Origin of the sequence: Haladaptatus sp. DYF46 (assembly GCF_021083305.1) — an archaeon.
In the GTDB taxonomy this organism is placed as follows: domain Archaea; phylum Halobacteriota; class Halobacteria; order Halobacteriales; family Haladaptataceae; genus Haladaptatus.
Window position 1 is genome coordinate 115,343 of the sequence record NZ_JAJFAY010000003.1, and the last position, 324,074, is coordinate 439,416.

General features: G+C 59.5%; 294 protein-coding genes and 1 pseudogene (1 of these 295 cut by a window edge). 149 read left to right on the forward strand and 146 right to left on the reverse strand.

Features of this window, described 5'->3' with window-relative positions; translation table 11 throughout:
• A protein-coding gene (locus LJF34_RS16625; protein ID WP_231186422.1) for a PQQ-binding-like beta-propeller repeat protein crosses the window boundary here: on the reverse strand, nucleotides 1-400 show its start. Its footprint begins 1,157 nt before the window's first position; 400 of the gene's 1,557 nt are visible here — the first part of the coding sequence; its start codon is at nucleotides 398-400; the stop codon falls past the left edge of the window.
• 62 nt (nucleotides 401-462) lie between these two features.
• On the reverse strand, nucleotides 463-1,851 hold the full coding sequence (locus LJF34_RS16630) for a PQQ-binding-like beta-propeller repeat protein (RefSeq protein WP_231186423.1): 1,389 nt from the start codon (nucleotides 1,849-1,851) through the stop codon (nucleotides 463-465).
• Between the two features lie 297 nt (nucleotides 1,852-2,148).
• On the opposite strand from LJF34_RS16630, the gene LJF34_RS16635 reads away from it, so the two are divergent.
• The 6 genes from LJF34_RS16635 (at nucleotide 2,149) to LJF34_RS16660 (ending at nucleotide 13,224) form a co-directional block, all read left to right on the forward strand.
• Nucleotides 2,149-5,274 (forward strand): hypothetical protein, encoded by a 3,126-nt coding sequence (locus tag LJF34_RS16635; protein WP_231186424.1) that lies wholly within the window; start codon nucleotides 2,149-2,151, stop codon nucleotides 5,272-5,274.
• 1,171 nt (nucleotides 5,275-6,445) lie between these two features.
• Nucleotides 6,446-7,795 carry an O-antigen ligase family protein gene (locus tag LJF34_RS16640; RefSeq protein ID WP_231186425.1) on the forward strand — a complete coding sequence of 450 codons (1,350 nt, stop codon included), beginning with the start codon at nucleotides 6,446-6,448 and terminating at the stop codon, nucleotides 7,793-7,795.
• 449 nt (nucleotides 7,796-8,244) lie between these two features.
• Nucleotides 8,245-9,069 (forward strand): undecaprenyl-diphosphate phosphatase, encoded by an 825-nt coding sequence (locus LJF34_RS16645; protein WP_231186426.1) that lies wholly within the window; start codon nucleotides 8,245-8,247, stop codon nucleotides 9,067-9,069.
• A gap of 921 nt (nucleotides 9,070-9,990) precedes the next feature.
• Nucleotides 9,991-11,283 (forward strand): sugar transferase, encoded by a 1,293-nt coding sequence (locus tag LJF34_RS16650; RefSeq protein ID WP_231186427.1) that lies wholly within the window; start codon nucleotides 9,991-9,993, stop codon nucleotides 11,281-11,283.
• Complete coding sequence (locus tag LJF34_RS16655) at nucleotides 11,246-11,521, forward strand: hypothetical protein (RefSeq protein WP_231186428.1); 276 nt, start codon at nucleotides 11,246-11,248, stop codon at nucleotides 11,519-11,521. Before LJF34_RS16650 ends, LJF34_RS16655 begins: the two co-directional genes overlap by 38 nt.
• A gap of 542 nt (nucleotides 11,522-12,063) precedes the next feature.
• Nucleotides 12,064-13,224: a glycosyltransferase family 2 protein gene (locus tag LJF34_RS16660; RefSeq protein ID WP_231186429.1), complete on the forward strand. Its 1,161-nt coding sequence runs from the start codon at nucleotides 12,064-12,066 to the stop codon at nucleotides 13,222-13,224.
• A 135-nt stretch (nucleotides 13,225-13,359) separates the two neighbouring features.
• Here LJF34_RS16660 and LJF34_RS16665 read toward each other — a convergent pair whose 3' ends face one another.
• The 5 genes from LJF34_RS16665 to aglM all read right to left on the reverse strand — a co-directional run bounded on the left by LJF34_RS16665 (nucleotide 13,360) and on the right by aglM (nucleotide 19,915).
• The gene (locus LJF34_RS16665) at nucleotides 13,360-14,310 is read right to left on the reverse strand and encodes a hypothetical protein (protein WP_231186430.1); all 951 of its coding nucleotides are present in this window, start codon (nucleotides 14,308-14,310) and stop codon (nucleotides 13,360-13,362) included.
• A gap of 65 nt (nucleotides 14,311-14,375) precedes the next feature.
• Entirely contained in the window at nucleotides 14,376-15,503 is a 1,128-nt protein-coding gene (locus tag LJF34_RS29260; protein WP_231186431.1) for a glycosyltransferase family 4 protein, read from the reverse strand.
• A 77-nt stretch (nucleotides 15,504-15,580) separates the two neighbouring features.
• Entirely contained in the window at nucleotides 15,581-17,029 is a 1,449-nt protein-coding gene (locus LJF34_RS16675) for an oligosaccharide flippase family protein (RefSeq protein WP_231186432.1), read from the reverse strand.
• Nucleotides 17,030-17,126: 97 nt separating this feature from the next.
• Complete coding sequence (locus LJF34_RS16680; RefSeq protein WP_231186433.1) at nucleotides 17,127-18,188, reverse strand: O-antigen ligase family protein; 1,062 nt, start codon at nucleotides 18,186-18,188, stop codon at nucleotides 17,127-17,129.
• Between the two features lie 434 nt (nucleotides 18,189-18,622).
• Entirely contained in the window at nucleotides 18,623-19,915 is a 1,293-nt protein-coding gene (aglM, locus tag LJF34_RS16685) for a UDP-glucose 6-dehydrogenase AglM (protein WP_231186434.1), read from the reverse strand.
• 87 nt (nucleotides 19,916-20,002) lie between these two features.
• Here aglM and aglF point away from each other — a divergent pair, with 87 nt between their 5' ends.
• The 8 genes from aglF (at nucleotide 20,003) to LJF34_RS16725 (ending at nucleotide 28,692) form a co-directional block, all read left to right on the forward strand.
• Entirely contained in the window at nucleotides 20,003-20,737 is a 735-nt protein-coding gene (gene aglF / locus LJF34_RS16690) for a UTP--glucose-1-phosphate uridylyltransferase AglF (RefSeq protein ID WP_231186435.1), read from the forward strand.
• 121 nt (nucleotides 20,738-20,858) lie between these two features.
• Nucleotides 20,859-21,770, forward strand: a complete 912-nt coding sequence (locus LJF34_RS16695; RefSeq protein ID WP_231186436.1) for an NAD-dependent epimerase/dehydratase family protein — start codon at nucleotides 20,859-20,861, stop codon at nucleotides 21,768-21,770.
• Between the two features lie 453 nt (nucleotides 21,771-22,223).
• Entirely contained in the window at nucleotides 22,224-23,051 is an 828-nt protein-coding gene (locus LJF34_RS16700) for a glycosyltransferase (protein WP_231186707.1), read from the forward strand.
• Between the two features lie 431 nt (nucleotides 23,052-23,482).
• The gene (locus LJF34_RS16705; RefSeq protein WP_231186708.1) at nucleotides 23,483-24,013 is read left to right on the forward strand and encodes an acyltransferase; all 531 of its coding nucleotides are present in this window, start codon (nucleotides 23,483-23,485) and stop codon (nucleotides 24,011-24,013) included.
• On the forward strand, nucleotides 24,010-25,095 hold the full coding sequence (locus LJF34_RS16710) for a DegT/DnrJ/EryC1/StrS family aminotransferase (RefSeq protein WP_231186437.1): 1,086 nt from the start codon (nucleotides 24,010-24,012) through the stop codon (nucleotides 25,093-25,095). The genes LJF34_RS16705 and LJF34_RS16710 overlap by 4 nt, the downstream gene beginning before the upstream one ends.
• Entirely contained in the window at nucleotides 25,092-26,069 is a 978-nt protein-coding gene (locus LJF34_RS16715; RefSeq protein WP_231186438.1) for a Gfo/Idh/MocA family oxidoreductase, read from the forward strand. The genes LJF34_RS16710 and LJF34_RS16715 overlap by 4 nt, the downstream gene beginning before the upstream one ends.
• The gene (locus LJF34_RS16720; protein ID WP_231186439.1) at nucleotides 26,066-27,427 is read left to right on the forward strand and encodes a nucleotide sugar dehydrogenase; all 1,362 of its coding nucleotides are present in this window, start codon (nucleotides 26,066-26,068) and stop codon (nucleotides 27,425-27,427) included. Before LJF34_RS16715 ends, LJF34_RS16720 begins: the two co-directional genes overlap by 4 nt.
• 146 nt (nucleotides 27,428-27,573) lie before the next feature.
• Nucleotides 27,574-28,692: a glycosyltransferase gene (locus tag LJF34_RS16725; RefSeq protein ID WP_231186440.1), complete on the forward strand. Its 1,119-nt coding sequence runs from the start codon at nucleotides 27,574-27,576 to the stop codon at nucleotides 28,690-28,692.
• Between the two features lie 28 nt (nucleotides 28,693-28,720).
• Here LJF34_RS16725 and LJF34_RS16730 read toward each other — a convergent pair whose 3' ends face one another.
• The gene (locus tag LJF34_RS16730) at nucleotides 28,721-29,992 is read right to left on the reverse strand and encodes a hypothetical protein (RefSeq protein ID WP_231186441.1); all 1,272 of its coding nucleotides are present in this window, start codon (nucleotides 29,990-29,992) and stop codon (nucleotides 28,721-28,723) included.
• Nucleotides 29,993-30,128: 136 nt separating this feature from the next.
• Between LJF34_RS16730 and LJF34_RS16735 the strand changes: the two genes are divergently transcribed.
• Together LJF34_RS16735 and LJF34_RS16740 are read left to right on the forward strand one after the other, a co-directional pair.
• Entirely contained in the window at nucleotides 30,129-30,767 is a 639-nt protein-coding gene (locus LJF34_RS16735; RefSeq protein WP_231186442.1) for a DUF4330 family protein, read from the forward strand.
• Between the two features lie 731 nt (nucleotides 30,768-31,498).
• On the forward strand, nucleotides 31,499-32,971 hold the full coding sequence (locus tag LJF34_RS16740; protein ID WP_231186443.1) for a flippase: 1,473 nt from the start codon (nucleotides 31,499-31,501) through the stop codon (nucleotides 32,969-32,971).
• Here the strand turns inward: LJF34_RS16740 and LJF34_RS16745 are convergent.
• Nucleotides 32,954-34,147: a glycosyltransferase gene (locus tag LJF34_RS16745; RefSeq protein WP_231186444.1), complete on the reverse strand. Its 1,194-nt coding sequence runs from the start codon at nucleotides 34,145-34,147 to the stop codon at nucleotides 32,954-32,956. The two genes, LJF34_RS16740 and LJF34_RS16745, sit on opposite strands and share 18 nt — an antisense overlap.
• A gap of 212 nt (nucleotides 34,148-34,359) precedes the next feature.
• On the opposite strand from LJF34_RS16745, the gene LJF34_RS16750 reads away from it, so the two are divergent.
• The 3 genes from LJF34_RS16750 (at nucleotide 34,360) to LJF34_RS16760 (ending at nucleotide 39,115) form a co-directional block, all read left to right on the forward strand.
• Nucleotides 34,360-35,679, forward strand: coding sequence for a sulfatase (locus LJF34_RS16750; protein ID WP_231186445.1), 1,320 nt, complete (start codon nucleotides 34,360-34,362; stop codon nucleotides 35,677-35,679).
• 736 nt (nucleotides 35,680-36,415) lie between these two features.
• Nucleotides 36,416-37,339, forward strand: coding sequence for an NAD-dependent epimerase/dehydratase family protein (locus LJF34_RS16755; RefSeq protein ID WP_231186709.1), 924 nt, complete (start codon nucleotides 36,416-36,418; stop codon nucleotides 37,337-37,339).
• 657 nt (nucleotides 37,340-37,996) lie between these two features.
• Nucleotides 37,997-39,115: a winged helix DNA-binding domain-containing protein gene (locus LJF34_RS16760; RefSeq protein ID WP_231186446.1), complete on the forward strand. Its 1,119-nt coding sequence runs from the start codon at nucleotides 37,997-37,999 to the stop codon at nucleotides 39,113-39,115.
• 11 nt (nucleotides 39,116-39,126) lie between these two features.
• On the opposite strand, the gene LJF34_RS16765 is transcribed toward LJF34_RS16760, so the two are convergent.
• Nucleotides 39,127-39,435 carry an antibiotic biosynthesis monooxygenase gene (locus tag LJF34_RS16765; RefSeq protein ID WP_231186447.1) on the reverse strand — a complete coding sequence of 103 codons (309 nt, stop codon included), beginning with the start codon at nucleotides 39,433-39,435 and terminating at the stop codon, nucleotides 39,127-39,129.
• A 104-nt stretch (nucleotides 39,436-39,539) separates the two neighbouring features.
• On the opposite strand from LJF34_RS16765, the gene LJF34_RS16770 reads away from it, so the two are divergent.
• The 3 genes from LJF34_RS16770 to LJF34_RS16780 all read left to right on the forward strand — a co-directional run bounded on the left by LJF34_RS16770 (nucleotide 39,540) and on the right by LJF34_RS16780 (nucleotide 41,847).
• Entirely contained in the window at nucleotides 39,540-39,737 is a 198-nt protein-coding gene (locus tag LJF34_RS16770; protein WP_231186448.1) for a hypothetical protein, read from the forward strand.
• Between the two features lie 81 nt (nucleotides 39,738-39,818).
• Nucleotides 39,819-41,045, forward strand: coding sequence for an AI-2E family transporter (locus LJF34_RS16775; RefSeq protein ID WP_231186449.1), 1,227 nt, complete (start codon nucleotides 39,819-39,821; stop codon nucleotides 41,043-41,045).
• Nucleotides 41,046-41,487: 442 nt separating this feature from the next.
• Nucleotides 41,488-41,847 (forward strand): hypothetical protein, encoded by a 360-nt coding sequence (locus tag LJF34_RS16780; RefSeq protein ID WP_231186450.1) that lies wholly within the window; start codon nucleotides 41,488-41,490, stop codon nucleotides 41,845-41,847.
• 22 nt (nucleotides 41,848-41,869) lie between these two features.
• Here LJF34_RS16780 and LJF34_RS16785 read toward each other — a convergent pair whose 3' ends face one another.
• Nucleotides 41,870-42,250, reverse strand: coding sequence for a nuclear transport factor 2 family protein (locus tag LJF34_RS16785; protein WP_231186451.1), 381 nt, complete (start codon nucleotides 42,248-42,250; stop codon nucleotides 41,870-41,872).
• 232 nt (nucleotides 42,251-42,482) lie between these two features.
• On the opposite strand from LJF34_RS16785, the gene LJF34_RS16790 reads away from it, so the two are divergent.
• Entirely contained in the window at nucleotides 42,483-43,184 is a 702-nt protein-coding gene (locus LJF34_RS16790) for a DUF4386 domain-containing protein (protein ID WP_231186452.1), read from the forward strand.
• A 129-nt stretch (nucleotides 43,185-43,313) separates the two neighbouring features.
• On the opposite strand, the gene LJF34_RS16795 is transcribed toward LJF34_RS16790, so the two are convergent.
• Nucleotides 43,314-44,111, reverse strand: a complete 798-nt coding sequence (locus LJF34_RS16795; protein WP_231186453.1) for an aldo/keto reductase — start codon at nucleotides 44,109-44,111, stop codon at nucleotides 43,314-43,316.
• Nucleotides 44,112-44,308: 197 nt separating this feature from the next.
• On the opposite strand from LJF34_RS16795, the gene ilvA (LJF34_RS16800) reads away from it, so the two are divergent.
• On the forward strand, nucleotides 44,309-45,547 hold the full coding sequence (ilvA, locus tag LJF34_RS16800; RefSeq protein ID WP_231186454.1) for a threonine ammonia-lyase: 1,239 nt from the start codon (nucleotides 44,309-44,311) through the stop codon (nucleotides 45,545-45,547).
• 80 nt (nucleotides 45,548-45,627) lie between these two features.
• On the opposite strand, the gene LJF34_RS16805 is transcribed toward ilvA (LJF34_RS16800), so the two are convergent.
• Nucleotides 45,628-46,482 (reverse strand): helix-turn-helix domain-containing protein, encoded by an 855-nt coding sequence (locus LJF34_RS16805; RefSeq protein ID WP_231186455.1) that lies wholly within the window; start codon nucleotides 46,480-46,482, stop codon nucleotides 45,628-45,630.
• A gap of 104 nt (nucleotides 46,483-46,586) precedes the next feature.
• On the opposite strand from LJF34_RS16805, the gene LJF34_RS29005 reads away from it, so the two are divergent.
• The 6 genes from LJF34_RS29005 to LJF34_RS16830 all read left to right on the forward strand — a co-directional run bounded on the left by LJF34_RS29005 (nucleotide 46,587) and on the right by LJF34_RS16830 (nucleotide 52,305).
• Nucleotides 46,587-46,715 (forward strand): hypothetical protein, encoded by a 129-nt coding sequence (locus LJF34_RS29005; protein WP_255666176.1) that lies wholly within the window; start codon nucleotides 46,587-46,589, stop codon nucleotides 46,713-46,715.
• A 168-nt stretch (nucleotides 46,716-46,883) separates the two neighbouring features.
• Nucleotides 46,884-48,101 (forward strand): NAD-dependent epimerase/dehydratase family protein, encoded by a 1,218-nt coding sequence (locus LJF34_RS16810; protein WP_231186456.1) that lies wholly within the window; start codon nucleotides 46,884-46,886, stop codon nucleotides 48,099-48,101.
• Nucleotides 48,102-48,110: 9 nt separating this feature from the next.
• Nucleotides 48,111-49,103, forward strand: a complete 993-nt coding sequence (locus tag LJF34_RS16815; RefSeq protein WP_231186457.1) for an NAD(P)-dependent oxidoreductase — start codon at nucleotides 48,111-48,113, stop codon at nucleotides 49,101-49,103.
• 2 nt (nucleotides 49,104-49,105) lie between these two features.
• Nucleotides 49,106-50,092 (forward strand): NAD(P)-dependent oxidoreductase, encoded by a 987-nt coding sequence (locus LJF34_RS16820; RefSeq protein WP_231186458.1) that lies wholly within the window; start codon nucleotides 49,106-49,108, stop codon nucleotides 50,090-50,092.
• A gap of 153 nt (nucleotides 50,093-50,245) precedes the next feature.
• Nucleotides 50,246-50,830 (forward strand): TetR/AcrR family transcriptional regulator, encoded by a 585-nt coding sequence (locus tag LJF34_RS16825; RefSeq protein ID WP_231186459.1) that lies wholly within the window; start codon nucleotides 50,246-50,248, stop codon nucleotides 50,828-50,830.
• Complete coding sequence (locus tag LJF34_RS16830) at nucleotides 50,827-52,305, forward strand: MATE family efflux transporter (protein WP_231186460.1); 1,479 nt, start codon at nucleotides 50,827-50,829, stop codon at nucleotides 52,303-52,305. The genes LJF34_RS16825 and LJF34_RS16830 overlap by 4 nt, the downstream gene beginning before the upstream one ends.
• A gap of 136 nt (nucleotides 52,306-52,441) precedes the next feature.
• Here the strand turns inward: LJF34_RS16830 and LJF34_RS16835 are convergent, their stop codons facing one another.
• From LJF34_RS16835 to LJF34_RS16845, 3 genes are all read right to left on the reverse strand, one after another.
• Entirely contained in the window at nucleotides 52,442-53,248 is an 807-nt protein-coding gene (locus tag LJF34_RS16835; protein WP_231186461.1) for a DUF5821 family protein, read from the reverse strand.
• Between the two features lie 550 nt (nucleotides 53,249-53,798).
• Nucleotides 53,799-54,128 carry a hypothetical protein gene (locus LJF34_RS16840; protein ID WP_231186462.1) on the reverse strand — a complete coding sequence of 110 codons (330 nt, stop codon included), beginning with the start codon at nucleotides 54,126-54,128 and terminating at the stop codon, nucleotides 53,799-53,801.
• Nucleotides 54,129-54,278: 150 nt separating this feature from the next.
• The gene (locus tag LJF34_RS16845; protein WP_231186463.1) at nucleotides 54,279-55,016 is read right to left on the reverse strand and encodes a hypothetical protein; all 738 of its coding nucleotides are present in this window, start codon (nucleotides 55,014-55,016) and stop codon (nucleotides 54,279-54,281) included.
• A gap of 199 nt (nucleotides 55,017-55,215) precedes the next feature.
• On the opposite strand from LJF34_RS16845, the gene LJF34_RS16850 reads away from it, so the two are divergent.
• Nucleotides 55,216-56,385 carry an MFS transporter gene (locus LJF34_RS16850; protein ID WP_231186464.1) on the forward strand — a complete coding sequence of 390 codons (1,170 nt, stop codon included), beginning with the start codon at nucleotides 55,216-55,218 and terminating at the stop codon, nucleotides 56,383-56,385.
• 68 nt (nucleotides 56,386-56,453) lie between these two features.
• Here LJF34_RS16850 and LJF34_RS16855 read toward each other — a convergent pair whose 3' ends face one another.
• The gene (locus tag LJF34_RS16855) at nucleotides 56,454-57,407 is read right to left on the reverse strand and encodes a hypothetical protein (protein WP_231186465.1); all 954 of its coding nucleotides are present in this window, start codon (nucleotides 57,405-57,407) and stop codon (nucleotides 56,454-56,456) included.
• Between the two features lie 143 nt (nucleotides 57,408-57,550).
• Between LJF34_RS16855 and LJF34_RS16860 the strand changes: the two genes are divergently transcribed.
• Both LJF34_RS16860 and LJF34_RS16865 read left to right on the forward strand, forming a co-directional pair.
• Entirely contained in the window at nucleotides 57,551-57,922 is a 372-nt protein-coding gene (locus tag LJF34_RS16860) for a methylglyoxal synthase (RefSeq protein ID WP_231186466.1), read from the forward strand.
• Between the two features lie 217 nt (nucleotides 57,923-58,139).
• Nucleotides 58,140-58,367 (forward strand): hypothetical protein, encoded by a 228-nt coding sequence (locus tag LJF34_RS16865; protein WP_231186467.1) that lies wholly within the window; start codon nucleotides 58,140-58,142, stop codon nucleotides 58,365-58,367.
• A gap of 31 nt (nucleotides 58,368-58,398) precedes the next feature.
• On the opposite strand, the gene LJF34_RS16870 is transcribed toward LJF34_RS16865, so the two are convergent.
• Together LJF34_RS16870 and LJF34_RS29010 are read right to left on the reverse strand one after the other, a co-directional pair.
• Nucleotides 58,399-59,625, reverse strand: a complete 1,227-nt coding sequence (locus LJF34_RS16870) for a CoA transferase (RefSeq protein ID WP_231186468.1) — start codon at nucleotides 59,623-59,625, stop codon at nucleotides 58,399-58,401.
• Between the two features lie 3 nt (nucleotides 59,626-59,628).
• Nucleotides 59,629-59,757: a hypothetical protein gene (locus LJF34_RS29010; RefSeq protein ID WP_255666179.1), complete on the reverse strand. Its 129-nt coding sequence runs from the start codon at nucleotides 59,755-59,757 to the stop codon at nucleotides 59,629-59,631.
• 243 nt (nucleotides 59,758-60,000) lie between these two features.
• Between LJF34_RS29010 and LJF34_RS16875 the strand changes: the two genes are divergently transcribed.
• The 3 genes from LJF34_RS16875 to LJF34_RS16885 are packed head-to-tail and all read left to right on the forward strand — an operon-like array spanning nucleotide 60,001 to nucleotide 63,398.
• Nucleotides 60,001-61,017 carry a TAXI family TRAP transporter solute-binding subunit gene (locus LJF34_RS16875; protein ID WP_231186469.1) on the forward strand — a complete coding sequence of 339 codons (1,017 nt, stop codon included), beginning with the start codon at nucleotides 60,001-60,003 and terminating at the stop codon, nucleotides 61,015-61,017.
• Between the two features lie 9 nt (nucleotides 61,018-61,026).
• Nucleotides 61,027-61,521 carry a DUF1850 domain-containing protein gene (locus LJF34_RS16880; protein WP_231186470.1) on the forward strand — a complete coding sequence of 165 codons (495 nt, stop codon included), beginning with the start codon at nucleotides 61,027-61,029 and terminating at the stop codon, nucleotides 61,519-61,521.
• Nucleotides 61,518-63,398, forward strand: a complete 1,881-nt coding sequence (locus LJF34_RS16885) for a TRAP transporter fused permease subunit (RefSeq protein WP_231186471.1) — start codon at nucleotides 61,518-61,520, stop codon at nucleotides 63,396-63,398. Before LJF34_RS16880 ends, LJF34_RS16885 begins: the two co-directional genes overlap by 4 nt.
• A gap of 31 nt (nucleotides 63,399-63,429) precedes the next feature.
• Here LJF34_RS16885 and LJF34_RS16890 read toward each other — a convergent pair whose 3' ends face one another.
• A complete protein-coding gene (locus tag LJF34_RS16890) occupies nucleotides 63,430-64,623 on the reverse strand; it encodes an MFS transporter (RefSeq protein WP_231186472.1) in 1,194 nt (397 codons plus the stop codon).
• Nucleotides 64,624-64,701: 78 nt separating this feature from the next.
• Nucleotides 64,702-64,959 carry a hypothetical protein gene (locus LJF34_RS16895; RefSeq protein WP_231186473.1) on the reverse strand — a complete coding sequence of 86 codons (258 nt, stop codon included), beginning with the start codon at nucleotides 64,957-64,959 and terminating at the stop codon, nucleotides 64,702-64,704.
• Between the two features lie 30 nt (nucleotides 64,960-64,989).
• Between LJF34_RS16895 and LJF34_RS16900 the strand changes: the two genes are divergently transcribed.
• Complete coding sequence (locus LJF34_RS16900) at nucleotides 64,990-65,283, forward strand: hypothetical protein (protein WP_231186474.1); 294 nt, start codon at nucleotides 64,990-64,992, stop codon at nucleotides 65,281-65,283.
• Between the two features lie 257 nt (nucleotides 65,284-65,540).
• Here LJF34_RS16900 and LJF34_RS16905 read toward each other — a convergent pair whose 3' ends face one another.
• The 3 genes from LJF34_RS16905 to ggt form a co-directional block, all read right to left on the reverse strand.
• Nucleotides 65,541-65,837, reverse strand: coding sequence for a hypothetical protein (locus tag LJF34_RS16905; protein WP_231186475.1), 297 nt, complete (start codon nucleotides 65,835-65,837; stop codon nucleotides 65,541-65,543).
• A gap of 136 nt (nucleotides 65,838-65,973) precedes the next feature.
• Entirely contained in the window at nucleotides 65,974-68,958 is a 2,985-nt protein-coding gene (locus tag LJF34_RS16910) for a M14 family zinc carboxypeptidase (RefSeq protein ID WP_231186476.1), read from the reverse strand.
• Between the two features lie 140 nt (nucleotides 68,959-69,098).
• Nucleotides 69,099-70,952, reverse strand: a complete 1,854-nt coding sequence (ggt, locus tag LJF34_RS16915; protein WP_231186477.1) for a gamma-glutamyltransferase — start codon at nucleotides 70,950-70,952, stop codon at nucleotides 69,099-69,101.
• A gap of 286 nt (nucleotides 70,953-71,238) precedes the next feature.
• On the opposite strand from ggt, the gene LJF34_RS16920 reads away from it, so the two are divergent.
• Nucleotides 71,239-73,326 carry an alkaline phosphatase PhoX gene (locus tag LJF34_RS16920; protein ID WP_231186478.1) on the forward strand — a complete coding sequence of 696 codons (2,088 nt, stop codon included), beginning with the start codon at nucleotides 71,239-71,241 and terminating at the stop codon, nucleotides 73,324-73,326.
• A gap of 255 nt (nucleotides 73,327-73,581) precedes the next feature.
• On the opposite strand, the gene LJF34_RS16925 is transcribed toward LJF34_RS16920, so the two are convergent.
• The 4 genes from LJF34_RS16925 to LJF34_RS16940 all read right to left on the reverse strand — a co-directional run bounded on the left by LJF34_RS16925 (nucleotide 73,582) and on the right by LJF34_RS16940 (nucleotide 76,777).
• Nucleotides 73,582-73,905 (reverse strand): hypothetical protein, encoded by a 324-nt coding sequence (locus tag LJF34_RS16925; protein WP_231186479.1) that lies wholly within the window; start codon nucleotides 73,903-73,905, stop codon nucleotides 73,582-73,584.
• Nucleotides 73,906-73,995: 90 nt separating this feature from the next.
• Entirely contained in the window at nucleotides 73,996-76,086 is a 2,091-nt protein-coding gene (locus tag LJF34_RS16930) for a bacterio-opsin activator domain-containing protein (protein ID WP_231186480.1), read from the reverse strand.
• Nucleotides 76,087-76,200: 114 nt separating this feature from the next.
• Nucleotides 76,201-76,620, reverse strand: a complete 420-nt coding sequence (locus LJF34_RS16935; protein WP_231186481.1) for a pyridoxamine 5'-phosphate oxidase family protein — start codon at nucleotides 76,618-76,620, stop codon at nucleotides 76,201-76,203.
• A gap of 46 nt (nucleotides 76,621-76,666) precedes the next feature.
• On the reverse strand, nucleotides 76,667-76,777 hold the full coding sequence (locus LJF34_RS16940; protein WP_231186482.1) for a glutamine synthetase: 111 nt from the start codon (nucleotides 76,775-76,777) through the stop codon (nucleotides 76,667-76,669).
• A gap of 163 nt (nucleotides 76,778-76,940) precedes the next feature.
• On the opposite strand from LJF34_RS16940, the gene LJF34_RS16945 reads away from it, so the two are divergent.
• Nucleotides 76,941-77,171, forward strand: a complete 231-nt coding sequence (locus LJF34_RS16945) for a ribbon-helix-helix domain-containing protein (protein ID WP_231186483.1) — start codon at nucleotides 76,941-76,943, stop codon at nucleotides 77,169-77,171.
• A gap of 972 nt (nucleotides 77,172-78,143) precedes the next feature.
• On the opposite strand, the gene LJF34_RS16950 is transcribed toward LJF34_RS16945, so the two are convergent.
• Both LJF34_RS16950 and LJF34_RS16955 read right to left on the reverse strand, forming a co-directional pair.
• The gene (locus LJF34_RS16950; RefSeq protein WP_231186484.1) at nucleotides 78,144-79,367 is read right to left on the reverse strand and encodes a digeranylgeranylglycerophospholipid reductase; all 1,224 of its coding nucleotides are present in this window, start codon (nucleotides 79,365-79,367) and stop codon (nucleotides 78,144-78,146) included.
• A gap of 98 nt (nucleotides 79,368-79,465) precedes the next feature.
• Nucleotides 79,466-79,798, reverse strand: a complete 333-nt coding sequence (locus LJF34_RS16955; protein ID WP_231186485.1) for an SMR family transporter — start codon at nucleotides 79,796-79,798, stop codon at nucleotides 79,466-79,468.
• Nucleotides 79,799-79,881: 83 nt separating this feature from the next.
• Here LJF34_RS16955 and LJF34_RS16960 point away from each other — a divergent pair, with 83 nt between their 5' ends.
• Nucleotides 79,882-80,670 (forward strand): helix-turn-helix domain-containing protein, encoded by a 789-nt coding sequence (locus LJF34_RS16960; RefSeq protein WP_231186486.1) that lies wholly within the window; start codon nucleotides 79,882-79,884, stop codon nucleotides 80,668-80,670.
• 518 nt (nucleotides 80,671-81,188) lie between these two features.
• Here LJF34_RS16960 and LJF34_RS16965 read toward each other — a convergent pair.
• The 10 genes from LJF34_RS16965 to LJF34_RS17010 all read right to left on the reverse strand — a co-directional run bounded on the left by LJF34_RS16965 (nucleotide 81,189) and on the right by LJF34_RS17010 (nucleotide 91,267).
• On the reverse strand, nucleotides 81,189-82,529 hold the full coding sequence (locus LJF34_RS16965) for a M28 family peptidase (RefSeq protein WP_231186487.1): 1,341 nt from the start codon (nucleotides 82,527-82,529) through the stop codon (nucleotides 81,189-81,191).
• 150 nt (nucleotides 82,530-82,679) lie between these two features.
• Nucleotides 82,680-83,648: a M48 family metalloprotease gene (locus LJF34_RS16970; protein WP_231186488.1), complete on the reverse strand. Its 969-nt coding sequence runs from the start codon at nucleotides 83,646-83,648 to the stop codon at nucleotides 82,680-82,682.
• A gap of 97 nt (nucleotides 83,649-83,745) precedes the next feature.
• On the reverse strand, nucleotides 83,746-85,155 hold the full coding sequence (locus LJF34_RS16975; protein ID WP_231186489.1) for a hypothetical protein: 1,410 nt from the start codon (nucleotides 85,153-85,155) through the stop codon (nucleotides 83,746-83,748).
• 224 nt (nucleotides 85,156-85,379) lie between these two features.
• A complete protein-coding gene (locus LJF34_RS16980) occupies nucleotides 85,380-85,742 on the reverse strand; it encodes a hypothetical protein (protein WP_231186490.1) in 363 nt (120 codons plus the stop codon).
• A gap of 114 nt (nucleotides 85,743-85,856) precedes the next feature.
• Complete coding sequence (locus LJF34_RS16985; RefSeq protein ID WP_231186491.1) at nucleotides 85,857-86,714, reverse strand: halocin C8-like domain-containing protein; 858 nt, start codon at nucleotides 86,712-86,714, stop codon at nucleotides 85,857-85,859.
• A 127-nt stretch (nucleotides 86,715-86,841) separates the two neighbouring features.
• Entirely contained in the window at nucleotides 86,842-87,594 is a 753-nt protein-coding gene (locus LJF34_RS16990; RefSeq protein WP_231186492.1) for a hypothetical protein, read from the reverse strand.
• 316 nt (nucleotides 87,595-87,910) lie between these two features.
• Nucleotides 87,911-88,339, reverse strand: a complete 429-nt coding sequence (locus tag LJF34_RS16995; protein ID WP_231186493.1) for a DoxX-like family protein — start codon at nucleotides 88,337-88,339, stop codon at nucleotides 87,911-87,913.
• Nucleotides 88,340-88,453: 114 nt separating this feature from the next.
• The gene (locus tag LJF34_RS17000; protein WP_231186494.1) at nucleotides 88,454-89,227 is read right to left on the reverse strand and encodes a glucose 1-dehydrogenase; all 774 of its coding nucleotides are present in this window, start codon (nucleotides 89,225-89,227) and stop codon (nucleotides 88,454-88,456) included.
• A 2-nt stretch (nucleotides 89,228-89,229) separates the two neighbouring features.
• Nucleotides 89,230-90,429: a cytochrome P450 gene (locus LJF34_RS17005; RefSeq protein ID WP_231186495.1), complete on the reverse strand. Its 1,200-nt coding sequence runs from the start codon at nucleotides 90,427-90,429 to the stop codon at nucleotides 89,230-89,232.
• Between the two features lie 217 nt (nucleotides 90,430-90,646).
• On the reverse strand, nucleotides 90,647-91,267 hold the full coding sequence (locus LJF34_RS17010; RefSeq protein ID WP_231186496.1) for a TetR/AcrR family transcriptional regulator: 621 nt from the start codon (nucleotides 91,265-91,267) through the stop codon (nucleotides 90,647-90,649).
• Between the two features lie 372 nt (nucleotides 91,268-91,639).
• On the opposite strand from LJF34_RS17010, the gene LJF34_RS17015 reads away from it, so the two are divergent.
• Together LJF34_RS17015 and rpiA are read left to right on the forward strand one after the other, a co-directional pair.
• Nucleotides 91,640-92,650, forward strand: a complete 1,011-nt coding sequence (locus tag LJF34_RS17015; protein ID WP_255666183.1) for an NADP-dependent phosphogluconate dehydrogenase — start codon at nucleotides 91,640-91,642, stop codon at nucleotides 92,648-92,650.
• A 6-nt stretch (nucleotides 92,651-92,656) separates the two neighbouring features.
• Entirely contained in the window at nucleotides 92,657-93,529 is an 873-nt protein-coding gene (gene rpiA, locus LJF34_RS17020; protein ID WP_231186498.1) for a ribose 5-phosphate isomerase A, read from the forward strand.
• A gap of 449 nt (nucleotides 93,530-93,978) precedes the next feature.
• Here rpiA and LJF34_RS17025 read toward each other — a convergent pair whose 3' ends face one another.
• A complete protein-coding gene (locus LJF34_RS17025) occupies nucleotides 93,979-95,118 on the reverse strand; it encodes a hypothetical protein (RefSeq protein ID WP_231186499.1) in 1,140 nt (379 codons plus the stop codon).
• 459 nt (nucleotides 95,119-95,577) lie between these two features.
• On the opposite strand from LJF34_RS17025, the gene LJF34_RS17030 reads away from it, so the two are divergent.
• Nucleotides 95,578-96,237: a helix-turn-helix domain-containing protein gene (locus tag LJF34_RS17030; protein ID WP_231186500.1), complete on the forward strand. Its 660-nt coding sequence runs from the start codon at nucleotides 95,578-95,580 to the stop codon at nucleotides 96,235-96,237.
• Nucleotides 96,238-96,406: 169 nt separating this feature from the next.
• On the opposite strand, the gene LJF34_RS17035 is transcribed toward LJF34_RS17030, so the two are convergent.
• On the reverse strand, nucleotides 96,407-98,167 hold the full coding sequence (locus LJF34_RS17035; RefSeq protein ID WP_231186501.1) for a BCCT family transporter: 1,761 nt from the start codon (nucleotides 98,165-98,167) through the stop codon (nucleotides 96,407-96,409).
• 597 nt (nucleotides 98,168-98,764) lie between these two features.
• On the opposite strand from LJF34_RS17035, the gene LJF34_RS17040 reads away from it, so the two are divergent.
• Nucleotides 98,765-98,923, forward strand: coding sequence for a hypothetical protein (locus LJF34_RS17040; protein WP_231186502.1), 159 nt, complete (start codon nucleotides 98,765-98,767; stop codon nucleotides 98,921-98,923).
• A gap of 69 nt (nucleotides 98,924-98,992) precedes the next feature.
• Here the strand turns inward: LJF34_RS17040 and LJF34_RS17045 are convergent, their stop codons facing one another.
• The 4 genes from LJF34_RS17045 to LJF34_RS17060 form a co-directional block, all read right to left on the reverse strand.
• Complete coding sequence (locus LJF34_RS17045) at nucleotides 98,993-99,436, reverse strand: universal stress protein (RefSeq protein WP_231186503.1); 444 nt, start codon at nucleotides 99,434-99,436, stop codon at nucleotides 98,993-98,995.
• Nucleotides 99,437-99,529: 93 nt separating this feature from the next.
• The gene (gene ilvA / locus LJF34_RS17050) at nucleotides 99,530-100,777 is read right to left on the reverse strand and encodes a threonine ammonia-lyase (RefSeq protein ID WP_231186504.1); all 1,248 of its coding nucleotides are present in this window, start codon (nucleotides 100,775-100,777) and stop codon (nucleotides 99,530-99,532) included.
• 71 nt (nucleotides 100,778-100,848) lie between these two features.
• The gene (locus LJF34_RS17055) at nucleotides 100,849-103,401 is read right to left on the reverse strand and encodes an FAD-dependent oxidoreductase (RefSeq protein WP_231186505.1); all 2,553 of its coding nucleotides are present in this window, start codon (nucleotides 103,399-103,401) and stop codon (nucleotides 100,849-100,851) included.
• 216 nt (nucleotides 103,402-103,617) lie between these two features.
• The gene (locus LJF34_RS17060) at nucleotides 103,618-106,191 is read right to left on the reverse strand and encodes an FAD-dependent oxidoreductase (protein ID WP_231186506.1); all 2,574 of its coding nucleotides are present in this window, start codon (nucleotides 106,189-106,191) and stop codon (nucleotides 103,618-103,620) included.
• Between the two features lie 442 nt (nucleotides 106,192-106,633).
• On the opposite strand from LJF34_RS17060, the gene LJF34_RS17065 reads away from it, so the two are divergent.
• Together LJF34_RS17065 and glyA are read left to right on the forward strand one after the other, a co-directional pair.
• Complete coding sequence (locus LJF34_RS17065) at nucleotides 106,634-107,494, forward strand: methylenetetrahydrofolate reductase (protein WP_231186507.1); 861 nt, start codon at nucleotides 106,634-106,636, stop codon at nucleotides 107,492-107,494.
• 169 nt (nucleotides 107,495-107,663) lie between these two features.
• Nucleotides 107,664-108,911 (forward strand): serine hydroxymethyltransferase, encoded by a 1,248-nt coding sequence (glyA, locus tag LJF34_RS17070; protein WP_231186508.1) that lies wholly within the window; start codon nucleotides 107,664-107,666, stop codon nucleotides 108,909-108,911.
• A 173-nt stretch (nucleotides 108,912-109,084) separates the two neighbouring features.
• Here glyA and LJF34_RS17075 read toward each other — a convergent pair whose 3' ends face one another.
• Together LJF34_RS17075 and folP are read right to left on the reverse strand one after the other, a co-directional pair.
• A complete protein-coding gene (locus LJF34_RS17075) occupies nucleotides 109,085-110,461 on the reverse strand; it encodes an aminomethyl transferase family protein (RefSeq protein ID WP_231186509.1) in 1,377 nt (458 codons plus the stop codon).
• Nucleotides 110,462-110,587: 126 nt separating this feature from the next.
• Complete coding sequence (gene folP, locus LJF34_RS17080) at nucleotides 110,588-112,978, reverse strand: dihydropteroate synthase (protein ID WP_231186710.1); 2,391 nt, start codon at nucleotides 112,976-112,978, stop codon at nucleotides 110,588-110,590.
• A gap of 231 nt (nucleotides 112,979-113,209) precedes the next feature.
• Between folP and LJF34_RS17085 the strand changes: the two genes are divergently transcribed.
• Together LJF34_RS17085 and LJF34_RS17090 are read left to right on the forward strand one after the other, a co-directional pair.
• Entirely contained in the window at nucleotides 113,210-114,937 is a 1,728-nt protein-coding gene (locus LJF34_RS17085) for a formate--tetrahydrofolate ligase (protein WP_231186510.1), read from the forward strand.
• A gap of 50 nt (nucleotides 114,938-114,987) precedes the next feature.
• Entirely contained in the window at nucleotides 114,988-115,899 is a 912-nt protein-coding gene (locus LJF34_RS17090; RefSeq protein ID WP_231186511.1) for a DMT family transporter, read from the forward strand.
• 13 nt (nucleotides 115,900-115,912) lie between these two features.
• Here LJF34_RS17090 and LJF34_RS17095 read toward each other — a convergent pair whose 3' ends face one another.
• A complete protein-coding gene (locus LJF34_RS17095; RefSeq protein WP_231186711.1) occupies nucleotides 115,913-116,293 on the reverse strand; it encodes a Rid family detoxifying hydrolase in 381 nt (126 codons plus the stop codon).
• A 316-nt stretch (nucleotides 116,294-116,609) separates the two neighbouring features.
• On the opposite strand from LJF34_RS17095, the gene LJF34_RS17100 reads away from it, so the two are divergent.
• Nucleotides 116,610-117,503 carry a bifunctional methylenetetrahydrofolate dehydrogenase/methenyltetrahydrofolate cyclohydrolase gene (locus LJF34_RS17100; RefSeq protein ID WP_231186512.1) on the forward strand — a complete coding sequence of 298 codons (894 nt, stop codon included), beginning with the start codon at nucleotides 116,610-116,612 and terminating at the stop codon, nucleotides 117,501-117,503.
• Between the two features lie 45 nt (nucleotides 117,504-117,548).
• Here LJF34_RS17100 and LJF34_RS17105 read toward each other — a convergent pair whose 3' ends face one another.
• Complete coding sequence (locus tag LJF34_RS17105; protein WP_231186513.1) at nucleotides 117,549-117,749, reverse strand: hypothetical protein; 201 nt, start codon at nucleotides 117,747-117,749, stop codon at nucleotides 117,549-117,551.
• A 155-nt stretch (nucleotides 117,750-117,904) separates the two neighbouring features.
• On the opposite strand from LJF34_RS17105, the gene LJF34_RS17110 reads away from it, so the two are divergent.
• Nucleotides 117,905-118,783: a tetrahydrofolate dehydrogenase/cyclohydrolase catalytic domain-containing protein gene (locus LJF34_RS17110; RefSeq protein ID WP_231186514.1), complete on the forward strand. Its 879-nt coding sequence runs from the start codon at nucleotides 117,905-117,907 to the stop codon at nucleotides 118,781-118,783.
• Between the two features lie 717 nt (nucleotides 118,784-119,500).
• Here the strand turns inward: LJF34_RS17110 and LJF34_RS17115 are convergent.
• Nucleotides 119,501-120,367, reverse strand: coding sequence for a fumarylacetoacetate hydrolase family protein (locus LJF34_RS17115; RefSeq protein WP_231186515.1), 867 nt, complete (start codon nucleotides 120,365-120,367; stop codon nucleotides 119,501-119,503).
• A gap of 89 nt (nucleotides 120,368-120,456) precedes the next feature.
• On the opposite strand from LJF34_RS17115, the gene LJF34_RS17120 reads away from it, so the two are divergent.
• The gene (locus tag LJF34_RS17120; protein WP_231186516.1) at nucleotides 120,457-121,920 is read left to right on the forward strand and encodes an aldehyde dehydrogenase family protein; all 1,464 of its coding nucleotides are present in this window, start codon (nucleotides 120,457-120,459) and stop codon (nucleotides 121,918-121,920) included.
• Between the two features lie 19 nt (nucleotides 121,921-121,939).
• Here the strand turns inward: LJF34_RS17120 and LJF34_RS17125 are convergent, their stop codons facing one another.
• The 4 genes from LJF34_RS17125 to LJF34_RS17140 all read right to left on the reverse strand — a co-directional run bounded on the left by LJF34_RS17125 (nucleotide 121,940) and on the right by LJF34_RS17140 (nucleotide 124,800).
• Nucleotides 121,940-122,419, reverse strand: coding sequence for a GNAT family N-acetyltransferase (locus LJF34_RS17125; protein ID WP_231186517.1), 480 nt, complete (start codon nucleotides 122,417-122,419; stop codon nucleotides 121,940-121,942).
• A gap of 146 nt (nucleotides 122,420-122,565) precedes the next feature.
• Nucleotides 122,566-123,351, reverse strand: a complete 786-nt coding sequence (locus LJF34_RS17130; RefSeq protein ID WP_231186518.1) for an SDR family oxidoreductase — start codon at nucleotides 123,349-123,351, stop codon at nucleotides 122,566-122,568.
• Nucleotides 123,352-123,437: 86 nt separating this feature from the next.
• Nucleotides 123,438-124,301, reverse strand: coding sequence for an MBL fold metallo-hydrolase (locus tag LJF34_RS17135; RefSeq protein ID WP_231186519.1), 864 nt, complete (start codon nucleotides 124,299-124,301; stop codon nucleotides 123,438-123,440).
• 97 nt (nucleotides 124,302-124,398) lie between these two features.
• The gene (locus LJF34_RS17140) at nucleotides 124,399-124,800 is read right to left on the reverse strand and encodes an amphi-Trp domain-containing protein (protein ID WP_231186520.1); all 402 of its coding nucleotides are present in this window, start codon (nucleotides 124,798-124,800) and stop codon (nucleotides 124,399-124,401) included.
• 232 nt (nucleotides 124,801-125,032) lie between these two features.
• Here LJF34_RS17140 and LJF34_RS17145 point away from each other — a divergent pair, with 232 nt between their 5' ends.
• The 3 genes from LJF34_RS17145 (at nucleotide 125,033) to LJF34_RS17155 (ending at nucleotide 127,335) form a co-directional block, all read left to right on the forward strand.
• Nucleotides 125,033-126,250, forward strand: coding sequence for an FAD-dependent oxidoreductase (locus LJF34_RS17145; RefSeq protein ID WP_231186521.1), 1,218 nt, complete (start codon nucleotides 125,033-125,035; stop codon nucleotides 126,248-126,250).
• A 23-nt stretch (nucleotides 126,251-126,273) separates the two neighbouring features.
• On the forward strand, nucleotides 126,274-126,951 hold the full coding sequence (locus tag LJF34_RS17150) for an HAD family hydrolase (protein ID WP_231186522.1): 678 nt from the start codon (nucleotides 126,274-126,276) through the stop codon (nucleotides 126,949-126,951).
• Between the two features lie 165 nt (nucleotides 126,952-127,116).
• Nucleotides 127,117-127,335, forward strand: coding sequence for a trehalase-like domain-containing protein (locus LJF34_RS17155; protein WP_231186523.1), 219 nt, complete (start codon nucleotides 127,117-127,119; stop codon nucleotides 127,333-127,335).
• Between the two features lie 51 nt (nucleotides 127,336-127,386).
• On the opposite strand, the gene LJF34_RS17160 is transcribed toward LJF34_RS17155, so the two are convergent.
• The 7 genes and pseudogenes from LJF34_RS17160 to LJF34_RS17190 form a co-directional block, all read right to left on the reverse strand.
• Complete coding sequence (locus tag LJF34_RS17160; RefSeq protein ID WP_342765884.1) at nucleotides 127,387-128,331, reverse strand: NAD(P)-dependent oxidoreductase; 945 nt, start codon at nucleotides 128,329-128,331, stop codon at nucleotides 127,387-127,389.
• The gene (locus LJF34_RS17165) at nucleotides 128,232-129,710 is read right to left on the reverse strand and encodes a dihydrolipoamide acetyltransferase family protein (RefSeq protein WP_231186525.1); all 1,479 of its coding nucleotides are present in this window, start codon (nucleotides 129,708-129,710) and stop codon (nucleotides 128,232-128,234) included. The genes LJF34_RS17160 and LJF34_RS17165 overlap by 100 nt, the downstream gene beginning before the upstream one ends.
• A 75-nt stretch (nucleotides 129,711-129,785) precedes the next feature.
• A complete protein-coding gene (locus LJF34_RS17170) occupies nucleotides 129,786-130,796 on the reverse strand; it encodes an alpha-ketoacid dehydrogenase subunit beta (RefSeq protein ID WP_342765885.1) in 1,011 nt (336 codons plus the stop codon).
• Nucleotides 130,797-130,976: 180 nt separating this feature from the next.
• A pseudogene (locus LJF34_RS17175) lies at nucleotides 130,977-131,978 on the reverse strand (thiamine pyrophosphate-dependent enzyme); the annotation flags it as partial.
• A gap of 99 nt (nucleotides 131,979-132,077) precedes the next feature.
• The gene (lpdA, locus tag LJF34_RS17180) at nucleotides 132,078-133,496 is read right to left on the reverse strand and encodes a dihydrolipoyl dehydrogenase (RefSeq protein ID WP_231186526.1); all 1,419 of its coding nucleotides are present in this window, start codon (nucleotides 133,494-133,496) and stop codon (nucleotides 132,078-132,080) included.
• Between the two features lie 664 nt (nucleotides 133,497-134,160).
• Nucleotides 134,161-135,963, reverse strand: coding sequence for a glutamine--fructose-6-phosphate transaminase (isomerizing) (gene glmS / locus LJF34_RS17185; RefSeq protein WP_231186527.1), 1,803 nt, complete (start codon nucleotides 135,961-135,963; stop codon nucleotides 134,161-134,163).
• A gap of 2 nt (nucleotides 135,964-135,965) precedes the next feature.
• The gene (locus tag LJF34_RS17190; RefSeq protein ID WP_231186528.1) at nucleotides 135,966-137,141 is read right to left on the reverse strand and encodes a sugar phosphate nucleotidyltransferase; all 1,176 of its coding nucleotides are present in this window, start codon (nucleotides 137,139-137,141) and stop codon (nucleotides 135,966-135,968) included.
• A 578-nt stretch (nucleotides 137,142-137,719) separates the two neighbouring features.
• Here LJF34_RS17190 and LJF34_RS17195 point away from each other — a divergent pair.
• The 3 genes from LJF34_RS17195 (at nucleotide 137,720) to LJF34_RS17205 (ending at nucleotide 140,452) form a co-directional block, all read left to right on the forward strand.
• Nucleotides 137,720-138,109: a Rid family detoxifying hydrolase gene (locus LJF34_RS17195; protein ID WP_231186529.1), complete on the forward strand. Its 390-nt coding sequence runs from the start codon at nucleotides 137,720-137,722 to the stop codon at nucleotides 138,107-138,109.
• Between the two features lie 123 nt (nucleotides 138,110-138,232).
• Entirely contained in the window at nucleotides 138,233-139,261 is a 1,029-nt protein-coding gene (locus LJF34_RS17200) for a hypothetical protein (protein ID WP_231186530.1), read from the forward strand.
• Between the two features lie 75 nt (nucleotides 139,262-139,336).
• Complete coding sequence (locus LJF34_RS17205) at nucleotides 139,337-140,452, forward strand: mandelate racemase/muconate lactonizing enzyme family protein (protein WP_231186531.1); 1,116 nt, start codon at nucleotides 139,337-139,339, stop codon at nucleotides 140,450-140,452.
• Nucleotides 140,453-140,539: 87 nt separating this feature from the next.
• Here the strand turns inward: LJF34_RS17205 and LJF34_RS17210 are convergent, their stop codons facing one another.
• The 7 genes from LJF34_RS17210 to LJF34_RS17240 form a co-directional block, all read right to left on the reverse strand.
• On the reverse strand, nucleotides 140,540-141,811 hold the full coding sequence (locus tag LJF34_RS17210; RefSeq protein ID WP_231186532.1) for a transposase: 1,272 nt from the start codon (nucleotides 141,809-141,811) through the stop codon (nucleotides 140,540-140,542).
• Complete coding sequence (tnpA, locus tag LJF34_RS17215) at nucleotides 141,808-142,197, reverse strand: IS200/IS605 family transposase (RefSeq protein ID WP_231186533.1); 390 nt, start codon at nucleotides 142,195-142,197, stop codon at nucleotides 141,808-141,810. Before tnpA ends, LJF34_RS17210 begins: the two co-directional genes overlap by 4 nt.
• Before the next feature lie 139 nt (nucleotides 142,198-142,336).
• The gene (locus LJF34_RS17220) at nucleotides 142,337-143,476 is read right to left on the reverse strand and encodes an ABC transporter ATP-binding protein (protein ID WP_231186534.1); all 1,140 of its coding nucleotides are present in this window, start codon (nucleotides 143,474-143,476) and stop codon (nucleotides 142,337-142,339) included.
• Nucleotides 143,473-144,585 carry an ABC transporter ATP-binding protein gene (locus tag LJF34_RS17225; protein ID WP_231186535.1) on the reverse strand — a complete coding sequence of 371 codons (1,113 nt, stop codon included), beginning with the start codon at nucleotides 144,583-144,585 and terminating at the stop codon, nucleotides 143,473-143,475. Before LJF34_RS17225 ends, LJF34_RS17220 begins: the two co-directional genes overlap by 4 nt.
• A 145-nt stretch (nucleotides 144,586-144,730) precedes the next feature.
• Nucleotides 144,731-144,979: a hypothetical protein gene (locus LJF34_RS17230; RefSeq protein WP_231186536.1), complete on the reverse strand. Its 249-nt coding sequence runs from the start codon at nucleotides 144,977-144,979 to the stop codon at nucleotides 144,731-144,733.
• Complete coding sequence (locus LJF34_RS29265; protein WP_231186537.1) at nucleotides 144,976-146,061, reverse strand: ABC transporter permease; 1,086 nt, start codon at nucleotides 146,059-146,061, stop codon at nucleotides 144,976-144,978. The genes LJF34_RS17230 and LJF34_RS29265 overlap by 4 nt, the downstream gene beginning before the upstream one ends.
• Nucleotides 146,048-147,043, reverse strand: a complete 996-nt coding sequence (locus LJF34_RS17240) for an ABC transporter permease (protein ID WP_231186538.1) — start codon at nucleotides 147,041-147,043, stop codon at nucleotides 146,048-146,050. The genes LJF34_RS29265 and LJF34_RS17240 overlap by 14 nt, the downstream gene beginning before the upstream one ends.
• A gap of 127 nt (nucleotides 147,044-147,170) precedes the next feature.
• Between LJF34_RS17240 and LJF34_RS17245 the strand changes: the two genes are divergently transcribed.
• Nucleotides 147,171-147,350, forward strand: a complete 180-nt coding sequence (locus LJF34_RS17245) for a hypothetical protein (protein ID WP_231186539.1) — start codon at nucleotides 147,171-147,173, stop codon at nucleotides 147,348-147,350.
• Nucleotides 147,351-147,381: 31 nt separating this feature from the next.
• Nucleotides 147,382-147,603 (forward strand): hypothetical protein, encoded by a 222-nt coding sequence (locus tag LJF34_RS17250; protein WP_231186540.1) that lies wholly within the window; start codon nucleotides 147,382-147,384, stop codon nucleotides 147,601-147,603.
• A gap of 38 nt (nucleotides 147,604-147,641) precedes the next feature.
• Here the strand turns inward: LJF34_RS17250 and LJF34_RS17255 are convergent, their stop codons facing one another.
• Nucleotides 147,642-149,618, reverse strand: coding sequence for an ABC transporter substrate-binding protein (locus tag LJF34_RS17255; protein ID WP_231186541.1), 1,977 nt, complete (start codon nucleotides 149,616-149,618; stop codon nucleotides 147,642-147,644).
• A 118-nt stretch (nucleotides 149,619-149,736) separates the two neighbouring features.
• Here LJF34_RS17255 and LJF34_RS17260 point away from each other — a divergent pair, with 118 nt between their 5' ends.
• The 3 genes from LJF34_RS17260 to LJF34_RS17270 are packed head-to-tail and all read left to right on the forward strand — an operon-like array spanning nucleotide 149,737 to nucleotide 151,977.
• Nucleotides 149,737-150,582: an SDR family NAD(P)-dependent oxidoreductase gene (locus LJF34_RS17260; RefSeq protein ID WP_231186542.1), complete on the forward strand. Its 846-nt coding sequence runs from the start codon at nucleotides 149,737-149,739 to the stop codon at nucleotides 150,580-150,582.
• Nucleotides 150,569-150,808: a hypothetical protein gene (locus LJF34_RS17265; protein WP_231186543.1), complete on the forward strand. Its 240-nt coding sequence runs from the start codon at nucleotides 150,569-150,571 to the stop codon at nucleotides 150,806-150,808. Before LJF34_RS17260 ends, LJF34_RS17265 begins: the two co-directional genes overlap by 14 nt.
• Nucleotides 150,805-151,977, forward strand: coding sequence for an anhydro-N-acetylmuramic acid kinase (locus LJF34_RS17270; RefSeq protein WP_231186544.1), 1,173 nt, complete (start codon nucleotides 150,805-150,807; stop codon nucleotides 151,975-151,977). Before LJF34_RS17265 ends, LJF34_RS17270 begins: the two co-directional genes overlap by 4 nt.
• 548 nt (nucleotides 151,978-152,525) lie before the next feature.
• Here the strand turns inward: LJF34_RS17270 and LJF34_RS17275 are convergent.
• The gene (locus tag LJF34_RS17275) at nucleotides 152,526-153,206 is read right to left on the reverse strand and encodes an HAD family hydrolase (RefSeq protein WP_231186545.1); all 681 of its coding nucleotides are present in this window, start codon (nucleotides 153,204-153,206) and stop codon (nucleotides 152,526-152,528) included.
• 93 nt (nucleotides 153,207-153,299) lie between these two features.
• Between LJF34_RS17275 and LJF34_RS17280 the strand changes: the two genes are divergently transcribed.
• From LJF34_RS17280 to nagZ, 4 genes are all read left to right on the forward strand, one after another.
• The gene (locus LJF34_RS17280; RefSeq protein ID WP_231186546.1) at nucleotides 153,300-154,346 is read left to right on the forward strand and encodes a serine hydrolase domain-containing protein; all 1,047 of its coding nucleotides are present in this window, start codon (nucleotides 153,300-153,302) and stop codon (nucleotides 154,344-154,346) included.
• A gap of 63 nt (nucleotides 154,347-154,409) precedes the next feature.
• On the forward strand, nucleotides 154,410-155,585 hold the full coding sequence (locus tag LJF34_RS17285; RefSeq protein ID WP_231186547.1) for a hypothetical protein: 1,176 nt from the start codon (nucleotides 154,410-154,412) through the stop codon (nucleotides 155,583-155,585).
• Between the two features lie 99 nt (nucleotides 155,586-155,684).
• Nucleotides 155,685-156,851 carry a DUF1343 domain-containing protein gene (locus LJF34_RS17290; protein WP_231186548.1) on the forward strand — a complete coding sequence of 389 codons (1,167 nt, stop codon included), beginning with the start codon at nucleotides 155,685-155,687 and terminating at the stop codon, nucleotides 156,849-156,851.
• A 4-nt stretch (nucleotides 156,852-156,855) separates the two neighbouring features.
• Nucleotides 156,856-158,487, forward strand: a complete 1,632-nt coding sequence (nagZ, locus tag LJF34_RS17295) for a beta-N-acetylhexosaminidase (RefSeq protein WP_231186549.1) — start codon at nucleotides 156,856-156,858, stop codon at nucleotides 158,485-158,487.
• Nucleotides 158,488-159,167: 680 nt separating this feature from the next.
• On the opposite strand, the gene LJF34_RS17300 is transcribed toward nagZ, so the two are convergent.
• Nucleotides 159,168-159,929 carry an IclR family transcriptional regulator gene (locus LJF34_RS17300; RefSeq protein ID WP_231186550.1) on the reverse strand — a complete coding sequence of 254 codons (762 nt, stop codon included), beginning with the start codon at nucleotides 159,927-159,929 and terminating at the stop codon, nucleotides 159,168-159,170.
• Nucleotides 159,930-160,101: 172 nt separating this feature from the next.
• Here LJF34_RS17300 and LJF34_RS17305 point away from each other — a divergent pair, with 172 nt between their 5' ends.
• The gene (locus LJF34_RS17305; protein ID WP_231186551.1) at nucleotides 160,102-160,530 is read left to right on the forward strand and encodes an OsmC family protein; all 429 of its coding nucleotides are present in this window, start codon (nucleotides 160,102-160,104) and stop codon (nucleotides 160,528-160,530) included.
• Between the two features lie 337 nt (nucleotides 160,531-160,867).
• On the opposite strand, the gene LJF34_RS17310 is transcribed toward LJF34_RS17305, so the two are convergent.
• From LJF34_RS17310 to LJF34_RS17335, 6 genes are all read right to left on the reverse strand, one after another.
• Nucleotides 160,868-162,010 (reverse strand): PrpF domain-containing protein, encoded by a 1,143-nt coding sequence (locus LJF34_RS17310; protein ID WP_231186552.1) that lies wholly within the window; start codon nucleotides 162,008-162,010, stop codon nucleotides 160,868-160,870.
• Nucleotides 162,011-162,046: 36 nt separating this feature from the next.
• A complete protein-coding gene (locus tag LJF34_RS17315) occupies nucleotides 162,047-163,555 on the reverse strand; it encodes a tripartite tricarboxylate transporter permease (RefSeq protein ID WP_231186553.1) in 1,509 nt (502 codons plus the stop codon).
• The gene (locus LJF34_RS17320; protein ID WP_231186554.1) at nucleotides 163,555-164,088 is read right to left on the reverse strand and encodes a tripartite tricarboxylate transporter TctB family protein; all 534 of its coding nucleotides are present in this window, start codon (nucleotides 164,086-164,088) and stop codon (nucleotides 163,555-163,557) included. The genes LJF34_RS17315 and LJF34_RS17320 overlap by 1 nt, the downstream gene beginning before the upstream one ends.
• Nucleotides 164,085-165,503: an FAD-dependent tricarballylate dehydrogenase TcuA gene (tcuA, locus tag LJF34_RS17325; protein ID WP_231186555.1), complete on the reverse strand. Its 1,419-nt coding sequence runs from the start codon at nucleotides 165,501-165,503 to the stop codon at nucleotides 164,085-164,087. The genes LJF34_RS17320 and tcuA overlap by 4 nt, the downstream gene beginning before the upstream one ends.
• Nucleotides 165,504-165,523: 20 nt before the next feature.
• Complete coding sequence (locus LJF34_RS17330; RefSeq protein WP_231186556.1) at nucleotides 165,524-166,525, reverse strand: tripartite tricarboxylate transporter substrate binding protein; 1,002 nt, start codon at nucleotides 166,523-166,525, stop codon at nucleotides 165,524-165,526.
• Nucleotides 166,526-166,650: 125 nt separating this feature from the next.
• Nucleotides 166,651-167,421, reverse strand: a complete 771-nt coding sequence (locus LJF34_RS17335) for an IclR family transcriptional regulator (protein WP_231186557.1) — start codon at nucleotides 167,419-167,421, stop codon at nucleotides 166,651-166,653.
• A 478-nt stretch (nucleotides 167,422-167,899) separates the two neighbouring features.
• On the opposite strand from LJF34_RS17335, the gene LJF34_RS17340 reads away from it, so the two are divergent.
• Nucleotides 167,900-169,027: a GTP-binding protein gene (locus tag LJF34_RS17340; RefSeq protein WP_231186558.1), complete on the forward strand. Its 1,128-nt coding sequence runs from the start codon at nucleotides 167,900-167,902 to the stop codon at nucleotides 169,025-169,027.
• Here the strand turns inward: LJF34_RS17340 and LJF34_RS17345 are convergent, their stop codons facing one another.
• The gene (locus LJF34_RS17345) at nucleotides 169,028-169,174 is read right to left on the reverse strand and encodes a hypothetical protein (protein ID WP_231186559.1); all 147 of its coding nucleotides are present in this window, start codon (nucleotides 169,172-169,174) and stop codon (nucleotides 169,028-169,030) included. It abuts the gene before it with no gap.
• Nucleotides 169,175-169,283: 109 nt separating this feature from the next.
• Here LJF34_RS17345 and LJF34_RS17350 point away from each other — a divergent pair, with 109 nt between their 5' ends.
• The gene (locus LJF34_RS17350; RefSeq protein ID WP_231186560.1) at nucleotides 169,284-170,243 is read left to right on the forward strand and encodes an acetamidase/formamidase family protein; all 960 of its coding nucleotides are present in this window, start codon (nucleotides 169,284-169,286) and stop codon (nucleotides 170,241-170,243) included.
• A 21-nt stretch (nucleotides 170,244-170,264) separates the two neighbouring features.
• Here the strand turns inward: LJF34_RS17350 and LJF34_RS17355 are convergent, their stop codons facing one another.
• Nucleotides 170,265-172,028, reverse strand: coding sequence for a hypothetical protein (locus LJF34_RS17355; protein WP_231186561.1), 1,764 nt, complete (start codon nucleotides 172,026-172,028; stop codon nucleotides 170,265-170,267).
• A 127-nt stretch (nucleotides 172,029-172,155) separates the two neighbouring features.
• Between LJF34_RS17355 and LJF34_RS17360 the strand changes: the two genes are divergently transcribed.
• Entirely contained in the window at nucleotides 172,156-172,290 is a 135-nt protein-coding gene (locus tag LJF34_RS17360; protein WP_231186562.1) for a transporter, read from the forward strand.
• 18 nt (nucleotides 172,291-172,308) lie between these two features.
• On the opposite strand, the gene LJF34_RS17365 is transcribed toward LJF34_RS17360, so the two are convergent.
• The gene (locus LJF34_RS17365; protein ID WP_231186563.1) at nucleotides 172,309-173,343 is read right to left on the reverse strand and encodes an LLM class flavin-dependent oxidoreductase; all 1,035 of its coding nucleotides are present in this window, start codon (nucleotides 173,341-173,343) and stop codon (nucleotides 172,309-172,311) included.
• A gap of 63 nt (nucleotides 173,344-173,406) precedes the next feature.
• Nucleotides 173,407-173,799 (reverse strand): hypothetical protein, encoded by a 393-nt coding sequence (locus tag LJF34_RS17370; protein ID WP_231186564.1) that lies wholly within the window; start codon nucleotides 173,797-173,799, stop codon nucleotides 173,407-173,409.
• 119 nt (nucleotides 173,800-173,918) lie between these two features.
• Here LJF34_RS17370 and LJF34_RS17375 point away from each other — a divergent pair, with 119 nt between their 5' ends.
• The gene (locus LJF34_RS17375; protein WP_231186565.1) at nucleotides 173,919-174,329 is read left to right on the forward strand and encodes a hypothetical protein; all 411 of its coding nucleotides are present in this window, start codon (nucleotides 173,919-173,921) and stop codon (nucleotides 174,327-174,329) included.
• 36 nt (nucleotides 174,330-174,365) lie between these two features.
• Here LJF34_RS17375 and LJF34_RS17380 read toward each other — a convergent pair whose 3' ends face one another.
• From LJF34_RS17380 to LJF34_RS17410, 7 genes are all read right to left on the reverse strand, one after another.
• On the reverse strand, nucleotides 174,366-174,515 hold the full coding sequence (locus LJF34_RS17380) for a hypothetical protein (protein WP_231186566.1): 150 nt from the start codon (nucleotides 174,513-174,515) through the stop codon (nucleotides 174,366-174,368).
• Nucleotides 174,516-174,656: 141 nt separating this feature from the next.
• Nucleotides 174,657-175,865, reverse strand: a complete 1,209-nt coding sequence (locus LJF34_RS17385; protein WP_231186567.1) for a transposase — start codon at nucleotides 175,863-175,865, stop codon at nucleotides 174,657-174,659.
• Between the two features lie 33 nt (nucleotides 175,866-175,898).
• Nucleotides 175,899-176,648 (reverse strand): alcohol dehydrogenase catalytic domain-containing protein, encoded by a 750-nt coding sequence (locus LJF34_RS17390; protein ID WP_231186568.1) that lies wholly within the window; start codon nucleotides 176,646-176,648, stop codon nucleotides 175,899-175,901.
• Nucleotides 176,649-176,882: 234 nt separating this feature from the next.
• Complete coding sequence (locus LJF34_RS17395) at nucleotides 176,883-179,015, reverse strand: ABC transporter ATP-binding protein (RefSeq protein ID WP_231186569.1); 2,133 nt, start codon at nucleotides 179,013-179,015, stop codon at nucleotides 176,883-176,885.
• Nucleotides 179,012-179,935, reverse strand: coding sequence for an ABC transporter permease (locus LJF34_RS17400; RefSeq protein WP_231186570.1), 924 nt, complete (start codon nucleotides 179,933-179,935; stop codon nucleotides 179,012-179,014). The genes LJF34_RS17395 and LJF34_RS17400 overlap by 4 nt, the downstream gene beginning before the upstream one ends.
• Nucleotides 179,935-180,894, reverse strand: coding sequence for an ABC transporter permease (locus LJF34_RS17405; protein WP_342765880.1), 960 nt, complete (start codon nucleotides 180,892-180,894; stop codon nucleotides 179,935-179,937). Before LJF34_RS17405 ends, LJF34_RS17400 begins: the two co-directional genes overlap by 1 nt.
• A 14-nt stretch (nucleotides 180,895-180,908) precedes the next feature.
• Nucleotides 180,909-182,549 (reverse strand): ABC transporter substrate-binding protein, encoded by a 1,641-nt coding sequence (locus LJF34_RS17410; protein ID WP_231186572.1) that lies wholly within the window; start codon nucleotides 182,547-182,549, stop codon nucleotides 180,909-180,911.
• Between the two features lie 156 nt (nucleotides 182,550-182,705).
• Between LJF34_RS17410 and LJF34_RS17415 the strand changes: the two genes are divergently transcribed.
• Nucleotides 182,706-183,962: a Zn-dependent hydrolase gene (locus LJF34_RS17415; RefSeq protein ID WP_231186573.1), complete on the forward strand. Its 1,257-nt coding sequence runs from the start codon at nucleotides 182,706-182,708 to the stop codon at nucleotides 183,960-183,962.
• A gap of 526 nt (nucleotides 183,963-184,488) precedes the next feature.
• Nucleotides 184,489-185,304 (forward strand): IclR family transcriptional regulator, encoded by an 816-nt coding sequence (locus LJF34_RS17420; protein ID WP_231186574.1) that lies wholly within the window; start codon nucleotides 184,489-184,491, stop codon nucleotides 185,302-185,304.
• A 173-nt stretch (nucleotides 185,305-185,477) separates the two neighbouring features.
• Here LJF34_RS17420 and LJF34_RS17425 read toward each other — a convergent pair whose 3' ends face one another.
• Both LJF34_RS17425 and LJF34_RS17430 read right to left on the reverse strand, forming a co-directional pair.
• Entirely contained in the window at nucleotides 185,478-185,885 is a 408-nt protein-coding gene (locus tag LJF34_RS17425; RefSeq protein ID WP_231186575.1) for a metal-dependent transcriptional regulator, read from the reverse strand.
• Nucleotides 185,882-186,088 carry a hypothetical protein gene (locus LJF34_RS17430; protein WP_231186576.1) on the reverse strand — a complete coding sequence of 69 codons (207 nt, stop codon included), beginning with the start codon at nucleotides 186,086-186,088 and terminating at the stop codon, nucleotides 185,882-185,884. The genes LJF34_RS17425 and LJF34_RS17430 overlap by 4 nt, the downstream gene beginning before the upstream one ends.
• 157 nt (nucleotides 186,089-186,245) lie before the next feature.
• Between LJF34_RS17430 and LJF34_RS17435 the strand changes: the two genes are divergently transcribed.
• Complete coding sequence (locus LJF34_RS17435; protein ID WP_231186577.1) at nucleotides 186,246-186,863, forward strand: class I SAM-dependent methyltransferase; 618 nt, start codon at nucleotides 186,246-186,248, stop codon at nucleotides 186,861-186,863.
• Nucleotides 186,864-187,080: 217 nt separating this feature from the next.
• Nucleotides 187,081-187,698 (forward strand): rod-determining factor RdfA, encoded by a 618-nt coding sequence (gene rdfA, locus LJF34_RS17440; protein ID WP_231186578.1) that lies wholly within the window; start codon nucleotides 187,081-187,083, stop codon nucleotides 187,696-187,698.
• 92 nt (nucleotides 187,699-187,790) lie between these two features.
• Here rdfA and LJF34_RS17445 read toward each other — a convergent pair whose 3' ends face one another.
• The 4 genes from LJF34_RS17445 to LJF34_RS17460 form a co-directional block, all read right to left on the reverse strand.
• Nucleotides 187,791-189,680 (reverse strand): AAA domain-containing protein, encoded by a 1,890-nt coding sequence (locus LJF34_RS17445; protein WP_231186579.1) that lies wholly within the window; start codon nucleotides 189,678-189,680, stop codon nucleotides 187,791-187,793.
• A gap of 18 nt (nucleotides 189,681-189,698) precedes the next feature.
• Entirely contained in the window at nucleotides 189,699-190,085 is a 387-nt protein-coding gene (locus tag LJF34_RS17450; RefSeq protein ID WP_231186580.1) for a hypothetical protein, read from the reverse strand.
• 311 nt (nucleotides 190,086-190,396) lie between these two features.
• Nucleotides 190,397-190,624, reverse strand: coding sequence for a hypothetical protein (locus tag LJF34_RS17455; protein ID WP_231186581.1), 228 nt, complete (start codon nucleotides 190,622-190,624; stop codon nucleotides 190,397-190,399).
• Nucleotides 190,625-190,749: 125 nt separating this feature from the next.
• Complete coding sequence (locus LJF34_RS17460; protein WP_231186582.1) at nucleotides 190,750-191,376, reverse strand: trimeric intracellular cation channel family protein; 627 nt, start codon at nucleotides 191,374-191,376, stop codon at nucleotides 190,750-190,752.
• Between the two features lie 210 nt (nucleotides 191,377-191,586).
• Here LJF34_RS17460 and LJF34_RS17465 point away from each other — a divergent pair, with 210 nt between their 5' ends.
• The 6 genes from LJF34_RS17465 (at nucleotide 191,587) to LJF34_RS17490 (ending at nucleotide 198,565) form a co-directional block, all read left to right on the forward strand.
• Nucleotides 191,587-192,390 (forward strand): N-acyl homoserine lactonase family protein, encoded by an 804-nt coding sequence (locus LJF34_RS17465; protein WP_231186583.1) that lies wholly within the window; start codon nucleotides 191,587-191,589, stop codon nucleotides 192,388-192,390.
• A gap of 1 nt (nucleotide 192,391) precedes the next feature.
• Nucleotides 192,392-193,708: a hydroxyacid-oxoacid transhydrogenase gene (locus LJF34_RS17470; RefSeq protein WP_231186584.1), complete on the forward strand. Its 1,317-nt coding sequence runs from the start codon at nucleotides 192,392-192,394 to the stop codon at nucleotides 193,706-193,708.
• A 126-nt stretch (nucleotides 193,709-193,834) separates the two neighbouring features.
• On the forward strand, nucleotides 193,835-195,463 hold the full coding sequence (locus LJF34_RS17475) for a long-chain fatty acid--CoA ligase (protein WP_231186585.1): 1,629 nt from the start codon (nucleotides 193,835-193,837) through the stop codon (nucleotides 195,461-195,463).
• A 40-nt stretch (nucleotides 195,464-195,503) separates the two neighbouring features.
• On the forward strand, nucleotides 195,504-195,941 hold the full coding sequence (locus LJF34_RS17480) for a VOC family protein (RefSeq protein ID WP_231186586.1): 438 nt from the start codon (nucleotides 195,504-195,506) through the stop codon (nucleotides 195,939-195,941).
• A gap of 133 nt (nucleotides 195,942-196,074) precedes the next feature.
• Nucleotides 196,075-197,157, forward strand: coding sequence for an outer membrane lipoprotein-sorting protein (locus LJF34_RS17485; protein ID WP_231186587.1), 1,083 nt, complete (start codon nucleotides 196,075-196,077; stop codon nucleotides 197,155-197,157).
• 133 nt (nucleotides 197,158-197,290) lie between these two features.
• Nucleotides 197,291-198,565 (forward strand): sulfite oxidase, encoded by a 1,275-nt coding sequence (locus LJF34_RS17490; protein WP_231186588.1) that lies wholly within the window; start codon nucleotides 197,291-197,293, stop codon nucleotides 198,563-198,565.
• 98 nt (nucleotides 198,566-198,663) lie between these two features.
• On the opposite strand, the gene LJF34_RS17495 is transcribed toward LJF34_RS17490, so the two are convergent.
• Entirely contained in the window at nucleotides 198,664-199,386 is a 723-nt protein-coding gene (locus tag LJF34_RS17495) for a M99 family carboxypeptidase catalytic domain-containing protein (protein ID WP_231186589.1), read from the reverse strand.
• Between the two features lie 395 nt (nucleotides 199,387-199,781).
• Between LJF34_RS17495 and LJF34_RS17500 the strand changes: the two genes are divergently transcribed.
• Complete coding sequence (locus LJF34_RS17500; protein WP_231186590.1) at nucleotides 199,782-200,765, forward strand: BtrH N-terminal domain-containing protein; 984 nt, start codon at nucleotides 199,782-199,784, stop codon at nucleotides 200,763-200,765.
• A 1,252-nt stretch (nucleotides 200,766-202,017) separates the two neighbouring features.
• On the opposite strand, the gene LJF34_RS17505 is transcribed toward LJF34_RS17500, so the two are convergent.
• Nucleotides 202,018-203,283, reverse strand: coding sequence for an orc1/cdc6 family replication initiation protein (locus tag LJF34_RS17505; protein WP_231186591.1), 1,266 nt, complete (start codon nucleotides 203,281-203,283; stop codon nucleotides 202,018-202,020).
• 427 nt (nucleotides 203,284-203,710) lie between these two features.
• A complete protein-coding gene (locus LJF34_RS17510) occupies nucleotides 203,711-203,896 on the reverse strand; it encodes an HVO_2922 family protein (RefSeq protein ID WP_231186592.1) in 186 nt (61 codons plus the stop codon).
• A 282-nt stretch (nucleotides 203,897-204,178) separates the two neighbouring features.
• Between LJF34_RS17510 and LJF34_RS17515 the strand changes: the two genes are divergently transcribed.
• The 6 genes from LJF34_RS17515 to LJF34_RS17540 all read left to right on the forward strand — a co-directional run bounded on the left by LJF34_RS17515 (nucleotide 204,179) and on the right by LJF34_RS17540 (nucleotide 211,199).
• Nucleotides 204,179-205,573 (forward strand): sodium:calcium antiporter, encoded by a 1,395-nt coding sequence (locus LJF34_RS17515; RefSeq protein ID WP_231186593.1) that lies wholly within the window; start codon nucleotides 204,179-204,181, stop codon nucleotides 205,571-205,573.
• Between the two features lie 313 nt (nucleotides 205,574-205,886).
• Nucleotides 205,887-207,122 carry a transposase gene (locus LJF34_RS17520; protein WP_231186594.1) on the forward strand — a complete coding sequence of 412 codons (1,236 nt, stop codon included), beginning with the start codon at nucleotides 205,887-205,889 and terminating at the stop codon, nucleotides 207,120-207,122.
• Nucleotides 207,123-207,259: 137 nt separating this feature from the next.
• The gene (locus LJF34_RS17525) at nucleotides 207,260-207,700 is read left to right on the forward strand and encodes a universal stress protein (protein WP_231186595.1); all 441 of its coding nucleotides are present in this window, start codon (nucleotides 207,260-207,262) and stop codon (nucleotides 207,698-207,700) included.
• A gap of 86 nt (nucleotides 207,701-207,786) precedes the next feature.
• On the forward strand, nucleotides 207,787-209,241 hold the full coding sequence (locus tag LJF34_RS17530; RefSeq protein ID WP_231186596.1) for an MDR family MFS transporter: 1,455 nt from the start codon (nucleotides 207,787-207,789) through the stop codon (nucleotides 209,239-209,241).
• Nucleotides 209,242-209,303: 62 nt separating this feature from the next.
• Nucleotides 209,304-209,771, forward strand: a complete 468-nt coding sequence (locus LJF34_RS17535; RefSeq protein WP_231186597.1) for a MaoC family dehydratase — start codon at nucleotides 209,304-209,306, stop codon at nucleotides 209,769-209,771.
• Nucleotides 209,772-209,849: 78 nt separating this feature from the next.
• Nucleotides 209,850-211,199 (forward strand): serpin family protein, encoded by a 1,350-nt coding sequence (locus LJF34_RS17540; RefSeq protein ID WP_231186598.1) that lies wholly within the window; start codon nucleotides 209,850-209,852, stop codon nucleotides 211,197-211,199.
• A 27-nt stretch (nucleotides 211,200-211,226) separates the two neighbouring features.
• Here the strand turns inward: LJF34_RS17540 and LJF34_RS17545 are convergent, their stop codons facing one another.
• Nucleotides 211,227-211,709: a hypothetical protein gene (locus tag LJF34_RS17545; RefSeq protein WP_231186599.1), complete on the reverse strand. Its 483-nt coding sequence runs from the start codon at nucleotides 211,707-211,709 to the stop codon at nucleotides 211,227-211,229.
• 403 nt (nucleotides 211,710-212,112) lie between these two features.
• Between LJF34_RS17545 and LJF34_RS17550 the strand changes: the two genes are divergently transcribed.
• Nucleotides 212,113-212,559: a DUF4112 domain-containing protein gene (locus tag LJF34_RS17550; RefSeq protein ID WP_231186600.1), complete on the forward strand. Its 447-nt coding sequence runs from the start codon at nucleotides 212,113-212,115 to the stop codon at nucleotides 212,557-212,559.
• A 162-nt stretch (nucleotides 212,560-212,721) separates the two neighbouring features.
• Nucleotides 212,722-213,609 carry a hypothetical protein gene (locus tag LJF34_RS17555; RefSeq protein WP_231186601.1) on the forward strand — a complete coding sequence of 296 codons (888 nt, stop codon included), beginning with the start codon at nucleotides 212,722-212,724 and terminating at the stop codon, nucleotides 213,607-213,609.
• Between the two features lie 33 nt (nucleotides 213,610-213,642).
• Here LJF34_RS17555 and LJF34_RS17560 read toward each other — a convergent pair whose 3' ends face one another.
• Complete coding sequence (locus LJF34_RS17560; protein ID WP_231186602.1) at nucleotides 213,643-214,227, reverse strand: isochorismatase family cysteine hydrolase; 585 nt, start codon at nucleotides 214,225-214,227, stop codon at nucleotides 213,643-213,645.
• 62 nt (nucleotides 214,228-214,289) lie between these two features.
• On the reverse strand, nucleotides 214,290-215,180 hold the full coding sequence (locus LJF34_RS17565) for an SDR family oxidoreductase (RefSeq protein ID WP_231186603.1): 891 nt from the start codon (nucleotides 215,178-215,180) through the stop codon (nucleotides 214,290-214,292).
• A 184-nt stretch (nucleotides 215,181-215,364) separates the two neighbouring features.
• Between LJF34_RS17565 and LJF34_RS17570 the strand changes: the two genes are divergently transcribed.
• On the forward strand, nucleotides 215,365-216,021 hold the full coding sequence (locus LJF34_RS17570) for a CHRD domain-containing protein (RefSeq protein WP_231186604.1): 657 nt from the start codon (nucleotides 215,365-215,367) through the stop codon (nucleotides 216,019-216,021).
• Nucleotides 216,022-216,143: 122 nt separating this feature from the next.
• Nucleotides 216,144-217,118, forward strand: coding sequence for a type II CAAX endopeptidase family protein (locus LJF34_RS29270; RefSeq protein ID WP_231186605.1), 975 nt, complete (start codon nucleotides 216,144-216,146; stop codon nucleotides 217,116-217,118).
• Between the two features lie 36 nt (nucleotides 217,119-217,154).
• Here the strand turns inward: LJF34_RS29270 and LJF34_RS17580 are convergent, their stop codons facing one another.
• From LJF34_RS17580 to LJF34_RS17590, 3 genes are all read right to left on the reverse strand, one after another.
• Nucleotides 217,155-217,517, reverse strand: a complete 363-nt coding sequence (locus LJF34_RS17580; protein ID WP_231186606.1) for a hypothetical protein — start codon at nucleotides 217,515-217,517, stop codon at nucleotides 217,155-217,157.
• 204 nt (nucleotides 217,518-217,721) lie between these two features.
• Complete coding sequence (locus tag LJF34_RS17585) at nucleotides 217,722-219,320, reverse strand: long-chain-fatty-acid--CoA ligase (RefSeq protein ID WP_231186607.1); 1,599 nt, start codon at nucleotides 219,318-219,320, stop codon at nucleotides 217,722-217,724.
• A 175-nt stretch (nucleotides 219,321-219,495) separates the two neighbouring features.
• Entirely contained in the window at nucleotides 219,496-220,272 is a 777-nt protein-coding gene (locus LJF34_RS17590) for an SDR family oxidoreductase (protein WP_231186608.1), read from the reverse strand.
• A gap of 126 nt (nucleotides 220,273-220,398) precedes the next feature.
• Between LJF34_RS17590 and LJF34_RS17595 the strand changes: the two genes are divergently transcribed.
• Nucleotides 220,399-220,563 carry a hypothetical protein gene (locus tag LJF34_RS17595; RefSeq protein ID WP_231186609.1) on the forward strand — a complete coding sequence of 55 codons (165 nt, stop codon included), beginning with the start codon at nucleotides 220,399-220,401 and terminating at the stop codon, nucleotides 220,561-220,563.
• Between the two features lie 747 nt (nucleotides 220,564-221,310).
• Nucleotides 221,311-222,615, forward strand: a complete 1,305-nt coding sequence (locus LJF34_RS17600) for an orc1/cdc6 family replication initiation protein (RefSeq protein ID WP_231186610.1) — start codon at nucleotides 221,311-221,313, stop codon at nucleotides 222,613-222,615.
• Between the two features lie 68 nt (nucleotides 222,616-222,683).
• On the opposite strand, the gene dpsA is transcribed toward LJF34_RS17600, so the two are convergent.
• A complete protein-coding gene (gene dpsA / locus LJF34_RS17605; RefSeq protein ID WP_231186611.1) occupies nucleotides 222,684-223,229 on the reverse strand; it encodes a DNA starvation/stationary phase protection protein DpsA in 546 nt (181 codons plus the stop codon).
• Between the two features lie 282 nt (nucleotides 223,230-223,511).
• Between dpsA and LJF34_RS29025 the strand changes: the two genes are divergently transcribed.
• Together LJF34_RS29025 and LJF34_RS17610 are read left to right on the forward strand one after the other, a co-directional pair.
• The gene (locus LJF34_RS29025; RefSeq protein ID WP_255666195.1) at nucleotides 223,512-223,640 is read left to right on the forward strand and encodes a hypothetical protein; all 129 of its coding nucleotides are present in this window, start codon (nucleotides 223,512-223,514) and stop codon (nucleotides 223,638-223,640) included.
• 31 nt (nucleotides 223,641-223,671) lie between these two features.
• The gene (locus tag LJF34_RS17610) at nucleotides 223,672-224,568 is read left to right on the forward strand and encodes a hypothetical protein (RefSeq protein ID WP_231186612.1); all 897 of its coding nucleotides are present in this window, start codon (nucleotides 223,672-223,674) and stop codon (nucleotides 224,566-224,568) included.
• A 56-nt stretch (nucleotides 224,569-224,624) separates the two neighbouring features.
• On the opposite strand, the gene LJF34_RS17615 is transcribed toward LJF34_RS17610, so the two are convergent.
• The 7 genes from LJF34_RS17615 to LJF34_RS17645 form a co-directional block, all read right to left on the reverse strand.
• A complete protein-coding gene (locus LJF34_RS17615; protein WP_231186613.1) occupies nucleotides 224,625-226,076 on the reverse strand; it encodes an MFS transporter in 1,452 nt (483 codons plus the stop codon).
• Between the two features lie 52 nt (nucleotides 226,077-226,128).
• Nucleotides 226,129-226,488, reverse strand: coding sequence for a group 1 truncated hemoglobin (locus LJF34_RS17620; RefSeq protein WP_231186614.1), 360 nt, complete (start codon nucleotides 226,486-226,488; stop codon nucleotides 226,129-226,131).
• A 76-nt stretch (nucleotides 226,489-226,564) separates the two neighbouring features.
• Nucleotides 226,565-227,779 carry a transposase gene (locus LJF34_RS17625; RefSeq protein WP_231186615.1) on the reverse strand — a complete coding sequence of 405 codons (1,215 nt, stop codon included), beginning with the start codon at nucleotides 227,777-227,779 and terminating at the stop codon, nucleotides 226,565-226,567.
• Nucleotides 227,780-227,782: 3 nt separating this feature from the next.
• The gene (locus tag LJF34_RS17630) at nucleotides 227,783-227,929 is read right to left on the reverse strand and encodes a DUF2080 family transposase-associated protein (RefSeq protein WP_231186616.1); all 147 of its coding nucleotides are present in this window, start codon (nucleotides 227,927-227,929) and stop codon (nucleotides 227,783-227,785) included.
• A 259-nt stretch (nucleotides 227,930-228,188) separates the two neighbouring features.
• Complete coding sequence (locus LJF34_RS17635) at nucleotides 228,189-228,827, reverse strand: helix-turn-helix domain-containing protein (protein ID WP_231186617.1); 639 nt, start codon at nucleotides 228,825-228,827, stop codon at nucleotides 228,189-228,191.
• 39 nt (nucleotides 228,828-228,866) lie between these two features.
• A complete protein-coding gene (locus LJF34_RS17640; RefSeq protein WP_231186618.1) occupies nucleotides 228,867-230,483 on the reverse strand; it encodes a glycosyltransferase family 39 protein in 1,617 nt (538 codons plus the stop codon).
• Nucleotides 230,484-230,598: 115 nt separating this feature from the next.
• Nucleotides 230,599-231,480, reverse strand: coding sequence for an amidohydrolase family protein (locus tag LJF34_RS17645; RefSeq protein WP_231186619.1), 882 nt, complete (start codon nucleotides 231,478-231,480; stop codon nucleotides 230,599-230,601).
• A 61-nt stretch (nucleotides 231,481-231,541) separates the two neighbouring features.
• On the opposite strand from LJF34_RS17645, the gene LJF34_RS17650 reads away from it, so the two are divergent.
• The 5 genes from LJF34_RS17650 (at nucleotide 231,542) to LJF34_RS17670 (ending at nucleotide 236,580) form a co-directional block, all read left to right on the forward strand.
• On the forward strand, nucleotides 231,542-232,696 hold the full coding sequence (locus tag LJF34_RS17650) for a CaiB/BaiF CoA-transferase family protein (protein ID WP_231186620.1): 1,155 nt from the start codon (nucleotides 231,542-231,544) through the stop codon (nucleotides 232,694-232,696).
• 151 nt (nucleotides 232,697-232,847) lie between these two features.
• Complete coding sequence (locus LJF34_RS17655; protein ID WP_231186621.1) at nucleotides 232,848-233,780, forward strand: hypothetical protein; 933 nt, start codon at nucleotides 232,848-232,850, stop codon at nucleotides 233,778-233,780.
• Nucleotides 233,777-234,571, forward strand: a complete 795-nt coding sequence (locus LJF34_RS17660; RefSeq protein ID WP_231186622.1) for a formyltransferase family protein — start codon at nucleotides 233,777-233,779, stop codon at nucleotides 234,569-234,571. Before LJF34_RS17655 ends, LJF34_RS17660 begins: the two co-directional genes overlap by 4 nt.
• Nucleotides 234,572-234,781: 210 nt before the next feature.
• Complete coding sequence (locus LJF34_RS17665; protein ID WP_231186623.1) at nucleotides 234,782-235,438, forward strand: helix-turn-helix domain-containing protein; 657 nt, start codon at nucleotides 234,782-234,784, stop codon at nucleotides 235,436-235,438.
• Nucleotides 235,439-235,686: 248 nt separating this feature from the next.
• Entirely contained in the window at nucleotides 235,687-236,580 is an 894-nt protein-coding gene (locus LJF34_RS17670; protein WP_231186624.1) for an alpha/beta hydrolase, read from the forward strand.
• Between the two features lie 144 nt (nucleotides 236,581-236,724).
• On the opposite strand, the gene LJF34_RS17675 is transcribed toward LJF34_RS17670, so the two are convergent.
• Together LJF34_RS17675 and LJF34_RS17680 are read right to left on the reverse strand one after the other, a co-directional pair.
• Nucleotides 236,725-237,930, reverse strand: coding sequence for a kelch repeat-containing protein (locus LJF34_RS17675; protein ID WP_231186625.1), 1,206 nt, complete (start codon nucleotides 237,928-237,930; stop codon nucleotides 236,725-236,727).
• A gap of 246 nt (nucleotides 237,931-238,176) precedes the next feature.
• A complete protein-coding gene (locus LJF34_RS17680; RefSeq protein WP_231186626.1) occupies nucleotides 238,177-238,557 on the reverse strand; it encodes a helix-turn-helix domain-containing protein in 381 nt (126 codons plus the stop codon).
• 137 nt (nucleotides 238,558-238,694) lie between these two features.
• On the opposite strand from LJF34_RS17680, the gene LJF34_RS17685 reads away from it, so the two are divergent.
• Complete coding sequence (locus LJF34_RS17685; RefSeq protein WP_231186627.1) at nucleotides 238,695-239,456, forward strand: hypothetical protein; 762 nt, start codon at nucleotides 238,695-238,697, stop codon at nucleotides 239,454-239,456.
• A gap of 388 nt (nucleotides 239,457-239,844) precedes the next feature.
• Here LJF34_RS17685 and LJF34_RS17690 read toward each other — a convergent pair whose 3' ends face one another.
• Complete coding sequence (locus LJF34_RS17690) at nucleotides 239,845-241,290, reverse strand: RtcB family protein (protein WP_231186628.1); 1,446 nt, start codon at nucleotides 241,288-241,290, stop codon at nucleotides 239,845-239,847.
• A gap of 176 nt (nucleotides 241,291-241,466) precedes the next feature.
• Here LJF34_RS17690 and lonB point away from each other — a divergent pair, with 176 nt between their 5' ends.
• Complete coding sequence (lonB, locus tag LJF34_RS17695; RefSeq protein ID WP_231186629.1) at nucleotides 241,467-243,548, forward strand: ATP-dependent protease LonB; 2,082 nt, start codon at nucleotides 241,467-241,469, stop codon at nucleotides 243,546-243,548.
• Nucleotides 243,549-243,628: 80 nt separating this feature from the next.
• On the opposite strand, the gene LJF34_RS17700 is transcribed toward lonB, so the two are convergent.
• The 4 genes from LJF34_RS17700 to LJF34_RS17715 all read right to left on the reverse strand — a co-directional run bounded on the left by LJF34_RS17700 (nucleotide 243,629) and on the right by LJF34_RS17715 (nucleotide 246,785).
• Entirely contained in the window at nucleotides 243,629-243,868 is a 240-nt protein-coding gene (locus tag LJF34_RS17700; protein WP_231186630.1) for a hypothetical protein, read from the reverse strand.
• A 66-nt stretch (nucleotides 243,869-243,934) separates the two neighbouring features.
• Nucleotides 243,935-244,309 carry a hypothetical protein gene (locus LJF34_RS17705; protein WP_231186631.1) on the reverse strand — a complete coding sequence of 125 codons (375 nt, stop codon included), beginning with the start codon at nucleotides 244,307-244,309 and terminating at the stop codon, nucleotides 243,935-243,937.
• Nucleotides 244,306-245,175, reverse strand: coding sequence for a ParA family protein (locus LJF34_RS17710; RefSeq protein ID WP_231186632.1), 870 nt, complete (start codon nucleotides 245,173-245,175; stop codon nucleotides 244,306-244,308). The genes LJF34_RS17705 and LJF34_RS17710 overlap by 4 nt, the downstream gene beginning before the upstream one ends.
• A 593-nt stretch (nucleotides 245,176-245,768) precedes the next feature.
• Complete coding sequence (locus tag LJF34_RS17715) at nucleotides 245,769-246,785, reverse strand: alcohol dehydrogenase (RefSeq protein ID WP_231186633.1); 1,017 nt, start codon at nucleotides 246,783-246,785, stop codon at nucleotides 245,769-245,771.
• 38 nt (nucleotides 246,786-246,823) lie between these two features.
• On the opposite strand from LJF34_RS17715, the gene LJF34_RS17720 reads away from it, so the two are divergent.
• Complete coding sequence (locus tag LJF34_RS17720; RefSeq protein ID WP_231186634.1) at nucleotides 246,824-248,122, forward strand: MFS transporter; 1,299 nt, start codon at nucleotides 246,824-246,826, stop codon at nucleotides 248,120-248,122.
• Here LJF34_RS17720 and LJF34_RS17725 read toward each other — a convergent pair whose 3' ends face one another.
• Both LJF34_RS17725 and LJF34_RS17730 read right to left on the reverse strand, forming a co-directional pair.
• On the reverse strand, nucleotides 248,123-250,024 hold the full coding sequence (locus LJF34_RS17725) for a glycogen debranching N-terminal domain-containing protein (protein ID WP_231186635.1): 1,902 nt from the start codon (nucleotides 250,022-250,024) through the stop codon (nucleotides 248,123-248,125).
• Nucleotides 250,024-251,130: a TrmB family transcriptional regulator gene (locus LJF34_RS17730; protein WP_231186636.1), complete on the reverse strand. Its 1,107-nt coding sequence runs from the start codon at nucleotides 251,128-251,130 to the stop codon at nucleotides 250,024-250,026. Before LJF34_RS17730 ends, LJF34_RS17725 begins: the two co-directional genes overlap by 1 nt.
• Before the next feature lie 161 nt (nucleotides 251,131-251,291).
• On the opposite strand from LJF34_RS17730, the gene LJF34_RS17735 reads away from it, so the two are divergent.
• The 14 genes from LJF34_RS17735 (at nucleotide 251,292) to LJF34_RS17800 (ending at nucleotide 266,236) form a co-directional block, all read left to right on the forward strand.
• Nucleotides 251,292-252,626 carry an extracellular solute-binding protein gene (locus tag LJF34_RS17735; protein ID WP_231186637.1) on the forward strand — a complete coding sequence of 445 codons (1,335 nt, stop codon included), beginning with the start codon at nucleotides 251,292-251,294 and terminating at the stop codon, nucleotides 252,624-252,626.
• Between the two features lie 39 nt (nucleotides 252,627-252,665).
• Entirely contained in the window at nucleotides 252,666-253,571 is a 906-nt protein-coding gene (locus LJF34_RS17740; RefSeq protein WP_231186638.1) for a sugar ABC transporter permease, read from the forward strand.
• Between the two features lie 3 nt (nucleotides 253,572-253,574).
• Nucleotides 253,575-254,474 (forward strand): carbohydrate ABC transporter permease, encoded by a 900-nt coding sequence (locus tag LJF34_RS17745; RefSeq protein WP_231186639.1) that lies wholly within the window; start codon nucleotides 253,575-253,577, stop codon nucleotides 254,472-254,474.
• Between the two features lie 3 nt (nucleotides 254,475-254,477).
• Nucleotides 254,478-255,656, forward strand: a complete 1,179-nt coding sequence (locus LJF34_RS17750; RefSeq protein ID WP_342765881.1) for an ABC transporter ATP-binding protein — start codon at nucleotides 254,478-254,480, stop codon at nucleotides 255,654-255,656.
• 33 nt (nucleotides 255,657-255,689) lie between these two features.
• Nucleotides 255,690-256,835 (forward strand): sn-glycerol-3-phosphate ABC transporter ATP-binding protein UgpC, encoded by a 1,146-nt coding sequence (gene ugpC, locus LJF34_RS17755; RefSeq protein ID WP_231186640.1) that lies wholly within the window; start codon nucleotides 255,690-255,692, stop codon nucleotides 256,833-256,835.
• A gap of 16 nt (nucleotides 256,836-256,851) precedes the next feature.
• Entirely contained in the window at nucleotides 256,852-258,186 is a 1,335-nt protein-coding gene (locus LJF34_RS17760) for a glucoamylase (RefSeq protein ID WP_231186641.1), read from the forward strand.
• Nucleotides 258,187-258,206: 20 nt separating this feature from the next.
• Nucleotides 258,207-259,544, forward strand: a complete 1,338-nt coding sequence (locus LJF34_RS17765) for a DUF4147 domain-containing protein (protein ID WP_231186642.1) — start codon at nucleotides 258,207-258,209, stop codon at nucleotides 259,542-259,544.
• Entirely contained in the window at nucleotides 259,541-260,338 is a 798-nt protein-coding gene (locus tag LJF34_RS17770) for a sugar phosphate isomerase/epimerase family protein (protein ID WP_231186643.1), read from the forward strand. The genes LJF34_RS17765 and LJF34_RS17770 overlap by 4 nt, the downstream gene beginning before the upstream one ends.
• Before the next feature lie 27 nt (nucleotides 260,339-260,365).
• On the forward strand, nucleotides 260,366-261,385 hold the full coding sequence (locus tag LJF34_RS17775; RefSeq protein ID WP_231186644.1) for an NAD(P)-dependent oxidoreductase: 1,020 nt from the start codon (nucleotides 260,366-260,368) through the stop codon (nucleotides 261,383-261,385).
• A gap of 76 nt (nucleotides 261,386-261,461) precedes the next feature.
• A complete protein-coding gene (locus LJF34_RS17780; protein WP_231186645.1) occupies nucleotides 261,462-262,640 on the forward strand; it encodes an AGE family epimerase/isomerase in 1,179 nt (392 codons plus the stop codon).
• A 70-nt stretch (nucleotides 262,641-262,710) separates the two neighbouring features.
• On the forward strand, nucleotides 262,711-262,962 hold the full coding sequence (locus LJF34_RS17785; protein ID WP_231186646.1) for a hypothetical protein: 252 nt from the start codon (nucleotides 262,711-262,713) through the stop codon (nucleotides 262,960-262,962).
• 59 nt (nucleotides 262,963-263,021) lie between these two features.
• Nucleotides 263,022-263,522 (forward strand): hypothetical protein, encoded by a 501-nt coding sequence (locus LJF34_RS17790; RefSeq protein WP_231186647.1) that lies wholly within the window; start codon nucleotides 263,022-263,024, stop codon nucleotides 263,520-263,522.
• Between the two features lie 396 nt (nucleotides 263,523-263,918).
• On the forward strand, nucleotides 263,919-264,689 hold the full coding sequence (locus LJF34_RS29275) for a HAMP domain-containing protein (protein ID WP_342765882.1): 771 nt from the start codon (nucleotides 263,919-263,921) through the stop codon (nucleotides 264,687-264,689).
• On the forward strand, nucleotides 264,632-266,236 hold the full coding sequence (locus tag LJF34_RS17800) for a methyl-accepting chemotaxis protein (protein ID WP_231186714.1): 1,605 nt from the start codon (nucleotides 264,632-264,634) through the stop codon (nucleotides 266,234-266,236). Before LJF34_RS29275 ends, LJF34_RS17800 begins: the two co-directional genes overlap by 58 nt.
• A 45-nt stretch (nucleotides 266,237-266,281) precedes the next feature.
• Here LJF34_RS17800 and LJF34_RS17805 read toward each other — a convergent pair whose 3' ends face one another.
• On the reverse strand, nucleotides 266,282-266,842 hold the full coding sequence (locus LJF34_RS17805) for a metal-dependent hydrolase (RefSeq protein WP_231186648.1): 561 nt from the start codon (nucleotides 266,840-266,842) through the stop codon (nucleotides 266,282-266,284).
• 106 nt (nucleotides 266,843-266,948) lie between these two features.
• Here LJF34_RS17805 and LJF34_RS17810 point away from each other — a divergent pair, with 106 nt between their 5' ends.
• From LJF34_RS17810 to LJF34_RS17820, 3 genes are all read left to right on the forward strand, one after another.
• Entirely contained in the window at nucleotides 266,949-267,224 is a 276-nt protein-coding gene (locus LJF34_RS17810; protein WP_231186649.1) for a hypothetical protein, read from the forward strand.
• 2 nt (nucleotides 267,225-267,226) lie between these two features.
• Nucleotides 267,227-268,366, forward strand: a complete 1,140-nt coding sequence (locus tag LJF34_RS17815; protein ID WP_231186650.1) for a DUF4350 domain-containing protein — start codon at nucleotides 267,227-267,229, stop codon at nucleotides 268,364-268,366.
• 64 nt (nucleotides 268,367-268,430) lie between these two features.
• Nucleotides 268,431-269,507, forward strand: a complete 1,077-nt coding sequence (locus LJF34_RS17820; protein ID WP_231186651.1) for a MoxR family ATPase — start codon at nucleotides 268,431-268,433, stop codon at nucleotides 269,505-269,507.
• 82 nt (nucleotides 269,508-269,589) lie between these two features.
• On the opposite strand, the gene LJF34_RS17825 is transcribed toward LJF34_RS17820, so the two are convergent.
• Nucleotides 269,590-270,255, reverse strand: a complete 666-nt coding sequence (locus LJF34_RS17825) for an ABC transporter ATP-binding protein (RefSeq protein WP_231186652.1) — start codon at nucleotides 270,253-270,255, stop codon at nucleotides 269,590-269,592.
• Nucleotides 270,256-270,285: 30 nt separating this feature from the next.
• On the reverse strand, nucleotides 270,286-273,411 hold the full coding sequence (locus LJF34_RS17830) for an ABC transporter permease (RefSeq protein WP_231186653.1): 3,126 nt from the start codon (nucleotides 273,409-273,411) through the stop codon (nucleotides 270,286-270,288).
• Nucleotides 273,412-273,787: 376 nt separating this feature from the next.
• Between LJF34_RS17830 and LJF34_RS17835 the strand changes: the two genes are divergently transcribed.
• Entirely contained in the window at nucleotides 273,788-274,348 is a 561-nt protein-coding gene (locus LJF34_RS17835; protein ID WP_231186654.1) for a type 1 glutamine amidotransferase domain-containing protein, read from the forward strand.
• 16 nt (nucleotides 274,349-274,364) lie between these two features.
• Here LJF34_RS17835 and LJF34_RS17840 read toward each other — a convergent pair whose 3' ends face one another.
• A complete protein-coding gene (locus LJF34_RS17840; protein WP_231186655.1) occupies nucleotides 274,365-274,907 on the reverse strand; it encodes a uracil-DNA glycosylase in 543 nt (180 codons plus the stop codon).
• A 450-nt stretch (nucleotides 274,908-275,357) separates the two neighbouring features.
• Here LJF34_RS17840 and LJF34_RS17845 point away from each other — a divergent pair, with 450 nt between their 5' ends.
• The 5 genes from LJF34_RS17845 to LJF34_RS17865 all read left to right on the forward strand — a co-directional run bounded on the left by LJF34_RS17845 (nucleotide 275,358) and on the right by LJF34_RS17865 (nucleotide 278,345).
• Nucleotides 275,358-276,593 carry a transposase gene (locus LJF34_RS17845; protein WP_231186656.1) on the forward strand — a complete coding sequence of 412 codons (1,236 nt, stop codon included), beginning with the start codon at nucleotides 275,358-275,360 and terminating at the stop codon, nucleotides 276,591-276,593.
• A gap of 80 nt (nucleotides 276,594-276,673) precedes the next feature.
• A complete protein-coding gene (locus LJF34_RS17850) occupies nucleotides 276,674-277,162 on the forward strand; it encodes a DUF892 family protein (protein WP_231186657.1) in 489 nt (162 codons plus the stop codon).
• 92 nt (nucleotides 277,163-277,254) lie between these two features.
• Entirely contained in the window at nucleotides 277,255-277,542 is a 288-nt protein-coding gene (locus LJF34_RS17855) for a hypothetical protein (protein WP_231186658.1), read from the forward strand.
• Nucleotides 277,543-277,628: 86 nt separating this feature from the next.
• Nucleotides 277,629-278,132, forward strand: a complete 504-nt coding sequence (locus LJF34_RS17860) for a DUF2243 domain-containing protein (RefSeq protein WP_231186659.1) — start codon at nucleotides 277,629-277,631, stop codon at nucleotides 278,130-278,132.
• Nucleotides 278,133-278,141: 9 nt separating this feature from the next.
• On the forward strand, nucleotides 278,142-278,345 hold the full coding sequence (locus tag LJF34_RS17865; RefSeq protein WP_231186660.1) for a hypothetical protein: 204 nt from the start codon (nucleotides 278,142-278,144) through the stop codon (nucleotides 278,343-278,345).
• 49 nt (nucleotides 278,346-278,394) lie between these two features.
• On the opposite strand, the gene LJF34_RS17870 is transcribed toward LJF34_RS17865, so the two are convergent.
• From LJF34_RS17870 to LJF34_RS17880, 3 genes are all read right to left on the reverse strand, one after another.
• Nucleotides 278,395-279,645: a sulfite oxidase gene (locus tag LJF34_RS17870; RefSeq protein WP_231186661.1), complete on the reverse strand. Its 1,251-nt coding sequence runs from the start codon at nucleotides 279,643-279,645 to the stop codon at nucleotides 278,395-278,397.
• Nucleotides 279,646-279,743: 98 nt separating this feature from the next.
• Nucleotides 279,744-281,075 carry a DUF389 domain-containing protein gene (locus LJF34_RS17875; RefSeq protein ID WP_231186662.1) on the reverse strand — a complete coding sequence of 444 codons (1,332 nt, stop codon included), beginning with the start codon at nucleotides 281,073-281,075 and terminating at the stop codon, nucleotides 279,744-279,746.
• Between the two features lie 79 nt (nucleotides 281,076-281,154).
• The gene (locus LJF34_RS17880; protein WP_231186663.1) at nucleotides 281,155-282,354 is read right to left on the reverse strand and encodes an AI-2E family transporter; all 1,200 of its coding nucleotides are present in this window, start codon (nucleotides 282,352-282,354) and stop codon (nucleotides 281,155-281,157) included.
• A 189-nt stretch (nucleotides 282,355-282,543) separates the two neighbouring features.
• Between LJF34_RS17880 and LJF34_RS17885 the strand changes: the two genes are divergently transcribed.
• The 4 genes from LJF34_RS17885 (at nucleotide 282,544) to LJF34_RS17900 (ending at nucleotide 284,931) form a co-directional block, all read left to right on the forward strand.
• Complete coding sequence (locus LJF34_RS17885; RefSeq protein ID WP_231186664.1) at nucleotides 282,544-283,353, forward strand: manganese catalase family protein; 810 nt, start codon at nucleotides 282,544-282,546, stop codon at nucleotides 283,351-283,353.
• A 388-nt stretch (nucleotides 283,354-283,741) separates the two neighbouring features.
• Complete coding sequence (locus LJF34_RS17890) at nucleotides 283,742-284,116, forward strand: hypothetical protein (RefSeq protein WP_231186665.1); 375 nt, start codon at nucleotides 283,742-283,744, stop codon at nucleotides 284,114-284,116.
• Between the two features lie 49 nt (nucleotides 284,117-284,165).
• Nucleotides 284,166-284,528, forward strand: coding sequence for a nucleotidyltransferase domain-containing protein (locus LJF34_RS17895; protein WP_231186666.1), 363 nt, complete (start codon nucleotides 284,166-284,168; stop codon nucleotides 284,526-284,528).
• Complete coding sequence (locus tag LJF34_RS17900; protein ID WP_231186667.1) at nucleotides 284,521-284,931, forward strand: HEPN domain-containing protein; 411 nt, start codon at nucleotides 284,521-284,523, stop codon at nucleotides 284,929-284,931. The genes LJF34_RS17895 and LJF34_RS17900 overlap by 8 nt, the downstream gene beginning before the upstream one ends.
• A 247-nt stretch (nucleotides 284,932-285,178) precedes the next feature.
• Here the strand turns inward: LJF34_RS17900 and LJF34_RS17905 are convergent, their stop codons facing one another.
• Entirely contained in the window at nucleotides 285,179-285,466 is a 288-nt protein-coding gene (locus LJF34_RS17905) for a hypothetical protein (RefSeq protein ID WP_231186668.1), read from the reverse strand.
• Nucleotides 285,467-285,641: 175 nt separating this feature from the next.
• Here LJF34_RS17905 and LJF34_RS17910 point away from each other — a divergent pair, with 175 nt between their 5' ends.
• Nucleotides 285,642-287,246: a 2-oxo acid dehydrogenase subunit E2 gene (locus LJF34_RS17910; RefSeq protein WP_231186669.1), complete on the forward strand. Its 1,605-nt coding sequence runs from the start codon at nucleotides 285,642-285,644 to the stop codon at nucleotides 287,244-287,246.
• Nucleotides 287,247-287,281: 35 nt separating this feature from the next.
• On the opposite strand, the gene LJF34_RS17915 is transcribed toward LJF34_RS17910, so the two are convergent.
• From LJF34_RS17915 to LJF34_RS17935, 5 genes are all read right to left on the reverse strand, one after another.
• Nucleotides 287,282-288,277 (reverse strand): NAD(+)/NADH kinase, encoded by a 996-nt coding sequence (locus LJF34_RS17915; protein WP_231186670.1) that lies wholly within the window; start codon nucleotides 288,275-288,277, stop codon nucleotides 287,282-287,284.
• Nucleotides 288,278-289,288 (reverse strand): alpha-ketoacid dehydrogenase subunit beta, encoded by a 1,011-nt coding sequence (locus tag LJF34_RS17920; protein WP_231186671.1) that lies wholly within the window; start codon nucleotides 289,286-289,288, stop codon nucleotides 288,278-288,280.
• The gene (locus LJF34_RS17925) at nucleotides 289,285-290,319 is read right to left on the reverse strand and encodes a thiamine pyrophosphate-dependent dehydrogenase E1 component subunit alpha (RefSeq protein WP_231186672.1); all 1,035 of its coding nucleotides are present in this window, start codon (nucleotides 290,317-290,319) and stop codon (nucleotides 289,285-289,287) included. Before LJF34_RS17925 ends, LJF34_RS17920 begins: the two co-directional genes overlap by 4 nt.
• A 154-nt stretch (nucleotides 290,320-290,473) precedes the next feature.
• Nucleotides 290,474-290,866, reverse strand: coding sequence for an OsmC family protein (locus tag LJF34_RS17930; protein WP_231186673.1), 393 nt, complete (start codon nucleotides 290,864-290,866; stop codon nucleotides 290,474-290,476).
• A gap of 81 nt (nucleotides 290,867-290,947) precedes the next feature.
• Nucleotides 290,948-291,766 (reverse strand): GNAT family N-acetyltransferase, encoded by an 819-nt coding sequence (locus tag LJF34_RS17935; protein WP_231186674.1) that lies wholly within the window; start codon nucleotides 291,764-291,766, stop codon nucleotides 290,948-290,950.
• 346 nt (nucleotides 291,767-292,112) lie between these two features.
• Here LJF34_RS17935 and LJF34_RS17940 point away from each other — a divergent pair, with 346 nt between their 5' ends.
• On the forward strand, nucleotides 292,113-292,418 hold the full coding sequence (locus tag LJF34_RS17940; RefSeq protein ID WP_231186675.1) for a hypothetical protein: 306 nt from the start codon (nucleotides 292,113-292,115) through the stop codon (nucleotides 292,416-292,418).
• On the opposite strand, the gene LJF34_RS17945 is transcribed toward LJF34_RS17940, so the two are convergent.
• From LJF34_RS17945 to LJF34_RS17955, 3 genes are read right to left on the reverse strand one after another with little or no spacing between them, the layout of a single operon-like run.
• A complete protein-coding gene (locus tag LJF34_RS17945; protein ID WP_231186676.1) occupies nucleotides 292,382-293,269 on the reverse strand; it encodes a hypothetical protein in 888 nt (295 codons plus the stop codon). The two genes, LJF34_RS17940 and LJF34_RS17945, sit on opposite strands and share 37 nt — an antisense overlap.
• Nucleotides 293,262-293,720, reverse strand: coding sequence for a hypothetical protein (locus tag LJF34_RS17950; RefSeq protein ID WP_231186677.1), 459 nt, complete (start codon nucleotides 293,718-293,720; stop codon nucleotides 293,262-293,264). Before LJF34_RS17950 ends, LJF34_RS17945 begins: the two co-directional genes overlap by 8 nt.
• Nucleotides 293,721-293,722: 2 nt before the next feature.
• Nucleotides 293,723-295,213, reverse strand: a complete 1,491-nt coding sequence (locus LJF34_RS17955) for a DUF58 domain-containing protein (RefSeq protein ID WP_231186678.1) — start codon at nucleotides 295,211-295,213, stop codon at nucleotides 293,723-293,725.
• A gap of 122 nt (nucleotides 295,214-295,335) precedes the next feature.
• On the opposite strand from LJF34_RS17955, the gene LJF34_RS17960 reads away from it, so the two are divergent.
• Nucleotides 295,336-295,926: a GNAT family N-acetyltransferase gene (locus LJF34_RS17960; RefSeq protein ID WP_231186679.1), complete on the forward strand. Its 591-nt coding sequence runs from the start codon at nucleotides 295,336-295,338 to the stop codon at nucleotides 295,924-295,926.
• Nucleotides 295,927-296,059: 133 nt separating this feature from the next.
• A complete protein-coding gene (locus LJF34_RS17965; protein ID WP_231186680.1) occupies nucleotides 296,060-298,162 on the forward strand; it encodes a carboxypeptidase-like regulatory domain-containing protein in 2,103 nt (700 codons plus the stop codon).
• A 12-nt stretch (nucleotides 298,163-298,174) separates the two neighbouring features.
• Here LJF34_RS17965 and LJF34_RS17970 read toward each other — a convergent pair whose 3' ends face one another.
• A complete protein-coding gene (locus LJF34_RS17970; protein ID WP_231186681.1) occupies nucleotides 298,175-299,650 on the reverse strand; it encodes a hypothetical protein in 1,476 nt (491 codons plus the stop codon).
• A gap of 375 nt (nucleotides 299,651-300,025) precedes the next feature.
• On the opposite strand from LJF34_RS17970, the gene LJF34_RS17975 reads away from it, so the two are divergent.
• From LJF34_RS17975 to LJF34_RS17985, 3 genes are all read left to right on the forward strand, one after another.
• Nucleotides 300,026-301,573: a flippase gene (locus LJF34_RS17975; RefSeq protein WP_231186682.1), complete on the forward strand. Its 1,548-nt coding sequence runs from the start codon at nucleotides 300,026-300,028 to the stop codon at nucleotides 301,571-301,573.
• Between the two features lie 129 nt (nucleotides 301,574-301,702).
• The gene (locus tag LJF34_RS17980; RefSeq protein WP_255666221.1) at nucleotides 301,703-302,887 is read left to right on the forward strand and encodes an acyltransferase; all 1,185 of its coding nucleotides are present in this window, start codon (nucleotides 301,703-301,705) and stop codon (nucleotides 302,885-302,887) included.
• A 601-nt stretch (nucleotides 302,888-303,488) separates the two neighbouring features.
• A complete protein-coding gene (locus LJF34_RS17985) occupies nucleotides 303,489-304,304 on the forward strand; it encodes an aldo/keto reductase (protein WP_231186684.1) in 816 nt (271 codons plus the stop codon).
• Between the two features lie 37 nt (nucleotides 304,305-304,341).
• On the opposite strand, the gene LJF34_RS17990 is transcribed toward LJF34_RS17985, so the two are convergent.
• Nucleotides 304,342-304,548 (reverse strand): hypothetical protein, encoded by a 207-nt coding sequence (locus LJF34_RS17990; protein WP_231186685.1) that lies wholly within the window; start codon nucleotides 304,546-304,548, stop codon nucleotides 304,342-304,344.
• A 313-nt stretch (nucleotides 304,549-304,861) separates the two neighbouring features.
• Between LJF34_RS17990 and LJF34_RS17995 the strand changes: the two genes are divergently transcribed.
• The 3 genes from LJF34_RS17995 to speB all read left to right on the forward strand — a co-directional run bounded on the left by LJF34_RS17995 (nucleotide 304,862) and on the right by speB (nucleotide 308,390).
• Nucleotides 304,862-305,773, forward strand: coding sequence for a M48 family metalloprotease (locus LJF34_RS17995; RefSeq protein WP_231186686.1), 912 nt, complete (start codon nucleotides 304,862-304,864; stop codon nucleotides 305,771-305,773).
• A 184-nt stretch (nucleotides 305,774-305,957) separates the two neighbouring features.
• Nucleotides 305,958-306,971, forward strand: coding sequence for a zinc-binding dehydrogenase (locus LJF34_RS18000; protein ID WP_231186687.1), 1,014 nt, complete (start codon nucleotides 305,958-305,960; stop codon nucleotides 306,969-306,971).
• A gap of 408 nt (nucleotides 306,972-307,379) precedes the next feature.
• Nucleotides 307,380-308,390, forward strand: a complete 1,011-nt coding sequence (gene speB, locus LJF34_RS18005; RefSeq protein WP_231186688.1) for an agmatinase — start codon at nucleotides 307,380-307,382, stop codon at nucleotides 308,388-308,390.
• Nucleotides 308,391-308,392: 2 nt separating this feature from the next.
• Here speB and LJF34_RS18010 read toward each other — a convergent pair whose 3' ends face one another.
• Complete coding sequence (locus LJF34_RS18010) at nucleotides 308,393-309,442, reverse strand: NrpR regulatory domain-containing protein (RefSeq protein ID WP_231186689.1); 1,050 nt, start codon at nucleotides 309,440-309,442, stop codon at nucleotides 308,393-308,395.
• 100 nt (nucleotides 309,443-309,542) lie between these two features.
• Here LJF34_RS18010 and LJF34_RS18015 point away from each other — a divergent pair, with 100 nt between their 5' ends.
• The 4 genes from LJF34_RS18015 (at nucleotide 309,543) to LJF34_RS18030 (ending at nucleotide 314,037) form a co-directional block, all read left to right on the forward strand.
• A complete protein-coding gene (locus tag LJF34_RS18015; protein ID WP_231186690.1) occupies nucleotides 309,543-310,976 on the forward strand; it encodes a sodium:solute symporter in 1,434 nt (477 codons plus the stop codon).
• A gap of 329 nt (nucleotides 310,977-311,305) precedes the next feature.
• Complete coding sequence (locus LJF34_RS18020; protein WP_231186691.1) at nucleotides 311,306-312,925, forward strand: alpha-amylase family protein; 1,620 nt, start codon at nucleotides 311,306-311,308, stop codon at nucleotides 312,923-312,925.
• Nucleotides 312,926-313,059: 134 nt separating this feature from the next.
• The gene (locus LJF34_RS18025; protein ID WP_231186692.1) at nucleotides 313,060-313,290 is read left to right on the forward strand and encodes a hypothetical protein; all 231 of its coding nucleotides are present in this window, start codon (nucleotides 313,060-313,062) and stop codon (nucleotides 313,288-313,290) included.
• 222 nt (nucleotides 313,291-313,512) lie between these two features.
• On the forward strand, nucleotides 313,513-314,037 hold the full coding sequence (locus LJF34_RS18030; protein WP_231186693.1) for a DUF1697 domain-containing protein: 525 nt from the start codon (nucleotides 313,513-313,515) through the stop codon (nucleotides 314,035-314,037).
• A gap of 176 nt (nucleotides 314,038-314,213) precedes the next feature.
• Here the strand turns inward: LJF34_RS18030 and LJF34_RS18035 are convergent, their stop codons facing one another.
• Entirely contained in the window at nucleotides 314,214-314,543 is a 330-nt protein-coding gene (locus tag LJF34_RS18035) for a hypothetical protein (RefSeq protein WP_231186694.1), read from the reverse strand.
• Nucleotides 314,544-314,798: 255 nt separating this feature from the next.
• The gene (locus tag LJF34_RS18040) at nucleotides 314,799-315,377 is read right to left on the reverse strand and encodes a MaoC family dehydratase (RefSeq protein WP_342765883.1); all 579 of its coding nucleotides are present in this window, start codon (nucleotides 315,375-315,377) and stop codon (nucleotides 314,799-314,801) included.
• Between the two features lie 38 nt (nucleotides 315,378-315,415).
• Between LJF34_RS18040 and LJF34_RS18045 the strand changes: the two genes are divergently transcribed.
• Nucleotides 315,416-316,693, forward strand: a complete 1,278-nt coding sequence (locus tag LJF34_RS18045) for a transposase (protein WP_231186696.1) — start codon at nucleotides 315,416-315,418, stop codon at nucleotides 316,691-316,693.
• A gap of 315 nt (nucleotides 316,694-317,008) precedes the next feature.
• The gene (locus LJF34_RS18050) at nucleotides 317,009-317,425 is read left to right on the forward strand and encodes a VOC family protein (RefSeq protein WP_231186697.1); all 417 of its coding nucleotides are present in this window, start codon (nucleotides 317,009-317,011) and stop codon (nucleotides 317,423-317,425) included.
• 412 nt (nucleotides 317,426-317,837) lie between these two features.
• Here LJF34_RS18050 and LJF34_RS18055 read toward each other — a convergent pair whose 3' ends face one another.
• Nucleotides 317,838-318,479 (reverse strand): DUF4397 domain-containing protein, encoded by a 642-nt coding sequence (locus LJF34_RS18055; protein ID WP_231186698.1) that lies wholly within the window; start codon nucleotides 318,477-318,479, stop codon nucleotides 317,838-317,840.
• 113 nt (nucleotides 318,480-318,592) lie between these two features.
• On the opposite strand from LJF34_RS18055, the gene LJF34_RS18060 reads away from it, so the two are divergent.
• A complete protein-coding gene (locus LJF34_RS18060; RefSeq protein ID WP_231186699.1) occupies nucleotides 318,593-318,784 on the forward strand; it encodes a hypothetical protein in 192 nt (63 codons plus the stop codon).
• A gap of 56 nt (nucleotides 318,785-318,840) precedes the next feature.
• On the opposite strand, the gene LJF34_RS18065 is transcribed toward LJF34_RS18060, so the two are convergent.
• Nucleotides 318,841-320,859, reverse strand: a complete 2,019-nt coding sequence (locus LJF34_RS18065; RefSeq protein WP_231186700.1) for a CocE/NonD family hydrolase — start codon at nucleotides 320,857-320,859, stop codon at nucleotides 318,841-318,843.
• Between the two features lie 372 nt (nucleotides 320,860-321,231).
• Between LJF34_RS18065 and LJF34_RS18070 the strand changes: the two genes are divergently transcribed.
• Complete coding sequence (locus LJF34_RS18070; RefSeq protein ID WP_231186715.1) at nucleotides 321,232-322,539, forward strand: amidohydrolase; 1,308 nt, start codon at nucleotides 321,232-321,234, stop codon at nucleotides 322,537-322,539.
• A gap of 92 nt (nucleotides 322,540-322,631) precedes the next feature.
• On the opposite strand, the gene LJF34_RS18075 is transcribed toward LJF34_RS18070, so the two are convergent.
• Nucleotides 322,632-323,654, reverse strand: a complete 1,023-nt coding sequence (locus LJF34_RS18075; protein WP_231186701.1) for a threonine/serine dehydratase — start codon at nucleotides 323,652-323,654, stop codon at nucleotides 322,632-322,634.
• A 206-nt stretch (nucleotides 323,655-323,860) separates the two neighbouring features.
• A partial coding sequence (locus LJF34_RS18080; RefSeq protein WP_231186702.1) for an integrase core domain-containing protein occupies nucleotides 323,861-324,074 on the reverse strand: 214 nt, incomplete at its 5' end.

Sequence of the window (324,074 nt, forward strand, 5' to 3'; positions counted from 1 at the left end):
ATAGTACCCCGTTTTCATATGTTGGAGTTTCTGGCGGAGATATTCCATCAAATCTCCATACTTCACTTTGTGTTTGTGGATCATACGCAGCCACATAGCCGCTACCAGTCGATGGCGTGTGTTGGGTTGTTACTGCTAAATACAACAACCCATCCGCGATAATTGGTTCGACTGTATGCATTCCCCCATTTAAATCGAACGACCATTCCGTCGCGATGTTCGTCGCTGGACCACTGTCAGAAGTTGCACCGGTGCGGCCTGCACCCCCTCGAAAAGTGGTCCACGGACCACCTGATTCTTCGGCATCCACTATTGTAAGGCTAAATCCAGACCCGATTCCAGCCGCTGTCCCAACGATACCGACATTCTTTATGAAACTCCGCCGGGTAGATTTACTCATATCAAAATATCCTAGATTATATGTAATAAGCTTTGTGATAAAGTTGATATTTTGAGAATTTATTAACTTACGGGAGAGTTCCCACTATTGTCAGATCTGGTGCTTGAACCACCCAATACAAAAAAGTTAGAATACAGTAGATATTCGTAGTCTAGCATCGAACCAGCAGGATATGTATTAGTGTATATCTTTCCGTTAGCCACGACAGGGGTTCCCGCTGCTGGTGGCTCCTCCGGTGAAGTTTCGAGTGATTCGGCATCGAGCAAGTGAACCCATTTAGTATCTCCCGAGGCGACTTCGATAGCGTAGATGATCGCTTTACCTACGCCTGGTTTAGATGGAAACATGTACCGACCGCCGATATACAGCGTTCCGTTAGCTACTGTTAGTCTACTGAAGAATTCACCGGCTAACCCTTTTGTCCATTGCGTCGATCCATTTTCAGGGTCTAAAGCTATCACGACATCTCCTTCGTTCGAATCGAAGAGAAGAAGAGAATCCTCAGTAGCTGCAACGCGCTTTTCTACTGCTGCCGTACTGTCGAGATCGTATGTCCAATCGAGGGATCCATCTGTCAAGAGTCGAGATTCGAGTGTTACCGTGTCATCGCTGCCATCGATATATTCTATCCTGAGATAATAAACTCGGTTGCTGGAAACAATGTGATTCGCATAAGTCGACCGATCATTATTCAATCTCCATCTTACCGATCCATCGGACGTGTTCAATGCCGTTCCATCACTAAAGAGGAGTATCCCATCTCCATAGCTTATAGCGCCATCACTCCCGTCTGTCAAAGTCCCGATTCCTTCTGTGCTCCATATCGTCTCCCCAGTTCGCCTATCAAGTGCATACGCACCGTTTTCGTTTGCCGTGAAGACACGTTCCTCTACAACGAGTGGTGAAATCCAACGGAGATCATCTGTTCGACTCCATTCGATACTGCCGTCGGTTAGATTGAGCGCATATAGTCCACCATTACTTGCTTCGGGGTTCTCCGGAACGTTGGTAGCGACATATAGTAACTCGTCATCCACTGTCGGGGTTTTCGGTGATGGAAGATCGGACTGTTTCCACTTCAGATTGCCTGTCTCATGATCATAGGCGCCGATGTACCCTTCACTTTCTCCGGCACTACTAGTTGTGGTGATAGGGAGGAACACCGTTTCATTAGCGATAATCGGTTCTTTATGCAACATACTACCGTCCAAATCCAACTTTCGATCCGTTGTTGCGTATGGTTCTGGGCCATCCCCGGAGATGGCACCAGTCCGATTTGGATTTGAACGAGCCGTTGTCCATGCGCTGCTAGCAACCGAATTTTCGGTATTAGTCTCTTCAGCGACAATATTGCCGCTTTCAAGCGATATTGCACTCAATGTGATACCGATAGTTTTTATAAATGACCGTCGATTATTCCTTTGATCTTGTAATTGAAGTTGGTTTCTCATTAATTGCATTATACAAAATAAACATACAATATATATCTTTTGGTTGTAGAAACAGGGCATTAAAATAGTAAATATTTTATATCGAGATGAATGAATTCTTCTTATCTCATGACAACACCCATTAACGAACTAGATAATGGCCAAAATACCAAACCAAGAACATATAAATATAACTATGCTGTTTCCGACATCACGATAAATACTCCGGTGGAAAATCGAGAACAAACGGATGCGGACGAAACGTGGAATTCACATCCGGAACGACAGACTTCTGACTTGCTAATGGGGGGCGAGTGAATGTCGATATATAACATTGTCGCTGAAGGTGCAGATAACGACGGTAACACTCCAATCGATGGCGTACTGGAGGACGTTGCCGAAGAGAATGCCACGATAATCTTCCCCTCGGGAACCTATAAACTCGATGAACTCGTCGTTCGATCCGGTGTAGACGATCTAAAACTCATTGCACCAAACGGTGCTCGCCTCGTTCCTGGCCAGTCGGGCGATAGTATCCGGTGGATCGATGTTTACTCACAGGGATTCGTCATGGATGGATTCGAACTGGACATGCGGAATACGCCAGTTCCCCCATTTGTGCGGATGAATTACGAATCCGGAGATTGGGAACTCAAACGGTTGGTTACTCGTGGAAAAGTGCGAGCTGCCACGGACTCTAATGTCAGGTCTAACGATTCGAGTGAAGCTCGAACCTATTTTAGACTCTCTGCAGCAGAGGGCACACGTGGGCTTTTACAAGATTGTTACTTCCATGAGGGGGCGTGTGAACCCGATGAAGCGAGTAATCGGAGGGCGATTCTAGTGGAGTCGGGAAAAGGTGAACTCGTATTTAACCGTTGTTGGTTCGAGCTATGGGCTGAAAACACGATGTATGCCAAGAAGCTTGAAGGTCCTATGAAGGTATACAACTGTTTTCAACGAAATACCCAAAATGGTATGCGATTAGGTGGTAACACTGAAGTCCGTAACTGTGTCTCAATCAAGGACGATAAACACCCGATTCAAGCGTGGTCTGGCGGAGCACTCCAGCGTGGAATAAACGCAGAGGGTTCGAACCCAACTGATTCATCGAGGGGTATCAGCAGTCATGAGGGGACTCTTACTATTGCTGACTGTGATTTCTATCACCGCTATCCCGAGTCCACTTGTGGGGGACCAATTACAGGACCGACACCGGTTGCACGAATCGACGTACAGAATGTCAGAATCAGCTACCAATCTCACAAGAGTCACGACGCGATCTATACATTGCCCGGCCGGATGAATAATGGAGAAATAGCAAACCTCGAATACCTTAGACTACGAAATATCCAAGTCGAGAACGATCATCCGTACACGTATGCAGTCTCCATTGATCAGACGCCAGATGAATGGGGGGAAATCTCTGGTGTCTTGGGTGGGTCTGGGAGGCAAACAGATTCATCCTACGTCCGGGACCGAGTTACCACGAATGGTGACCCAATACCCCCTAATACACAACCACCATTACTAGAACCACCTGAACTTGGTCAAGTACCACTCCAGTCTGCTCAACTCGTTAAAATTGATAATCAAAGAAACGATTCGGAGGCATCTTATTTGATTAGAGCAGGTAGCGATATTTTACCGGCGGGAGATGATAACGCAACAATCGCAATGGACTGGGGATCGGATAATTCACCAGTGAGACCACCAGATTCAAAAGTCGCATCTGGTGAAATCCCGCCAGGAGAAGTCTATACATTTTACGTTACTGGTGGCATCGTTTTCACCTCTGGCAGTGGATCCGCAAAGTGGAGTGTTGATAGAGTCCCCTTCAAACCAAATGGTGCACTTTCTACAAATAAAGTTGCTGTATACCAACCAGATAGTGAAACCTGGCATGAGGCGGATCTGGAATCGAAAACTCCAGGAATTACAGTTGGAAAGCCACTTTCCAGTGTAGGTTGGCAACCTGCTCACGTACGCTTGCGGAACACCACTGATAGCGAGTTTGCTTATAAACTTGAAGAGTGGAACTATCTTGATGGGGCACATAGTAAGGAATCATTTAGTACGATATCAATTCCTCCTGGAGAGTTTGAATTTGAAATTAACAGCGATTCTTCTTATCGGGTAAGAGCCGGGACTATATCAACTTCAGATGAATTCACAACAAAATCCCTGAATGGGTTCTTTGGTTCAAACACACCTGTAGTTTTGACACAGTGTCAGTCTATTAATGGTTCTGATCCGGTTGTAACGCGTCTCCGTGGTATCTCATCAGACGAATTTGAAGTGAAAGTACAGAAATCTGAGGCAAGCAGTAAACACCATGTTGAAGAAACTATAGGATATATTGCTCTTGAGCAAACTTCAGGTTACCTAAATGGAAAATTATTCGAAGTACAGAGAACAGCACAATCAGTTACTGATGACTGGTTCTACATTCCATTTGAGAAGTCATATTCAGATCCACAATTCATTGCAGATTTGCAAACCTACATCGGTTCTAACCCATCTAGTCTTCGTTATAGAAACCTTTCGAGTAATGGAGTAGAAGTCAAAGTAGAAGAAGCAAAGAGTGAAGATAGTGAGGTCGATCATACAACTGAAGTAGTTGGATACGCTGTTTTCGAGGGATCACCACTTATAACAGATACAATATCCTCTGAATTATCTAACGACGAAGAATGGAACCAATTTAAATCCAGTATAACTTCTGAATATATTATCATTGCTAAACCTCTCTCAGTTAATGGCTGGCAACCGGCGCATGTTCGTCTTCGAGAAACAGGTGATGGGTCTATACAATATCAAATTGAGGAGTGGGATTATCTTGATGGAAATCATAGCAGCGAAACATTCCACACATTGGCTACACAAGCAGGCGATCACGAGCTGTCTCTCTCGGATGGATCACCATATCTAGTGAAAGCAGGAACTGTCATGGCCTCAGATGAGCCCAATACGACTTCATTTGAGAACTACTTTTCTGGAACACGACCAATCGTTTTCGCACAAGCACAAACCCACCATGGCTCTCAAGCAAGTGTAACACGGCTATCTGACATTACAAGTGAGTATTTCACAGTTCGTGTTCAAGAAGAACAAGCACATGCTAACGGGGGACACGATCTAGAGGCAATCGGATATATTGCACTTGAAGAGAAAACTGGCGAATTAAATGGTAAACAGTTCGAAGTAAGTCGCACGGATGAAAGAATCACTGACAAGTGGTCTCGGATTGCCTTTGAGCAGAAGTATGATTCTCCCCAATTCATATCAGATATACAAACGTACAATGGTTCTAATACATGTGCTCTTCGATATCGAAATCTTTCTTCAACAGGGGTAGAAGTAAAAATAGAGGAAGAACAAAGTATAGACGATGAAATGGATCATGGTAAAGAATCAATTGGATTCGCTGTTTTCGAGAGCTGAGGATTTAATAGAATATGCTATAAATTGTAACATAATTAAAAACTAACCCACATTGGAGTATTTAGTATACTATCAGACATGTTTTAGAAATAATAGCTCTGGTTAGTTTAGGCTCTTTCTGGCAGGCGCTTAATTGTGCGAGGATGTGGTCGCTGAAAGTTATTGTAATGTAAAACTCTTAATTCACTGCTAGACGCTGGGACGAGTGCCTACTCACAACGTATAGAAGCGGTCAAACCATGGTTTAAGCGTGTGAAACCACTTTTCGAACAGGATCACTCAGTATAGTCAAGCCGATCGCGCAATCCAACTCGAAAGAAGAAAGCCAGATTCCCGTATCCAACAATGAGAAACATAGTGGCCGAGAGATCACGTTTCTCGGCCAATCTAGACAGAAGCATAGCCGCTGAACCAGTGCAATGCCAATCAAACGCTCCGATACCGATCAGTAACTTTGTTTCGGATCTATTGAATCATAGAGCCAAAACTACCTTTCATTAATCTTAATATCAGTTTTGCCGACTACAACTCACGTCAGCGATGCCATCACCAGATCACGACGCGTTTTGGTTGGCAACGAGATCTTTGCTCTTGTGAACGACGGTAAGGCAGAGACGTTTTAAGATACTTGATGGACCTATTGAAAGATCGTTTGATGCGAACGTTTCATGTCGAGAACCACGAAGATCACCTGTGTTTCTCTAAGTAAACAACCGGTCGCGCGGAGTCGTATAACGAACACTCTGACAGGCATCCTCAGAAATCTCCGATTTCTGGCGTACAAATGAGACGCATTTCGACTCGTTAACGCTACCATCCGCTCACGCTACCAATATTCAAACCCAGCCGTTTCTAAACTATCACTGAATAGGTTTGCGAGTAACATTAACTACTACCTTATCGACCTGCTCATCCTTATATAGACAGAGAAGGAAATAAATACTTCCTTAGATTAATATGAATCAAAATAGAAATTAGACCTCCAACCCATTGGTTGGTTATTTTAAATAAAGAAAGGAAGGATACTCTTTTTATGAGATGGTTCTAAACTCACTTTAGCCAACGCTGAATGACCCCTATGAATCTGCAAGACAATCAGAGCGCTTCATCTCACTCGGCTTTGAACCCATTCACGAGTGAGTTTCGTCCGTTTGCCCTCGTTCAGCTCCTGTTGATTCCACTCCTTTTCGCAGGTGTCCTTTTAGGAGCACAGAACTCACCGGAGTGGTTTGGTTCGTTCCACCTCGACCTCCTCTTCCTCTATGTCACACCGCTGTTGTTACTCGTACACACCTACTATCGAACCGATAGAGGACTGTGGATACACGTCGCACAGACGTCTTTGCTGATACTCTTGACGTTCGTTCTCCTCAGACAGCACAACCTGTACATCCCGAGCGATGGACGCACCTTGCACGTCGTCTTCGTCTTCCTCCTGTACGCGATCTACCCTCTCATCGGGTACGACATCGTGGAGTTCCTTCGGAGCCGAGCGATATACGTCGGTGCGTACGTCGTCCTGTTAGCGGTGTACTTCTTTCACGTCAACTCGATGAGCGCCGGGTCAACGAAAGCGTCGTTCGTCGTTTATATGGCGCTACTGTTCGGGATCAATCTCTTTATTATTCCGAGATACGTCTCGAGGAACGTCTTCCTGTGGGGGGTGTCGCTCGCTGCCGGGTTCATGGTCATGCTCGGACTGCCCGTCTACATCATCGGATCCTACGACATCTGGTGGCTCCACCCCCAACTCTTTGACAATCCTGCCACCCTCCCAGTTCCCGGGATGGAGCTTCACTATCTACAGTCCGTACTTTCGAATCCGAATATTCTCGGCGTCCTTACCTTCGCAGGCGCGTTCGGAGCACTCGTTCTGGCTACCGAAAATCTCATCCGGCGACGGTTCCTCATGGTGCCGATTGCGTCCGCGCTGTTCTTCCTCAACGGGCTTGGCATGTTTCTTTCGTACGCTCGTGCATCGTGGTTAGCGATGGGATTGGCCACTATCGTGTACGTCGGATACGTACTGTTCGATAATCGGAGCGTCCCGTTCACGGTGATTCCGCTCGCGCTCGCGTCAGCTCTCTTCCTCGGCAGTGTCCTTTTGGCGGTCGGACCGATAGACGCCAGCGGTCGGTCGCCGCTCTGGTTGGCGGGGATTCAAGCGATCAAACATGCACCGTCCTCGCTCGGTTACGGAGTCGTCAACACGCACGCTGTGATCGAGCCGTTTATCACCGAACCCTACTTACGCGGCCGCTCACCCCACAATTCATACGTTCAGATATTCCTGCAAGTCGGTATCGTCGGTGGATTGGCGTATCTCGTGATCGTTCTCGGGAGCATCGTCGAAGGGGTCATTCGAAGGAACACCGTTGACGTTCCCATGCTCGGGTTCGCCTTCGCATTCGCGGTCCACCAGACGTTCGACGTCTATACGCTGTTCAACAACGCAGTTGCATCGATACTTGCGACACTGGTGTTCGGTTACCTCATCTGTGGATACGAGCGAGCGGATTGAACATACCCTCGTGCCCGAGTTCGATGTGACGGTCAAATCAGCGTAAAAATCGCCGCCCAGATGAAGAGAGAGGTGACGGTCGCAACGAGAAACGCGGTCCAGAAGTCGGAGAAGTCGGGAACGTCGGGGATAGTCGGGCCGGCGATCGCCATGTCTGCTCGTCATTTGTTCTCCACGGGTTAATTACTGTCGGTTTATATATACAGTCATTAAATAGACACACATCCCTTCGAGACCCCCATTGTGGTCAGCAGACGTACTCTACGGATGGGGTGTGCCATCTCCAACCGTGACTTCATACGAATATTGATGTTTCTGAGCTCGCATTCGCGTTCGTCGAATCCCTTTCTCAAGAGGGATATCGAGTAGAACATATCCATCCGGATATAAAATCATCCACGCGAATCGGAAACCGAATCGCCTTTGCCCCTCGCCCGAAACACCCATCCATGGTCGACGAGTCCCTTCTAGTCGCGTTCGTTGCGGGTATCCTCCAAGGTATCTTCGAGTGGCTTCCGATCTCCAGCGAAGGCAATCTCACCCTGTTCCTTCGCGCGATGGGCCACCAACCCGAAGCGGCGCTGCGCTTTTCTCTGTTCCTCCACGCCGGAACCGCCATCGCCGCGGCGGTGTACTATCGCGGCGAACTCGAAGGCGTTCTCGGGTCGCTCCGAGGGTGGCGTCCCGATTCGGCGTTTCAGGACCGACAGGCCGAACTGTCGTTTCTCGTCGTCGCGACGCTCGCGTCGGGTATCGTCGGAATTCTCGCGTACAAAACGCTCGATGCGGTCGTGTCCGAACTGGCCGGTGGTGGGTTCGTCGCGCTCATCGGCGTGCTGCTGATCGGAACGGGAATCCTGCTCCGCTCGGCCGACCGGTTCGAGTTGGGGAACCGGGAGACGCCCACGCTGACGGATGCAGTTCTCGTGGGGGGAATGCAGGGACTCGCCATCCTTCCGGGTGTCTCGCGGTCTGGAACGACCGCTGGAACCCTTCTGTTCCGTGGATACGACGGCGCTGACGCGTTTCGGCTGTCGTTTCTGCTCAGCATTCCCGCGGCCGCGGGGGCAGGCGTGTTGGTGGTCCTCGAAACAGGCGGTCTTCCCGCCGTTTCCCCCACAGTTGCGCTCGTCGCGCTTGCGACCAGCGCCATCATCGGCTACGTCACCATCGACGCCCTGTTGCGGGTCGTCGAACGCGTCTCGTTCTGGGCGGTCTGTGTTGGAATAGGAACCCTGGCGATCGCCGGCGGCGTTTTCCTGCTCGTTGTGTGACTCGCTCGTCCGTCGCGGGTAGTCGTGGTTCGTTCCCCCATCCTCAAAACTCGTTCCTCTCGTCCTCAAAAGCCGATGAATGCGTAACCGATTCCGAACGTCCCGAGGAGGATACCGGTCGCAATCATGGCTTCGTCTTTCGTCATCTCTCTCGACTTCGAGTTATGGTCCATCAATAATACATTCTTTTATACGAAAACTGAGAGATTCTAACACAAGTCCGAACACGCTTCTCGACTCGTGGTTGCCCACCGATATCCCGACGGCCACGTACCGAACCACCGCTCTCGGTAGATGGCTACTCCCCTCGTTCCCTTCGTACCTTCCCCGAGCGGGTTACAGGAGAAACGCCACTGATTGGGTGATTCCCAGCCACAGCACGACCGAGAGCACGAATGCGACGAGGTATCCTTTCCAGAACGTATTCATCCGTTCGAACTCCCTCGTTCGTGCCGTCGGACGGTGCAACCTGTCCAGAGCGCCTGGCAGGCGTGATATTCTCTCCCGTCCATACGAGAATCCCGACTGCACGTCCCATTGTAATGTGGACGCTACTTTCCGTAGGGAGAGGATACCGTTCGTTAAGCATTGGTCTACTCCCGGTTAAAGACCGCATCTGTGGAACTGTAATTTCCCATCTCACGACACAGTTGACACACCAATTTCATAATTATACAGTTATATTGAATCATTTTAGTATTCTATATGTTTATTTCGGTCAATGTAGGGCGTAGCATTTATGAGATTGCAAAAATACTTAATCAAGTAGTGCTCTCCACATTCCGTTATCGTTTCACGAGTGTTATCGGAACTATTTCACTCGTCGTACTTTCGGTCCTCGTCGCGAACGACCCGTCGGTCCAATCGTTCGTTACGACGGGCGTTCCGGTACTCGAACAGCTTCATTCGACGGTTCTTCCCGTGGCGAAGCTCGGAATCGCGGGTCTCATCACCGTCTTCGTTGTGACTGTATGTCTCATCCCCATGTTCAAACCGCGCCCTCGTCGAGTATTGGACACGCTCTCTGTCACTGAAAAGCGCCTGTTTATCGCCGTTTTAGGTCTCGCCACACTCGGCTACGCGGACTATTCGTACCGTCTCCCTCGTTCGACGCTCATCATCATCACCGCACTGCTCGGAATCAGCCTTCCGGTGCTGTTCGTCGCGATTCGCCGACAACCGACCGATACCAACGCACCTGCCATCGTGGTCGGTGACGACGTACGCTATGTCGCCGACGTTCTCAAAGCCATCAACACGCCCGTGTTGGGCTACGTCTCTCCACCGAGCGGAAACGAGATTGACGAGCGCGAGTTGGAACGCGTCGTCACGGACGGTGGGATGGAACAACCGCTCCCGGGTATCGAACGGCTCGGCGGCCTCTCCCGTTTCGAAAACGTCCTCATCGAGAACGGCGTCGACACCGCCATCTTGGCCTTCTCGACGACGGACCGGGCGGAGTTCTTCGGCGCGCTCGATACGTGTCACAAACACGGTGTGACCGCGAAAGCCCCGAGTCGGCACATCGATAGCGTTCTCACGAAGACGGAAGCGACGGAGGACGACGAACTCGTCGAAATCGCACTCGAACCGTGGGACTGGCAGGACTACGTGTTCAAACGGGTATTCGACGTGTTGTTCGCCTCGGCCAGTCTCCTCGCGTTCGCACCGCTTCTCGGCGTCATCGCACTGGCGGTCAAACTCGACAGCCCCGGTCCCGTTTTCTACAGTCAGGCCCGGACCGCGGAGTTCGGCGGCACGTTTCAGGTGTACAAGTTCCGGAGCATGGTCACCGACGCGGAGGCCGAAACCGGAGCCAAAGTCAGCGAGGAGGACAAGGGTGAGGTCGACCCGCGGGTCACGCGTGTCGGCAAAATCCTCCGACGGACCCATCTGGACGAAATCCCGCAGCTCTGGTCCATTCTTACCGGCGATATGAGCGTCGTCGGACCTCGACCCGAACGACCGGAACTGGATTCCGACATCGAAACCGGCGTTGTCGAGTGGCGAAAACGGTGGTTCATCAAGCCCGGCTTGACCGGACTCGCACAGATCAGCGACGCAACCGGCCACGAACCTGCCAAGAAGCTTCGATACGACGTCGAATACATCCGCCGACAGTCGTTCTGGTTCGACGTTCAAATCGTGACGCGCCAACTCTGGCAGGTGGTCGGGGATGTCGACGACCTCGTCCGCGGCGAAGAAGAGCAATAATCGAGCGACGCTCGTTCAGACCGCGCTGATTTTGTACACGAATTCGGAGGAACTCCGTCCGGTCGGACAGCGGTGCGGCCTTTATCGCCGCCGGAACGGTCGCCTCCGGGTTGGATTCGGAATAGCCGTCGTTACCGTCGTCGCCGTTCTTTCGGACGTACATCGTGACGGGTTCCGTAACCGAGAGATGGGAAGTACGTACGACATCAGCGGACACGGTTTCCACGTCCAATCCTGAACGGGATGGCGTTTCGTTTCCGTTCGTCGTTCGGGTCGCCGTCGTGGTAGTGACACCCGCCTGTGTTCCCTTCGCCTTCGGTTTCGAACCGCCCAACCAGTTACCGAGGAGCGCTCCGGACCCGAGTAACCCCACTCCTCCGAGCACGTTCCGTCGGACTATATCGACTCCCTCCGCGTGCATTCGATCCAGTTCGTCCCGAATGATCTCCCGTATCGCTCGTATTTGATCGACCGGCTCTCCGATTTCTCCGCGATTTCCGCATTCGTCCGGGGATCGTCCATTATATTTGATATCCTGAATATCGGTTAAAACTTCTTCATTGTCGACACTACAATATCCTTATAGTTTTCGATGTGATAAACCCGAACGCAGATCCCAGGAAAAATTCCACACTATTCTTCATCCCGAATTTACTATACAAGAAAGTTCGACTCTTTCCGTTTCGAGACGGGTCGACCCGTATTTTTTCCGAAGATTCGTGAGACGTTCTGCAACAGTTGATTTTTATCCCTTCCGCACACACGAATCCATAGAGACAAATGGAACTACTATCGATTGCGGCGTTGGTGGTCTTCTGGGCGAGCTCGCTCGGAATCCTACAGACGTATCTCCTCTATCCGGCGCTGCTCCGCCTGTTCACGAGCGACCGCTCCCCCGTACAATCCCCCTCCGAGTGGCCCTCCACGACGCTCGTCATCGCGGCGTACAACGAGGAGGACGTCATCGAGGAGAAGATTGAAAACAGCCTCGAACTAGACTACCCCGACGACGAGTTCGATATCGTCGTCTTCTCCGATGCATCGTCGGACGCGACCGACGAACTCGTGAAACGGTACGCCGACGACGGCGTCGAACTGATGCGAATCGAGGGCCGCGTCGGGAAAACCGAGTGCCAAAACCAAGTCACGTCGAGGCTCGATTCGGACCTCATCGTCTATTCGGACGCGAACAGCATGTACGAACCCGACGCGATCAAAAAGCTGGTCGCCGGGTTCTCCGACGGCGTGGGCTGTGTCGTCGGCGAACTCCGCTACGCTGACGACAGCGACGTCGAAGGGGAATCGCTGTACTGGCGTTACGAGCAGGCGATCAAAAAGCTCGAAGCCCGGTTCCACTCCCTCGTGACCGGAAACGGTTCCATCTACGCCGTTCGTCGCTCCTCGTACGTCCCGCTCTCCCCGAGTTCCATTAGCGACTTCGCCGAACCGCTCGCCATCGTCAGCAACGGCGAGCGAATCGATTACGCCGACGACGCCGTCGCGTGGGAACGAACCGGCGAATCGGTCGAATCCGAGATGTCCCGACGGGTCCGAATCGTGACTCGCTGTTGGAACACGGTCACGGAGTTCACGGAACTCCTCAACCCGCTTCGATACCCCCGGTTCGCCTTCCAGTTCATCTCGCACAAGATACTCCGCTGGTTGTCCCCGCTCCTCCTCGGAACCGCGTTCCTCGCGAACGCCGTCCTTGTGTTCCTCGACGTCAACCCGATTTACACGCTTTCGTTCGCCGTACAGGTCCTCTTTTACTTCTCGGCCGTCTTGGGATGGGTCTCGGAGCGGTACGATGTGGGAATACCCGGACCGGTACACGTCACCTACTACTTCCTCGTCTCCAACGTCGGAATGGTCCTCGGACTGTGGAAGTTTCTGAAGGGGCAAAACATCGTCACGTGGGAAACGGCGGATAGAACGGGATAGGCACATACCGACCGCGATTCGCTCCGTTCTTTTCCGTTCGTCTTTCCTCCGTTCGTCTTTCCTCCGTTCGTCTTTCCTCCGTTCGTCTTTCCTCCGTTCGTCTTTCCTCCGTTCGTCTTTCCGTCCACCCGTCGTTCACTTGTAGCCCAACGCCTGTAGCCTGTCTTCGACCATATCTTCGTCGAGCGAGGATTCGTCCTCTTCCTCCGGCGGGTCCGAAGTGACGTCCCGTCTGGTTTCGCCCTCGACGACGAACCACGGCACCTTGACGAGTTCGGGAGCGCGGAGACCACGCGGATGCCCGTACGCCCGTACCGGAATCGGGGACAGCCTATCTCCCAGCAGGTTCCCGTGGTCGGCACTGACCACGGTCTTCCCCGGAATCTCGTCGATGAGTTTCTGCACGTGCGGGAACACCAATCGGAGGTTCTCCTCGTAGGCCGCTTTCACCTCGGCGGGTGTATCCTCGGAGATATCGTACTGGAGTTCGTTCCAGATGGACCGATCGCCACGGAGATTCGAGTCGTCGTTCGGCGCGAATCCTCGGTGGTTCATACTTCTCCCTTTCTCACCGATGAACGGGTAGTGGGGTTGCATGAAGTGGACGATGAAACGCTTGTTCGGATACTGCTCGTAGGCGTCCAATGCCGCATCGATCACCGTTTCGGGGAGGACGGTCTGAAGGTCGTCGTCCCACTCAGTGAGGAGGTTGATGACGGAGTGGAACACGCCGTCCTCCAACTCCGTGACGTACGGGTTCGCGGTCACGTACACCGTGTCGTGGAGTTCCTCGCCGGAGAAGTTTCCTTGGATGAACTCCGAACTCTGACTCCCTCTCGACCGTCGAAACTCCAATTTCCCGTCCAAAACGTTGTTCTCCGCGAAGGTGTCGTACCGCGTTCCGTCGAGTATGACGAGCGTATCCCAATCCTCGTTCATGACGTCGACGCCGACATCGCCTCCCGCTTTTTGGTGGATCTTCGTATTGACCTCTATCCCGAGTTTCCTGCACTCTCCCACGGCCATTCGCGGATTTTGGAGGAGCTTTTTCACGTTAGACGCGTTATATCGGCCGAAATCTACCATTAAATAGGGGTTGGGAATACGGGAATATAGATGTAGGGGGAACTGGAATCGTTCGATATTCGTCGTCAGTGGGTCAGTTCATCGTACAGTTCCAGGAGATTGGATTTCTCCGCTTCCCAGCAATACTCGTCGATGACCGTTCGATGCCCCACGTCACCCATCTCGCTTCTCCTCTCCTCGTCCCGAAGGAGGTCCACGACGGCATCCACGTCCGACTCCCGAAGGGATTCCGAGACGAAGATGCTGTACTCCGAATCCAAATAGCGCTCCGTCGACCCGCTTTTCGTCGCGACGACCGGCAGTTCCGCGTACATGTACTCGAACATCTTCGTGGGGACGTTCCGCTCGAATCGGTCGGTATCGACCAGTACGAGGCCGAAGTCGGATTGGTGCAGGTAAGCGAACATGTCCTCGTAATCGACGTAGCCGAGGAGTTCGACGGCGGATTCGAGGTCGTGACGCCCTATGTACGACTTGGCGTTCCGCTCCACGTCGTCGTTCTGGAACGGGCCGATAAGTCGGAGGGAGACGTCGATATCCCGCTGTCGCAGTTTGTGCGTCAGTTCCAACATCCGCTGGAGGCCCCGTTCGCTGTCGAGACCGCCGACGTAGGAGAGGATGTATTCCGCATCGCTCTCCCCGCTCATCTCCCTAAATTCGATGTTTTCGAGGCGGGGGAAGTTCCGGACCGTGACGACCGAATCGTGACCGTGGTTCGCGAACCCCTTCGCGGTCGGCAGGTCGGCGGTTACGATGCTGTCAATCGCTCGCGACAACAGCGATTGGACCCGTGGAAACCCTCGCGCGAGAACGGGCTTGATTCCATCGGGTATCCATTCCCGGACTCGAATCGCGTCGGCGTAATTCTCGTGGACGTCGTAGACGACCTTCGAATCCGTTCGGAGGCTCAGCAGGATTCCGACCGTGAGAAGTTCCGGGTCGTGGAAGTGATAGACGTCGGCGTCGGCCTCTATCGCCATCTGATATATCTTCACGAGATGGGACCACCGTTCGGCTCGGGAGTTCGCAGCACCGAGCGTCGTTATTCGGATTCCATCCTTCGTTACGTCTTCGTCGTGGTGACAGAGTAGTTCCACCTCGTACCCGGCATCGACGAGCGTCCGGGCCTGTTTGTGAAAAATGCGGGTGTCGAAGGGCGTATGAACCGTTGTGAGGATACAGACGGAGGTCACAGTCCAATACGGTTCCGAACGGACGATATATCTTTTGTCCACTAACACGCTCTAAACTATGTTGAACGTAGGTTACACTAATCGATCGCTTCGACGAGCACCTTGTCGTTCTCGAAGCCGAGCAGGTACACGACGACGCCGAAGACGCCGAGCGCTATCGCGCCGATACCGACGGTTCCGAGGTAACTCTCGATTCCGACGAGACGACCGCCGACCAACACGATGGTACTCATGAGAATGGCGATGATTCCCTTCCAGAATCGTCGGGAGTACGGTTGAATTCCGAGGAGGTACCGAACCTCCAGAAGGCGAAGGATGTTGAGCGTCGCGATGGAGCTACTCGTCGCGGCGGCCGCGCCGACGATACCGAACTCGCGAATAAGGACGAAGTTCAGGCAGACGTTCATCGCACAGACGGCCACGGAGTTGATCATCTGAATTTTTTCGTATCCGGACATGATGAGAAGGTAGCCGGACGGTCCGACCATGGCCGCCGTCGTCTGTCCGAACGCCAGGAGCATCAATGCGAGGCGGGCCGACTCCGTCGACGTTCCGAATATCCGGAGTACCGGTCCGGCGTAAATCGCGAGGAAGAGTAACCCTAACACGGTGAAAAAGGAGACCCACTTCGTGACAACCGTGTACACCATTTCCAACCGGTCTTTCTTACCGTTGTGATACAGGTCAGCGGCGAGCGACGGGAAAATCGAACTCGCGGCCTGCAGGACGACCAATAGCAACATCGACGTTTGATACGCCGCCTGATACCAACCGACCCGCGTGGGGGAAACGAAGAACCCTAACATCAAAATGTCCGTCCATGAGACGAGGTACTGCGTGACGAGCGCGACGGTGAGGGGCATGGAGACGAGGAATATCTCTTTGAATTCGAACTGGGGACGCACGTCGAGGGAGATGACGCCTCGTCGCAAGAGGAAGAAAACCGCGAGACAAACGCCGACACCTAACGAGACGACGTAGCCCAGAATAGTTAGTCGGAGGTCGTTGAGTACGAACGCGCCAACCACTACGAGGGCGAAGGCAACGGTCGATTGGCCGATATCGCGGGTGTAAACGAAGTATTTGGTCTCCTTGAGGCCTTTCGTCGCATTGCTCGCGACCATCATCGTCGAAAACAGCGGTATTCCCACGATGAAAAGCCGTATCGCCGACCCGAACTCGTTGCCCGTGAAGGCGGTGATACTCCCTCGATTGAGATACAGAAGCAGCGAGAGACACGACCCGATGAGAAGGGGGGTTATCAACCCGAGGAGCGCCGTTCCGCTCACCTTGGACGGTTCCTCGTCGTTCAGAAATATGGGGAGGAATTTCTGTACCGCCGTATCTAGACCGAGGCGAGCGGGAATGCTCGCGGCCTTCATGACGACCATTCCGAACGCGAACAGTCCCAACGCGTCCGTTCCCAACCCTTGTGCGATGACGACGTTTATCGCATATCGGAGCCCTCGACCGATTATCCCGCCGACGAAGGCGATGGAGGCGAATTTAGCGATATTGTTCTTCATGTATCGACCAACAATTCCGTGATATTATCGTCAATCAAGCTTCCTAAACTCCATCGATAGTGGTCCGTCTCGTCGGGTTCGCGTGCCGATAGTTCGGTCAATAGTTGAGGTCATTTCGATTTTTCAGCCGAGCGAGCGACGCTGGTCGATAGCAGTAGGCCGTCAGCCCGAGCATCGTGAAGAGATAGCGGTTGTCGGGGATATCGGACGTCACGAACGCGTTGAATCCCATGAACAGGATGAGGGCGACGAGTAGTATCCGATACGGATCGCGATGGAGCGGCCGTTTCGGAGCGAGTATCAAGTAAACGGTGCATCCGAGTAGCGACCCGAACAACAACAGACCGAAGAGTCCGAATTCGACCAGAATTTCCAAGACGATGTTGTGCGGGTAGTACTTCACGTCGCCCATACCGTACAGAATCGGCCAACTTCCGATACCGTGACCGAAAGCCGGCGCGGAAAGCCACATCGGTATCGACGCCAGATAGTAGTCTATCCGTCCTTCCACGGACCCCGTGCTTTTGCCGGAGAGTGTCGTTACGATGCGCTGGATTGTGTTCGGGAGTTCGTCGAGATAGAACAGAATGGCGAAGACGATGGCACCCACCAGTACGACCGCACCGATCTTCTTTACCAGATCCGTTCGGGCCAACTCCCGCGGGGACTTCGACAGGTCGAAATACCCAATCCCAAGCCAAAGGCCCGCACCGGTGGAGGCGAGAAGCGGACCACGCGCTCCGTTCACGAGGAGAATAAACCCGAACAGGCCACTGAGAGCGATGCCGACCCACCGCTGCATCTTCGACGACGCTTCGTAGAGCGTGTACGCCACTGCGATCAGGAACGCGATTCCGATGACCCTCCCGACGAGGAGATACGTGGCATCGAACGGCCTGAGTTGGCTCTCGCCCGCCACCACGACAAACTGGAAGATGGATATCGCCGAGATAGCGACGGAAAAGACCACGATGGCGGTCAAAAAGCGTCGCAGTCGTCTTCGCGATTTCGAGATGATGAGGGCCGGAGCACCCAGCGACCAAAACGTAACGGTGGCGAGTTCTAACGATTTGGACGTCGCATACTCGGAACTCGGGGTCCAGAGGTTGCTTAACAGTGCATAGCAGATAAACGAGCCCATCAAGACGGTCAGAACCACTCCACTTCTCGGTGGCCGTTCGGTCTTTGTTAGCAAGACATACCCACCGACGACGGCCGAGATCACCGCCAAAATCGCCGTCAGATTCCCGGGAATTTCATCGAGAATGGGGGCCTGTTTATAAAGTCCAACGAAAAGGAAGAGAGTGAACAACGCTTCGAAGGAGAACAGATTCTGTTTCAAATTTTTCAAATCAATCCGACCATCGTCCACAGGTTTATAAGAATTCATGCGTGGAGGAACTTTCTCGAACTGTCTTCATCTACAAGCAACGAACACCGGTAATAAAAGCTTGTGGGCTTACGACCGTTCCAGTTATTAACAATTTAAGACCAATATACAAATATACGGCCAGAAATCGTGCCAAACAGTGTCAAAAATAAACCTTCATTGACAATGTGGGTTCCGAACGGGATTCCAACTAATCCCCGGATTCACCACGTCAACCCTTCGTAGGTGAGGCCGTCACGGCGCTCGACGATTCGACGGCCATCCACGACGACCGGGTCGGTCATCGACTCGAACTCGTCGTCCAGCGCGGCGAACTCGTCCCAATCCGTCACGACGAGCGTTCCGTCCGCGTCGTCGAGTGCCGCTGTTGCGGACTCGGCGTACTCGATGTCGGGGAAGTGCTCGCGCATGTTTTCGGTCGCGACGGGGTCGTAGGCCACGACGGTCGCACCCCGGTTTTGTAACTCGTCGATGATCGGAATCGCACGGGAGTTGCGGACGTCGTCGGTTCCCGGCTTGAACGCGAGTCCGAGCACCGCGATACGCTTGCCCTGAAGGGGGACGTGGACTTCGAGCAGTTCGAGCAACCGCTTCGGTTGTTTTTCGTTCACTTCGATAGCGGCTTCGACGAGCGACGGTTCGTATCCCTTCTCGTGTGCGGCGGCGACCAAGGCGGCCGTGTCCTTCGGGAAACAGCTTCCGCCCCATCCGACGCCGCTGCGGAGGAACCGCTCGCCAATACGGTCATCGAGACCGATGGCGTCCATGACCTCGTAGGCGTCCACATCGTACTCCTTGCAGATGTTCCCGAGTTCGTTGACGAGGCTGACCTTCGTCGCGAGGAACGCGTTGTTCGCGTACTTTATCATCTCCGCCTCGCGGATGCCGGTCTCGACGACCGCGGGGCCCGACGACTCGACGAGGGGTTCGAAGACCGCCGACAGGCGTTCGTTCGCACGCTCGTTCTCCGTTCCCAAAACCACCTTGTCCGGACCGAGGAAATCCTCGACCGCGCTCCCTTCGCGGAGGAACTCGGGGTTCATCGCCACGTCGAAGTCCTCTCCGCGGGTCTTGTTCGACGCGTCCTCGATGATGGACCCGAGGACGTCCTCGGTCGTTCCGGGAACGACCGTGCTCTTGACGACGACGAGGTGATAGCCGTCTTTCGAAGCAAGGGCCTCACCGAGTGAACGGGCACCCGCCTCGATGATCGACGTGTCGATGCTCCCGTCCGGTCGGGAGGGAGTCGGAAGGGCGAGGAACGTCGCGTCTGTATCGCGAACTGCATCGTAGTCCGTCGTCGCTGTGAGTCGGGTCCCGCCGTGTTCGGCGACGAGGTCGTCCAATCCGGGTTCGTGGATGGGAGCCCGGCCGTCGTTGAGCCGTTCGACGATGTCCTCATCGATATCGATGTTGGTGACCGAGTGTCCGAGGTCGGCGAAACAGGCGGCGACGGTCGTCCCCACGTAGCCACTCCCAACGATGCTAAGTTCCATTAGAAACGGTACTAATCCCCGCTCCCTTGAAGGTTCTCATATGAACGGGTCTAAAAGTATTTATGCCTCGCGTTCACGTTTAAAAGTATGAAAGCTGTAGTTCTGGCAGCTGGCAAAGGTACCCGCCTCCGACCCCTCACCGACGACAAGCCCAAGGGCTTGGTCGAAGTGAACGGGAAACCCATCGTCACCCACTGTTTCGAGCGACTGGCCGAGCTCGGTGCCGAGGAGTTCATCGTCGTCGTCGGCTATCGAAAGGAAGACATCATCAGCTACTACGACGACGAGTTCGATGGGATTCCGATCACCTACACCCATCAGCGGGAACAGAACGGACTCGCACACGCGTTGTTGACCGTCGAGGAACACATCGACGACGACTTCATGCTCATCCTCGGCGACAACATCTTCGAAGCGAACCTCGAAGACGTGGTCCGTCGCCAACAGGAGGATCGAGCGGATGCAGCGTTCCTCACCGAAGAAGTTCCGTACGAGGATGCTAGTCGGTTCGGTGTCTGTGATACAAACGATTACGGCGAGATAACGGACGTCGTCGAGAAACCGGAAGACCCACCATCGAACCTCGTGATGACCGGGTTCTACACGTTTTCCCCCGCGATTTTCCACGCCTGCCATCTCGTTCAGCCGTCGAACCGCGGCGAGTACGAGATCAGCGAGGCCATCGACCTCCTCATCAGAAGCGGTCGCACCATCGACGCGATCCGCATGGATGGATGGCGCATCGACGTCGGCTATCCCGAGGACCGCGACGAGGCGGAGGAGCGACTTCAAGACGAAGAAGTGGCCAGTCCCTCCGCATAAGGCCGTTTCGTCGTCGCGTCTGCGAGGAGACCTCGGCCGGTGGCGTCGACCGCTGACCGATTTTCTCGGTCTATTCTACAGTAGAAACGGATTTAATAGAGGACGCTTCATTCAAAGATGAATGGTTCAAACACCTGTCTCCAAAACGGTTCTCGTCACCGGCGGTGCGGGATTCGTCGGCAGCCATCTCGTCGATGCGCTCGTCCGGGAGAACGACGTTCGAATCCTCGACGACTTCAGCACCGGAAAGCGCTCCAACGTAAACGACGACGCGACGGTTATCGAGGGGGATATCTGCGATTCCGAGACCCTCCGCCGCGCAACCGAGAACGTCGACCTGATATTCCACGAAGCGGGTGTCGTCAGCGTTCAGGAATCAGTCGAGGAACCGATGCGCGCGAACGAAGTGAACCTCGACGCGACGCTGGCGTTGCTCGAACGAGCGCGTGACCTCGACGCCCGCGTCGTCTTGGCATCGAGTTGCGCGATATACGGACAACCGACCGACGTTCCGATTTCGGAGGACGAGCCGTTTTCGCCGTCGTCCCCGTACGGCCTGCAGAAATCGGCGCTCGACCACTATGCTCGCCTCTACGAGGAACTGTACGGATTGGAGACCGTCGCCCTGCGGTACTTCAACATCTACGGTCCGCGACAGTCGAGCGGCGATTACAGCGGCGTCATCAGCATCTTCAAACGCCAAGCGACGAACGGGGAACCAATAACCGTGGACGGCGACGGCAAGCAGACGCGTGATTTCGTCCACATTAACGATGTGGTAAGGGCTAATCTCCTTGCCGCGACTACCGATCACGTCGGGGAGGCATACAACATCGGCACCGGAGTAAGCGTAACAATACAGGAGCTCGCTGAGACAATCCACGACATTTCAGCATCCTCTTCTGAAATTGTTCATTTGGATCCCCGTCCAGGAGACATCACAAAGAGCAAAGCAGACATCGCTAAAGCAACCGAAAAGTTGGGATATGAACCAACGATCCCGATAAATGAGGGTCTCTCTTCATTTCTATAAGCTTCAAATCCATTCAAGTAGGACGACTCAAAAAATTGTAGTAAATAGGTTAATGGCAAATATATCGCATAAAACTAAATCTAAATTTCGGCAGCCATGGAAAGGGAACATGCTATTCTCCCTGACTCCTTTGTGAATTATCCGATGTTCTACGCTCTGTTTCGACCCGTCTATTGTGGACCCAACCGAGCTGTAAAGAAATAGCGGGCGTTTTTTTTTTACTGTTCCTCAATAAACCGCGAAACGAAACGAAACGCTATGTCCATTCTGATACCCGCAATTACAGTAATATTCTGGACCAGCATTTTCGGAATCGTATACACGTATCTCCTCTATCCCTTACTGCTCGTTCTATTCCGAAATCGTCGTACTAATATCCAAGAACCCACGCAATGACCCTCGACCACCCTCGTCATCGCCGCTTATAATGAGGAAGATGTCATCAAAGTAAATATCGAAAACAGTCTTCAACTGGACTACCCCGACAAGCTGTTAGATATCATTGTTTTTTCTGATGCCTCATCAGACCGAACGGACGAGATAGTCCGATCTTATTTGGATGCAAGCGTTCGTCTAATGAGAATTGGGGGAAGGGTGGGAAAGACAGAACGGCAAAATCAGGTCGTTTCAATTGTCGATACTGACTTCATCGTCTTCTCAGATGCGAACAGCATGTACGAACCGGATGCGATACAGAAATTGATCGCACAATTTTCGGACGATGTTGGATGCGTCGTCGGTGAGCTTCGATATCGGGACGATAGTGATATTGAAGGAGAATCCTTCTACTGGAAGTTCGAACAGTTCATTAAAAAGCTTGAGTCAAGATTCAATTCCTTAGTCACCGGAAACGGATCAATCTACACTACTCGAACAAACTCATATGTTCCCCTCCCGAGGGATGTGATTAGTAACTTCGCTGAACCGTTAGCTATCGTTCAGAGTGGGAAACTAGTAAAATATGCTCCTGATGCAGTCACGTGGGAGAATACGGGTGATTCCGTCGATTCTGAACTCTCACGCCGTATTCGAATCGTAATCCGTTCAAGGAATACGGTTGCGGAACATCGAGGACTTTTAAACCCAATTCACTATCCAACGTTTTCCTTCCAACTGTTTTCACATAAAGTCCTCCGATGGCTTTCCCCGTTTACTCATTGGTGCACTCACCTCAAATGTTTTCCTGGTCGCTCTCTCCCCGCCACATATTGGGTTGTGCTACTAGCGATTCAATGTGGCTGTTACTTCTTATCCAATTGGGATGGACTGTTAACCGAATAAACCTCTCCGTGCCGAGCATTGTCCATATCCCCTGTCACTTTCTATCAGCCAACTACGGTATGCTAATAGGACTCTGGAATTTTCTCCGGGATCGAAACTTCGTAACGTGGGAAACAGCAAGCAGGGATATGGACTAATCCAGATTATCTCGAATTCGCGGCCTGAAGAACCGAATCTATTACGATATAACTATAGAATTATGTCAATAAATATGTACAGAATCCTTTAAGCGTTGGATTTATGCTTGCTTCACCAAGTATGTAGCGTATGCGAATAAATGGACGCAACATTGCCGGGAGAACTCACGGCAAGACTTTCATGTGGCATACTACACGCCCGAAGTGTTCCATCAACTTAGTCCGTTCCTGTTCACGTCTGAAGGGAGGTGACGTTCTGTGACATTGGAGCAGAATTTCGGCTCGAACACCACCATTGGCGTTCAGTATGCCGAAGAAAGCGATAAGCCATCGATCGACAAGCGAGCAACCGTTCGGTCGGGAACTATAATATATAATGATGTTGTGATCGGAACAGATCTCACGACTGGCCATAGTGCGCTGATTAGGGAAGAAACGACGATTGGGGACGACGTCGTCATAGGAACAAACACCGTCATCGACGGCCAGACCACCATTGGGTCGAATGTAAGCATGCAAACGAACGTGTATGTTCCGACAAACACTACCATCGGCGACCGGGTATTTCTCGGCCCAAACGCAGTTTTGACGAACGATTCATACCCTATTCGCCAAGACGACGACCTCGAAGGACCGACCCTCGAAGATGATGTATCGGTAGGTGCTAACGCTACGATCCTTCCCGGGATTACGGTTGGCGAGGGGGCGTTCGTTGCCGCCGGTGCAGTCGTGACCGAGGACGTTCCAGCGAGAACGCTCGCGGTTGGTACTCCCGCTGATCATCGTGACCTCCCGCCGGAACTCGAGGGGGGGAACGATCTATGATTTCAATTGCGAACCCTCAGATGGGCCCCGAAGAGAAGGATGGCGTCTTAGACATTCTAGATAGTGGAATGCTCGCAGATGGTCCCGAAGTCCGTGCGTTCGAAGATGAGTTCTCAGCATATTGCGATGCCAAACATGGTATCGCAACTTCGAACGGTACGACCGCTCTCCATACGATGTTCGAAGCGTTCGGCATCGGGGACGGCGACCACGTCGTCACTTCGCCGTTCTCCTTTGTGGCCAGTGCGAACGCGATTCGACTAACCGGGGCGGAACCCGTGTTTGCCGACATCGATGCTGAAACGTACACTCTCGACCCGAAAGCGGTCGAAGAGACGGTTCGAGAACAAGATATCGATGCCATTCTCGCGGTTCACCTTTATGGATTACCGGCAGCAATGGAACAACTTCGGGAGATTGCTAACGAATACCACATCCCACTGTTGGAAGACGCTGCGCAAGCACACGGTGCCGAGTACCAGGGAAGCAAGGTTGGATCCATAGGCGACGCCGCCTGCTTCTCATTCTATCCAACCAAGAACATGACAACCGGAGAAGGTGGGATGATCACGACCGACCGGGTAGATATCGCTGACCATGCGTCAAGCTTTATCAATCACGGTAGGACCACCGACGGCGGTTATGAACACGTTCGTCTCGGACACAATTTCCGAATGACGAGTATTGCAGCAGCCATCGGCCGGGTTCAGCTCGAAAAACTTCCCCAATATATCGACGCACGACGATCAAACGCTGCAGCACTTGATAAGGAGCTGTGTGAGGCGTCTGTTTTGACACCGACCGAACCCGACAACGCTCGGCATGTTTATCACCAATATACCATCCGAACCGACGACCGTGAAGGGCTGTCGGAATATCTACAAAGTAATGATGTCGGGACGGGAGTTTATTATCCGGTTCCCATACACAAACAAGCAGCGTATGATGGTTATGGCTGTTCGGCAGCGATCACAGAGCGCGTTTCCGATAAAGTACTCTCGCTGCCCGTACATCCCGAACTCTCAGATAGCGATATCGAAACAATAACGAATACGATTTTAGATTATGAGGAAAACAAATGACAACGAATATTGACGCAGCCGTCGGCGTTATTGGCGTCGGGAATATGGGTCGGCATCACGCACGAGTTTATCGTGAACTTCCCAACACGGAACTCGTTGGCGTGTATGATGTTGATACGGAACAAGCAGAGAGCGTTGCCGAGAAGTGTGGAACCATCGTCCGGGAGTTGGACGAGCTTCTGGATACCGCCGATGTCGTCTCTATTGCTGTTCCAACGGAGTACCACCACGAGATGGCGACAAAATGCATACAACGTGGTGTACACACCCTCATTGAGAAGCCCTTTGTTTTGAGCCGTGGGGAGGGTGAAGAACTCATTGAGATGGCCGAAGAAAACGACGTAACCATCCAGGTCGGACACATTGAACGCTTCAACCCTGCGGTTGTTGCCCTTCGAAATATCATCCCCGATCTCGATATCATCAGCGTTACTGCAAGAAGACTCGGTCCCCCCCTCGATCGGCAAATGCCCGACAGTGTTGTGAAAGATCTGATGATTCACGACCTCGATATCCTATTCTGGCTAATAAATGAACAGATCACTTCGATGGCGGCATTCGGTGGTAAACATGAATATGCGACAGTGGACTTCCAGTTCGAAGACGGGTCTATCGGTAGTTTGACTGCTAGTCGGGTCACACAACAGAAAGTTCGAGAACTCGAAATCACGGCACAGCAATGTCAGGTCGTGATTGACTATATCGACCAAACCGTGGAAATCTATCGACATTCGCTCCCTGAGTACATTGAGTCGGACGGAGAAATTCGATATCGACACGAAAGTATTGTTGAACGACCCATGGTCGAGAATACAGAGCCACTAAAAAACGAGATCACGTCATTCCTCAGTTCGGTTCGAACAGGGGACGAGCCAGTCGTAACTGCTGAAGACGGCCTTCAAGCACTGGAATACGTATTCGATATTGAGCAACGAATTGCCGACAGAAACGATCGGAAAAAAGAGATAAAATGACTTCCGAACAAATCCTCCAACACATCTATGGCACCAACGCGAGCAACGAACAACGACGAGATGCATTAACGAGCGGGCAGATCCCCGTCGCGGTGTACGGTCTCGGCAAAATGGGCCTCCCGCTTGCAGCGGTATATGCTGACGTGACCGGAAATGTAACGGGGGCCGACATTAACCCAAACGTCGTTTCTGCGGTCGAGCGTGGAGATTGTCACATCTCAGGCGAACCCGGCCTCCCCGAGCTAGTTTCCGACCTCTCAGAACGTGACGCATTACGTGCCGTCGAGGACCCACGTAGCGCCGCGACGGATTCATCCATTCACGTTATCATCGTTCCCACACTCATCAACGATGATAAAAGCCCTGATCTGTCCGTTCTTCGTGCGGTTAGTGAAGATATCTCACTCGGCCTCTCAGCGGGCGATCTAATTATAGTTGAGTCGACTGTCCCGCCGAAAACTTGCCGAGAAACCATTCTTCAGATATTAGAAGAGGGTAGCGGGCTTGAACTCGGGGAATTCGGTCTCGCGTTTTGCCCCGAACGGACATCGAGCGGACGTGCTCTACAGGATATCCGAGGTGCTTATCCAAAAGTCGTCGGCGGCGCAGATGCAACGAGTACAGACTCGGCACGACTCATTTATGAGGAGATCAATAGCGAGGGAGTACTGACGGTTTCGGACATAACAGTCGCCGAGGCAGTCAAAGTCTTCGAGGGACTTTACCGCGATGTCAACATTGCACTGGCGAACGAATTGGCGCTGTTCGCCGACGAGTTGGGAATTGATGTGAATGAAGCAATTGAGACGGCGAATACCCAACCGTTCTGTGATATCCACACGCCGGGCCCAGGCGTCGGTGGTCACTGCATTCCGTACTATCCCTATTTCCTAATCAAGTCATTTGAGACTGATGCGCCACTCCTTAAAACTGCAAGACAGATTAATGATGGGATGCCCGAATTTACGGTCGCCAAACTCCATCAAGAGTTCGAAGCCGAAGGGCGTGATCTTGAAGGATCGACAGTCCTCGTCTTGGGTCTCACCTACCGTCCTGGTATCGATGAAATCCGAGCAACGCCCGCCAAACCCATCGTCGAAATGCTCACCGATCTCGGTGTAAACGTTAGAACCGTGGATCCTGTCCTCAGTGACTTTGGTCCGTTCGACGGCGTCCCGACGCCAATGGACGAGATGTATTCTTGTGATCCCGATGCGGCAGTATTGGTGACAGATCACAAAGAATTCTCTACGATCGATTGGACACGCTTCGATCCACTTGTCGTCATAGATGGACGACAGGCTCTTCATCTCGATGATACACCACACCGGGTATATACGATTGGGGATGGGTACTGATTAAATTCGTCATCGCTTGTTTAACTACAGCCTAGTACGAACAATTCCGTTTAAACTTACTTTCTCCTACCACAATCGGCAACTTTCGAACTATCGCGCAACGACAACGAAAGTAATTACCGCTGGAAGTCCCTCAGTTTCTTACGATGGCTAAAGTAGTTCATCTGTCTACCGTCCATACAACGTTCGACGCTCGTATTTTCCACAAGGAGTGCAAAACCCTCCGTAATGCCGGCCATGAAGTCATTCTCTATTGTCATCATCCCTCCTTTACAACTGTGGACGGCATTCGAATAAAGTCGCTTGGAACGCCGTCATCACGTCCTGAACGATGGAAGAATATTCCCTCGGCCGCTCAACGGGCTGCTCGAGAAAATGGCGATGTTTATCACTTTCACGACCCAGAGCTGATTCCGGCAGCCATCTACCTATCCCAAACAACTACCGGAAAAGTCGTTTTCGACGTTCACGAAAACTATCCGAACAAGATCGAACGTCGGGAATGGATCCCGAATATCGTGAAACCGGCTCTCAGGCGAAGTTTTCCCTATATCCAAACCACCGCTGCGAACCAATTCGATGGACTCATCGGCGCAACGGAGTGGGTAACCGACCAGTTTTCTCATCCTCTCGCTGCCACTGTCCACAACTACCCAATCGTTGATGAAATCGAACTGCCGGAGTCACCACGACAATCAGAGCATGAGTATCAATTAGCCTACGTCGGATCACTGAACACGAATCGTGGAATGGTACGTATGGTCAAGCTGACTCGTGATCTCGTAAATAAGGGCTTAGACGTTGGTCTATGGCTCGTCGGTCCGATTGACGGCGCCGCTGCGAAGCGGCAAGCAGACAAGATCATTTCGGAAAACAACCTGGAGAATCGCGTCACGTTCTTTGGCGAAGTCAACTACCTCGATATCTTCGAGTACCTCTGCGGCGCCGATGCAGGCTTAGCGCTGACACAACCCGAAGATTGTGTCGGTGCGATACCCAGCAAGCTCTTTGATTATATGTATGCGAACCTACCGATAATCGCGTCGTCAATGCCAATGACAAACCAATACCTTCCTGATGAATGTGGAATTACGGTCCCATTCCACGACATCAGTCGCATCGGTCGCGACGTTGAGGACTTCTTAACCTCCGGTCGCTACACCAAACTCGCCGGCAATGGTCAACGACACATTCACAATGAGTTCTCCTGGAAACAAGAACAAAAAACGCTTCTTTCCCTCTACGATAGCTTGCTATCCAACTGAGGACTGCCCGGATAGGTAGTTCAAGCGCTTATGAACGACTTCTAGCGAGTGAAACGGATGCAATCGCAAGTCCAAAGAACACCCATAAGATCCTCATTCTTATCACATTGCTAGGACCAATACCACCGATCGTGAATGACAGGAGCGATGCGAATAGCATTATTATTAACGGATTCCCTGTATTTAGATACTCAAAAAAGAGGTCGTCCAGTATTCGTCCATACGCTAAAAGGAACAATATAGTTCCCGGGATACCGACTGTCCCGAGGGCCCACGTCAACCAACTGTGTGGACTTCCAATGCCACCGGTAGAGATGGATAGACTTCGGACTGCCGGAGTAAAGTTTCCGACTCCGGCACCGAATATCGTTTGGAATGCAAGTTTGAGTCCTCCTTTGATTAGTTGCCACCGTGCCCACAGAGACGGGGAACTGGACTGACCGATCGGGTTCCCAATTCCAAGTACTAATAGGACAACCATTGTCGCGCCTAGAAAAGCTAGGAATGTAAATGCGCCATAGATATGATGTCGGTAATGTCGAATATAAGGTCTCACATAATACAACGAAATACAGATGAATACCACCACGAAAACGGCGACCATCGCCGCTCTTGAACCGTTTTCGGAAATGATTGCCAGAAGTGCCACAAAAATAAACAAATTGAATATTCTGTATTTCTCACTGTTGTTTGGGAAAAGGGCATTTACTAAAGGAATGGATGAAAACATAGTCAGAAAAAATCCATAATCATTTCTGTTATAGTACCACGCCGACATTTTGTCCTGATAATACCACGCTCGCTCGTTCACTCGACTCACGGCTAAATGGTGTTGGGTGAAATGTTCCCATCCAGCGATACCGATCGACAGTAATGCAACGAAAGAGAGCAATGTGAAATACTTTTCGAGTGTTCGTTCGTCATTGACCGTTACAATGATAGAGCCCATGACTAAGAGAGCAAGCGAGAGAATGAAAAGTTCCGACACTGCTGCCAACTTATCGTCGGCCCAGACGAAACTGACGACAAGGTAACTATACAATATCACGAGATACATACCCGCCCTCGATAACCGTATCGAGGCAATTTTTTTGAAAATCAGTCCATACGCCAGGACCGGAATGTAGATGAACATAGCGAACAACCTAAAGAAAAACAAATAGTACGAAGCAATGGATATCCCTGGAAGAGCAGGACCCATTAGAGCACTCGCTAGTAATACGAAAGAGAGATATTGAAACATTTGACCAGTAACTACCCTATTCATAGTGGTTGATATTCCAAATTGGTTAATTTTCATGTAAAATACCTTCTTAATGTTTGAAAAATATTCTTGTAATGCACACGATTCTACTTAATCCTTCTTCATAGTATAAGTTGGGGATTTCCGCTCGATTGCAGTCTATATGAGGAAAACTCTAAATGACCCTATGTCTATGGTTTTCATAGACACCGACGTACCTGGAAGTGTTATTAATATGAAATTAATAGACGAAAACGGGATGTTATTTGGCCGAATAAACATTATCGACCTTTTCGTATTAGTAGTTGTTTTCGTCGCGACGGTCACTGGAGCGGCATTTGTATTTGACGTCAATCTCATCCAAGCCGTTACTACGAGTGTTTCCCCAAACGATTCAAATGGAGCGGTTGCAACGACAACGGCGACAACGACTAATACTACGTCAAAAAACAAAACGGCACCCGATCTAGGCTCGGAGAATGACTCCAGCCGAAACGTAACTATAAGCTTTCGAGCTAGAGAGTTACAACCATATGTTGTTGAAGAGATACCGTCTGGGACAATAAACGAAAGCAGTGTACTGCAGGTCCGTAATAAGACGATCACACCAACCACTGTTTATGTCCCCAATCGAAACGGAGAACTCGTTGGGCGAGAGCATCCGACGCTGAAGACGGTAACGATGAACATCACGATTCGTGCAACGAAACAGGGTACGGAAGTTCTGTACCATGAAACATCAATCGAAATCGGACAAACAATCGAAATAGATCTCGGGAAAGTTTCCCTCACAGGAAATGTCGTCGCCATCCAAGAAAATGAAACTGCATAACACAATCGTGAACTCTTCCGCGTACAAAGTTCTTTGCGATCACCGTCGGTCACTTCGCCGATGGTATACCCGATCTCACTCTGCCTACGTTCTCGATTCAGCCAATCGGACTATTGGAAATGCGTTATATTTCTCATTTACACGACAGTACTCGAATACAATTAGCGAACTTTTGTGGTCAGTTGACGGTTCAGTAGTGGAAATAATTCCCTATGAAGCAAGAGCAATCAGGACATTAAATTCGCTTTTGGACCATTTCTCTCGCCACTCGAAACGCATACTGTTTCCTTCATCCTATACTATCGATACAGATCCTATATCTCGGCCTGCTATGGACGTGATTACTCGTCTACTCGCTTATGGATTATTTCAGAGCGCAGTTCGAATCTTGGATGCAGCTCTCAGGCCAACCAATAAAATAGAAAAGGACAATCAAATCGACGAGCGATGAGCAAACACGGTCGAAGCGCTACTTCTAGCTTTCTCAATTGCCTAATCAACCACCTTGTTCTAAGACGGGAAAGAGCGATCGTAAAATTGATACGGAAGACGAGACGGATAGACTTTAGTTATGCTTTTACCTTGGTGAAATACAATGTGGATGATTGTACCTAATTCTCTTTGAGTCCATCGCAGGATCTGAATTAACCATCAGTAATTATCTATGCAAAACCCTCCCAAATACATATTGTTCCCCCCGTCTCCGAAACAACAGGAAATCCTATAATACGATGAGTGAACTTCGCAAATCCATAAGCGCGATTCTTTCTGGTCGAATGGTAGTTAGATTATCTGGCGTTATTTTTACACCGATATTAGTGAGGATCCTCACGAAGTCGCAATTCGGCACTTACGGAGTCATACTTTCCTTATTTACCGTTGTCACGATCGTCGCTCAGGTCGGCCTACCCAGTGCAATTCGAAAGCATGTAGCTGGATTTACCGGACAAAATTCGAAGCAGTCGATATTGCTTCTCGGAGGAGCGGGACTGGCGCTTCTATACGGCCTCGGTGTGGGGATTATTGTCCTCTTCATCATGAATCTCCCCTGGGTACACTCCCAGGGATACGGGAAGTATCTGATAGTGTTAGCTGTCGCTGTAACCCTTCGAAACCTATTCGACTCGTTTCGTGCAGGTTTCTACGGACGGCAACAGGAAGCTGTCGCAGAAAAGCTCGATATCGCTCGACGGATGGTATATATCGTCTCAGCGCTTGGATTGTCCGTTCTTGGTTTCGGAGTGTTAGGCGTGTTCATTGGCTACACGTTAGCGTATTTCGTCATGATTCCAGCAGTCGTCTACTTAGTACACAAGGAGTTCGAACTTACCTCGCTAACTGAACAAACCGGGTTGAGTGAACTCAGCGGGCAGCTGATACGCTACGGTGCCCTCCAAGCTGTCGGCGGGATCGCTGCATTGATGTTATATAAAACTGATATTCTTCTCATCAATTATTTTCGGTCGTCTACTGAAACAGCAGCGTATCAAGCAGCCCTGTTCCCAGCCGAACTCATCTGGTTCGTTCCAGCAGCGATCCAAGGTGCAATGCTTCAAAATGTCGCCCGACACTGGTCGAGTCGAGATATAGACGCCATCAATGCAGATCTTGATTCGAGCATGAAATACGCCGTCCTTTCCTTGATTCTGTTCGGCGTAGGACTATTGGGGTTATCCAAAGAGTTTCTCACGGTTTACTTCGGTCCTGAATACTCAACAAGTGTCCTCCCACTTCAGATATTGATCATCGGTACATTCTTTTACGGTGTCAACCGCGTTATCGTTCCGGTGCTTCAGGCGACCGGGCGATTACGATACAATGAAACTGTTACTGTATCCGCTCTCGCACTGAACGTCATTTTAAACGTGCTCCTCATTCCACGATTTGGCATTACGGGTGCGGCGATCGGAACGGGGGTTTCGTACACGTCAGTAGTCGTTGGGTCGCTCATTATTCTCCACACTACTGAATTTCGATTACTTCAACGTGAAACAGCAATACAACTGGGAGCAACGTTATTAATCTTCGCCGTCCCATACTTGACCCTGACAACTTGGATCAATCTTTCCCCACTTATTTCGCTGATCGTCATTCCTCCGATCGGAGCAGTATTGTTTTCATCCGCCTGTTTGGTTACAGGGGTTGTCGATATAGAGTTCGTCAAAAACCGAGCATATAAGTTAGTCTCACTCGGTTCTACCTGATACTCTTTGATACACTGCTTCGGTTTGACGAGCGTTTTCTGCCCACGTATATTTCTTCTTCACAGTCGAACGCGCTTGTTCGCCTATATCTTCGCAAAGAGAGGATGACGTTGCTAATTGATCAAGAATGTCGCTCAGCGTCCTCTTCCCTGTTTTTTCATCAAGCAAATAACCCGACACCCCATCCTCAATAAAGTCTTCCGGCCCCTCACCTGACCGAGCAATCGTCGGGAGCGAACATGCCATTGCTTCGATGTACGCGACACCAAAGGCTTCATCGTAGCTTGGGAGGCAAAAAATGTCAGATTCCCACAACAAGGCAAAAACGTCTTGTTGATCTTCGACGTATCCCGCAAATTGAGTTCGATCACGAACTCCTTTTTGCTCGGCATACCTTTCTAGACTCTCCCTTTCCGGACCGTCTCCGATAATCAAATAGTGGACATCCGTCCGATTCAATTCAGCAAGTGCATCAATCACTGTTCGGTGGCCCTTCCTTGGGATGAGATACCCGAGTGTTGTTAGTACGGTCTTGTCATCCGGGAGTTCTATATCTGTGGATCGGTCTTTTGTGGAGTCGATCTGGTCGAGCGGAACTCCGTTAGGAATGATCGTCGAATCGAAATCAAAATAACGCTTACCTTGCTTTTCCAAGACAGAGCTATTGATCGTAATCGAATCGGAGCGATCTAGAACCTGTTGAATGAGGGAACGACACCCCCACACATCTTTTGTTTGGTAGAAATCCGCACCGTGAATTGTTGTAACGAGAGGGATATCGAGATCTTCTGCGACCGAGATAGCTCCGTATCCGTCCGGTATTGCAACATGCGCATGGACGACATCAATAGACTGTGTCTCCGACATTTGGGCGATATCTTCTTGCAACTTCTGGCGATATAATCGTGCATTGATTGGTTGCGACCGTGATTTCGGCAATCCAATGTAATGTGGTGACCGGACACGTACCCCCTCGTACGACCACTGGGAGGGCATGTCTCTATAATTCTGCCATTTATTAGGGAGGAATGGTAACGGGGGGACATACGGTCTTGGCGAAACAACAGTTACCTGGTTTCCCCTCTTGATCAACTCCGTTACCTGGTGATGAACGAAGACACCCCGTGACTCATCTACCGGCGACGGATAAAGGTGGGAAATTACTAAGATGTTCATGCACGATCCTTGGCAGCGCTTCGTTTATCGGTTGTGATTTTCGAGAGGGAGAAAGAAAATTATTCTCTCAGATATTTCCAACGTACAAAGATGCTATAAAGACCAACCTATTACAATATAAAAATTGCAACTACATAACATCTTGATCTCCTTATAAAGCCTATGAGGCGGTTACATATATTTTTATTATAGTGTATTCCAAAATCAGGCATGTGACCGATACACCGAATGTCGTTTTTATTTCGATTGATAGTCTTCGTGCAGATGCATGTTCATTTCTTGAAGGCGATATCCCGACAACACCGAACTTGGATGCATTGTCGGACGAATCAGCGACCTTCCGAAGTGCAATTAGTCCAACGATTTGGACCCAACCTTCACACGCGTCCATATTCACCGGACTCTACCCGCATGAACATCAGCTACGGGGCAGTGACGAAGTGCTTGGAGACCATCCGACGCTCGCAGAAATCCTTCGATCGGAAGGTTGGACGACGACTGCGTACGGGTACAATGGTTGGACACGAACGAAAGGTGTCAGCCGTGGCTTCGAATATCATCGTACTCCTCATCCACGTGAAAGCTACCCGGGAATCCGAAAGCGGTTGTTCCAAGCGAAACGACTCGGAGACCGTCTCACGTATGATCGTGAGACCAGAGACGAAACGACCATACAACGGGCAGCAGATCAGATCAAATCCGCCGATGGCCCCTTCTTTACGTTCGCACATTTGATGGGGACGCATCACGCCTATCTTCCGCGTTCACCGTACTACGAGGAATTCACCGATCGTTCACGCATCGAACTATTCTGGAATCAAATTGAACAACGTCGGCTGTTTGGTAAACGCCCGGAAGTATATGCGGGAGATTTCTGGCCCAGCCAACGAACAATTGAGACGATGAAAGAACAGTATCACGGATGTATCCGTCAGGCAGACAAGCTCGTCGGGGATGTGGTCGCCGCTCTCCGTGAAAGCGGCGAGCTTAATAATACTGTTCTCGTAGTCTTTGGTGACCACGGCGAATGTTTCGGTGAAGACGGTGTTTTCGGCCATCAGTTTTCACTTGATGATGCTCTGCTTCGCGTTCCACTACTCATTCGGGACCCAACCGGTACGATTCCAACCGGCGAACACGACGATCTCGTCCAATTAAACGACCTCTATCCCACAATTCTGGATCTTTGTGGTTTGGAGGCACCCGACACCAATAGCATCAGTATTGGTACCGGAGATCGCGAGACAGCATTCGTCAATTACGTTGCCCCGGAGGACGTTGTTGAAAAGAACGAACGGCTACATCCTTCGAAGCGTCCGTTACCGAGACAATATGCAGCTTGGCGTTCACCAACCGAGAAATTACATTGGTACCCGGAAAAAGGAGAGTATGGGGGCCCAGCGGCACAAAACAAAGAGTTACGGGAGGTTTTCGAATCCCACCTCGAATCGTTGACCCCGCTTCCACCCCAGGGAACCGAACAAGTATCCGCTGAAGTCAAACAGAACTTACAAGAGATGGGATATCTGTGATCGTGGGTGACTTCTTAGTGTCCTAACGGACATGAAATTCTGTATCGATAATACGATTTACAGACACAACAGTATTTATCAATAATACATTCTTGACAGGCGTTAGCTCGGGGGAGCCCGCTTCAATCTGGGTGAGATCTCGATCAAAAATGTTTTTCAACTGCACTCGCGTCTTAACCTGTTTCAAATCTGATATAGGTATTTTATGATGGCACTGTCTAGTTAATCGATTCTATGGTAAACTAGCGTCATACCGCTTCTTTTGCCCTTGCTGCAATGGAGTGGTTTCTACATTTCTGGCGAGATGTTTGACGAGATTGTCGAATTCACATCGTTCATGGCTTCCCACTCGAACCCCTCACCAAACAAACAACGGTTTTGAAGCGCCCGAAACTCACTCACTATACCGCAGCCCTCTGGTTTCCCGTATCTAGACAGTGCCTTTATGATCCAGTTGGACAGATCTCAGAGGAGATAATGAAGACCATCAGGGTTGATTCAGTCAGATCGCGATATAGAGATACCTCACAACAGACCTCGAATGTCACATCAATTCCTGTACGGTGATACACCGTATGAGTTAAGAACTATTGGAGTTTAGTACTTGCAGTGTGCTATCAGTATTCCTTACTAAGAAAAGTACCTCATGAGTTATAAATAGTCTTGAAATATGTCAAGTTCTTCAGAGAGAAGACATATATCATCATGTTACAACGGTAATAATAGCGTATTGCAAATGCAACTATCTGATAAACGCGTCCTCGTTACTGGCGGTGCGGGATTCATCGGCTCGAATCTCGCAAATAGTCTTGCTCTCGAAAACGACGTCGTTGTCGTCGACGACGGCTATCTTGGTACACCAGAAAATCTCGATGATGGCGTTGAGTTCCACGAACAGAGCGTCCTCGATAACGACCTCCCGACTGACGTTGACGTGGTGTTCCACATCGCCGCCCTCTCCTCATACAAAATGCACGAGGAGAACCCGACGAAGGGTGCACGGGTGAACATCGAAGGATTCGTCAACACCGTTGAACAGGCCCGAGACGACGGTTGCGACACCGTTGTCTATGCCTCCACGTCATCCATCTACGGTAATCGAACCGAACCATCGCCCGTCACCATGGATGTAACCGTCAACACCGGCTACGAAGCCTCAAAACTCGCGCGCGAAAAGTACGCCGAGTACTTTGCCAACCACTACGATATGAATATGGCAGGGATGCGCTTCTTCTCGGTGTATCAAGGCTACGGTGGTGCAGAAGAGCACAAACAAGAGTATGCGAACGTGATCGCACAGTTTGCCGACGATATGGCAAAGGGCGAAGCTCCTGTTCTATTCGGAGACGGCACGCAGACACGTGACTTCACCCACGTGGACGATATCGTCCGTGGACTCATCCTCGCTGCGGAGAACCAACTCACGGGTGTCTATAACCTCGGCACCGGCGAACAGATCTCGTTCAACGATCTCGTCAAACTGCTCAACGAGGAACTCGGTACTGAGATCGAGCCCGAATACATCGAGAACCCGATTCCGGATTCGGTGTATGTTCACGATACGATGGCAGATTATTCCCAGATACACGCAGAAACTGGCTGGGAACCGAAGATAACTCTTCGTGAGGGACTGAAATCCGGCTGTGAACAATACCAGTAGTGCATTTAAACCCTGAATTGTTTGTTTCTCTTCTATAATCTTTGCAAGCGGATAGTGAGTTTCAAATAAAACAACTGTGACTCACGGTTTGTGTGAGTCAATTAATATATTTTATTTACATCTGTATCTGCGCCAGTCATGGTTTTTTATTATCGTCTTTGGTTTTATTAAATATTCATATCGTTATACGGTGAAAAAGTTCATAAGACACATCTACCTAACTCCTTTATAATGCAAGCAGAATTAGAACGGGATGTCTGTTCGGAACTCGTCGGGCAAGACTGTCAGTGATGTACGGATGGCGAACTGGAACAGACAACCTACAAGGACAAGAAAGCAGTTGTCTGTATGCAGTGTGAGACTCCGGCTGCACAGTTTTGGTAGTACTACCGTATCCAATTCGTTCACTGGAATCGCTTTGATCTCCGCTCAACAACCCCAGGTCTGCCAGACATCTTCCCCCTTGTTTACTCCCTCGATCTACACTTGCTCCCGTCGAAGTCAAACCAGACACGCTCACTAATACGCTGGCGAACGTACGTCAAGTAACATTTAGGGGATTTCAATGACAGTGAACTACCTTGCTAGTCGTCAGAATTGTATCGAGGAACCCGAACACTCGGTACCGACTACGTACGGGGTTTCTCGGTGGAGCCCATGAACATTGACGTCCTCGACCGACTTACGCTCAATCGGGCTCTGTTGGCGCGACAATCGTTACTTCAGCGCGAACGGTCGTCAGCCGAGCAAACCATCGAGCGTCTGGTTGGAATGCAGTCTCAGAAACCGGAGGATCCGTACATCGGGTTGTGGACGCGTTTAGCCGATTTTAGACACGAGGAATTGGGCGAGTTAATCGCCGACCGGCGGGCGGTGCGCGCGTCGCTGATTCGCGCGACGATTCATCTGGTAACCGCTCGCGATTACGTACGAATCCGGCCAGTTCTCTACCCCGTCTTCGAACGAAGCGTGTATTCGAACGCCGACAGAAAACGGGAGCTCGAAGGAGTCGATACCGCGGCCGTTCTAGCCACCGGACGGACCCTGATGGAAGAAGAGCCGTTGACTCAAGCCGAGTTGCGCGACTTGTTGGCTCCCGAGTGGCCGAACCGCGATGCCACTGCCCTCGCTTTCGTAAACCGAATGCTACATCCGTTGGTGCACGTTCCGCCTCGCGGTATTTGGGGCGAGAACGGCCCGGTAGCGATGACGACAGCGGAGAACTGGCTCGGCGAGCGGGTGAGCTCAACTGCCGACTCGGGAATGGTCGACGAGTTGGTCCTGCGATACCTCGCCGCGTTCGGTCCGGCTACCGCCGCCGACGCGCGAACGTGGTCCGGACTCCCGGGATTGGGTGACGTCATGGAACGGCTCCGTCCACAGCTCCGAACCTTCCGTGATACGGACGGCCGCGAACTATTCGACGTCCCCGACGCACCGTTACCCGATTCGGACATTCACGCGCCACCTCGATTTCTTCCGGAATTCGATAACGCGTTGCTCTCCCACGCCGACCGCTCCCGGATACTTCCTCCGGAACATCGCCAGCGGGTCATCAGCGAGCGATCCGCCAAGGGGACCGTTCTGATCGACGGATTCGTAAGCGGGTTCTGGCGTCTCGAACGGACACGCGATGCTGCTACGCTTCGAATCGAACCGTTCGAGTCGCCTTCGGGGGAACAGCGCGCCGCCCTTTCAGAGGAAGGGAATCGGTTGCTCGCCTTCGCTGCGAGCGATGCAGCGGAACGCGAAATCGAGTTCACGGACGTGGAGTAGGCGGCCTGCGTTCACTCCTTCGACGAATACAGTTCGTAGTGTTGTACCGTCGGTTCGAACTCCAGGAGAAACTCGTCGTCTTCGGGATAGTACGTCGCCGTCTCGATGTCGGGACCGGCAAACCGTTCGATTGCGTCCTCCGAATCCCAGAAAGAGAGCGTGAGAAAATGCGCTTCGTCGCCGTCAAATCGTCGAAGGACGTACGCGCCGCGGTTACCGTTGACGGACTCATAATCGGGTATCGCACGCCGTTTCAAGAAGTCCAGATACGCATCTGCTTTCGTTGCTGATGTCCTTCCGTGCCAAAGGCGGGCAATCATACGATGTACACGCCGTGACGAGCTAAAACATCATCGCGCCCCGACACCTCGAAGTGGACCGCGATGGAACCCACGTTTATTGAACTGGGTCCCGACGGAATTGTATGGCGAAAATAGTGTACGATGTCCCGGATGGAACCAGCGAACGCGAAATAGACGCCGATAACATCTCCGACTCCGGTCGGGTGGAGGGAATAAGGTTGAACCTCAAAGACGAAGGGTATCTGCACATTCCCTACGGCCGTCTCTACTGGATCCGAATGAGCGAAGACGAGGGTAAGATCGACTATTCGCGATCGTGATGGCCGTTCCGTGCGGTTCCCGCGCTGGCGATCGATATCTCGGGAAAAGCTCTTTAAAGCGATTTCCTCAACGGTTGAGATATGAACGTTGACCCCACACGGGATCGCGAACGGACCGCTTGGTGGCTCATTTTCGGGACACTCGGTTTGGTTTTCGCCTTCATCCTTTACTCGTACGTCGGAACCATCGTCCTCGGATTGTTCGTCTACTACGCGACGCGGCCGATCTATCGTCGATTGAGCCATCGCGTCCAATCGCGTAGCCTCGCGGCGGGACTCGCGTTGGGCGCGCTCGCTTTCCCCGGCATACTCCTCATCGCGTACACGGTGTTCGTGAGTTTCCGGCAGTTGGGCGAACTCGCGGGGATCGACTACGAGCAGTACGAATCGTTATTTGGACCGTACGTGCGAAGTGTCCTCGGGCGACAAAATCCGCAAGACGCGGTCAATCAGATCCTCTCGAATCCCCAGCAACTCATCCGGTATCTCGACCCTCGAACGGCGAGCGAGGTCATAACGTCGGCCGGTGGCTATCTCGGTGCCGTCGCAACGGGCCTTTTGCACGTCTTTATCGCGCTCGTTATCGCGTTCTATCTCCTTCGAGACGATCAAAAGCTCGCTCGCTGGTTTTCATCACAGATCAGCGGCGAGACCAGCGCGACGCACGCATATTTGATGGAGGTCGATACCGACCTCGAAACGATTTACTTCGGAAACATTCTGAACGCGTTCGTCGTCGCCATCGTCGCCGCGATCACCTACACGGCACTCGATAGTATTGCCCCGCCCGAAGTGGGCATCCCCGCAGCAGTTCTTTTGGGACTCTTGACCGGGCTCGGCAGTCTGATTCCCGTCGTCGGCATGAAAATCGTGTACGTACCGATCGGTCTGTATCTGGTGGGGCGGTCCCTCGTCACCGCCCCACAGTCGATCTGGTTTCCGCTCGCTTTCCTCGTGGTTGCGGCGGTTATCGTCGATGGGCTGACCGAAATCCTGTTGCGTCCGTACATCTCCGGTCGGAATCTCCACGTGGGTCTCGTCCTCTTCGCCTACATCCTCGGCCCCCTCCTCTTCGGGTGGTACGGACTGTTCCTCGGTCCACTTCTGCTGGTGCTGTTCGTTCACGGCGCACGGATCATCCTCCCGGACCTTCTGCACGGCCGAGAGCTAACGCCGTTTGCCACCGCCGCGGACCCGATTCCGGATGCGAATGAGAATCCAGACCGTGATACGACTTCCGCGGATGCGGACGATACCGAAGCATCGGAGACCGACGCCGCTTCCGAACCACCCGACGAAGGGAAGTAACTCGGTCGTGGCCGCTCTCGGACTCGTTTCTACCCATCTACCTGGTGAGCGAGGCTGAGCCGTCGAGCCAACTGTTAACTCTTTGGAAGCACAAACGGTGATCGGAGGGAATACCGATGACAACGGATGAAAACCTCCCGCCCGAGGAACCGGACGGTGAAAATGCACCCGACCTCGACGACTTGGTCGACCGGATTCTGAGCGGCGGAAACGACCCTTCACCGTCGGCGTAGTCGGCATCATCGACGCGAGAGTCCGCGAGAATTTTTCTCCCATCGCTCACGGTCGGTGGCCGACAGGGTTGCCGGACGATGGAGAGTTTTGAGACATTGGCGAGAAACCATAATCACCGGTTGTTCCTACACTCGTGTGACTGGGTCACTCGCGACACCGCTTAAACGACCGTCCGGTGCTATCTACGGTGACTCAGGGTGTATCACGCATGAATTCGAACTCCACACTTCGCGACGAAGGAACCGATATGACCGCGTTCGACCTGTCGTCGCCCGAAATGGCGTCGGTTGTCACGGACTGGCGACGCCGCGCCGTTCTCACGTATCTCCGCGACAACGGTGCGGTACAGTTGTCGGAACTCGCTTCCCATCTGGCGCGGAAGAAAGCCAACGAGGAGGGTCGAGGACCGACCCGTTCCGACGAGCGACGAACCCGCGTAACACTTCACCACGTGGACGTTCCGTTCCTCGCGGACGCCGGAATGGTAACGTACGATACCGTTTCACGAATCGTCACCCCCACACCGACGGTCGACCGCCTCGGTGCTCCCTTCTTTACCACTGGGTGATGGTGCCGTCGCTGCGAGCGATTTACAACTCGTGTGAAACGCTCACGTGCATTCCGACGAACGTCCAACCGTCACGTTCGACGAGCGTTCCGCTCCACCGGGTATCGAACTCGCGGCGTGTTCCGTTCGTCGCGTCCGTCCACGCCATATCGACCGTGTCGGAAAACCACGCGTAACCGTCTCGTTCGGCCACTCGCAGTTCGTGGCTCGTCACCGTCCAGTCCTCGGTCTCGCGGGTCTGTTCGCGCAACCCTTCCGCAACCGCCTCGTATCCGACGAGTCGCTCCGAGATTCCGAACTTGACCAGCGAGTCGTCCTCCGCGAAATATGGATAGAGCGGTTCGCCCTGACGAAGCGATTCGTAGTACTTTCGGACGGTGGCTTCGGCGTCGTCGGCGTTCATGACGAACGACCATCCGTCGGGGAGTCCCAAAGGTGTTCTTCTCACTCGACCTGGACGGGAGGATGGATTCGTATCGACCGAGTGGCCCCACCGGGCGTGATTTTGTCGAGTAGATAACACACGGGATAGCTCGTTGAAAGTCATTTCATCGTCGTAGGGAGTGTCGTTACTTCGAATTGAGAACGCTGGTCAAAGGATATATGAGTATAAATGTTGGTGTAATATTATGAATATGAGCAAGATGTCTAAAGACAGAAGGATCGCGCTGTTTTCGGGAATTCTGATTCTTCTCGGAATTATTGTAGGAGTGTTCAGTATCGTCCCCGCTGTGGAAAGTTCGAATTATCTCATCGAAGCCTCTGAAAACCAGAATCGAGTGCTGATGGGAGCATTGTTCCAATTTATATTAATTCCGACATATTTGGGATTTGCGCTTCTTTTGTATCCAATCGTGAGTAAGTACAGCGAAAGTTTAGCGATTGGGTTCGTCGGGTTTCGAATAATTGCTCAAGTATTTCAACTGATCGGCGTGATACTCCTGCCGTTGTTCGTGTTCTTGAGCCAGGAATATGTGACCGCTGCAACGACCGACCGGTTATATATTCGAACTTTCGGAGAGTTATTACGACTGGGACGTGACTTGGTGAACCATGTTGGAGTAATGTCGTCTACGGGCTTGGGTAATTTGATCTTATACTATGTGTTTTACAAGACAAAGCTGATCCCGAGATGGTTATCAATCTTCGGTTTTGTCGGGAATATACTGGGAATACTAGCTAGCTTTTTAATCCTCTTCTCTATTATCAGCGTGATATCCCGCGAATTCATCGCGTTATCGACCCCATTGGTCTTACAAGAAGTTATCCTTGCATTTTGGTTGATCATCAAAGGATTTCGTCTATCCGGGTCAAACTTGACATCAGAAACTGTGTGAAATACAGATTGGACATTTATCAGTAACCCATCAACTCGTCGTCGTGATGGTAGTCCCTCTGCGCCTCGTTCGACACTACTTTGCGGCGAAAGCTAAACGGTGACGAACGACCGATTCAATCGTGCGTCACTAGTTCCACGGTGCGTCGTCGGGGTCGATGAGACGCTCTTCGCGCTCGATGGCGTCGATCGCCGCGATATCGTCTTCGTCCAACGCCAGTTCTCCCGCCTCCAAGTTCTCCCGGAGGTGGTCCTCGCTCGACGTCTTCGGGATGGAAACCACGTTCTCCTTCGCGGCGAGCCACGCCAGCGACACCTGCTGTGGTGTCGTATCGTGTTTCTCCGCGATCTCCTGAATCTCATCCACATCAGTCACTTCCCCGCGGGCTATCGGCGCATAGGCGACGAGCCAGTGGTCGTCCTCGTGCGCGTACTCGTGGAGTTCCTCCTGTTGGAGCAGGGGGTGCATCTCGACTTGATGGGCAAATATCGGCGCGTCGAGGACGTCCTTTGCTTCGTCCAGTTGTTCGGGCGTGAAGTTGCTCAGGCCGACGTGGTCGATTTTCCCGTCGTCGCGGAGTTCGTCGAACGCCGGAATGGTTTCCTCGGCATCGTACGAGTTCCGCGGCCAGTGGACGTACAACAGGTCCACGCTCTCGACACCGAGCCTGTCGAGGCTGTCGTCCGCACTCTCCAGCACGTCGTCGTACGCGAGTTTGTCGTCCCACACCTTGGTCGCCAGAAAGACGTCCTCGCGGTCGATATCCGCGCGTTCGATACCGTCACCGACGTATGTCTCGTTGTCGTAGGCCTGTGCGGTATCGACGTGGCGATAGCCGGTTTCCAGCGCGGTGGAGACGATGTCAGCGCACTGCTCCGGGTCGGTGTTCTTGTACGTGCCGAGTCCGATGTTCGGGAGTTCGTCCATACGTTTCGATGGAGCGAGTCGCTTGTGAAAGGTGTGGCCGTTTCGCCGTCTCCCAGTTTCGTCGTGCGCCGGTCAGCGCCTCCCCCATCGATGGGTGCCCCGTAGTGGTTTGGAGAAGAAATGGCAGGTACGGACCGTTCGGGGACGGCCACGCCGAACCGTGCCCATCATAGCAGTGGACGACAACGGACACACAGATGACTGCCAACCCGTCGGAACGACTCTCCTTTTCGGACATCGAACAGGCAATCGAACGACTCGACGACCCAGAAGTCGTCAAACGGACGCCCGTCGAACGGAGCACGTCCCTCGACGAGCGAACCGGGGGCGAAGTACATCTCAAGATGGAACACCTCCAGTGGACGGGGTCGTTCAAAACGCGCGGCGCGTACAACAAAATCGAACGCGACGTCGTCGGGACGGACACCGACCGCGTCGTCGCGGCGAGCGCCGGCAATCACGCGCAGGGAGTCGCGCTCGCGGCGACCAAACTCGGCATCGACTCCACGATCGTCATGCCGAAGACCGCCCCGCAGACGAAGATAGACGCGACGAGGGGCTACGGCGGCGAGGTGGAACTCGTCGGGCGGGACTTCCGCGAGGCGATGGACCACGCACAGGGCCTCGCGGAGGAGGGGTCCGCGGAACTCATCCACGCCTACGACGATCCGGCCATCATCGCCGGACAGGGAACGCTCGGCGTGGAGATGTACGAGGACCTCCCGGACGTCGATACGGTCGTGGTTCCCATCGGCGGCGGCGGCCTCATCTCCGGCATCGCGCTGGCGTTCGCCGAACTGTCCCCCGAGACGCGAATCGTGGGCGTTCAGGCGACGGGTGCCGCGACCGTTCCGGATAGTTTGGACAAAGGGATTCCGCAAACGCTCGATTCCGTGGACACCATCGCCGACGGCATCGCGACGGGCGGCATCTCCGAGTTGACGCTCGGAATCATCGAGGACCACGTCGACGAGATCGTCACCGTGACGGACAGCGAAATCGCGCGGGCGGTCCTCTTCCTGCTCGAACGGGCGAAACAGGTGGTCGAGGGTGCCGGTGCGGCCTCCGTCGCGGCCATCATGGGCGAAGCACTCGACGTCGAGGGGGAGACGGTGATGCCGTTGCTCTGTGGCGGGAACCTCGATATGACGATGCTCCAAACCGTACTGGTGCACGCGCTGACGAACCGCGAACAGCTCCTCCGACTTCGGGTTCGCATCCACGACCAACCCGGCAAGATGCAGGAGGTGTCCGGCATCATCGCGAACCACGGGGCGAACATCCGGAACGTCCGACACGATCGTTCGGCACCCGAACTGGACGTCGGCGAAGCGTACCTCGTCTTTCAGGTGGAGACGAGCGGTGCTGGACAAGCGCGGAACATCATTCGTTCGATACGCAGTCACTCCTACGAGGTCATCCACGTCAACTCCTGACGCGATTCGAAAACGGTCCGTCGTATCGATACAATCTCGAGTCCTTCTCAAAAGGAGACACAAAGTAACCCTGTACCGCGTCAGTCTCGAACGGTCTCTCGGCTCTCGTGCCCCCATATCAGGTCGAAGTATCGTTTCATTCCCGCGACGAACGACCCGTTTTCGGTGACTGCGGCCTGCCGCATGTGGAGCGGAACGTCCTTTTCCTCGACGAGGAGGATGGCTTTTCCCGTCTCGTACTCCATGCTCGGGTCGGTCAACGTTCCCCGCCACGGGAGCTTTTCGTCGCTGAATCGGTAGTCCACACGCGGATACGTTTCGTCGATGTAGGAGACGATCTCCCGCTGTATCGCCTCGTTCTCCTCGGTCAGGTGTTTCGGGTCGAGAAACAGGATCTGAACGGTGATGTCGCGGTCCAGAGCCTCCTCGAAGGCGGGTTCGACGTTGGAGAAGTATTCGAAGCTCTTCGTGATGACACAGAGGATGTCATCGGCGGTATGATAGAGCTCTCTGGTCTCCGTTTCGCTCGGTTCGCCGACGTCCACGACGTAAAAGAGGTCCTCCGTGGGTGTGATGCGTTCGCTCGACTGTTCGTAAAGCGGTTGAAACGCATCGAGGAAATCGTCCCGAACGGACTCCACGTCCTGTCGAAAGGATTCGTACGCTTGCCGTTTGTTTTCCTGTGACCGATTGAGGATTTCGGCGGGGGGTTTGGGTTGGTACTCCTTGGGACGGCCTGGAATCGTCTTGATGTATCCCATGTCGGTGAGCGAATCGAGGACGCCGTAGATACGGGCTTTCGGGATTCCGGTCGCCTCCGCGAGGTTCGGCGCGGTCGTCCGTCCGATCGAAAAGAGCTGTTCGAGCGCGGTCGACTCGTACTCCTTTAAGTCGAGAAACTCCAGCAGTGCGGTCGTATCTCGGGATGAATTCATGGGTCATCCAAGACAGTTCACCGTATTAAATCACGGTTTGTGACGGCGAGGATGTTCTACCTCCGAAATACTTATAATGGAACGCATGAATAGTTACTCAGAATATGAGTAAGCCAGCTGCGGACGAAGGGGAGGAGGGTGACGACGAACGAGAACACCTCGACGATATCGAAGACGGTGCTGGGTGTGTCGAGATCTGGGAACGGTTGAGCGAACGGCGTGAAGAGGAATAGCGGTGTTCACCGTCCGTTGACGAACTGCTGTTCGAGGGGTCACGGGAAAATGCGGCGGGTGGTTCGAACGAGTGTCAGAAAACATATTGCTCCGGAGTTTGTCAATGTAACAATCAAGACCAAAAGGGGAATACTTTCATATCATAGTTACCCTATATCTGAGTAACCATGTCGATACTTGTAACAGGAGCAGACGGGTACGTCGGTTGGCCGACAGCACTGCGGATCGCTGACCGAACGGACGACCGAGTCATCCTCGTCGATAACTTCGGCCGACGGGAGTGGGTCACCGAAGTCGGGAGCACCAGCGCGACTCCCGTCCAATCGATGGAGGAACGAATCGACGCCGCGAAGTCCCGACTGGGACTCCACAACCTCTCGTTCGTCGAGGGCGACCTGACCGAGAAGGCCTTCGTCGACGAACTGCTCGCGGTCCACCAACCGGAGACCGTCGTTCACGCGGCCGCACAACCTTCCGCGCCGTACTCCCAGATAAACGGCGAGCGCGCGAACTACACCCAACACAACAACCTGCAATCGACGCGAAACCTCCTCTGGGGCCTCGAAGAGAACGACCTCACCGACACGCACTTCATCGAGACGACGACGACGGGCGTCTACGGTGCCCCGGAGTTCCCGATTCCGGAGGGCGGGGCCACGATGGAGAACGGCGGCGAACGCGACGAGGTGCCGTTCCCGGCGATGGCGGGTAGCTGGTACCACCTGACCAAGTCCCACGACGCGGCGAACATGCGGCTGGCGCACAAGCAGTTCGGGATTCCGATCAGCGACGTTCGGACCGCGATCGTCTACGGAACAGAAACCGAGGAGACCCGCGCCAGCGACACCGACCTGAAGACGCGCTTCGACTTCGATTACTACTTCGGAACCGTCAGCCACCGATTCGCGGCCCAAGCGGTCGCCGGCTACCCCGTGACGGTGTACGGCAAGGGCGAGCAACGAAAGCCGTTCATCAGCCTCGAAGACGCCGTCGAAGGATTGGCACAGCTCGCACTGGCGGACCACACCGAGCGCGACGACGAGTTCGTCGTCTACAATCAGGTGACGCGACCGATCAGCATCGTCGAAGTCGCGAACACCATCGCCGACGTGGCCGCGGAGTTCGACTACGACGTCGAAGTGGAACACTTCGAGAACCCGCGCGACGAGGACGAGACCCACAAGATGGAGATGGAGAACGGCAACTACATGGACCTCATCGGCGAGCAGGCACAATCCTTCGAGGACGGCGTTCGTGACATCTTCGAAACGCTGAGCCAGTACGAGGAGACCATCTCGACGCACGAGGACCGCTTCCTGCCCGGCGTCCTCGAAGAGCGGATGGAAGAAGAAGATGAAGAAGAAGCGGTCGCGGAGCTCGACTGAGGATCATCCATGAACGTCCTCGTCACTGGCGGCTGTGGATACATCGGCAGCGTCCTCGTCCCGCTATTGCAGGCCGACGAACGGGTCGGTACCGTCTCGGTCCTCGACAACCTCTCCAACGGGTCGCCGCGAAACCTCCTCGGCGCGTACATCGGGAGGGATACCGATCTCGTGTTCCGTCGGGGTGACGTTCGGGAGTACGGCAACGTCGAAAACGCCATGCGTGGCGTGGACACCGTCGTTCACCTCGCCGGTATCACGGGCGCATCGAGCACCCACGACCGCGAGGAGGAGACGTATGCGGTCAATCTCGACGGAACGAGGAACGTGTTGTCCGCGGCGAAGAAGCTCGGCGTCGACAACGTGGTGTTCGCCTCCTCGTGTAACAACTACGGACGAGCGACCAGCACGAACATCACCGAGGAGACGGAGGCCAATCCGTTGAACCCGTACGCCGAAACGAAGTACGAAGGCGAGCAGGCGCTCGTCGACCACGTTTCCGACGGCCACTTCCGAGGAACGGCGCTTCGGATGAGTACCAATTACGGCTACTCGCCCGGCATCCGGTTCAACCTCGTCGTCAATCACTTCGTCTTCCGAGCGGTGACGAACCGCCCGCTCACCGTCTACGGCGACGGGACAAACTGGCGGCCGTTCATCCACGTCAACGACGCCGCCAGAGCGTTCAAGCAGGCGGCCTGCAACCCGCGATCGTGGACCGAAACGGTGTACAACGTCGGTGCCAACGACGAAAACTACCAGATAGCGGATATCGCTCAAAACGTCCGTGAGGAGGTCGATGGTACGTTCGACATCACCTACCTCGAAGACGAACAGCCGGGGCCGTCGTATCACGTGAACTTCGACCGCGTGGCCGAAACCGGATTCGAACTCGAATGGACGGTTCGCGACGGGATTCGCGATCTCATGCGCCAGTTCACGTCGCCGAACACGTCGCCCACCTCGAACGAGCCACCCAAATCGAACGTTCCAAGAACGTAACCATGACAAGAAATCCAACGAACGAAACACCGACCATCGCCGTGACCGGCGCCGCCGGGTTCATCGGCAGTCGCGTCGTGAACCGAATGCAAGCGGCCTACCCGGAGTGGGACATCGTCGCGCTCGATAACTTCTACTTGGGAGGGGTTCGAACTATCGGCGACGTCGACGTTCTGCACGTGGATATTCGAAACCGCGACCGGCTCGAAGCGGCCCTCGACGGCGCGGATATCGTGTTACATCTCGCGGCCATCAGCGGGGTGGACGACTGTGAAACCAACCGTGACCTCGCGTACGACGTCAACGTACAGGGCACGGCCAACGTCGCGTGGTTCTGCCGCAAGACCGGCGCGGGACTCGTGTTCCCGTTCAGCATGGCCGTCCTCGGCGACCCGCAACAGTTCCCCATCACGGCCGACCTGCCGCGTGACCCGATGAACTGGTACGGCCGGACGAAACTCCTCGGGGAACACACCGTCGAGGACATGGCACACGATGCGTTCCCGGCCCATCTCTATCTCAAGTCCAACCTGTACGGGGAACACGAAATCGATGGACAAACCATCTCGAAGGGGACGGTCATCAACTTCTTCGTCAATCGCGTGTTCTCGGACCATCCGCTGACCGTTTACGAACCCGGCACCCAATCACGAAACTACATCCACGTGAAGGACGTCGCGCGTGCGTACGTTCGGAGCGTGGAAGTGATGGTCCAACAACTCGAAGCGGGCGAAACGGGCGTTCAACGGTACGAAATCGCGAGCAGCGAGGACCCGAGCGTCATGGAAGTCGGTGAACTCGTCGCGCAAGTCGCAGCGGAGGAGGCGGACATCGAAAAGGACGTCACCCTCGTCGAGAATCCGCGTTCGAGCGAGACGCTCGTAGGTGACTTCAGCGTCGATACCACGAAAACGCACGAGGAACTCGGTTGGGAGATCAAACACTCAGTCGAGGAGTCGGTTCGCGAGTTGATTCGAAAGAAGGCGTGACCGGTGGAATTCGTTTTTGGAATACGGAATCGGTTTTGTTTGCCGTCGTTCGAGTCATATCGGACCCTCGTTGTCAACGACAACCGTGTGAACCGTTAACTGACTAGTTAGTCAAAACCCTTTTGACTGACTGATCAGTAAGTACGGTAACGAATGAATACGGAAACGTCCACCGAGATAATACGGGCGACGGGCCGGGCCCTCTGTGAACACGGCTACGCCAACCTCACGATGCAACGCATCGCGGAGGAGTCGTCGATGACGACGGCGGCGATACACTATCACTTCGACACGAAAGAGGAACTGTTGAACGCGCTCCTCGACGACGTGGTCGACGACTTCGAAGAGCGGTTGGCCTGTGACGGCGGCGATCCGCGGGAACGCCTCGCGGCGTTCTTGGATGCGGTTTTCACCCCATCGATCGACCGCGCCGACGAGTTCCCGGTCGCGATAATGGAACTGAAATCGCAGGCACCGTACCACGAAACGTATCGGAAACGATTCATCGAACTGGACGAGGCGATGCGTGCCGTCGTCGCGACGATAGTCCGCGATGGGATAGCGGACGGCCATTTCGACGACGCCGACCCGGACGAAGTCGCTCGCACCGTCAGCACGATATTCAACGGCGGGCACGTTCGAAAAGTCGCGCTTGGAGAAGGTCACGAGGAAACCCGCCGAGCGGTCGAGCGGTATCTGGAACTGCGACTCGCGTGGACGCCGGAGGTGGCGGCATGAGTTTCTTCAAGGGACAAGAGGAACTCGACCTCACCGAGGGCGGTATCGTCAAGCCGCTCCTCTACCTCTCGCTTCCCATCGTCATCACGAACCTGATGCAGACCGCCTACAACCTCGCCGACACGTTCTGGCTCGGCCAGTACTCGACGGAGGCATTGGCGGCCATCTCGTTCGGGTTTCCGATGGTGTTCCTGCTCATCTCGCTGGGGATGGGACTGTCCGTCGCGGGGAGCGTCCTCGTCGCCCAGCACACGGGAGCGGGTGAAACCGAGCAGGCCGAGTACGCGGCCTCGCAAACGGTCACGTTCGCGTTCATCGGGTCGGTGATTCTGGGAGCGGTCGGCTATCCGTTCGTCCGACCCTTCCTCAAATTCCTCGGGGCGTCACCGAGCGTCCTTCCGGGTGCGACCGCGTACATGCAGGTCGTCGCGCTCGGCCTGCCGTTCATGTTCGGCTTTTTCGTCTTCATCTCGCTGATGCGCGGTGCGGGCGACACGATCACGCCGATGGTCGTCATGTTCGGGACGGTCGTCATCAACGTGATCCTGGACCCGTTCCTCATCAACGGGTGGACGATCGGACCGCTCGCGTTCCCCGAAATGGGTATCCAAGGGGCGGCGATCGCGACCGTCTTCTCCCGAAGTCTCGCGATGCTCGTCGGCCTCGTCATCATGGAGTCCGGGAGGCGCGGCATTCAGATCCATCTCTCGGACATGAAACCCGACTTCCAGTATCTGCGGAAAATCCTCTCAATCGGCGTCCCGGCGAGCATCGAAGGGACCGGCCGTGCCCTGTCGATAAACGCGCTGTTGCTCGTCGTCGGCCTGTTCTCGACGTCGGTCGTCGCGGCGTTCGGCATCGGAACTCGCGTCTTCTCGGTCATCTTCCTTCCCGCGATCGCCGTCGCTCGCGGCGTCGAGACGATGTCCGGCCAGAACATCGGTGCCGGAAAGTACGACCGCGCCGAGCAGGCGAACTACGTCGCCGCCAAGGGACTGTTCGTCGTCCTCGCGCTCGTCGGCGTCCTCATCTTCCTCGTCCCGACGCCCATCGTGGGCGTGTTCACCGACGACCCCGCCGTGCTTTCGGAAGGGACCACGTTCCTCAGGTACGTCGCGCTGTCGTTCGGATTCATCGGAATCATGCGGGCGTTCACCGGCGGCTTCCGCGGTGCCGGCAAGACGATGGTCGCCGCAGCCATCTCCATCATCACCCTCGCCGGTATCCGACTGCCGGTGGCGTACGTCGCCTCGCAGTTCCGGTTCGACATTCCGTACGCCCAGTACGTCTTCGGCGTCAGGGGGATCTGGATAGCGTTCTTCGTCTCGAACGTGGCTGGAGCGGGTATCGCGTGGCTCTGGTTCCGTCGCGGAACGTGGCGCGATAGCGACGTTCGAGGGGCACCGACTTCCAAGGAAATCGAAGCGGAGGACGTCGGAACGGACGACGTGGACCCGACGACGAGCGACGACTGAGCAGGGATACGTCCGAAATCGGTTACGTGAAGGACGCCGGACTCATAGCTCGACGGAGAGGAGTCCCGAGAACGTCGAACGATACGAATCGCGACAGTGCTACTCCTTGGGAGCATCCCGAAGGGGTTTCACGAGTCTATGCGGAGGTTCGATCGGCGAGTTCATCCACTTCCTCCAAGTCGTCCGGAACCAAGACCAACCGGAGACGCGGGCGCCCCACGTCGATAGGGACTTTCTCGGTTTCTATCAGGCCTCGGTCCTCGAGTCGGGTTTTGGTTCGCGAGAAGGTCGCCTTACTCGCCACCCCCGTATCCTCGCCCCACTTGCTGATATCGTAGAGCAACACTTCGTTGTTCGCCGCGACCAACAACGCGATGGCGACTTCGTCGAGTTCGTCTTCGTCACCGGGAATCGTTTCGACCGACTCGACGACCATCATGAAGTCGTCCCCGGCGTTGGAACCGATTTCCTCGCGGAGCGTCTCCTGAACCCGCGAAAGCGGGGGCGTTCGTAGATTGAACGCGTCCCCATCGTCCCAGTCTTCCATGAACGTCGTCCGCACGTTTTCGACCAATTCGTCGTCCGCCGAGCGCATCCCCGTCGTATTCGAATCCAACGTGACGACGGTCACGACTTCGTCATCGCTGACGATCAGCGAACTCCGCGCGATGTCGGTGGTCGTCCGGAGTTCCAGGGAACCACGGTCGATCAAATCCGCCACGTGACTGGCGAGGATGAAGTCGTCCAACGAATCTTTGAGGACGTCCGGCGTGGCGAGCACCTGCATGTCGGGAAGATCGCCATCGAACGAAGACGCCGTCAACATCATCGTTCGAAAGACATCGTGTGCGGGATTCACGATGAGCACCGAGTCGGTGTCTTCGAAAAACGAGTCGATCATATCGGTGAACTCTTCGTCGAGTACGGTTGCTTCTGCGGACATACAGTTGTACACGGGAAGGTGTTCTATTGTTCCACGCCCATTATTACTCGAAAGGTGAGCCTGAAATCAGAACTGAAGCGGGGAGAAACACCGGGAAGAACCGATCGGACGTATTTTTCATATGTTTAATGTTTCGTACCATTTGATTTCGATGGATCGGCGTCCCCATCGATATTTCGTCCTCGTTTCTCGCTCGATATTCCGGACTCCGATTCTCCCTACTTTTTCTCCTAAAGCGATTCTACCGACGTACCCGACGTATTCAGGGAGGGCCGTTCGGCGATAAAATAACGATATTTGCTATCGGTATTCTGGTGTTTCCCGGAAATAAGGTGCCTAAACTCCATCCGTAATAGTGAACTTAATCGGACAGTACGAGACCCCATCCCGTCGTGAGACGCTTTGGCTACCGTTTCGTACGTTGAATTCGCGTTTCGGCCGATATGAAAGCCATTCCGTCACCGGAGGACCGAGGGAAGTGTCGTTCGACAGGATTCGAGCAGAAGAGATCGTTGCGGCGTGTTTCCGTACGACAGCGGACGGGATGCGCTTAGCGACTGATCGCGGACATCCCACCCTCGAACAACGCGAAGTTGACCACCACGTACGCGCCCAGTAGGAGTATCGCGAGTACGGAGAACGCCACCGACAGCGTGTGCTGATCCGACGCGGAGATCCCCAAGCGGTCGCCGATCCATCGGGTGGCGAACACGCCCGCGAAAAGGACCGAGAGGCCTATCGCGGCGACCCACCCGCCGCCCAATACTGACACCGGAACGAGCAGGAGGCCGTACCCGAAGAGTAGTAACCCGACGAAGATAGCTACTACTGCTGCGACGCTGAACGAACCACCGGATGTCGTAGTGTTGTTGGTAGTCATTCGAATAGGATGGACACCGAAGAGCATAATCATTGCGTGATAATCGATGCTCTATTTATCGTGTCGGTTCGGGAGAAAGAACGGATGCGAACGTCCGACTTCGCTGACTCGAAGGGAACCTCTCGTCGTGGATGCGAAAAACCGGCCGTCTCACGCAACGGGACGTTCGGCGGGAGCGTCATTGCTGGTCGTCTCACCGATATCACCCTCGTCGGGAGTGTTGAGTTCGGTGTACGCCCTCGCGAGCACGGCGGTCGAGAAGACCGTCGTGATGGCGCTCGCGGCCTGCGCGAACACCAAGGCGACGACATCGCCGACGAAACTACCGCTGGCGAGGTCGCCGAAACCGAAGGCGATGGTGACGAGTATCGTGAGGAGTATCACCGCGACACCCAACACGAGGAGGTTGAAGCGGTAGCCCCTCGTCAATCCCCAACTGCTGCGGAAGGCTTTGACGAAGTTCTGGTCCTCGACGGCCACGTAGACGGTCCAGAACGCCAACGTCACGAGCAGGAAGATGCCCGGGACGATCAGCGCGACGAGACCCAACGCCACGATGATACCGAAGACTATCATTCCGATGAAGACGTTGACCGCCGCCCAGACCATGTTTCGGGTGAAGAACTCCCTGGGGAGGCGTTCGGTTTCGTCGCTCACGAACACGCGAATGGCCGCGATACTCACGACCAGTAACGCGATGCTCAGGACCACCGAGACGAGACCCGCAGCGAGCGACGGGGCGAGTGCCGTCGGGGTCGCTCGGACGCTGACACCCACCACGCCGTTGACGACGGAGATGACGAAGATGATGCCCACGAGCATGAGCCCGTTTCGCTTGACAGTTCGTCCGTACCCTTGCTTGAGAACGTTCGTAATGTTGATCGGCATAATCAAGTATAGAACGTCGTCTGAGAGGATATACTCGCCGATTAGTTCTCATTGTACGAGATACATGCCCCCCGGGCGTGAAGTTATCGTCTCCGAACACGTTCGTGTCGTCCGGAACGTCGATTCGGCGTGACGGAGAAGACGACCGTTCGGAGCCGTTCCACAACCGTTGTATCGTCTGGCTCGGTACGAACCGGTAGTGAGACGCCGTCTGTTCGGAACGCTCTGTGGGTTGGTCTTCCTGATGAACTTCGGGCGAACCGTCTTCGCGCCGTTGCTCGAACCGTTGGTGGTCGCCTTTTCAACCGACCAAGCGACCGTCGGCGTGTTGATATCGTTGGTGTGGCTCGGAACCGCCGTTCCGCGAATTCCGATGGGATACGTCCTCACCCACGTCCCTCGTCACCGAGCCGTTCTCGCGACGGGCGTCCTTCTCGCCGGTGCGTCGGGACTCATCGCCGTCGCGGATTCGCTGGCCGTGCTTCGAGTCGGGACGTTCGCGCTCGGCGTCGCCAGCGGAGCCTACTTCGTCGCCGCCGTCCCGCTCATCGCGGAACTGTTCCCGGATTCGGTCGGACGAACGGTCGGCATTCACGGAGCGGCTTCCCAACTGGCGGCGGTACTCGCACCGACCATCGTGGTCGGCATTCTGTTGGTCGCCTCGTGGCGAACGGTGTTCGTCCTCCTCGCCGCGGGTACCGTCGTCTTCAGCATCGTCTTCGCGAGCGTCGTTCGAGGGTCGCAAATCGCCGACGAAGCCACCCCCGACCGCGCGTTTCTGTCCGCGGTCCGGGCTCACTGGCGACTCGTCACAACCGGACTCCTGATGGTCGGCGTTGCTGGGTTTCTGTGGCAAGGACTGTTCAACTTCTACGTCGTCTACCTCACCTTCTCGAAGGGGATTTCGACGACGACGGCGAACCTCCTCCTCACCGTCGTGTTCGCGGCCGGATTACCCGCCTTCTGGTTCGGCGGACGGCTCGCGGACCGTCTCCCGATAGTCCCCTACATTTTGGCGATATTGACGGGGTTCGTCGTGTCGGTGGTCGCACTCACCGCCGCACACGGCGTGGTCGCCGTAGCGGTCGTCTCGGTCGCCATCGGATACGCGATACACAGCCTCTTTCCCGCCTTGGACACCTACTTCCTCAACACCCTCTCGGACGAGAATCGCGGCGTGGTCTACGCCGCGTTCACCGGTCTATCCCTGTTGGTCGAGGCGAACGGGACCGCCGTCGTCGGACTGTTGACCGACGCCGGATATCGGTTCGACGCCGTTTTCCTCGCGCTCGCGTCGCTCGTCGCTTGCGTCATCCTCGTCCTCGCGGGGCTGTATTCGACGGGACGACTGCCCGAGAGTTCGGAGTAAGCCGGCTTCGTTCGTCGCACGGTCGAGTTTCGCCGCGGCGCTCGGACGGGTTCCGAGCGTTTCGAGAATTAACACCCCGTTTCGTCGGTCGAATCGTGACCGAGGGTTTCCGAGCCGAACCATCGGAACGACTCCAAACTCACCGAAAACACGTCGTGTGCGCTGGAATGTCGAATCGCGTACGCGGTCGGATACCAGCCCGCGTTCGGAAACGTCGGCGGCATCTTGATAGGCTTCCTCGTTTCGGTGCAGAAACCACGAAGGAACGACCGTGTAATCATCGGCTCGAAGAAGATGACTTCCCCGTCGAACGTACCCCAGAGGAACGTGTGGGTGAACGGGTCGTCGTTGAACTCGGGGGCCGTCAAGTCCATCAAATGGTTCCCCATCCCCGGTTCGACGGCCCCGAGCGATTCGTAGTCCGGCGGCCGCTGACGCGGCGGCAGCGGTTCCGTCCCGCGTCGCAGCGTTTCACAGGTGACCGCGGTCTCGGCCCTCGGACAATTCCCGTTCCTGATTTCGGAGCGCTTCGCTCGTGGCATCAGGTAGAAGTGGAAGTCGAAGTGCGGGACGGCGTAGACGTCCGGCGGCGGATGCCCGGCCGGATTCCAATTCAGCATGAACCACCGGAACGGTATCGGTACGTCCGACGTCGGAAATTCGAGAACGGTCTCGTGACCGCAACACGGCGCTTTCCCGTCCGGAACGTCCCACTTCCCGTCGGTCGGTGCCGTAGGAAGGCCCTCCAAGGTGTCGGCGGTGAACTGGACGCCGACGGAGAGCGGCCGTTCGGAACCGGTGTGCGTCACGAAGGTCCGAATCGTCCCGTTTCCCACGGCGACGGAACGACCCCAAGCGGTTTGCGTCGGCGGAAGACCCGCTTCGGTCGACCGTTCTCCGGGGAGCGGTGTCGCGCCCGGTATCTCCCTGCCGAATGTGGTCGCTTCGGTTCCGCTGGCGACGTACGAACCCGCGGTACCCGTCCCCAGTGCTTTCAGAAGTCGGCGGCGGTTGAGCGGCATTTGCCATTCGGTTAACGGGACGGCCCTACGTTATTCTTTATGCGTGGACAGCGCTACCGCGTGATTGTTCGAATACCACTCTCGACTCGGCGGGATTCGAGCGACACCGTATCTTCAAGATATTTCCCGTGATACGTCCACGCATGCAGATTGCACTCATCGCACACGACGAGAAGAAACCCGATCTGGTCGAGTTCGTACGGAACAACATCGACCAACTGTCGTCCGTCGACTGCATCTCGACCGGAACGACCGGGAAACGAATCAAGGAGGAAACCGACCTCGCGGTCGATCCGAAGGAGTCCGGGCCGCTCGGCGGGGACATGATAATCGGTGCTGCGGTCGCCACGGGTGACTGCCACGCCGTGATATTCCTCCGCGACCCGCTGACCGCTCAACCGCACGAACCGGACATCAACGCGCTCCTGCGGGTGTGCGACGTTCACGACGTCCCGCTGGCGACGAACCTCGCCAGCGCGAACGCGATTATCGATGAGTTAGTCGGAGAGACGTAACGGTTCCGGGGTGAGATATTCCTTGATATATCCCTGCCCTTTGGCATCCTCCACACGCCTAACGGCGCGAGAATCCTCGCGCTTTAGCGCGGGGGGAGATGTCAACCCACGGTGGATTTCACCGGAAAGAAGCAAGAATTTGTATCCAAATACGAAGAAAATAGACATTCATGGGATTGTCAAAATTGTTTTGTAGAATCGACTCGAACACCATTTCATGGGACGATACGGAGACTTAAACTACTCGAAATTCACAAAGACAGGATTCTTCCTCGGTGTTTCATTTCTCGTGGTCGGTGCTCTCGGTGAACTCATCGGAACGTCATTTTACGGATCGCTGCCAGCATGGGAAAATATGTTGTTCACCGATCTCGAAATACTCGGCATCTTGCTCGGTCTTCTCTCGCCGTTCGTTTTCAGCATCTTCCTACCGCTGACTGAATGAAGCGATCTAAGAGATACCAGAGGAAGACCGGTCAGATGACGCCCTCGTCGGACAATCGCTCGATGTCCGCCTCCGTGTACCCGTACTCGAAGAGGATTTCCTCCGTGTGTTCGCCGAGGAGCGGGGGATGCGCCCGAACGCCCGTCGGCGTCTTCGAGAGGTGCATCGGGCTCCCCGCCATTTCGACGTCGCCCGCGGTCGGATGCGAAACCGACCACTGCATGTTTCGCGCGGCCACTTGGGGGTTGTCGAAGACGTCTTCCATGTCCTTGACGTCGCTCGCCGGGACGCCGTGGTCGTCCATCGTCTCCAAAACCTCTTTCGTGGTAAACTCCGCGAACGTCGGTTCGAGGAGCGCATCGAGTTCGTCGCGGTTCTCGACGCGCGAGGCGTTGTCGTGGAACCGGTCGTCGTCGACGAGGTCCTCGCGGTCGATTGCGGCACAGAACTTCGGCCAGAGGTTCGGCGACGGAACCGCGATGACGACGTACCCGTCCGCCGTCGGAAACGCCTGATACGGAGCGAGAGTGGGATGTTTGCTTCCCATTCTCCCCGGTGCTGTCCCCGTCGCGAAGTAGTTCGACGCCATGTAACTCATCCACGCGACCTGACTGTCGAGGAGCGAGACATCGACTTTCTGTCCCGTCCCGTCGCCGAGTTCGCGTTCGAGCAGCGCGGCGAGGATGGCCTGTGTCGCGTACATCCCGGCACCGATATCGGCGATGGCCACGCCCACGCGAACGGGCGACCCATCCGCTTCGCCGGTGATGCTCATCAGACCGCCTTCGGCCTGCATGATGAGGTCGTACGCGGGTCGGTCCCTGTCCGGTCCCCACTCGCCGTATCCCGAGAGCGCACAGTAGATGAGGCCGGGGTTATCCTCCCGGAGCGTCGGATAGTCGAGTCCCCACTTCCCCATCGTCCCCACTCGGAAGTTCGAGACGACGACGTCGGCCTCGCTCGCCAAATCGCGGAAGATCGCCCGTCCGTCGTCGCTCGAAAGGTCGAGCGACATCGAGCGCTTGTTGCGGTTCACGCTGAGGTAGTAGGCGCTCTGGTCCGACTCGCCGTAGGTCGGCGGGTGCCACTTGCGCGTCTGGTCGCCGGTTCCCGGTTGCTCGATTTTGATGACGTCCGCGCCGAGGTCCCCCAACTGCATCGTACAGAACGGACCGACGAGGACGCGGGACGCATCGAGAACCGTGAGTCCGTCGAGGGGACCGGTCTCCGTCGCCGGTCGGTGAGCTTCGCCGACCATCCGTTACGGCCCCCCCGTCGAACTCGCACTCCGTCGCCATTCGACCCGTCCACCGATGAGAAGCGTTCGGGCGTCCGGACGCCCGTTCTGGGAGGGACGATACTCGGCTTGTGGAACGGTATCTACCACCATCGTAGGACACTGTTCGAAGATACCTCGGTAAACAGTTTCGATGAAACCGACCTGTGAAACTTTCACGCCGTACGCCGGTTCTGACGCGATAGTCCCGGGTGAAACGACCGATAGAACTGCAATCAGCCGTGTGGACGTCGTTTTGGGAAGAATATACTCGCAATTGGTATTGAAAAATGATAAGATTTTAAAAATATTATGTTGGGTCAATAGATTTATTATGTCCACTTTTGGTTCTTTGGTATGGGTAGCGGTAATCAGAGCCACGGCATAGACAGGCGTACGTTTCTCGCATCGAGCGTCGGAATCACGGCGGCCACGATGGTGGCGGGGTGTTCCGGTGGACCCGCGAAATCGGGAGGGTCGAAGAATTCCAGCGGTTCCGGAGGGGGCGGAACCCAGTTCGTCTCCATCGGAACCGGCGGTACGGGTGGAGTCTACTACCCGCTGGGCGGTGGAATGGCGGACATCATGAACAAGAACCTCGATAACGTGGAGGCGACGGCCGAATCGACGGGGGCGTCCGTCGAGAACTGTCGACTCGTGTCGAGCAGCGAGATGACCATGGCGCTCGCGCTCGGTAACGCCGTCCTCCTCGCCGTCGACGGGAAGGGCGATTTCGACAAGGCCCTCGACCTGAAGGCGGCCTTCGGTGCGTACCAGAACAGCACGCAGGTCATCACGACGAAGGGGTCCGGTATCGAGACGATTCCGGACATGAAGGGAAAGAAAATCTCGGTGGGCGCTCCCGGGTCCGGAACCGAAGTCATCGCGAGGGAACTGCTCGGCTACTTCGACATCACCTACAAAGACATCGACGCACAGCGCCTCTCGTTCAGCGAAACGGCGACGGCGATGCAGGACGGACAGGTGGACGCCGGTTTCTGGTCGGTCGCCTATCCCGCGTCGTCGATTCAGAACCTCGCCAGTCAACGCGACATCGCCTTCGTCGAATTTCCCGAGAGCGATCTGAAGAAGATCACGTCGAAGTTCGACTACTACTCGAAAAGTACCATCCCGGCGGGGACCTACAAGGGCGTCGACCACGAGGTCAGCGTCCCCGGCGTGACGAACACGATGATCGTCAAAAGCGGCATGAGCGAAGACTTCGCGTACAAGTTGACGAAGGTCATCTACGAACACCTCGACGCGCTCGAGAAGGTTCACCCTGCGGCGAAACAGTTCGAGGGTACTGCTCGCGCCGCCCCGATAAACCTCCACCCGGGTTCGAAGAAGTACTTCGACGAGGCGAATCTCTAACGTGAATCCATGCGTAAGCGCCTCGTAATCGGTCTGATCGCCTGCGGGTTGGTCGTAGGTGCCAGCGCGACGATGGGGGTCAGCGTTCTTCGTATCCGAAACGCTCAAACCGGCGAGACGGTCGGCGTCGAGCGAATCGACCCGGGTCAGGAGTTCGCCATCGAGTACGTCCATTCGTTCAACAAGACCCCGATTCACGAGGTGTACGTCATCCGCGACGGCGAAATCGTCCAGACGCGGGAGGAGTTCGAGTACTTCGCCATCGGCCTCGAATACACCGACCGCGACCAGGAACGCGTCGGGAATTTCACCGTCCTGCACATGAACCGGACGTTCGATTCCGTCCCGATTCGAGTGGCGACGTACACGAATCAGTCGCTCGTCGTCGGGGACGAGGAAACGCCGCTGACGCACTATGCGGACCGGTGGGACACGCTCGAACTCTCCCCGGAGCACATGTCGTACCTCGAATATCTCTCTCACAAAGCGACCGCACAACTATGACAGAAACTATCGAATCGGACGCATCCACGGCCGGGGAATCGGAAACGAAGAAAGCGCGTGAAGTGACCGGAACGGCCCGGTATCTGGCGATGGCCGTCGCCGTCATCGCCGGCGTCTATCACGTGTACACCGCCGGGTTCGGAACCCCCGGCGCGTTCATCAACCGACCGCTCCATCTCGCGTTCGTCACCGTCCTCGCGTTTCTCCTGTTCCCGGGGCGAAGCGGGGACACGGAGGGAGTCCCGTGGTACGACTGGCTGTTGATGGTCGTCTCGGTGCCGAGCATCCTCTATATCGCCTACGCCATCGAATTCGGAACGTTGGCGAGCCGATCAGGGGATCCCCTCACGCGGGACATCGTCTTCGGCGCGATCACCATCCTCGCCGTCCTCGAAATCACGCGCCGCGCGACCGGACTCATCCTCCCGATGATCGCCTCGTCGTTCCTCCTCTACGCCTACTACGGCCGGTACATGCCTCAGCCGATAATCCACCGCGGCTACACTGTCGAACGCATCATCTCACACAGTTACCTCACCACGGAAGGCATCTTCGGCATTCCGCTGGGCGTGAGCGCGACGTTCGTCGTCGTGTTCATCATCCTCGGCGCGTTCCTCGAAGTGACCGGCATCGGCGACTGGTTCATCGACCTCGCCTACGGCGCGACGGGGCGAACGACCGGCGGCCCCGCGAAGACGTCGGTGATGGCGAGTGGATTTCTCGCCAGTCTGAACGGGAGTGCGGTCGCCAACACCGCGACGACGGGTGCGTTCATCATGTCCTCGTGGACCGGAATTCCGTACGTGACCATCATCGCCGCGGCGTCGATTCCGGCACTGCTCTACTTCCTCTCCATCGGCGCAGCGGTCCACTTCCGCGCGAAGCGGGAGGGACTCGAAGGAGTGCCCGCGGAGGACCTCCCCGACCCGTGGAAGCTGCTCAAAACCGGCTTCCATTTCCTGATTCCGCTCATCGTCCTCGTGGTCCTGCTCGTGCAAGGGAACTCCGCGATGAAAGCCGCGTTCTACGCCATCGTGCTGACCGTCATCGTCGCGATTCCGCGCGACCGGGCGACGGAGTTCGTTCGCGCTCTCGGAAACGGTGACACCGAGACGATTCGTTCGCTCGTTCACGGTGCCTGCTCCCTCGGCGTTGCCGCCATGGAGCGCGGAATGCGGATGACCATCACGGTCGCCGCGGCCTGTGCCACCGCCGGACTCGTCGTCGGGATGGTGACGCTTACCGGTCTCGGCCTCAAGTTCAGCACGCTCATCACCAGCCTCTCGGGCGGCGTCCTCATCGTCGCGTTGATCCTCACGATGCTGACGTCCATCATCCTCGGAATGGGACTCCCGACGACGGCGGCATACGTCGTTCTCGCCGCACTTGGCGCGCCGGCCCTGAAGCAGATGGGCGTCGAACTGATCGCCGCCCACCTGTTCATCTTCTACTTCGGAATCATCTCGGCCATCACGCCACCCATCATGTTGGCGGTGTTCACCGCGAGCGGAATCGCGGAGTCACACCCGTGGAAGACCGGACTGACCGCGCTCAACCTCGCCGCCGCCGGGTTCCTCGTCCCGTACATGTTCGTCTACGGGCCACAGCTCCTGCTCATCGGTTCGACGACGATGATCGTCATCAGTGCGACGACCGCCATCGTCGGAATCCTCGCGCTGTCCGCCGGAACACAGGGGTACTTCTACACGTCCGCGAGCTACCTCGAACGAATCGCGCTGGTCGTCGGTGCCGTGGTTCTCATCGCGCCCGGTCTGTTGACCGACCTCGCCGGGTTCGCCATCATCACCGCCGTGTTCCTCAAACAGTACGTGGTGAACCAACCGCCGGAGATTCCGACGCCGACCGGCGTCGACTGATCGTTTCCAAGCACGAAACCGTCTCCGAGCGTCAGTCGGAGACCACGATTCTCGACGACTGCGTGGTTCGAACCAGCAGCCAACTGATGCCGACGAGGAGCGCCACACCACCGCCGACGAGCAGCGTCTGTGCGTATCCGACGAACGTCGCCAGTCCGACGAACACGGGCGGCCCGACGGTGGTCCCGAGTCGAAGCACGCTCGTTCGGATACTCATGATACTGCCCCGGAACTCGTCCGGTGCCAACTCGTTCAGCGCCGTGTCCGTTATCGGTTCGGCGAGACCCTGTCCCAATCCGAACAGCAGCAGCGCACCGGCGACCAGATACACCGAATCCGCGACGGAGACGAGGACGAGGCCGGCACCGTAACTGGTGAATCCGAGCGCGATGGACTGGAAACTCGAAACCGACCGAAGCAGTCGTTCGCCCTGCATGGCCGTCAGTCCCATCATCACCGCCGGCAATCCGAGGAGGAGCCCGATAACTCCCGAGGAGTACCCGTAGGAGTTGGCGAGGATAAAGGGGACGACGGTGAGTTGCGCCCCGTAGAGGAGGAGGAAGATGCCGAAAATGGCCGTGTAGAGCACGAGATAGGGCTTCATCGACGTCGAACCGGTCACGAACTCACGGATGCTGGTGCTCGCACCGTCACCCGTGTCGGACGGTTCTTCCAGATAGACGATTCCGGGGAGTGCGACCACGATTCCGAAGAGGAAACAGATGAACGGCGCGGTCCACGAAATCGTCGCGAGCGCCCCGCCGAGGAGCGGATACCCCGCGGCACCGACCGCGAGAATCGCGGCGTTCATCCCGATCAGGGTTCGCCGTTTTTCGCCGGTGTAGAGGTCGCCGATCAACGTGACCGTGAGGGTCGCAATCGCGCTGCTGGCGGCGCCTTGGACCGCGCGGAGGACGAGTATCGTCTCGAAATCCGAGAACAGGACGACGCCCGCGCCACAGAGGCCGAAGACGACGAGCGAGGGAACGAGAATCTTCTTGCGGCCGATTCGGTCGGCCAGTAACCCCATCGGAATCGTCAGAAACACGCCGGGGAGAGTGAACGCCGAGAGCAACAGACTGGCTTGCGCTTCGGAGATGTTCCACGCGTCTTGGACGGCGGGAAGTGCGGGACTGATGAGCGAGACGCCCATCACGGCGACGAGCGTGCTCGCAAAGATGATGGTCGTTACCGGGGATTCGCGGAGGAGTTGGGACCGTTTCATTCGGGACTTGATGAACGATTTGCGACGGAGCGCGGAGAGGGTTTGGATTTCGGCAATCGCGGCGGGAGTCGAATCCCGTCATTCGACCCAGCGGGTCACGACCCGAACGACGACGTAGGGGCCGACGATTGGAAGCGTAACGACCGCTGTGAACGCCGCGACTATCGCTGCGAGGGTGGGTGCAGCACTCAATATGAGTGCGTACACCGCGATGACGGGGAGTCCGAGCACCGCCACGACGGCCACGTTTATCGTGTCGCTTCGGACGGGTGGTGGCCGGGTGGTCGTCTGCTGTGTTCGTTCGTGTGGCGAGCGTCTCGTGAGCAACTGTTTCATGGATGTATACCTGTATTCAAGTCGGTAGGCGTGCGATTCGACGGGTGTATTTCCGCCGACGATGTCTCTGCTGGAACATCGGGATTCGGCACCGACGGCGACGCCGCTACCGATAGTACGGTGCGGCGTCGTCCCGGTGGAAAGGCGGTGTTTGCGGACCGATTTTCGGAGGAGCGAACGTCCTCATCGCCGCCGCTTTCGGGGGCACCGACGGCGAGTCGGTCGGCAACCGAGTCGGGAGATGGGGTTCACTTCATCGCCCGACTCCCGCGCTCGGCCGTGGTCGAGCGGAATGCGAAAATTTTCCGGTCATGGTTGTCGTGATTGCAGGGGGATACGACATCGGTGTCGTCGCTTCGGTCGGTCGCGTTATGCTCGTGTGACGGAGATGATCACGTCAGCGGAAGTATCATGGGGTGACATCCTCGCGTATTATCCCTCCACCGGATGGCAGTATAAAACCATGTTGAATGTTGGTAGCTAGTCGCACGAGAGGGAAACCACGCATTATCGCCTTGATGAGCGCCTGTCGCAGGGGATTGAAAGTGGTCGGCGAAACGACTGTCCGCAATCCGTTCTCCTTACTCCGCCGAGTCGTGTATCGAACGGTCCTTCGAGGGGATACGTATCTGGGTCAGATAGTAGATTCCGACGAGGAAGCACCCCTGCCCCAAAAACGAGAGGAAGAGTAGTCCGAGCGGAACGTGATACGTTCCCAGCAGCCGAACGACGACTAAACCGACGAACACACCGCCGATCAGAAACCACGAGAGCATTTTCAGACTCTGTTCCAATAGGAGAAGGTCAGCCAGACGAGTATCCGCTGTTCGGACGAGCGAGTCCTCCCAGACTTCCTGATCGGCACCTTCGATGGACATCGACACCTTGCTAAAAGATAGCACGCGATATCAATACCTGTGATTGTGCAGTTGACAGTAAGTTAGTATACGGAACCCAACGCGGGTAGGTCGGAGTTGATCGACCGACCGACGAAGTCGGGCACTCGACCGGGGTTCAATCGAGCGTGCCGAACGCTTCGACCAGTTCGCCGTTCACGTACCGACGCTGCGTGAACCCGAGCGCGTTCGTGAGGACTGTGTGACCCAGGAACGTCGTGGTGTACTCCAACATTCCGAACGGGTGTACCGCGCGTTGGTAAGCGGGTGGTATCATTCCCCCGAGAACGTGAATACCGGTGCCGTCATCGCGGCCGATGGACCCCGCCGTCACGAGACGCCGCTGGCCGTCGGTAATCCCGGCGACCGTTCCACCGGCGTTCTCGAAGGCCGTCGGCACGACCCCTGTTGCGGGTGCATTCGCTATCGGATAGCCGAGCGGGGGGACGTTGTACAGTTCGCGTTGGACGTTCCGCGTTCCCGTCAACAGCGGGTGGTCGTCGTTCCGCGCGTCGAAGTGCGGAATCGAGCTTTCGAACGTGATAACGTCGTCCGCCGTAATCCCGGCGGCCAAGTCGTTGTCGAGCGCTCCGAGGTGGGCGACGCCGGCATCGGTGAGAACGAGATTCCCCCCGTTCGAGACGAACCGGTCGAGTTCGGCGACGTACGCGTCGTCGTCGGTACCCTCCGCGTGGGAGACGACGAGGTTTTCCACGGCGAGTTTGTGACTTCGGCCGCGAAACAGCGCGCCGTCTTTGATGTCTTCGACGGTCAACCCCGTCATCGCGCACGTGTGATTGCCGTTGCCGTGCCATCTCCCGCCGTGACCGTGTCTCCCTCGCCTTCCGCGTCCGTCTCCGTCCCGGTGACCGCGGTGTGGGTGTTCCCCGTGGCGATCGCGTCCATCCCCGCGCTCGTCGTGATCACGTCCTCCCCAATGACCGTCACGTCCGTCAGGGCCGTGGTGTCCGTGGCCCCCTCGGTGACCGTGGTGATCGCCCCATCCACCGTGTCCCCACCCCTTTTTTCCATCCATGTACGCCGCGTAATCGCGGAAGTATGCGAGCGGCGAGACGCTGTAGCTCCGCTGTTCGTAGCCGAAGACCGACTCCGGGTCGGGGGAGGTCACGTCGTCTTCGGTACCGCCGACGACCGCTCGATTGACGGTCGCCCGTTTCTTCCGTTCGCCGCCGAGCGTTTTCACTTCGACCGTCCACTCGCCCGAAGACGGCGATGGAACCGACCATTCGACCGTCCGCCGTGGGCGTTCGCCATCGGATTCGTGTGAGTGCACGACCTTCCCGTTCGCGTCGCGGAGTTTCGTGCGGACGGGACCGCTCGGTGAATCGACCGCGACCGAGAGTGCGTGCGCCCCGTCCGGAACGGAAACGCTGGATGCGGTCCACTCCTTGCCGACCTCGACGGATTCGCTGGCCGTCGTCGTATCGGTCGCTTCGAACGAGAGCGCGCTCGAACGGCGCGTGAGGGAATCGGTTTCGACGTACGCAGTGGTCGCCTCTCCGGTCTGGATGTCGGCCGTCACCTCGGTCGCCGCGTGTTCGGTGACGGTTCGAATCGCCTCCTGGAAGCCGCGCACCTGCAGGTCGACCAACCACGGGCGAAACACCATTCGGTCGAACACGCGATTGTCCCAGCCCATCTCGTGAGCCATCATGGAGACGCCGAGGCCGCCCTGTTCCTCCGGGTGGCTCATCCAACTGATGAGCGTCCCCGAGGTCGTGTACTGAATCGTGTCGAAGATGGTACCATATTCGTAGGCTGCTTCCGGTACAGGGGTATCGTACCGGTCTACGTCCTCCGGAGGGACGTCGTACCCGTCTATCAGGTACTCCCTGTTCAGCGCCTCGAACCGGTCGCGGCGATCGTCGAGGTCGGTGCCGATTTCGTCTTCGACCCGACTGTTCGTCCGTCGGTTGAGTTCGTAGATGTCGTGGAGTTCGCCGTGATCGTACTGGTCGTTCACGATGAGCCCCTCGATGAAGTTCGACGACCAGAACATGCCGTGGAGGTCCGACCCGTAGTTGAGGTTGTCGTAGCCGCGAAGCGCTTCGACGATGTCGAGCGAGTCGGGCACTATCTCCTCGTAGTCCTTCGGCGACGTCGGAACGTCCTCGTCGACGCCGGGGTCGTCGTTCCGCAGGTCGCGTCCATCGGGCTCGGCGGGATAATACGACGGGTTGATCCAACCGACGGTCGGATACCCGCGGTTCGGGTCGACACCGGTCCCCGTCACCCGTTTGAAGGAGTTGTTTTCCGGTTCGGAGTCGCCCACCGGGTCGTCGTTGACGCGATACTCCTGCCGACGCGCGGAGAACCCGTCGGGGTTCGTGTACGCGAACAGCAACACGACGTCGTCCAACATGGCCTCCACCGTCGGCTCGTTTCCTTCGAGCAATCGCTCGATGAATCGGGAACCGGCCTCCGCTCCGGACCGCTCGTCGCCGTGGATGCTCAGCGAGAAGAAAACCTTCTCCTTCTCCCGAAACGCCCGCTCGTGGTCGATGTCGTTCGTCACCTCGACCACCCACAGTTCCTGCGGGTCGGACGCCGTCTCCTCGAAGAGGTTCTCGTGTCCCGGACTCCGCCCCCACGACCGGACGCGAACTCGGTCGTCGTACTCGTCCGCGAGGTGGTGAACCCCGTCGACCATCTGTTCGTAGTCAATGTAATCAACGCTGTCGTCGACGGACGGGAAGACGCCGTTCGCGTAGTCGCCGAGTCGCCAGAACGGGTTCGACCCCGGCGAGTACTTCAGCGTCTCGACGGCGTCGAGTTCGGCCACGTCTCTCGCTTCATCCGGCGTCAATCGGAGCCACGCCGCGGTTTCCGGGTTCGTCGTCGTCCGGAAGTAGTCGTCCGAGTAGGGTTCGAGCGCTTCGAACGCCGGTCGGTCGAGGACGACCAACGTCGGAATTTCGTATCCCTCCTCGACGTGGTCGCGGACGAAATCGTAGAGTTCGGTCGTCGCTGACGACGTGGAATCGGCGGCGACGCCTTTCGAGAGCGACACCGCACCGGCCGTCGCGGCGGACAGTCGAACGAACTGCCGTCGCGAAATCGGGATGTCTTTCGAACGGTCCAACTCAGTTGCGTGAGTACGTGTCGTGCACTTGATAACACGGCACGGAAGTGCCACCGTACGTTACTTACTTTCAGTATTAATAATTATCTAATATTAGTACAATTACCTAAAAAATATCGTTCATGTCGGTCGATGGCCGACTACCCCGAGCCGTCGTATACAGCACCGTTCCGTCGCCCGTCCGCCGCGCCCCGGTATTTCCCGGAATCGAGCACGCGAATCGCCTGCACGTTGCCGAGTTGCGTGGGGTCGTCGTTCAACGCGTGACCGCGGGCGCGTAGCTTCTGCCGAACGTTTTCGGGAACGCCGTCTTCCCAGTACACTGCCGGGTCGACGTCGTCATAGAGACGCGGTGCATCTATCGCCGACTGAAGGCTCATTCCGTACTCGACGACGTTAAGCAGAACCTGTGCGACGGTCGTGATGATGGTCTTGCCACCGGGTGAGCCGACCGTCATGTACGGGTCGCCGTCGCGGAAGACGATGGTCGGACTCGTGCTGCTCAGCGGTCGCTTGTTCGGCTGTACTTGATTCGGACCACCGGGGATCGCATCGAAGTCGGTGAGTTCGTTGTTCAGCATAAATCCGTAGCCGGGCACCATCATCTTCGTCCCGAAGAACTGCTCGATGGTGCTGGTCCACGAGACCAGGTTTCCGTCGCTGTCCGCGACCGTAAAGTGCGTCGTCTGCCCCCTGTCGGAGCGGAGGTCAGTCGCGGGGCGCTCGCTCGTCCCGGAATCCCCGAGCGGACTGACCCGATAGGGGTTTCCCGGTTGGAACGACCACGGGTCGCCGGGCGAGCGCTCCGGTCCAGCCTCGTCGAAGGAGATGAGTCGGCGTCGTCGCTTCACGTACTCCTCGTCGAGAAGCCCTTGCCACGGGGCGTCGACGAACAGTTTGTCGCCCATGTACGCTCCGCGATCCGCGTAGGCGAGATGAAACGCCTCGATGAGCGCGTGATAGCGCTCGAAGGACCGCGAATCGTACTGCCCGAGGTCGAAGGGTTCGACGAGTTTCAGAATCTGGCCGATGGTCAACCCGCCGGAACTCGGCAGGGACATCGTCCGAACCGTCACGTCCCCGAACTCCACGTGCTCGGGGTGGTCCATCGTCACGTTGTACCCCGCGAGGTCGTCGACGGTCATACTGCCGCCGCTTTCCTGCACCGTTTCTGCGGTCGCCTCCGCGATTTCGCCCTTATAGAACGCGCCGATGCCGTCGTCGCGGATGAGACGGAACGTCTTCGCCAAATCCGGTTGCACGAGCGGATCTCCCTCCTGAAGCGGCTCGCCGTTCGGAGCGAACACCGAACGCGCGGCGTCGTTGAACAGGTCCACGTTGTTGGCGATGGATTCCGCGAGCGGGGCGTCGACCGTCACCCGAGGACAGGTGTTGGACGCGAGCGAAATCGCGGGGTCGATGAGTTCCGCCAGCGATTTCGAACCGAACCGCTTGAGCGCGACGTCGCAGGCGCGGAGCGTTCCGGGGACGCCGACCGCCTGTCCGCTGGTGTGTCGTTTCTCGAACGGAATCGGCTCCCCGTCGTCGTCGAGGAACATCTCGGGCGTGGCACCGAGCGGCGCTCTTTCGCGGTTGTCGACCGCGTACACGACGTCCTCGTCGGCCGAGTAAACGAGCATGAAGCCGCCGCCACCGATTCCGGAACTGTGCGGTTGGACGGCGTTGAGCGCGAACTGCGTCGCAACCGCGGCATCGACCGCGTTGCCGTCGTTGGCGAGGACGTCCGCACCGACCCGCGTCGCTTGCGGATGAACCGTCGCGACCATTTCGTCGCCGGTAGCCGTTGCGACGTTCCCCGACCCTTGCTTCACGCGACTCCCGTCGTCGGACGCCTCGCCGGCGCTCACGGAGGCGACGCTCGCGCCGACGGTCGCCATCGACCCTTTCAGGAACGTTCGCCGTTTGGTACTTCCGCCCTCTCCAGTCGGTGTCGTATCGGAGCGTCCCCGCTCCGCATCGTTTTCTCCATCCATCCAATCGCTATATGGATTTGAGTCAGATAAGTATATTTTATTAATTTAGATACTAAGAATTGAAGGTTAGAATGATGATTTAATATTTGGTTCGAGAACGGCCAACCCAATGTTAAACGTCTCCCACTTCCGTCGCGAAGGGTCGTGGTAGGCACTGTCTCTTCGCTGTTCGGGGAAGTAACTAATGAGTAGGAGCATTGAAATTATTATATTTAAAATCGCCATTATTATATTATGTACTATTATTTAGAATAATTATATGTATTGATACAACCTTCACGAATATATGGGTAAAAAGGTCACCCGCAGAGGGGTACTAGCCGCAACCGCATCGACAGCCTTCCTCAGCCACGCAGGAACGGGAACGATGACGGGAAATCCGGCGAGTCACGGTCACGAGGACGAGGAAGAGGGGACCCTCCATCGATTCGCGACGAGCGCCGCCGGTGCGGAGGTGACGGGCCTGTACGTCACGGAGGAGGGGCAGTTCTTCTTCAACGTCCAACACCCGAGCCGCGAGAACGACGACCCGTACAACGAGGGTACCATCGGGGCCGTCGTCGGGGTGAATATGAACGACCTCCCACGGGATTTTCCGAGCGTACAACCCTCGGAAAACGAGGAACAGGCGGGGGACGTTCGGTTGGCGCGGGGGAGCTACCAAGTCCTCGCACAGGGCGGCGAGGAAACCGACAGCGGCGAGTCGCTCGGCATCCCGACCACGCCGGACGGAACGCCGGTCGGCGACCTCGAAGGGTCGGAGTACTCCGAATACGGGTACTGGCCCGATTTCAACGGCTTCGTGCCGGACGACGAGATGGAGGATGAGGGCTATCTGTTCACCAACTTCGAAACCCAACCGGGGATGATAACCCGGCTTCACCTCCGTCAGCGCGGGAACAACGGCGGCTGGGAGGTCGTCGGCGTAGAAAACGTCGACAAACCCCTCCGCCGCGTCGAGGGGACGAACATCAACTGTTTCGGGAGCGTCAGCCCCGAGGGAATCCCGATGAGCGCGGAAGAACAGTACTCACACCCGGCCACTCGGTTCTGGAATCGGCCGAAACCGGCCACCATCAGCGACAGTCCCAGCATCTCTGAGGACGGAGTGCAGGGGAGCTTCGGCCTCAACGGCGTCGAGAAGCAGGCATTGTATCTCGGCGGAACACGGGACGGTGAGGAAGTCGAAGTACCCGAGAACGGAACGGCGACGCTCATCTCCGACACGTACGCGAACCCGTACCGGTACGGCCACATCGTCGCGATGGGGAATCCGACCGCCGACGACGTGACCGACGTGGAGGCCACGAAACTGACCACGTTCGGCCGCGCGGCACACGAAGTCGCGGTGGTCATGCCCGACCAGCGGACGGCGTACACCAGTTCCGACGGCACTGGGAAGTGTTTCTACAAGTTCGTCGCCGACGAGGACGTGGCCGGACGGGGTGACGTCACGGAGTACGGTTCGAAAGGGACGCTGTACGTCGCCAAGGCGAACCAACGAGGCAAACTGAACGGCAACCCCGCCGAAGTCGGTTTCGAACTCGACTGGATACCGCTCGGACACGCCGACCTCGACGAAATCGAATCGTGGATAGCCGAGTACGATGGTGTCACGCAGGCGGACTACCTCGCGATTCGAGCGGAGGTCGATACGCTAGACGACGCGAGCCTCGCGGACATCGACGCTTACGTCGAGGAGAACGGGAATCCGTTCTACATCACGCCGGACGAAGTCGACGCGTGGGCCGCACAGTACGAGGACGGCGGAATCGGCTGTATCGACGAGGACCTCCGTCGCGTCCCGTTCCTCGAAACCCGACGGGCGGCCGCGGCCGTCGGTGCGACGGACGAGTTCCGCAAGATGGAGGGCCTCAACATCCGCACCGAAGCCGTTCCGGGTGAGGATTTCCTTTACATGGCGATTTCGGAGACGAGTAAGACGATGAACGACGTGAAGGGAGACATTCAACTTGCTGGCGACGAGTGGGGTGCGGTCTACCGCCTGCCGCTGGAAGCCGACTACGACGTTTCGCGGATGGAACCCGCGGTCGTCGGCGGGCCGAACGCGAACATCTGCGGCGGTTGTCCGTACGACGCGCGACCGGATTCGAAGAGCAGCGTCTGTCCCGATTGCGGGTACAACCCGACGGAGGAAGACGAGAACGGGACGAGCGGCGGCGGGATGAAGAAACTCGGCAAGGCCGCGTCCGACCTCGTGACCGGGGACGATTTCGAGGAGGAGAACGTCATCTCCAATCCGGACAACCTCGTGGTCATGCGGGACAAACGGGTCATCATCGGCGAGGATACGAGCAACGAAGGACACGAGAACGACAACATGATCTGGATTTACACGCCAGACGGCTGTTAGCTTCGCGCACCTGAGCGTGCGAAGCGACGGATTCCTCTCGGCGGGTCGTTCGGTCGTCGTGGAAAAGGTGGCGGGGCGGGGTGAGTCGGGAGTGATGGCGCCAGACCCAGCGAATGCCTCATGAAGGGTATGTCGGAGGCTGCCTCGCCACAATACGTAGCTTCACCGGGCATGGTAAATGCTTTGTGGTGCAATTAGAAAATAAAACAATCACGTTCGAGAACAATAATCCGGTCGAAGCGCTTCATCGCTACGCTACTCATAGAACGTACTGATCTCGAAGAGCGTTTCGAGTTGGGTATCCCCGCGATAGCGTACGGCCTCGTCCTGGCGGTCGTACTCGACGATGTCGTAATCCGCGAGTTTCGGCAGGTGTTTGTGAAGCAGGTTGATTCGTGCCCGTCGCTTCGACTCTTCGTCCTCCCCGACCTGAAGAACCTCGACCAGGTCGGAGAGGGGGAAGGTGGATTTATCCGTTTCGTGGAGGTGAACGAGGACGAGGCGTCGTTGGCGGTCGGCCAACAGTTCGTGAATCGTTTCGACGGAAAGTCGTCGATTATCGACGTTCGTAGATGACATTGAGCTAGTAAACCAGTTCTAGCCATAGAAACCCGATACCTTATCAATTAGGTACTCGCTGGTGACCCGCTGCGAATGCGCACCCGCGAATCAGGACGACCGCGACGTTTCCGTAAAGATCGCGGTGAAGAGTTTTCGATGGGCCGCTTGCAGGTGTTGATGGAACGTCGGTGGTGAGATACCAAGTGCTCCGGCCAACTCCTCGCCCGTACTCTTTCGCGGGGACTCGAAGTATCCACCGTGATACGCCATCTGTACGACTTCGCGTTGGCGGTCCGTCAACCGCTCTTGGAGTTGCTTGCGAAACTCCGTCGGAGAATCGATCGACCGCTCGAACTCGCGTTTCGCCGCGAGCCGGGCCTCCGGATACATGGTCTGCATGGCATCGACGAACGGCCGCACCTCGGTCATTGCGGGGACGCGGATGGCGAGGGAGCCTTCGCCGTTCGTGGTACGACCCGAGTGGATGTGCGCTCCGAGTTCTATCAGTCGCTGTAGGGCGGGTTCGTCCCCTTTGAACAGGAATTCAAACCGACTGCTCTCGGTGTGCGTACTGATGCACCTCGCCTGCTCGACTCTCGGAGAGCGGTTGGCACAGGTAAGCACGTCCTCGGAATCGACGTCGCTCGCAGTGACGTAGTAGAGAAGGCGCTCAGTCGAGGTCGGCACAACGGCATCGAGGGTTAGCTGGCAGTCGAGTTCGTCGGAAACGGTGAAGAAGAACGCGTCCGTTCCGGTGAAATCGAACTCGAGCTCGACGACCCGGTCCGTAAAGAGGAGCTGTTGCATCTTGATGGTGTAAATCGCGTAGCCGAGCGTCGCGCCGAGCTCGTCGAAGATTTTCCGTTCCCTATCGCTGAGAAGCTTGGTTTGGGAGCCGTAGACGACGAGGACGCCGTACGTCGTTTCCCCGTAGCTGAGCGGCACACAAATGGCCAGGCGGTATCCCTGCGATAAAGCTGCTCGACGGACCGACGTCGGAAATTCGGGATCCGTCTCGATGTCGTTGACGACCTGAATGTCCCCGGTTTCGAGCGCCTGCGCCGCTGCACCTCGTTCCGTGTCCTCCGAGTCCGCGTCGCGAATCGCGTCGAGATACGACGCTTCGACGTTGGAAGCGTTCCGAATGGTGATTCCGTCCGTTGCTGGTTCGAGGTCGCTGATGAGGGCCGCCCGATACAGGTCGGAGTTTGCGATGGATTCGCAAGCCAGCGTTTCGATTTCGCTTTGGGTCGTGGCCTCGACTACGGATTTGTTGACCTGTCTGAGGACGGCGTTGATCTTGGAGATCGTCTGGAGGATTTCGCGTTGGCGTTCGAGCGCGGACTGACGTCGCTTCTGGCGTGTCGTGTCCTCCGCGATCCCGACGAATCGATGGAGATCACCGGTCTCGTCGTAAACGGGAAAACTGGTGTCCGCAATCCAGCGAACCGTCCCGTCGGGCTGGACGATCCTATACTCCGCGGTGTACTCGCTCTGGAGCGTACCCGCCTTCGAATCGCGCATCATTTGGAGAAGCACCTGCTCGGCCCGGGCGCGATCATCGGGATGGATGACTTCGATATACGTTTCCAAGTCTTCGTAGAGCGATTCCCGTGACTGTCCCCACACGTCTTCGTAGGCCGGATTCACGTACAGTATTGTGGAGAGGTCGGCGTCCGACATCCAGAGGACGCTATCGATGTGTTCAGCGATCTGTCTGAAACGCGCTTCGCCGTCCCGGCGTCGCTTCCGGCGTTCCTCCCGTTCGGTAAGATCCCGAACGATTCCCGTGAAAAATCGCTCGCCTCCGTAGTCCTGTTCGGTAAACGAGAACCGAAGGGGAAACCGTTTCCCGTTTGCGGTACGCCCGACCCACTCGAACGTCGTCCGGTGGATCGATTCCGACACCTGCGCCGCTTCGTGAATCGCCTCCTCGAACGCATCGACACAGAATCGGTCGTCCCTCGGCGGGAAGAGCATGCGCATTCGAGAACCGGTTAGCTCCGCGACGTCGTACCCGAAGAGTTCTTCAGCCGCTCGATTTGCGAAGCGTATCCGTCCCGACGTATCGAGCGTGAGAACAGGTTCACATGCCTCCACTATCAACGTTCGAAAGAACGCCGATTCCGCGTCCCCATCGATGAGCGAACTCCGATCGGAATGTATCCCGTCCGTATCGGACTCATCCGAGTGAGCCATTACGTGGTGCAATGTGTATCCAGTACCCATAACCGTTTGTCTTGGTATCACATAGCGATCCGTTAATCGTTGCCGAGAAGAGGTACGGAAAGCACGTTTCGCGCGTACTCGTAACTAAAGCTGCATCGCGGTCGCCGACGCGACTTGGATTTCGAGCAGCGTGTTCGGCGGGTCGTCGGTGAGCGATTGGCGATAGTATTCCGGCCACGCTTCCTCATCGGGACCCAGATATTTCGCGAATATCTCGCGTGCCGCTTCGTTGATTCGTTCGGACTCCTCGTGTATCGTCGCACTTCCCAGCAGGGAGACCATCCACTCCGCATCCCCGTCGGAGTTCTTCTCGATCGAAATCGCAACTCGAGGGTTCTCCTCGATGTTCGCCAGCTTCTTCCCTCCGGTAAGGACGAAGAGTTCTCCATCGTCGTAGGCATACCAGACGGGGGCAACGTGTGGTCGGTCGTCGACCGAGGTTGCGAGGTGGGCCATGAGCTTCGCATCTCCGATGAGTTCTTCCGCGTCGGATGAAATGCTCATATCCACCCTTCGCGCTCCATCGTCAAAGCTTGATAGCCGAACACCGCTAGTAGAGTCGAGTGTACGTATCGACGTCCCAGTCGGTTACGGCGCTCATCGCGTCGTCCCACGTCGCTCGTTTCACCGCAACGTACGTTCGATGAAGCTCGCTCCCCATCGTTCCGCGGACGGACGACCGGTTCAACGATCGTTTTCCCGCCGTCGGAATTGATAGCGGGTTAGAACGTTCTCGAAGCGAAAACGTCGACGTTCACCGAGTTGCAAAGCGGGAAAAGAACGGAGACCAGAGAATTAATCTGCCCTCGATTATGAGTGGGCGTATGGTTACATTCGAGGTAGACCTCCCCGACCGTATCGACTCCGATATCGATCGCTTCGTCGACCAAGGTGATTTCCTGAATCGAGAACAGGCGATCGAAGAACTCCTCACGCTCGGTGTGTCGGCTCACGCGCCCACCGGCGAGGGCGAAGAGGAGATGGGCGAGAACCTCTTTACACAAGCCGTCAACGACCAGCAGGACCCGGCCAGCTATCAAGATGACCCGCTATAGGGATACGGAGTGAGCGCGCGATATCCGATCGTTTGGGCGATTGACGGAAGGCGCTCGATGGCTTCGCAGTAGTGACTGCTCCGGTCCGGACGGAGTTTACGATACGAACGGTAGACGAGCCGCGAGCGTTCCCGCACCCCATATTTGGGCACGGAAACGGTCGTTCTTCGGTGATGGAAATTTTACGGATCGCCGCCCCCGGCGATCCGCCCTTGGTCACTCGCGATTGTGAGGGTATGGAGCAGAATTCCGACTCGTGCCGACTCAAGGGCGCGAATCTCCTATCGAATTGTGCAGAACGGGGAACGTAATCACCGTCGGCTATCAGTGCGTCTCGAACGCTCGCGACCATTTTTACCCCCGCTCCGCGAACAGAGTACCGAATTGATGTAGGTTCACGCGTCGGAAGCGGACAAACCGCTGCTGTATATGCTCTCGATGCTCGGCGAGTAGTAAAACGATTCAGAGACCGGGTGACTCGGGAGGTTGCTAAACGCGAAGTCAGGAACGCTCGGGCCGCTGTCGATGCCGGCCTTCCTACCCCGGACATTTACGAACAGACCTATTGAGCGGAATTCGGCTATCATCTATGAACGGATTCGAGGCGAGACGATGCGTTCACATCTCCGGGTGGGTAAGGGTGAGCGCGGCCGATGAACAGGGCTCCAATCGGGTCGCCTTCTTTTTCATAGATTTGGTGAGTAGCGTTTGTGCATCGATTAGTTCGGGATACCGGGAGGCATCCACTTCCGCTTAGTCATGTAATTGGAAGTGGTTTGATTATCCTCTCGTTGGTCGGGATTGCATAGTAGAGCCACCCGAACCGCTTGAAACGTCGTTTTGAGACATTTATAAACTCCATTGTGCGATATCAAATTGGTGTACGAGAAGATGAGACTACAGCAGGTATAGAGGGGCCAGAACGCACAATTTCAGCCAATCCATCCTTCTGCAAGCGCTTCAAACTGACTCTCAGTATAGTTCTCGCCAGTATTTCCAGAGGAAAGCTAAGTCACGAGGATATAACAGTTTGACAATTTCACGCCTATTGCCATTATTAATCTCTGAGAGCGTGTTGCGATTGAGCTTATTTAGATCCTGCATGAGTCGGTCGTACCGTCCATTTGGTGCAAGATACAGCAGCCTCGTCATCATAAGGCGACGACTCTGACGAGGCGCAACCTGCTCATTCCAGAGGTCATCATACACCGCCATCTCGCTGGCAGATGTGTCTATTCTCCCAGTAAGACAACGATCGGCTGTCATCGCGGCCGCACGGGCTGACTTCATACATTTGTAGACACCCTCTCCCCACACTGGATCGACTGAGGGAACGGTATCACCAATCGCCATGAACGAATCAGTGCTCATCGAACTCGGATGTTGAACATGCGCAGAACCGCGAACCTGATTATCCGCAATTCGTCCGGCGTTCTTCAAGCGCGGATCAGTGTCAAGCCAGTGTTCAAGGTAACCGTCAACTGTCCGACTTTGGGTAGCATGCTTTTGGTAGCGTTCGTTTTGGAGATAGCAAACACCAACTTTTGCCGTATCCCCACCAGTGTGAAAGATCCATGAATAGCCGCCAGGAGCATACTCATGATCCAGCCGTAACATCATCGCATCAGTGAGATCTGCGAAATCAGGGTGAGTGAGATCAACGCCCTCAAACAAGTACTCGATGCCAATCGCGTGGTTCGCTCGCTCAAGATTGACTACACCCAAGTCTTTAGCCAATGGCGCTGCCGGCCCCGTAGCATCAATGACGAGATCGCCGTACACTTCCTTGTCAGAATTATACCGCACACCGACAACATCCCCGTCTTCGACGATCGGATCACGGACACGGGCATCAAAGAGATACTCAGCGCCCTTTTCGCGGCCATCCTCGACGAGAAACGTCTTGAACTCGGCAAATTCCAAGACAAACCCCGGCTGATTTTGGATGAAGTGCTCGTTAGGAGACTCAATAACCACTGAATCGGTCGCATGCATGACTACATCATCCGGGATACCGAAGGAGGTCATCATCGACGCGAACGTTCCACCGGTGGACTTGTTGCTCTGGGCTGGGAACTCTTCTTCTACCTCGGTTTCCAAGACAACTACATCGTATCCACGTTCAGCGAGATCTCGTGCACATTGTGCTCCCGCTGGACCTGCGCCAGCGATTACTACGTCGTAATGATTGTGCATCCCTGATACATAAATGACGAAATGAAGATGAAAAGATATTGAAACACAGTGCCACTTTCGGGTTGTTTTCCACTCGGACTAGTACTCCGGTTAGACCATTAGTGAGCAGACATTTGTGAGACGACATTAACGCAGTACACACCACCGATGATGAGGAGAATTCCGATAACCCCTGCTATATCTATTGGCTCATCGAAAAGAACAATACCAATCGTTGCGACACCAACGACCCCCAATGCTGCCCATGTCCCATAGACGACACCGATCGGTAGCTCTTCAAGGGTCAGAGATACAAGATAGAAAGCGATTCCATATCCGACGACGACACCAAGACTGGGAACTGGTTGGGAAAATCCATCTGAAAGTTTGAGGGCAGTCGTTCCGAGAAGTTCGGAGAGTATTGCACCAGCAAGCAGCACGTACGGATTCATAGCGATAGATCAGGGAGTCACCGATATGAGATTATTGAAACAAAACACCACTTACAATTCGTTTGGACTTACAACGATAACCTATGACGGAATTGGGCGAACTTGGTCTCTCAAGCTACGAGGAGAAAGTATATCGGACACTGCTAGTGACAGGAGCAGTAACCGCAGCTGACCTTTCCGAGAGTAGTGGCGTTCCGAAAGGCCGTATTTACGATGTGCTCAACGGCCTCGAAGCTCGCAAACTGATCCGGATGCAATCAAACAACCCAAAACAGTACGTCGCCGTACAGCCAGAAATCGTTGTTGACAGGCTTCTAGCCGAGAGAACATATGAACTGAAACAAGAGTGGAATCGCTATCGAAAGCGGGCTGAAACCGTCCGCTCAAACCTACTGCCGACACCGCCTGCCGAGAGTAGTTTCTGGCTCGGATCGCTCGGGAGCGAGGAGATGAGCACAGCTCTTCAGCAACATATGCGAACTGCGGAAGACTTTGTCCACGCGATCGTCGGGACACCGTATGAAAATACGACGTGGGAAACACTCCAAATCGAAGTAGGGGCATTTTTTGATGGTGCTAATGCGGATCTCACAGTTGATCTCCTGTTGAGTGAAAAGGTAGTCACTGTACTTCCTGATAGATTCCCGCGCCTGATTAATGGTCAATCGGCAGACGTGACTATTAGAACGATCCCCGAGGTCGTGCTTTCTTTTGATGTGATCGATCGAGTAGAGACAACCATTGATATCCCACATCCAGTGGCCGGTGACGACCGGATCGGGGTGCTAGGAATCAAAGACTCGCACGTCGTCAAAGAGTTTGAGAGGTATTTCCAACACCTGTGGGCTACTGCAGATCCTTTCCTCGAGTAACCGAGCGATTCTGAAGCGCTACATCGTCTCGTACCCTAGTTTCCTGTCTTCTCCGTCTAAATCATGCTTCTGGAGATCAACAACCGTTTGCCGCGCTTTTTCCTACTCCCAATTTCCTAGCGATAAGTATCCAATAACCTCGAATCCCCATTTGTTATGAATGCATGCATTGACCGCACTAGTCTCAACTTCTGGGTGTATGCCGTAGATGAGACTGCAACGGCTATAGCACCCAAAGTGCACGATTTCGTCGACCTACCGGTCTGTAACCCGATCGAAGCTCGAAAGCAGATCCGAGTGAATATTTTAGCTCACTCATGACGTTCGGACTGCTTGAACCAAAGTCGCCACTCACCAACAGGCGTTCACTCGTTGTACACCCGATTAAAGGGATATCTACACATCTAAAAGAGATGATCTCAAGGGACAGTCTGAGATATTCGCACACGCGACCACCAACACCATCTCCCAGCGGGAATAAGGGCCCGATACGGATACGTCGGGAGAAAAATAGGGACTCAGTACGCCCAGCGACCGCCGAGTTTGAGTTCCTTTTCGTATCCGTCGTCGATCAGATCGCGCGTGTCTTCACGGGAGCGACTGGGGACTTCACGGTCGGCCTCGGTGAGTGTACAGACGGCGTCTGCGATGGTAACTGCGTGTTCGCGAAGGTCGCGGATATCGATCTTGTCGAGCGTATCGGCGTGCGTATGTCCCCACCCACGACCGCTCTTGTCGGGGTTCGTCGAGGAGACCATCACGCCGGGGACGCCCTCTTGGACGAACGCCCATTGGTCACCGTGGGGTGAGACGGAGTTGCTGGAGACGAGGGGAATCGACCGTTCGTCCGTCACCGCTTCGAACGCGTCGAGAACTTCGTCGAACTCGTTCGCGTTTACCGAGAGGGTCCGGTCTCGACCCGCGCCGTCGATGTTGACGATGCACTTGACGGCATTGAGATCGTACGTGTTCATCGCGTGGTACGCGCCCTGTAGTCCGATTTCTTCCGACCCGAAGACGAGCACGCGGACCCGCGTTTCGAGTTCATCCTCGATTTGTGCGAGGAGACGGCCGGCCTCGGTCGCGAGTACGCTTCCTGCACCGTTGTCGTTCGCGCCCTCGGCGATATCGTGCGTGTCCACGTGCGCCGTCAGGAGGACCATTTCGTCGGTGTCGGGTCCGAGGTCGCCGACGGCGTTGACCGACGTCGAAGGCTCGTTTCGACAGTCGACATCCACCGTCACGGAGAGGTCACCGTCCTCGGCGTGACGGGTGAGACGCGCTCCGAGTTCCTTCGAAACGCCGACCGCCGGAATCGGACCGGGGCGATTGTCGTACCCCACCTCACCGGTCGGCGGGAGACAACCGCCGATGTGATTCCGGAAGATGAACCCCACCGCACCGGCGTTGGCAGCGCTGACGTACTTCTCCATCCGGTGAATCCAGCGCCCGAAATCGTCCGGCGTCTCGCTGGAAGCCATGACGACGTTGCCATCGCAATCGGCCCGTTCGAAGTCCTCGGGTCGGCCGTAGCCCACGTCGACCAGTTCACCGTCGCCCGTTCCGGCGGGCGTCCCCGGGAGCGCGATGACCTGATAATCCTTCCCGTATCGCTGGTCGTGGCTGCCGCCGGTCACGATCGAAGACGACCCGCGCCACCAGCCGTCGATCTCGAATTCGTCGAGGTGGACGTTCCGAAGTCCGACCTCCTCGAAGTACCCTTCGAGTATTTTCGCTCCTTCTTTCTCCTCTTTCTGTCCGGCCATCCGCGTTTCGAGGTCGACGAGGTCTTCGAGCACCCGCCACGAGAAATCGCTGCGGTAGGCGTCACCAACGACGGCGTCTGGGAGTCGAGGCATGAATGCAGTCGTGCGGTGGTACCGAAAAAAGTATGTGTCTCGGAAAATTGCGTCGCAGACGACTCACCCGCCACTCGACGTGGTTCGATGAGGGGTGCGCATTTACGTGCTCTCGAAATCGCACTATCGAGAACGACGAGAATAACGGGCTTATTCGACTTCGATGTGGTGCCACTGGCTCCCCTCGTGTGTCGTCAGAGCGGTCTTGGCGGCCTCGCGAACGCGGCTCACGCGCTCGTCGGTCGGTGGGTGACTCGCGAACGCTCGTTCCAGCGGTGTTCGGTCCCGTCGTCGGTCACGAGTCGGGAACAACCACGAGAACAGCCCGCGCGGCTCGTTCGCGCGCTGAATCTTTTCGAGCGCTCGGGCGAACGCCAGTGGCTCGTCGAGGACGGACACCGCCCGCCGGTCGGCCGCGTATTCACGTCGGCGAGAGTAAGCTTGAAGGACGAGCGTCGGTGCGACGAACAGGCCAACCACGACCCGAACCAACCCACGCCGCATCCCGTACCCGACACTGGTCGGACCCTGTACAGGTCGACCGGCGATCAGCGAAAGTCCCCAGCAACAGAGTGAGACGACGACCATGGCCGGAAGAACGAACACGAGGACGAAGGTAGCGACCATCCGGAGGAGAATCATGGCCAGCGTCTGGAAGAGACCATCGTAGCCCTCCAGATGGGCGAGTTCGTGAGCGAGAACCCCCTCGAGTTCCGCGGGAGCCAGCAGCCGAACGAGCGAGGAGTCGACGACGAGCGTCCGACTCCCGAGCGCGAACGCGTTGGGCTGACCGAGGCGCGCGACGAAGACGTCCGGCCGTTCGATACCCATCCGGCGAGTCAACCGGTCGATACTCGCCTGCATCCCCGGAGCGCGGATTTCCGAGAGGGGAGTCACATCGAGGCGTTCGAGGAGACGTTTGGTACTCATCCGATAGCTCACGTAGCCGAAAACGAGCGCGCTCGCACCTGCAAAAAGAAACATCACCGGAAGGTCAGCACTGGCGATGATCGTACGGATCGCCTGAAACCCGACGATGACGACGGCACCAGCGAGAACGAGCAGCCACGCTCCGACCAATACGGGGAGTCCGCGCGGCCGACGGGATGACGCTGCCATGGCTTCGGTAGGGACTCCACACGCAAACGGGTGTCGCAGAATCACGAACCGCTCACGAGACGGAATCGGAGTCGATGAGTGTTCTGGGAGTCGAAACTCAATCGTATCTATACGTTCGAGCCCGTTCGATACCGTACCGGTAGCACGTTCCCCCGGAGATGGCAAACCACGCGATCAACAGGGGTAAACCGTAGAGTTGGAGGGACGGACCTGTCATACCGGTAAACGGTGGCAGAAGTCGTAGCGCCCGAGGGATGAAAATAAACAGGAGAAAGAGGATACTACTGGGTACGACTATCATCGAATAGACGCTCAGAGTGGTCGTACTGGGAAGAATTACCGTTCTACCCGTCAGTACTTGTGATTCCAGAAACTGCGGGGAGAATGCTCCCAGTCCGACGGCGACAGCAGTCGCGTATAACGACAGTAGCAAGCCGATGCAGATATGAAGTGCAGTTTGCCGGATAGTCAGTGGGCCTAGTAAACCGGTTCCTCCGACGAGTACAACTACTAGCGGAATGCCGCCAGCTAACCCGGCCAGCATCTTTCCGTCGACGATTATCGCTCTCTCGATGGGGCTCGTAAGCAACGTAGCTAACACCGAGCCCTCATCACCGATCGGATTGAGCGTGAACAACGCCCCGGTTATCCACGCGATATAAACGACGAGGATGGAAGGTAAAATTAGCAGTAACCCCTGTAGTGATCCACCGCTACCTTCAGTCGGAAGCAGGGCTGGAAGGACTACGAAACCGGAGTAGAGAATATGTGAAAATCGGTGGGGATTTCGCTGACCGCGTTTCCATTGGGTGACGGCAACTCGCTGGCGATTTGTCTTCGCTGGTTCGATATTCAAACGAGCGACTGTATGCTCGAATGGTTTGCGGGAGGCACCCACCGAAGACCGGGAGTCGTCGGAAAACCAGACGAGCGATGCGAGAAGAATCGAGAGTCTACTCAGTATGGGGATTATGAGGAGTGTCGTGGCGGCCAAGGCGAACGTCCCGAGCGTCGGGTCGGTCCCCAGTGACGTTGGAAGCATGATGATGTTGACGAGGGCCGTGAGGGGGGAGAGCGAAGCGAACACCGCTACGGTGTCACCGATCCATTCGAGAATCGATGTTATGGACGTTATCGCGACGAAAACGGCGACCACGCCCGCGATTCGGAATACCCGCCTCCGTCTTTCGAGGCTGAACACGCGAATTGTCACGGCTTTCCAGAACATTCCGACGGTATATCCGACGACCACGGCGAAACAGACGACGATCGGGACGATAGATGCCGACAAAGGTATGATGCTATACGCACCGGTTTCCAAGGCGATAAGAGCCGAGCCGACTACGAGAGGGGTTCCGACGGCCAGAGTGACGCGAATACACTCGGCGACGAGGGTACCAAGAACGATACTCTCCGGAGGGACGGTCGTCAAGAGGAGATCCGGAGCTGACGGGGACCCAAGCGACTGTATCGTTCGTAAAAAAACTATGAACGCGAGAATGGACATCAGTACGAACAATTGCTGACTGAGAAAACTGCTATCCACCCGGATTAGATAGGCGTGCAGTAGGTACGCGTATTCGTCCGCCAAAACGAAGATCGCTCCGACGATTGGAAGCAGTGCACAGAGTGACAGTGCAGCGTACAACAGCTGACGCCGATCGGTCGTGAACTGACGCCAACTCCGTTTGAGTTCTACCGATGCGATTCGAACGACGTTAGACATGGTGACTAATTGTCACCGGACATTCCCTCACCCGCTTCAAAGAATCGCTGATAAATTGGAGCGAGTACGATCATCCCGACGGCCGCCGAGATGAACGTCGTCGCGTCACCGGATTGTATCGGTTGGAATAGTACGACATAACCGGCACCCATCGCGCTTCCGAGCCATCCACCGGTAAGGGAAAGCGGACGTTGGTCGAGGGCATATCCAATGGCAAAGAGGACTACTGAAGCCCCAACGAACCCACCAGCGACGAGCGTCCAATTCGTGGTATCACTTGACGTAAGTAAATACATTATTACACCGGCGAGTGCAGCTGATATCCCGTTGAAGGCGACGAGTTTGAGGTTGAATTGGTTGGAAGCCATGTATATCTGTATCCCAGACACCACCATAAATATTTTCCTCGAATAATTATTTAATAGATTTTATTTAGAGACAGCTATAAATAGTGCGAGTAGGGGCTCGCGGTGCGGTAGTTGTTAACAGAGGTTCAGACGGGGATCCGAACAAAGGTCTTCGTAATCGAACTGCCCGCCACATCCTTTGTCAGCGATGATTCTACAGGCGATTTGAGTGAAGGCAAAGCAGGCACCACCGGCGATGTAACCGGCGCCCGAGAGGACTCCACAGATGAACGCGGTGGATGCTCCGCATCCGATCTGGCAGATGAGTTCGAAGCACTTTTTACAACCCCAGCAACCGAGGTCGAAATCTTGGGTCGTGATCTCATCGCTCTGGACGGAGATGGCATCGACGGATTCGGGCGGAGTTCCTCCGTATGTGCTTACCTCGTATCCCTCCGTCGCGTCGATTTTCGTCGCGTCTTTCGGGACCCGCTCGTTCGTATCGTTGATGTATTCGAGTTCGGCGATGGATATCTGTCCGGCTTCGACGATTCGTCCCATCGTGAGATAGCCCCGGTCGGACTCGGCCGTCTCGATAGGAACGGAGACGATTTCGAGGGTTTTCTCATTCTCGACCCGTCCGACGAGCGTCGAATCCAATTTGAGTTCCCCTCCACGCTCGTGTGCACGCTTGCGGAGCTGTTTGAATTCGTCTGCCTGTTGGAACTTTGCGAGAACACGCCGCGCCGCTGTCCCGTTCAGTTCGTCGTAGCTCGGCTCCTCATCGGGGGTGGACGCGAGGGCGGGAGTCGTTCCCAACATCGCGAGCGAAACGCTTGCGGCACCCATCTTGATGAACCCACGTCGTTGGACTCCGTCTCCGTCGCGAAGACCGCTGAGAGTCTCCCACGTTTCTGCACAGCCACTGCCATCGTCGACAGCGTCATTGATTTCTTCGATCTGTTCGTCGACGTCGTCAGGTTTTTTCGTCATTTTGAACCTCAATTATTACAATAGTGGTTAGTAAATTATAATTAGTGTCTGTGATTATCTCTCGAAGTGAAATTGTTTCACCTAGTGAGTCACATATGGCATCATATTTTTTATATATCGGAGTCAGCTAATTGACTCGGTCAGATTTAGTTTTGAAATATTCGAACAGCTTGTGAGCCCAATTGACGAGTTCAGGACTGTCGCTCGATAGGCAGTCGGACAGTTGGCCGCGTTCATACCCGCCCAAGAAAACCCGGTTTTCTAACAGTGATAAACCGAAATTCAGATACTCCGGATACGTGAAGAGTGAAATTCCCGTACTTTTTCCATCCAAGTGAGGGTCCTTCCTCAACGATTCGTACGTCTTGGTAGGAAGGATCAGTTCTGGGGTGTCACACTCTTCGACGACTGGTCCGTGTACATCATTATATATCGGACTGACAACCGGACAAAATCCATGAAATTCCGTCGTCGAACACGACGAGAGTTCGTTAATATAATAGTTGAGTGCCCGGTGTGGTTGGCTATCCGTTTCGGTCACCAACTTCGCATCTTCAAACATCGAAAGCTCCGGTTCGACCGGAATGTCTTCGATATGTCGTATTATACCGGATATCTTTTCTATAGTTTCCATTTGGCCGTTCAACTCATCGTATTTTTCGAGCACCCACTCACCACATGTCGTAATTCGATATCGTGTTCCCTTTTTTCTCACCCATCCTCGCTTCGAAAATCCGTCCAGGTGTCGCTGTAACGTCGCTCGTGAAAATGTGTTCTGCTCGATTAACTCACAGGGGCGGGACGGACTGGTCGATAGGCACTCGAGGACTGTTATTCGTGAAGGGGAAACGGACAGGTACTCTATCGTTTTCTCAGCCATTTATCGAGATTTAATTTATTCTCCTATTTAATAATTTCCCACTACTCTACAAGAGGATATTTTTACTATTGTTTCGGATATAGTCAACTAATCATATATGTAATCTATGAATCGCTTCTTTCGAATTACCCGAGGATACGAATACTGAAATACGGTTCAGAGAACGCACTGCCCACCACAGCGGCACTTGACCCCCAGCATCGGGTATTCGACGGAAACTAGATCAGCCGTTAGCGAGCAGTCCTTGAACGAGACCGAATTCGGGGCCGTTCCCTGGAAGCCCGTCCGATTCGTACACAGCAACGAACGGCCGCCGTCACTCGACGTTTTCGGGCGTCACACGCGTGTACCACCAGGCCCAGAGCACGAGGACTCCCTGAAACGGGAGGCGCACCCAGAGGGCGAGTCGGGCGACACCGCTGGCCCAATCGGGGACCCCATCGGGAATCATCCCACGCCTCGCCATGTGGACGTTCGCCGGGAAAACGGCGAGCAACAACGCGATGAGACCCCACGCGGACTGGCGGCGCGTCCGCCGGATTAGCACGCCGATGCCGAGAGCGATTTCCGCGATTCCCGAGAGGTAGACGAGGAAGACCGGACGAGGGAATCGGGGCGGAACGATTCGAGCGTACACCTTCGGTGCGACGAAATGCATCGCGCCCGCGAGGACGTAGAGGAGGCCCATTACGTAGAGGAGAGGCCGTTTGAGTCGGTGGAGGATGCCGTCCGTATCGTTGCTCATACCGCTAGTTGTATGCGGTGAATGAAAGCGCTATCCCATGCAGTCCACGGGGTCGATTTCGACTCGCCGCGTCCGTCCGCCGTTCTGGGAAATCGGAGGGTGGTCGGTCGTCGCTCAGTCCGCCGACTGACCGCCGTCGACGGGGAGCGTGTGTCCGGTGATGTACGAAGCGTCCGACGAACAGAGGAACGCGATCGCACCGGCCATTTCCTTCGGTTCCGCAACGCGTCCTATCGGCACGTCGGTCATGGCCGACGTATCGAACGGCATCGACATCGGGTCGCCGCTTTTCCCTTTCGCGTTCGCTTGGATGTTGGTGTTCGTGGGACCGGGCGCGATCGCGTTGACCCGGATGCCGCGGGTGGCGTATTCGAGGGCGACCGTTTTCGTCAAACCGACGACGCCGTGCTTGCTAGCGGAGTAGCTGGCGAGTCCCCCCATTCCGACCAATCCGGCCTCGGAGGCGGTGTTGACGATCACCCCGCCTCCCTGCTCTTCCATGACGGGGAGTTCGGCCTTCATGCACGCCCAGATGCCTTTCAGATTGATATCGAGGAGTTCGTCCCAGTGTGCTTCTTCGATGTCGGCCATCTCCACGAATCCGGTGAGGATTCCCGCATTGTTGTGCGCGAAGTCGAGGCTGCCGTACGTATCGACCGCCACGTCGACCATTCGCTCGACCGACTCGAAATCCGAAACATCCACGTCAACGAACGTGGCGTCACCGCCATCGTCCTCGATGCGGTCGACCGTTTCGCGACCGGTTTCCTCGACCACATCTGCGATAACGACGTTCGCTCCTTCCTCCGCGAGACGCCGTGCCGACGCGCGTCCGATTCCAGATCCTGCTCCCGTTACGACCGCCGTCTTTCCGTTTAGTCCGTTCATGGTTATTCCTCGTAGGTACACGTGAGAGATTCGAGACCGTACAGGCTTCTGAGTGGCCGTAGGTCCGTCAAATCCGCCTCTATCGTTTCGAACCGGTCGAGCAGTACTTCGAAGGCGACGTCCGCCTCGATTCGTGCGAGCGGAGCGCCCAAACAGTAGTGGACACCTTTTCCGAATGCGATGTGGCGATTCGGACTTCGTTCGGGGCGGAACTCCTCGGGCGCATCGAAGCGTTCCGGGTCACGGTTGGCGGCACCTAGCCACGCCGTTACCACATCACCTTCCCGAATTTGCCGTCCGTTCAATTCGACGTCCTCCAACGCGACGCGGTCCAACGATTGAATCGGAGAGCGGTATCGGAGCACCTCCTCGATCGCCTGTTTCCGACCGATCTCTCCCGTTCGTATCGCGTCGGTTATTCCCCGTTCCTCGAAACACCAGAGTGCGTTCGTCAGAAGGTTCGTCGTCGTGATATTCCCCGCCACGAGAAGGAGGATGCAGAAGCCGATCTGTTCTCCCCTGCTCAACTCCTCGGTCGTCGCGGCAAGGGTGATGAGATCGTTACCGTTTCCGTCTTGGCGTTCCTCGAGCAGCTGGGAAAAGTACTGTCCCATCTGTTGCTGTGCCCACTGCGTCCGCTCTTGGCTCCGCTTGATCGAAGATTCGGATCCATCCTCGGGACGGGCAACGAGTGCGTCCGACCATTCTTTGAATTCATCACGACGTTCGACGGGGATTCCCAGTAGTTCAGCGATGATCGTTATCGGAAGCCGTATCGCGAACTCATCGACGAAATCGAACCGGTCCTCGCCATCGACTTGGTCCAATACCTCTTCGGTCAACTCCTCGATTCGAGGTCGATACTCTCTGAGTGTCCCCGGTTGGAATCGTTCATTGGCGAATCCGCGTAACCGGTCGTGTCCTGGAGGGTCGACCATGATCATCGTCTGAACCATCGCACTATCACTATCCGCGGTACGTTCGGAACCGGTTCGATTCGCGGTGAAGGCCTCGTGGTCAGTGAGGACGCGATCGGCCTCTTCATACCCGAAGAGATCCCACCGCTGTCGCTGCTCGTCGAAGTGGACGGGGGACTCTCGACGCATTTCAGCGTACCATTCGAAGGGTTCGAGTTGGCCCGCTCGACCGCGTATCGCCGTCGGTAGTTCGCCCTTTCCCACGGCCGCATCTGTTGACTGCATGAGTTAATTGACCGATTAATCAGTTATAGGTCTTTTTGTAATGTGAGTTGAGAGGAGAGGGGGAAACACGGCTCGTTCGAAAACGAAATCCACAGAAGAGGCAAGCGAAGGGGTAGGAATTGGGGAATAGGAGCATTCGAATCTAGTTCGGTGATTCCGTATTTCGAAACAAGGCTCGACGGTACGACGAGGATAATTCACCGACAGGAGGACGAGATTACTCTGCGCGGGAGATTCCGGTTACGATTCCGTCGATGATAGTCTGAACCCGTTCGACGGCGTCGTCCCTGTCCGTCGTGGTCCGTGTGTGTATTCCCTGCTTGAGGAGGAAGAAAATGTGGTCCGCCGTCAGTTCCGCATCGACCGGTTCGAACTGCCCGCTCTCGATTCCCGCCTGAAGTATCCGAGCGATCACCGTCCGAATCCTGTCCTCTACGTGCGTCGTCTCCGTTCGGAAGGTATCGTCCCACGTCGCGTGTGCCCACAGTTCGACGTACACCCGCGAAATCGCCGTTTCGATATCCGACGGAGGGGAAAACATGACCTGTTCGACTTGTGCCGGCGTCGGATGCAGTATCTGTCCAACGAACCGTCGTAGTTCAGCCTCCGAATCGGTGATCGGTTGCTCGTTCTGCTGTCCGACGAATATCTCGACGAAGACGTCGAGCATCGAGAGGAGGAGGTCGTCTTTGCTATCGTAGTAGTGGTAAATGATGGACGGGTTTTGACCCAATTCGACACCGATATCCTTGATCGAGAGGTCCGCGTATCCGTGTTCGACCAGTGCGCGAAACGCCGCTTCTCTGATCCGCTGTTCGGTTTCCGGATGGCTGCTCATCGTAGTCTCGTTATTTTGGACGTAGGACTGTAAGGTGACTTCAAGATTGCCCATTCCATGAGTGAAATAGAAGGATCCCTTTCCCATCCGAAAGTCGAAGGGAGTAGTGACACCACCTCGGTTCGAGCGGGGAGCGGCAGCGACGGATCACATCAGTTCTTGGGGGAGATAGACGAAAAGAGGAAAAGAAGCACGGAGGAATGCGAGGAAAGTATCGAAACTCGGCGCGTCGTGATACGCAGCCAGAATGATTTAGTCTCTCGATGCCGTGTTTTTTTCTCGAAACGACGGATGTATCGCCACTAGCAGAGTTTGTCGTTTTCGTGCCGTTATCTCGGTCGAGTGAACGAACGACGCGGATTGATCGTAAACATGGAACTTGGGATAATTGGACTCGGTTCGATCGGAGGGAATTTGGCGAAACAAGCGACCGAAAAGGACATCGACGTCGTCGGTTGTGATACCACCGACCGTCCCGAGCTGGCGGACAAGGGGGTAACGGTACTCGACAGCGGTGATTACGAGGAGTTGGCGAAGCGACTCGACCCGCCGCGGACCATCTACATGTCGCTGCCCGCAGGGGACCTGATCGACGAGGAACTCGATAGCCTCACGGATCACTTGGACGAAGGGGACGTGGTGATGGACGGCGGCAACTCCTTCTGGCGCGATTCGATGCGCCGGGAGGAACGCGCGTGGGAGGACGGAATCTACTACCTCGACACCGGAACCAGCGGCGGCCCGCCGAGGGCGAGCGAGGGGGCCTGTTTCATGGTCGGTGGCAAAGAGGAGGGGTACGAAATCGCAGAGCCGATCCTCGACACTCTCTCCGTCGAAGGCGGACTCCTCCACGTCGGGCCTCCCGGAAGCGGTCACTTCGTGAAACTCGTCCACAACGGCATCGAGTTCGGGATGCTCCAGTCCATCGCCGAAGGTGTCGAACTACTGGAGGCGGGTGACTTCGACGTCGATTTGGAGGACGTGTTCACCAACTGGAACAACGGCGCGGTCATCGAAAGCTGGCTGGTCGAACTCATGCGCGACCAACTCGCGAAGGACAACTACGAGGACGTGCCGAATTACATCGAGGACACGGGCGAGGTGAACTGGCTGGTTCAGGAGGCGTTCAAGGGAGAGACGCCGATTCCGGTCATCAGCCAGTCGGTCATCGAGTTGTTCAAATCGCGAGGAAACCAACAGCACGCCTACAAGGCCATCGCCGCCATGCGCCACGGGTTCGGGACGCACCCGTTCGGGGAGTCGGAAGACATCCTCGAAGAACGCGTCACCGGGCGCGTAGACAACGTCTCCCGCGATCATCTCGCGGAGGACGAGGAAAACATGGACACGGTCCGACCGAAAGACCGCATGGAGGACGAGTGAGAACCCATGGCGAAACAGTTCAGCTACCACCAGCAGGGACAGGACATCAGCGTGTGGGCGGAAACGGAAGACGGGGCGATCGAAGAGGCCAAAGACGAACTCGTGAACCGCGATCTGAACCTCGATGAGGACGAAATCCGCGAGAACATCCGGGTCATCCCATCGCCGCAACGAATCAAGAGTCCGGCAGAGGACGTACTGATGGACATGCGCCGCCGCGGCGGCATGGAGGCCGCGGAGGTGGTCGAAGACGGGATGGACGTCGGACTCGGGACGGGAAGTACGACGGCGTGGGCCATCGCCAAAATCGGCTGGAAGATAGACGAGGGGACGTTACAGAACGTCCGCGGGGTCGCGACGTCGCTTCAATCGCACGAACTCGCGAAGGAGGCCGGAATTCCGCTCATCAACGTGGACGAGGTGACGGAACTCGACGTCGCCATCGACGGCGCGGACCAGTGGGACCCCGAGAACCCGCACGTCGTCAAGGGCGGCGGTGCCTCCCACGCCCGCGAGAAACTCATCGACTCGATGGCCGAGAAACTGGTCATCGCCACGGACGAGAACAAGACGTCGACGCCGTTGTCGTATCCCATCCCGCTGTCGATACTGCCCGAATCCCGCACCGTCGTAAGGGAGTGGATTCGGGATCAGGGAGGCGACCCGACGCTCCGCTACGCAGAGAAAAAGGACGGACCGCTGTTCACCGCGAACGGGAACCTCATCGTCGACTGCGATTTCGGCGACATCGAGGACCCCGAGGAGCGTGCGGAACGGTTGGCCCGGATTCCGGGCGCGCAGGAACACGGGTTGTTCGTGAACATGGTGGACGAAGTCGTCTACGGAACCGACGACGACGTGGAAACGACGCGGTTCTGACGACCCACACTGCCCCGAACCGCCGCAAAGCGGCGGACTCGAACGAGAACAGGATACCTGTCGTTCTACGACTTCGAAACGAGTGAGCTCGGCCGAACGTGACTGTAGAAGTGTGCCGTCCATTCGGCAGTCGATCGATGATGATATGATTTTGTTAATTTGGAGTGTCACTCATTCGTGCGAGTATTTCGACCCTCTCGACCGTTTTCCGATGGAGAATTCTGAACCCGGTTTGTAGGGATATACCGCCGTTTGCTCCGGAATACGATGAATGGGGTGGCCGTTCACCGAGCGATTTTTCACACGGAACGGGCCATCGAAATTCGAATTCAACGAAGCTCTCGACTTCGTAAGGGCTGTTTCCGTTCTTGAGAGCAGAGCTTATGCGCGATCGGATACTATAAGAATTCTCAGTATTATCGGAAGGTGAGAGGAGTTGCTGTCCGAGATCATGAATCCTTCGTGACGCTCAGGCGGATCCGATCCACGATTTTGTCCCGCGACACCCTGCGACCGTTCTCCCTCCATACCCGGGTGAGGACGAGGTCCAACAGGTTCAGTCGTTCCAACAGTCGTCGAGCGTCATCGCGTTCGATGTTCAGCTCCTGTTTCACCTCGTGTACCGTTATCGAAGACTCGACCGCGTCGGCCAACTGGTCGATCGTCACGTCGTTCGGGAGTCCGATACCGTCGGCGATGAGTTGTTGATTTTTGATACCGTCCACGGGATCGTCGGAATCGGAATCCGTCCCGTCCGGTCGCCGTTTCGGCTTCCGATCTGTGGGGGTCGGTTCGGAATCGGTCTCGGAGTTTCGAACGTCGTTTTCCTCCGACGTCGAAGTATCCTCGCTCCGTTCCGACGATTCGACTGTTTCGGCGTTGGAACTCGACACGGTGTTATAGGAGGTCGGTTCGTGGACGTCCGCCTCGGTCATGTAGCGACGAACGGTTTCGGCCGAGACGTCCATCTCGATCATCGCCGCCATTTCCACGAAGGTCTCGCACGTGTCGTAGATCCGCTGGAGATACTCCGCGTCCTCGTACGGCGGCAAATCGTCGTTTCGTGCCGTGCTGATCGAGGGCCCGTGCTCCGATTCGTCGCCGACAACGGACGAGCGGCCGTCGCTTTCCCCCGTTCCATGGTGGGACGACATCGCCGTGTCCTCGGCGCTCTTGTCGAGTCGATGCGTCGCGTCGTTCTCCTCGGCCCGAGTTCGTTCCGACGCGTCGTCGGAGGAGAGAGTGATGAGGGTCGTCACCAGAATCGTTCCGTCCTCGATACGTGCATTCTCCCGTTTTTCGACGAGGATTCGATCGTCGTCGATTCGATTCATCGTGGGAAGGACGGATGGCGGTAAGTCGACCTGCAATCCACCGTCCTCCCGAATCGTCACGCCGCTCGATGAGGAATCACCGTCCGATTCGTCCGTCGGAGGTGCACACATCGGAACGGCGATATCGACGGAGGCGCGTAACTCCCTGTTCGATTCCGAATCGTCGGGACGGATCGCTTCGACGCGCCGTATCTCCGCACGCCCCGATTCGTACTGGTCGAGTACACCGGAGAACCACCCGAACGTGTTACTCATTCCCATGGCCCTGTCTGGTTTCAACCATCCTCTATGGGGGGAAATAGGTGTGTCATAAACTATCCACATATTTATATACCCGCCCGGAAAGCGTTCGTGTGATGTCGATGGACACGTTTCAACGGGAACGATGGACGGAAACGGATGTGTCGAATACCATCGATTGTCAGCCAGGAGTTCCATCGCCGATTTTTCATCGGGATATGGGTGAAGACGAACGAGCCGAGGAGATGATTCCCGCGCAACAATAATAACGACAATAATAGTCACGAATAGAAGGGAAATAATTACTACAGGTTGATTAAATTTCTACACGGACTACGTATCCGTATATGTAAACACTATTGTGTACGTGGGGGTATATACTCGAAACGGACGATATGACCCGAGGAATCGACGCTGGAAGACGACGACTGCCGAACGTGGCGATACGACGTATAGAGAACGAATAGTACGGATATGCCAATCGTAGTTAAATCCCATATCAAACACGAACGGCTTTCCCTCGTTCCCACGTTACGGAATCTCGACGACATACGGATTCGGGTTATCCCGCAGGGAAACACCAGCCCGGGTGCGACCGTTTTCCCGTTTCTGATAGAATACGACGACCGCGAAAAACTCGAAGAGATGTTGGACGACGATCCGACGGTAAACGAGTACGAACTCATCGATTGGACGGACAGGACCGGCATCTACTACATCGAGCACACGCCGACGACGAAACTCATCAGTACGGTGGTGACGGACGTGAACGGGTTCCTGGTCGACACGGAGACGAAGGGAAACGGCTGGCTAGTTGAGTTACTTCTTCCCAGTAGAAAAGCTCTCGCCAGCGTCTGGACCTTCGCAAACGAGAACGACATCAGCCTCGACATCATCGAGATATACAACAACGACAACGCGGGGACCGAGATGTCCTACGGACTGACCGACGAACAGCGGGCCGCACTACGGACCGCATACGACCGGGGATATTTCAAGGAACCGCGCGATATCTCGCTCAGCGATGTCGCCGACGAACTGGGGGTGTCGTCGACGGCGATGAGCGGGAGACTGCGGCGCGGGATGCGGAACCTCATCGCCGCGACGATTTCGGACGGCGAGGACGACGAGTGACCCTCGACATCGGACCGATATCGCGATACGCTCCGTCCGGTACCCGGGATATAGTCAATAATCCGTCAACTACAATAAAATGACATACTCGTGTCACAAATTATCAGGTCGAGTTGCTACTTCGACCTGCGGTCGGGGATCGTGGAACACGACGGTCGATACGGTGGGCTCAGTCGGTGCCCTCGGCATCAGCACCCCCTTTGATGTCGGTCACGGTTCCGTCACTCCTCGTGACGCCGACGTCGTCATCCAAGTCCATATCCTGAACGCGCTCGGCGAACTGCTCGGATTCCAGGATTTCGTACTCGTTCTGGAGTCCGAGGTAGACCGTGTAGCACATCAGTATGAGGATGACCGCGAATGGAAGACCGGTAGTGATCGCTGCCGTTTGCAATGCGCCGAGGCCGCCACCCCACAGCAAGAGCGCTGCGACCGCACCCTCGGTGAGCGCCCAGAAGATCCGCTGAACCTTCGGGACGTCGTGTTTGCCGCCCGAGGTCAAGTGATCAACAACTAGTGAGCCCGAATCCGAGGACGTTACGAAGAACGTTATCACGAGTAACGTCGCCAGCATCCCCGAGATAGCACCGAGAGGGAACTGGTTCAACATTGCAAACATCGGGATAGTACTACCGTTCGGCCCGTTCATGGCCGAAATGACGGGACCGTTACCTTGTGCTCCGAGTTCGAGGAAAATACCTGCCCCTCCGAATGTGGACAACCAGATGAATGAGAATAACGCTGGCAGCGCCAGCACACCGATCACGAATTCCCTGACAGTCCGACCCTTCGAAATGCGCGCGATGAACATCCCGACGAACGGCGACCACGCGATCCACCAGCCCCAATAGAAGACGGTTGTGCCGATAGTACCCCCACCATCTCCGAGCGTTCCGGTAAAGAAGGTCAACCCGAGGAAGTTATTTGCGTAGGTACCGACCGCCTCGACCAACGAACCCGCGATGAACAGGGTCGGTCCAGCGACGAGCAAGAATCCAAGCATTATGAACATGAGATAGAGATTGAGCGTGCTCAGCCGTTTGACGCCGCTGTCGAGACCGGCGGCCACCGACGCGGTGGCAATGAGGGTAATGCCGACGATCAGGAGGACTTGTGGACCCGTTCCGACCGGAACGTCGACCATCCCGAGGACGGCGTCACCGCCCACGTACGCGAGACCAGTGTTTACCTGCGCAACCCCGAGGCCGAGCGAAGTGGCCAATCCAAATAGTGTGGCGAACACCGTCACGAGGTCGATGATATGGCCCGGCCATCCGTAGATTCGCTCGCCGAGCAGGGGCCAGAAAATCGACCGGAACGTTAGCGGCAGCCCACGGTTGAACGAGAAAAAGGCCAATCCAAGTCCAACCAGCCCATAGATCGCCCAGGGTGAAAATCCCCAATGGAAGAACGTCTGGGCCAATGCGACTGCACCAGCTTTACCTGTTCCCGGCTGGACATCACGGAAAAAGCCCGGGACACTTTGGAAGTAACCGAGCGGTTCGGTGACGCTGAAGAACATGAGGCCGATTCCCATACCGGCGCTGAACAGCATGGCCATCCATGAGAAGTCGCTGAACTCCTTTTCCGCTTCAACCCCGCCAATTCTAATGTTGCCGTACTTGCTGAACGCGAAGTACAAAATGGTGACGATGAAGATGTTCACTGCTAGGATGTAAAACCAGCCGAAGGTGCTGTTAATGGTATTGAACAACCAGGTATAAGCTGATTCGGCCTGATCGCCTAAGAGGATAGTTGCCGCGACGAATAGTACGATAATGCCGAGTGCGACAGGAAACACTACCGGGTGAACATCAAACCCGTATCCCTTGATATTCGTGTCACCGGGCTCCCGGTCCGAATCCGGGTGGAAGAGATCCACCTGAAGTCCACTCGACATCTCGTCCGTTGTTTCTTCATTTTTCGCCATACGTTACCACCGTTGTACGTAACCGGGATTGTCCACTGTGTATCATGTATCTTGTCCTATGTCATGGGTTGGTTCACTCGTTCGCTCTCTCGTGTCGTTCCAACGTGGTTTCCGTCCATCAGACTTCGTCCTAGTAGTCGTCTAACGAGGGATGTTAATAACCCCGCTATCGATTCGAGTCTTCCGTGGGAGTGCAGTGTGTTACACAGCCTCACCCCACTAATCTGAACGAATTATAATAAAACTTCGGCACAATTTTCGACGCCGTTCATCTACCACGTCGTTCACAGGAGGAATCGATAGACGTGGACTGTATCGAGGACACCGATTCGGAGGCACCTCGGTATGGAACGGCTGTATTTCGACACTTGCTGGTGGTATAACTCCGATGAAACGTTGTGTTTCCCTTCCGTCCCGTCGACGACGGGAACCGATCCGCCCAAGGAGACGAACGCGACCGGTGAGCTCGTTCGGACGTCCCGGAATCGTCCAACGTATCAATTATGAATACAAGTATGAAATAAAATACGAATGTCGGAGAATCATCGAAAACCAGACGTCAACGTTTTATTACCCTCTCGACATACTGATGATACCATGAACATAGCGGCGACGGCGGCGGCCGCCCTCAGTGTACTTCTGTTCGTCATCGCGCTCGCGGCGATGACGAACGGAAGCTTGCGGGTGGCCGGGGTGAGCTTTTTAAGCGCGAGTATCGTGATTTACCTCAGGGAAACGATGCTTACGGAGTCGTAGCGATGTCGAACTCGAACGGAACCCATCGGTCCACACAGCAAGAAACGTGAAACCGACGTTACCGGGAGGTCAGAGTTCGTCGGCATTCATTCGTTGGGTGATTACGGGCACCGTGGCGCTGCGAACCACTTTGTCCGTCGTTCCTCCCAAGAGGTTGCCGAGTTTCCCGCGATATGCGGACCCCATCACGATGGCGTCGGCCTCTCCCTCATCGGCGTACTCCACTATCTGTTCGCTCACGGATCCGCTCCGAATTTCGGCCGAACAGTCGACGCCGTGTTGCGCGGCGAGGGCGCTGATTTCGGCCATGATCTTCTCTCCGTACTCCTCGTACTCCCGTCGAAGTTGTTCTTCGTCGTCGCGGAGTGCGGGCGCACGAGGCACTCCCGGGAGGTCGATGACGTAGAGCGCGTGGACGGACGACCCGAGCGCGGCCGCGAGTTCGATTCCGTGTTTGGCACCGTTCTTCGCTTCGTCGCTCCCGTCGTAGGGGATCAGTATGGTATCGTACATGACCGATCGTACGATCGTTGCTCCGCAACCAGTCGATAAATATGTTTCCCCGCGTGATGAACGGTCGGATGAAGGTCGAACGATGGAGAAAAACTATATCGTCTTCGTGATGTTTTCGACGGAGTAGTCGGCCGCTTCGAGGGCGTCGATTATCGACGCCGCGTGCCCCGCGCCGCTGGCTTCGACCCGAAACACGAGATACGCCTCGCCGATTTCCAGATCGTCGACGGACCGGTCGTGGCGGACGTCTCGGATGTTCGCACCCTTCTCCGCGATGACTCCGGAGATGGCTTCCATCTTCCCGGGCCGGTCGTCGATACGGACGCGGAGTCGGAGGAGCTGTTGGCGTTCCGTCAACGCGTGAACCAACACCGTTTGTAGTCTCGTCATATCGAGATTCCCCCCACAGAGCAACGGCATCACCGTCTCGTCGGTGACGTCGAGTTCGTCGCTGAGAATCGCGGCCACGGCCGCGGCACCCGCACCCTCGACGACCTGTTTCGCCCGCTCCAACAGAAGGAGGATCGCGCGAGCGATTTCGGTGTCCGTAACCGTCACCACTTCGTCGACGTTCTGCTGGATGATACGCAGCGTCGTTCGGGAGATTCCCCCGGTCGCGATGCCGTCGGCGATGGTGTTCACCTCATCGAGCGTCACCGGCATCCCCTTGTCCAGACTTTCGTGGACCGTCTCGGCACCGGTCGCCTGGACGCCGACCACGCGAGTTTCCGGGGAGAGATGCTTGATGGCCGTCGAAATCCCGCTGATGAGTCCACCACCGCCGATCGGAATCACGACGGTGTCGGCGTGGGAACGGTCGTGGTACATCTCGATGCCGAGCGTCCCCTGCCCGGCGATGATGTCGGTATCGTCGTAGGCGTGGACGAACTCGGCGTCGGATTCCTCGACCGTCGACTTCGCGTGTGTCATGGTCTCTTGGAAGTCCTTTCCGACGAGTTCGACGGTCGCACCGTACTCCCGCGTCGCATCGACCTTCGTCTGCGGAGCGTTCTCGGGCATGTAAATGGTCGAGTCGGCCCCGCACTTGGTGGCGGCGAGCGCGACTCCCTGCGCGTGGTTTCCGGCGCTCGCGGCGACGAACTCGTCCACGCCGCGGTCGACGTCCTGCCGTATCTTGTTGTACGCGCCGCGCGTTTTGAACGACCCCGTCCACTGGAGGTGTTCCATCTTGAGGTACACCTCTCCGCCGACGAACTCGTCCAACGACGAACTCCGCTCGATTGGAGTCTCCTTGACGACGGAGTCGTCGTCGAGTCGTTCACGGGCACGTTCGATGTCCGCGTACTGTACGGGAAGTTCGTCGGATTCGGTCGATGTCATTGGTTGTAGTGGCAGTGGGGGAATCCCCTAGATGGTTATCGTGCGATACAATTTCGGCCTACCGGACCGGATTACCGGAGTATTTTCTCCCGGCCGGAATCGAACAGCGGTTCGTCGCAAACCGTGGCGTCGTACAGTTCACCCTCGCATTGTATCCGAACCGAGGTCCCGGCCTCGGCATCCTCGCTCGGAAGGTACGAATAGGCGATGGACTCGCCGATGGAGTACCCGTAGTCGCCCGCCTGCACGTAGCCGATGGGCTCGCCGTTCTTGAGGACCGGTCGACCGCTCGCCACGATGTCCGTCGAGTCGTCCAGCGTGATGGGGGAGACACTGGTGTCGATACCGCGTTCTTTCGCTGCTTCCAACGCTTCCTTCCCGACGAAGTCCGTGTCCATGTCGACTGCGAACGGGAGGCCTGCCTCGAACGGGTTCGCGTCGGTGTCGATGTCGGTCCCCCAGAGCCGAAATCCCTTCTCCAATCGCATCGACTCCAATGCGCCGCCGCCCATGGGCCGCACGTCGAGGTCCTGCCCCGCCTCCCACAGCGTCTCCCACAACCGCTGTCCGTACTCGCTCGGAGCCCACAGTTCCCAACCGAGTTCGCCGACGTAGGAGACGCGAAGCGCGATGACCGGCACCTCGCCGACGTAGATCTGCTTCGAACCGAAATACGGGAATCCGTTGCTGGTGACGTCCGCGTCGGTACATCGCTGGAGCAAGAGCCGCGACTTCGGACCCCACAGCCCGATGGTGGATTTCGCACCCTCCTCGATGGTAACCGAGACGGTCTCAGGGGAGCGGTCTTTCAGCCAGTTGCCGTGGATGTTCGGGGAGTTTCCGCCGCCGGTCGTGACCATGTACCGGTTCTCGTCGAGGCGGACGACGGTGACGTCCGCGAGGATACCGCCGCCCTCGTTCAACAGGAGCGAGTAGCGGACCCGATTTACGTCGATGTCTACATCGTTGCTACAGACCCGCTGGAGGAAATCGCCGCTGCCCTCGCCCTCGACCATGATCGAACTGAACGTGGTCATGTCGAACATCGACACGTTCTCCCGCGTGTGGAGGTGTTCGGCACCCTCTATCTTCGAGCGGTTTATCGACTGCCAGCCGTCCTGCTCGGGGATTCGGTCCTCGTATCGCTCCACCAGGTCCGCGTTGTATTCGTACCACTGCGGCGTTTCCCAGCCGCCGGACTGGTAGAACTCCGCGCCGAGTTCCGTCTGCTGATGGTGGAACGGACTGGTTCGGAGCCCGCGATGATCGTCCGGTTGCCAACGCGGTTCGACGATGCTATAGACCTGTTCGTACCGCGTTCCTCCGCGGTCCACGAAGTAATCCTTCTCGCCGGCGTGGGGCGCGAACCGTTGGACGTGGATGCCGCCGATGTCGACCGGTCCCGACGGAAGCCGCGGAACGCCGTTCTCCATCCACTCGGCGAGGATGTGACCGTATCCGGCGGAATGGGTCCACCAGATGGCGAGTCCGGTCCAGAGTCCATCGACCTGCGCCGTCTCGCCGACGGCGGGCATCCCGTCCGGCGTGAAGACGAAGATCCCGTTTTCCGTGACGGCGTACTCCTTGTCCTCGACCGCCGGAAGGAGTTCTTCGAACGCCTGCTTGGCGGATTTGTCGCGGTTGGGGTGTGTCGGTCGCTCCCAGTGCGTTCGGGAAAAACCCCTGACCGACGCCTGTCGTTCCTCGCTGTTCTTCCCCATCGCCTCGGGGTCGACGGACAGCGCTTCGTGGTTGTACGACCCCATACCGACGGCGTCGCCGTGGGTCCGGAAATAGAGGGAGTGGTCCTGATCCCTGCCGACCGGGCGATTCGGTCGCTCGGTCATGTACTCCTGAATGTCGCGGTTACCCGGCACCGTCAGGTCGGCGGTGTTGTCGCCGAGGGAGGTTCCGGCCCCGGCCAACTCGTCCATCGGTTCGGTCACGACGTACTGGTGCTCGACGGGAGCGATCGGAAGGTCGATTCCGGCCAGTCGTCCGGTCTGATACCCCCAGTTGTTCGTCGCGACGACGCAGCGGTCGCATTCGATTCGCCCGTTGTCGGTGATAACCGCTCGTATCTCGCCACCGCTCACGTCCAAGTCGGTTACTTCGGTATTTCCGAAGAAGTTCGCCGACGTGTTCTCGATGTACCATTGAAGCGCTGCGATACCGTCGACGCGGCCGTCGGTCGGCGAGTAGTATCCCCCGAGGATTTCGTCCTCGTTCACCAGCGGGAGGTGTTCGGTCACCTCCTCGGGCGAGAGCAACTGCGGGTTCGGCAACCCATAGGACGTCGCCCACTCGACGCGGCAACGGAGGAAATCCATGCGCTCTTCGCTTCGGGCCAACTCGATTCCACCCACCTCGTCGTACACTCCCATGTCGGAGAAGAGGCGACTCGTGTAGTGAGCCGCCTTCGTCTGAATCTTCGACGGCGAGGTCTGAAACATGATGCCGGGCGCGTGGACCGACGACCCGCCGGTGACCGGTAACGGGCCTTGGTCGACGACGACCACGTCGTCGGCCCCGAAGTCCGTCAAGTGATACGCGACGCTACACCCGACGGCACCGGCCCCGATGACGACGGTGTTCGCTCGTGACGGGAGATTCATCGTACTCATAGCACACGTTCGAATGTATCTGTCACGATCATAAATACATCGGTGACACGGTTCGCCTCCGCGAATTCAAGCGCCTCAACGCCGTTACTCCGCTCTGACAGTCCTGTCGGGAAATCGACGAACCGAGTCGAGAGAGTGTGACACGGACTAATCCGAACCACAGTATGACAGAAAAAAGATACGAACTGGTCGCCCGCTCGCCGTCGAGAGCGGTCGTCAGGAGACGAGCGGTTCCTCGCGGACGGTCGCGGCGTACCGGTCCCCTTCGTAGAGAATCTCCACTTCCGTACCGGGTTCGGCGTACTCGGGCGGCAGATACGTGTAGACGACACAGGCTCCGGCGTCGTACCCGTACTCCGCGCTGTGGACGTAGCCGATCGGCGTCTCGCCGTCGAGAACCGGTCGGTCTGTCAGTATCACCGCGTCCTCGTCGTCCAAGGTGAGACAGGCGACCGTATGATCGATGTTGTCGCCTTCAGCGGCCGCCTCGACCGCCGTCTTGCCGATGAAGTCGGTGTCCAAATCGACCGCCCAACCGAGACCGGCCTCGTACGGATTGTGCTCGGTGTGGAGGTCCCTCCCCCACAGCCGGAACCCTTTTTCGATTCGCAGGGCGTTTAGCGCGCCGTTTCCGTACGGTCGGATGTCGTACTCCTCGCCCGCCTCCAGAACGTGGTTCCAAAGCGTCTCGCCGTACTCGAAGGGCGTGTACAGTTCCCACCCGAGTTCACCGGCGTAGGAGACACGCAGTGCGGTTACGGGGACGTTCTTCACGAAAAACTGCTGGCTCGTGAAGAAGGGGAAGGCGTCGTCCGAGAGGTCGGCGGTGGCGACCTTCGAGAGCACTTTTCGGGCCTTCGGTCCGGTGCAGACCATCGCGGCGAGACTGGACGTGACGTCGTTGACGACGACGCTCTCGGGTGCCTGTTCCCGAACCCACGCCACGTGATTGTTACCGACCTCGCGACCGGTCGTGAGCAGGAGGTATCGATCCTCGTCCGTTCGCGTGACCGTGATGTCCGCGCGCACTCCGCCGCCCTCGTTACACATTAGCGTGTACTTGACGTCGCCGACGCCGATGTCCATGTCGTTCGTACAGAGGCGTTGAACGAACGCCCCGGCGTCGCTGCCGATGACCTCCATCTTGTTGAACGAGGTCATGTCGTGCAGGCCGACCTCGTTGCGGACGTGCAGCGCCTCCGCACCCTCGATGGGCGACCAGTACTTCGCTTCCCATCCCTCTCGGTCCGGGATTTGATCGCCGTATCTGGCCAGCAGGTCGGCGTTCGACTCGAACCACTGCGGTTCTTCCCATCCCGCTTCGGCCCACAGTTCGGCGTCGTACTCCCGGTGAGTGTGGTACATCGGCGTCCGGCGGATGTCCCGCTGTTTGTCGGTCCACACCCACTTGGGATGCATGATGTTGTAGACGATGCGGTACTCCTCGCCGCCGATGTCGTGGGTGAAATCCCAACTTCCCTCGTGGGCGTCGAACCGGTTGACGTCCGCATGTGCGAGGTCGATGGGGCCGTCAGAGAGACGCGGAACGCCGTTCTCCATCCACTCGGCGAGGGCCTTGCCGGCACCGCCCGCGTGGGTGACCCAGATGGCCGCCGCGGTCCAGAGCCCGTCGTACTCCTGGACGGGACCCATTATCGGCAGGCCGTTCGGCGATTCGGAGAACATCCCGTTGTACTTGAACTCGAGGTCATTCCCCGCCGTGGCGGGGATGAATTCGTTGCTCGCTTGCCGCGGAGCCTTATCCGGGCGGTCCGGGTGCGTCGCGTTGTTCATGTGGTAGTCGGTGAACTCGTGGATCGACCCCTGCTCGCCGTCCGGGTCGTTGCCGCCCAGCTCCTGCGGGTTCGGAACGATTGGCTCGTGGTTGTACGAACCGATGCCGTAGGCGTCACCGTGCGTCCGGTAGTACATCGCGTTGTCCTGATCCCGGAGGATTGGTCGGTCCGGACCGATGAGGAGGCGCTTCGCCTTCTCGCCGGAGACGTTCCGGTAGTTCTCGAACAACGGGTGGTCGGTGATGTCGACGGCGGCGTCCCCCATTTCGTCGAGCGATTCGGTTATCGTGTACTGGTGTTCGACGGGAGCGACCGGCAGGTGGACGCCGAGTTTCTCGCCGAGTTGTCGAGCCCAGATGTTCGTCGCGATGACGACCTCGTCACACTCGATGGTGCCGTTCTCCGTTACGACCGCCTGCACCGAGTCGTCCTCCACCTCGACGTCCTCGGTGCGGGTGTGCGGAACGAACTCGGAACCGCGTTCCATCGCCTCCCGAGCGAGCGCGTCGCAGGCGATGACGCCCGACACCTGACCGTCGGTCGGCGAGTAGTACCCCCCGAGGATTTCGTCCTCGTTCACCAGCGGGAGGTGTTCGGTCACCTCCTCGGGCGAGAGGAGTTGCGGGTCCTCGATGCCCCACGATTTCGCCGATTCGACGCGGCGTTCGAGGAAATCCATCCGTTCCTCGCTCCGGGCCGTTTCGATACCTCCGACCTCGTTGTAGGCCTGCCGTCCGTCTTGGCCTTCGAGCGAGGAGTAGAGCTTCCGACTGTAGTTCCCGAACTTGGTGAGGATCTTCGACTCGGTGGTCTGGAACATGATGCCGGGTGCGTGGGACGAGGCCCCGCCGGTCGTCGGCATCGGTCCTTGATCGACGACGACCACGTCGTCCCTGCCCAGCTTCGTCAACTGGTACGCGATGTTGCAGCCGACGATACCAGCACCCACGATGACGGTGTTGGCTCGGTTCGGCACGTCGTCAGTGGTGTCCATAAATTCGGTTCGAAAATGGCTGTGGCGGACAAATATAGCTATCGCCCGCGTTCGTTTCACGGACGGGGATGTCCGAGCAGTGACTATTTGAGTTTGCAGCGTTCGAAGGGGGTTGAGACGAAACGGGCCAGCGCGGTCATTCCCGCGGCCTTCTTCGGAGATGGGCCGGACGTCCCGTTCGAGTGGTCCCGCCAACCACAACGTGTCGTTCGTATGGATAGTTTGTGGATCACGGATCGACACGCCGTTCGACGTGCGCGTCTCGATTACGAATCGCCGCTAGCGTCTCGAATGTTCGCGGAGGTGACGCACGCGTCCCGCACATTGTCGGACTCCATCGCTGATATCTGGCGGACGAACCGGCGTTCGTGCATCCTATATAAATATGTTAGCAGATCCACCCACAGACAAAAGTATCCGACTCACCATGTGTCGGTAAGAGATGTCCTTGAGACTGCGTGACAGTACCAAATCCGATGGCGTCGAGGACCTCCTCACCGGCGCGCGGTTCGAGTTAATGCCGTTCGAAAGCTTCGACGAGGAGATATCGTATCTGCCCGACGACGCGACCGTCGCCATCACCACGTCACCGCAACTGGGTATCGAGCGGACGATCGAACGGGCCGAACAAGTGGCCGAACGCGGCTACGACGTCGTTCCCCACGTGGCTGCTCGGTACGTCACCGACCGGGACCACCTCGAAGATATCGCACGACGGCTCACCGACGCCGGCGTCACGGACATCTTCGTCCCGGGCGGCGACCGCGAGGAACCGGCCGGGGAGTTCGAGTCGGCCTACGACCTCCTCTCCGCGCTCGACGCCACGAAGTACTCCTTCGACGAGGTCGGTATCACCGGCTATCCGGAGGGCCACGCCTTCCTCGACGAAAAGGAACTGAGCGATTCGATGGCGAAGAAGGAACCGTACGCGACGTACATCGTCACCCAACTCTGTTACGATCCCGAAGCGGTCCTCGAATGGATCGAAGAGATTCGCGCCCGCGGTATCGATCTCCCCGTCGAAATCGGGATTCCGGGCGTGATGAAGTACCAGAAGTTGATCGGCATCTCCCAAAAGGTCGGCGTCGGCGATTCGATAGCCTTCCTCAAAAAAACGACCGGCATCCTCGGATTCGTTCGTCAACTCGTCAGTTCACGGGGGAAGTTCAAGCCGGACGAACTCATCGACGGCCTCGCACCGTACGCGAACGACGAAACCTACGACATCCGCGGCGTCCACATCTACACGTTCAACCAGACGGCTGACGCCGAATCGTGGCGTCTCGAGAGCCTTCCGAACTGACGTCGAACGCGACAGCGCCGAGCGAACCACTCTTCTAACTCGTTACGTCCGTACTCGCCGAACAGTCCTCCACCTGTCACGCCATGGGGAGAGGGAACACAGGCTATCAAATTTCCGTTGTTTTAAGCCGACAGCCAGATTATTCCCTGTTCGTATCGATATTGAATCGATGACGTACGAAATCGTCCGCGAGACGGATCCGGCTATCGCCGATGTCCTCGAAAACGAACGATCCAGACAGAACGATACGCTGGCGATGATCGCAAGCGAAAACCACGTTTCGGAGGCGGTCATGGAGGCCCAGAGTTCCGAACTGACCAATAACTACGCCGAAGGGTATCCGGGTGAACGCTATTACGCGGGTTGTGAGTTCGCGGATGGCGTCGAGCAGATGGCTATCGATCGCGCCAAAGAACTATGGGGTGCGGACCACGTCAACGTTCAACCGCACTCGGGTTCGCAGGCCAACATGGCGGTGTACCTCGCCGTTTTGGACCCCGGCGACAAGATCCTCTCGCTGGACCTCACTCACGGCGGCCACCTTTCGCACGGCCATCCCGCTAATTTCGCCGGAAAGATGTACGATGTCGAGCAGTACGAGGTGGACCCGGAGACGGGATACGTCGATTACGAACTGCTGGACGAAAAAGCGGAGACGTTCGACCCCGACATCATCGTTTCCGGATACTCCGCTTACCCCCGCGAGGTCGATTTCGAGCGGATTCAGCGGACGGCAGAGACCGTCGACGCGTATCACCTCGCGGATATCGCGCACATAACGGGCCTCGTCGCCGCAGGCGTTCATCGGTCGCCGGTCGGCATCGCGGACTTCGTCGCCGGTTCGACCCACAAGACGATCCGCGCTGGCCGCGGCGGTATCGTCATGTGCAACCGGGAGCACGCCGATGCGATAGATAGCGCGGTATTTCCCGGCGCGCAGGGCGGCCCAGCGATGCACAACATCGCAGGTAAGGCGGTCGGGTTCGGCGAGGCGCTTGACCCCAGGTTCGAGACGTACGCGAAGCAAACGGTTGCTAACGCGAAGGCGCTCGGTAGCCGCCTCCAAGAGCACGGCCTCCACCTCGTCTCCGGCGGCACGGACAATCACCTCGTGCTGGTCAACCTCCGCCCGTCGCACCCGAACACGACGGGCAAAGACGTCGAATCGGCGCTGGAGAGGGCCGGTATCGTTTTGAACGCGAACACGGTACCCGGCGAAACGCGGTCTGCGTTCAACCCGTCGGGGATACGCGCCGGTACACCTGCGCTCACCACCCGTGGATTCGGCGCGGAAGGCTGCCGCGAAGTCGCCGATCTGATTTTCGAGGTGGTCGACGCTCCGAGCGACGAGGACGTAATCGCCGACGTTCGAAACCGCATCGACGACCTCACCGACGAGTACACACTCTACGACTGAGCGGGGTGAACACCCCGTACCGTCATCGAGACCGTGTTGAGAACGACCGAATACCCGCCGGTCGGCCGACGAGTGACGCGCCGTCCGATATTCTCATACTCGATTACGGAGAAAGGCACTAAATCGGGCAGAAAAAGGAAAGAACAGTGCCAGCAGGGAACGGGCCGGGTCGATCAGTCGTTCGCTTCGGCTTCCTTCTTCGCGTTCAACTTGGCCTGTTCGCGGGCGCTCGGGTTGACCGATTCCTTGAACGGCACTCTCGCCAGGGTGGCGTACACCGACTCGCCCGGTTCCTCGGCGTACTCGTCGGGGAGGTGCACCTCGAACTCGATGTCGAGGTCCTCGTCGTAGATTTCGTCGTTGAGGTCAGCGTCCGTTTCCTCCTGAAGCTTTTCGGCCGGCACGAAGCCGAGTCCGATGTTCGTCTCCAGATCGGGGCTCCACCACGGTGACGTCATGTAGCCACATTCCTCGCCGGTCTCCGGGTCGGAGATCAGCCAGAAGTCCGGCGCGTAATCCCGTATCGGTTCGCCGGCCATCTTCAACCCGATCATCTTGTGGGTGAACGGGTACTCGCCGTCCTCGATGCGCTCCTTCTGCCGTTCCAGTGCTTCCTTGCCGATGTAGTCCGCCTCCTTGTCGTCCGGGACCTGATAGCCCAAGTTGACCTGGAACGGGGACGTCTCGTGGTCCATGTCCTGTCCCCACGAGAGGATTCCCGCCGCGATGCGCCGGTGGTGTCCGGGTGCGATCTGCATGCCGCCGTGGTCCTTGACGGAATCGAGGACCGGATCCCAGACGCGTTCGGCGTTCTCCATCGCGTCCTTCACGTAGATCTCGAAGCCCTTTTCGCCGGAGAACCCGGTCTGGCTCACCAACACTGGTGCACCGTTGACTTCGGCCTCCATCAGGCCGTAGTAGGGAATGTCGCTGACTTCCTCGCCGATGACTTCGATCATCACGTCCTCGGACAGGGGACCTTGAATCTGCATCGGTGCGACGTCGATCTCGTCGATCTCGACGTCGAAATCCATGCCGACGTTGACGCCCTGCAACCACTGCATGAGCGTGGAATCGGAAATGGAGAACCAGAACTCGTCCGCTTCGGGACGTAGCAACACCGGGTCGTTCAGGATGCCGCCGTCCTCGTTACAGAGGATGACGTACTTGCCGCGCATCGTATCGATTTCGGTCGCGTCTCGGGTGATGACGTGATTGGTGAACGCCTCGGCGTCCGGGCCTTTCACGCGGATTTGGCGCTCGACGGCGACGTCCCAGAGCGTCACCTTGTTGACCAACGCGTCGTATTCGGCCATCGCGCCGCCCTCCTCGGGATCGACGAGGCCGCGCGGGTGATAGATTCGGTTGTACACCGTACACCGCCACGCCTCCTCCTCGTTGAACGATTTGTCGAAGAAGGGGGACTTTCGAACGCGCGTCGAAACCAACATCTCGATGCCGGGGTCGCCGGTCTGCCGTAGATTTCTCGGAACCGTGCGATCCGACTGGTCGACACTCGGGTGGTTGGGATGGTCGTGATTCTGTGGCATCGTTGTAGAGTGAGTTCAGATATGATAATAAAAGACGGTGTTAATAGTACCGGCCATTTATATGCCCTCGCATATCGAAGCACTTCGAATCACCCGACGTCCGACGGAGAGACGGAGGTGTGTCGGCTACGAATCGTTCGTCGCCGTCACCGTCCGAAGGACCGCCGCGTTTTCCGCCACGTCGTGGACCCGAACCACGTCCGCACCCCGCTCGGCGGCCATGGTCGTCACCGCGAGGGTCGGTGGGAGTCGGTCCTCGCTGCGGGAGCCGACGGTATCGAACATGGATTTTCGAGAGTGACCGACCATCACGGGACAGCCGAGGGCGCGAAACTCGGGAAGCCGGTCGACCAGTTCGAACGATTCGGCCGCGTTCTTGCCGAACCCGCAGCCCGGATCGACGAGTATCCGTTCCCGGTCGATACCCGCCCGTTCGGCGAGGAGAATCCGTTCGGCGAGGTCGTCCATCACGTCCTCGACCACGTCGTCGTAGCTCCTCGTTCGGTCGGGATCGACGGGGGTATCGAGGCTGTGCATCAGGACGAGCGACGCGTCGTGGTCGGCGACGACGAAACGCATCTCCGGATCGGCGAGGCCCGAGACGTCGTTGACGATGTCGGCCCCGGCGTCGAGGGCGGCCTCCGCGACGGCCGCCTTCCGGGTGTCGACGGAGATGGGAACGTCGAGCGACGAAACCGACTCGATGACGGGGACGACCCTATCGATCTCCTCGCCGACCGAAACCGGGGCGGCACCCGGTTGCGTACTCTCGCCGCCGACGTCCACGATATCCGCGCCGGCGGCGACCAACCGTTCGGCGTGTTCGATGGCGAGGTCGGCCCGTTCGTACTCGCCGCCGTCGTGGAAACTGTCCGGGGTAACGTTCACGATGCCCATCACGGCCGTGCCCTCGCCGCCGAACGGGGCGTCCGGTTTCGGGCCGTCCAGTGCTTCTTCGACCTGTCGTGCGAGATGTCCCAATCCGAGACCCTCGGTCGCGACGATATCCGTGAATTCCCGAAGCTGCGTGACCGTCCCGGCGAGCATCGTCGCGACGAGCTTTTCGGGCGCACCCGCCTCGGAACGCACGCACTTGCCGCCGACGGCCTCGATGGAACGCTCGACGCGTGCGGCCTGATCCCGGCGTAGTCGGGTCGTGAAAGTACGGTGATCGACGTCAGTGGCGGGCGTCTCGGGAAACGCATCCGCGGGAAACGCGGGCGAATTTCCCCGCCGTCCGCCGCGTTTCGGGACGAGCAACCGCGTCCACCGGTCCCGCGCCTCCGCGACGGCGTACAGCGAGCCGGTGACGAGCACGCAGTCCGTTTCGTCCGCTTCGGCGAGCGCCCGTTCCGTCGCTTCCGCGACGGACTCCACCGGATGAACGGAGTCAGCATGTCCGTCGAAGACGTCCGCCAGCACGGCGACGTCCTCGGCGCGACCCACGTCGGGGCGGGTGACGAACGCAGCGTCGGCAGACGGGAGTTCCGAAACCATTCGTTCGTGGTCCTTGTCCGACATCGCCGCGAAGACGACGTGGAGGTCGTCGTAGTCGTAGCGTTCCAGTAGGTCGCTCACCTTCGCGGTCGCGCCCGGATTGTGGGAGCCATCGAGGACGGTCATGGGGTCGGTGGAGACGATTTCGAACCGTCCCGGCCACGTCGCCTTGCGAAGTCCGGTCGCTATCGTCGACGGGTCGACCGCGGCAACTTGTCGGGCGATAGTCGCCGCCACGCCCGCGTTCGTCGCTTGATACCGGCCGAGAAGCGAAAGGTTGGTTTCCAACGTCCAATCGGGTGCAGTGATGGAGACGTCGCTCTCGACGTCGGACCGCATCCCGTTCTCGACCGCGATGACGTCCGCATCGTCGGGACCCACCGTTATCGCGTCCGTTTCCAACCGAATGGCCTCCAGCGCCGCACCGTCGGCACCCGTCACGAGCGGTGCCGCGGTCGGGGCGACCTGTGCCTTGTCGCGTGCAATTTCACCCACCGTGTCGCCGAGCAACTCGGTGTGTTCCAGACTCACGCTCGTGACTGCACTCGCGACCGGATCGACCGCGCTGGTCGCGTCGTAGCGCCCGCCGATACCGACTTCGAGAACCGCGACGTCCACGTCCTCGATGCCGAAGTGGAGGATGGCGAGCGCCGTGAGGACCTCGAAGTGAGTCGGTTCGTCGTCGTCCGCTCGAAGCCTGTCGAGGCAGGGATCGATACGTTCGACGTACTCCGCGATACGGTCCTTCGGCACGTTCCGACCGTTGACGCGGATCTGTTCGCGGAAGTCGTTCAGACTCGGGGAGGTGAACAGTCCCACATCGAGACCGGCGGTTCGGAGGACGCTTTCGAGCAGACGAGCGGTGCTCCCCTTCCCGTTGGAGCCGGCGATCTGTACGAAATCGACGGCGTCCTGTGGGTTCCCGAGATGAGAAAGCATTCGCGCCGTCGTCTCCGTTCCGAATTTGGGGCGTCGACGACGGAGGGACGTCAGAAGGTCGGCGGCGTCGTGATACTCCATGACACATACCCACAGCGGCGAGGTGATTAAGGTATCGACGCCGCCACGAACGAGGTCGGTGGCGATAGAATCGTCGGTCGCCGCAGTCGGGACGACCGTCGAACCTCGTCCCCCAACGGTCGTTACGTGTTGAGCGACGGGGTGCCGTCCCCGCGGTCTCAAACACATCCTATCCTCTCGGTTTCAGTAATGCCAATATTCTTACCTCGATACGGCGAATACTGACGTGAGATGTCATCACCGGACGATAGTCACGGTCCGATTCCCACGGACTACGAGATCGCACAATCGACCGACATGGAACCGATTTGGGAGTTGGTCGAGCCATGGGGGTTGGGGCTCGACGACCTCCAGTACTTCGGCGAATACACCGCGAAAGTCAAACACCACGCCATCGATAGACTGCGGGAGCAAGCCGAGGACAAAGAAGGAAACCTCGTGCTCGTAACGGGGATGACGCCCACTCCCAAGGGCGAAGGAAAGACCGTCACGACCGTCGGCTTAGGCCAGACGCTCAATCACATCGGCGAGGACGCGATGATAGCCATTCGTGAACCGTCGCTCGGCCCGGTGTTCGGCGTCAAGGGTGGCGCGGCGGGCGGCGGTCGTTCGCAGGTCCTCCCAATGGAGGACATAAACCTCCACTTTACCGGCGACCTGCACGCGCTCACGTCGGCACACAACCTCATCGCCGCGATGCTCGACGCCAAGATTTCACAGGGCAACGGACTGGAAATCGACGTCAACGACGTCGCGTGGCCCCGCGCACTCGACATGAACGACCGAGTGCTTCGTGAGACGGTGATCGGTCTCGGCGGAAAGACGGGCGGGACACCGCGGGAAGATGGATTCCTCCTCACCGCGGCGTCCGAACTGATGGCCGTCCTCTGTTTGGCCTCCGACCTCGCCGACCTCAAGGAGCGCGTCGCCCGCATCGTCATCGCGTACAGCGAGGACGGCGATCCGATAACGGTCGACGACATCGAGGCTACCGGTGCAGTCACGATGCTCCTTCGGGACGCCGTCAAGCCGAACATCGTCCAAACCATCGAGGGAACCCCGGCGTTCGTCCACGGCGGGCCGTTCGCGAACATCGCCCACGGGACGAACTCGCTCATCGCCGACAAGGCCGCGTTCGGGATGGGCGACTACCTCGTCACCGAGGCCGGTTTCGGTTCGGACCTCGGCGCGGAGAAGTTCATGGACATCGTCTGCCGACTGGGCGACATGACGCCGAACGCGGTCGTCCTCGTCGCATCGGTCCGCGCGCTCAAGTATCACGGGTTGGATATGTGGCCGGCCGACTTCGACGAAATCGACGCGGCCGGCGTCGACGCCGTCGAATCCGGATTCGAAAACCTCGATAAACACGTCTCGAACCTCCAGAAATACGGCGTTCCAGTCGTCGTAGCGGTCAACCGGTTCCCCGAAGACTCGGACGAGGAAGTCGACGCGGTTCTCGACCACTGCCGGGACGATCTCGGCATCAAAGCCGCCGAGTCCACAGTCTTCGAAAACGGGAGCGAGGGCGGTGTCGACCTCGCCGAACACGTCGTCGAAGAGGTTGAATCGAACGACGAAGAGGACTTCGCGCCGCTGTACGACGACGAGGATTCCATCAAGGAGAAGATCCACACGGTCGCCACCGAGGTGTACGGAGCGGACGGCGTCAAGTACACCGGCGGCGCGGAGGACGACATCGACCGGATGGAAAACCTCGGGTTCGGCGAGTACCCCGTCTGCCTCTCCAAGACGTTCCACTCGCTGAGCGACGATGCGACCCAGAAGGGCGCTCCGGAAGGGTGGGAACTCGAAGTGCGCGAAATCTATCCGTCGGCCGGTGCCGGCTTTCTCGTGGCGCTCACGGGTGACGTGTTGACGTTGCCGGGACTTCCGAGCGACCCCGCCGCCGCCGACATGGACATCGACGGCGACGGCAACATCTCGGGCCTGTTCTGAGGTCCGGTCCGTAGCCCTCCCCGACAATCCCTCCCACTGCCTGATACTCGATGGTCCGGTACCGAAACGTGGTCGCCTTCTGTGCAGTCGCCCTCCTGTGGGGGCTAAGTCTGGCCGCCGTAGAGGTGGGTCTTCGCTCCTTCCCGCCGCTGTTGCTCTCGGCGTTTCGCTACTACATAGGAGGAGCAATCCTACTGAGCTACGTGGGTCTGGTGACCGAGCGGTGGTACCCACGAACGCGTACGGACGTCGTCGCTATCTGTGGCGGCGGCGTCTTTTGGATCGCCATCGGAAACGGCGTCTGGTTCGTCGGACAGGGCCTCACGACCAGCGTGCTCTCCGGATTGATGATGAGTCTGACCCCCATCGCGACCGTTGCCGTTTCTTGGACTATGCTCCCGGAGGACCGTCTGACGGTCGCTTCGATGGTCGGCCTGTTCGTCAGTTTCTCCGGTGCGGTCCTCATGGTTTGGCCGTCCGATTTGGCGACCGTCACCGCCGCGCTGGTCGGAAAAGCGCTGCTGTTCGTCGGCGTTCTGGGGTTGGCGATAGGGAGCGTCCTGATTCGGTGGGCGTCAGCACCGCTTCCGAGCACAGCGAGAACGGCGTGGTCGGTGTTGGTCGGGGCGGTCGTCATTCACGTACTGAGCGTTCTCGCGGGAGAGCAGTGGGCGATGAACGTGACGACCACCGGAATCGCGTCTGTTCTCTATTTGGGCGTGGGCGCGACCGCTATCGGCTACGTCCTGTTCTTCGGTTTGCTCGACCGATATCCGGCGATCGAAGTCAACCTCGTCACGTACCTCGTTCCCATCGTCGCGACGGTCGCGGGATGGACGCTGTTCGAGGAACACATCTCGTGGCGGATGCCCGTCGGGTTCCTCGTCATCGCGATCGGATTCTGCCTCATGAAGCGACGGGAGCTTCGCGTCGAACTCGAACGAATCGGGTATCGGGAGTGAACCGGGCGTCGTCTCAGTCCGTCGTCGCCATCGCCTCGATTTCGACCGCCGCGCCCTTCGGCACCGAACCGACGCCGACCGCGCTCCGTGCCGGCGGGTCGTTCCGGAAGAACTCGCCGTAAGCGTCGTTGAACTCGTCGAAGTCGTCGATGTCGTCCAAGTAGACGGTCGTTTTGAGGACGTTTTCGAGCGAGAGTCCCTCCGATTCGAGAATCGCCCCGACGTTTTCGAGGCACTGCCGTGTCTGTTCTGCGACCGATTCGTCGTCGAGCAACTCCCCGTCGGTCGTCAACGGCAACTGCCCAGCCGTGACGAGGACGTCTCCGTTGGTCGTCGCCTGACTGTACGCGCCGACCGCTGCCGGTGCATCGTCGGTACTGATGGTTCGCTTCACGGTCGGGGTTTCCCGTTCGAGCGTCTTAAAATCCAGCCTTACCACCGACGAGAGCACATCGTTACGGATATTCTACCGTTCGTGGAGATTCGGACGCGATACTCGGCTTCCGCCGTCCGTGCGAATATTCGTCATCACTTCAATGGGTGAACTATTCACCATTCCCGCCTATACTATCCGAACACGATAGCGATAGCCGAGCGTCGGCTAGGCAGCGGAGTCGCCTCCGGTCAGCGTATCGACGTGCCGGAATTCCCGCTCGAACGATGAGCGAGCGAACCGAACGGCGCCACCGACGACGGCGAGTTCACGAACCATGACTACGATAATCGACGGCAACGAGATTGCGGATGGAATCAGAACGGACGTGAAGACGTGTGCGAACCAGTTGGCCGACGAGGGGGTGACGCCCGGACTGGCGACGGTACTGATGAGCACGGACGGGGCCAGCGAGACGTACGTCTTGATGAAACAGCGGGCCTGCGAGGAGGTCGGTATCGAGGGAATCCACCACGAGATCGACCCGGACGAACCGGCCGAAACGCTGTTCGACCGCATCGACCGACTGAACGAAAACCCGGCCGTCGACGGGATCCTAGTCCAGATGCCCGTTCCGGAGCACATCGAAAAACGGGCGGTTTTGGAACGCATCGACCCGATGAAGGACGTCGACGGCTTCCATCCGGAGAACGTCGGACGACTGGTCGCGGGAAACGCCCGCTACAAACCCTGTACGCCCCACGGCGTGCAGAAGATACTCGCGGCGTACGACGTCGATACCGAGGGCAAGGATGCCGTCATCGTCGGCCGTTCCGACATCGTGGGAAAGCCGATGGCGAACCTGCTCATCCAACGGGACGAAGGGGGGAATGCGACGACGACCGTCTGTCACTCCCGGACCGACGATCTCGCCGTCAAGACCCGCGGTGCCGACATCGTCGTCGCCGCGGCCGGCGTTCCCGAGATGATAGACGGCGACATGCTCTCGGAGGGAGTGACCGTCATCGACGTGGGAATCAGTCGCGTCACCGCCGACAACGAGAAGGGCTACGAGCTCGTCGGCGACGTGGATTTCGAGAGCGCGAAGGAGAAGGCGAACGCTATCACGCCCGTCCCGGGCGGCGTCGGGCCGCTCACGATAGCGATGCTCATGTACAACACCGTCAAGGCGGCGAGCCTGCGGTCGGGCGTCTCCATCGATCTCCCGTAGCGTCGACGGACGCGCTCCTAGGTCGGTCGATCGGGACGGCGGTCGTCAGTGCGTCTCGACGGCACCGCATTCCGGACAGGTTATCTCGACGGCGTCGGTTCCGTCCGTCCGCTGTGCGATGACGTCGTGGCTCGCTCCGCACTGTTCGTGCATGTAGATTCGGTGGTTCGCGTGGCCGTCCAACAGGATATCGCCGTCCTCGCTCGGAAGCACGATTCCGTGACAGTAGTAACACTCGCCGGTCATGGGTACACCATCGTAACCCTCCGCCAAATATGTATCCCGCGAGTCAGCGTGGCTACCCGACGGACCGTCACATTGCCGTCGGATTCGAGCGACGAATCGTCGCGGCGGTCGATTCCCCGAAGAATACTTCTCTCCCGGCGGAGCATACGAAATCGATGACAGACGCGACACTGATGCGGGGCCGACCGCTCGCGGACGACTTGCGTGCACGGACGAGCGAGCGACTCGGCGTGCTCCGGAGTCGGGGCGTCACGCCGACGCTCGGAACGGTGCTGATGAGCGACGACGAGGCGGACGAGGCGTTTATGGATAAAAAGCACGACACGTGCAAGGAGGTCGGGATATCGACGAAGCGGGTCGACGTTCCGCCGGACGCGCCGGCGGAGGAACTCTACCGAGCGGTCGAACGGCTCGGTGCGGACGAAGACGTGACGGCGCTGTTCGTACAGGTACCCCTCCCGGAGCACGTCGACGAACGCGCCGTCAGAAACCGCGTGCCCCCGGCGAAGGACGTCGATTGCTTCGCGCCCGTGAACCTGGGGCGTCTCGTCGTCGGATCGCCACGCGTGACGCCCGCCACCCCCGCCGCCGTGTTGCGGCTTCTCGCGGCCTACGACGTCGAAACGGCGGGTCGAGACGTGGTCATCGTCGGTCGGAACACCGCCATCTGTAAGCCGCTCGCGAACCTGCTGCTCGCCCGCGGTTCGGGCGGGGACGCGACGGTCACGGTTTGTCACACGGCGACGACGGATCTACCGGCCAAGACCCGCGATGCTGAGATTCTCGTGACGGCCGCGGGCGCTCCGCGACTGATCGACGGGTCGATGGTTTCGGCCGGCGTTTCCGTCGTCGATATCAGCGTCAACCGCGTCGAAACCGACGACGACAAGGGGTACAAACTCGTCGGTGACGTCGACTTCGAAGGCGTCAGGAAGAAAGCGAGCGCCATCACGCCCGTTCCGGGCGGCGTCGGGCCATTGACGCTCGAACTGATTCTGCATAACGTGGTCGAAGCTACGGAGAGACAGGCGTGATATGGTCGGCCGAAAACAGTAGCGCGATTCCATAAGCGATCGATTATTTGACTCATTGAGGTTGGGAATCGAACGAGGAAAGGAACCACAACGCGTCGACGTGACTGAGCTTTGGGATGTGGGCATCGAAGAGGGCGCGGTTAGGAGTCAAAATGGCTCGGAGCGGGTCGAGGTTTCCGGTCGAACCGATTCCTCGTTCGCTGACGGGTAGCGAAGCGCGTGCGACGAACACCTGTTACATTCGTAGGCCTGTAATCCCACTCGGTCACGTCGTCGGAACGATGAGTTCGAAAACGCGCCCCGCCGAACCGTCTTCGTTGCCGTCCTCCTGCGTCCTCGTTCCCGGGAAAGGAGATCGTCGTGGACGCCATTAGTATTGCGTAAATACCACAATACTAAACGTTGATGACCTCTCATCTCCTCACCCACACCACATTCTGAAGCAGTAGGCGGGAACAGAGGGTATAAAACGCTTTCTCGACGGTATTGGACGAAATAATGGGATCGTCACGCTGCATCGACCGATCACGAATGATCATATTTCCCTCACGTCTGGGGAACGATTAACCGCGTTGTATGTCGCTTTTTCTGTGAATTCTGGAATTTCACCTCCGTCACAGACGTTTGTCCTTTGGAACGTATAGGAAACTAAAAGCTACTTTATTCCGGTTAATATTGATAATTTAGTACAATATTATCTGTCGTTCGTGCCTTCGATTACACCGTTTTGACGCTGTTGCGGAGCGTCCCGATGTTTTCGATATCGATTTCGATACGGTCGCCCGCCGCGAGCGTGAAGTCGTCGGGCGGGACGAGCGACGTACCGGTCAGGAGGACCGTCAGCTCCGGCACCGAGTCGTGTTCGGTGAGGTACGAGACCAGTTCCTCGCAGGTTCGCACCATCCGTGACGTCGACGTTGAACCGTCAAACATCACTTCTCCGTCGCGTTCGATGCGCATCGTCATCGTCAGGTCGCGGGGATCACCGACCGTTTCCGGCGAGGCGATACACGGCCCGATGGCACAACAGCGATCGAATATCTTCGCCTGCGGGAGGTAAAGCGGATTTTGCCCCTCCAGCGACCGACTGCTCATGTCGTTTCCGACCGTGTACCCGACGACGTTTCCGCGAGCGACGACGACCGCCAATTCGGGTTCCGGAACGTCCCACTCGGAGTCGGAACGAATACCGACGACCTCCTCCGGTCCCACCGTTCGACTGGGCGTGGCCTTGAAGAACAGTTCCGGTCGGTCGTTCTCGAACGCGCCCTGATACATCGAGGAACGTCCGCTCTCCTCGTTGCGGGCGTCGTTGCTCGTCTCGTACGTCACACCGGCGGCCCAAACTTCGTCGGGAACCGCCGGGCGGTCCGACTCCGATGCGAGTTCGGTGGCATCGAGCAACGGTGCCTCGTCGAGGTGGTTTCGACACACGTCGTCCACGTCCGCTCCGACGGCGGACGCCGCCAGCGCCAACTCGCGGAACGAGGACATGCCCGTGACCGCGGTGAGGTCGTATGCCTTCCCTTCCTCTCGCGCGAGGAGACGGGGACCATCATCCGACGATATACGGTGGTAGCGCATACCAACAGGTACGGCCTTCACTCACTAATGTTCGGTGACAAAGTGAGGAGCCAAAAGAACGGAGTAATTCACGCGCATACGATTTGACGATGCCCGAAACCTACACCAACTACGTCGACGGGGAGTGGAGAGAATCGGAATCGGGCGAACAGTTCGAAGTCCACAATCCCGCAGATACGGGGGAAATCGTCGCGGAGTTCCCGCAATCGACCGCCGGGGACGCACGAGGTGCGGTCGAAGCGGCGGCAGCGGCACAGGAGGAGTGGGCCGACACGCCCGGACCGACTCGCGGGAAGGTGTTGCGTGCGACGGCGAAACGCATGGACGACCGCGAGGGCGAACTCACCGAAACGATGGTTCGCGAGGAGGGAAAGACCCGAGCGGAGGCGAACGCGGAGGTCAATCGCGCCATCAACATCTTTTATTACTACGCCGAGCGGGCGATGGATTACGCCGGAACCCGGCAACTACCGAGTTCCGACGACCAGAACCTCTACACGATACGCGAACCCATCGGCGTCGCCGGACTCATCACGCCGTGGAACTACCCCATCGCCATTCCTTCGTGGAAGAGCGCACCGGCGCTGGCGACCGGAAATACGGTCGTGCTCAAACCCGCGATGGACGCGCCGACCGTCTTCGCGAAAGTGGTCGAGTGCATCGACGAGGCCGCCGACGAGTACGACGCTCCGGACGGCATCTTCAACTTCGTCACCGGAAGCGGCGAGGACGTCGGAAACGCCATCATCGAACACGAGGACGTCGACGCCGTCTCCTTCACCGGGAGTCAGTCGATCGGGGAGATGGTGTACGAACAGGCGACGAACGCCCACAAGCGCGCACAGACCGAGATGGGAAGCAAGAATCCGACCGTGGTCGCGCCGAGCGCCGACCTCGAAACGGCGGTCGAAATCGTCGGCGGCGGTGCGTTCGGCGTCACCGGACAGGCGTGTACGGCGACCGAACGCGTCATCGTCCACGATTCGATGTACGACGACTTCGTGGACGAGCTCGTGGAGTACGCCGAGGGCCTCGACATCGGCCCCGGTCTGGACGACCCGGACATGGGTCCGCAGGTCTCGGAGAGCGAACTCGAATCCACCTTAGAGTACGTCGAAACGGGGCAGAAAGAGGGAGCGACGTTGGAGTACGGCGGTGAGCAACTGGACGACGAGGAACACGAGGACGGCTACTTCGTCGAACCGACGATTTTCTCCGACGTGGATTCGGACATGCAGATCATGCAGGAGGAGGTGTTCGGCCCGTTCGTCGGCGTCATGTCGTACAGCGACTTCGACGAAGCAATCGAAATCGCCAACGACGTTGAGTTCGGCCTGTCGGCGGGCATCGTCACGGACGACCACTCCGAAGCGAACCGCTTCGTACAGGACGCGGACTTCGGCGTCCTGAAAGTCAACGAGAAGACGACCGGCCTCGAACTGCACGTCCCGTTCGGCGGCATGAACGCCTCGTCGAGCGAGACGTACCGCGAGCAGGGTGAGGAGGGGATGGACTACTTCACCATCATCAAGACCGTCTACGACAACTACTGACGACGGTTTCGAACCGATTTCACCGACGGTCGCGGACCCGTTTTTCCATCACGATTTCGTCGTACCGGCGAAAATCCAGCGGATACTCCCCGGTCTTCTCGTATCCGCGGCGACGGTACAGGTCCGGGAGGAACGGATGTTCCCCCGGCGTCGTCAGCCAGATGGTCGCGTAGCCGTCCGCCCGAACCACGTCCTCGACGTACTCCAACAACCGGCTCCCGATGCCTTCTCCCTTCCAGTCCTCGTGGACGCCGAACCGGCTGAGTTTGACTCGGTCCTCGTCCGTCGTTTCGAGGCGGACACCGCCGACGACGCCGTCGTCTCCCTCGGCGACGTAGACTCGATTCGTTCGAATCCACTCGGCTATGTCCGATTCGGAGACGGATTCCGCCTTCGCAGGAAATCCGAGTTCGCGATTCTCCCGGTACGCGCTGTGGTAGACGTCGACGAGCGTTTCGGCGTCCGTGACGCTCGCTCGTCGGATTTTCGGTCGGTTCATGGTGTGGTGAGACGGCGGAAAATTGGAGTGCCCGATCATCAAACCTCGTTTCGAGGAAGACAGCACGCGAAACGCGAGGAAATCCTCGAAAGAGGAACGGGCAGCGTATTCGGAATCCGAAAATCACACGACCGGATCGAAGCCGCCTAAATCGCCGTCCATCCGCCGTCGACGAACAGCAGTTCGCCGGTGATGTAGTCGGCGTCGTCGCTCGCGAGGAAGAGCGCGGGTCCGGCGAGGTCCTCCGGGAACCCCGCCCGGCCGAGCGGAACCGGTTTGATGAAGCCACCTTCGCCGGCCGCTTCCTGCGCTTCGTCGCTCCACCCCTCCGTGAACTCCGTGGCGATTTGACCGGGGGCAATGGCGTTGACGCGGATGCCGTGGTCGGCGAGTTCGAGCGCCGTCCCCTTCGTTATCATCTTGATAGCACCCTTGGTCGAGTCGTACTGCACTTGGTCGTGCTGGGCGACTTCCGAACTGATGGATGCGGTGTTGACGATACAGCCCTCCTCCCCTCGGTCGATCATGTCCTTGGCGGCGGCCTGCGTGCCGAAGAAATAGCCCCGAATGTTCGTGTGATGGAGTTCGTCGAACGCCTCTTGGTCCACATCGAGGAAGGGTTCGCTGTGTTGCATCGCGGCGTTGTTCACCATCACGTCCACGCCGCCATACTCGCGGGCCGCCTCGACCACTGCTTCCAGTTCGCCGGGTTTGGAGACGTCGGTGTGGACGAACTCCGCCGTCCCTTTGTGCTCGTCCACGATCTTCTCGTGTGTCGGCTCGCCGTCGGACTTCGGTTCCTCGCGCACGTCGGCGTTGATGACCGTCGCGCCCGCCTCGCCGAATCGAAGCGCGATTGCGCGGCCGATACCCGAACTCGCACCGGTGACGATGACCGTTTCCCCGTCGTAATCGAAGTGAACGGTTCCCATGGCTAGCAGAGTGGGGAGAAAAGATGGTAAGTATATTCGTTGCGTTCGAAAGCGAGCCCCCTCGAAACGGCCGCAAGTCGGCGTTCTCAGTGTTCCCGAATCGATTTCGGGCGGATGACACCCGGACGGTCGAGCGTGAGTCGGTCGCCGATGCGGATGGTCTCGAAGACGCGGGGATACTCGTACGACGAGAGGTATTTGCGGAGCGCCTTCGGGTCCGCTTCGACCCCGCGCCACACGTCCCAGTGGACCGGCGCGAAGCGGTCGAGCGAGAGCGCGTTGACCGCTTCGGCGACCTGCGCCCCGTCGTTGTACCAATCGGTGACGTAGGTTTCTCCGTCCTCGGTGTGATAGATGTTGCCCGTCGTTCCGTGAGCGAGGACGCCGAGGTCGATGTCGAACTCGTCCCCGATTTCGTAGAACGCGTCGGCGGGACGCGAGTCGCCCGGCGCGAAGAACGTCCCCGATTCGTGTTCCACGACGTAGCTCACGGGTTCCGCCGAGTCCGGGTCGTTCGCACTCCGAACGTGAATGTCGAGGTCTCCGATCGAGATGTCGTCGCCGGGTGAGACGACGTTCCGGTCCGTCTCCGATACGCGAAGGTCGCCGTCGTAGGCGGGATTCTCGAACGCTTCGTTCGGCGCGTAAACGTTCGCATCGAGGTCCTCCACGAGCGGGCCGTAGGACGGCGGGTGCATGTGATCGATGTGTTCGTGCGTGACGAACACCGCGTCGCACATCGTCGCGTCGGCGGCGTCCATGGGAACCGGAATCATCCGAATCGTTCGCGGCGGCGACCCATCCCCGAAGTAGGGATCGAGGTACAGCGTCGTCTCCTCGGTGCGCAGGATGTACCCGTTACAGCCGAGATACCATATCGACAATCCGTCCACGTTCGCCGCTTCGACCTCGTCACGGACGAACCAGTCACCCCAAGTCGAGTGAACCATGACGGCATGAACTAACGGACGGAAACGCATAACAGTGATTGCCACCGTCGGAGATGGGTCCCGTTGGTGACGATCGGTGGAAAATCGCCGGTTCGAATCAGTGAACGCTGAGTTCGTCGTCCGTTTCGACCTCGTCGCTTGCCCACCGAAGGACGAAACTCACGCTCTCTTCGGACCCCGACTCCATCAGCGAGGAGTCCGAATCGACGGCGACGCTGAACGAAACCGTCTCCGGCGGGTTCATCGTCGCGCTCTCGTTCCCGACGAGGAGCGTCACCTTCTGCGTGTCCGTCGATTCGAGCGACTCCGACGGGGAGCGCTCCGTCGAGTTCGTCGTGGAACCGGCTTCCCGGGACTCGTTCGTTCCGATACCCGTTTCGGAGCGACCGGTCCCGTCGGAACGACCCGTTCCGTCGGAATCCAGTTTGTCCGCGAACTCGCGCAGATACGTCGCGACCTCCGACCTGCTCTTTTCGAACTCGGCTTCCAGTTCTGCCATACCCTCGATTACCGAAGCCTCTGGTTAATGATGCTGGTTGCGATAACAAGCCCGCTTTATGTAAAATTTGTAGCCGCGTTCGTCCGGATCCGGCGTTGGCAGGCATGATGCTTAACAGCGAAACTGTCGTACCTTTCGACCACGCGTACCTGCCCAGCATGGCAGGGAGAAATCGGAGGAAGGAAGGGCGAACGACCGACTCGGAAACTGATCACGACAACTACCGAAAACCATGTCAACGACAATCGCTGTCCTCGGATCGGGATACGCCGGGGTCGCGGCCGTACAGAGCCTCGAAGACGAGTTGGAGGAGACAGACGCCGATATCGTCTGGGTATCGGAGACGAACCATCATCTGGTGTTACACGAGGTCCATCGCTGCATACGGAAACCAGCGGTCCGTGACAAGGTCGTCATTCCGATAGACGACCTGAAATCGGAGGACACGGAGTTCGTCCACGGGACGGTCAACGGTCTCGACGTGGACGACCACGTCGTCCATCTCGAAGCCGAGGACTCCATCGACTACGATTACTGCATCGTCTGCCTCGGCAGTCAGACGGCGTTCTACGGTATCGACGGGTTGGCGGAACACGCGCTCACGCTCAAGAGCCTCGGCGACGCGATGACGATTCACCAGGAGGTAATGTCGGCCGCAACCGATGCGACCGAAGACGACCCGGCACAGGTGGTCATCGGCGGTGCCGGACTGACCGGCATCCAAACCGCGGGCGAGGTGGCCGCGTTACGCGACGAACGCGACGTCCCAATCGAGATACGACTCATCGAGATGGAGGACGAAATCTTCCCGGGACACGACCACGAGTTCCAAGGGGCGATTCGGAACGAACTCGAACGGAAGGATATAGACATCATGACGGGTGCGACGGTGTCCGAAGTGGACGATACGACGATTCAGTTCGAGGGGGAGGACCCGCTCCAGTACGACGCGTTCGTGTGGGCCGGCGGCGTGCAAGGGGACGACGCGCTTTCCGACGTCGATATCGATACGGAACACAACCGCGCCTACGCGAATTCGACGTTCAAAACGAGCGACGATCGCGTTCTCGCCATCGGCGACGCGGCGCTCGTCGAACAGGACGCCGAAGGCGGGCCGCTCTCCGAACAGGACGCGTGGGAGGCCATCGTCCACCCTGACACGGACGACGTTCCCCCGCCGACGGCCGAAGCGGCCATGGAGGAGGGAGAACACGTCGGCGAAAACGTGGCGCGTATGATAGCGGGGCGCGAACCCGCCCACTGGTCGTACATCAACAAGGGCACGCTGGTCTCCGTCGGGGACAGAGCGGTCGCACACGACGTCATCGGCATCCCGCTCAACACGTTCGGCGGGCCGGGAGCCCGTGTGCTCAAGAAGGCGATATCGGCCCGGTGGATAGGGGAATCGTATTCGTGGCTGGCGGCGGCGAGAGCGTGGAACGACATGTGAGTCGAACAGGAGGGAAGTTCGAAATGGTACGAGATGAGACGGGAACGCCCGAACGGAACGTCGCTGTCTACTTCGATATCGACGGAACGCTCCTCGAAAAACGGCGCGACGAGGATGAAATCGTCGAAACCGCGACGGCGTTCGATATCGATATCAGCGACGAAGCGGTCCACGATTTCGACGGATTGGTGGAGCAGTATTTCCGTCGAAACATCTCGGACGGCTACCGGGAGGCCGTCGAGACGTTCACGGACCACCTTGGAATCGACGTCGATACCGACGCGTTCACCCGCGATCTCGAACGGCGAAAGGTTGAAAACACCCGCCTCGTTGACGGTGCGGAGGACGTCCTCAACGCGTTCGCGGACGTTGCGGTCGTCGGAATCATCACCAACGGTGCGGGCGACGTTCAACGGGAGAAACTGGCGAGACACGGCATCGCCGACTACTTCGAACACGTCCTCGTCTCGGGCGAACTGGACACCATGAAGCCGAAAGACGAGATGTTCACGCGGGCGAAGCGCGAGCAGTCGGCGGACGAGTACGTGTACGTCGCCGACCGCCTCGGAGACGACCTTGTTCCGGCGAGTCAGAACGGGTTCGTCACCGTTTGGATTTCGGACGGGTCCTCCGAGGTAGCCGACATCACGGTCCCGTCGGTCGCTGACCTCAGCATGAAGCCCGTGGACGATGCGTCGTGATTCGCGAGCGCCATGCAACGGTCAGCGAACGCGAACAGTCCAGTCGAGCGTTCGACAGAGCACAATAATGAATAGAGACGAAGCCGTAGCCGTGAGGCCTACGACGATGGAAACGGGGGTTTCGAAGGTATGACAGTGATACGACCGAAGACGGAGTAAGTATTGATGGGTTCGTTTGCACCGATTTCGGAATACGGGATTATCGGGAGTTTGGAGACGTGCGTTCCCGTGAGTACGGACGCGGCGATAGACTGGGTGTGTTTCCCGAGCGTGAATTCGTCGAGCTTGTTCGCCGCGATTCTCGACGCTGACCGGGGCGGGGAGTTCACCATCTCTCGTATCGAAGGAGACCCGTACGGATGCAGGCCGAGAAACCGGAACTGAACGACGCCGGGATGTCAGTTTTCGCGGGTGAAGACGTACGTCGGCGTCCCGTTACTCGTCGTTTTCGAGCACTTCGGCCGAGTCGTCCCTCGGTCGATAGCCGATCGACTTGAGCGTGTGGGTGAGCGAGAGACACCGCTCGTCGTTTCTGGAAATCGCGTGGACCGCGAGCGGATTCGTCGGGATGTCGGCGAACGCGGCGGACCGTAACGCGTCGTGGCAGTCACGGGGGCTGAGCCACATCGCACGCGCGAACCGAGCGTACGCCTCCGGGTAGTCGGTATCGGGGTCCGCTTGGCTGTCCCGGAGGTTCTCGCGCGACATCAGCCACCCGATGCGGAGGTTCACCGATTCGATGCCGCTCTGACTGGCGAAGCGGTTGCCGATGGCCTCGCTCGACACTTTCGTTACGCCGTACCACGAGTCGGGATGCGGTCGGGCGTCGTGGTTGACGACCGGCGTCTCCTCCTGCAACGTTTCGGGTTCGTTTGCGGCGACGGTTTCGTTCCCGTTGATGGCGTGGTTCGAACTCGCATAGACTACCCTATCGAGTCCGTTCTCGACGGCCGCTTTGTACGCGTTGTACGTCCCCTCGATGTTCACCGTGTGAAGGTCGTCCCAGTCGGCGTAGGGTGACGGGTTCGCCGCGAGGTGAATGAGAACGTCCTCGTCGGAGAGGGCGTCGACGAACGCGTCCCTGTTCGTCACGTCGACCGGAATGCTGTCCATGTCGTCGCGCTCGTGCTGCGTGATGAGCGTGAGGTCGTGGTCGTCGAAAGCCTTCCTGACTTCCGTTCCGACGTTACCTGACGCGCCCGTGGCGGCGATTTTGGTCATATCGGATGATCGAGAGGGAGACACACATAAATGATGGCCGAACGAAACGACGCCGCCCGTTAGAGGCGACCCAAGAGGACGTCGGTGTCCTCGATGCCGTCGATGACGTACTCCATGAACTGGTTGGCCTTCGCCCCGTCCACGAGGCGGTGGTCGTATGAGAGGCTGAGGTCTATCTGCGGTCGCACTTCGACCCCACCATCCTCGGTTGCGACCGGTTCCTCCCGAATCCGTCCGATACCCATGATGGCGACCTCCGGGTAGTTGATGATGGGCGTTCCGAACGTTCGATGTTCGCCGAAGCTGGCGAGGTTCGTGACGGTGAAGGTGCCGTCCTGCATGGCGGTGGCGTCGATGGACCGCTCTCGCGCCTGTTCGGTGAGGTCCGACAGTTCCCGCGCCACCTCGACGATGGACTTGCTGTCGATGTCCTTGATGACGGGAACCATCAGTCCGTTCTCGGTGTGGGTCGCACAGCCGACGTTGTAGTAGTACTTCTCCACGATTTCGTCCGTCGTGTCGTCGATGCTGGCGTTCACCATCGGGAACTCTTTCAACGCCGGAACGACCGCCTTGAGCAGAATCGGCGTGTAGGTGATGTGAACGTCGTGTTCCGCGTCGAGGCGCTCTTTGAGGTCCACGAGTTCGGTGGCGTCCGCCCGGAACCCGGAGGTCAACTGCGGGACGACGGCGGCCGAACGGGACATGTTCTCGGCGATGCGAGCGCGAAGCCCCGAGAGGTCCCGGCGTTCGGCGCGCTCCTCGTCCTCGTCGATTTCGACCGGTTCGATTTCCGTGGTCGGGTGTTCGATGGCGTATGACGCCTCGCCACCCGCTTCGGTGGTCCCGCCGGTCGCTCCGCCGGACACCCTCGCGTCGATATCTTGGCGGACGACGCGCCCGTTCGGTCCCGACCCGTCGATGGACGAGAGGTCGACTCCCTGCTCGCGGGCGTAGGCACGGGTTCGCGGTGCCGCGAACACCCGGTCTTCGGACGTCGTGGGCGACTGTGACTCCTCGCCCTTCGTTTCGCTCTCGGCCTCCTCCTCGGCTTGGCTTTTCTCCGTTTCTTCGGAGTCGGGTTCCTCTGCGGCCGTTTCTTCGGATTCCTCCTCCGCCGCTTCTTCTTCCGCTTCCGATTCTTCTTCGGATGCCTCCGTTTCAGGTTCCGTCTCCTCCTCGGCGTCCGCTTGAGCCTCCTCGGATGCTTCCTCCTCGGTGTCCGTCTCCTGCTCGGTGTCGGCTTCTTCCGCCGCCTCCTCGGCCGCCTCGACTTCCTCGCCGCCGCTCGGCGGGGAGTCCGTCTCGATGACGACGAACACCTCGCCGACCTGCACGACGTCGCCCGGTTCCGCCTGTCGCTCCTCGATAGTACCGGGACACGGCGACGGAACGTCCGTGACCGCCTTGTCCGTCTCCACCTCGCAGAGGACGTCGTGTTCCTCGACGTCGTCGCCCTCCTCGACGTGCCACTCGACCAGTTCCGCCTCGGTCAACCCCTCTCCGGGGTCGGGGAGTTCGAACTCGTAGGCGGTCACGCCGACCACCCCCTTCGAGCGATGGTGCGGTCTTCGAACGGTTCCGCCGGGAATCGCCGTCGGCCTGTCGCGTGTTCAGTACTCATAGCTCATCACCGCCTCGATGGCGAACGTCGCCCGCTCCGCGTCCGTGAGATAGTCGTCCTCGATGTCGTTGTCCGGGAAGTGAACGTCGTAGCCCGTCGCCCGCTTGACGGGGGCTTTCAGTCGATCCAGCGCGTACTCGTTGACCAGCGCCGAGAGTTCCGCGCCGAGGCCGAGCGTGCGCCGCGCTTCGTGGACGACGACGCACCGGCCGGTCTTCTTCACCGATTCCAAAATCGTCTCCACGTCGAGCGGCGAGAGCGTGACGAGGTCGATTATTTCGACGTCCGCATCGACTTCCTCCGCGGCGCTCTCGGCGTGCCGGACCATCGCCCCCCACGTGAGTACCGTCACGTCCTCGCCCTCACGGACGGTTCGCGCTTCGTCCAACGGGAGCGTGTACTCCTCGGTCGGCACCGGTTCGTCGAATCCTCGATAGATGCGTTTGGGCTCCATGAACACGACCGGATCGTCACACCGAATGCTCGATGCCAACAGTCCCTTGGCCTGATACGGCGTGCTCGGGCAGAGGACGCGGACGCCTGGGGCGTGAATCTCGAACGTCTCGGTCGATTCCTGATGGTATTCGAGCGCCTTGATGCCGCCCCCGTACGGCATCCGAATCGTCATCGGCAGTTCGGTGTCGCCGCCGGTCCGCTCGTACATCTTGGCGACGGCGTACATGAACTGGCCGAACGCGGGATAGGAAAAGCCCTTGAACTGGATTTCGGGGACCGGTCGGTCGTCCCGCATCGCCATTCCCACCGCAGTGCCGACGATGCCGTTTTCGGACAGCGGCGTGTCTATCACCCGGTTCGACCCGAACTCGTCGAGGAGTCCCTCGGTGGCGCGGAAGACGCCGCCGATGGGCCCGATGTCGTACCCGAGGATTCGTATCGCGTCGTCGCGGTCCATCTCCTGATGGAGCGTCCGGTTCACGGCCGTCACGATGTTCCAGTCCTCCGTCTCCACGTCGTCCTCGTCGGGGTCGAGCGGCGCGATTTCGACGCCGAGGTCCGGACCGTGTCCCTCCCATTGCTCCGTATCGAACTCGTCCCCGGTGAAATCGGTGAACGGGTTCTCTCCCTCCTGTTCACGTTGGAACTCGGTTCGTTGGTGGGCCTCGCGCCACGAGGTCCCGTGGAGGTGGTGGTCGAACATCCGCATCGGGTCGGTGTCAGGGACGCTCCGGGCCGTTTCGACGGCGTCGTCCACCTCGTCATCAATCTCTTTTCGTATCTCCTCGCGCCGGTCGTCGTCGAGGAGGTTTCGGTTGCCGAGATAGGTCGAGAACCGGTCGATGGGGTCACGGCCTTCCCACTCGTCTTTCAGTTCGCTCTCGTCCCGGTAGAGGTCCGCGTTGTCCGAGGTGTTGTGGTTCCCCATCCGGTAGGTGACACATTCGACCAGCGTCGGCCCGCCGCCCTCGCGGGCGCGTTCGACCGCTTCGCTCGCCGCGTCGTAGACGGCGAGAACGTCGTTACCGTCCACGCGTTCGTGCGGAACGCCGTACGCCTCGGCCTTCTGAGCGAACGTCTCGGCGGCGGTCTGGCGCTGTGACGGTTCCGAAATCGCCCATTGGTTGTTCTGTACGACGATGACCGCCGGCGCGTTGAAGACGCCCGCGAAGTTCATCCCGTCGTGGAACGACCCCTCGCTGGTGGATCCGTCGCCGATGAAGACCATCGAGACCGTGTCCCGGTCGCGGAACCGGTCGGTCATCGCCGACCCCGCCGCGTTCGTCACGTTCACCGCGACGGGCGTGTAGTCCGGCGAGAAGTTTACGGGAGATTCCCAGTCGTCGATGCCCTCGGCTATCGTCTCGGGTTCCTGGCCGGTCGTCCCGAGGATTATCTTCGCCATCGGCACGTCCCAGTGGAGGAGCGCCGCGTTCTGTCGGTAGGTGTAGAACAGCCAATCGTTCTGGTCCAGCGCCGCGGCGGCACCGAGCGGGGTCGCCTCCTCGCCGAGTTCGCGGGCGACGAGGCTCGCCTCCCCGCTTCGCTGCATGTCCAACATCGTGTCCTCCAGTCGTCGCGTCGCGACCATGGTTCGATACCATCCGAGGAGATCGTTGTCTTCGAGGTCCGGTACGTCCGCCCCGTCGAGGAGGTGGCCCTCGTCGTCGAGGAGTTGGTGAAAGTCGCGTGGCGGGTCGCGCTCGGACCATTTCTCTTCAGACATGGTCGGACACCGTGGATACCGGAACCGCCTGTGGCTTCGTGTCGGTGCGGTGCGATTCGTTCGTCGGTGAAGTGGAAGGTTCGTTCATGGATTTGAGGGTCATCGGTCGTTTCGGGTGTGAATGGCGTGGTCGCGTGCGTTGGCCGCGGCCTCCTTCGCGGCCTCCGAGAGGGTCGGATGGGTGTGAATCGTCGCGGCGACGTCGTCGACGGTCGCGCCGAGTTCGAGCGCGAGGCCGAACTCGGCGACGAGTTCCGATGCCTCCGGAGCGACTAGTTGCGCGCCGAGGAGATATCCCTCGTCGGCGTCAGCGACGACGCGGACGAACCCGTCGTCGTCGTTCAGGGTGAGCGCGCGGCCGCTCGCTCGGAGCGGCATCTCGCCGGTTATCACGTCGTAACCGCCCTCCGCAGCCTCGTCCTCGGTCATCCCGACCGTCGCGATTTCCGGGTCGGTGAACACCACCGCCGGGACGGCTTGGTAGTCGAGCGCAGCCGGTTCTTCCGCGATGACTTCGGCCACGACTTCGCCCTCGCGCATCCCCTTGTGGGCGAGCATCGGTTCGCCCGCCACGTCGCCGATGGCGAAGACGTTCTCGCGTTCGGTGCGGCCCTGTCCGTCGGTTTCGATGAAGCCGTCGTCGGTCGGATCGAGGCCGACCGCGTCGAGGTTCACCGTGTCGGTGACGGGTTCGCGGCCGATGGCGACGAGGGCGTTTTCGGCGTCGTACTCCGCTTCTTCCCCCTCTTCGTCCTCCGTGACGAGGGTGATACCGCCGTCGCGGTCGCGCCAGTCCGCCGCCCGCTCGCCGAAGTGGAAATCGACGCCGAGGTCCGTCGCGCGCTCGCGAACGAGTTCGCTCGCCGCCGCTCCGTAGCCGGGAAGTATCTCGTCCAGCATCTCCACGACGGTCACGTCGGTTCCGGCCTTGGCGTAAGCGGTCGCGAGTTCCATGCCGATGTAGCCGGCACCGACGATGACCAGCGACTCGGGCGCTTCTTCGAGCGCGAGCGCCCCTCGCGAGTCGAGAATCGGGTCCTCCTCGAACGGGAAGTCGGGGAGTTCGATGGCACGACTACCCGTCGCGATGACGGCGTGGTCGAACGACAGTTCGTGTTCGCCGTCGTCGGTGTGGACCGTGACGGTCGATTCGTCGGCGAACTCGGCGCGGCCCTCGACGAGCGTCGCGCCCGCCTGCTTGCAGAGTTGCTCGACGCCGCCGGTGAGGCGGTCCACGACGTCGTCCTTCCATTGGACGGTTTCGGAGAGGTCGATTTCGGGGTCGGCGTGGATGCCGCGGTCCTCGCCCGACGCCGCCTCGTGGGCGGCGTCGGTCGCCGAGATGAGCGCCTTCGATGGGATACACCCGAAGTTGAGGCAGGTTCCGCCGTACGCCTCCTTCTCTACGAGCGTGACGTCGAGACCGAGTTGCCCGGCGCGAATCGCCGCGACGTAGCCACCCGGTCCCGCGCCGACGATGACAACTTCAGTTTCGTCCGGAACGTTCGTATCAGACATGAGTGTTCGAAATCAGCTGGGTCGGTTATCGTACGATACAGTGCTCGTTGGACCGGTTATCCACCAGTCCTGTCGGCACGGTGTTGCGCTCGACGGTGCGATGACACCGATATCCGGTGAGGACCGAGCGACACCACGGGGAGTCGTCGAACGCGATGGGTCCCCGTCTCCCGAGTTCGGGACGGATAGTCCGTCCGCGTCGGACCGAGTAGGCAGGCAACGTCCAGCACATAATTTCTGCTGGCTAGTCACACTATATTCCAAATGAGAAACGAGTTTATTTCCCCGGTTTGTCTGCTGTATTCATTCGAAGCGGCCGTCACGTCCGCAAAGATAGTTGATCATAGCCATCCTTGTTTCCTAGCCCAGATGATTCTCTGTTCACGGATAGAGTAATGATCGGTTACGAATCCATCCGCTCATAGTAACGGTCCATTTCATCCGTTCCGATAAGCGTCTCGGCGAATCCGTCACGGGAAGGACGACGGGTGAGGGAATCTCCGAGAATCACACCCCCGATGTCAAGTGTATTTATCGACAGAAGAACCCGGATCGCGGCGAACGAGGGGGTTCGGCGGTTTGGTTCCGACTCGGGGGTCCACCCGCTCGGGTGTCGAACGAATCGGAGGGGCCGTTCGAGTCGGAAGGGCCGTTTCGACGGCCGTTACTCCACGGTGACGCTTTTGGCGAGGTTACGCGGCTTGTCGATGTCGCGGCCCTTCTCCTTCGCCACGTGATAGGCGAACAGTTGCAGATACACGTTCGCGATGACGGGTTCCATTAGACCGACCGAGGGCACTTCGAACGTCGTATCGAACACGGGGTTCGCTTCGGTGTCGGACGTGACGCCGATGACGGGGGCACCCCGGGATTCGACTTCCTTGACGTTGTGAAGCGTCTCGGCGGCGTTGGTCTCCTCGGTAAGTATCGCGATGACCGGCGTCGTCTCCGTCACGAGCGCGAGCGGGCCGTGTTTGAGTTCGCCGCCCGCAAAGCCTTCCGCGTGTTCGTAGGATATTTCCTTGAGTTTGAGCGCGCCTTCGAGCGCGACCGGATGGCCGAGGTGACGGCCGATGAAAAAGAACGAGTCGCTGTCGGCGAACGCCTCCGCCTCGTTCCGGACCGACGCCTCCGCGTCGAGTACCTGTTGAATCGCACCCGGCATGGCGGATAGTTCCTCCAGAACGGTCGTCCGTTCGGTCGAGGAAAGCGTGCCCCGCTGTTCGCCCAGATACACCGTGACCAGCGTCAGCGTCGCCACCTGCGAAACGAACGTCTTGGAGGCCGCGACGCCGATTTCCGGTCCGGCCCGGATGTACACGGTTTCGTCCACCTCGCGGGTGACGGTCGAACCGACCGTGTTCGTCACCGCGAGCGTCCGCGCGCCCGCACCGGCGGCCTTGCGAAGCGCGCGGAGCGTGTCCGCGGTTTCGCCGCTCTGTGTGACCGCGACGACGAGCGTCCGCCACGGATCGCGATTGGCTTTGAACTCGTACTCGCTCGCGATGTGAACCGAGACGCGAACGTCCGCGAACTCCTCCAGCAACCCGGCGGCGTACAGACCCGCATAGTACGACGTTCCGCAGGCGACGATCTGAATCTCGTCGAGGGAGCGACAGTACTCCTTCGTCAGCGAGAGGTCGAGGTCGACCGTTCCGGCGAGTTCGTCGATACGACCCGAAAGCGCCTGCCGCACCGCACGGGGTTGCTCGTGGATCTCCTTCCGCATGTAGTGTTCGTAACCGCCCTTTTCCGCGGCTTCGGCGTCCCAATCGACGGTTTGTCGGTCGCGCTCGACGACCTCGCCCTCGTTGATGATGGTCGCCTCACCCTCGGTGAGGTGTGCGATGTCGCCGTCTTCGAGGAACGTTACCGTGCGCGTATGCTCAACGAAAGCCGTCACGTCGCTTCCGAGGAACGTCGCGCCATCGGCGTGGCCGACGACGAGGGGACTGTCCTGCCGTGCGGCGACGATGCCGTCGTGGCCGACGGCCGTGACCGCGATGGCGAAACTCCCCGAGAGCATCGAGACGACCCGTTCGACCGCTTCGCGGAGGTCGACGTCGTCCGTCAGTGCGTCCTCGATGAGGTGCGCGATGACTTCGCTGTCGGTCTCGCTCGTGAACTCGTGGTCGGGGAGGAGGTCCGTCTTGAACTCCTCGTAGTTGTCGATGATGCCGTTGTGAACGACGGCGATCCGATTCGAGCAGTCGGTATGCGGATGCGCGTTGCGCTCTGTGGGTGCCCCGTGGGTACTCCATCGCGTGTGGCCGATGCCGCAGTTGGCGTTCGACACCGAGGGAACCGTGAGGTTGTCGATTTCACCGCTCCGTTTGTGTACCCGCAACGAGTCATCGAGGAGTGCGATACCCGCCGAATCGTAGCCCCGATATTCGAGATTTTTTAGACACTGTGCGACGATGGTCGAGCAACTGTCGTTTCCGATGTAACCGGTAATTCCACACATGACTATCCTCTCCGTACAATCGCGCCGTCTTGGGTTCGCTCTCGAAGGGTGGTTCCGCTCTCCGCCGTCACCCCTTCCCCGAGAATCGTTCCCGGCGTTACGGTGACGTTACCACCGATTTCCGCGTTATCTCCGACGAGGCCGCCGAACGTCACGTCGCGGTGTACCGTCTCCCCGAGAGTAACGTCGGTTACGCCTCCTTCGATCGTCGTGTTCGGTCCGATGGTAGCGTTCGCGCCGACGATACAGTTCTGAACGACCGCGCCCGGTTCGATGGTCGCATCCGGGAAGATGACGGCGTCCTCGACGACGGCGTTCGCGCCGACCGTCGCGTTCTCACCGAGCGAGGTCCCTCGAAGGACGACGGCACCGGCACACACCGTCACGTCTTCGCCGACGGTTACGTCGTCGTGGATGACCGCCGTGGATGCAACGTGCGACGACCGAGTGGGGTCGGAGCCGTCAGCGGATACCTGCTCGTCCGAGACGTAGCTGTTGAGCCACAGCAAATCCCATGGATACGAGATGTCGCCCCAAAGGCCATCGTACGGAACCGCGCGGAGGGAGTGGGTTTTCGCGTAGTTGCGCAACGTTCTCGTCAGCGCCAGTTCCCCGTGACTCTCCGTTTGGCGAATCGCGGCGAAGATGTCCGGGCCGAACACGTACACGCCTGCGTTGATCAGTTCCGACGTCGTCGTCCCCGGCGTCGGCTTTTCGAGGATGTCGGTGATGTTCTGGCCGTCGAACTCGATCACGCCGTACCTGTTCGGCGTTTCGACCCGCGTCGTCGCGATCCCCGCCGATCCCGTTTCTCCGTGATCGGCGATGAGGTTCTCGATGACCGACGGTTCGATGTATCGATCGCCGTTCAGCGCGATGAAGTCCGACCCGATGTACGGTTCGGCCTGCAAGAGCGCGTGTCCGGTCCCCAACTGTTTCTCCTGTACCGCATAGGTGATATCGACGTTCCACTGACGGCCGTCGCCGAAATACGTCTGAATCCGTTCGCGGTGATAGCCGACGACGAGAATTATTTCGTCCACTCCCGCCGTGGCGACCGATTCGACGACCGATTCCAAGAGTGGCTTGTTGCCGACCGGAAGCATCGGTTTCGGGCGGCGATTTGTGAGGGGTCGAAGCCGCGACCCTTCGCCAGCAGCGAGAATGACCGCTTTCATCATCAATAAGAGGCCAACCCTACAGTATATCTCTTTCCATTGACAATCTGACGAGTTAGTTTCGTGACTTTCCTTCGAATATCTTGTCTCGATTCGGGAGGACGAACGGCCGGGAACGGAAACGACGGTAGCCGTCCGAGAGAGGGTAGCGACGGACGAACGACTCGACATCGGTTGGTCTCTCTATTCCACTTCATGATAGGCTTACCCCGTTAGGGAGCCCCTTCGGTCCTACGTTCGATCGTCGTACTACCCGACTCCGTCACCGGGACGGATATGCTATAGCGACATGTAGTTCATAGAGTCCGCAGTGACCGCGGAATGGAAGGAGCACAGGAGGTACATATCTCGCCGAGAACGATACGCGCCGCAAAGATGTGACACGATTCGGTGTGCTTGACGACCGAGGGTGAAGCCACTCACGGCCGCTTCAGAGATCCATCCAGCGGTTTTATAACTCGGCGCTTGGACGTAGTCGTGATGAGAAGTAGCACGATTTACGGAACGACACGGCCATTGGACACGGACGTCAGCACCGACACGAAACCAGCACCAGCGCGTTTGGAGGGGTACTGACGATGGAGGAGATCAACACCGACGCCGCGCCGCCGAGCATCGGCCCGTTCTCCCAGGCGATTCGCGACGGCGACCGGATTTACGTCTCCGGACAGGGACCGGTGGACCCGGCGTCCGGCGACATCGTCGGCGATACAATCGGGGAGCAGACGGAGCGAACGCTCGAAAACATCGACGCCGTTCTCGCTGCTGCGGAACGTTCGCTGGACGACGTGGTCAAAGCGACCGTCTTCGTTCAGGACATGGACGACTACGACGAGATAAACGGGGTGTACGCGGAACGGTTCTCCGCGCCGTATCCCGCCCGAAGCGCGGTTCAAGTCGAGGATTTACCCATCGACATCGGCGTCGAAATCGAGGTCGTGGCGAGCGCCCGCGAGGAGGAGACCTAAAAGCGCTCGCAGTTCGCCACGGCCAAACCGGCCCGGAACTGGTTGCCATCCCGAACATCGCTCTCTACCTCCCCCTCGACGATTCTTTCACCCCATCCATCGATACGTTCATGGTCGCAGCCCGTGAATCGATACCACGCCACGACCATGTCCGACATCGAACGCGGAGCGAGCTATTTCGGCGTACAGGACCCGGAACACGCGGCGGCGGACCTCGAACGTCTACACGGGGAGGGACTGACCGCCGTGCTCCACACGTTCAGCGAGCGTGACCGAGCCTTCTACGGCGAGACGATGACGGACATCGTCGCCGCGAGTCACGACCGGTCGCTGTCCGTCTACGTCAATCCGTGGGCCGTCGGCGGCGTCTTCGGCGGCGAGGAGTTCTCCCGGTTCGTCGCTCACAACCCGGACAGTCGACAGGTCCTTTCCACCGGGGAACGCGTGCCCGCCGCCTGTTTCAACGACCCGTCGTTCCGTGAGTTCATGCGCGAGTGGACCCGAGACGCCGCCGGACTCGGCGCGGATGTCCTCTTCTGGGACGAACCCCACTGGCACGACGTCCACTGGTACGGCGACGACCATCCCCGCGACGTGTGGTGCTGTCGCTGCGAACACTGCCGGGAGGACTATCGCGAGGAGTACGGCGAACCGATGCCCGCGACGGAGACGGAAACCGTCTCGGCGTTCCGGGAGGAGTCGATGCTCGACTTCCTCGACGAGTTGATGGCGATGGCTCACGAGGAGGGAGCGGAGAACGCAGTCTGCCTCATGCCGACGGAGTCGGCGGATCACGGCCCGCGAAACTGGGCGCGGCTCGCCGAAAACGACCACATCGACGTACTCGCCACTGACCCGTACTGGGACGCCTTCGCCGAGGACGCCGACCCGGCCGAGTACGTCTCCCGGTTCGGACGTGAAGTAGTCGAACTCGCGGACGAAAACTTCCTGCGGAGCCAGTTGTGGATTCAGGGCTTCGGCTTGAGCGGCGACTCGGCGACGGAGGAGGTTCGAACGGCGACGCGAACCGCGCTCGAACTCGGTGCCGACAGCGTGTTCATGTGGGGCTACGACGGCTGTCGAACCATCTCGGAAATCGCGTGCGAGGAACCGCTGGCCGTCTGGAACGCGTATCTGGACGAAGTGAACTGACCGACGAACGCGGGAAGCGGGAACCGGTTTCGCCGCCGTACTGGGTTATTTGTAGATGGACTTCGAGGATGTGGTATGCCGATCACGAACGTGTCAGCCATCCCCGTAGAGATGGGTGTCAAGCCGCTCGAAGACGAACTCGGCCTCGCGCCATACGTGAGCAACCACGACCGAGTGGAATCGGTCACGCGAATGCTCGTGAAAGTCGAAACGGACGAGGGGATAACCGGATGGGGGGAGATGCTCGTCGGGATGAAGTCCGCGACGGTGACGAAGGCTGTCGTGGACGACGTCATCGCCCCGGAACTCGTCGGCCGCGAGGTGGGCGACATCCGCGATTTCGTGGAGTCGTTTTACTTCCCGTATGTGAAGGTGCGACCCTTCGTCGGGGCCGTCGAAACCGCGCTGTGGGATGCCTTCGGGAAGAAGGTCGGCGTCCCGGTTCACCAATTCCTCGGCGGGAAAACCCGCGAGACGGTGGACATCGCCACCTGTCTCGGTATCCTCTCGCCGGAGGAGTCGCGGACGTACGCCCGACGCGCGGTCGAGTACGGCTTTTCGACCCTGAAGACGAAGGCCGGGCCGGACTGGCGCGAGGACGTCGAACGAATCCGCGCGATGCACGACGAAGTGGACGGGGAACTGGAGTTCCGACTCGATCCCAATCAGGGCTGGGCGTTCGAGGACGCGGTTCGAGTCGCCACCCGACTCGAAGAGGAGGGAATCCTCCTTCAGTACCTCGAACAACCGGTTCGCATCGACACCTACGGGACGTACGCGTCGCTTCGCAACCGAGTTCGGACGCCCGTCGCGGTCAACGAGGACACGTACTTCCCGCGCAACCTCCGCTTTCTGTTACAGGCCGACGCCATCGACGTGGCCGTCGTGGACCTCGTCCCGGCTGGCGGCATCCTCGCCGTGCGAGAACAGGTCGCCATGGCGGCCAACGCGGGCGTCTCGGTGTCCCACCACTGCGGCTTCGACCTCGGCGTCAAGACGGCGGCGATGCTCCACACGGTTGCGAGCACGCCCGGCATCAACCTCCCGCCGGACAGCACTTACTACGGGTGGGACGACTACATCATCGAGGAACCGTTCGACGTCGAGGACGGCGCGCTCCCCGTTCCGGACGGGCCGGGACTCGGGGTGAGGGTGGACGAGGAGAAGGTCGAGCAGTATCGGTGCGACTGATTGACATCCTCCACACGGCTGAAGCCGTGGGATTCCTCGCGTTGGGGGTCTGGCATTAGCACCAGCCTCCACGGAGGCAACTTTCCACTACGAGTGTAGCGTACTCTGGTTTGTATGCTCCTCGTTGAGACGGTGAGCGCGTGGTGACGCCGACCATGAATGGTCGTCCCACTTGAGGCATACGGGCCGTGCCATCGGCCGTGGTACGTTTGTTTCGTGGCGACGAAGGAACGTCTCCGACGCCGTGAAATCCGCATGGCCCTCGAAGCCACAGGGGCACGTCAGCGTGTCCTGATGCCGAGTCGTGTCGGTTGTTGAACCACAGTTCGGACACTCTTGAGAAGTCCACGCTTCCGAGCGAACTTCCACGGTGATGCCGTACTCCTCGGCAGTACACGCAAGTCGGTCGATGAACGCCCGGAACGCCCAGAAGTTGTGCGTTTTGTGGTTGGCTTGTACCGACCAATGCGTTTCCAGTACATCCGTCAGATCGCCGACAAACACCGTCGAAACGCCCTCCTCGTACAGTTGCTCGATGAGGTCACGGGCGAGTGCGTCCATGGCATGATTGCGCCGCCGCGTCCGTCGGCGGTACAGCCGTCGAATCCGATTGGACGTGTACTTCCCTTCCTCTCGTTTGACCTTCGACTGGAGATCCGCAATCGTTCGCGTCGTCTCGCGGAACCGCTTGAACAGTTTTCGCCCTTCGTATAGGTACTGCTGGCTGGTCGTGGTTGTACAGGCGACGATGTTGTTTGCGCCAATATCCAGAGCGGCGGTTTCGTCCGCCAGTGGTGAGTCCTGTCGAGAATCGTCCGTGGTGACTGGTTGAATGGCTCTGAATCGGTCGTCCAACTCGTCGTACTGTATTTCCAACCGACCGGGCTTGCCGTCCCACTTGGGATGGCCGCGCACTTCGAGACGAAGACGGCCTGTGTGTCCGAACTCGTCCTTGAGGTCTTTGCCGACCGGGATTTCGAGGCGCGAACGTTTGCCAAGTTCGAGTGTATACTGGTCGCACCGACCATACCAGCGAAGGTCGCGGCCGTCTTCCTCGTTGCCCCAGTATCCGGGTGGGGAACAGGGTTCGCCCTTCTCCTCGAGCGAGAAAAACGACCGCCACGCTTCGTCGTTCTTGCGCTTCATTTCCTTCGCGGCGGCTGAACCGAGTACTCCCTTGTAGGTGTCGTGAACACGCGGTGTGTCCCAAACACTCCCGTCGAGTTCGCCGAAGAAGCGTTGGCGGCGCTCGTAGGTGAGTTGGTTCCACAGACTGGCGGAAGCGTCCAACACGCGAGACAGTAACTCCTCGTCCCGTGGCGAACGTGGAGCTACGTCGAAGGTGTTGGAGCGTTTCACTGTCCTGTTTGAGCTTCGATGTACGCTTCAACGGTTTCGTCCGCCACGTCCCCAGCTGAAGAGACGAAGTAGCTTCGCGTCCACAACGACGGAAGACCAAAGTCAAACTCTTCGCGCATTCGGCGCGAGGAGTAGCCTTTGATCTGTTGCATGATTTTGTTCGGAGCGAGTTTCGGGTTCCCCTCGATGAACAGATGAACGTGGTCGGGACGGACCGCCAGTGCAAGTATTTCAAGTTCGAGTTCGTCGGCCTTCTCTTGGATGAGTGCTTCGAGCCGGTCCTTTGCCTCGCCAGTGAGTACCGATTTGCGATACTTCGGACACCAGATGAAGTGGTAGTGTAAGCGGTGGACCGAGGTCCGCTCTTTGCTGTACCCGCGAGGCATTGATTGTATATAGATTGCTTCCATCTATAAATGTATCGCATCCATTGAGACTCCGGCCGGGCAATCGTCGTCGGTTGTTCGTCCAGGCCTATCGCTTGGACCCACGACTGAAGTCGTGGGGTTCCGCTGTTAGTTCGTCTCAGTCGCCGTCCGCCGTTCCAGGTGATACTGCGGGATTTTCAGTCGGGCCGTCGTCTTCGAGCGGGGCGCTCTCCCAGTAAGCGTGGTCCTCCTCGTTGCGGAAACAGGCGGTTCGTCGTCCGTCGCCCTCGTGGTCGGTCAGCTTGGGACACGACTGCGTACACGCGGTGCGGGCTTCGGGACAGCGCGTGTGGAACCGACACCCGGACGGCGGGTCCACCGGGTCGGGAATGTCGAGGGAGCGAATCGGCGGGTCCGGAACGCCCTCCGAACGATTTCTGAGGTCGGAGGTGGCCCAGAGGAGCACCTTCGTGTACGGATGCTGTGGGTCGTGAATGATCTGTTCAGGAGTACCGATTTCCACGAGTTCGCCGAGGTACATGATGCCGATACGGCCGTTGGCCCGCTGAGTGAGGTGCTTCGCGTTGGCGAGGTCGTGTGAGATGTACAGGTAGGAAGTGTCGAACTGGTCCTGCAGTTCGAGCATGAGGTCCATCATCTCGGCGCGCAGCGACACGTCCAGCGCACTGATGGCCTCGTCGGCGAGGATGAGGTCGGGATTCATCAGCAAGGCTCGGATGAGCGCCACACGCTGTTGTTCCCCGCCGGAGAGTTGGTGGGGATACCGCTCGGCGTAATCCTCCGCGGGAGCCATTCCCACGTATTCGAGCAGGCCGTAGATGCGGGCGCGGCGGTCCGCCTCGCTCATCTCCGGTTGCCAGCGTTTCAGCGGGTCGGCGAGGCTCGACTCGACGGTGTAGTTCGAGTTCAGCGAACTGCCGGGGTCCTGGTGAATCATCTGGAGCGAGCGGCGTATCTCGCCCGCCGAGTATTCGCCCGCGGATTTCTTTCTGTTGAACAGGCCGCCGGATTCCTTGGTTTTCCACACGTCCTGTCCGCGGTACAGCACCGTCCCCTCCGTCGGGCGTTGGACGCCGATGGCCGTCTTGCCGAGCGTCGTCTTTCCGCATCCGGATTCGCCGACGAGCGCGACGATGTCGTTCTCGTAGACGTCGAGGCTCACGTCGTCTACGGCGTGGACGGTTTCCGACCCGGCGAGGCCGAACAGCTGTTCCTTCTCGAAGTGGACGCTCACGTTCCGCAGCGAGAGGAGCGGGTCGCCGCGGCGGGTACTCATCGGCGCTCACCTCCGCTGGTGTCCGCGGAAGCGCCGGACGCCGCCGACTCCGGCGGTTCGTCGAGCAACAGCGGAACGGTTTCGCGGGCTTCCTCGGGGTAGAAACAGGCCACCTCGTGACCCTCGTCCACGTCGCGGAGGTACGGATTTTCCGTTTCACACGTTCCGTCCGCCAGCGGACAGCGCGGGTTGAACGAACAGCCAGTTGGAAGCGAGACGGGGTCGGGACTCGACCCTTCGATTCCCTGAATGTCCATCGCCCGGTCGGAGATGTTCGGGACGGCGTTGAGCAGGGCGCGGGTGTAGGGGTGGGCCGCATCGTCGAGGAGTTCGTCGGTCGGGCCGAGTTCCACGAGGTCGAAGGCGTACATCACGGCGAGGCGGTCGGCGAGGTCCGCGACCAGCGGCAGGTCGTGGGTGACGAACACCATCGTCAGGTCGTACTTCTCCTGTAAGTCCTCCAGCATGCTGATGATGGAGCGCTGCATGAGCAGGTCCAGCGCGGCGGTCGGTTCGTCCATCACGACGACCTTCGGGTTGAGGACGAGGCCGAGGGCGATGAGCGCCCGCTGTTTCATCCCGCCCGACAGTTCGTGGGGATGGGAACCTAACACCTGCTCGGTCGGCAGGTAGAGGTCCGCGAGGAGTTCGCGTGCGAACTCCATTCCCTCCGCGACGTCCGTATCGTGTGCGCGAAGCGTCTCCTCGAAGTGGCTTCCGATGGTCATCGTCGGGTTGAACGCGCTCTGGGCACCTTGGATGACGAACGAGATCTCGTTCCAGCGGAGTTTCGTGAGTTCCTCGCGGGAGAGCGAGAGGACGTCAACCGGTTCGCCGCCGTCCGGCGGATGGTAGACGACTTCCCCGTCCACCTGTCCCGGCGAGACGATGGCGTCCAGCATCGCGGAGGCCAACATCGACTTTCCGGACCCGCTCTCGCCGACGACGCCGAGCACCTCGCCCGCGCGGACGTCGATGCTGACGTCCCGAAGGACGCGGGAATCCCCGCGGTCCATGCTGAACGAGACGCTGGCGTCTCTGACTTCGAGGATAACGTCCTCCTCGGTCGGCGTGTCGGTGTCGGTCGTGGACCGGAACTCGGTCGCCATCGATGTCACCTCCGGCCGCCGGTTTCGTGGAACCGGTCGGTACGTCGTGGGCCGTCTATGCGTGGCGCTCGGTTTTCGGGTGGTGCTCCGGCGGCGCGTATGGTATCTGGAGTGGACATGGATTCGAGTGGTGTGTGTCGTGTCATCAGTTGTACCCTATCAATCTGAGTCCGAGACGGCCGAGGATGGCGTAGATGAACGCGCTCGTGCCCCAGATGGCGAACATTCCGGCGAGAACGGCGTGCATCAGCGAGGGGAGGAGATAGCTGGAGAGGAGGACGGCCAACAACCAGCAGACAACGCCCAGCGCGACGACGAACGCGAGGAACGACCGTCTGACGGCAAGGAGGAGGGACACCGCCCGTCCGTTCTCGTCCGTGACCGAGGTGCTCATTCGTCACCTCCGGCTGTTTCGTGGCGTGCGCGAAGGCGGACGTTGAACACCCGGTCGAGACCCTGTGCGAGCAGGATGAATCCCAGCGAGATGAGGATGATGAGCGCCATCGGCACCAACAGCCAGTGTATCTGGTCGGGGTTCGTCAGGTTCGCTTGGTTGTACGCGTCGTTCATCATCAACCCCCAGTTCAGGTTCGACCGGGGGAGAATGCCGAGGAAGTACAACGCGACCGACTCGAAGATGATCTTCCGTGCGCTGGTCGCGAAGTTGACCGAGATGTACGGCATCAGGTTCGAGACCACATCCTTGCGGAGGATGTGGAACTCCGACAACCCCATGATGCGCGAGGCTTCGGTGAACGCCTCCTCGCGGATGCTCAACACCTGCGAGCGAACCGTCCGCGCCAACTTCGGCCAGTTGTCGATGCCGAGGATGAGGCCGACGACGAGGGGGCTTTCCGGTTGGTAGATGCTCGCCAGCACGATGACCAGCGCGATGCCGGGAATGGTGAGAACGACGTCCGTGACCGTCATCAACGCGGAGTCGGTGCGCCCGCCGCGGTAGCCCGCGACGGTTCCGATGAGGGTGCCGAGACAAACCGACAGCAACGCACCGGCGAGGATCATCTCCAGCATCGCGGGCGTCGCGTGGACGACCTGCTTCAGAATCGACTTCCCCATCACGTTGGTTCCGAGCGGATACGCCCAGTCTCGGAACGGCGAGAGGAATATCGGTCCCTCCATGACGGTGGCCTTCTCGACGAGGACGACGCCGAACGGGGCCTCGGCGATGATGCCCATGAGGACGAAGCCGAGGAGGATGAGCGACCCGACGAGCGCCCGCCAGTCGCCCAACAGGACCGCGATGGGCGCATAGACGCGACGTTCGAACGACCGTCGGGCTTTCTCGCGTGTCGTCAGTTCGGGGACGTTCGACGTTTGCGTGAAGATGCTCTCGTCCACGGGAGCGGAACCGGATCGGTTGCTCGTACCGCCGTCGGTTCGTGCGGGTTCGTCGGCGGTTCGAGGGGAGTCGTCGGCGTGCGGCGTTCCGGCGTCGTTCCCCTCAGTAGGCTTCACGTTCGCTCCCTCCTTTGACGCGGGGGTCGATGACGCCGTACGTCAGATCGGCGACGAGGATGCCCAACAGCGTGACGCTGGTGAAGAAGATGAACGACCCCATGATGAGCGGGTAGTCGCGGTTCAACAGCGCGTTGTACGTCACGAGGCCCATCGCGGGGTAGTTGAAGATGGTTTCGAGGATGATGCTGCTCCCGAAGATGCCCGCGACGCCCATCATGATGCTCGTATAGACGGGTAACAGCGCGTTGCGGCCGACGTAGCGGATGGCGATTCGACCCTGACTGATGCCGCGGAGTCGGGCGACCCGGATGTATCCTTCGCCCATCTCGCGGATACAATTCCCACGGAACGCCAGTGCGCCCCCGAACCCGGCGATGAACGAGGAGAACACGGGGAGGATGGCGTGTTTGACGACGCCGACGATGAACGGGAGGTTCAGTCCGGCCGTCGTATTCGGGTCCATCCGTCCGCCGCTCGGCAGCCAGCCGAGGGAGAACGAGAAGACGATGAGCGAGAGGATGGCGACGATGTAGTACGGGACGGTCGTGTTGGCGATTGAGAAAATCGTCATCCCGGTGTCGAACGTGCTTCCCTCGTTGTACGCCATGACCGCACCGAGCAGCAGACTGACCGTGGTCCCGAGCGCGAGGCCGTAGATACTGATGAACAGCGACCACGGCATCGCCTCGAACAGGATGTCGAAGACCGGTCGGTTCTTGAAAATCGACCGACCGAAGTCCTGATAGACGATGATGTTCCGGAGGTAGTCATAATAGGCGACGTACCACGGTTTGGACGGGTCGATACCGGTGTACGTCCGCACCATCGCGTTGATGCGTTCCATCTGCTGTGGCGACGGACTGCTCCCCTGCTCTATCATCTGTTGCATCAGATGGTTTCTCACCATCTCGACGGGTCCGAACGGTAACATCCGGTACAGGGCGAACGTCACCGTCAGTGCCAGCAGGAACACCAGCACGGATTGGCCTATCCGCTTCCAATAATACATCGTGCTACTGTGTTTGTGTTTCTCCCATTGCAATAAAGGTATGGGAGAGAATCTCTGTAATAGAGGGTTTCATTACGCCCCTGACCCATCGACGAATATGGCGATTCTCACGCGACTCCGCGAGTTGCTCGGGAACGACTCGGACGACACGGAGACGTACGGGTGTATCAGATGCGGCGCGACGTTCGACTGGGAGTACTACGAGTGTCCCGACTGCGGGGCCGCACACGCCGTCGCCCGCACGAACGACGAGGAAGGGACGGGGCGAAACGTTTAATTCCCGACGTACGAGTGGCCTGAACGAACGGATGTCCCACGCACCCACCGTCTTCGATTACGTCTGCTCGAACGCCGATAAGTTCGCCATGCTGCTGGCGTTCGAGTGTCTGGCCTGTCTCCTCTCGATACTGCTCTTCTTCTGGTCGGAGCCGGGAACGGCGACACACGTCGTGTCCGTCCTCAACGTCCTCGGTGCGGGTGCGCTCGGCGTCGGAACGGCGGCGCTCCTCACGAAGTGCCATCGAAACTGAGGACCGAAAAACCGCGAGTGGGACGACAGCCGTTGGCGTCACTTGGTCTTCGCGCTGATGTGCCCTTTCATCAGGAACTCGATGGCGTTCGTGAAGTGCTCGCTCTTCGCCTTCTCGGTCTGGGCACCGTCGCCGTTCCCCGTCGGGAAGTCGAACTTGTCCTGGTTGCCCCAGTACACCCTCGTCTCGTCGTAGAAGCCGATGTGGGGGACCTGCCAGTTGGTGTACCACATGAGTTTCCTCGTGAGGTCCTTGACCTCCTTCGTGGACTGGGTTTGGGACATGATGTTGCCCCACTTGACGGGATAGAGGGTCCGTTTCGACCCGCCGTCGCCCATCTGCCCGACCTTCTTCGGGAACTTCGGGCGGATGGGTTGGTTCAGCTTCTTGCTCCGTGATTGGGAGAGGTCGGGCGTTCGGCGGTCGACTTTGCAGTCGCCGCTCGGGTCCGTTACGTTCACGACTTCGTCGAACTTGCCGAGGCCGGCCACGCTGACGGTGGAATACGCGCTCGCCGGGTGTGACGTCTTCGAGAACCAGTTGACCATGTCGAAGTCGTGGGTGTCGGTCCAGCGCTTCCAGAACCCGCTGCTCGACGGGATGATGAGTTCGTTGTCGAAGCCGAACTCCTTGAGTTTGGGACTCAAGTACTTCCCGATGGTCTCGTAGATGGTCCACGGCGGCGTCAGGTAGGTGAGGCCCTCGACGCGACTGCCGTCCGGTCCGGCCCAGACGTCGCCGTCTTTCGTGTAACCCGCGTCCTTGAGGACCCGTTTCGCCTTCTCGGGTTTCGACGTGCGACCGTAGTCGATGAGCTTGTTCTGGAACCCCTTGCTCGTCCACTGGTTCCCGGTACTCACGGACATCCCGGTTACGGTGTCGCGAGGTTTGTAGTTCAGCCCCTGCGTGCTCCTGATGACTTTCACGAGTTGGTCGTGGTCCATGAGGTACGCGATGGCCCGACGGACGGGACGGCGAGCGAGGTGTTCGTTGTTCCAGTTCATGGCTATCTTCACGATGCTGGACGTGCCGAACTGGTTGAACACGTCGACGGTACCGTTGGATTTGGCCTGGTTTACCGTCTTGTCCCCCATGTCGAGTTGGCCGGCGTTGAGCGCCTGAATGGCCTTCTGCTTCTCCGAGATGAGATGCCAGTTGAACGTCTTCAGGTTCGTCCAGTCGGCGCGCGGGTGGTCCTCGTACTTCTCGTGGACGGCGTTGGTCGGCGAGAGCTGTTTGGGCTTCCACATCCCACAGCCGAGACCCTTCTCGGTGAGGTCGTTCAGCGTGATGGTCGTCGAAGTCAGCTCCTTCGTCACCTTCTCCACGGCGCTCTGACCGCCCGCGTCCTCGTACTTGTCGAGCCACGATTTGAAATAATCGTGCTTGGCGGGAACGGTGTAGTACGCGGATGCCGTCTTCTGCAACGACGGATTGGCCGGTCCCGCGAGGTGATGTTTGAGCGTGTGTTTATCGACCACCTCCCAGCTATCGTCCGTCTCGTCCGGACCGTAGCTCTCCTTGTAGTCGGTGATGACCGCGGCGGTGCGGAAGTCCTGAGCGGTGACGGGCGTCCCGTCCCACCACGTGTACTCGTCGTTGAGTTGTATCTCGACCTCACAGCCGCTTCCTTTGATGTTGATTTCGTCCGCGAGGTAGTACATCGGTTCCCCTTTGGCGTTGGGCCAAACCAACGACTCCCACCACATGTTGTCCATCCAGAACTCCGTGTTCTTCGTGTCGGTGAAGGGGTTGATGTTGGCCTTGCTGGGTTGCCAACTGACCGGTGCGCGCATGTGCAGCTCCGTCGTGACCGGCGTCCCGTTCTTTCCGTTGGAACCGCTCGAATCGTTCCCGGGGGTACCCGACATCGTCACGTCCGGATCGTTGGGGTTGCTGCCGCCGCAACCGGCCAGTCCGGCCATCGTCGCGCTGCCGCCGAGCGCGAGCCATCGTCGCCGCGTTAGCGGAGTTCTCTGTGGCTCATCGCTAGCACCGTGGTTGCTGTTATCCATACTCGCTTCGATTTAAAATGAACACGGAAAAATGTTTGGGTTAGTGACTGATTTCCGTGAGGACACGAACCGCGTTCGGGATACGAACCGTTTTGTGGTCCGGGGACAGGTGGAGCATATGGAAACGAGTACGGACCAGCGGAGCAACGAGGTCGCAATCGTCACCGGCGCGGCGAAGGGAATCGGCCGGGCGATCGCGAAGCGACTCGCGGACGCGGGCACCGCAGTCATCGTCGCCGACGTGGACGAGGAGGGCGGTGAGGAAACCGTTTCCCGTATCGAGGAGGCCGGCGGAACTGCCGAGTTCGTGCGAACCGACGTCAGCGAGTCGGCGGACGTGTCGGCCGTGGTCGAGGCGACGATGGAACGCCACGGGAGCATCGACGTCCTCGTGAACAACGCGGGCGGGTCGTTCGACGACGGGAACGTCGCGGACGTGAGCGACGAGACGTGGGAACGGGTCATCGACGTGAACCTGAAGGGGCAGTTCCTCTGTGCTCGGGAGACGCTTCCGGCGATGGTCGAATCGGGGGGCGGGTCGATGGTCCACATCTCCTCCATCAACGCGAAACTCGGCATCGGCCTCGCCTCCTACTCCGCCGCGAAGAACGGCATCATCGCGCTCTCCCGAATCGTGGCGACGCAGTACGGCCGTCACGGCGTCCGCTCGAACGCCATCTGTCCGGGGAGCATCATCACCGACGCGTCGAGCGAGAAGTTGACCACCGAGGGACCGATCCGGGAGGAGTGGCTGAACCAGTATCCGGTCGGGCGGTTCGGGCGACCCGAGGACGTGGCCGAGGCGGCGTTTTACCTCACGTCGGAGAAGGCGTCGTTCGTCACGGGCACGGAACTCGTCGTCGACGGCGGCCTCTCCGCCGGTCTCGACCAGCGGTTGGAGACGATGATGTACGACATCGACGAAGTTCCGACGCGAACACGTGAGAACGATGGGGACGACTGACCCGAACGACGACCCGGACCGCCCGGCGAACGGAGCTATAAGTAGTCCGACGAGAAACAGCGGAGGGATGACCACGGAGTGCCGCCGACTCACCGACCACGACAGCCTTTTCGCCGGTATCGACGTTTGGAACCGCGCCAATCCCGATTTTTCCATTCCCGACGGACTGGTCGCACAGAACGTTTTCGCCCCGTTCGACGGCGTCGACGGGGAGGAGACGGCGTGATCGAACGCGTCGTCGTCGGCCTCATGTCGGGCACGTCGCTCGACGGCGTCGATGCGGCCTGCTGTCTGATTCGACGGGACGGGAAGACGATACGCGACTACGACGTGACCGTCGAGTCGTTCGTCACGCGCGAGTACGACCCGGACTTCCGCGAGCGACTCGAACGCGTGTGTTCCGACGGCGGAACCGTCGCCGAGGCGTGTCGGTTGAACGTCGAACTCGGGGCGGTGTTCGCGGACGCGGCGGTGGCGGCGGCGTCGGCCGCGAACCGCGAACTCGCGACCGTAGACGCGATCGGTTCGCATGGACAAACGGTTCGCCACGAACCGGAACCCCGATCGCTGCCGGTGGGCGACGAGCGACGTCGTTCGACGCTCCAAATCGGGGACGGAAGCTACATCGCCGAGCGAACGGGCGTCACGACGGTCGCCGACTTCCGGACCGCGGACGTCGCAGTGGGTGGCCACGGCGCACCGCTCGTCCCGTTCGCGGACCTTGCCCTCCTCGCAGACGACGAGTCCTTCCGTGTCGCACAAAACATCGGCGGCATCGGGAACTGCACCGCGTTGCCGCCCGGTGCGGGGCGCGACGACGTGACCGCATTCGACACGGGGCCGGGGAACATGGTCATCGACGGCGTCGTGGAACTCCTGACGGGTGGCGAGCGGACCTACGACCGAGACGGCCGCATGGCCCGCGAAGGAACGGTCGACGAAGATGTTCTCGAAGATGCATTGGACGAGGCGTACTTCCGTGCCGAGCCACCGAAGTCCACCGGCCGGGAGCAGTTCGGTCGCGGATATGCGCGGGAGTTCGTCGCCACCTGCCGGGACCGAAACCGCTCGGATGCCGACATCGTGGCGACGGCAACGGCGCTGACCGCCCGCTCCATCGCCGACGCGTACGAACGATTCCTTTCCGAGGAACCGGACGAAATCGTCGTCTCCGGCGGCGGCGCGTACAACGCTACGCTTCTCGACATGCTCGGTGCCGAGGTCGACGCGCCGGTCCGGACCATCGACGAGTACGGCGTCGGAAGCGACACGAAGGAGGCCGCCGCGTTCGCCCTCCTCGCCGCGGCGGCGTTGGACGGCGTCCCGAACAACGTTCCCGGTGCGACCGGTGCAGACCGCCCGGTCGTCATGGGAAAACGCTGCCCGCCGACGTGAGAAACCGTTCGCCGACGCTTCTCAAACCGATTTCACGCGTTCGATTCTCCGACGATTCCCGGACCCGCCGCTACTCCACCTTCGGGTACGTCGAATCGAAGATTGACGAGGAGTCGATCCGCAAGTCCAGTGTGGACGACAATCGTCGTTATCAGCGGTCGAGAAGGGACTTTCGACGGACCCGAAACGAACCGCCCATTCACCACGAATATCCATGTTCGTTAACTGGGCACGTGAAACCCGAGCGGCCCGTTCAATCCCCATTACGAAATTAGACCTGTAACGACCGTCCGATGGTCGTGGAAGACCCTTTCCACCTTTGTTAGTCGTTCTCTCGGCGTTTCCGCGGCCGTTTCGACCCCTCCGAATCCGCTCGTCGTGGTGAGATGCCACCCTGAACGTTCGGAAGCGGAGTTACACGGGTTTCAGTGGGTTCTTCCCCTCGTTTCGGCTGTGTCGAAACGGGGTAGTCGGTGCGAAAAGAAGCGGTCGCTCTTCGGCGACACACGACCTGAAACCGAGCAAGGCAGTAGGGAACGGACGGAGACTTACGCGGCGTCCGCGACGTCGGGAAGCGAACGGAGGTCCGTGAGCGATTCGACTTCGTAGGTCGGTTCCTCCGGAAGGTCGTACCCTTCACGGTGGGGGCGGCGGATGAACGCGGAATCGAGACCCGCACGATGGGCGGCACGAACGTCACAGGCGCTATCGCCGACGTAGAGGCCGTCGTTCACGTCGAGGTCGGCCATCGCTTGCTCGATGTAGTAGGTCTCGGGTTTGGTCTGCTCGAAGCCCGCTACCGTCGGTTCGCGGCCGTACACCGTCTCAAAGAGGTGGTCGAAGTCGAAGCGATCGAGCATGTACTCGACGGTGGTGTGTTGGTTGCTGCTGACGACGCCCATGTCGTGGTTGGCGGCGAGGTCCGGGAGGACCGCACAGTCGTCGTAGGGAACCCGCTCGCCGCGGTCCATCATCCGGGATTGGAGGCGCGACGAGTTCGCCTCGCGCTCGGCCCAGAACCGCTCGAAATCGACGCCGTGGTCGTCGCACACTACCCGCATCCCCTCCACCGTCGCACCGGCGATGAAGGCATCGACGTCGGCGTCGTCGGGCGACAGGTCGAACGCGTCGAACGTCTCCACGACGGCCTGTCGGTAAACCGTCGGGTGGTCGGGATGGAAGGCGAGAAGGACGCCGTCCACGTCGAACAACAGCGAATCGTAGGTCATGCGTGATGCCTTGAGTCGGAAACGACAAATAGGTTGTTCACCGCGGGAGGACGACGAAGGGACTAAGACGGTTCGCCTCCCTCGTTCAGCGGAATGAGACAGTCGAACGGAGATTCGTCGCTCGAAGCGGTTCTCGCCCGGGGGTTGGAGGAAGGGGCGTATCCCGGTGCCGTGGCGGCGGTCGGAACGGCGGACGGAATCGAGTCGGTCGGCGTCGTCGGCGAACGCGACCCCGAGCGCGGCGAGGCGATGACCCGCGAGACGGTTTTCGACGGCGCGTCGTTGACGAAACCCGTCGTGACGGCGACGACGGCGCTGGCGTTGGTCGAGGCGGGTGAAATCACGCTCTCGGACGAACTCCGACGACACGTCCCGTCCCTCGACGGGTATCGACGCGGCGAGGTGCGACTCCTCGACCTGCTAACTCACACTTCCGGCTTTCAGCCGTACGCGTTCTCGGAGTCGTGGGAGTCGCCGAGCGACGTGTTGGAGGGGCTTCGAAACCGTTCGATACTCGAAGCCGAACCCGGCAGTCGAAACGAGTACAGTTGCCTCAACTTCGTTCATCTGGCCGAGGCGCTTCGCGGGGCGACGGACGCCTCGCTCGGCGAACTCGCAGAATGGTACGTGTTCGGCCCCGCCGGAATGGAGTCCTCCGGACTCGGACCACTCGCCGATACCTCGAACGTCGCCGCGACCTACGACCACGAGTACCGTGACCGCGTCCTCCGCGGAGAGGTCCACGACCCGCTCGGATGGGCGATGAACGGCCAGAGCGGGAATGCTGGCCTGTTCACGACGGTCGACGACCTCGCGGCGTTCGCGCGGGCGTACCTCGCCGCCGACGGGGGGCTCCTCTCTCCGGCGACAATCGAGCGGCTACAGGACGACTGGTTATCGGACCACGCCACCCGCCACAGCCTCGGGTGGCGACTCGCCGACGAAACATACCCCGCGCCGAACTGGTCGCGGGTCGGACTCGGTCACACGGGTTACACCGGTACGTCGCTGTGGCTCGACCACGCCCGCGACCGGTTCGCCGTCCTGCTCACGAATCAGGTGTACGAGGGAAAGGGGACCGGCCTCATCCGCTTCCGCGAGCGGTTCCACGCGATGGTCGCCGCCGGACGCTTCGACTGAGCCGATTTTCTACTCATGCCCCTATCGGGGAATATTTATTACACGGCGCGAACGTTGGCTGGTATGGTCGCAGTCTGGAGCTATCCGTGGCGTCTGCTCGCACGATCGCCCGACACGACGAGGAGGGAACTCGCCGAACTGGGCGTGACGAGCGTCACCGTCGCCGCGCACTACCACTCCATCCGAACGCTCGACCCGCGTTCTCCCGACGATCTGTTCGAATCGTACGAAGGCGGCTGCTACTTCCGACCCGACCCGGAGCGGTTCGCCGACACGCCGATCGACCCGCCGGTGAACGAAACCAGCGGCCACTCCGACCCGTTCGGGGCCGTCGTCGAACGGTTGACCGAGGCGGGTATCGACGTGACCGCGTGGCTGGTCTGTTTCCACAACTCGAACCTCGGCACGTCGAACCCCGAGTACCGCATCGAAAGCGCGTTCGGCGACGCTCACGACCACGCGTTCTGTCCGTCCCATCCCGAGGTACACGCATACTTCGAGGACGTCGTGCGCTCGCTGGCCGACTACGACATTGCGGCCGTCAACCTCGAATCGCTCGGCTTTCCGAGCGCGTTTCACCCCCACGGATCCACGTTCGGCCACGCGAAAAATCAGGTCGTCCGCGGCAAACACGAGGAAATCCTCCTCTCGCAGTGTTTCTGTTCGGCCTGCGAAAAGCGAGCGGCGAGTCACGAAGTCGATTTCGACCGCGCTCGGAACGTCGTCCGGTCGCTCGCCCGCGACGTGCTTCGAACGCCGACGCCGGAAGTCGAATCGCTGGAGCGCCTCGTCGAGGAACGTCCCGTCCTCGCCGACCTCTTCGAGTTCCGCGCGTCGGTCATCGACGCGTTCCTCGAACGCATCGCGGCGGCCAGCGGCGACGTCGCGTTGACCTACTCGGCGTCGGACGGCCTCGGCCGCGAACCGAACGACGGGTGGCCCGCTGGCGTCGTCCTCGACCGCGTCAGCAATCATCTCGACCGTATCGTCGCGCTCTGTTACACCGACGACCGTGACCTCGCACGGCGTCGCGTTCGTGCGTATCGGGACGCCGTCGACATGCCGGTCGACGTCGGAGTCACCCTCGACCCCGGCGTCCTCGGGACCGAAGCGGAGTGGCGGCGGTTCGTGGGGGAAGTCGGCGGTCTCGGCGACGAACTCCACGTCTACAACCACGCGCTGCTGAGCGAGGACCACCTCGACTGGTTCGACGTCGCCGTCGCACCTGCGAACGATTGAGCGAACCGGCAGCAGTACGTGTCCCCGTCCCCTCCCGCCCCCGACAGATAATCGCACGCCACATGGGGTTTTTTAAGGGGATAACGCATTGCCGAAGATATGGCAACACTCGGCGTAGAACGGTTGCTGAACGACCGTTCCGAGACGGTCGAGGGCGAGCGACTGGGACTCATCACGAACCCGTCGGGAACCGACAGCAACCTCAACACGACGATAGACCTGCTCGATGCCCGCGAGGAGTTCGACCTCCGCAAGCTCTTCGGGCCGGAACACGGGCTTCGGGGCGACGCACAGGCGGGCGTAAAGGTCGAAGACAGCACCGACGAGCGCACCGGCCTTCCGGTGAAGAGCCTCTACGGGGAACAGAAACGGCTGACGCCGGAGATGATGGACGGCGTCGACACCGTCATCTACGACATGCAGGACGTCGGCTGTCGGTTTTACACGCTCATCTACACGCTGGGGTATGCGCTGAAAGGCGTCGCTGAAGCGGACAAACGGATGGTCGTCCTCGACCGACCGAATCCGATTTCACCGCTTCCCGTCGCGGGCAACCGAATCGGCGACGACGTGGCCTCGTTCGTCGGCGCGTACGAACTCCCCGTGGTCCACGGGATGACCGTGGGCGAACTGGCGACGTACTTCAACGGCGAATTCGACGTGGGGGCAGATGTGGAAGTCGTCGAGATGCGCGACTGGTCGCGGACGGACTGGTTTTCCGACACCGACCTGCCGTGGGTGTACCCGTCGCCGAACATGCCGACGCCGGGAACGGCGACGCTGTACCCCGGCATGTGCTTTTTCGAGGGAACGAACCTCTCGGAGGGACGCGGGACGACGAAGCCGTTCGAACTCGTCGGCGCGCCGTGGATAGACGCGGACGACTGGGCGGCGGAGCTTTCGAATCAAGGACTGGACGGCGTCGCCTTCCGTCCGGCGTACTTCTCGCCGACGTTCTCGAAACACGAACGCGAGAACGTGACCGGCGTCCAGATTCACGTCCTCGACCGGGACGCCATCGACCCCGTGACGGTGGGTCTGACGGTCCTCGCCTCGGCGTTCACGGCGTCCGACGACTGCGAGTGGATAGTCTACGACGGCGATTACTTCATCGACAAGTTGGCTGGAGGAAGCTACCTCCGCGAGACGATAGACGCCGCGGACGCCTCGGCGGAACCGCGGGAAATCGCCGACACCATCGTCGGCAGTTGGGAGGGGGACCGAACCGAGTTCCTCGACGTTCGGGCGGAGTACCTACGGTACTGATATCATGAGTTCGACAACAGAACCGGAGTCGGCGGAATCGACGAATCCGCCGGCCTCCCCGACGGATATAGAAGCGGACGTTTCGTCCCTGTCGCTTTCCGAAAAGGTCGGCCAGTTGTTCGTGGCCGGGTTCGACGGAACGACGCCGACCGAGGAGATAGCGACGCTCGTCTCCGAGCGCCACCTCGGCGGCGTCATCTACTTCAGCCGGAACGTCGAATCGCCGGACCAGCTCCGGACCCTCTCACGCACGCTGCAAGGGTTCGTTCCGGACGGGAAGCCGCCGCTGTTCCTGTCCATCGACCAAGAAGGGGGCCGGGTCGCACGCCTCTCGTGGGGGACCGAACTGCCGAGCGCGATGGCGCTGGGTGCGGTCGACGACCCGGACCTCGCTTTCCGCGCCGGGAACACCGTCGGACAGGAACTGCGCGCGCTCGGCGTCGATATCGACCTCGCACCCGTCCTCGACGTGAACAACAACCCCGACAACCCGGTCATCGGGGTTCGGTCGTTCGGCGAGCGACCGGACCGAGTCGCGGAACTCGGGTCGGCATTCGCCGAGGGGCTACAGGAATCCGCCGTCGTCGCCTGCGGAAAGCACTTTCCCGGCCACGGCGACACGGCGGTCGATTCCCACCTCGACCTGCCGGTCATCGACCACGACAGGGAACGCCTCGACGGGGTGGAACTGCGACCCTTCCGCCACGCCATCGACCGCGGTATCGGGGCCATCATGACGACGCACGTCGCGTTTCCGACCATCACGGACGACCCGAAGCGACCGGCGACGCTCTCCGCGCGCGTCGTGACGGGACTCCTCCGCGAGGAGTTGGGCTTCGACGGACTGGTCCTCACGGACTGCATGGAGATGAAGGCCATCGCCGACGGGGTTGGAACCGTCGAAGGCTGTGTGCAGGCGGTCGAAGCGGGCTGTGACCAAATTTTCGTCTCGCACACGCCGACAAAACAGCACGCCGCCATCGACGCCGTCATCGAAGCGGTCGAATCGGGGCGGATTTCCGAGGACCACATCGACGCGGCGGTTCGACGCGTCCTCCGCGCCAAGCGGGCGTACGGGGCGGGGTACGTCGCCGACGAGACGGAATGGGACGAGGCCGCGACGGGGTGTCGGTCCGTCGCGCACGAAATCGCCGAACGCGGCGTCACGCTCGTCCGCGACGAGTCGGGGGAACTTCCCGTCACCGGTCGCGTTTCCGTCTACGAGTTCGATAGCGGACGGGGGTCGCGCGCCGAGGAGACCACCGACCGAGACGGCGCGTTCGCGTCGGCACTGGCGGCGGCGGGCGTCGAAGTCGATAGTACCGTCCTCGTGCCGGGTGAGTCGCCGAGCGAAAGCGTCGCCGTCGCAGACCGCTCGACCATAGTCCGCACGTCGGACGCCGTCTCGAATCCCGACCAAGCGACAGTCGTCGATACCCTTTGGGAGCGGGGCGCGAACCCGATCGTCGTCGCGACTCGGAACCCCTACGACCTCTCCGCGATTCCGGAAGTCGAGACGTACCTGACGACGTACGACGACACGGCGGCGTCGCTCGCTGCCGCGGTCGAACTGCTGGTCGGAGACCGAACCGCATCCGGTCGGTTGCCGGTGACGATTCCGGGGAGTAGGGAGTAAAACTGATTGGTAATACTAACCAGAAATACTGTTCGGAAAACCGACTCAGTAACCTTTTCAGCGTGTTTTTCAGGAGCCTTCGAAGTTTTACTCTTCAACATTACCTGAGAGTATTACTAAGCGAAAATACTGAGATGGGAGGACGGGAAAGACTCGAAAGCGGAGAGGTTGCGGCCCTACCGTGTCCGCGAGACGGTTTTCGAGACTCCGACTCATTTGCCCGCCTCCACCACCGAACACCGCGCCAGTATTGTCCTAACGAACCAATATCGAATGGCAAATACATCATGGAACTTCCGTTCTTCGACGGCCGTATTCTGGGATACATCAATTATCAACGATAGTTCGGTAACTCCGACACTCGTAGTCGGTGATGTACTCTGAAGTCGTGGAAAAACGCAACCCAATGTGAATTACCAATACCACAGTCATCCGGTTTCTAAGGGTTGTGGCGTATCGCGTTGTCGAGTATACGCTCTTCCTTACGATCAATTGTCAGTAAATTTGAAATCCGTCGTTCGTAAACAACGACGGAAACAGTAGAGGAACGCGTCGATTAATATCCCTATATTCGTACAATACTCTCGCCGCCGGGATGCGCGATACGTTTCGCTCGTAAGTAGACGCGATTCCACGGATTTGCGCGATACCTTCCCGTTAATTTCGACGTTCGATGGTCGCTACGCGTGTGCCAGTTTCAGTTCGATGATGTTCTTCGCGCGGCGAAGATCGTCCAACAGTCGGTCGCGGAACTCGCCCTCGATTCTGCTCACCGGGCCGGAGACGCTGATAGCGCCGATGACTTGCCCGTTCTCGTTCTTAATGGCCACCGCGAGACAGCGAACGCCGCGGACGCGCTCCTCGTCGTCAACGGCGTAGCCCCGCTCACGAACCGTCGCCAGTTCGGTTCGGAGTTCGTCGAGGTCGGTTATCGTCTTCGGCGTCCGTGCGGGCAATCCCGTTCGCTCGAAAATGGCGTCCGTCCTGCTCTCCGGGAGGAACGCGAGGATGGCCTTTCCGAGGGCCGTCGCGTGGAGGGACACGCGCTTTCCGGGGTGGGTGTCGAGCGGAATGGCGTTTCCCCCCTGCGCGTTGTAGATGTACACGCCCGTTCCGTCCTCCTCGACGAGAAGGTTCGCCGACTCCTCGGTTTCGGCCGCCAGTTCGTCTATTTCGGAACTGGCGAGTTCGTACACTTTGCGCCGGGAGCGGGCGTACTCACCCAAATCGAGGAACTGGAGGCTCACGTGATACGTGTTCCCGTCCCGGACGACGTATCCCCGCTGGACGAGCGTTCGGAGGTGGTTGTGCACCGTGCTGTCCGGAAGGTCGAGGTGGGCGGAGATTTCCGTGAGACGGGCACCGTCGAGTTCGCGCAGGGTGTCGATGATGTCGAGCGACCGCGCGGTCGTTCTGACGGGAGTGGTTGAGTCGCGGGTCATGCCCTCTACGTCCGTTCCTTTCCCGGAGGGGAGTTATATAATTTCCTTCGTACCGAAACGGTGGCAATCCGAAAAAGCCGTCTCGGAAGGCGGTGCGCTCGAACCCCAAACGGGGACCCAACTCGGCGGGCCAGTACTTCCATACGGGTGCCGACTGTACTCCGGGGTGACGATGACCACAAGACAAGCCGACACGACGTGGCAGGGCGGAAAGGACGGAAGCGGCGACTTCGAAACGGAGAGCGGACAGATAGAGGGGACGTTCCGATTCCCGACGCGGTTCGAGGACGAGCCCGGAACGAACCCCGAGGAACTCATCGGAGCGGCCCACTCCGGGTGCTTCTCGATGCAACTGACCGCGTTCCTCGAAGAGGAAGGGTACACGCCGGACAGCCTCCACACGGAGGCGGACGTGCACCTCGAACAGGCCGACGGCGGCGGCTTCGAAATCCCGCGTATCGACCTGACGCTGACGGCGGACGTTCCGGACATCGACGAGGACACCTTCGAGGAACTCACAGAGAACGCAAAGGAGAACTGCCCCGTTTCGAAGGCCCTCGCGGGACCGGATATCACGCTCGACGCGACGTTGGAAAGCTAGCGACGCGAGTGCGGTTTTTGAGAAGCGTCGACGGACTCCCGTGAAGGTTCTGACTCCCGTGAGTGAAATATCATCTCGGACAGACCGTGTTGTACGGTACACTACCGTGGTTGCGGTTCGACCTTCGCAGCGGAATCGGACATCGATCTCGTAGAGATGGGCGCGAAAGCTTAGAACGTCCGTCTACCGTCGAACCGTGAAACATGGCTCGATGACAGCGTGCTTGGCGACATCATTTGGCAATACTATTCAGCAACAGTAGACAGACTGATTGATAATTCTGAATAGTAATACTCGCGGGGGAGAGCCGATTTCGTTCGCCTCGACAGCCTAAGTCCTACTCGTCCGAGTGCGACGACTCCGGCAGCGTGTAGAACGCCGTCCCCTCCATGAGACGGCGTTGCGTTCGTGAGACCGTCACGGAACGAACGGAGTCGGACTCGATGGCGACCGAAACGGTCATGGTCCCCCGTGGATGCCCAAGCGTCACTTCGTTTTCGTGTGCGGTGGCGACCTCGTTCGGAATCGTTCCGGGGAGCAGCGCCGCCGCCGCCGTACACGCACCTCCGGTCACCGCGTAAATCGGGTGGAGGTATTGCATGCTCATGATTCGGGCCGTGAGGTCGATTTCCTCCGCGCTCACCCGTCCGTCCCCAGTCCCGTACGATTGCGGTCCGGAGACGAACGCCAGTTTCGGATAGCCCGGCGATTCCCGCGTCGCGCCGTCCGGGTCATCGACGAGACCGAGTTCGGCACAGACGTGTGCCCGAATCCGCTCGATTCGTTCGAGGAGTCGTGGGTCCGTGTCCACGCTGGATGGGTCCTCGGTCCCGTCGAGTCCGAGGTCGCTCGCTCGAACGAACGCGACGGGCGTCGTCACGTCCAACACGGTCGCGTCGATACGCTCGTGTTCGGTTTCGAGCGTGACCGCCGGGTCCCCGAGCGGAAAGAGCGACCCCGTCTTCGACCCGCCCGGGTGAACGAACGTCGTATCGACGCGCGCACCGGTCCCGGGGACGCCTTCGATGGAGAAGGAACCGGTCGATGCCGCACGCGTACCGTCCACCGGGAACGATTGTTCCAGTTTCGTCTCCGTGTTCGTGTTGTAGAGCGAGAGCGAAACGCGACCGTTCGCGTCGGGAGCGGCGTCGATGAGTCCCTCGTCGTACGCGAACGGCCCTATCGCCGTCGTCATGTTGCCGCAGTTCCCGCCGTAGTCGATGAGCGGTTCCGTAACGCCGACCTGTCCGAAGGTGTAGTTCACGTCCACGTCGGGCCGGGAACTCGGCGAGACAATCATGAGTTTGGAAGTCGTCGAAGTCGCACCGCCGAGCCCGTCGACTTGTCGCGGTTCGTGGCTCCCGAATACCGAAAGGATGGCCTCGTCGTGGTGTTCGGCCGGGAGTTCACCGCTCGCGATGAGGACTCCCTTGCTGGTTCCGCCCCGTACTATTGCACAGCGAATCGTCTCTTGGTCCATTGTTTTCTGAGTTTGGAAAGTGATGTTATCGAGAAATCACTGGTTGGTTGCGCGCCGATGCAGCTGGTCGAATAGCGGTCGCACGTACGGCCCGACGACGACGAAAACGATCATCGCGACGAGCACGACTCGCAACGGCGTTGCGAGGAAGATATCGAAACTGCCGCCGCTCAGTTGGAGCGACCGATAGAGGTTCTCCTCGGCTATCGGCCCGAGAATGAGTCCCAACAGGAACGCCACGAGTGAGTAGCCGTAGGAATCCATGAGATACCCGACGAACCCCATCACGAGAACGACGAACACGTCGATGTAGTTCGAGTGAAGCGAGTACGTTCCCAATACCGAGAGGCAGATGATAACCGGAATAATCAGGTCCGTGTTGACCGTCGTGATGTATCCAGCCCATCTGACGACGAGTAACCCGAAGACGATTATCACGACGCTGCAGACGACGAGCGTGGCGAAGATCGAGTAGGTCAATCCGATCTGTTCGTCGAACAGAGCGGGGCCCGGACGCAGTCCGTGGAGCATGAGCGCCCCGATGAGAACGGCGGTCGTCGTGCTCCCCGGAATGCCGAACGTGAGCGTCGGAATCAACGCCCCGCTGACGGTCGCGTTGTTCGCGGACTCGGTCGCGATGACCCCATCCTCGACACCGGTTCCGAACTCGTCCGGGTCCTTGCTCGACCGTTTCGCCTCACCGTAGGCGATGAACGTCGAAACGGAGCCACCCGAACCGGGAATCGCACCGACGAGCAGGCCGATACTGGACGATTTGATCAGCGTGAGCGGTTTCGAGAGGACGTCCGCGATACCGGATTTCACGCTCCCGCTCACGTCGACATCGCCGTCACGGGAGATGCTGCCGTCCCGAAGACTGAGTCGGAACATTTCGGAGATGGCGAAGATGCCGATGAGTGCGGCGACGAAGTCGACGCCGTCGTACAGTCCGAGCATGCCGAAGGTGTACCGCTCCGACACCGACATCGGTGCGACGCCGATGGTGGCGATGAGCGCACCGAATCCGCCCGCCATCACGTCCTTGAGGAAGGACCCGTCGGAGACGACGATGATGAGCGAGAGGCCGAAGACAGCTATCAGGAAGTACTCCGGCGTTCCGAACATCAGCACCAACGAAACCATCACCGGCATGAGGAGGATGATCACGATGGCGCCGAAGAGGTCGCCGAGTCCGGACGAGAGGGCCGATATCGTCAGCGCGTCTATCGCACGCCCCTGTTTCGTCATCGGATAGCCCTCGATCGCCGTCGCGGCGGCGGAGGAGTCCCCCGGAACGTTGAACAGTATCGACGAGATGCTGCCGCCGTACATCACGCCGTTGTAAATCGCCATGAGGAAGACGATGGCGCTCGTGCTTCCCATTCCGATCGTGAACGGCATCGCTATCGCAACGGTGAGTGCACCGCCGACGCCGGGCAGCGCACCGCCGATAATGCCGATGAGAACGCCGAGCAGGATGAGCAGGGCGTTCGGCCACGCGAAAATCGTTTTCGTCGCTTCGACGAGGATACCGATATCCGCCATCAGAATCCCCCCGTCATCAGGTCGAGGTTCATGAGTGTCATAAAGCCGTAGGCGACGGTGGTCATGATGACCGTGAGTAGCACCGTCCGCCAGAGCGGTTGCCGTTTGTACAGTAGATAGATGAAGACGAACGGCGGTGTCGGCCAGAACAACCCGACGAAAAAGCCGCTGAGCACGTAGCCGATGACCAACAGACCCAGAAAGAGCATGGATTCGAGGGAGATGTCCTCGTCGGACTCCTCCACTTCCTCCGTCTGGCGTCCACTCAACACGACGTTTTCGCTACGCCGTATACCGAGATTCAACCGTGTCGTCGCCAGTCTTAATGCACCAGCGACGAGCACCGTCCCGGCGGTCAACCGGGGAAACAACTGTGCGGACGCGGAGAACTCCGCCGCCGTGATGAACATGTACCCGGCGATGGCGATGAGAAACCAGAAGAACAGCGGGGCACCGTCCACTTTCCGGATAAACTCCGCGACGGGCGTCGCCGGGTTGCGTTCGAAGACGTTCGAGTTTTCTTCGTTGCTCATGATTGGATGTATGCGTCCGTGGATTCCGCCGCTATCTTGCCGTACACCGCCGCGTTCGTCTGTGCCGTCCCGCCCGGATAGTTGTCGTAGAACAACCCGCCGGTGCTGTTTCCGGCGGCGAACAGACCCGGAATGGACCCATCCCGGGTGTCGATGACGGACGCCTCGGTATCGGTTTTCACGCCGCCGAAGCTGAACGTGATGCCGCCGGTCACGGCGTATGCGAAGTACGGCGGTTCGTCGATCGGAATCGCCCAGTTCGATTTTTCAGTATTCAATCCGTCCGTGTTGTTACCGTCTAGTGTCTTCGGGTCGAACCCGTTCGGGTCACACGCGGCGTTGAAATCCCGAATCGTCTCGACACCTGATGCGGGAGCACCACAGCCGATTTCCGCGAGCAGGTCCTCGAAATCGTCGGCTTGAACCGGGTCGGACGGACCGGTTGCCCGCACCAAGTCGTGTGCTTTCGAATCAAGGACGATGAAGCCGACGTGATTTGGTTGTTCGAAGATTTTCCGGCCGAACTTCGCGTAGGTGTGTGCTCTAGCGTCCTCCCCTTCGTCCACGAACCGCTCGCCGTGGTCGTTGAGGATGACGCCGTACTGGTAGCCATCGACGCGGTTCGCACCGCCTTCGACGTCGGGCGACGCCGCGTCGATGAGCGCCATGTGTGCGCCGCCCCACTGCCCGACGAGGTTCGCACCCGCAGATTCCGCCATCACCAGCGCCTCACCGGTGTTGTATCGACTGCCCCGGACGTTCATCTCGTCGTATCCGGGACCGTAGTAACGGACGCGTTTCTCGTCGCTGGAACCGTAATCGCCCGCCGCGAGGATGACCGCATCCACGTCGAATTCGATCTGTCCGTCCGGCGTTCGTGCGCCGATGCCGTCGATTTCGCCGGTCGGGGCGCGGTGGAGAGCCGCCGCCTCCGTCTCGAACCAGAAGTCCGCACCCTCCTCCTCGGCGGTAGCGGTGAGCGTTTCGACGTACTTCTCGCCGTCGAACCACGTCCGAGCGGCGGTGTACCCCACCGCGAGCGGTTCCATGCGCCAATCGACGCCCGCCGCGGTCAGCCACTCAACGGTCTCACCGGCGTTCTCAACGAGGGTCGTCGTCAAGTCCTCGTCGGCTTTGCCGCTCGTCTGGCTCATGATGTCCCGATAGAAATCCTCCTCGGCGTAGTCGTCCACGGCGAACTCGTAGCCGTACTGTTCGAGGTCGGTTCCGACGGACGGGACGCGGAAGGACTCGCTGAAACGCGTGTGCCCGCCCTGCCGCTCCTTCGGGGCTTTCTCCAGCACTGCGACCGAGTATCCGAGTTCCGCAGCGCGAAGCCCGGCAACCAATCCAGCTGTTCCACTCCCGACGACGGCGATGTCGTACCCGTGTGTCTCCGAATATTGTAGCGTCATGTAAATACGGTGTGATGGGATTACTCGCTCGCGATTTTCTTGAGATCCACTTTCTCCGGAATCGTCTCGATGGAGCCGTTGAGGGCCTTCTTTGCCTTCTTGTGCCCCCCGAATTCGACGATGTTTCCGGTCTTGTCGGACCACTCCTGAACCGAGTCGTGTGTGAGAGCCGATTTGACGGCGTCCTCGAGCGTGTCCCGCTTTTCCGTGTCCGTTCCCTTCGGAAGGAACATACAACGGGTCAGCTGACCGATGTAGTCGATGCTCGGTAGTCCCTCGTCCGAAGGGGAAGGCGCGTCCTTGAACACGCTACTCCCCTCGCTCGAAAGGATGGCAATCGCTTCCAAGTCGCCGGAATCGACGGCGCTCATCGCGGCGGTGTCGGTCGTCGCGACGACCGGAACCTCGCCGGAGATGGCAGCTTTGATGGCCGGGCCGCCGCCGTCGTAGCCGATGTACTTCTCGTACTGTAAGTCGTATTCCGATTTCATCACATTCGCCGCGACGTGGACGATGCCACCGCGAGCGAGGCCCGCGAACTTCGAGAGGTCGCCGTTCTGGTACCGCTTCGTCAAATCCTTCACCCCTTCTATTTCGAGTTCGGGACGGGCGAAGATGGCGTACGGCGTCCGGGCGTACGTGGCCACCGGGACGAGGTTCGTTATGTCCCAACTCGGCTCGTGGACGAGGTAGGAGATCGGCGTCGATGGGGGGTTGAATCCACCAAACGTGTAACCGTCGGATTTCTCCCGAAGTATCTCGCCGGTCCCTTTCAACGACGCCGCGCCGGGGACGTTTTCGATGGCGACGCCGACGTCGAGTTCGTTGCCGATTTCGGGAACCACTTTTCGAGCGTACGTGTCGGTTCCACCGCCCTGACTGAACGGGACAATGTAGGACATGTCCTTGCTCGGGTACGAGCCACTGCCGCCGCTGCTCGTGCATCCCGCGATAAGTGAGCTACTCGCCGCCGCACCTGCCAGGAAGTTACGCCGTGTGATACGGTTCTTGTTACCAGTCATCAACAGGCACGGTCTTCTCGAACTAGTATTTAATAATTACGTTCCAACGACCCATCTATCAGCGAAACTTTAATTCGAGTATCGTAAAAGGAACGAGCAGGTGCAGTTCCCCGAAACGAGATGGGTTACTGATATTTGAGATCAAGCTCAATTTCGTTGGCGACGCCAAGGACAAGGTTGGGGACTTCTTCCTCGTACCAGTCGCCCGTGAGACGATGCGCCGGGCCGGAAAAGCTGATCGCACCGATCGGGTTCGACTCGTACGGCTGTATCGGCGCACCGACCGCCCGAAGCCCAGTAATGGATTCCTGTTCGCTCATCGCGTAGCCCGCTTCCCGAATCGACCGAAGTTCGTCGAACAGGTCGTCACGGGTCGTAACCGTGTGTTGAGTATACTCCGGCAACCCCCAGCGGTCGAGGATTTCGTGGACGCGTTCTTTCGGAAGGGTAGAGAGAATCGCCTTCCCAGCCGAACTCGCGTGGAGATGGATTTTCTTTCCGATGTGGGCATCGACGTGGACGGCGTTCTCGCCGATGGACGTGTGGATATAGTACCCACGACCGTTCTCCTCGACGATGAATTGAACGCGCTCACCGGTTCGTTCGGCCAAATCGTCCAGTTTACTGATTATAAAATCGTACTCGCGTTTTCGTTTTCGGGCGTGACCACCTTTGTTCAAAAACTCCAATCCGACGTGGTACTCGCCGTCCTCGACGGTGAGATAGCCGCGGTTTTCGAGCGTTTTCACGTAGCCGTGGACCGTACTCTGTGCGAGGTCGAATTCCCGAGCGAGTTCCTGAATGTCCGCACCGTCCGACCGCTGAATCGCGTCCACGATATCGACGGCAGTCTCGACGGTTTTCAGCGGACGACTCGGGGAGGAATCACCCACCATCGTCAGCGAATACCAAGGCGAGCTATTTACGTTTTGTGAATCAACTGATAAAGGCGTAAATCGGATTGAGACACGGATATTCGCCGAAATTTTTCGAATATCGTGGTGAAACGCTATTCACGATATGTGAGACAGCAGTATTTAGTTTTTCACGATATATACACGTATGGATTCCTATTATCGATATATCTCCACAGTACGTCTACATCCGTTCAGATATTGTTGGAACTTCGTTCGTGACGGTGGTACCCCCGTTACAAATCACGAACGAGAAAACCCGTATAATTCAAGACAATTTTTGTCATAATATACACCATACGTATTTATTCATATTGATTTTTATTAAATTAAATTATTTTTAGTTGCAATTAATCGCGCGCGGCATACACGATACGACTACTATAGCAAGCGTCCGACCGCATAATTATCAACAATCATACAATCAACTCCTATCACGCACCGACTCGAATGGTACATCATGGGGGATGAACGAACGCCGATAACGGTGGTAACGGGCTGTCTCGGGGCGGGGAAGACGACGCTCATAAATCACGTCCTCCGCGACCCGGGGAACCGACGGGTTGCGGTCGTCGTCAACGACGTGGGGGAGATGAACGTCGATACAGAGCTGATACAGGGTGAAAGCGACGACGTCATCGACCTCTCCAACGGCTGTATTTGTTGTCAGCTACAGGACGACCTCCGGACGACGCTTTCCCGACTCGAAGACCGCAGTTTCGACTGCCTCCTGATAGAAGCGTCGGGCGTGAGCGAACCTATTCCGCTCGCGAGGACACTGCTCGGAATGGACGGCGAAGCACCCGACCCGACCGAGGAATATCGATTGGACACCGTCGTCTCGGTCGTCGATGCGGTCGGATTCGCCAACGCGTTCGACACGGAAACGGGGCAGTTGAACGACCGGATGGCGAACGGGCAGCGCCCGCTGACCGACGTGCTGGTCGAAACCGTCGAGTTCTGTGACCTGCTGTTGCTGAACAAGTGTGATTCCATCTCCGATGACTCCCTCGACGAAGTCGCCGCCCTCGTTCGGGAACTGCAACCCACGGCCGAACTGGTTCGAACGGAGTACGCGGCGGTCCCGACCGACGAAGTACTCGAAACGGGTCGATTCGATTTCGACGATGCGCGACGGTCGCCGGGGTGGAAGCGCGCGTTAGCCGTCGGCGGAGACAGCCACGATCACGACCACGACCACGAACACCACGAAGGGCACGACCACGACTCCGAAGAGTCGGTCGCAGACCGCATCGAGACCGTGATCTACGAGCGAGAACGGCCGTTCCACCCGGAGCGGTTGAACGCGTGGCTGGACGATTGGGACGGAAACATCGCCAGAACCAAAGGCATCTGCTGGATAGCCGGGTGGGACGAAAACGCGATGGGGTTGAATCAGGCCGGTCCGTCGGTTCGGTGTGGTCCCCTCGGGGAGTGGTCGCCGGACGAGCGGGAAACCCGTCTCGTCCTCATCGGGACCGACATCGACGAAACGGGTGTGACGGCCGAACTCGACCGCTGTCTCGTCGAACCCGACGAAATGGAATCCGAGTGGGATGGGGCCGACGGACCGTTTCCGCGACGGTAACTACGCGAGCTGGTCGCGGAGGTCGTCCCACGATTCGTGGAATCCGTACTCGTCGTCACCGCCGGAACCGACGGCACGTTGATACACGTCATCGTACGTGAGGAGTTGGGTCCATCCCTCCTCACGGACGGAACAGTATTGACACATCGTTCGATAAAAGGCACTGAAACGGCATAACGGTTTGTGAGAGACCGCTTTCGAAGTATCGTGCACGAACGGTTTTATATCGCACCCGTATTTACCGAAGTGTACCTCGATGCCATCTATTCCCACACCCGACCACCACGTCCCCGCCCGAGACGAACACATCCACACGAGTTGGAGTCGTGATCACGACCCGATTCGAACCGTCGAGTCCGGGGCTGTACTGCGGTTCGACTGTCGCGACGCGACGAACGGCCGACTCGATGCGGATTCGACCGCCGAGGACGTGTCCGCGCTCGCGGGGTCGCTTCCGGGCCACGCTTTGACGGGTCCAATCGACGTCGAGGGAGCACGACCCGGCGACGTGCTCGCGGTGGACCTCCTCTCGTTCGACCACGAGGGAATCGGGTTCTCGTACTTTTACGGAGGGGACAGGGGTACCGGACTGCTTCCCGAGGAGTTCCCGGACCCCGGACTGCACGTCTGGGAGTTGGACGGCGACGTCGGACGCTTCGTGAACGGAATCGAAGTCCCGCTCGCGCCCTTCCCGGGCAATCTCGGCGTCGCCCCCGCCGAGGGTGGGGAACACAGCACGACACCCCCGCGTCGGGTCGGCGGCAACCTCGACGTGAAACACCTGACGGCGGGTTCGACGCTGTATCTCCCCGTCGAAGTGGAGGGCGCGCGGTTCAGCATCGGCGACTGCCACGGCGCACAGGGCGACGGCGAGGTGTGCGTCACGGGCATCGAAGCGCCGATGACGGTGACGGCGCGACTCCGACTCGTTTCGGGAATGGACATCGAACAACCGCAGTTCGAGACGGACGGGCCGTTTTCGGCGACCCACGGCGATCGGGTGTACGCAACGACCGGCATCAGCAACGACCTGATGGACGCCAGCAAGAGGGCGATTCGACACATGATAACACACCTTCACCGAAATCACGGATTGACGCGTTCGGAGGCGTATCTGCTGTGTTCGACCATCGTGGACCTGAAAATCAACGAAGTGGTGGACGCTCCGAACTGGGTCGTGTCGGCGTATCTGCCACAGTCGATTTTCCCCGAGTAAGCGGGTTTCGGTGCCGTCCTCCTACTCCTCGAACGACCGTCGAAGCGCGTCGTGGTCGATGTCGTTTCGGCGGACGTAGCTGTTTTCAGTAACGTCGTAAAGCGTCGACTCGTCGATGTCGAGGTCCTTCTCCTCGACGATTTCCTCGACTTTCGTCTCGTCGATTCGTTCGGTGACGACGGCCTCTCTACGGACGCCGTGCCGTTCGAGCGTCGAGAGGACCGTCTCGTCGTCCCTGAGCGATTTCCGGGTCCGACGATAGCCGCCGACGGACCCGAACGACCCCGCGACCTCCTCGCCGTCCCCGACGCGCGAGGAAAGAACGTCCCGGACATCGGTTCGCATGGTTTCCAACTGACTCCGGACGGCCGAGAAGAGCGCGTACATGTCCGCGAGGTCCGCCGTCGAATAGTCGTCGAAGTCGGGACTCCCCGTCCCGTCGAGAGTCGCCGCGAGGGTCCCGACCTCCGTGAGAATCGGTCGAACGTCCTCGGCGGCATCGGTCGTCGGTGATGCCGGTCGTCGGTCGTCCGAGGAACGAGTCCGTCTTTCGTCGTTCGGTTCCTCCCTTCGCTCGCGATTCCGTTCGTCCGCATCGTACCCGTCGAGCGAAATCGTTTCGCGCTCCATCTCCTCACCGCGGGCAGTGAACAGGTTCACGAGGGGTTCCGCTTCGTCCTCGCGCACCCGGGTTTCGTCGGTGGTTCCCGCGTAATAGACGCCGAGTTCGTCGCCTTCCCACTCGGCGGCGCGGTCGGTTCCGCCACAGAGGAGCGCGTCTATCCAACCGTCGACGCGTTCGACCGTCAGTTCGTACGCTTCCACGTCCGCACCGTATTCGGAATAGGGCGGGGAAATCGCTTGATGCACACAGCAGAGTTTGAGACATCGTTCGTCCGGGTTCGCGAGCGAAATCGTTCCGTCCGTCGTCGCCATATCGGGACGGTGGTCGATACCGTACAGAACGACGCCGCCGACGTTCACCGGCGTCGTCCCGAGGCGACGGGCGTGCGTCGTTTCGACCAGCGCGTCGAGGGCTTCGGTGTCCGTCGTCTCGTTTCGACCGGCGACGACGAAGAACGGAACGTCGTGCCGAGCGAGGCGGTCCAGTCGGTCGGCACAGGCGGTTTCGACGGCATCCGGGGGTGTAGCACTCGCGAACAGGTTTCCCGTGTGAACGACGGCATCGACGCCTTCGCCGAGCGCCACGTCTATCGCCGCGTCGAACCCCGCGAGTCCGTGAACTCCGTCCGCGTCTTCCGTGCCGCCCGGTTTGAGATACGAGTCGCTCACGTGGAGGACCGTCGTGGGAGTCCTCCGTTTCGAAGACGGGGAATCGGATGGGGTCGCTTCGTTGCGGTTTCCGTCGGAAGAGGATTCACTCTCGGAACGTCCGTCGATGGAGAGCAACGGTTTCAGTTTCGTTTCGGCGATGTGGCTCGCCAGCGCGTCCCGTTGCCGTTCGCCGAGTCGTTTCGTCTTCACGAGTTCGGCGAGCGCATGGGCGTCCGCGTCCGACATCTCGATTCCCTCCCGCGGTCGCGCCAAATCGTCGCCCGTTTCGACGGGACGGTCCGTCGCGGAGGGGAGCCACGCATCGCCGGTGTAAACGAGCGTCCGAAAGCAGTTCCACGGGACCGTATCGCCCTCGTCGTAGCCGAGTTCGTCGTGGAGAAGACCCTCTCCCGCGGGCGTCACGCCGAACTGATATCGACCGCTGTGAAACGACCCCGCTAGCTTCCATGCGCCGTCGGCGTCGCGGATGAGTTCCGGTGGTTTCGCCATCGTTCGATGTGGGATAGTTTACGTCTCTGCTGGTAATAAATCGTTCACACGGAAGGGCTGTCAGCGGCGAAACGAGGGCGGCGTTCCGCCACAATCCATAACGGGTGCCGGATGGTACGAAGATGGTATGGTTCGCCTCTCGACGATGGTCATGCTCGCAGGAATCGTCCTGTTGTTCGTTCCCATCCCGCCGATAGCGACGATTCTCGGCGTCATCACGCTCGTCATCGGTGCCGTACTCCGTCTCGTGACGGGAAAATAGGCAGTTCCCGGCCTCGATTCACCGAGGAGACAGGTCGGCGGCGTCCGCGAGGAGTTCGTGGGATCGGAGTTCGTCCTCGGAGTTCGCGAACTGGTTCTGAACGATGACCTCGTCGACGCCCGTCTGTGCGGTCATCTGCTCCAGCAGGTCCCGGACCGTCTCGGGACTGCCCGAAATCGCACGTGGCCACTCGCCCGGAACGACGGTGTCCGGCGTCGGGTCCGGAACGTGGCCGAGTTCGTCGATGGCCGCTTCGACCGAGTAAATGGGCGATTTGTCTATCCGTCCGCGGCGCAGTCGTTGCCGGGTTGCCTCGGAGACCGAGCGGAGTCTGGCGGCCTCCTCATCCGTCTCGGCACAGGTGACGTTCGCGGCGAGCATCCCGTGTGGTTCGTCCGGGCCAGCGCCGAACTCAGACTGTTGAAACCGCTCCCGGTACACTTCGAACGCGCGGACGGCAGGTTCGGGCCTGATGAACGCGGCGAAGCAGTACCGCAAGCCGAGTTCACCCGCGATTGCGGCGCTCGACGGACTGGACCCGAGGACCCAAATGTCCGGGATACCATCGCGTGACCGCGCCACCGACAGTTCGCTGAACCGGTGGTCGTCGTCGAACCCGTCGTAGAGGTGCGATGCGACCTCCTCGATCTTTTCGGCGTGGTCGTTCCGCTGACGGCGTTCGCTGCGGTCTTCCTGTAACGCGAAGTCCGAGACGGGGTTGCCGGTCGCTCGGCCGAGTCCGCAGTCGATTCGACCGGGCGCGAGGGCGTCGAGGACGCCGAACGTCTCGGCCACCTTATACGGACTGTAGTGGTTGAGCAAGACCGTTCCTGACCCGATACGGATGTCCGACGTTTGCGCGACGAGGTTTCCCATCAGCACTTCGGGGGTTGTGCTCGCCAACCGATCGGTGAAGTCGTGGTGTTCCGCCACCCAAAATCGGGAGTAGCCGAGTTCCTCGGCGTGTTGGGCGCGTTCGACCGCGTTCTCGAACGCTTCCGTTGCCGTTCCGCCCTCCGGAATCGGTGCGAGGTCGACGAGCGAGAGGTCCATACTCGTGGTTGCGAACCCGCACGCATAACGGTGACTACCGCGGAAGTTTCGAACGGGTTTCCGTCAGAAGCCGAGCAACCGACGGAGTCGGTCCAAGGGCCCGTCCGTCGTCCCCGACGTCCCGAGTTGGCGGGCGATTTCGTCGATTTCGTCGTCGGTGAACTGCGGGTCGCGGCGCGCATCCCGAATCCACTCATTCCACTCCTCGTCCGTGAGGGTTCCCCGCGAGTCGCTCTCCCACTGTTCGACCAGCGCGTCGCGGTCGGGAAACGGGATGTCCATTCCGCTGCCGCCCCAGTACAGCGGGGAGAGCGCGAACTCGTAGTCGTCCCCGTCCACGAACTGGAGTCGGTACGGGTAGCCGTTGTAGAGAATGGGTTCATCCTCGGATACCTCCTCTCCGTTCGGGAGTGTGAGCGTCCGTGTCATCGCGTTGGGTTCGGTTACGTGGTCCATCCTTTTCCGTGTTCTGTGCGCCGAGAGCGGTCCCTGTCAAAACGAGGGGAGAAAACGGGTAGGTTCGTTGAACATGCAGGCCGAATCCTTAGGCCCGTTCGACGGCAGTAGCCAATGGCATGTTTGGCATTGGCCCACTCAGCGTCGGGAAGAAGGCGGCAAAGTTCGGATACAAACGATACGGGATTCCGGGTGCCGTGATGGCCGGCGGCGCTGGAGCGGTCGGCTACGTCGCGGTGCGACGCGCGGTCAAAATGGCCGTCGAGCGGAAGGACGTCAGCGGTGCAATCGACGCGCAAACGATTCAGTCGGCGGTGAACGAGGAGGGTATCGGTGCCATCACGGAGCGAGAGACGCTCGAATCGGCCATCGACGAGGAGGAACTCGGGACGGACATCGACATCGAGGAAGTACAGTCCACGACAGAGGAGGAAGCGGACGAACTCGACGAAGCGGACGAGGACGTACTCGACGGAAGCGAGGGAGTGGACGACGCTTCCGACACGGACGGGGACAAATCCGATTCGTAGCCGTCTCGCAGGATCAACAGACTTGTTTTCGTTCGTTCAGTCCGACTTCACCGACACATCGTACGAATATTGACTCGCGGACACGGATTCGCCGAAATCGATGTCCACTTCGATTCGATACTCCTTCGACGTGTTCGCGGGGGCGATGACGTTCACCGATTTCTCGTACGTGCTTCCGCCGTCCACCTTCACCGTCGCGCTGAGTGTTCCCGAACGCGTCTCGTCCGAATCGTTCGATACGGTGGCGGTGATGACGACGTTTCCGAACCCCGTTACCCGTAAACTGCCTCGGGGTCACCCCCCGAGGCTTTCGCGTGGACTCCTGTTCTATGCCGTAGTGGCAGGGGGGACGTACTCTCCACTCACGTTCAACGTCCCGCGATTCAAGCGCACGTCTACAGGTGCGCCTCCGTCGGCTGCGTTTTGCCGCCGCCGGAGATACCGAAAGCCGATGTTCTTCGCTGCGTTGTAATCCGCGTGGTTTTGATACCCGCACTTCAAGCACTCGAAGTGCTCACCGTCGCGGTTATCCTCGTGCGTACACCCACAAGTCGAACAGCGTTGGGACGTGTGGTTCGGCGGAACTTGCACCGCTTCGATGCCGTGCTTTGCTGCCTTGTAATCGACGTATTGGAATAACCGTCGGAACGCCCACACGTGTTGCCATGTCGCCTGCGGGATGTTCTCGCGGATATGCGTTAGGTCCTCGAAGACGATGTGTGAACAGCCGTATTCGACGGCTTCTTCGATGAGTTCGTTCGCTACGCCATGCAAGTATATCTTGAAGCGCCCGTACTCCTTGCAACCGACGCCTTCGATGGCTTCGTGTGCCGCTCTTGTTCCGGTTTGTTGGAGCGAGCCACGACGCTTCTCGTACTCCCGACGCCAGTGGTTAAACTCATCAGCAGACCAGAACGTGCCGGTGGATGAAACCGCAATGTTGTTGACGCCCAAATCGACACCGAGGACTGTTCTGTGCTCGGTTTGGGGTTCAGGGTCATCGGCTTCGACCTTTCGCATCGAGGCATGAAGGTACCACTCGCTGTCCCGACGCTGTAAGTGCGCCATGCGGAACTCGTAGTCCTCGTCATCGAGGTACGTCCGTGGGTGCCGCTCGGGGTCGTCGGGAAGGATGTAGTCGCACTCAATACGCCCGTTGACGGTCGAAAGTGACACGTAGTCGCGGTGGAACGTTGCGCTTCGTTTATCGTAAACCGCACTATCGGCGGAGAAGTAGGGTTGTGACGTTCGTTCACCGCGCTTCAGCCTCGATACACCGCTCTTGACGGCTTCGACCGCCCGACGAATCCCCTTCTGAACGAGGTTCGCGGTAAGGTCGGTTTCGTCTCGGAGTTGGTCGTACAAGGCACGTTCTGCTTTGGCCTTCGAGGTAACGTGGTATCCGTCGTCTCCGTGCCAACACCATTCGCTCGCTGTGTTTGCACAGTGTTTGAATTGTTCGACTGTCTCGCGGAGGGAGGAATCGGCGTCGTGAGCCACGTCGAGCTTGATTACGGCGGTACGACGGTATTCCACGACGATTCACATATCGTGTCTCGGTTACTTATATTATGGGAGTGGGCCTGCCGATGTGTGTGGTTTGTGTCGTGTACCGACACGCTTCCTCCCCGAGGTCAAGCCTCGGGGCATCCGCGCTGTGCTTTCGGTGAAATCGACCACCTCGTCGGCACCGTAGAACTCGGCGAGTTCCTGCCGTTCGGGGACGCTTTCGACGGCGATTATCGTCCCCGCACCGCGAAGCGACGCTCCCTTGGTCGCCATCAGTCCGACCGGCCCCTGTGCGAAAACCGCGACCGTTCCCCCGATGGGAATACCGGCACGTTCGGCGGCGCTGAAGCCGGTACTCATCATGTCCGTCACGTACACGGCGGCCTCGTCGCTGACGCCCGGCGGGATGTGGGCCATGTTCGCGTCCGCGTCGTTCACGTGGAAGTACTCGGCGAACACGCCGTCCTTGACGTTCGCGAACTTCCACCCGCCGAGCGCTTCGTTCGACTGCGACGGATGTCCGTCTTGGGCGGCCAGCGACCCCCAATCCGGGGTTATCGCCCCGACGGCGACGCGGTCTCCGGGTTCGAACGCCTCGACGCCGTCCCCGACCGATTCGACGACGCCGACCGCCTCGTGGCCGAGCGTGATGTCCTCGCGTTCGCCGATGGCCCCGCCGACGGTGTGAACGTCGGAGGTACACACCAACGCCTTCGTCGGCCGAACGATGTCGTCGTTCGGTCCCGCTTTCGGTCGGTCCTTTTCGACAAAGCCGGTCTCCCCGATGGAGCGCATACAGTATGCTTGCACGTTACTCCCCCGACCACCGTACCACACCCACTCACTTCAATCGAATTCCCGAACCGTTCGTCGGTGTCGGATTTTCTACGCCCGATTGGAGGAAACAGTATTTAAGTCAATGAAGTGATTCTCGCGACAATAATAGAGATTTGGGGAGGAAACCACATCGGCGAGCGTTCGGTGGGCGAAACGATACACTCGCCGGGAGAGTACCGCTCGAAAAACGCCGACGGATTCGGCTGATCAGTCGTCGGACGTAGTTTCGGCCGTCTCGGCGAAAGACCGGCGTTCGCTCATCTCCTCGACGGAGAGGTGACAGGATATCTGATGGTCACTGCCACCCTCCTTTTCCTCCAGTTCCGGTTCGGTCCGCTCGCAGATGTCGCCGATTTTCTTCGGACATCGGGTCTGGAACGGACAACCGGACGGCGGGTTGATCGGACTCGGAACGCTCCCTTCGAGCAGGATGCGGTCGGTCTTCTTCCCCGGATTGGCGTGCGGAACCGCCGACAGGAGACTCTCCGTGTAGGGGTGGAACGGGGCCGAGAACACCTGTCGGACCGTCCCGAACTCGGCGATTTTGCCGAGATACATCACCGCGATGCGGTCACAGATATGTCTGACGACGCCGATATTATGCGAAATGAACAGGTACGAGAGACCGTACTCCGCCTGAATCTCGTTGAGCAGGTTCAGGATTTGGGCCTGCACGGACACGTCGAGCGCAGACACCGGTTCGTCACAGACGATGAGTTTCGGTTCCACGGCCAGCGCGTGCGCGATGGCGATGCGCTGTTGTTGCCCGCCCGAGAACTGGTGGGGATACTTGTGGAGCGCGTCCGGCGAGAGGCCGACGCGCGTCAGCAACTCGCGGGTTCGCTCCCGCTTCTCCTCGCCGGTCGCGATGCCGTGTTTCTCCATCGCGCGACCGATGATCTGACCCACGGTCTTTCGCGGATTGAGCGAACTATGTGGGTCCTGGAATATCATTTGCATCTCGCGGCGGAGGCTCCGCACCTCCGACCCGCTCATCTCGTGAATCGGCTGTCCCTCGAAGTACACCTCGCCGTCGGTCGGTTCGAGGAGTTTCAGCGCGGTGCGCGCGACGGTCGATTTACCACACCCGCTCTCGCCGACGAGGCCGACCGTCTCGCCCTCGTAAATCTCGAAGTCGATACCGTCGACCGCCTTGACGGCCCGACGTTCGAACGTCGGGAGGCCGCCGTCCGAGCGCGTGAGCGTGAGGTCGCCGAGGAACCCGTCGCCGGCCGGGAAGTGCTTTTTCAGGTTTTTCACCGCGAACAGCGGTTCGCCGGTGCGGTCGATGCGTTTCCGCTCGCCGCTCGACTCCGTTGGCGTATACCCCTGACTGAGGTCGATTTCGTCCGTACGGATACATGCCGCACGCGACGTCGTCCCCGCAGCCGGTTCGAGAGGGGGATTGCCCTCGGCTCGGCATGCCTCGGTCGCGTACTCACACCGTGGCGCGAAGTTACACCCGCTGGGCAGGTCGGTGAGGTCCGGCATCGACCCGGCCAGCGTCGGCAGTTCGTCGTACTCCACGTCCGTCTGCGGAATCGAGTCGATGAGGCCGCGCGTGTACGGATGCCGCGGTTTCCGAAACAGTTCGTCGAGTTCCGCGGTCTCGACGAGGTTTCCGGCGTACATCACGCCGACGTGGTCGCAGGTCTGGGCGACGACGCCGAGGTTGTGCGTTATCATCAGGATGGCCATCCCTTTCTCCTCCTGTAATTCGTTCAGGAGGTCGAGGATTTTCGCCTGCGTCGTCACGTCGAGCGCCGTCGTCGGTTCGTCGGCGATTATCAGGTCCGGCTTGCACGAGAGACCGATAGCGATGAGAACCCGCTGGCGCATCCCGCCCGAGAACTCGTGCGGGTAGTCGCCGAAGCGCTCGGCCGCGTCCGGGATTTCCACGTCGCGCATGACCTCGATGGCCTGTTCGCGTGCCGACTCGCGGTCGCCGCCTTGGTGGTGCAGAATCGTCTCGACGATCTGTTCGCCGACCGTGAGGACCGGGTTCAGCGACGACATCGGGTCCTGCGGGATGAGCGCGATCTTGTTCCCGCGAACCGAGCGCATCTCCGCCTCGGAAAGTCCCAACAGGTCCACGCCGTCGAAGACGACTTCGCCGCCGGTGATTTCGCCGGGACTATCGACGAGTTGGAGCAGCGAGCGCGCGGTGACGCTCTTTCCGGCCCCGCTTTCGCCGACCAATCCCATTGTCTCGCCCGTATCGAGGGCGAACGATACGTCGTTGGCGGCGACGACCGTCCCGTCCTCCGTTACGAACTCCGTCCGGAGGTCTCGAACGTCGAGGAGGGGGGCGGACCCGCCGTCTGCGTCGTTTCCGTTCATTCTATCGAATCCACTTTGGGGTCGAGCACGTCTCTGAGGCCGTCGCCGAGCAGGTTGAACCCGATGACGGTGACTGCGATGGCGATTCCGGGGAAGATGATGATCCACGGCGCGGTTTGCATGAAGCCGCTCCCGTTGTTTATCATCAGACCCCACGACGGCGTCGGCGGTTGCGCGCCGAGGCCGAGGAACGACAGACTCGCCTCCGCGAGCATCGCGAAGGCGATGTTCAGCGACCCCTGCACGAGGAGCGGGGCAGAACAGTTCGGCAGCACCTCGCTGAAGATGATGCGTGAGTTGCTCTCGCCGCGGGCGATGGCCGACTCCACGTACGCCTCGTTCCGCTCTGAGAGCGTCGCACTGCGGGCGACGCGAGCGATGTACGGCGTGTAGACGAACGCCAGCGCGATGATGACGTTCGTGAGTTCGGGACCGAGGACGACCATCAACGTCAACGCGAGGAGGATGGGCGGGAAGGACATCGCGGCGTCCATGAACCGCATCAGCAGTTCGTCGATGATGCCGCCGTAGTAGCCGGACACCAGTCCGATTATGGTCCCGACGAGGAGCGCGCCGGTGATGGCACCGAACCCGACTTTCAGCGAAATCCGACTACCCATCACAACGCGACTGAAGATGTCACGGCCGAGATTGTCGGTTCCGAACAGATGCGCGAGCGACGGCGGTTGCGTCCGTGCCGCGATGTTCGTCTCCGCGACCGAATACGGTGCCAAGGAGAACGGTTGGACCGTAATTCCCTCAATGACGATGGGCCGCGAGAAAATCGCGACCACGATGAGCGACAACACGATGACGAGTCCGATCATCGCCTTGGTGTTGCTCCTGAACTGCCGCGTGAACCGCTGGAAGCGTTCTATCCGCGCGGACGTGGTCGTCGAGTTCGACGTCGAAGTCGCCATCACTCGTCACCTCCGTAGCGAATCCGCGGATCGAAGTAGCCGTAGAGGATGTCGGCCGCGAGGTTCGAGAGCATGTACATCAGCGCGACGACGACGATACAGCCCTGCAACAGGGGAATGTCGCGGCTCTGAATGGCGGTCAGCGTCAACCTGCCGATGCCCGGCCAGAAGAACACCTGCTCCAGCACGACGACGCCGCCGAACGCGTAGCTGAACTGGAACGCGATGACCGTGATGACGGGAATGATGGCGTTCCTGAGCGCGTGCTTGAGGACGATGACGCGCTGGGTCATCCCCTTCGAGCGCGCCAGTTTGATGTACTCCTCGGACATGACTTCGAGCATCGACGACCGGGTCATCCGCATGATGTAGGCGGTGAGGGCGAACCCCATCGCCGACGCCGGGAGGACGAGGTGGGTCAATGTTCCCACGGGGTCCTCGCTCGGCGGAACGTAGCCGCCCGTCGGGAAGATGTTCAGCCACACGGCGAAGACGAGGATGAACACGAGACCCCACAGGAAGATGGGGATGGAGACGCCGATGAATCCGAACATCGACGCGAACAGGTCCGGCATCTCGTTCTGCTTCACCGCTGCGATGACGCCGAGCGGGAGCGCCAAGAAGACCGCGATGAGCGTCGCCGCTCCGGCGAGGAGAAGCGATTTCGGGAGCTTCTCCATGATGAGCGTCACGACCGGGTCGCCGAACCGGAGCGAGGTTCCCATGTCCCCCTGTACGAGCCCGAACACCCAGTCGATGTACTGGACGTACAGCGGCTTGTCGAGTCCCATCTGCGCTTGGAGCGCCTGGATCGACTTGTCGGTCGCGTTCGGTCCGAGAATGAGCAACGCGACGTCCCCGGGGAGGATGGTCGTCACTATGAACGTTATCAGCGTCACGAACAGGAGGGTTAGCACCATGAACCCCAACCGCCTCAGTAGATAGTTAGACATTGACATGGTGGGTCTCCGAATTACTCGTCGAGCCAGTTGTCGTTGAACCGGAGCGTCGAACCGTCGGGCGTACCGATTTTACCCTTGTAGTCCGTCGAACCGGCGTACAGGTTCGCCTGCCACCAGAGCAGGAGGTGACCCGCGCGTTCCTCGTGGAGGATTTCGGTCGCCTTGTGGTAGAGGTCGGCGCGCTTGTCCTCGTCGTACATGTGGCGGGCCTCCTCGACGAGTCCGTTGTACTCGTCGTTCTCCCATCCGGTGAAGAAGAACGCACCGTCCGGGTGGAGGAACTTGTAGAACGACACGTCGGGGTAGGTCAGCGCGAGGTACGAACTGGTCGTCGCCTCGAAGTTCTGCTTGGTGTAGACGTCCGACAGCCACGTACTCCACGTGATCTTCTGGATGTTGAGGTTGATGCCGACCTCGGACGCTTGGTCGGAGATGACTTTCGCCCCCTGCACCTGCGTCGGGTAGGATTGGGGAATCTTGAACGAAACCGAGAATCCGTCCGGCATTCCCGCCTTCTTCAGGTGTTCTTTGGCCTTGTCGAGGTCACGCGGGCGGGGTTTGACGTCGGGGTTCACCCATTTGCTGCCGGGCGCGGCGGGCGTCGCCGTCGTCTTGCCGGTACCGTAGAGCGCCGCTTCGCTGATCTTCTCCTTGTCGAGCGCGTAATCGAGCGCGAGACGGGCGTCCTTGTTGTCGAAGGGTTTCTTGTTGCAGTTCAGGCCGAGGTAGACGAGCGCCTTCGGGAACTGTTTCTCGAAGCGGACCGACGAATCGTTTTTGAGCGATTCGACGTCCTTCGGCGGGACGCCGTTGACGAAATCGTACTCGCCGGCGCGGAACGACTGCAATCGAACGTTCGGGTCGGTTATCTCGCTCTTGACGATCTTGTCGAGGAAGGGACCGTTCTCGTCGCTGGCGTCCCAGTAATCGTCGAACTTCGTCATCGTGAACGACGTCTCGACCTCGTGGCTCTCGAACTGGTATGGCCCCGTCCCGATGGGTTCGTTGATCTTCTTCTGTTTCGCCTGTTCCTCCGGAACGATGTGCATCTCCCCGGTCGACATCCGCGAGAGGAACGGCGCGAACGGTTCCGACAACTGAACGACGAAGGTCTGGTCGTCGGGGTTGTCCATCGAATCGACGAAATCGAAGAAGCCGGTGGCGAGGTACTCGCCGTTTGCGATCCGCTCGTAGGTCGCGAGAACGTCTTTGGACGTCATCTCGCTGCCGTCGTGGAACGTCACGCCTTTCTGGAGCGTGAACTCCAGTTTCGTGTTGTCCTCGGAGGTCGACCAGTCCTTCGCGAGATGCGGCTTCAGCGAGTAGTCGGGGGCCAATCGAATGAGCGGCTCGGTGATATTTTCGAGCACGCGGTTGGTCGCGGCGGCGCTTTCGAGGTGCGGGTCGAGTCCCTGCACGGGAACGGCACCGCCCCACTGGAGCGTTCCGCCCATCTTCGCGTTTCCATCCCCGTTTCCGTCGCCGCTCCCGTCACCGTTGCCGTCGCCGGAGTCGCCTCCGCCGAGACAACCGGCGAGCGCAACCGGAACGCTGGCGGCCGTCGTGGCGAGAAACGCCCGACGGTCGACGCGTCCGTGACCGCCCGTGTCGCTATTTTTTTCAATATTGCGGCTATTGCTATCGCTTGGCATAGAATAGCGCACACAACCACCAGTGATAAAGATTATGAAAACTGCAACGATATGGTTGGATGAGTGAAATGAAACGCGGATAGCCGAAAGTGTAAATCCGATGTACGGTTGGGAAACAGTCAAATAGGCGGGTGGGCCACGTTGCGGTTGGTACGCATGCAGGTACGTGAGCAACGGCTACGACGAGACATCGAGGCCAACGCGGCGTTCGGGTCTGTCGCGGTCGAAAACGGTTACGGTCGGACCGTCCTAACCGGAACGGAGGCAGACAGGAACGCACGAGAGTATTTTTGCGAGCGACTGCGGGACGCGGATCTCGACGTTCGCGTGGACCGAGTGGGGAACATCGTCGGCCGATGGACACCCGAAAGCGCGAACCCTGACGCGGCCGCAGTCGCCGCCGGGAGCCACCTCGACTCCGTGCCCGAGGGAGGCATCTTCGACGGGCCACTAGGCGTGTACGCCGCGTTAGAGGCGGTCCGAGCGATGCAGGACGCGGGCATCGAACCGGCCCGTCCGGTCGACGTCGTCTGTTTCACCGAGGAGGAAGGCCAGCGGTTCGACGGCGGGTTGCTCGGTTCCGCCGTCGCCGCCGGGGAAATGAGCCTCGAAACGGCGCTCGCGCTCGAAGACGACTCAGGCGTGACGCTCGAAGCCGCCCTCCGCGACATCGGTTTCCTCGGCGACGGGCAAGTCGCCGCCGACGAGTGGCACGCGTGGCTGGAACTCCACATCGAACAGAGCGAACGTCTCGAAGACGCAGCGGTCCCGGCCGGAATCGTGACGACGATAACGGGACTTTCCCGGTGTGCTATCGAAATCGCCGGCGAAGCCAACCACGCGGGGTCCACGCTGATGGGCGACCGGTCGGATGCCCTCGCCGGTGCGAGCGAGTTCGTTCTCGACGTCGAATCCGCCGCAAACGAGCGCGTCGAAACCGAATCGAACACGGCCGTCGCCACCGTCGGCAAACTCGACGTGCGACCGGGTGCACCGAACGTCATTCCCGGACGGGCCGAGATGAGCCTCGATATCCGCGACATAGAGCAGGACTCCATCGAGTACGTCGTGGAGCGAGCGAAGCGGAGCCTCGACCGCATCGAAACCGAACGCGACGTGACGACCGAGTTCGAACGGCCGTGGAATCGCCACCCCGTACCGATGAGCGAGCGCTGTCGCGCCGCGCTGGAAGCCGCCGGGGAGGCCGCGAACATCGAAACGCTGTCCCTCCACTCCGGTGCCGCCCACGACACGATGCACGTCGCGAACGTCACCGACGCTGGCTTGCTCTTTGCCCCGTCACGGGACGGGATTTCCCACAATCCGTTGGAGTGGACCGAGTGGGAGGACTGTGCCGAATCGACGCGCGTCCTCGCCGGTGCGGTAGCGCGGCTCGCCGGTTCCGACGAGTAGCCCGTTCGCAGACGGACAAATCGGACTCGTTTCGGTCGAAATACCGATGGATGAAGGGGTTTCAGCCGGTATCAGTCCAGCCATTTGAGTGAACACCAACGCAGGAAACTGGCCATCAGACCGTTTATTTCACGACTAGCCGCCGATTTTCGACTGGAAATGGTCCATCTCATGTTCGGTTCGCGGATTGCACCGATGGAGAACGAGAACGATATCCACCACCACACGCACGACCCTTGAGACCCCATAATTCGTGCCCCTACGATTATATGACAGGAACGTCGTAGAAAACAATCCGACAATGCACTAAATGTCCACAAACTGTTTGCACGTATTTTGAACGCACACCGTCGGCCAGACGAATCTAATTCTTCCGAAATCGGCCGGTTACGGCGGATTTGAGAACCTATCAATGTATGAAACAGAAATGCCGTCGTAGGAAGCACCCACTGCTATCGATTTTAGATTTCGGAAACGTTTGCACCATATACAAACGTTTTTACGACTATGATTGGTATCGTGTGTCATGACAAATCCGACCGAAACCGGCTCGTCGCGTACCCTGAAAACGGTAACGCGAGCGTTCGACGTGATTCAGGCGTTGGAGGAGTTCGACGGCGCGCGCGTCACCGAACTCGCCGACCATCTCGATATGTCGAAAAGCGCCGTCTACAATCACCTCACGACGCTGCGGGAGAACAAGTTCGTCGTCCAAGAGGGAAACACGTACTCGCTGTCGTTGCAGTTCCTCCTCCTCGGCGAGTACGTTCGCAACCAGAACAAACTGTACAGCATCGGCAAACCGGAAATAGAGAGTTTGGCCGACGAGACGGGGGAGTACGCCCACCTGGCCACCGAACAACACGGCCTCAGCGTGAACCTCTACAAAGTCCGGGGCGACAAAGCGGTCGGCAGCAACTACCAGACGACCAAGCTACAGAAGCCGGATTACCTGCACTTCTCGGCGACCGGAAAGTCGATTCTCGCATCGCTTCCGTCCGACAGAGTAGACGCCATCGTCGACCGCTACGGATTGGTTCGCAAGACGGAGAACACGATTACCGACCGTGAGGAGTTGCTGTCTGCACTCGAAGAAATCCGGGAGCGCGGATACGCGTACAACGACGAGGAGGAGATCGAGGGACTCAAGGCCATCGGCGCGCCGGTACTGGACAGAAGCGGCAGCGTCCTCGGTTCGGTGAGCGTGTCCGGGCCGACCAACCGGATGAACGAGACGGAGTATCACGACATGATAGTCGAGAAGGTGACGAACGCGGCGAACGTCATCGAGGTGAACATCAACATGGCGGAGCGGGAGGGAGATCACCCGAAGTTCATCTGACGGCCGTACGCTCCGTTTTCCGTCGGGTGAGAAGTATCGACGATCGGTCCTCGACAGATACCATTACATGAGTAAGATTGTAATGGCGACCGAATCGGCGAAAGGAAGGGTTCGATAGAAGCGTCATGAGTGATAAACTGTATTTCGCTATAGTAACTGCACGGTAGCACGTGTTACGACTCGTCCTCCGTGGTGGACGGAGATTGGGACGGGGATTCGAATTCCGTTTCGCAAGGGAGCGTCGCCGCGAGCCGTTCGGCGACGGTCGGACTCAAGAACCCCGCCAGTTCCATCGCTTCCTCTTCGTGCGCATCAAGGTCCAAGACCTCCCTGAAGAACCACGAGACGGTTACGTAGGATTCGTGAAGCGTCGCGGCCCGTTCGCGTCCCGTCTCGGTCAGTGTCGCACCCTCGTACGGTTCGTAGGAGATGAGCCCCTCGTCGTCGAGCCGTTGGAACATCCCGGTGATCGACGCGGGCGATTTATCCAGCAGTTCGGCGACGGCACCCGGTGAAATCGGTGGGTCCTCCCGGTGTGCGAGGATGTACAAGGCCAACAGATACTGCGTAGTCCCTTTCATCGTTCGTCGAGTGACATCAGTCGGAAGTTTTCAATGCGAGGATTCCGGAGGACCGACTCCCCTGAATCCACGGGTATGTACAACCGGGGCCGAAGGACGGTAGCCGTCGAGAGGTCGGACAAACCACCGCCATCGACGACTGCTCCCCCGTACTCGGCGCAGTCGTCCGTCCGTATCTCGTGGACCGTAGCATCCGCCACCATGGCTTTAGGATGGCCTAAAACCACATAATCGCTTCCATTCTTAGGCCAACCTAAATACGTGGGGGACGGCACGGGGTTTTACCGGAATCGAACCTGCCGGCGTCGTCACACGGCACGTGGAGTGAGGCTTAACTTCCCGGCCGCGAGACCGATACCTATGGACCCCGACGACAACCGTCGCGACTGGGCGGAGCGCACGGGTGATTTTTCGCCCGCGTACTACGCCGAAATCGGCCCGAACGAGGTCAGCAACACCCTCGCTAGCGTGTTCGACTATTACGTTCCCGAGAAAGCCGCGATTCTCGAAGTCGGTTGCAGTTCCGGTCGCCACCTCGCCCACCTCCTCGACGACGGATACACGAACCTCACCGGAATCGACATCAACGACGAGTCGTTCGACGTGATGGCCGAGCGGCATCCGAAACTCGCCGCGACGGGGACGTTCCGAACCGGCGCGATCGAGGACGTCCTCCCCGAATTCCCCGACGATACGTTCGACGTGGTGTACTCGGTGGAGACGCTCCAACACATCCACCCCGACAACGAATGGGTGTTCGAGGAGATATGCCGCGTCGCGTCCGACCTCGTGATAACCGGGGAGAACGAGGGAAACAGTCCACGACGGGGCCGAGGGGACGAGAAAGTGAGCTACGTTCACGACGACTTTCCGCTGTACTACCGGAACTGGAAACGTGTGTTTTCCGACCTCGGCCTCGCCCAACTCGTCTGCGAACCGAGCAAGCGCGACACGGTTCGCGTGTTTCGCGTGCTTTGAGACCGACGGAGTCGGATTCTCTCGACTCGGATGCGGAGAAGAATGGTCGGACGGGAGCCGTGTGTGAGTCGAGAAAACGGGAGGCAAGGACGGTACGACGTTACAGGACTACGCGCGTGACGGTCGGCAAACATGGGAGTCAATATAAACGAACCGTGCTGGCGGACGAGGGACCTCTCCGAAACAATCAAACCGTATAGGAGGACTACCGTACGGTATGAGCGGAAACTCGGCCACGCAGAGTAAAGTGCAACGGGTCATCGACGAGTACGAGTTGACCGGAATGGGCGACCGACTCGAAGCGGATTGGACGGGAGAGGACGGGACACAGTACAGCCTTCGTGACCTCGCCGACGTGTTCAACCGAGCCGTGCTCCGCGCGGCGCTGGAACAGGCCGGCGTATCGTCCTTGGACGGGGAGGTCGAAAACACCTACCGGTTATTGACGGACGACGCGGTGAGTCGGGGGGTACGCATCGAAACGAAGAATTCGCTCGCTCGGGAGGGGATTTCCATCGAGGAAATCGAGAAGGACTTCGTTACGCATCAGGCGATACACACCTACCTGACGAAACACCGCGGCGTCAAGTACGAGTCGGGCGAAACCGAAACCGACCAAGTGAAAAAGAGCGGCGAAACGATACAGCGGTTGCGAACGAAGACCGGTGCGGTCACGGAAACGACGCTGACGAACCTCGTCAATACGGACCGCCTCACGCTCGGGGATTTCGACGTCTTCGTGGATATCCGCGTCCTCTGTGATACGTGCGGGCAGTCGTACACGGTGGAGGACCTCCTCGAAAACGGCGGCTGTGACTGTGAGTCGTCGAACTGAGCGGTCGCGTGACTCCGGCTACCCCGTTACCACCCAGTGGACCGAGGGCGCTGCCGCGCTCGACGGCGAACATGGAACACGGAATACTCGATTCAGTTCGCGAAACGGCCCTCTCGTTCGAGTTTCGTGGCCAATTCGGCGTACAAGCGTGCGCAACTGTTCTCCGACCTCCTGTTCGGCGAGACGGACGCGAGGGTCTCCCAGTCGCCGACCAACACGAGACGCTTTCTGGCGCGGGTCAACGCGACGTTCAGGCGGCGCGGCCCCTCGTTAGGGAGTTCGAGGAATCCGGCGTTTCCGGCGTCGTTGCTCCGAACGAACGAGACGACGACCGCTTCGCGTTCACCGCCCTGAAACGAATCGACCGTATCGACGGTGACGCGGCCCGCGTTCTCGCCGGTCCGATGGAGTCGCGAGCGGATTTCGCCGACCTGCCCCCGGTACATCGAGATGACGCCGATGTCCTTCGGGGCGACGCCCGCGTCCACGAGTTTCGTCACCTCCTCGACGACCGCTCGTGCTTCGGCGGGGTTGTAAACGGAGTTGCCGCCGGACTCGCGACGCTCGTCGCCGGCGACGTCGATGGCGACGAGCGAGTCGAGGCCGTCGATTCGCCATTCACGGTTTCGCGCCGCGGTTTCCAAACTTCCGTCGTAGAACGCGGCGTTGGGGAAGTCGGCGATGGCCGAGTGCATCCGGTACTGCCGCCGGAGGAGGACCGAGATGTCGGTCCCGTATCGGTCGAGGAGGTGCTCGAACAGCGAGACGTGTAGCCGTTCGTCCTTCATCGATTCGTCGGCGCAGTACGGCGGCAGTTGCTTGTGGTCGCCCGAGAGCACGAGCTTTCGCGCACGGTCGAGGACGATGGCCGTCGCCGGGCGACTCGCCTGCGTCGCCTCGTCGACGACGGCGACGTCGAACCGGTTCGTGTCGAACTGAGCGGCACCGCTCGTCGTCGCGGCCACGATGTCCGCTTCGGCGACGGAGGCGTTCGTGTAGTGCCGCCGAACCACGTCGTTCTTCGAGTTGCGACCGACGCGGGCGACCCTGAGACCGTCCTCGGTGGGTTCTCCATCGCCGTCTTCGTCGAATTCGTTCGCCTGGCAGACGGCCGCGTGGAGCGTGTCGGGTTCCGGGTCCCCCACCGCGCTGTCGCCGACGAGGAGGTTGTCCACGGCCTGATTGGAGTGTGCCGTCACCAACACCGAATCGCCGTGTCGGACCGCGTACAGCACGTACGCCGTCAGCGTCCGCGTCTTTCCCGTTCCGGGCGGACCGTGAATACAGAGGACGTCTTCCGCGTCGTCGGCCCACTTCAGGGCCTGTTTCTGATACTCGTTCAACGCCATGTCGGCGCTGGGGACCGAGAGTCCGTCGACCTCGAACCGGGCGGGTCGATTTCCGACTATCAGGTCCCGTTTTTCCGGATTCGATTCGATTTTTCGAATCGCCTCCGTCCGCCGCTCGAACGGAACGGGGTTGAGGAGATGGGTCAGCCAGAACTCGCTTCGGTTGTCCGTGAGGAGACCCTCGACGCCGGACTGTTCGCAACTGTCGTCCGGTTTGACCGTCACCGTCGACGGGCCGACGGTGACGATTTCGACGGCGAGGGGGAAGTCGTCCGATTCCCCCATCGTATCGATGAGAAAGACGCTCTCCGGGTACATCTCCTCGTCCCGAAAGAGGTCGACGTCACCGTCGCCGTCCTCGGGCGAAATCTGAAACGAGTACGTCGGTTCCGCGGGTCGGTCGTTCGCTCCGAGCGAGACGAACGGACCGGACGCGACTCCCCGCGCTACGAGCGTCGTCAACCCCTCGTTTCGGTATCGTTCACGGTTCGCCCGCCGTTCGGTTTCCCGTTCCGATTCGACGAACTCCGTCAGTTCGTCGAAAAACGCGCGCCGTTCGTCCGCGGAGAGGTCGGACCGAGGTCTCACTTCCGATTTCGGGAGTTCGAACGCTTTCAGTTCGTCCTCCAGCACGGGGGTCAGTTCCGGATGTCAAAACCTGAGACGGTCGCTCAGCGTCGTCTTCGAGGCCGTTTCGACCGAGATGAACCGAACGGTCCCGTCGATGCCGAAACTCGTATCGTACCACCCCACCTGCGCCGAGTCAGGTCGCCAGAGGACGTACTCGTTCGTCGTCGTCGGGGTTCCTTTCCCGTGCAACGGGACGGCGTACCCGTCCCGGTTCGGCGCGCTCTCGCGGACGGTCTTCGCCCCGCGGTCGAGCGCCGCCTGCAAATCGGCGGGCGGGATGTTCCGGTCGAACCGGGAGGTCTGCATCGGTTCCCCGTCCGAGCGGAGAAGCGTCGAATCGCGTAGGTTCCACGCCTGCGACAGGTCGTTAACCGCCGTCTTCTTAGAGGGATTCGGTTCGGAGGTCATGATTTCGTGGGTCAACGGGTGGTACGTCTCGGGATTTCGGGGTTCAAGCGGTGAGGAGCGGCCGCGATACTGTCGTAGGTATCGAACATGGTCGATATAGGCCCTTCGCTTCGGGAGCGAGGAGACGACGGCGTCGAGTTGTGGGTCGTCAGTCGATGACGCGGCCGATAGTGAGAACAGTTCATCCGACCGAACGGTTGGGGTCGTTTTGGTTTTTCCAGCAAAATACGCAGATATTATTCACTTTCGGCCATTTGCGGTCATCTAATACCGGGATAGCCGAACGGTCGGGTGCACTGACGGAACGCGAATCAGGGACCGGCTTCGGTCTCCCCACCCGTTGTAGTCCGTCTATTTCTGCGGTCGATGACGACCACAGCGGCGACGACGAGAGCGAGCAGAAGGTAGAGAACTGCGGCGACATAAACGCCGATAACGTCGGCAAAGACGACGAGATACGGGATAACGAGCAGGGCGAGAATGAGTTTCTGTCGTCGCTCGATTCGGCCGAGTCGGTCGTCGAGGTCGGAATCGTCCATACGGAATCGAAACGGAAGGGAAACATGAAAATAACCCATATATAGAGTAGTTTATCAAACGAAAGAATCGAGGAGATCTCGGAGAAAGTCATCCACCGGTACCGAGCGGGGAATCGGATCCCGTATCAGTGGGGATTCGTTCGAACCGTCGGAAGCCGCCACCCGAACCGAACGGCCGCGACTCTCGTCACGAGCGTGATTCCCGCACAGCCGCCGACCGCGACGTTGGCATCACCGCCGAGGGTCAACAGACACCAGTACGCAAAGCCGCCGAGGACGGCACAGCTAGCGTAAAAGTCCCGAACCAACACGAACGGCGAACGGTCGAGGAGGATGTCCGCCATCGCGCCACCGCCGACTGCGTTGATGGTCGCAACCGCGACGACGCCGAACGGCGAGACGCCGACCCCGGATGCGACGATGGCACCGGCGGTCGTGAAGGCTGCAAGTCCGACGGCGTCGGCGGCCAGCGAAATCGGATGCCGGTCGGGTTGGCGGTAGAGGAGGGAGAGGACAATGGCGACGGAGACGCCGACCACGCCGAAGCCGATGTTCGAGAGGGTTTGCAGCGAGAGCGGAACGCGGTTGACCAACACGTCGCGGGTGGTGCCGCCGCCGAAGGCGGTGACGAGGCCGACGACCGTCACCCCGAACGGGTCGAACCCTTCGCGAATCGCCTTGCTCGCGCCGACGAGGGCGAAAGCGACCAGTCCGACGGCGTTCGCGATGGAGAAGAGTTGGTCCGAAAGCATCGGTTTAGCCGCTATTTCGGGACAGGTGTTATTACATCAGCGATTACCGTCGAACTGTTACGAGTTGTCCGACAGTTCGCCCCATATCTAAATTCCCATACACTGTCAGACAGTTGTCCTACATCATCCCTCCGCACCATTATACGTCCGTTGTCGGACATGTGTTCGACGGTAAGATACGCTCTTTTCACAAGACAATGATTATTATGCATGGTTAATGCAACCATCGACGTTATCGACCGGGGTGGACTGGAGTGTGACCTGAACTATCTCATCGAGGGAAACACGCTGGGGAGCCACGACGAACCCAACCCGGACACCGACTACATCGAGATACCGGTGTTCAACCTCGTCATCGACCATCCGGAGGGGACGATTCTCTGGGATACGGGCAACCACGAGGAGGCCCTCGACGGACACTGGCCGGAGGGGTTGAAACAGGCGTTCTATCCGCACGACGTGGGGGAACACGACCTTCGGGACGACCTCGGGGATGCGGGATACGACCTCGACGACATCGACTACGTGTTCCAGACTCACTTGCATCTCGACCACGCGGGTGGCCTGCACCACTTCGACGGAACCGACACGCCGGTGTTCGTCCACGAAGAGGAGTTGAAGTTCGCCTACTACAGCACGAAAACGGACGAGGGAAGCGCGGCGTACGTCCTCGGCGACTTCGACCACGACCTCAACTGGCAGGTCTTACATCGGGACCGAGAGACCCACTTCGAGGACGTCGAGTTCGTCCGCCTCCCCGGTCATACACCCGGTCTGACGGGGACGGTGGTTCACCTCGACGGTGCCGGAACGGTCGCGTTCGCGGGCGACGAAATCTATCAGACCGAGAACTACGACGATGAGGTTCCGCTCGGTGCCGGACTCCTCTGGAGCCACCGTCACTGGTTCGACAGCCTCCAGAAACTGAAGGAGATAGAGCGCAAACACGACGCCGAGGTCGTGTACGGCCACGACCCGGACCAGTTCGAGGAGGTTCAGGGAGGATGGCCCTGAGATGAGCTACGAACGCTCCGTCTCCGCGCCGTCCCACGAACTCTCTCCGGAAACCGTCTGGCACATCCAGATGCCTCAGATTCGGTTCGGTCGGGACGCGACGGACGAACTGGCGTTCCAGTTGCACGATTTGGGAGTGGACGAGGACGCCCACGGTCTCGTCATCACCGACGGGAACCTCGTGGACATCGGCCACGTCGAACGCGTTCAAACGCACCTCGAAGACGCCGGATTCGCCGTCGATGTCTACGACGAATCGGAGCGCGAACCGTCCATCGCGGCCATCGAGAACTGTCTCGATTTCGTCCACGACGAAAAGGGCGAAGCGGGATACGACTTCTACGTCGGCCTCGGCGGAGGGAGTTGCATGGACACCGCGAAGACGACGCGCGCGGTCATCGCCAACGGCGGCGGGCCGCTCGATTACATCGCCGAACCGACCGGCGAAGGGGAACCCCTGACGGAGTCCGGCCCGCCGCTCGTGTTGATGCCGACGACGGCCGGAACCGGAGCGGAGATATCGCCGGTCTCCATCCTCTCGGTGGAGGAAAAGGAGATAAAGGAGGGAATCTCCAGCAACCACGTCCGCGCTGACGCCGCCGTACTGGACCCGACGCTCACGACCACACTCCCGCCGGAGTTGACCGCGAAGACGGCGATGGACGCCCTCGGGCACGCCATGGAGGGTTACACGACGCACGAGTACGATTCGCTTCTGCGGCCCACCGACCCCGCCGAGCGTCCCGTGTACGCCGGGCGGACGCCGCTCACCGAGATGTTCTCCGAAAAGGCAATCGACCTGCTGTCGAACAACGTCCGCAAGGCGGTTCACAACGGGGACGATTTGGAGGCGCGCGAGAACATGTTACAGGGCGCGCTGTTCGGTGCGATTGCCGGATTGACCGCAGGAGCGAGCCTCTGTCACGCGATGGCATATCCCGTCGGAAACAAGTATCACACCTACCACGGCGAAACCATCGCGATGTTGACCCCGGCGAGCACCATCGACTACAACTCCGCGAGCGACCCGAAACGCTTCGCCTCGCTCGCCCGTCGGTTCGGCGTCGATACGACGGGGATGACTCCCGGAGAGGCCGCAGACGCCTTGAAAGGGGAGTACGTTCAGCTTCAGCGCGACCTGAACGTCCTGCCGAGCGGCCTCAACGAACTCGCGGGAATCACGGAAGACGACGTGGATTGGCTGGCGAAACAGACTGTGGAAACGCAGGCGCGGTTGCTTCGCTGTAATCCCAGACCTGTCGTCGAGGAGGACGTCCACGACATATTCGTGGACGCGCTGCACAACTGGGAGCCGTAAGACACGGGGGTTTACTGACATAGATAACCTTTTTCCTTTTTTGCGTTTCCAAAAATAACCAGTATGTAGAGAGTAGACACCATCGATAAACGCTTTTGGCGGTGTGGTCGAATGCACGGACGACGCATGAATCTCGTTCACCACGTGGCGGACGCGGCGGCCGAACGCGGCGACGCACCGGCACTCGTCTACGACGGGCAGGAGACCTCCTACGAAACGTTCTGGACGCGAGCGGGGCAGTTTGCGGCCGGACTCGCAGAGCACGGCATCGGCGTCGACGACCGAGTCGCGGTCTACCTGCCGAACCTCCCGCAGTTCGTGACGGCGTTTCACGGGACGCTCAGGGCGGGCGGCGTCGTCGTCCCGATGAACCCACAGTACAAACGGCGGGAACTGCGCCACCTCCTCGGGGACAGCGGCGCGAAAGCGGTCGTCACGCTCCCCGGCCTCGTCCAGCACGTCGATGCAGTTCGGGAGGAGACCGACGTGAACGTCGTCGTCACCGTCGACGAGAGTGAGAGTGAGAGTGAGAGTGAGAGTGAGAGTGAGAGTGAGAGTGAGAGTGAGAGGGAGAGTGAGAGGGAGGGGGACGCCGACAGTCGTTTCGAGGCGTTCCTGGCCGACGAGACGCGTCCGGTTGCCGACAGAGCGGACGAGGACATCGCCGTCCAACCGTACACCTCGGGAACGACCGGAACGCCGAAGGGAGTCCTCCTCACGCATCACAACCTCGCGTGGGACGCGGACGCCGCGACGAACCCCATCCCGGACGGTATTCGGCCGGACGATCGCCATCTCGGGGTTCTCCCGCTGTTCCACATCTACGGGATGACGGTGACGATGAACGCCACCCTGTTCGACGGCGGGAGCTACTACCCGCTCCCGACGTGGGACGCGACGGCGGCCGCGTCGCTGGTCGAGTCCGCGGGCCTCACGCTGATACACGCCGTCCCCGCGATGTACAACGACCTCGCGAATCTGCCCGACGACGCCGAGTTCGACCTGTCGTCGGTGCGGTTCGCGAACTCCGGCGGCAGCGGCCTCCCCGAGGAAGTTCGCCGTTCGTTCGAGGGACGGTTCGGCGTCGAACTGTGCGAGGGTTACGGCCTGACCGAGACGAGTCCGGTCACGCACGCGAACCACGTCGGTAATCGACGACCCGGCAGTATCGGCACGCCGCTCGACGGCATCTCCGCCCGAATCGTGGACGACGAGTTCGTCGACCGTCCCCCGGTAGAACGCGGTCCGGTCGAAGAGGGCAGCGTGGACCTCGACGAGATAACCGGCGAACTCGTCGTCGCGGGACCGAACGTGATGAAGGGGTACTACGAGCGTCCCGAGGCGAACGCGGCGGCGTTCACCGAGGCGGACGGAAAGCGCTGGTTCCACACGGGCGACATCGGCTACGCCGACGAGGACGGCTTCTTCTACGTCGTGGACCGCAAGAAGCACATGATAAACACGGCAGGCTACAACGTCTATCCGCGCGAAATCGAGGAACTCCTCTTCGAGCATCCGGCCGTCTCTGACGCCGCCGTCGTCGGGATTCCCGACGAACGACGGAACGAGACGGTCAAAGCCTTCGTCGTCCCGATACCGGACGCGGACGTGACCGAGGACGAGATTCGGGAATACTGTCTCGAACGGCTCGCGGCGTACAAACACCCGCGCGAAGTCGTGTTCGTGAAGGAGTTGCCGCGGACGACGACGGGAAAAGTGCAGAAGTTCCACCTCGAAAGTGAGCTGACGGGGTGAGGAGACCAAGACCTTTGAGGGAAGACGAGAAGGGTCCACCATGGCACAACAGACGGTACACCATCACGGAATCTCAGTCACCGACCTCGACCGTGCAATCGAGTTCTATCGGGACGTCCTCGGATTGGAACTCCTCGACCAGTACACACTCTCCGACGACGCGCTCTCGACGGCCATCGAGAGCGGAGCGATAACGGGCCACTTCGCTCAACTCGGCGGCGACACGGCACGCGTCGAACTCATCGAATACGAGAGCGAGGACGAAGGGAACGGGACCGGTACGAGTGACGACGGTCGGGACGTGTACGAAACCGGCGCGAAACATCTCGGGTTGGAGACCGACGACATCGAAGGAATCTACGCGGACTTGCCGGACGACGTGGAAACCGTCAGCGAACCGCAAACGACCGGCAGCGGAACGCGGATTTGCTTCCTGCGGGACCCGGACGGGAACGCGGTCGAACTCCTCGAACTGTAAGGCGTCCGGGGTTCGAATCCGGATTTTCGATACCCGACGGTCGTTCGAGATAGTTTCAAACCCGCGTTAATTGTTCTCACTTTTCAACTTTCGATAAAAGTTTTCATAATAAGTTGCGATAATTTTCGGGTGCATGGTATCACGAAAGTCCCTCCTGACGCTTGGTCTCCTCACGCTCGTGATCGCCGCTTCGGTTAGCGGGTATGCGAGCGTGGAGAATTCGAACCAGGTACAGGATACCTCGACACCATCCGAATCGACCATCGAACAACACGCCCTCGGCAACGACACCACGGTGAGCAGCGTCACCGGAACGGTGACCATCGAAACCGAACGGGCGAACGACACGCAGACCGTGAAAGCCGATGTTTGGCAACGACCGCCGAACCGCGTCCGGTTCGAATACACGGACGGGCCGATGGCGGGTGACGTGACGGTCTCGAACGGTTCGGACACCTGGATGTACAACGACACGCGGAACACCGCTCGCCACCTGCGCCTCGGCGGTGAGAACGCCGATATGGTGGAGAATCTCACCAACGCGTTCCAGCAGTTCTCGGACGCATTCAACGCGGAGTACCAAGGTGAAGCGACGATTTCAGACCGCGAAACGTACAAGGTGACGCTTCAGCCGAAAAACGAGTCCCTCGGACAAGTGCTGAAGAATCAGACTGTCTGGCTCGACCAGGAGAACTGGTTCCCCGTCAAGACGCAGGTAGAGACCGCGGTCGGAAACGACACGACCACGACGACGATGACGTATTCGAACCTGACGTACAACGCGTCGATTCCCGACGAGCGATTCACGTACTCGCCGCCGGAGGACGCGGAGGTCATCGACGTCGGACTCCCCGAAACGACGACGTACTCGTCGGTCGCGGACGCACAGGAAGCGGTCGATTTCACCATCCGTGAACCGACCGCCGTCCCGGACGACTACTCGCTCCAGAACGCGACGGTCATCTCATCGAACGGAAACGCCTCGGTTTCGCTGCGGTACTCGAACGGAACCGATTCGTTGGCCGTCTCACAGACGTCCGCGACGCGTCCGCCGAGTGGCGACCAATCCGTCTCCGTCGCCGGACACGCCGGCACCTACACCACCGTCGGCGAGCAGGGCCTGCTCCAGTGGTCGGACGATACCGGGAGCTATTCTGTGACCGGTTCGCTCCCCAAAGCGTCGCTCATCGACGTCGCCGAATCGATGTACTGCTGATTCGACGGCGCGCGAAGCGAGCGTCGAGACGACGCTCGCTTTTTCCCGAAGTCGCGTTCTCGGAGTCCGTCTTTTTCGATGGATATCGGATACGCCGGAACGGTTTTGCCAACGGTGGTTGTTACCGTCCGGCATGAGTGAGGGAACACGGGGTGAAGCACGACGCGGGGAAATCGAGGAGATCCTCGAACGAAAACCGGGGACGCGGGAGGCGCGCGACGAGGAGGATAGATACACGGTCGTCGGTGCGGCGAATCGGCGGACGTTCGCGGATTGGTTGACGCCGATAGAAGAACACTTCGTCTGCCACCGGAACGACGTTCCGGACGCCGACGCGGAGACGTGGGAACTCCGGGTGACGGGCGTCGATGACGAGAAATCCATCTCGATGGCGGCGCTTCGGGAGGAGTACCCGACGGTCGCCGTCGCGCACACGATGGAGTGTGCTGGCAACAACCGCGGGCAACACGACCCGGAAACGGGAAGCGTTCAGTGGGGATGGGAAGCCGTTGCGAACGCGATGTGGAGCGGAACGCCGGTCCGGGCGGTGCTCGAAGACTGTGGGGTGGACGTGAACGACGATTCGGAGCGCTGGCTCACCGCCGTCGGCGGGGACGTCCCCGCGGACGACGACGTGTACGTCAAATCGATTCCGCTGGCGAAGGCGCTCGACGATTGCGTCCTCGCCGACGAGATGAACGGACGGACCCTTCCAGTCGAACACGGCTATCCCGTCCGGCTCGTCGTCCCCGGGTGGTACGGGACGAACAGCGTCAAGTGGGTCGAAGAGCTTCGGATAACGGACACGATGGTCACCGATGCGACGTTCGCCGACGAGGAGGATGGACGAACCTACACCTACTGGCAACACGGTGCCTACCGCATCCATCCGGCCGACGCCGAACCCGACATCGAGGAGACGGTCCCGACGGCGGACACGTGGGACCAACTCGTCGGCGACGTGGAGCATCCGTACACCTTCGACGAGAACGTCATGTCGCTCATCGGGAAGCCGGACGGAGAGAACCCGGTGACGCCTGACGCGAACGGACGGGTCGAGATTCGAGGCGTGGCGTGGGCGGGGGACGACGAGGTCACGCGCGTCGAGATATCGACGGACGACGGAGAGTCGTGGCGCGACGCCGACCTGTACGGCCCGAACTACAGCGGTGCGTGGCGTCTGTTCACCCACACGTGGAAACCGAATCCTGAAGCCGAAGGCACGGTCACGCTGCTCTCGCGCGCAACCGACGAGAGGGGGCGGACACAGCCAGCCAGTATCGAGGTTCTCGACGATTGGCCGGAGATTCCCGAGGACGTCTACCCGTGGAACGAGGGCGGTTACGCGGCGAACGCCTACCGACCGAACGGCGTCGAAGTGCGGGTCTCGTCACGCCGTGACGAGTGACCGATTCGAAGGACGAAGACGAAACGGTGTCGGGCGACGTGGTTCTCTCGAACGACACGGACGTTCGGATGTACGCACGACCCGACACAGTCACGAGTTCAATTTTCGTACGTTCGGTGCATTCCTTGTCGTCCCAGTAGATGTCGAACGATGTTGAGTTCCCAGCGGCAACGCGTTTGTAGGTCCGTTCCGTATCGGGTCGATTCGACGATAAAGCCCGGTTCATCGAGGTCGGCATCGACCTTGTGGACCAGTAGCGGACGGGTTCCGTCGATCAGGTTGCCGCACTTGAACCGATAGAAGTCGGGAAACGACTCGTCGAGATGGAACTCATTCATATACCCTTTCGTGTTGACCGCGTCCTGAGCAGCGCCCGAAGCGGTCGTCGGATAGATAGCCTGTCCGACGCCATCCGGCCCGACATCTTCCCGATAGATACCTTTCGAACTGTGAAGATTGATCACGACATCCGGGTCGTACGATGCGATAACGCCCCAAATCGCCCGTGCGAGCGGCGTCGTTGGCGTCTCCCCCGGTGGGAACTTCCGATTGAGGTTTCCATTATCGTTGGAGTAGGTTCCGCGCCGAATCGCGACCGGATTCGCCCGTGGAATCGTGATCAGCGTCCCCTGATCTATCGACCACGTTTTGATATCCTCGGCCGCTTCGTAACCGGCGGGTTCGTTGCCCTGTATACCGCCCACCACGACGGCCGTCGGTCCCGATTCCTGCGTATCGGTCACGTACACATCGGTTTCGTCCGGCGTATCCTCGCGGATGGTATATTTGGTCCGAATCGCAGCGGTGCTCTTGCCTTGCATCGTGAGAAAAGCGGAAGTAGTAACTGCGGCACCGGTGAAGCGTAGAAACGAACGCCGTGTTCGATTGAATACTGCCCCTGCTCTGCCATCGTTATTTTGCATCGAATCGTGGATTGTAGACAACACCACTTAATTGTATAGTGTTTAGGCATAGAAGTTATTATTTCTCTATAGGACCGAATCTATTAGCTGTATTGATAAATATTGTAGATTCCGTGGGCAGTACGGGGTCGAGACGGGACGGAATGGCAATTTCCAGTCACTTCTGCAGTGGCGGGGAGGCGACAGGGAGAGCTACCATCGAAGTCCTCGATGGTTGGTCCGAATGGAAAGAATACGTCGATTCGCGGGACGGAGACGGTCACTACTTTACACCACGTGTCCATCGCTTAACCATGCAACTCTCCGAGTATACCCACGCCCCGGGGGCACACTGTGGCTCCGCGTCGCTTCGAAACCTCTCGGACTACTACGATTGGGGCTTCGACGAATCCCTCTGCTTCGGACTCGGCGCGGGACTCGGGTTCGGCTACTACGATCGCGGTCCGGCCAGTCGCCTCATCATGGGTCGCAACGGGCAGTTGGAGACGGGGTTCTTCGAGATGCTCGGCATCGACTACGAGGAATCGAGCGGGGAATCGTGGGAGACGGCGTGGCGTTCCGTCGAGAGCGCACTCGCGGACGACGTTCCGGCGATGTTGTTCGTGGACCTCTACTACCTCGATTACTTCGGAACGGACACTCACTTCGGTCCCCACATCCTCCTCTGTGTCGGAGTCGACGGCGACGACGTGCTCCTCTCCGACAGCGAGTTCGACACGATACAGCGACTGCCCCGTTCCCACCTCCGAGACGCATGGGATTCGGATTACGGGTTCGGCCCGCTCGACAACCGATGGCTCGTCGTCACCGACCCGACGATAGAGAGCGGCCGCACGATGGCTGCACGGAAAGCGGTTCGTCGGACGGCGGAGTTCATGCTCTCGTCGGAGGAAGGCGGGTGGCAATCGCAGGGCGTCGACGGAATTCAGCGGTTCGCCGAAGACCTTCCGACGTGGACCGAATTGGACGACGCGAGTTGGTGTGCCCGCTTTGCCTATCAGAACATCGAACGGCGGGGCACCGGCGGCGGTGCGTTCCGCCGGTTGTACGCCGACTTTCTCGACCGGGTCGGGACGGATCTGGGACTCGACGTCGAGGTTTCCGAGCGGTTCCACGCCGTTGCGGACGAGTGGACCGAACTCGGAGACACGCTCAAACGGGCGAGCGAGACGGACGGAGCGGAGCAGCGGCGACTGTTCGAGGTGGCGAGCGAGCAGGCGACGACGCTCGCGGACCGCGAGAAACGTCTCTTCATCGAACTTCGAGCGGATCTGTAAGCGTCTTCGGTCCGGTGAAGGGTGGGACGTCAGACGCTGTTCGCCTTTTCTATCCGCCGGCGAGTGAGTTCGAGTCTGTCGGTGGCGATACGTTCGACCGACACCGATACCCGGTCGATACATCCCAGTTCGTCGAAAATCGAGGTGAGGGGAGAAGTGTCGGATGTGATATGTACTTATGTGCACACACACCCCTCGTCCAGAGTGTAACGGTTGGAGGGGGTGGGGGGAGAGATGGGCGGGGGGAAGGAAAGCAAAGAAAGGGAGATAAGGAATAGTAACAGGGAGCAAGGATAGCAGCAATACGGGAGAACGATACGGGAGAACAATACGGGAGAACGATACGGGAGAACAATACGGGAGAACAATACGGGAGAACAATACGGGAGAACAATACGGGAGAACAATACGGGAGAACGATACGAGACAGCAATAGGGGACAGCAATAGGGAGAGTGATAGGGGAGAGAGAATAGGAACAGAGGAGAAACAGAGGAGAAACAAAAGGGATCAGGGTTGGAACGCGAGAAGATCATCGGATACGTCGTTTCGACTGGAACGAAGTCGAAGACGAATAGCAATCCGTCTTTCTATTACTGAATTTAGCTTAATGGACTTTTCGTATTGTATTGTATTATGTATACCGGTTTATCTCATAAAATACGCGCGAAATAAAATCGCGCGGAATAAACGACAACAAATTACCATTATCACACTCTCATCGTCACGTCATCTCAGCCGTTTCCTATTCAGTACATCAGTGAATGACTCGACCGATCTATAGCTTCGATACTATCGTTCGAGATCCCTTTCTATGAACCGTTCAGCACCGTTTTGACTCCTTTTTCGTTCATTTCATCCTCACCCGTCTCTGCCCCGTCCTACTCCATCTCGCCCTACCCCACCTTACCCCAACCCCATCCCCACCCCACCCCTTCCCCCGTTACACTCTGGACGAGGGGTGTGTGTCCTCTCCCCCTCTTCCCTTTACCGCTCAAAATACGTCTCCAAATGAAACGGTCCTTCTCCACTCTTCGAAGAAACATTCCTTCAATATGCCTATTATAGATACCTTCGACATCTCCGCACGAATACCTCCCTTTCGTCGCTATTACACTCTGGACGAGGGGTGTCCGCCGTACGTCTGACGATTGTTCGCCACGCTAGCTTCATTCAGCTGTCTCTCCGTTCATCTTCCCGTGCGAGTATGAGCACTCCTTCGATCGGAAGCGTCGGAGTTCGAGGCGGGCCGTCTACTCGTCGACTCCGTCGAATCGACTGTCGCGGAGGACGGATTTGAGGACGATATCGGTATCCTGCACGAGTCGATGTTCGAGATAGCTTCCCTGCCCGCGACCACCGCCGGTCCGGGTCGATTCTACGACGCCGAGAAACGCCTGTTCTTTGAGCAGTTCGTACACTCGATGCTCGCTCAACACGTTCGCCTCTAACTCCTTGCAAATCCGTTGATACCGGCTGAAAATCTCGCTCGTCGAAAACTCCGACCCCCGATTTTCCTTCGTCAGAAGTGCGAGCGCGTAGAGGATGAACTTCACCTGCGTCGTCGACCCGCGGAGCAACTCCTCGAAACGGTCCACCTCCGCCCATTCCTGTGCATCGCGGATGTGTTCCTCGGTGACGAGTTCGTCGCCCTGTCGTTCCGCGAGTTCCCCCGCGTGACGGAGGATTTCGATCGCCTTGCGAGCGTCACCGTGTTCCTGTGCGGCGAACGCCGCCGTCAACGGAATCACGTCCCCGGTCAGGACGCCTTCCTTGAACGCGTCGCGCCGATGTTCCATGATGTCCCGTAGTTGATTCGCATCGTACGGTTGGAACACGAACTCCTCCTCGCGAAGGCTGCTTTTCACCCGCTCGTTCAATCGATCTCGATATTCGATTTTGTTGCTGATGGCGACGATTCCCAGATGACAGTCGGCTTTTCCCGACTCGCGCGCACGTGACAGTTGCATCAGCACGTCATCCGATTCGAGGCGGTCAACCTCGTCGAGGATGATGATGACAGCGTCGTAACAGCGGTCGAGAACCTCCCACAGATAGTCGTAGTACTCGCCGCTTCCGATACCGGTCCGTGGGATGGAAATCCCCGTTTCGTCGCGGTTCAGCGTTCGCGTGATGGACCGCGCGACGCGCGTGTGGGTATTGTGCTGTGCACAGTCCACGTAGACGGTTCCGACGGCGACCTTCTGCGCTCTTGCGGCCTGTCGCGCTCGCTCGGTGACGTGCCGTGTGACGAGCGACTTTCCGGTTCCGGTTTTGCCGTAAATCATGACGTTGTTCGGCGGATCGGACCTGACGATAGGTCGGAGTTCGGCCGCGACGGACTCGATTTCGGTGTCCCGACCCACGATGCGCGTGCTCTGTGGCACGTGACCGACCTTCAGCAACTCCTTTCGTTCGAACACCTGCGTCGCGGTGTCATCGTCCACGTTGAACAGGGGGTCGCTCGCCGGGTCGTCCGTGGTATCGAAATCGGAGAGACGAGGAGGCTCATCGGACATACGACAGCCAGCGTGCGCGTGGTATAAATAATTACGCCTTCCACACACACAACGTGTAGAGTGTATATCCGTAGAATTCAAAGGCAAATAGACGTAAGTCGCCAGTATAACATCCCTATCACCTCTACCCGATAAAGAGTGAAAGACGCAAGGAAACAGAAGGAAACTGACGGAGGAAACAGAAGGAAACAGACGAAAGGGAATAGACGGAGGAGAATAAATCGGTCAAGCACCTTCTCGCCGGATCTCTTTCGCACTCCTCCGTACATGACGGCGATGGTTAGCGGACACGAGGTGTTGTGAACTTGAACGGTTGGACACCCCTCGTCCAGAGTGTAACGACGGTTCGATGTGACGGTTTTGAGTGGACATTACATACGAACAATGTGTACGAAACCAACCGTTTCTGTCTCGCCGCTCTCCTTCGTTACTTTTCGACGATACGTGCGTTGGATGCATTGTTCTTGACGCTCTCGATGCCCCGCTTTGCGCCTTGCTTCGACGAATAGCCCTCGCCGCTGTCCGCGATGATGTTACGGTTCGCGACGACGAGCCGCCAGCGCCACTCTCCGGCGTTATCCTCGTACAGTTCGAATTGGGGTTCGCTCGGCATGTCTCGCCTTACGTCCGACCGGTAATTAAAAAGGGGTGTCTCATCCGCCATCCGTGAATGGCGATCATATCAAAAATATGTCCACAAACTAAAACGTACGCTGACAATACCTCTTGCTATCGCTATACCTGCCGACATAGCCCATGAGAGATGCTCTATCCGCAAAATCGACCCTTTGGCTCTTTTCACCCCTACAATCGACATACAGGGTTTCTATCCCGTGAAAACAGCACTATCGGGTTTATCTTGTGTTTTTTGACATAGGACCGAATTACAGATATCATGAAGAAACGACCACTACTTGCGATCAGTGCAGTCTTCGCTCTCACACTTCCATGGCTCGTCGTGGGGGGATTCGATCCGCTGTCCGACCCGCCGGCCCTTCTCATCGTTGGGATGACCGGTCTCGCCATCGTCGGCGCTTCGTTCATGCTCGCGTGGGGTGCCGAAACTGCCGAGAAAGACGTTCCCCGCGGCTTCGCGATAGCGATTTTGGCGATTCTGGCCGTCGCACCGGAGTACGCCGTCGACGCCTACTACGCGTGGAACGCGGGCGCGAACGGAGCGACGGCGCAGGTCTGCCAGCAACTGTCGGCAAAAGCCATCGCCAGCGGGGACCCAGGAACGCTCGCGCGGGCCTGTCACGACGCCAATCTCGCCGTCGCGAACATGACCGGTGCGAACCGAATTCTCATCGGGCTCGGCTGGTCCGGAATCGCCCTCTACACGATATACCGGGCGAAACGGTCAAAGGATTCTTCCGTCGCGCAGCGCTCCGGCTTCCTCGCCGACGCCGTCAAAATCGATCGGAACATCGCCCTCGAAATCACGTTCCTGCTCGTCGCGACGGTGTATGCGTTCTTCATTCCGCTCGGAAACGGTATCGGTATCGCGGACACGCTGTTCCTCGTCGGCCTGTACGTCCTCTACGTCGGCGTCATCATCCGCGGCGAGGTCGAAGAGGAGACCGCCCACGGCGGCGTTCCCGGCTATCTCCAGTCGTTCTCGAAGGGGTCGCGTGTCGCTATCGTCCTTGGTCTCTTCGCTTACTCCGGCTACATGATTTTCGAGGCCGTCCACCCGTTCGCCCACAGTTTGGAGACGCTCGGGACGTCGTTCGGTATCCCCGAGTTCTTCATGATTCAGTGGATCGCCCCGTTGGCCTCCGAGTCGCCCGAACTGATCGTCGTCCTCTATCTGGTGAACAAGGCACGTTCGACGGCGGGATTCAACGCGCTCATCTCCTCGAAGCTCAACCAGTGGACGCTCCTCATCGGCACCCTTGCCGTCGTCTACAGCATCGCTTCGGGAAGCATCGGAACGCTCTCGTTCGACCAGAAACAGGCCGCGGAAATCTGGATCACCGCCGCACAGAGTTTCTTCGCGCTCGGCGTCCTCGTGAACTTCGAAATCGACGTTCGCGAAGCGCTCACGCTCCTCGTCCTGTTCGTCTCGCAGGTCGTCTCGGAGTTCATCGTGCTTCAAACCGTTTCGGAACCGGCCGCTGCTTCGATCAGTCTGACGCTGCTGTACGCCTACACTGCTGTCTACGTCCTTCTCGGTGTGTGGCTGTTCGTCCGTCGCCGGGAAAACGTCCGATTCCTCGTTCGACGGACCGCGTCCTCCGTTCGCGGAGCGGTCGGTAAAAACAGTGACGAGTCGGAACACACGTATTAACGGCCGATACTCCGCGAATCGACCGATCGGCGAGACCGCGGAAAACCGCCGATCCCCCATCTTTAATCAGCGAGGGAATCCCGGCCTTTAGGCCGGGCGGGAATCGCGTAAACTACACTACACAGTCCACCGCTAATCGGCAGAACTGGATTCCATACGTTCGTCAATACAGCCTCTAACAAGGCTTGATAGGTTGATGTGATTTTCATCAATCCACTCGTCTTGGTCTTCTCGAATCGTTATCTGCTTTCGTTGCATCACGCCACACTACATCATCGTAATGTATAAGTGTGGTCATTGTGTATTTATACACATGGTAGAGACGGTGACAAAGACACTCCAAGCCACCCTTGCCTCGCCAACGCAGGGCAAAGCGGTGCGTCTTCGTCGCCTTCTCTCCACCTACCGCGAGGCATTGGACGAAGCGTTTGATTCAGGAGCAGATACGATGTCCGCCGTTAACGACATCGTGACGCCTTACGACTTGCCGTATCAAGCGAAAGATGTACTCAAGTCCTACGTCCCGAAGCTCCGCAAAACGTACAACGCTCGTGAGATTGACGACGAGCATCCGCTTCGGTTGGTTAATCGTGCCGCTAAGTTCGACCGGGATGAATCTCGACACTACGAGATTTGTTGGAACGTCCCGCAACCCGGTCGAGGAACGAATTTTTGGGTGCCACTCCGATTGAATCCGGAGCAAGAATCTCTGTGGCACGACATTCTCGAAGGTGACGCCAAATCGGGAGAACTTCGCCTTCAACAGAATCGAAGTAGTTGGGTACTACACGTCACCGTCGAATACGAGGTAGACGAACCTGACACGGACGGTGACCAAACGTACATCGGTTTCGACATCGGTGAATCCGCGTTAATTACGGGCTGTGCCCTCAAGCGCAACACACTGACGAAGCCGATGCTCGAAAGTGGCAGTCGTGCCCGACACCTCCGCAAAAAGATGTACACGACGCTGAGACGCCTTCAACAACGAGACGCGTCCGAGTGGCGGGTTGACGAGCGATTCGACCACTACCAGAACGCGCTTACAGACATCGTTGAAAAGGCCTCTCGGAACGCTGTTGAATACGCCCGACAATTCGAGAACCCGGTTATCGTCCTCGAAGACTTGTCGTGCATCCGTGAACGGTTAGATTGCGGCAAGTACATGAATCGGCGGCTTCACGCGTGGGCGTTCGCACGATTGCAGGGCCGTATCGAGGACAAAGCGACCGAAGTGGGAATACCCGTTCGGTTCGTGAATCCGGCGTACACCTCGAAGACGTGCCACGAATGTGGTCACATCGGTCGACGGGGTTCACAAGCGGAGTTCCGCTGTACAAACGACGACTGCCACGTAACGGAGTTCCAAGCAGATATTAACGCGGCGGCGAACATCGCTAGTCGCGTAGACCCGTGGGGTGAGAGCGTTCCTTGGAAACCGGAACGCGATGACACGCCACAGGACGGGAGCGGTTGTGACACCGCCACAGTCCACCGAAAGACGAGTGTGAAACCCCCACAGATGACGTTTTCGGCGTATTCGGACTGAAACCTACGGTAGCAGGCCGGAATCCCACTGTTGTGGGAAGCCCCGTCGTTTACGACGGGAAGGATGTCACTTTTGTCCGTTCGATACCCCTGAAGCAAGCAATACCACTATCTCGATTGCCGACGTTTGACCACTCGATGTACGACTCGATCCTCGTTCCGACGGATGGCAGCGGCGGTGAACAGCAGTTCGTCGAGGAAGCGATTTCGCTCGCCGAACTCACGGGTGCGACGGTCCACGTCCTTCACGTCGTGGATTCCGGACTCGCGGAGCCGCTCTCCGAATCGACTCAGTCCATGGTTCACGACGATCTGAAGACGTCCGGGGAGACGGCCGTCTCCTCGATAGAAGGGTCGGCGGAGCGTGCCGGCCTCGAAACGAAAACGGCGATCGTGAGCGGCAACCCCGCCGACGAGATAGTGAACTACGCCGAGGAGAACGACATCGACGCCATCGTGATGGGAACGCACGCGAACACGGGCGTCAGTCACCTCGTACTCGGCAGCGTAACCGAGCGCGTCATCCGGTTGACGACGGTTCCGGTGCTGGCGGTCAATCTGACTGAACACCACGGCTGAGGAATCCCGACTCCACAGGAGGCGAACGTTTTCCCCGCTTCTCACCCGTGGGTCGGCTATTTCCCCGTCGCTATCGAAGGACCGCTATGACAAACCGACGGCTCGCGACGCTGGGCGTTCTGCTCGGGATTTTCCTCGCGGCCATCGACGGGACCATCGTGAGTACGGCGATGCCGACCGTCGTACAGTCGCTGGGGGGACTGCAACTGTACGCGTGGGCCTTCGCGGCCTACATGCTGTTCGCGGCGGTTTCGATGCCGCTGTACGGACGACTCGCCGACATCTACGGCCGAAAGCGGTTGTTCTTCGTCGGCGCCGCCATCTTCGTCGCCGGGAGTGCCCTGTGCGGGGCGGCAGGGAGCATGCTCCAATTAGTCGCGTTCCGCTCGCTCCAAGGTATTGGCGCGGGCGCGATGTTCGCCATCCCGTACACCATCCTCGGCGTGGTGTACCCGCCCGAGGAGCGCGGGCGGGCCATCGGTCTCGGAAGCACCGTGTGGGGGATTTCGAGCGTCGTCGGTCCACTCCTCGGTTTCGTCATCGTCGAAACGGTCGGCTGGCGCGGCGTGTTCTACCTCAGCGTCCCGGTCGGCCTACTGGCCGTCCTCCTCGTGGCCGTCTCGCTCGACGAATCGACCGGGAGCGCCGACCGGGACATCGACTTTCTCGGCGCGGGCGTCCTCTCGCTGGCCGTCGGGACGCTCCTCGTCGGCCTCCAGTTGCTCGAAACGACGAGTTCGCTGGCACTGCCGCTCGTCGGTGCCGGTCTCGTCGGTCTCTTCCTGTTCTACGCCGTCGAACGGCGCGCGACCCAACCAATCGTTCCGCTGTCGATGTTCGACGACGCGGTGTTCATCACGACGAACGTGACCGGGTTTCTCACGAGTTTCGTGCTGTTCGCGGCGATTACGTACATCCCGCTCTACCTCCAAAGCGTTCGTGGCGGTGCCGGAAGCGCCGTGCTGGCGGTCTTTCCCATCTCCATCGGCTGGTCCGGCATGAGTTTTCTCTCCGGGAGACTGGTGAACCGCGTCGGCGAACAGCGACTCGCCACGGTCGGGACCGTTCTCCTCGTCCTGAGTTTTGGCGCGGCAACCGTCCTCTGGACTGCCGGAACGTCCCTCCCGATCATCGTCGTCAACGTGTTCGTGATGGGCGTCGGCATGGGGATGGTGACGCCGCCGCTGCTGACGGCGATTCAAAACCACTTCGGGACGGCACAGATGGGCGTCGTCACCTCCTCACAGCAGTTCTTCCGCAACCTTGGCGGAACGATGGGCGTCGCGCTCCTCGGGTTCGCCCTGAACCTCGTCATCCGGGACCGACTGACGACGATTTCCGGCGTCTCGAACCTCGGTCAACTCCAACAGCGTCTCCTCGGTTCGGCCACGCCGCCCGCCGGGTTGGCGACGATTCTGACGGACGGGTTGACGACCGTCTTCGCGCTCTCCGTCGTCGTGTCCCTCCTCGCGGTCGGATTCGCCTACTACATCCCACGTGGCCGCGGCGAGTCGTCTTCCTCGCCGACGACGGGCGATTGAGTATCAGCACGTCGATTTCCCCAGCCCTCGGCTATTTGTCCCGCCTCCGCCAACCATCGTGCATGAGTAACCGGGATTTCGAGGACTTGGTCGTCGGCGACAGGGAATCGTTCGGCAGTTACACCGTCACCGAGGAGGAGATCCTCTCCTTTGCGGAACAGTACGACCCACAGGAGTTTCACGTCGATTTGGACGCCGCCGCCGAGTCGATGTTCGGCGAACTCGTCGCCAGCGGATGGCACAGCACCGCCATCTCGATGCGAATTCTCGTGGACAACTTCTTCGAAAACAGCGGCAGTCTGGGCTCGCCCGGTGTCGAATCCGTGACGTGGCCCGCCCCGGTCAAGCCGGGCGAAACCCTCTCGCTCACGCTCGAAGTCACCGACAAACGACCGCTCGAAAGCGACCCGACTCGGGGCCTCGTTTCCTTCTCCCTCGAAATGCAAAACGAGGACGGCGAAACGAAACTCACGATGGAACCGAAGGTGTTCTTCGCGCGCCGAAACGGTGAAAGAGCGGACGAGTCGTAATCCACTCCGTCACGTGATATCTCAAACGATTTTTTGAGTCTTGGGTACATATTTGTTCACCGACGAGTAACTGAGGATATGGCACCCACCCGCCGCCGCGTTCTCGCCCTCTCCAGCGCGCTCGCCGCCGGAACGCTCCTTTCGGGCTGTCTTTCGTCCTCCGGCTCCCCGGCATCCGATGGTTCGGAGAACGACCCCGGAACACTGACCGGGACCGAGAAGTCGAATCCCGTTTCGACCGACGAGACGGCCATCGAAACGCTCGCTCGCGGAAACGCCGAGTTCGGCCTGACGCTCCTCTCCTCGCTCGCCGAGGAGTATCCGAAAGAAAACCAGTTCCTCTCCCCGCTCAGCGCTTCCGTGGTGCTGGCGATGACGTACGCCGGTGCGCGCGGCGAGACGCGGGACGGGATGGCGAACGCCCTCCGTTTTCCCTACGACGGTGAACCGCTCCACGCCGCGTTCGGCGAAACGGCCGAGCGACTCGAAACCACCGCCGAACGGGCGGACACCGAGGAAAAGCAGGGGACTCCGTTCCAGTTGACCACCGCGAACGCGATTTGGGGGCAGGAGGACTACCCGTGGCGTGAAGATTTCCTCACGACGCTTCGGACGTACTACGATGCCGGTCTGCACGTCTGTGACTTCGAGGGGCATGCCGACGACGCCACCGAAACCATCAACGCGTGGGTCGCCGACCGAACGGACGGGAAGATTTCCAACTTGCTGCCGAAAACAACCCTCGACGCACGGACGCGACTCGTTCTCACCAACGCCATCTACTTCCGGGCGACGTGGGCCAGCACGTTCCCCGAAGCGAACACGAAGCGGCGACCGTTCACCGCGCTCGACGGCACGGAATCGAAGGTGCCGATGATGGCTCAATCGGATTCGTTTCCCTACGCCGCCGTCGATGGACATCGACTGATAGCCCTCCCGTACGTCGGCGACGAAGTCGAGATGGTCGTCCTCCTTCCGCGGGAAGGAACGTTCGAGGAGTTCGCGGCCTCGCTTTCCGCCGACCGATTGGCAACCCTGCTGGGCGAGATGGAACGAACCGACGGGTCGATTTCGCTGCCGAAGTTCTCCCTCGAATCGTCGCTCGACCTCGGCGCGACGCTTTCGGACCTCGGAATGTCACGTGCGTTCTCTCCGACCGCCGACTTCAGCGGGATGGCCGACACCGAGGAGACGGGCGAGAACCTCTCCATCGACAGCGTCCTTCAGAAGTGCGTCATCGACGTGGACGAGAACGGAACGGAGGCAGCGGCCGCGACGGCCGTCGAGGTGGGCGTCACGTCGGCACCGATGAACCCGTTCGAAATAACCGTGAATCGGCCGTTTCTGTTCCTGATTCGCCACGAACCGACGGATACCGTCCTCTTTCTCGGCCGCGTGGTCGATGCGGCCGCCGGTCGTTCCGAGTGAGCATGCCCCGATTTTCACTGACATCCCTCACGTGACCCGTCTCCGTCGCACCCTCGTCACGAGTTGCTTTGCCGACTCGCTGACCGGTTCGCGCTTCTGCGGTTTCGTCCACGTGTATCGGATACGTCCGTCTTCGAGGCGTCGCTCGTCCGTTTGTCGCCATCCCCGCCGTTCGAGTATCCGTTCGACGGTCACGTAGGGAAAGTACTTCTCGATGTACTCCACGTCGGCCCCGTAGATGTTCGGTACGTACAGTCTAGAGACCAATCCTTCCTTCTTCAACCCCCACTTGAGGTGGTAGTACCAGTAGTTCAGATACGACGGTAAATCGAGCTTCGGCAGTTTCCCGCGGCGTAACGCCCCCTCCTGATTCCGCTCCGGTCCGTTCCACGATAGCGACGTGACGGCGTCGTACTCGTCCCCGCGACCCGGCGAATCGGTGAACGTCTCCAGCCACTGGTGGTCCCCGCGCTCCGTTCTCGCGGTTTCCACGACGATCCTCCGTGACATGTACGACCGTACGTCGTGCAAAACCATGATGGTTGTGTGCATATACCATCATTCATCGGCACGGACTCGTCGGAATCAGGGAGAACCGATGCGCCCGAAGACGCATCGGTATCGGAAGTCAGAGGCATTGTGACGATAGCACGGAGAGCGGCTATCCGCTCGTTTTTTTGACGGTCACACGCCGTTATCGTTCGGTACGCCGTAACACTATCGTCACGAGTGATTCATTTGGCGAATCGTGCAAATGCTTTGTGGCGGAATTTTCGTCGAAAGACGCGCTCCGAGTTCGCGGTACGCATCAGCACGAATGCCTCTCGGGAGTCGTGCAAGCGCCGCTTGAAGCCGAATGCTCCTCCCCCGATACCGCCGTCGGCTTTATTGCGTTTCGGGATCAGATGAACCCATGAACGATCATTCGGACTTGAAAGAGGAGTTCGATTTCGAGGGCGAGTTACCGCCGACGCTGGACCGTGCGGCGATAGACCGAATGCGGACCGTCGCGCGCGTCTTCGACGACTTCATGCGTATTCCGGGAACCGATTTCCGCATCGGTCTCGACCCAATCCTCGGCGCGCTTCCCGGCGTCGGCGACGTTATCAGCGCCGGTCTGTCGCTGTACCTCGTCCTCGAAGCGGCGCGCTTGGGCGTCTCGTTCACCACCCTCCTCCGGATGATCGCGAACGTGAGCATCGACGTGGTCGGCGGCTCGCTTCCCATCGTCGGCGGTATCATCGACGCGGTGTGGAAGGCCAACGTGCGAAACATCGAACTGGTGCTGGAGGACCTCGCTCACGACCCGCTCGACGACGACTTCGACGACCCCGAGGTCGTGGAAATCGAAATCGAATAGCTCGCCCTCGAACCGAAAGCCGGGATACCGTTCCAGTCCGACTGCTCGTCCGTGGGCGTCCCTGTCCACTATTCCGTTTCGAACTGATAGTTTCGGTTTCCCGATCGGAGCCGAAAGTTTCTCTACGCGGAACTGCCATGCTCTGTTCGACTGCCCACCTCCATGTTCGAGACGACCATCGGTGTCCTCCACGAATCGCCGTTCGCACTCGTTCCGCTCGCCGCCATCGTCTGGTTCGTCGTGCAGAGCGCGCGCCGGAGCAAAATACCCTCCCGACTCGCGCGGTACATCGTCGTTTTCGGTGCCATTCCGCCGTTCGGCCTCTTCCTCCTCGCGGAACTCGCCGGGAGTCGGACGGTTCGTGACCTCGCGCGTGCGCTCCTCGACGGCGAAATCGGACTGCTCGTCGATATCCTCGGCGTCATCGACACCGTGACCGCTGCGGTTCTCGTGGCGGTCCTCCGGTTCGTCGCGGGCGTCGTTCCGAGCGACTCGCTCGGCGGGTTCACGTCCGTACTCCCGTCGTGGGACCCGTTTGCGGCCGTTTCCGCCCTCGGGTTTCTCGCGACGGTGTTCGTCCTCCAGTTCGTCACGGGCATCGCCGTAATGCGGATTACGGGCCGAGAAGACGGCGTGTCCGATACGAACGAGTGGCTGACTGCCGCCGGAGTGGTTATGTTCGTCTCCGGACTGGTGTGGACACTCCTGCAATTCGACCCGAAGGGGTTCGGGCGTCTCGAACTCCAAACCGCGGTGCTGGCGTCCTCGACGGGTCTGCTGACCGGCGTCGTCGCGTCGAACCTCTCCGTGGACCTCCCTGTGAACCTCCCCACGTGGCGGTCGGAAGCGGAATCTGAACGGGCCGAAACGGTACCAGAAACCGAATCGAGACCGCACACTCGATCGACGCGCGACGTGTCGCGTTCGGATTCTCGGACACCCGATGCCGCGGGTTCGAAACGCTCTACGACCGCGGAAACGAGGACCTCGGACCCTCTCCCATCACTTCAGCGGCTACAAGAGACGGTTCGGTCGCTCCGCCGTCGATAGTTCACCGCATCGATTACTGGTTCGCCGTGTCGATCACTGCACCGTTCCCTCGTCACTCATCGCATCGGTCGACGCGGCCGTCTCCCACTCTTCGATGAGTTCGTCCGCCGTCGTTATCTCCGTGTTGTACACGTCTTTCAGGTATTCGAGCCCTTCCGCGTGCGCCTCCTCGCTGAACGCCTCGACGCAATCCTCCGGGACGAGGATGTCGTAACCGCGGAAGAACGCCCCGGCCGACGCGTGGCGAACGCACATGTTCGTGTGCAGGCCGGTCAGGATCACTCGGTCCACGCCCAGACTTCTGAGATGTTCGTCCAGCCCCGTCCCGTAGAACGCGTCGTAGGTGCGCTTTTCGAACACGTGGTCTTCCTCCTCGGGTTCGAGTTCGGGAATCACCGCCGCGCCCTCTGTCCCCCGCATGGCGTGTTCGCCCCACACGTCCAACTCGAAGTCCTCCGGTCGATGGGCGTCGTTCGCGTAGATGACCGGAACGTCGTTCTCGCGAGCCACGGTCACGAGTCGGTCGAGCGGTGAAAGGATGTTCTCCGCCCGCTCGGCGGCTATCTTCCCGGTTACGAAGTCGTTCAGCATGTCGATGACTAGCAGTGCGTCAGTCATGGTTTCCCCCGGGTGGTGGTTGGAAGCGAGCGGACAAAACGGTTCCAGTCGATATCGACCACTTACCGAATCGGATACTCCGGCGAAATCCCGACTAACCCGGCGCTCACGTCCCACAACCGCTTTCGGACGTTCCTGTCACGCGACTCCTCGGAGGATTCCGCGATTCTTCCGTCGCTGAGGTATTCGCCGGTCACGTCGGCCATCTCGGGTGATGCCGCGGCCATGATAACCGTCTCCGCGCCCTCCTCGACGCTCTTGGTGAACGGCAGGGGGAGCATCGAAAACAGACCCAAGGTGAGTCGTCCGCGAAGCGAGGCTTCGCGAGTGAACGCCGTTTCCGGAACGAAACCGGGGTTGACGGCGTTCGCGGTCACGCCGGTTCCGCGGAGCCGCTCGGCTATTTCGCGGGTGAACAGGACGTTCGCCAATTTCGACTGGGCGTACGCCTCCATGTCGTCGTACTCGTTCTCGCGGCCCAAATCGCCGAAGTCGACGGTGCCGCGTTCATGCAGTTCGGAGGTGACGGTGACGATTCGAGCGGGCGCGCTTTCGACGAGCAAATCGACCAACAGATGGGTGAGCAGGAACGGTGCGAGGTGGTTGACAGCGAACGTGGCTTCGATGCCGTCCTCGGTTTCCGTCCGCCGATGGCGAAACGTCCCCGCGTTGTTGACCAGCACGTCGAGTCTGCCGTGTCGATTCCTGAACTCCGCTGCGAGGTTGCGAACGCCTTCCTGCGAACCGAGGTCCGCTACGTACAGTTCCGCCCACCCGTCGCCGTTCCTCCTGTCGATTTCGCGCGTCACATCCCGTCCGCGTTCGCGGTTCCGACCGACGATTGCGACGGAGGCACCGCGGTCCGCGAGCGCGAGCGCGGTTTCCCGACCGATTCCGCTCGTGCCGCCGGTTATCAGGACGACGTTTCCGTCGAGGTTCGTAGTTGGAGGCATGTGATGTCCCTTCGGAATCCGTGACCGAATGCGTATCGACGCATCGAAGAATGGACACGTACTTGTCCGTCCCTGTCGTGAATAATACAGTGTTCATATCATTCTATATATTCACTATATCAAATCTAAATATGTGGCAACAATATCTTAGTATTTCCGAACCGATTACTGAATTGGTCCCACAATGCCAGACACCGATAAGCGAGAAACGCTCAAACTCCTGAGTCTCGGAACCGTCGCTCTCAGTGGCATCAGCGCCGGTGTCGTCACCGGAAACGACGAAACCGATTCGAACTCGGCCTCCGAAAAGCCACCATCGACCGAACTCTACAGTACGGGTTTGCTGACCGGGGAGAAGCAAGTCCCCCCGGTTGACAGCAAAGGACGAGGTGTCGCTGTCTTCCGTCGGACGACCGACGAGAAACTCGAATACGGCCTCCTCGCCTTCGGACTCGACGCACCGGTAACCAAGGCGCACATCCATACGGGAGAATCGGGCGAAAGCGGTCCACACATCGTCAATCTCGTCGACGGCGACGCCACGGAAGAACAGCACCTGTTCGGCGGTAGTGTGGTCGCTACTGGAACGATTTCCGACGACGACTTGGTCGGACCGTACGAAGGGTCCTCGCTCGAAGACCTCACGACGGAGATTGCCAGCGGAAAGACCTACGTCAACGTCCACTCGAAAGCGTATCCGGACGGCGAGATTCGCGACCAAATCTCCCCCGTCGAAGCGGTCGATGTCGGCTTCGAAACGAGCATCGGCGCTAATGGCGGCGAAGAAGCGAGTGCGACGCCGTCGCTCGACGTGGATATTTCCGAAACTGGGTGCCGATAACGCCGCCGAGTCCACGATATGGAAATTCCGATGTCCTCCTTCTTTTCATCAAAGTTTTACGCCGCGAATCGAAACCCCCGACGGCTCAAGAATTAACAGCCACCTCGTCGTAGGCCCTCGCAGTGATCGCCTCGATAAAGAACGTCTTCTGGAACGCGGCGGACCGACGCCTTCGCCTCCCGTGGCGGTTCGTCGTCGCCGCAATCGTGTTCGGAATCGTCTCGCTCGCGGCGGCGTTTTCGCTTCGTCCGGTGTTGGTGTCCGTCTTCGTCGGGTTCCAGTTCGCGTCGTTCGGGCGTCTCGGCACCCTGCTGTTTCAAACGTCGCTCGAACTCGTCGTCGTCGTCCTGTTCACGTACCTCGTCGGGCGGTTCATCGACCGGCGACGGTTCGCCGACTTCGGCCTTCACCTGTCGCGGTCCTGGTGGCTCGACTTCGGTTTCGGCCTCGCTCTCGGCGCGGCGCTCATGACCGCGATATTCGTGGTCGAACTCGCGCTGGGGTGGATTCGCATCACAGGCACCTTCCGGACGGTGTCGGACCTGTCGTTCGTCGTCGTCTTCTGCACGTCCGTCCTCCTCTTCGTCTTCGTCGGCATCAGCGAGGAACTGCTGGTGCGCGGCTATCTCCTCACGAACCTCGCCGAGGGGTTCCGCTGGTTCCGCTGGCTGTCCGGCGACGCGGCGGTTGCGGTCGCGACGCTCTGTTCTTCGATCCTCTTCGGCGTCGGACATGTGTTCAACCCGAACGCGACGCTCACGAGTACGTTCGTCATCGTCCTCGCCGGAATCATGCTCGCATCCGGCTATCTATTGACCGGCGAACTCGGCCTCTCCATCGGGTTACATATCTCGTGGAACCTGTTTCAGACGAGCGTCTACGGCTTTTCGGTCAGCGGGCTTCGCCTGCCCGTGACCGTCGTCGCGACTGAACAGGTCGGCCCGCGCGTGTTCACCGGCGGACCGTTCGGCCCCGAGGCGGGTCTCGTCGGCGTCGGCGCTATCGCCGTCGGAACGGCCGCCATCGCGTGGTGGGTCCGTTCCCGCGAAACGCGGCTCTCGCTGTGTTCGTCCGTGTGGATACCGGAACTCCGCTAACTACTGCTGAAGGTCGATATTTCTCGGGGTGGTGACTCAGACGCCGGGAATTCCGAGCGCCCCCGAGGCGATGATATCGAACAGCGCGAACAGATAGAGGACGATCGCGGCCGCGAACCACGCCACCAGTCCGATGACGATGGCCGTCCCCCACCCGCCGGGATACCGCCAGTTGATGACGCCGATCCACGCGATGAGCGCCAACAGCGCCCCGAGGATGGGAATCCATCCGACGAAGAAGCTGATGATGCCCCACGCGATGGCTCCGATAAGCGCCGTGATGATAGCATGGCCGTAGCTTCCCGCGTACTCAGTCGTTACCCTCGCACCGACGTAGATACCGAAACCGCCGATGAGCAGGCTGACAATGAAGACGATTAGCGTGTCTATGAACGCCATATCATCGCCCCCATCTCGTGCGTTCTCGTTCGCTTCCGGTTCGTTCCACCGTCATGTCGTATCTATCCACTGTTGTTCCCCCGACGGTCATAACGCTCTCCGACATGGTGTGTCTATCGGTTGTTCAGTCCGCTCATCCGACATACAGAGAAAAATCGAGAATCGGCTCGATTCGCCTCTAAACCCGTCTCTGTCGCCCTTGGTCTACCCCTGACCGACGAGGCGCTCTTCGTCCTCCCAGAAATCTTTCCGCAGTTGGTACTTCTGTACCTTCCCGGTTGCCGTCTCCGGGAGGTCCTCCTGTACCAGAATCTTGCGCGGAATCTTGTACCCGGCCATTTTGTCCCGGCAGAACGCTTCCACGTCGTCCTCGGAGAGTTCGACGCCCGGTTTCGGGACGACGACGGCGGTCACCAACTCGCCCCACTCGTCGCTCGGCGTGGGGATGACGGCGGCCTTGGCGATATCGGAGTGGTCGTAGAGTACGTCCTCGACTTCGATGGAGGAGACGTTCTCCCCGCCCGAGATGATGATGTCCTTCTTTCTGTCCTGAATCGAAATCATCCCGTCCTCGTCGATGGTGGCGAGGTCGCCGGTATGGAAGTAGCCCGAAATGCGGTCGTTGAACGCCTTTTCGGTCGCGTCCGGCTTGTTGAGGTAGCGGTCCATCACCTGATTGCCGCGGACGACGACTTCGCCCATCGTCTCGCCGTCTGCGGGAACGTCGGTGCCGTCGTCGTGGACGACGCGGAGGTCGGTACAGAGCGTCTCGCTGCCCTGTTTGACCTTGAGCGAGCGCCCGCGCGTGGCGAGGCGGCGCGGCGAATTTGAGGTGGTGATGATGGGTGCGGTCTCGGTCAGGCCGTAGATGTGGATGATGCGCCAGCCGATTTCGTCCTCGACGGTTTCGATGGTCGCCGTCGCGGGGGCGCTCCCGGCGGTGGCGATGCGCACTTCCCTGTCGCCGGTCGTCTCCACGTCCGGGTTGTTCTCCTTGTAGGCGATGACGCGGTTGAGGACCGTCGGCGCGCCGCACATGAACGACACGTCGTTGTCCCGAATCTTTTCGAGCGTTCGTTCCGGCGTGAACTTCCGTAGACAGACGTGTGTGCCGCCGGTGCCCGTGATGGCGTAGGTGTGGCCCCACCCGTTGCAGTGGAACATCGGGAGCGTCCAGAGGTACGTGTCGTCGTCCCGAATCTCCATGTGCTGGTTGAGGACGAGCGCATGCCAGTGTTCCGTTCGGTGGGTTCGGACGACGCCTTTCGGGTCGCCGGTCGTCCCGGACGTGTAGTTGATGCTCGCGTCGTCGTCCTCCGAGATGTCGGCGCGTTCCGGCGGGTCGGCCGACGCCTCGTCCACGAGCGACATGTAGTCCTCCCAGTCGCCGTCGATTTCGTCGGCCTTGTAGCCGATGAACGTTTCCGCCGGAATCGAGTCGCGGACGGCCTCCACCTTCCCCGCGAAGTCGTAATCCGCGATGACGACCGACGCCGCACAGTCGTTCAGGATGTACTCGTAGTTCTCGGGAACGAGGCGGTAGTTCATCGGGACGTACACCGCGCCCAGATGGTTGGTCGCGTACAGCGCTTCGAGGAAGTAGTGGGTGTTCGATGCGAGCATCGCCACGCGATCGCCCCGTTCGACGCCGTGTTCGGCGAGTACGTTCGCGAGGCTACTGACCCGCTCGTCGAACTCCGCGTAGGTGTACTCCGTGCCGTCGTCCGCGATGACGCCGACCACGTCGTCGTAGAGGTCCACGGCGCGGTCGAGGAAATCCATCGTCGTCATTTCCTTCTTCATGAACTGTCATCCACATCATTTCCCGACGACGGGGTAAAGATTTCGACTCTTGCTAGCAAGCACCACGAAAGGAGAAACCCGGTTCTCAGGTTCGAACGAACCGTCGCCCGACATTTTTCAGCAGTTGCGACCGGAATCCAACGACGCTGCTATCGGACGGAATCCAACGACGCCGCTATCGGACGGTGTAGCCACCGTCCAACACGACCGTCTCCCCGGTCATGTACGCCGATGCGTCGCTCGCGAGATACACCGCCGTCGGCCCGAGCATCTCGGGCGTGGCCATCTCGTCCTGTAGCATCTCTCCCGTCCAGATTTCGACGGCGTTCTCGGCGACTTGTGCGCCTTGGTCAGCGTTGTCCGTGGCGACGTACCCCGGAGCCAGATTGTTCACCCGGATCCCGTGCTCCGCCCACTCCGACGCGAGTTGCGTCTTGAATCCCTCTAACCCCGCCTTCGACGCGTTGTACGCCACTTGCCGCTGGGGGTAGTTCGCGATGTACGCCGACATGGAGGAGACGTTGAGGATGACGCCGCCGTCGTCCATCATCTCCTGCCCGGCGGCGCGCGAACAGAGAAACGCTCCCGTCAGGTTCGTCTCGATGACGTCGTTCCACTCGGCGAGCGTCATCGATTCGATGGCTTCGTGGACGACGATTCCGGCGTTGTTCACGAGGACGTCCACGCCGTCGAACCGCTCGACGGTCGCCTCGACCATCGCAGTCACCGCGTCCTCGTCCGTGATATCACACGCCACTCCGAGCGCCTCGGGCCCGGTTTCCGTTTCGATTTCCGTCGCCGCGGCCTCGGCCTGCGCTTGGTCACGACTCGCAACGACGACGTTCGCACCCGCTTCCGCGAGGGCCGTCGCGATGGCGCGACCGATGCCGCGGTTCCCGCCGGTTACGATTGCCACTTGCTCGTCCAGTTTGAATGCGTCGAGTACCGTCATGATACTATCTCCGGGAGGCGGTTACAAAACCGTTCTTCCCAACCTCGTGCATGCTATCGCGACGACCCGAACCGTCCCGACGGGAAACCGAACCCTTTTTGTTTTAGGTCTTCCTAAAAAATCCCGATGGCTGTCAACCCACGGCCCGTTGACGAAGCGACCCACGCTCCCACCCCGACGACGCCGGGCATCAACCTCTGTGAGACACGTCCCGAACGGTTCGTCTTCCTGGAAGACGGCAACACGGACGGATGGATTTCGACGGACCTGGTCGTCTCGTTGCGGCGGTAGCGCCACTATGGGCCGGACGACGACCACCCCACGTTTCCGACGTTAATCGAGTGGAACTGCCGCTACACTTCAGTCACCCCCCACGTTTCCGACGTTCTGACGGGCTTCGTTCGATATCTCGCTGGGAAAGTAGGTGAAGGCACACACCCCCCACGTTTCCGACGTTCTACGAAATTCTACGGGAACTACTTTTCTGGACCGATCGGTGACGAGATGAAACGTGAGGACAGAATTTCACCTCTCCGGAAGTCTGTCGTTTGGCGGGTCATATGGCGTAATTTGCCGGTCGGGGTTGGTCGGAGATCGACCGGGACCTGTCGAGTCTGATCGCTTAACGCCCCTAGAAGAAACGTCGGAAACACGGGGGGTGTGGGTGTTTTCTCTCTAGCGTTCGTTCTAGAGGAGAACGTCGGAAACGTAGGGGGAGGGGGTAGAAGAGGATCGTTTCGATGAATATCGGAGAACATCGGAAAAGAGGGGACCAACTCGACTCAAACGTCGGAAAGAAGGATGATTCTATGTGAACGGGGGAATACCGAAATGGACAGAAAGAACGCTTGGAACCGGTAAATACATCGGAATAATGGGGAGGACGAAGATACGAACGTCGGAAATACAGTCGTAGTCCATCGACTATAAAATCCGTCACTAAATGGCTACAGTTTCGGTTATCGTTGGTATTAACATCGGAAACGAGGTCGTGTCACGCCCTATGGATTTATGTACGTCGTTACAGTTAGTTGCTGTATGGATTTGCCCCGCGTGAACGAGCCTCGTCGCTCCCGGCTTCGGGCGGACGGAGGCGATGAGGGGTTCGATGTCGCTCGCGAGATTTTCGAGCAGGAGGATACCATCTTCGCAAACGAGAGTTTGCTCGAAATCGACCACGTTCCGAGTGCCGACCGTATCGTCGGGCGAGACGACGAAATCCGTATGCTAGCGGAGGAGCTTCGAAGTGCCGTCAACGGCCACTCGCCCGAAAACGTGATCATTTACGGGAAAACCGGAACGGGGAAATCACTCGTCTCACGGCACGTCACGTCTCGTGCAAAGGAGTTAGCCAAGGATGGCGTCAGCATCGGTACGGCATATGTCGATTGCTCGACGCACAGCACCGAGACGCAGGCTGTATCGACGCTTGCCCGTCATTATAACGAACCGAATGTGACGCAACTTCGCGTTCCTGAAACCGGTCTCTCCACTGCGGCCTACTACGAACGCCTTTGGACCGTCTTGGACCTCCAATACGACGTCGTCATCATCATCCTCGATGAAGCTGATCTGATGACGGACGATAGCATACTGATGAAACTGTCTCGGGCCGGTGAATCCGGCAGCACGTCCTGCCGCATCGGGGTTATCGCGATCAGCAACAAGATCGAATGGGCCGATGATCTGAACGAACGGGTGAAGTCGAGTCTTCAGCCGAAGGAGATGGCGTTTCAACCGTACGATGCCACCCAGTTGGAACGGATAATGGAAAACCGGACGGACGCGTTCCAATCCGGCGTGTTGACGAGCGACGTCATCCCCCTCTGTGCTGCCTTTGCAGCACAGGACTTCGGCGATGCACGGAAAGCGATCGACATCCTTCGTCATTCGGGCAACTTGGCGTACAAGCAGGATGCAGAGCAGGTGACCGAGACCCACGTCCGCGAAGCGCGTACCGAAGCGGAAAAGGACCGCTTCAAGGAACTCATCGAGGGGGTTCCACAACAGGCAAAAGCGGTGTTGTTGGCGCTCTCGATTCTCACCAACAACTCGGCACAGGAGGAGTTCGCCACGCAACTCGTCTATCGCCAGTATTCGAACATCTGCAAGACTATCGAATTGGACACGCTCTCCGAGCGGCGGTTTCGTGATATACTGAAAGAACAGGCGTTTCTCGGTCTCATCGATATCCAAAAGGAAAATCGCGGTCGTTCGGGCGGCATCAATCTACTCAATCGGCTCGTCGAGGACTCCGAAATCGTGTATGAAATCCTCATCGACGATAACAGATTCACGGAACTGGATGACAATCTCGACCAACGCCGCGTCCAAGACTGGTAGCTCGCCTCGAAATCGATTACCGAGATACTCGGCTTGTTCTGCCTTGGGTTTAAAATCGTAGAATTCGCCTAGTGCGTCGCGGATTCGAGGACGAGGGTGTCGTCTTCGAGGTAGTGGTCGATGGTGTGTGCGTGTTCTTCGATGTCTTCGAGTTGTTCCCGAAGCATCTCCTCGGTCGCGTAGTCACCGAGTCCGTTCGCGAGTTCGATGTGTTCGCGGTAGCTCTCGATGATGTCGCCGTACATGCCCAAGTCGTGCCGGAACGAGGTCCGAATGTCGTAGACGTCCTCGTCCTCGGGTTCGACCGTCGAAGCCGCCGAGAGCGCCGTCATGCTCGCGTGGGGAACGCCGCCGAGCGCCTGAATGCGCTCCGCGATTTCGTCCGCCGCCTCCTCGACTTCCTCGTAGGCTTCCTGCAGGAAGAGGTGAATCTGGAGGTGTTCCGCACCTTCGACGTTCCAGTGGTGTTTGTGTAACTGGTGGTAGAGAACGTATGCGTCCGCGAGATCCGTATTCAGCGCGTCGATTACTTGTTCTGCCTTGTCGACGTCGAGGCGAAGCGGGTTCTCCTCGACCGTACCGGCTTCCTGCCGAACTTCCTCCTGAATGCTCATTGCAACTAATACTGCGTGCGCCAGACACATATACCTTTCCAAAGTCAAAAGTATTTTTTCGGATGGCCTAAGATTTTTTGGATAGCCTAAACTTATTCGAACGGCTGTGGGTTGCTATCCTCCGATTTCTAGCTCCTGAGAAATACCGAATTCGGACGTCCTACTGCCTGAATCGCCGCTCCACACGAACGAACGCGACCGCGAAAGCCGCCGGTGCGATGGAATCACGACCGTTCGTATATCGAACAAAACACTTTTGGAGTTTTAGGCGAGCCTAAAAGCATGGACGCTGACGTTATCCACGACGGTCGGTTCGTTTCTCGATGGCACTCTCCGACCGTCGTCATCGCCGACTCGGACGCGGAACGATTCGACCGACTGCACGCGACTATCGCCGGTAGGTTCTTCTGAACCGCCGCGACGGAACACGACCGATTCACCCATGGTAGGAAACACCCTTCACGACATCCGCCGACACGTCGAATCGCTCGCAGTCGAGGACGGCACGTACTACGTCGTCTGCGGCCGAACCGGAACGAACCCGGTACCTATCGCGGGAAAGCGGTTCGAGAGCAGGGATACCGCACAGGTTGCGCTTCGGTCCGCCGAGCAGTACCGAGCAGCACTCCGGCGTTACGACCCCCACCTGCCGTACCACGATCTCATCGTCTGTGAACTTCCGACGTACCTCGACGCGTCGAGGTACGTCTCCCGACCCTTCCAGCGACCCGAGCGGTCAATCGGGGGTGGTGCAGTTACCGACAATCAACCCCTCATCGACTTCTGTCACGACGTCACCGGCGCGCTCTTCGAGACGCTCGCGATGGAAGGCTACGAGACCGTCGAACGGGCGGTGATGGACGTCTATCTCGACGCCGCCGAGTCCATTACCGACCGCGACGAGTTCTGTCTCGTCCTGCTCGAAAGCATGGTCGAGGAGCTGACCGACCGGCTTTCCGAGGACGAACAGGGTCGCGTGCTGTCGGCGGCGGCGGACGGATTGCCGCCGACCGTCGACGACGGGGCGACGATGGAGACCGTGTTCGAATATCTCGTTTCGGTGTCCATCGTCTCCGACTACAGACTCACCGCCGTGGACAGCGCGACATCCTCACGCGACTGGCTCGTCCGACTCACCGAGTACGCGTTGAACGGGGACGACCGGTATCTCCCGACGCTTCCGCTCGCCATCGAACTCCGCCGCGTTCACTCCGGTTCGGTGTCGATAGAGTGGGCGCGTTCGGTCGATGCCAACGACTGGGAGTTGCGGATATCGGTACGAACTCCGTCGGACTCCGGTTCCGCCGGACTCCTTCGGACGGTGGTGCGGGACGCCTGACCCCCGTGGAACGGTCGAATCGACGGAGCGACGGTCGAAACCGACCCAAACCGCTCTCAGTCGTCACTGGGGACGGAGATGGGACGCTGGCTGCCTTCGTTACCGAGCAACGTGAACGAAGCGAGAACTCCCGTCAGAACCACCAACAGCACACAACCCAGATACTCCGTGGTGTAGCTGAACCGAACCGCGAAGGGGAGCGCCACGAGCGGGCCGACCGTCGAACCGAAGTCGCCGAAGACGTTGTACACCCCGCCGAGTTTTCCCACGTCGTCCTCGGGGCTGATGTCGCCGAGATACGCGAGGAGGGGGATGTTCACGGCCTCGACGCCGATGCCGATGACGGCCACGCCGACGAACGTTCCGAGGAGGGACGGAACGAGTGCGAGCAGACCGAACCCGACGGCGAGAAAGCCGAGCGACGGAATCGAGACGAACGCGCGGTTGGAAACGCGGTCGGACGCCGGCCCGGCTACCAGCGTGGTTCCGCTGGAAAACAGCACGCTGACGGCCATCACGACGCCGCTGATTCCCGTCGCGTCGAGAAAGCCGATGCGGATGCCGACGACGGCGGCGTACTCGACGACCGTCGAGAGGAGGACCCCTGCGAAGAGGAATCGGACGACGAAGTTCACCACGCCCACGGAGAGGACGCGAACGTCGGCGGCCACGATACCCGGAATCTCGCGGAGTCCGGTGTCGTTCTCGACGGTCGGGTTCAAATCCGGAAGGACGAAAAACGCCACGAGCGCGGCGAACAACCCGGCAACTCCTGCCACGAGGAACGCCGGAGTGAACCCGTACAGGTTCGCGACGAGTCCGCCGACGACCAATCCGGCCGGGAAGCCGAGGCTCTGGCCGCCGCGAAGGTACCCCGTCCATTTTCCGCGGTTCTCCCGCGTCGTCACCTTCGTCACCGTGCTGAACGCGCCGACGAACACGAACGCGGACCCGATGCCCCACAGCACGCGCGACCCGGCGAACGTCGTGGCACTCGCGGCGGTCGCCGTCATAGGGAGGACTCCGGCGACTCCGTTCGTCCACGAGTCCGTCAGTCCGAGGACGTAGCCGAACGGTGCCAGACCCTGAAGCGTGAAGCCGACGAGCATGGGTCGCCGGGTTCCGAACCGGTCCAATACCGTCCCGGCGGGGGTGTTCAACAGCATTCGGGTGAAGCGATTGATTGCGAGGATGATACCGACGGTCAGCGCCGAAAAACCGAGGAGGCTACCGAGGCGCGGGAGCGTCGGAAAGGCGACACCGCCGCCGACGCCGCCGAAGAAGACGCCCGCGATGAGGCTGAGCACGACCGTTCGGGTGTCGTGGTCGTTGCTCACTCCGTACCCACCGTCGTTCCGATTTCCGTCGTGTTCGAACAGCGCGAAAACGAATCTCCGTTCATGGCTAGAGACAATCCGTTCGGAGGGATAAACGGACGGTTTACGGCAGTTTCGGTGACGGTACTTGTCGGTCTTCCCGTCTCCCCACTGTCGTCCGTCCGTCGTCATTCCATCGCCCTCCCGTCGGTTTTCCGACCAAGCTACCGGCGCGAAACGACGACTATCGGCCGAGAATCGGGTCCTTCAGCGCGACGACTTCGTCCATGACCGCCTCTATGTTCTCATCACTCACGCCGTTCGACCGAAGTGCTGTTTCGAGATGCGCGCCGACCGCTTCGAAGTCGGCTTCGTCGATGTCGAGGTGGGCGTGTGCCTCGCGCATGTCCGCACCCGAGTACTCCACCGGCCCGCCCGCGACCGAACTGATGAACTGAATTTGGTGAGCGCGCAGTTCGTCCATGTCCATCCCGTCGAAATACGGAATCAGTTGCTCGTCGGATAACACTCGATCGTAGAAATCCTCGACGACGGCTTCGACTGCGCTCCGGCCACCGATTTCGCGATAGATTGTTTGTGACATCGTCACCGCTAGCATCGGTGCGGATTCCGAAGACGCCTTTCACTACCATACACGGGTTTATATGAACTACCCCACCCTACGCACTTTGTGCGTTGCAGAGGGGGCTTCCTGTTTCGATGACGCGCTTTGCAGACACGACGGTGTCCGTAGGGAGCGCAGTCTCCACAGGCATTGAATCGGAGTGAACCACTCCTACCTTCTTTAGACCGCGGGCAAGGATATTCCATGCCGCATTCGCGTCTCTATCCGCTTCAAATTCACACGATGGGCACGAATGTTCACGCACCCACAGCGGTTTATCCGTCTTCACGCCGCAAGACGCACATTCTTTCGTTGTGTTTCGTGGGTCTACAGCAACGTAGTGCGTTCCTTCGCGTTCACACTTGTAGTTGAGCATCCGCAGAAACGTACCCCATGCGGCGGCCGCTCGATTGCGCGAGTTCGAATCGAACTGCATCATTCCGGCGATGTTCAGGTCTTCGACGGCTACAAGATCATACTCTCGGGCGTAATAGTTTGACAACTTGTGCAAGAAATCTCGACGCTTCCGACGGATATTGACGTGACACTTTGCCACCTGCCGTCGTTGTTTCTCGTAGTTGTTCGATCCGTGTTGCTTCCGAGAGAGCTTCCGTTGTTCACGTTCCAATCGCTCACGTTCGTCCCGAAGGTCAAGCGATTCGACAGCGTGACCATCGGTGTCGTGGGCGTACTTGACTATGCCGACATCAATACCAACACACTTCTCGGGAATGTCCGGTTTCTCGGGCGTTTCTTCACCAATATCAACCGCGAACGTGGCAAACCAATTGCCGGTCGGTTCTTGCTTGACTGTGATCTGTTTGATGGTCGCGTTCTCGGGAATATCTCGGTGGAGATGAATCGGTATCTCACCGAGTTTGCTCAACCATAATGTTGGCCGACCGCTCGTATTCTTGAGCTTGAAGCCGGTTTGATTGTATGTGAGCGAACGATAGTCCCGAGGTCGCTTCCACTTGAGCATCCCGACAGCGCGTCCGTTCTCTTTCTGCGCTTTCAGCGTCGAAAGGTTGTCGTAGACGCGTTTGACGACCATCTGTAACACCTTCGAGTGAACGTCCCGGAGGTCATCCCACCACGATTTGAGGCCGGGGAGTTGCCCCTGTAGCTTGTATCGGGCGGGAATGTCGTCGGATTCGTTGAGTTTGAACAAGCAATGGTTGTACAGTTGCCTACAAATATCGACATGACGCAAAAGCTCTTGGCAGATGCCGTTTGGTGGTTCGAGTCGATATTTGTAATTGTACTGCATGGACTATTCGTCGGAATCGGGGTGAGAGACACGAACGACTTTCACGTCGGCTCCACGCCAACGTGTAGGAATGATGACGTGGGCGCTGTTTCCGGACGGTTTGGCGGTACCGTCCAGGACTTCATGTTCCTCAATTTCAAACCGATCCATTACTATTGTATAGACTATAGATAAACATTAAGATACCGGTAGGTCTGTAGAACTGCTGAAGTACAGTGTAAGATAGACGATAACAGCGTCGACGAGACTCGAGGGACTCGTTTGCGTACAGAGCGTCACTCTTGTGAATTCTGTACCCCTTCCCTACTCGTTCGCGTTGCTCTTTGAAAAGGGGACTTAGTTCCTTTATTCAGTTAACAGAATGCGCATTCGAACCGAGTTGGTTGTGAACACGGCACGCCGTCCCGTTTCACGCCGACAGCAATTGGTCGAGGAGTTTCGTCTGAGCGACCGAGAGGTGTTCCAGGAACGTCGGTGCGGCGATTCCGATTTTGCTCGCGACTTCCTCTGCGGTCGCCCCCTTCGGCGATTCGAAGTATCCCATCTCGTGGGCCGTTTCGAGCGCTTCGTACTGTCGGTCGGTGAACGCCGCGCGGTCCACCGACAGCAACGACGGTTCGGTGGTATCTCCGGACTGCGTCAGGCGATTCACCGAGACGCTCCCACAACACGAACGCAGGTCGGCGACGACTCCGCGAAGCGTTTCGCGGTCCGGAGCGATGAACGACACGAGGAGGCGTCCTGACTCCGCCCGGAGGGTGCGCACGGGACACCCGTGATTCGGCAGGCGCTGACACGGACACTCGTCGTCGTGGCTGTACCGATACACGGATTTCGTGTCGTCGGCGAACACCTCCGTCGCTCCGTCCGGTTCGGTACCGAGGCTATCTGCATCGTCCACAGTTAGTTCACCCACGACTTCGGTCGCGGTCCGGGTGGCGTGTCGGTCCACGGTCAAGGACTCGATTTCCGCCCCCTCGCTGATGGCTGCGGCGGGACACCCGTCCGCTTCGCTCACCGCGAGTTGGACGTGAATTCCGGAGACCATACGTAGACGAATCCACCGCGAACCTAAAAGCGAATCAGTTCATCGCTCTCCGGACCGACGACCCCTCGTCCGAAATATCATCACGCCGTCGTTTTCGTACGCGAGGCGATATTCCTCCGATTCGACGAGCGTTCGCCGCATCGCCGCCGACTGGACGCGGTCATCGCGGCGTATCGTGTATCTACCCTTGGGAACGTAGACGTAGTCCGGTCGGACGTTCTCGGTAGCCAGCTTCCGCGAGAGACAGGTAGCGTTTCCGCAGGCCGAGATGGTGTCGTACAGTTCCTTCTGGCGTTCGAATCGCTCTTTCCCCCGCCACTCGACGCCCCACGGACTGACGAGACTTGTTCTGTGGGTGAACGCCGGAAACCACTCGGCAGCGTCGCCCAGCACGACGAACCGCGCCGAACGCGGGGTGTTTCTCGTCACCCACTCCATCGCCCGCTCGTCGTCTTCGTTCATGTACGGTGCCGGGAGCGCCCCGCCCTTCTTGACCGCCGGACCCGCATCACCTGTCGTGACCGCCCCGCTCCCGACGGCCGCGATGCCGAAACAGACGAGCAACAGCAGCGGGAGCAGGTGACGGCGAGACGGCGTGCCGACCGCCGTCCTCGCTTTCTCTTGCACCATCGGAACGCCGACATCTACGACGAGAACCGCGGCAGCCATCGCTCCGGGGACGAAGAGGAACCGGTTCTGCCGCAGCAGGTAGCCGGTCGTTACCAACCAGACGGGGAGGAAAAAGCGCCGTCGGTAACACAGCCACACCGTTCCGCCGAACGCGAGGACGTAGAACGGCCAGTCGACGCTCGGAAACAGCGGATAGACGAACGAGCCGAGGAGTCGCGGAATCCCCCCTAAAAGCCCGGCGTGCGTTCCGGCCGCGGCGGTGAATGTCCCCGGACCGTGAACCGAAGCGACGTGAACCCACCACGGCGACGCGAGCGCGATTCCGCCGACTGCGACGGCGACACCGGACACCAACCCGCGACGCGACCGGTCGAAGGAGAGGAACAGAAGCAGATAGCTCACCCCGAAGAACGTCGTGTACACCGGGTGGGTGAGCACCGTGAGGCCGAACAGCACCATCGACGGGAGGAACCATCGCTTTGCTCCGTCCTTGTACATCCGAACGCCCGCGTACAGCCCTGTTAGCGTGAAGAGGAACCCCACCGAACGGAGGATACCGCCGGCGGCGAGGTGCCACTTGAGGGCGACGGGCGTCGTCGCGAGAAGGACCGCCGCGATACCGGCGCTCGACTTCGAATCGAGGAGCTCCCGCGCGAGGTAGTAGTACGGAACGAGATACGCGACCGTCAGCAGTCCTGGCACGTACCGGGCGAGCGTGATGCGGTCGAGTCCCGTCGTATCTCGGACCACGGCGATGAGGTACGGGACGAGCGGCGGATACGCGAACGGGACGCCATTGGCGGTGTACCCGGAAATCGTGTGGGGCATTCGAGAGCCGTGGGCGCGAATCTGGTCCCCCATCGCGAAGTACAGTCCCGCGCCGTGTGCGGGATAGCGGTAGAGGAGGAGATAGGAGACGAACACGGCCGTGCCGACTCCCAGCGCGACACCCAGCCACAACCGGTCCGACCGAACGGGAGTGTCGTCGCCGGGAGGTCCGGCATCCGTGCTGCGTGAGGGACTCATTCGAGGGCTCTACGCGAGTGGAGACAGCGGCATACAATAACGCTGCTGACCGATTGTGTGAGGAATTGACTCACAATCGCTGTCCGCTTGCTACACTCCTTCTTTCGTCGTTCTTCTACGCCCGTTCACCCAAAAACCGCTCCGCGGTCCGGCGGAAGACGTCCTCGTACGTGTCCGCGGGTAACTCACGCTCCATCAGTCCCTGCCGCTCCTCCTCGTACGGGTATGGCACGTTCGGGAAGTCCGTGCCGAACATGACCGACTCGGCGAGTTCGACCAACGCCTCGTCGGGAATCTCGTCGGCGTCGAACCCCAATACGTCCGCGGAGCGCGGCGAGAGCGCCATCGTCGTGTCCAGAAATACCGACTCGTGGTCCCGCGCGAAGTCCATGAACGTCTCCGCCTCGAACGTTCCCATGTGGGCCGCACAGGCGCGCACCTCGGGGTATGATTCGACGAACTCCTCGAACTGGTCCGCCCCCACGTGCTGACTCGACTCGAACATCGGCGCGGTCCCGGCGTGAAACACGATGGGCCGGTCGTACTCGGCGGCCAACTCGAACGCCGGGTCGAGGCGCGGGTCCGCCGGGCCGCACTCCTGTACCGGACACTGGAACTTCAGCCCTCGCGCACCCGCCTCGAATGCTCCTCTTACGACGCGTTCGACGTCGTCGTCGCCGTGTACCGTGGCGAACGGAATCGCCATCTCCGACGCTTCCGCTTCCGCCAGCACCCAGTCGTTCAACTCCGCCGCCATGTCCGGTTTATGTGCGTAGGGAAGCGCGACGTATCGTTCGATTCCCGCCGCACGCAGGTGCGCTTCCATCGCCTCGCGCTCCGTCGGATGGTCGAACGTCCACCCCGCCTCCTGCGAGAGGGACTCCCGAATCGCCGCCATCAATCGCGGCGGCATGAGGTGAACGTGTGCGTCGATGGTTCCCGAAACGGCCATACACCACGATTGGGGGCGAATCGTTTGAAGGATTGGGTCCGTCACATGTTTCCTCCCGCCGACCCGCGACCCCGAACGATTTATCGCTTCCCCGCTTTCTCCCCGTATGCGACTCGATGACGTGCGCGTTCTCGACTGTTCCAGACTCCTGCCCGGACCGTACGCGACCCAACTCCTCGCAGACCTCGGCGCGACGGTGGTCAAAGTCGAGGAACCGGGACGCGGCGACTACGCCCGGTCGATGGAACCTATCAGCGAGAGCGGGTTCGGGGAGATTTTCGAGGCGGTCAACCGAGGCAAGCGGAGCGTCTCCCTCGACCTCTCGGACGACGCCGGACGGGAGGCGTTCTACGGATTGGTCGAGACGGCGGACGTCGTCTTCGAGACGTTCCGGCCCGGCGTTACGGAGCGGTTGGGTATCGACTACGAGACGCTCTCCGAGTACAACGAGGACCTCGTCTACGTCTCGCTCTCGGGCTACGGGCAGACGGGACCGAACGCGAAGCGGGCGGGTCACGACTTGAACTACGCGGGACTCACCGGTCTGCTCGACATGACGCGCCCGGACGAGGGCTCGAAACCGACGATTCCGGGCTACCCGATGGTCGACATGGCGAGCGGCCTGTTCGCCGCGTTCGGTATCGTGAGCGCGCTCCTCTCTCGGGAACGCGGAACCGGCGGGACGTACCTCGACGTCGCGATGACCGACGTGATGCTGTCGTTCGCACAGGTGTTCGCCAGCGGTGCGTTCGCCGGAACGACGCCGCGACCGGGACGAACGATGTTGACCGGCCAGTTCCCCTGCTACGACGTCTATCGCACCGCCGACGACCGCTATCTCACGGTCGCCGCGCTCGAACCGAAGTTCTGGGAGGCGCTCTGTTCGGCCATCGATCACCCCGAATTGGTGGACCGGCACCTGAGCGACGACCCGGCGGTTCGGACGACCGTGCGGGACACACTCCGCGGGGTGTTCGAGGAAAAATCGATGGCGGAATGGCTCGACGAACTGGAGGGCGTGGACACGGCCGTCGGCGGCGTCTACACGGTCTCCGAAGCGTTCGACCACGAACAGGCGAGGGCACGTGGAATGGTCGTCGAATCGAACGACGGCGGGACGGGTTCCGTCCCGCCTCGAATCGGTTTTCCCGCCGTCGACCACGGCGAGCGGTCGGTTCCGACGCGGTTGCCGGAACACGGGGAACATACGCACGAGGTCCTCCGTAATGCGGGCCTCTCCACCGACGAAATCGAACGATAGAGCCAATCTCCGTGACCGGACCCTCCCTCGTCCGATGGAAGTCGGTCGGCAGAATCGACGAGAGACGCGGCCCTGAACGTCGTCGCCTCCCGATATCGACGGTCGTTTTTGACGGAGAAAATAATATATAGATATGAGTTGAGTTTAATTCATGACTGGAACGGTGACGATTAGTGTCGAATTGGAGCTGGGTTGGGGGATGCACGATAAGGGGGAGTTCTCCCACCTGTCGAACGACAGGTCCGCCGAGGATACCGCGCTCTCCCGACTACTCGACGTCTGCGATTCGAAGGACGTGCCGATAACGTTCGACGTCGTCGGCCACCTCTTTCACGAGACGTGTGACGGGACTCACGACGGCCCGTACGACGAACTCTGGTGGTCCAACGACCCCGGGAAATCCGTCTCGGAGGATCCCCTGTTCTACGCACCGGACATGCTAGAATCTATCCGCTCGCGACGGACTCCCCACGAAATCTGTACCCACACGTACTCTCACATCCTTGGTCGGGAGGCATCCGACGAGTTGCTTCACCACGAACTCGACGCCGTCGACTCCCTCCACGAGGAGTGGGACCTGCCCGCTTCCACGTCCATCGTCATGCCGCGCCATCAAGATGTCGACTATTCGGTACTGTCCGATCACGGTATCGACGTGATCCGGCGGCCGATCGCCGACTACGGGCGAACGGATTCGAATCCGGCGTCGAAGTTCTGGTGGCTACTGACGAGGGACCATCCGGAGTGTACGCTCGAAGTCACCGAGGGCGTGGTGGAAACGACCTGTACCCCGCACCCCTCGTTAGCCAGCACGACTCTCCCGACCGGACGGCGACCCCCCGCTCCGTTCTTCCGACCACTCCCGAATCGACTTCGGGAGTATCTCCATCGCAAGTACCTGCTCGACGCACTTCGGACGGCGGCGGACGGAAACCACGTTCATCTGTGGACGCATCTCTACAACATCGCCAACCCACACCAGTTCCGAGCCATCGAACCGGTCTTCGGGAGACTCGCCGAACTTCGGAACCGAGGCGAGGTGGAGATCCGACGGATGTGCGACCTGCCGGAGGTCGTGGCGTGAGCGTCGAACTCGCGATACTGCTCGACGACGAGTCGTTTCAGGAGTGGCAACGGCGTGCCGTAACACGCCTCCTCGAGGACTCCGACCTCGACGTAAGCGTCTCGTTAGTCGTCGTGAACGAGCACTCCGAATCCCCGTCGATGTCGGAGCGGGTTCGAACCTTCGTTCGCGATCTGTCGCTCTGGCACTGCGTCGTCGCGTCGCGTCTCATCGACAGAACTGTTTCCGGCCCCCCGTACTACGAGCGGCGCACCTCGCTCGAAGACGCCATCGACCTCTCGGACGTGACCGTCCGTCGGTGTCATCCGAATCCCGCCCCCGACTTCGGAAACGAACTCCCCGACGACGTCGTCGAGCGTCTCTCGGACGTGGACATCGCCGTCCGGTTCGGATTCGGGATACTGAAGGGCGATGCGCTCACCGCTCCCACTCACGGCGTCCTCAGCTACCATCACGGCGACGTGACGCGGTATCGAGGGCGACCGGCCGGGTTCTACGAGTTCGTCGACGGACGACCGTCGGCCGGGATAACCGTCCAGAAACTGACGGAGCAACTCGACGCCGGAACCGTCGCCGCCACCGCTCACCGCGATATTTCGGACGCGCAGTCGTTGCGGGAGGTCCAAGAGGAACTGTTCGTCGCTTCGCCGCCGCTGCTCGCCGAGGCGGTCGAACGACTCGTAAACGATGACCTGCCGGAACAACCGGCGTCCCTCGGTCCGGTTTACACGACACCCGATGCTCGGTCGGTTCTCGCGTACTGCCGTCTGCGGCTAGAGAACTCCGTTTAGCCGTTTTTTGTCCTCGATTCTACGCGGGGACTCCGGAGGGAACGCCAATCGGAATTGGGCGATGGTATATCTTGGCTCCTCGAAAGCGGTACGGTAGTGACACGAGCTACCAACGCCGGGGCGGGATGACGCCGTTCGTCCCGCACGACCGATCGCCGGTGGTGTGGAGAAATCCACTATCTTTTCCGGTAACGCCCTCCAAGTCACCGTATGCGATATCTAACGGTTCTCATCGAACCGAACGGCGGCAGTGCATTCCACCCGCTCGGGGGGCGGTTGACGGATGACCCGTCTATCGAGCGGAGAGCGATTCATCATATCGAACTCCTCGACGATGATACCGTGCTGTCGTTCGCCGAGGCGAGCGGCAGTCAGGAACGATATAAGCGGATTATGGAGTCTTCCCCCCACGTCGATGAGTATCTCGTCTCCGGCGATGATCGTTGGATGGCTGTGAGTCGATTCGACCCGACGGACGGGTCTCGTCGGGCGCTGGAACTACAACGGGACTCACGTCTGGTGATCGATACGCCGATTTTCTTCACGTCCACCGATTCTCTCACGGTAACGTGCTTAGGGGACGACGCAACGTTCGAACAGCTGTTCGAAGATGTCGACGACGTAGAATCCATCTCCATCGAGATTCTCGAAATGGGTGAGTACGAACCCGACGAATCCTCGTTCAGCAGGATGTTCACGTCTCGGCAAGAGGAGGTGTTGGAGGTGGCAGTCGAACTGGGATACTATGCCGTCCCCCGCCGAGCGACGCTTCAGGAGGTCGCCGATATCGTCGGTATCGCCCCGACGACGGCGAGTGAGCACCTTCGGAAAGTCGAGGAACGGGTTTTCAGCGAAATCGTTCGGTGATTTGTTTCGGACCTCCAAAACACGCGTGGCGTACTGCTTCGCCGTGATATTCGGTCTTTCGTACGCGACACGGGTTCGTTTCGATCTATTTCGGGTGCGCGATTCGGTGCGAGCCGAGGTGTTTAAAAGTAACCCTCTGGCTGCGGCAGTAACCATATTCGACTCCGTCGTCAATATTCATTCGAACTTACAGTTCCGCTTTCGTGGCACAACTCCCGTCCGGTCGTCGTTCCGAGCCAATACCGATGATGTACACGAAGACAAATCCGACCACCGATGCATCGTTACTCGCCGGTCACGGCGTTGAATCCACTTATCGCGAGGTCAACGGCATCCAACTACATGTCGTGGCCGCGGGCGACCCCGGCGCCCCATTGGTCGTTTTACTGCACGGGCATCCCGACTTCTGGTACGGCTGGCGCTCCCAGTTGATTTCGCTCGCCGAAGCCGGTTTCCGTGTGGTCGTCCCCGACCAGCGGGGCTGCAATCTGAGCGAGGCTCCCGACGGAATCGATGCCTATCGGCAATCGGAGCTATCGGCCGACGTTCGCGAACTGATTCACAGCGAAGGCCGGGAATCGGCCCACGTCGTCGGACACGACTTCGGCGGGTTCGTCGCTTGGAACTTAGCACTCCGAGAGCCATCGATGGTCGACCGTCTCGGGATATTAAACGTCCCACATCCGACGGTATATCGAAACACCTTGCGAGCTAGTCCCCAACAGATCGTCCGGAGCTGGTACGTGTGGTTTTATCAGTTGCCGAAGCTACCCGAATGGGCGCTGAGTCGGAACGATATGGAGAACATGGTCGACTCCCTCGAAATAACGTCGAATCCCGATACGTTCGACGAAGAAACTATCGATCGATATCTGGCGGCGTGGCGCCACACCGGCGTCGGTCCACGGGTAAACTGGTATCGTGGGTTCCGCCGCTCGGAACGCCCGTCACGCGACACCGTTACTCAGCCGACGCTGATCTGTTGGGGGGAAGACGACATCGCGCTCCTCCCCTCGATGGCCGAAAAAAGCGTCGAACACTGTGAGAACGGTCGATTACGGATGTTCCCTGGCGCTTCCCATTGGGTGCAGCACGACGAGCGCGAGGAAGTAACCGAAGCGCTGCTCCGTCACCTCTCTTGACGTTCCCTCCACTGTAACGAGCATTTTCGACCGTGTTGGTAACAATCCGGGAGAATTGGACCACGCTCCGAAACGTGCGGAGTCTCCCCTTCGAACTGTGACTACCACATCTCCGGGCCGAAGATATAGCGACGTACGGTTGATTTACTCCGTTTCCGGCCGAAACCGTTCGTGGTACGCCACGGCGTCGTGTCCCTTGTCTCCCTGAAACGGCTTGATGTGACCGCCGACGATGTGCAGGACGCCGTCGATCACGCCGTCCGCAGCACCCACTCGGATGTGCGACGCTTTCGGAAGGTCCGTGTGGAACTCGTCGTTCACGGGGTCATAGCGGTGGCAGAACACCCGATAGCTGTCCATCGTGTACCCTCCCCGCGTGAAGAGGCCGTGCGAGAGGAACACCTGCCCGTCGATGACCGGGTTCGTGTTCGCCGAGTACATGCCCGGGAGCGGCGTCCGCCGCATCGCCGTTACCTCGCCAGTGTGCGGGTCGATTCGGACGTTCGAGTCCGTCGGCCCGCTGTTTCCGCGCCAGCCACCGATGGCGTAAATCGCGGGTCCGTCGTCGTCGGTGACCAACGCGATGGACGACCATCGCTTCGCTTCTGCCAATCGTGTGAAGTCGTCGTCCACGATCCGGAAGCGCTCGGGGTCGAACGTCCAAACGCGGTACTCGTCGTAGGCACCCACGCTCCCGTACGGCGCGCCGTGATTCGTGGCGGTATCACGCGTGCTCACGTCCGTTCCGCCGGAGACGCAGTAGATGAGGCCGTCCTCGGGATTGTACACCCCGCGCATTCCGAAATTTCGGTACGGACACCGACGGTCCATCGTTTCGGTCAGGTTCTCCCACCCGTCGTCGGGTCGGAACACGAATATCTCGTTCGACGGCGGTTCGCCGGTTTCGTACGGGCTGTCGGCGGGCGCGCCGCCGAAACTGAAGAGCGCGTCCTCGGTGGCAACCCCGGCGTTCCCCCACAGTGCCCGTGGGAGGTCCGCTTCGCGGCTCCACTCCTCCGTCGCCGCGTCGAAGGCGTACGTCCGTGCGACCGCGGCGAGCCCCTGGTCCGATTCGATACCGCCGAACGCGTACAGCGTTCCGTCGATGACGCCGCTCCCGACGTCGCTCTGTGGCGTCGGGAGCGGCGCGGCGGTCGACCAACCGAGACGGTTCGACCGGTCCGTGGTGGTCGTCTCGGTTTCCTTTTCTGCCGTAGCGGTCGTGGTCGTCTCGGTCGTGGTGGTTTCCGTTTTCGTCCTCGGGGCGTCTCGCCGTTCGGTGTTACAGCCCGCTATCCCGACGGCGACACCCGCTCCCACCGCCTGCAGGAAACGGCGTCTGGAACGCATCGACATATACACCGAGTGATGTGCATTGACCGTTTCGATTTTTACCGTTCCGAATTGAAATTAATGCTGAAACTAGCGGGACGAGTTGATTTAATTTTTGAACATCGACGATATCTGCGTGTAACTCCCAGAATGTCCCGACGATGAACGGACGGTCGATGACGGGGAACTGCAAGAACTATCGTCGATTTCGTTTCGGTTATCAATCCTTTTCGCGCCAAATGGATCGCTCGATTACTGCGGTCGCTACGGAGCGTGTCCCGTGACGTTTTCGTGATCCGATTCGATTTCCTGCCGACCCAGGTGCGTGATTTTATAGAACGTTTGTCGACCGTCGGCACCTTCCGGGGCACCGGTTCGGCCGACGAGACCGGCGTCTATCAGTTGTCCTATGTGGTGGGTGAGGTCGAAACTCGGGTCGTCGATGGCGTCCGCGAGCGCCTTGCGCGAGAGTTCCTCGCGCTCGTAGAGGAGAAAGAGCACGGAGTAGCGCCGCGCGTCGCCGAGGGCCGCTTTGCGTGCGACGTGGTCGGCGAGGGTGCCGAAACTGTCGTCGAACAGCCGTTGGTCCACGTACCCTTCGATGTCCCGTTCGTCGTCCGGGGTCGGTGTCGATTCTGCGGCCATGACGGATGTACCTAGAACGCCGGGGTACATCAGCCTACCGATTACACCGAATTTTTTCTTTGTTTTCCAATGCCATTTTTCGACTGTCGATTACGCTGTCGATAGCTATTTCCTCGCCTCCCCGAAACCACGAATAAATGTTCGACGGAGAGACGAACTTTCGGTACGACGGTCGGCCGATAGCCGACATCTTGGCGGAGCAGGCCCCGACTCCGCCGAACTTCGGAAGTCACAACGATTTCACGGTGTACGTGATGGGTCCTTACACCGCGTTCAGTGCGGCCTACGCCTACGACGACGGCGACGAACTGAAGACGCCGTTTCAGGACGATCCGCTGTTCGACCCCGACCGCCACGTCACCGACGACGGCCGGGGGGACATGGAACTCGCGCTCCGCGACTTCTGTCGGGAACTCCGCGAACGCCACGACTGCCGGGCGTTCATCGCCACCGACATCGACATCCCGACACACGAACAGGCGGGCGAAGCGAACGCGGCGGGTGACGCCGCCGGAGGAATGGACCCGCTCGCCCAGTCCGTCGCGTTCGCGGCCCACAGCGACGCCGTGTTGTTCCTGTTCACGCGGGGCGGCCTCACGACCGGCGTCGGCACCGAAACCGGCGGAATTCTCGGGGAGTTCCATCTCCGGCGGGGCAACCCCGCGACGACGCACAAACCCGGCCAGCGAATCAGCCTGTATCTGGACGAGACGTTCAGCAGCGCGACGGTGAACGAACTTCCTTACGGCTACGACGTGCAGTACGACGGTTTCCGGACGAAACGCGGCCTCCACGACAAGGTGCGAACCTGGCTCGACGGCATCGACCGCGAAGCGCGCGATACCGATTTGCCCGTGTTCATCACCGGGGATACCTACGCACCGGAATCGAACGAGTAGCGCGACGCCAAAGATGACTCGTCCGCTCGCTCACCCGTGTTTGGTCTCGCGTATTTCGATTTTCCACGGTGGCGCGCGCTGGCAGAACGGCGCGGCCAGCCATCGTCCGCGTCGTCCTGTTGAAGCGTGCGAGGTCTTCGTGAGTGACGAAGGAACGAACGAATGGCTCGTCAGAGCGAAGCTCTGACGGCGGATGAGCACCGGAGGCCGAAGGCCGAGAAGCGCAATCGGTTGGGGAGGGAGTGGTGCGGTAGTGGTGCGGTAGCGGTGCGGTCGTTTGCCGTCCGTATTCGCAGTCACACCGCAATCGCACTCGATAGCGGCCGTAGCGGAAGTTTTCGTGGCCTTCATAACCGAACTTCACGTGGACTCGGTCCTCGAACTCCCGCTACTTCGCCTTCAGGTTGTGGACCACGTCCAACCGCTCTTCGATTTCGGCGGTCGGTTCGATGGCCTCCCGAATCGCGTCGGCCGGTTTGTACGCCATCGGCGCTTCGTCGCGGACCGACTCGACCACCGATTCGGAGTAGATGCCGTCCATCGCCTCGTCGAACTCCTCCATCGAAATCGTCTCGAAGGCGTCGCCGCGACTCATCGTCCGGCCCGCGCCGTGCGGGGCCGTCGAGTGGTACTCCTCGTTGCCCTTTCCGCGGGCGATGACGGACCCGTCGGCCATGTTGAACGGGACGACGAGTCGCTGGCCCTCGCGGGCGGGCGTCGCGCCCTTTCGAATCGTCATGTCGCGGAAGTCAATGTAGTTGTGCGTCGATTGGAAGCGCTCGACCGGTTCGACGCCGAGCGCGTCGCATATCGCGTCGCTCATCAGTTCGCGGTTCCAGCGGGCGTACTGCTGGGCGAACAGCATGTCCACGTAGTAGCCGTGTGCTTCCCGTCCGTCCAGCCAATCGAGGTCGTCGCGGTCCTCGTCGGGGCGGAGGTTCGCCCCGGAGAGCGTATCGAAGGCGTCCTCGATGTCGCCGCCGTCGAAAGCCTCCCGGACGCGTTCCGCTCGGATGTGTGACTCGCCCATGCCGCCCGTGACCCACGTGAAAATCTCGCCGTCGCCCGCGGTTGCGGGGTCGAACTTGAGAAACTCCTCGTAGCCGTCCGGAATCGCATCCCGGATTTGGTCGGCGGCGCGGTAGTCCGAGGCGCGCCCCTGCCAGTGCTCGGCGACGGCCTTGCCGAGGTAGCGCGACCCGCTGTGGATGACGAGCCAGAAGTCGCCCGACTCCCGCCCGCGTGCGAACTCCACGAAGTGGTTTCCGCCGCCGAGCGTCCCGGCGCTCTTGATGACGTAACCCATCCCCTGTCGCTGTCCGGCGAGGACGCGCTCACAGAGCGTCTTGAAGTACGCCTCGCCGTAGCCGTCGAAGTCGAACGAGATGGGGTCGATGTCCCGACCGAAGCGCTCCCGGTAGGCGGCGTCGAATCCCTCGAACACCTCGTTCGCTCGCTCGAAGGGGAACTCGTTCACGAGGTGCGGCGCGTCGTCGTAGTCGTGAACCTCGCGGCCCATCGGAACGACGTCGCGGACGCGCCGTTCGCGCTCCGCATCCGCGAGGGGGAGGTCGTCGCCGAGGTTCGTGGCACACATTCCGCAACCGACGTCCACGCCGACGATGTTCGGCACCACGCGGTCCGGGAGCGGCATCGTGAACCCAATGGGCGCACCCGCACCCCAGTGGGTGTCGGGCATTATCCGCACCGGTTCGGTGAACGCGGGATGGTCGATGAGTTCCCGGATTTGGGCCAAACAGCCCGACTCGACGAGGCGTTCGTCTTCGACCATCACGCGGGCGTTCGTCCGTGACCCGTTCAACTCGATAGGCATTCTCTATCCGATTCGAAACGTCGCATCGCCATCAAGGTAGCTGAGGTGTGTCACCACGTCCCTCCCGTCTCGAAGTCGGGGTCGCTCACGACTCAATAAAAGTATCAACGAAACACCACTCCTTTCAGAAAGTATATCTGTCGTCGTTACGGATATTATATCAACGATATTGTAGTATGAGGCACTCAAACGATACTGACGATCCCTCCCCGTCGGAGACGGTGCCCGACCCCGCCGACGAGGAGTCAGACCCTGACGAAAGTGGAGGTTCTCCGTCCCACCCTGATGACGGACCCGACCCCGTGACGGACGGTGACGCCCTCGGGAAGAACATCGACGACGCACTGGTCGCCGACGATTTCGACCCCGAATCGGACGACGACCTCCTCGGCGGACTCGACGTCGAGACGAGCGAGGAGATTCCGATTCCCGACCGACTGGTCGACCACGTCATCGGACAAGATGCGGCGCGAGACACCGTAGTGAAGGCGGCGACGCAACGTCGACACGTGATGATGATCGGGACGCCCGGAACCGGCAAGTCGATGCTGGCGAAGGCGATGAGTCAGTTGCTTCCGAAAGAGGAGTTACAGGACGTCCTCGTCTATCACAACCCCGACGACGGGAACGAGCCGTTGGTCCGAACCGTTCCCGCCGGAAAAGGCAGGCAGATAATCGACGCTCACAAGGAGGAGCTTCGGAAACGCGGTCGGATGCGTACGTTCCTGATGTGGGCGGTCATCGCCATCGTCGCCGGATACTCCCTCTTTCTCGCCGGCGAACCGCTGTACGGCGTTATCGCGGTCGCGCTCATCTACCTCCTGTTCAACTACAACGCACGTGGAACCGACGGCGTGATTCCGAACCTGCTGGTCGACAACTCCGAGACGGACACCGTTCCGTTCGAGGACGCGACGGGTGCTCACGCGGGTGCCCTGTTGGGCGACGTGCGTCACGACCCGTTCCAGTCCGGCGGGATGGAGACGCCGAGCCACGACCGCGTGGAACCCGGTGCCATCCACAGGGCCAACAAAGGTGTCCTGTTCGTGGACGAGATCAACACTCTCGACATTCGCAGCCAACAGCAACTGATGACGGCGATTCAGGAGGGCGAGTTCTCGATCACCGGCCAGTCCGAACGGTCCTCGGGCGCGATGGTTCACACCGAACCCGTCCCGACCGACTTCATTCTGGTCGCGGCGGGGAACCTCGACGCGATGGAGAACATGCACCCCGCACTCCGGAGCCGAATCAAGGGGTACGGCTACGAGGTGTACATGAACGACACCATCGACGACACGCCGGAGATGCGCCGCAAGTACGCGCGCTTCGTCGCGCAGGAGGTCGAAAAGGACGGAAACCTCCCGCATTTCACCCGCGCCGGTATCGAGGAGATCATTCACGAGGCCCAGCGCCGTGCGATGCGCAAGGACCACCTCACGCTGAAACTGCGCGACCTCGGCGGACTGGTCCGCGTCGCGGGCGACATCGCTCGCGCGGAGGACGCCGAGAACACCACGCGCGACCACGTGTTGCAGGCCAAACAGCGCTCGCGCTCCATCGAACAACAGATAGCCGATCAGCACATCGAACGCCGGAAGGATTACGACCTCACCGTCGCCAGCGGCAACGTGGTGGGCCGCGTGAACGGCTTGGCCGTCATGGGCGAAGACAGCGGCCGTGTTCTCCCCGTCATGACCGAGATAGCGCCGTCGCAAGGTCCTGGCGCGGTCATCGCCACCGGGAAACTACAGGAGATTGCCGAGGAGGCGGTCCAGAACGTCAGCGCCATCATCAAGAAGTTCAGCGACGAGAGCATCGAGGGGAAGGACATCCACATCCAGTACGTCCAAACCTACAGCGGCGTCGAAGGGGATTCGGCGTCCGTAACCATGGCGACCGGCGTCATCAGCGCGCTCGAAGACGTTCCCATCGACCAGAACATCGCCATGACCGGCTCCCTGTCGGTCCGTGGCGACGTGCTTCCGGTCGGCGGCGTCACGCACAAAATCGAGGCCGCAGCGAAGGCCGGCATTGAGACGGTCATCATCCCGAAGGCCAACGAACAGGACGTGATGATAGAAGAGGAGTACGAGGAGATGGTCGAAATCATCCCCGTCTCGCACATCAGCGAAGTCCTCGAAGTCGCGCTCGTCGGGGAGTCCAAAATCGAACGGCTCACTGCCAAAGTTCGGGATATCACCGGGACGGCGCTCGACTCGTCCGTCGACCACGGTTCGCCGAACCCGAGTCCCTGACGTCGATTGACAAGCAATCCGTTGGTTTTCCGAACACTACAAAAAACCGGCTGCCGATCCCCCGACCGAATTTCCCGTTCTCAGAGGTCCGCTTCGACGCGGACCTCCTCGTCGGTCACGGTGTCGATAACCTCCCCGGGAACGCTCAGGTCATCGTCATCGACGCTTCCCCATCCGAACGCCTCCAACCACGCTTCCCCGAGACCGGGGTCGGGGTCGACGTAGGCCGTGTTGTCCTTCACCTCGGTCACGATTCCGAGTTGTTCGCCCTCCGCGTCCATCAGGAACTTCCCTTCGTCTTCGTCACTGAGAGTTGCCATGTTCGTTTCGTTCATCTCGAACGTATATTCTCTTTGTGGCTAACCGATCGTATCAATGTGGCCGCGTCACAGATCGTAGCCCCACTCCCGGAGGATGTCCGCCGCGGTGTCGAGATTCCGCATGCCCGCGAGATAGATGGCCTCCCGGGCGTCGAGTCGGTAGACGTCGTCGCCGATGAGCGACTCCAACTCCCGCTCCGCGTCCTTGGCGCGCCCGTCGGTTGCGTCCTGCACGAACAGTTGATGGACGCTCTCGCGTTCGTCCTTGACGGTGTCCCGACGGAGTATCAACGGTAAGTCTGACCGTTCAAACTGAACGGTGTTACTGTCTGGTGTTTCTGACTCGGAAGCGTCCTCGGTCACACCCTCTTCGTCGGCCGCTTTCGTCCCTTCTCTCTCCGATTCGTCGTCGCCAAACGGGTCGGATGCGCCGGTTTTCATGCTACCGTCTCCTGTGTCGTGAACTGCTCGGAGATGGACGCCGCCAGTTCGTCGAACTTTTCGAGCGTGGTCTCCTCGTACTCCCGCAAATCGCGGAACTCGTCGCTTTCGGCCAGTTCGAAGATGTTCACTTGGTTCTGCCACGCCTCGCCGAGCATGGACCCGCGCTCGCGTATCGAGACGGGCGCGACGGGGAGGTCCTGTTCTTCGAGCGCATCGAGTACCGACCGCTGGACGTTCGTCCCGCTGACCTTGTTCGGAACGACTCCCAGGATTCCGACTTCGATGTCGCCGAGCGTCTCCTCGATGTTGTTCACCACGTCCCGAAGCCCCTCGACGCTCTGTTCGCCTTTCGCGCTGAGTTCCGCCGGGATGAGGAGGTTCGACGTCGCGTAAATCGAGTTGTAGATGTGCTGCCCGACCGTCGCCGGGGGGTCGATGACGAGTACGTCGTAGGTCGACGGAACGTCCGCATCGGTAAGCACGCGCCGAAGTTGTTTCTCCTTCGGCCAGCGGTAGTTCGCGTCGTGCATCGATTGTTCCATCTCGGCCGCGCGCGTGAGATTCTGTTCGAGCGACCCGAGCATGTTGTGGCCCGGAACGAGGTCTAGATTCTCACCGACGTTCACGATGAGGTCGTCGAACTCGCCTTTCGGTCGTTCGACCATGTGCCGGACGATGTTGTCCACGCTCGCGTCCGAGCGATACTCGTCCGCGCCGAAGTGGTGTGTCAGTCCACCTTCCTGTGGATCCATGTCGATGACGAGCACCCGTTGTCCCCGCCGGGCGTGTGCGGCCGCGAGGTTCACGGAGAACGTCGTCTTCCCGACTCCTCCCGCCTCCGACCAAACCGTATACGGAATCATACACGAATCCCATCGTAAGCAACCCATAAAAACACTAGTCAGACGCACCATGCAGTATTACTGAGAAGTAATTCCGAACAGAACTGTTGAACAGTATAACTGATCGTTGTCTCTCGTCAGTGCTGTTGGCCGATCCTCCTTTCGATGCCCCTCCGATTTTCTGCCCGAATAGTATTCTCGAACAGTCTCTCTGAACAGTATTACTGATTGGTATTCCTACTCAGTATCGTCCGACAGTAAAAACTCCAAGACTCCCGATTTCGGGCTTCTGGAGCGATGTCCGGCTGTTGTCCTCCGTTACTGGTCCGACGATTACCCCCTTCGCCATCGTACCCTGACGACCCGATTCTCACTGTCCGTTGTTTTCGTATGGCCAACCCGTTTGATTTCCCATTCAATATTCTCTGGCAGTGTGTCTAGTCAGTGTTTTCGGTCAGTGCTTCTATACAGTATTACTGGAAAGAAAATATGAACAGTATTGTTGTGTGGTGCTATTGTATGGTGTTGTTGACCGGTCTTCTCGGGGATTTCGTTTCGCTCGTGGTTCGTAGCTTCCGCGACCGGGTGCTGAAAAATAGCGGGTCGGATCCGGCTCAGGGTTCCAACACGGCGCGGAACCGAACGTCGTTTTCCATCATCCGCTCGTAGGCGTCGTCGGCGTCAACGAGGTCGAACGTCTCCACTTCGGGCGTGATGTCTCGGAGCGCGCTGAACTCCAAGGTGTCCTGTGATTCCCGAGCGTGACCGGAGGCCCATCCTCGCACCGTACCGCGACTGCCGACGAGGGCGGCCCCGGAAACGTCGATGGGTTCACCCGGAACACCGACGACGACGACTTCCCCGTCCGTGTCGAGGCCGGGGACGACCGACGAAATCGCATCGGCGTTCGGTGCGGTCGCGAGGACCACCTTTGCACCGCCCAACTTCTGCAGTTCCTCTGCCGGGTCGTTCGCTTCGGCGTCGATGAAGTGGTCGGCACCCAACTCGCGTGCGTACTCCTCCTTGTCGGTGCCGCGGGAGATGGCGACCGTCTCGAAACCGGCCTGCCGGGCATACTGCACGCCGAGGTGGCCCAACCCGCCGATGCCCTGTACCGCGACCAGATCGCCCGGTCGGGCGTCCGTGTGCCGGAGCGCGTTGTACGTCGTGATTCCAGCACAGAGGAGCGGCGCGGCGTCCGTCGCGTCGAGTTCGTCGGGGACGGCGGCGAGCGCTTCGGCGTTGACGATGGCGTATTCGGCGTATCCGCCGTCTACCGTCACGCCGTGAATGTCCTCGTTTTCACACTGTTGAAACTCGCCGCGACGGCAGGCCTCACAGACGAAACAGTGACCCGCGTGCCATCCGGCCCCCACACGGTCGCCCTCCTCCCACAGCTCCACGTCCTCGCCGACCGCGTCGACCCGGCCGACGATTTCGTGGCCCGGAATCCGCGGATAGGAGAGGCCGGGATAGCCGCCCTCCTTCGCGTAGGAATCGCTGTGGCAGACGCCGCAGGCTTCCACTTCGACGCGGACCTCCGTGGCGCTCGGTTCGGGAACGTCGCGTTCCACGAGTTCGAACTCCCCTCCCGGTTCGTCCACTTCGACCGCTCGCATCGTCTCTGACATACCACCTCGATCCACGGCTCCGAGACGGATAAGTGGAAATGCCAACCGCATCGGAAACCGGAAATCCCGGCCGATTCTTCCGTCTATTTTCGAACAAAAAGAACAGTACAACGGTGGCCGCTGTCGTCAAACTTACCGCCCCGCCCCGTGTGGATTTCGACGAGGAATACATCTTCGTGTCGAAAAACTGGCGGTCGGTCGCGACGGTTACCGGGTGGCAAACCGCGGCGAGCCTCTGTTATTACAGTATCTTCGCCGCGACGGGCGTCGTCCGCGACGCCTTCTCCCTGTCGGCGTCGAGCGTCGGCTTTTTCCTGACGGCGGCGCTGTTCGGCTACACCCTCGCGCTGTTCCCGAGCGGTGCCGCGGTGGACGGCTACGGCGAAAAACGCGTGATGATCGTAGGATTGGCCGGTCTTGCAGTTGCCACCGTCGGCGTTTCCGTCGCCACCTCGTACGCGTGGTTGCTCGTCGCGGGTGTCGCGTTGGGCGCGGCCTACTCGTCCGCGATGCCCGCGTCGAACCGGGGCATCATCGCCAGCGCACCGGACGGACGACGGAACCTCGCCATGGGGTTGAAACAGGTCGGCGTCACGGCCGGAAGCGGGGTCGCTTCGCTCGTCATCACCGGTGTCGCGGCAGTCGCGGCGTGGCAACTCGGTTTCTGGGTCATCGCGGTCCTCGCGGGTGGCTACGCGCTCGGGTTCGCCACCGTCTACGGCGGATCGTCCGGCCACGGACGGATGTCGCGGCCGGACTTCTCGGAGCTCCGGTCGAACGGGCCGTATTTACTGCTCGTCGCCGCCGGGTTCTTCCTCGGTGCGTCCATCTTTGGCATGCTCGGCTACGTCGTCCTCTACGTCGTGGACGGACTCGGTAAAACGACCGCCATCGGCGGTATCGTGTTGGCGCTCACGCAGGTCATGGGAAGCGCCGCCCGCGTCGGTGCCGGAACCGCCGCCGACAGACTCGGCGGTGCCCGCGGGTCGGCGACCGTCGCCCTCGTACAAATCGCGGGCGGCGTCGTTCTGTTCGCCGCGCTCGCCGCCGGCATCTCGTCGTTTCCCCTCGCGCTCGTCGTGTTCGCCGGACTCGGACTCTCGATTTACGGTTCGACCGGCGTGTTTTACTCCTGTCTGAGTAGCCTCGTCGATGGCGACGACATCGGTGCCGCGACGGCCGGAGGACAGACGGCCATCAACGTCGGCGGACTCATCGCGCCGCCCGTCTTCGGTCTACTGGTCGAACGCTCGGGGTACGGCACGGGGTGGGAACTGTTGGCCGGGTCGACCTGCGTCGCGGCGATACTCCTCGTCGTCGTGCGTCGATCGGCGTGACTACCGGACCAGTTCGGCTATCGCGTCCGCCGTTCCCCGGTTCGACTCCGCTACAATCTGCAGAAAGCCGAACACGCTCCCGGCGCTCCACGCCGCCGGGATACACGCGTCCGGGTGGCGAATCGTCCCTACCGACAGGTCCCCGTCGAAGCCGACCATGAGTTCCGGGAAGCCGAGACGGTCCGGGAAGTCCCCCCGGACCGCGTCGGATAGCGCCGCCAGCCCCGACACGGCGAGCGATTCGGCGGCTTCGTGATGGCCGCGCTCCGCGAACCCCATCGCGGCGATGCTCGTGTCGTGCGGCCAGACGCTTCCGCGATGGTACGAGAGCGGGTCGAACGAATCGTGCGACGCAGCGAACGTTCGAAGCCCCGCCGACGTGAGCATGTCGTCGCTCGTCAGTCGCTCCGCGACCTGCGTGACTCGCTCGTCGCTCCCCAACCCGCCCCAAATCGCGTGGCCCTGATTCGACGCGACGCTCGGGATGACGCCCCGGTCGTCGATTCCCAGCGCGTAACATCCCTCCTCGGGAAGCCACAGCTGTTCCTCGAACGTCGCTGCGAGCGTTTTCGCGGCGTCGTCGCACGTCCTGGCGAGCGTCGAATCATCCCGACGCTCGGCGAGGGGTGCGAACCGCGTCAGCGCGCGGAAGACGTACCCTTGAACCTCCGCGAGTGCAACTGCCCCCCGCGAGGGGGTTCCGTCGGGATACGAGAGCGCCTCCGCGCTGTCCTTCCACCCGAGATGGGTGAGTCCGAGCGGGTGGTCGTGCGGTTCGTAGAAGAGGAGACCCTCCTCGTCCAGTTCGTCCAGGGTCCACTCGACGGCCGCCTTGGCGTGGGGGTACACCGAATCGAACAGCGAATCGTCGCCGGTTTCCGCCACCGTGTCCGAGAACAGCGCGGCGAACAGCGGCGTCGCGTCGACCGTTCCGTAGTAGGGCGTCCGGACGCTCTCGCCGATGGCCGGAAGGTCGCCGTATCGTTTCTCGTGCATGATGCGGCCGGGCGCTTCGAGGGTGGCATCGTCGGTTTCCGTCCCCTGCTGGTCGGCCAAGAACCGGAGCGTTCGCTCCGCGACGCTCGAATCGAACGGGAGCAGTTGATAACTAACGACTATCGAGTCCCGGCCGAACGGCGCGAGAAATCGCGGCGCGCCCGCCGCCGGGACGCCGCACGGGAGCATCAGCGCGCCGAGCGTTTCTGCGGCCCGTTCCACGAGCCAACCGTACTGCGGGCAATCGACGTCCGCTTCGGTTTCGGGCGTGTCCCGCCGTCCGGCCGGGAGGACGATGTCGAGTTCGACCGCGTGCGTCGATGCGGGTGGAACCGTCACGGCGGCCGAAAACGTCGCCGACTCGTCGGAAAGGGCCACCTCGAAGTCGGACTCCGATCCGACTTTCACCCGTCGTTCCGTTCCGTCCGCAAGGGTTCCCACGAACGTACAACCGGTCGCGTCCTCTTCCACCGCTATCGGCCTGTCTTGGTTTTTCCGTGGCGAGAAGAACGCCGGAATCTCGAAGACGTGGCCGAAATCGGGTGTGAGGTCGAACGCGAGGTCCGTCTCCCGTGCGGTTTGCGTGTTGTTCGTGAGTCGAACCGTGGCGGCAACGCCCGTCTCCGTCAGTTCGAGTCGTTTGCCGAGCGTCCACGGTCGCTGTTCGCCACGGCCGGTTCCGACGGTCGGACTGGCGAGCGTCGTCGTCACGCCCCGATCGCGGGACTCGCGGCCGAGGACGGTCCACTCGTCGCCGTTTCCGACCTCGATTTCGACCGTGGAGAGGTACCGGTGGTCGGACTCGTACACGCCGGTCTCGGGCGCTTCGGGGGTGACGTCCCCCCGCGAGTCCACGATGATCTGTCGGCCGGAATCCACGGCGAGCGCACAGTCGTCGGATAGCATTACGCGTCCGCCTCCTCGTCGTCGGGATGACTCACTGTTTCGATGATGATCCTGTCAGCCTCCATGTCCTCGAGAACGGCACCCCAGCCACCGATACCGTACTCGCCCTCGTCCGTCTCGATGACGATGGTCGCTTGCCCCGCGAGCGAGGAGAGCGAGGGCGTCTGTGTCGCGTCCAGAAGGTCCCCGTTGGGGTACAACACGTCCGTGATTTCCCCGGTGAGCGCCACGACGTTTCGTTTTCCCATCTCCCGGCCTCTGGCCGTGGCAGTGATGGTCGCCCCCTCCTTGAGGAGCGGCGCGATATCTCGAATGCAGCGTCGAATGTTCACGTACTCGGCGGGTAGCGTCTCGCTGTGGCTCGTGTGAACGACGGGCCACGATTCCCAGAGCGCGGCCTCGAAGTACCAGTGAAAGACGTACGAGAGCGTCTCGTCTTCGAACACCGCGCCGTACTGCTCCACCGGGTCGGTGTGCGGCGCAAAGCAGGTTATCTTCCGGTCCACCAGGGCGAGGAACGGCGCGGGGAGGTGGCGGTGGCGCGCTTCCGTGACGACGCCGTTCAACGCCTCCTCGCTCGGGAGGTCCGTCGGTTGCTCGTGGCTCGTGTTGAGCGACACGGAAACGAAGACATCGTTATCGCGGCAGGTTTCGAGGGCGGGGGCGAGCGTTTCGTACTGTTCGGGCGTCACCGACAGTTGCACCTGATTGGTGGCGTCACGTATCGCTTCCTCGGCCCGTTCGATGACCGTTTCGACCCGTTTGAGGACGCTGATTCGGTGGCCGCCGACGCCGGCCTGCTGCCACCGATTTCGAATCTCGGTGGCCGTGTTCGTGAGGGTTTCCGCCCGCGATTGGAGGTTCTGGAGCACGTCCGTCGGTTCGCTGGCCCGCGCACGCAGTGCGTCCTGTTTGTACGTTTCCACGTAACCGTCCTCCTCCAAGTCCCGAAGCACGTCGTAAATCCGTGACCGCGGAACGTCCGCCTGCTCGGCGAGGGACGTCGCGGACGCGCTCCCGAGGGAGAGGAGGGTGACGTACGCGTCGATTTGGTACGTCGAGAGGCCCGTCTCTCGGAGTCCGTTGCGAAGTTCGTCGGTGTCCATCCGTGTATTCCTTGCCATCCTATCGTGTTGAATCTTCCAACCGAATCTCGGAATTGTCCCTCGTGCCGACCATACGAATTCTCATATTCACTCCTGTATCAAACCTATGAGCAAGATTTATATATGCTTTATTCTTCATGGTTGAGTAGGACAGAGTTCCTATGACAGGAGACCACAAACACGGGGAAAAAACGCGGCGTACGGTTCTGAAATCACTCGGCGGTGCGGCCGGCGTAACGGCTCTCGCCGGTTGTCTCGGCAGTCTCGGCGGCAGCGGCAGTGACGGGGAATCCAAGGACATCACGTTCTGGACGAGCAACGTGGAGAACGACCGCAAGAAGGTCATCAACGGCGTCCTCGACTCGTTCGAATCGAGCCACGAGGCGAAGGTCACGATGAACGCGGTCAAGGAAGACGACCTGCCGACCCGGATTTCGTCCGCCCGCGCATCCGACACGCTCCCGACGGTCGCGGAGTTCGGCCTCTCGCCGATGCAAAAGCTCGGTAGCGGGGGTCTCCTCTCCACGAAAGCGGCCGACGACGTCATCAGCTCTGTCGGTAAGGACAAGTTCTACAAAGGCGCACTCGACCTCACGAAAGCGCCCGACGGCGGTCACTACGCGATTCCGATGTACGGGTGGGTCGAGGGGATGTGGTTCCGAAAGAGCGTCCTGGAGGACAACAACTTGGAACAGCCGACGTCGTGGGACACCATGCTGAAGGCGGCGAAAACGCTCCACAAGCCGGACGACAACCAGTACGGTATCGTCGTCGGCACGAAGAAGACGGCGTTCGCCCGCCAGTGTTTCACGCCATTCGCCCGCTCCAACGGTGCACGCGTGTTCGACAAAGAGGGCAACATCGTCTTCGACAGCAAGGAGATGATCGAGGCGCTCGACTTCTACGGCAAACTCTCGAAATACACGCCGCCGGGCAAGGACACGTGGAAGACGGCGAACAACACGTACCTCAACGAGCAGTCGCACGTCATCCAGTACTCGACGTTCATCATGGGCGACCTCGTGGACAAGGGCGAGAAGATGGTGAAGGACACCGGCTTCGCCCCGTACGTCGAACACAAACGCAAGAGTTCGTTCGGCCAAATCGTCGGTCTCAACCTCTTCGAGTCGGCTTCGGAGGGACAGCTCGAATCCGGAAAGACGCTGTGTGAGTACATGATGAACGACAAGTACGTCGAGTGGCTCCACATGGCCCCCGGCGGAATGAACCCCGTCCTCAAGGAGACTGCGAGCAGCGACGAGTTCAAGGACAACGAGACGCTGAAGGCGTGGGGTTCGACGGTCGAGGACGTGTCGGCCGCCTTCGAGAACATCGAACGCTTCGGCTACGTCGACGGCAAGGCGTTCCCGGAACTCGGCAACATCACGAACAAGTTCCTCGTCGCCGAGGCCATCTCCCGCGTGACGGATGGCGAGAGCGCCGATACCGTCGCCAAGGAGCAGGCGAAGAAGATGCGCGACGCCATCGAGGAGTAATCGGTCCCGCTCGAAACCGACCATGACCCCATTTCACTCATGAGTTTAGCAAATCGTACGAAGCTATCGTTGGACGGCGATTACACCGTCGAGCAGAAGGAGGCCATCCTCGGCTATCTGCTCATCGCACCGGCGCTGTTGCTGGTCGCCGCGGTCATCGTGTATCCCGTCCTGTACAACGTTTACCTGAGCTTTACGAACGTTCCCCTGTCACCTGACGCCTCCCCGACGTGGGTCGGTCTCGAACACTACCGGACCCTCCTTTCGAGCGGCGAGTTCTGGGCGGCGCTCAAAACGACGGTCATCTTCACGCTCCTCAGCGACGTGCTCGCGACCGTCGGCGGACTCGGCGTCGCAATCCTCTTCAACCGGAAGTTCCGCGGCCGTCGCCTCGTCCGCGGTCTCATGCTGTTGCCGTACGTCGCCCCGCTCATCGCGGTGGCCTACGTCTGGCAGTGGCTGTTGGACCCACTGTACGGCATGGTTCCGTACTTCTTCAGCAACGTCCTCGGCGTCTACGGTGGGGACATCGACCTGCTGAACAACGCGAAAACCGCGCTCTGGACGGTCATCGCCTTCGACGCGTGGCGCTACTTCCCGTTCGCGTTCCTGATGATAATCGCTCGACTGCAAGCGATTCCGAGCGACATGTACGAGGCGGCGAAGATAGACGGCGCTGGCTACATCGCCCGGTTCAGGGACATCACGCTCGCCGAGTTGAAGTACGTCCTCGCCACCGTCTTCCTGCTTCGCTGGATTTGGAACTTCAACAAGTTCGCCGACATCTGGCTGCTGACCAAGAAGGTGAACACCCTGTCGCTGTACGCCTACCAGACGGCGTTCGCGAACTACAACCACGGGCAGGCGGCCGCCATCGCGATGGTGCTGTTCGTCGCGCTGATGGCGTTCGTGCTCGTGTACGTCAGTTGGATTCTGGAGTGGTAACACATGATACAAACGATACTCGCTACGGTGTCCGAGGGCTTCGGTAACGCCTTCGGGCGAAGTCGCATCGAAACCAGCCTGTGGGAACGGGTCGTGTTCTACGGGGCGATCGCGCTGACGCTGTTCGTCTCCCTCCTCCCGTTCTACTGGATGGTCGTCACGAGCTTCATGCCGGAGAGCGCGATTTACTCGCTCCCGCCATCGTTCGTGCCACAGGAGCTGACGCTGAAACATTACCAGAGCGTCTTCAGTCCCGAGACGTTCCCGTTCGTCACCTACTTCAAAAACAGCCTCATCATCTCGGTGATAACCGCGGGGATGTCCGTCGTCGTCGCGACGTTCGGCGCGTACAGTTTCGCCCGCTTGAACTACCCCGGACGGGGGCTGTTCTCGCGCGGCGTTCTGCTCGTGTACATGTTCTCGGGCATCCTCCTCGTCGTTCCGCTGTTCAAAATCATCGTCTGGATGGGGCTCGTGGACAACCTCGGCAGTCTGGTCGTCACGTACCTCGTCCAGACGCTGCCGGTGTCGCTGTACATGCTCGGAAACTACTTCCGGAGCGTCCCGCCGGAGATCGAGGAGGCGGCGATGATGGACGGTTACTCGCGGCTGGAAGTCATCTTCCGCATCACGCTCCCGCTGTCGGCACCCGCCATCGTGGCCGTGTTCATCTACACGTACATGATCGCGTGGAACGAGTACCTCTTCGCCAGCATCTTCCTCCGAACACAATCGACGTTCACGCTTCCCATCGGTTTGGACGCGCTCTCGTCCGGGTTCCATCAGGTTTGGGGACAGATAATGGCCGCATCGCTGCTGACGAGCATCCCGATCATCGTCATGTTCGTGTACCTCGAAAAATACATGGTCGAAGGCCTCACCTTCGGCTCGGTGGAGGGCTAATCCGTGTCCTCCGAAACGACAGAAATCGACGCGGAATCGACTTCCAGCGAGGAAACGAACCGGTCTGCGGTCGAGACGAAGCAGGCGGGTATCGCGCTCTCGGACATCGAAAAGTCCTACGGGGACGTGTTAGCCGTCGAGGACCTCTCGCTCGACATCGAACCGGGCGAGTTTCTGGTCCTCCTCGGCCCGTCGGGGTGTGGAAAATCGACCACGCTCCGGATGATAGCCGGACTCGAAACGCCGTCGGACGGACGAATCGACATCGGCGACGAGGAGGTCACGCGGACGCTCCCGCAGGAACGCGGCCTCTCGATGGTGTTCCAGAGCTACGCGCTCTACCCGCACAAGACCGTCCGGGGAAACCTCGAATTTCCGCTCGGGAAGATGGACGTCACGGACGAGGAGCGCGACGCGAAGGTCGAACACACGGCCGAACTCCTCGAAATCGAGGACCTCCTCGAAAAGAAACCCGGCCAACTGTCGGGCGGGCAGCGGCAGCGCGTCGCGGTTGGTCGAACCATCATCCGTGAACCGAAGGCGTTCCTGATGGACGAACCGCTGTCGAACTTGGACGCGCAACTGCGGGTTCGAACGCGCTTCGAGATCCGGGAACTCCAGCAGGAACTGGGCACGACCACCGTCTACGTCACCCACGACCAGGAGGAGGCGATGAGCGTCGCCGACCGCATCGCCGTGATGAACGACGGCGAACTGCAACAGGTCGGGACGCCCGAGGAAATCTACAAGACGCCGACGAACGAGTTCGTCGCCGGTTTCATCGGCAACCCGCCGATGAACTTCTTCGACGTGGTCGCCGACGACGGCGTCACGCTCCTGCCGAACGGCGACACCGTCTCGCTCGATGCGGGGCTTCCCGACGACACGGAAACGCTCGGCGTTCGTCCAGAGGACGTGCATCTGCTCGAAACCCCGGCAGAGGACGTGGCGAACGTCTCCCGCCCTGACCCGGCGGACCTGACGAACGCAGTGACCTGTTCCGTGCAGGTCATCGAACCGCTCGGCAACGCCTACGAACTCGAACTCGCGCGCGGCGACGACGCGTTCATCGCCCGCGTTCGGGCGCTTCCCGAGGGCGTTTCTCCCGGTGCGAGCGTCGACGTGGCGTTCGACCGGACGGAACTCCACGCGTTCGACGCGACGGGGGAGGCGATCCGATGAACCGAACTGCCGAATACGGCCACGGAGGTAACGATGGCGACGCTTGAACTGAACGACCTCACGAAGATTTACGACGACGCACAGGGCCGCGAAGTCGCGGTCGATTCGCTCGATATCGACATCGACGACGGCGAGTTTCTGGTCCTCGTCGGGCCGTCCGGGTGTGGGAAATCGACCACGCTCAGGATGCTCGCCGGACTCGAAACCGTGACCGACGGGACCATCACCATCGGCGACCGCGAGGTGCAACACCTCGCGCCGAGCGAACGTTCCATCGCGATGGTGTTCCAGAGCTACGCGCTCTATACTAAAATGAACGCGCGCGAGAACATGGCCTACGGGCTGAAACACTCGACCGACCTGAACAAGGCGGAGCGAAACCGCAAGGTGGACGAAATCGCCGAACTCCTCGACATCACCGAACTGTTGGACGACAAACCCGACGAGATGAGCGGCGGGCAGAAACAGCGCGTCGCGCTCGGGCGGGCCATCGTCCGCGACCCGGACGTGTTCCTGTTGGACGAACCGCTGTCCAATCTGGACGCGAAACTCCGGGCGCGGATGCGGACGGAACTCCAGCAACTCCAGACCGACCTCGGCGTCACGGCCGTCTACGTCACTCACGACCAGACGGAGGCGATGACCATGGCCGACCGCATCGCCGTGATGAACGACGGCGAACTCCAGCAGGTCGCGCCGCCGGAAGTGGCCTACGACCACCCGGAAAACGAGTTCGTCGCCACGTTCCTCGGCAGTCCCTCGATGAACACCTTCGAGACGACGGTCCACGGGGACGGAAGCGAACTCGCGTTCCGCCACGACGGAACGACGCTCGCGGTGGTTCCGTCCGATTCGGTGTCCCTCTCGGACGGGGACACCGCGACGCTTGGACTCCGACCCGAGGACGTTCGACTGTTCGACGACCCCGCCGAGGGGACGTTCATCGCGACCGTCACCGTCTCCGAATACCAAGGAAATGACAACTTCATCCACCTCTCGGTCGCAGATCAGGACGTGATGGCACGCGTCCCGTCCGACACCTATCCGGACCCGGGCGAGACGCTCGGGGTGACGGTGTCCCCGCGGGACGTGTTCCTCTTCGACTCGGACACCGGCATCGCACGCAAAACGCGGGGGCTTTCCGACGAGCGGAAACATCGACCCTCTATTTCCAGCTGACCATTCCTCCCAATAAATGTCTCATAACATGACGAACGACACGATTCACGATTCGCCGACGACCGCCCTCGACGACCCGACGTTCCACCTTGACGTCCTCGAAGACCTCGTCTATCCCGCGGAGTGTGCCGGGTCGGTCCCGCTCGCGAGCGACCCGGACGACCGCTATCCCTACGCCTATCCGCGGGACATCGCCTGCATCACGAAGGCGTGGCTTCACGCCGTCGAAGCGGGCGTTCGCCCCGATCGGTGTCGAAAACACGTCTTCGACGTCGCCCGGTTCTTCCTCGTCGCACAGGAGGATGACGGACGGTGGCGGCAGCGATACGCGCTCGACGGCACCGACCGCGGCATCTACAAGCAGGAGGACAACGTCGGACACGGCCTCCAAATCCTCGCCAACGCCGTGTTCGCCCTCGACGCGACCGACGCGCTCGAAACGACCGACGCATCGTTCCGGGAGGGCGTCGTCGAGGCGGCGGACCGCGCCGTCTCGTACGTTCACGACGACCTGTTCGACCCGAACGCCCACCTCGTCGAGAGCACGACGAGCATCCACGAGGGCCGCATCGAATCCGGCTACACCCTGTGGGTCAACTGCGTGTTCGTGTCCGCCCTCCGCGACATCGAACGGGCGCTCTCGCTCCTCCCCGAGGAGTCCGAGGACGTCGAGGACCGCATCGGGGGGTTCCGGTCGCACCTCGAAGGCGGCGTGAAGCGCGCCTTCACCAGTCCGGCACAGGTCCCGCGGCGGTACGCACCGTCCGGCGAACTCGACGCGCGACCCGACGTGACGCTGTTCGCTCCCTTCTACTTCGGTCTCGGCGACCTCTTCGGGGAGTCGGTTCACGAGGCGGCGAACAGGAGCGCGACGGCGCTCGAAGACCCCGAAATCGGAGGCATCCAGCGATTCATGGGGTTCTACCGTGATTTCGACGTGCACCAGCACGGCGGCAACGGGCCGTGGTTGCAGTACACCGCGTGGCACGCCCAGTACCGGTTCGCGAACGGCGAAACCGACCGCGGCAACGACGTTCTCGAAACGATCGCACGCCACGCGGACGAGGAGGGTCACATCCCGGAACACCTCACGACCCGACGGCGGTTCGAGGCGTTCATGGAGAACGAGTGGGATACCGGACTCGACTTCGAGAAGGAGTTCGACGAGGACGTCCTGCGCGACGTCTCCTTCGACTTTATCGCCGAGGAACTCGGCCACATGCGGGAGGCCTACCGCGATCTCGAAGCGCAGACGAAGGACCGCGAGGTGGTTCGGTTCGCCATGCCGCTCGCGTGGTGTCACGCCGAGTATCTAACCGCACTGTTAACACGGGGCGCGTACGAACCGTAAGGAAACCCACGTGAAAACCGATGACTCACGACCACACCACCCCACCGTCGCCGAGAACCGTCGCACTCGACTGCCTGCATTCGGGTATCGACGCCGCACAGCCGCGAGAAGTCGTCCGTCGAACCCTCTCCCGTGACGGGTCGACGCTCACCGTCGCGGACGAGACGTTCGACCTCGATGACTTCTCGCGCGTCGTCGTCCTCGGCGGGGGGAACGCCGCCGGGGAGATGGCGGCCAGCCTCGAATCCGTCCTCGGCGACCACCTGACCGACGGCATCGTCGTGACGGACACGCCCGCCGAAACGACGCGAATCGAGGTTCGAAAGGGCGACCATCCGCTGCCGACCGAACGCAACCGGGACGCCGCGAGGGATATCCTCGATGCCGCCCGCGACGCCGACGAAGGGACGTTCGTCCTCGCGCCGATTTCCGGCGGCGGCAGTGCGCTCCTCTCCGCTCCCGCCGACGGTATCTCGCTCGATTCGTTTCGGACGGTCACGGACGGCCTGCTCCGCTCCGGTGCCGACATCCACGACATCAACACCGTCCGTCGCGCGCTGTCGAGCGTGAAGGACGGAGGCCTCGCCCGCGCCGCCGCCCCCGCCCGCGTCGTCGGATTGGTCGTGAGCGACGTCATCGGCGACGACCCGTCGGTGGTCGCCAGCGGGCCGACGTATCCGGGTCAGGCGACGCCGGAGGACGCCCACGCTATTCTCCACGATTTCCTCGACGCGGTTCCCGAGGACATCGAAACGGCGCTCGACGGGCGGGAAACGCCCGCTACCGAAAACGAGGACTTCGACGCCTTCGAGCGCGTGACGAACCACGTCATCGCGGACAACTGGACCGCGCTCGACGCGGCGGCGAACAGAGCGCGCGAACACGGCTATTCGCCGCTCGTCCTGTCGTCCCGTATCGGCGGCGAGGCGTCGGACGTCGGCCGCACGCACGCCGCAATCGGCGTCGAATGTCTCGCGACCGGCAATCCGATCGACCCGCCCGCGGTTCTCCTTTCGGGAGGCGAAACGACCGTCACCGTGGACGGCGACGGCGTCGGCGGACCGAATCAGGAGTTCGCCCTCGCCGCGACGCGGGAGATCGACCGCCCCGGAATCGTCGTCGCGAGCATCGACACCGACGGTTTGGACGGGAGCACGGACGCCGCTGGCGCAGTGGTGGACCACGAGACGGTTCCACGCGAGGAGCAGGCGGCCGCACGCACGGCCTTGCGAAACCACGACGCGTACCCGTTCCTCGGCGACAGGGACGCGCTCGTCGAAACCGGCGAGACGGGAACCAACGTCAACGATTTGCGGGCCGTCGTCGTCGGGCGAGCGGACGAATCTGAACGTACATGACGCACAAATACGGACTCAACCAAGCCGGATTTCCGACGTCGGATATCGAAACGACGTGTGAACTCCTCGCCGACGCCGGGTACGACGGCGTCGAACCGAACTATCAAGCCGACGGATTGTTGACGACGACGGACGGACGCAAGCGGGTTCGGCGGGCCGCCGTCGAACACGGACTCGACGTTCCCGCCGTTTCGACAACGCTCCACTGGGAGTATCCGCTGTCGAGCGCCGACGAGGAGCGACGGCAACAGGGTATCGACGTCGCGCAGGAGATGGTGGACGCCGCGGCGACGCTCGACGCCGACGAGATACTCGTCGTCCCGGCAGTCATCGCTCCCGGCGCGGACTACGACACCGACTACGACCGCGCGATCGAATCGGTGCGCGAAATCGCCGGCTACGCAGCGGACGCGGACGTCGGCGTCGGAATCGAGAACGTCCAGAACGACTTCCTCTACTCGCCGCGCGAGTTCCTCGAATTCCTCGACGCCGTCGAATCGGCGGGTCCGGTCTCCGCCTACTTCGACGTCGGTAACGGCTTCCGTTGGGGCTTGCCCGACCGCTGGATTCGGGAACTCGGCGACCGAATTTCGAAGGTTCACGTCAAGGATTGGCTGACGGACGCCCACCGGCCGACGTACCCGCTTCAGGGGGACATCGACTGGGAGAGCGTTGTCGCTGCGCTCTCCGACATCGGTTACGACGGGTGGATTTCCGCCGAAATTCCGGCGTACAACGCCGAACCGCACCGGATGCCGCCCGACGTGCTCGAAACGATGCGGTACCTGTTCTAATCGGACAACTGACATTTGGGATCAATCATGACACGCACGATCGTCGTAGACCCGCTGTTCGAAGACGTGTGGCCGCTCGCCGCGGACCACCTGCACCGACTCTGGACCGAAGACGGCACGGCCGTTGAGTTCGTTCGACTGCCCGAAACGAGGGGGACGACCCTGAACGAGGCCGTTTCCTCGCCCGAATCAGTCGAGGAACTCGTCTCGCTCGGCGTTCGTGCTTCCGTCTCCGACCTCGGGGAATTCACGAACCTGAAAGAGGCGTTCGTGATGACCGACTTCATGTACGGCGTGGACGAGGAGCTAGCCGACTCCCTCCGCGACCGCGGCGTGACGGTCCACGACCACACGAACGAGGGGTTCTGGAGCGAATCGGTGTCCGAGTTCGGCATCGGACTGACCATCGACGCGCTTCGCCGGATTCCGCAGAAACACGTCGCGATGACCGAGTCACACGATCCGTGGGACCTCGACCAACTGGACAACGAGGTGCCCGGCGCGCGCGGCCACCAGTTCGCGGACGACCCGAACTTCGTGAGCGGGACCGTCGCACGGAAGCGCGTTCGCGTCGCCGGAATCGGCAACATCGGCAGTCGCTACGCCGCGACGGCGAACCATCTCGGTGCCGACGTGGCCGCCTACGACCCGTTCGCCGACGAACCCTGCTTCCACAGCACGGGCACGCGGCAGGTGTACAGCATGGAGGAACTGGTGAGCGACGCCGATATCTTCGCCCCGACGATTCCACTGACTCCAGCGACGGAAGGTGTCGTGACGGCCGACCACATCAATGCGCTCCCGAAGGGGTCGATACTCGTCCTCGTCACGCGGGCCGGAATCTGCGACATGGACGCCGTTCGGGAACGGGTACTCGCCGACGAAATCGTCCTCGCTGCGGACGTGTGGGACGAGGAACCGCTCCCCCTCGACGACCCGCTCCTCGGGCGTCACAACGTCGTCCACACCCCGCACATCGCGGGCCGGACGCGGGACGCGAACGAACGGTGGGCCGAACACCTCGCCGCGCACTTCGGTTCGTGCTGACCGTCACTCGTCCGACGCCGCACCGCACTCCGAACGAAGCCGAATCATTTCAGTCCCTCCGACGAAATCACAACCCATGACCACGCTGAACTATCGCGACCCCCGACTGCTTCGACGCGAGATACTCCGCGTCCTGAACTTCTACTACCCCGACTGCATCGACACCCGCTACGGCGGGTACGTCGCCCAGTTGGACGAACGCGACGGCTTCGTCTACGACGGCCGGACGAAACACCTCGTCGCCACGGCGCGGGCCGTCCACAACTTCAGCGTCGGCGCGCTCATCGACGGCCCCGTCTGGTGTCGGACGGCCGCAGAACACGGCCTGTCGTTCCTCTCGAACCACCAGTGGGACGCCGAGAACGGCGGTTACGACTGGATACTCGACGGTCGGGACGCCGCGGACGACACGAGATTCTGTTACGGCCACGCGTTCGTCGTGCTCGCCAGCGCACGGGCGCTCGAAGCGGGGATTCCGGGCGCGGGGGCGGAGCTCGAACGCGCCGTCGAAACCCTCGACCGGCACTTCTTGGAACCGGACCACGGAGTGTACGCCGACCGTGCCGACGGCGAGTGGGAGGAGGTCGCCCCGTACCGCGGCCTGAACGCGAACATGCACACCTGCGAGGCGATGCTCGTCGCGCACGACGTGACCGGGGACGACCGCTACCTCGACCGTGCGTACGGTATCGCCGACTGCATCGCCCGCGACCTCACGGCGGAGACGGACGGCCGACTGTGGGAGCATTACGACGCCGACTGGACGCACGACATGGGATACAACGAGGACCAACCGAACCACCAGTTCCGCCCGTGGGGCTACCAACCGGGCCACCATCTGGAGTGGTCGAAACTCCTCTCGCTCCTCGCCGAATACCGCGACGACTCGTGGCTCGAATCCACCGCCCGCGACCTGTTCGACTGGGCGGTCGAAACCGGATGGGACGAGAAACACGGCGGCTTTTACTACACCGTGGACGAGGACGGTGCGCCCGTCGTCGCGGACAAGTATGGTTGGGCGGTAACCGAGGGAATCGGGGCGGCGGCGCTCCTCGGGCGGGATGACGAGGCGTATCTGGACTGGTACGACCGTCTGTGGGAGTACGGGGAATCGAACTTCGTCAACCCGCGACACGGGAATTGGTTCGAACGACTGTCCCCGACGAACGACCGCGACGACCCGAACCGCGGGACGGCGGTCGAACCGGGCTACCATCCCATCAGCAACGCGTTCATTGCGATGGACGCGTTTTGAGTTGGTTTAACGCCGCTCCGCCCTTCCACTCGCGGGTGGATTTATTCCCTTCGGTGGCTAGTGGGTGTGTATGCGTTCCATTCGCCTTACACGCGCATTGAGTCGTGCCCGTCACGCCGCCATCGGTGCCGCCATCGGCGGTGCAATCGGTGGATTCATCAGTCGAAACGCGGCGAGTACCGGCGGTGCAATCGGTGCACTGATCGGTGCGACGGTCGGTGAAACGCGAGTATCCGCCCGTTCACGAATCGACCAAGTGAGAGAACAGAGTCAGAAAGTCAAAGAACAAGGGCAGAAAGGCGTCGACCGGGTTCAACAGTAACCGTCGTCGGTTCGAGGCCGGTCCCAAACGATTTCTATCGAACGTCCCAATCGTCGGGTATGGATGACGAGAGTTCCCTCTCCACCGATGAGTTCGCGGAGTACTGTGAGACGCAGGCGGGCCTCCTCTCCGGACACGTCGAGACCATGGCGTCGGAGGCCGACGAGTTGTTGGAAGAGGTGGACGAGGGAATCGCGGCGGTCCGGTCCCGTCTCGAAGACAACGGTTCGGGGACCGTCGATGGCGACGACCCGGAAACGGACGACGGACTCGACTCGAAAGCGGACGAAGCAGACGTCGCGGCGGTGACGGAACTGGAGGAGGACCTCGCGGAGACACGAGCGGTCATCGAGGCCAAACGCGCACGGATGGTCGCATTTCGGGAGTTGGCCGACGCATACCTCTCGCTCGCCGAGGAACTCCGCTCGGACGTGGACGACGGCCGGGAAGCCATGGAACGCATCGTTCGGTTCGAGGCCGACCACGACGCGCCGACCTACTTCGACGACCGACTGACGGTGTATGAGGCTGCCACGTCCGATAACACGGAGAGGGAATAGTTTCGCCTCCCTTTTTCTTTCACTCATCGGTGTTTTGAACACGACTTTCCGAACCACGCCGTCCCGCTTTCTATTACGTGTCGAGACCCGGTTCGGGGTTGACCACGCTGGTGGCGTCGAAAACCGTCGGCAGGATTCAGAAAAATACGAACGGGTTCCGTTGAAACCCTGAATCACGTGCGATCGCGTAATTTTTCGTGTTTTTCCGCACCCGAACACTAATAGTCCAAATTATCTACAAGATCATCTAACTATAAATAGGGTGATTCCGAAGCGACTTCTTATATGAGATGGTGTCATCTGAAATACCGGTATTTCAAATGACCAATATCTGGTCTCAAAAAAAAGTCTATGCTAGATAACATTACAATCAAATGGTTTGATTTACGGGCCAAGATGGTATTCGCATTCGTCCTCGTCGCGACGTTGGTCGCCGTGACGGGTGCGGTCGGGTACGTGTCGGTGACGTCCATCGATAACGAGACCCATCTGGTCGAGGAAGACGGACGGAAAATGGACGCCTCGGCGGAGATGATAATCGCGATTAAACAACAACAGACGGCGGTCCGGGACGCTCAGCTCGGAAAATCGGGAGCCCAAGCAGCGTTCACGGAAGGGAACGACTACTTCGATATTCAAGCGAGTACGTTGGAAACGACCGACCTGAGCGCTCAACAGCAAAAACGGTTCACCACGATTCGATCCCAACAGAGCGAGTACAACGACCTCGGACAGGAGTTCTTCGAAGCGAAGGCGGCCGGAAACGAGGACCTCGCAGAACGGACGGTCACGCAGATGAATCAGTTGGAAGCGGGGATGGAGGAGAACGCCCACTCGTTCGAACAAGCGGCCCAGGACGATATGGAGGGTCAAGTGGCTCTCGCCGATAGAACCGCACGGGAGAGCCATCTCGCGATTCTCGCCCTGACCGTCGTCGCGTTCATCGCGGCGATCGCGATCGGCCTGTTCGTCGCCAGACGTATCATGTCGCCCGTCGACCAACTGTCCCAAGCGGCCGCCGCCGCGAGCGAGGGTGATCTCGACACACACCCCTCGACGACCACGTCGAAAACGACGAACTCGGTCGGATGGTCACCGCCTTCAAGGACATGCAACGGAATTTGCGCGGCGTTTTCGGCGAACTCGATACGGTCAGTCGGAATCTGAACGCGGGGAAACTGGATCAGGACATCGATATCGATTACCCCGGAGCCTACGGGGAAATCATGGAGAACATGGATGCCGGGAACGACCAACTCTCACGAAGTTTCCGAGAGATACGAACCGCGAGCGATTCCCTCCGGGATGGCCACCTCGATCGGCGCATCGAGACGGAACAACCCGGACAGTACGGTGACGTTCTGAACGGTCTCGAAGCCGGAATGACGCAACTGTCGGAGAGTTTCGCCCAAGTTTCGTCAGCGAGTGCAGGGTTGAAAGCGGGACGACTCGATCAGGACATCGACGTGAATCAACCCGGTCAGTACGGGGAGACGCTGGAGGATATCGCGGACGGAACCGACCAGCTTTCGAAGAGCTTTGCGCAGATCGCGACCGCGAGCGACGGGTTGAAGGCGGGTCTGCTCGACCAACGAATCGAGACCGAGTATCCCGGTGAGTACGGCGACGTGATGGACGACCTCAAGGACGGTATCACGCAGCTCGGCGATAGCATCGAAGCCGTCCAGGAGATCGCGGACGAAGTGGCCGACTCCAGCGAGGAAGTGATGTGCAGTACGGAGGAGATCGAACAGGCCAGCGGGGAGGTGGCTGAATCCGTGGAGGAAATCTCGTACGGTGCCGAAAACCAGAGCGAGAGTTTCCAAGAAGTTCTCGGAGAAATGAACGACGTGTCGGCAACCGTCGAGGAAATCGCTTCGGCGGCGGACGAAGTGGCTACGACCGCCTCGACGGCCGTCGAACGATGCGAAACGGGTCAGGAGTACGCCTCCGAGGCGACCGATGAGATTCAGTCCATCGAATCACAGGCGACCGAAGCCGTCACGAAAGTAACGGCGCTCGACGACGAGATGAAGGAGATCGGAACGATCGTCGAGATGATCACCACGATCGCCGAGCAAACCAACCTCCTCGCGTTGAACGCGAACATCGAGGCCGCACGCGCCGGTGATGCCGGTGAAGGGTTCGTCGTCGTCGCAAACGAGATAAAGGAACTCGCGGAGGAGACGGGACGAGCGACGAACGAAATCGAAGCCAGCATCGCCGAGATTCAATCGACGACGACCGAGACGGTCGAAGGAATGGAACTGATGAGCGACCGGGTCGAAACGGGATCGGAAACCATCGCGAGCACCATCGAAATGTTCGACGAAATCGCGGACGCCAGTCGACAGGCGGAAGGTGGCATCAAAGAAATCAGCGACGCCACCGACGAGCAGGCCTCCTCCTCGGAGGAAGTCGTTGCGATGGTCGACGAGGTGTCCCGAGTGAGTCAGCAAACCGCGGCGGAAGCGAGTACCGTCTCGGCAGCGACCGAAGAACAGACCGCTTCGCTCTCGGAAGTGTCCGGAAACGTCCAACACCTCTCCCGACTCGCCGATTCGCTCCACGAGCACGTTTCGAACTTCGACGTGATGGACGGCACGGAGGTAACTTCGACTGCTACGAGCGGGACGACATCGACCAGAGCGGACGGCGGGTCCGCTGTGACGGAAACCGATCCCGATTCGTCGTCCGAAACCCGAGACGACTGAGCGCTACGGGAGCTGAAAGCGTCAGCAATCGATCCGTTCCCATCACTACCGTTCCCCGACGTGGTCCTGATTCCTCGTCGGCCATAGGTTTCGAACCTCGTCCCAGCCCGGCGCGCCGTCGTCGAGCCACGCGAGGAACGCCACTCCAGCGAGGGCGAACTGGAGGAGGACGAACGGGGTCGGGTCGAAGTTGGCGAAGTGAGCGAGGAAGCCCGGTTGCGTGTCGTAGGTCGGTAATGGGGTGAAGGGCCACAGCAGGAAACTCATCCCCCCGAACTCCCCCTGCATAAGCGGCTTCACCGAGTCCATGGCGAGGTGGCTCAGGTAGCCGATGGCGAACGCACCCAACGGAAGCCGTCTGTCGTATCGCCGCGCACCGACCCAGAGGAGGGTGAGGAGGAGTCCCGCGGTTATCGCCGAATGGGTCAGCGAGCGCCCGGTGGGGAGCACGGCGAGCGTCCACGCGAGCGGTTTGTCGATCAGGTCCGGAAATTGGCTGCCGAACGCGACGGCCACGGCACCGAGGGCCGACGCCTGGCGTTTTTCGTACCGACACCACAGCGAATAACAGAGGTAGCCGACAGCGAGGTGTCCCCAGGGCCACATACGTATCCGTTTCTCGAACACGATGGTAGGTATTTCGGCTCCGAAACCCGAACCGGATGCCGAGGACCGATACTTTGGTAAGTCCCGTGCCTGTGGTTAATTGTAGATGTCGACTCAACGTCGTCAACGATTCATCCACGCACAACTCGCGTGGATGCTCGCCTCCCTCCTCGTACTGGCGGCGCTCGGGTTTCTCACGCTCGAACTGTTCTTCGTCCTCTCGCTCATCGGCCTCCTCGTCATCGTCGAACTCACCGCTCCGTTCAACGTGACGCCGCGATGGCGACGACGGCTGCGGTGGCTCATCGCGCTCGGATTGGTCGTCTTCGGTGTCATCGTCGTTCGAAGAATCCTGTCGATACTTCCCGCGGGGGTGTTCTGAGCGTGAAACGACCGACGGAGTACCCGACGCCGACGCTCGTTCTCGGCGCGCTCGCCGTCTTCATCGTACTGTTCCTTCTCGTCGCCGCATCGACGTCGAGCGCTTCGTTCGGCGCGTACAACGGTGCGTGGGACGGGACGAGCAAGCTTCGCGACGTCGCGACGGGAGTCGGTGCGGACCCGGAAATCGGACACGACACCGCCGCGTACTCGCGCGTCTCGCCCAACGATACCGTGGCGTTCGTCCTCTCGCCGGAGGGGAATTACTCGGAGACCGACCGGACTCGCATCCGTCGGTTCGTACAGCGGGGCGGGACGCTTCTCGTCGCGGGCGATTACGGCCCCGGACCGAACCGGTTGCTCTCGGCGCTCGGGACCGACGCGCGACTCGACGGCCGCCCGATTCGCGACGACCGGCGAAACTTTCGCTCGCCCGCCCTGCCCGTGGCCGGAAACGTCTCGAACCACTCGCTCGTGGCGAACGTGTCGGCGCTTACGCTCAACCACGGGACGGCAGTGACCCCGAACAACGCGACCGTCCTCGTCCGCACGTCCGGATTCGCCTATTTCGACGCGAACCGCAACGAAAAGCTGGATAAGAGCGAGTCGATTTCGTCGAAACCCGTCGCTACCGTCGAACGATTCGGTGACGGGCGGGTAATCGTCGTCGGGGACTCCAGCGCGATGATCAACACGATGCTCGACCGTCCGGGTAATCAGGCGTTCGTCCGTGCAGTCATCGGCGACAACCGGACCGTCCTGCTCGATTACTCGCACACGTCGCGCCTCCCACCGCTCGCGCTCGCGGTGCTCCTGCTTCGGGAGTCCTCGGTGTTGCAACTCCTCGTCGGCGGTGGTGGCCTCGTGCTCGTGTTTATCTGGGGACAGCAACCCGAATCCGTTCGTCGTCCCCTGTCGTCGGTACGGTCCCGATTCGCTGGTGGGACGAGGGATTGGCGAGACGATGCGTCGGGCGAACCGGCGGACCGCTCGGAGGACCGAACGACGAGTCGCCCCGACTCGATTCCCGCGGAGATGTCCGAAGCGGCGATGGTCGCCTACGTCCGCGACCGGCATCCCGACTGGGAGTCAGAACGCATCCGCCGCGTCGTCGCGGCCCACCGCGACGAACGCTCCGAGTGACGACATGTATTCCCTTCAACGAACCCGTTGATTTATCTTCCCTGCTATGATAGACGTGGCAACCATGGACCCCGAGGCTGTCTATGCCGCCCTGTCCGAAGAGATGAACGATGTCCTCATCGGCAACGACGACGTCGTGGAGGGAATCACCGTCTCGCTGCTCACTCGCGGACATATCCTTCTCGAAGGCGTCCCGGGAGTGGCGAAGACGACGATCGCGAACGCTTTCGCACGCGCGACGGGATTGGATTTCACGCGCGTCCAGATGACCCCCGACCTGCTCCCGGCCGATATTACGGGAACCCACGTCTACCGGGAGGGAACCGGGGAGTTCCAACTCCAACGCGGCCCGATATTCACGAACCTGCTCGTCGCCGACGAGATCAACCGCGCGACGCCCAAGACACAGAGCGCCCTTCTGGAGGGGATGCAGGAACGAACGGTGACGATAGAGGGAGATACCCTTCCGCTGCCGTCCCCGTTCATGGTCATCGCCACGCAGAACCCCATCGAAATGGACGGGACGTACGAACTTCCAGAGGCACAACGCGACCGATTCCAGTGTAAACTCGTGGTCGAACTCCCGTCGGACGAGGACGAACTGCGACTCATCGACCGATTCAACGAGATGCCCGACCTCACCCCCGAGGACCTCTCGCAGGTCGTCACCCTCGACGACATTCTCGACGCACGCGAGGTGGTACGAACCGTTCACGTCGCCGAGTCGGTCAAGACCTACATCCAGTCGCTCGTGAGTGCCTCCCGTGACCACTCGGACATCACACACGGCGGATCGCCGCGTGCGACGCTCGCGTTGCTCCACACCGCGAAAGCGCGGGCGGCAGTCCACGGGCGCGACTACGTGATCCCCGACGACGTGAAGGCGCTGACGGTGCCCGTGCTGCGTCACCGTCTCGTGTTGAGTACTGAAGCGGAGCTGAGCGACCGTTCGACCGTCGAAGTCGTGGACGACCTCTTGGATGCGGTGACGCCGCCGAACGGAGCGAACGAGGAGGATATCGATGACTCGGACGCCGACTTCGAATCGGACGCCGATTTCGATTCGGATCGCTCGAACGTCGATTCGACCGACCCCGACTCCGTCGACGCCGGGCGTCCCGACCCGTCGAACGACGACTGAACGCGTCCGTTTGTTCGTGGCCATGCGTCACGGCGCTCGTCGCGAGCGGGACCCGCGGGAGATGGCCACGCGTTCCCGACCGTTACGCCGTCTCGGCGCGTATCGTCCCGTCCTCCAGTCGAACCACGTCGTCGAAATGGGGCGTCAACTGCATGTCGTGGCTGATGACGACGAGCGCGGTATTCGCCGTCTCCTGGAGTCTGAACAGCAAGTCGAGAACTTGATCCGTCGTGTCGGGGTCGAGTTGCCCGGTCGGTTCGTCCGCCAGCACGATCGCGGGGCGGTTCGCCAGCGCGCGGGCGATGGCGACCCGCTGTTTCTCCCCGCCCGAAAGCGTCGCCGGGTACTGGTCCGCGCGGTCGGTTATCTCCAACCGCTCGAACAGGGTTTCGAGCCACTCCTCGTCCCGTTCACCGGTGTGTTCCTGCGGGAGCGCGGCGTTCTCCCATGCGGTCAAATCCCCGATGAGCTGAAAATCCTGAAAGATGAAGCCGAGCGTCTCGCGGCGCAGTTTGGCGCGCTTTCGCTCGGAGAGCGAGGCGGTGTCCTCCCCCCGAATCGTGACCGTCCCGTCCGTCGGCGTGTCGAGCAGTCCAAGTACGTTGAACAGCGTCGTCTTTCCCGCGCCGCTCGGCCCCTGCACGAGGAGTTGTGCGTCCGTCGGTATCGAGAGCGACACGTCCTCGATTACCTCGTTGCCTCCTCGAACGACGCGGACGGCGTTCGCTTCCAGTACGGTTTCGGTCATATGCTCGCCCGCACATACAATCGTCCTCGCCTAGTCTTTTGCGGTTCCACGAGGAGCGTGTCCCGCCGGTCGTTCCGGATACGGCCCGTCGCGTTCCTCGCGTGGTTTCGGTCGGTTCGTCGTGCCCCGTTGGACCGCCGTCGGTTCGGCGACGAGGTACGGAAGCGCCGCGATGAGGACGCTCAGACCCATCAGGACGAGCGCGCTCCCCACCGCGAGGAGCAGTATCGGGAGCGGAAGCCGCGTCGAAAGCCGGATTCCGAAGACGGTGAACAGCCCGGTGACGGCGAGAAGGCGTATCGCCGCCAGCGCCGCGGCGAGCGCGAGGACGATGGCCGGAATCGAGAGTCGGCAGGCGTCGGCGAGGAGCAGCCGAACCAGTTGCGCTCGCGTCGCACCGGTGGCCCGATACACGCCGACCGCGCGGCGTCGCGCGTGGACCGCTTGGGCGAACGTCGCCGTCGTTCCGCCGACCGCCGTCAGTCCGGCGAGAACCACCATCACCAACAGGAGGAGGTTGAAGTTGCCGAACACGCCGCGGATCGCTTGCCCGAGTCCGCTTCCGCTGGCGTAGTCGGTGTTCTGGGCGAGCGTGGAGAACGTCCGGTCGTCGCCGTGGACGGTGAACGAGTCCGTCGCGATCGTTCGCCCGCCGGACACCAACCGAACGGAGTACGTCCCCGTCGCCAGCCGATCCGACGATTTACCGGAGTCGGACTCCTCCGCCCCGCCGACTTCGGTCGTCGTGACGGCCGTTTCGTACGGGCCGAGGGAGACGGTTTTCTCCACCGTCCCCGTCGGCGTGACGAGCGAGACGGTTCGGGTAATCGGGACGTGCCACGGGTTGAACACGACGAGCTTCGTGGTCGGACGGGAGCCGATACTCACGCTGTCCGGCGAGACGCGGACGCTTCCGATGAGCGCTCGCGACGCACCCGACGCCACGTGTACCGTCGAAGTGTTCGTCCGGTTCCCCTTCCGGACGGTCAGGTCGTAGGTACCCTCCTCGTCCGGCATGGGAACGACGGCGACGCCATCCTCGTTCGTGCGAGCGGTTCGGCTCCCCACGCGCACCGTCGCTCCCGAGACGTTCGCTCCGTCTTCCGTGCGGACGGGCACCGCCATCGTCGCGCCCGGCGGTGCCTGTGAGGGCAGTTTCGGCACGGCGAGCGGCGCGTGGCGATACACCTCCACCGATTGCGTGTACGATTCGACGCGAAGCGTCTTGTTTCCGAGCGACGACGCCGACACGTTCATCGTTACCGTTCGACGTTCGCCGCCCGAGAGCGTGACCGTGCGCGATGTCGAATCGGACCCGAGGCTCGCCGTCAACTGTCGCTTTCGTTCCGACGAACGGACGTTTCGCACCGACACCCGTACCGTCATCCGCGTTCCGTTGACGACGGCGTCCGGTGCTGAAACGCTGCTGACGACCACGTCCTGCGAGTTCGACTCCGACTGCGAGAGGCGCGCTCCGCCCCCGGACGTTCGGATGAAGTGGACGGTTCCGGGGTTCGTCGAGAGGTCGTGTGCGGTCGGGAGCGGAACGACCAGTTGGTCGTCCCCGATTCCCTCGGCCGCGTACACGCCGGAAATCGTGACGCGGGTGAACGCGGGCGAAGAGGCCCCGCCGAGCGTGAGATTGTCGCCGACGCCGACGTTCAGCGTCCGCGCGAGGTCACGGCCGATGACGGCTTCGTACTTGTTTCGCGGCGCTCGCCCACGGACGAGCGACGCGTCCGACACCGCGGCGAACGAACTCCAGTTCGCCCCTCTGGCGAGGTACGGCTGTCCGTCCCGGAGTTGGACGGCGATGATTTCCGGGCTGGCTTTCACGCCCTGCTGACGGAGCAGGTCGGCGTATCCGGCGTCGACCCTGCTCGCCATGGGATAGGGCGCTCCGGGTTCGGTTATCGTTCCGCCCGATGTCGTCGCCAGCGGGGCGAGGACGCCGACCAGCGACCCGACGAGCAGGACGATGAGGACGAAGATGGTTAATATCGTCGCCGCCGGAACGACGGTTCGCCAGCGGAGGACGGTCGGTTCCACGACCGACGGTATCCTTCCCGAAACCGTCGACCGGCGCGTCCCCGTCGATTTTCCGTTCCGTCGGTACGACCGCCCGAGGCGGGACGGCGGCGTGGTCGTCGCGGGTCGAACGGCCAGCACGCCCGCGCCGACGCCGGCGAACAACAGGCAGGCGAATCCGGGGAGGAGAACCCGGAGGACGGCCGGTGTGACCGAGGGAGACAGGGAGATTCGAAGTCCGGCGGCGACCGCGCCGTTGACGACGGCCCTCGTGAGAATGATGCCCACCGCGTACCCGAGCGCGATGCCGACGCCCGTGAGCAGTCCGGCACGCGCGCCGAAGAGGGCCAGAAGACTCCGCGGCGTTCCGCCGGTGGCGCGAATGACCTTGATGGCGTCCAACCGGTCGCGGACGCTCATCCGGGTGACGTTATACACGACGACGAGGACGAGGACGCCCCCGCCGACGGTTGCCAGTCCCAACAGGTTCACCACGTCTCCCATTCCCGCGATGAAGTAGCTGTACAGGCCGGGCGTGACGACGCCCCGAACCGCGGTTTGCACGCCGTTTCCGCCACCCTTCGGCGTCGTATCGACGACGTACGCGCCGGTCGTCCCCAGCGACCGAACCGTCGCGGGGTCGCCGACGTACCACGATTGCGGGAAGACGGACTTCTCGGCCGACGCCGGGGAAACCGCTACCGTCTTCGTTCGTTCGGTTCCCGCGAACCGCTGGCGCGTACGCTCGTCGACCGGACCGGCGAGCGTTCCGTCGGGGGGTGGTTGGGGGAACCGCGCCTCCCGCCACGCGACGGAGATGTCTTCGAGAACCCTGGGGGCACCCTTCGGAACGCCGATGACGTACCGAGTCGCCCCGTTCTGCCTGACGGCGGCGGTGGGAAGTACGATGTCGCCGTTCGCCGCCGCCGCGTTCGCCCCGTCGAGCGAGTCGTAGTGCGTGACGGTCATCGAGTCGTTGAATCCGGAGGAAATCGCCGACGTCTGCGTGTTTACCGCGACCAGCAGTATCGTCGTCCCCACGAGAAACGCCGTCGCTACCGCGATGATGACGATGGTCAGTCGATCACGTCGTGACCACTGCGTACACAACCCCCGTTGATACCCCATTCGAGCCCCGTGTTCGGGGTATCATAACCAACATCAAGAGTATGAGCCGCTTGAAGAACCGTACCCGCTCCTTTCCCACTTGGGATCACTTGAACCAACACGGATTCCCGGGCCACATCTGCGGCCCATACTCACTACGGCCTGAACACCGCCCGAACGCACCCGTCTTCCTCGTGTTTGAACATCTCGTATCCCCGCGGCGACTCCTCCAACGAGAATCGGTGCGTTGCGAGGTACGATGGGTCCATCTCGCCTCTCTCGTGGTTCAGAACCGGGGAACGTACTTCTGCTCGTCCCTTCGGCACGTTCTCACGTGTCTCCGTGTTCTGCCACTGGCTTTAGGGAAATCGGCGGGGTATCGCCGACGGGGATTACGATGGCAGACACACTCACCGATACGAACGTCGCGATTTTCATCGCCTCGCGAGGTACCGAAGAAGTCGAATTCACCGAACCCAAGGAGGCCGTCGAGGACGCCGGCGCGAACGTCGACGTCGTCGGTGCAGAGACCGGCGAGGTCGAGACGGTCAACCACGACCTCGAAGAAGGCGGCACCTACGACGTCGAACGGACGTTCTCGGATGCGTCCGCGGACGAGTACGACGCCCTGTTAATTCCGGGCGGCACCGTAGGGGCGGACACCCTACGCGCTGACCAAGACGCGGTAGGGTTCGTCCGGGACGTCTTCGACGCGGGCAAACCAATCGGCGTCATCTGCCACGGCCCGTGGACGCTGGTCGAGGCGGACGTCGTCGAGGGTCGGACGCTGACCTCCTTTCCCAGCCTGCAGACCGACATCCGCAACGCGGGCGGGGAGTGGGTTGACGAGGAAGTCGTCGTGGACGAGGGACTCGTCACCAGTCGCAAACCCGACGACCTGTCAGCGTTCTGTGACAAGGTCGTCGAGGAGTTCGAGGAAGGGAAACACGAGCGCTAACTGACCCTCGCCGCGATCACGTCCGTTCGAACGCCGCCTCCAAATCCCGTTGGAGTTCCCCTTTTTTGCTTTCGTCGTAAAACGTCGCCGCCGGGTGGTACGTCGGAACGACATCTCGGCCGTCCATCCCGAACGTTTTCCCGTGGACGTCCGAGACGTTCTCGTCCGTATCGAGTATCTCGCGCGTCGCAAAACTCCCCAGCGGCACGATGACCGACGGGTTCACCCGCTCGATTTCCTCCCGCAGGACGGGCCACCACGCGTCTATCTCGTCCCGGTGTGGGTTCCGGTTCTCCGGCGGTCGAACCTTCACGAGGTTGGTGATGTACAACTCGTCCCTCCCGACCTCGATGGCATCCAGCGCGCTGTCCAACCGACCGCCCGCGCTGCCGACGAACGGTTCTTCCTCCTCGACTTCCCGTTCGCCCGGGGCCTCGCCGACCACCATCACGTCGGCGTCGAACGGACCGACCGACGGGACGAAGCGCGACCGTTCGTAGTGTTCGTCCGGAACCGCCGCGAGCACGTCGTCGAACTCGGATTCGAACGTCGAACGCATGGATACCCGTTCGGCGGCGAGCACCGAAAACCGACCGGCTGATGGCCGATGGCACGCTTCGAATAGAGCGCAATTACCGTTCGACCGCTCCTTTGCCCCGATTTTACCTGAATTGTAGGCGCTAAGCCCCCTTCCTCAGGGAGCGCCGAATGGCGCGAGCAGAGAGGGGATACGGCGTCCCCATAAATCTTCGATTTCTGGTGTGCGAACGAGACGCGAAGCGTCTCGTCAATGCCGTCATCATCTGTTCGTACACACTGTTCTATCGCAGGCCCACAGGCCTACGTTCCACAAAGGTCATGCGCATAGAGTAGCATAATACGCATATAGTGAGACGGAAGAACCTCACCATCCGCGACGACCAAGCCAAGTGGGTAGAGGAAAACCACCTCAACCTCTCGTCGTTTCTCCGTGAGAAACTCGACGAACTTATCGAGAAACGCGAGTAGCATGTACTACGCCTACAAATATCGTCTCAAGCCGTCCGACGCTCACCGTGAAGAGTTGGATCGCCACCGCGATATTTGCAGGCAATTATACAACCACTGTCTCTACCGACTTGATGAGTGCCGGGAGAACCACGGGACGCTCCCCTCCATGTCCTCGCTTCGATCAGAACTCCCCGACCTCAAGAAGTGGTGGGACGGACTATCCGATGTGTACTCTCGGACTCTCCAAATCATTGTAGAGCGGCTTTTCGACAACCTCAAAAGCCTCTCTAAGCTCAAGGAGAACGGCTACGGCGTCGGTCACCTCAAGTGGAAATCACCACGGGAGTTTCGCAGTTTCACCTACAGTCAGTCTGGCTTCAAGCTCGACAAGAAGGGCGGTCAGACTGTCCTGTCACTCTCGAAGCTTGCGGACATACCGATTCGGCTCCACCGCGCAATTCCCGACGATGTAAAACTCAAGCAGGTTACGCTCAAGAAAGAGCCGACGGGTGAATGGTTCGCCACGTTCGGTGCCGAAGTAGACCGCGAACCACCCGAGAAACCCGAGACTCCGGAGAAGGTTGTTGGTATCGACGTTGGGATTCTCAAGTACGCTCACGATACCGATGGAACTGCTGTCGAATCGCTTGATCTCTCGGACGAACGCGAGCGGTTGGAACGCGAGCAACGAAAGCTCTCGCGGAAGGAACATGGGTCAAACAACTACGGGAAGCAACGGCGACGAGTTGCGGAATGTCACGCCGACCTCCGGCGGAAGCGCCGCGACTTCCTCCACAAACTCTCGAACTACTACGCTCGGGAGTACGACCTCGTTGCTGTTGAAGACTTGAATGTCGCCGGAATGATGCAGTTCGATTCGAATTCACGCAACCGAGCAGCCGCCGCGTGGGGCACTTTTCTCCGGCTGCTCGAATACAAGTGTGAACGCGAAGGAACGCATTACATTCCGGTAAACCCGCAAGGGACGACCAAAGAGTGTGCGGCGTGCGGTGTGTCGTCCGACAAGCCGTTGTGGGTCCGTGAGCATTCGTGTCCGTCGTGTGGATTCACGGCGGATAGGGATTGGAACGCGGCGTATAACATCCTCGCTCGAGGGTTGAAGAAAGCGGATATAGGAGCGGGATGCTCCGAATCAACGCCTGTGGAGACCGCGCTCCCTACGGGAACTGCTGTCGTTCCTGCAAAGCGCGTCATCGAAACAGGAAGCCCCGTCCGCAACGCGCGAAGCGCGTAGGGCGGGGTAGTTCACACGCCCTGAGAATGAAGCCTTGCTCCTCATTGTAGTTGGTCGGCAAAACCTAGCCTGAGATAACAATGACTTCAGATGATACACAAAAGCTGCTCGTAGAGGGACTTCAAGAACTGTATTACGACGAACAGCAACTCGTCGACGCGCTGGAGACGCTCGCCGAACAGACGGACGACGAGAGCGCGAAAAACGCGTTCTCCGAGCATCGCGAGGAGACGCAGGAACACGTCGAGCGTCTCGAAGAGGTGTTCGAGCAGATCGACGAACAACCGCAGGAGCGAGACGACCGCGTGCTGGACGCGCTCATCGAGGAGCACGAGGAGTTCGCCTCGGAGAACGACGGCGAGGTGCTCGACCGCTACAACATCGCCGCCGGACAGAAGACCGAACACTACGAAATCGCCGCGTACGGTAACGTCACGTCGCTGGCCGGGAAACTCGGCTACGACGAGGCGTCGGACATGCTGGCGGAGACGCTCCGGGAGGAGCAGTCGGCCCTCGACGAACTCTCGCAGGCCGGCGAGCAGTTCGACCAGCAGGCGTCAGCCGACTAACTCCGCCACCCCTCTTCGTTTTTATCGGTGTTGAACCACTCTACGAAACGCATCCGACCGGTTACGTTGACGCACTTCGGAGGAGTCCAATAATGACGCTCGTCGAAACGCTGGGAGGGTTGGTATTGGGGGAACGAGTCCGAATAACGGTCGATGACGGCTCGACTATCGACGGGGAAGCGACCATCATCGACTACGACCCGGAGGAGCGACTGCGCGTCGAAATCGAGGGCGACGAGGACTCGCGCATCCGACACGACGTTCGTGCCGACCGGGAGAACGACGACTGGACGACGCCGCGCGCACGACGCTACGCTCCAGACCAGGACGGCTGGGCGGTGCTCGGGGACGTCACCGATGTTCGGGTCGAGGAGCGATGACCGTCGGCTCGATCCGCCTCGGTTTTAAACGACCTGCGAATTGAGCCCCGTCGTCTAATATCGTCGGCCCTGTCCTTCGGAACAGCATGAGTAACGACTTGGATGCTTACAATGGAGCGACACGCCGAGCGCTCCTCGCCGCGGGAATCTTCGGGTTCGGGTTCAGCGGCCTGATAGACGTGCTGGTGCTTCACTTCGTGTTACAGTGGCACCACCTCGTCTCCGGACTTTACCCGCAGACCACGATGGACGGGCTTCGAACGAACATCCTCGCCGACGGTCTGTTTTCCATCGCCATGCTCGTCATCATGGGCATCGGCGCGGGCTTGCTCTGGCGGGCGGAACGGCGTGCGGCGAGTCCGTTGCCCGTTCGTCCCGTCGCCGGGTCCGCCGTCATCGGACTCGGCGTGTTCGACCTCTACGACGCGCTCGTCGACCACATCCTGTTGGGACTCCACCAGCCGCTTTCACGAGGTGGTCGTTACAACCCACACTGGATCGTCGTCAGCCTCCTCATCATCGGGGCCGGAATCTACGTCTACCGAACCGGGTCGAGCGAGGGACGGGAAACGCCGTCCGAAAACGTCTGAATCGGGACGATGACGTCTCAAATTCCCGTGGAAATCGGCGTTTCGGAACTCCCGATAGCGATACGTCCGATCCCGCTTCACGCGGTTTCCTCGCAGACGCCGGTCCCGCACTGGGTCGTGTTGATAGTCGCGGTTCTCGGCCTCTGGGTCGTCATCGCTGGCGGAGTAATGGCAATCGACGGCCTGTTCGATCGACTGTCGTGGGTGAAGTGAAGTCGTGGACGGAGTGAGAAGACGAGCGCTTTCGTGACGTACGCCGTCTTCACTCCTCGACCGTAACGGAGACACGGAGCGGCCGGTAGGCGTTGTTCCCGTACCCCTTCTCGTTCCACGGATACTTCCCGTCCGCAATCCCGCGAAGCCCTTCTTCCGGGTCCGAAACGATCGCCGGTTGCGTGCGTCCTTCCTCGTCGGTCGCCCGCGAGAGGAGCGTATGCTCGCCCGCCGTTGCGTCCCACACGTACCGGAACTTTCGGACGGCGTGGCGGCCGAGATCGGGGCCGACGAACTCGGCGTCGTTCCACGTTTCGCCGCCGTCGACCGACACCTCGACTCGCTCGACGGCGTCGTCACCTGACCACGCGACGCCCGTGATTTCCACTCGCTCGTCGGACGATGCGGCCTCCCGCGTCGGCGACGTGATGAGCGATTTGACCAGTTGGTCGAAGCAGTAGGCGTTTCGAATCCCGTCGGGATTCCGCAGTTGGTCGTCCGTGCTGAACGTATCGACCGATTCGTAGCGCTCCGGTTCGTCGTCCTGCGCCGGGACGATGCGGTACGAGGACTGCTGATACTCGGTATAATCGCGGCCGTCCCTCGATTCCCACTCGTCGCCGGACACCATGGTCTCCATGACGTGCATCCGGTCCACCCATTTGACGCTGTTGTTCCCGAACCATCCGGGGACGAGGAGTCGGAGCGGATACCCGTGTTCGGGCGTCATCGGTTCGCCGTTCATCTCGTAGGCCAACAAGCAGTCGTCCAGCACCTTCTCCATGGGAATCGACCGGCAGAACACGTCCTCGCCCTCCTTGGCTTCCCCGCCCATCACGGACAGCCACAGTCCCTCGTCGGTGGCGGCGTCGTAGTCGTCGAGGATGGCTCGAACCGGCGTCCCGGTCCAGACCGCGCTTCCGACCGCGCCGACCGTCCACTGGTCGCCCTCCGCGTCGGGGTCGAAGTAGCCCCGTCCGTTCCCCGAACACTCCATCATGTGCACGACCGAGTCCGTCTGGTAGTCGTGTCGTATCTCTTCCACCGAGAGTTCGGCCTCCTCGCCGACCATTCCGGTCAGCGAAACCGACCACTCCTCGGCGTCGATGTCCGGCGTGCGGTGGTGGGTCCGAATGTAGTGTTCCTCGCGCGGCGTCAGGTAGGATTCGAGGTGTTCCCGCGACGCCGTCTGTGCGTTTTCCGGGTCATCAGTGAGGACGTCCAATCCCGGATACCGTTCGTCCAGCGACGAACGCTGGCGGTCCGACGGGTCGATTTCACCGCGGTCTTGGGGTGGCATCGTTGGGTTCGTTTTCCACGACGGGTCACTCCTTCGCTATGCTTGCTGATGAAAGTCCGTGTGTGGCAAAATCCTTCTCTCCCGCACGCCGTGAGGTCTCAAACCCCCGGATTCGAGAGTGACCGGTACGCGTTCGAGGAGTTCCGCTCGTTGGCCGTCCCCGACTCGGTGAACTCGACGGTGACGTAGACGTTCCGGTTCGTCCTCCGCTCGATTCGCCGCTCCAACCGGGTGGGAAGGTCGCTATACGCTTTATTGGAACTCCGACTGACGCTCACCGTGACGTTCGCCGGGGTCGACTGCAAGCCAATCCCACCGTACGTCGCTCGGACGCCGGACAGCGTGAGGTCGGAGTACGCGGGTCGGTCGAGCGTCGCCGCCACCTCCCGATTCGTGGAACTACTGAATGCGACGTTCGTCGCGGTCAGAACGCCGGTGCCGACCGTCGCGACCAAGAGGACGAGCAACATCGCGTAGACCACGACTCGCTTTCCGGCGGGAACCGACTCCCGAAGCGAGCCGTCCGAACCCGCCCACCTCGGCCGGTATCCCATCGCGAGGAGCGTGACCAACGCGCCGACGTTGATGGCGAGGATGTTGACCAGCAGCAACAGGAACGCGCCGATGATCAACAGCGGGACGACCCACGCGATGGCGAGTCCGGTCGCCGCCGCCGCCGGAATTATCGCCGCCGCTATCATGACGCCGATGATGGTTGTGGACTGTTCGGTCGTGTACCCGAACGCTCCCACGACCCCGGCGATGAGGGCACCGATGGTCGAGAGCGCGGTGGGTGCGAGACGAACGCCGATGAGTTCGATGTTCGTGATGGACACGCCGGGCGGTACGAACCCCACTTGACGGATACTCCATCCGAACGCCGCGGCGACGAGTATCGCGCTTCCGAGACCGAGTCCCTGTTCTTTGACGGCGTCGGTGAACAAGTCCCAGTCCCCCAGCATGACGCCGGTCGGTGCCGCGAGGGCCGAACTCACCTGCGGCGCGATGATCATCGACCCGATGATGAGCGCCGGTTGGTCCAACAGCAACCCGGCGGCGGCCGCGATAACGGAGAGGAACGTCCCGAGATAGTAGAGTTGATACGGCCACTGCATTCCCCGGATTTTCGCGTGGAGTTCGGATTTCGAGAGCTTCTGTACGGACGCGCTGTACCGTTGCCGGAGTTCGGTGAAGTTTGGTGTCTCGACCAGTTCCGCCTTCGTCGAGACGGTACTGGTGTCCGCGTCTATTTCCGACGCCCGCAACTCGTCGAGAATCGGCCCAACCATCGCGGTCGGTAGGGGAAAGAAAAACAGAATGCTGTTCTCCTCGTCACCGCTCACGACCGTATAGTCGACATCGTACTCGTCGAGAATTGACGCGACGGTTTCTCGTTCGTCCTCCGAAACATGGACGTGGAGCTCTCGCATTGTGTAGTAGACTGGCTTGGGTTTGCTGTATCTTCCGGCCGATGGAGCGACGGATGTAGGGTCTGCGAGGTTCGGAGTCCTACTCGGTGTCGGCCTCCGCGTTCGTTCCTCCCTCGTTCGTACTCGCTCCATGGGGTAGGTCTCGCGCCGAAGCGGGGTTCGTCCCGACGGATTCGCCCATCGAGACGGTCGGCGTGAGCGGCTTCCCGTTGAGGAGTTCTGGAAGGGCGATGCGAACCGTCTCCAACATCATGATGAACAGTATCGGCAGCAGGAAGAAGCCGTACCAACCGAAGAGGATGGGGCCGAGGAGGTACGCGAACATCATCATCACCATGTCGAGTTGCCGGCCGGTGATGTACGGTTGGAGGAACGTCTGTGGAAGCGTGTCGAGGAGGAGGAAGTAAGCGACGAGTACGCCGCCGACGAACACGAAGTGATTCCCGCCGGCGTTCATCGCCTGTATTCCGAGGTAACCGACGACCGGCAGGTAGACGATTTTCCCGACGACGATGGGAATCAGACTGGCGATGCCGGTGAGAAACGCCAGTGCAAACACCATGGGGATGTGAAGTCCCGCGGGTGCGACGAGGTTCGTTCCCCAGTAGGCGATGGCCGCGATGACGGTCATCCCGACGACGAAGAGCAGGTTGCCGAAGAAGACGGATTCGAGGTCCTCGTCCACGGCGACGGCGTAGGCGTACGCCGTCGTGTCCCTCCCCCCGAACAGCTGGGTGAGCCCCGAGGAGAGTTGGTCGTCGTTTTTCAGGAAGAAGTACGAAAGCGTCACCGAGAGCGCGATGAGCATCAGCGCGCCGATGACGCCCGATGTGACCTGTACTCCCGACTGAAGCACCGTCTGAACCGTCTTTTGCGGGTTCGAGACGAACTGCTGTGGATGCTGCATGGCGGTGAGCACCTGTTGTTGTTGTTCTTGCGGAAGCGCCCCGAGATAGTTCGTGACGAGCGCCGTATCCGTGGCTCCACCGAACGCTTGCTGTGCCTGCTGAAACAGGTGAAACCCGGCGTAGAGTATGAGGAGGAAGATGGGAAGGAACACCACGAGGAGGGTCAATCCGGCCACCAACCCGTCGGAATCGAATATGACGTTCACCCGTCGATAGATGGGGCGGGTCGCGTAGTAACCGAAGACCCCGAGAACCACCATCCCCACGAACGAGTAGGCGACGAATCCGGCGACGAGCGCGAGCAGGAGGACGAAAATCCACCATCCGAGACGACCCCGGGGCGGAAGCGTGTCGAGACGAACGTCTACCATTGTCTCGTCTAAATCTCTCCTCCCTGCAAACAGTTGTGGCCGCGGTTCTGCGCGAGACACGACAGACCGTATAGGAGGGTCGAATTCGAGCGATACGGGCGATTCTGCGGGGGGATATATAACCAACGTGCATTTGCAGCCCCCGCGATTACTGATTTCCCCCGTGTCCCTTTCGAGGGAGAAAAAACGATGTTCTACCACGACGATGAACTCCAGTACGAAGTGACGGTCGAGGAACCGGACCCCCAATTCGCCAAGATGCTTCAACAGGCCATCGGCGGTGCGGAGGGAGAAATGCGAGTCGCGCTCCAGTACATGTTTCAGGCGTTCGCGGTGCCCGCCGACAAGAGCGAGTACCGACAACTGCTGATGGAGACCGCGACCGAGGAACTCGGACACATCGAGATGCTCTCGACCGCGGTCGCCAAGAACTTGGAAGGGGCGTCCGAGGAACAGCGCGAAGCGGCGCGCGAGGACGCGGTCATCGCCGAGATGATGGACAGCGGCCAGCCGCGACAGGCGCTCTCGGCGGGACTGCACGCGATGCCCGTCGACTCCAACGGCGTTCCGTTCAGCGGCGGGTACGTCGTCGCCAGCGGCAACCTCGCGGCGGACATGTACGCGAACGTCATGGCCGAATCCACGGGACGAACCCTCGCCGTGCGGCTCTGGGAGATGACCGACGACCCCGGCATGAAGGACATGCTGTCGTACCTCATCGCCCGTGACACGATGCACCAGAATCAGTGGCACGCGGCCCTCGAAACGATGGAGGACCACGTTCCGGTCCCGAACAGCTTCCCGCAGGAGAAGGAAAACCAGGAGTACAACTACGAGTTCATGTCCACGTCGAAGGAGGAGCGGCCGAACCCCGACCAGCGCTGGACGCAGGGCGAGTCGGCAGACGGCAAGGAAGAATTCTCCTACGGCCGTCAACCGGGCGGCGGCACGCCCGACCTCGAAGAAGTCATCGACGCGATGCACAACGAAGTGAACTGACCGGAATCGCCGACCGAATCGTTCACACTTTTTCTCGCGGTATCGTACGACTCGTCGAAATCGATTCCGAAACGCACCGACGACCCGACTTCTGGAGTTATGTCGCTTTCCGGTGTATCGACGGGGCGATCGTGATCGCCGTGACTGCTGATTACGTGAAACAGGCGCAAAGCCTCGCCCTTCAGGGTGGGGATACGCGCCGTAATTCCCGCTAATCTTCCGTCGTCGAAATCAATAGGGCGAACTCGTCATCTCGCTCTCGGCGCTGTTCTCGACCGCGAGCGCCATCAACGCGACCCTGTTCACGAGCGCGCAGTTCTCCGATCGCCTCATCGAGAACGGTCTCCTGCCGAAGAAACTCGACGCCAGCTCGCTGGACGAGTTCCACGTGGGCGAGGACCTGCCCAAGCGCATCATCGTGATTCTCGGCGTGCTGACCGCGGCGTTCACCGTCGTCGGCAGTTTGGAGGGGATCACGTCGTTCGCGTCGCTGACCTTCATCGTCGTCTTCGGCGGCATGAGCTACCTCGCGTTGACACAGCGCGATCACGAGTCCGTCTCGGCCGTCCCGCCAGCAATCGGCCTGTTCGGGACAGTTCTCTTCCTCCCAATGATGCTCTGGCATCTCTTCTCGGCCCAGCGCGGCGTCTTCTACACGGTCGTGGCGCTCGCCATCGTCTCCATCGTCGTCGAACTGGCCTACTTCGAGACGGACCTGTTTGCGACGACTCCGGAGGATCAATCGTCCGTCGGCGGCGACTGATGCCAATCAGAGGAAACTACATTAGTTCCTCCGGTCCTATGATATCAATATGGTCTCTCGAGATTTCGCGAAAGATTCGGACAATGGCCATGTCGCAGCCGCGGATGCGTTCGTATCTCGAGCGCGATCGTACCATCTCGATACAATCGTTGAGCTCGTCGTCTTCGGCTCCACGGCACGTGGCGACACACATGGTCTGGCGAGTGATGTCGACATCTTTGTTGTTCTTTCGGACACCTCTGACCAAGGTACGATTGCTGACGACCTCCGCGATATCGCCTACGACGTAATGCTTGAGTATGGTCCCGTTGTTGAGCTCCATATCGTCTCTCAATCCGAATTTGACCGGTTGCGAGCCGAGGGTAACCCATTCGTCCAAAACGTTTTCACAGAGGGGCAAATGTATGCCTGATCCTGACGACAACCAGCCGGACCAAGCAGCGATCAATGACCAACTGCAGCAAGCACACCAAGCACTTTCGGATGCAACTGGCGCTCGCGACGCTGATCTTTCAGATGCAGTGGTCATCAATCGGATCTACTATGCATGCTTTCACGCAGCGCAGGCTGTGCTCTATGACCGTGGATTCAACCCTGATTCACATGGTGGCGTTTTGTCACTCTTTGGCTCCGAGGTCGTCGTTGCCGGCGATGCGGATCGAAAGGATGGAAGATTCTCAAATCGACTCTCCGAACTGCGACGACAGGCTGATTACGGCTATGGAACACTTGATCAAGATATAAATGCACTCATAGCACGTGTTCAGCAGTTCGTTTCCGTAATGGAAACTCTCTGCTCTGATTCTGAAAATTAATCTGTTTCTATCTGCTCCCCCCCCCAAAATTCGGAAGCACCTTCTCACTTCTGAATCCTCTTTGCTTCCGGACGAGATCGAAATAACGGCCATGCTAAATGGTCATCATTTCGTCGAGGTAAGTATCTCAAACTCTCAACGAACCAGTGTCTATCGGTGTGAGAACCCTCTCCTTTCAGAGCGGAAAAGACGCCACAGACCTACTTCTGTGGGGTTGATGTCGTCAACTGGTGTTCCAAAGGAGGAACTAATTACTATCGTCGTCGTCCGAATTCGGTTCGATATCGTCGTCGTTATCCGTGGGACCCGCCGCCTCCGACGGTTCGGCCGCCGACGGGGACTCGTTGGTCTCTGTAGTAATCGAACCGGTTGACGCGCTCGCGTCCGAGGATGCCGCCGCCGACTCCTCACTCCGTTCTTCCTCCGGAGTGATTCCGTGTGCGTCCTCCACGTGTTCGTAAAGTTCGTCCTCTCGCTCGAACTCCTCGTCGCAGTGGTCGCACGAATACGCCTCTTCGTTGGATTCGGTTGCCATATCTTCGGCTTCTCACGCGAGAACCGAAAGGGTTGTACTGGCACATGCAACCTCACCCTATGCCCACCCCTTTCACCACCGTTCGAACGACACCGACCACCGATACAGTCGGTCGAAAATCGGTTTCGAAACCGGCGGTGGAGATTTAATACAACCGAGACTGTCTTTCTATGCCATGGGATACATTGTCAAGATGCCCAAGTTGGGACTGGAAATGGACTCCGGGACGCTCAACGTTTGGACCGTTTCCGAAGGCGATACGGTGGAGGAAGGAGCCGTCGTCGCCGAAATCGAATCGGAGAAGACGACGGCCGAAATCGACGCCCGCGAGGACGGCGTCCTTCGACGGGTCTTCGTCGAGGAGGGCGACGTGACCGACCCGGGAGCACCGCTCGGCATCGTCGCCGCGCCGGATGCGGATATCGACGACTTGGTCGCGGAAGTCGAGGGTGAATCCGCGGAAACCCCATCCGAGGCGTCCGCCGAAGACGCGGATTCGAGTCCCGCACAGGAGGACGACGCACGGGTCACCACCGACGGTTCGACCGCACCGGTGAGCGAAGTCAAGGCGACGCCGCGAGCGAAGCGACGGGCCGAGGAACTGGACGTGGACCTCACGGCCATCGACGGCACCGGGCCGCAGGGTGCCATCGCAGAAAGCGACGTCGAGGCGGCGGCCGAGGACGACTCGTCCGAACCGACCGACGATGTGAAAGCGACACCGCGAGCGAAACGGCGGGCGGAGGAGTTGGATGTCCCGCTCCACACCGCCGAGGGGACCGGGCCACAAGGGGCCGTGACCGAGGGCGACGTGGAGGCCGCGGCGGAGTCGATGGAAGGAGAGGCGGCCGAAGCCGAGGCGACTTCGACCGAGCCGACGGGCGGAGAATCGACCGCTGCTGCGGCCACCGACGTCCCCACGGAACGGGTGTTCGCCACGCCGAGCGCCCGCCGACTCGCACGCGAGTTGGGCGTCGACGTCGAAACCGTCGGCGCGGAAATCGACGGCCGTCTCACGGAAAGCGACGTCCGGATGGCGGCCGAGGGGACGACGAGCGACGAGGCCGAGACGGTGCCCGGAACGCGGGAAGAGGAACGGCCGCTGACGGGGATGCGCAGCACCATCGCGGAGCGTCTGGGACGGAGCGACCGCGAAGCGGTCCACGTCACCGAACATCGGTCGGCCGATGCGGAGGAACTCCTCGCCGCGGCGTCCGCCGCGGACGAGGCGCTTTCCCCCGACGTGTCCGTGACGGACGTCCTGTTGACCGCGCTGTCGGCGACGCTCGACGCCCATCCCGAGTTCAACGCCACCTTCGAGGACGACGTTCACCGATTGCACGAGGCGCACAACATCTGCGTTGCCGTCGATATCGACGCCGGACTCATCGCGCCAGTGATTTCGGACGTGGACGCGCTCTCGCTCTCGGACCTCGCGGCGAAACGCAGGGAGGTGACCAACCGGGCGCTCTCGGGCGAGTACACGATGGACGACCTCACGGGCGGGACGATAACCGTCTCGAACCTCGGCGTCCTCGGCGTGGAGCGCTTCGACCCGGTCATCAACCCGCCCCAAATCGCCATCCTCGGCGTCAACACCATCAAACGCGAGGTGGTCCCGACCGAAGACGACGATGTCGCCGTCCGCAAGCGCATCTCCTTCTCGCTCTCGTTCGACCATCGTATCGTGGACGGCGCGGACGCCGCACGGTTCCTCGGGACGCTCGTCGAACGCGTCGAGAACCCATGGCCGCTCGTGATCGCGGCGGGCGAAAAATAACGCGGAAGACGGATTCTCTTCCGGGAATCGCATTACTACGCGCGGAAGAGTCCTTCCTTCGCGCCCCGTTCTATCACCGCGTCGATGTCGACGAGTCGCGGTCCGTCGGCGACGGGGCGCAATCGGACGGACGCATCGCGCACTTCGAGTTCGCGTTCGCCGTCCGCACTGATGACGCCGGTGGCGACGTCGAATTCGAACGCTTCGCCGTCATCGAGCGTGCGGTACTCCTCGACGGGAATACGCGAGAGAACGCCCGGAACCGTGACCGCGTGTACCTCCCGTTGCGGTTCGCTCGTCGTCCCCAACCGGAATCCGATGCCGCCGGGGTCGTCGGGACGGCGGACCGCGAGTCCACCGGCGATGCCGGAAAGGCCGATTTCGCTCGGCGACGCCCGCGAGACGACGCCGCCGACGACGTCCTCCGGGTCGAGAATGGCTCGGGTTCCGACGAACTGCTGGTCCATAACCCCGAGCGTTGCGAGCCCTCGGATGCGGCGCTCTTCGCTCCCGTCGTCCACGACTGCTTCGACGGTTCCGTGCCGAATCGTCGTCTCGTCGGCGGGCACCGCACCGCTCGCGATGAGTCCCGTGGCGATACCGGCGACGGTTCCGTCGACCGCCGTGGGAATCACGTTGTTCGTTCCGGTAGAGATGCTCACGACGGGAACGTCCCCGATTCCGTGGGCGACGTCGCGATTGGTGCCGTCGCCGCCGAGAACGACCACGGCATCCGCCTCCTCCGAGAACCGTTCCGCGGCGTTTCGTGCGTCTTCGCCGGACGCCGTGACCGTCACGTCCAACAGGTCTACCGTGAGGTCCTCCGGAGCGCCGTTGACGATTCTGTCGGCGAGGCCGGCGTTGTCCGGCATGACGAGGACTCCGGTGTCCTCCGCCATCGTCAGTCCTTCGAGGACGCAGGTCGCCGTCCGCCGTTTCGCGTAGTTGCTACTGACGCTCGCGCCGCCCGTCAGTCGCCGGATGTCCCGACCGGCGACCGGGTTGACGATGAGTCCGACTGTCGGGGACACTTATACGACGCGGTCGATGGCCGCTTTCACGTCGTCCGCGTCCGGCAGGACTTCCTCCTCCAACGTCGGACTGAACGGGATGTGTACGTCCGCGACGCCGACGCGCTGAATCGGCGCGTCGAGGCTGAAGAACGCGTTCTCCATGACGCGCGTCGCGATTTCCGCGTGGGTTCCGTACGAGAGCGGGCTTTCGTCGGCGATGACGAGACGGCCCGTCTTGTCCACGCTCTCGGCGAGCGTCTCGGTGTCGAGCGGGTAGAGCGACCTGAGGTCGATGACCTCGACACTCGTTTCGCCCGCGAGTTCGTCGGCGAGTTCGAGCGACTCCCCGACCAACCGCTGCGTCGCGACGACGGTCACGTCATCGCCTTCGCGTTCGACGCTCGCCGTCCCGAGCGGGATGGTGAAATCCTCGTCGAGCGGAACGTCGCCCGTCTGTTCGTACATCGCCTTGTTCTCGAAGACGAACACCGGGTCGTCCGAACGGATGGCCGACTTCAACAGGCCCTTCGCGGCCCGCGGCGTTCCGGGAGCGACGGCGATGATGCCCGGGAAGTGTGCGAACCACGTGTGCAGCGTGCCCGAGTGCTGACTCGCGGCACCCATTCCGCCGCCCTCCGTGGTTCGCACGGTGACGGGCATCTCGGTCTTGCCGCCGAACATGTAGCGGTTCTTCGCCATCTGGTTGATTATCTGCTCCGAGCAGACGCCGAGGAAGTCCGCGAACATGATTTCGACGACGGGCCGCGTTCCCGTCGCCGCGGCACCGACCGCCGCGCCCATGAATCCGGCTTCGCTTATCGGCGTGTCCCGAATGCGGTCCTCGCCGAAGTCGTCCACGAGACCGTTCGTCACTTCGAAGACGCCGCCGAACTCGCCGACGTCCTCCCCGATGACGAAGACGTCGTCGTCGCGGTTCAGTTCCTCCCGCATCGCGAGGCGAATCGCCTCGCGGACCGTCATCTCCTCGGTGTCAGACGGTCCCGAGGAAGGCATGCTTTCGGTACTCATCGGTCCTCACCTCCGTCGGTCCGCATCTGTCGTGCGAAATCGTTTATCTCGGGTACGTTTGCGTTGAACATGTCGTCGTATGCCTCGCTCGGTTCGGGGTAATCCGCTTCCTTGGCTTTCTCCGCCGCTTCCTCTACCTGCTCGCTGATTTCGGATTCCATCTCCTCGAACTCCGATTCGGTGATGGTTCCGGCGTCGATGAGCCGTTCTCTGAACTGCTCTATCGCGTCGTTTTCCTTCCAAATCGCGATGTCCTCGTCGGTTCGGTACGGCTGTTGGTCGCCCTCGAAGTGACCGCGATAGCGGTAGGTGTCTGCCTCGATGAACGTCGGCCCATCGCGCGCGAGCGCACGCTTCCGGGCCTCTTTCACCGCTTCGTAGACGGCCGTGACGTCCATTCCGTCCACCGTGAAGCCGGGGATGTTGTACGCCTCCGCCGTCTCGCTCAGGTTCTGGAGGTTGTGCTGTTTTTCGACCGGCGTCCCCTCGCCGAACTGGTTGTTCTCGACCAGGAATATCGCCGGGAGGTCCCACGTCGCGGCGAGGTTGATGGCCTCGTGAATCTGTCCTTGAGCGACGGCACCGTCGCCGAAGAACGCCAGCGCGACGGTGTCCTCCCCTTTGACCTGCGACGTGAGGGCGGCACCGGTGGCGAGCGGCGGTCCAGCACCGACGATGCCGTTCGCGCCCAACATGCCCGCGTCCACGTCCGCGATGTGCATCGAGCCACCTTTGCCGTTGCAGTAGCCGTCCGCCTTGCCGTACAACTCGGACATCATCCCCTCCAATCCGAGTCCCTTCGAGATGCAGTGGCCGTGGCCCCGGTGGGTGCTCGTGATGTAGTCTTTCTCCTCTAATGCCGAACACGCGCCGACGCCGACCGCTTCTTCGCCGATGTAGAGGTGTACGAACCCGGGGAGTTCTCCGTCGCCGAACAACTCCCCCGCTTTCGTGTCGAACGCCCGAATCGTCAGCATCCGACGTAACGCTTCTTTTTGCCCCTCTTCTGTTTCGATGTCAATTGCTACCATTGTCCATGCTATAGTTGCTACATCGGGCATTAACTATTATGATTGATTATGGACGTATCATCCTGAAAATCTGAACATTTGATAAAAACTTTCGCGCCTTTAGAAGGGGGTGTTGGCGGATACAACCACCCGATTTCGAACACCTCCTGCCTTCTCAAAAGGTGTCGCCGTGAATTCCGACGTCCGCGTGGAGTTCCTCCCGAACGGCGTCGTGAACGTGACAGAGGTCGTTCGCGCGACTCACGGCGGCATCTAGCGTCTCGTCGCTCTCGTCGGCTTCCACGCCGATCGTGAACCGAATCGCTTCGAGGTCGTTTTCGTCGTCGCGGTCCGCTTCCGCGTCTATTTCGATACGACCGAGACCGTCGGCATTCCGTTGCTGTGCTCCGATTCGAAGCGCCACCGTGTAGCAGGCGGCGTAGCTCGCGAGCAGGGTTTCGGTCGGACTCGGATCGGTTTCGGTGTCCGCGTCGATGGCGAGCTCGCTGCCGTCGATTTCGGAAACGGTTCTGAACCCTTCCGTCGAAGTCGTCGTGCTTTCGAGCATCGTCCGTTCCACGGTCAGCACCCATGTAGGGGTTATCGTTGCCCAGTACGGGCGACCATCCTCCCAAACGTGGAACCCCGTTCAGAGATACGAATCGTCGTACGACTCGGCCGACTTCGGTGTGTGAACGTTTCCGCACTCGGGGCATTCGATGTGGTCTTGGGCGTCACGCGTCGTATCGAGCGACCCGCAGTTTCCACAGAAGTAGCCGAATTGCTCGGTGAACGCCTCGTCCGTATAGGTGACGAAAAACGGGTTTTCGGTCCCCGATTTTGCTTCCCCCATGTTCAGGTACACCGTCTCTCCGTCGTCGGTCGTCGCGCTCAGCGTTCCGTCGTGAGTGTTCGTGTTCTCCAAGGCCACCTCCGTCGGTTCGAGTTCCTCCTCTGATTCGTCGTCCACTGCCTCCCGTTCGGTCGCATCGAGGGTATATTGATCCTCGATGAACGACTCGCCACCGTACTCGACCTGTTGACTTCCCGTTTTCGCAATGTTGAATTCGTCAAGAAACTCTGAACCTTCTCTGTTCGCTTCGAGGATTTTCACGTGGATTCGCTCTGCGTCATCCTCGCGTAACTTCTCTACTGCCGTTTCGAGTAACTCCTTGCCGACGCCTTTTCCACGGTGTTCCGGGTCTATGAGTATCCATCGTATCTCTCCTGTGTCGCCATCGAGATATCCTTCGATGAATCCGACGAGCGTCTCAAAATCCTCGTCTTCGAGCGCGAACACGTAGGCGTCGGAGCGCGTTAGCACGTTGGCAAGTCGATCGTCAGAGAACTCCTCGTTAACGACGTTCTCGATCTGTTGTGGACTCAGGGAGTACGAAGTGGTCATCGCGCTTCGCGCCAACTCGTGAATCCGCTCCGCATCGTTCGACGTGGGTTCGTGGAGTTTCATACTTCATCTTCCTCCCTGAAACGGATAAACTCGTGCCAGAACGGTTACGGTGCTGGGATAGATTCGACGTTGGCTCACGATGACGCCCTCCGGACGGACTCCCTTCGCGTCCATCTTTCTATCCAAACCTTAGTTTTATTATATTCTCACAAAACTATGAAAAAAGATATGAAACCCCGGTGAATACACCGACTCAGTACGGTGATTGGTACACAGTAGCAAGCCACTCTCCAAAGCGAGTAACGATATACGAACGACTGCCGCCCTGAACCACGATGTCACGGTTACAACCAGATACCAGCAGAACGGTCGAACAGTGTGATTCTCGCCAGCGCATCCGGAGCGTATGCCCGAGGGTTCCAACCACGAGCACCGATACGCCGAACGCCGACTCCCGCGAGGGAACGACCGATTTGGGGCCATGAACGGTCCGAAACGGGTGCCACGGCGGGGGTCCGGGTACAGCGACCGGCGGTGCCGTAACTGCGGTTCGTTCATCACCCCGGAGTTCGCCCGCGTCTTCGGAAACAACGACGACGAGGTGTTCGGTTGCTTCGACTGTCTATCGGCGACGGCGGTCAAAAACGGGGCGGCACGGGACGAACAGTCCGCACGTCACTCCTCGTCGGAGAGCGTACAGGTGACGAGATAATCGACCCGGTCGTCGTCGCTCGTGGTACTTTCGAGCGTGACCGGTCGGTCGGTTCCCCGCACCAGCCCGACGGCCACGAACGAGGGAATCGGATGGTCGAACCGGTCCACGGCACCGTACCGACTGTCGGTGATCGCGACGGTGACGCGTCCCTCCTCGGGGTCCACGTCCGGCGTCGCGCCCCCGACCAGTTCGAACCCCTCGACGAGCGCGTCGGCGAGTTGGTCCGCGAGTTCCGGGAGTCGAGTTTCGATATCGCCGACCATCCCCTCGAACTCGGCAAACAAGCCCGCCCCCGTCGGCGGAACGGCAACGCCTCGCTGGCGCTCGTCGTCCGTCGCGACGAACAAGGTGGCGGCGTCGTTTCCGGCGGGAAGGTCGTGGTTGCGATGCTGGGGGACGAACAGGCGCACGCCCGCGTCTTCGCCCGTCGTGTCTCCCGTCGGAAGGTAAACATTCGTCCCGGAGAGGCCGAGCGTCTCCACGAGTTCGGCACCCGTAGCGGCGTGGGCGGCGTAGGTCCGCTCGCCGATCGACGCCGAGACGAACTGCTCCGGGGTGAGGTAGTACGTGAGAACTGCGGCGAACAATCCCGTTCCGGCGAACGCGAGCAGGACGGTTCGTGACGCGGGAAGCACAACGGCAGCGAGAGCCGAGAGGACGCCGAGTCCGGCCATTCCGAGCGCGGTCCGTCGATAACTCGTCCGACGTGCACGACGATATTCGTCGCGCAACCGTTCGTTCTCCTCCGAGAGGAGTTCGAGTCTGGCGGTGAGGTCGGCCACCGATGCGGCGTCCGATGTCGCTTGGTCGTCGCGTTGCGTGGTCGATGAAGCGGATTGGTTACTCATGAGTTCTCTCCTCTACGAGTCCGAGCGCGGCGCGTTCGTACCGATGCAGTCCGTACGAGACGATGGCGAAGACGACGACGATGACGGCGACTGGCACCAGAAGCCGGTTGCTCGACCGAAGGCTCGCCAGCGCCCCCGCGCCGAACAGGGCGGCTATCCCGCTCGTGACGGCGACGCGCCAGTACGGTCGGTCGAACGTGAGCGACGGACCGACGAGCACGGCGAGGAGACCGAGTTCGAGCGCGAAAAGATATTCGACGGCCATCCCGTCGGCGAGCGCGGCGACGACGAGTTGCCCGAACGCCACGGTGTAGAGCGTCGGCACGATGTACCAGAGCAGGAAGAACACGATTCCCGCGAGGAATCCCGGCAGGCCGGTGGCGACGGTACAGAGGATCGCGACGAGGAGCGCGCCGATGCCGCCGAGCCACGTCGGTGTCTCGTGTCGCATCGCTACTGCCCCCTGACGGCCGTTTTCCTCGTTTGGCGCGTTTCGGCCAGAACCGATTCGATTCGGTCGGCCGGACCGACCTCGAACGCGGACACGCCATCGATTCGAGCGATGTCACGGCGGAACTCCTCGAAATCGACGTACTCCTCGTATGCCGTTTCGACGGTTCGGACGTCCCTTCGCTCGAACAACACCGTCGGCGCGAGGAACACGAGGACGTGTTCGGAGTGGCGACGGGCCGCCCTGACCGCCTCTCGGACCTCCATCCGATGCGTATCGTCCGTGAGGATGACGGTCACGAGCGACCCCTGAATCCCCCGGAGATACGTTCTGATCGTCTTGTAGAGCGGGTCGTCTTCGACCCGCTGCACGTACCGTTTCGAGTCGGTAACGTAGGGGAGGAGGGTCCGCCCGAACGACGAATCATCCCTTCGGAGTCGACTCTCCATTTCACTCGCTTGGCGAGGCGTCCGGGTCCGATCCGTTCTCCCTCTCGTGGTGCGTGCCGCGGCTTCGCCGTTTTCGTCCATCTCTCCGTCCCCCGTAGGAGTCGGAACGAGGTCGTGTACATCCGTTTCGACGTGGCTGTAGTGACGCGCGCTCGCGTCCGGTTCCCGGACGGTCGTCACGCCGCCGTCGCCCACGGTGTAGAGGGAAATCGGTTCCGTGTTCGCCCGTGCGTTATCGATGTAGGCGAGCGCGACCTGCCGAAGGTAATCGAGTTTCGTCTCCCCCGCCATCCCGATCTCCATCGACGACCGAGTATCGACGACGAGAGCGGTCGAGAGGTCGGTTTCCGCGTCGAACTCGCGGACGTGCGGCTGGGCCATTCGGGCGGTCGCCTTCCAATCGATTTGACGAACCGTATCACCCGGCACGTACTGTCTGATCTCCCCCGGGTCGAGACCGACGCCTCTCTCGCCCGTCTTGTGCTCGCCGAACGCGGTGGACATCCCTTTACCGGCCATGCCGACGTGAAGCGACCGAGGGCGGCGCGGAACGACGGTTACGCTCGCGTCGTCCCCCACCGGAACCGTCGAGCGGAACAACCCGGCTTGGTCGGTGAGCGTCACGGTCGGCGGCGCACATTCGAACTTCCCGGCGACCGGCCAGCGAAGCGAAAACGTCGTCGTCGCCTCCTCTTCCCCCGCGGCGAGGCGAAATCGTCGCTGGGTCGGGTCGCGCACGGTTGCGGCCACCGGTGGCTGTGCTTCGACCGTCATAGAAAGCCCCACCGGCTCCGGGAGCGCCGCGCGGACCGCGACCGACAGTTCCTCGTCGGTACTCACGCGATTTCGGGACAGCGATTGGGTCAGCGTGAGGTCGTCCGTCGTCGCCAGTACGTCGTGCACGAACAGATACTGCTGAACGAGCAGTGACGCGCCGATTCCGGCCGCTCCGACGAGGAGTAACGGCCGGTCGAAAAGCCACGCGCTGCCCGCGAGCAGACAGACGAGAACCACTCCGGTTTCGTATCGGCGTGTCACCTCCATACGTTTCATACCGATGCCCTCCCAATTTAATGTACTGTATTATCCCTCGATAGCTGACCGTCGTGATCCGCCCACGGATGGGGGTTTATTTTCGTCCGTCTCGTCCGTCCGGTGGAGTTCGAATGCCCGACGAACACGAGCGGCTGACGGTTCGACGCTACCGAGACAGGGACAAGAACGCCGTTTGGCGGGTTCACGACCGCTCGCTCCGCGACTCGGCGATGTGCTATTCGCCGGAGTACAACCGCTACCTCCGGCACATTCCCACCGCGTTTCTCGAAGGCGACGGGGAGTTCCTCGTCGCGACGATGAGTACGACGGGGGACGACCGAACCGCGGGGACGGATGACCCCGATTCGAACGCGCGGACGAACGGCATCGTCGGAATCGGCGGCTTTCAGCCCCTCGAACGCTCAAAACCGGTAAATTCCGACATCCGACGGGCGCTCGATGCTGACGTTATGACCGCGCACGTTCGCAGCGTGGCGGTACTCCCGGACGCTCAATCGAGCGGCGTCGGAACCGTACTCACGACCGAGTTGGAGCGCCGCGCCGCCACGCGCGACTTCTCGCAGGCCGTCCTCTCCACGCCGGTGGAACTGACCGGCGCACACGGCTTTTACGAGTCGCGTGGCTACGAAGTCCTCCCGATGGCGGCGGAAGACGGGGACGCCGACTCCGATCACTACTGGTATCGAAAGTCGCTGGTGTGAACCTCCCGATCGGACGACGGCCCACGCTATCTCACGGGCTTCGGACTTCGATACTCCAGCGGACATCATTGGTTCTCGATAGTATCGATTTAAGAAAGAAGTAGTTTTTACGATGGCTCATGACACGATAGATGTGTCTCGGTCCATTGCAGCGCTCGGTCTTTTCGCCCTCCTCCTCGTAGCGACGGTTCTACCCGCACAAGCGGCTGTTTCAGCGACGGACGCCGCCCAGTTCACGTCCACACCGGAGCGAGTCGGAACGGTCCCGCTCGCTCGCAACAACACCACCGTTCATCACGAGGACCCCGACGACGCACGGTCGGAAAAGGATATGTCGAAACTCGAACGATGGCTGGCCGGTCGGCTCTCGTCACGACTCGGGGGGAGTACGCTCAATATCGAGCAGGGGCAGTACGACAAAGCGCAATCCGTGCTGGGAAACGACTACAACGACATGCTTGACAAGTACGTCGATGTAGCAGGGGAGACGGAGGGGACGGACGACGACCGGACCGCGAAAAATCTCCGGAAAACGAAGGAGACCCAACGCCATTACGTCTCGCGCGTTCAACGCTACCAGACACTGTACGACCGCTATCAAACGGCGAAACGGAACGGAAACGACGCGAAAGCGAGGAAACTCGCGCGCCGGCTGGAACGGTTGCAGAAGGATATCAACGGTACCAGCGGTAACTTGACCTCGCACTACGACCGCCTCTCGAACGGCACGAACATCGACACGAGTAACGAAACGAGACAGATCCGAAACGTCACTCGGTCCATCTCCGCAAAGCAAGCCGAGGTGCGCGAGTCGGAGTTCGTCACGACCAATCTGACGGCGACGGTCAACTCGACGAACGTGTCGTTTCTCGACCCGCTTCGCGTTTCCGGTCGGCTGACTGGCGAGAACGGCACCGGCCTCGGCAACCGCTCGATAGTGCTTCGTTTGAGTGAAAACCGCTCGGTACGGGTTCGAACCGCCGCCAACGGGACGTTCTCGCTCGTCGGCCGACCGGCGGTGGTGGCAGTCGGCAACCGAAGTTTCCGAGTCGCATACGATCCGGCCAACCTGTCCGCTTATCTCGGTTCGAACACGACGGTTCAGGCGACTGTCTCGAAAACCACTTCCTCCATTCGAATCTCGAATCACACGAATCGAACGCGCTACAACGACACGGTGTCCGTTTCGGGGCGCGTCACTACGGGATGGGTCAACGTATCCGACGTTCCACTCGCCGTCTACGTCGGGCGAACCCGAGTCGGAACGACGCACACCGGTCCGTCCGGGTCGTACTCGTTCAGTACTCCGCTACCCGTGGACGTGCCCACTCGTGCAAAGAAGGTCCGCGTCTCCCTGCCGTTCGAGAACGGCGCGCTCACCGCGTCGAACGCGACGGCACCGCTCACGGTCGGGCACACGGCGACGAATCTCACGCTCTCCGGCACGCCCGGAGAGGGGAGGAGCGTGGACCTCTCGGGACGCCTCGAAACCGCGGATGGCGCGGCGGTGGCGGGCCAACGGGTACGGATTTTCACGAACGGAACGCAAGTCGCATCGACGCGGACGAACGAAAACGGGACCTATCGGGTCTCCCTCGTTCTGCCTCCCTCCCTCGTCTCCGCGGAGGGGAAAACGACGTTCGTTGCGCGATTCGATGGCCGAATGAAAAGCGTCGAGTCGGCACGGACGTCGAAGCGGTTCGCCGTTTCGACCCCCGAGAGCGGCCCGTTAGACTCGACGACGCGCGCTTGGTTGGTGAGTCTCGGTGTCGCCACCCTCCTCACCCTCGGCGGGTTCTTCCTCTGGCGCTCGGACATCGGTGGCGGCGACGATGCGGACGAACGCGACGATGTGAACGAACACGCCCCGGACGGAGATTCCGTCCCCGTCGCGGACGACTCCACACCGGACGCGGTGGTGTCCGCACGGACGTTCCTCGACCGCGCCCGGTCGGCGCGCGACGCCGGCGAGTTCGAAACGGCCGTCGAGATGGGATACGCCGCGACCCGAAACCGCTTTTCGGGTGCGATTCCGTCGGCCGCCTCGACCCACTGGGAGTTTTACAACGCCTGTCGTGAGGCCGGTCTCGGCGACGAGACGGTTTCCACCATCGGTGACGTGACCGAACGGTACGAACGGGCGGCGTTCGCCGCGAACCGCGTGAGCCGAGAGACGGCGACGGCCGTCATCGACGCGGCATCCTCGCTGGTCGGTGAGGAGGGCGTGACGGAGTAAGTCGCCGTTCGACTACAGAAAATCGTCCAGTTTGGCGTTGATCGTGGTCAGCGCCCGCTTCACGCGCGGCGGTGCGACCCGACCGATCGTGGCTTTGTACGGGTTTTCGCTCGGGTTGTAAGTGTATTTCAGTAGTTCGGGCCACTCCGTTTCGATGACGCTGTCGATGAGGTCGTACTCCGGCGGCGAGACGCGTGATCGCTCGACGTGCAATCCCGTCAGTAACAGGTCGTAGTTGACGAGCGGCGATACGCCCCTGATCGCGAAGTCGGTTTCCCGCGGTGCCAACGCTCCCCATCGCCCCATCCGCTGCTCCCAGTACAGGAGGTTCGCGGGCGAGATGTCGTACTCCTTCGCGTACTCGACTGCTCCGGGCAACCACTCCTCGATTTCGTTCCTGACGAACTCGCTGTCGGGATACTGGAGTTCGGTACAGAAGTGGTCCACCAAATCCGTCCCGCGTTCGGGCATCTCGTAGTTCACCTTGTAAATCGGCCCGTTTCCGCTCACGTAGAGGACGTCGTTCACGTCGTAGTTGTTGGAAAAGAACTGCACGTGTCTCGTCTTCGGTAGTACCCGCGTCCAACAGAGGTACTCCTCGAACGCCGCCCGAAAGTCGTCGTCCAGCGAACGGGGGTGGTGAATCGTGTAATCGAAATCCTGCTCCGCGGCGATTCGTTTGGGAATCTTCACGTCAGGGTGTTCGCCGTTCCCCCAGTCGGAGAACGTGTACCACGTCACGTCCCGGACGATGTCCCGTGAACAGGCCAAGATCATCCGCGTGTCGCGTCCGGCGGTAATCGGCGTGAGGAGGTGATAGTCCTCGTTGAACGACTCCATCGCGCTCGTGATGCGATCCGCGATGTACTCCGCTGGCGGTCGCTCGACCGTCGGGAAAAAGAGCGGTCGCCGTGAAACCTCCATCCCGTCGGCATCGAGAACGTGGTTCGGAAGGACGCATCGAACCTCCTGAAACAGCGTCTTATCGCCGATGAGGGCGCTCTCGTTGCCCTTGAACTGCGGCGTGTTCATGAACGACGTGACCGCCGTATTCTCCGTCAAATCGACGTCGACGGAATCGACCAGCAGTTTGAGCGAGGAGGTTACCAATCGGGAATCGGCGTGATAGTACAGGGATTTGTTCGCGACCGCATCCGGAACGACGGTCGTCGAGTCCTCCGTCGTGCGGATGATCGCGTAGCGGCCCGTAAGTGCCTGCGCGCGGCGGAGTACCCCCGTCACCCCCACCGTCACCGTTTCCTTTAGCCACTGCTCGATCGTCGGCCCGTTCGGAACGACGACGTCCCCGATGATTGCGAGTTCAGTATCGCCGTCCGACGCGTGGTGAAAAGGGAGAGCGTCGGAGTAGTATATATCGAAATCGCCCGAGATATCTGCATGAGAAAAACCCTCAGGGACAGTCGGTTGAAACAGGGGGTCACAGAGTAAAAATTGGTTCTGATGTCTCACACTCTTGTCCATACTCATGATGTCTTTCATCTCACAACTGATGGTTAAAGCTAACGGCCTATCAGACGCCTTGCGGCAAAAATCCATCCGCAGTCTGGTGATTTGATGCGGTTTTGGTATCAAATCTGTATGGTGTTGTCACACATGATGAAGCGGACATATCGTGTTTCGATTGGAATAATTCCGTCCCTCGTGCGTCCATGAAACGTCGACAGCCTCGGCTCGGCGGTCGGTTGTTGGAGGGCATTCGACCCGGGCGAACCTGACAATCAGTTGTCTATCGGCTGAGAAATGAACGAATCTCGGATGCAAGCGTGCCACACAGATGCATGCAAACGGCGACGAAAGCGGAAGAGATAATCGGCTCTGATGGAATACCCATAACCTGATAGAATGGCGGACCAATCTTCGGAGTCGTCTTCCTCGCTCAAGTCGGTTTCCCGCGGCGCGTCCTTCTTTATGGCCGGTAAAGGTCTCGACAACGCGCTTCGGTTTCTCCTCAACTGGGTTCTCGTGCAGGGTCTCGGGAGCGTGCTGTTCAGCGTCTACACGCTCGGGTTGGTCGCCCTGACCTTCGCGCAGGTGTTCACCAATCTCGGGACGAACCAAGCGATAATGAAGTTCATCCCGAAGTACGACGACGACCCGGTGAAACGCCGGCGGATGCTCGGCCTCTCCTATCTCACGTCGGTGCTCGCCGGTATCGTCATCGGGGCGGTTCTGTGGGTCGCCGCGCCGTTCATCAACGGGTACGTCGACCCCGCGTATCAGGACCACTTCGTCGACGTCCTGCGTGTGTTCGCCCTGCTGTTGCCGATCGACACGCTCATCAGTTGCTTCGGGAGCGTGTTCAAGAGCCTCGAAATGCCCGAGTATCAGGTCTTCGTTCGGAACATCCTGACCCCGCTCTTTCGCGTCGTCGGCATCAGCATCGCGCTCCTCCTCGGATTCCTCCTCGTCGGCGTCGTCATCGCTACGGTCATCGCCTCGGTCCTCGTGTTCTGTATCGCGGTCTACCTGATCCTCTCGAAGACCGACCTCAGACCGCAGTTCACCGCCTCGCGTTCGGAAGCGGTCGAATTCTACGACTTCTCGTTGCCGCTCACGCTCAACCACACCGGGCAGATCCTCGCGAGCAAAGTCGACCTGCTGATGGTCGGATTTCTGGCGAGCGCCTACATCACCACGAAGGACGCCGTCGGAATCTACAAAATCGCGTCCGTCCTCGCGGGGGTACTCCTCCTCCCGTTGAGCGGGTTCAGTCAACTGTTTCCACCCATCGCCTCCCGTCTGTACAACAACGACAAGATGGACGATCTGGAGGCGCTGTATCGCCGCATCACCCGATGGACGTTCACGTTGGGGTTGTTCCCGGCGGTCGGTGCCGCCATTTACGCGCGCGAACTGCTGGTCCTGTTCAGCGATTCGTTCGCCCAGCAGGGCGAAGCCGTCCTGCTGTTGTTCATCGTCGCGCAACTCTCCAATGCGAGCGTCGGTCCATCGGGTTACGTGCTGTTGATGACCGACCATCACTATCTCACGTTGGCCAATCAGTGGGTTCTCGGCGTCTGTAACGTCGTTTTGAACTACCTGTTCATCCAGCAGTTCGGCCTCGTCGGGGCCGCGCTCGCCTCCGCGACGGTCATCACGTTCATCAACGTCGTCCGCATCGTTCAGGTCTGGTACACCGTCCGACTGATTCCGTACTCCAAGCGCTACATCAAGCCGGTCCTGAGCGGCGGCGTCTCGGCGCTCGCGATGCTCGGCACGAAGTCAGTCCTCGCGGGTCACGTGGCGGGAATCGGGTCCCCGAAAATCGTCGCTCTCCTTCAGGGCTCGGTCGGGGGTATCGTCGGCCTCGTGGCGTTCGCCGGCGTCCTCTACCTCCTCGGCATCGAACAGGAAGATCAGGACTTCTTCGCGGAGAATCTCCCGACGTAGGCAACACACCGGTGTGTGCCTCTAATCAATCACCTACAACATGTGGAAACAAGTGACATTCGGCTTCCAGCCACAATCAGAGCGTTTTAATTAGGCGCGAGGGATTCCCCACTAGACCTTTGATATACGATGAGTGATCGAATTCATAGCATTGATACGCTGCGAGCCGTCGCTATATTCTTTATCGTGATTGCACACGTCCAACCGTTTCGAGGCTTCGGAACGTACGGAAATCACGTCTACTTCGTGTTGGACACCATCGGCCAATTCGACGTTCCGTTCTTTTTCCTGACGTCCGGATACTTCTTCGCGGAGACGGTGAACATCGATACCGTCAAATCCAGCGTGAGTAACTCCGTCAAGAAACTCGGCTCGATCTATCTGTTCGGGCGAATAATCTCTATAACGGCAGTGGTCGGTCTCGCGTTGTTCCGGGGCGTTCCGGTAGCGAACGCTCTCATCGCTCGCGGCATCGGTAGCATCTCCGCTATCGACCTTCTGTACTATGGAACTGCACTTGCCGTTCCGTTGTGGTTCCTGACGGCACTGATATTCTCGCTCGTCTTCCTCGGTTGTTTCGTCAAGTTCCGAAAAACCCGCTATCTGTTGCCCATCGCCGTGCTCGTTCACCTCGTCGGCCTCGTCGGAACGAATTATCAGATGATTGCGGACGTTCCGTTTCGAACACGGGACGCCCTCTTCTTCGGGTTCTTCTACGTCGCTCTCGGATACCACATCAGTTCGGTGGACTGGACACCGAACGAGAACCGTCGCCACATCTATCTCGTGGCGGTCTGCTTCCTTGCCGGTGTTCAACTCCTCGAGCAGTATGCGATCGGCTACGTTATTCGTGGTAACGTCCTTGCTCAAGAGATATACTCGACCGAGTACACGGTTTCGACGATATTTTTCGTTCTCGCCCTCTTCGCATACGTACTCTCGAACCCGGAGTGGGGGAGGGATACGATTCTTCCGAAAGTGGGACGACACGCTCTCGGGATATATCTGCTTCACGTCCCCGTAATCCGTCTCCTCCGGACGATGAACAGGGTTTGGAATCCGGCGATCGGAATCGACCTGACGTCGACGGTTCTCTGGCAATTGGCGATAGTGCCGCTCGTGTACGTCCTTTCGCTATCGCTCTATCTCCTTTTGGCCGAGATGCACGTCATAGAACTGGGCGGAAGCCACACTCCGTGGCTGTCTCGTATCCTATCACGCCTCCGGACTTCAGTGCAGGATAGCAAAGAAGCGCCCGCTCACGGAAGGTCTCTCGATGAAACCGCGTTACAACAGCGGACGGAAAACGATTGATTTTGACTGCCCGGCGCGTCGGTGAGACGGTCGATGCACGGAAAACCGATGTCTCGGACGAGAGTTTTTGGACCGTTACAACGCCCGGTGCCCACCTCGGGGACTACCCTTTCCGGCGAGTCGACCTCGTTTTCGTCGTCGCTTCGAGATGACTGATAGATGTAATCGAATCGATTTTGAGAATGTGGTCAGAATTTATTTTTCAGGCACATCCATTGTTTTCGTTGGCTCGAGGAAACTCGGCCACCACGCCTGTCGAAGTAGTGTCAGAGGCACACACGCTCTCTCGACAAGGTTGTGAACTGTGAATTCAGTTCACTATCGACTACCCGAACATCACGCTGCTATCGCATCGTCTCTAATCCCGACCGGACGTGGGCGTGGACCCACTGCCATGCTCGCGTGCTAATTTTCCCGGTCGGGATTTTAAGAGATTCGTGAGTCGTGTTTCTGTTCGTGACCGACGGCGGTTTTCAACCCCTGTCGGGATGGAAGCGAAACCAGTTCCGCAGTGCTGTGGTAGAGACACCAAACTTGTTGGAGAGGTATCAAATTTGCAAGGCTCTTTTAGTAGCCACTAGCCGTAGTTCGTTCCGGTCGCATGTATTTCATCACACGAAACGGAACGACGGTCCCCGCCCTTCAGTTTGGTACCGCTCGTATGAACACCGATGACGAACGTCGGCGGGTGATCTCCACCGCACTCGAAGCCGGCTATCGTCATCTCGATACCGCCCAAATGTACGGCAGCGAGTCCGCCGTCGGAGATGCGGTCCGCGATGCCGATCTCGACCGTGAGGAGGTGTTCATAACGACGAAATTATCCGGTGACAATCGAGCGCACGATGCGGTTATCGACTCCACGCACGAAAGTCTCGATCGACTCGAAACCGACTACATCGATTTACTCCTGATTCACTTCCCGAACGAGGACGTTTCACATCGGGAAACGCTCGAAGCGATGAACGAACTCGTCGCCGAAGGATCGGTCGAACAGATCGGCGTCTCGAACTTCTCGATCGCCCAGACTCGAGATGCGATGGATCATTCGGATGCACCGATCCGTACCAATCAAGTGGAGTACAACATCGACGAGCGGAAGGACGATCTCCTCTCGTTTTGCCTCGACGAAAATATCGTTCTCACCGCCTATAGTCCCATTGGAGGCGGTGATGTGCTCGATAACGAAACGCTCGATGAAATCGCGAGGAGGCACGATAAGACGGCGGCACAAATCGCCATTCGATGGTTGCTTCAACAACCCCTGGTTTCGCCGATCTCGATGTCGTCGAAGCCCGATCGTATTCGACGGAATTTCGACGTATTCGACTTCGACCTTTCCGATGACGAGATGGGGGCGCTGTTCGGAATCAACGGGACCCCGGACACGTCTCTCGGTTCAAAACTCGGCGTATAGCCTCGCACTCCCGATTTCAGGTCGATAAAATCGGAGGCTAGCGATTTCCAGTCGCTACGAGAACGAGCCCGAAAATCACTCCGATGCCGATGAAGATGGCACCGCTCATTCCATATAATTCTACGGTGTTGTACTGGAACTGTTCACCGTACTTTGCGATCGCTGCAGACAGCAGAAGGGTGAGCCCCGAGCCAGTGAGAACGGTTGCGAGATCGAAACCGATTGGATTACCAAGATCAGGCACAGGTTCAATTACCAACCGAGATGGATACGACTATTGCTTGCAGATACAAGCCCGTTCTCCGTCGAAACCGGAGTGAACATCCCTGAACGAGCGGTAGCCGAGCGGAAGTTCAGTTTCGAGGAGGTGCTCGCCGTTACGTGACCGATGTCGTCCGGTTTCGATTCACCCGTTTGCCGCGCTCGATCGTGTCGATACGATTGAACGTCGGAGTCTGTGTGAACGCGCACGTGGCGATCGGCCGTCAGTTGACGTCTATCTCAGGTTACGTCGATAATCGGTTCCGTTATTATCCATCCGAAAAGTGTGAGATTGTATGACGGTTTCGTTGATCGTTCGGGCGTGGGGGATCACACTCGGGCTATTGGTCGCTACGTTCCTCGCGGTTGCAGCGGTCGTTCGAACGGGTGCCCCACTCCCCGTCGTGGGTCTCGGCCTTTTCGTGTTCGGTATCATCGCGTATCTATCGTATCGCTCCGGCGGTCGCTACGAGTTCGAACACGAACACGCCAGACCGTTCGATTCCAACGAGTCACCGGTCATACAGCGTGCGGTCCTCGAAGTCTGTGAACGTGCCGAACGTCCCCTTCCTCGAATCGTCCTCATGGAGATGGATGCGCCGAGTGCCGTTGTCGGCTACGACGACGGAAAACCAGTCGTCGCTTTCGACCCGCTCCTCCCGCAAATCGTCGGGCAAGCGGGCGTGGGTGCGTTGTTCGCACACGAACTGGGTCATCTGGGGACGGATATCCACACGGACGCGATTCGTGCATACGTTCCCCAAATACTCGGTTTCAGTGCGTTCTGGCTCGTCTTTCTCGCGGAACGCGGCCCGTTCGTCGCTGCCATCGGCTCGCTTTTGTTCAGCGCACTCGCGTTCATCGAAGAGCGACCGATCCGCTTCGTCCGATATGCACTCGGATTGGGCGTCGAACCGCTCGCACTTTCGCTGAGTCGCTATGCCAATCGAATGGAGGAGTACCGTGCGGACGCATACGCCGCCCACGTCGTCGATCCGGACACGCTCGCCGATGCGCTCTACCGAGTCGCTGCTATCGCAACCGGTGAGAACATCGAGGATGTCGCCGGTCCGATTCCGTGGAACACGGACCGTTCGCTTCTCTTTTCCGTGTTCGCCACCCATCCGTCGATCGAAAACCGCGTCGCTCGACTCGGCTGTGATATCCCCGCGTGGGTCAGTCCGTATCGACCACGTCGAGTCGCCTGACTTCTCACTACCACTGTCGGTGTATCGGTCGCACTCCCCGAGAGTGGTGACTCGATAATCCGATTCTCCCCGCGATACGTGGCTGTTTGTCCACCGTTCGTCTCGGCGCGAATCGGCAGCCGTGGAATCGGTCGATGTCGCCTTCTCCTCCACACCTAATAGCACGGGAAACGACCATCAGTCCATGCGTGTCGCAGCATTCACCGATTTGACCGGACCGGATGGCGTCTCGATTATCGACCGACCGACACCGGAACCCGATCGACACGAGGCGGTGGTCGTAGTCGAGGCGTGTTCGATCAATCGGCACGACCTCTGGATTCTCGAAGGGGATTCCGCGATGGTGGACACGAACGATCTGCCGTTCGTTAGCGGCCTCGACCTCGCCGGAACCGTCGAAGAGATCGGCGAGGACGTCACTGCCGTCGAACCCGGCGAACGCGTGGTACTCTGCCCGAACGAGACGTGCGGGATGTGTCGGTATTGTCGCGAGGGGCCGGAAAACCTGTGCGAGAATTATTCCCTCTACCACGGTGGCCTCGCCGAGACCGCTCGGGTCCGGGCCGACCGCCTCGTTTCGCTTCCCGACGACGTGGGGATGGTCGAGGTGGCGGCACTCCCAACGGCTTATATGACCGCCTATCACATGCTTCGCCGGGTGAAAGCCGGACCGACCGACCTCGTGTTCATCCCCGGTTGCACCGGCGGCGTCGGTGTGGCAGGTGTCCAACTCGCAGCGACCCTTGGTGCTCACAGCATCGGGACGTCCACTTCCCGAGCGAAACTCGATCGTCTCGAATCGCTCGGCCTCGAGTACGCTATCGAGGGTACCGAACCGGACGAGATTCGGGATGTGATCTCCGATATCGGTCCTGTCGACGGCGTACTCAACCACCTCGGTGGCGCGTACACGCAACTCGGGTTGGACGTGTTGCGGCGCGGTGGACGGATGGCGGTGTGTGGGCGAACGGCCGGTGGCACGTCCGAAATCGATATCCCTGACCTGTTCCTCGGCCATAAACGCGTCATCGGGAGCACGATGGGAACACAGGGTGATTTGGAGACGTTGGTCGAACTCGTCGCCGATGGTGCACTCACGCCGGAAGTCGACGAAACCTACCCGCTCGGAAAGACGGGTGAGGCATTCGCGGCGATGCAGGACCGTGAGAGCGTCGGAAAGCTCGTCATCACTCCTTGATCCCTCCTGATCGTATTGCCCGGGACGATTCTCCACTCGTCTCGTCGTCGAATCCCCCGCCGTCCGAACGCACGCTCGTTTGTCAGGTATCGTCGAAAATCGTTATACGCTAGTGAACGCAACCTCCAACGCCGGTTGGGGAGAGCGTCGTGTTTCTCTGGAGGCCTTCAGAGCACCCCCCGACCTGTCATGCTACGTGTCTCGCGACCGTCCATCGAGTTGAATCCCTTCACTGAGTTCCTCGCCTAGCGGTTTATTCGACCATATTCCTCCGTTCCCGGTAAAACCCCGTCCGAGCGGAATCGGATAGCTGATAAAAATACGTATAATAGATGGGTGGCAATACATTGCCATGCATCTATCGAATGTACGCTCACGAGAAGCCGAAAATCCCACTAGGAGTCGCCAATGAAAAATCCCGACTCAAATCCCGCGGCAGCGTTTCGGTCGACGCACCCCGGTGCGGATGTAGAAATGGCGTACGCGGGCAAAAACACGTTTCTGAAGGGCGAGACACGTGACGTAGGTGATCTCGATGACATCGATGTCGGCGTTCTTGGAGCGCCCTACGACGGCGCACTCACCAATCGACCGGGTGCTCGGTACGGACCCGAAGCGATCCGTCGTTCGAGCGCTTGGTGGGCTTACTTATCGAATTATAAGGGCGGGCTCACAAACATGAACACGGGTGCACAGGTCGATTTCTCCGATTTTCAGGTCGCCGACTGTGGCGATGTCCCCGTCTTCCCGATGGATTACGAACGGACCGCCGAGAGCATCACGTCGCACGTTGCAACGATCGCGGAACACGCCTTCCCGCTGACGTTGGGCGGGGACCACTACTGTACGTATCCCGCTTTCCGTGGCTTTGCCGAGGGCTCGAACGCGGACTCGGTTGGATTGGTTCAGATCGATGCGCACACGGATACCTCGGCCGAGAGCACGACGTTCGGAAAACACTACCACGGCTCGAGTACGCGGCTCATCGCCGAGTCCGGATACAGCGATTTTTCCCACGTCAGTCAAGTCGGGATTCGCGGCTATGAGAGCCCGAACTTCTTCGAATTCGCGGATGAGACCGGGCTCAACCTCTTTACGATGCGTGACGTCCACAACCGCGGTATCACCGACGTGGTCGTCGATGCCGTCGAGGCCGCGGCATCCGATACGGACGCCGTTTACGTCACGTTCGATATCGATGGCGTAGACCCAAGTATCGCACCGGGGACGGGCACCCCGGAACCCGATGGACTGAGCGCCCACGAAGCGGTGCGAGTAATGGAGGTGCTGGGGACGCACGATGCCGTCAGTGCTGCCGACGTGATGGAGGTATCGCCACGGTACGATCCGACGGAATCGACACAGACACTTGCAGCGTTCCTCGCCGTAACACTGCTCGAACGGCGATTTGCGGAATAGTTTCACCAGTCTTCGTGAGTAAGGACAGTCGCAACGGGTCGAAACGCCGACCGTTCTTTCAATCCGTGAAGCGTCGTCCACGACCCACCGTATCCCTCTTCCGCGAGAAGTGAAATCGCGAGTTCACCGATCGCTCCGTACGTGAGCGAGGCGAAGTCCCACCCCGGTTGCCCGCACGGGAAAGGTCCTTTCTCCCGTGGCTTTCGGAGGTCGATAACCCCGCCGAGTTGTGCTCTCGTTGCAACAGCGAGGTCGAACGCTTCTTCGTATCGGAGCAACGGGAACTCCCGGTTATCCACGATGAACAAACCGGACTCCTCCCCGTCGAGTAGTGGACGAATCGACGGTCGGTTCGCCTCGATGAGTAGGTCTGCGATGTCGACGGTGGACCCTTCCCCACTGACGGCATCCGTGTATCGGAGAACTGCGCCGCCGTGGTCGCTCACGACCGTTCCCTCGTGAGTGAACCGTTGTGTCGGGTCAGGATGATATTCGACTATCCCGGCGACCTGTAATCGGCTATTGATTCCACGTGAAAGCAGTACACCGTCGAGGGTGATGCTGGACGGGAAGAACAGGCGAACGGTGTCATCGCCATCGCCATCGTTCTCGTTCGGATTCTTTTCGACGGCAACTAGAACGGGTTCGATCGGTAAGGATTCGAGATCGGTCAGCACGTTTATCGCGTCTTCGACCATCGAACGCGGGAGGTCGATAGCGGACGTGACCAACTCGCCGGTGTCCTCGAACGGATCGTACGTAACTTGCCCCGTCAGGACGGCAATACGCTCTCGAACCTGTTCCAGGCGACCGCTGACGTGTCCGTGTCGCAACTCTGACCGGCCTTTCTCGGTCAAACGCCGACCCTGCCCCGGTATTTTCTCCGTAAACCCATCCGCATCGAGTTCCGAGAGGAGGAGTCGAACGGTTCGTCCCTTGATCGAGTAGCCGCGGTGTTGGAGTTGATCGACGAGGCGGATACTCCCGATAGGCTCGTGCACATCGATGAGCCGCAACAAATCATACTCCCGATTATCGAGACGATCAACCATACTCTCACAGTGGAGTACTAACCGATAAACGTAGGCGATACACTATTTCGAACGGACAGTAAGGACAATGTATTAGTACCGGAGGTGGCATAGTGATGCCATGGTTGTGTCACCCATTGACACTGGTCTGCTCATTCTATACATGGTGGGCATGGTCGGGATCGGCTATTGGGGGTATCAAAAATCGGAAACGTTGGACGATTATCTCGTCGCCGGCCGTAATATCCCGTTGTGGATGTACGTTCCGGTCATGTCCGCGGTCATCCTCGGTGGTGCCGCCACCGTCGGTGGTGGGAGCCTTGGATACGAAAGCGGGATTTCAGGGGCCTGGTTGGTCATCACACTCGGTATCGGTACGGTCGCTCTTGGATTGCTCATCTCGACGAACCTCGCCAACCTCAAGGCGTACTCGCTCGGCGAAGTACTGGAACGCCGCTTCGACAAATACTCGGGAACGATCGGTGCTATGATCGCCGGAATTTATGCCCTCACTATCGCGACCACGCAGACCATCGCGGTTGGAAAAGTGCTGAGCGTACTTTTCGGCTTCGAGCAGAGTACGATGATTCTGCTCGCAGGGGCGATCATTATCGCCTATACAGCACTCGGCGGCATGCTCACCGTAACGATGACCGATTTCGTCCAGTGGTGTATCATGACCATCGGCATCTTCTTCATCGCACTTCCACTCGGCCTCGACTCCGTGGGTGGTGTTTCGGGGCTGATGACGGAACTCGAGCCCTCGTACTTCGACGTCACGGCTATCGGTGTGAATACGATTATCGGTTACTTCCTGTTGTACGTCCTCGGCATCATGATCGGACAAGACATCTGGCAGCGCGTCTTCACCGCGAATAGCGCCGAGACGGCCCGAAAAGGGAACATCGCCGCAGGTGTGTACGCGATAGTCTATGGACTCACGACGGCGTTTCTCGGAATGATCGCCCTCGTCGTCTTGCCATCCCTCGGCGATTCGGAACTCGCCCTTCCACGACTCATCCTCGAAATCGTCCCGGTCGGATTCTCGGGAATCATCCTTGCCGGATTCGTTTCGGCGATGATGTCGACGGCGGACTCCGCTCTGCTCGCTTCGAGCACCCTCTTCACGAGCGACATCTACAAACGGTTCATCAATCCCGATGCATCCGATGCGAAGTATTCCAGCGTCTCTCGAGGGCTGATCATCGTCCTCGGCGGAATCATGACCTACGCGGCGATCGAAATCGGGAGCGTCGTACTCGCTCTCACCATCGCGTACGACTTGCTCACGGGCTGTATCTTCGTACCGATCTTCGGGGCGTTCTTCTGGAAGCGGGCGACGTGGCAAGGAGCCCTCTCTTCGATCTGTGTCAGTGCAGCGGTCGTCGTTGCAATGCTGATTCGCGCGGGGTCCTCCTCGAATCTACCCATCATGTACGGGCTTCTCAGTAGTCTCCTCGTGTTCGTCCCGGTCAGTCTCGTTTCGGGACCACCGGCACGTGAGAAACTCGAACGGTGGGTCCGAACGCTGGACTCTTCGGCGTCTCTAGACTGATGGCTCACCGGGGCACCCCATTTTTCAAGCCGTTTTGTAACGACGGTTGTAACCGACGTCCGCCGTTGTGCCCCACGTACAGATAGCGTCACCGAGATGATCTCTCGAAGGCAAATCGCGGTCTCGACATCCGGTTCGCTGCTTGCGGTGGGCATCACAGATCTCCACTTTTGGCGCTGAAGCCCTGCGTTTTGATCGTTCGAGAGGGGCAAGTCACCCTTCAATTCGTCCGCGGCGCTTCACGCAAGGAATAAAACGCGTCCGCGGTCGGGCCAAGTTGTTGGTGATCGGTCGGATGATTTTCCTACTTCGCATCCTTAGTTCCCAACGTGCAAGACATTGAGAATACGTGGTATCAGGATGCGACTATCTACTCCGTCGACTTGAAAGTATTTCAGGATACGGACGGAGATGGTATCGGCGACTTTCGGGGCCTTACCGACCGTCTCGACTACCTTTCCAGATTGGGAATCGACTGTATCTGGCTATTACCGTTCTATCCGTCGCCGGGGCGGGACAACGGGTATGATGTGATGGATTACTACGGAGTGGACTCTCGACTTGGCACTCTCGGCGACTTCGTGGAGTTCATACGCGCTGCCGACGCTCGGGGTATCCGTGTCGTCATCGATCTCGTCGTCAATCACACGTCCGACCAGCACCCGTGGTTCCAAGCCGCTCGCAGCGACCCGGACTCGAAGTATCGGGACTTCTACCTCTGGGCGGATGAAGAACCGGAGGTCCGTCCCGACCGAGGCCCGATCTTCCCCGGTGAGGAGGACCACGTTTGGTCGTACGATAGCGAGGCTGACGCGTACTACTATCACCGATTTTATCACTTCCAACCGGATTTGAACGTCGCCAACCCCGAGGTGCGAGAGGAAGTAAAGAAGATACTCGGATTTTGGTTGGAAGTCGGCGTCGCCGGTTTCCGCATCGACGCCGCTGGATTGCTCACACAGACGAAAGGGCTCGTCGAGGAACCGCTGGACGACCCTCACGGCTTCCTGCGTGAAATGCGTCAGTTCGTCTCTCAGCGCCGCAGCGACGCCGTTCTCCTTGCGGAGGCCGACCGACCACCCGCCGAATTGGGCGAGTACTTCGGTGACAGCGACGAAATGCACCTCCTGTTGAACTTCCAACTCAATGCCCACGTAATTCTCGCATTGGCACGCGGTGAATCCGCACCGCTGGCTTCAGTGCTCGAGGAACTCCCCGACCCACCCGAAAACGCTGGCTGGGCGAACTTCCTGCGGAATCTGGACGAACTCAACATCGGCGCGCTCACCGAGGCGGAGCAGGCAGACGTATACGAGGAGTTCGCCCCCGACGAAACGATGCGGATTTATGACCGCGGTATTCGTCGCCGACTGGCACCGATTCTCGACGGCGACCACGAGCGCATCAAACTCGCCTACAGCCTCCTGTTCTCACTCCCGGGAACTCCGATCATCGTCTACGGGGACGAGATAGGGATGGGTGAGGATCTGAATCAACCGGGTCGTTTCGCCGTCCGAACGCCGATGCAATGGACCGACGAGCTAAACGCCGGTTTTTCGGCCGTCGATTCCGATGACCTTATCCGGCCAGTCGTTTCGGACGAATCCTTCGCCGCACGGGAAGTAAACGTCGCCGACCAATGGGCGGATCCCGACTCCTTACTCAACTGGATCAGTCATCTCGTTCGAACTCGCGACGAGTTCTCGGGGCTTCTCCGAGGCGATGGAACCGTCCTCGACGTGGATCATCCGGCCGTGTTCGCTCACGCGAGTTCGCTCGCTGGCGAGACCATCGTTACCGTCCATAATCTGAGCGCCGAGACGGCCACGACGGAGCTTCCGTTGAATGCCGACCCGACGCCCGTTTTCGGCGACGCTCTATTCGAGCCTGACGCTGATTCCGTGTACGTTTCGCTCTCACCGTATGGCTTCTGCTGGTTCCAACCGTAATCGAATTCCCCTGCTGAACGTGCGTTCACATCCCGTACTACCGTTGTTTTCGTTCTCATCCGTGATGATCCGACGGATGTGCTCTTGGAGTGAGCCGCCAAAACCATCATAAGAGTTCCCTGTAATAAGACACCGTGACCGAAACGCGAACGTCGATAAACGGTGCGGAGGCGGATAAGCAATACGTGAGCTGTGTTCGCTGTACGGCCACGGTAGACATCACCGAATCGCATCCCACGCTCTCCCGAGAGGAAGTGAACGAGATAGACGAAGACGTCACGGTCATGTACCACTTCTGTTCGGGAGACTGTCGGAGCCAGTGGAAGCGTGAAACCGACTATAACTCCGACAGTATCGCGTACTAAACTGAAAGATGTGTGGTGAGTTATCAGTTCGACGCTTCTCTTTCTCGAAAGTGCGAGTTGACTCGGGTCCTCCGATCTCATTTCGCCCGTCGTATCGGTCAATGCCGAGTCACCGGCACTCACGTGATAGAGCGAACACGAGATGAATAACGGGATTTTGGCTGAAAGACTGAAAAAGGACCAAATACGGTCCAAGCATACGATCATTCCAAGGAGTATCCAATGAGGACGTACATAGCATTCCTTCGCGGCATCAACGTCGGCGCGCATAACCGCATGAAGATGGATGATCTGCGGGTGCTGTTCGAGTCGCTCGGTTACGAAAACGTCAGGACGTACATTCAGAGCGGGAACGTCGTATTCGAGACGCAGAGCGACGAAGGGACGATTCGTTCGGACGTCACGGACGCCATCGCCGATACGTTCAGCTACGACATCACCGTCATGGTACGGACGCGTACCGAACTCGTCGCCGCCGTTGATAAGCAACCGTTCGGTGAGCCCAGTAACGACTCGATCAAACGGTATCTCACGTTTCTGAACGAGGTACCGACAGCCGAACGACGTGAGAAGCTGCTGGATAGTCAGAGCGAAGCGGAATCGTTCGAAATCCGCGGGCGTGACGTCTACAGCAGCCTCGATAAGGGGAAACTTGGGCCAGGTCGTTTCACCGACGTGGGTCAGAAGCTGGGAATGGCAGCGACACGCCGAAATTGGAACGTTGTAACGGCGGTCGTAGATCTCTAGGATAGAAGACAAGACATCGTTCCCGAATCGTGACAACCAACGCAAGAAACTGGGAACTACTGTCGAAGGAGTTTTCGGATGTGTCGCCCGTTTCCTGACAGTTGCTTATCCGAATCACCATCTCGTGAGCGGAGTGGCCGCCGATGCCACCGGTTTATGAAACTGTTCGTATGACGTCACTGGCGCTTGCCTCGTTCAACGGCGTCGATCCGACGTATTAGATCCTCGTGTCGCTGCTGTGGCGTCCCGACGCTGTCCATTCCCCAGAGACAGAGTTGGCCATAGGCATACAACAGCGCCATTTCACGATCGTTCACGTCGTCCGTATCCACGTCTCGATAAATCTCGTGTATTTCACCGGCGTGCCGCTCGATTATTCCAGATACGTCCCTTTTCGATTTCGACAACCGTTCGACCTGATCCAGCAGTTGGAACGTCTCTTCTACGTCGTCCTGTTCACAGTCCCGTTCCGTATCGTCACGGAATCTCCCGATGATATCTGTCATACTTTCTAGTAAGAGCTCTCCTCATCTAACCGTTTATGGCCCAGATATTCGCGTTGCCACCGACTCGATCAAGGAAACGAAACGAAGGATTGCTTGGCCGACGGAGCGATTATCGAAATGAGAACACACGGTGTCGAGAGACGAAGATGAAATCGTGTTGTGTGTGTTACGAACGAGAAACTCACCGGAATTCTACGCTCGCGTCCGATCGAGTCCGATATTTTCATTCCGACCGGGCGTCACTTATGGTCAGAGTCACGATGAGTCGAGGTCGTCCGGTTGCGTTCCAACGCCCTCGGGCCACCCCGGAGGTGATTCCGCGCTCGGTTGCGCGAACGCTCGTTTGAGGACCATCGGCGTACGCTCGAGTGAGAGAACCAAATCGCCGTCCTGGTTGAAAGCACGGAGCTCCGTCGTGACGATTCCGACGTGCTCGCGTGATTCGCTCTCACGCTTGTCCACTACTTCGCTCTCCGCGAAGATGGTGTCACCGTGGAAAACGGGAGCGTGATGGCGAACCTCGTCGTAGCCGAGATTTGCCGTCGCGTTGACCGAGATATCGATGACGCTCATTCCGACCGCGAGGGCGATGACGAACGTCCCGTCGACGAGCCGTTCGCCGAACTCCGTCTCGGCGGCGTATGTTTCGTTGAAGTGCATCGGGTTGAGGTTCATCGTGACGTTTGTGAACCAGACGTTGTCTGTTTCGGTTACGGGAGATTCAAGGAGAAAGCCTCGCCCTTTAGGGCGGGGATGAATCCGACAAAGTGCTCGGCAACTGCCGCCGATAGCAGGGCTGGATATTCCACGGGTTGTTCCACTTTCACTCCGCACTACGTAGATATAAGTATTTGTGATGACATAGGTTACGTATGGTGAAACAGGTCGTTACGCGAACCTATCGCGCCCGTATCTGCAACTACTCGCAGGTACGCAACGACCTCGATTCGCTCGGATTCGCCGCCAGCAAGCTCTGGAACGTTGGCCGATGGACGGCCCAACGTGTCTGGGACGCCTGCGGCCAGATTCCCAACGCGAACGCGCTTATGGCCTACCTCAAGAACCACGAACGCTACGCCGACCTCCATTCTCAGTCGAGTCAACGAGTTCTCCAAGAACTCGGTGAGGCGTTCGAAAGTTGGTACGGCAAGCGCCGAAACGGGGACACGAACGCGAATCCGCCCGGCTACCGCAAATACAACGACGACCACCCACGGTCAACAATCACGTTCAAAGCCGCGGGCTTCAAACACGACAGGCACAACAACCGAGTCCGTCTCTCGAAAGGCAAGAACCTCAAAGAGGAGTGGTCGGACTTTGTTCTGTGTGAGTACGATGCCATCTGCCCGTCAGGCCGAACCATCGAGAACGTTCAGCAGGTTCGTGCGGTATACGAACACGGCATCTGGCGGTTGCATTTCGTCTGTCGCGTCTCGATTGACGAACCCAAATCACTTGGTGATGGCGTGGCAGGCATCGACCTTGGTATCTGCAACCTCGCCACCGTCTCGTACGGCGATGAGTCCGTGCTCTATCCCGGTGGGGCGCTCAAAGAAGACGAGTACTACTTCGCCAAGAAGCGCGCCGAGACGGACGATTCGGCGTCACGCGAAGCCCGCCGTCTCGACACCAAGCGCACCGACCGCCGGAGACATTTCTTGCACACACTCTCGAAGGATATCGTATCCGAGTCTGTCAAAAGAGGTGTCGGGACGATCGTTGTTGGTGACCTCGGCGGTATCCGCGAGGACGAGAACGGCGACGCTCGCAATTGGGGCACACACGGCAATCTCGACTTGCATGGATGGGCGTTCGACCGTTTCACGTCGATGCTTGAGTACAAAGCGGAGGAACGCGGTATTGCAGTCGTCACGAAATCCGAGCGCAATACGTCGAAAACGTGCTCAGCGTGTGGTCGGTCTGACGACCGCCAGCGCGTCCTGCGAGGGTTGTACGTGTGTGAGTGTGGATTGGTTGCGAACGCCGATAGTAATGGTGCGGAGAACATCAGACGAAAAGTACTCCCGAATCTCGCCTGTGATGGGGGAGATAGGGATAACGGCTGGTTGGCACAGCCAGCGGTGCGCTTGTTCGATTGCAGCGAGGGTCGGTTTGTCCCGCGAGAACAGGTTTGTAACTGCGAACCCTAATATCCCAAATCAGGGGAATCCTCGTGCTTGAGCGCGGGGAGGATGTCAACGTTCGTCCGAACGGGTGCTTGAACACGTCACCCACGGCGAAGTCCTCGAAGTATCGCCCATGCCAGCCAGCAACGAGCCGTCTATTGGTCTCGCTCATAGTACACATCGATACTCGACCGAGAGCATACTAAAACGGACTCCCGACCGGTAGACGGTTACCATCTGATTCAGGAGAACCGAGAACGAGGGGGACGAGTGGTCACTTTCGGTCCACTAGGCGAGTGTATTTCCTCCTGAACGGTCTCTACAGAGGCGGGGAAAACAATGATCGAAAAGCTCCGCCTCACGACTCGTATCGTTAGCGACCAGGACGAAGCACTCGAATTCTACACCGAAAAGCTCGGACTAAAGAAAGCAGCGGACCAGACGTTTGGACCCGATGATCAGCGGTGGGTTACCGTCGCCGCCGACCGAGACGATACCGTGGAAATCGTCCTCGAACCGCTCGACTGGTTCGAAGGCGAGGAAGCCGACAGTCGCTCCGCAATGCTCGGGACGCAACCGGCGCTCGCCTTCACGGTGGACGATTGCCGAGAGACGTACGAAACGCTGCGTGAACGCGGTGTCGAATTCACGTCCGAGCCAATCGAACAACCATACGGCATCGAAGCTATCGCAACTGACCTCTATGGGAACGGGATAGTCCTCGTCGAACACCCCTCGGACGCCGAAGCGAGATAATATCGTCGTTCTCGGGGGGATTACCGACCAATGCGGACCTTTTATCACATGTCTCATTTCAACGATGGGAGCGGACGTCGCCCGCTCCCGTCGGCGGGAAACTGTCATCCGGTGGTCGCGATACCTGTCTGGTATGGGAGTACTCCAGGACAGACAGTGCATCACGGGGATCAGACACGACTACGATGAGGTGTACGGTGGAATGAAGCGCTGTCGGAACTGTTGGACCGTCGTAGAGACCTAATAACCCACACGAACGAGTACTAGCGGCCACAAATAGTCAGTGAAATGGAGCATGGATGCCGTTACATCAGGTTAGCGAACCTTTCGACACCGCACCAAAGGGTCCCACATCCTCACCGATGATTGACCAAAAACGAATATGATGTCGTTTCGCACGGCAATGCTGTCGTTACGTCGTCGTGGTCGTCATCATCCCGCTCGGGGCGTCTATCGTCGGCAGGAGGTCGAAGGATTGGGCCTTGTCGTTCGTCTGCAGGAGTCCGACGGCGAACGCCGAAACCACTGTGCCACTTTCGAGGTTCACATCGAATGTGGCGACAGCCTCGTTCTTTCCTGCGGGTCGGACTTCGATGGTGTACGACCCTGCGGGAACCTCGACGTACTCGCTTGCCTCGCCGAATTTCAGTCCTTCGACGAGGACGTTGCCATCCGCCGCGATATCGACCGCTGGCGCATCCGGTGAGAGATGGACCGCTCGCAAGCGCGCTTGGTCACCGGACGGCACTTTGTTATCATCGACGAACACGAAGGCCTGCGGACTGTCGAGCGTCCCCCCTGCGGCAATCGTATAATCGGTGCTCGCATCGAGTGTAACTTGCTCGTCGATGACCGCGCTTCCTTGTCCTTCCCCTGCCGGCACGACCTGTACGGTGTGTTTCCCAGCATCGAGGTCGAGATAGTCGCTGACGTCTTTGAACGCGACGTTCTGTAGGACGCGGTTTCCGTCGACATAGACGTCCACTTCCGGGGCGTCCGGAATCGCGTGGATGACCCGGACGCGACTCGCGTTCCCGTTTTGGCTGGTGGTCATGTCCTGTGCGCTCGAAACCCCTCCGAGAATGGGTATGCTGCTTACGCCGATGGCTCTGAGCACTTGTCGTCTAGTTTGCTTCATTTTGATTCCCCGACTGGTACTCGTCCAGTATGTCAAAAATCATTTTCCCGAACCAGCTTGGTTGGCTCACTGTCATTCGGGTACTCTTCTGCCATTCGGTCGGCGTCGTTCGGGTGTGGAGTAAACTCGAACGCATCACGAAAGACGGTGGGAAGGTCCATTTCCGGCTTCCCGACGAGGAAGCCGCGCCCGGTCGCGGTGGTGCAAACCGCGAACTGTAATATCTCAACTCGGGGGTATCCTCGTGCTTGAGCGCGGAGCGAATGTCAAAGAATTGTTACTGGCACCATGTCTGCTCGAACATTGTGTCGCCATCGAGTCCAACGGTAGTTTCAAGCTGGCAGAGATCGGTAGAAATGTAGTTACTGGCAGTAATCTCGAATTCACCGAAATCCGTCGTAATTCTTAGCGTCATTTCGTTCTGAGCAGTAGCGGTTGATGGATCGTCTGCCGTAACCGACGCCTCAAACGTCGCTTCCCGTGAAAGTCGACCGTGTGGGAGGTCGACGTCCAACGAGTGGCGTTTTACCGTCCGGACACGATTGGAGACCCGCTCACGACTAGTCGTCCACGAGGAACTGCCGTTCGCACGTTCGGCGCTCGTCGGAACTCTTTCATCAGGTGGTGGCATCTGTATCGAGTCATCAAACTCCACATCGTTCATTTGGCGGCCAGGGAACCACACAGTAGCGGGAGTAGCGGGTGCGGAACGAACGATGAACGAACCCTGGCGTGGGGTCGGAAGGGAGACCGGAAAGTAAGATGAGCCGACGGCAACGCGAATCGAATGCCCTTCCTCGAAGACGTGAGACTTCGGCTCGAACGGAACGGTTATGTTGTACTCGGTTCCGGGTTTCATTTCCTCAGGATCGTCGAGGCCCTTTCGGTATTTACCTCGAATCGCTCCATGGGAAACGAGTGTGCCACGCGAATCCGGTGACACATCCACAAGTCGAACGACAATAGTTGGGTCGGGAACGCTGGCTTCGAGTCGGAGCGTCACGTTGCCAGTGCCGGTGAGTTCGATTGGGCTATCGAGGGGACCCGTCTCGAACGTTAATGACCGTACGTCGTCATCGTTCGTTGCTGGCGGTTCGAACGAGACCCCGTAGGGATCGATCGAGGACTGTCCGACAGTAGAATCAAATCTGTATTCGGCATCAACTTTACCGCTCTTGTATTCACTCGGGGATACGAGTCCTGTCGGTGTGAGTGCGAATGACACGGAATCGTCTGTCTTGTCATAAATCGTTTCGCCATTGGTTGGCCGATCCGTTGCGTCTTCATCACAAACGGTCGGCCAGGTCTCTCGGCCGCGCCATTGACCAGCCGAAGACCCCCCACCATCAAGCTCGGTCCAGTAAGAGATGGTTGGTTCGTCCATCACTCCGTTTTCTTCGTCACGCAAAAAGTGGTTGAACCACTCGAGTGCTCGTCGACGGAAGTTAATAGCACTTTCACGGCCGCGATGAGGCATCTGATGACGCCATGGACCGAGAAGAAACCGCTTTGGTGCATCGATGGCCTCGAAGTATTCCAGTGTATCCTGCGTGTACGGATCACGCCACCCACCGACAGCGAGTGTCGGGGTTTCGATACGCTCGACGGGAATATTCTTATCCTCCCAGTAGGATTCGTGGGGCTCATTGTCGATGAATTGTAACAGCCATGGCGGTTGATCGCGTGACCGTTCTAATCGATTCTGCCAACGAGGAAGCCACTCACCATCCGCATCACGAATACTCGCTGGTTTTGCTTCGAGCGCTTGCATCAGTGTCAGCCAGTCCATCCCAATGGTGAGAAACTCGAACAGGCCACCGTAGGAATATGCGTTCCGCCATCCTTGATAGGGAGTATGAATAGGGATGATTGCGTCCAAAGCGTCCGGTTGCTGAGCCGCAGCATCTAGCGCTGTAATACCACCGTATGATTTCCCGAAGAGACCGATTCGACCAGTAGTCCAAGGCTGTTCAGCGAGCCACTCGACGATGGCTGCTGGTTCGATTCCCTCACGTCGGGTGAATGGTTCGTCGATGAACCCGCTCGAACTACCGGTCCCGAGCATGTCCGCGACAATGACCTCGTAGCCGTGCTTGGCAAAATACAGACAGAGGGGGTCGTACGCACCGTATGTGGTGAGATCGTCTTGGTGATACGGAACATACATCAACAGCGCTGGTGAGGGCCCATCGCTGTCGAGTGGTTCATATCGGGTTGCTACAACAGTTTCCGACTGGACAGGGATTTCAAGAGCTGTGTGACGTCTAACATCGCCAAGTGGGTCGTGAGAAGTCATGAGAGGGACGAAACGGCAACTATTTTCACGAATGAGAACATTATTACAAAGTCAGTTTTGAATCATCCACACGTTCTCAAACAGCAGGGCACTGTTCGTCTCGAGAGAACGGTGATGGCTTAGGTCTCTGGTTGTACTACTTGATACCATATAGTTCGCATTTGGAACCACGCCAACTTAATTGTTTGACCGATGCGGGTGTCTCTTGCAGTCTCGACGTGTTCTTCTTCGACCATCAGCCCTTCGCTACACATACTGCTGACTACGCTAGCATTAGATAATATGATACCGTACCGTCGCTTCTCGTCGGTCTCATCGAGAAGAGCGGACCGTGTAGAGAATATTTATATTTGTACAACCAAGGTTGATTTCATGCCGGTTACTACCCCTATTCATGAGCGTTTATCCGATCTTCGACGTGAATTTCATCAATATCCTGAACCTGCTTGGCGTGAGTTTTACACTACTTCTCGACTTGCAGAAGAGATAGAATACATCGGCGTAGACCAACTCCACCTGGGGCGGGAAGCGATGAACCCCGCTGAGCGACTGGCCGTCCCCTCCGCTACTGAAATCGACCGTTGGCGAGAACAGGCCCGTGAAGACGGTGCCCCGGCCGAGTTTCTCGACCGACTTGAGGACTGTACCGGTGCAGTTGCGGTTCTTGAGCATGGCGATGGGCCAACTGTCGCTTTGCGTGTCGATATCGACGGACTCCTTCGTGAAGAATCGCCCGACGAAACTCATCATCCGGCGGCCGAAGGGTTTCGCTCTCGACATGATGGCATCATGCACGCCTGTGGGCACGATGCTCACATGACCATCGGACTCGGTATACTGGAAGCCATCGCGGAGAGCGACTTCTCCGGCACGTTCAAGGTGTTCTTCCAACCAGCGGAGGAGAAAGCGGGAGGGGCCCGTCCGATGGCGAAAAGCGAGCACATCGTAGACGTCGATTATCTGTTCGCGACCCACGTCGGTCTCGATCATCCGACCGGAGAGATAGTTTCGGGAATGGTCAAACCACTCGCGGTCAGCAACCTCAGCGTCACGTTTCGGGGGAAGTCCGCCCATGCCGGTCTCGCACCGAACGAGGGCCAAAACGCGATGCAGGCGCTCGGGACTGCGATTCAGAACGCCTACGCCATTCCTCGACATGTCGATGGGACGACTCGGGTCAATATCGGTCGCGTGGAGGGAGGGACCGCGCAGAACGTAATCGCCGAGCGAATCGAGGCGGAAGCCGAGGTCCGTGGTGAGACTACTCATTTAATGGAGTACACGAAGACGAAGTTCGAGAATACGGCTCACGCTGCCGCGGCCATGCACGAATGCGAGGTGGATGTAACCGTTGATGGTCAAGCACCGCGCGCTGACAGCGACCCCGAGTTAGCCGCTATCGTCGGTGAGAGCGCACGAAACCACCATGATGTCGATCACGTTATCGATTCGATTCGGTTCGGAGCGAGCGAGGATGCAACCTACCTCATGGATGCGGTTCAAAAACAGGGCGGGCTGGCAACGTACGTCATCGTTGGTACTGATCACCCAACTGGCCATCATACCGCGACTTTCGATATCGACGAAGCATCGCTACCGATCGCGGTCGACGTGTTAACCGACGCTATTTGTACCGTTGCTCATCGTGATCCACTCCCTAGTTCTGAAGAAGATTCATAGGTATTTCGAGGCCACACTCCTGGGGCTGCGAATCACTAAAGATGTGCGTACAAGAATTTCTATTAAGTTTATATAGATGTTGTTAAATACTTTCACGAGTCACCGAGGATATCTCGGAGTTTTCCCGCCGCGAGGTTGCTTCCCGTGATTGGCAGAACGACGGTCTTCCCCGCGAGTTCGTCGCCCAGTTGAACGGCAGCTGCAACGCTGACGGCGGCTGCCCCCTCGGCTAATACCGCATCCTCGGTAAGGAGTTTCCGGATGGCAGCCCGTATGTCGTCATCCTCGACGACCATCATCTCCGTCAGGTGGTCTTGCATAATCTGAAGCGGGAGTGCAAATGGAGTCCGTATATTGATTCCCTCGGCAAACGTATCAGCTTGCTCTTGGAACTCGATTGTACCCTCGCTCCACGCTCGATAGACGGCATCAGCCCCGGTCGCCTGAACGCCGATGACGTCTCCGCCGAGGAGTTTGCCAACGGTAAGCGCATAGGCCGAAGCACTGCTCCCCCCGCCGACGGGGTTGATTACGACATCCACTTCCGGACAATCCTCCATCACTTCGAGGCCAGCACTGGCACGCCCGGCGATCAGGTGGGGCTCATTCCCCCCGTGTACGTATCGATATCCCTCCTCGGCTGCCCGTTGTTCGGCGTGTTCGCGCGCGTCGTCGAAATCCTCGCCATGCTTGATGACGGTCGCACCAAGCCGCTTCATACTGCTGATCTTCGTCTGATTCTCGAGTGTCGCAGGAACGACGATAGTTGCCGGAACGTCGAATTCGCGTGCGGCCGTGGCCATCCCTTGGCCGTGATTTCCCATGCTCGCCGTGATCAACCCTTTCTCACGAAACTCTGGCGCAAGCTCGGCGACGAGATTATAGAACCCCCGAATTTTGAACGAGCGTGTCGGTAGCGTATCCTCACGCTTGATCAACACGTTCGCATCGAGTTCAGCCGAGAGACTCTCACTACGGACTAACGGCGTTCGCGGGAGATATTGCTCTACGGTTTGTCGTGCCTTATAGATGTCCCGTGTCGTAGGAGGTGTCAGATCGTGATACGAGAAAATCGTGGTCTTGTCCGGAGAGTCGACGGGTTTGTATGATGACATCGGTTCGTCGATAGGAGTGCAAGTGAGTTAAGTGTCCACGACAGGGACGATGACGTCTCATTTAGATTTACTCCAAAAATTAGCGTGGTCGTCGATCATAACCCGTCGAAACAGTATCTCTATCAATCATTTAACCTATCTGTTGACCGAATGCCGTATCAAGAGTGCCTATCAGGCGACGTTGGCCTCCCGAAGGTTGGCACTGTCTAGTTTAGCTCCTCTTCGACAGGTGTTCGGTTGTCAAGCGATTGGTGCGGTCTCTGATGGTTATAGTAATGTACAAACTGTTCAAGCCACTGCTGGACGCTGGGCCGACTGCCCACCCACGACGTATGGAAGCGGTCGATCCGCTGTTTGAGCGTGTGAAACCACTTTTCGATCAGGTTTCGCTCGGTGTAGTCGAGCCGACCGCGCAACCCA

Excerpts from the sequence above, each read along its gene's own strand:
- LJF34_RS17475 (WP_231186585.1), top strand. The coding sequence starts at position 193,835 with ATGAATCTCGTTCACCACGTGGCGGACGCGGCGGCCGAACGCGGCGAC.
- LJF34_RS16635 (WP_231186424.1), top strand. The coding sequence starts at position 2,149 with ATGTCGATATATAACATTGTCGCTGAAGGTGCAGATAACGACGGTAAC.
- LJF34_RS29005 (WP_255666176.1), top strand. The coding sequence starts at position 46,587 with ATGAGTAAGCCAGCTGCGGACGAAGGGGAGGAGGGTGACGACGAACGA.
- LJF34_RS17370 (WP_231186564.1), bottom strand. The coding sequence starts at position 173,799 with ATGGACCACGTAACCGAACCCAACGCGATGACACGGACGCTCACACTC.
- LJF34_RS17900 (WP_231186667.1), top strand. The coding sequence starts at position 284,521 with ATGCCTGATCCTGACGACAACCAGCCGGACCAAGCAGCGATCAATGAC.
- LJF34_RS17835 (WP_231186654.1), top strand. The coding sequence starts at position 273,788 with ATGGCAGACACACTCACCGATACGAACGTCGCGATTTTCATCGCCTCG.
- LJF34_RS16970 (WP_231186488.1), bottom strand. The coding sequence starts at position 83,648 with ATGGCAGCGTCATCCCGTCGGCCGCGCGGACTCCCCGTATTGGTCGGA.
- LJF34_RS17130 (WP_231186518.1), bottom strand. The coding sequence starts at position 123,351 with ATGGGAACCGTTCACTTCGATTACGACGGGGAAACGGTCATCGTCACC.
- LJF34_RS17865 (WP_231186660.1), top strand. The coding sequence starts at position 278,142 with ATGACGTCTCAAATTCCCGTGGAAATCGGCGTTTCGGAACTCCCGATA.
- LJF34_RS17225 (WP_231186535.1), bottom strand. The coding sequence starts at position 144,585 with ATGGCGACCGAGTTCCGGTCCACGACCGACACCGACACGCCGACCGAG.
- LJF34_RS17995 (WP_231186686.1), top strand. The coding sequence starts at position 304,862 with ATGACGGTTTCGTTGATCGTTCGGGCGTGGGGGATCACACTCGGGCTA.
- LJF34_RS16765 (WP_231186447.1), bottom strand. The coding sequence starts at position 39,435 with ATGATTGCCCGCCTTTGGCACGGAAGGACATCAGCAACGAAAGCAGAT.
- LJF34_RS17205 (WP_231186531.1), top strand. The coding sequence starts at position 139,337 with ATGCCGATCACGAACGTGTCAGCCATCCCCGTAGAGATGGGTGTCAAG.
- LJF34_RS17480 (WP_231186586.1), top strand. The coding sequence starts at position 195,504 with ATGGCACAACAGACGGTACACCATCACGGAATCTCAGTCACCGACCTC.
- aglM (WP_231186434.1), bottom strand. The coding sequence starts at position 19,915 with ATGGAACTTAGCATCGTTGGGAGTGGCTACGTGGGGACGACCGTCGCC.
- LJF34_RS17775 (WP_231186644.1), top strand. The coding sequence starts at position 260,366 with ATGACACGCACGATCGTCGTAGACCCGCTGTTCGAAGACGTGTGGCCG.
- LJF34_RS18045 (WP_231186696.1), top strand. The coding sequence starts at position 315,416 with ATGGTGAAACAGGTCGTTACGCGAACCTATCGCGCCCGTATCTGCAAC.
- glmS (WP_231186527.1), bottom strand. The coding sequence starts at position 135,963 with ATGTGTGGAATTACCGGTTACATCGGAAACGACAGTTGCTCGACCATC.
- folP (WP_231186710.1), bottom strand. The coding sequence starts at position 112,978 with ATGGAGTATCACGACGCCGCCGACCTTCTGACGTCCCTCCGTCGTCGA.
- LJF34_RS17470 (WP_231186584.1), top strand. The coding sequence starts at position 192,392 with ATGAGCTACGAACGCTCCGTCTCCGCGCCGTCCCACGAACTCTCTCCG.
- LJF34_RS16860 (WP_231186466.1), top strand. The coding sequence starts at position 57,551 with ATGCAGATTGCACTCATCGCACACGACGAGAAGAAACCCGATCTGGTC.
- LJF34_RS17400 (WP_231186570.1), bottom strand. The coding sequence starts at position 179,935 with ATGGCGACTTCGACGTCGAACTCGACGACCACGTCCGCGCGGATAGAA.
- LJF34_RS17300 (WP_231186550.1), bottom strand. The coding sequence starts at position 159,929 with ATGACCCGCGACTCAACCACTCCCGTCAGAACGACCGCGCGGTCGCTC.
- LJF34_RS17845 (WP_231186656.1), top strand. The coding sequence starts at position 275,358 with ATGTACTACGCCTACAAATATCGTCTCAAGCCGTCCGACGCTCACCGT.
- LJF34_RS17930 (WP_231186673.1), bottom strand. The coding sequence starts at position 290,866 with ATGCTCGAAAGCACGACGACTTCGACGGAAGGGTTCAGAACCGTTTCC.
- LJF34_RS17820 (WP_231186651.1), top strand. The coding sequence starts at position 268,431 with ATGGACCCCGAGGCTGTCTATGCCGCCCTGTCCGAAGAGATGAACGAT.
- LJF34_RS17675 (WP_231186625.1), bottom strand. The coding sequence starts at position 237,930 with ATGCGTTCCAGACGCCGTTTCCTGCAGGCGGTGGGAGCGGGTGTCGCC.
- LJF34_RS17330 (WP_231186556.1), bottom strand. The coding sequence starts at position 166,525 with ATGACTGGTAACAAGAACCGTATCACACGGCGTAACTTCCTGGCAGGT.
- LJF34_RS16795 (WP_231186453.1), bottom strand. The coding sequence starts at position 44,111 with ATGGACGAACTCCCGAACATCGGACTCGGCACGTACAAGAACACCGAC.
- LJF34_RS16770 (WP_231186448.1), top strand. The coding sequence starts at position 39,540 with ATGGCGAAAATAGTGTACGATGTCCCGGATGGAACCAGCGAACGCGAA.
- LJF34_RS17500 (WP_231186590.1), top strand. The coding sequence starts at position 199,782 with ATGCAACTCTCCGAGTATACCCACGCCCCGGGGGCACACTGTGGCTCC.
- LJF34_RS16980 (WP_231186490.1), bottom strand. The coding sequence starts at position 85,742 with ATGGCTTCCAACCAATTCAACCTCAAACTCGTCGCCTTCAACGGGATA.
- LJF34_RS16955 (WP_231186485.1), bottom strand. The coding sequence starts at position 79,798 with ATGAATCCGTACGTGCTGCTTGCTGGTGCAATACTCTCCGAACTTCTC.
- LJF34_RS17625 (WP_231186615.1), bottom strand. The coding sequence starts at position 227,779 with ATGCAGTACAATTACAAATATCGACTCGAACCACCAAACGGCATCTGC.
- LJF34_RS17315 (WP_231186553.1), bottom strand. The coding sequence starts at position 163,555 with ATGGCGGATATCGGTATCCTCGTCGAAGCGACGAAAACGATTTTCGCG.
- LJF34_RS17105 (WP_231186513.1), bottom strand. The coding sequence starts at position 117,749 with ATGACCGGCGAGTGTTACTACTGTCACGGAATCGTGCTTCCGAGCGAG.
- LJF34_RS16960 (WP_231186486.1), top strand. The coding sequence starts at position 79,882 with ATGACGGAATTGGGCGAACTTGGTCTCTCAAGCTACGAGGAGAAAGTA.
- LJF34_RS17100 (WP_231186512.1), top strand. The coding sequence starts at position 116,610 with ATGACTACGATAATCGACGGCAACGAGATTGCGGATGGAATCAGAACG.
- LJF34_RS17410 (WP_231186572.1), bottom strand. The coding sequence starts at position 182,549 with ATGCCAAGCGATAGCAATAGCCGCAATATTGAAAAAAATAGCGACACG.
- LJF34_RS17985 (WP_231186684.1), top strand. The coding sequence starts at position 303,489 with ATGTATTTCATCACACGAAACGGAACGACGGTCCCCGCCCTTCAGTTT.
- LJF34_RS17810 (WP_231186649.1), top strand. The coding sequence starts at position 266,949 with ATGTCGACTCAACGTCGTCAACGATTCATCCACGCACAACTCGCGTGG.
- LJF34_RS17885 (WP_231186664.1), top strand. The coding sequence starts at position 282,544 with ATGTTCTACCACGACGATGAACTCCAGTACGAAGTGACGGTCGAGGAA.
- LJF34_RS17760 (WP_231186641.1), top strand. The coding sequence starts at position 256,852 with ATGTCTCATAACATGACGAACGACACGATTCACGATTCGCCGACGACC.
- ilvA (WP_231186454.1), top strand. The coding sequence starts at position 44,309 with ATGACTGCCAACCCGTCGGAACGACTCTCCTTTTCGGACATCGAACAG.
- LJF34_RS17665 (WP_231186623.1), top strand. The coding sequence starts at position 234,782 with ATGCGATATCTAACGGTTCTCATCGAACCGAACGGCGGCAGTGCATTC.
- LJF34_RS17960 (WP_231186679.1), top strand. The coding sequence starts at position 295,336 with ATGCCCGACGAACACGAGCGGCTGACGGTTCGACGCTACCGAGACAGG.
- LJF34_RS17530 (WP_231186596.1), top strand. The coding sequence starts at position 207,787 with ATGACAAACCGACGGCTCGCGACGCTGGGCGTTCTGCTCGGGATTTTC.
- LJF34_RS17600 (WP_231186610.1), top strand. The coding sequence starts at position 221,311 with ATGGATTTGCCCCGCGTGAACGAGCCTCGTCGCTCCCGGCTTCGGGCG.
- LJF34_RS18035 (WP_231186694.1), bottom strand. The coding sequence starts at position 314,543 with ATGACAGATATCATCGGGAGATTCCGTGACGATACGGAACGGGACTGT.
- LJF34_RS17620 (WP_231186614.1), bottom strand. The coding sequence starts at position 226,488 with ATGTCACAAACAATCTATCGCGAAATCGGTGGCCGGAGCGCAGTCGAA.
- LJF34_RS17355 (WP_231186561.1), bottom strand. The coding sequence starts at position 172,028 with ATGGCGAAACCACCGGAACTCATCCGCGACGCCGACGGCGCATGGAAG.
- LJF34_RS17395 (WP_231186569.1), bottom strand. The coding sequence starts at position 179,015 with ATGAACGGAAACGACGCAGACGGCGGGTCCGCCCCCCTCCTCGACGTT.
- LJF34_RS17590 (WP_231186608.1), bottom strand. The coding sequence starts at position 220,272 with ATGACGGTACTCGACGCATTCAAACTGGACGAGCAAGTGGCAATCGTA.
- LJF34_RS17535 (WP_231186597.1), top strand. The coding sequence starts at position 209,304 with ATGAGTAACCGGGATTTCGAGGACTTGGTCGTCGGCGACAGGGAATCG.
- LJF34_RS16880 (WP_231186470.1), top strand. The coding sequence starts at position 61,027 with ATGCGTAAGCGCCTCGTAATCGGTCTGATCGCCTGCGGGTTGGTCGTA.
- LJF34_RS29025 (WP_255666195.1), top strand. The coding sequence starts at position 223,512 with ATGGACGCTGACGTTATCCACGACGGTCGGTTCGTTTCTCGATGGCAC.
- LJF34_RS18075 (WP_231186701.1), bottom strand. The coding sequence starts at position 323,654 with ATGTCATCATACAAACCCGTCGACTCTCCGGACAAGACCACGATTTTC.
- LJF34_RS17685 (WP_231186627.1), top strand. The coding sequence starts at position 238,695 with ATGTTCGACGGAGAGACGAACTTTCGGTACGACGGTCGGCCGATAGCC.
- LJF34_RS16945 (WP_231186483.1), top strand. The coding sequence starts at position 76,941 with ATGGTTACATTCGAGGTAGACCTCCCCGACCGTATCGACTCCGATATC.
- LJF34_RS17700 (WP_231186630.1), bottom strand. The coding sequence starts at position 243,868 with ATGGCAACTCTCAGTGACGAAGACGAAGGGAAGTTCCTGATGGACGCG.
- ilvA (WP_231186504.1), bottom strand. The coding sequence starts at position 100,777 with ATGACATCGACCGAATCCGACGAACTTCCCGTACAGTACGCGGACATC.
- LJF34_RS16830 (WP_231186460.1), top strand. The coding sequence starts at position 50,827 with ATGAGTTTCTTCAAGGGACAAGAGGAACTCGACCTCACCGAGGGCGGT.
- LJF34_RS17540 (WP_231186598.1), top strand. The coding sequence starts at position 209,850 with ATGGCACCCACCCGCCGCCGCGTTCTCGCCCTCTCCAGCGCGCTCGCC.
- LJF34_RS17630 (WP_231186616.1), bottom strand. The coding sequence starts at position 227,929 with ATGGATCGGTTTGAAATTGAGGAACATGAAGTCCTGGACGGTACCGCC.
- LJF34_RS17360 (WP_231186562.1), top strand. The coding sequence starts at position 172,156 with ATGGTTCGCCTCTCGACGATGGTCATGCTCGCAGGAATCGTCCTGTTG.
- LJF34_RS17150 (WP_231186522.1), top strand. The coding sequence starts at position 126,274 with ATGGTACGAGATGAGACGGGAACGCCCGAACGGAACGTCGCTGTCTAC.
- LJF34_RS17895 (WP_231186666.1), top strand. The coding sequence starts at position 284,166 with ATGGTCTCTCGAGATTTCGCGAAAGATTCGGACAATGGCCATGTCGCA.
- LJF34_RS17250 (WP_231186540.1), top strand. The coding sequence starts at position 147,382 with ATGTCCCACGCACCCACCGTCTTCGATTACGTCTGCTCGAACGCCGAT.
- LJF34_RS16710 (WP_231186437.1), top strand. The coding sequence starts at position 24,010 with ATGATTTCAATTGCGAACCCTCAGATGGGCCCCGAAGAGAAGGATGGC.
- LJF34_RS17610 (WP_231186612.1), top strand. The coding sequence starts at position 223,672 with ATGGTAGGAAACACCCTTCACGACATCCGCCGACACGTCGAATCGCTC.
- LJF34_RS18060 (WP_231186699.1), top strand. The coding sequence starts at position 318,593 with ATGTCAAAAATCATTTTCCCGAACCAGCTTGGTTGGCTCACTGTCATT.
- LJF34_RS17085 (WP_231186510.1), top strand. The coding sequence starts at position 113,210 with ATGTCATCACCGGACGATAGTCACGGTCCGATTCCCACGGACTACGAG.
- LJF34_RS17490 (WP_231186588.1), top strand. The coding sequence starts at position 197,291 with ATGAGTGAGGGAACACGGGGTGAAGCACGACGCGGGGAAATCGAGGAG.
- LJF34_RS18050 (WP_231186697.1), top strand. The coding sequence starts at position 317,009 with ATGATCGAAAAGCTCCGCCTCACGACTCGTATCGTTAGCGACCAGGAC.
- LJF34_RS16835 (WP_231186461.1), bottom strand. The coding sequence starts at position 53,248 with ATGTCCGCAGAAGCAACCGTACTCGACGAAGAGTTCACCGATATGATC.
- LJF34_RS16870 (WP_231186468.1), bottom strand. The coding sequence starts at position 59,625 with ATGGTCGGCGAAGCTCACCGACCGGCGACGGAGACCGGTCCCCTCGAC.
- LJF34_RS17725 (WP_231186635.1), bottom strand. The coding sequence starts at position 250,024 with ATGCTATCCGACGACTGTGCGCTCGCCGTGGATTCCGGCCGACAGATC.
- LJF34_RS17195 (WP_231186529.1), top strand. The coding sequence starts at position 137,720 with ATGGAGGAGATCAACACCGACGCCGCGCCGCCGAGCATCGGCCCGTTC.
- LJF34_RS17945 (WP_231186676.1), bottom strand. The coding sequence starts at position 293,269 with ATGAGTAACCAATCCGCTTCATCGACCACGCAACGCGACGACCAAGCG.
- LJF34_RS16920 (WP_231186478.1), top strand. The coding sequence starts at position 71,239 with ATGGGTAAAAAGGTCACCCGCAGAGGGGTACTAGCCGCAACCGCATCG.
- LJF34_RS17780 (WP_231186645.1), top strand. The coding sequence starts at position 261,462 with ATGACCACGCTGAACTATCGCGACCCCCGACTGCTTCGACGCGAGATA.
- LJF34_RS17745 (WP_231186639.1), top strand. The coding sequence starts at position 253,575 with ATGATACAAACGATACTCGCTACGGTGTCCGAGGGCTTCGGTAACGCC.
- LJF34_RS16995 (WP_231186493.1), bottom strand. The coding sequence starts at position 88,339 with ATGAGCAACGATACGGACGGCATCCTCCACCGACTCAAACGGCCTCTC.
- LJF34_RS16715 (WP_231186438.1), top strand. The coding sequence starts at position 25,092 with ATGACAACGAATATTGACGCAGCCGTCGGCGTTATTGGCGTCGGGAAT.
- LJF34_RS17825 (WP_231186652.1), bottom strand. The coding sequence starts at position 270,255 with ATGACCGAAACCGTACTGGAAGCGAACGCCGTCCGCGTCGTTCGAGGA.
- LJF34_RS17025 (WP_231186499.1), bottom strand. The coding sequence starts at position 95,118 with ATGAGTAACACGTTCGGGTGGTTCTCCGGTGTACTCGACCAGTACGAA.
- LJF34_RS17805 (WP_231186648.1), bottom strand. The coding sequence starts at position 266,842 with ATGTGGCCCTGGGGACACCTCGCTGTCGGCTACCTCTGTTATTCGCTG.
- LJF34_RS17345 (WP_231186559.1), bottom strand. The coding sequence starts at position 169,174 with ATGTGTCAATACTGTTCCGTCCGTGAGGAGGGATGGACCCAACTCCTC.
- LJF34_RS17290 (WP_231186548.1), top strand. The coding sequence starts at position 155,685 with ATGGCAACACTCGGCGTAGAACGGTTGCTGAACGACCGTTCCGAGACG.
- LJF34_RS17785 (WP_231186646.1), top strand. The coding sequence starts at position 262,711 with ATGCGTTCCATTCGCCTTACACGCGCATTGAGTCGTGCCCGTCACGCC.
- LJF34_RS17840 (WP_231186655.1), bottom strand. The coding sequence starts at position 274,907 with ATGCGTTCGACGTTCGAATCCGAGTTCGACGACGTGCTCGCGGCGGTT.
- LJF34_RS29275 (WP_342765882.1), top strand. The coding sequence starts at position 263,919 with ATGGTATTCGCATTCGTCCTCGTCGCGACGTTGGTCGCCGTGACGGGT.
- LJF34_RS17285 (WP_231186547.1), top strand. The coding sequence starts at position 154,410 with ATGGTCGCAGTCTGGAGCTATCCGTGGCGTCTGCTCGCACGATCGCCC.
- dpsA (WP_231186611.1), bottom strand. The coding sequence starts at position 223,229 with ATGAGCATTCAGGAGGAAGTTCGGCAGGAAGCCGGTACGGTCGAGGAG.
- speB (WP_231186688.1), top strand. The coding sequence starts at position 307,380 with ATGAAAAATCCCGACTCAAATCCCGCGGCAGCGTTTCGGTCGACGCAC.
- LJF34_RS17140 (WP_231186520.1), bottom strand. The coding sequence starts at position 124,800 with ATGGCAGAACTGGAAGCCGAGTTCGAAAAGAGCAGGTCGGAGGTCGCG.
- LJF34_RS17880 (WP_231186663.1), bottom strand. The coding sequence starts at position 282,354 with ATGGTAGACGTTCGTCTCGACACGCTTCCGCCCCGGGGTCGTCTCGGA.
- LJF34_RS17800 (WP_231186714.1), top strand. The coding sequence starts at position 264,632 with ATGCAACGGAATTTGCGCGGCGTTTTCGGCGAACTCGATACGGTCAGT.
- LJF34_RS16950 (WP_231186484.1), bottom strand. The coding sequence starts at position 79,367 with ATGCACAATCATTACGACGTAGTAATCGCTGGCGCAGGTCCAGCGGGA.
- LJF34_RS17525 (WP_231186595.1), top strand. The coding sequence starts at position 207,260 with ATGTACGACTCGATCCTCGTTCCGACGGATGGCAGCGGCGGTGAACAG.
- LJF34_RS16740 (WP_231186443.1), top strand. The coding sequence starts at position 31,499 with ATGAGTGAACTTCGCAAATCCATAAGCGCGATTCTTTCTGGTCGAATG.
- LJF34_RS17220 (WP_231186534.1), bottom strand. The coding sequence starts at position 143,476 with ATGAGTACCCGCCGCGGCGACCCGCTCCTCTCGCTGCGGAACGTGAGC.
- LJF34_RS18065 (WP_231186700.1), bottom strand. The coding sequence starts at position 320,859 with ATGACTTCTCACGACCCACTTGGCGATGTTAGACGTCACACAGCTCTT.
- LJF34_RS17545 (WP_231186599.1), bottom strand. The coding sequence starts at position 211,709 with ATGTCACGGAGGATCGTCGTGGAAACCGCGAGAACGGAGCGCGGGGAC.
- LJF34_RS17015 (WP_255666183.1), top strand. The coding sequence starts at position 91,640 with ATGGAACTTGGGATAATTGGACTCGGTTCGATCGGAGGGAATTTGGCG.
- LJF34_RS29010 (WP_255666179.1), bottom strand. The coding sequence starts at position 59,757 with ATGGTGGTAGATACCGTTCCACAAGCCGAGTATCGTCCCTCCCAGAAC.
- LJF34_RS16855 (WP_231186465.1), bottom strand. The coding sequence starts at position 57,407 with ATGCCGCTCAACCGCCGCCGACTTCTGAAAGCACTGGGGACGGGTACC.
- LJF34_RS16775 (WP_231186449.1), top strand. The coding sequence starts at position 39,819 with ATGAACGTTGACCCCACACGGGATCGCGAACGGACCGCTTGGTGGCTC.
- LJF34_RS17365 (WP_231186563.1), bottom strand. The coding sequence starts at position 173,343 with ATGGACCTCTCGCTCGTCGACCTCGCACCGATTCCGGAGGGCGGAACG.
- LJF34_RS18015 (WP_231186690.1), top strand. The coding sequence starts at position 309,543 with ATGGTTGTGTCACCCATTGACACTGGTCTGCTCATTCTATACATGGTG.
- LJF34_RS17495 (WP_231186589.1), bottom strand. The coding sequence starts at position 199,386 with ATGCAAGGCAAGAGCACCGCTGCGATTCGGACCAAATATACCATCCGC.
- LJF34_RS16780 (WP_231186450.1), top strand. The coding sequence starts at position 41,488 with ATGAATTCGAACTCCACACTTCGCGACGAAGGAACCGATATGACCGCG.
- LJF34_RS18055 (WP_231186698.1), bottom strand. The coding sequence starts at position 318,479 with ATGACCACCAGCCAAAACGGGAACGCGAGTCGCGTCCGGGTCATCCAC.
- LJF34_RS17940 (WP_231186675.1), top strand. The coding sequence starts at position 292,113 with ATGCCCGAGGGTTCCAACCACGAGCACCGATACGCCGAACGCCGACTC.
- LJF34_RS17040 (WP_231186502.1), top strand. The coding sequence starts at position 98,765 with ATGAACATAGCGGCGACGGCGGCGGCCGCCCTCAGTGTACTTCTGTTC.
- LJF34_RS16725 (WP_231186440.1), top strand. The coding sequence starts at position 27,574 with ATGGCTAAAGTAGTTCATCTGTCTACCGTCCATACAACGTTCGACGCT.
- rpiA (WP_231186498.1), top strand. The coding sequence starts at position 92,657 with ATGGCGAAACAGTTCAGCTACCACCAGCAGGGACAGGACATCAGCGTG.
- LJF34_RS16865 (WP_231186467.1), top strand. The coding sequence starts at position 58,140 with ATGGGACGATACGGAGACTTAAACTACTCGAAATTCACAAAGACAGGA.
- LJF34_RS17310 (WP_231186552.1), bottom strand. The coding sequence starts at position 162,010 with ATGGACCAAGAGACGATTCGCTGTGCAATAGTACGGGGCGGAACCAGC.
- LJF34_RS17115 (WP_231186515.1), bottom strand. The coding sequence starts at position 120,367 with ATGCGCTACCACCGTATATCGTCGGATGATGGTCCCCGTCTCCTCGCG.
- LJF34_RS17075 (WP_231186509.1), bottom strand. The coding sequence starts at position 110,461 with ATGCCACAGAATCACGACCATCCCAACCACCCGAGTGTCGACCAGTCG.
- LJF34_RS16755 (WP_231186709.1), top strand. The coding sequence starts at position 36,416 with ATGCAACTATCTGATAAACGCGTCCTCGTTACTGGCGGTGCGGGATTC.
- LJF34_RS16665 (WP_231186430.1), bottom strand. The coding sequence starts at position 14,310 with ATGGTAGATTTCGGCCGATATAACGCGTCTAACGTGAAAAAGCTCCTC.
- LJF34_RS16905 (WP_231186475.1), bottom strand. The coding sequence starts at position 65,837 with ATGTCCATCGAAGGTGCCGATCAGGAAGTCTGGGAGGACTCGCTCGTC.
- LJF34_RS17035 (WP_231186501.1), bottom strand. The coding sequence starts at position 98,167 with ATGGCGAAAAATGAAGAAACAACGGACGAGATGTCGAGTGGACTTCAG.
- LJF34_RS17705 (WP_231186631.1), bottom strand. The coding sequence starts at position 244,309 with ATGAAAACCGGCGCATCCGACCCGTTTGGCGACGACGAATCGGAGAGA.
- LJF34_RS17455 (WP_231186581.1), bottom strand. The coding sequence starts at position 190,624 with ATGGACGATTCCGACCTCGACGACCGACTCGGCCGAATCGAGCGACGA.
- LJF34_RS18070 (WP_231186715.1), top strand. The coding sequence starts at position 321,232 with ATGCCGGTTACTACCCCTATTCATGAGCGTTTATCCGATCTTCGACGT.
- lonB (WP_231186629.1), top strand. The coding sequence starts at position 241,467 with ATGAGGCACTCAAACGATACTGACGATCCCTCCCCGTCGGAGACGGTG.
- LJF34_RS16805 (WP_231186455.1), bottom strand. The coding sequence starts at position 46,482 with ATGAATTCATCCCGAGATACGACCGCACTGCTGGAGTTTCTCGACTTA.
- lpdA (WP_231186526.1), bottom strand. The coding sequence starts at position 133,496 with ATGTCTGATACGAACGTTCCGGACGAAACTGAAGTTGTCATCGTCGGC.
- LJF34_RS16645 (WP_231186426.1), top strand. The coding sequence starts at position 8,245 with ATGGTCGACGAGTCCCTTCTAGTCGCGTTCGTTGCGGGTATCCTCCAA.
- LJF34_RS16825 (WP_231186459.1), top strand. The coding sequence starts at position 50,246 with ATGAATACGGAAACGTCCACCGAGATAATACGGGCGACGGGCCGGGCC.
- LJF34_RS17640 (WP_231186618.1), bottom strand. The coding sequence starts at position 230,483 with ATGAGTCCCTCACGCAGCACGGATGCCGGACCTCCCGGCGACGACACT.
- LJF34_RS16730 (WP_231186441.1), bottom strand. The coding sequence starts at position 29,992 with ATGAAAATTAACCAATTTGGAATATCAACCACTATGAATAGGGTAGTT.
- LJF34_RS16940 (WP_231186482.1), bottom strand. The coding sequence starts at position 76,777 with ATGGGGAGCGAGCTTCATCGAACGTACGTTGCGGTGAAACGAGCGACG.
- LJF34_RS17770 (WP_231186643.1), top strand. The coding sequence starts at position 259,541 with ATGACGCACAAATACGGACTCAACCAAGCCGGATTTCCGACGTCGGAT.
- rdfA (WP_231186578.1), top strand. The coding sequence starts at position 187,081 with ATGAGCGGAAACTCGGCCACGCAGAGTAAAGTGCAACGGGTCATCGAC.
- LJF34_RS16885 (WP_231186471.1), top strand. The coding sequence starts at position 61,518 with ATGACAGAAACTATCGAATCGGACGCATCCACGGCCGGGGAATCGGAA.
- LJF34_RS17000 (WP_231186494.1), bottom strand. The coding sequence starts at position 89,227 with ATGAACGGACTAAACGGAAAGACGGCGGTCGTAACGGGAGCAGGATCT.
- LJF34_RS17275 (WP_231186545.1), bottom strand. The coding sequence starts at position 153,206 with ATGACCTACGATTCGCTGTTGTTCGACGTGGACGGCGTCCTTCTCGCC.
- LJF34_RS17005 (WP_231186495.1), bottom strand. The coding sequence starts at position 90,429 with ATGCAGTCAACAGATGCGGCCGTGGGAAAGGGCGAACTACCGACGGCG.
- LJF34_RS17375 (WP_231186565.1), top strand. The coding sequence starts at position 173,919 with ATGTTTGGCATTGGCCCACTCAGCGTCGGGAAGAAGGCGGCAAAGTTC.
- LJF34_RS17405 (WP_342765880.1), bottom strand. The coding sequence starts at position 180,894 with ATGTCAATGTCTAACTATCTACTGAGGCGGTTGGGGTTCATGGTGCTA.
- LJF34_RS17950 (WP_231186677.1), bottom strand. The coding sequence starts at position 293,720 with ATGCGACACGAGACACCGACGTGGCTCGGCGGCATCGGCGCGCTCCTC.
- LJF34_RS16790 (WP_231186452.1), top strand. The coding sequence starts at position 42,483 with ATGAGCAAGATGTCTAAAGACAGAAGGATCGCGCTGTTTTCGGGAATT.
- LJF34_RS17460 (WP_231186582.1), bottom strand. The coding sequence starts at position 191,376 with ATGCTTTCGGACCAACTCTTCTCCATCGCGAACGCCGTCGGACTGGTC.
- LJF34_RS17435 (WP_231186577.1), top strand. The coding sequence starts at position 186,246 with ATGGACCCCGACGACAACCGTCGCGACTGGGCGGAGCGCACGGGTGAT.
- LJF34_RS17680 (WP_231186626.1), bottom strand. The coding sequence starts at position 238,557 with ATGGCCGCAGAATCGACACCGACCCCGGACGACGAACGGGACATCGAA.
- LJF34_RS17010 (WP_231186496.1), bottom strand. The coding sequence starts at position 91,267 with ATGAGCAGCCATCCGGAAACCGAACAGCGGATCAGAGAAGCGGCGTTT.
- LJF34_RS17910 (WP_231186669.1), top strand. The coding sequence starts at position 285,642 with ATGGGATACATTGTCAAGATGCCCAAGTTGGGACTGGAAATGGACTCC.
- LJF34_RS16760 (WP_231186446.1), top strand. The coding sequence starts at position 37,997 with ATGAACATTGACGTCCTCGACCGACTTACGCTCAATCGGGCTCTGTTG.
- LJF34_RS16675 (WP_231186432.1), bottom strand. The coding sequence starts at position 17,029 with ATGAAGAACAATATCGCTAAATTCGCCTCCATCGCCTTCGTCGGCGGG.
- LJF34_RS17710 (WP_231186632.1), bottom strand. The coding sequence starts at position 245,175 with ATGATTCCGTATACGGTTTGGTCGGAGGCGGGAGGAGTCGGGAAGACG.
- LJF34_RS16930 (WP_231186480.1), bottom strand. The coding sequence starts at position 76,086 with ATGGCTCACTCGGATGAGTCCGATACGGACGGGATACATTCCGATCGG.
- LJF34_RS17350 (WP_231186560.1), top strand. The coding sequence starts at position 169,284 with ATGCCATCTATTCCCACACCCGACCACCACGTCCCCGCCCGAGACGAA.
- LJF34_RS17065 (WP_231186507.1), top strand. The coding sequence starts at position 106,634 with ATGTCCTTGAGACTGCGTGACAGTACCAAATCCGATGGCGTCGAGGAC.
- LJF34_RS17735 (WP_231186637.1), top strand. The coding sequence starts at position 251,292 with ATGACAGGAGACCACAAACACGGGGAAAAAACGCGGCGTACGGTTCTG.
- LJF34_RS16785 (WP_231186451.1), bottom strand. The coding sequence starts at position 42,250 with ATGAACGCCGACGACGCCGAAGCCACCGTCCGAAAGTACTACGAATCG.
- LJF34_RS17975 (WP_231186682.1), top strand. The coding sequence starts at position 300,026 with ATGGCGGACCAATCTTCGGAGTCGTCTTCCTCGCTCAAGTCGGTTTCC.
- LJF34_RS16965 (WP_231186487.1), bottom strand. The coding sequence starts at position 82,529 with ATGCCTCGACTCCCAGACGCCGTCGTTGGTGACGCCTACCGCAGCGAT.
- LJF34_RS16695 (WP_231186436.1), top strand. The coding sequence starts at position 20,859 with ATGGTTCAAACACCTGTCTCCAAAACGGTTCTCGTCACCGGCGGTGCG.
- LJF34_RS17510 (WP_231186592.1), bottom strand. The coding sequence starts at position 203,896 with ATGCCGAGCGAACCCCAATTCGAACTGTACGAGGATAACGCCGGAGAG.
- LJF34_RS17980 (WP_255666221.1), top strand. The coding sequence starts at position 301,703 with ATGAGTGATCGAATTCATAGCATTGATACGCTGCGAGCCGTCGCTATA.
- LJF34_RS16630 (WP_231186423.1), bottom strand. The coding sequence starts at position 1,851 with ATGAGAAACCAACTTCAATTACAAGATCAAAGGAATAATCGACGGTCA.
- LJF34_RS17875 (WP_231186662.1), bottom strand. The coding sequence starts at position 281,075 with ATGCGAGAGCTCCACGTCCATGTTTCGGAGGACGAACGAGAAACCGTC.
- LJF34_RS17090 (WP_231186511.1), top strand. The coding sequence starts at position 114,988 with ATGGTCCGGTACCGAAACGTGGTCGCCTTCTGTGCAGTCGCCCTCCTG.
- LJF34_RS17320 (WP_231186554.1), bottom strand. The coding sequence starts at position 164,088 with ATGAGCAACGAAGAAAACTCGAACGTCTTCGAACGCAACCCGGCGACG.
- LJF34_RS17715 (WP_231186633.1), bottom strand. The coding sequence starts at position 246,785 with ATGTCAGAGACGATGCGAGCGGTCGAAGTGGACGAACCGGGAGGGGAG.
- LJF34_RS17650 (WP_231186620.1), top strand. The coding sequence starts at position 231,542 with ATGCGACTCGATGACGTGCGCGTTCTCGACTGTTCCAGACTCCTGCCC.
- LJF34_RS17280 (WP_231186546.1), top strand. The coding sequence starts at position 153,300 with ATGAGACAGTCGAACGGAGATTCGTCGCTCGAAGCGGTTCTCGCCCGG.
- LJF34_RS17505 (WP_231186591.1), bottom strand. The coding sequence starts at position 203,283 with ATGTCCGATGAGCCTCCTCGTCTCTCCGATTTCGATACCACGGACGAC.
- LJF34_RS17155 (WP_231186523.1), top strand. The coding sequence starts at position 127,117 with ATGGGTTCGTTTGCACCGATTTCGGAATACGGGATTATCGGGAGTTTG.
- LJF34_RS17335 (WP_231186557.1), bottom strand. The coding sequence starts at position 167,421 with ATGGTGGGTGATTCCTCCCCGAGTCGTCCGCTGAAAACCGTCGAGACT.
- LJF34_RS17425 (WP_231186575.1), bottom strand. The coding sequence starts at position 185,885 with ATGAAAGGGACTACGCAGTATCTGTTGGCCTTGTACATCCTCGCACAC.
- LJF34_RS17615 (WP_231186613.1), bottom strand. The coding sequence starts at position 226,076 with ATGACGACGGACGGACGACAGTGGGGAGACGGGAAGACCGACAAGTAC.
- LJF34_RS17925 (WP_231186672.1), bottom strand. The coding sequence starts at position 290,319 with ATGGTAGCAATTGACATCGAAACAGAAGAGGGGCAAAAAGAAGCGTTA.
- LJF34_RS17305 (WP_231186551.1), top strand. The coding sequence starts at position 160,102 with ATGACCACAAGACAAGCCGACACGACGTGGCAGGGCGGAAAGGACGGA.
- LJF34_RS17245 (WP_231186539.1), top strand. The coding sequence starts at position 147,171 with ATGGCGATTCTCACGCGACTCCGCGAGTTGCTCGGGAACGACTCGGAC.
- LJF34_RS16815 (WP_231186457.1), top strand. The coding sequence starts at position 48,111 with ATGAACGTCCTCGTCACTGGCGGCTGTGGATACATCGGCAGCGTCCTC.
- tcuA (WP_231186555.1), bottom strand. The coding sequence starts at position 165,503 with ATGACGCTACAATATTCGGAGACACACGGGTACGACATCGCCGTCGTC.
- LJF34_RS16975 (WP_231186489.1), bottom strand. The coding sequence starts at position 85,155 with ATGTCCATTCTCGCGTTCATAGTTTTTTTACGAACGATACAGTCGCTT.
- LJF34_RS16990 (WP_231186492.1), bottom strand. The coding sequence starts at position 87,594 with ATGGCTGAGAAAACGATAGAGTACCTGTCCGTTTCCCCTTCACGAATA.
- LJF34_RS17030 (WP_231186500.1), top strand. The coding sequence starts at position 95,578 with ATGCCAATCGTAGTTAAATCCCATATCAAACACGAACGGCTTTCCCTC.
- LJF34_RS16925 (WP_231186479.1), bottom strand. The coding sequence starts at position 73,905 with ATGTCATCTACGAACGTCGATAATCGACGACTTTCCGTCGAAACGATT.
- LJF34_RS16720 (WP_231186439.1), top strand. The coding sequence starts at position 26,066 with ATGACTTCCGAACAAATCCTCCAACACATCTATGGCACCAACGCGAGC.
- LJF34_RS17340 (WP_231186558.1), top strand. The coding sequence starts at position 167,900 with ATGGGGGATGAACGAACGCCGATAACGGTGGTAACGGGCTGTCTCGGG.
- LJF34_RS17570 (WP_231186604.1), top strand. The coding sequence starts at position 215,365 with ATGCCAGACACCGATAAGCGAGAAACGCTCAAACTCCTGAGTCTCGGA.
- LJF34_RS16890 (WP_231186472.1), bottom strand. The coding sequence starts at position 64,623 with ATGAAACGGTCCCAACTCCTCCGCGAATCCCCGGTAACGACCATCATC.
- LJF34_RS16660 (WP_231186429.1), top strand. The coding sequence starts at position 12,064 with ATGGAACTACTATCGATTGCGGCGTTGGTGGTCTTCTGGGCGAGCTCG.
- LJF34_RS18000 (WP_231186687.1), top strand. The coding sequence starts at position 305,958 with ATGCGTGTCGCAGCATTCACCGATTTGACCGGACCGGATGGCGTCTCG.
- ggt (WP_231186477.1), bottom strand. The coding sequence starts at position 70,952 with ATGGATGGAGAAAACGATGCGGAGCGGGGACGCTCCGATACGACACCG.
- LJF34_RS16810 (WP_231186456.1), top strand. The coding sequence starts at position 46,884 with ATGTCGATACTTGTAACAGGAGCAGACGGGTACGTCGGTTGGCCGACA.
- LJF34_RS17145 (WP_231186521.1), top strand. The coding sequence starts at position 125,033 with ATGTCAACGACAATCGCTGTCCTCGGATCGGGATACGCCGGGGTCGCG.
- LJF34_RS18030 (WP_231186693.1), top strand. The coding sequence starts at position 313,513 with ATGAGGACGTACATAGCATTCCTTCGCGGCATCAACGTCGGCGCGCAT.
- LJF34_RS17970 (WP_231186681.1), bottom strand. The coding sequence starts at position 299,650 with ATGAGTATGGACAAGAGTGTGAGACATCAGAACCAATTTTTACTCTGT.
- LJF34_RS17190 (WP_231186528.1), bottom strand. The coding sequence starts at position 137,141 with ATGAAAGCGGTCATTCTCGCTGCTGGCGAAGGGTCGCGGCTTCGACCC.
- LJF34_RS17230 (WP_231186536.1), bottom strand. The coding sequence starts at position 144,979 with ATGAGCACCTCGGTCACGGACGAGAACGGACGGGCGGTGTCCCTCCTC.
- LJF34_RS17465 (WP_231186583.1), top strand. The coding sequence starts at position 191,587 with ATGGTTAATGCAACCATCGACGTTATCGACCGGGGTGGACTGGAGTGT.
- LJF34_RS17830 (WP_231186653.1), bottom strand. The coding sequence starts at position 273,411 with ATGGGGTATCAACGGGGGTTGTGTACGCAGTGGTCACGACGTGATCGA.
- LJF34_RS17255 (WP_231186541.1), bottom strand. The coding sequence starts at position 149,618 with ATGGATAACAGCAACCACGGTGCTAGCGATGAGCCACAGAGAACTCCG.
- LJF34_RS16935 (WP_231186481.1), bottom strand. The coding sequence starts at position 76,620 with ATGAGCATTTCATCCGACGCGGAAGAACTCATCGGAGATGCGAAGCTC.
- LJF34_RS18010 (WP_231186689.1), bottom strand. The coding sequence starts at position 309,442 with ATGGTTGATCGTCTCGATAATCGGGAGTATGATTTGTTGCGGCTCATC.
- glyA (WP_231186508.1), top strand. The coding sequence starts at position 107,664 with ATGACGTACGAAATCGTCCGCGAGACGGATCCGGCTATCGCCGATGTC.
- LJF34_RS17635 (WP_231186617.1), bottom strand. The coding sequence starts at position 228,827 with ATGGTCTCCGGAATTCACGTCCAACTCGCGGTGAGCGAAGCGGACGGG.
- LJF34_RS17520 (WP_231186594.1), top strand. The coding sequence starts at position 205,887 with ATGGTAGAGACGGTGACAAAGACACTCCAAGCCACCCTTGCCTCGCCA.
- LJF34_RS17720 (WP_231186634.1), top strand. The coding sequence starts at position 246,824 with ATGCCAACCGCATCGGAAACCGGAAATCCCGGCCGATTCTTCCGTCTA.
- LJF34_RS17565 (WP_231186603.1), bottom strand. The coding sequence starts at position 215,180 with ATGCCTCCAACTACGAACCTCGACGGAAACGTCGTCCTGATAACCGGC.
- LJF34_RS17555 (WP_231186601.1), top strand. The coding sequence starts at position 212,722 with ATGTTCGAGACGACCATCGGTGTCCTCCACGAATCGCCGTTCGCACTC.
- LJF34_RS17730 (WP_231186636.1), bottom strand. The coding sequence starts at position 251,130 with ATGGACACCGACGAACTTCGCAACGGACTCCGAGAGACGGGCCTCTCG.
- LJF34_RS17690 (WP_231186628.1), bottom strand. The coding sequence starts at position 241,290 with ATGCCTATCGAGTTGAACGGGTCACGGACGAACGCCCGCGTGATGGTC.
- LJF34_RS16985 (WP_231186491.1), bottom strand. The coding sequence starts at position 86,714 with ATGACGAAAAAACCTGACGACGTCGACGAACAGATCGAAGAAATCAAT.
- LJF34_RS17870 (WP_231186661.1), bottom strand. The coding sequence starts at position 279,645 with ATGCCACCCCAAGACCGCGGTGAAATCGACCCGTCGGACCGCCAGCGT.
- LJF34_RS17120 (WP_231186516.1), top strand. The coding sequence starts at position 120,457 with ATGCCCGAAACCTACACCAACTACGTCGACGGGGAGTGGAGAGAATCG.
- LJF34_RS17920 (WP_231186671.1), bottom strand. The coding sequence starts at position 289,288 with ATGAGTACCGAAAGCATGCCTTCCTCGGGACCGTCTGACACCGAGGAG.
- LJF34_RS17560 (WP_231186602.1), bottom strand. The coding sequence starts at position 214,227 with ATGACTGACGCACTGCTAGTCATCGACATGCTGAACGACTTCGTAACC.
- LJF34_RS16895 (WP_231186473.1), bottom strand. The coding sequence starts at position 64,959 with ATGAAACAGTTGCTCACGAGACGCTCGCCACACGAACGAACACAGCAG.
- LJF34_RS16875 (WP_231186469.1), top strand. The coding sequence starts at position 60,001 with ATGGGTAGCGGTAATCAGAGCCACGGCATAGACAGGCGTACGTTTCTC.
- LJF34_RS17135 (WP_231186519.1), bottom strand. The coding sequence starts at position 124,301 with ATGGTTCACTCGACTTGGGGTGACTGGTTCGTCCGTGACGAGGTCGAA.
- LJF34_RS17265 (WP_231186543.1), top strand. The coding sequence starts at position 150,569 with ATGGGGACGACTGACCCGAACGACGACCCGGACCGCCCGGCGAACGGA.
- LJF34_RS17670 (WP_231186624.1), top strand. The coding sequence starts at position 235,687 with ATGTACACGAAGACAAATCCGACCACCGATGCATCGTTACTCGCCGGT.
- LJF34_RS17595 (WP_231186609.1), top strand. The coding sequence starts at position 220,399 with ATGGCTGTCAACCCACGGCCCGTTGACGAAGCGACCCACGCTCCCACC.
- LJF34_RS17955 (WP_231186678.1), bottom strand. The coding sequence starts at position 295,213 with ATGGAGGTGACACGCCGATACGAAACCGGAGTGGTTCTCGTCTGTCTG.
- LJF34_RS16745 (WP_231186444.1), bottom strand. The coding sequence starts at position 34,147 with ATGAACATCTTAGTAATTTCCCACCTTTATCCGTCGCCGGTAGATGAG.
- LJF34_RS17580 (WP_231186606.1), bottom strand. The coding sequence starts at position 217,517 with ATGGCGTTCATAGACACGCTAATCGTCTTCATTGTCAGCCTGCTCATC.
- aglF (WP_231186435.1), top strand. The coding sequence starts at position 20,003 with ATGAAAGCTGTAGTTCTGGCAGCTGGCAAAGGTACCCGCCTCCGACCC.
- LJF34_RS16845 (WP_231186463.1), bottom strand. The coding sequence starts at position 55,016 with ATGCCGATCAACATTACGAACGTTCTCAAGCAAGGGTACGGACGAACT.
- LJF34_RS17855 (WP_231186658.1), top strand. The coding sequence starts at position 277,255 with ATGACGCTCGTCGAAACGCTGGGAGGGTTGGTATTGGGGGAACGAGTC.
- LJF34_RS16735 (WP_231186442.1), top strand. The coding sequence starts at position 30,129 with ATGGTTTTCATAGACACCGACGTACCTGGAAGTGTTATTAATATGAAA.
- LJF34_RS17655 (WP_231186621.1), top strand. The coding sequence starts at position 232,848 with ATGACTGGAACGGTGACGATTAGTGTCGAATTGGAGCTGGGTTGGGGG.
- LJF34_RS17905 (WP_231186668.1), bottom strand. The coding sequence starts at position 285,466 with ATGGCAACCGAATCCAACGAAGAGGCGTATTCGTGCGACCACTGCGAC.
- LJF34_RS17485 (WP_231186587.1), top strand. The coding sequence starts at position 196,075 with ATGGTATCACGAAAGTCCCTCCTGACGCTTGGTCTCCTCACGCTCGTG.
- LJF34_RS16655 (WP_231186428.1), top strand. The coding sequence starts at position 11,246 with ATGTCGACGACCTCGTCCGCGGCGAAGAAGAGCAATAATCGAGCGACG.
- nagZ (WP_231186549.1), top strand. The coding sequence starts at position 156,856 with ATGAGTTCGACAACAGAACCGGAGTCGGCGGAATCGACGAATCCGCCG.
- LJF34_RS17045 (WP_231186503.1), bottom strand. The coding sequence starts at position 99,436 with ATGTACGATACCATACTGATCCCCTACGACGGGAGCGACGAAGCGAAG.
- LJF34_RS17790 (WP_231186647.1), top strand. The coding sequence starts at position 263,022 with ATGGATGACGAGAGTTCCCTCTCCACCGATGAGTTCGCGGAGTACTGT.
- LJF34_RS17765 (WP_231186642.1), top strand. The coding sequence starts at position 258,207 with ATGACTCACGACCACACCACCCCACCGTCGCCGAGAACCGTCGCACTC.
- LJF34_RS17060 (WP_231186506.1), bottom strand. The coding sequence starts at position 106,191 with ATGGACACCACTGACGACGTGCCGAACCGAGCCAACACCGTCATCGTG.
- LJF34_RS17450 (WP_231186580.1), bottom strand. The coding sequence starts at position 190,085 with ATGACCTCCGAACCGAATCCCTCTAAGAAGACGGCGGTTAACGACCTG.
- LJF34_RS17420 (WP_231186574.1), top strand. The coding sequence starts at position 184,489 with ATGACAAATCCGACCGAAACCGGCTCGTCGCGTACCCTGAAAACGGTA.
- tnpA (WP_231186533.1), bottom strand. The coding sequence starts at position 142,197 with ATGCCTCGCGGGTACAGCAAAGAGCGGACCTCGGTCCACCGCTTACAC.
- LJF34_RS17515 (WP_231186593.1), top strand. The coding sequence starts at position 204,179 with ATGAAGAAACGACCACTACTTGCGATCAGTGCAGTCTTCGCTCTCACA.
- LJF34_RS17740 (WP_231186638.1), top strand. The coding sequence starts at position 252,666 with ATGAGTTTAGCAAATCGTACGAAGCTATCGTTGGACGGCGATTACACC.
- LJF34_RS16820 (WP_231186458.1), top strand. The coding sequence starts at position 49,106 with ATGACAAGAAATCCAACGAACGAAACACCGACCATCGCCGTGACCGGC.
- LJF34_RS17415 (WP_231186573.1), top strand. The coding sequence starts at position 182,706 with ATGCAGGTACGTGAGCAACGGCTACGACGAGACATCGAGGCCAACGCG.
- LJF34_RS17260 (WP_231186542.1), top strand. The coding sequence starts at position 149,737 with ATGGAAACGAGTACGGACCAGCGGAGCAACGAGGTCGCAATCGTCACC.
- LJF34_RS17860 (WP_231186659.1), top strand. The coding sequence starts at position 277,629 with ATGAGTAACGACTTGGATGCTTACAATGGAGCGACACGCCGAGCGCTC.
- LJF34_RS17935 (WP_231186674.1), bottom strand. The coding sequence starts at position 291,766 with ATGAAACTCCACGAACCCACGTCGAACGATGCGGAGCGGATTCACGAG.
- LJF34_RS17850 (WP_231186657.1), top strand. The coding sequence starts at position 276,674 with ATGACTTCAGATGATACACAAAAGCTGCTCGTAGAGGGACTTCAAGAA.
- LJF34_RS17430 (WP_231186576.1), bottom strand. The coding sequence starts at position 186,088 with ATGGTGGCGGATGCTACGGTCCACGAGATACGGACGGACGACTGCGCC.
- LJF34_RS17110 (WP_231186514.1), top strand. The coding sequence starts at position 117,905 with ATGACAGACGCGACACTGATGCGGGGCCGACCGCTCGCGGACGACTTG.
- LJF34_RS17055 (WP_231186505.1), bottom strand. The coding sequence starts at position 103,401 with ATGAGTACGATGAATCTCCCGTCACGAGCGAACACCGTCGTCATCGGG.
- LJF34_RS17550 (WP_231186600.1), top strand. The coding sequence starts at position 212,113 with ATGAACGATCATTCGGACTTGAAAGAGGAGTTCGATTTCGAGGGCGAG.
- LJF34_RS16840 (WP_231186462.1), bottom strand. The coding sequence starts at position 54,128 with ATGACTACCAACAACACTACGACATCCGGTGGTTCGTTCAGCGTCGCA.
- LJF34_RS17585 (WP_231186607.1), bottom strand. The coding sequence starts at position 219,320 with ATGAAGAAGGAAATGACGACGATGGATTTCCTCGACCGCGCCGTGGAC.
- ugpC (WP_231186640.1), top strand. The coding sequence starts at position 255,690 with ATGGCGACGCTTGAACTGAACGACCTCACGAAGATTTACGACGACGCA.
- LJF34_RS17125 (WP_231186517.1), bottom strand. The coding sequence starts at position 122,419 with ATGAACCGACCGAAAATCCGACGAGCGAGCGTCACGGACGCCGAAACG.